Source organism: Qipengyuania mesophila (genome assembly GCF_019711655.1).
In the GTDB taxonomy this organism is placed as follows: domain Bacteria; phylum Pseudomonadota; class Alphaproteobacteria; order Sphingomonadales; family Sphingomonadaceae; genus Qipengyuania; species Qipengyuania mesophila.
This window is the reverse complement of record NZ_JAIGNU010000001.1, coordinates 1,342,452-1,786,265: the sequence shown is the minus strand read 5'-3', so window position 1 is coordinate 1,786,265 and position 443,814 is coordinate 1,342,452. Positions and strand designations below refer to the sequence as shown.

Genomic DNA, 443,814 nt, shown 5'->3' with positions numbered 1-443,814 from the left:
AGGCGAGGGCCTGCACCGGATGGGCTTCGGCTGGCTGACCGACCCCGAGGAAATCGGCAAGGGCCACATCACCACCAGCGGGATCGAGGGCGCCTGGACGCCCAACCCGACGCAGTGGGGCAACGACTATTTCCGCCTGCTGTTCAAATACGACTACGAGCTCGTCCAGAGCCCGGCAGGCGCCAACCAGTGGACCCCGGTCAATCCCGATCCGGAGGACATGGCCCCCGATGCACGCGACCCGAACAAGAAGGTCCCGACCATCATGACCACCGCCGACATGGCGCTGAAGCGCGACCCCGAATATCGCAAGATCTCGGAGCGCTTCCTCAACGACCAGACCGCGCTCGACGATGCCTTCGCCCGTGCATGGTTCAAGCTGACCCACCGCGACATGGGGCCCAAAGTGCGGTACCTCGGCCCCGAAGTGCCGTCGGAAGACCTGATCTGGCAGGACCCAATCCCCGCCGGCACCAAGCCTTCCGACAGCGCGGTCTCCGAGTTCAAGCAGAAGGTGCTCGATAGCGGCCTTTCGGTCAGTGAACTGGTCAAGGCGGCCTGGGCCTCGGCCTCGACCTATCGCAATTCCGACCATCGCGGCGGCGCCAATGGCGCGCATATCCGCTTCGATGCGATCCGCAACTGGAAGGTCAACGATCCCGAGGAACTGGGCAGGGTGCTCGCCAAGCTCGACGAACTCCGCGGTGACATGTCAATGGCAGACGCCATCGTGCTCGGCGGCGCGGCAGCGGTCGAGAAGGCGGCCAGGGACGGCGGCTTCGACATCAAGGTCGATGTCACGACCGGGCGCGGCGATGCGACCGAGGACCAGTTCGATGCCGAGAGCTGGGAGCCGCTCGAACCCTTCGCCGACGGCTTCCGCAATTACCTGAAGACCAAGGCCGAGGTGAAGACCGAGGACATGCTCGTCGACCGGGCGCACCTGCTGGGTCTGTCGATGCCCGAAATGACCGTGCTACTGGGCGGCATGCGCGCGCTCGGCGCGGTGTCGAAGCATACGCAGCATGGCAATTCGATCGGCGTCCTCACCGATCGCCCCGGCGTCCTGTCGAACGACTTCTTCGTCAACCTGCTCGAGATGGGCACGGTTTGGGAAGTGGTCGAAGAGAGTGGCGACGAGGAATTCGTCGGCAAATGCCGCCTCAAGGGCGACGTCAAATGGCACGCCACGCGCACCGATCTGGTGTTCGGCTCCAACTCGCAGCTGCGCGCCGTGGCCGAGGTCTATGCCGAGAACGGCAACGAACAGAAGTTCGCCGAGGACTTCGTCAAGGCCTGGATCAAGGTCATGGATGCAGATCGCTTTGACATTGGCTATCAGAAATACCATAAGTGATGGTCAGACGGCCTGGCTGGTCGTCCACCGAGGGCCCCCGACCTAGCGTCGGGGGCTTTTTTCTTATGCAATCGAACTTTACGCGCAGCTCTGTTCGAGAATCGAGGGCATGGACGTGACATATTCGAAACCGGCGCGAGCAATTGCCGCCATCATCGCCATTGCCGCGCTTGGTGCGCTGGCGCTGCAGACGGTGCTGAACCTTGATCGCGACGGATCGCCACTGGTTGCCGCGGGCCTGCTGATGCGATTCTTCACGATCTGGAGCAATCTTGCCGCGGGCGTCGTCATGATGATGGTCGCGCTGGAACGGAAGGTCACCCCGGCGATCCTGCACGCCTTGGCCACCGCGCTGGCCATCGTCGCCGCCGTCTATTGGGCGCTGCTCGCTGTCGATCACAAGCCCGTCGGGCTCGACCGGGTGACCAACCAGTTCCACCACACGCTGGTGCCTGCCGCCACGATCCTGTGGTGGTTCGCCTTCGCCCCACGCCCGCGTGCAGGCTGGAGCGCCCTGCCTTCGGTGATGGTCGCGCCGGTGGTCTATGCCATGTTTGCGCTGGGCTATGGAGCGGTCTCGGGCTTCTACGCCTATTTCTTCCTCGACGCGGACAAGCTCGGTTGGGGGCAGCTGGCGCTCAATATCGCGGGGCTGGCGCTGTTTTTCCTGCTGGTCGGCGCCCTGCTGATGGCGATCAAGCGCGTGATCAGCGCTCGCGCCTGAGGACGATGTAGAGCGCTCCCTCGCCGCCGTGCCGCTGGTGCGCGCGGCGCACGGCCGCGATGGCCGAATGGTGGTTCGAGGCGGCGAGCCAGTCGAGCACCTTGGCGCGGATCGCGCCGCGCCTGTCGGCACGATCCGCCGCCGCCGCCGGGCGCGGCTTGCCGGTCACCAGCAGGATCGTCCTCACCCCCATCGCCCGCGCCTGCGCGACGCCGCTGATCAACCGGTCATAGGCCGAATCGAGAGTGTGCCCGTGGAGGTCGAGCGTGAGCTCGGGCTGGAGCGAGCCCGACTTGAGGCGCCGATCCCAGTGCGAATCGAGCCCGCGATCGGGCGCAGCGATATTCTTGGGCGGAGCCGGAGGTGGCGCTGCCATGGCGCGCGGCTTGGGCGCTGTCGGCGGCTTGCGTGTCGCTTTCGGCTGCGGAGGCGGCGTGGCCGGATGTGCCGGTTGCGGCTGGACGGGCCGGAGCGGATGCATCGGTTCGACCGTCGCGGCGAGTTTCTCCCACGCCGCCGCCTCTTCCGCCGACAATCCGCGCGGGAAGCTCACTTGCGCGAGTCGAGGCGGTCGAGCGTTCCGCGCGGCAGCAGCACCAGCGCCGAACCGCGCGCACTCATCGTCCCGGCGACCTCGCGTGCGTCGCCGCCATTGCCCCAGAAGGTGTCGAAGCGGTTGGCGCCCTTGATCGCGCCGCCGGTATCCTGCGCGATCCACAAGCCGTCGGCGACGTCACGGTCGAGATCGAGGAAGACCGGCGCGCCATAGGGGACGAAGGCCGGATCGACCGCCACCGAGGATTCGCGCCGTACCGGCACGCCGAGCGATCCCAGTGGGCCGTCGGTATCGAGCTCGCGGAAGAACACCCAGCTCTTGTTGAGCCGCATGATGTCGCGCCCCTCGGCCGGGTGATCGCGGAAATATTCCATGATGCCCTGCATCGAGGTGGCGTAGTTTGTGCCCGCGCCGATCATGCCGCGCTCGCGCATGATCTTGCCGACTCCGACATATTCGCGCCCGTTCTGGCCCGCATAGCCGATCCGCATCACCGACCCGTCGGGCAGGCGCAGCAGGCCCGAGCCCTGGATCTGGAGGAAGAAGAATTCGACCGGGTCGGCCGCCCAGGCGATCTCGAGCCCGCGATTGGCGAGCGCGCCGAGCTCGATCTCGGTGCGTTCGTAATAGGGGACGAACTTGCCGCTCGCATCGTAGCGGCCGAGCGGCGGGCGACCTTTGCGCTCGCTTTCGGGCATGTCTGCGGGCCAAGCGCGCGTGAGTTCGGGCGGCGGGCCGTAGACCGGAACATTGTAGCCCGGTGCGCGAGTGCGGCTGCCGCGGATCTCGGGTTCGAAATAGCCGGTGGCGAAGGCGGCCCCGTCACCGATCCGCGCGGTCTCGAAATAGCTGGTGAAAAAGCGGCGCGCCTCCGAGAGCGGCCAGCTCGCCGCGGCCTCGCAGGCGGGACGCCAGTCTTCGGCGAAGGTCAGCCCGCTGGCATCCTCGCGCTTGAGGATTGCCGGGCAGGATTCGAGGAAGGAGACGAGTGCGGTGCCGGCATCGTCGGCAGCGATGCCGAGCGACTCGATCTTCGCCCCGCGCGCGATCTTCGCGAAGGCGGCGCTGCTCACCGTGCCCGGCGGAAGCGGGGTCGGCTGCACGGGCGCGGTATCGGGAACCACGCGCACGCAGGCGCCCAAGGCCAGCGTCGCGGCGATAACCAGCAGCTTGCGCATCATCCCTCCCCCAGGATGCGGGACGTCAGCCCTCGTCGGTCTCGTCGAGCACCCAGTTGGGATCGGCCGAAGCGACATTGCGGCTGAAGGTCCACACGTCGCGGCTTTCGATCGCATCGTCGAGCGAACCAGCGACGACATTGCCGTCTGCATCCCGGGTGACGGCGGCGATATCGGCGACGAACAGCACGCTGATCCGCGCGGTGCGCCCGTCGAGCTCGGCCGAGCGAACGGTTGCGTCCTCGATCCGGATGAGCCGGTTGTCGAGCGTTTCGCCCGCTTCCTCGCGTGCGTCGATCGCCTGCGCGAAGCTCTCATATACGTCATCGTCGGTCAGTTCGCGCAGCGTGCCCTTGTCGCCCTTCCAGAAGGCTTCGAGGATCATGCCATAGGCGCCCTTGGCGCCTTCGAGAAAGCCGAGCAGGTCGAAGCCGGGGTCGGCCGCGGCGATCGCGCGGATCCCCGCCTCGTTGACCGGCGCGCTGCCCTCGCCGGCAATTCGGACGACCGGCTGGCGCAGCGCGCGCGGCGCATGATCGGTCGGCGGCGGCGTTTCGCTCCGCTCGAACCGGTGCGGGATCACCTCCTCTTCGTGCTCCGACCTTCGGCCGAGCACCGAATAGAGCCGCAGCCCGAGAAAGGCGGCGATCATGGCGAGGATGACGATCTCGGTGATCACGTAGATAACCTGCTTCCCAATTCAACACGCGGAGGCGGTACGCCCCCGGCAGTCCAACGAATGTCCTGCCCTAGATAGGGACGAATTACAAACCGACAATGTTCCTGCGATGAACGATGGCCCTGCCCGCGACCGGCGGCGGAGACCGCATTGCTACGCGCGCCCGACAGTGCTAGGCGCGCGCACCGAAACCCCGGCGCGGCCCGCTGCCGCACGCCCGGGCGCAAAATCGGATAACTGGAAAGCGAATTCACATGGCCGACGAAGGCGACGTTCTCACCGACCTCAACCCGGATCCCGCAGCGGGCGCCAACGGCGCCGACAACCAGCCCAGCGCCGGCGTGATCTCGCAGTACATCAAGGACCTCTCGGTCGAGAATCCGAATGCGCCGCAGTGCTTCCAGTGGACCGAGCAGCCGCAGCTCGATGTGCAGTTCAACATCGCCGCCGACAAGGTCGCCGAGGAAGTGCATGAGGTCACGCTGAAGATCACCTGCACCGCCAAGACCAGCCAGGGCAATCAGTACCTCATCGACCTGGCGTATTGCGGCCTGATGGGAATGCGCAACCTGCCCGACGAGGCGGCGCATGCTTTCCTCTTCGCCGAAGCTCCGCGCATTCTGTTCCCCTTCGCGCGCCGCGTCATCGCCGACGCCAGCCGCGATGCCGGCTTCCCGCCGCTGATGCTCGACCCGATGGATTTCGGCGCGCTCTACCAGCAGCAGCTCGCCGCCCGCGCGCAGGAAATGCAGGGCCAGGGCGCCACCCCGCCCGTCGGCGAGGCGTAAGGCACTGACGCCGCAGGCAGGGCTCGACCAATGAGCCTCGTCCGCAATGTGGGCACCATCGGCGGGCTGACGCTGGTCAGCCGCGTGTTCGGCTTTGCGCGCGACATGCTGCTCGCGCGCGTGCTTGGCGCGGGGCTGGCGGCGGATGCCTGGCAGCTGGCCTTCACCCTGCCGAACACCTTTCGCCGGCTGTTCGCCGAGGGCGCCTTCAGCGTCGCCTTCGTGCCGATGTACACCCGCCGGCTGCACGACGAAGAGGGTGGCGGCGACGAAGCGGCCGACCATTTCGCCTCCGATGTGCTGTCGGTCTTCGTCTGGGTGCTGCTCGGATTTTCCGCGCTGTGCATGATCGCCATGCCGGGCATCGTCTGGCTGCTGGCACGCGAATACCAGGACATTCCGGGCAAGTTCGAACTCTCGGTCTGGCTCAGCCGGGTGACCTTCCCCTATCTCGCGCTGGTCAGCCTCGTGGCGATGTTCTCGGGGGTGCTCAACGCCCGCTCCAAGTTCGCGCCCGGCGCCTTCGTGCCGGTGCTGCTGAACATCGTGATGATTGGCGGCATCGTGACCGGCTGGTATTTGCGCGGCGACAGCGATGACGACATGGTCGTCGCCTGGGCGCTGGCGATATCGCTGACACTCGCGGGCGTGGCGCAGCTGGCCTATATGTGGTGGGCATCGCGGCGCGCGGGCGTCCACCTGAAGATCAAGGTTCCCTCCTTCACCCCCGAAGTGAAGCGGCTGATGATGCTGATGCTGCCGGCAACCTTCGGCGCGGGCATCTACCAGATCAGCCAGCTGGTCGACACTTTCTTCGCCACCAGCCTGCCGCAGGGCTCGCTGACGCTGCTCAAGCTCGCCGACCGGCTCAACCAGATGCCGCTCGGCGTTTTCGGCATCGCGCTCGGCACGGCCATCCTGCCGATGCTGGCGCGCCATATCCAGGCGGACAACAAGAGCGAAGCGCAGCGCCTCCAGGCCAATGCGGTCGAGATCGCCATGCTGCTGTGCCTGCCCTGCGCGGTCGCGCTGTCGATCTGCGCCGAGGCCTTCACCGCCGGGATCTTCCAAGGCGGCAAGATGACTCCCGCCGACACCGAGATCATGGGCAATATCGTCGTCGCGCTGGTCTGCGGCCTGCCGGCATACGTGCTGGTCAAGGTGTTCCAGCCCGCCTTCTTCAGCCGCGAGGATACGCGCACGCCCGTGTTCGTCGCCGCCGGCGCGCTGCTGATCAACATCGCGCTCAATTTCTACGTCGTGCCGCGCTACGGCATCGTCGGCCTCGCGGCGGCGACCGCGATCACCGCGACGCTCAACGTCCTCTCGCTCTACACGATCCTGCAGGTGCGCGGCTGGTTCCACCTTACCGGCAAGCTCGCCGGCCGGATCGCCCGGCAAGTGGTCGCGACGGCAGTGATGGGCGCACTGCTCTGGTGGCTGACACCGGCACTCGAACCCTTCTGGCGCGGCGATGCGCTCAGCCGCATCTGGTCGCTCGCCGCGCTCGTCGCGGCAGGGGCGGCGGCGTTCTTCGCCACCGCCTATGTCGTGGGCGCCCTCGACAAGGACCTCGTCGCGCAGCTACGGCGCAAGCGGCCCGCCGCCGCTTCCGACCCATCGAACTGACAGGTAGCTTTCTTTCCATGCGCGTAGTTTCCGGCATCCAGCCCACCGGCAATCTCCACCTCGGCAATTACCTGGGGGCGATCCGCAACTGGGTGCGGATGCAGGACGAGATGGAGGAGGGCAACCGCGCTCAAGCAGCCGCAGGCGGTAGCGCAGACAGGAACCAGTGCCTGTTCTTCCTCGCAGACCTCCACGCGATCTCGCAGCCGCACGACCCAGCCGAGCTAAAGAAGGGCACGCTCGAGATGGCCGCGGCGCTGGTCGCCTGCGGCATCGATCCGCAGCGCAGCGTGCTGTTCAACCAGGCGCAGGTCCCCGCGCATGCCGAACTGCAATGGCTGCTCAACGGCACCGCGCGGATGGGCTGGCTCAATCGCATGACGCAGTGGAAGGACAAGGCGGGCAAGAACCGCGAGGGCCAGTCGGTCGCGCTGTTCGCCTATCCCGTGCTGCAGGCGGCCGACGTGCTGCTCTACCAGGCGACGCATGTCCCGGTGGGCGAGGACCAGAAGCAGCATCTCGAGCTGGCGCGCGACATCGCGCAGAAGTTCAACAACGACTTCGCCTCGGAAGAAGCGCCGGTCTTCACCCTGCCCGATCCGATCGTGCCGCCGCAGGCCGCGCGGATCATGTCGCTGCGCGACGGCAGCGCCAAGATGAGCAAGTCAGACCCGTCGGACATGAGCCGGATCAACCTGGTCGACGATGCCGACGAGATCATGAAGAAGGTCAAGAAGGCCAAGACCGATCCCGAACCGCTGCCAAGCGAGGCCGAGGGTCTCGACGGCCGGCCCGAGGCGCTCAACCTCGTGACGATTTATGCCGCGCTATCCGGCCGCAGCGTCGACGAAATTCTCGTCGAATTCGGCGGCGAGGGCTTCGGCAAGTTCAAGCCCGCGCTGGGCGAACTTCTGGTCGAGACGCTTTCGCCGATCTCCACGCGCTTCACCGAACTGCTCGACGACCGCGAAGCCATCGACGCGATTCTCGCGCGCGGCGCGGCGCAGGCACGCGAACTGGCCCGCCCCACGCTAGATGCGACCTATCGGGCGCTCGGCCTCGTCCGCTAACCGTCTCGACCTTTGAAACAAATGTGAATCCGGATATTCAATCCGGGTTCATGGCCATTCGTCTACGAAGATGCACAGTTACTGGCAGTGTGCCTCGGGGAAGCGGCGGGCTGCGCAATCGGGCGTTTCACAGTTGAATACGCCCTCGTTCGAAAGGGACTGAGCATGACCGACCTGCCACTGGGTTGGGGGCGCAAACTCAAGCTCGCCTCCATTCCCCTTCTCCTCGCCGGCCTCGCCGCCTGCGCCACGCCCTTCAAGGCCGATGTCTCGCGTTTCCAGACGCAGATGCCCGCGCCGCAGGGGGAAAGCTATTTCGTCGTCGCCGACGATCCGGCGCTCGCTGGCGGGCTCGAGTTCTCGCAATATGCCGATCTCGTCGAGGCGCAGATGAGCCGGCTCGGCTATGCCGAGGCCGCCTCGCCGGAGCAGGCGAGCCTGCTGGTGCGATTCGACTACGGCGTCGACAAGGGCCGCGAGCGCGTCCGCTCAAGCGGGTTCCGCGATCCGTTCTACGATCCGTGGTACGGCTATCGCTCCTATTGGGGTTACCGCACCCGCCCGGGTTTCTACCGTCCGCGCTACTACGGCAGCAGCTGGGGCTTCGGCTTCTACGACCCTTGGTTCGACGGGCCCGACGTGCGCAGCTACACCGTCTACACCAGCGGGATCGACCTGAAGATCGACCGTGCCGCGACCGGCGAACGCCTGTTCGAAGGCAAGGCGCAGGCGATGTCGACCTCGAACCGGCTGCAGTACCTGGTACCGAACCTGGTCGAAGCGATGTTCACCGACTTCCCCGGCAATTCGGGTGAAACGCTGCGCATCTCGATCGCGCCGGAAAAGACCACCGTCCGCAAGATCGACTGAAGGGACTTTTCCCGGACGGGACAATCGGAAAGGGCGGCTCCGGATCGGGCCGCCCTTTCTCTTTCAGGGCTACGCTAGCGGTTGTCCAGCTGCGCGCGCACGGCCGCCAGCCCCTCTCGGGTGATGCGATAGGGCGCCCCGCCCTGGCTGCGGATCAAACGCCGCTTGCGCAGGCGTTCGAACACGCCAAGCGTACAGTCGCTCAGGCGGAAGCCGTCGCGGTTGAAGCAATCGACCACTTCGACCCGGCCGTTCGTATTGCGGAGGAAGTCGATCCGCCCGCCCTGCGCCAGCGCGTGCAACACGCGCTGTTCGTATTTCGAGATATTCAATTTCGGGATTCCATCTGCTGGCATCGGGCGCGCAGCAGGCACGGCTATGGGCCGCACGGCGCGCGCATCTGCCCGGTCCCGCAGCGGACTGCGGAGCGGGCGGCTCAGCGGATGGCAATCTCTGACATAGTTCCTTCGGATCGCGGAGGCGATGGCGCGATCCTGCGTCGGCGAGGTTGCGGCGTCAAGCGCTCACAGCTTGGCGTGGCCCCCGGTCGAACCGAAGCCACCCGCACCGCGCGTGGTCTCGTCGAGCTCGTCGACCTCGTCCCATGCCGCCTGCGTGACCGGCGCCAGCACCAGCTGCGCGACACGGTCGCCGCGCGCGATGGTGAAGTCTCCCGCGCCGTGGTTGATCAGGATGACCTTCAACTCGCCGCGATAGTCGCTGTCGATCGTCCCCGGCGTGTTGGGCACGGTGATGCCGTGCTTGAGCGCGAGGCCCGAGCGCGGCCGGACCTGGATCTCGTAACCCTGCGGGATCGCCAGCGCGAGGCCGGTCGCGACCGCGTGCCGCTGGCCGGGGGCGAGCGTGACATCCTCCGCCGCAAGCACGTCCATCCCCGCCGCACCGCCGGTGGCATAGGCGGGCAGCGCGAGCCCCTCTCCATGCGGCAGGCGCTTCACCTGCACGCCGATACGGTCAGCCATGCTCTTCCTCTATCGATTGCAGCGCGGCGGCGGCACGGGCCACCAGTTCGCGCGCAACGTCTTCCTTGGGCATTTCGGGCAGGCTCTCGATCCCCGCCGAAGTGACGATGTGCACCTGGTTGAGGTCCCCCCCCATCACGCCGTCTCCCTCGGCAGAGGAGACGTTGTTGGCGATGATCCAGTCGGCGCCCTTGCGCTTGCGCTTGGACTTTGCGTTCTCGACCACGTTTTCGGTCTCGGCGGCAAAGCCGATCAGCAACGCCGGACGCTTGCGCCCTGCCGCGGTGCTGGCGAGGATGTCGGGGTTCTCCGCCAGGATCAGCGCAGGCGGTGCGCTGCCGCGCTTCTTCATCTTCTCGCCCGCGACGTGGCGACTGCGCCAGTCGGCGACGGCGGCGACCATGAAGGCGACGTCGGCGGGAAGGGCGTTGCGCACCTCCTCGGCCATGTCCTCGGCGGTCTCGACGTCCACGCGATCGACCCCGACCGGAGTCGGCAGGTTGACCGGGCCGGCAACCAGCGTCACGCGCGCGCCGGCGGCGGCGGCCATGCCGGCGATGGCGAAGCCCTGCTTCCCGCTCGACCGGTTGGCGATATAGCGCACCGGATCGATCGGCTCGTGCGTCGGCCCGGCGGTGACCAGCACGTGCTTGCCGTAGAGCGGGCGATGCTCGGGATCGGGATCGAACGCCGCCTGACCGGCGAGCGGCGAGGCGTCGAAGGCGACGGCGCGCGCCTGCGCATCGTCGGCGTCATAGGCCAGCGCCCCGGGATCGGTCGGCGGTGCGGCGGAAGCCCTGCCCTTGGTCGCGAGGATCGGGCCGGCATCGGCGAGTGCTTCGGGCGGGACGGGTTCTTCCACCGCGTCAAACGCTTCCACATCGGGTTCAGGCTGTTCGTCGAGCTCGGCCTCGATGTCCTCGTGGCTGCGCTGCGGGGTCGAGCGCGGGATGATCATCGCCAGCAGCCCGCCAAGCCCGCCGCCGCTCTTCTCGACTTCCTCCTCGGGTTCGGGCTCGAGAGCCTCGAGGTGCTCCTCTTCATCCGCCGGTGCGGCGAGTTGTGCCGGAGCGGTAGCGGAAAGCTCGGGAAGGTCGAGGTCCAGATCGAGCTCCTCGGCGATCCGGCCCAGGACCGCGGGCGGTTCGGGCAGGCGGCCGGGGCCGAACTCGCCGCAGGCCATCGGTCCCTCGTCAGGCTCCATCACCGCCACGCCCGCCTGGCGCAGCCAGTCGACATTGCGCTGCGTCGCCGAATGCTCCCACATCCGCACGTTCATCGCCGGCACGGTCAGCACCGGCTTGTCGGTGGCGAGGATCAGCGTCGTGGCGAGATCGTCGGCAATGCCCGCAGCCATCTTGGCGAGCAAATCCGCCGTCGCCGGACACACGACCACGAGGTCGGCCTCGCGGCTCAGCTGGATATGCCCCATTTCGACCTCGTCCTTGAGATCGAACAGCGAGGTATAGACCTTGTTCTCGGACAGGGCGGCGAGCGCCATCGGGGTGACGAACTGCTGTCCGCCATCGGTCAGCACGCAGGTCACGTCGCCACCCGCCCGGCGGATCAGGCGGACCAGCTCGCACGACTTGTAGGCAGCGATGCCGCCGCCGATCACGAGCAGGATCTTGGGGCCGCTCACGCCGCACCCCTGCGGGCGCGCGCCAGGTCCGCGCAGATGTGCGCGCAACGGCAAATGCATTCCGAACCGATCATTGCTGCGCTTGCTAGCGCCCCCCGTGTGGCATTGCCAGCATCGAGCGCTGGCGTTTTTCCAGTTACGCCTTACCCTTCCGTGGTGAATAAAGGGGTAACGGGGGAAATTCGATGCATGTGATCCTGAGCGCGGTGCTGCTTGCGCTGGCGATCCTCGACCTGGTGTTGGGTACCAGCTTCCTGGTCGATCCGGCCGGCGGAGCGAGCGATTTCGGCCTCGCCATCGTCTCGCGCCACGGCGAAGCGACGCTGCGCGGCGACATGACCGCCTTCTTCTACATCGGGTCGCTGTCGCTCGTCTGGGGGGCATGGAGGCGGCGCGGCGACGTGCTGCTGCCTGCGCTCGGCCTCTTTGCCATCGCCTTCACCGGGCGCTTCATCAACCTGGTGGTGCAAGGACCTTACGAGGGCTGGATGGTCCCGATGGGGGTCGAGGCCTTCCATTGCCTGGCGATCATCCTGGCGATGCGGTCCTGGGGCTGGTCCCCGCGGACCGGCTGACTCTTGCGACGAGGTCGGCCAGCGCGCGCGGCGCGAAGGCGAGGCCGACGCCGTAGGCGGGGACGAACAGCCCCATCCAGTAGAAGTTCTCCAGCCGCGCGAAGAGCGCGGTGGCGGCGATGAAGCCAGCGAACCACAGGCTCGCAAAGGCCCCCAGCCGCCCGCCGAGCGAGAGCCAGCCGAGCAGCGCGAGCACGATCAGCGGGCCCGCGATCCCATGCGGCAGCAGGACCAGCAGCGTGGTCACGTCGATGCCGTAGAAGGGCAGCGAGGGGCCGAACATGCCGAGCCATCCTTCCGAATGGAGGTCGCCCGGAAGGCACACCGCCGCGACCGCCGCGGCATGGAAGGCCAGCCCGACCGCGAGCAGGGCAATCGCGGCGGCGATCCCGACAAGCCGTCTCCTCTCCCCCGCCAGCAGCGCCACCGCGCCCCAGGCCAGCAGGAAGGGCAGCGCCAGTTCGCGCAGGGCGATGGCGAAACTGGCCAGCGCCAGCGCCGCCCACCAGGCCTTGCGGAACGACAGCGCCAGCGCGAGCGACAGCATCAGCCCGGCGAGCGCCTCGTGACTGAGCGCGATCTTCTCGAAGAAGGTGAGCATGCCGAAATAGCCCGCGAGCAGCGCGGCGGCATAGCGTTCGGGCTTGCGTGCCTGCCCGCCCAGCACGGCGAACCAGGCGAAAATATTGGCGGCCCACAGCAACACCGCGATGATCCGCCAGCCCTGCGCCCCCCACAGCGCGGTGGTCCAGGCGAGGACCGGCGTCCGGATGGTGACGAAGGGCGAGGTCGGAAACCCCCGCTCGCGCTGCAGCTCGGCGGCGACGTGGTAATAGTCCTCGCCCGCCGCAACACGCGTATCGATGCTGCTGTAGAGGTCCATGTCGGGGCGCTCGCCGAGCTGGGTGCGCTTCGCGATATCGGCATCGTGCTCGAGATGGCGCGCGGTGATCGCCGGCCCGCTCCAGACGCAGGCCAGCGCCGTCAGCAGGAGGAGCAGCGCCGCGGCCCAGCGCGGCAGCAGGCGCAGCGGGCGATCGGGCAGCGTCATGCGCGCGCCCGTGCGGACCGTACCAGCGAGGCGAGCGCCATGGGCACGAAGGCGATCCCGACGAACATCGCCGGCGCGACCACCGCGCCCCAGTAGAAATTGTTTGCCCGCCCGGCGAGCATGAAGGCGAGCCCATAGCCGACATAGAGCAGCGTGCCCGTCGCTCCGGCGGGCGACTTCCAACCCGCCCAGCCGAGCACCATGAGCAGTACCAGCGGCCCGGCAATCGCATGCGGGAGAAAGCGCAGGTTCGAACTCAGCACGACATTGCCGAGCCAGCCCGAGAGGCCGCGCATCACCAGCCAGTCGGGACTTGCGGGATCGGTGGGCAGGACATGCGGCGCGATGAGCGAGAGATGCCAGGCCATCGCGGCGAGGAAGACGAGCACCAGCATGGCCCATGCCGCCGTCTCCCGCCAGTCGCGGCGCCACGCAGCCATCGCGCCCATCAGCAGGACGAAGGGCAGCGCATGCTCGCGGATCGCCAGCGCCAGTGCGGCGACCGCGAGCGAGGCTCCCCAGCGCCCCGGTCGATGCAACGCGAAGGCGAGCGCGAGCAGCATTCCCGCCCACAGCTCGTGGAGCACGAAATAGTAGCGGTTGAGGCCGAGCGATCCGCCCATGAGCATCAGCGCGGCGCCGATCCGCTGCCGCGGCGGGCCGCCGGGTTCATCACCCAGCCTCCTCCACCACGCCCAGACGCAGGCGCCCAGCAGCAGCACCGCCAGCACCAGCATCCCCGGCTCGCCGAGCCAGGCATGGAGATAGGCGAGCGTCGGCAGGCGGACGGCGATGCCCGGGCGGACGGGATAGTCGCTCGCGCGCTGTTCCTCGACGATGAAGTCGTAATAGTTCTCGCCACCCGCGATGCGCTCGATGACACGATCGTAGAAGGCGAGGTCGTCGTCGCGTTCGGGTTCGGACGCCGCTTCCTCGGCAACGAGATCGGGCACTTCGGAGGGCGTGCCATCCATGCTGGCGGTGAGCGGCGTGAGCGCAGCCAGCACCAGCAAGGCCGCGACGACCGCCAGCAGCACCCGCGCCGGCCATGGGCGCCAATGGGCGAAGCGGTCCCAGGCGGGCGCCGCTGCGGGGTCGGCTAGCCGATCCACCCCTGCGTCAACGCTGCCCATGCCGCGAGCCCCCCTGCCACTGCCGCACCGATATAGCCGAGCAGTCCGGAGCTGCGCGCCCTGCGGCGGCGCCTTTCCCACATCAATTCGATCCTGGGCAGCGGCGGCGGCTCGGGGGCGCCGCCCTTGGCCGGGAAGCGATCCTCGATCCGGCGGATCAGCTCGGGCAGTCGCAGCAGCGTTTCGGTGTCCTCGCGGATACGATCGGCGATGGCGGCTTCGGGGCCGAGTTCGTCGCGGATCCAGCTGCGGACATAGGGCGCGCTGGTGTCCCACATGTTGATCTTGGGATTGAGCTGGGTGGCGATGCCTTCGACCATCACCATGGTCTTCTGCAGCAGCAGCAAATGCGGCTGCGTCTGCATGTCGAAATCACGCGTGATGGCGAAGAGGCCGTCGAGCATCTGGCCGACGCTCAGCTCGCTCACCGGCTTGCCGCGCATCGGCTCGCCCACCGCTCGCAGCGCGGTCGCGAACTCGTCGACATTGTGATAACTCGGCACGTATTGTGCCTCGAAATGGATCTCGGCGACGCGACGGTAATTGCCGGTCGTGAGTCCGTAGAGGATTTCCGCCAGCCACATGCGGGCGCGCCGGTCGATCCGGCCCATGATGCCGAAATCGATCGCCGCGATGGTCCCGTCCGGTTTCACGAACAGGTTCCCCTGATGCATGTCGGCGTGGAAGAAGCCCGCGGCGATCGCCTGCTTGAGGAAGGCCAGGACGAGGCGGTTCGCGATCTCGGCGGTGTCGTGCCCCGCTGCCCTGAGTTCCTCGACATTGCTGATCTTGATCCCGTCGACCCAGTCGACCGTCATTACGCGGCCATTGGTGCGGTCCCAGTCGATCCCGGGGATTTCGTAGCCCTCGGTGCCGACCATGTGCTCGGCCAGTTCGGACGCGCTCGCGGCCTCGCGGCGCAAGTCGAGTTCGCGATTGGTCCAGCGCTTGAAATTGGCGATGACCAGCCGCGGGCGCAGGCGCGCGGCCTCGCCGCCCATTGCCTCGACATGCGCGGCGGCCCATTCGTAGGTGTCGATGTCGCGCGCGAACTGCTCGCGCACGCCGGGGCGCAGCACCTTGACCGCGACCTGCCGTCCTTCGGTGGTGACCGCGCGGTGAACCTGCGCGATCGAGGCGGCACCGATCGGCACGGGGTCGAATTCGGCATAAAGGGCTTCGAGCGGCTGCTCGAAGCTCGCCTCGATGCTCTCCTTTATCTGCTCGAACGGCACCGGCGGCAGATCGTCCTGCAGCGTCAGCAAATTGCGCGCCGCATCCTCGCCGACCAGGTCGGGCCGCGTCGCCAGCGTCTGGCCGAGCTTGATCGCCGCCGGCCCGATATCGCGGAAGGCACCGGCATAGTCGGGCGTGAGCGGCTGTCGAGTACCGAAGCGCGCGATGCGAGCGAGTCGCTTGACCGGCGGGGGGGTGTTGGGATCGTGCTCGATCCCGCGCAAGGCGCCGTGCCGCGCCAGCGTGCGGCCCCATTTGAGAAGCCGCCAGATATGCGTCGAGGGTCGTGCCACCCTAGACCTTCCACCCCGAATGGATGTTCACCGCGCCGCCGAGGATCGATTCCACGCGCGTGTTCTCGAACCCCGCCTTGCGGATCATCGCTTCGAATTCGGGCGGCTTGGGGAAGCGACGGATCGATTCGGCAAGGTAGCGATAGCTGTCCTCGTCATTAGCGATCGCCTTGCCGATCTTGGGCATGAGCCGGTGCGAATAGAGGTCGTAGACTTCCTTGAAGCCGGGCCAGTCGGTCTGGCTGAATTCCATGCAGTAGAAGCGCCCGCCGAACTTCAGCACGCGGTGCGCTTCGCGCAGGGCCTTGTCGATGAAGGTCACGTTCCGGATGCCGAAGACGATGGTGTAGGCATCGAAGATGCGGCTGGAGAAGGTCAGTTCCTCGGCATTCTGGCGCGACCAAACCAGACCGTCGATCCCGCGCTCCATCGCGCGTTCGATGCCGACGTCGAGCATGTCCTGATTGATATCGGAGACGGTGACGCTTGCGCCGCGCTCGGCCATGCGGAAGGCGATGTCGCCCGTCCCACCCGCCATGTCGAGGATCGCCTCGCCCGGTTGCGGTTTGACGCGGCTGACGAAGCGGTTCTTCCACAAGCGATGCATGCCGCCCGACATGGCATCGTTCATGATGTCGTATTTGGCGGCAACGCTCGAAAAAACCTCGCCCACGCGGCCGGTCTTCTCGGAGGCGTCGATGTCTTCGTAGCCGAAGGAAACGGTGTCGTTCATGGCGGCGAGCCTTAGGGGGAATTGAGCCGGGCGCAAAGGCTGTTACAGGGGTTTTCATGCCAGAGCTTCCCGAAGTCGAGACAACCGTGCGTGGCCTCGCCCGGTTTCTCGAAGGCGAGCGGATCGTGTCGGTGCGGGTCAACCGGCCCGACATGCGCCGCCCCTTCCCGCCCGACCTCGTCCAGGCGCTTACGGGAGCGACGATCTCCGGCCTCTCGCGCCGGGCGAAATACGGCATCCTCCACACCGACCGCGATCATGCGATGGTGTTCCATCTCGGCATGAGCGGGCGCTGGCGGATCGATCCGGAGGCCGAGGACAGGCACGACCACCTCGTGCTGGCGACCGCGGACCATGTCTTCGCGCTCAACGACCCGCGCCGGTTCGGCTCGGTCGACCTCCTGCTCGCGCCCGAACTCGACCTGTGGCCGCCCTTCGCCGCGCTCGGCCCCGAGCCGCTGGGCGAGGCGCTGACCGCGGAGCACCTGCGCGAGGCCACGAGGGGCCGCAAGCAGGCGATCAAGCTGCTGCTATTGGACCAGCGGATCGTGGCGGGGCTCGGCAATATCTACGTCTGCGAGGCGTTGTGGCACGCCGGAATTGCGCCGCGAAAACCCGGCGGCAAGGTGACCATGCCGCAGCTCCGCCGCCTCGTTCCCGCGATCAGGGACGTGCTCGAGCGCTCGATCCGCGACGGCGGCTCGACCCTGCGCGATTTCGCCCAGCCCGACGGCGAACTCGGCTATTTCGCCACCCGCTTCCACGTTTACGGCCGCGAGGGCGAGCCCTGCCACCACGAGGACGGCGGCACGATCCGGCGCATCGTGCAGGGCGGGCGGAGCACGTGGTTCTGCCCGGTTTGTCAGCGGTGAGGGTCTGAAACTGTGAAACTCAAAATATTCGAAAAGGATTTGCTAATCGGCGAAGCAACAGTTTTCGGAATCGATCCCGGAATGTGCGTGGCGACCGCCAATTTCAAGCCGACCGACCACTACATCGCTGACCGCCACGCTAATGTTGTAAACGGAGATTATGTCGGTGACCGCTCTGACAATCTGCGAATTGAGATGTCGAACGGAAGGACGCTTAAGAGCGAAGCTATTGCGATTCAGGATTTTGCTGAAATTGAAGAGCGAGAGGTGAACCTCATAGGAATCTACGAACCTTCGTTCGACGAACTTTTCAGCAAGCACCCCGACTTCAAGGAATACTGGCAGTCCCGCTGACTGGCATCCTCAAGCCTCACGCATCCACCAGCGCGTAATGCGGTGGCGGGGGCAGGCCTTCCATCTTCTCGCTCAGGAGCGGGCGGAAGCTCGGACGGCTCTTCATCACCGAATACCAGTGGCGCGTCTGGTCGTGGCCCTTCCAGTCGATTCCGCCGAGATAGTCGGCCACCGAAAGCTGCGCCGCGCAGGCGAGGTCGGCGAGGCTGAGCGTCGGCCCCGCGATCCACTGGCGCGTGTCGACCAGCCAGTCGATGTAGTCGAGATGCGCATGCGCGTTCTTCATCGCCTCGCGCAGCATGCGCGAATCGGGCGGCTGGCGCAGCACGAGGCGCTTCTTCATCCGCTCATGCAGCAGCGGGCCGGTGACGTCGGCGTGGAAATTCTCGTCGAACAGCGCGACCAGCCGGCGGATCTCCGCGCGCTGGAGCGCCGAGCCGTTGATCATCGGATTGCGCTCGACCGTTTCTTCCAGATACTCGCAGATCGCCTGGCTGTCGGACAGCGCCGCATTGCGCGCCGCATCGTGCAGCACCGGCGTGCGCCCCGCCGGGTTGAGGTGCCAGAATTCGTCGCGCCCCTCCCACGGGTTCTCGCGCACGAGTTCATAGGCGATGTTCTTCTCGCCCATCAGCAGACGCAGCTTGCGGCTGAAGGGGCACAGGGGGAATTGGTAGAGCTGCCACATGGATGGACCGCCTTGCCACAAGCCCGGGGCGCGCGTCCACCGGGCCGCGGGGGGCGGAGGCGAATTTAGCCGTGGATCAGTCGCGCGCAGGCATGGCGTCTCGCATGCGCCTGGCCATTTGGCGCAGCATCGGGGTCATCGTCGCCATTCCCTCGGCCATCGCTCCGGCGGCCTGCATCGCGCGCGGGACAGTGCGCGCGACCTCGTCGCTCACCCGGCCCGCTTCGGGCGCGATGCTCCGCAGCGTGGTGTCGGGGTCGATCTCGTCCGCCTTCTCGCCCGCCATGTCGGCGGCGGCCTGCGCCAGCGGGGCAATCGGCATGTCGAGCAGGACTTCGGTCATCGCCTGGAGCATCAGCGCCATTTCGCGCTGGCGCGCGGGATCGCGCATCTGGTCGGCCAGCTCGGCGAGCGGGGCCGGCGCAGCTTGTGGCGCATCCTGCGCCAGGGCTGGCACCGGAACGGCAAAAGCCGCAAGCGCGGCGGGCAGGACGATTGAACGCATGGACGACCCCCAGTCGGATTTCGAATCGGTCGACTGTCTAGCGCTGAAGCACTGACCCGATCCTGAACGCGGTCACAGCCCCGAGGCGTCGAGCATCATCAGACAGGGCGGCATGACCTCGTCGAGCCGCTCGGGAGACGAGGACAGTTCGCCGCTTTCGTGCTGGACCAGCGCCATGATCGTGTCGCGATCTGCGCCGAGTTCGTCCATCAGCTTGGCCGCGGTGCGGACGAAGAACTCCTGCCCGCGCTGGGCCATGACCGGATATCCGGCCATCGCCGCGTCGCCCGCATTCTGCCCCTTGTGGACGAGCCCGAAGGCGACCGAGCAACGCAGCGCGCTCGCTTGTTCGAGGGTGAGCGCGGGCAGCGCGGGCGCGCTGGCGGCCTGAGCGAGCGTGAGGGCGAGCGGAGCGAGGAAGGTCAGCATGGCGCCGCTTCTAGGCGCGCCAAGCTGAACCGCAAGCGACAAGCAGCCAATCGCCGCTTGCCAGCCCACTTGGCGCGCTTAAGGTGGCGAATCGAAACCCAAAGGAGAGAGAATCCGATGTACAGTCACATGATGGTCGGCTCGAACGACATCGAGCGCTCGAAGACATTTTACGACGCGACCTTCAAGGCGATCGGCGGCAAGGAAGCGATCGTCGACGACAAGGGCCGGCTGATGTACCTCCACAATGGCGGCGCCTTCCTCGTCACCAAGCCGATCGACGGCAAGGAGGCGACCGCGGGCAACGGCTGCACGATCGGCTTCGCCATGACCCCCGAGCAGGCCGATGCCTGGCATGCCGCGGGCGTTGCGGCGGGCGGCACGGCGATCGAAGACCCGCCGGGGGAGCGTCCGGGTTCGGGCATGTATCTCGCCTATCTGCGCGATCCCGACGGCAACAAGCTCTGCGCGCTCCACCGCATGGGCTGAGCGCGACGCGGTGTTCAACCACCTGACCATCGGCGCGAGCGACATCGAACGCTCGCGCCGGTTCTACGATGCGCTCTTCGCCGCGATCGGCGGTCCTACGGCACAGGACGATCCCAAGGGACGGCTGGTCTACCGCCACGAGGGTGGCGTGCTGGTCGTGGGCAAGCCGATCAACGGCGAACCGCCGACGGTCGCCAACGGCAACACGATTGGTTTCAAGGTCCCGACCGCCGCGATGGTCGAGGCCTGGCATGCTGCCGGATGCGAGCATGGCGGCGTATCGGCAGAGGATCCGCCCGGCCCTCGCTCCAGCCCGTTCGGCGAGATATACCTTGCCTATCTGCGCGATCCGGACGGCCACAAGCTGTGCGCGGTATGCTGGCTGTGAAGCGGGGTGAGGAAGGCCTTCGCGCCGACCTCGCGGCGCTGGCAATCCCGTTCGAGGCGCACGAGCATAGTGCGGTTTTCACTGTCGAGGAATCGCGGCTGGTCGACGCCGACATTCCCGGCGCGCATACCAAGAACCTGTTCCTCAAGGATGCGGGCGGCGCCTTCTGGCTGGTCACCGTTCCGGCCGCGGCGCGCGTCGACCTCAAGGCCCTGCCCGAGGCCATCGGCTGCAAGCGCGTGAGCTTCGGCAAGGCGGAGGACATGGAGCGCCTGCTCGGCATTTCCCCAGGATCGGTCACCCCGCTGGCGATGATCAATGCCGAGCCGGGCAGCGTGACCGTCGTGCTCGATGCAGGGCTGGCGCAGGCTGAGCGGATCAATGTCCACCCCTTGCGCAACACCGGCACGCTGGGGCTGACGGGCGCCGACGTGCTGCGGCTGCTGCGCCATTGGGGCCATGAACCGGTGGTGGCAGAGATTCCGACGAAAGCGGATTAGCGCGAGAGTTCGAACACCGCGAATTCGGCGCGCCAGTTGGCCGCGCCCGCCACCGGCCGGTCGCCCGCGAAGAACCATTCGCGCTCGATCCGCGCGCCCTTTTCGCGCGCCAGTTCGCGGAAGTCCTTCACCGTCACATGGTGGATGTTCTGCGTCTCGTACCAGCTCACCGGGATGCTGCGCGTCACCGGCATGCGTCCTTGCAGCAGCAGCGCTGCGCGCGTGCGCCAATGCGCGAAATTGGGGAAGCTGACGAAGGCGCGGGTGCCGACGCGGAGCAGCTCGTCGAGCATGCGGTCGGGCCGCGCGGCGGTCTGCAGCGTCTGGCTGAGCACGGCATAGTCGAAACCCTTGTCGGGATAGTCGGCGAGGTCGCGGTCGGCATCGCCCTGGACCACCGAGAGCCCCTGGCTGACGCAGCGCTCGACGCTTTCCGGATCGATCTCGATCCCGCGCACGTCGCAGCCGCTATCGCGCAGCGCGAGCATCAGCGCGCCGTCGCCGCAGCCGATATCGAGCACGCGGCTGTCGGGCACAATCTGGCGCGCGATCACGGCGAGATCGGGTCGCAAGCTCATCCGAGGAAGCCCCCGATCACGCGATCGAGCGCGGGCACGTCGAGCAGGAAGCTGTCGTGGCCGTGCGGGGCCGAGAGTTCGACGAAGCTCACCGCCGCGCCTGCCGCATTGAGCGCATGGACCACGTGGCGGCTTTCGCTCGTGGGATAGAGCCAGTCGGAATCGAAACTGACGAGGCAGAAGCGCGCCTGTGTCCCCGTGAAGGCATCGGCCAGCCGCCCGCCATGCTCCTCGGCGAGGTCGAAATAGTCCATCGCGCGGGTGATATAGAGATAGCTGTTGGCATCGAAGCGGCGGGTGAAGCCGCTGCCCTGGTAGCGCAGATAGCTCTCGACCTGGAAATCGGCATCGAAGCCGAAGGTCTTGGCGTCACGATCCTGCAGATTGCGCCCGAACTTCTCAGTCAGCGCCTCTTCGGAGAGATAGGTGATATGTGCCGCCATGCGCGCCACGGCGAGCCCGTTGTCGGGTGCCTCGCCGCCGTAGTAATCGCCGCCGTTCCAGCGCGGATCGGCCATGATCGCCTGCCTTCCGAGCTCGTGGAAGGCGATGTTCTGCGCCGAGTGGCGGCTGGTCGAGGCGATCACCAGCACGCGCTCCGCCCGCTCGGGCCAGTTCGCCGCGAGGCTCAAGGCCTGCATCCCGCCCATCGATCCGCCGACCACCGCATGCAGCCGCTCGATCCCCAGCGCATCGAGCAGGCCGACATGCGCGCGCACCATGTCGCGGATGGTGATCACCGGGAAGCGCATGGCATGCGGCCGGCCGTCGGGGGCCTCGCTCGCCGGGCCGGTCGAACCCATGCAGCTGCCGATGACATTGGCGCAGATGACATGGAAGCGGTCGGTATCGATCGGCTTGCCCGGCCCCACCATCCGCTCCCACCAGCCCGGCTTGCCGGTGATCGGGTGGGGCGAGGCGACATACTGGTCGCCGGTCAGCGCATGGCACAGCAGGATCGCGTTCGAGCGATCGGCCTTCAGCGCGCCGTAGGTCTCGTAGGCCACTTCGACGCGCGCCAGCTCGCCGCCGCCGTCGAGCGGCAGCGGAGCGGTCAGGGCCAGCGTTTGCGAGTGTGCGTTCAAATCGGACCTTGGCGGGAAACAATCAAACCCTGTCTCTATCCGCTCGCCGGTGGCTTGTCGAAGGGCCGTATTTCTTTCATGCGACGAAGCTGAGATGGCAGCGAAAGACACGATGACCCGCCCGAGGATGAAGCCCTGGATCGAGGGCATCCACGCCTATGTCCCCGGCAAGTCGACCGGGACGGACGGCCGCGCGCTGGTCAAGCTCTCGGCCAACGAGAACCCGCTGGGCTGCAGCGACGCGGCGCTGGCCGCGCTGGCGACCGACCACGCTCCCGCCGCCTATCCCGATCCCGACGCCGCCGCGCTGCGCGCCGCGCTTGGCCAGCAGCACGCGATCGACCCCGCGCGGATCGTCTGCGGGACGGGATCGGACGAATTGCTCAACCTCGCCGCGCAGGGCTTCGCCGGGCCGGGCGACGAAGTGCTGTTCAGCCGCTTCAGCTTCGCGGTCTACGATATCGCAGCGCGGCGCTGCGGCGCTACCCCCGTGGAGGCGCCCGACAGCGACTATGCGACCGATGTCGACGCGCTGCTCGCCGCCGTGACCGAGCGGACGCGCGTGGTCTTCCTCGCCAATCCGAACAATCCCACCGGAACCTACCTCCCGCGCGAGGAAGTGGCGCGACTGCACGCCGGACTGCCGGGCGATGTGCTGCTGGTGGTCGACCAGGCCTATGCCGAATATCTCGAGCCGGGCGAGGATGACGGCGGGCTCGATCTTGCGGCGCGTCACGACAACGTGCTGGTCACCCGCACCTTTTCCAAGATCTACGGGCTGGCAGGAGAGCGGATCGGCTGGGCGACCGGAGCGCCGCATCTGGTCGATGTGCTCAACCGCATTCGCGGCCCCTTCAACGTCACTGCGAGCGGGCAGCGCGCGGCGCATGCCGCGCTCGCCGACCATGCCTTCCTCGCGCGGTCGCGCGAAGCCAACCGGATCGAGCGGGGTCGCTTCGCCGAGGCGATCGAGGCGCTCGGCAATTACGGCCTGCGCGCCGTGCCGAGCAGGGCCAATTTCGTGCTGGTGCTGTTCGAAGGCGCGGTGAGCGCCGAGACCGCGCTCGCCGCGATCGGCGAGGCCGGCTATGCCGTGCGCCACCTGCCCGGGCAGGGCCTGCCGCATGGGCTGCGCATCACCATCGGCACCGCCAAGCAGATGGACGAAATCGCCGCCGTGCTGCGCGCGCTCTGCGGGGAAGCCGGGTGAGCATCGAGCGCGTCGCCATCGTCGGCCTCGGCCTGATCGGGGGATCGATCGGGCTGGCGGTGCAGGACATGCTCCCCGATGTCGCGACCACGGGCTGGGATGCCGATGCCGATGTGCGCCGCCGCGCCGCCGAGCGCGGCCTCGTCGGCACGGTCTGCGAGACGATTGCCGAGGCGGTGGGCGAGGCCGACCTCGTCATCCTTTGCGTCCCCGTCGGCGCGATGGGCTATGCCGCCGAGGCGATCGCCCCGCATCTGCGGCCCGGCACGGTGGTCAGCGACGTCGGCTCGTCCAAGCGCAGCGTCGGCGAGGCGCTGACCGCCGCGCTGCCCGAAGCCGTTGTGATCCCCGCGCACCCCGTCGCCGGGACCGAGAAGAGCGGGCCCGATGCGGGCTTTGCCGAGCTCTTCCGCCATCGCTGGTGCATCGTCACGCCCGGCGCGGACGCGCCGCAGGCGGCGGTCGACACGCTCTCCGCCTTCTGGGAGGGGATCGGCGCCAAGGTCGAGATCATGGATGCCGACCACCACGATGTCGTGCTCGCGGTGACCAGCCACATCCCGCACCTCATCGCCTATACCATCGTCGGCACCGCCTCCGACCTCGAGGACGTGACCCGCGGCGAGGTGATCAAGTATTCGGCCGGCGGTTTCCGCGATTTCACCCGCATCGCGGCGAGCAATCCGACCATGTGGCGCGACGTCTTCCTGACCAATCGCGACGCGGTGCTCGAGGTGCTGGGCCGTTTCACCGAAGACCTCAGCCTGCTCCAGCGCGCCATCCGCAACGGCGACGGCGACACACTCTACGATCTGTTCGAGCGCACCCGCACCATCCGCCGCTCGATCATCGAGGAAGGCCAGGACGACGCGCGCCCCGACTTCGGGCGCAAGGATCACTGAGGGGCGGGCTGGCGAAGGGCCGCTTCTGGGCACGAAGTGACGGCCCGCATTTGTCTTGAAGTAGGGTGGAATGCGGACCTACGGCCTACTTTGAACCCAGATGGTCGGCACATCGTATTTCGCCGCCCACTCTTGTGCTGCTGCCAAGGCCGTGTCTAGCGATACATCGCTTTGGGAATGCGATCCGTAACCGACCCACTCTCCTGACTGCTTCCAAGAACCTCCGGTGCCGAAGAATCTGCCATCGTCAGCTTCGATGAAGAGCCACCGGCCCTCATCGCCAACGTCCGGCATCACTGCTCCAGGCGAAAGGTAAACGACATTAGCCACGAGCAATATCTAGTCTCTCAATGCCAAAGTCCGCAATCGGATCGTCATCCGCCCATCCGCTCCTGGCGCATCGCTGGCGTGGTGAAACTGTCACAAACTGGGTGGAAAGCGCGCGTTGACCGCCGGGGTGTTCTAGATCCCATTTGGGAAAAAGAGCTGTCCGATTGTGGCAAAGGCACACCCAATGGCCCAAAAGCCCAACCAGATTGCAACAAGCCAAAATCGCACTGGCTGGTCTGTTCTGCGCCCTCTTAACTCGACAGTGGGTGCGGGGGGAAACACCATCGTACCAGTGCGAAACCCATTCACCAACAGCCACCCAAAAAAGGCTGTACCCACTAAACTAATGATCGGGCCGTAAATCTCTTCCACCATCATTCGAACACCTAGTCGCGATTGCGCGATGTCCGCAACCGGGTCGTTAGCTGCCAGTCTGCTGCTGGGCCGCTCAGCAGGCGGTAGCCAAGTCACGAACTGGGTGGTTAGCTGCCGTCACCGGGCTCATCATAATATCTCTTCTCATGAGCTGTTCTCGCCTTCAAAATAGGGCGTATCTCATGAACTCCGGTCACAAAAAACCGCGTCTCTCCCGAACCATCTGAAAACTTCCAGATGGACAAGGAGGCATCGACGACGCGGAAAAACCCCTCGTGATGGCTGAGGGTCTTTGACGGCGTTTCTTCAATGACGCGCTCTGCTGTTTCCTTTGAGAAGAATGCGTTGAGCGGAAAATCGCATCCATTGTGCTGAACGCTGATTCCCCCATCGGAGATTTCGGCTCCCGACATGTAGCTCTTTGGGACTTGGAGAGTTGCTTCAAGACTACCGGTGCCGGTTTCCTTCCCTATCGCTTCGACTGTGCATTGCTCGCCGCCGTCCACATCCTCACCCACACAACTTGCCGCAAATGGAACAAGTAGGAGACAAAGAGTCGGGCCCAACTTCATAATGGGGTTTTGAACCGATGTGCCTGCGTCCGCAATCGGGTCGTTAGCTGCTGTGCCGCTCAGCAGGCGGTAGCCAAGTCACGAACTGGGTGGTTAGCGGACATATGATGTGACTATGTCTGCCACCAATTCCGTTCTTCTTGGACGATCCATTCGTCACCGTCTCTGATCAACTCGATTTCCCCCGCCCAGCCATGGATGCTGGATGAGTTTTCAACGTAGACGACGGATCTGTCGCCCTGAATGATGGGATTGCCAATGCGCAGCACGCCACTTGGGCAAAAGGATAGAGCTGCGTCCCAACGAAGATGTTCGGGTAGCACGTCGCCAGGGATGTTTTGGCGCGAGGGCGACTCCTCCCAACGATCGCTGTAGATCGCGAAATCAGGTGGCGGATCGCCCGCTTCCCATTCGGTGCGTTCAAAATCATCGTCGGTGCCTGCGGTCTCACGAGCAACGCAAAGCCGAAAATCAAGAAACCTATCCAGCCAGCTGGCTTCGTCGGGATACTCAGCAACGAACTCGCGGTGCTGCGTCGCTACATCGGGCTGTGCGATCAGAACGGCGCGGACAATTTTCTCGTGATCTCGCGAAACGCCGTGCTCTGCTCCAGCGTCGGAACAGGCACTCACAAATATCAATGCAATCGTGAGAAAAAATTGGCGCGACATCGCGTTAGACTAACGGTTTCACGAACGTCCGCAATCGGGTCGTTAACGGAATGGCGGCTTTGCAGGTCGATCCCCGGGGATGGAGACTATCCCTCAAGCAGCGATTCCCCCTTTCCTACAGGCACGACACGGGCCTAGGCTCGAGGCGTTCTTTGACCCGTCGATCCACCCTGTCCGAAGCCCCGCCGCCCGTGCGGGGCTTTCGCGTTTGAGCGCGTCTCTATGGAGTTCGTCCAGACAGTGCGACCGGAATGTACTTGGTCAACTTGCGCGCAACGCAACTCACGCGTTCAGCGCGTTGATCGCTTCTCGCACCCGCTCCTCGACCTCGTCTCGCGGCAGGCCCGGCGGGATCGGCTCGCCGAACTTGTAGGTGATTCGCCCCGGCTGCTTGAGCCGGCGGTGATAGACCGGGCCGCTGTTCACCGCGACCGGGACCACTGGCAGGCCGAGCATCTTGTAGAGCCCGGCGAAACCCGATTGCAGTTCGCGTTTCTCGCCATGCGGGACACGCGTGCCCTCGGGAAAGATCACCAGCGGGCGCCCGTCGGCCACCAGCGCCTTGGCCGAGCGGATCATCCGCATCAGCGCCTTCGCCCCCGCGTCGCGCTCGACCGGGACCAGCCCGAAGGCCGCCGCCGCGCGGCCCCACAGCGGGATGCTGAACAGCTCCTGCTTGGCGAAGACGCTCGGGCAGTCGAACAAGGCGGGCGCATCGATCGCCTCGAAGAAGCTCTCGTGCTTGATCGCGTAGAGCACCGGCTCGGCCAGCGGCGCGCCCTCGTGGACGATCTCGCAGCCGAGCAGGTGCGTCAGGCACCAGCGCTGCCATTGCGACCAGTTGCGCACCCGCGCGCGGAATGCCGTGACGCTGAAGGGCAGCGCGATCAGCGAGGCGGAGGTGATCAGCAGGCTGCCGATATAGAAGGCCAGATAGAAGGCGATGTTCCGCAGCAGGCGCACCAGCCCCCTCACCGCGGCAGGCCCTGCGAAACCGCCGCCGCGAGCAGCTTGTTGTATTCGAGATAGAGCGTCGCGAGGTCGGGATGCGAGGGAACCGCGTCCTTGATCACCTCGACCTCGGGCGGCAGCGTCTCGCTGAATTCGGACGCGGCGCGCGCCATGTGCCAGTCGGTCGTCACCAGCCGCACCGTGGTGAAATCATTCTCCTTGAGCCATTGCGCGGCCTCGCCGGCATTGCTGCGCGTGTCGACCGCGAGGTAGCCGAGCTTGACGCAGCATTCCATCGTCCGCCGCGAGACGTCGAACTCGGCGGCGAATTCGGCCGGCTTGACCTCGGGATCGACGCCGGAGACGAACATTTCCTTGGCCAACCCCTGCCCGACCACGTCGAGCCCGCGCGCGATCCGCCCGGGTCCGCCGGTCAGCACGATCACCGCATCGGTCTTCTCGTCGGTGGCGGGCTTGGGCAGCGCCACGGCGAAGCCGAGGAAGCCCAGCGCATAGATCAGCACGACGGCGGCGAAGAAGCGGAGGATCACAGCATTTTCCTGAGCGACGCGAGGACGGTGAACCGCGCCGTGAGGACCGCTAGAGCAACCGCCCCCGCGGGGACAAGGGCCAAGACCAGCCAGTCGGTGGTTTCGAGCCCGCCACCCGACACAAGGCCCGAATCGAGCGCTGAGAACTGCGCCCCCATCAGCCACACCGCGACCATGCCGAAGGCGAGGCCGAACACGCCGCCGAGCAGCGCATCGAAGAGGATCGAGCGCTGGAAGATCTGCGCGATCTGGTGGTCGCTGCCGCCGAGCAAATGGACGATCTCGATCGTGTCGCGATTGCTGCCGAGCGCATTGCGCGCGGCCAGCCATACCGCCGCGGCGCCGGTGAAGGCGAGCAGCGCGATCAGCCCCAGCGCCATCCATCCCAGCGCCGACAGCGCAGCAAGCACCGGGGCGAGCCACTTGCCCTGCGCATCGATCCGCGCATCGGGCGCGCGGTCGGCGAGCAGGCTGCGCAGCCGTTCGAGCGTCGCCTGGTCGGCACCGCCACGCAGGCGCAGGTCGATCAGCGTCGGGATCGGCACAGCATCCTCGGGATTGTCGGTCCCGAGCCAGGGCTCGAGCAGTTCCTCCACCGTATCCTGCGGCACCAGTGCAAGCCCCGCCACGGCAGGGTCCTGCACCAGCAGATCGGCCGCCGCCTCGGCCTGCTGGGCGCGGTTCGCCGGATCGGCGGCGAGGATCTGTACAGTCGCGCTGCCGGCAAGCTCGCCGCGCGCGCGATCGGCGAGATTGTCGAGCGCCAGCCCACCACCAGCGGCCAGCACGGTCAGCGCGACCATGATCGCGATCACCCAGGGCATCGGTCCGCCGAGGCGAGCCCGCGGCAGCAGGTGCGCCGCCCGCTTGCCGCGTAGCGGAGCGGGGCCGCGTGCCGCGGCGCGGCTGAGCACCGGGGGCTTCTTCATTCGCCCGCCCCCACCCGGCGCGGCGGATAGCGCAGCGCGCCCGTGGGATCGGACAGCAGCCCCTTGTCGAGCCGCATGATCAGCGAATCGGGCACCTTGCGCAGCAGGTGGACGTCGTGCGTCGCCACCACCACGGTGGTGCCGAGGCGGTTGAGCGCCTCGAACAGGCGAATGAGCTTGAGCGCCATGTCCGGATCGACGTTGCCCGTCGGCTCGTCGGCCACCAGCATGTCGGGCCGCCCGATCACCGCGCGGGCGATCGCGACGCGCTGCTGCTCGCCGCCCGACAGCGTCGCCGGGCGCGCGTCGGCACGGTGGGCCAGGCCGACCCATTCGAGCATGTCCGATACCGGTCCCAGCAGGTCCGCCTCGCGCACGCCCGACACGCGCAGCGGCAGCGCGACATTGTCGAAGGCCGAAAGGTGGTCGACCAGCCGGAAGTCCTGGAACACGACCCCCATGCGCCGGCGATAGGCGGGCAGCCTCTCGCGCGGCTGGGTGATGACGTCGGTACCGAACATGCGGATCGCCCCGCGCGAGGGCCGCTGGGCGAGATAGAGCAGCTTGAGCAGCGAGGTCTTGCCCGCGCCGCTGGCACCGGTGAGGAAGTAGAACCGGCCGGGGAACAGCGTGAAGGAAATGTTCGACAGCACCTCGCGTTCGGTGCCGTAGCGCAGCCCGACATTGTCGAACCGGACGATCTCTTCCTCGGGCGCGCTCATCGCCCGACCGGCTGGATCAAGAGGAAAGAGGCGCCAGTCATCGTCGCGAACAGCCTATAACCGCGCTTGCATGTGGAAAAAAGCCGCTCTCGGGGTTTGCGAACAGGGCTGTCGCTTGTCGTGATTCGCAGCGCGGCCTAAGGCCTTGGGTCACCATGATCATTGCCTGCCCTGCCTGTTCCACGCGCTATGTCGTGCCCGACAGCGCCATCGGAATCGAAGGGCGCACCGTGCGCTGCGCGAAATGCAAGCACAGCTGGTTCCAGGACGGGCCAGATGCGGAGCGGCTCGCCGCGCTCGAAGAGGTCCCAGTTGCTCCCGCACCCCCTCCACCAGCTCCGCCCCCCCCGCCGCCGCCCGCCCCTGAGCGACCGGCGCCGCAGGCCAAGCCGGGCTTCACCTATGACGATACGGCACCGGCGGACACGGCGCATGAGGGACCGGATTTCGACGAGACCGCACCACCCTATGGCGAGGTGCAGGACGATCTTCCGCCCCCCCCCGAGCCGGAAGAAGAAGTCGGGCCCTCGCGCTTCGACCATGCGCCGCCCTTCCGCCCGCGCCGGAACCTGACGAAACTGTGGACCTGGGCGGCAGCGATCTTCGCGGCCGTCGCGCTCACCACCGTGGTGGCGGTCAATTATGTCGGCCTGCCCGACTGGGTTCCCGTTTCGCGCCCGCTGTTCGGCGCGGCGCAGCCCGACCTCGAGCTGCGCTTCCCGGTCGAGCAGCAGGAACGGCGCACGCTGCCCAACGGCACCGAATTCTTCGGCGCGCGCATCGTCGTCAAGAACACCGCGCGCGAATCGCGCCCGATCCCCTCGATCCTGATCGTGCTGCGCGACCAGCGCGAGCGGCAGGTCTACAGCTGGGTGGTCCAGCCGCCGCAGTCGAGCCTCGCGCCGGGCGAGGAACTGACCATCAACGAAGCGGTCACCGACGTGCCCAAATCGGCGGTCTTCGCCGATATCGGCTGGGCCCCGCGCTAGCTTTCCCATTCGCGCAATAAAGATGCTTGCGGGGGCGAAGCCTCGCTGCTAGTGGCGCGCTCCTACCGACGGGAGCCGCCCTTCGCGGATTCGCTCCCGGTGCAGACTGTGTGCGGTCGTGGCGGAACTGGTAGACGCGCAACGTTGAGGTCGTTGTGGCCGCAAGGCCGTGGAAGTTCGAGTCTTCTCGACCGCACCAATCCCCTGAAATAGCAATTCCGAGGCCTGGGCCAAGAGCCGGATAGCCCCTGCCCCTTCACCTGGTTCAGCTCACCGGAAACCTGCGAAATCCCTCGATCTTCTCAGGGAATCACTGATCTCGCGCACCACCATCTCTTAACCCTATCGACCGATAGTCGGCGGATGGAACGCAACACCACGACTTATACGATCTCGATGGCGGAGCGGGTCGGTGCCGGTCGCCTGTTTCGAAGCGGTCTGGCAATTGGCGACGACATCCGAAGCCGCCTCTACGCGCAGCTGCTGAACTCGCCGACCGCGGCCCTGATGGGCTCGCTGTGTTCGCTGATCATCCTGACGACCGCGAATATTCGCTCACCGTCCGCGGTCTTCACCACATTCACGGTCCTCGAAATCGCGTTGGCGGTGGCTCGCCTCCTCGAGTGGCGCCGACGCCGGGCGATCGAGGGTAAGGCCGCAACTATCGATGTAAGCTGGTCCGCCCTGCTCTCGGTCCTTTGGTGCGGCCTGCAGGGCGCCCTGGCTTTCACCATCATGAGCGGTAGCGACCCGGTGCTCCAGGTCCTTTCCGCAACAACCGTCATGGCACTTCTCGGACCGGTGTGTTCGCGAAACTACGCAGCCCCGGCCTTTGCGACGCTTCTGCTGCTGCTTCTTGATATCCCCTTCGTGGCTGGCGCCGTCGTTTCGGACCAACCCTGGCTCTCCGTGATCGTCCTGCTCACGCCGCCGTTTGTGTTCGGCGCGCGCCAGATCATCAACACCTTCCACGAGACGCTCCTGAAGAGCCTGCTGGCCGAGGAAGAAAACCTGCAGCTGGCGCTCCACGACAGTCTGACGGGCATATACAATCGGCAGGGTATGGATGAGCGCCTGAGCCGCCTCGTCGCCAGCCCCGGACAGACGATGGCGATCATCTCGCTCGATCTCGACGGCTTCAAGGGCATCAACGACGAATACGGTCACGGAGCGGGCGACACCGTTCTGGTGGAAGTCGCGCGACGGATCACGCTCGCAGCCGGGGAGAAGGGCATCGTCGCGCGCATGGGCGGCGACGAGTTCATGGTCGTGGTTCGCGATTGCGACGTCGATCACGTACGCAAATTCGGTGAAGCCTTGGTCGAGGCGATTTGCAACGAGGCGTTCGTGATAGCACCCGATGTCACGGTCCGGGTCGGAGCCAGCGCCGGGTTTGCCTGCCTGCCGGAAGACGCGTTGACCGCCCATGAGCTTCGCATCCGTGCCGACAGGGCGCTCTACGACGCCAAGGATGCCGGCAAGCGGACATGCAGGCGCTATAGCGAGGCAGGGCCAACGGCCGCCCGGCGTGCATGAGTTTCCCCGCCCGGCGGTCTCCTAACTCCGTTCGATCGGGCTGAGCGGCCACCACGGGCCCTCGGGCCGTTCGGCCTTGTGCCGTCCGAGATCGCGCAGCCGCGCCATGAAGGCCGGCTTGAACATCTCGTCCTTCTTGAAGTTCTCGCCCACGTCGCTGGGGAAAGTGTCGTAGCGATCGGCGCTGGTCAGCAGGATCCGGCCATAGGGATTGTTGAGCCGTAGGCCGGCGATCGCGCCGATTTCGCTTTCGTTGACGAGCAGGTCGTAGCCGCGCTGGCCATTCTTGAGCGGGCCCGAGCTGGTGTTGAGCCGGTCGTCCTTCTTGCGCGCGGTGGGCCCGTTGCGCACGACATAGACCGTGGGTGCCTTGTCCTCGTATTCCTGCGCGAAGCTCGCCTGCTCCATGCTCGCCAGCGCATGTTCGCCCCTGTGCGCCTTCGTCATCATCTCGCGCACTTCCTGGTCGACCGCCGCCATCGCGCGGTCGAAGAAGACCGACCGGCGGACGCCGCCATCGTAGAGCGACAGCGCCTTGCCGTCGCTGCCCGCAACGCGCAGCTGCTGGTGGAAGACGGGCATGGCGGAAGAGGCCATGGTGGCCGCAGCCAGCGCCTCGGCCGCAGCGACGGCGCTCGGCGCCGTGTTCACCAGTTCCTTGACCTCGGCATAGCGGAACACGCCGCGCTCGGCCTCGACGAAGCCGACGAAGCCGTCGATGCTCGACTGCCCGATCGCCTCGATCAGGCTCTCGTCGCCCCCGGGCATGAGCGCTTCGATCACCCGCCGGCGCAGCGGGGCGGTGCCCGCGGCCGAACCGAACAGCGGCACGCTGATCAGACCGGTATTATGGACCACCTCGCTCTCGCGTTCGGGCGAATAGCCCCACACCAGCCTATCGAGCGCGAAGCGGCGCATGGCGGGCGCCTGCTTCGGATCGAGCGCGACCATCAGCATCAGCGCCTGCAGCGAACCGGTCGAAATTCCGGTGATGACGCCGATGCCGGGCAGCGCGAGCTCATCGGCACTGTGGCGGCTCAGCGTATCGAACAGCCCGGCGCCGTAGGCCCCCCACTGACCGCCGCCCGAGAGCAGCAACACGTTGCAGTCAGGCCGGCCGGCATCGCCGCAGCTCTGCACCGCCTCGCGGATCGAACACGACATGCGATCGTCGAGCCGGCAGACCTCGGCATCGGGCACATCGGCCTGCACGTCGCGGATGAAGGGCCCGACATCGCCATCGACGACATGCGTGTAGAACCCGTCGATCTGAAACGTCAGCGCGCCGCGCCTGAACACCGTGAATGCAAAGAAGACCAGCGCCACCACGCCCAGGATTCCGGCCGCGACGCCCCACAGGAAATTTTCCATCGACTCGTCCTCCCCCGGTCGAACCGGGCAGGACCCTGCGCGCAAAAGGCTGGAATTTCAATCAGCCGTGTGCGCCGAACTCGTTGGCGATGGCAGTGGAGATGCGCAGGCACAGCGCATGGGCCTGTTCGATCGGGTCGATGTAGTTCGCCCGGATGGCGGCATAGCCCTCGCCCACGCCCACCGGGTATTCGCCCGGCTCGTCGAGCGTGAAGTCCTCCTTGCGCGGGAAGCTGGTGGGGAAGGCGCGGCGCAATTGCGCCAGCGCCTCGTCCACGCGCAGGGTGAAGACCATTTCGAGCACGTCGGTCCGGCTGATGTCGTTGGCGCGGCTGAAGGCGGGGACCGAGACCACCTTGAGGAACATGTGCTGCAGCAGCGCGAGGCGCACCGCCTGGAGCACGCCGATCGCGCGGCGCGTGTTCTCGCGCTGGGGATGCGGGTCGTCGTCGGGGACGAGGTCGAACAGGCGGTGGAGCTTGAGCGCATCGACGCGCAGCCGCGAAGCGAGTCGGCGGAAGACGCCGTTCCGATCGTCCTTGATAAGATATTCGGCGAGCGCTTCGCAGGCTTCCGCGAGATGCTGCTCGGTGCCACGATAGGGCCGGCTCGCCCAATAGGCCGAATTGAACAATTCGCCGAAGGCGGCGACGGTCTTGATGCTGGCGAGCGCGTTCGAGGCGCGCACCAGCCGCATGATCTGGCGCCCGCGCGGGCTCTCGGCGAGCAGCGCGCCGACTTCCTCGATCTGGCTTTCCGCCGCGCTGCCCACGCCGGCGATGATGTTCACCGGATAGCCCAGCTGCTGGAGGATGGCATTGTGCGGGATCGCGCGGATCTGCCGCAGGCTCATCTCGCGATCGGCGGAGAGATCGCTCTGGCGGCGCGACTTGCGGCTGCCGGTTTCGTTGAGCAGGCCGAGGCCGAAGGCGGTGATTGCACGGCTGTAGGTCCGGCTTTCGAGATGGTCGCGCTGGTGATCCTTGATCGCACGGTAGAAATCGAGGCTGATATCGGTGCGGCGATAGAAGGGATCGGTCGGGACGTCGGGGTCGGTATGCGCAGGGCTGTGCGCGACGATCTGCGTCAGCGTGGCGAGCGCGATCTCGGGCGTGGCGAAGAGCAGGTAGCCGTCGCCGCCCTGGAAGCTCGCCTCGGGTTCGAGCGTGATGCCGGCACGGGCGAAGCGTCGCTGCGCCCAGGCGCTGAGCGCCCATTCGATCCGGTCCTCGAAACTCGAGGGATGCGCGCCGCGCCCCATGCCCTCGCCATGCGTGTTGAAGATCAGCGCCGAGACGTCGTTCAGCCCGTTCGCGGCCATGGCTTCGGCGAGGCGGCCCTGGAGGCGTTCGATCGCGAGGCTGGCGGGAATCTGCCCGACGAAGCGCCCCGCGTCGGAAAAGCCTGTCTGGATGGCGATGCGCCCGCGTTCCTTGGCGTAGGCTTGGTAGTCGGGCTCGGCGAGCAGCAGGTCGAGGAAACGCCCGCCATGCTCGAGCGCGGTTTCGGTCTCGAACAACGGCGAGACGTCGACCTTGCCGGCGATCCCGAAGGCACGCGCGAAATAGAGCGCGGCGAGGACTGTCGCGGGCTGTTCGCATTCGGCCACCAGCATGCGAATCGGTGCGTCAGCGTCCACGTGCTTGAGGATCTGGTCCATCACGAGGAACTGGCGCACCGCGGTCGAGCTCTCGACCGCGAGGCTGGCGAAATTGGCGCTCTGCGGCTCGACCTCGGCAAGCAGTTCGCGCAGCGCGGCGATCGCGCCGCGGCTGGAAAGATCGATATCCGCCGCATCGCCGAGCCTAGCACGGATCGCATTGTGCAATTGCTTGGCGTTCACGCGGAAGTGGATCCAGCCCATGCCGAGCCCGTCGGCGCGCATCGCCGCGGCGAGCGTGCGCAGGGCAACTGCGCGCTCCGCATCGCTCCCGGCAGCCTCCTCTTCAAGCTGGTCGACCAGCGGGGCGAGCGACAGCAGCTTGTCGGGATGGTCGGCGGTCAATCGGTTGGCGGCGGCCGAGAGATCGGATGGGTCCGACAGGTCTCCGGCGAATTCCTCCGCGCTGGCCTGCGCGCGCTGCTGGGCGCCGCGCAGTGTCGCGAGCATGGGATGCGCGGGATCGATCGCCTCGAGCGAGGCGGCATAGCGCGCCAGTCGCTGCGCCTTCTCGGCGAGGCGGAAGGCGATCGAAGTGTACCAGGTGATGTCGGTTCGACCATCCATGTCATAGCCGACCCAGCTGGCGAAGCGGAAAGGCAGTGGCTTGAGTTCGGTCCAACGATCGGGGAAGGCTTCGCGGGCGCGGCGCAGGACGCTGGCTACGATCCGGTCGCGCGCGTCCTGCGCATTGACGAGCGCCTCCATGGCGCATTCGTGTTCGTAGCGTAGCGTGATCTCAGGTTTTTCGCCCGGCTCCTGCGTCGCGGCCTTACGCCCGCTGGCGATTTCCTCGGCCACCACCGCGCTCTGCTGCGGTGACAGCAAGAAAGTGGGATGAGCGGTGAACACCGCATGCATGTGCGGCTGCTCCCAGAAGGCGCGAAAAGCCTCGAAGTCCTCGCCCGCCGCGGCGAGTTCCGACAGCCGCTCTTCGGCCGCGTCGGGACGGAGCAGATTGCGCAAGCGCGATGCGCGGGCGTCGAGCGATTGCGCTTCGAGTTCGTCGACCAGCCCTGCCAGCGCGGCAATGTCGAGTTCGCCGCTCTCGAGCTTGCGCGAAATATCGAGCGAAAGCTGGAAGACGGGATTGAACAGAGGGGTTTCGCGGGTCTGGCGGTGGAGCACGCGGAGCCGTTCGCTCAGGCTCGCCAGCGTCGGTTCGATTTTCGTCTCTGTCATCACTCTACCCTATGCCCCGCCAAGGTGTCGGTTCCGCGGCAAATGGGTCGAACTGTCAAGGCGACGGCGGTGCGGGTGTGCGTGAATACGCATGCGGATGTCGCTTCGGCGCAGATCGGCTGCGGGCTTCCTGCACTCGGGGGGTGGACAGGCGCAGCCCCAGCGGTCACCCCTCGTCGTCACATCAACTGCCCGGGCTTGCGAAAGACACTACATGAGCGAATGGACCATCGGCATCATCGGAGGATCGGGTCTCTACGCCATCGATGCGCTGGAGGATGCGCAGTGGATCCCGGTGCAATCGCCCTGGGGTGAACCGTCGGACGAAATCCTCTGCGGCACCATCGGCCATGTCCGCGTGCGCTTCCTGCCCCGCCACGGGCGCGGGCACCGCATCGCCCCTTCGACGCTCAATGCGCGCGCCAATATCGACGCCTTGAAGCGCGCGGGCTGCACCGACATTCTCGCGATCAGCGCGGTGGGCTCGCTCTCCGAGGACCTGCCGCCGGGCCGCTTCGTCACGGTCGACCAATTCATCGACAACACCAGGGGACGCCCCTCGAGCTTCTTCGGCGATGGCTTCGTCGCGCATGTCTCGATGGCCGACCCGGTGTGCGAGCGCCTCGCGAAACATGCGGCGAAGGCAGTCGTCAAGGCCGGCGGTGAATGTGCCGAAGGCGCGACCTATCTCGCGATGGAAGGGCCGCAGTTCTCCTCGCGCGCGGAGAGCCGGCTCTATCGCCACTGGGGCGCCGAGGTCATCGGCATGACCGGCATGCCCGAGGCCAAGCTCGCCCGCGAGGCCGAGCTTCCCTATGCCCTGCTCGCCATGGTCACCGACTACGATTGCTGGCGCGAGGATGGGGAGGCGGTCGATGTCGCGCAAATCGTCGAGCAGATGAACGCGAATTCATCGCTCGCGCGCAAGGCAGTGGAGGTCTTCTGCCGGAACCTGCCCGAAAAACGCACGCCATCGCCGATCGACCGGGCGCTCGACGATGCGGTGATCACCGCCCCCGACAAGCACGACAAGGCGGTGCTGGCGAAGCTCGATGCCGTCGCCGGCCGGCTGTTCCGCCAGGGATGAGCGGCGAATACGATCTGCTCGTCGTCGGTGGCGGCATCAATGGCGCGGGGATCGCCCGCGATGCCGCGGGCCGCGGCATGAAGGTGCTGCTGGTCGAAAAGGACGACCTCGCCTCGCACACTTCCTCGGCCAGCACCAAGCTGATCCACGGCGGACTGCGCTATCTCGAGCAATACGATTTCCGGCTGGTCGCCGAGAGCCTGCACGAACGTGAGGTGCTGCTCGCCGCGGCGCCGCATATCATCCGCCCGTTGCGCTTCGTCCTGCCGCACGAACCAAGCATGCGGCCTCGATGGATGCTGAAGATCGGATTGATGCTTTACGACCGGCTGGGGGGTCGGAGGCGCAGTCTGCCCGGCTCGACGGCCATCGACCTACGCAAGGCGCCGCACCGCTCGATCCTACTGGATCGCTTCACCCACGGCTTCGAATATTCGGACTGCTGGGTCGAGGACGCGCGGCTCGTTGTCCTGAGCGCCATGGACGCGGAGCATCGCGGCGCCACCATCCGCACGCGCTGCGAATGCACGGCGCTGAAACGCCACCAGGATCACTGGCGCGCCACGCTGCGTAGCGAGGGCGGCGAAGAGCAGGTGGCCGCACGCGCCGTCGTCAATGCCGCCGGGCCCTTCGTCGACCGTGTGGCGCGCGTCGCTCTGGGCGTGGGAACGCCCGCGCATCTCCGGCTGGTCAAGGGCAGCCACATCATCGTGCGCCGCGCCTATCCGGGCGAGCATGCCTATATCTTCCAGCAACCCGACGGGCGCATCGTCTTCGCCATTCCCTACGAGCGCGACTACACGCTGATCGGCACGACCGATCTTCGCTACGAAGGCGATCTCGACCACGTCGCGATCACGCCCGGTGAGACCGCCTATCTGTGCGACGCCGCCTCACGCTATTTCGCGAGCGCGGTGACCGAGGACGAGATCGTCTCCACCTATTCGGGCGTGCGCCCGCTCTACGAAGACAATGCGAAAAGCAACTCGACCGTCACGCGCGACTATGTCTTCGAGCTGGAGGCCGATGGCGGCGCGCCGATCCTGTCGGTCTACGGCGGCAAGCTGACCACCTATCGCCGGCTGGCCGAGCACGCGCTCGAGCGACTGGGCAAGGCGATGGCCGTTCCCGGCAGGCCCTGGACCGCAAGCGCCCCGCTTCCCGGTGGCGACCTCGAGGGCGATTTCGCGGGCTTCCTGTGGCAGGCCCACGAGCGCTGGCCGTGGATCCCCCCCGAAATGCTCCAGCGCCTCGCCCGGGCCTATGGTACGCGCATTGTCGATCTCCTGGGCGAGGCGACGAGCCTCTCCGAATTGGGCGAGGATTTGGGCGGTACGCTCTACGAGGCGGAGCTAAACTATCTGGTGGCGCACGAATATGCGCACACCGCTGAGGACGTGCTGTGGCGGCGTAGCAAGCTCGGACTGCATCTCGCAGCCGAGTCGCATCAGGCAGTGTCCGACTGGTTCGCCGCACGTCTCTAGAAGACGTTACGGAACAAGCGCCTGTCACAAAGCTTGAAAGGGGAGACGCCCGGGTCCAATGGGCCTGCGAATCCCTTCCTGCCTACCGGAGTCGTATGGCCCTGCACGATCCAGCGCATCTGTCCCCCATTTCCCGCCAGGCCGTACGCGAAGCCTATCGCGCGGAAGAAAACGCCTGCGTCGCCGAACGCATGGCACAGGCGGGCGGAGCAAGCGCGAAACACAAGGAAGCGGCACGCATCGCCATCGGGCTGATCGAATCCGCACGCAAGCGCAAGGCGAGCGGGATCGACGCCTTCCTCCAGCAATACGGCCTCGCGACCGAGGAAGGCGTGGCGCTGATGTGCCTCGCCGAAGCGCTGCTGCGCGTGCCCGACGCGGCCACCGCCGATGCGCTGATCCGCGATAAGATCGGCGACATCGACTGGGCCGAGCACATGGGCGAAAGCTCCTCGACCTTCGTCAACGCCGCCACTTTCTCGCTCATGCTGACAGGCGAGGTGCTCGAGCGGCCCGAGGAAGCGCAGAAGGGCATGCGCCGCAGCCTCAAGAACGCGGTCACGCGTCTGGGCGAACCGGTGATCCGCAGGGCGACGCTGCAGGCGATGCGCATCCTCGGCGGACAGTTCGTCTATGGCCGCACGATCGATGAATCGCTCAAGCGCGCCAAGCCTGAGCGTGCCAAGGGTCTGACGCACAGCTTCGACATGCTCGGCGAAGCGGCGATGACCTATGACGATGCCGAACGCTACCGGGTCAACTACCACAAGGCCATCGACCGCCTGGTGAAGGAAGCCAGCGGCGACGTCCGTACTTCCCCGGGCATCTCGGTGAAGCTGTCGGCGCTGCACCCGCGCTACACCTTCCTCCACGCCGATCTCGCGATCGGGGACCTGCTGCCGATCGTGCGCGACCTCGCCACTGCGGCGCGCGATGCCAACATCCACTTCACTATCGACGCGGAGGAAGCCGACCGGCTCGAGCTGTCGATGGATCTGATCGAGGCGCTGGCGCGCGACGACAGCCTCTTCACCCGTCCCGACGGAAGTCGCTGGGAAGGTTTCGGCCTTGCCATCCAGGCCTATCAGAAGCGCGGCGTGCCGATGATCGACTGGGTCGCGCGGCTGGCGCGCAAGCACGACCGCAAGTTCTTCGTTCGGCTGGTCAAGGGCGCCTATTGGGATACCGAGATCAAGCTGAGCCAGGTCGGCGGCTACACCGACTTCCCGGTCTTCACGCGCAAGCTCGCGACCGACGTCAGCTATCTAGCCTGCGCGGAGAAGATGCTGGCGGCCGACGATGCGATCTACCCCGCTTTCGCCACGCATAACGCCTATACAATTGGTGCAATCAAGGCGCTCGCCGGCGCCAAGCAATTCGAGTTCCAGCGGCTCCACGGAATGGGCGAGGACGTCTACGGCGCACTGGCCCAGATGGAGGGTAACCGACGGACCAATGTGCGCATCTACGCGCCGACGGGTACGCACAAGGACCTGCTCGCCTATCTCGTGCGCCGCCTGCTCGAAAACGGGGCGAACAGTTCCTTCGTCAACCGGATGGCCGATGCCGATGTCCCGGCGGCAGAGCTCGCGACCGACCCAGTAGCCGACATGGCCGCGCTCGAACCCTATCGCAATCCGGCGATCCCGCTGCCGACCGACATCTTCCCCGACCGTCGCAATTCGGCGGGGATCGACCTCAGCGACCCGCTGGTGCTCGAACCGCTGCAGGAACGGCTCGCCAGGCTGGAAGACCGCCACTGGATCGCCGAGCCGACCTTCAAGTCGGGCGCGGAGGGCGAGAGCGCGCCGATCAACAAGCCGCACGACCTTTCCGCCGAAGTCGGCACGCGCCGCGACACGCTCGATTTCGAGGTCGAGGAAGCGATCACCCGCGCGCAGGCGATCCAGCCCGGCTGGGACCGTCTCGGCGGCGAGAAGCGCGCGGTACTGCTCGAGGCCGCGGCCGATTTGTTCGAGGAGCATACCGACGAGTTCCTCAGCCTGTGCCAGCGCGAGGCGGGCAAGACGCTTGTCGACGCGGTGCTCGAATTGCGCGAGGCGGTCGACTTCCTGCGCTTCTACGCCAATGAGGCGCGGCGCCAGTTCACGCGGCCCATCATCCTGCCCGGCCCGACCGGCGAGGAAAACCGGCTGAGCCTCCACGGTCGCGGCGTCTTCGCCTGCATCAGCCCGTGGAACTTCCCGCTGGCGATCTTCATCGGCACGCCTGCAGCGGCGCTCGCCGCGGGCAATACGGTGGTCGCCAAGCCCGCCGAGCAGACCCCGCTGATCGCCGCGCTCGCGGTGCGGCTGTGCCATCAGGCGGGCATTCCCGAGGAAGCCTTCCAGCTGCTGCCCGGCGCGGGCGATGTCGGCGAGATGATCACTTCGGATCCGCGCATCGCGGGCGTCGCCTTCACCGGCTCGACCCAGACCGCGCAGGCGATCAACCGCGGCCTCGCCGCGCGCGAGGGGCCGATCGCCACGCTGATCGCCGAGACCGGCGGGCAGAACGCGATGATCGTCGATTCGACCGCGCTGCCCGAACAGGTGACGCGCGATGTCGTCGCCTCTGCTTTCCAGAGCGCGGGCCAGCGCTGCTCGGCGCTGCGCGTGCTCTATATCCAGGACGACGTCTACGACGAGATGCTGCGGATGATCCGCGGGGGGTTCGAGGCGCTGACCATCGGCAATCCGGAGGAGCTCTCCACCGATGTCGGCCCGGTGATCGATCCCGACGCCAAGTCCTCGCTCGAACGCCACGTCGCGCGGCGCAAGAAGGGCGGCCGCCCGGTCTGGCGCCGCCGCCTGCATCGCGGTGCCAATGCCGGCTGCTTCGTCGCACCGACGATCATCGAGATCGATTCGATCCTCGACCTGAAGCGCGAGAATTTCGGCCCGATCCTTCACGTCGTGCGCTGGAAGGCTTCCGATCTCGAACGCGTGATCGAGGATATCAACGCCACCGGCTTCGGACTGACGATGGGCCTCCACAGCCGCAACGACGATGTCCGCGCCTTCGTCGAGGCGCGCGCCACGGTCGGCAATTTCTACGTCAACCGCAACCAGATCGGCGCGGTGGTCGAAAGCCAGCCCTTCGGCGGAGAGGGCCTGTCGGGGACCGGCCCCAAGGCCGGCGGCCCGCACTATGTCGCGCGCTTCGCGACCGAGCGCGTGGTCTGCATCGACACGACGGCTGCAGGCGGGAACGCGACGCTATTGGCGAGCTAGGGATTGAGGCATCTCAAGGTCTGAGCGCAGTCCTTCAATGAACTCGAAAAGCCCAGGATCGTCGTCGGGCACCCCGCTTGCCAGGATGGCCGCAATTTTCTCGCGAGCCTCATCGGGCCTGCCTGATCTCTGTAACGCCAAGGCGCGGTTCGATTCGATTAGGGCCCGGTTCGCGCCAGGGATTGCCATCGCGCGATCATAGGCATCAAATGCTTCGTCATATCGCGCTTGGTCGGACAGGTAATTACCCAGAAGATTTGCGTTGAGCCAACTTGTCGGGGCGACTTCAAGACCATTCTCGAGCACGGCAATTGCTTGGTCTTTGGCTCCATCCCGCGCCAAAGCCTGTGCCTCGACCTCAAACCCTCCTGAATGACGAAGCTCGTGCAAGTACCTCGCAATGGTCAGTGCCTTGGCTGTTTGCCCCTCCCTTACATACCCGAGGCCGCGATCCACTAGGCGCTCGGCTTGCCTGTGCGGATTCGTAGATTTGAAAAGTGAAGTCAGCCAACGCATTCCCGCCAAGTACCACAGGTGTGTCGGGACACCACCGTATGGGACGCCTGAATGTCATAGGGGGATATTCCCCGCACCAAGCTTGCCCCCGCCCCCCACTTCGGGAATCCCTCTCCCATGGCGATTCTTTCGGACAAGTGGATCCGCGACAAGGCGCAGAACGAAGGCATGATCGAGCCCTTCGTCGAAGCGCAGCGTCGCGAGGGGTGCATCTCCTACGGGCTGTCGAGCTTCGGCTACGACGCGCGGGTGGCGCCCGAGTTCAAGATCTTCACCAATGTCGACAGCGCCGTGGTCGATCCCAAGGACTTCGCCAGCAACAGCTTCGTCGACCGCGACACCGAGGTCTGCGTGATCCCGCCCAACAGCTTCGCGCTGGCGCGCACGGTCGAATATTTCCGCATCCCCGAAGACGTGCTCGTCATCTGCCTCGGCAAGAGCACCTATGCGCGCTGCGGGATCATCGTGAACGTCACCCCGCTGGAGCCGGGCTGGGAAGGCCATGTGACGCTGGAGTTTTCCAATACCACGCCGCTGCCCGCACGGATCTACGCCAACGAGGGCGCGTGCCAGTTCCTCTTCCTCCAGGGCAACGAGCGGCCCGAAGTCACCTATGCCGACCGCGCGGGCAAATATATGGGCCAGCGCGGCGTCACGCTGCCAAGGCTGTGAGCGCCAAGGAATGAGCGTGGGCCGCTTCCCATTCTGGCGCGTCGTACCGGGCCAGCGAAGCGGCAGTTTCACCCTCCCCGTCATGCTCCCGGCGACCGCCGGTCCCGAAGGCGCGCCGCATGTCATGGGCGGGGTCGCGCTGGCGGCGATCGTCGATGCGATGGAACTCGACAGCGAACTGCCGCTGCTGTGGGCGCAGGTGCAGTTCCTCGGCCCGACGCAGCATGCCGAGGAGCTCGCGATCGAAGTCGAGCAGTGCGGCGGCGGGCAGGCGGTGGCGCAATATGCCGCCTCCGCCAGCGTGAACGGGCGACCGACGCACAGGGCGAGCGGTGCGCTTGGATCGCGCGAGCCGAACGAGCAGACGCTGTTCGCGGACATGCCGGAGGTACCTGGCCCCGATGCGGCGACATCGATCGAGATCAGCCATTCGGCGCCCGGAGGCCTGCCCGACCAGTTCGACTATCGCATTGCGATGCGCGACGAGGCGCGCGGTCTCCAGGCGATCTGGACCCGCTCGCACGCCGGTTTCGCGGTCGACGCGGGCTGGCTGGCAATCATCTCCGACCTCTTCCTCGGCGCGCATCCGGCGACGCGCGGCGGATCGAGCCTCGATGCCATGTTCCGCTTCGTACAGGGCTGCGATCCGGGCTGGGTTCTGTCCTTCATCGAACTGGCAGCATTCGACCGCGGGGTAGTCCACGGCTCGGCGCACCATTTTGCCGAGGATGGGCGACTGCTCGCGATCTCGAGCCAGACCGGCGTGCTGCCGCGGATACCAAGGACGCCGTAGGATCGAACTCCGCTCAGCCTGAGCCCGTCGAAGGCCATACGCCGCCGGTTGAGGCAGGACCCTCAGCCTGCTCGGCCCTTTGCCAACTCCGAAATCTTGTCCCAGTCTCCCGCAATCAGAGCCCGTTTCTTGGCTCGACCCCAGCCCTTAATCTGTCGCTCTGCATCAAACGCCTCGTCACGCGTTGGAAAGTCTTGCGCCCATTCCAGCTTCACCGGCAATCTCTTCACAGTGTAGCCACCGAGCGCCCCCGATTGGTGCTGCGCGATCCGCGTCTCCAAGTCATCTGTGTGGCCCGCGTAGTAGCTGCCGTCGTTACAGAGGAGGATGTAAGCGTAGAAGGCCATGCCGGGGGGCTGGCCGCAGCGAGTGGCCTTCGACAGGCTCAGGCTGAGCGGGTCTGGGCAAGGACCACCCACACCAGCTCCACGTCGCGCGCCGCAACGGCTTTGACTCTCTCCCTGCCCACGCGCACACCTAGGCCCGAAGGAGAGAGAATCCATGGCTGACCGCGAGTTCGACATCATCGTCTATGGCGCTACCGGCTATACCGGTCGCCTCGTCGCCGAACATTTCGTGCGCGAATACGGCAATGCCGCCGATGGGCCCAAATGGGCGATGGCGGGACGCAGCATGGACAAGCTCGAGGAGGTGCGCGACGCGATCGGCGCACCCGCATCCACCCCGCTGGTGGTCGCCGATGCCGACGATCCCGCCAGCCTCGAGGCGATGTGCCACCGCGCCAGGGTCGTGCTGACCACCGTCGGCCCCTACCAGCTCTATGGCGACAAGCTCGTCGCCGCCTGTGCCAAGACCGGCACCGACTACGCCGATCTCTGCGGCGAGCCGGCGTGGATGCGCGAGCAGATCGACGAGCACAACGAGACGGCGAAGAAGAGCGGCGCTCGCATCACCTTCTCTTCCGGCTTCGACTCGATTCCCTTCGATCTCGGCGTGCTGATGCTGCAGCAGGAAGCGGTGGCGCGGCACGGATCACCCGCCCCGCGCGTGAAGGGCCGCGTGCGATCGATGCAGGGCACTTTCTCGGGCGGGACCGCGGCGAGCCTCACCGCGACGATGAAGGCGGCGGCGAAGAACCCCGGCATCATCAAGGTGCTCAACAATCCCTTCGGGCTGACCCCCGGCTTCGAGGGCCCCGACCAGCCGAGCGGCATGATCCCCCACTACGAGGACGAGCTCGGCAAATGGGCCGCGCCCTTCATCATGGCGACGATCAATGTGAAGAACGTGCACCGCACCAATTTCCTGCGCGGGCACCCCTATGGCGAGGATTTCCGCTACGACGAGATGATGCTCACCAGCCCGGGCGAGGCGGGCAAGGCCGCCGCCCATGCGGTGATGGAGATGCTCAAGAACCCCTTCGGCGCCAAGCCGCCCAAGCCGGGCGAGGGGCCGAGCAAGGACGAGCGCGAGAACGGGCATTACGACGTGCTCTTCGTCGGCGAATGGCCCGACGGCACACGGCTGCACTACGGCGTGAAGGGCCGCTACGATCCCGGCTACGGCTCGACCAGCCGGATGCTCGCTGAAACCGGCATGGCGCTGCTCGACAGCGAGGCCGAAGGCGGCGTGGGAACGCCCGGTGCCTTCCTCGGCGAAGCGCTGGTCGAGCGGCTGCGCGACCATGCCGAGATCAGCTTCGCGGTCGAAGAGTAGGGAACGCCTTCCCGCCGAAGCGATTCAACAGGGAAACTGGGGAGAGAAATCAATGGCTACCATCGCTGCACTGGTCGGGCGCATCATGCTCGGCGCGCTGTTCGTCTTCGCCGGGCTCGGCAAGGTCATGGATCCCGCCAGCACCGCCGCCTACATGGAAGCCGAATCGCCCTTCCCGGGCAGCCTCGCGCTGGCGGTGGGCGCGTTCGAAATCGTCGCCGGGCTGGTGCTCGCCAGCGGCTTCATGACCCGCATCGCCAGCCTCGTGCTGGCCGGCTTCACGGTTCTGGCGACGCTGTTCTTCCACGAAAAGGTCACCGACCCCATGCAGGCGGCGATGGCGTTGAAGAACATCGCCATCACCGGCGGTCTGCTGATGGTCTTCGCCTATGGCCAGCTGCGCGGGCGGATCGGCGAGATCGACGAGCGCGCCAAGCGGCTCGACGCCGAGGTCAAGGCCGCCCACGCCGAGGGCAAGGCCGAGGGGCTGGCCGCCGCGCCGACCACGACCACCGTGGTCGACCGCGACGGCGACGGCCACCCCGGCTGAGGCGTCAGAAATTGACCCGGGCGCTGACCCTGATGTCGCGCCCGGCAAGCGGGGCGTAGTCCTTGAGGAAGGACGTCGCGCGGCGCGCGTCGACATCGAAGATGTTGTTCGCCGAGAGCGCGAAGCTGAGCGGCCGGTCCTCGCCCCACGGGCGCCAGGTAACCTCGGCATTGACCAGCGTATAGCCGTCGGTCGGCGTTTCGAGCGGCGCGGTGCGCGTCTGGCCATCGACCCATTCGACCTCCGCCCGGGCGTCGATCTTCATGCCTTCGAGCCCGACCCCGCCCAGCAGGCGCAGCGGCGGAATGCGCGGCGCGGGGCCATAGTCGAGGATCGTTGCATGGGTGTAGTCGGCGAGCGCATCGGCAACAATGTCCGCCCCGCCGATCCGCGCCAGCGTCAGCGTTCCCTGCAGCTCGAAGCCGTAGTAGCGCGCGTCGCCCTGCGTCCCCTGATAGACCGGCAGGCCATCCTCGATCGCCCCGGTGCGGCGTTCGTAGATATAGTCCGAGAACCAGGTGTGATAGGCGGAGGCTTCGAATGTGTAGCCGTCGCCCCGTCCGCGCAGCACCGCCTCGATGCTGGTCGCTTTCTCGACCGCGAAATCGGGATTGCCGATCTCGAAGGACTGCGTGCCCGCGTGCGGACCGTTGGCGAACAGCTCCTCTGCGCTCGGCGCACGGCCGGTGCGCGCGACGTTGAGGCCGAGGCGCCAGTCGCCGGCGAAGTTCCACGTGCCCCCGACCGAGGCCGAGACGGTGTCGAAGCTGCGGTTGCCGGAGAAGAACTGCGGCTGGTCGGTACCGGGATGCGCGCTCACGCCCTGATGGTCGAAGCGTGCCCCGCCCTCGAGCTTGACCGCGCCGAGATCGAACTGCTGCACGGTGAAGAGGCCGAAGGTGGCGGTCGAATTCTTGGGCAGGAAGGCCTCGTCGCCGATCACGTTGAAATCGCGGAACGAATATTGCGCGCCGGTCGCGCCGCTCCACGCGCCGCGCCGCGCCTGGGTCAGTTCGAGCCGCGCCTCCTGGCCCTTGTTGAGGAAGGTGGTGCCCACGGCGCCATCCTCCTCGAGCTCGGAATGCACGTAGTCGGCATAGGCCCAGCGCAGGCGGATCTTCTCGAGGAAACCGCCCTCGGGATCGATCTCCGCGCGTGCGTCGAGCCGGTCCTGCGCGAGGCTGATGCGCGGGGCTTCCTGCTCCTCGCCCGGCAGCGTCGCGAAGCGCAGCGGTACGCCATAGAGCGAATCGAGATGGCTGTAGGCGACGCCGATGCTGCCGCCCTCGTCGATATAGGCCGCGCCGACACCCGCGCTCCAGGTCTCGGCGGCGGTGTTCGGCAGCGTGCCACGCACCGCGGCGCTTTCGGCGTAGAGCGGATCGCCGGTCGTGGCGGCGGTCGCGAGCGCCTGCGCGCGCAGCGCCGGGGTCAGCGCATAGCCGCCGATGTCGAGGTCGTCGCTCTTCGAATAGCTGCCGTCGGCATGGAGCACGACCTTGCCCGCGACGGGGACATCGAGCGTCCCCGAGGCAGAGCGCTGGTTGGCGGCGGTGGCATAGTCGAAGTCGGCGGCGACATGGACCGGCTCGTCGGGCACGCTGTTGGGCACGCGGCGATCGATCACATTGACCACCCCGCCGACGACCGAGGGCGAATAGAGCAGTGCCTGCGGCCCGCGCAGCACCTCGATCCGCTCGGCGAGCAGCGGATCGACCGCGCTGGCATGGTCGGCCGAGGTGTTCGATACGTCGATCGCGCCGAGCCCGTTGGTGAGGATGCTGACGCGTTCGCCCTGAAGGCCGCGCAGGATCGGGCGCGAGGCGGTCGGGCCGAAGGAACTGGCCGACACGCCGGGCAGGTGCGCCAGCGTTTCGCCGATCGAGGGCCGCACGGCATTGGCGAGTTCTTCCTGCGACAGCACGCCGATCGCCGAGAGCATGTCCTGCCGGTTGGTCTGGAGCACGCCGGTAACGATGATCTCGTTCGACACCGGGGCGTGCGACGCCGCGCTGTCGGCCGTCGCCTCGGCAGCATCGTCCTGCGGCGGCGGGCTCGCCCCACCTTGCTGCGCCATCGCGGGATGCGCGACGGTCAGCGTTGCGAGGGAAATCGATGCGAGAAGCGCGGTGCGCCCGGCCTTATGATACAACATATCGGCGCGGGTTAGCGATCCCGCGCTGCGATGCAACAACGAAATCTGCCAACGGCAGAAAACGGCTGACGAATCGTGCGACGCGCGAGGCGGGGCGAGGGCTCGTCTGGCTCCTCCGCGGCTTTGCGCTCCGCCGCGAAGACGTGACGCAACACCGCGAAAATCCGCACGGACCTTCGTGAAGGGAGTTTCGTCGCTGGGAGGAAATGGAGCGGGCGAGGCGATTCGAACGCCCGACCCCAACCTTGGCAAGGTTGTGCTCTACCCCTGAGCTACGCCCGCTCACTGGCGCTACCGGAACCGTGTGATCCCGGTGGGGAGGCGGCCAACTAGCAGCGAGTCTGGAATGCCGCAAGCCCAAAAAATGCGGAATTTTCGCTTCCCTTGTCGCGGCCCGCCTGCTCCTTCACATTCGCGTGAAAAGGCCCACATGGGGCCCACGGAATTCCAGCGAGAAAGGTTTGGCAGTGGCGAGCATGGGTTTGAGCATCGACGAACAGAAAGCGGTCGACCGGTTCCGCACGGACGTGGTCGAGCCGTCGATGACGAAGCTCGTGATTCTCGATTTCTATGCCGACTGGTGCGGCCCCTGCAAGGCGCTGGCGCCGATGCTCGAAAAGGTCGCCGCCGAGTATGCCGACAAGGGCGTGGTGCTGAAGAAGATTGACGTCGACGCGGAGAAGTTCATCGCCGCGCAGTTCCAGGTCCAGTCGATCCCGACGGTCTATGCGCTGTTCCAGGGCCAACCGGTAGCCGACCTGACCAATGCGCGCAGCGAATCGCAGATGAAGCAGGCGCTCGACCAGATCCTCGGGCAGCTGCCGATCGAGGGCGGCGACGGTGCGGCCGGCGGCCAGCCGCAGCAGGACGTCTCGCAATTCGTCGCGATGGGTGAGCAAATCCTTGCCGAGGGCGATGCGGAACGCGCCGCCGGCATCTTCTCGCAGGTGGTCGACATGGCGCCCGACAATGCCGCCGCCCAGGCCGGGCTGGCTCGCGCGCTGGTCCAGGCCGGCCATGTCGAACGGGCCGAGGCCGCACTGGCAGCCGCCGAAACCAATCCCGCCATTGCCGGCGATCCGCAGATCGCGCAGGCGCGCAGCGCGCTCGAACTGGCGGGCAGCAAGGTCGACGACGGCGAACTGGCCGCGCTGAAGGAGAAAGCGGCGGGCGGCGACATGCAGGCGCGTTTCGATTACGCCGAAGCCGCCTTCGCAGCAGGCGATCGCGATGCGGCGGCGGACGAGTTGCTGGCGATGTTCGAAGCCGATCGCGAATGGAACGACGGCGCCGCCAAGACCCGCCTGCTGCAGATGTTCGAAGCGGTCGGACTGGAAGATCCCTGGGTGGTCGCGACGCGCCGCCGCCTTTCGCGCCTGTTGTTCGGTTAGGGGGCGCCTTGGCCGACCGCCTTCCCATTTTCCCCCTGCCCGGCGCGATCCTGTTCCCCGGGCTCCAGCTGCCGCTCCATATCTTCGAGCCGCGCTATCGCGCGCTGGTCGGCCATGCGCTGGCCAAGGACCGGCGGATCGGCATGATCCAGCCGCAACGCTCGGCCGAGGGCGCCCCGCTCTACGCCATCGGCTGCGTCGGCCAGATCAGCGATGTCGAGGCGCTGGAAGACGGACGCTACAATATCGTGCTCGACGGCGAGGCGCGCTTCCGCGTGCTGCGCGAGCTCGAGACATCGACGCCCTTCCGCCAGGTCGAAGTCGAACTGCTCGACGACCCGGAAGACGAGACGCTGTCGCATGTCGAGCGGGCGGGCTTCGAATTCGAGGCCCGGCGCTTCGCCGACATGCAGGGCTATTCGGTCGATTGGGATTCGGTCGCGCGGCTCGACGACGAGACGCTGATCAACGGCGTTGCCCAGATCGCGCCCTTCGACCCGGCATCGAAACAGGCCCTGCTCGAAGCGCAGGACCTGCGCACACGTTGCGAAGTGATGATCCAGCTGATGCAGTTCTTCGCGCTGCGCGACGACGGCGACGAGATCGTTACGCTGCAATAGCTCCGGCGGCAAAGAAGCTGCCCTTCAGCCCGTCGATCACATATTGCGCAGCGAGCGCCGCCAGCAAGACGCCCAACACCCGGGTGATGGCTGCTTCGACCTTGTCGCCGAACAGCCGCATGATCGGGCCGGCCGCTATCAGCGCCAGCATGGTAAGGATGAGCGCGGCCGCCAGCGCGGCCAGCACCGTCAGGTCCTCCTCCAGCCCGCGCGCCTCGTTCATCAGCAGCATGATTGCGGCGATCGCACCGGGCCCGGCAAGCATGGGGATGGCCATGGGGAAGACCGAGACATCCTCCACCTCGGGCGTCGCCGCGACTTCCTCGGCACGTTTCTCGCGGCGCTGGGTGCGCTTTTCGAACACCATTTCGAAGGCGATCCAGAACAGCATCAGCCCGCCCGCAATGCGAAAACTGTCGAGTTCGATGTGAAGTGCGCCAAGCAGTTCCTCGCCGAAAAGGGCGAAAACCAGCAGGATTGCCGCCGCGATCATCGAGGCGCGGATGGCCATGTTGCGTCGCTGTGCCGGGGTCGCTCCCTTGGTCAGACCCGCATAGATCGGCGCACACCCGGGCGGGTCGATGACCACGAAAAGCGTGATGAAGGCCGAAATGAAAAGCTGGGTCAACGCGCTACTCCGTGGCCGGCGCGGCAACGTCGCCCGCCATGGCGTCGACCATCTTGCCGTCCTTGTGGAGCATCAGCTTCCAATGGCGCGAGAGGTCGGGCGAGACGACGAAAGTCAGGAACAGGCTGCTGTCGGTGCTGACCTGATCGAAATAGGTTCCCCCGGTGACCGGGCGCGAGCGTTCGGCCTGCGCGCGCAGCTCCGCCGCCATGCCGCCTTCGGGGCAGTCGGCGACATCGGTGCCGACGAATTCAGGCGCCTCGAGCGGCACTTCCAGCACATCGCCCTGGTCGAGCGTCCAGCGATATTCGCCGTCGCGCTGGCGCTGCCAGACGGTGGTGAAATAGCCGTTCGAGCCGTCGGCGCGCTGCCAGGCGCCGCGCGTGACCGCGAGCGATCCGTCGCAGCTCGACCACACGCGGTGCGGCTGCCATTTGACCGCCTGCGCGGGATTGGCGCGGTCCTTGAGCCAGTCGCGCGCGGCGACCGGCTGTGGCACGAACATCACGCTGCCGTCGGCGGCATAGTCGCGGAAGGCGGTCCATTGACCGTCATCCTGCGCCGCACGGGCGAAGGCCAGCTCGGTCGCGACCACGCGCGAGGGGTTGGCGTTCGGGGTCAACAGTCGCGCATAGCGATCGCGCGGGCCGGGCTGGGAGGCACAGGCGGCAAGACCGAGCGCGAGCAGGGCCACCGCCAGCCTCACAGCGCGCCCTCGGGCAGGTCGAGCCCTTCATTGCGATAGGCAGCGACGATGGTGTTGCGCAGCAGCACCGCGATAGTGGTCGCGCCGACACCGCCGGGGACGGGCGTGATTGCGCGGACATGGCCGAGCGCCTCGTCATAGGCGACATCGCCCACGATCCGGCCCTTCTCCTCACCCGGCTCGGGATCGAGGCGATTGATCCCGCCGTCGAGCACGATCGCACCGGGCTTGAGCCAGTCGCCCTTGATCAGGAAGGGCACGCCGACTGCGGCGACGACGATATCGGCGCGGCGCAGCACTTCGGGCAGGTCGCGCGTGCGGCTATGCGCCATGGTGACGGTGCAGTTCTCGGCCAGCAGCAATTGTGCCATCGGCTTGCCGAACAGGATCGACCGCCCGACGACCACCGCGTCGAGACCGCTCAGGTCGCCGATCAGGTCCTTGAGGATCATCGTGCAGCCGAGCGGCGTGCAAGACACCAGCGCGTCCATGCCGAGAACGAGGCGGCCGGCATTGGCGGGGGTGATGCCGTCAACATCCTTGTCAGGGTCGATCTCGGCGATGACCGCCTTTTCGTCGAGATGCCTGGGCAGCGGCAGCTGGACGAGGATGCCGTCGACATTGCGGTCGGCATTGAGCTGGCGCACCAGCGCCACCAGCTCTTCCTGCGGCGTATCCGCGGGCAAGCGGTACTCGAAGCTCTCCATCCCCGCGGCCACCGTCGCCTTGCCCTTGCTGCGGACATAGACCTGGCTTGCCGGGTCCTCGCCCACCAGCACGACCGCGAGCCCGGCCTTGCGCCCCGCCTTCTCGGCAAAGGTCGCGGCATGCGTGCCGACGCGCTCGCGCAGCTTGGCGGCGAAGGCCTTTCCGTCGATGATCTCGGCCGCCATCAGCCGTAGATCACATTGCCGAGGACGATCAGCACGATGTTGAGCAGGATGATCAGCACCAGCGGCGAGAAGTCGATCGCCCCCGTATTGGGCAGGACGTTGCGGATCGGGCGCAGCACCGGCTCGAGGAAGCGGTTGATCGCCATGTAGAAGCTGGCCAGGAAATCGTTCGAGCGGTTCACCACGTTGAAGGCGAACAGCAGCCCGATGATGAACTGGATGATGATCAGCATCACCAGCACGTTGGTGAGCATGGAGATGATCTGGTAAACGGTGCTGAGCGCCTGCATCTGGTCGAGCGTTCCCTTGAAGCTTTTCCTGCCGCGCGTCCTACAAGCGCAACACTCCGCGCGCCACCCCCATCCGTCGGGTTACACCCCGCGGCTGACGAGCGTACCCGCGCCGCGCGCGGTGAAGAATTCGAGCAGCATGGCGTGCGGCACACGCCCGTCGAGCACGACCGCCGCCTCGCAGCCCGATTCGACCGCCTCGACGCAGGTTTCGAGCTTGGGGATCATCCCGCCCGAAATCGTCCCGTCGTCGCGCAGGCGCCAGATGTCTGCGGGGGTCAGGTCGGTGAGCAACTGGCCCTGCTTGTCGAGCACACCGGCGACATCGGTCAGCAGCAGCAGTCGCGCCGCGCCCAGCGCCGCCGCAAGCGCGCCCGCCATGGTGTCGGCATTGATGTTGTAGGTATGCCCGTCCTCGCCCACGCCGATCGGCGCGACCACCGGGATCATCCCGGCGCCGGTCACCGTCTCGATGATGGTGGTGTCGACCCGGGCGGGTTCGCCGACGAAGCCGAGGTCGAGCGCCTTCTCGATCAGGCTGTCGGGATCCTTCTGCGTGCGCTGGAGCTTGGTCGCGGTGACCAGCCCGCCGTCCTTGCCCGAAATGCCGATCGCCCGGCCGCCGGCGCGCGCGATCGAGCCGACGATCGCCTTGTTGATCGCGCCCGAAAGGACCATTTCGGCGACGTCGGCGGTCTGCTTGTCGGTCACGCGCAGGCCGTCGACGAAGCTCGTTTCGACGCCGAGCTTCTCGAGCATGGCGCCGATCTGCGGGCCGCCGCCATGGACCACGACCGGATTGATGCCGACCGCCTTGAGCAACACCACATCCTCGGCGAATTCGCGCGCGGCGCGCTCGTCGCCCATGGCGTTGCCGCCGTATTTGACCACGAAGCTCTTGCCTGCATAGCGCTGGAAATAGGGCAGCGCCTCGATCAGCGTCTCGGCCTTGGCGTGGATGTCGGGTGTGGTGCTCATCGCCGGCGAAATAGCCGCGCCGGGCGCGCGAGGCAAAGGGTTAAGGGGCCCAGTTCGCTGAACGCCGGCTAAACCTTCGATAAACGGCGGATGAACGGCGGCAATTCGCCAATCGGATTGCACATTCCGGCGCATTTGCGGGAGCCGGGCGCGCCTCCCGCCGTATGTCGGGTCTCGGTAACTGACAAAGGAGTCGCATACATGACCAGGTTTACCGCCATTGCCGCAGCCCTTCTTGCCACCGCCGGTGCCACGGGCGCCAGTGCGCAGCTCGCGGCCCCCGTCTCGGGCACGGTCAACGCCGCCGCCCAGGCCAAGATCGATCCGCAGCCGACGCTTAACCAGGCGCAGAACGCCGCGACCCGCGTCGGCACCACCGCGACGAACGCGGCCGAGCGCGCCAAGACCCGCGTCGAGACCGCCACCGCCAAGGCGCAGGACAAGGTCGAGATGGCCGCCGAGAAGGCGCAGGACCGCGCCGAGGAAGCGACCGACATCGGGGCCGGCGCCAAGACCCGTGCGAAGGGTTCGGCCAGCGCTCCGGGCGTCGACGCTTCGGTCGATGCCGGGGTCAAGGCCGAGGCCGACACCAATCCTGAAGGCTGATCCCGCCTTCGCGACAGGCCGCGGCGGGTGATCCCCTCCTAGCCCCGCCCGGCGGCCGCACCGGGGGCGGCGGGTCGATCCCGCCGCCCCTTTTTCGTGTCTCACGCCCGTGCATCGATCTCGCTTGCGAGGCTGGCGAAGTCGGCGTGGCCGGTGACCGGCGCGACCCGCTCGGCCCAGAGCGCATCGATCTGCGCGGCGATCGCAGGCGGAACCTCGCGCGCATCGCTGCCCTCGGCCTTGACCTTGCTCGATTCGAGATCGTGCAGCCCGAGCAGCTCGGCCATGGCCACCTTGATCATCGCGTCGTCGAACTTGTCCTTGTGGGCATACATGAAGTCGCGCGCGGTCAGCGCCTCGACCTGGCCGACCATCGCCTCGTCCACCGCGATCCCGATGAAGTCCGCCATGCGGCGGATCATCGCCGGCTTGTTCGTCACCGCCCAGCGATAGGTGACGAGCAGCGTATCGGCCTCGTCGCGCCGCGCCCACCAGCTCAGCAGATGGGTGAAATAGTCGCAGCCCCCCGGCCCGCCCATCAGCCACAGCGGGAGAAAGTCCTCCATCGACACCGAACCCGACTCGAAGAGGTAGCCCGCGAAGAAGCGGTGCAGCGAATGGTACGTCTCGTGCGGATCGCGCAGCGTGACGATGTAGCGCATGCCAGGCTCGAGCCGTTCGTATTCGCGATGCGACTTGAACCCGCGCGGCGCCGCGCGCTGGGCAGCGGTCATGTCGAAATCGTTCTGCCGCGCGGTGTCTTCCCACGGCGTCATGCGGCTGATGTCGTCGAACTCCATGTCGGGTTCGCCGGTCGCGGCGAGCATGCGCAACTGGTGGAACATCTGCTGCGTCATGGTGGTGCCGCTCTTGGCCCATGACGTGATGAAGACATCGCCCGGCTGCGCGGCGTAGGGGCGGTAGTTGGGCCGCTCGACCTCCTGCATCGCGCCGAGGTTCATCCCCACTTCTTCGACGCTGCGCGCAAGACGCCCCAGTCCGACGGTCATGCCCAGTCCCTCCCCCTGCGGCGCGACCGCGCGAAGCTATGCCACGCGCATCGTGGAGAGTCGATTGGCCGCTGCGCGTCAGCCCGCCTGTTCGGGCGGATAGGCCGGCGCGGGCCCGTGATCGAGGCTCAGGCTTTCGAGCAGGCGGAAGCGGCCCTCTTCGGGCATCCATTGCCAGGTGTGGATGTAGCGTCCGCCGCCGGTCTGGACCCAGTGACGCTCCTCGCTGCCCGGCGCGACGCGCTGGTATTCGAGGAAAGTGTGGTGCCCCTCCTCCAGCACGCCCCAGTCGCCGAGCTTCTGGACATGGCGCGAGCCGGGGACGAAGAGCCTGCGGTTCTTGTACCCCTCGGGCTCGCCTCCGGGAGCGCGGCGCGCGCAGTTGCGGCGCGAATCCTCGACGATGTCGGCGGCGCTGTCGTGTGCAAGGCCGACGAGATCGTGGACCATCCGGAAGTCGGGGTGGAGCAGCGCGGCCACCGCATCGGGATCGCAGCCCTCGAAGAAGCCCCAGAACAGCGCGGCATCGTTCGCTTCGACGGTCTGCACGAGCGCATCGCCAGTCGGCATGGGTGCGGCGGCGGGCGCGGTGGCCTGAGCGAGCGCGAGAGCAAGAATGGCGGACATGGTACCTCTCTAGTGATTTAGATCACTAATACACATGGTCCGGCTTGGTTCAAGCCCGCGCCCTCTGTGCGGGCCCCTCCACGTCCGCGGCATCGCCCCTTCAGGCGGGGACGCGGTAGGCGTGGTAGACCTCTTGCTGGCCGTCGATCGTGAGCGGCCCGCTGGCGATGAAATCGCCATTCGCCGGCGGCGGCGCATCCTCGGGCAGGACGACAATGCCGCTGTCGGGCACGATCAGCTTGCGGTTGTAGATGCCGTAATTGTCGACCCCGTCGGTACCGATATCGGCGAGGATCAGCGACAATTCGCGCGCGCGCAGTTCGGGGCCGAGATCCTCGGCGCTCTGCCCGGTCAGCTTGATGATGATATGCGCCATTACGATCCTCCCCCGAACACCGCGGCCTCGAACGCGTCGAGTTCGCTTTCCTTGCACAGGCCGTTGAGATGGTCCGACGCGGCGTAGATCTGGTCGAGCTTGGTCGCGAGAGCGGCATCGGTGGCGACCGCCGACTTGCCCGCCAGCGCGGCGCCGCGGTTGGCGCGCGCCAGCACCTCGTCGGGCACCGCGGATTCATCCGCGGGTACACCGGCGATCATGCGCATGTAGAGGCTGCGGCGACGCACGTCCTGCTGCTGCGTCGGCAGGCACAGCTCGACCGCCTGGCTGTAGTCGTATTCCGCCTCCGCCACCTGCTCGGCCGCGCCCTCGGCGGCCTTGCCGATCGCGCGGTCGAGGCTGCCCGCGGACTGGTAGCGCCACAGGTCGGAAAAGCCCTGTTCGAGCGGATAGTCGCCGATCGGCTTGGCCATGCCCTCCATGATCGCGCCGCGTAGTGTGAGCCGTTCGGCATCCATGTAGGATATCAGCACGGGCAGCGTCTTTTCGAAATAGAGCTCGCGGTCGAGGCTGGCGCGCGTGCCACCCACGCCGGTGGCGAGCGCCGAGAGTTCGCTCGCCGCGCCGTCCCAGATCGCCCCCGCGCTGGTCAGGCCGAGCGTCAGCATGTCGAGCCCGACATTAGCCCCCTTGCGTCCGCGCGAGAGGTCGCGGCGGAAGGCGTCGTAGCGCGTGTCGATCGCCAGCAGCCAGATGCTGATCACGCGGTTGCGATAGGCCTTCTTGTCGGTTTCGCGCTCGATCCGCTCGAGCGTGGTGGCGAGGCCATAGCTGCCGACGGCGGTCTGCACAGCGACGTCGGAGGCCATCACCGGCTCCTGGATCCCGTCGAACGAGGCGCAGCCACCCAGAGCGAAGCAGCCCAGAGCCAGCGCGGCGATGCGGTGTGTCATGATGCTCTCCCTCCAAGAGTGCCCACCTGCATAGGCCGGGGTGCGCGCGGGGCATAGGAAAAGCTCGCCATCGCCCCGTGGGGCACGCGCGCCCTCCGCTGGCTAGCCCGGCCCGTCGGCGGGTTCGAGCGCCCAGGGGTTGGCGGAATGCGCCTTCGCGGCGGCCTGCGCTTTCGCCTCGGCCTGCTGCTGCGCGGTCTCCTCGGGCGCGGGGATACTGCAATAGGCGGTCAGCAGGATCACGCCCGCGAACCACAGCGCGCGCCAGCGGCTGGCGAAGACGGTGGTGAGGCGCGGGCCGAACATGCGCGCCTGCATAGCGCGCCGGGGTTAAGGAAGCCCTTGCCCGCTCCCCTTGCCGGCATCGCGCCCCGCCCGGGCACCCCATTGCCCGCAGGCCGGACCGGGTCCATGCTCCGCCCTGCTGGAGTCGGGAGACGGGGAGGGAAGTATGCAGCAGCTCGAGGGCAAGGTCGCGTTCGTCACGGGGGCCGGGTCGGGGATCGGCCTCGGCATCGCGCAGGCGCTCGCCGCCGCGGGGGTCAAGGTCATGCTCTGCGATATCGAGCAGGCCGCACTCGACCGCGCGGTGGAGGGCCTCGCCGCGACCAATGCCGATGTCGCCGGGGTGCGCGCCGACGTCAGCCTGAAGGACGAGCTGCGCAGGGCCGCCGAGGAGACGATCGCGCGCTTCGGCAAGGTCCATATCCTCGTCAACAACGCCGGGGTCGGCGGCGGCGGCGAATATGGCGAGTGGACCGACGCCAGCTGGGACTGGACCATCGGGGTGAACCTGATGAGCGTCGTCTGGGGCTTCGAGATCTTCGGCCCGCTGATCGAGCGCCATGGCGAGGGCGGCCAGGTGGTCTCCACCGCCAGCATCGCCGGGCTGATCGCCGCGGTCGGCCCGTCCTACAACGTCACCAAATACGGCGTCGTCGCGCTGAGCGAGGGGCTGCGCGTCCAGCTCGCCCCGCGCGGCATCGGCGTCTCGGTGCTGTGCCCCGGCTTCATCCGCACGCAGATCATGGACTCGCGTCGCAACCTCCCCGCGCGCTTCGGCGCGATCGAGGAGATGAACGAGGGCGCCGACGCGTCCGAGCTGGTCCAGGCCGCGCGCGCGGCGATCGAGCACGGCATCGACCCGCGCTATGTCGGCGAGCTGGTGCGCGAGGGGATCGAGGGCGACTGGCCCTATATCTTCACCGACACCGAGTTCGAGCCGATGATCGCCGAGCGCTTCGCCGCGATCACCGCCGGCTTCGACCGCATCCGCGACCGCGTGCCGCAGCGCTGAGCGCGCTGTAGGACGTGTGTTGGAACCGCCTCCGGCCACTCCATGCACATGGACCGCATGTTACACGGTCCAGGCGCAAAGAACGCCGGGAGCCGCAGGAGGCCCGCGAGCATGGGCGGGCAGGCGGGATGCAGGCGCGGGCATGGGGCGAGTAGAGCAGAGATCGGGCGTGTAGGAAAATGCACCCCGCCGGAGGACAGGTTGACGGCGATCAAACCGGACGCCCCGACGACATGGCATGGCGCGAGGCCATGACCATCCTGCGCGCCGCGCTCGCCTATTGGGCCGCGATCTTTGCGCTCGGCTTCGCGCTCGGGGCGATGCGCGTGCTGTGGGGCGCAGAGGCGCTCGGCGAGACGGGTTTCATCCTCGTCGAGGTTCCGGTGCTGCTCGCCGCAAGCTGGTTCGCCGCGCGCTGGCTGGTCCGCCGCCATGCGGTGCGGAGCACGGGCGCCGCCGCGCTGATGGGGGCGCTCGCCTTCGCGCTGCTGATGGGCGCCGAACTGGCACTGGCGACCGGTCCGGGCGGGCAGACGCCGGGCGCTTGGTTCGCAGCGCTGTGGCGCGCGCCGCATCTCTACGGGACGCTGGGGCAGGTCGCTTTCGGGCTGCTGCCGGTGGTGGCCTTGCGCCATTTCCCATGACGCGAAGGCCAGCGGCACGCGGGGCGCGAGCGCGGGCCCGCTTGCCTTTGTTCCCCGGCAGGCCTATCGGCGCTTTCCCGCTCGCGGATGGTCCGCCGACGGCGCTGCACGAACAAGGGAGGCAGCCGATGTTTGCACTGCTGATCCCACCCCCCGCGCTCGACCGCGCGACAGCGCGCGCCACCGCCTGAGCCGTCCCCGATAGAGCGGGGGAGCGGCCCGGACCCGTTCCTCCCGCGAGGGGACTATCCATGTATCTGCGTTTTACCGTGCCCAAGGAGCACGGTGGCACGGTCACGCGCGCGCATGTCGCGCCGGGACCGTTCCGGATCGCGAGCGATCTCTACTGGGATGGCGATCGCGAGAACGAGCCCGTCCTGATCGCGCTGCGGCGCGAGCTCGACTGGTTCAACAAGGAACTGCCCGTGCCCAAGCGCTTCGGCGTGAAGGCGCGGGGAGTGTGGTGGGACGACGGCATCTGCTGGTTCCGCGACGATGCGCGCGAGATGCTTGCCCATATGCAGGCGCTCGTGAGCCTGGTCGAGGAGTGCGGCGTGCCCGTGGAGCGCAACTGGACCCGCGACCCGGGCCAGCTGCTCTACAAGGACCGCTGGCAGGTCGTCGCCAAGCCGGAGCGGTATCCGCTCCACTAACCCGAAGTCGCGGGCCGACCTCGCGTCGACGCGCAGGTTCGGTCCGCGACCAGCGGACCGCAAGGCCGACCGGCCGCCCGAGCTTATGCGAGGAAGCCAAGGGGCGCGGATGCGCCCCGCCCGGCGTCTGAGGGCGCAAACAAGAAACGGAGGAGCCACAAGGCTCGTATCCACAGGAGGCTACGATGACCCACGACTACGAAAACCACCCCAGCTTTCGAGCGGACCAGCAAACGGCGTAGGGGCTATCCGAGCGAGACGCGCGTCAAGCGCGGCAAGCGGACGATCAGGGGCGGTACGGTCGAACTGCTCGAGAAACTCGGGCGCGAGGATCCGTGCCCCTGCGGTTCGGGGAAGAGGTTTCAAGCGCTGCTGCCTAAAGAGCGGCCGCTATGACGGGGCCGAACGGCGGGATTACTGGCGCTAGCCCCCCGCAGGCGGCGGAGGCTGCGCTATCGCTCCGGCCGGTTCGACGCCCTAGCCGAGGAGGTACCAACCGGCTGCAACCAGCACGATATTGGTGATGGCCGCGCCCCACAGCTTCTCGCTGAAGCTGCGCTTGCGGGTCTTGTGCCGGAACAGTGCCCTACCCGCGAGCGCGCCCGGCAGTCCGCCCAGGACCACGAAGCCCGTCAGCGTATCCTCGCGAATGCGCCACCCGCCGCTCCGCGCCCGCGCCTTGTCCCAGCCGAAGGCGAGGAAGGCGAGCAGGTTGATGACAACGAGCCACGCCGCCGCGAGCTGGGCGAACGGGATCGGGAGCAAGGCGCCGACTTCCTGCATGGTGGCGCAGCTTAGTGCCGAAGACATGAAGGAAGCGTTGGCGGTGCAGCGCCCCCGCCCTCACCCAAGCTGTTCGATGCGGTCGAGGTAGCCGTTGTCTTCCGATTCCTCGTCCCTGCCGTAGCGCGCGGCCGCGTCCTTGATCTGGTCGGTCGAGAGCCGGCCGACGCCCCACGACACCATCACCGCCGCGATCACGATGATCAGTCCGGCCGCCAGCGCGCCGCCGATGGCGGTGGTGACCGGTTCGGGCGTCACGATCAGCGCGATGGCGAACAGCGCCGCCGCGACGATCATGCCGATCATGAAATTGGTGAAGCCCTCGTCGCCGAGAATGTCGCGCACCTCGGCGTCGAATTTCTGCTCGAGGCGGCGCTTCTCGCGTTCGTGGAAGACGCGCATCCTTTCCAGCCGGGTGCTCATGGCCGCTCTCCCGTATCGTCATCGGGACCGGCATAGCGCTCCGTTTCCGCACTCTCCCAGCGTTCGACATGCGCGCGCATGCCGGCCTTGAAACGCGCCAGCGTCGCCCTGAGGCGCATCGCCCCGAAAATGGCGACCACGAAGCCCGCGATGGCGGCCAGGGCGAAATAGGCCGGGGGAAGCGCGCCGGTGGTCGAAAGAAACAGCGCGAATGCGCCAAAGGCCAGCGCGGCAAAGCCCATGGTCGTGGTGCCCATGCGCCACTCTTCGGCCGCCACTTCGCTGGACATGGCCAAGATGACGTCGCCGTCGCGAAGTCGCCGTTCGTGTAATTCGAGAAGCAGATCTGCCTGCGTCACTGTCGCTCTCCCCATCCGGATCGCGACCCTGCCGGTTTTATAGCACAGTTTGGCTTAGGCGGCTAAGCGGCGGCTTGGTTCTGACTATATCTTCACCGAAACCGAATTCGAGCCGATGATCACCGAGCGCTTCGCTGCGATCAAAGCTGACTTCGACTGTGTTCGGAGTTGTCCTTTGACGCCCTGCTAGACCCGATTGACTTTGAAACTGCCACATTGTGGACAGGAGATCGGACTCCCTCGCTTGTTCTCATCGCGAAGCTTCTGGCGCTCAGCCGCGGTTAGCACCTGCGTCATGAAACCATGGCCACATTCCTCACAACGAAATCCAGCGGGTTCAGGCATATCCAATTCCTACTCGACTAAGCAAATCGTCCCAAAGCTTTTGAGCGGCCTCCCGAGCAGTTAGCTTCTTGTCGTTCCTTCGATACTCGAACATCCCACTCGTCAGAAATAATTGATATTCGTCAGAGCCGACACCAAAACCACCATGCGAGGTGTTTTTCTGATCTACTTCTCCATAGAGTATATCAATCCCCCCCCACGTGCCGCCAAGTCTTACGTGAAGGGTCTCAAAACCACGCGATATGCCGCGATTGATAACAGTGCAGGAAAAATGACTTTCAGAGGTTCGACTTAATCGTGCCTCCACATCCGGCACCGAGCGCAGCTCACTCACAGATGATTCGAAGAATGAATATATGTCATTGAAGGATTTTTCAGCAAAGTCTCGCTTGTGAAGCGGGTCGAACTCCCTTTTCACACGGTAACGCGAAGTTGAATTGTCTTCAGATGAGGTGATTGGTGGGAGCTCTGACTTAAATTCGACTTTCGGTACTCGAGCCTCACAGAGGCGACGAATTTCCGAGACAACATCGAGAAACGCCACATTCGGATTGGTAAACTCCGAGACGGGTTTACCATCTTTTGGTGCCGCCTTGAACTTGCTCAGTGGGGTCTGAAGCCACTCGCAGGGTTCAAGAATTATAGGCACTAAAGTCAGCTCCCCAGCCTGCTCACGTTCAAGAGCAAGTTCTAGCTCCTTATCGTAGCAATAGTTGGAAGCGATATAATCTGGACTAACGCACGCGAGAAAAATATCCGAAGATAAAAGCTCATTCCTGATATCTTGATCAAGATTAGCACCGACATGAATTTCTCGATCAAACCAACCGGAAAGCGTCCCGTCTCTTTCCATTTGGGCAAGATGTTTATGAAGGCGCTCAATATGCGCTTCATCGGCATGAGAATACGAAATGAATGCTTTTGCGGACATTTTACAAACGCCCCGCCTGTCTCCAACGGCGTACCAGATCCAATATTCGCTGACCTTGCAGTGTTGGTATGGCACCAATGCTTTTGCAGTCAGGACACGGGCCTTGAGACCAACTCATGCTCGACCCGCGCTTTTCAAACTCGGAGAAAGTGCCCGAGCCACCGCAGCGATCACATTCGCGAAAGAGAGCACCAAGTTGATGTTCTGGGAGCGTGTCCATTTCGAGTCTCCTGAAACCCAAATCTAGCCCGGAGAACAATTGGTGTCCATAGGAGGGGTGAATTGGGAACCCTACTCCGCCGCTTGCGCTCCGCTTTCATCCCCGAACAGGCCCGGGCCGTCGTCCTCGTCGGCGCTTTCCTCGTTCGCGGCCTTGGCCTTGTTGCGCTTGTCGAAGCTCGACCACACGGTGTTCCAGTCGCCCTTGGTCGCGCCCTTCGAATATTCGGTCGCGCGCGTTTCGAAGAAGTTGGCGTGCTCGACGCCGTTCAGGAGCGGGGCGAGCCAGGGCAGCGGGTGGTCGTCGACCATGTAGATCGGCTGGAGGCCGAGTTGGCCCAGCCGCCAGTCGGCGATGTAGCGGATGTACTTCTTGATTTCCTTCGCGGTCATGCCGCTGACCGGGCCCATTTCGAAGGCGAGGTCGATGAAATTGTCTTCCAGCCGCACCGACTTCTGGCAGATGTCGATGATGTCTTCCTTGACCGCCTTGGTGTAGCAATCGCGCTCGCGCACGAATTCGTGGAACAGGCGGATGATGCCTTCGCAGTGGAGGCTTTCGTCGCGCACCGACCAGCTGACGATCTGGCCCATGCCCTTCATCTTGTTGAAGCGCGGGAAGTTCATCAGCATGGCGAAGCTGGCGAAGAGCTGCATGCCCTCGGTAAAGCCGCCGAAGGCCGCGAGCGTGCGCGCGATATCCTCGTCGGTGTCGACCCCGAAGACCTGCAAATAATCGTGCTTGTCCTTCATTTCCTCATATTCGAGGAAGGCCGAATATTCGCTCTCGGGCATGCCGATCGTGTCGAGCAGGTGCGAATAGGCGGCGATGTGCACCGTCTCCATGTTGGAGAAGGCGGTGAGCATCATCTTGATCTCGGTCGGCTTGAACACGCGGCCGTATTTGTCGTGGTAGCAATCCTGCACCTCGACGTCGGCCTGGGTGAAGAAGCGGAAGATCTGGGTGAGCAGGTTGCGCTCGTGCTCGGTGATCTTCTGCGCCCAGTCGCGGCAGTCCTCGCCCAGCGGCACTTCCTCGGGCATCCAGTGGATCTGCTGCTGGCGCTTCCAGAAGTCGTAGGCCCAGGGGTACTCGAAGGGCTTGTAGGTCTTGCGGGCTTCGAGCAACGACATCTTGTGGTCTCCGGATTCTGGCGTGGTCTGGGCGCGAGCGACTCATATAGTGAATCAGAGCCCGGAATCGAAGGCAAGCGGGAATGATTCGGCGGGGATAAGATGGGGATCGCCCGCGCGCCCCGCCGCCGCGGCTTTGCGACGAACCGCGGAACGCGGCGGCGATCGACAGCGTTATGGCAATGAATGGATTTTTCGCGCGCGTGTCGGCCCGACACCGGGGACTCGCGCGGCCAGTTCGGGGAACAGCGGCATCGTCCGGTTTCCCCTCATTGCGGGCGATGTCCGCGAACCCCGGCGCCCCGCTCCTCCACCGAGGGCGGGGCGTCACTTTCTTGGTCCCCCTACCGCTTCGCTGCTTGAGGGCTGGAGGGCCCTGTCTACGCGCTCACACCGCTCCCACCATGGACGGTGCCTCAGCCTCGACGAGGCGTGGACCGATTGCCGGTGCGACCCGTTGATCAGGTGTAAGCAACGCAAAACAAAGGGGAATCTCTATGTTCGAGAAGATTCGCATCAAGGAACACATGGAAGTCGCAGACTGCAAGGGCCAGCATGTCGGCACCGTCGACGAAGTCGATGGCGACGCGATCAAGCTGACCAAGTCGGACAGCGCGGACGACATCCACCATTTCCTCAAGATCGACGACGTCGAGACAATCGACGACAATCGCATCTACCTGAAGGAAAGCGCCCGCATCCCCGACGGTCTGGGCACCAAGGCCACCGAAGCGGCCTGACCCCGACGCGCCGGACAGGTTCCGGCCATGAAAAAGCCCCGCCCTCCACACCGGAGAGCGGGGCTTTTCGCATGTCCGCCGGCGCTTACTGGCAGGCGAGGCATTCCTCGTAATCGGTCTGCTCAGCGCCCGCGGCGAGTTCGTATTTCGCCGCGTCGGCGGTGTTGTCCGCCTCGACCCCGCCGGCGAAGCCCGCGCGCTGAACGCTCTTCGAGCGGAGGTAATAGAGCGACTTGATGCCCTTCTCCCACGCCTGGAAGTGCAGCATCATCAGGTCCCACTTGTCGACATCGGCCGGGATGAAGAGGTTGAGGCTCTGCGCCTGGTCGATGAAGGGCGCGCGATCGGCGGCGAATTCGAGCAGCCAGCGCTGGTCGATCTCGAAGCTGGTCTTGTAGGTCGCCTTTTCCTCGGGCGTGAGGAAGTCGAGATGCTGGACGCTGCCGCCCTTCTCGAGGATCGAGTTCCACACATTGGTCGAGTTCTTGCTCTTCTTGTCGAGCAGCTTCTCGAGATAGGGGTTCTTGACCACGAAGCTGCCCGAGAGCGTCTTGTGGGTGTAGATATTGGCCGGGATCGGCTCGATGCAGGCGCTGGTGCCGCCGCAGATGATCGAGATCGACGCGGTCGGCGCGATCGCCATCTTGCAGCTGAAGCGCTCCATTGCGCCGGTTTCGGCGGCGTCGGGGCAGGGCCCGCGTTCCTGCGCCAGCACCAGCGAAGCCTCTTCGGCCTTGGCGCTGATGTGCTTGAACATCTTGAGGTTCCAGACCTTGGCCATCGGGCTTTCGAAGCCGATGCCCTTCATCTGGAGGAAGGAGTGGAAGCCCATCACGCCCATGCCGACGCTGCGCTCGCGCATCGCCGAATACTTGGCGCGGGCCATCTCGTCGGGCGCGCGATCGATATAGTCCTGCAGGACGTTGTCGAGGAAGCGCATGACGTCCTCGACGAAGGTCTTGTCGCTGTTCCACTCGTCCCACTTCTCGAGATTGAGCGAGGACAGGCAGCACACCGCGGTGCGATCGTTGCCGAGGTGGTCGATGCCGGTCGGCAGGGTGATCTCGGCGCACAGGTTCGAGGTCGAGACCTTGAGGCCGAGCTCGCGGTGATGCTTGGGCATCATCCGGTTCACCGTGTCGGAGAAGACGATATAGGGCTCGCCCGTGGCGAGGCGGGTTTCGACCAGCTTCTGGAACAGGCTGCGCGCATCGACCGTCTTGCGCACGCTGCCGTCCTTGGGGCTGACGAGGTCGAATTCCTCGCCGTTGCGGACCGCTTCCATGAAGGCGTCGGTCACCAGGACGCCGTGGTGCAGGTTCAGCGCCTTGCGGTTGAAGTCGCCCGAGGGTTTGCGGATCTCGAGGAATTCCTCGATCTCGGGATGGGTGACATCGATGTAGCAGGCGGCCGAACCGCGGCGTAGGCTGCCCTGGCTGATCGCGAGCGTCAGCGAGTCCATCACGCGGACGAAGGGAATGATGCCGCTGGTCTTGCCGTTGAGGCCGACGGGCTCGCCGATGCCGCGGACATTGCCCCAATAGGTGCCAATGCCGCCGCCCTTCGAGGCGAGCCAGACATTCTCGTTCCAGGTTCCGACGATCCCGTCGAGGCTGTCCGAAACCGAGTTGAGGTAGCACGAGATCGGCAGGCCGCGCGTGGTGCCGCCGTTCGACAGGACGGGCGTCGCGGGCATGAACCACAGCTTCGAGATATAGTCGTAGAGCCGCTGGGCATGCTCCTGATCGTCGGCGAAATAGTCGGCGACGCGGGCGAACAGGTCCTGGAACTTCTCGCCCGGGAGCAGGTAGCGGTCGATCAGCGTTTCCTTGCCGAATTCGGTCAGCAGGGCATCGCGCGATTCGTCGATCTTCACGTCGAAGCGGCGATCGAGCACCTTCTTGCTGTCTTCCTTGGCGGCTGCGGCAGCCGCATTCGCGACCGCACCTGCGAGCGCTTCGCCCGCGGCCTTCGCGACCAGTCCTTCGCTGCCTGTGTCCGTCTTGTCCATGGCGACCGCCTTTGTCTGCGTGGTGGGCTCGGGGGCACTGTCGTGGGTATCGATATCCAGTGTCATCGCCGTGTCGTCCCCGCTCTTGAAATCCATCGTGTGCCCCGCCTTTTCCAGTTTTGTGCGCGGGTTTCCCGCGCGCCGGTGTTCCGCTTGTGTTCGAGTCGGCGGGACAGCGATCCCACCTAGCAATTTTGTGCGCTTCCGGGGCGAAAACTTATCCCCTCTTCTCCACAGTCCCGCCGCGATCGCGGCCCGATCCCGATATGGGGAGCGAGCCGCCGATAGCTAGGTCTTGTGGGTACCCCCGGTAGCCCGACTACTAGATACTGAATCAGGCACGATTCGAGCGCAAGAGGGTCAATTCCGATTTAACGCCCCGAACCGGCTCATTGGCGCAGTGCCTTATCTTGCTGCAACGCCGCGACGCGTGGACCAAGCTGGACTCGCGGCGAACGCAAGGGGCAAAATGAATCTGGGAAAAAAATTTTGCGGGCAAAAACGATCTAACCGGCTTGAGATTCAATCGAATCCGAATGCGCAATTTTGGAATCGTGCGGCGCGTGCGCAGTGCCCTCGCAGAGCCTCCGACGATGCCGCCGCCGCCCGCAGCGCGGCCAGCGACACCGCCGAAGGGGAATGGACTCGGCGGTACTAGCCCGCGTCGCGCGGCGTTCCTCCGAAAGCCAGGACCGAGCGCTCGCGCGGGTCGGCCAGCCGGGCCTGTTCGAGCCGCGTCAGCTGCCCATGGAGCGCGGCGTGCGCCTGGCCGCTGTTGGCGAGGATCACATTGGCCTGGTAGACCTGCCCGACCCCGCCGAACGCGGGCAGCGGAGCGGAGCGACCGAGCGCGGCGACCGCGCGCAGGGCGAGACGATCGACATCGTGCCGTCCGGACGCGCGATAGAGAGTCACCTCCGCCGGCCGGCCATCGGCACCGCGGTGGAACCGCACCATGACCAGGCCTTCGCCGGTGGTGCTGGAGCGGGGCCATTCGGCGCGCAGGAGGTTGCGGTCGAGATCGCGCGAGACGAGATCGAGCGCGGCCGCATCCGCCGAGACGACAATCTCCTGCGAAGTGGCGGGAACCGCGGTCAGCGACAGCGCAGCGGCCAGGGCAAAGAGGGGGAGCTTCATCGGATCATCCTTTCCGTTGCAAAGATGATCGGCCGCAGTTTCGCGCCTCCCGCCACGCCGAAAAAGGCGAGCGGCAGTCCCGTGATGCACGATCAGTGGTCGATCGCGAGAGCGGGCGGCTGCGGCGGCCCGCCATCGATTGCCATCCTATAGGACGAAAGAATCGTGTCAAACAAAGGGGCAAAATCGCTCTTTCGAACGGCGTTGTGAAAGACTGCAAGGGTCGATCCACCTCTTCATTGCTTCGGTCCGGGCAATGCGGAAAGAGGCCTGACAGGAGTGTACGTCAGTCAGAAACAAACTCGATAGAGTTGCGCCCAGCTGCACAACTTCCGTTCGTCCACCGGTCGAACTACGAGTGTCATTCGTCGAACAGAAGCGCCCAAGAGCGGGTGACGCACAACTAGGCGGCGCTTTCCTTGGCATGCTCGGCGATGGTCGCGGCCAGTTCGTCGACCAGCTCGAGCGGCAGGTCGTGCCCCCATCCGGGAATGGTCTTGAGCTTGGCGCCGGGAATGCTGGCGGCGGTGTCGCGCCCGCCCTCGCAGGGGACCAGCGGATCGTCCTCGCCGTGCAGCACCAGCGTCGGCACCGATATCCCTTTCAGCATCGGGCGACGATCGCCATCGGCGACGATCGCCGAGAGGTGCCGCGTCGGGCCCTCGGGATAGAAGCTGCGCCGCACGCTCGCCGCGGTCCGCTCGCGCAGGCGCTCTTCCTCCGCCGGATAGCCGGGCGAGCCGATCGTGCGGGCGAGCATCACGCCATGATCGACCAGCACCTTCTCCTCGGTGCTCTTGGGCCGCGTCACCAGCGCCTTCATCGCCTCGGGCTTGGCGGGAGGCAGCTTGGGATTACCGGTGGTCGAGAAGATCGAGGTCAGCGAGAGGCATTTGTCGGCATGGCGCGCGGCGAAATGCTGCGCGATCATCCCGCCCATGCTCGCGCCGACGATATGCGCCTTGGCGATTCCCAGCGCGTCGAGCAGGCCCGCCCCGTCATCCGCCATGTCGGCCAGCGTATAGGGCACCTTGGGTGTGAGGCCGATCTTCGACAGGAGCGTCAGCTTGACCAGCCCCGGCGCCTTGACCCCGTCGAACTTGTGGCTGAGGCCGATGTCGCGATTGTCGTAGCGGATGACGCGGAAGCCGTGCGCGGCGAGCGCCTCGACCAGCTCGTCGGGCCACAGCGTCAGCTGCGCGCCGAAGCCCATGATCAGCAGCATCGGCGGCGCGTTCGGGTCGCCGTGCTCCTCATAGTGAATTTCGATCCCGTTAGCCTGCGCCTTGGGCATGCCCTTCCTCCCGATTGCGAAGGCCGACCACATCGCAATCGCCGCCGCTTGTCCAGCCCAAAGCCTTCGCGAGCGAACAGGCCGGGGCATGGCGCCGCTCTACAATCAAAACGAATCGCCTCTGCTAGAATGGAGCAGGTCGCCGGGGAGCGTGCCCTTGAACTGGGCATGTTCCCCGGCGGGCGCCCTGCGTGCAACCGATCCCTTTCGGGTGCTGTCTTCGCCGGGACCAGTGGAGGGTGGGAATGGACCGACGCAGCGAACCGCGCAGCGGGACTATGGACGACGTGCGGATCACGATCGACGGCGCGGGAATGCGCTGTGCCATGCGCAACCTCTCGCCCTCGGGCTGCATGGTCGAATGCCGCAACATCGTCGCGCGCATCGGCTCGCCGGTTCAGCTCACCCTACTGCCCGGCTATGTCGCACAGGGCGAAGTGTCCTGGCAGCTGGGCGAGAGCATCGGCATCTTCTTTCCCGAGCCGATCAGCGCCGGTATCGTGCGGCACTACGCGCTCGAAGACTGGATGCTGCGCGGCGACTGGTCGATGGCGAACTGGCGGGCAGCGAGCAACTAGCGCGGGAGTTCCGCGTCAGGGCACCAGCACGGTATCCTTCGCCACGGGGTCGGTCTCGGGAAAGTCCATGGTGAAATGGAGCCCGCGGCTCTCGTGCCGCTTGAGCGCGCTCTGGACGATCAGGTCGGCGCATTCGAGCAGGTTGCGCAGTTCGATGAGGTCGGTGGTCACGCGGAAGTGGCCGTAATAGTCCTCGACCTCGCCGCGCAGATTGCGGATGCGGTGCGCCGCGCGTTCGAGCCGCTTGGTGGTGCGCACGATGCCGACATAGTTCCACATGAAGCGGCGGATTTCGGTCCAGTTCTGCTTGATGACGACTTCCTCGTCCGAATCGGTCACGCGGCTCTCGTCCCACGGCAGGATCGCGGGCGGGTCGTCGAGCTTGTCCCAGCAGGCGAGGATATCCTTCGCCGCGGCTTCGCCGAAGACGAAGCATTCGAGCAGCGAGTTGGACGCAAGGCGGTTGGCGCCGTGCAACCCGCTCTCGGTGCATTCGCCAGCCGCCCACAGGCCGGGCAGGTCGGTCTTGGCGTCGAGCCCGATCTTGACCCCGCCGCAGGTGTAATGCTGCGCGGGCACCACGGGGATCGGCCCCTTGGTCATGTCGATGCCGAGCCCCATCAGCTTCTCGTGGATGGTGGGGAAATGCTCCATCACGAATTCGGGCGGCTGGTGGCTGATGTCGAGATGGACGTAGTCGAGCCCGTAGCGCTTGATCTGGTCGTCGTTCGCGCGCGCGACGATGTCGCGCGGCGCCAGTTCCATGCGCTCGGGGTCGTATTTCTCCATGTAGCGCTCGCCGGTCACCGGGTTGACCAGCCGGCCGCCCTCGCCGCGCACCGCCTCGGTGATGAGGAAGTTCTTGACCTCGAGATTGTAGAGGCAGGTCGGATGGAACTGCATCATCTCCATGTTGGAGACGCGCGCGCCCGCGCGCCACGCCATGGCGATGCCGTCGCCGGTCGCCCCGCGCGGCGCGGTGCTGAAGAGGTAGACGCGTCCCGCGCCGCCCGCTGCGAGCACGGTCGCGCGCGCGACATGCGCCACCACTTCGCCGCTTTCCTCGTCGAGCGCATAGGCGCCCCAGACGCGGCCCGAGCCCGAATAATCGACTTGGTTGCGCCCGGTGATGAGGTCGATGCAGCTCTGCCCCGGCAGCAGGGTGATGTTGGGATTTTCCTCCGCCGCCTTGAGCAGCGCCGCCTGTACCGCCCAGCCGGTGGCGTCGTTCACATGGACGATCCGCCGGTGCGAATGGCCGCCCTCGCGGGTCAGGTGCAGATCGCCCTCCTCGCGGTTGAAGGGCACGCCCAGTTCGCACAGCCGGTCGATCGAGGCCGGCGCGCGCTCGATCACGAATTCGACCGTCTCGAGATCGTTGAGCCCGGCGCCTGCGACCATCGTGTCGCGAATATGGTTCTCGAAGGTGTCGCCCGCGTCGAGCACCGCGGCGATGCCCCCCTGCGCCCAGGCGGTCGAGCCACTGTCGAGCCGGCCCTTGGCCAGCACCAGCACCTTCTTGGTCTGGGCCAGCGCCAGCGCGGCGGTGAGTCCGGCGGCGCCCGAACCGATGACGAGGACGTCGTGAGGGGTGTCTGTCATGCGCGCGTCATGGCGCTGTAAACGTCAGGCGGCAAGAACAGAACGGTCCGGCGCAAGGGGGGTTTTTGCGGCGCAGCGACCCGCTAGGGCCGGGACGACAGGGGATCAGCTACGGGACTAGAGGGTCGCACAAAATGAAACTGGGTCACATCGCCTGCGCGCTGGGCAAGCACAAGGTCGATCGCGAGAACGTGAAGCGCGCCGGCGGGCAGAAATTCGGACGCTGCCGCAATTGCCGCACGCCTATGGAAGAAGTCGAACCGCACCTATGGGCCGCGATGCGGGTCAAGGACGCAGGGCTCGGCCGCCGCGCCATCCACTAAAGGACGGCGTCACCCCGCGCCGGTCAGCTGGACGAAGACGTCCTCGAGGTCGGCCTCGCGCGTGGTGACGTCCTCGATCGCATAGCCGTGGCTCTGGACCAGCGCGAGCACCTGCCCCGCGCTGGTGCGATCGCGGTCGTAGGTGATCTCGAGCCGTCGCGGCTCCACCACCTCGGCCCGGGTGAAGGCCTCTTCCATGATCGGACCGCCGAGGTCCTTGTCGACCGTGACGGCGACGATCTTCTCGCGCGCCATGCCGACCAGCTCGCGCGTCGGCTTGTCGGCGATCAGCTCGCCGTGGTTGATGATCGCGATGCGGTCGCACAATTGCTCGGCTTCCTCGAGATAATGCGTCGTCAGCACCACGGTCACGCCCTGACCGTTGAGCTCGGTGACGAGCTCCCACAGCTGGCGGCGCAGTTCGACGTCGACCCCGGCGGTGGGCTCGTCGAGCACGAGGATCGGCGGCGAGTGCACCATCGCCTTGGCGATCAGCAGGCGGCGCTTCATCCCGCCCGACAGCGTGCGCGCATAGGCATCCTTCTTGTCCCACAGATGCACCGCGCGCAGCAGTTCCTCGCTGCGGCGTTCGGACCTGGGGATGCCGTAGAAGCCGGCCTGGTTCTCGAGCACCTCGAAGGGCGTGAAGAAAGGATCGAAGACGATTTCCTGCGGGACGATGCCGATCGATCGCTTGGCGTTGCGCGGGTTCTCGCCGATGTCGAAGCCCCAGATCTCGGCGCTGCCGCCGGTCTTGTTGACCAGCCCGGCGAGGATGTTGATCAGCGTCGACTTGCCCGCGCCATTGGGGCCGAGCAGGCCGAATATGCCGCCCTGCGGGACATCGAAGCTCACCCCCTTCAATGCCAGCTTGGGCGGTTCGCCGGGTCCCGGCGGGGCGTATTCCTTGACGAGATTGTCGATGCGAATGGCTGGGGGCGTGGTCATGCGCAGTGACCTAGGGACGCTGCCGTGGCGCGACAAGCGGCGAATGCTTGCGCCCGCGCACGGCACATATTATCGGACCACTCCCATGAGCCTGCCTCCTCCCGAAATCTCCAAGGTCACCACGCGGCGTGTGTGGTGCGACGGCGCGACCGACATCCGCAGCGGCGAAAACTACAAGCCGATCGCACTCGGCCATCCCAAGGTCTATCTCGAGATCGACGAGCACGGTTATGTCGACTGCGGCTATTGCGACCGGCGCTTCGTGCTCGAGGGCGGCCCGGCCGATGGCGTCGACCAGTCGCAGCTGATGGATATTTCCGAAGGCGCCGACCCGGGGCATCGCTGACCCCTCGCCTTCGCTCGCTTCGCTCCCTACATGGGTAGCATGACGCCAGCGACCGATCCGCACGCCCTGCTCTACAGCCAGCTCGACCCCGAGGAGGCCAAGGCGCTCACCGCACGCCTGCTCGCCCCTTGCGACGATGGCGAGCTCTATCTCCAGTTCATGGCCACCGAGAGCTTCGCCTTCGACGACGGACGGTTGAAGACCGCCGATTATTCTCGCGATTCGGGCTTCGGCCTGCGCGGCGTCTCGGGCGAAACGACCGGCTTCGCCCATGCCAACGAGATCAGCGCCAAGGCGATCGCGCGCGCGGGCGAGACGCTGCAGCTGCTCGATGCGACCACATCGCCCCATGCCGCCCCGCCCGAGCGCACCAACCGCCACCTCTACACCGATGTCAGCCCGCTCGACCTCGTGCCCTTCGCCGAGAAGGTCGCGCTGCTCGAGAAGATCGATGCCGTGGCGCGCGCCAAGGACCCGCGCGTCGCACAGGTCAGCGCCAGCCTCGCCGGAAGCTGGAGCGCGATCGACATCATCCGTGCCGACGGCTTCGCCGCGCGCGACATCCGCCCGCTGGTACGGCTCAACGTCAGCATCGTCGCCGAGGCCAACGGGCGCCGAGAGACCGGCAGCTTCGGTTTCGGCGGGCGCTATCTCTACGACGATCTGTTCGACGAGGGCCGCTGGATGCATGCGGTGGACGAGGCGGTGCGCCAGGCGCTGGTCAATCTCGAGAGCGTCGAGGCGCCCGCGGGCGAAAAGACCGTGCTGCTGGGCCCGGGCTGGCCCGGCGTGCTGCTCCACGAGGCGGTCGGTCACGGGCTGGAGGGCGATTTCAACCGCAAGGGCACCAGCGCCTTTTCGGGCCGGATCGGCGAACGCGTCGCCGCGCCGGGCGTCACCGTGGTCGACAATGGCAGCATCGCCAATCGCCGCGGTTCGCTGAGCATCGACGACGAGGGTACGCCCACGCGCGAAACCGTGCTGATCGAGGACGGTATCCTCAGGGGCTACATGCAGGACCGGCTCAACGCGCGACTGATGGGGGTCGAGGCGACCGGCAACGGCCGCCGTCAGTCCTACGAGCACGCGCCCATGCCGCGCATGACCAACACCTTCATGCGCGGCGGGAACGACGATCCCGAGGAACTGCTCAGCCGCGTCGAGGACGGCATCTACGCCACCAGCTTCGGCGGTGGGCAGGTCGATATCGTCAGCGGCAAGTTCGTCTTCGCCTGCACCGAGGCCTACAAGGTCGAGAAGGGCAAGGTGGTCGCCCCGATCAAGGGCGCGACGCTGATCGGCGACGGGCCGACCGTGCTCACCAAGGTGCGCGGCATCGGCAACGACATGGCGCTCGACGAGGGCGTCGGCATGTGCGGCAAGGGCGGGCAGAGCGTGCCCGCGGGCGTCGGCCAGCCGACGCTGCTGGTCGATGGCATCACCGTGGGCGGCACCGCCTGAGCGAGGCCCGCTCGCTCATCACAGGTTCAGCGAGTGTGACATAGTATCCGTGCATCGACTGGGGAGAATCGCCATGCTCAAACCGCTTGCCTTCACCGCCACCGCACTCGGGCTGCTGGCGATGCCGCTCCGCGCCGAGGAGCCCACGCAGATGACCCGCGGCGAAGCAGAACTCGCCAAGCTCCTCGAAGGCCGCGTGGCGGGCGAACCGCAGCGCTGCATCAATACCTTCGGCACGCGGACCATCCACCAGATCGACGGCACCGCGCTGACCTATCGCGACGGCGACACGGTGTGGGTCAACTACACCCGCAACCCCGACAGCATCGACGACAGCGATGTCATGGTGATCCGGCGCTTCAGCGCGACCTCGCTGTGCCGCACCGACCAGATCGAGATGATCGAACGCACCGGCGGCTTCCTGACCGGCGTGCTCTTCCTCGACGATTTCGTGCCCTATACTAAAGTCGACGCCGAGGGCTGAGCCTTCGCCCCTTTCGCAGGGGTAGCCAAGCCGTCATGCTATGCGCATAGCATTCTCCCCGAGAGGAGAGACCGCATGCCGGCACCGCAGACCCCCGTAGATTCGCCCTTCGGCTATCGCTCGACCGCCCGCGAGGTCGTCGAGGGAGTCGACCTGGCGGGCAAGACCATCGTCGTGACCGGCGGCTATTCGGGCATCGGGACAGAAACCGTCCGCGCCCTCGCCGGAGCCGGCGCACGGGTTATCGTCGGCGCGCGGCGCCCCGATCAGGCGCACGACGTGCTCGACGGCATGGACGGCGACATCACGATCCTGCCGCTCGACCTCTCCGACCCGGCCTCGATCGACGGTTTTGCCGAAGCGGTCGCGGGCGCGACCGACGCGATAGACATCCTCGTCAACAATGCCGCGATCATGGCGAGCCCGCTCGCCCGCGATGCGCGCGGCTACGAGATGCAGTTCGCCACCAACCACCTCGGGCATTTCCAACTGACCGCGCGGCTGTGGCCGCTGCTGGTCGCGAAGAGCGGTGCGCGCGTGGTGGCGCTCTCCTCGATCGGCCACCGCCTCCACGGGCTCGATCTGGACGATCCGAATTTCGAGAAGCGCGACTACGACAAATGGCTCGCCTACGGGCAGGCGAAGTCGGCCAATGCGCTGTTCGCGCTCCAGCTCGACACGCTTGGCGAGGCGAAGGGCGTGCGCGCCTTCGCGGTCCACCCCGGCGGCATCGCCACCCCGCTCCAGCGCCACCTGACGATGGAGGAGCAGAAAGCGATGGGCTGGTACGACGAGGAGGGCAATGTCCACGAAGCCTTCAAGTCGACCGAAGAAGGCGCGGCGACCAGCGTCTGGTGCGCCACCTCGCCGCTGCTCGAGGGCAAGGGCGGGGTCTATTGCGAGGATTGCGACATCGCGGTTGCCGCTGATCCCGAAAACCCGCGCGCGGGCGGCTACTGGCCGCACATCCGCGACGAGGAGCTGGCCGAAATGCTCTGGGCCAAGTCCGAGGAAATGACGGGCATCGCCTTCCCCGGCTAGCCCTGCGTGCGCCGCGTGACCGCGCGGCCGAGGAACACGCCTAGCACCGCGAAGGCCGGGAGCATCAGCCCCGGATCGGGCAGCACGAAGCCGAGCGCCGTGCTTGCCGCGCGCGCAACGGCGGTGAGCCCGAGCATGGTCGCGACCCCGACGACCAGCAGGCCGAAGCCGTTGGCGAGCGGACCGTTGGCCGCATCGCCCAGCAGCGCCTCGTCGTTCATGGCGGCGAGCAGGAACAGCGCGACGAGCGGCAGCAGCGCGCCGTTGAAGGTCTGCGCCGCGAGAATCGCGGGGGTCGGCTTGATATCGGCGAGACCGAAGCCGAGGCCGATCAGCAGCACCGCGCCCCAGACCGCGCGGAACCGCCAGGCACCGGCCTGCCAGCGTTGGTCCTCGGCCGAAGCGAACAATCCGCGCGCGGTCAGCGCCGCGGCCAGCGGAGCGGTCACCGCAGAGGAAATGCCGGCCGCCAGCAGGCCGACGCCAAAGCCGGTCCGCGCCCAGCCGCCCAGCCGTTCGGCGAGCGTGTCGCCCAGCGCCTCGAAGGAAAACTCGCCCGCGAGCGCGGTACCGACGACGAGGATGGCGGCGGTGATCAACACGCCGATCCCGACCGAGATCGCGAGGCCGAAGCGCATTTCGCCTAACCCCTGCCCACGCGCGAGCGCCGCGCCGAGGAAGAAATTATAGGGCACCACCGTGGTCCCCACCAGCGCGAGCACGCCGAGCAGCGCGGCGGGATCGTCGGCGAAGCCGGGTGTCGGCACCAGCCCGGCGACGAGCGGTCCGACGGCAGGCGCGAGCGAGATCGCCACCGCGAGGAAGCCCGCGCCCATCAGGCCGACGAACACCGCCATCAGCCGCGCGACGCCCTGCGGCGATCCCGCGAGCAACAGAAGCGCGGCGGCGAACGCCAGGATCAGTGTCACCGCGGGTTTGGGCAGGTCGATCGCCAGCATCGCTCCGGCCGCCCCGCCGAGGATGTTCCCCGCCTCATAAGCCGCGCAGCCGAGCAGGATCGCCCCGCCGACCAGCAGCAGCGTGGCGAGCCTTGCGAAGCCAACGGGATAGCGGCGGCGCAGCACGCTCGCGAGATCGTCGCCGGTCCCTATCGCCAGCCGGCCGGCGAATTCCTGAAGCGTGAAGGTGGCGATGCCGGAGAAGAGGATGGCCCAGAGCAGCGCCGGGCCCACGCCGGCGCCCGCGCTGGCTGCGGCGGTGACCGTCCCCGGTCCGATGAAGGCGGCCGCGATTGCGGACCACAGCAGGATCGAGCCGATGCGTTTCATTGGCCGCCCTTGTGGCGCAAGCGCGTGGCCGCTGCAATCACGCGCGGCGACGGCCGGTTTCGCACAGCGCCTGCGCCGGGCACTCGGGACATTCGGGCGCGGATGGGCGGCACCAGGTCCGGCCGAGCTGCTTCATCAGCAGGTGGTGCTCGTCATAGTCGGCGCCCGACCATTCGGGCGGCATGGCGGGCATGATCGCCGTGAAGGCGCGGTCGGTATTCGCCTTGGGCGGCACCAGCCCCATGCGCTGGAGGATGCGCCGGTGATGCCCGTCGAGCACCACCGCGCGGCGGTCCAGAGTGCTCGCATTCATCACCCCGGCGGCGATCTTGCGACCCACTCCGGGCAGCTGTTCGAGCCACTCCATCGCCTCCAGCGTCTCCATCCTCTCGAGATGCGACAGGTCCACGCTGCCGCGCCGCTCGATCAGGTCCGTCAGACAGGCCTTGAGGCGCTCGCCGGCGACATTGGGATAGGTCTGCGTCGCCAGCTCGGCCTGCAGTTCGTCGAGCGGGGCCTCGGCCACGCTTTCCCAGCTGCCCCAGCGCTCGAGCAGCCGATCGGTCGCGAGGTTGGAGATTTCCGACCTGGTCTGCGCCCCGATCACGCCCTGGACTAGCGCCCATTCGGGCTGCCGCCACGCGTCGGCGGCGCGCTCGATCCGCCCGAACCGCTGGACCAGCAGCGCCTGGAGGCGGCGGAGCGTCTCGGTGCGCGGATCGGGGCCCAGAAGCAATTCCATCCGGCGGCTATCGCGCGCCTTCACCCGCGCGACAACCGCCGATGGCGATCTTCCTATCCGTCGGTATTGGTCAGCTGCCCGCGGATCGCACCGTTGGGATATTCGGCCGTGTGGAGGTTGACGTAGAAGCCGGCGTAATTGTTCTCGATCCAGTCTTCGCTCCATTCACCGGCATCGGTGCAGCCCTTCCAGCCGCCTTCGTTGGCCTTGCTGAGCGTGACCACCGGCGGGCCGTTGGTGCCGGCAGCACCCTTGTGGATATGCGCCGCAGTGATCGGACCGATGCCGCGAACGTCGTTGATGTCCCAGCAGATCTGGTCGAGTTCGTCGCTGACGGTTATCTCGGCCTTGCTCGACCCGTCGGGATCGCCTCCGCCGACCTCCTGCGCCCCGGTGAGCGAGGCGTAATAGGTCTCGGCAACCTCCTCGGCGATGCCTTCCTCGATCGTGGCGCATCCCGCCAGCGCGAAGGACACAGCCGCGGTCGCGGCACACAGATATGCGGTTTTCATGATCTCTCTCCTCGGTTCGTATGCAATCCCCACCGATGGGGAACGAACGAAGGGTGGGAACGACATGTTCCCGCAGGCACGCCAGAGCCTAGTGGCCGCGCGCGAAACGATCGACGAAATCGCAGACCCCATCGATTGTCGCCGGAGCCGAAGATGCAGGCGGGATCACTCCCACTCGATCGTGCCCGGAGGCTTGCTCGTATAATCGTAGACCACGCGGTTGATGCCCTGCACCTCGTTGATGATGCGCGTGGCGACGCGGCTCAGGAAGGTGGCGTCGAAGGGGTAGATGTCGGCGGTCATGCCGTCGGTGCTGGTCACCGCGCGGAGGCCGCAGACGCTGTCGTAGGTACGTCCGTCGCCCATCACGCCGACGGTCTTGACCGGCAGCAGCACGGCGAAGGCCTGCCAGATCGCGTCGTAGAGACCGGCGTTGCGGATTTCCTCGAGATAGATCGCGTCGGCCTTGCGCAGGATATCGCAGCGCTCCTTGGTCACTTCCCCCGGGATACGGATGGCGAGGCCGGGGCCGGGGAAGGGATGGCGGCCGACGAAGATCTCGGGCAGGCCGAGTTCGCGGCCGAGTTCGCGGACCTCGTCCTTGAACAGTTCGCGCAAGGGCTCGACCAGCTTCATGTTCATCCGCTCGGGCAGGCCGCCGACATTGTGGTGGCTCTTGATCGTGACGCTCGGCCCTCCGGTGAAGCTGACGCTTTCGATGACGTCGGGATAAAGCGTGCCCTGCGCGAGGAAATCGGCGCCGCCGATCTTCTTGGCCTCGGCCTCGAACAGATCGATGAAGGCGCCGCCGATGAACTTGCGCTTCTTTTCGGGATCGGTCTGGCCCGCGAGACCGCCGAGGAACATTTCTTCCGCGTTCACATGGACCAGTGGAATGTTGTAATGGTCGCGGAACAGCGTGACGACCTGTTCGGCCTCGTTCATCCGCATCAGCCCGTGGTCGACGAAGACGCAGGTCAGCTGATCGCCGATCGCCTCGTGGATCAGCACCGCGGCGACCGCGCTGTCGACACCGCCGGACAGGCCGCAGATGACCTTGCCGTCGCCGACCTGCGCGCGAATTTCCTCGATCTTGGTCTTGCGGAATTCGGCCATGGTCCAGTCGCCCGCGAGCCCGCAGACATGGCGCACGAAATTGGCGAGCAGCTTGCCGCCGTCGGGCGTGTGGACCACTTCCGGGTGGAACTGCGTGCCGTAATACCGGCGCGCGTCGTCGGCGATCAGCGCGAAGGGCGCGCCGGGACTGGTGGCGACGATGCGGAAGCCATCGGCGAGCTGCGTGACCTTGTCGCCATGGCTCATCCACACCTGGTGCGTTTCGCCCGGCTGCCAGAGGCCGTCGAACAGCACGCATTCCTCGGAGACTTCGCAATAGGCACGGCCGAATTCGCCGCCCTCGCCGGTCTCGTGACCCGGGCGAACCTCGCCGCCGAGCTGCTGCGTCATGACCTGCTGGCCGTAGCAGATGCCGAGGATCGGCACGCCGCTGTCGAAGATCACGTCGGGTGCGCGCGGGGATCCTTCGTCGGGGACGCTGGCCGGACCGCCCGAGAGGATTACCCCCTTGGGCTTGAGCCGGTGGAAGGCCTCTTCCGCCTGGGTGAAAGGGGCGATTTCCGAGTACACGCCGGCTTCGCGCACGCGACGCGCGATGAGCTGGGTGACCTGGCTGCCGAAATCGACGATGAGGATGGAATCGGGGAGGTGCTCTGGCTGCATGGGGTCCGTTAAGGGCAGGCTGCACCCGCTGTCCAGCATTGCCGATTGCCAGCGCGCGATTGTCCCCATAGGCCATGGCGATGAGCGAGGCGCCCGCCATGACCGACAGGCATCGCCGCCGCGCGATGGGTTTCCTCTTCGCGGTGGTGCTGGTCGACATGATCGGCTTCGGCATCGTCATGCCGGTGCTGCCGCAGCTGATCATGCATCTGGGCGAGATCGCGGTCGACAAGGCGGCGCTGTGGGCGGGGTGGCTCGGCGCTGGCTATGCGGCGATGCAGTTCGTCTTCGCGCCGATCCTCGGCAACCTCTCGGACCGCTACGGCCGGCGTCCGGTGCTGCTCGCCTCGCTGCTCGGCTTCGGTCTCGACTATATCGTGATGGGATTCGCGCCCTCGATCTGGTGGCTGGTCGTGGGGCGCGCCTTCGCCGGAATGACCGGGGCGAGCTATTCGGCGGCCTATGCCTATCTCGCCGACATCACCCCACCCGAAAAGCGCGCGCAGAGCTTCGGCACGATCGGGATGGCCTTCGGCTTCGGCTTCATCCTTGGCCCGGCGATCGGCGGGCTGCTGGGCGAGTGGGGGCCGCGCATTCCCTTCTACGCGGCGGGCGGCCTGGCGCTGGTGAATTTCGTCTTCGGGCTCTTCTTTCTCGAAGAGAGCCTGCCGCGGGAGCGGCGGCGCCCCTTCCGGCTCGCGCGCGCCAATGCCTTTTCCGCGCTGAAGGCACTGTCGGGCCAGAGCCCGACGGTGCTGTGGTTCGTCGCTGCGCTGGCGCTGTGGCAGCTGGCGCATCTCGTCTATCCCTCGGTCTGGGCCTATTTCGCGATCGCTGCCTATGGCTGGAGCGAATGGAAGATCGGCCTTTCGCTGATGATGGTCGGCGTCGCCAGCGCGCTGGTGCAGGGCTTCGGCCTGCGGTTGTTGATCCCGCGGCTGGGCGAACGCGGCGCGGTGACGCTGGGCGTGGCCTCGGTCTGCGCCGCGGCGGCGATCTACGCCACGGCGACTTCCGACTGGATCGTCTTCGTGGGAATCCTCGTCGGCGGGCTGCAGGGGCTGGTCATGCCGTCGATCAACGCGCTCAACTCGCAAGCGGTCGACGCGTCGAGCCAGGGCGAGCTGCAAGGCGCGACGCAGGCGGTCGGGAGCCTCGCCGCGATCGTCGGGCCGCCGTTCTACACGGTGCTCTTCGCGCGTTTCACCGGAACCGACGCGATTGTGCACTTCCCTGCAATTCCCCTGGTGACGTCGGCACTTATTGCCGTAGTCATGCTCGGAATCTTCAGCTTCACGGCGAGAAAGCTGCGCCCGGCATAGTTGCGCGAAACGCAACACCTTTCGATTTTTTCTCACTTTAGTTCACAGCGGTGGAATATTATTACCGCCCTCACAGCCGGACGGAGACCCCTGACCCTCCCGTCCCGGACGAGTTACAGAAGCTCCGGCCCCCCAAGCAGCCGGGTTTCTGGCCTTCCTCGCCACTGCGGTCGGCCCCTGGCCCACCGGCACCGGCGAGGCGATATGGCAGCGAGTAGAGACGCGGCCGCCGACATTCCTCTCCCTCCCCCCAAGAAGTCGGTGCCGCGTCTCGAAACGCCTCGCCTATTTCTTCATCGCAATCGACCAGCGGCCGTTGTTGATATCGGCCTTGCCGTCGTCGGTCAGCTTGAAGTTCGTACCTTCGGTCACGTAGAATCGCAGTTCGTCATGCTGTGCTCGCGACAGGAAGGTGACCGTCGCAAAATCGCCGCTGTCGTCGACCGTATAGGTCACATCCGACTGCGCGAAGACCGAGGGATCGCTGAAATCGTAGACTCGCCCGGTACCGCGCCCGAAACCGTCTTCGCCCGGTTTGAGATCGAAACTCACGCCGATCTGCTGGCCGTTCTGCGAGTAGACCGACCCCCTGCGCTTGAGCGGCTGGGTCGCTTTCCAGCTTCCTGCGAAGCCGCGCCGCGCCGCAGCCAGCCGCTCGGCCGCCTTCTTTTCGGCATCGGCGGCTTCGCGTTTCTCGTCCTCGATAGCCTGTTTTTCCTCGGCCGAGCCTTCGACGATGTAATCGGTGAAGCTCGACAGCGGGCGCCCCTTGCGATTGCGAACCTGCAGCTTTTCGATGCGCACGTTCCAGTCGTCTTCCCCGATCGGTTCGGCACGCGTGAACAGCACCGCCGGATATTCGGTGCCCTTCTCCGCCACGACCTTGACCACCGGACGATCGCCGATCCGGTCGACCATTTCGGCGAAATCTTCCTCGAGCACCAGGTCGAGATTGGCACGCGTGCGATAGACCGGCTCGATCTCGTCGCCGACATTCTGCGCGGCGACGATTTCGATGTCTTCGGCATCGATCCCCTCGTCCAGTTCCATTTCGAGAAATCCGGAAATGTCCCCCTCGTCCGGCCCCTCGAACGACTTGCCACAGGCAGATAATGCCAGGGTCGTCACGGCAGCCACAAGCACACGGCTATACTTCATTCTTGCCCCCACGGATTGTTGAAAGAGTGCGACCCTTTCGCTGACCCGACGGGTTTACTTATTAGCAAAATAGATTGAGGTGCAACCCCCGGGGGATTTAACTTATTCGGGCAGTCCGCGACGCACGGCTTCTTCGCGCAAGTCGGTCTTCAGCAGCTTGCCGATATGGCTGCGCGGCATCTCGTCGACCGCGTGGAGTTGCGCGAGCCGCTGGGTCTTGCCTAGCCGCGCATTGACTGCGGCGCGGATTTCCTCGCAGTCGCGGCTCCCCGCCCTCAGCGTCACGAAGCCGACCGGGGTCTCCCCCCAGCGTTCGCTGGGCACGCCGATAACCGCCGCCTCGATCACCTCGTCCTCCTTGACGAGCTCGTCCTCGAGATCGACCGGGAAGATGTTGAAGCCGCCAGAGATGATCATGTCCTTGGCGCGCCCGACGAGCTCGACGAACCCCTCGGCATCGACCCGGCCGATATCGCCCATGCGCTGCCACACCTCGCCGCTCTCCGGATCGGTCCAGTAGCCTTCCTGCGTCTTCGCGGGCTGGTTCTTGTAGCCCATCATCATCGTTTGGCTGCGCCCGATCAGATTGCCCGCCTCGCCCGGCGCCACGGGCCGGTCGTTGTCGTCGAGCACTTTCAGCTCGCTCCCTGGAGCGGGCCGCCCGACGGTGTGGAGCTTGTCGGGGAACTTGTGCGCCTCGAGCAGGCAGACCACCCCGCCCTCTGTCATCGAGTAGATCTCGATTAGCGCGCCGGGCATGCGGTCGAGCACCTCGCGCTTCAAATCCGCCGGGAAGGGCGCCGAGGTGCAGTATTTGATCTGCAGCGCGGACAGGTCGAATTCGTCGAAACGCGGCTCCTGCATCAACCGGCGATATTGCACCGGGACGAGCATGGTCACTGTGGTCCGGTCCGCCTGCGCGAACTCCAGCCAACGAAGCACGTCGAACTTGCGCATCACCCGCACCGTCCCGCCCGCGAGCAGCGGCGGGAGGAAGGCGACCATGGTGGTATTCGAATAGAGCGGGGTCGAGGCGAGCGTGCGCACCGGCAGGCCGTTCTCGAGCCAGCTGGAGGCGGTCGCCGCGAATTGCCGCCAGCGCATCTGGTGCGAATGGACGATGCCCTTGGGCACGCCGGTGGTCCCGCTCGAATAGATGATGTTGAAGGGATCGCCCGGCTGCGGATCGAAGGCCGGCGCCTGCGTACCTTCGGCGGCCATCCATCCCTCGAGCTCCTCGTCGAGCACGATGCGCGTCATTCCGGGGAAACAGTCTTCGCCCAGCTCGGCGAGCTTGGCGCGGTCGACGAAGATGTGGCTGGCACCCGAATCGCTGGCCATTCCCGCCAGCTGTTCGGGACTGGCGCTGGTGGTCAGCGGCGCGGCCACGCCGCCCGCGCGCACCGCCGCGAGGAACACCAGCGCATAGGGGATCGACGAATAGCCGAGGATCGCGACCGACTGGCCGCGCGCGAGCCCGTCTTCGACCAGCCGAGCGGCGATCCGCTCGACGCGGTCGCCGAGCTCCGCCCAGCTGATCTCGCCATCGTCGTCGCGCATTGCGGGGCGATCACCCAGCTCTGCAGCGTTGGCGGCGAGGATTTGCGGAAAATTGCCGAAAGGCTCGGCCAGCGCGGCGGTGGTCTGTGTCTCTCCCATGGGCGCACCCTATCGCGGCACGCCCGCCTGTCTAGCCGCCGGAGAGACTACCGAGCGAAAAGGCGAGGATGACCCCGAGCGCGGTGGCAATACCCGCCCAATGCTGGTCTTCCCGGAATGCCTGCGGGAACACCTCGGTGGCGAGGCTGGCGACGACCGCCCCAGCCGCGAAGCAGCGGATCACCGCCAGCGTCCCTTCGCCGACTCCCTCAAGCGCGAGATTGCCGATGATCGCCGCCGCCGAGAGGATAATCGCGGTGCCCGCCCACAGCGCCATCACCTTGCCCTTCGACCGACCGTCCTCGGCCATTTCGCGCGCGCCGCCGGCGGCTTCGGGCAGGTTCGACAGTAGAATCGACCCTGCGAGCGCCGCGACTTCCATCCCGCCAGCGCCGATCAGGGCGACGCCCAGCGCGAGGTTTTCGGGAATGCCGTCGAGCGTGATTGCTGCAAGCAGCCCGCCGCCGCCTTCGCTGCCCCATTTCTCGTTGATCCAGTAGTCGCAGACCGCGAACACCAAGGCACCCGCGCCGACACCGAGCATGGCGTGGAGCACGCTGCTCTTCTCGATCGACGGCTCGATCAGCTCGCTGGTTACCGAGAGCAGCAGCGCACCGCCGGCGAGTGCGACGAGAAATCCCTCGAGCCGTTCGGTCAACCTGCCGTAGATGCCCCAGGCCGCGCCGACGACCAGCGCGCCCGACACCACCAGCACCACGGCGAAGAGCATCAGCATTCGATCACATTGACCGCCAGCCCGCCTTGGCTGGTTTCCTTGTACTTGTTGCTCATGTCGAGCCCGGTCTGGCGCATGGTCTCGATCACCTGGTCGAGCGAGACCAGGCTTTCCGCGCCGGTCCGGTGGAGCGCGAGCCGCGCGGCGTTGACCGCCTTGACCGCGCCGATCGCATTGCGTTCGATGCAGGGCACCTGCACCAGCCCGCCTACGGGGTCGCAGGTCAGGCCGAGATTGTGTTCCATCCCGATCTCCGCCGCCGAAGCAACCTGGACCGGAGAGGCGCCCCACAGCGCGGCAAGCCCGCCCGCAGCCATCGAACAGGCCACCCCGACCTCGCCCTGGCAGCCCATCTCGGCGCCCGAGATGCTGGCGCGCTGCTTGTAGAGCAGGCCGATCGCTCCCGCGGTGAGCAGGAAGGTGCGGCGGCTGTCGCGACAGGGGTTCTCGTCGGCGGTCACGCAGTAGAAACGGATCACCGCCGGAATGATCCCGGCCGCGCCATTGGTCGGCGCGGTGACCACGCGGCCGCCCGCCGCATTCTCCTCGTTCACCGCCATCGCGAAGCAGTTGAGCCAGTCGAACAATTGTTCGCGCTCGTTCGACTGCGGATTGGCGGAAAGCTTGTCCCACAGGTCGGGCGCGCGGCGGGCGACCTTCAACCCGCCGGGCAGGATCCCGCGCTGGGTAAGACCGCGATCGATGCACTGGTCCATCGCCTGCGCGACGCGATCGATCCCGGCGAGTGTCGTGTCGCGCGGACGGAAGGCGTCCTCGTTCGTCAGGATGAGGTCGGCGATCGACAGCTGCGTCTTCGCGCAGGCGGCCAGCAATTCCTCCGCCGAACCGAAATCATGCGGCACCGGCGTGCCCGTGTTGATGCGGTCGTCCTTGGGCTTGCGTGTGAGCTGTGCCTCGGACGCCACGAAACCGCCGCCGGTCGAATAATAGGTCCGCTCGGAAAGGACCTCGCCAGCCGCATCGAAGGCGGTCAGCTTCATGCCGTTCGGATGAAGCTCGGGAATGATGTGACCGGCAAGATCGATATCGACGGCGGGGTCGAAGGCGATTTCCCGATTGCCGCACAGCGCCAGGCGCTTGTCGCCACGCACCGCAGCGAGCGCCGCGACCGCTTCATCGGGACAGGTCTTGTCGGGCGCGAAGCCCATCAGGCCGAGGATCGAGGCATCGACGGTGCCGTGCCCCACCCCGGTGAGCGCGAGCGATCCCTGCAGTTCGACCGCGACGCGCGCGGTTCGCGCGAGCTTCCCCGATTTGCCGAGCGCGCGCACGAAGGTCCGCGCGATGCGCATCGGCCCGACCGTGTGCGACGAGGAGGGACCGATCCCGATCCGGAAGATGTCGAGCACCGAAAGCATGCCCCCCGAATGGGCTTGCCGCAGGCGTGGGTCAATGTAGTTTCACCTGAAACCCATGCGAGGAGGGGATGTGATCATGCTTCGAAAGGCGCTGGCGCTGCTTGCTTTTTCCACGAGCACACTGGCTGCGCCTGCGTGCCTTGCACAGGACGCGGGCACCACGTCGGAGCGCGTGCTCGTGGTGCTGGCCCACCCCGACGACGAGCTGGTCATGGCCCCGGCGATCGCCCGGGCGGTGCGTGAGGGCGCGGCGCTGACCGTGCTCTACGCCACCAGCGGCGATGTCGGACCGGGCGTTTCCGGCATGGAGCCCGGCGCGGAATTGGCCGCGGTCCGCGAAGGCGAGGCGCGCTGCTCGATCGAGGCGCTCGGCGGCGGCGATGTCCGCTTCCTGCAGCTTGGCGACGGGCAGCTGGCCACCCAGGCGCATCATCCCGCCAGCGCCGCGCGCCAGCTGGCAAGCGCCGTCGATGCTCTGCTCGACGAACAGGACTTCACGCGTATCCTGACCTGGGGGCCGGACGGCGGCTATGGCCATCCCGACCACCGCATCGTCGATGCGGTGGTCACCGAACGCGTGCAGGCCAGGGGCGAGGACCGCCCTCTCCTCCTCTATCCGGGCATTGCCGCTGGGACGCTTCCCGAAATCCCGCAAATGCAGAGCTGGGCTGTTACGGCCCCGGATTTGCTATCGGTCTCTTACACCTATGACGCCGTCGATCTCGATCGCGCACGCAGGGCGACCCAATGTCACGCGACCCAGTTCAGCGCCGAGGAACGCGCCGCCCTGCCCGACCTGTCCGACCAGACGATCTGGCGCGGATCGGTCCATTTCCGGCCTGCCTTCGCGTCCTCGATTGCCCCGGAGGAGCCGAACGGGGACTGAGGCTGCGGCCAAGCGGTGGAAAACGGCCGCGAAAGGGGCCTGAAAGCTTGGGATTCGCGCCCTCGAAGCCTATATACTCGGCATGGAAGATACCCCTGAGAATACGGGCGCTGCAGCGCCGAAAAAGAACGGTTACGGCGCGGATTCGATCAAGGTCCTCAAGGGCCTCGACGCAGTGCGCAAGCGCCCCGGCATGTATATCGGCGATACCGACGACGGATCGGGCCTCCACCACATGGTGTTCGAGGTGTCGGACAACGCGATCGACGAAGCGCTGGCAGGGCATTGCGACCTCGTCCTGATCGAACTCAACCCCGACGGGTCGGTCAGCGTCGAGGACAATGGCCGCGGCATTCCGGTCGATATGCACAAGGAAGAGGGCGTGTCGGCGGCCGAGGTCATCATGACCCAGCTCCACGCCGGCGGGAAGTTCGAGAACACCAGCGACGACAACGCCTACAAGGTCTCGGGCGGCCTCCACGGCGTGGGCGTGTCGGTGGTCAACGCGCTGTCCGAATGGCTCGAGCTGACCATCTGGCGCGACGGCAAGGAGCATTGGATGCGCTTCGAGCACGGCGATGCGGTGGAAAGCCTGCGCGTCGTCGGTGATGCGCCCAAGGTCGAGCAGAACCCCGACGAGGACGGCTTCAAGAAGGGCACACGCGTCACCTTCAAGGCCTCCGAAGAGACCTTCAAGAACGTCACCGAATTCGATTTCGAGAAACTCGAGCACCGCTATCGCGAACTCGCCTTCCTCAATTCGGGTGTGCGCATCCTGCTGCGCGACAAGCGCCACGAGGAGCCGCTGGAACACAACCTGTTCTACGAGGGCGGGATCGCGGCCTTCGTGAAGTATCTCGACCGCAACAAGCAGGCGCTGGTCGCCGAGCCGATCTCGGTCAGCGCGGAGAAGGACGGCATCGGTATCGACGTCGCGCTCGAATGGAACGACAGCTATTACGAAAACGTCCTGTGCTTCACCAACAACATCCCCCAGCGTGACGGCGGCACCCACCTTGCCGCCTTCCGCACCGCGCTGACCCGCACGCTCAACAATTATGCAGCCGCGAGCGGTCTGATGAAGAAGGAAAAGGTCAGCCTGTCGGGCGAAGACATGCGCGAAGGGCTCACCGCGATCGTCTCGGTCAAGCTGCCCGACCCCAAATTCGGCTCGCAGACGAAAGACAAGCTGGTCTCTTCCGAGGTTCGCCAGCCGCTCGAATCGCTCATGGGCGAGAAGATGACCGAGTGGCTGGAGGAGAATCCCAACGACGCCAAGGCGATCATCCAGAAGGTGATCGACGCCGCCGCCGCACGCGAGGCCGCGCGCCGCGCGCGCGAGATGAGCCGCAAGGGCGCGATGAGCATCGCCTCGCTCCCCGGCAAGCTGGCCGACTGCCAGGACCGCAACCCGGAGAATTGCGAACTCTTCCTGGTCGAGGGTGATTCCGCAGGCGGCTCGGCCAAGCAGGGCCGCGACCGCAAGACGCAGGCGATTCTCCCGCTCAAGGGCAAGATCCTCAACGTCGAGCGCGCGCGCTTCGACCGGATCATCGGCTCGAAGGAAGTGGGCACGCTGATCCAGGCGATGGGCACCGGGCTGCGCGACGAATTCAACCTCGAAAAGCTGCGTTATCACAAGATCGTGATCATGACCGACGCCGACGTAGACGGCGCGCATATCCGCACGCTGCTGCTGACTTTCTTCCACCGCCAGATGCCCGAGATCGTCAAGGCCGGGCACCTCTTCATCGCGCAGCCGCCGCTCTACAAGGTGGCCCGCGGCAAGAGCGAGGTCTATCTCAAGGACCAGGCGGCCTACGACCGCTACCTGATCGCGCAGGGGCTCGACGGGCGCGTGCTCGAATCGCAGGGCGGCGCGGCACGCGGCGGCGGCGAGCTCGAGGCGCTGGTGGATCACGGGTTGCGGATGCGCAATCTGCTCGGCTTCGTGCCGCGCAAATACAAGACCGACCTGATCGAGGCACTGGCGCTGACCGGCGCTCTGGACCCGGCGGGCGATCGCCCGGCGGCGCTCGAGCGGACGGCCGCGCACCTCCAGATGGGCGATCCCGAAGCACGCTGGAGCGCCGCGATCGGCGAAGACGGCAAGGTCCGCCTCAGCCGCGTCTGGCGCGGTGTCACCGACGTTCACGAGATCGACCCTGCCTTCCTCGAGAGCGCCGAGGCGCGCAAGCTCCACCGCATCGCGCAGGACTTCGCCGACGTCTACACCTCGCCCGTGCGCCTGGTGCGCAGCGGCACCGAGGTCGAGCACGATGAAGGCGAGGACGGCGATGGCGAGGACACCGCGATCCTCTCGGACGACGCGATCACCCTGCCTACCCAGCTGCTCGAGGCGGTCATGGCCGCGGGACGCAAGGGCCAGAAGATCCAGCGCTACAAGGGTCTCGGCGAGATGAATGCCGAGCAGCTGTGGGAGACCACGCTCGATCCCGACAACCGCGCATTGCTGCAGGTCAAGGTCGAGGATGCCGACGTCACCGACGAGATCTTCACCCGGCTGATGGGCGACGTGGTCGAGCCGCGCCGCGAATTCATCCAGGACAACGCGCTCAACGTGGCAAACCTGGACGTCTGACCGGATGGGCGGGGGGGCACCAGGCAGGTCGGTCGAGCAGGGCGGGTTCCTGCTCTTCCTCGCGCTCGTCTCGCTCGCGCTGCTGGCGGTGGTGCTGCCCTTCGCCAAGCCGCTGCTGTGGGCGATGCTGGGCGCGATCATGTTCCAGCCGCTGTATCGCTGGTTCCTAGCACGGCGCCCAGAGAAGCCCAGCCAGGCGGCGCTGGCGAGCCTCATCGTGATTCTCTTCGCCGTCGTCCTGCCGGCGCTGTGGATCGGCAGCGCGGTGGTCGACGAGGCCGCCGGCCTGTTCCTCGCCTTTCGCGATGGCGACGTCGATGTCGCGGCCTATTTCCAGCAGGTCTTCGGCGCTCTCCCCGCCAATATCCAGGCCTCGCTCGAGCGGGCGGGCTTCGGCGATTTCGGCGCGGTGCAGGAGCGCGCGAGCGCCTTCATACAGGCGAGCCTCGGCCTCATCGCGACGCAGGCGATTGCCATCGGCGGCAGCGTGTTCGGGTTCGTGCTCGGCTTCGGCATCGCACTCTATGCAGGCTTCTTCCTGCTCCGCGACGGGCGTGCGATCGGCGAGGCGATCCTTTCGGCCCTGCCGATGGAGCGCGGCGTGGCCGAGCGGCTGGCGGAGCGCTTCCTCACCATCGTCCGCGCGACGATCAAGGGCTCGGTCGTGGTCGGTATCGTCCAGGGGGCACTGGGCGCGATCACCTTCTGGATCGTCGGCATTCCCTCGGTGCTGCTGCTCGGGGTGATCATGGCGATCGCCTCGCTACTCCCCGCGCTCGGTCCGGCGATCGTCTGGGTCCCTGCGGCGATCTACCTGCTCGCCACCGGAGCGCTGTGGCAAGGCGTCGTGGTGATCGTCTCCGGCGTGGCGGTGATCGGCATGGCGGACAACGTCCTGCGCCCGATCCTGGTGGGCCGCGACACGGGCATTCCCGACTGGCTGATCCTCGTCACCACGCTCGGCGGGATCGCGCTGATGGGGCTGTCGGGCATCGTCGTCGGCCCGCTCATCTGCGGGCTGTTCCTTGCCGCATGGGGCATTTTCGCCGAGCAGCGCGCCGCCGCCTAGGCAGCCGAAGGCCCGCCCTCAGGCGGCGCGGATATCCTGCGTCCCGCGCGCACCGCCATCCTTGGCATCGAGGCCGTCGAAGATCGCGCCGACGATCAGCGCCAGCTTCTCCTCGCTCAGCCGGTCGTCGATCATCGCGATCATGTAGGGCTGGAGATAGCAGTTCACCATCTGGTTGATGAGCGACATCGCGGTGTCGACCTCGAGCCCGGCGAGGAACCCGTCGGCCTGCGCCTCGGCGATCAATTCGCACAGATAGTGGTCGGCAAGATCGATATAGCTGCGCGCATATTCAAAATAGCGCTCGCCCATTTCGACATAGAGGTTGAAGGTTGCCGGATCGTCGCGGAAGTTCTGCCGCAGCAGGCGGAATCGCCGGGCGAAGAACTCGTACATCTTGCGCCGCGGCGGCAGGTCGGAGGCCATGACCTCGTCCATCACCGCCAGCTTGGGGGCGAACCATTCGCCGGTCACCGCCTCGAGCAAATCGCCTTCGTCTGGGAACACGACATCGAGGCGCGCGCGCGCGATCTTGAGTTCTGCGGCGAGCCGCGTCCGCGTGACCTCTTCGCCCGTCCGCTCCATCAGCGCCATCGCCTCGCGCGCGAAGCGGCTCCGCAATTCGTCGATTTCCTTCTCGCTCACGCCCGGCGCGCTCCCATCGGTTCGAATCGCAAATTAGGGACGCTTTCGGGCGGGTGAAACCCCTTTCCGGTCTAGCCGGCGGATTTCTTCGGCAGACGCGGGAAGAAGGCCGAAGTGCGCGCCTGATAGTCGGCATAGCCCGGGCGCGACTTTTTCATCCCGCCCTCGAGCAGCGGCGCGCCCGACCACCGGGTGAGCGTGAAGGTCAGGAACAACGGGCCGATCACCGTGGCCGCCGCGACCCACCAGCCGGCCGATGCCGCCGCGATCCAGATCCCCCACCAGACGCAGGCATCGCCGAAATAATTGGGATGGCGGGTATAGCGCCACAGGCCCCGGTCCATCACTTGCCCGGCATTGGCGGGGTTCGCCTTGAACCGCGCGAGTTGCCAGTCGCCGACCCATTCGAAGAAAATGCCGAGCGCCCACAGCGCCACGCCGACCAGCGCAAGCCCGCTGACCGGGGTCAGCGAACTGGCCTCGAGAATGCCGTATTGCGCGGGGCTGGAAACGATGAACAGCAGGATCGACTGGCCTAGGAAGACCTTGGTCAGCGCGGCCATGGCGAAGCGCCCCTTCTCGCGATCCTTCCTGAGGATGCGCGCATAGCGCTTGTCTTCGCCCTCGCGCCGCCAGCGCATCAGCAGGTGAAGGCACAGCCGCAGGCCCCAGATCACCGTCATCGCCATCAGCAGCGTGGCGAGCGGGCCCGGGTCGAACAGCCGCAGCCAGCTGACCAGCGCCATCAACGCCATTCCGCCGCCCCAATAGGCGTCGACAAAGCTGACGTCGTTGATCTGGACGGCGAGCACCCAAAGGAGCAGCGCCAGCCCCACGAGGATCACGGCATTTGCTAGCAGCGACTCAAGAATCACCCTTCATCTCCTCGATTGTCTCGGCACTCTTTTCCAGAGCGACGAAGCGATCGCAATCGGGCCGCTTCTCGCGATAGAAGGCGGCGAGCTTGGCCAGGTCGGCGCGATAGTCGCCCGTCGGCATGACCGGTTCGCCCAGACCGCCGCGCATGGTCGCGTTGTTCACCCAGGCGGGGACGATCGGCACGCCCGCGGCCATGGCGATATGGTAGAAGCCGGTGCGCCAGCCGCCCTTGAAAGTGCGCGAACCCTCGGGCGCGATGACCAGAGCGAGATCGTCGGCGCGGGCAAAGGCATCGGCGACCTGCTCGACGTAATTGCCGCTCTTCGACCGGTCGACCGGGATCCCGCCCATGTCGAGCATGAAGTTGGTCGCGGGCCAGCGGAACAGGCTGAGCTTGCCCATGAAGCTCGGCCGGATACCGAGCTCGTGCGTCGCGCCGAGGAAGAAGACGAAATCCCAGTTCGAGGTATGTGGCGCGCCGAGGATGATGAACTTGTCGCAGTCGGGCCGCCCGCCCTCGAGCTGCCAACCCTTCCAGCGATAGAGCGCCACGAGCATGCGCCGCACGATGCGCGACAGCAGCGAAGGCTGACGGTTCGGATCGGTCTGCATTGTCTCTCCCCGCCTCCGCCTAGCACAGCGCCGGCGGAATGCGAGACTACATCCTGAACACGCCGAATTGCGGCTTCTCGGGGATCGGCGCCTCGAGCGTCGCGGCGAAGGCGAGGCCGAGCACGTCGCGCGTCTGGACCGGGTCGATCACCCCGTCGTCCCACAGCCGCGCGGTGGCGTAATAGGGATTGCCCTCGTCCTCGTATTTCTGGCGGATCGGGGCCTTGAATTCCTCCGCCTGTTCCGCCGTCCAGCTGTCGGCGTCGCGGTGGACGGTGGCGAGGACCGATGCGGCCTGTTCGCCGCCCATCACGCTGATGCGCGCATTGGGCCAGGTGAACAGGAAACGCGGACTGTAGGCGCGGCCGCACATGCCGTAATTGCCCGCGCCGAAGCTGCCGCCGATGACCACGGTCACCTTGGGCACACTCGCGGTGGCAACCGCAGTGACCAGTTTGGCGCCGTGCTTGGCGATGCCTTCGGCCTCGTATTTCCCGCCGACCATGAAGCCCGAGATGTTCTGCAGGAACAGCAGCGGAATGCGGCGCTGGCAGGCGAGCTCGATGAAATGCGCCCCCTTCTGCGCGCTTTCGCTGAACAGCACGCCGTTGTTGGCGAGGATTGCCACGGGCATACCCCAGATATGCGCGAAGCCGCAGACCAGCGTGCTGCCGTAATGCTGCTTGAACTCGTGGAACTCGCTGCCGTCGACGAGGCGCGCGATCACCTCGTGGACGTCGTAGGGCGCACGGACATCCTCGGGGATGAGCGCATAGAGATCCTCGGCATCGAATTTGGGCAGCCGCGGCTCGCGCAGTTCGATCGCCTTGGCCGCGGCATGATTGTCGCCGAGGTGGCTGACGATATCGCGTACGATGGTGAGCGCGTGCTCGTCGTTCTCGGCCAGGTGGTCGACCACGCCCGATTTCCTCGCGTGGAGGTCGCCGCCGCCGAGATCCTCGGCGCTGATTTCCTCCCCCGTCGCGGCCTTCACCAGCGGCGGGCCGGCGAGGAAAATCGTCCCCTGGTTGCGCACGATAACTGTCTCGTCGGACATGGCGGGGACATAAGCGCCGCCCGCGGTGCAGCTGCCCATGACGCAGGCGATCTGCGGGATGCCTAGTGCGGACATGTTCGCCTGGTTGAAGAAGATGCGCCCGAAATGGTCGCGGTCGGGGAAGACCTCGGCCTGGTGCGGCAAATTCGCCCCGCCGCTGTCGACGAGGTAGATGCACGGCAGGCGGTTTTCCTGCGCGATTTCCTGCGCGCGAAGGTGCTTCTTGACCGTCATCGGGTAGTAGGTGCCGCCCTTCACGGTGGCATCGTTGCAGACGATCATCACCTGCCTGCCCGAGACGCGGCCGATCCCGGCAATCATCCCCGCGCCGTTGATTTCGTCCCTGCCATACATGCCGTTGGCAGCGAGCTGGCCGATCTCGAGGAAAGGGCTGCCCGGATCGAGCAGGCGCTCGACGCGCTCGCGCGGGAGCAGCTTGCCGCGCCCGACATGCCGTTCGCGACTGCCTTCGGAGCCGCCCAGTGCGGCTGCGGCGACGGTCGAGCGCAGTTCGGCGGCGAGCGAACGGTTGTGCTCGAAACGCGCCTTGGCTTCGGGCGTTTCGCGGTCGAGGGTGGAGGTAAGAACGGGTGCGGTCATCTAGCAGTCATCCATGTCGTCGGCTTCGCTTCTCAAGGCGTCAGGCACCATCGTGCCTTCAAGCCAGCGGCCCTTCATCCATCGCCGGGCAGCAATTGTCGTGTTTGCGGCATAATCGTCCGTGTCGAGCCCGGCCAGCGGCAGGTCGAAGCGTCTGGCCATATCCGCTATCGTTTCGTCGGTAATGGGGTTCCCGTCGCGCACGATATACCGCGCCAGTTCCAGCTCCTGCCCCCAGAAATAGACGTTCTGCGCTTCCACATTGTCCTGCATCCGGCGCGTCTCTTCGGCACGGCCATCGCTGACCATATCCAGCCAGATGTCCGGCATCAGCAGGTCGACCGGGCTGTCCGGTTTCCAGTCGAGCGCATCCGCCTCGACGACTTCGATCTTCGTGCCGAGGCCATCGGGCAGGCGATCGAACAGGCCGATCTCGCGGTTCATCGCGACAATCTCGGGATCGCGTTCGAGAACGGTGATCCGTTCGACCTTGGGGTGGAAGCTGGCCATTGCCGCGGCCCAACCCATTCCGAGGCCGCAAATAACGGTATACGCGCCCGCATTGTCGATGCCGATCCACTGGCTCTCGACTTCCATCGGGCAGATCGACATCCAGACGTCCTTGCCGCGGGTCAGGATCGGCATGTTGTACACGCGGTGGAGACCCGACCAATAGCCCATGGCCACACCGAACGGTATCCCGAACAGCTGCCAGGACTCCGTCTCGACAGGCCGGTAGTAGACTGCCAGCGGATCGCCGTCCCAATCCGGAAGGGCGTCGATATCGACATTCGAAAGATCCGGAGTGCCCTTGCGGGGGTCTGGCTTACCGCCCCATTGGTCTACCATCGCCGTCGGTCCACCGCCCGGATTGGAATCCGGTCAAGTGTGGAAGCGAGAACGACCGCTGCCATGTCAGCGCTTCTTCACGAATTCGGCACGCAGGACCAAGCCCTTGATTCCGGGATACTTGCAGTCGATTTCCTGCGCATCGCCGGTAAGCCGGATCGACTTGATCAGCGTGCCCTGCTTCAGCGTCTGGCCCGCGCCCTTGACCTCGAGATCCTTGATCAGTGTCACCTGGTCGCCGTTGGCGAGCAGATTGCCCACCGCATCGCGCACCTCGACCTGGTCGGCAGCGGCCTGTTTCGCGGCGAGCTCGGAAGCCGGCATCCATTCGCCGCTTTCCTCGTCGTAGACGTAGTTCTCGTCGGCACTCACCCCGCGGCGCCGATCAGTTCGCGGCCGATCAGCATTCGGCGAATCTCGTTGGTGCCGGCACCGATGTCGAGCAGCTTGGCGTCGCGCATGTAGCGTTCGACTGGCCAGTCGAGCGTATAGCCCGCGCCGCCCAGTGCCTGGACGCTCTCGGCCGCCACGCGGAAGGCGTTCTCCGATGCCAGCAGGATCGCGCCCGCCGCGTCGAAGCGGGTGGTGTGTCCGGCATCGCAGCTCTTGGCCACGGCATAGGTGTAGGCGCGCGCCGATTGCAGCGCGACATACATATCGGCGACCTTGGCCTGCATCAGCTGGAAGCTGCCGATCGGCTTGCCGAACTGCTTGCGCTCGCGAAGATAGGGAATGACCGTGTCGAGGCAGGCCTGCATGATGCCGAGCTGGAGGCCGGCGAGCACCACGCGCTCGTAATCGAGCCCGCTCATCAGCACGCCGACCCCGCCGTTGACCGGACCCATCACGCGATCTTCGGGGACGAAGCAGTCGTCGAACACCAGCTCCGCAGTAGGCGAGCCGCGCATGCCGACCTTCTCGATCTTCTGCCCGATCGAAAAGCCCTCGTCGCCCTTCTCGATCAGGAAGGCGGTGATGCCGCGACTTCCCGCGCTGCCATCGGTCTTGGCATAGACCACCAGCGTATCGGCATAGGGTGCGTTGGTGATCCAGAACTTGGTGCCGTTGAGCACATAGCCGTCCATGCCATCGCGCGACGCGGCTTCGGCCTTCAGTTTCATCGAGACCACGTCCGATCCGGCGCCGGCCTCCGACATGGCGAGCGAGCCGACATGCTCGCCGCTGATCAGCGGGCCGAGGTATTTGGCCTTCTGTTCGTCATTGCCCCAGCGGCGGATCTGGTTGACGCAGAGGTTCGAATGCGCCCCGTAGGAGAGGCCGAGCGAGGCCGAGGCGCGGCTGACTTCCTCGACCGCGATGACGTGTTCGAGATAGCCAAGGCCGAGGCCGCCGTCTTCTTCCGCCACGGTGATGCCGTGCAGGCCCAGCTCACCCATCTGAGCCCACAGCTCGGCGCGGGGAAAATAATCCTCGCGGTCGATCTTCTCCGCCAACGGAGCGATCTGCTCGTCGGCGAAGCGGGCGACGGTGTCGCGGATCATCTCGGCGCTTTCGCCGAGCTGGAAATCGAAATCGGGGGTCGCGCGCATGGTCTCTCCTCAAATGCCTCGCGAAATTCGTATGCGCGCGAGCCGATAGCCGAGCGCGCATCGGGGGGCAAACCCAATGGCTCCTTCACACGCAATCGGAAGCAATCTTGCTTTTTGAGTTATGCCTCCGATGCCATTTGTGGCTATGGGGCCTGCAGGGACGTAATCATGTACCACACGCACGCCACCCCGTGGCCCGACGGCAAGCCGCCGGCGGAGGCCTATTGCGACGAGGACCAGCGCCTCGCGATCCTCGCTGCCCATGGCACCGATGCGATGGTCGACGACCCCGAGTTGCAGGGAATCGCCAGCCTCGCCGCCAGGATCTGCCACGCACCGATGGCCATGGTCACCCTGGTCGAAGAGGAGCGCCAGCTGTTCCTGGCCCGGACCGGGCTCGAGGCGCGCGAGACGCCGCGTTCGACGAGCTTCTGCGCCCACGCCATGCTCGGCGCCGAATCCCTGGTAATCAGGGATGCGCGCGAGGATGCCCGCTTCGCCGACAACCCGCTGGTGACCGGCGAGCCGCATGTCCGCTTCTATGCGGGACATCCGCTGGTTTCGTCCGAAGGGGCGCCGCTCGGGGCCCTTTGCGTGATCGATACCGTACCGCGCGCCGACGGTCTCACCGAAATCCAGCGCGAAACGCTGGTGGTGCTCGCCAAGTCGGTCATGCGGCGTATTTCGCAGCAGAGGTTGGGTGCGACCGCCGAGAAGGCTGTGAATCTGCGCGAAAACTATCTCCAGCGGATGATCGACAGCGTGCCGGGGATCGCCTGGTCGGCCGATGCCGCCGGGAATTTCGACTATATCAATCCGCAGTGGACCGAACTCACCGGTCTGCCGGCCCCGCGAACCCTGACCGACTGGCAGGCGGCGGTTCACCCGGAGGACTGGGAGAATGCGGCTGGCGCCTTCCAGCGCGCGCTCGATAGCGACACGCCCTTCGAATACGAGTGGCGGCTCAAGCTGGCCGACGGCGATTACCGCTGGATGCTGTCGCGCGCGGTGAAATCGCCCGTCGGCAATGGCGAGACCCGCTGGTTCGGCACGGTGATCGAGATCGACCGCCAGCGGCGCCTGTCCGAGGCGCGCGACCTTTTGGCGAACGAGCTCTCGCACCGGATCAAGAACATCTTCGCCGTGGTCTCGGGCCTCATCGCCATTCGCGCACGCGGCAAGCCCGAGGTCGCCGAATTCGCCGATGCGCTCAACCAGGCGATCCGCGCGCTGAGCGCGGCGCACAACCATGTGCGCCCCGGCAATGCGGAAAGTCCCGGGACGCTTTCGGGCCTGCTCGCGGACCTGCTCGCACCCTATGGCTCGGCCAGGGACGGGCGGTTCAGCATCGGCGGGCCGGGCATTGCCATCAGCCCCCGGGCGGCGACGCCGCTGGCGCTGATCTTTCACGAACTGGCCACCAACTCGGCCAAGTACGGCGCGCTGTCCTGCCCCGAAGGCCATGTGACCGTCGTCGTGGAGGAAGCCGGCCCGGACGGAAACGAGATCTGCGTCACCTGGGACGAAAGCGCGCGCAGCTGCGACATCCCCGAGGCGGGCGAGCACGAGGGGTTCGGCTCGCGACTGCTGCGCATGGCCGTGGAAGGACAGCTTGGCGGCACATTCGAGCGCCGTCATTCGGAAGACGGCCTCAGCGTAACGATCACCGTTCCCCGCACGTCGATCGAAAGCTGACCGCTCGTGCGGCTTGCGCCGCCTGGCCTGCTGTGCTTTGCCCCCTGCATGCGACGGGCTCTAGCAATCAACGGACGCTGGCTGGCCACGGCGATCGTGCCGTTCGCGCTCGCCGCCTGCAGCGCGCAAGAAGCGGACGAAGCCACCCCCACAGCCGCGGGCGAAGCGAGTTCGAGCGCCACCCCGATGCCCTCGGAAGAACCCGCTCCCGAAGCCCTCGCCGCAACCGCCTGGCGCGCCATGTCCGAGGACGGGGCGCGCTACACCACCTATCTCGATCCCGACGGAAGCTATCGCGACTTGCGTAACGGCGACCCCTGGCAGATCGGCAGCTGGCGCTATATCGATGGCGAGGAGGGCAAGCGGCTGTGCTTCGAGCCCGATGACGAAAACGGGCTCGAACGCTGCTGGGAGCCCGGCCGGATGTCGGGCGACACCATGCGCGCCAAGGGCGACAGCGGGGTGACGATCGAGCTCGAACGGGTGGACTACCAGCCGCCCGCGGAAGCCGACGACGATGCCGCGTGACCGACGCACGGCAAGCCCTGCTCGAATTCCGCGACCTGCACAAAGACTACGGCACGACGATGGCCGTGGACGACGTCTCGCTCGCGATCGATCGCGGCGCCTTCGTGGCGCTGGTCGGTGCATCGGGGTCGGGCAAGTCGACCCTGCTCAAGGCGGTGAACCGGCTGGTCGAGCCGAGCAGCGGCGCGGTGCTGTTCGACGGCGAAGACGTCGAGAACCTGCCGCTCGCCGCGCTGCGCCGCCGGATCGGCTACGTCTTCCAGTCGATCGGGCTGTTCCCGCATATGAGCGTGGCCGAGAACATCGCCATCGGCCCCCGGCTGGTGGGCGAGCGCCTGCCCGAAGCACGCATCACCGAACTGCTCGAACTGGTCGACCTCGACCCGGCCATGGCTCCGCGCATGCCCGACGAATTGTCCGGCGGCCAGCGCCAGCGCGTCGGTGTTGCCCGTGCACTCGCTAGCGAGCCGCAGCTGCTGCTGATGGACGAACCCTTCGGCGCGCTCGACCCGGTCACGCGCGACGCGCTCGGCGAACGCGTGCGCGCGCTCCATGCCAAGCTCGGTCTGACCACGGTGATGGTCACCCACGACATGGCCGAGGCGCTGCTGCTGGCCGAACGCGTGCTGGTGATGGACGAGGGCCGGATCGTCGCCGACGAGACCCCGCATGCGCTGCTCGACGGGGCCGGCGGCGATATCGCGCAGGCGCTGGTGGCGGTCCCGCGCGGACAGGCCGACCGGCTGGCCGAGCTCGCCCGGTGAACGGCATCTGGACCACCCTGCTCGGCCTCGGCGACAAGCTCGCCGCGCATGTCCTTCTATCCGCTTCGGCGATTGCGCTGGGCATCGCGGTCGCGCTGCCCCTGGCGATCTGGGCGAGCCGCTCGGAAGCGGTCGCGCGCACCACGCTCGGTTTCGCCAGTCTCGTCCAGACGATCCCGGCGCTGGCGCTACTGGCGCTGTTCTTCCCCATCCTGCTGAGCCTGCGCGCGGTCTTCGGCGAGGGGCTGCCGACGCTCGGCTTCCTTCCCGCGCTGCTCGCGCTCGCGCTCTATGCACTGCTGCCGATCCTGCGCAATGCAGTGACCGCGCAGGCCAATCTCGATCCCGGTGTGATCAAGGCGGCGGACGGTGTCGGGATGAGTTTCTGGCAGCGGCTGCGGCTGGTCGAGGCACCGCTCGCCGCGCCCTATGTCATGGCCGGCATCCGCACCGCGGCGGTGTGGACGATCGGCGCGGCGACGCTGTCGACCACCATCGGCCAGCCGAGCCTGGGCGATCCGATCTTCGCCGGGCTGCAGACGCAAAACTGGGTGCTGGTGCTTGCCGGCTGCATCGCCAGCGCCGGGCTGGCGCTGATCGCCGATGCACTGCTGGGCACGATCGAACATGGCCTCAAGACCCGGCAGCGCGTGCTGACTTTCGGCGGGCTCGGCGCGGTCGCGCTCGGCATCCTCGCGGCACTCGCGGTCCAGTTCGCCGGGCGCAGCGAAGATCGCATCGTCATCGGCGCCAAGGGCTTTTCCGAACAATACATCCTCGCCCGGCTGATCGGCCAGCGGCTCGAGGATGCGGGCTATGCGGTCGGCTATCGCGACGGGCTGGGATCGGCGGTGGCCCACCGCGCGGTATCGACCGGGGCAATCGATATCCTCGTCGACTACACGGGCACGATCTGGACCAACCAGATGGAGCGCAGCGACAACCCTTCGCGCGACGCCATGCTCGCCGACATCATCGACTGGGAAAGTCGCACCAGCGGGACGCATGTGCTCGGCCGACTGGGCTTCGAGAACGCCTATGGTCTCGCCATGCCGCGCGCCAGGGCGCAGGCCGAGGGATTGACCAGCATCGGCGACCTGGCCGCGAAGGCGCAGGGCATGACGATCGGGGGCGATCCCGAATTCTTCGAGCGACCCGAATGGATCGCGGTGCGCGACGCCTATGGCCTGCGCTTCGCCGCGCGCCGCAATTTTTCGCCCACCTTCATGTACAATGCGCTGCGGGCGGGCGAAGCCGATGTGATCGGCGCCTATACCTCCGACGGACGTATTGCGGCGGACGACCTCGTCATACTCGACGATCCGCAGGGTGCCTTCCCCAACTACGACGCCATCGTCCTCCTCGCGCCCGAGGCGGGAGAAGACGAACGCCTGCTCGAAGTGCTCCACCCGCTGGTCGGCGCGATCGATGTCGATGCGATGCGCGAGGCTAATTTTTCGGTCGACCGCGAGAGCGACAAGCTGTCGTTCGAAGAAGCCGCGCGCCGACTGGCGGAGCGCGCCGGACTGTGAAAGCTAGCGCGCTCGGGTCCAGACCTGCGTCTTGCAGAAGGGCCTGATGCAGCCTTTCACCTCGAGCTGGTTGGCGCCCTTGCGGCGGATGACCGAGCGATAGGTCTTGCCGCTCTTGGGATCGTAGATCGTCCCGCCCCATTCGTCGCCCTTGTCGGCGAAACCGGTCAGGATCGCCATCCCCAGCAGCTTGCGCGCGCGTTTGGTTTGGTCGCTGTTGTGGACGTCGCGCTGATCGTCCCCTTGCGGCGGAGGTACGAGGAATTGCGCGATCCGCCCACAGGTGCTCGCCCCGCAGGCGCCGATCTGGATCACCGCGGTCTTCTCGGCATTGATCCAGCGCCCCTCGACGGGTTCCGCGGCCAGCAGGGGCGCTGCGGCGAGCGCCGCTGCGGCAAGGGCAATCAGGCGTTTCATTTCTCGGATCTCCTCCGTTCCCCTTCGGGAAAGCCGGCCCCGCGCGGCCAATCGCGCGCGCTCAGCGCCATGGCTTTGAACAATTCGCCCATTTCGCCGGGCTGAACCAGGCGATCATATGCTTGCGCCAGCTCGTCGGCGCGATCCGGCGTCGCCTTGGCCAGGGCCTGTGCGCGCAGGCCGATGCCCATCGCGGTGAGCCAGGCGCCCTGCGTGGTCAGCGAGCTGGCCACGCCCTCGCGCCGCGCGATCGCATCGAGCGTGACGAAATCGACATGCGCGGTGAGGTCCATCTCGCCCGGCGCGGCGAAGACATCGACCTTATCATGCGCGCGCACCGCCTGCAGCGTCGAGCCGCTGCGTGGCGCGAGATGACCGTAATCGATAAACAGCGCCGCCCCGCCCTGAACGTCGAGCCTGCGCGCGAGCGCCTCGACCAGCGTCGCCGCGGCCGGGCAGGTCTCGATCACCGTGCCCGGCGTCGCCGCGCGCTGCGCTTCGGGCACCGCCTCGTCCATCGGGCTGGGCCCCGCCACGAAGGTGAAGGCTCCATTATCGTCGAGCGCGACCATCCGCTCGCGCCAACCCTTCTCGGTCATCACCAGCTGGCGCACCGGCAGCGCATCGAGGAATTCGTTCGCGAGCAGCAGGATCGGCCGGTCGTCGGGCAGCGTATCGAGCGTGTCGTGGAAGCGCGCGCCGGAGAGCGCACCGCCCTGGATCCGGCGCAGAGCTTCGGACCCTTCGACCAGATGCACCTCGGGCCGCAGCCCCTGGCTCGCCATCGCCCGCAGCGCATCCTTCGCCAGCGTTCCGCGACCGGGGCCGAGCTCGACGTAGATCGCCCCGGCCGGTCGCCCCGCGCGCGCCCAGATGTCTGCCAGCCACAGCCCCGCCAGCTCGCCGAACATCTGGCTGATTTCGGGCGCAGTGGTGAAATCTCCGGCCGCGCCCAGCGGATCGCGCGTGGTGTAGTAGCGCGCGTTGCTCTCGCCCATATAGCGCGACACGGGCATCGGCCCGTGCTGCGCGATCAGGCGCCGAAAGCTGTCCGCGAGCCCGGTCTCGCCGGCCTCGCTCATGCCGAAGGCGACGCGACCTTCGCCGCTCCGCCCACGGGCGGCTTCACCAGCGCATAGACCAGCACCACGATCCCGATCCCGATCATCGGCAGGCTCAGCCACTGCCCGCGCGACAGGCCGGTTTCGGTGACGACATAGGCGAGATAGGCATCGGGAGCGCGGAAGAATTCCATCAGGAAGCGGCCCATCCCCATACCGATGGTGAAGATCGCCACCAGCAGGCCCGGGCGATAGCGCGCGCGGGTCTTCCAGAACAACGCCAGCAGCAGCAGGCCCAGCAGCAGCCCTTCGAAGCCTGCCTGGTAGAGCTGGCTGGGATGGCGCGGCAGCTGCTCGGGATCGGTCGGGAAGACCATCGCCAGCGGGAAATCGCTGTCGACCGGGCGCCCGTAGAGCTCGCCATTGATGAAGTTCGCAAGCCGCCCGAGCATGTATCCGACGGGCACGTTGACTGCGATGTAATCGCTCACCCGCAGCCAGTTCAGCCCGCCACGCCAGGCGACCCAGCTGATCGCGATGAGCACGCCGATCACGCCGCCATGAAAGCTCATCCCGCCTTCCCAAAGCTTGAACAGTTCGACCCCGCCGAATAGCTCGGGCTTGTAGAAAGCGGCATAGCCGAGCCGCCCGCCGAGGATCACTCCGAGCGTGCAGTAGAAGAACAGGTCGTCGGCATGGCGCTGCGCCATCGGGGCGCCGGGCGCCTTGATCATTTTCGACAGGTGCCAGTAGGCGAGGACGATGCCGAGAAGGTAGGCCAGCGAATAGAAGCGCAACTGGAACCCGCCGATCTCGAAAAGATAGGGCCTGAGGCCGAGGTTTTCCCAGTAGATCGGTTCCGCCGCGCCCGATGCAGCCAGTAGTGACAGCAAGTGCTTATCCCCTTAGAGGTGTTGCCAAGGCCGCGACCGGCGACCCATCGGGGCGGCTTTTGGCATAGCAGGGGTTTTGGGGAAAGCCTGCGTCGAGCCGCAATATATGCGCGAGCCTCGGGCACGAGCACGCGCGCCGATTGGAGAGGACACGAAACAACCCATGCCGACACAACTCGACAAGGACATCCACCGCATCACCGCTGCGGTCACTGCCCCCGGCCAGATGTTCGAGCTGACCGAAGTCACCCGCCGCGGGGTCCCCATGCCCGCGTTCAAGAACGCCCCGCCGAGCCTCGCCCACTACTTCGCGCATTTCTGCAACGAGAAGAAGGACGAGCTGTTCATCGTCGATGGCGAGATGCGGCTGACCTTCGGCGAGATCTGGCATGCCGCGAGCCATGTCGCGCACGGGCTGGCGACCATGCACGGGATCGAGAAGGGCGACCGCGTCGGCATCGCCGCGCGCAATTCGGCCAACTGGATCATCGCCTATATGGGCGTGCTGATGGCCGGCGGCTGCGCGACGCTGCTCAACGGCTGGTGGACCGGCGAGGAGCTCGCCTATGGTATCGATCTGTGCGAGTGCAAGCTGGTGCTCGCCGATCCGCAGCGCGCCGCCCGGCTCGAGGGGGTCGACCATTCGGCCCAGCTGGTCACCTTCGACCACGGCCGGCCCGCCGAAGGGCTCGCCCCGGTCTGGGCCGCGGGCGATACGGCGATGCGGATGCTCGGCGAGATCGGGCCCGACGACCTCGCGACCATTCTCTATACTTCTGGATCCACGGGCCACCCCAAGGGCGCCTATTCGGACCATCTCGGCGTGGTCTCGGGGACGATGAACTACGTCTGCCAGACGGCGATGATCCTCCAGCTGCTGACCGAGCGCGACGAGGCGCCCACCGTCCAGCCGAGCGCGCTGGTCGCGGTGCCGCTGTTCCACGTCACGGGCGAGGTCCCGCTGCTGCTGCAGAGCTTCGCGCTGGGGCGCAAGCTGGTGCTGATGCCCAAATGGGACGCGACCGAGGCGCTGCGCTTGCTCGAAGGGGAGCAGATCACCTATTTCGTCGGCGTGCCGCTGATGAGCTACGAGATCGCGGTCCATCCCGAGCGCGAGAAATACGACCTTTCGCAGTGCAAGACCTTTGCCGGCGGCGGCGCGGCGCGGCCGATCGAGCACGTCAAGAAGATCAAGGACGCCTTCCAGGACGGCTACCCCGTGCTCGGCTACGGCCTCACTGAAACCAATGGCGTGGGCGCGGGCAATCTCAACGAGAACTACCTCGCCAAGCCGAGCAGCACGGGCATGCCCTCGCTGCCGCTGGTCGACATGGCCATCCTCGACGACGACGGGCAGCCGATGGCGCAGGGCAAGGTCGGCGAGGTTTCGATCCGCTCGGTTTGCAACTTCCTAGGCTATTGGAAGAACGAGGAAGCGACCAGCGCCGCCTATTCGGACCAGGCCTATTTCCGCACGGGCGATCTCGGTTATCTCGACGAAGACAACTACCTCTTCATCGTCGACCGCAAGAAGGACATCATCATCCGCGGCGGCGAGAATATCTCGTGCATCGAGGTGGAAGAGGCGATCTACGCCCATCCAGCGGTGGCCGAATGCTCGGTCTTCGGCCTGCCCGACGAGCGCTTCGGCGAGATCCCGGCAGCGGTCTACTACACGCACGAAGGCAAGGATGTGACGGTCGAGGACCTGCAGGAATTCCTGCGCGAGCACATCGCCGCCTTCAAGGTGCCGACCGTGATGTGGAAGAGCGAAGAGCAGCTGCCGCGCCTTGGCACGCAGAAGGTCGACAAGCGCAGCGTCAAGGCGGCCTATGCCAAGGAGCATCTCGCCGCTTGAGCACCGCCCGCATTCCCCGCCAGCGTGCGATCATCAACCGCCGCCGGCTGGCCGCCGAGATCGACGCGCTGGCCGGAGAGCGGGGCGACAAGGCCCGACCCGAGATCGTCGGGCTGCTCAAGGACGCGCTCGACAGCGGGCGCGCCGAGCTTGCGCGGCGGCTCGAGGAAAAGCCCTCGGCAGGCCACGAGAACGCCGGCGGCTTCGCCTTCCTGATCGACCAGCTGATCCGCGTGATCCACGACCATGCGGTGACCCACCTCTACCCCAACGCCAATCGGTCGCAGGCCGAACGGCTCGCGATCATGGCGGTGGGGGGATACGGCCGCGCCGAAATGGCGCCGCATTCGGATGTCGACATCGCCTTTCTCGTCGGCGGCCGGAAGACCGCCTGGTGCGAACAGGTGGTCGAGGCGATGCTCTACCTGATGTGGGACCTGGGGCTCAAGGTCGGCCATTCGACGCGCACGCTCGACGAGGCGATGCGCCTGTCGAAGAGCGATCTCACCATCCGCACCTCGCTGCTCGAAGGGCGCTATGTCTGGGGCGACCAGGAGCTCTACGACGAAGGGTCGCGGCGCTACACGGCCGAGGTGGTGCACGGTAACGAGCGCCAGTTCGTCAGCGAGAAGCTGGCCGAGCGCAATGCCCGCCACAAGCGGATGGGCGACAGCCGCTATGTCGTCGAACCCAATGTGAAGGACGGCAAGGGCGGCCTGCGCGACCTCCACACGCTCTACTGGATCGGCAAGTTCATCCACCGTGTGCGCGCGGCGGCCGAACTGGTCGACGTGGGACTGTTCACCCCGGAGGAATATCGCAGTTTCCGTCGGGCGGAGAACTTCCTCCTCGCGGTTCGCAGCCACATGCATGTGGTCACCGGCCGCGCCGAGGACCGGCTAACCTTCGACCTCCAGCGCCGCATCGCCGAGCGGATGAATTTCGCCGAACGACCGGGCAAGAGCGCGGTCGAACGCTTCATGCAGTTCTATTTCCTCCAGGCGAAGCGTGTCGGCTCGCTCACCGGCGTGTTCCTCGCGCATATCGACGACCAGTTCGAGGCCAAGACCGCGCGACGCGGCTTCTTCGCCGGGTGGAAGGCGAAGGCGCGGATACTCAAGGGCTATCGCGTGTTCGGCGGCAAGATCGCAGCGCCGTCGGACGACTGGTTCCGGAAGGACCCGGTCCGGTTGATCGAGATCTTCCAGCTGGCCGAGGCCGAGGAGCTCGAGATCCATCCCGAGACGATGCGCCAGGCCAATCGCGACAGCGGGCTGATCGACGCCGCGATACGCGAGGATGCCCGCGCCAACACGCTGTTCCTCGACCTGCTGTGCGGGCGCAACGATCCCGAAACCGTGCTGCGCTGGATGAACGAGGCGGGCGTGTTCGGAAAGTTCGTGCCCGATTTCGGCAAGGTCAACGCGCAGATGCAGTTCGACATGTACCACCACTATACGGTGGACGAGCACACCATCCGTGCGATCGGCCTCCTCAACAAGATCGAGAAAGGCCAGCTCGCCGACGACCATCCGCGTGCCACCCGGCTGATCCACAAGGTCAATTCGCGGCGGGTCGCCTATGTCGCGGCGCTGCTGCACGATATCGCCAAGGGGCGCGGCGGCGACCATTCGGTGCTCGGCGCCGAAGTGGCGGAGGAGCTGTGCCCGCGCTTCGGCCTCACCGACAGCGAGACCGAGATGGTCGCCTGGCTGGTGCTCAACCACCTGCTGATGAGCCACACCGCACAGAAGCGCGACCTGACCGATCCCAAGACGATCGAGGATTTCGTCGGCCAGGTGCAGAGCGCCGAACGGCTGCGGCATCTCGCCATCCTCACCGCGGTCGACATCCGCGCGGTCGGGCCGGGCACGTGGAACAGCTGGAAGGGCCAGCTGCTCGGCGAGCTCTACGACATCTCGAGCGAGCGGCTGCGGCTCGGCCACATGCGTCACGGACGCGAGCAGAAGGTGGCGCACAAGCAGGGCGAGGTCAGGGAGATTCTCGGAGGCAAGGCCGCGCTGGTCGACGATCTCGCCAAGACCATGGGCGAGGCCTACTGGATCGCCGAGCCGATCGACATCATCGCGCTCAACCTCGTCCATTACGCGGCGGCGCGCGAGCTCGAGCACGAGCTGTCGATCCACTGCGAGTTCTACGAAGCCCGCGGAGCGACCCTGGTGACGGTGATCGCCGCCGACCACCCGGGCCTGTTCTACCGCATCGCTGGCGGCATCCATCTCGCCGGGGGCAATATCATCGACGCCCGGATCCACACCACGCGGGCCGGCTGGGCGCTCGACAACTTCCTCGTCCAGGACCCGCATGGCGAACCCTTCGCCGAAGAAGGCCAACTCGCGCGGCTCGAGCAATCGATCGCCGACGCGCTCGCCAACAGGGTCGACCTCGCACCGCGCCTCGCCCAGCGCCCGCTGACGCACAGCCGCGCGCGCGCCTTCGATGTCGCCCCGCGCGTGCTGTTCGACAACAAGGCCTCGAACCGTTTCACCGTGATCGAGGTCAACGCGCGCGATCGCCCGGCGCTGCTCAATCGCCTCGCGCGCGTGCTGTTCGAAAGTCGCCTGGTCGTCCAGTCGGCGCATGTCACCAATTACGGCGAGCGCGCGGCGGACACCTTCTACGTCACCGATCTCACTGGCGGGAAGCTCGAACCAGGCGAACGGATGAACCGGATCGAGGCGCGGCTGATGGAAGCCGCCAGCGATGCGCTGCAGGACCGGCTCGAAAACGCGTAGGAGCGTGCCCTAAGGCTTGGCGGGGCGCTCGCCGAACAGCGCGGTGCCGACGCGGACATGCGTTGCGCCGAGCTTGATCGCGGTCTGGTAGTCGCCGCTCATGCCCATGCTGCGGCCCCAGGACTCGTCTGCCAGCCCGTGGTCGCGGGCGAGTTTGTCGAGGAAGGCGAAGAAGGGCGCGGGTTCGATCTCGAAGGGCGGGATGCACATCAGTCCGGCAAGCGGGATGTCGGCGGCACGCGCCTGTTCCAGCAGCGCGGGCAGCTCTGCCACCGGGCAACCGCCCTTCTGCGGTTCCTCGCCGACATCGACCTGGACGAAGCAGGGGATGCGCCGGCCGAGCTTGTCCATCGCCTTGGCGAGCGCCTTCACCAGGCTCGGCCGGTCGAGCGAATGGATCGCGTCGAAAAGCGCCACCGCGTCCTCCGCCTTGTTCGACTGCAACTGGCCGATGAGGTGGAGCTGCACCGCCGGATGCGCCTCGCGCAGCGCAGGCCATTTGCCCTGCGCTTCCTGCACGCGGTTCTCACCGAAATGGCGCTGGCCTTGGCGCAGCAGCGGTTCGATCGCCTCGGCGTGATGCATCTTGCTGACCGCAACCAGCGTCACCTCCTCGACCTCACGCCGGGCGATCGTGCAGGCCTTGGCGATATTCGCCTGCACCTGCTGAAGCGGAGTCTCTGCCTTTTCCATCGCGCCGCGCTATAGCGTGTGCGTGACACGAGAACAGCCCTCCCTTCCCCTGCTCTGGCTGCTCAGCGATGCGCGCAACGATGCGACGATCGAAGATGCCTTGCGCACCTTGCCGCCGGGCTCGGGCTTCGTGTTCCGCCACTACCATCTCGATCCCGAGACGCGGCACGCACGCTTCGACGTGTTGGCCGACGTGGCCCGCCAATACCGCCATGTCGTGATCCTTTCCGGCCCGCAGGAGTGGGGGGCGGACGGGCACTACGGCCCTTCCGACAGCCTCGGCGCGGGACTGCGCCTCGCCACCGCGCATGATGGGGAGGAACTGCAGGCTGCAATCGCGGCGGGAGTCGACGGTATATTCCTTTCGCCCGTCTTTCCCACCGCCTCACACCCCGGCGCCGCAACGCTCGGCGTGCACGGCTTCCATGTCCTCGCCCAGCAATCGCCCGTACCGGTGATCGCGCTCGGCGGGATGACCCACGAGCGAGCGCGCGAGCTCGACTGGCCGCGCTGGGGGGCGATCGACGGACTCGCTTCGACGAAGGTCGCTTGACGCGCGACTCCCCGAGGACTCATACTGCGCGCTCTCGACGGATCAGGGGAATTTTCATGGCTACGCGCGCAGGCGCAGCACCCGATTGGCGCGCGGCCTTCCGCCGCAGCTTCCGCCGCGCCACGCATATGGCGGGGGCGGGGCTGCTGTTCGCGCTGCTCGTCTTCCTCGCGCTGGCACTGGCGAGCTACACCCAGACGGATCCAAGTTCCTCGACTGCGGCGAGCGGGGAGGACATCCGCAACTGGATGGGGGCGAGCGGCGCCTGGATCGGCGAACGCGCGCTCAACTATTTCGGCATCCCCGCGGTCTTGCTGCTGCCGCTGCTGTATATTTCCGCGCGGCGGCTGTGGAGCGGGGTCGAGCACGAGGACGAGGAAGAGACCCCTGGGCGCTGGTGGGGGCCGTTCGCGCTGTTGCTCGCGGCGATGGTCCTGCTCGGCACCGTGCTGGCGCTGGTGTTCGAGGCCACGAACAGTAGCCTTCCGGCTGGCTATGGCGGGCTTTTCGGCCAGCTTGGCGGGCTCGGGATCGAGGCGGTGGCCGACCGCTTCGGCGGCGATTTCGCCGGCTGGATCGTGCTCGCGCTGGCGCTGGTCGCGCTGGGCGGCGGCGTCGCGCTGGTCACTCGCGTCTTCGCGATCGACTGGGCCCAGTTCCTCACCCTGCCCGATTTCATCGCACGCAAGGCGCAGCTCCCCGAACTCGATCTCCCGCTGGTGCCCAAGAAGCAGAAGCGCGCCATGCTCCTCGACCAGGAGGACGATGGCGACACCGAGGCTGCACCGCCACGCGAATCGCGCCGCGCGCCCGAGATCGCCGATCCCGCGCCGCTGCCCGCGCAGTCGAAGCCGTCCAAGCCCAAGCAGCGCGACATGTTCGCGAGCTTCCAGCTGCCGAGCCACGATCTGCTCGACGACGCGCCCGAGAATGCGGCGCCCAAGCTCGACAAGATGGCGCTCGAGCGCAACGCGCGCCTGCTCGAGAACGTGCTCGACGATTTCAACGTCAAGGGCGAGATCACCGCCGTCCGCGCCGGGCCGGTGGTGACGATGTACGAGCTCGAACCCGCGCCCGGCATCAAGGCCAGCCGCGTGGTCGGCCTGGCCGAGGACATCGCGCGCAACATGAGTGCGATCAGCGCGCGCGTTTCGCCGATCCCGGGCAGGACCGTGATCGGCATCGAGCTGCCCAATGCCGACCGCCAGATGGTCAGCTACAAGCAACTCGCGCAGTCGGCGGCCTTCGTCGACCACAAGGGCAGCCTGCCGATGATCCTCGGCAAGGACATCGCGGGCGAGCCGATCGTCGCCGACCTCGCCGTCATGCCGCATCTGCTCGTCGCGGGCACCACCGGCTCGGGCAAGTCGGTCGGCCTCAACGCGATCCTGCTGTCGCTGCTCTACCGCTTCACGCCCGACGAGTGCCGATTGATCCTGATCGATCCCAAGGTGCTCGAACTCAAGACCTACGACGACATTCCGCATCTCCTCAGCCCGGTGGTGACCGAGCCGCACAAGTCGGTCCGCGCGCTCAAATGGGCGGTCGAGGAGATGGAGAAGCGCTATCGCATGATGTCGAGCGTCAATTCGCGCAACATCGCCGGCTTCAACGAGAAGATCCGCTCCGCCATCGCCAAGGGCAAGCCGCTCGGCCGCCGGGTGCAGACCGGCTTCGACCCCGAGACCGGCGAGGAGCTCTACGAGGAAGAGCAGCTCGATTACGAACCGCTGCCGCTCATCGTCCTCATCGTCGACGAACTCGCCGACCTGATGGTCACCGTGGGCAAGGAAATCGAGGTGCTGATCCAGCGCCTCAGCCAGAAGAGCCGCGCCGCGGGCATCCATTTGATCATGGCGACGCAGCGCCCCAGCGTCGACGTCATCACCGGCGTCATCAAGGCGAACCTGCCGACGCGGATCAGCTTCAAGGTCACCAGCCGGATCGACAGCCGCACCATCCTCGGCGAGCAGGGCGCCGAGCAGCTGCTGGGCAAGGGCGACATGCTCTACAAGCCCAATACCGGCGCGATGATCCGCGTCCACGGCCCCTTCGTCAGCGACGAGGAGGTCGAGCGCGTGGCCGATCACTGGCGTGCGCAGGGCAAGCCCGACTACGTCGATGCGGTCACCGAAGAACCCGAGGACGGCGGGTTCAATTTCGAGGACGAGTTCACCGCGAGCGACAATCCCGAAGAGCGCAAATACCGCCAGGCGTGCCAGATCGTGGTCGAGAACCAGAAGGCGAGCGGGTCGTGGCTGCAGCGCCAGATGGGGGTCGGCTACAACACCGCCGCAAAATGGATCGAGCGCATGGAAAGCGAAGGGCTGGTCGGCCCGGCGAACCATGTCGGTCGGCGCGAGATCTTCCGTGACCAGGACGGCAACCCGATCTGACGATGCTGCGGAAGAGGCGGGACTTTCGCGGGGCAGCCCGCTAGATCGCCCGGCGATGGCTCATACCTCAGACATTCCCGCCGACGACTGGTCCGAAGAACTCGACGACAAGCCTGGCACCGACTACGCCAAGCGGCGCCCGATCAGTCGGCTGACGGTCCTGCGCGCGATCGCCGAAGTCCGCATGTGGTGGCGCGACGGCGTCATCGCCGATCTCGACCATGTCGCGACGATCGAGCGTGTGCGCGGCGAATCGCTGCTTACCAGTCGCTATGTCTTCATGACCGCGATGAGTGCCGGGATCGCCATCCTCGGCCTGCTGCTGTCGTCACCTGCGGTGGTCATCGGCGCGATGCTGCTCTCGCCGCTGATGAACCCGATCATCGGCACCGGATTCTCGCTCGCTACCGGCGATGCCGACTGGCTGCGGCGCTGCGGCAAGGCACTCGCCGCCGGCTCGATCTTCGCAATCCTGTTCTGCGCGCTGATCGTCTTCCTTTCGCCGCTGCAGACGGTGACCGAGGAAATCGCCGCGCGCACGCGGCCCAACCTCTTCGACCTGCTGGTGGCGCTGTTTTCGGCTCTGGCGGGCTCCTATGCCGTGATCCGCGGACGCGAGGGCACCATCGTCGGCGTCGCCATCGCCACCGCATTGATGCCGCCATTGGCGGTGGTCGGCTTCGGCCTCGCGACCTTCAACTGGACCGTATTCGCCGGGGCGCTGGGCCTGTTCGTGACCAACCTCGTCACCATCGGCCTGACCGCCGCCGTCATGGCCAAGCTCTATGGTTTCGAGTCCGATGCGACGAAGCGCAAGGGCAAGCTGCAATCGCTGGTGATCCTGACGGTGTTCATCGTCATGGCCGTGCCGCTGGGATTTTCGCTGAGGACGATCGCCTGGGAGGCCAATGGCCAGCGCATCGTCAACCAGGAGGTCGCCGACGCCTTCTCCGAGCGCGCACGGGTCGACCAGCCGATCGTCAATTGGGATTCCGAACCGATCGCGGTTTCGGCGAGCGTCTTCACGCCCGAATTCAGCGCCGATGCAGACAGCGAAGTGGCCAAGCGTCTCGAGCGACGTCTGGGCCGCCCGGTGGTCGTCACGATCGACCAGTTCCAGGTGGGTACCGATCCCGGCGCCGCCGAGCAGGCCGCGCTGGCGCAGGCGCGGGCCCGCGAGGCGGCCGAGGCGAGCGAACGGCAGATCGCCAGCCTCGGCCGCAGTCTGGCGCTGATCGCCGGCGTCGATCGCCAGGACGTGCTGCTCGACCGCGACAATCGCCGCGCGCAGGCCACCGCAGCGCCGCTGGAGGGCATGGCGCTGGCGGGCTATCGAGAGCTCGAACGCAGGCTCGAACGGACCGCGCCGGGATGGACGGTGGAATTGCGACCACCACTCGTGAGCCTGCCCGAACTAGGCGTGGGCGAAGAGGGGCTCGATACGAAGAACAGCCGGAAGCTCGCCCTGATCCTCTGGGCGGCACGGCGAACCGGGCTGCGTATCACGCTCAGCGGCAGCGAGAAGGCGCTCGAGACCGTCACCGGGGCGCTCGGCGAAGAGCGGCGACGAGTCGATATGCGTGCTTCGGAAAGCGGGGACACCGTTACCGCCGCCTGGTCGACCACCGCGACCGGGCAAAATTAGCCTTCGCGGGGCGGCCTGCTCACAGGGTCCCGGCGTCGCTTCCCCGACAGGGCCGCTCGGCGCGGCGACCGTGGGCTTGCCCCGGATTGGTTGCAGTTGTAACGGGCGCCGCAGATCAAGGAGTCCTCCCCATGCTCATCGGCAGCCCCAAGGAAATCAAGAACCACGAATACCGCGTCGGCCTGACGCCCGAGAGCGCGAAAGAGCTCGTCATGCAGGGCAACGAGGTGTGGATCGAGACGCAGGCGGGCTGCGGCATCGACGCCACCGACGAGCAGTATATCGCCGCCGGTGCCAGGATCGTCGATGGTCCCGACCCGATCTTCGCCGAATGCGAAATGGTGGTGAAGGTCAAGGAACCGCAGGCGGTCGAGCGCAAGAAGCTGCGCGAGGGGCAGATCCTTTATACCTACCTCCACCTCGCACCCGATCCCGAGCAGACCAGGGACCTGGTCGACAGCGGCGTGACCGCGATCGCCTACGAGACCGTCACCGGTCCGCGCGGCCAGCTGCCGCTGCTGAAGCCGATGAGCCAGGTCGCCGGCCGCATGAGCGTGCAGGCAGGCGCCACCGCGCTCGAGAAGGCGCATGGCGGACGCGGCGTGCTGCTCGGTGGCGTACCAGGCGTGATGCCGGGCAAGGTCGTGGTGATCGGCGGCGGCGTGGTCGGCTTCAACGCCGCGCAGATGGCGGTCGGCCTCGGCGCCGATGTCACCATCCTCGACCGCGATCCCGAAGTGCTCGAAAAGGTCGGCACCCATTTCGAGGCCCGCGCGGCGACGCGCTTCTCGAATGCAGCGAATCTCTACGACGCCGTGACCACCGCCGACCTCGTGATCGGCGCAGTCCTCATCCCCGGCGCGGCCGCACCCAAGCTGGTCAGCCGCGAGATGCTCAAGGACATGCAGAAGGGCGCCGTGCTCGTCGACGTCGCGATCGACCAGGGCGGCTGCTTCGAAACCTCGAAGCCGACCACCCATGCCGATCCGACCTATGTGGTCGACGACGTGGTGCATTACTGCGTGGCGAACATGCCCGGCGCGGTGGCGCGCACCAGCACCTATGCGCTCAACAACGTCACCCTGCCGCATGCGCTGCGCATCGCGCGGCTCGGCTGGAAGGCGGCGCTCGCCACCGACCCGCACCTCGCCGAGGGGCTCAACGTGCACAAGGGCCAGGTAACCTACGAAGCCGTCGCCAGCGAACTGGGCTACGACTATCGCCCGGTCAGCGAGCTGCTCGTCTGACCGAGCTGCCTTCCCGCACCGATCCTTAATCGGCTTTTAAGTCCGTCGCGCTATCGCGAGCGCGTGGGACGGGTAGAACCAGCCATTCTTGCGCAGGCCCTGCGGGCGCTGCTGCTCGTGCTGTGCGCGACCCTTTTCGCCGTGCCTGCAACAGCCCAGCAGGGCCCGGGATTTGCCAAGGGCTCGACATGCTGGACATCGGGCGCGCAAGCACTGCGCTATGCCGAGCTTGCCGCGCATCCCGCCAAATGGACCTGCGCAGGCGACACCTACGACTGGAAGCAGCCGCGCCATTTCGTCCGGCTCGACCTGCGCGAAAAGGGCATCGATGCCAATGCCGTGCGGTATGCCGAATTCGATCGTCATGAATTCAAGCGGCTGACCGTCACGCTGATCGGCGCCGACGGGCATACGGCAAGCAGACGCTACGATTTCGACGAGGCTTGGCTCGGTCGATCGAGCCTGCGCTCGATGGTCGAACTTCCGGAGTTCCCGGGTAAGGTCGAGGCCGTCCTGTTCACACTCGACGGCGGGGATTGGCCCGAATCCCTCGCCGCCGCAAAACTCGTCGCCAGGCCTTCGGTGCCGCCCACCTCCGGCTTCGTCCATCTTGTCGCAGCGCTGATCTGCGGCCTGCTGCTCGCACCGATCCTGTTCGATCTCGGCTACTTCCGTGCCCTGCGCGAGCCTTTCCCGCTATGGCATGCGCTCTTCTGCAGCATGGCCTTCGTGCAGACCGCGGCCGTGTCGGGCCTGATCCCGCTGCTGACGCCGATCGGTTTCGAGGCAGAACTCTTCATCACCTACATGAGCCTCGACGTGATGGTGGCGGCGACCATGCTGTTCGCCAGCAATTTCATCGAACCCGAATTCATCACCCGCAGGCAACGCAGGATGCTCGTCGCCATCGCTCTCCTTGCGATCCTGAACGGGGCGCTGACGACCTTCCTGCCCGAACTGTTCGGGGAGTGGATCGATCACTTCTATTTCGGCGCCTACATGCTGATGCTGGGAACCTACTTCGCCATCCTGTCGCACGCGCGCCGCGCGGGTAGCCGGATGGCGTCCTACCTCATCTTCGGCTTTGCACCCTTCTCTTCGATCATTGTCCTGCAGTTCGTCGGCGTCTTCATCACCGATGCCCTCTATGCCTTCGACGAAACCTGGCCGCAGAACTTCGCCCTGCTGTTCGAGGTCGTAGCGACGGCGCTCGCGGTTGCGGACCGCTTCATTGCGATCAAGCGCGAACGCGACCAGGCGATCGACGATGCGCGCATCCTGGAAAAGCTGAGCGAGCGCGACGAGTTGACCGGCCTGCGCAACCGGCGGTCGCTGGATGCGCGGTTCGAAGAGCTCGTTGCCGACGGCTTCCACACCATCGCGGTGCTCGACATCGATCACTTCAAGCCGATCAACGACCTCTACGGCCACCCTTTCGGCGATGACGTGCTGGTGTGCGCGGCGGCCGCGCTGCGAGCCCGGGACGACGACGATATCGTCGCCTTCCGCATCGGCGGCGAGGAATTCCTGCTGATGTTGCGCGGTCAGGATGCGGTCGCCCGCGCCGAAGCGCGCCGCCGCGCCATCACCGCGCGCACAATGTCGGCCATGGAAGGGCTGGACCGGCCGGTCACGGCGAGCATGGGCGTTCTGGATTTCTCGGCCGTGGCCGGCGAACCAGGGCTCGACTTCTGGACGCTCTACACCCGTGCGGACCAGCTTCTGTACGATGCCAAATGCGCCGGCCGGAACCGGACCCGCAGCGACACGCTCGACTGGTTCGTGCCCGAAGCGGCCGAAGGCCAGTCAGCCGCCGCCTAGGAAACGAAGGGCGCCAGCACTTCCGGCCGGACGCGGACCAGCCTCCCCGAGGCCCGATCGAGCATGGCCCAGGTCGTCGCCGCGCTGACGATGACCTTGCCCGCCGCGTCGCGGAAATCGACGCGGCGGAGCGAGGTCGCACCGCGCGCGGGGCCCTCGATCCAGGTTGCACCGGTGACGCATTCGCCCTCGTCGATATTGCCGCGATAGTCGATCTCGTGACGGGTCACGACCCAGAAGAAGGCGGCGCGATCGTCGGGACGCGCCACTGCATCCCAATGCGCCGTGGCCATGTCCTGGATCCACTGCACCCAGACCGCATTGTTGACGTGGCCGAGCTCGTCGATGTGCTCGGCGCGGGCGGTGAAAGCGCGGGTGAAGGTAATTGCCATGACGTCAATACCAGATCGAAGTCGGCAGGAATGGAAGGGCAAAAATCGGGATGGCTGCGATTGACCAGCGTTTCCAAAATAAGATTCCGGCGAGGCACCATGCGATGAGACCAGTTGTCGCGATGGGCGCAAGGATGGGCATATAGCTCTTGTCCAAGAGCGACACTGTTCCGAACAGCACCATGCCAGCCGCAAGAAGCGCGACAACCAGCATGATCTTGCCAATCAAAGCCTTCATTCCGCGCGTCCCACTTCCAGCTGCCACAGCACGAAGGCGACCTCTTCGGCGGTCTCGCGAATGCTCTCGAACCGTCCCGACTTGCCCCCGTGCCCGGCGCCCATGTTGGTCTTCAGCAGCAGCTCGTTTCCGTCGGTCTTCAGCTCGCGCAGCTTGGCGACCCACTTCGCGGGCTCCCAATAGGTCACGCGCGGGTCGTTGAGGCCCGCTGTCACCAGCATCGGCGGATAGTCCTGCGCCACCACCTGGTCATAGGGCGAGTAGCTGAGGATATAGGCGAAGGCCTGCTTCGACAGGATCGGATTGCCCCATTCGGGCCACTCGCCCGGGGTCAGCGGCAGTTCGGCATCGAGCATGGTGGCGAGCACGTCGACGAAGGGCACATGCGCCACCACCGCTCCCCACAGGCCGGGATCGGTGTTGGCGACCACGCCCATCAGCTCGCCGCCCGCCGAACCGCCCGAAATGCTGATCCTGCCCGGCTCGGTATAGCCCTTCGCCGCGAGCCCTTTCGCCACGTCGACGAAATCGGTGAAGGTGTTCACCCGCTCGTTGAGCTTGCCCTGGAGGTACCAGTTGCGCCCCAGATCGTCGCCGCCGCGGATATGCGCGATGGCATAGGCGAATCCGCGATCGACGAGGCTCAGCCGCGTGGTCGAAAAGCCTGGCGGGACGGCATAGCCATAGGCGCCATAGGCATAGAGATGCAGCGGCCCCGGCCCGGCGGCGCGGTCCTTGCGCATCACCACGCTGACCGGAATCATCGTCCCGTCGCGCGCCGCGATCTCGAGCCGCTCGGTGACATAGAGCGAGGGATCGTAGCCGCTGGGGATTTCCTGCTGCTTGAGCAGTTCCAACTCGCCGCTTTCGACATGGTAGTCGTAGACCGAATCGGGCGTGACCATGCTCTGGTAGGAGAGCCGCAGCTTTTCCTGGTGGTATTCGGGATTGTCGGTCAGCCCGGCGGTGAAGCTCGCCTCGGCGAAGGCGATCGGCTTGACCAGATTGGGATCGGCGTAGGAGCGCAGCTGGATCTGGTCGAGACCCTTGATCCGCCCTTCGGTGACATAGAAGTCACGGTAGAGCTCGAAGCCGTCGAGGTAGAAGTCGTCCGACCCCTCGATCAGCGTTGCCCATGTGCCCGGATCGTCGAGCGAGGCAGTCGCCAGCCGGAAATTGACGTGCTCGTCATTGGTATGGACCCACAGCGTGGTCTTGCCGCCGTCGGTGCGCAGGTCGACATCGTATTCGACGCCCTTCTCGCGCCGCCTGACAAGGATCGGGGCCGAGGTCGGGTCGTTCGCCGGGACCAGCCGGACTTCGCTGGTCTCGTTGTCGCCGGTGGCGATGACCAGCCAGTCTTCCTGGGCGGAGAGGCCCGCGCCGACACGGAAACCCTCGTCCTCGGTCTCGCGGTAGAGTTCGACGTCTTCGGCCGGCGCGGTGCCGAGCACGTGGAGCGTGGCATCGTGGACGCGCCAGTGGTCGTCGGCGAGGCCGTAGACCAGCGCGCGATCGTCCATCACCCAGACGAGGCCCGACAGCGTGCCGGGAATCTCGTCGGGAAGGTGTTCGCCCGTTTCGAGGTCCTTGATCCGCGCGGTGAAGCGCTCCGATCCGTTGGTATCGACCGAATAGGCGAGCAGCTTTCCGTTCTTCGAGACCGAGAAGCTGCCGAGGCGGAAATAGTCGTGCCCTTCGGCGAGCGCGTTCTCGTCGAGGATCAGCTGCGCCTCGCCCCCGCCCACCGGCTTGCGATAGTATTTGCGATATTCGGCACCCTGTTCGAATTCGGACCAGTAGAGCCAGTCGCCATCCTTCTGCGGAACGGTCGAATCGTCTTCCTTGATGCGCGCCTTCATCTCGGTGAACAGCGTCTCGACCAGCTCCTTGTGCGGCGCCATCCGCGCTTCGAACCAGGCATTCTCGGCCTCGAGATGCGCGAGCACCTGCTTGTCGGTCACTTCGGGATAGCCGGGATCGCGCAGCCAGGCATAGGGATCGGCGATGGTCACGCCGTGGTGCGCATAGGAAAAGTCGCGTTTCTCGGCCCGGGGCGGCGTGGTCGGCAGGGCGGCGGGGCGGCTCGTCGAAATGGGGAAACTCCTGAGCTTGGCAACGGGTGGAAAAGGGCGGCCAAGGGGCCTAAGTGGGGCGCATGACTATGCGCGCCCCGATCTAAGATGGCAGGGGGTGCGCCGCAAGCGCCGGGACCAAGGCCCGCGCCACCACAGGATACAAAGGATACCCGCCCATGCTGATGCAGACCTATGAAGCCCGCCTAGACGGATTGCGCAAGGAACTGGGCAAGCGCGGGCTCGACGGCTTCGTCATCCCGATCTCCGACGAGCACATGAGCGAATATGTCGGCTCCTACGCCCAGCGCCTCAAATGGCTGACCGGCTTCGGTGGCAGCGCGGGGAGCGCCGCGGTACTCAAGGACCGGGCGGCGATGTTCACCGACGGCCGCTATACGGTGCAGGTGCGCGAGCAGGTCGACGGCAAGCTCTACGATTACGAGGACGTCCCCGCCACTTCGCCTGCGAAGTGGATTGCAGAGCACGCGCCCGAGGGTGCGAAGATCGGCTACGACGCCTGGCTCCACGGCATCGGCTGGGCCGAGGATGCGGAGAAGTTCTTCGCGAAGAAGGGCATCGAGCTGGTCCCGGTCGACGGCAATCCGATCGACGCGATCTGGGACGACCGCCCGCAGGCCTCGCTCGCCGTGGCGGTACCGCATGCCGACGAACACGCCGGCCGCTCGAGCGCCGACAAGCGCGCCGAAGTGGCCGACTGGCTCAAGCGCGAAGGCTATGACGCGACCGTCATCAGCGCGCTCGATTCGGTCGCCTGGCTGCTGAACATGCGCGGCGAGGACGTCGACAACACCCCCGTGGCACTGTCCTATGTCCTCGCGCATGCCGACGGCACCGCCGAACTGTTCATCGCTCCCGAGAAGGTCACCCCCGCGCTGACCCAGCATCTCGGCAATGCAGTGACCGTGCGCGACCGCGCTGACTTCGTGCCCGCGCTCGAGAAGCTCGCCGGCAAGAGCGTGGCGGTCGATCCGAACCATGCGGTGGCGGGCATCTTCCATGCGCTCGAAGCGGGCGGCGCGAAGGTCGTGCGGACCGACGATCCGACCGTCCTGCCCAAGGCGATCAAGAACCCCGCCGAGCAGCAGGGCCACCGCGACGCGCAGGCGCGCGACGGCGCGGCGGTGTCGCGCTTCTTGCGCTGGCTCAGCATCGAAGCGCCCAAGGGCGGGGTGGACGAGCTGACCGCCGCGGCCAAGCTGCGCGAATTCCGCGAAGCATCGGGCGTGCTCAAGGACGCGAGCTTCGACACCATCAGCGCTGCCGGCCCGCATGCCGCGCTGCCGCATTACAAGGTCGACGAAGACAGCAATATCGAGATCCCGCCGTCCTCGATCTACCTCGTCGATTCGGGCGGCCAGTATCTCGACGGCACCACCGATATCACCCGCACCGTGTGGGTCGGCCCGGGCGAGCCGAGCGCCGAGATGGTCGAGCGCAACACGCGTGTGCTCAAGGGCCACATCCAGCTCGACATGCAGAAATTCCCCGACCGCACCAGTGGCGGCGCGCTCGACGCGCTGGCCCGCATGCATCTGTGGAACGGCGGGGTCGATTACGGCCACGGCACCGGCCACGGCGTCGGCAGCTTCCTCTCGGTCCACGAAGGGCCGCAGCGCATCTCCAAGCCCGGCGGCGCCTTCCCCGGCACCGAGACGCCGCTGCGCGAAGGTATGATCCTCTCGAACGAGCCCGGCTATTACAAGCAGGGCCATTACGGCATCCGCATCGAGAACCTCGTGCTCGTCGTGCCGGCAGGGATCGAGAGCGAGGGCGACTATCTCGGCTTCGAGACGCTGACCTTCGTCCCGCTCGACCGCAGGCTGGTCGACAAGGGCCTGCTCTCGCCCGCCGAGATCGACTGGTGGAACAGCTACCACGCCAAGGTGTGGGACATCCTCTCGCCCCAGCTCGAGGGCGAGGACCTCGCCTGGCTGAAGGCCGAATGCGCGCCCTTGTAGGACCGCCCTTGTTCCCGTAATGTTCCTGACGACTCGCGAGCGATCGCGAGTCGCGACGAAGGAGCATTGCCATGATCGGATACGTCACCCTCGGGTCCAACGACCTCGAGCGTTCTGCCAAGTTCTACGACCCGCTGGCCGCCGAGATGGGCGTCGGGCGGATGATGGAATTCGAAAGCTTCATCGCCTGGGGCGCGATGGGCTGCGCGCCCGGCATCGCCGCGACCAAGCCGTTCGACGGCAAGGAAGCGACTGTCGGTAACGGCACCATGGTCGCGCTCGAGGCCAAGGACCGCGACCAGGTGAAGCGACTCTACGACATCGCGCTCGCCAATGGCGGGAGCTGCGAAGGCGAACCGGGCCCGCGCGGCGAGCCGGACGAGAACGGCATGGTCTTCTATGCCGCCTATTTCCGCGATCCTGACGGCAACAAGCTCAATGCCTTCCTGATGGACAAGGTGGCCTGATGGGCCAGCCGCGCCGCCTCGCCGAAAGTTTCGTCCACCTCGGGCTCGGCGCCACCGCCGTGCCGCAGCCTCCTTTCGACGGGGTGGAGTGGTACGAAGCCTATGGCGAGCGGCACGGCGCCGACGGGCGCGAGGGGCGGCTGGTCAGCCAGCACAGCTTCACCGAGGACTGGCCGAGCTGGGAGATGCATCCGCTGGGCGACGAGGTGGTGATCTGCATCGCCGGCACGATGGTGCTGACGCAGGAATTCCCCGATGGCCGGCGCGACACGGTGACGCTCGCCGCCGGCGACTACGCGGTGAACCCGCCGGGGGTATGGCATATTGCCGATATCGCGGACCGGGCCACCGCCATCTTCATCACCGCGGGCGAAGGCACCGAGCACCGGCCCCGCTGACTTTCGCGCGGGTGAATGGCCCGGCCTGAACGCGACAAAGCATTACAATTCAGGCCAAGTTCGGGATATTGTTGCGACATTACAGCCCTAGACAGGGGGCACGAGTTGCGGCGGGCCTCACATGTTCCTCCCCTCAGACCCTGGGTCCGTCGCAGCTCTCCAGATTTTGGAGACACGCAATGAACAAGACTTTCCTCACCCTTTCCGCTGCGGCGCTGGCGCTGACCGGTACGGCCGCGCTCGCCCGCCATCACGGCGAGCATCCCGACCCCGATGCCAATGGCGACGGGATCGTGACTCTCGACGAGGTCCGCGCGCAGGCCGCTGAAGGCTTCACCAAGATGGACGCCAATGGCGACGGCGTGCTCGATGCCGCCGACCGCGAGGCCCGCGGCGCCGAGATGTTCGCCAAGGCCGATACCAATGGCGACGGCGAGCTCTCGCAGGCCGAAATGAAGGCCCTGCACGAGGCGCGCATGCAGCGCCGCGAAGAGCGCCGCGAGGAACGCCGCGAGGCGCGCGCCGAACGCCGCGGCGATCGCATGGCCGAGCATTTCGCCAGCATGGATACCGACAAGAGCGGTGGTCTTTCGCCCGCCGAAATGAAGGCGATGCATCAAGCCCGCGGCGAACGCGGCCCGCGCGGCGAAGGCAAGCGCGGCCACCGCGGCATGCGCGGCGGTCCCGGCGGCCCCGGCCACATGATGGCGCGCATGGCCGACACCGACGGCGACCAGTCGATCACCCGCGCCGAATTCGACGCAGCGGTCGCAGCCCACTTCGCCAAGCTCGACAGCGACGGCGACGGCAAGGCCACCGAGGCCGAGCGCAAGGCCGCCCGTGAAGCGATGCGCGCCGAGTGGAAAGCCCGACGCGATACGCAGCGCGGCGAGTAAGCGCTTGATCCGGCACTGGGGCGGGCGGTAGGCCCGGGTACAGACAGACCATGACCACGCCCGCCCCCGTTTCCATCCTGCTCGTCGACGACGAGCGCTCGCTGCGCGAGCCCCTGGCGGAATATCTCACCCGCCAGGGGTTCGCCGTACAAGACGCCGAGAGCGCCGCCGCCGCGCGCACGCTGCTCGCGCGCGAGACGCCCGACATCGTCCTGCTCGACATCATGATGCCGGGCGAGGACGGGCTCTCGCTGTGCCGTCACCTGGTCGAGACGCGCCGCCTGCCGGTGATCCTGCTCACCGCCCGGAGCGAGGCGATGGATCGGATCATAGGGCTCGAGATCGGCGCCGACGACTATGTCACCAAGCCCTTCGAACCGCGCGAACTGGTGGCGCGCATCCGGTCTGTGCTGCGCCGCGCCGAGCGCCCCGGCCCCGCGCCTTCGGAAGAACTGCTCTACGAATTCGAGGGCTGGCGGCTCGATCCGCTCAAGCGCCGCCTGATCGATCCCGAAGGCGCACTGGTGCCGATCTCGACCGCCGAATTCCGCATGTTGCGCGCCTTTTGCGATCATCCCCGCCAGGTGCTCGACCGCGACCGCTTGCTCGACCTGGTCCAGGGCCGCGAGGCGCATCTGTTCGATCGCGCGGTCGACAACCAGGTCAGCCGCCTGCGCCGCAAGATCGAGAGCGACAGCCGCAATCCCCATTACATCCAGACCGTGCGTGGCGGCGGTTACCGGTTCGGTGCCGAGGTCACCCGCGCGACGCGCGACGGCGACAGCTGATGCGCCTCGGCCCGCGCAGCCTGCTCGGGCAGGTCATGCTGGCGCTGGCCGCCGCGCTGCTGATCGCGCAGGCGATCTCGGCTGGCATGCTCTATCGTGCGGCCAACGAGCGGCGCGAGCTCGCCTTCATGAACGCCGCCGCCTTCCAGCTGCTGTCGGGCACGCGAAACGACGACCGGCGCGGTCGCCGCGACCGTCCCCCACCGCGTCACCGGCCGCGCGAGGAAGAGAGCGGCCTGCGGCTGCCGCGCAGCTTCCGCTACGCCGAGACCCTCGCCTTTCCGCTGCCCGACGACGCTCCGCGCGACGAGCGCCGCGAGGCCGTGCTCGAAACCCTGCTCGAGGAGCAGGGAATGGCGGTGGAGAGCATCGCCATCACCATCCGACCGCTGGCAAGGGAACCGGGCATCGGGCAAGCGATCCGGAATGACGGAACGCTGCGACGGGCGCGGCAGGGCCTCCCGCGCGATCTCATGGTCGTCGCGCTCAAGCAGCAGGACGCCGACGTCTGGCAGGTGGCCCGCCTGCCGGTTCCTCCGCCCGATCGCGCCGTGTTGCGCACGCTCGTCTTGCAGACCGTGATCCTCTTCGCGGTGCTCGTCGGGCTGCTCTATCTCGTCCTCCGGCGCATCACCCACCCGCTCGACGCGCTGGCCGTGCGCACGCGGCGCTTTGCCGGATCGGGTTCGGCCGAACCGCCATTGCCCGCTTCGGGCCCCGACGACGTGCGCAAGCTGATCGAGGCGCATAATGCGATGCAGGCGCGGATCGTCTCTATGCTCGACGAGAAGGACGTCATGCTCGGTGCCATCGGGCACGATCTCAAGACCCCGCTCGCCGCGCTGCGCGTGCGCATCGAGAGCGTCGAGAACGAGGCCGTGCGCGCGCGGATGGCGACGAGCATCGAGGACATCACGCAGACGCTCGACGAGATCCTCGCGCTCGCACGTGTGGGCCGCAACGACACGCCGGCGGAGATGACCGAACTCGGCGCGCTCGCCGCCTCGGTGGTCGAGGAATTCGAGGACATGGGCCGCCCGGTGACGCTGGCGATGCAGGGGCGCGTCGCCGCCCCGGTCCATCTGACCTGGCTCAAGCGCGGACTGCGCAATCTCATCACCAATGCGCTGCGCTATGCCGGCACCGCGCGGGTCGAGGTGCTGCGCGCCGACGGCATGGCGATCCTCCGCGTCGACGACGACGGACCCGGGATTGCCGAGCACCGCATCCACGAGATGCTCGAGCCCTTCACCCGCGGCGAGGCGAGCCGCAACCGCGCCACCGGCGGCTCGGGCCTCGGGCTGACGCTGGCCCGCGCGGTGGCCGAGCAGCACGGCGGCATGCTGGTGCTCGCCAACCGCCGCGAGGGCGGCCTGCGCGCGGAGTTCCGGATTCCGTTGTAGTCACGCGAGCGGGACCGGCCCGCACCCCCACCCGGCAACCCGATCAGGATATTGTCATGGGTGGCCGGGCGGGGGTGCGGGCTGGCGCCGCGATGGGTAGATCAGCGCATCAGCCCGCCGATGATGTTGCGCACGAAGGCGTTGAGGCCGGTCCGCACCGGGTCGGCGCTCGACTTCTTGCCCAGCACGCTCGCAACGGCGATCGATGACAGCGAGCCAGCGGCGGCGGTGGCCGCAGCCTTGCCGGCCCTGGTCCACATCGAGGTGGTCTTGCGCGGCCGCTTGGCGACTTCCTCGCGCCCCTTTTCCGCGACCTCCTCGGCGGTGGCGGCGGCATCGGCGGCCTTCTGCGCGAGCACTTCCTCGGCGCTCTCGCGATCGACGGCGGTGTCGTATTTGCCGTCGAGATCGCTCACCGAATTGATGATCTTGCGCTCCTTTTCGGTCACCGGGCCGAGCCGCGAACGCGGCGGCTTGATCAGCGTGCGCTGGACCACGGTGGGCGCGCCGTCTTCGTCGAGCGTCGAGACCAGCGCCTCGCCGACCTTGAGTTCGGTGATCGCCTGCGCGACATCGAGATCGGGGTTGATGCGGAAGGTTTCCGCTGCCGCCTTGATCGCACGCTGGTCGCGCGGGGTGAAGGCACGCAGCGCATGCTGCACGCGGTTGCCCAGCTGGCCGGCGATCTTCTCGGGAATATCTATCGGATTCTGGGTGACGAAATAGACCCCGACGCCTTTCGAGCGAATCAGCCGGACGACCTGTTCGACCTTGTCCTCGAGCGCCTGGGGAGCATCGTCGAACAGCAGGTGCGCCTCGTCGAAGAAGAACACCAGCCTGGGCTTCTCCGGGTCGCCCACCTCGGGCAGGCTCTCGAACAGCTCGGCGAGCAGCCACAGCAGGAAGGTCGCGTAGAGCTTGGGCCCGCGCATCAGCCTGTCGGCGGCGAGCACGTTGATCACCCCGCGCCCCTGTTCGTCGACGGCGAGGAAATCGTCGATCTCGAGCGCGGGTTCGCCGAAGAACAGGTCGGCGCCCTGGCTCTCGAAGCTCAGCAGCTGGCGCTGGATCGCGCCGACGCTGGCCTTGGTGACATTGCCGTATTTGCCCGACAGTTCGGCGGCATGTTCGGCCGTGTGCGCAAGCATCGCCTGCAAATCACCGAGGTCGAGCAGCAGCAGCCCCTGTTCGTCGGCGAAGCGGAAGACGATGTTGAGCACGCCCTCCTGCGTCTCGTTGAGATCGAGCAGGCGCGCGAGCAGCAGCGGGCCCATCTCCGAGATCGTAGTGCGGATGGGAAAGCCCTGCTCGCCGTAGAGGTCCCAGAAGACCGCAGCGTTGTCGGAATAGGCATAATCCTCCATGCCCAGTTCGCGCGCGCGGCCCTCGAGCTTGTCGGCGTGCTTGAACTGCGGCGATCCGGCCATCGAGATGCCCGCAAGATCGCCCTTCACGTCGGCGACGAAGACCGGGACGCCGGCGGCGGAGAAGCTCTCGGCGAGCCCCTGCAGCGTCACCGTCTTGCCCGTGCCGGTGGCGCCCGCGATCAGCCCGTGGCGGTTGGCCTGACCCAGCCGCAGCACCTGCCTCTCGCCATTCGCGCCCAGTCCGAGGAAAATCTCGCTCATCGTCCCGCCCGCTCCCGCTGATGGTGTGTACCCCCGCTGTGGCGCAGCGCTGTGGGCGCGGTCAAGCAATCCCTCGACAGGCGCGGCACTTGCGGTAAAGGCTGCCAGCGATGGCGGATAGGCGTCCCTTTGTCCTGCTCGACGATGCGCGCGAAAGCGGCGCGGCCGATGCCTTGGTGTTCGAGAACCCGCGCGAGGTCTTCGTCGCGCACCGCCCCGACCAAGTCGAAGCGGTCCTCGCCGCCGCCGAGGAAGCGCGCCGGGCGGGCGGCGAACTGGCGGGCTACATCGCCTACGAAGCCGGGCTCGCGCTCGAGGAACGGCTGCGCCCACTGGCCGAGGCGCGCAGCGGCGGTGCCGGACCGCTCGTCTGGCTCGGCCTGTTCGACGCGCCCAGCCGCATAGCTGCCGAGCAGATGCCCGAATGGCTCACGACGCACGCGCAAGGCGGCGGCAGCGTCGGGCCGCTCGAACCGCAGGTCTCGCCGGGCGGCTACGAAAGCGCCTTCGCCGCGCTGCAAGAGGCGATCCGCGCTGGCGACATCTACCAGGCCAACCTGACCTTCCCGCTGGCGGGCAATTTCACCGGCGACCCGCTGGGCCTCTATGCCGCGCTGCGGCCCGCCGCGCAGGCGGGCTATGGCGGGGTGGTGTTCGACGGGTCGCACTGGCTCTTGAGCCTCAGCCCCGAACTGTTCGTCTCGCTCAAGGGCCGCGAGGCCAAGGCCAAGCCGATGAAGGGCACGCGCCCGCGCGGCGGCGAAGCGGCGTCCGACCGCGCGCTGGCGGACGAGCTCGCCGGATCGGTCAAGGACAGGGCCGAGAATTTGATGATCGTCGACCTGATGCGCAACGATTTGTCGCGCGTCGCCGAGGCGGGCAGCGTGCGCGTCGACGATCCCTTCGCGATCGAGAGCTATCCCACCGTCCACCAGATGGTCAGCGTGGTGCGCGCGCAGCTGAAAGAGGGCACGGACGCCGTGGACCTCGTCCGCGCGCTGTTTCCCTGCGGCTCGATCACCGGCGCACCCAAGATCCGCGCGATGGAGCTGATCGGCGAGGTCGAGCGCGATCCGCGCGGGCCCTATTGCGGGGCGATCGGACGTATCGGCGCCGATGGCGACGCCGCCTTCAACGTCGCCATCCGCACGCTGCGGCTGACCGAAATCGAGAATGGCCGGGGCAAGGCGGTGCTCGGCGTGGGCGGAGCGATCGTCGCCGACAGCGAGCCGCGCACCGAATGGCGCGAGGCGCTGCTCAAGGGCGCCTTCGCGCGCACCTCTTCGCCCGATCACCGCGCGGCGCAGTTCGACCTCATCGAGACCATGCGCTTCACGCCGGAGGGCGGCATTCCCTTCCTCGAGACGCATCTCGAGCGGATGAAGGCGAGCGCGGCGGCGCTGGGCCTGTCGTTCGACCGGCACGAGGCGCGCAACCAGCTCCATGCGCTCTGTTTCGTGCTCGAAAAGCCGAGCCGCGTGCGCCTGCTCGCGGCGCGTTCGGGCGCGCTCGCGCTCGAGGCGCAGGACATGCCCGAACCCTGGCCGCAGCCCGCGCGCTGCATCGTCCTGCCGCTGCCGGTCGATGCAGGCGACTGGCGCTTGCGGCACAAGACCACCGATCGCGGATTCTACGACGATGCGCAACGGATCGCGCGCGAGCACGGTGCGCAGGAGGCGCTGTTCGTGCGCGAGGACGGGTTGCTGACCGAGGGCAGCGTGACCAATATCTTCGTGCGCGGCGAGGATGGCGTGCTGCTCACCCCGCCCGCCCGGCTCGGCCTGCTGCCGGGCGTCTTTCGCCGGACGCTGCTCGACGAAGGCCGCGCGCGCGAAGCAGAATTGCGAATCGAGGACTTGGAAAACGGCTTCTTCCTCGGCAATGCGCTGCGCCTGATGATGGACGCGAGGCTTGCCCAATGACCCAGATACCGATCCTGTTCGAAGACGGCGAAGCGCTGGTCATCGACAAGCCCGCCGGCCTGCCGGTCGAACGCCCGCGCCGCGGCGGCCCCTGCCTCGAGGACCATTTCGAGGAACTGAAGCTCGGCTTCCAGCGCGCCCCCGTTCCCGTCCACCGGATCGATACCGACACCAGCGGCTGCCTGCTGCTGGCGCGCAATCCCAAGGCGCTGAAGCGCTTTTCGAAGAGCTTCGAGGACCGGATGGTCGAGAAGCGCTATCTCGGCGTGCTCGCCGGCGTGCCCGAGGCGCGCGAGGGCACGATCGAGCTGTCGCTGTCGAAGATCAGCAGCGCGGGCAAGGGCTGGCGCATGATCGCCGCGAAGAAGGGCAAGCCCTCGATCACCCACTGGCGCGTGCTGGCCGAGATCGACGGCCGCGCGCTGGTCGAATTCCGCCCCGAAACCGGCCGCACGCACCAGATCCGCGTCCATTGCCAGGCCGGGCTCGGCCTGCCGCTGCTCGGCGACCCGGTCTATGGCGACGGGAAGGGGGCGCCGCGCACCATGCTCCACGCCGCCGCACTCACCGTCCCGCGCGAAGGCAAGCCGCCGATCGCCGCCAGCGCGCCGTTGCCGCAGGACTTCGCCGCGCTCGGCTTCGCGGACGGCCCGGGCTGAATGGGGCGCATCGCCGACACGGCCCTCGAAATCGCCGAGGAGAAGTTCATCGCCTCCTCGGGCCCCGGCGGGCAGAACGTCAACAAGGTCGCCACTGCAGTGCAGCTGCGCGTCGACGTGTTCAAGCTGGGCATGCCGCCCGAGGCCTTCGAGCGATTGAAGGAGGTCGCCGGCAGCAAGCTGACCAAGGGCGGCGAGATCGTCCTCACCGCGAACGAATATCGGACGCAGGAGCAGAATCGCGAGGCGGCGCGCGAACGGCTGCTGGCGCTGCTGTCCGAGGCGCTCACCCCGCCGCGCAAACGCAAGAAGAGCCGCGTCAATCGGGTCGGCAAGGTCAAGCGGCTCAAGGCGAAAAAGGCGCGCGGCGAGGTCAAGGCAAAGCGCGGCAAGATCGACTGGTAGAATGCTTGACTTTTCCCCGTGAATCACACAAAGGGCGCGCCGGACGGCGGTGCGCGACGCGCCGCCCTTGTTTTTTCAGGCCTCAGCGGCCCCATTCAGATCTTTAGGAACACGCCATGGCGAAGCCCGCAACCGTCAAGATCAAGCTCGTCTCGACCGCCGACACGGGCTTCTATTACGTGACCAAGAAGAATCCGCGTAACCACACGGAAAAGTTCACCTTCCGCAAGTACGATCCCGTCGCGCGCAAGCACGTCGAGTTCAAGGAAGCGAAGATCAAGTAAGGCCCAGGCGGTCGATGCTCTGGCTGAACCGCGGGAACACCCTGGGTTCAGTGATGGTTCAATGCTCCGACCCTAATCGCAGGAGCATGAACACCTTGCCTTCGAAAAAGACCACCCCGATCCGCGCCGCGCTAGCTCTTTCGCTGGCTGCGGCGCTTCCCGCATCCGCGATCCTCGCACCCGCACCGGTCGAAGCCGCCGCTGGCGACCTCGACAAGGCTGTCGCCGCGCTGCGCGGCATCTCGACGATGAAAGCGGATTTCGTCCAGACCGACCGCAACGGCCAGACCGTGCGCGGCGTGATGACGCTGAAACGCCCCGGCAAGATCCGTTTCGAATACGAGAAGGGCGTGCCCATGCTCGTCGTCTCGAACGGAAAGTCGATGTATATGGTCGACTACGAGGTCAACCAGGTCCAGCGCTGGCCGATCAAGAACTCTCCGCTCGGCGCTCTGCTCGATCCCAGCCGGGACGTGAAGAAATACGGCAAGCTGGTGCCCACCAGCCATCCCGACGTCGTCAGCGTCGAGGTGCGCGACACGCAGCGCCCCGAATTCGGCGTGATCACGCTGATCTTCGCGCGCGACGCCTCTTCGCCCGGCGGCCTGCGCCTCACCCATTGGGTGGCGCTCGATTCGCAGAACCACCGCACCACCGTGCGGCTCGCGAACCAGCGTTACGGCGTGGCGGTGGCCGACAGCGCGTTCACCTTCCGCGATCCTCGCAGATCGTCCCGTCGCCCGGGCTGAACGGCTCGGCGGCGAGTGGAGCGATCCGTGCGTTGGCCGGTTGCCACACGTTCATAGAACAGCAATCGCAGCCGCCCTATTCTTGATCTTGCGAGACGACACGAAGCGGGTTTCCCCCCTGTTGACCCCTTCGACCTGGTTCATCTCGTTCCAAGCGTGACGAACGCTCACAGGAAACCCCCGTGCCAATGCCCCCGGCGCGGGGGTTTTTTGTGTTGGTTTGCCATTTGCGTGCGTGAAGCGCCTCCGCGCTTCCCTCGCGGCTGAACCTGCCCACGCCCCCTCCCGGCCACCCATAAGATACCGTGCCGTGGGTGGCCGGGAGGGGGCGTGGGCAGGTACCGCTATCCTCCGACAGAAGTCGGAGGCGCAAACACCGAAAGACCTACCCCGCTATTCCCAGCCGAAGGCCTTGCGGATCACGTCGTAGATGAGGTTCTGCTCCATCACGCCGCGCACGTTCTCCGCGCCCGGTCCATTGGCGTAGAGCGCGACATCCTCGCCGCCATGCGTCTCCGATCCGGTCGGAACCAAAGATTGCTGGTGCGCGTGGACCCCCGTCTCGGGCATGGGGCGCCCGCCCTCGGCATCGGGCGTCACGGCGCCGGGGCCGTTGCCGTAGCCGAGCGTGGTGTAGGGCTTCCCGTCCTTGGCTAGCGTCGGACCCCCGGCGGCATCGCCATCCTCGCCGCCGCCGTCGGGCGGGACGACCAGGCCGAGGATATCGTTGCCGCGCCGCGGATAGCCGGCGATGGTGAAGACGTGGCTGTGGTCGGCGGTCACCAGGATCAGCGTTTCGTCCGGATCGGTGTTGTCGATCGCCCACTGGATCGCGCGGGCGAATTCGACCGCCTCCTCGAGCGCATAGCCCGCCTGCCCGGCGTGGTGACCGTGATCGATGCGGCCGCTCTCGACCATCAGGTAATAGCCGTCGGGATCGCTCTGCAGGTGGCCGATCGCCGCCTGCGTCATGTCGGTCAGCGTCGGCTCGCTGGTGTCGGGCTTGCGATCGACCATGTAGGTCATGTGGCTCGGCGAGAAGAGCCCGAGCACGGGCTTGTCGGCCGGGGCGGCGGCCATTTGCGCCGCGCTGGTGACATAGGTCCCGCCGGTCGCCTTGGCCCAGGCCTCGGGGAGATCGGCCGACGCGTCGAGCCGCTGCCCGCCGCCGGCCTTGCCGAAGAAGGCCGCGCTGCCGCCGCCGAGCGCGACGTCGAAGGGCGTGGCGACGAGCTGCCGGGCGATGTCGAGGCAGCCGAGCCCGCGCTGGTCCTCGGCGATCGCGGCATCGGCCTCCCAGTCGCGATTGACGCTGCGGGCATAGACCGCCGCCGGGGTAGCATGGGTGATGCGCGCGGTGCTGACGATGCCGAGCGCCTTGCCATGCGCGCGCGCCTCCTCGCTCACCAGCGGCGATTCGAGCCCCTTGCCCGAGGCGCAGTCGCCGTGATGCGCTTCGGGCGCATAGCCGAGCATGCCGATATTGGTCTTCACCCCGGTGTTCATCGCGCTGGCCGTGCCCGCGCTGTCGGGCACCTGCGCATTGGCGTTGTAGGTCTTGACCAGCGCGAGGTGCTCGAAATTCTCGAACGGCAGGACGTATTCCTCGCCGGTGTGCCCCAGCTTCTGCCCCGCGTAGATGCGCGCTGCGGTGACGGTCGAGACGCCCATGCCGTCGCCGATGAAGAGGATGACGTTCTTCGCCTTGGCCGGGGCCGGGGCCGGTGCGGCGGCAACCGCTGGCGTATCCTGGGCGCTGACGGTGGTGCAGCCCCCCAGCGCCAGCGCGGCGGCAGTGGTGGTGGCAAGGAATATCGTGCGGACGGACATCGTGGCTCTCCCGGCAGGTTTCTGGCGTCGCCCTATATCAGCGCGGTGTGCGAAGGAAGCATGACGCTTGCGGCATCGGGGGCGCTCACCTAACCCGCTCGGCATGGTTTCTATCGCTACCTGGAACATCAATTCCGTCCGCCTGCGCATGCCGATCGTCGAGCGCTTCCTCACCGAGCAGGCGCCCGACGTGCTGTGCCTGCAGGAGATCAAGTGCCAGGAGCACCAGTTCCCCTACGAAGCCTTCCGCGCGCTCGGCTACGAGCATTTCGCGGTGCACGGGCAGAAGGGCTATCACGGCGTCGCCACCGTGGCGAAAACGCCATTGAAGGAATTCTCGCGCCACGACTGGCAGGACAATGGCGAGGCGCGCCACGTCGGCGTCGAGCTGACCGAGCACCAGGGGATGATCGTCGAAAACGTCTATGTTCCCGCGGGCGGGGACGAACCCGACCGCGAGGTGAACCCCAAGTTCGGCCAGAAGCTCGACTTCCTCGAGCGGATGACGCGCTGGGCCGATGCAGTCGACCGGCCGACGCTGATCGTCGGCGATTTCAACATCGCCCCGCTCGAAAGCGACGTGTGGAACCACAAGCAGCTGCTCAAGGTGGTCAGCCACACGCCGGTCGAGGTCGAGAGCCTGCAGCGCTTCATGGATGCGCATGGCTGGGCCGATATCGGGCGCGAGCACATCAAGGCGCCCGAACGCTACTACAGCTGGTGGAGCTACCGCTCGAAGGACTGGAAGGCCAACGACCGCGGCCGCCGGCTCGACCATATGTGGGCCAGCCCCGAGCTCGCGAAGCAGGCGACTGGCCACGCGGTGCACGAGCACGCGCGCGACTGGGACAAGCCCTCGGACCACGTCCCGCTGGTGACGGAGTTCACGCTCTGAGCGAGCGCTCGCCTTCGCGCCGGGCGGCGCAGGCGGTGGACGCGCTGCGCCACGGCTGGCCGCTGGCGATCGAGGGCGCACCGCTGCTCCAGCCGGTCGAGACGGCCTTCGGCGACCTCGCCGGCGAGGCGATGCTGATCTCCGCCAGCCGCGCGGCGACGCTCAAGCTCGCCAACCAGATCGAGGCCGCCGTGCCGCGCCAGCCGGTGCTGATGCGCGGGGCCGAAGCGTTCGACCTGCCCGCCGCGCTGGCAGTGGCCGACCCCGCGCTCGACATGGCCAATCCCTTGAAGGGGCCGTTCAAGGCGCTGCCGCTCGCATGGGAGGAACAGGCGCGCGCCGCGCTCGAGCTCGCACGCATGGCGGGCGTACTGCCCGCCTTCCTCGTCGATCCGCAGGGCGCAGGCGAAGCGGTTGCCCTCACCGCCGAGGATGTCGCGGCCTATGCCGATGCCGGACGGTTGCAGGTGGCCTCGCGCGCACGGCTACCGGTCACCGCGGCCGAGGATGCGCGGATCGTCGCCTTTCGCAGCCCCGACGACACGCGCGAGCATGTCGCGCTGGTGATCGGCGAGCAGGCCTCCGACCGACCACCGCTGGTGCGGCTGCATTCGGAATGCCTCACCGGCGACATTCTCGGCAGTCTCAAATGCGACTGCGGGCCCCAGCTCGATGCCGCGCTCCATGCCATGGCCGATGAGGCCGCCAAGGGCGGTTGGGGCGTGCTGCTCTACCTGCGGCAGGAAGGACGCGGGATCGGGCTGATCAACAAGCTGCGCGCCTATCGCCTGCAGGACCAGGGGTTCGACACGGTCGACGCCAACACCCGCCTCGGCCTGCCCGACGAGGCGCGCGACTTCCCCACCGCCGCGCGCATGCTCGCCCTGCTCGGGGTCAAGGCGATCCGGCTGATGACCAACAATCCCGCCAAGGTGGCCGCGCTCGAGGCCGAAGGGGTCACGGTCGCCGAACGCGTGCCGCATGCGCTGCCCGACAATCCGCACAACGCCCGCTATCTCGCCACCAAGCGCGACCGTTCCGGCCATATCCTGTGATCACGGCGACGATCCGGCCCGAAGCGCCGGGCGACGCGGCTACCATTTTCGCGCTGACCGAGGCGGCGTTCCGCAACTTGCCCTTCAGCGACGGCGACGAGGCGGAGCTGGTCGACCGCCTGCGCGCCGACGGCGACCTCGCGCTCTCGCTGGTGGCGGAACATGCCGGGCAGATTGTCGGCCATATCGCCTTCTCGCCGGTGACGCTCACCGACGGCCGTGCCGGCTGGTACGGGCTGGGACCGGTCAGCGTCTGGCCCGAGTACCACCGCCAGGGGATCGGTTCGGCTCTGGTGCAGCGCGGCATTGCCGATCTGCGGGCGCGCGGCGCGCGGGGCATCGTGCTGCTCGGCGACCCGGCCTATTACGCACGCTTCGGCTTCGAAGCGGATCCGGCACTGCGCCATCCCGGCCCGCCAGCCGAGTATTTCCAGCGACTTGTGCTTGAAGGCGAGGCACCGCAGGCTATCGTGACCTACGCCAGGGCGTTCGGATGAGGGATAGGGTGATGCACGATCGGCACCGTTTGAAATCGGCCATGCTGGCGCTCGCCGGCGCGCTGCTGCTCGGCAATGCACCTCCGGGCGAGGCGCAGGCACTTTCGGAGCAGGGGAAGGAGGCCGAGGCCTTCGCTCTCGTCGAACAGGCGGCGAATTCGGGCGATGTCGCGGCGCTTGCCGAACTGGCCCACTATTACGAGGAGGGGCGCGGCGTGCCCGCGAATCCGGGCAGGGCCGCCGAGCTCTATCGCCAAGCCGCCGAAAAGGGCGATGCCACGGCGCGCTGGCGGCTCGGGGTGATGATCGACGAGGGAACCGCCCCCGGCGATACGGCGGACGCGGTGCTGCTGTTCAAGCAGGCGGTCTATCAGGGCAATACCCAGGCGATGACCAGCCTGGCCGTGATGTACGCCATGGGCCGTGGAGTCCCGCAGGACTTTGCCAAGGCGCGCATGCACTACGAAATGGCCGCCCGGCTGGGCGAGCCGCACGGCTTCGAAGGGCTGGGCGTACTCTACGCGCGCGGAGAAGGCGTCGAGCAAGACGTCGAGGAAGCGGTGGCCTATTGGCTGATCGCCGACCAGCTGGGCGACGAAACCGCCGCGCGCTATCTGCAGGGGCTGTGGGAGCAGCTCGGCGCCGCCGATCGCGAACGGCTGGTCGCACGGGCGAATGCCCTGCTCGGCGAGATGGGGCTGGGGCCGAAGCCCGCCGGCTAGCTGGCTAGCGCCGCTCGAAACGGCGGACATTGGGGCCAAGCGTGTTGTCGCCGAAAACGAGCGAATCGCCGGTCCAGTCGGCAACGAAGGCCGGGCTGCGCGCGAGGTTGGGCACGAGCCGCGCGTCGTTGTCGGCGATCACGAGCCCGTCAGAGGTATAGCGCGCGCCCTCGGCGCCGATCGCGATCATCGCCGACCAATTGTCCTTGTCGCGCCCCTGGACGAACCAGTTGCCGCGAATCGCGCCGCTGCCGCCGTTGGGGAGGTCGATGAGGTAGTTGGTGCCGTGGCCGTTGGCATCGTCGAAGCTACATTCCTCGACCACGATGCGCGCCGCGCGCGACTTGAGGTAATGCCCGCCGGTGCCCTGTTCGAAGCGGCTGCGGGTCACGGTGACGCGGCCATAGTCGCCGGCATAGATCGAATGCGCGCAGCCGGCCGAATTCTCGCAGGTGCCGAGGCGGGTGAAGGTCGACTTGTCGACCACCAGCTCGCTGTCGACGCCGTTGGTGGTCATGATGCCCTGCTGGCTGTCGCGGAACCAGCTCTGCGAAACGCGCAGCGGCCCCTGTTCGAGACGGATGCCCGCCCCATTGCCGTCATCGACCGCGAGATCGGCGAAGACCAGGCCCTCGACGCTCGCGCCGCGTCCGCGCAGGACCAGCGCGGCCTTGCCTTCGCAGGCCTTGCCGCCGAGCAGCGCCTTGCCGGGTTCCGCGGCGCGGAAATGGACCACGCCGGCGTCCTGCACGGCGCATTCGTTCCAATTGCCCGAAGCGATGATCACGGTGCCTTCGCGATCGCCGATCGCATCGACCGCCGCCTGGAGCGAGCCGTAGCCGCGCCCGGTTTCGGCGACGGTGAAGCTGGCTGGTCCGCGCCCCTGCGCGAGCAGTGCGGCCAGCGGGATGGCGCTTACCGCGACAGCTCCGACGGCGGCGAGAAGCCAGCGGGGAAGGCGCGCGGCGGGCTGGGCGAAAGGCGAGTCCATCAGGCCGGAATAGGGCTGCGTGGTTAACATCGGAATAACCACGCGAGCGGCGTCAGTCCTCGCCGCCCCAGCGCCAGCGCCATCCGCCGCGTGTCTTCCACGCCGCAATGACGAGGAAGACCGCGGTCGCGGGGACGAACAGCGCTAGCGCCCCGATCATGCCGACATCCGGGTCCCATTGGGCGAGCTGAACGCAAAGCCCGACGACGAGGAGATATCCCGCGAGCAGCGCCCAGCCCTGCCGCGCGATCGGCAGCCCGCAGCCATAGCCGAAGCGCTTGGGAGCGAACCACGCGCCGTCGTTGGGATCGGTCATTCGCCGTCCTGCCTGTCGGACTGCGCCGTCGGCGCGGCGAGGGGCGTGGTGCCCGCAGCCGCCAGGAGGCAAGCGCCGGCAAGCGAGTGTAGCAACGTCATCTTAATCATCCTTTTTCGGTCGCCCCCGGCGGGGCGGTCGCGATGCGGGCACCTCGACCCCGCGTCTGGCGAGCGCTTCGCGCAGGAGCATTTCGATCTGGGCATTGGCACTGCGCAGCTCGGCCGCGGCCAGCCGCTCGATCGCGGCGTGGACCGCCGGATCGAGCCGCAAGGCGAAGGCCTTCTTGGACATCGGACCTGTCCGCCTCTGCGCCCTAGTAGAGCGAGCCGGCGTTGACGACCGGATGCGCTTCCTTGTCGCCGCAGAGCACGACCATCAGGTTCGAGACCATCGCCGCGCGGCGTTCGCCGTCGAGCTCGACGATGTCGTCCTGCGCCAGCTTGGTGAGCGCATCCTCGACCATGCCGACCGCGCCGAGCACGATCTTGGCGCGCGCGGCGATGATCGCATCGGCCTGCTGCCGCTTGAGCATTGCGCTGGCGATCTCGCTGGCATAGGCGAGGTGGGTCAGCCCCGCCTCGTCGACGAGGATGCCCGCGACGCGCAGGCGATCGTTGAGCTCCTCGAGCAGCTCGCGGTTGATGACGTCGACGCTGCCGCGCAGCGTCACCTCCTCGCCCTCGAAATCGTCATAGGGATGGCGCGAACCCACCGTGCGCAGCCCGGCCTCGATCTGGATGTTCACGAAGGCCTTGTAGTCGTCGACGTCGAAGCTCGCCTGTGCGGTATCGGCGACGCGCCACACGACGTTGCAGGCGATCTCGATCGGATTGCCGCGAAGGTCGTTGATCTTGACCCGTTCGGAATGGATGTTGTGCGCGCGAACCGAGATCTTGTTCTTGCCCATCCACGGCCAGATCCAGCGTAGCCCTTCGCGCCGTTCGGTCCCGCGATATTCGCCGAACAGCGTCAGCACCGCGGCCTGGTTGGGCTGGATCATGAAGAAGCCGGCAGCGAGGAAGCCAAGCAGGAGGAGCGGCCCCACAAGCAGGCCGACGAAGATCAGCTTTTCGGCCTTGGTCGCGCCGTAGGGCGGGAGACTGCCCGAAAGATTCCACGCCACCAGCGCCAGCAGGACGAGGATCAGCGCGAGCATGGGATAGCCGCTGAAGCTCGACCCGGCCCGTTCGGTACTGGTGTTCATTCCCTTGAGTTCGACCGACATGACGAATCGCTCCTTCGATATAATTATGATATCATATTTATATCAGGCAGGCCACTCGGTCAATGGCGGGCGATCTCAAGCAGGAAGCGTTCGCCATAGGCCTCGAGCTTCTTCGCCCCGACGCCCGGCAGTTGAGCCAATTGTGCGAGCGTTGCGGGTCGGTTCGCCGCCATTTCGCGCAGCGTCGAGTCGTGGAAAATGACATAGGGCGGGACCTGCGCCTCCTCGGCCAGCTCCTTGCGCAGCGCGCGCAGCGCCTCGAACAGCGGATCGCCGACAGGGTTGGGCGCCGCATCACCGCGCCGCCCGCGCTGCCGCTTGGGCGGAATGACGATCTCGACCCCGCTCTCGCCCTTGAGGATCGAGCGCGCCGATCCGCCGAGCGCCAGCCCGCCATGCTCGGTCGCGACGAGGTCGCCGCGCGCCTGCAGCGCGCGCGACAGCGGCTGGAGCAGCCGCGCGTCCTCGCCCTCGACGATGCCGAAGACGCTCAGCCGGTCATGCCCGCGCTGGCGCACGCGCTCGTCCTCGTTCCCGGTGAGCACCTTCTGCAGATGCCCCATGCCGAAGCTCTGCCCCGTCCGGTAGACCGCCGAGAGCAGCTTGCGCGCCAGCTCGGTGACGTCGGTCACGCTCGGCTGTTCGAGGCAATTGTCGCAATTGCCGCAGGTGCTCGGTGGATCCTCGCCGAAATGGCGGAGCAGCACCGCGCGGCGGCATCCGGCGGTTTCGACAAGCCCGGCGAGCGCATCGAGCCGCGCGCGCTCGGCGCTGCGGCGGGCCTCGTCGACCTCGGCGAGCCGCTGGCGCGCGGTGGCGAAATCGCCCGCGCCCCAGAACATCACCGCCTGGCTCGGATCGCCGTCGCGCCCCGCGCGCCCGGTTTCCTGGTAATAGCCCTCGATCGACTTGGGCACGCCGACATGCGCGACGAAACGCACGTCGGGCTTGTCTATCCCCATGCCGAAGGCGACGGTGGCGACGATCACCATGTCCTCGCTGGCGACGAAACCCGCCTGGTTGGCCGCGCGCACTTCGGCATCGAGCCCCGCGTGATAGGGCAGCACCGGGCGCCCCGTGGCCGCGGCAAGTTTCTCGGCCAGCTCCTCGACCTTGCGCCGGGTGGGGGCATAGACGATCCCCGGTCCCGGCTCGCTCGCCATCAGCTCGGTCAGCTGGCGTACCGGGTTGTCCCGGTGGCGGATCGAATAGCGGATATTGGGCCGGTCGAAGCCGGCGAGCACCAGCCCGTCCTCGGGGATACCGAGCTGCGCCATCACGTCGGCGCGCGTCTGGCGGTCCGCGGTGGCGGTCAGCGCGAGCCGCGGGACCTCGGGGAAGGCATCCATCAGCCCGCGCAGCAAGCGGTAGTCGGGTCGGAAATCGTGTCCCCATTCGGAGACGCAATGCGCCTCGTCCACCGCGAAGAGGCATAGCGGTGCGGCAGACAGAAACTCGCGGAAGGCGGGCTGGCTGGCACGCTCGGGCGCGACATAGAGCAGGTCGAGTTCGCCCGCGCGGAAGGCATGCTGCGTCTCGCGCCAGTCGGCATCGACGCTGGTCAGCGTCGCCGCGCGGATGCCGTTGGCGCGCGCGCTCCTCAGCTGGTCGTGCATCAGCGCGATCAGCGGGCTGACCACGACGCAGGTGCCCGGCAGGGTGACCGCGGGCAGCTGGTAGGTCAGCGACTTGCCCGCGCCGGTCGGCATCACGGCCAGCGTCGAGCGCCCTTCGAGCACGCGCGCCACTACCGCCTCCTGCCGGCCCCGGAACCCGTCGAAGCCGAAGACGTCCTTGAGGGACTGGCGTGCACCCGCGATCGCATTCATCCCCGCCTGATGCCAGAAGGCGACGCGGGTTCAACCGCTGCGAGGCGATTTTCCCTTGCCCCCTGCCCCGCGCTTGCGCTTTATCCCCTGCGCAACCCACCCCATCCGGAGAGAAACCGATGAAATTTCGTATTGCCCTGACCGCCGCCGCCACGCTCGCCCTCGCCGCCTGCGGCAGCACCGAGGACGCCTCGACCGAAGCCGAGGCCGACACCGTCGAAATGCCCGCCGACGAGGCGCTGAGCGATGTCGACGCCATGCCGGTCGAGGACGCCGACGCCAATGCCGAGGGAGCCGCGCCCGAAGGCATGGCGCCGAGCGAAGAGGCGCAGATCCAGGAAGCGGGTGACAAGGCCGCCGACACCGCCGCGGCCGCCATGGACGCCATGGGCGAAGACGCGGGCAACTGATCGGGATCGCGGGCGGGCCGCGCGTCCGCCCGCGTCCAGCCGCGCCGTAGCGTCCTTTGCGAGACGCGCGGCTGCGCCTAGCTTGCGCTCCATGACCCGACTCGCCCCCCTGATCGCCGCGCTCGCCGCGCTGTCCGCCTGCTCCGGCAACCAGGAGGCGGAGGAGCCCGTCGGCGCGGTCAGCCAGAGCGAAGCCGCGGCGCTCGACGATGCCGCCGAGATGATCGAGGCGCGGCGACTGCCCGAAGGCGCGGTGCCCGAAGACGGCGATGACGCGGAGGCGCAGGATCCCGCCGACAAATCGCTTCTCCCGGCGCCGCAGGAATCGGGTGGGCCGGAAAAGATGGAGCTTCCGCAATGAGCGATGCCGTGAACCCGGGCATGGATGCCGACATTTTCGACCAGTTCCTCGAGCAGCTCGAGCGCTATGTCCGCGAGCGGCTGATCCCTGCGGAAAAGCAGGTCATCGCCGACGACAAGATCCCCGACGAGATCGTCGCCGAGATGAAGGACATGGGGCTGTTCGGCCTGACCGTGCCCGAGGATTTCGGCGGCGCGGGGCTCAACTGCACGCAATACGCCAAGGTCGTGAAGACGATGGCCTATGCCGCGCCCGCATATCGCTCGATCTTCTCGATCAACGTCGGCATGTTCAATTCGGCGATCAAGAACGGCGGAACCGACGCGCAGAAGGCCGAATGGTGGCCGCGCATCGCCGAAGGCGCGATCGCCTGTTTCGGCCTCACCGAGCCCGGTTCGGGCAGCGACAGCGCCGCGATGGCGACCACCGCGCGCCCCGACCCCGACGGGAACGGCTGGATCCTCAACGGGACCAAGCGCTACATCACCAATGCCCCGCATGCCGATGTCGGGCTGATCATGGCGCGTACCGAGAAGGACGCGCTGCCCAAGAACGCGCATGTCAGCGCCTTCATCGTGCCGATGGACACGCCCGGCGTATCGACCGGCAGCCCCGATGAGAAGATGGGCCAGTCGGGCAGCCATATCTCCGACGTGATGCTCGACGACGTCCATGTGCCCGGCGACGCGCTGCTCGGCGGCGAGACGGGCAAGGGCTTCCGCTTCGCCATGATGAGCCTCGACAACGGCCGCATCTCGGTCGGCGCGGCCTCCACCGGCTACGCGCGCCGCGCGCTCGACAGCGCGATCAAATATGCCAACGAGCGACAGGCCTTCGGCGAGCCGATCGCCAATTTCCAGCTGATCCAGGCGATGCTCGCCGACAGCTGGACCGAGATCTACGCCGCCGAGGCGATGATGGCCGACGTCACCGCGCGGGTCGACCGCGGCGAGAACACGGTCAAGCACGCCGCCGCCTTCAAGGTCTTCGCCTCCGAAATGTGCGGCCGCGTGGTCGACCGCGTGGTGCAGATCTACGGCGGCGCGGGCTACCTCGCCGAATACGATGCCGAGCGCTTCTTCCGCGACGCGCGCATCTACCGCATCTACGAGGGCACCACGCAAATCCTCCAGCTGCAGATCGCCAAGCACATGCTGCGCGAATACGCGGCGGGTCTTTGATTGGCGTGACCTTGCCAGCCCACTCCCCCACCCGACCACCCAATCATTATTGTGCCGTGGGTGGCCGGGTGGGGGAGTGGGCCGGTGCCGCAAGCCTTCGACGGAGGTCGAAGGCGCACGCAACAGGAACTCGCTGATGTACGATTTCCTCCAAGGCCTCTCGGTTCTCGAAGTCTCGAGCTTCGTCGCATCTCCCACCGTGGGCCTCTATTGCGGACAGTTCGGCGCCGAGGTCATCCGGGTCGACCACAAGGAGGGCGGGCTCGATTACGACCGCTTCATGCTCGCCGACAACGGCCGCTCGCTCGCGTGGGAGAACCTCAACCGGACCAAGAAATCGGTCGCGCTCGACCTGCGCAGTGCCGAGGGGCGCGAGCTCTGCGTCGAGCTGGCGGGCAAGATCGGCCAGTGCGTCACCAATCTGCCCGAGAAGAGCTTCCTCAGCCACGCCGCCATGGCCAAGCGGCGGGCAGACATGATCTCGGTGCGCATCATGGGCTGGCACGACGGGCGCCAGGCGATGGACTTCACCGTCAATGCCGCCGCCGGATACCCGCTGATGACCGGCCCCGCCGAATGGGACCCGGCCACCGCGCCGCCGGTCAACCAGCTGATGCCCGCGTGGGACTTCCTCACCGGGGCCTATTGCGCCTTCACCCTGCTCGCGGCGCTGCGCCACCGTGACGCCACCGGCGAAGGCGCGGAAATCCGCGTGCCGCTGGGCGACGTCGCGATCGGGACGCTGGCGAATTCGGGGACCATGGCCGAAATGCTCCATCGCGGCGCCGACCGCGAGCGGCTCGGCAATGCCATTTGGGGCGCCTTCGGCAGCGACATGGTCACGCGCGACGGCGTGCGCTTCATGGTCGCCGCGCTGACCGCCAAGCAGTGGGATGGCATCGTCGAGGCCTTCGGGCTGGCGCAGGAAATCACCGCGCTGGAGGCCGAGCTCGGGGTGCGCTTCGCCGACGGCGACACGCCGCGCTTCAAGCATCGCGACCGCCTGCTCGCACTGTTCCAGGGCGTCGCGGGCCGGATCGACTACGCCGAACTCGAGAAGCGCATGGCGGCGGCGGGTACGACCTACGAGCGCTATCGCACGCCTTACGAGGCATCGCAGGACCCGGTGCTGGTGGGGCAGAACCCGCTGTTCGGGCGCACGCCCGACAATCCCAGCGGCGTCGACTACCCCGTCGCGCGCAGCTTCGCCAACATGCCCGATCGCCCACGCGGCGAGCCCCGGCGCGCGCCCTATCTCGGCGAGCATACCGAAGAGGTCCTCGCCGAAACGCTCGGGCTTTCCTCGGGCGAGATCGGCCGGCTGATGGACAGCGGCGTCGCCGCGCCCAGCGACCAAGGTCGCGACTATTCCAGGATCAGGACATTGCCATGACGTCACAGCGCCGCGTAGCCATCTGCAAGCCCCTGAGGACGCCCGTGGGGCGCTATCTCGGCAGCCTCGCCCCGCTCGAAGCGGGACAGCTTGGCGCCATCATCATCAAGGCGCTGGTCGAACGCAGCGGCATCGATCCGGCACGCGTCGACGACGTCGTCTTCAGCCAGGGCTACGGCAGCGGCGAGGCGCCCGCCATCGGGCACTGGAGCTGGCTTGCCGCAGGCTATCCCGAGGAAGTCCCCGGCTTCCAGCTCGACCGCCGCTGCGGCTCGGGCCTGCAGGCGGTCGCGACGGCAGCGATGATGGTCCAGACCGGCGTCGCCGACTGCGTGCTCGCGGGCGGGGTCGAGAGCATGTCCAATGTCGAGCACTATACTACCGCCGTGCGCAACGGCGTGCGGATGGGCGACCTGCAGCTGTGGGACCGGCTGACGCGCGGCCGCCTGATGAGCCAGCCGATCGAACGCTACGGCGTGATTACCGGCATGATCGAGACCGCGGAAAACCTCGCCAAGGATTACGGCATCAGCCGCGAGGAGGCCGATGCCTTCGCCGTGCGCAGCCACCAGAACGCCGCGCGGGCATGGGAAGAGGGCAAGTTCGACGAGCAGCTGGTCCCGATCGAGATTCCGCAGCGCCGGGGCGATCCGGTGGTCTTCGCGAGGGACGAGGGCTTCCGCGCCGATGCGAGCATGGAGACGCTCGGCGCGCTGCGCGCCATCGACCTCAAGCGCGACGCCGACGCCATCGTGACCGCGGGCAATGCCAGCCAGCAGAACGACGCCGCGGCGGCCTGCCTCGTCGTCGCCGAGGACAAGGTCGAGGAATTGGGGCTCGAACCGATCCTGTGGTTCCATTCGTGGAGCGCGGCGGGCTGCGATCCGAGCCGCATGGGTATCGGCCCCGTCCCCGCGGTCGAGCGCCTCTTCGCGCGCAACGGCATGGGCTGGGATGACATCGGCCTGATCGAGCTCAACGAGGCCTTCGCCCCGCAGGCGCTCGCCGTGATGAAGGGCTGGGGTTTCGCCGCGGACGACAGCCGCCGCGAGATCGTCAACGTCAACGGCTCGGGCATTTCGCTCGGCCACCCGATCGGCGCCACGGGCATCCGCATCCTCGCCGACATGGCGCACGAGATGCAGCGCCGCGAGGTCCGCTACGGGCTCGAGACCATGTGCATCGGCGGCGGGCAGGGCATGGCCGCCGTGTTCGAGCGCGCCGCCTGATGGATGACTGGTCGGACTGGATCGGCCGCGAACAGCGCGCCGCCGACCGGCTCGACCCTGCCCTCGCCGCGCGCTGGTGCGCGACATTCGACCGCGACGCGCCGTCGAGCGCGGCCATGCCGCAGGGTATCCATTTGTGCCTCTGCACGCCCGAGGCCCGCACCGCACAGCTCGGCGATGACGGGCATCCGGCGCGCGACGACAGTGCAGCAAGCTTCCTCCCGCCCGTGCCACTGCCGCGCCGCATGTGGGCCTCGAGCGCTATGCGCTTCCACGCCCCGATAGCGGTGGGTGCGAGCATCGAGCGCGTCAGCCGCGTCGCCTCGGTCGAAGCCAAGTCGGGCACCCGCGGCGACATGGTCTTCGTCGAGGTCGATCACGAGACCAGCGCCGACGGAGCACTCGCGGTGAGCGAGCGGCAGACGCTGGTCTATCTCGAAGCGCTGGCACCCGACGCACCGCTCTCGCCGCCCGAGCCAGGCGAAGGTAGCTTCGATCCGTCGGGCTGGGATGCGCATCGCGAGGTCCGCCCCGACGAGCGGCTGCTGTTCCGCTATTCGGCGCTGACCTTCAACACGCACCGCATCCATTACGATGCCCCCTATGCCCGCGAGGTCGAGCGCTATCGCGGGCTGGTCGTCCACGGCCCGCTGACCGCGAGCCTGCTGCTCCAGGTCGCCGCCGAACGATTCGGCGAGAACCGGCTCGCAAACTTCGCCTTTCGCGGCGTCAGCCCCGCGGTGGCGGGCGAACCGCTCCACCTCGTTCTGCGCGGCGACAGCGATTCTATCGAACTCGGCGCCTTCGCCGGCAACGGGCGCCAGGTGACGAAAGCCTCGGCGACACTCGTCTAGTCGAGCAGGTACTCCGCAATCGGCTTAAGCACGCCATAGCGCTCCGCCTTGGGCTCGCGGCCCAGCTCGGGAAAGTCGATCTCGGGCGGCGCGACCTGCATGTCGGGCAGCCGGTCGAGCAGGTCGCGCACCAGCGTCAGCCGCCCGCGCTTCTGGTCGTTGAAATCGACCAGCGTCCACGGGGCGTGGGTGGTATGTGTCGCCGCGAGCATCGCCTCGCGCGCCTCGGTATAGGCATCGTATCGGTCGCGCGCCGCAAGATCGACGGGCGAGAGCTTCCAGCGCTTGAGCGGGTCATCGAGCCGCTCGCGCAGCCGCTCCTCCTGCTGCGCCTGGTCGGTCGCGAGCCAGTATTTGAACAGCAGTATGCCGTCGTCGACGAGCAGTTTCTCGAACACCGGCGCCTGTTCGAGGAACAGCGCGACCTGCGCGTCCTCGGCATAGCCCATGACCTTCTCGACCCCGGCGCGATTGTACCAGCTGCGGTCGAACAGCACGATCTCGCCCGCGCTCGGCAGGTGGTCGACATAGCGCTGGAAATACCACTGGCCCTGCTCGGCCTCGGTCGGCTTGGCCAGCGCGACCACGCGGCACTGGCGCGGATTGAGCTGTTCGCGCACCGCCTGGATCGCACCGCCCTTGCCTGCCGTGTCGCGCCCTTCGAACAGCACCACGATGCGCGCGCCCGTCGCCTTGGCCCAGCGCGCCATGCCGACCAGCTCTTCCTGCATCGGCTCGATCGCGTTCTCGTAGTCGCTCTTTTTCATCGCATTCCCGCCCGGCATTTGAATGACGCCGCCATTGCTAGTATCATCCGCAACCATGGCCACACTCGCAGAACCCGAACAGGACTTTAGCCGACTTCCCGATCTTGACGAGGCGGTTTTCACCGCCCCGCTGAAGAAGCCCGCGCATGTCGGCGAAGACTGGCTCGAACCCAAGCAGACCGAGTATTCGTCGGAAGACGATGCGATCTGGAACGACCTTTTCGCGCGACAGATGGGCGTGTTGCCCGGCCGCGCGGCCACCGCCTTCATGGCCGGACTCGAGAAACTGAACCTAGACCGCGGCGGCGTGCCCGAATTCGGCAAGCTGAGTGAGGATCTCGACGCGCTGACCGGATGGAGCGTGGTGCCCGTGCCCATGCTGATCCCCGATCACGTGTTCTTCTGGCATCTCGCCAACCGGCGCTTCCCGGCGGGCAATTTCATCCGCACGCGCGAGACCTTCGACTACATCCAGGAACCCGACGTCTTCCACGACGTCTTCGGCCACGTGCCGATGCTGACCGACCCGGTCTATGCCGACTACATGCAGGAATACGGCCGCGCCGGTTGGAAGGCGATGCGCTACAACCGGCTGAAGGCGCTCGGATCGCTCTATTGGTACACGGTCGAATTCGGCCTGCTCCAGGAAGCGCCGGGCGATGTGCGCGCCTATGGGGCGGGGATCCTCTCGGGACCGACGGAGGTGGTCTATGCGGTGGAGGCCGAAAGCCCCAACCGGATCATGCTCAATGTCGACCGGGTGATGCGCACCGATTACGTGATCAGCGATTTGCAGCCGACCTATTTCGTCATCGAGAGCTTCGAGGACCTCTATCGGCAGACGGTCGAGCGCGATTTCGACAAGCTCTATCGCAACCTCGGGCCGGGATTCACCTATGCCAATACGGCAGTGATCGACGTCGACTATGTGGTGAACCGCGGCACGCTCGAATATACGCTGCGTGGCGGACGCGGCAGCGGCGCCAAGCCCGTCTAAGCCGACAAAAAAGCGGCCCGGAATCGCTTCCGGGCCGCTTCCTATTCGTTCGAAGGCTCGGCTTATTCGCCGGCAGCTTCGTCCATGGCTTCGCCCTGCTCTTCCATGGCGTCGGCCTTGTCTTCGGCCTGCTCGGTGATGGCGTCCGATTCGGCATCGCTGATCGTGCCGGCGTCTTCCATGGCGTCGACCTGCTCGTTCACGGCTTCGGCCTGCTGTTCGCCGGCGTCTTCCATGGCATTTTCGTTCGGGCCGTCGCAGGCAGCGAGGCCGAGGCTGAGAGCGGCCGTCGAGGCAACCAGCATAGCTTTGGTGAACTTCATTTGCGTTTCCCCTTTGTGCGTGAATTCGCGCCGCCTGATTCGAAATGCGGCGAGAATGTGATGAACGGGTCAAGTACGGGTCGGTTCCCGGATTTTGCTCCAACCGCGTTCGGGTCAATGAAACGGCCCGAATGGTTCCCGGGCAGCTTCCTCTTCATGCAGCGGCCGACCTCAACGGAAGGCGCGCTGCCTGACAAGATTGAACAATCCGATGGCCACGGCCGAGCCGAGCACCGCCCAGAGCAGGGCGATACCGCTGACCGTGCCGAAAATGGCGCCGTTCCCGGCAATCAGGCCGGTTACGAGCGAGCCGAGCACGCCGACCAGCGCATTGGCGAGGATGGTGCGACCATCCTCGATACGCAGGATGATAGTCGCCAGCCAGCCCAGCAGGGCGCCCACGACGATCAGGATCAGTAAGCCCATCGGTTGCCACCTTCGTAATTCATTCTTGGGGTCAATCCGGTAGCGCTGCGATGGTTCCGCGACGAGGGAAGGAATATGGCCGGACTGTGGCTATATGGCACAATCGTATGTCAGGCGAAAGTGAGCCAGGCCAGCGCGGCGGAGCCGGCGACGATGCGATACCAGGCGAAGGGCGTGAAGCCGCTGCGGCTGACGTAGCTGACGAAGGCGCGGATCACGACCAGCGCGACGATGAAGCTGACCACGAAACCGACTGCGATCTCGTCCCAACCGACACGCGTCGCCCCAGCCAGCATCTCGTCGTAATTGCTCGCGACTTCGACCGTGGTCGCGCCGATCATCGTCGGCACGGCGAGGAAGAAGGAGAATTCGGCGGCGGTCTTGCGGTTGATGCCCATCGCCAGCGCGCCCATGATCGTCGCACCCGAGCGGCTGACTCCGGGGATCATCGCGAGACATTGTGCGAAGCCGACGCCGAGCACCTTGGTGAGCGGCAGCTCGGCCACCCCGCGTCCCTCGTCGTTCGGCTTGGCCATCCGTTCGATCGCAAGAATGGCGAAGCCGCCGACGATCAGCGCCCAGGGCACGATCCCCGGATTGCCGAGCATGGCCTCGAAACTCTCGTAGAGCGCCAGCCCGATGACCGCGCTGGGGAGGAAGCCGAGCAGGATGTTGCGCGCGAACATCAGCCCGTCGCGCTCGAGTCGCAGCACGCCCATGCCCGCGTTCCAGAAAGTCCCCCAATATTGATACACCACTGCCAGGATCGCCCCCAACTGGATGACCACGTTGAACATCGCCCACTCGTCGGGATCGGCACCCGAAAGCTCGGTGGCGAGGATCAGATGGCCAGTCGAGGAGACCGGAATGAATTCGGTCAGCCCCTCGACGATGCCGAGGAAAATCGCGGTGAGAAAATCGTTCATTGCGGGAGACCCCAGGGAAAGCGGGTGGCAGGTGTCGGGCGGTCAGGCGTTCTCGAGGCCGAACTGCAGCGAGGCAAGCCGGGCGTAAAGCCCGCCATTCGATGACAGCGCATCATGCGTACCCTGTTCGACGATGCGCCCGTCCTCCATCACCACGATGCGATCGGCGGCGTACACGGTCGAGAGGCGGTGTGCGATGACCAGCGTGGTGCGGTCCTGCATCAGGTGTTCGAGCGCCTCCTGCACCAGCCGCTCGCTCTCCGCATCGAGCGCGCTGGTCGCCTCGTCGAGCAGCAGGATCGGCGCATCGCGCAGCAGCGCGCGCGCGATGGCGATGCGCTGGCGCTGGCCGCCCGACAATTGCGTCCCGCTTTCGCCGAGATAGGTGTCGAACCCCTGCGGCAGCTTCTCGAGGAACTCGGCGGCATTGGCGGCGCGGGCGGCGGCCCAGATCTCTTCCTCGCTCGCATCCCAATTGCCATAGCGCAGATTGTCGCGCGCATTGGCGCTGAACAGCACGCCTTCCTGCGGGACATAGGCGATCCGGCGGCGGATTTCGGCCGGATCGGCACCGGTCAGCGGGATGCCGTCGAGCCGGATCGAGCCCGCCTGCGGATCGTAGAACCGCTCGGCGAGCTGGAAGATGGTCGATTTGCCCGCTCCCGAGGGGCCGACGATGGCGACCGTTTCGCCCGGTTCGACTTCGAGGCTGAAATCGGTGATCGCGGGGGCCTCGAGCCGGGTCGGATAGCGGAAGGTGACGTTGCGGAACGAGAGGCTGCCGCGCGGCGGCGTGGGGAGAGCCTGCGGCCGTTCGGGCGCGGTGATGGTCGGCCTTTCGTCGAGCAGTTCGGACAGGCGGCTCGCCGCCCCCGCGCCGCGCAGCAAATCGCCATAGACCTCGGTCAGCGCGCCGATCGCGCCCGCCACGAGGCCCGCGGTGAGCACGAAGGCGGCAATCGTGCCGCCAGAAATCGCACCCTCGCTGACCGCCTGCGCACCGCGCCAGACGAGGAGGGTGATGCCGCCGAAGACCAGCAGGATCACCACCGCGGTCATTGCCGCGCGGATCATCACCCGGCGTCGCGCGACCGAAAAGGTCCGCTCGACCGCTTCGCGGAAGCGGCCATGCTCGCGATCCTCCTGGTTGAAGCCCTGGACGATCTTCATCGCCGACAGCACCTCGGTCACCATCGCGCCGATATCGGCGACGCGGTCCTGGCTGGTGCGCGAGACATTGCGCAGCCGCCGGCCGAAGAACGTGATCGGGACGACGATCGCCGGGATGATCAGCAACAGGCCCATGGTGAGGCCCGGGACCAGCCAGAACAGGTAGATCGACCCGCCGATCGCCATCAGCGTGTTGCGCAGGGCCACCGAGACGGTGGTTCCGACCACCTGTTCGATCAGCGCGGTATCGCTGGTCATGCGGCTCGAGATTTCCTTGGGGCTGTTCTCCTCGTAGAAGCCCGGGGCGAGCCGCAGCAGGTTTTCCTGAACTTTCAGCCGGATGTCGGCGACCACGCGCTCGCCCAGCCAGCTGACGAAGTAGAAGCGCATTGCCGTACCCGCGGCCAGCACGGCGACGATCATCAGCAGATAGCGGAACCAGCGCCCCATGTCGGCGGGATCGGCTCCCTCGGCGAAGCCGCGATCGATCACCAGCTTGAAGCCCGCGGGGATCGCCAGCGTGGCGGAGGCGGTGATCATCAACGCGACCAGCGCCAGCACGACATGGCCGGGGTAATTGGCCCCCGCCTGCCACACCATCTTCAGCGGGCGCAGCGATCGCTCGCGCGGCGCGTCCTTGGTTGCGGTCTTGCGGGCGAAGCGGCCGCGACCCTCGATTTGCGTCTCGTCCTTGGCTGACATGGCCATGCAGTTAGGTCGCCGGGGCGCGAAAATCCACAGTGCTGCACACGCGAAGGCACAATTTCCATCATTGTGCATTGCACAAAGGTAAAGCGGCAGGCAGGATCGTCGTCCTTAGCCGGTGGGAGAGAACGACGGCACACCGGGTCCGCAGGGGATAGTTTTTGCTCTACCACGCCTATGAACTCCAGCGCAGCTGGCTCAATTCGGCCAGCGCCTTCGCCTCGATCGGGGTGGAGATGCTCAACCATCCGGCGCATCCGCTGAACAATTTCGGCCCCATGGGCTATCTCAACATCGGCCCGATGGCGGCGAGCGCGCTCGAAGTCTTCGCCCATGCCACCGCTTCCTACGGCAAGCCGGCGTGGAACATCGAGGCGATCGATGTCGGCGGCCACAGCGATCCGGTGGTCGAGGCGACGGTGGTCAACCGCCCGTTCGGCGACCTCAAGGAGTTCTACCGCGAGAACCTGCCCGAGGATGCGCCGCGGCTGCTGGTCGTGGCCCCGATGAGCGGGCATTACGCCACGCTGCTGCGGGGCACGGTCGAGCGGATGCTGGAAAATTACCGCGTCTTCGTCACCGACTGGTCCGATGCCAAGACCGTGCCGCTGCACGAGGGCACGTTCGATCTCGACGACTACATGGACTACATCGTCGGCTTCCTCGAGCACATCGGCCCGGGTGCGAATGTGATGGCGGTGTGCCAGCCCTCGGTCCCGGTCTTCGCCGCGACCGCGATCATGAACCGCGACGGGCACCCCTGCACGCCGAAGACGCTGACCATGATGGGCGGGCCGATCGACACGCGCCGTTCGCCGACCAGCGTCAACGACCTCGCGATGGAGCGACCGATCGAGTGGTTCCGCCACAATGTCATCGCCACCGTGCCGATGCAGTATCGCGGCGCCGGACGGCAGGTCTATCCGGGATTCATGCAGCTCGCCGGCTTCATGAGCATGAACCTCGGCAACCACATGATGAGCCACTACGAGATGTTCAAACACCTCACCGTGGGCGACGACGAGAGCGCGCAGGCGACCAAGGATTTCTACGACGAATACCGCAGCGTCTGCGACATGACCGCCGAATTCTACCTCCAGACGGTGCAGGAGGTTTTCCAGGACCATGCGCTGCCCAATGGCACCTTCCTCCATCGCGGCAAGCGCATCGACCTTGGCGACATCACCGAAACCGCGCTGCTCGCGATCGAGGGCGAGCGCGACGACATCTCGGGGCTCGGCCAGACCAAGGCCGCGCTCGAGCTGACCCCGCGGCTGGCGGACGACAAGAAGCGCTACTACATGGCCGAGGGAGCGGGCCATTACGGCATCTTCAACGGCAGCAAGTGGCGCGACCGCATCGCCCCGGTGGTCGAAGAGTTCATCGCCAAGCACGGATAAGATCGCGGCGCAGTTTCGACCGTTCCCTGGCAGGCTCCTTTCACCCGCCAGCCGCTGTAGCCTCGGCTCGTTTCCGTGCGTTCAGGGGCACTCGGCCATTGCAGCCAGGCCGGCGACTATCCGCTGGCGCAATTCCGGTCCGTGCCATTCGGCCATCTCGGACAGGTCATGCCCCTCGCCGAGGTGTTCCGCGAGCCACAGGCCCACGAGATAGCCATAGCGCGCCGGAAACCGCGTGGCCTCTCCGCTCATCCCGGTGAAGAGCGGATTGTAGGCTTCGGATCCCGTCGCATCGAGACGCGAACGGACTTCGCAGATTGCTTCCCGGCGACGAGGGTCGAGCGCCGGGCGAATGGGTTCGGGCAGATGCAGGCCGAGTTCGATGTCGCTCGCTCCCGGATTGAGCCGTTCGGCGGTGTATGTCGCCAATCCCTCGCTCCACAGCGAACACCATATCTCGGGGCATTCGCCCATCCTCGGCGAATGGTAGAGATGAAACAGTTCGTGCTGGAGGAAGGGCATGGTGCTCGCCCCCGGATAATATTGCGAAATCGCGTCTGCCCCGAAATAGAGGTTCTCGCCGTCCCCGAAATCCCGCGTCGCCCCGTCGAATTCACCGAGGCTCATCAGCAGATAGACGGGACGCTCGGTGGGGAGCGGGCCGACCGCCGCCTCGAAGCGCGCGATCGCCTGATCGAACCGATCCGCGAATTCGTCGGCCACAGCAAGCGCGGCTTCGCGCTTCTCGGGCCAGCGGGACAGGACATCGGCGCGAAAGCGGTCCGCCGCTTCGGCGCGGTCGCCGAACCGTTCACTGCCATAGAAGCCTGGCAGCGTGTCGGCGAAATGCGCCTCGAGCGCCGACAGCTGCCGATCCGGGGAGGCGTCCGCTTCGGTCTGCAGCACGGCGTCGAACTCATGCGCGTAATCGACCAGCCGCAGCCCCGCTGGTGGCGCCGGAGGCGTCGCGGCTGGCGGCGCGACCGGAGAACAGGCGGCGAGCCCGAGCAGGCTCGCCGCGATCATGGCTCTGAACAAGGATGCGACCCCTTTGGTTGGTGTCAGAAGATCTCGAACAGGCCCGCCGCGCCCATGCCGCCGCCGACGCACATGGTGACGACGCCGTATTTGGCGCCGCGGCGCTTGCCTTCGAGCAGCACGTGGCCGGTGCAGCGCGCGCCGGTCATGCCGTAGGGGTGACCGATCGAGATCGAGCCGCCGTTGACGTTGAGCAGCTCGTCGGGGATGCCGAGCTTGTCGCGGCAGTAGAGCACCTGCACGGCGAAGGCTTCGTTCAGCTCCCAGATGCCGATGTCGTCGACCTTGAGGTCGAAGCGTTCGAGCAGCTTGGGAATGGCGAAGACCGGGCCGATGCCCATCTCGTCGGGCTCGGTGCCCGCGACCGCCATGCCGACATAGCGACCGAGCGGGGTGAGGCCCTTCTTCTCGGCGACCTTGGCTTCCATGAGCACACTGGCCGAGGAACCGTCGGACAGCTGCGAGGCATTGCCCGCGGTGATCGTGGTGCCCGGGCCCATGACCGGCTGCAGGCCCGAGAGGCCTTCGAGCGTGGTCGAGGGACGGTTGCCCTCGTCCTTGGCGATGGTCACCTCGACGTCGGAGATTGCGCCGGTTTCCTTGTCCTGCACCTTGTGCGTGGTGGTGACGGGAACGATTTCGTCGTCGAACAGGCCCGCTTCCTGCGCTGCGGCGGTGCGCTGCTGCGACTGGAGCGCGTATTCGTCCTGCGCCTCGCGGCTGATGCCGTAACGCTTGGCGACCGTTTCGGCGGTCTGCAGCATCGGCATGTAGATCGCGCCGTGCATGGCGATCAGCTCGGGATCGGGCATGACGCGCATTTCCTTGGTCTGCACGAGGCTGATCGATTCCTGCCCGCCGGCAGCGACCACGTCCATGCGATCGGTGATGATCTGCTTGGCGGCGGTGGCGATGCTCATCAGGCCCGAAGAGCACTGGCGGTCGATGGTCATGCCGCTGGTGCCGATCGGGCAGCCCGCGCGCAGCGCGACCTGGCGGGCGAGGTTGCCCGCCTGCGTGCCCTGCTGGAGCGCGCTGCCCCAGAGCACGTCGTCGACCTCGCCGGCGTCGATACCGGCGCGCTCGATCGCGGGCTTGAGCGAATAGGCACCGAGCGTCGGGCCCTTGGTGTCGTTGAACCCGCCCTTGTAGGCGCGACCGATGGCGGTGCGGGCGGTGGAGACGATGACTGCGTCACGCATGGGTATTTCCTTGGTTTGCTAAGTGCCTGATCCTCGCCGGGGAGGAGGGGGAAATCAGACGAAAATCTGGGTAATCCATTCGCAGATCAGGGCGGGCTTTTCCTCGCCCTCGATCTCCATGGTGATCTCGCAGGTCTGCTGCCACTGGCCGGGGCGCTTCTCGATCATCTCGAGCAGCTTCCAGTGGCCGCGGATGCGCTTGCCGCTGCGCACCGGCGAGATGAAACGGGTCTTGTTGCCGCCGTAGTTGACGCCCATTTTCACGCCATCGATCTTGGGCGTGTCCGAATGTGCGCCGAGATAGGGGATCATCGACAGCGTCAGGAAGCCATGCGCGATGGTGCCGCCGAAGGGCGTCATCTTGGCCTTTTCCTCGTCGATATGGATGAACTGGTGGTCGCCAGTGGCATCGGCGAACTGGTTGATCCGTTCCTGGCTCATTTCGACCCATTCGCTGGTGCCGATGGTTTCGCCGACTTTTTCGGCCAGTTCCTGCGGGCTCATCGCGCCTCTCCTCAATCGAAATCTCACGGATTCGCGCGACTCCGGCCGCGCGGTGCGGCGCGAGTCATGGCGCATGGAAAGGGGCCGCGCAACCACGCGAACCGTGCCGTTACGGAATGGCGGGATTGGCCGCAGCCGCCGTGCGGCGTGCCGCGCGCACGGCCTTGCGCTCCGCCTCGGCCTTCGCCGAATCGCGTTTCTTGCAATAGGTCGCCAGCGCGATCTGGAGGCCGATCAGCATCAGGAACACCGGCTGGTAGGCGATTCCCTGGAAGGCGGCGCCGACGAGATAGACGATATTGGCGAATTGCAGCGCGCTGGCGAGCGGCGCCTGCCACTGATCCGCCGGGCCCTCGCGGGTCCGCCATTTGCGGCGGATCCCTTCCATCTGCAGCAGTCCCAGAAGATGCAGCGAGAGCCACAGGATCAGCCCCGGCCAGCCCTGTTCGCCGAGCATTTCGAAGAAGGAGGAATGATAGGCGCGCGCTTCGTCGGTGACCTCTTCGACCCGGGTGATCGAGGTACCGGCCTCCTCGCGCGTTACCGGCAGGCGGTAAGTGAACTTGTTCGAACGATAGGCATCGAACCCGCCACCGAGCGGATGTTCGGCGGCATAGTCGAGCGTCCACATCCACACCTGGACGCGGGTCGAGGCGGATTCGTCCGACTGGACCGAGCCGAGCGTGGCCATGCGGTCGTAATAGCTCGCCGGCAGGAAGGGCAGCGCCATCGCGCCGAGCGCGCCGGCGGCGAGCAGGTACATCAGCCGGTTCTTGACGTCGCGCAGCATCAGCACGCCGAGCACCGCGATGCACAGCAGGCCCGTGCGCGCCTCCGTCCCGACCGGGATCAGCAGGCAGGCGAAGATCAGCAGCGCGGCGAAGGTCTTCACCCGCCAGTCAGGCGGGAAGATCGTGCCGTGCTTGGTGAACCACAGGATGATCGGGATCAGCGCGATCGCCACCGTGGCGAGCGTCGAGCTTTCGTAGATGTTCGAATTGTCGTTCACGAAGAAATAGAGGCTGCCGTAGCCCCCGCCGCCGAGCGCGGTCTTCATCCCGGCGGAAATGATGATCGCGCCCGCGGTGAGCACGAGCACCAGCGCCGCGGCCTCGATCCTCAGGCGGGTGTAGAGCGTGACGGGCAGGAAGATGGCGAAGACCAGCGCCTTCCACACCCACTCCCACTTGAAAGCCGCATCGACCGGGAAATCGGCCCATTGCAGCGTCATGAAGCAGTAGACCAGCAGCGCCAGCAGGATCCCCTGGCGCAGCGTGAAGCGGATGTCGGACTTCGGGTCGGCCACCGCCCAGCCAGCGAAGGCGAGCAGGAAGGCGATCAGCGAGATCGGCAGCATCGGGGTCAGCGTCCAGCCGATCTTCTGCGGCGCGAGGATATCGATATAGAGATAGGCGAGCACCCAGATGAAGGGGCGCCCGAGGCCGAGCAGGAACATGCCCATCACGGTCAGGAACAAGGCAACGTCAAGCATCGCCGCCCCCCTTGCGCCGCCGCTGCCGACGGGCCTCGCGCGGTGTCACGCGGGCTGGCTCGGCAGGAGGGTCCACCAGCTCGTCCTCGCGATCGAGTTGGGCGCGCGCAAAGATGCGCAGCAACGCGATCACGATGAGAACGTGAGTCAGTCCAAGGGCGAAATAGTCGATCACGATGCGGTACTTTCGAGCGGCGTTCCTAATGCACCGCGGTTGACGCCCCGTTAAGCCTAATGTGACAGAGGACACCGCCGATGACCCGCGTGCTGCACATTCTCGACCATTCGCTGCCGCTGCATTCCGGCTATACCTTCCGTACACGCGCGATCCTCAAGAGCCTGCAGGCGGCGGGCGACGAAGTGCGCGCGATCACCGGGCCGCGCCATACCGCGCAGGGTCCGCTGGTGGAGCAGGTCGAGGGTCTCACCTTCAACCGCGTTCCGGGCCCCGTCGGTGGACCGCCGCTCCTTCGCGAATGGCGCGAGATCGAGGCGCTGCGCGCCGGGATCGAGCGGCTTGCGGACGACTGGCGTCCCGATATCCTCCACGCCCACTCGCCCGCCCTGTGCGGCATGGCGGGCCTGCGCGCCGCGCGCCGGCTCGACCTGCCCTTCGTCTACGAGATCCGCGCCTTCTGGGAAGATGCGGCGGTGGGCAATGGCACGGGCAGCGAGAATTCGCTCAAATACCGCCTCACCCGCGCGCTCGAGAACCGCGTGGTGGCCGGGGCCGACACCGTATTCACGATCTGCGACGGGCTGCGGCAGGACCTGATCGCGCGCGGCCACGACGCGGACAAGATCGCACTCTCGCCCAATGGCGTCGACCTGACGCTGTTCGGCGCACCGCCGCCACGCGATGCGGCGCTGGCCGAGCAGCTCGGTCTGGGCGAGGGGCCGGTGATCGGCTTCATCGGCAGTTTCTACGATTACGAGGGGCTCGACGACCTCATCACCGCCATGCCCATGCTCCGGCAAAGGCATCCGCAGGCGCAGCTGCTGCTCGTCGGTGGGGGACCGATGGACGAGGCGTTGCGCGCGCAGGCCGCCGCCTCCACCGCGCGCGAGGCGATCCACTTCACCGGGCGTGTGCCGCATGCCGAGGTCGACCGCTTCTATTCGCTGATCGACGTGCTCGCCTATCCGCGCAAGAAATCGCGCCTCACCGATCTGGTCACGCCGCTCAAGCCGCTCGAAGCGATGGCGCAGGAACGGATCGTCGCCGCGAGCGACGTCGGCGGCCACCGCGAACTGATCGAGGACGGCGTTACCGGCCTGTTGTTCCCGCCCGATAAGCCAGGAAGCATGGCCACCGCCCTCGCGCGCTTCATCGACGAACGTTACCGTTGGCCGGCAATACGCGAGGCGGGCCGTCTTCACGTGTCCGAAAACCATGATTGGTCAAGGAACATAGATCGTTATCAGGCCGTTTACCAAAATCTGCTAGGCAGTGGGAAATCCGCGGCCGCCTGAGCCGCCTGCAATGGGTATTTCGCCACCGATGACCGCCGCCACGCGTCCCGCTCCGATCAGCAGCCACCCGGCCTTCAAATGGGGCGTTGGCGCGTGGTTCGCGCTCTTGCTTGGCCTCGGTCTGTTCGTCATGCCGTCGCAGGTCCACCTGCTGCTGGCCGAACGTCTCGGCCTGAACGGGATGCTGAGCGATCCGGCGACCATCCGCGCCGTGCTGTCGCTCGGTGCCGCGCTGCTCGGCCTGGCCATCGGTCTTGCGCTCGCGCTGCGCGTAATCGCACTCAACGATGTCGCCGCCGAATTCGACGAGCCCGAGGCAGACGACGAGATTTCCGCTGAAGAGCCCGACAATATCTGGTTGCCGGATGCCGGGCCGCAGAAGAACGACTCCCCTTCCAGCCGTCGGACGCATCCGCTCCGGGGATCCGCTGCGAGGCCCGAGGAAACCGAGGGCCCGCCCCCGAGCGTGAACGATGCCCCCCGTCGCCCGTTCAACCCGCGCGAGGACCTGGCCGAGGAAGGCATCGCGCCGTTCCTTCCCGATGCCGACCCGCTCGTCCTCGACGGTGAGGACATCACCGGCGGTCTGGGGGAGGATGTGGTCCTGCCGGAGGCGGAAACGATGCCCGGGGATCCGTATTTCGCCGATGCCTGGCACGGCCCGTTCGACTTTTCGCCCGGTGCGGAAGGACTTGCCGAAACACCGACCGCAATCGAGGAGGAAGACGCCATCGTGCTTCCGCCCGCACCCGCGGCACTCCAGGTTGACGAAGGCGAATGGGACGACGTGGAGTCCGCTCCCGCGTCGGACACGACCGAGCAGCAACTCGAAACCCCGCCGCTCCCCGCAACGGCCCTCGGCGACCTCTCGCTCGAAGCGCTGACCGAACGCCTCGCCCATGCGCTCGAAGCCGCCAAGCCCGGTTCGCCCGACGGGGGCCGCGGAGAGGAGGATCCCGTGATCGCCTTTCTGCGCCGCGAGGCCGAGCGCGATATGTCGGCCACCGGCCCCGGCCATCGCTCGTCCGACCCGCAGGCCGAATTGCGCAGCGCGCTCGACAAGCTGAGCCGCGTCGGCAAGCCGAAATAGATCAAAGCGTTTCCGCTACGACCCTGCGCGCTGAAGCGTAATTCTTGACGCGCGTGAAATTTTGCTACGCTTCTCGCAGTTGCAAAATCTCCATCCTGTCGGCATGACGGCCCTTCGCGCAATTTTGCAGGTGTCGCGCGCGGCACCGCTCGCCCATGCCCCCGCTCGCCCCGCTCCCCCCGCGCGGCAGGTCGGCGGGTACGAAGGAGGACGCAGTATTGATGGGACGCATGCCGCCCCAGGCCACGGGTCTCTACGATCCGCGTAACGAACACGACGCCTGCGGCGTCGGCATGGTCGCGCATATCAAGGGCGCCAAGAGCCATGCCATCATTACCCAGGCGCTCGAAATCCTCGCCAATCTCGACCACCGCGGCGCGGTCGGCGCCGACCCGCTGCTGGGCGACGGTGCGGGCATCCTGCTGCAGGTGCCCGACCCGCTGTTCCGCAAATGGGCGGGCGATCATGGCCACGATCTTCCGCAAGTGGGCGATTACGCCGTCGCCATGTGCTTCCTGCCGCAGGAAGACGAGGCGCGCGACTTCGTCGAGAAGCAGCTCGAACGTTTCGCCGAGAAGGAAGGCCAGCGCGTCATCGGCTGGCGCGACGTGCCGACCACACTCGACGGGCTGGGCAAGGCGGTGGTCGATTCGATGCCGGTCATCCGTCAGTGCGTTATCGCGCGGGGCGAGAACTGCACCGACCAGGACGCCTTCGAGCGCAAGCTCATCGTCATCCGCAAACAGACGCTCAATCCGCTGAAGGCGCTCGAGGCGAAGCACGGCATCGCCGGGCTGAGCCAGGCCTATATCCCGAGCTTTTCCAGCCGCACGGTCGTCTACAAGGGCCTGCTGCTCGCCAACCAGGTCGGCAGTTTCTACGACGATCTACGCGATCCCGACTGCGTTTCGGCGCTCGGGCTCGTCCACCAGCGCTTCAGCACCAACACCTTCCCCAGCTGGCGGCTCGCCCACCCCTATCGCTTCATGGCGCACAATGGCGAGATCAACACCGTTCGCGGAAACGTGAACTGGATGGAGGCCCGCCGCCGGACGATGGAAAGCGAGCTGCTCGGCTCCGACCTCGACAAGATGTGGCCGCTGATCCCGCACGGGCAATCGGATACCGCCTGCCTCGACAATGCGCTCGAGCTGCTGCTGACCGGCGGCTATTCGCTCGCCCATGCGATGATGATGCTCATGCCCGAGGCCTGGGCCAAGGATCCGCTGATCGATCCGGCACGGCGCGCCTTCTACGAATACCACGCCGCGCTGATGGAGCCGTGGGACGGCCCCGCCGCGGTGTGCTTCACCGACGGGCGCCAGATCGGCGCCTGCCTCGATCGCAACGGCCTGCGCCCCGCGCGCTGGTGCACCACCAAGGACGACCTCGTGGTGCTCGCCTCGGAAAGCGGCGTGCTGCCGTTCGACGATGCCGACATCACCCGCAAGTGGCGGTTGCAGCCGGGCCGCATGCTGCTGATCGACCTCGAACAGGGCCGCATCGTCGAGGACGAGGAGCTCAAGGCCGACCTCGCCGCCGCGCAGCCCTACGAGGCCTGGCTCGCCAAGGCGCAGTACAAGCTCGAGGACCTCGACCATATCGAGCCCGACCTGTCGGAAATCACCAAGTCCGAGATTGCGCTGCTCGATCGCCAGCAGGCCTTCGGCTACACGCAGGAGGACATCTCCCGCTTCCTCGAGCCGATGGCGACGGGCGGCGAGGATCCGATCGGCTCGATGGGTACCGACACGCCGATCGCCGTGCTCAGCGATCGCAGCCGGCTGCTCTACGACTATTTCAAGCAGAACTTCGCACAGGTCACCAATCCGCCGATCGACCCGATCCGCGAGGAACTGGTGATGAGCCTGCTGTCGATGATCGGTCCGCGCCCGAACCTGCTCGGTCGCGACGGCGGCACGCACAAGCGCCTCGAGGTCGCGCAGCCGATCCTCACCAACACCGATCTGGCCAAGATCCGCTCGGTCGAGGTCGCGCTCGATGGCGCCTTCCGCACCGCGACGATCGACATCACCTGGGACGCGTCGACCGGGGCCGAGGGCCTCGCCATGGCGCTCAAGGAAATGTGCTGGGCGGCGACCGAGGCGGTGCTCGGCGATGCCAACATCCTGATCCTCTCGGACCGCAACCAGGGCCCCGAACGCATTCCCATGCCCGCGCTGCTCGCCACCGCCGCTGTCCACCACCAGCTGGTCCGTCAGGGCCTGCGGATGCAGACCGGCCTCGTCATCGAGACCGGCGAGGCGCGCGAGGTGCACCACTTCTGCGCGCTCGCGGGCTATGGCGCCGAAGGGATCAACCCCTATCTCGCCTTCGAGACCATCGAGGCCCTGCGCGCCGAGCGCTTCCCCGATCTCGACGCGGACAAGGTCCAGGCGCAGTACGTCAAGGCGGTCGGCAAGGGCATCCTCAAGGTCATGTCCAAGATGGGCATCTCGACCTACCAGTCCTATTGCGGCGCGCAGATCTTCGACGCGGTCGGCCTCAATTCCGAATTCGTCGACGCCTATTTCAACGGCACCGCGACCACCATCGAGGGCATCGGCCTGAAGGAGGTCGCCGAGGAGGCCGTGCTGCGCCACGCGCAGGCCTATGGCGACAACCCGCTCTATGCCGGCATGCTCGATGTGGGCGGCATCTACCAGTACCGCATCCGCGGCGAGGCGCATGCCTGGACCCCGCATTCGGTCGCGCAGTTGCAGCACGCGGTGCGCGGCAACGACCCGAAGAACTACGCGGAGTTCGCTGCGGCGATCAACGAGCAGAGCGAACGCCTGCTGACGATCCGCGGGCTGATGGAGCTGAAGAGCGCCGAACAGCCGCTCGACCTCGACGAGATCGAACCCGCGGTCGAGATCGTCAAGCGCTTCAGCACCGGGGCGATGAGCTTCGGCTCGATCAGCCACGAGGCGCATTCGACGCTCGCCATCGCGATGAATCGCATCGGCGGTCGCTCGAACACCGGCGAAGGCGGCGAGGAGCCCGAGCGTTTCCGTCCGCTCGACAATGGCGATTCGATGCGCAGCCGGATCAAGCAGGTCGCCAGCGGCCGCTTCGGCGTGACCACCGAATATCTGGTCAATTCGGACGACATCCAGATCAAGATGGCGCAGGGTGCCAAGCCTGGAGAGGGCGGGCAGTTGCCCGGCCACAAGGTCGACAAGCGCATCGGCAAGGTGCGCCATTCGACCCCCGGCGTGGGCCTGATCTCGCCGCCGCCGCACCACGATATCTATTCGATCGAGGATCTCGCGCAGCTGATCCACGACCTCAAGAACGTCCAGCCCGACAGCCGCATCTCGGTCAAGCTGGTCTCCGAGGTGGGCGTGGGCACGGTCGCCGCGGGCGTATCCAAGTCCAAGGCCGATCACATCACCATCTCGGGCTATGAGGGCGGCACCGGCGCGAGCCCGCTGACCAGCCTGACGCATGCGGGTTCGCCGTGGGAGATCGGCCTCGCCGAAACGCAGCAGACGCTGCTGCTCAACGATCTGCGCAGCCGCATCGCGGTGCAGGTCGACGGCGGGCTGCGCACCGGTCGCGACGTCGCCATCGGCGCGCTGCTGGGTGCAGACGAGTTCGGCTTTGCCACGGCCCCGCTGATCGCGGCAGGCTGCATCATGATGCGCAAGTGTCACCTCAACACCTGCCCGGTCGGGGTGGCGACGCAGGACCCGGTGCTGCGCAAGCGCTTCACCGGCACGCCCGAACACGTGATCAACTACTTCTTCTTCGTCGCCGAGGAACTGCGGCAGATCATGGCGCAGATGGGCTTCCGCACGGTCGAGGAGATGGTCGGCCGGGTCGACCGGCTCGACATGCGCCGCGTCGAGCGCCACTGGAAGGCGCATGGGGTCGACCTCAAGCGGATCCTCCATGCCGTGCCGCTCAAGGAAGGGCAGAAGCTCCACCATACCGAGAACCAGGACCACGGCCTCGCCGCGGCGATGGACGTCGAGCTGATCGAGGCCTGCAAACCGGCGATCGAGAGCGGACAGGCGGTCCAGCTCACCCGCACCATCCGCAACGTCAACCGCACCGTCGGTGCGATGCTGTCGGGCCGGATCGCCGAGGCCTATGGCCACGCGGGCCTGCCGCAGGACACGATCCGGATCGATTTCACCGGCGTGGCGGGGCAGAGCTTCGGCGCCTGGCTGGCGCATGGCGTGACGCTGAGCCTGACCGGCGATGCCAACGACTATGTCGGCAAGGGCCTCTCGGGCGGCCATATCGCCGTCCGCCCGCCCGAGAAGGCGCCGCGCGAGCCCGGCGAGAACATCATCGTCGGCAACACCGTGCTCTATGGCGCGATCGCGGGCGAGGCCTATTTCGCCGGCGTCGCGGGCGAGCGCTTCGCGGTGCGCAATTCGGGCGCGGTCGCGGTGGTCGAAGGCACCGGCGACCATGGCTGCGAATACATGACCGGGGGTGTGGTTTGCGTTCTCGGCCCGACCGGGCGCAATTTCGCCGCCGGGATGAGCGGCGGCGTGGCCTATGTCTACGATCCGGATCGCCGCTTCGCACAGCTGTGCAACCCGGCGCAGGTCGATGTGCTCGACGTCCGTACGGGCGATGGCGAAGGGGCTGAGAAGAGCTGGGCCAGGCCGCAGCAGCGCCCCGTCTCGGTCGACAATGCCGGGATGGGCGATCCACTCTACCACGATGCCGAGCGATTGAAGGTGCTGGTCGAGCGCCACTTGCTCCACACCGGCTCGGCCAGGGCCCAGGCGCTGCTCGACGACTGGGCGAGCGAGCTGAAGAACTTCCGCAAGGTGATGCCGCGCGACTACGCACGCGCACTCAAGGCACTCGAGGACGAACGCGAACAGGCGGCAATGGAGGCCGCGGAATAATGGGCAAGGAAACCGGCTTTCTCGAATACGAGCGCGAAGACAGGACCTATCGCGACCCCGCGGAGCGGCTGACGAACTACAAGGAGTTCGTGGTCCCGCTGTCGGAAGAGCAGCTGCGCAAGCAGGCCGCGCGCTGCATGAATTGCGGCATCCCCTATTGTCACAACGGCTGTCCGGTGAACAACATCATCCCGGACTGGAACCACCTCGTCTACGAGGACGACTGGAAGCACGCGCTCGAGGTGCTCCATTCGACCAACAATTTTCCCGAATTCACCGGCCGCGTGTGCCCCGCCCCCTGCGAGGCGGCCTGCACGCTCAACATCATGGATTCGCCGGTCACGATCAAAAGCATCGAATGCGCGATCATCGACCGCGGCTTTTCCGAAGGCTGGGTCAAGCCGCAGCTGCCCGAGAAACGCACCGGCAAGTCGGTCGCGGTGATCGGCAGCGGGCCTGCGGGCCTCGCCTGCGCGCAGCAGTTGGCGCGCGCGGGCCACGCGGTGACGGTGTTCGAGAAGGCCGACCGGATCGGCGGGCTGCTGCGCTACGGCATTCCCGACTTCAAGATGGAGAAGCACCTGATCAACCGCCGCGCGGTGCAGATGGAGGCCGAGGGCGTCCAGTTCCGCACCTCGAGCGAGGTCGGGGTCGAGGTCAGCTTCAGCGCCTTGCAGGAGAATTTCGACGCGGTGGTGCTCGCCGGCGGGGCCGAGGAAGCGCGGCGGCTCGACATTCCCGGGGCGGAACTGCCCGGCGTACGGCTGGCGATGGAATTCCTCACCCAGCAGAACAAGCGCAATGCCGGCGACGACGAGGTCCGCGCCGCGCCGCGCGGCAGCCTCACCGCGACGGGCAAGCATGTCATCGTCATCGGCGGCGGCGACACCGGCAGCGACTGCGTCGGGACCAGCAATCGCCAGGGCGCGGCCAGCGTCACCCAGCTCGAGATCATGCCCAAGCCGCCCGAGAAGGAAGACAAGGCGCTGACCTGGCCCGACTGGCCGCTCAAGCTGCGCACCTCCTCGAGCCACGAGGAAGGCGTTGAGCGCGACTGGGCGGTGCTGACCAAGCGCGTGGTCGAGGAAGGCGGCGATGTCGCCGGGCTCGAATGCGTGCGCGTCGAATGGATCGACGGGCGCATGCAGGAAGTGCCCGGGAGCACCTTCACGTTGAAGGCCGACCTGATCCTGCTCGCCATGGGCTTCACCGGGCCCAAGCGGCGCGGGCTGCTCGATCGCGCGGGCGTCGATCTCGATGGACGCGGCAATGTCGCGGCGGACACCGAATGGTATCTCACCAGCGAGCCCAACGTCTTTTCCTGCGGCGACATGCGGCGCGGACAGAGCCTCGTCGTTTGGGCAATCCGCGAAGGGCGCCAATGCGCGCGCGCGGTCGACCTCGCGCTGATGGGGGCGACCGAGCTGCCGCGCTAGGCGCGTGGCCGACATCCTGATCACCGGCTGTTCGGGCGGCGGCAAGACGACGCTGCTCGACGAACTGGCGGCGCGCGGCTGCCGCACCGTCGCCGAGCCCGGCCGCCGCCTGATCGCGCAGGGCATCGCGCCTTGGGACGATGCCGAGGCATTCCTTCGCGCCGCCGCCGACATGGCCATGGCCGATCTCGCCGCACATGCCTCGATCGACGAGCCGGTGTTCTACGATCGTGGGCTGTTCGACGCGCTCGCGGGGCTCGAACGCATTGGTGTCACCCCGGTCGCCGACGCCCTCGGCGAGGAGCGTCCCTATGCCGGCGGGGTGTTCCTCGCCCCGCCCTGGCCCGAAATCTACGCCGAGGATTCGATGCGTCGCCACGATTTCGAGGCTGCCCGCGATGAATACGAGCATCTGGCAGAGCTCCTGCCGAAGCTCGGCTATAGCCCGCTCACCTTGCCCAAACTACCGGTTGGCGACCGCGCAGATTTCGTGCTGCGGAAGCTGGCGATCGCCTAGCCGCCCGCGCCCTGCGTCCGCCCGCGCGCCTGCACCGCGGCGCGGCGCGCCTCGACTTCCTCGGGGCTGACCGCGGAATTGGCGGCGGAGGAGCGTGCGTGTTCGATCACCAGCCCCTCGCCAAAGCTCGCGGCATAGCCCTCGTCGATCAGCGCCTTGTAGGTGGCGAGGAATGCGGGATCCACGCTCGCCATATCGGCCGCGAGCCGACGCGCCTCTGGCAACAACTCCTCGGGCGCGACCACGCGGTTGACCAGCCCCCAGCGTTCGGCGGTTTCGGCATCGAGGAAATTGCCGGTGAAGCTCAGTTCCTTGGCGCGGCTGATGCCGATCATCCGGCTCAGTTTCTGCGACAGCCCCCAGCCGGGGACGATCCCGACGCGTGCATGCGTATCGGCGAAGCGCGCATTGGTGCTGGCGACCAGCACGTCGCAGGCCAGCGCGACCTCGAAGCCGCCGGTGATGGCGACGCCGTTGATCGCCCCGATCACCGGCTTGCGGCACTGCTCGATAGCCTTGACCGGGTTCTCGTCCGCCCCCTCTGCATTGGCCGCGCCGAGCGCGCCCTCCTGCGAGCCGAGCTCCTTGAGGTCGAGCCCGGCGGTGAAGGCCCTTGTCCCCGCGCCGGTCAGGATGACCGCGCGGACGGCATCGTCGGCATCGAGTTCCTTCATCACCTCGTAGAGCCGGTGGCGGAGCGCTTTCGACAGCGCATTCATCGCCTCGGGGCGGTTGAGGGTGACGGTGGCGATACCGTCGGCGATCTCGGTCAGGATCAGCTGGGTCATGCAGATAGCCTAGCCGATAGGTTGCGACTTGCAATCGTCCCGCCACTCGCGTTCAGTGACAGCGAGAGGAGAGACATCAATGGCATTCAAACCCTTCGACCTCACCGGCAAGGTGGCGGTGGTCACCGGCGGCAACAGCGGCATCGGCCTGGGCATGGCTGAAGGGCTGGCGGCGGCGGGCGCGGATGTCGCGATCTGGGGCCGCAACGCGGACAAGAACGCCGCCGCGCTGGAGCGGCTGAAGGCGCATGGCAGGCGCGCCGAGGCGCTGGCGGTCGACGTCTCCGACGAAGCGGCGGTGGTCGACGCGATGGCCGAAAGCCTCGCGCGGCTCGGGCGGATCGACTGCTGCATCGCCAATGCCGGGGTCGGTGGCGGCGCACCGCTGACCGAGCAGACCACCGAACAATGGCGCAAGGTCACCACGGTCAATCTCGACGCGGTATTCTGGACCTTCCGCGAGGCGGCGAAGCACATGGTCGCGCGCGCCGAGGAGGGCGACAAGGGCGGATCGCTTCTGGTCACCTCGAGCGTGTCGGCGATCCACGGCGCACCGCAGAACCAGGCCTATGCCGCGACCAAGGCGGGCGTGCTGGCGATGGTGCGCGGGACCGCGGTCGAACTGGCACGCCACGGCATTCGCGCCAACGCTGTCCTGCCCGGATGGATCGCCACCGAGATGACCGAGCGGTTGCAAAAATGGGACGCGTTCAACGAAAAGGCGATCGGCCGCGTGCCCATGCGCCGCTGGGGCGAGGGCGAGGATTTCGCCGGCATCGCGGTCTATTTCGCCAGCGACGCGAGCACATTCCACACCGGCGATTCGGTGGTGATCGACGGCGGCTATTCGATCTTCTGACGACGAATTTTCCTACACGCCGCCGGGGTGGTAGGGGGGCGGCCGGTTCTTTCGCATCGTCGATCCGCCGGAGGTTTTTGCCTCCGCCCTCCGTGTCCGTCCGGTGGCCGGAGCGAGCCTTTTCGTTCGCAATATCAGCCGGATGGGGCAAGCGAGCGAAGGTGACACGGTGTCACCTTTGTCCGCCTACACCGCCCAGTCGATGGCGCCACGTCCGTGTTCTTCGAGAAAGGCATTGGTGCGGCTGAAGGGCCGGCTCCCGAAGAAACCGCGATGCGCCGAAAGCGGGCTGGGGTGCGGGCTCTCGATCACGCAATGCCGCCCATTCCTGAGGCCCGCGACCCGCTTCGCCTTGGCCTGCGCATGGCTGCCCCAGAGGATGAAGACCGAGGGCGCCTCGCGCGCCGCCACCGCCGCGACGCAGGCATCGGTGATCGCGTCCCAGCCGCGCCCCGCATGGCTCCCCGCATTCCCTGCCTCGACCGTCAGCGTGTTGTTGAGCAGCAGCACGCCCTGTCGCGCCCATTTGCTCAGATCGCCGTGCTCGGGCCGCTCCAGGCCGAGATCGGTCTCGAGCTCCTTGTAGATATTGACCAGGCTCGGCGGCACTTTGACCCCTTCGGGCACGGCGAAGCACAGGCCCATCGCCTGCCCCGGCCCGTGATAGGGGTCCTGCCCGAGGATCACGACCTTGACCGCGTCGAGCGGGGTCAGCTCGAGCGCCTTCAGCCGGCAGCCGCGTGAGGGATAGATCGTCTTGCCGTCGCGCTCCTCGGCGACGAGGAAGCCGCCCAGCCGCCGCGCCTCGGCGCTCGCCAGGACGGGGTCGAGCACGGGCTTCCAGCTTGGCGGCACGCTTTCGGTCATGCGGGCGATTGTAGGGCCTGCTGCGCGAGGGACCAGTCCGCCCTTCCCTACAATCCCCGATGCGCCTAAGGCCTCGCGCATGGCAGTGCATTTCCACGAAGAAGACCTCCCCGCAGGCGTGCTCGCCGATGGCCCGGTGGCCGTCGATACCGAAACCATGGGCCTGGTGACGATCCGCGACCGGCTGTGCGTCGTCCAGATCAGCGACGGCAATGGCGACGAGCACCTCGTCCGCTTCGGCCCCGACAGCACCTACGACGCGCCCAATCTCAAGGCCGTGCTGGGCGATCCGAACCGGCTCAAGCTGTTCCACTTCGCGCGCTTCGACCTTGCCGCGATCGAGCACTACCTCGGCGTGATGGCGACGCCCTGCTATTGCACCAAGATCGCCAGCAAGCTGGTGCGCACCTATACCGACCGCCATGGCCTCAAGATGCTGGTCGAGGAACTGCTCGGCGAGAACATCTCCAAGGCGCAGCAGTCGAGCGACTGGGGCGGGCCCGAACTGTCCGATGCGCAACGCGAATACGCCGCCTCCGACGTGCGCTATCTTCACCGGATGAAAGAGGAACTCGACCGCCGGCTCGAGCGCGAGGGCCGCAGCGGACTGGCGCAGGCCTGTTTCGAATTCCTCCCGACGCGCGCACGGCTCGATGTCGCCGGCTGGGCCGATCACGACATCTTCAGCCACATGTAAGGGTCACGCAGGCAGGCAAGCTCCATGGCATCCCGGCAACGCAGGATAGAGACGGCCGAAGCCAAGGAACGGCGGCACGAGCGCCAGCACTGGGCCGAGCCCGGCGGCTCGCACGACCGCCTCGTCGCCTTCCTCGCGCGCGCCCTGCCGATGGCCGTCGGCGTGCTCGCCGCGCTGATGGTGGTGACCCCGCTGTCCCCGCGCGGCGAGGTCAGCTTCCTGCTCGACCGCAACAAGGTGGCGATCATCAAGGAGCGGCTGCGGGTCGACAATGCGCTCTATCGCGGCGCCGACGACAAGGGCCGCCCCTTCTCGCTGACCGCGGGCGAAGCCGTCCAGCGATCGAGCGCCGAAGGCATCGTCCGGATGAACAATCTCGTCGCGCGGCTGCTGCTCGACGAAGGCCCCGCGCGCATTTCCGCCCGCGCCGGGCAATACGATATCGACCAGGAGGTCGTCTCGATCATCGGCCCGATGAACTTGGTGGCCGCCGACGGCTATCGCATGCTCTCGCGCGACGTCTCGCTCGACCTCGCCCAAAAGCGCCTCGTCGGGAGCGGCGGCGTCGACGGTGCGATCCCCGCCGGGACCTTCCGCGCCGACCGCTTGACCGCCGATCTCTCGGCGCGCACCATCACCCTGTCGGGCAATGCGCGGCTGCGCATGGCGCCCGGAAAGCTGAGGATGCCCTGATGAAGCCCCTGTTTCTCACCATGGCCCGCTGGGGCATCGGCTCCTTCGCCGTGACCGCTGTCGCCTTCGCCGGCATGCAGCTGTCGGCACAGGCCATCGCCGGGCACAATTCGAACGCTCCGGTGAGCTATGCCGCCGACCGGATCGAGCTGCAGGACAGGCAGAACCGCGTCGTGCTGTCGGGCAATGTCCAGATCACGCAGGCGGGCCTGAACCTCAGCGCGGCGCGCACGATCGTGAACTACACCGACAGCGGCAGCCTCAAGATCCAGCGGATCATGGCCACCGGCGGGGTCAATGTGACGCGCGGCAACGAGCGTGCCCGCGGCGATACGGCGGTCTACGATTTCAACCGCCGGATCATCACCATGGCGGGCAATGTCCGCCTCAACCGCGGCGGCGACACGCTCAATGGCGGGCGGCTGGTGATCGACCTCGCCAGCGGCGTGTCGAGCGTCGACGGGCGCGCCAGCGGCTCCTCCTCGGTTACCGGGCAAGGCGAATCGGGCGGGCGCGTGACGGGCACCTTCTCGGTCCCCGAGAACTGATTTCGGGCTAGCGCGCCCGGGCGCCCGCGACCCGCGCGATCTCGGCGAGCCCCTGCGCGAGCAGCAGCTCGGCGGCCTGGCTGTTGGTCAGCAGTTCGCGGTGGAGCGTCACCAGTCGCTGGGTCAACCGGTCGAGCTTGTCGCCGTGGCGCCAGAGGCCGAACTGCTGACCGATCTCGCGCTTCTCCTTGAAGAAGATCCCGAGCCGCGCTTCTTCCCCCCGGTCGAGATCGCCGAAGGAGCGGCTACCCAGCGTCGCGGCGATCCGCGCCAGCTGCGCCGCGCGCCGTTCGAAGGCGAGCAGCACGCCGACCGGGTTAAGGCCGAGCTGCTTCATCCGCGCCAGCTCGACCCCGAGCTTGGCAGCCTGCCCGCCGAGCACGGCGTTGACCAGCGGCGCGAACCCGTCGTCCTCGCTCGCCGCACCGATCGCGTCGAGGTCTTCCTCGGTCGCAGCCTGCGGGCTCTGCGCGCTCGCATCGAGATAGAGCGCCAGCTTCTCGACCTCGCTCCGGGCGAGGCGCACGTCGAGATTGGCGGCGCGCGCAATCCGTTCGGCGAGATCCCCGCCAAGCCGGACGCCGGCCCCGTCGGCCAGCGCACGCACGCTCTTGGTCACCGATGGCAGGTCGGGCGGATAGAACATCGCCACCAGCGCATCCTTGCGCTTCTCGAGCAGCTTGGCGGTGCGTGACTTGTCGGTCGCCGAGGTGGCGACGATGACCACCGGGCAGGCCTCGCCTGCCCCCGAATCGCCCGTTTCGACCAGCACCTTGAGCGCCTCGTGCGCCTCGTCCCCGCTGGCGCGGACCCAGATGTGGCGCTGGTCGCCGAACAGCGAGGTCGTGCGTGCTTCGTCACCCAGCTTCGCCGGGTCGCTGCGCAGTTCGGCGCCCGACATCTCGACCCGCTCGCCCGGTTCGGGGAGCCAGCTGACGAGATCGTTAGCCGCGGCGCTCGCGCCGGCCTCGTCCTGCCCGCAGAAGAAGAAGATGCCGCAGCCCTGCGCGGCACCGCGCCCTTTGGCCGCGAAATCGCGGTTGGTGAGCTTCACTGTCCGGCGCGCAGCGCCCACGCGACGCGCGTCACGATCCGCTGGGCGAGGTCCTGCGACAGATTCTCGAGCGCAGTCTGCTCGGCCGCGATGACGGCGTACTCGCTCGACACCACGTCGATCCCGGCGTCCGATCCGTCGGTCGCGTCGAGCACGATCTCGCCGCTGGTCAGGTCGATCAGCTGGTAGCGCGCGCGCAAGGTGCGGCGCTCGCGACTGATCGTATCGTCGCGCAGCACGGCGAGGCCCTCGAGCTGGTCGTCGAGCCTGACCTCGATCCGATATTGCGGGCTCGCCTGCCCCGCGGCGGCAAAGCGTTCCTCGAGCGCGCTGCGCACCAGCCAGCCGGCGCGCCCCTCGATCGGCGCGACCTCGATTGCCGCGAGCGATTGCGCCACCGCGCCGCTGCCGCCGCCCGCATACATGGGCGAGAGGCCGCATGCCGACAGGAGTGCAAGGGCGAGGCTGGCGAAGAGGATGCGCATCAGGTGACGATATTCACCAATCTGTCGGGCACGACAATGACCTTGCGAATTTCGGCCCCGTCGATCGAGCGCTGGACGTTTTCCGACGCGAGCGCCATCGCCTCGAGCGTGTCCTTCGAGGCACCCTTGGGCGCGGTCAGCGTATCGCGCAGCTTGCCCTTGTGCTGGACGGCGATGGTGACTTCGTCCTCGACCAGCAGCGCCGGATCGACTTCGGGCCAGGGCGCGTCGGCGACAAGGCCGCCTTCGCCGAGCGACGCCCATGCTTCTTCGGCGAGATGCGGCATCATCGGCGCGACCAACTGCACGAGTGTGCGGATCGCGGCAGAACGGCTGGCCGAAGCGGCGGCCTTCTCGACCGCGCCGGTGAGTTCGTAGATCCGCGCGACGGCCTTGTTGAAGCCCAGCGCCTCGATGTCGTCGGCGACAGCTGCGACGGTCTGGTGCGTCTTGCGATCGAGCGACTTGTCCTCGCCCTCGGCGCCTGCGTCATAGGCAGAGAACAGGCGCCAGAGGCGATGGACAAAGCGGCTGCAGCCCTCGATGCCTGCCTCTGACCAGGGCAGGTCGCGTTCGGGCGGGCTGTCGGAAAGCATGAACCAGCGCACTGCGTCGGCGCCATAGGTGTCGATGATGGTGTCGGGGTCGACGACGTTCTTCTTCGACTTCGACATCTTGATGACGCGACCGATTTCGACCTCGCCGCCATCGTCCTTGAGCAGCGCGCGCTCGGCCTCGCGGCTGATTTCTTCGGGCGCGTAGTAGACGGTCTTGCCGCCTTCCTTGCGGCTGTAGGTCTCATGCGTCACCATGCCCTGCGTGAAGAGCGAGGCGAATGGTTCCTTCACCTCGATCTGGCCCATGCGGGCCAGTGCCCGGGTCCAGAAGCGGGCGTAGAGCAGGTGCAGGATCGCATGCTCGATCCCGCCGATATATTGTTCGACCGGCAGCCATTTGGCGACTTCCTCGCGGTCGAAGGGCTTGTCGGCGGGCTGGCTGGCGAAACGCAGGAAATACCACGAACTGTTGGTGAAGGTGTCGAGCGTGTCGGTTTCGCGCTCCGCCTTTCCGCCGCATTTGGGGCAGTCGACGTGCTTCCACGTCGGATGGCGCAACAGCGGATTGCCGGGTGTCTGGAAATCGACGTCTTCGGGCAGCACGACGGGAAGCTGGGCCTTGGGCACGGGCACCACGCCGCATGCGCCGCAGTGGATGAAGGGGATCGGCGTGCCCCAGTAGCGCTGGCGGCTGACACCCCAGTCGCGCAGGCGCCAGACGGTCTTGCCTTCGCCGCGACCCTGTTCCTCGATGCGGCGGATGATCTCGCGCTTGGCCTCCTCGACTTCCATTCCGTCGAGGAAGTCCGAATTCACCAGAACGCCTTCGCCGGGTTCGGCTTCGCCGTCGAAGGGCTTGCCCGCATCGTCGACGCTCGGCGCCACCACGCGCGGTATCGGTAGGCCGTATTTGGTGGCGAATTCGAAGTCGCGCTGGTCGTGGCCCGGCACCGCCATGATCGCCCCGGTGCCGTAATCCATGAGCACGAAATTCGCGATGAAGACCGGCAGGTGTTCGCCGGTGAAGGGATGCTTCGCGCCGATCCCGGTATCGAAGCCGAGCTTTTCCGCCGTCTCGAGTTCGGCAGCGGTGGTGCCGCCCTTCTTGCACAATTCGATGAACTTCGCCGCGTCGCAGTTCTGCGCGGCGACGCCCTGCGCCACCGGGTGATCGGCGGCGACCGCGACGAAGCTTGCGCCGAAGATCGTGTCGGGGCGCGTGGTGTAGACCGGCAGCGTGTCGCCATTCGACAGATCGAAGCGGAATTCGAGTCCACGCGACTTGCCGATCCAGTTCTCCTGCATCAGCCGGACCTTGTCGGGCCAGTCGTCGAGTGTGCCGAGGCCGTCGAGGAGATCCTCGGCGAAATCGGTGATGCGCATGAACCACTGGTTGAGCTTGCGTCGCTCGACCTCGGCGCCCGAGCGCCAGCCCTTGCCGTCGATCACCTGTTCGTTGGCGAGCACGGTCATATCGACCGGGTCCCAGTTGACCTCGCTCTCCTTGCGATAGACCAGCCCGGCCTCGTACATGTCGAGGAACAGCGCCTGTTCGTGGCCGTAGTATTCGGGCTCGCAGGTGGCGAGTTCGCGGCTCCAGTCGAGCGCGAAGCCCAGCCGCTTCAGCTGAGCCTTCATGTGTTCGATATTGTCGCGGGTCCAGCCGCCGGGGTGGACGCCTTTCTCCATGGCGGCGTTTTCCGCCGGCATGCCGAAGGCGTCCCAGCCCATCGGGTGCAGCACTTCGAACCCGCGCGCCTTCTTGTAGCGCGCCAGCACGTCGCCCATCGTGTAATTGCGCACATGGCCGATATGGATGCGCCCCGAGGGATAGGGGAACATCTCGAGCACGTAGCTCTTGGGCTTGGGGGAATCGCTGTCGGCGCGGAAGGTCTGCGCCTCATCCCACGCATTTTGCCAGCGCGCATCGGCGCCGGCCGGATCGAAACGGGTATCGCTGCTCATAGGGAGCCGCGTTTACGGATTTTGCAGCCTATTGGAAGGCGCTTTTGCCGGGCGCCCTCGCGGGCGATCAGCCAACCGCCTGGCGGCGCAGTTCGCGTGCCTTGGTCAGGATGATGTCTTCCAGCTTCTGCACCGTGGCTGCCTGGACCGGGGCATCGACCCAGGTCCCGCCCTGGCTGACCTGGCGACTGGCGGCGACGCGCAGCGCGTCGGCGCGCAGGTCCGAATCGAGGATCGTCACGGTCATCTTCACCCGCTCGCCCGGATTGCTGGGATTGGCGTACCAGTCGGTGACGATCACCCCGCCATTGCTGTCGGCCTGGAGCAGCGGAGCGAAGCTGACCGCTTCGAGCGCGGCGCGCCAGAGATAGGAATTGACGCCGATGGTGGTGACCTGCGCCGCCGCGAGATCCGCCTTGGGCCGCTCGCGCCCGCCGCAGGCCGAAAGGCCGAGCGTTGCAGCGATCGCCACGGCAATGGTTGCGGGTCGGCGGAGGTTTGCGAGAGCGCTCATGTCGGTCCTTGGTATCCTGCGGGTTTCAAGGCTCTATAATGCCTGCACGCTGCGGAGCAAGGCGTTGGGCCCACAAGGCCGCACACAGCCTTTCGAGGGTGAATGCGGGCTTAATCCCGCGCGGGCCGCCAGCGCCACGGCTCTCAGCTTGTGGAAACTTGGCAACACCTTGCGGCCAATTGCCGGAGCGCCTGTGGAAAAGCTGGCCCTGTGCCGAACGGGTGCTAGTCTGGCCTGCAAGAAGAAAGGGACTCGCCCCACGCAAGAGGGGAAAGTCAGGAACCGTTCAGCGGATCTGTGGCTTGGAGTCGGGAAGGGATAAGGGAAGCGGGTTAGCGATGGCACGTTCGGTCAAAAGTCAGGGCAAGGCGCGGTTCGCTCCCGCGGCGCTGGCTGTTGCCGGTCTGGCGCTGTCGATTCCCGTCGCCGGCCTCGCGGTGGTCGAGACCGGCTCCGCGGCGGAACTGCCCGAAACCGTTTCTTACCTGCCCTTCACTCCGCCGAAGGTCGATGCGCGGCTCGCCGCCCGCGTCGCCGCCGTGATCGGCGAGGATGGCTTGCGCTTTACCCCGGCGAACAAGTCGCCGTTGTCGAAGGATCGCACCGTGACCGTCGCGGTCCGGGTCGACGATGCCACCGCCCGCGCGATCTCGGTCCGCACTGCGCTCGACGCCACCGGCACTTCCGACAGCCGCGAACGCATTCTCGCGATCAGCCCGACAAGCTACAATCTCGGCGTGGCGCGCGGCTACCAGAGCTTCGCCCAGCCGACCAAGGAAACCGCCGTTTCGGTCGGCCTGCGCGACATGGGCATGCCCGATCTCGCGAGTTTCGCGCCCGAAAAGGCCGAGAAGGCCGAGAAACCGAGCCGCTTCGGCTCGCGCCTGGCGCTCGAGAAGGAAGAAAACGCCGGTCGCTCGCCGCGTACGCTCGGCGGGGCGGGAAGCCAGACCCTCGACCTGAGCACCTCCTATCGCGTGGTCGGCAATGTGAACGTCACCGCCGGTGTCCGCGTGTCCAAGGACAGCAATCGGCTGGCTCCGCTGACCGACGGGGTCGAAGACGACCAGGCCGTCTACGTCGGCACGCGGGTCAGCTTCTAACCTTTTCCGAAAGAATACCACTGTGCCCTCGCCCCGATCGGCGAAAGGACTTGGCGTGCGCCGCGTGCCGCGCCTAGGTTGCTGGAGACGCTACGGAAAGCTTGGGAGAATCACCTATGGGACGTGTTGCCATCGTAACCGGGGGCACGCGCGGGATCGGCCGCGCCATCTGCGAACGACTGCGCGACGAGCGCGGGTTCACGGTCGTCGCGAACTACGCCGGCAATGACGATGCGGGGCGAAAGTTCTCCGACGAGACTGGTATTCCTACGATCAAGTTCGATGTCGGGGACTTCGACGCCGTGCAAGAGGCGTGCAAGACGGTCGAGCAGGAGCACGGGGCAATCGACGTGGTGGTCAACAATGCCGGGATCACCCGCGACGGCACCCTCCTGAAGATGAGCTACGAAGATTGGGATGCCGTCATGCGCACCAATCTCGGCGGGTGCTTCAACATGGCCAAGGCAACCTTCGCCGGCATGAAGGAGCGCGGCTGGGGCCGGATCGTCAACATCGGTTCGATCAATGGCCAGGCAGGACAATATGGCCAGGTCAACTATGCCGCGGCCAAGAGCGGCATCCACGGCTTCACGAAGGCGCTGGCGCAGGAAGGTGCGCGCTTCGGCATCACCGTCAACGCCATCGCCCCGGGCTATATCGACACCGACATGGTCGCCGCTGTGCCCGAACCGGTGCTCGAGAAGATTGTCGCCAAGATCCCCGTCGGTCGCCTGGGCAAGGCGAGCGAGATCGCCCGCGGGGTCAGCTTCCTGTGCTCCGAGCATGCCGCATTCGTCACCGGCTCGACCATGAGCATTAACGGAGGCCAGCACATGTATTGACGGGGGGGCCCGGCGGCGGACGCGCAGCCGGACTTGCCGCCCAATCAGTCGATAATATAAGCGACCACGCGCAGATCATCGCCTTCACGTTCGAGCGTCACCGTTTCGACAACACCCTTGCGAGTAGCGAAGTCGGTGCGGAACTGGACCTCGCCATACCCAAGAGGAGGCGCGTGCACATCGCGATAGCCGATCGCCTCGCGTGACAGAACCGCGCCGAGCGGAGCACGGGCCTCTTGCGAGGCCTTCATCCAAACATCGAGCGTGTTGAGATCGCGGAACTGGCTCCCAGTTGCCGCATAGCTGGCTTCCCAGTCATGCGCATCGGTCAATGCGAGCCATGCCCGCGCCGCGTCTTCATTCGCATGGTCGCGGGCGACCTCTTCGGGAGGAGTGTCGACGGGCGGTTCGTGCGTGGCGCTGGTCGCAGCAAGCACCAGTACGGCGGCGAGGGTGAGCATGATGAGAACTCCTGCAACAATCGGACGGCGGACGGACGTGCCTGCCGTTGCCCGGTCATCGTCAGTCCTTTGCTGCGCGCCGGCATCCCCCAATTCCTTGTCCGCAAGATTTTCGTAGGCGCCGCCCTCGCTCTCGAGCAGCAGGCGCGCTGCCTCGCGGCTGCTCGTCACCTCGAGCTTGCGCCGCACCGCGCGCAGGCGCTCGTTGATCTTATGCACCGACAAATCCAGCTCGGCCGCCGCCGACTTGGCGTCGTGGCCGCGGACCATGAGTCGCAGCGTTTCCTTCTCCTTTTCGGTCAGCGTGTCATAGGCGTCGGCCATGCCGGATTACCTACGTGCGGCACGGTTCATCGCACACCCCAAAAAAATCGTAGAGCCGCGGGCGCGAGCGATGTAGGGCGCGCGACTTATGGAAATGCCCCCCTACCACCCCCCCAAGAAGTACTCTGTCCGGATCGACGGACACCGCACATCGATCAGCCTCGAGCCCCTGTTCTGGGACAAGCTGTGCGCCGCCGCCGCGGCGCGTGGGCAATCGATCAATGCGCTGGTCGCCGAGATCGACGCCGAACGGATCACAGCCGAAACCCCGCCCGGACTGGCCGGTGCGATCCGCATCTGGCTGGTCTCGCGTGAAAAGAGCGGCTGGATCGCTCCAGCCGCTCACTAGGGCATCGGGCCTGCCTGCTCAGTAGTTGGCGGGCGGATCGCTCGCCGGGAAGCTTTCGTCGCTGGCCTCGTCGGTCTTGCTCCAGTCGCCGTCGGGCTTGTCGCGCATCGCGCCGGGGCCCGCGTCGCGGACCGCGGCATCGCCCTGGTTGGCGGCGAAGGCGGGCTGGGACTTGTTCTTCTCGTAATAGCGATAGCCGGCATAGCCGAGACCGCCGAGTGCAAGTAGCTTGAGTAGCATGGGGCGAACTCCTTTCGTCTCTTGCCCGACCAACGCATGTCGGGCCCGAAAGGTCCGCCCGCAGGCCCCTAGTCGTCGCCCACCCGTTCGATGTCCGCACCGACCAGCTGGAGCTTTTCTTCCAGCCGCTCGTAGCCGCGGTCGAGGTGATAGAGGCGGCGCACGGTGGTCTCGCCTTCGGCCGCGAGACCCGCGATCACGAGGCTCATCGACGCACGCAGATCGGTCGCCATCACTTCCGCACCGGTGAGCTCGACCGGACCGCGGACGATCGCGGTGCGGCCCTCGGTTTCGATATCCGCCCCCATGCGCGCAAGTTCGGGAACGTGCATGAAGCGGTTCTCGAAAATCGTTTCCTTGAGCACGCTGGTCCCCTCGGCGCGGGCCAGCAGGCTCATCAGCTGCGCCTGCATATCGGTGGCGAGGCCGGGGAAGGGCGCGGTGGTGAGGTTGTGCGCCTTGAGCGAACCGCGCGCCGCGACGTCGATCCCGTGCTTGTCGCTTTCGACCTCGACGCCGATGTTGCGCAGTGCATGGATGGTCGAGCCCATGTCGTCGGCCTTGGCGCCTTCGAGGCGGACTTCGCCGCCGGTAATCGCCGCGGCACAGGCGTAGGATCCGGCCTCGATCCGGTCGGGCATCACGCGGTAGGTCGCGCCGTGGAGCCGCCTGACGCCGTGGATCGTGAGTTCCGACGTGCCGATGCCCTCGATCTCGGCGCCCATGGCGACGAGGAGGTTGCACAGGTCGACGATCTCGGGCTCGCGCGCGGCGTTGATCAGCCTGCTGGTGCCCTTGCACAGCACCGCCGCCATCAGCGCATTCTCGGTCGCGCCGACCGAAACCACGGGGAAATCGAATTCGCCGCCGGGCAGGCCGCCGCCTGGCGCGGTGGCCTTCACATAGCCTGCAGCGAGCTCGATATGCGCTCCGAAGGCTTCGAGCGCCTTGAGATGGAGGTCGATCGGGCGGTTGCCGATCGCGCAGCCGCCGGGCAGCGACACGGTCGCCTCGCCGGTGCGCGCGAGCAGAGGGCCGAGCACGAGGATCGAGGCGCGCATCTTGCGCACCAGGTCGTAGGGTGCGACCGAGCTGGTCAGCCGCGTCGCCTCAAGCGTGACCACGCGCCCGAAATCCTCGGGCCGGTGGCCCTGGATCGTGTGCGCCACACCGAACTGGCCCATCAGGTGCTGGAAGCCGTCGATGTCGGCGAGACGCGGGAGGTTGCGCAGCGTCACCGGCTCTTCGGTCAGCAGTGCGCAGGGAATGAGGGTGAGCGCGGCGTTCTTTGCGCCCGAAATGGGAATCGTCCCCGAAAGGCGATTGCCGCCACGAATGATGAGCTTGTCCATGCCCTGCCTTTAGCCACGCGCGACGGGCTGGCAAGCGTCATGCATGTGTCACCGGGCCCGTCCAATGGCTTCCCAACCGCCGAAAGATTGACCTGTTCCGGCGCCGGACGTACCGCGAGACACGATGACCCAGCACAAGCCGATCAAAAAAGCCGTCTTTCCCGTCGCCGGACTGGGCACGCGCTTCCTCCCCGCGACCAAGGCGATCCCCAAGGAGCTGCTCCCGATCGTCGACCGCCCGCTGATCCAGTATGCGGTGGACGAGGCGCGCGAGGCGGGAATCGAGCAGATCATCTTCGTCACCGGGCGCGGCAAGACCGCCATCGTCGAGCATTTCGACGTCGCCTACGAACTCGAACACACGATGGAGGAGCGCGGCAAAAACCTCGACGTGCTCGAACCCACGCGGGCAACGCCGGGCGACATCATCACCGTGCGCCAGCAGGTCCCGCTGGGCCTCGGCCACGCGATCTGGTGTGCGCGGGCGATCGTCGGCGACGAACCCTTTGCCATCCTCCTGCCCGACGAACTGATGGTCGCCGCCAAGAGTGGCGGAACGGGCTGCATGAAGCAGATGGTCGAGGCCTACAACGAGGTCGGCGGGAACCTGATCTCGGTGCTCGAAGTGCCGCAGGAAGAAGTGTCGAGCTATGGCGTCATCGCACCCGGCGCGGCCAAGAGCGACGCCCTCACCGAGGTCACCGGCCTCGTCGAGAAGCCGCCCGTCGACAAGGCGCCCTCGAACAAGATCATCTCGGGCCGCTACATCCTCCAGCCCGAGGTCATGCGCGTGCTCGAGGACCAGGAAAAGGGCGCGGGCGGCGAAATCCAGCTCACCGACGCCATGGCCAAGATGATCGGCAACCAGCCCTTCCACGCGGTTACTTTCAGCGGTCGCCGCTTCGACTGCGGCAGCAAGACCGGCTTCGTCGAAGCCACGCTGGCGCTGGCACTCGAACGCAAGGACATGGGCGCCGAGGTACGCGCCATCATGCAACGGATGCTGGAAGCCTGACCTAAACCAGCGCCTAGGCGCGATAGGCCATCGCCGTGCCGACCGCATTCATCCCGAACTGGCCCGACCGAACGCTGCCTCCAGCCGACGGCGCAAATCTATCGAGCTGCAGCGTCGTCTCTCGCCTGGCCACACCTTCGACCTGCTCGCCGCACGCGATGGGTCGCGAGATGTAATACCCCTGCCCTGCGGTGCAACCGATCTCCCCGAGCCACTCGAACTGGTCCGCCGTCTCGATCCCCTCGGCGACCGTCTCCATGTCCAGTTCCTGCGCCAGGTTGATCGTTGCCCGGATGATCGCCTGGCAGTCGGGGCGCTCCAGCAAGTCCATGACGAAACACCGGTCGATCTTGATCGTGTCGAAGGGGAAGCTGCGCAGGTAATTGAGCGATGAATAGCCGGTCCCGAAATCGTCGAGGGCGATCCGCACGCCGAGCGCGCGAAGCCGGTGCAGGGTGCGCACGTTCTCGTCCGTATCGTGCAGCAGTGCGGTTTCGGTAATCTCCAATTCGACGCGACTGGGTGCGATCCCGCTGACGGCGATCGCCCGGGTCAGCACCTCGACGAAGCCGTCCGAGCGGATCTGTACCGGTGAGAGATTCAGCGCGATTGTCAGCGGCCGCTCCCATTTCGCGGCGGTGCGAATCGCCTCGTTGGCGACCCATTCCCCGATCGCGACGAGCAGGCCGGATTCCTCGGCGAGCCCGATGAATTCGTCCGGCATGACCAAGCCGTGCTCCGGATGATTCCAGCGCAGCAGAGCCTCCATGCCGGTCGGTTCCCCGGTGGCGAAATCGATCTGCGGCTGGAACGCTAGGGAGAATTGATCTTCGGCGAGCGCCTGCCGGAGATCGAGCTCGAGTCCGCGACGCTTGCGCTCCATCGCCTGCAATTCCGCGTTGTATTCCTGCCAGAGCCCGCGCCCCTTCTGCTTGGCGGCATAGAGGGCGAGGTCCGCCTGCCGCATCAGTTCTTCGGGTTCGGGTGGCTCGTCGTCGACATGCGCGATCCCGATGCTGGCGGATACCCTGATCACCTTGCCCCCAAGCCGGAACGGATCGGCAAGACGCCGGATCAAACGGTCTGCAAGATCGCGCGCTTCCCCGGGCGTCGACTTGGGGGCGCAGAGGATTGCGAATTCGTCGCCCCCCATGCGGACCGGCAAGTCACCCCTGCCGCACTCGCTGGTCATGCGACGCGCGGCAGCGACCAGCAGGTCGTCACCCGTGTCGTGACCCAAAGTGTCGTTCACGATCTTGAACTTGTCGAGATCGATGAACATCAGGGTGCGCCCGGCACCCGGCCTAGACACGGACTGCGCGAGGTTCTCGTTGAAGCGCAAGCGGTTGGCCAAACCTGTCAGCGTGTCGTTGCGCGCCATGCGCGACAGGCGCTGTTCGGCGATGACCTCAGCCGATACGTCGCTCATCACGCCGCGGATCGACCCGTCGTTCAGCGGCTTGGCCGACACCGACCACCATGTTTTCCGGCCCTTGCCGGCAACCGGCAGCACGTGGTTGCGAAAGGTCTGCTGAGCCTCGATCATCTGGGCAAGTTCCCTGCGCTCCGCACCGCGCGCGAACAGGTCCAGCAGTCCCGTTTTCCTCAGTTCGTCCGGCGACCTGCCGGCGGCTTCGGCAAACCGCTCCGAAATCTCCAGAAACCGGCCTGCGGGATTGGTTTCGAACAGCCAGTCGGACGCCGATGCCTCATATTCGTGCAACAGCAGACGGACGGTCTGTTCGGATCGCTCGAGCTCGATTTCCTCGATCAAGCGCTCGCGATAGAAGCGGGCATGATCGCTGACGCCGCGCAGCACGATGATGCCATGCAGCCAGACCAGCAGCACGGTAGGAACGGCCAGTGTCGGCGGATAGAAGAAGGCGATTCCGGTCCCGGCCAGCATGCAGGCCAGCATCAGCGCCAATCCCGCAGGCTTCAGGTGTCGGTATTGCAGCAATGACGACGACATGATCCCGGCGGCCAATACGCACAGGGTCAGGAATTCGCCGGGCGACCGCGCATTCTGCCACAGCACCACGAAAGCGATCCCCCAATGGGCGCCGCACCCCATCGCGAGGCCCGTGGCGTAGCGGACGTTGCGCTGGATGTAGGCGGGATCGTTCGATGTCTTGTCGAACTCGAAGGTCTGTATGACGCGCAGTCCGTCGAGAAGCAGCAGGACGGGCACCCAGACAGCCCAGAATACGGCCTGCTCGGCCCTGGCCAAGAGAGGAATGACGATGAGCGCACTGAGCAGTGTCCCGGCCGCCGCACTGCGAACGTTCGAGATGAAGTCGGACATCTGGCGGATCAGCAGACGATCTTCCAGTCCCAGGTTGGAAGTTCCGGCTGGGTTCATTGTGGTATCCCTGTGCCATCTCCTGCCACAACGGCGTTAAAGAGCGTGGTCTGCGGGATACGTGAATCTACGATGTGGCGCAGGGTTGCTCACGCCACTCGGCATCGATCTGGCGCCGCCACAAGCGGCTTCGTCGGAGCGGGGCCGGCGCTGGCACTCGAACGCAACGAGATAGGTGCCGAGCTGAACACTCGGCTGCGCGGCGTCAGTTACCCCTGACCATCTGCCCGATAGCGCACCGCCCGCGCAGATCGAGGAGGCGGTGGACGTCGCGTTCCACTGCGGAGTCGATGACCAGGCGGGCCCTCCCCAGCTGCGGCGTTGCTTGCGTGCCGGACCGGTTCAGGCAGTGAATGACCGATGCCCGCCTGGTATCCGGCGTCGCGCCGGTGACCGTGACGTCGAGATCTTCGATGGTGGCGAAGTCGTCGTCGATGCGGATCGCGGTCTGGTTGTTGCGGACGGTCGTCGTCACCGTGACCCTCCCCAGCGATACCCGGAAATCGTCGCGTGAGGCCTTCGATCGGTTGAGAATCGAAAAGCCGATGCCATCCGAATTGGCGACGGTGATGTTGCCCCGGCACCGCAGGTGGCCGGGCTGGGTATAGGTGGTGAAGATCGCGACGCATTCCCCGCGCCCGCCGAACTTGCTGAACACCGGATCGTCGAGTTCGAAGTCGGAATAATACGCCGCTCCCATCTTCTGGGTATCCATGTCGCGCAGGAAGAAGCCCCCGGTCGGATTGCCCTTGTCGTAGGTCAGGCTGTAGCTGCCGCCGATCCGGCAGCGGTTATAGAATTGCCAGTCGGGTCCGTTGAAATCGCCATCGACCGTCGAGCGGGCGGTGAATACCGGATAAAGGTAGGATCCCTCCTTAAGCCCGATAAAGCGAATAGGGTATCGCGGCTGGCCTTTGACGGTGCGCAGGAAGTCGATGCGGCATCCCGGATCGATCTTCACCAGATACTGCGTATCGAGGGCTTCACCATAGACCGGATTGGCCGGCGCCGAGCGCATGTTGATGGCGGCCCAATTGGCCCCGGGCGCTTCGGTCAAATGCTGGAAATTCTCGTCGGCCAGGATGAGGATCCGCCCGCCCGAGTCGACCAGGCGCAGGTTGCCCATGAACACGGGGCGATCGACCACGACCTCGGTATCGAGCACCAGAGTGCCCATGCTGGCGTGGGCCCAGTCGAACGCCTGCTGGAGCGCCACAGCGTCCTTGCCGAACGACGACATCCTGCGCGACGGGTCGCCGAGCGACGGAACGCTTCCCGCTGCGGACCATGCCACCGCGGCGCTACCGCCGGCAAGCGCGGCAAGGACGGTTCTACGGGCGACAGGATGGGGCATCGGGCACTCTCTACTTGCGGGACGCGGACCGGCACCCCGCCGGACCGCGCAAGGATTGGCTTCGCATTCGTGCCAGCTCTACCGAGCCGAGCATAAACCGCCGATGAGCGCCATGTTCAGGCTGGGAGGCTTGTATGGCCTTCCCAGCCTGTTCTGCCAGCCGGACCTGCCTGGCAGGCGCTCAGCCGCCTTCGGCCACTGGGGCAGGTACGGACGGTTCGATGGGTGGTTCCGCAGGCGCTTCCTCCGTAAGGTCCGCAGGCGCCGCCGCCTGGGGGCCTGGCGTCGCGTGCTTGAGCAGGCCATCGAGCGACGACCCGTCGAGTCCGAGCTCCTTCATCAGGCCGTCGAGCACGGGTGCCTGCGCGCGATAAGCCAGCGCGGCGCTAACCGCGTCGGTTGCGAGATTGCCCGACCCGCCGGCACCTGAAGACGCGCCGCCCTTGCCGCCACCGTTGGTGAGTCCATCGACCTGGACGATCTTGATCGAATCGATCGCCTCCATCGGCTTGGCGCTCTCGCGAATGACTTCGGGCAGGACCTTGAGCAGCGCCAGCTTGGTCTGCAGGCTGATCTGGTCCGACGACAGCAGGTTTGCCGCCTCGTTGATCGCCTTTTGGCCAGCCGCCTCGACCTCGAAGCGGACACGCGCGGCGTCGGCCCGCAGCTTCTCGGCCTCGGCCTCGCCCTCGGCCTCGCGGCGCGCGGCTTCGGCGCGGTTCGACGCGGCGTCCCTTTCCGCCTCGGCATCGACGCGGATCTTGATCGCGTCGCGCTCGGCCTGCTTCGATGCCTCGATCAGCTCGATGCGCTTCATACGCTCGGCAATCTCGGTCTCGCGGCTGGTCGAGACCTGTTCCTCGGCAGCGACCGCCTTGGCGCGGGCGGCATCGGCCTCGGCCTTGGCCTGGCTTTCCTCGCGGCTCTTGTTCTGCACCGCGATCTGCTGTTCCTGCCGGGCGATTTCGAGCGCGCGCTGCTGGTCGATGCGCGCTTCCTCGACGAGCCGGTCGGCTTCGATTTGCTGCGCATCGACCTGCTTCTTGGCTTCGATCCGCGCCGCATCGGCCTCGCGGCTGCGCTCGGCCTGTTCGCGGGCAATTTCCGACGCCTGCGCGGCACGACGGATTTCGACCTCGCGTTCCTGCTGGAGACGGGCATATTCCTTGTCGCGTCCGATCTCGAAACTGCGGGCATCGGCCTCGAGGTTCTTGGTCTCCATCTGGACACGCGTGTCCTGCTCGATGTCGTTGCGCAGCTTCTTGCGCGCCTCGATCTGCTCGGTCAGCTTGGTCAGGCCCTCGGCGTCGAAGGCGTTGTTGGCGTTGAAGTGCTCGATGCTGGTCTGGTCGAGCCCGGTGAGCGAGACCGATTCCAGCTCGAGCCCGTTCATCGCGAGGTCGTTCGACGAGACCTGCTGCACCTTCTGGACGAAGTCCGCACGCTGTTCATGGAGCTCGTTCATGCTCATACCCGCCGCCACGCTGCGCAGCGCATCGACGAACTTGCCCTCGACGAGGTCCTTGAGCATTTCCGGCTGCATCGTGCGCTGGCCGAGCGTTTGCGCGGCCATCGCGATGGCCGAGGCGTCGGGCCGCACACGGACGTAGAATTCGGCCTTAACGTCGATGCGCAAGCGGTCGAGCGTGATCAGCGCCTCGCCATCGCGGCGCACGACCGGCAGCACCAGCGTGTTCATGTTGACCGGCATGGTCTCGTGGAAGACGGGCAGCACCAGCGCGCCGCCGTTCATCACGACCTTCTCGCCGCCCACGCCGGTACGAACGAAGGCGACTTCCTTCGACGCTCGGCGATAGAGCTTGGCGAGGAACAGGCCGATGACCAGCAGGCCAAGGACGCCGCCACCCACGATGATGGCAAGATCGGTAAGGTTTTCCATTGCTACTCCTTGCAGAAACTATTGCGGCGACAGGCGGCGCTCGGCGAGCGCGGTCGCGTAGAACTGGTTGCCCTCGCGGCGGACGAGGAGAACCTCATCGCCGGCGAGGAGGTGGCTGTCGGCCTCGTGCGGCTCGACCATGACGTAGTGGTCCTGCCCGTGGAGATCCCTGACGCGGGCGCGGGCGGGCGAACCGCTGCGGGCGGTACCGTCGGTAATCACCCCACGGCGCCCCACGAGCGTCCCGATATCGACCGCGGTGGTCTCGTCCTGCGGCAGGATCATTCCCAACGGCCGGGCGATAAGCGCCGCCAGAGGTAGCGCCCCCGCACCGGCAAGCGCGGCGGCGAGCCAGCGATCGAGCGGCGCTCCGGTCAGGCCGTGAGCCAGCTGTTGCCCGCTCACGCCGACCGCGGCGAAGACGAGCAGGAAGACCACCAGCCAGATCGTCAGAGGCACCCGGCCAAGACCGAGCAAGGTCAGCAGGCCGCCCAGCGGTCCCGCGCCGATCGCCGCATCGCCATCCGCATCGGCGTCGAGATCGAGGTCGATATCGAGAAAGCCAAACAGCTGGATGACGAACAGCGCCGCCACCAAGACCAGGGCTGCCGCGAACGGCAGATTGTACGGTTCCAATAGTGTCATCGCCCCTCCTTTCTTCTTGCTATACAGGGCGAATGGATACGTCTCCCCGACCGCAGTCGAAAAGTGTGCATCCAGCGTCTTTTTCCATACTGTCAATCTAGCGATCGGAGGGATCGACCGACAGGAATATGCGACGAACCGAGTTCGAATCTCCGCACTATTACGGGAGTTTGACGGTCTTGCGTCGCTTCGGGATCAGGCCGCGGTAAAGCGCAGCGGCAGCGCCTTCAGCCCGCCGACGAAGGTCGATTTGCTCCGCGCCGGTTCGCCCGCCAGTTCGACGCTCTCGATCCGGTCAAGCAGAGTCTCGAACAGGATGCGCATCTCGAGCCGCGCGAGATGCAAACCTAGACATTGATGTGCGCCCGCGCCGAAGGCGAGGTGGCGGTTGGGGCTGCGCGCGGCGTCAAACTTGCGCGGGTTCTCGAAATGCGCCGGGTCGTGATTGGCGGCGACATAGTTCATCATCAGCCAGTCGCCCTTGGCGATCGCCTGCCCGCCCACCTCGGTGTCTTCTGCCGCGGTGCGCATGAAATGCTGCACCGGCGTGGTCCAGCGGATCGCTTCCTCGACGATGCCGGGGAGCAGCGAACGGTCGGATTTCACCCTGGCCCACTGCTCGGGATCGCGCGCCAGCGCGAGCATGGCGCCCGCCGTGCTGGCACTGGTGGTGTCGTGCCCCGCCGCTGCGAGGATGATGTAATAGCCCATCATGTCGCGGTCGTTGAGGGGTTCGCCGTCGATCACCGCATTGGCGATGGTGCTGGCGACGTCGGCGGTGGGATTGGCGCGGCGCTCGGCCGTCAACTTGGCGAAATAGGCTTCGAAATCGGCCACCGCCCCCGCCACCAGCTGGGTGATCGCCTCGGGCGGCAGGTCCTTGATGCCCGACTGGTTGAGATCGTCGTCCTGCCCCCCGAAGAGCTGCTGCGTGAGCATCAGCATGCGCGGCTCGTCTTCCTCGGGCACGCCCATGATCTGCATCACCACATGCAGCGGGTAGGGAGCCGACACGGCCTTGACGAAATCGGCCTCGTTGCCGCCCTCCAGCAGCCGGTCGACGGCGGCGTGGGCAATACCGCGGATCTCCTCCTCCACCGTGCGCAGGTTCTTGGGCATGAACCATTCCTGCGTCAGCTTGCGGTATTTCATATGCGTCGCCCCGTCGAAGGTGACGAGGCTGGCGACGAGATGTTCGCTGCCGCCGGTCATCTTCTTGGCGAATTCGATCCCCTCGGTGAGGCTGAAGACCACCGTGTGCGGATTGTTGAGGAAGGTCGCATTGTCCTTCGACATGCGCATCACGTCGTCATAGCGCGTGACCAGCCAGAAGGGCGGATGTACGTGATCGTCCTGGCTCTCCGCCCAGGCGACCGGCATCTCCTCGCGCAACCGGTCGAAGATGTCGAGCAGCGGGTCCCAGGCGGCGTAGCTGGCCGGGTCGATGACCGCGCGCGCGACGGCGGGATCGAGCGTGGGCTTTTCCCGCGTCGCCATCACGCCTGCTCCGTCTCGGCTTCGGCCATGCGCTGGTACTCGTCACGCAGCTCGCGCTTGTAGAGCTTGCCATTGGCTTCGCGCGGCAGTTGCGGGCGGAAATCGAACAGCTTGGGCATCTTGATCTTCGACAGGCTCGGCGCGAGGAAATCGCGGAGTTCCGCCTCGAGCGCCTCGCCGGCATCGGCCATGTCCATCGGCTGGACCACCGCCACCACCTTCTCGCCGAAATCGGGGCAGGGCGCGCCGATCACCGCCGCATCCATCACCTTGTCATGCGTGACGAGCAGGTTCTCGATCTCCTGCGGGTAGATGTTGACCCCACCCGAGATGATCATGTGGCTCTTGCGGTCGGTCAGGAAGAGATAGCCGTCCTCGTCGACATGGCCGATGTCGCCCAGCGTCATCCAGCCCTTGGGATGCATCGCCTCGCGCGTCTTGTCGGGGTCGTTGTGATAGGTCGGGATGTTCTCGTTCTCGAAGAACAGCAGCCCGTCCTGCCCCGCGGGGACCTCGTTGCCCTCGGGGTCGCAGACATGAAGGGTGCCGTGGATCGCCTTGCCCACACTTCCCGGGTGATCGAGCCAGTCCGCCGCCTTGATCAGCGTCATGCCGATGCCTTCGGAGCCGGCGTAGTACTCATTGATGATCGGGCCCCACCACTCGATCATCGCGCGCTTGATCGGGACCGGGCAGGGCGCGGCCGCGTGCAGCGCTCGCTGGTGGCTCGACAGGTCGTATTTCGTCCGCACGTCGGGATCGAGCTTGAGCATGCGCACGAAATGCGTCGGCACCCACTGGCTGTCGGTGACCTTGTATTTCTCGATCGTCGCCAGCGCATGTTCGGGTTCGAACTTCTCCAGCACGACGACCGTCCCGCCGAGCCGCTGCGCGGTGGTACCCCAGCCGAGCGGGGCGGCATGATAGAGCGGCGCGGGCGAGAGATAGACCATGCTGCCGTCGGCGGGCATGCCGGCACCCATAACTGCCAGCCCCATCAGCGGATTGACCGCCTGAATGTCGTCATCCGCAGGGGGCGCGGGCTTGACGCCCTTCGGTCGGCCGGTGGTGCCCGAGGAATAGAGCATGTACTGGCCGGGGGCCTGGTCGGGGATCGGCTCGTCGGGCTGCGCGGCCAGCGCCGCCTCGTAATCCTCCTCGCCCTCGCCGCCGACGATCAGCAGCGGCAGCTCGGGGCATTCGGCGCGTATGCCGTCGAGCACGTCGTCGAACTTGCGTGTTGTGAGCAGGAACTTCGCGCCGGCATCCTTGAGGATGTAGGCGATTTCGGGCGCGGTCAGCCGGGTCGAGATCGGCACCATCATCGTGCCCGCGCGCTGCGAGCCCCACACGACCTGAAGATAGTGGACGTTGTTTTCCATCAGCACGGCGAAATGGTCGCCGCGCCCCAGACCTCGCACACGGAGCAGATGGGCGAAGCGGTTGGCGTAGCGGTCCATCTCGCCGAAAGTCACGGTCTCCCCGCTGCCAGCCATGACGATGGCGGGATGCTCGGGACGCGTCTGCGCATGGGCGATGGGGTGCATGGGCTGGCCTCTCTCCTCTCCGTCGGTCCGTCATCTCGCGCGGACTCATCGGGTTTCTCAAAGAAACCTACCCCAGCCTCTCCCATGGGCAAGAAAAAAGGGCAGCGGGATCGCTCCCGCTGCCCTTTTTCACCGAACCCGCGGGTTCGTTTGGACTTATTCGTCGTCGCCGTCGCCCTGCCCGCCGGTGCCCATGGCTAGCGCGAAGGCGCGCTGAGCTTCCGATTCGACCATGTAGGGAACCGGGTTGACCGCTTCGCCGTCGATGCGGACTTCATAGTGTAGGTGCGGGCCGGTCGAACGGCCGGTGGAACCGACGTATCCGATGATGTCGCCCTTCTTGACGCGCGTGCCCGCTTCGACCGCGATGTCCGACATGTGCGCGAAACGTGTCTGCAGACGGGCGCCATGTTCGATCGAAACGTACTTGCCGTAGCTCGAGAACCATTCGGCCTTGCTGACATAGCCGTCGGCAGTCGCGTAAATCGGAGTGCCGGTGGGCGCGGACAGGTCGACACCCTTATGGCTTCGGCGACCGCCGAGCACGGGGTGCGTGCGCATGCCGTAATCGCTGGTCAGCCGGGTGTTGTCGAGCGGCATGCGCGAAGGAACCGAAACCCGCGCCGCAGCCGGAGCCGCACCGTCGAGCTTGTCCCATTGGGCGAAAAGCTGCTGGAACTGAGCGTCATCGCCGGCCTGTGCCGGTGCGGCGACCTTGCTCATGTCGATCGCCCCGACTGCGGCGGCAGCGTTGGTTTCCTGTGCCTGAGCCGGAGCTGCGGCGATACCGAAACCTGCCATCACGGTGAGAGCAAGCGAAATGCGCTTGGTGAGCATGCAAAACCCGTCCATCCGGCGCTTTTGCGCCTGTTCGATCCCGAGCGATGACGGCGTCCCGTGCCGCTACCGCTCTCTTTTCAGTCACTGCCGGAACCCCCCGGCGTCTCGTGAGTTTGGGTTAAGGGCGAAAATCTTAATCAGGCAATAGTCGCGTAGTAGTCGCGCGGTAGGCCGCCTGCGAAACGCGCTGAGTCGTTGAACGGACCTTTCAGCCCTCCGGAAAAATACGTGTGGACGAGCTTTTGCCACGATTCTCGGGGATTCTCTCCGCGCACCTCGCACAACGCATGAAAGTGCTTGGAGCCAATGGCGACATGCCGGATTTCGTCGTCAAGGATTCGTTCGAGGATTCGCGCGCCGCCTTCATCTCCCTGCTCGCGAACCCGCTCGAGCGTTGCAGGCGTGACGTCGAGCCCGCGCGCCTCGAGCACCATGGGAACCACCGCCAGCCGCGCGGCGACATCGTGCGCGGTGTCCTGCGCGGCACTCCATAGCCCGTCGTGCACCGGCAGCGCACCGTATTGCAATCCGAGCGATTCGAGCTTGCGGGCGATCAGCGCGAAATGCATCGCCTCGTCCGCGGCCACCGCCAGGAAATCCGAAACGAACGCCTCGCCCATCGCCGCGCCGAAGCGTCCGGCCATGTCGAGTGCGAGGTCGATGGCGACGAATTCGATATGCGCGAGCGCGTGCCACAACGCGATTCGATTGCGCTCGGATCCCATCTTGCCGCGCTTGGGCATGCGGGCGGGAGGCAGGAACTCGAGCTTCGCCGGCCAGGCCGGGCGATCGGGCATTGCTCCATCGGAACCGAATTCTAGCCGCCCCAGCCGCCAGTCGCGCGCGACCGCGCGCGCGGCGAAGACCTTGGCCTGTGGTTCGCCTGTCAGCAATGCGGCGCGGATCGCCTCGCCGAGCATGCGATGGCGGGAGGTCATGCCGATCGTGCTGCCTCGAGCACTTCCTCTGCGTGTCCCTTGACCCGCACCTTGGGCCAGACGCGCAGGATGCGGCCTTCGCCGTCGAGCAGATAGGTCGAGCGAATCATGCCCATGTAGGTCCGGCCGTAATTCTGCTTCTCGCCCCAGGCGCCGAGCACGTCAGACAGGCCGCCCTCCTGCGCATCGGTGGCAAGGTCGACCGTGAGATCGTGCTTGGCGATGAAATTCTGGTGCTTCTTCGCCGAATCCTTGCTGACGCCCAGCAGCCGCACGCCGGCCTGCTCGAAGTCAGCCTTGAGCGCGGAGAAATCCTTCGCCTCGGTGGTGCAACCGGGCGTGTTGTCCTTGGGGTAGAAGAAGATCACTGCCTTGCGGCCAGCCAGATCGGCCTTGGTCACCGTGCCCCCATCGGGCGTTTCCATGCTGAAATCGGGAAAGGCATCGCCTTCGTCAAAACTGTCGCTCATTGGTCCATCTCCAGGGTTTCGCCGAATATCGCCTGCCACGCCGCCGCGACCGCTCCGCGAGCCGCGTCCAGCGCTTGCAGCAACGCAGCATAATCCTCGCACCCGCTCTGCCGTGCCAGCAGCGCCGCGGCTGCGGCCTTGGGGCGGGAGAGCTCGGGCGCGAGCAGCCGCGTACCGACCAGCAACCGCGTCATCAAGTCGTGCGCCTCACCGATGGCGGCGGGCAGGCTCCCGGCCTCGACCAAGGCGGCGATCGCGGCGGCGAGATCGGGGGTCAGCGCAATGCGGTCGCGCAGCTGGAGGAAGTGGATCAGGAACTCGAGATCGACGAGCCCGCCGCGCAGCAATTTGGCATCGAGTGGGCCCTTGGGCGGCTTGTGCGCGGCCATTTCGCCGCGCATCGCGAGCAGGTCGGTGCGTAATGCATCGGGATCGCGCGGCGCGCGGAGGATCGCATCCACCACCCCATCGATCTCCTCGCGCGCGGCCTCGCTGCCAGCGATCACTCGCGCCCGGGTGAGCGCCATGTGCTCCCAGGTCCAGGCATCCTCGCGCTGGTAGCGGGCGAAGCTCTCGACGCTCACCGCGAGCGGTCCCTGCGCGCCCTGTGGCCGGAGCCGCGTATCGACCTCGTAGAGCGCGCCCTGCGCGGTCGGCACGCTCAGCGCGGCGGTCACCCGCTGGGCGAGGCGGTTGAAATAGAGCGTCGCGCCGAGCGGGCGATCGCCGTCGGACTCGCCTTCATGCGTGCCGGTGAAGAGATAGATGATGTCGAGATCGGAGGCATGTGTCAGCGCGCCGCCACCGAGCCGCCCGAGCCCGACAACCACCAGCTCGCTGCCCACGATACGGCCATGCCTGGCGGCGAACTCCTCCTCGGCGGCGGCGAGCGCGACCTGCAACGCCGCTTCGGCGGTGCGCGCGAGTCCGGCGGCGATCGCCAGCGGGTCGTGCGCCGCCTCGATCAGCTGGACGCCGAGCGCGAAACGCGCTTCGCCGGTGACAACGCGCAAGCGGTCGAGCCGCATCTCGTAATCGTCGCCGCGCTCGCGCCGCCCCATGCGCTCGGCCAGATCGGCAACGCGGCCGGGCAAATCGAGCGCGGTGCGATCGATCAGCGCATCGAGCAGATCGGGCCGCCTTGCCAACTCGTCGGCCAGCGGCGGCGCGAGCGTGAGGCAGTCGGCGATCAGTGCGAAAAGGCCAGGGCGCGCCTCGAGCAGACGGAACAAATTGATGGCGCTCGGCAGGCGCGCGATCAGGCTTTCCCAGCGTACCAGCGTCGCATCGGGATCGGGCGAGGCTGCGATCGAGGCGAGGAGGTCCGGGCGGATCGCCTCGAAGGCGCCGAGCGCGGCCGGGCTGCGCAGCGCCTGATACCGCCCGCCCCTCCAGCCGGCCACGCGATCGGCCAGATCGGCCGGGACGGGTGGTGGGTTGTCGTCGGCAGCGAGCGTGCGCGGCGCACTCGCCGGTCCCGACGTCCGGTCCTGGTCGAGCAGCGCATCGAACCGTTCGGCAACCGGCCGAGCCAGGTCGCGAACATGCGCGACAAGCGCGGCGCCATCATCGAGGCCGTGCAACCGCGCGACATTGTCGAGCGCTTCGCCTGCAGGCAGCGAGTGCGTCTGCTTGTCGGCGACCATCTGCAGCCGGTGCTCGATCGTGCGCAGGCCGTCGTAGCTTTCCCCGAGAAGGCGGGCGTCTTCAGGGGCGATCCGTCCCGTGGCCGCGAGCGCATCGAGTGCGGCGCGGGTCCCCCGCACCCGCAGCGAGGGGTCGCGACCCCCATGAATCAACTGGTGCGTCTGGGCGAAGAACTCGATTTCGCGAATGCCCCCGCGGCCGAGCTTGAGGTTGTATCCCGGCTCAGGGCTGGCCAGTCCACTCTGCTCGTCACGGATGCGATAGGTGAGGCGACGAATCTCGTCGATCGCGCCGAAGTCGAGGCTGCGGCGCCAGACGAAGGGGCGGATATGGTCGAGGAAGGCCTCGCCCGCCGCGATATCGCCCGCGCAGGCGCGTGCGCGAATGAAGGCAGCCCGCTCCCACGCCAGCGCCGAGCTCTCGTAGTGTGTGATGGCCGCGTCGAGGGGTAAAGCAGGCGGGCTGACTTCGGCGGCGGGGCGCAGCCGTAGGTCGACGCGGAAGACATAGCCCTCGCTGGTCACTTCGGAGAGCAGCCGTACCGTCTCGCGCGCATAGCGTTGCGCGGTTTCGCCGGGCTCGTCGCGTTCGCGGCGCGGCAGGGTCGCGGGATCATAGAGCAGGATCGGATCGATGTCGGAGGAATAGTTCAGCTCCCCCGCGCCGTGCTTGCCCAGCGCCAGCCCGATCATCCCCGCCGGTTCTGCATCGGGCACGCGCCGGGCGATCGCCGCAGCGAGCGCGCCGTGGAGCGCCCGGTCGGCGAAGGTCGACAGTTCGCGCATAACCTTGTCGAGATCGAAGCCGCCGGCGAGGTCGCCGATCGCCAGCACCAGCGCGAGGCCGAGCCGCTCGCGGCGCAGCGCCGTGGCGACATCCTCCGCATCGACCTGCTTGGCCGCAATCAACGCCGCGTCGCCATCGCCCGCAGCAAGCAGCTCGGCGAGATCGGGCCGCCGCTCGAGCGCGCGGGCGAGGAAGGGCGCATGCGCGCGGGCGCGGGTGAGCGCAGAGGTCCAGTCGGCGGCCATCGCGGGTTCCTGCCGCCCCGCATCCCCCGACGCAAGCTTGCCCTCGCGCGTCCATGCTGACAGAAGCCCCCCGCACGAGAAGCAAGAGAGGTAGTCGCAATGATCCGAACCATTCTCGCCGCCAGCGCAGCGCTGGCGCTCACCGCCTGTTCGATGGGCCAGGATGGAGCCGCCAGTACCGAAGGCGCGGCGCTCGACATCCCGCAGGTCGCCGCCGGCGAGCTCAACATCGACACGATGAAGAGCGTCACCGAGAAACTCGCTTCGGACGAATTCGAAGGCCGCGCGCCCGGCACGCCGGGCGAGGAGAAGACGGTCGCCTACCTGATCGAGCAGTTCAAGCGGGCCGGACTCGAGCCGGGCAACAACGGTTCGTGGACGCAGACCGTCCCCTTCGTCGAGATCGAGGGCCAGGACCTCGGTCCGCTCAAGATCGCGGGGGCGGGCAAGGACATGAGCTTCTCCTTCGGCGATGAGTGGGTCGGCGTCACCTATCGCGAGGACGAGCAGACCGATCTCGAGAACAGCGAGCTGGTCTTCGTCGGCTACGGCATCAACGCACCCGAGAAGGGCTGGAACGACTATGCGGGCGTCGACATGAAGGGGAAGACCGCGGTCATCCTCGTCAACGATCCCGATTACGAGACCGAGGGCCTCGAAGGCCCGTTCAACGGCCGCGCCATGACCTATTACGGGCGCTGGACCTACAAGTATGAAGAAGCCGCGCGCCAGGGTGCCGCGGGGGCTATCATCATCCACGACACCTTCCCCGCCGCCTATGGCTGGAACGTCGTCGAATCTTCCTGGACCGGGCCGCAGGTCTATCCCGAGCGCAAGGACGGCGGCGCCGACCAGACGCTGGTCAACGGCTGGATGCAGAAGCCGGTCGCGGAGAAGATCCTCGGCGCGGCGGGCAAGGATCTCGCCACGCTCTCGGCCGCAGCCAAGAAGAAGGGCTTCAAGGCGGTTCCGCTGGGCCTGACCGCCTCGACCAAGTTCGGCAACACCGTCCGCAAGTTCGATTCGAAGAACGTCATCGGCGTGCTGCCGGGTGCGAAGCGCCCCGACGAATACGTCCTCTACAGCGCCCATTGGGACCATCTCGGCCGTTGCAAGCCCGACGCCACCGGTGACGACATCTGCAACGGCGCGGTCGACAACGCCACCGGCAGCGCGGCGCTCGTCGCGCTGGCAGAGGCGCATGCCAAGGCCGGGCCGGCCGATCGCAGCCTCGTCTTCTTGGCAGTGACCGGTGAGGAATCGGGCCTGCTCGGTTCGGACTATTACGCCGCCAACCCGGTCTTCCCGTTGTCGCAAACCGTGGGCGGGCTCAACATGGACGCGCTGTCGCTCGCGGGTCCGGCCAAGGACGTCACCGTGGTCGGCGGCGGCAAGAGCAGGCTCGACGAGTTCCTCGACGCCGCACTCAAGGAAGAAGGCCGCACGGCCACGCCCGAATCGACCCCCGAGAAGGGCTATTACTATCGCTCGGACCACTTCAGCATGGCCAAGCGCGGGTTGCCGATGCTCTATGTCGACGGCGGCGAAGACCTGGTCGAGGGCGGGACCGAAGCCGGCCAGGCCTATGCCAAGGACTATACCGAGAACCGCTACCACCAGCCGAGCGACGAATACGATCCCAACTGGGACTGGTCGGGCGCGCTGAAGGACCTCTCGCTCTATTACCGCATCGGTCGCATGCTCGCGATGAGCACCAGTTGGCCCAACTGGGTCGAGGGCGACGAATTCCGCGCCGCACGCGACAAGAGCTGCGAAGGCGAGGGCGGCTGCTGAGCCGTCGGCACAGGTCGAGAAGGGCAAGCCGATGCAGATGATGCCGCCCGAATGGGCGCCGCAGGACTGGCTGTGGATCGGCTTCCCGCACGACGCCGACGAATGGCCCGAGGTGCTCCCGCGCGCGCAGGAGCAGATCGCGGCCTTCGCCAATGCGGTGGCCGAAAGCGGACAGGAAGTCCGCCTGCTGGTGCGCGATGCCGCGAACGAGGCGCGTGCACGCCAGCTCGTTTCGGGCAAGGTCACGCTCGAACGCCGTGTCTACGGCGACGTCTGGCTGCGCGACACCGGTCCGCTGGTGCTGTGCGGCGGCGACAGCCAGCGCAGTGCGCGGCGCTTCGGCTTCAACGGCTGGGGCGGCAAATATCTGATGGACGGCGACCAGACGGTGGGCGCCGAACTGGCCAAGGACGCCGGGCTGCCGCTCGAGGTAGCCGACTGGGTCCTCGAGGGCGGCGCGGTGGACGGCGACGGGACCGGTCTTGTCGCCACCACCGAGCAGTGCCTGCTCAATCCCAATCGCAACCCGCACTTGTCGCGCGAGGAAATCGAGCAGCGGCTGGAGGATGACCTCGGCTTCAGCCGCGTGCTGTGGCTCGGTGACGGGCTGATCAACGATCACACCGACGGCCATGTCGACAATCTCGCGCGCTTCGTCGCTACCAATACGCTGTGCCTGGCGCGCGCGACGGGCAGCGACGATCCCAATGCGGCCATCTATGCCGACGCCAGGCGGCGCGCGGAGGAAGCGGGCGTGGCGGTGAAGGAAATCCCCTCCCCAGGCCTCGTCACCAGCGGCGACCGGATCGAGCCCGCGAGCTACGCAAATTTCGCCATCACCAGCCACCTCGTAGTGGTTCCGACCTTCGGCAGCCCGCACGACGCGGACGGCGTTGCGGCGATCGCCGAGCTGTTTCCCGACCGCGCCACCGTGGGCCTACCGGGCGACGCGGTGCTGGCAGGGGGCGGCGGGTTCCACTGCGCGAGCCAGCAGATGCCCCGCGCCGGATGGTGTCCTTAACAATTCGTTAGGATTTGCAGCGGAGAATGGGAGCATGGCCAAGGCTATCGCTCTCGCCCGCTCAAAAAGCGCCAACGATCGCATTGTCGATATCGCACGCGCGCTGATTGTCGGTGGCTGCGGCCTTGCGCTGGTCCTCGCCGGGCCGGTCCTGCCTTTCTGATCCGCTAGATCAGGCGCGCGAGCGCGGCCAGCGCCGCCCCGCCCAGAATTGCACCTACAGCGGTACGCCATAGCCCGTCGCCAATCCGGCCCGAGGCGCGGTTGCCGAGCCAGTTGCCCAGCAGCACTGCGGGAAACAGTAGCACGGCAAGCGGCGGGAGGGACCAGTCGAGGACTCCCAAGACCGCTCCGCTGACCAAACCGGTGGTCGAGGCGCAGGTGAAGATCAGCAGCATCGAGGCCTTGGCCATCTCGCGCGGGATGGCGCGGCCGACGTAGTAGGGAACGACCGGCGGGCCCGGCATGCCGGCATAGCCCGTCATCAGCCCGCTCAAGATGCCCACACTCCCGGTGGTTGCTGGATGATGCTCCAGCGCCGCGCGTTGCGGCAGCAGGATCGCGCCGAAGGCCGACAAGGCAATGATGGCGATCGCCAGGCGCGCCACGTCGGGTGTGGTGATGCTCAATAGATACAGCCCCGCGGGCGTCGTCAGCACAACCAGCGCGATGATGATCCAGGCCGATCGCTCCGCCCCACGCACCAGCCGCCGGATCTCCGACAGGCCGACGAAGACCGAGAGGAAATTGGTCAGTAGCACGGCATGCACCGGCGACAGGGCGAGCGCGAGAATCGGCACCAGCAGGATAGCCATGCCGAAGCCGGTCAGGCCGCGCACGAAGGCCGAGCTGAAGGCGGCGGCCAGCACCGCCGCCAGTTGCCACGGCGCATAGGCCGCGAGCAGTTCCATCCCGCGCCGGCCTCCTATCGCAGGTCGGGCGGCGTGCCCGCGTCCTTGAGCATCGCGATCGCCTCGTCGAGGCTCATCACCTTCTGGTGCTGTTCGCCGAGCGTGCGGACCGCGACGGTGCCTTCCTCGGCCTCGCGCTTGCCGACCACCAGCAGGTGCGGGACCTTGGCGAGGCTGTGCTCGCGGACCTTGTAGTTGATCTTCTCGTTGCGCAGGTCGCTCTCGACACGGATGCCCGCCGCCTCGAGCTTGACGACCGCTTCCTTGGCGTAGTCGTCGGCATCCGAGACGATCGTCGCGACCACCGCCTGCACGGGAGCCAGCCACGCGGGCAGGCGACCGGCGAAATGCTCGATCAGGATCCCGATGAAGCGTTCGTAGCTGCCGAAGATGGCGCGGTGCAGCATGACCGGGCGGTGCTTCTCGCCATCCTCGCCGACATAGGTCGCGTCGAGGCGGTCGGGCAGCACACGATCGCCCTGGATCGTGCCGACTTGCCAGGTGCGGCCGATCGCGTCGGTCAGGTGCCATTCGAGCTTGGGCGCATAGAAGGCGCCTTCGCCCGGGAGTTCTTCCCAGCCGTATTCCTCGTTGTCCATGCCCGCTTCGGCGACCGCATCGCGCAGTTCCTGCTCGGCCTTGTCCCAGTCCGCCTCGCTGCCGAAACGCTTCTCGGGGCGCAGCGCGAGCTTGACGTGATAGGTGAAGCCGAAGTCCTTGTAGACGCTGTCGGCGAGCGCGCAGAACTTGCGCACCTCCTCGACCACCTGCGCCTCGGTGCAGAAGATATGTGCGTCGTCCTGCGTGAACTGGCGCACGCGCATGAGGCCGTGAAGCGCGCCATGCGGCTCGTTGCGGTGGCAGCAGCCCATTTCGCCCAGCCGGATCGGCAGGTCGCGATAGGAGGTGATGCCCTGCTTGAAGACGAGCACGTGCGCCGGACAGTTCATCGGCTTGATCGCCATCCAGTCGGCATCGTCGGCGACCCGGGGCGAAGCGGCCGTTTCCCCTTCGTCATCCACTTCGGGGACGATGTCGGGGACGGCGAACATGTTCTCGGCATATTTGCCCCAGTGGCCCGACTGGGTCCACTGGCGCACGTCCATCAGCTGCGGCGTCTTGATCTCGCGATAGCCGCCGCCGTCCATCTTGCGGCGCATATAGGCTTCGAGCTCGCGCCAGATGCGGTAGCCCTTGGGATGCCAGAAGACGCTGCCATGCGCCTCTTCCTGCAGGTGGAACAGATCCATCTCGCGGCCGAGCTTGCGATGGTCGCGCTTGGCCGCCTCCTCCAGCCGCGTAAGGTGGGCGTTGAGCTGCTTCTTGTTGAGCCAGCCCGTGCCGTAGATGCGCGTGAGCTGCGCGTTCTTCTGGTCGCCGCGCCAATAGGCCCCGGCGACGCGCATCAGCTTGAAGGCATCGGGATCGAGCTTGCCCGTGCTGGCGAGGTGCGGGCCGCGGCACATGTCGAGCCAGTCGTCCCCCGACCAGTAGACCGTCAGCTCCTCGTTCTCGGGCAGTTCCTTGGCCCATTCGGCCTTGAAGACCTCGCCCTCGGCCTCCCACTTGTCGATCAGCTGCTGGCGGCTCCAGACCTCGCGGCGGAGCGGCTTGTCCGCGCGAATGATTTCGCGCATCTTTTCCTCGATCGCGGGCAGATCGTCCATGCTGAAGGGATCGCGGCTCTCGGGCGCCTTCACGTCGTAATAGAAGCCGTCGTCGGTCGCCGGGCCGAAGGTGATCTGCGTGCCGGGCCACAGCGCCTGTACCGCTTCCGCGAGCACATGGGCGAAATCGTGGCGCGCGAGCTCGAGTGCGTCCTCCTCGTCGCGACCGGTGACCAGGGCAAGCTCGGCATCGCCCTCGAACGGGCGGTTGATGTCGCGCAATTCGCCATCGACCCGCGCGGCGATCGCGGCCTTGGCGAGGCCGGGGCCGATCGCAGCAGCCACATCGGCCGGCGTCGAACCCGCCTCCATTTCGCGCACCGAACCGTCGGGCAGGCTGATCTTGAGAAGTTCCGTCATCGTCTCTTACCGTTGCTTGGCGCGGCCATGGCACAGGAGCGCGCGCGCTTGAAGCGGCGTTTGGCGGAATTTCGCGATTTCGGGAGGAAACGCCCACCGCCCGAAACCGGGCGGCAGTGGATCGCTTATGCCGCGACCGACCGCCCCCGGTTGCCCGGAGTGGTGGTAGTCGTGGTTGTGATCCGCAGCTGCGTCATGCGGCGAGAGATAGCGCGGGAGGCAGGAATGCTCAACCCGCCTCGAGCTTGCGGCTCCCCGCCAGCGTGGTCATCCGCTTGGTCGCGACAACGCTCGCACCCTTCTCGCGCACGCTCGATAGGAAGCGATATTCGCTGCTCGCGCTTCCCGGGGTGAGCTCGACCGCCATATAGCCGCGACGCGAGGCATCCATCCACTGGAGCTGCGCATTGTTGGCCACCGTGTCGCGCGCGAAGACATCGGCGGGAATTTGCGGGAGATAGCCTTCCACCCCCGGGGAGGTGACCGACTGGCCGCCGAACTCGACGCCGACGGCCGTGCCCGCATGATCGAGGTCGAAGGCCCAGGCATTGTGCGTATCGCCCGCCAGGCTGATCAAGTTCGCATCGGCAGCGAGCGCGGCTTCGAACACGCGCGCCCGTGCGGCGGGATAGCCGTCCCAGGCATCCATGTTGAACGGCACGCCCTCCGCGCCGGCCATGGCGCCGGCGAGCACGCGCTGGCGGATGTAGTCGGGCGCATCCTTGGGCAGCGCGGCAGCGAGCGAGGGCGACGAGACGAGATTGCCCATCAGTACCTGCTGGACGAGCACCTGCCAGGTCTTGCCCGCACCCTTCGATGCCTTGAAGCCTTCGGCGAGCCACGCCTGCTGCCTGGCGCCGAGCAGTTCGCGCGCGGGATCGGCATAATCGCCCTCTCGAAAGGCCACCAGCGCCGCCTGCGCCTCTTCGGGCGAGCCGTTGGCCCCGCGGAGGATCTCGCCGAGGCTGAACTGCTTGGCGCGCGCGGTCAGGCGGGTCTCGAGACGATAGAGCGTCGCGAGATCGCCCACCTCGTAGGAGGCCCAAGGCTCGTCGGAGACGGGCATCCATTCACGATAGGCCTTCATCGCGGCCGCCTTGCGCGCCGACCATTCGCCTTCGGTGTCGGGCTGGTGGTTCTCTGCCCCGCCTTCCCACGAATCATTCGCGCTCTCGTGGTCGTCCCACACCGCGATCATCGGGAAGAGCTGGTGCAGGCGCCGCAGGTCGGGATCGCGGCGATAGGCGGCATAGCGAGCCCGGTAGTCGGCGAGCGCGACGAGCTCGTTCGAGGGCCACACGATGCGGCCCGCCGCGGTCTCGTCGGTCGAGGGGTAAGTGCCCGGCGCGTATTCGTAGAAATAGTCGCCCAGGTGCAGCGCGCAGTCGAAGCTGCCGTCCGCCGCCGCATGGGCGTAGGCGTTGAACCAGCCGAAACCAATGTTCGAGCACGAGAATACCGCCATGCGGAACTTGTCGGTCGCGCCCGCGGGCAGCGTCCTCGTCCGCCCGACGTCCGAATGCGATCCATCGGGCGCGGTGAAGCGATAATAATACCAGCGCCCCGGTTCGAGGCCTTCGGCCCAGGCCTTGCAGCACCAGCCGTGTTCGGCGCTCGCGGTCACAGAGCCGCCCGCCACGGCGCGCGCGAAATCGAGCGATTCGCTGACTTCAAGTTCGAGCCGCGTGTCCTGCCCGCCGACATACCGGGTCCACAGGAGCGCCCGATTCGCACCCGGTTCGCCGCTGGCGACGCCATGAGTGAAACCGCCGAGCGAAGCCTGCGCCGAAAGCGGCGCGCCCGCGACACCCAGACCGAGCAGCCCGCCCTTCAACAGGGTACGGCGGTCGACCACCGGAATCTTGGGCGATGCTGGGGGTTCGGTGGCGATCATCATCTGTCTCCTCACTCGCGCCATGCCTGCGCCCGATGACCGCGCGGTGACAAGGGAAAACGCATTTCGGAAAGCATGCGCGTCAAAATGGAAAGTTATCTTGACAATTCACGAATCGCATGACAAACACGCTTTACATCAAGAAAAGGACCATTGTCATGACCCAGATTCAGAAAGCCCTTGCCCTCGCTACCGCGATGATTGCGGTCGCCGTGCTGGCGGTCTTCGACATCATCCCCGAGCAGATCGCTCAGTTCGCGCCCTTCGCGCTGCTGGCGCTGTTTCCCTCGGCCTGGCTGGGCCGCAGCCGCTGCCGAACGAAGGAAGCCTGAGCCATGGCCGTCTGTTGGACCTCCGCCGCCAAGCGCTACACGCGCCGCCTCGCGGTGCTGATGACGGTCTACCTCATCCTGCTCTTCATCGCGGTGTGGCTCTTCCGTCACGACCAGGTCAGCGGCCCGCTGGCCTGGCCGCTGGCCATCGCCCCTGCGCTTCCGGTCATCGGCGTGTTCTGGGCGGTGATGCGGTTCATCGTCGAGGAGAAGGACGAGTTCATCCGCATGCTGATCGTCCGGCAATGCCTTGTCGCCACCGGCTTCTGCCTGACGGTCATGACCATCTGGGAATTCCTCCAGAACTTCGAACTCGTCGCGCAGGGGAATGGCGGCTTCGGCGCCGCCTTCTTCTGGTTCATGGGACTGGGTGTCGGGGCGATCTACAACAAGATCACCATGGGCACGGCGGGGACCCTGGCGTGAAGAACCGCCTCAAGGTCCTGCGCGCCGAACGCGACTGGAGCCAGCAGGATCTGGCTACAGCGCTCGAGGTTTCGCGCCAGAGCGTCAACGCCATCGAGACGGGCCGTTACGACCCCTCGCTGCCGCTGGCCTTCCGTATTGCCGATGTATTCGGCCTCGCGATCGAGGAGATTTTCCAGCGCGATTGACGATCTTGCCGTATCGTCATTGACACGAACCCTTCGATCCACGACCAAGCGCGTGGGTCGAAGGGGTTTTTCATGGAATACGACAATAACGGGCAGGGCGACGATTCCGCCTTTGCTTTCGAGGGCGACTGGCGCGAATTCGCGAAGATCGCTTTCCCTAATCTGCTGCTGACCGTGGTCACGCTGGGCATCTACCGGTTCTGGGCTACCGCGCGCGAACGGCGCTATCTGTGGTCGCGCACGCGGTTCGTCGACGAACACCTCGAATGGGCGGGCACCGGCATGGAGCTGTTTCTCGGCTTCGTGATGGTCATGATCCTGTTCGGCGTGCCCTATTTCGGGATGACCTTCATCGCACAGGCCCTGATCGCCCGCGGCTACGAGGCGCTCGGGGTGGCGCTCGGCTTCATTGCCCTCACCTCGATCTTCTACCTCGGCGGCGTGGCCCGCTTCAGGGCCTTGCGCTATCGCCTCTCGCGCACCCGCTGGCGGGGCATTCGCGGGGGTAGCGACAGCAACGGCTTCCTGTTCGGCCTGTCCTACATGTGGAAGACGATAGTCGGCACGCTGCCGCTCGGCCTCCTCATTCCGTGGTCGATGACCAGCCTGTGGAACGAGCGCTGGTCGAAGATGAGCTTCGGTCCGTTCGAATTCGAATCCGACGCCGAACCGGGCGAGGTCTTTGCCCGCTTCCTCCTGTTCTACCTCGCACCGTTCGTCTTCTTCGTGGGTGGGGTGGTCATGGCCGGAATGGGCACGCTCGCTGGCTACGGCATCGGCGGCGAGGACGGCATGGCGATCGGCGGAATCGCTGCAATCATCGGCCTGGTCCTGTTCTTCTATCTCGGCCTCGGACTCATCGCAGTGGCCTTCTACGCCAAGTTCTACCGCGTGGTGGTGGGCTCGACGCGCTGGCGCGACCTGCATTTCAGTTTCGAGGCATCGACGCGCGACTGGGTCAAGCTGCTGGTGGTCGATGCCGTGCTGGTGGTATTCACCTTCGGGATCGGACTGATCTTCCTTTCCTACCGCCACTGGAAGTTCTTCATGACGCATCTCGAGGCCGGCGGAGAAATCCTGCTCGACGAACTGACCCAGTCGGAAACCAGGACCGCCAAGCATGGCGAAGGCCTCCTCGACGCCTTCGACATGGGCGCGTTCTGAGCCGATGGAGGATGCTTTCCAGACCGAGGCGCAATGGTACGACGGGACCAATGCGCTGCGCCACGAAGGCAAGCTGACCTGGGACGGGCACGGTGGGTTCCGGCTCGCCGGCCCGACCTCGGAGCAGGCATTCGCCACCGAAGACCTTCGCTATGCCGAAACACGCCGCGGAAAGCTCGTCTACCGGCGCGAGAGCATCCCCGACTTCCGCTTGATCCTGCCCGACGACCTTCCTGCCGGGCTTGCTGCGCAGCTTCCGCGGAAGAGCGAATACGGCGCCTGGGTCGACAAGCTCGGCCTGGGCCGCGCCGCAGCGATTTTCGGGGCCGCCAGTGCGGCCGCGGTCGCGCTCTTCCTCACCGCTCCTGCCTGGCTCGGCCCGCGGATTCCGGAAAGCTGGGAGCGCAATATCGGCCATGCAATGATCGGCGATTTCGGCGGCCGGCTGTGCGAAACCCCCGCAGGCACCGCCGCTCTCGACAAGCTTGTCGCCAAGGTCGATCCCGGCAAGGTCAAGGTGCGCGCAGGCGTCGCCAACATGGGCATGATCAATGCCGTCGCCCTCCCCGGGGGGCAGGTGCTGCTGTTCGACGGCCTCGTCCAGCAGGCCGAAAGCCCCGAGGAACTGGCCGGGGTGCTCGGCCACGAGGTCGGCCATGTGCGCGAGCGCCACGTGATGACCGCGCTGCTGCGCCAATTCGGCCTCTCGATCCTGCTCGCCGGCACCGATTCTCGCGTGACCAATTCGGTGTTCGGCCTCGCCTCGATGGGCTATTCGCGCGAGGCCGAACGAGAGGCCGACGATTATGCCCGCGCGCGCATGGCCGAGAGCGACATCTCGCCGCTCGGTGCCGCAGGCTTCTTCGATCGCCTGGCCAAAGAGACGGGCGAGGACGAAGACACGCCGGCGCTGGTCGGCTGGATCGCCAGCCACCCGTCGTCGGCCGAACGCGCCAAGGCCTACCGTTCGTCGGCTCGCAAGGGGAAGACATATCCGCCGGTGCTGACCGAGGAGGAGTTCGCCGCGCTCAAGTCGATGTGCGAGGACGATCCCGACGTCGAGGAGTTCGATCTCTTCTGAGGGTTGCAATCCCGCGCTGCGCGGTGAACAGCGATGCGGCATGAGCGAAACCCGGTTCCACACCATGCCCGACGGGCGCCGCATTGCCTATCGCTACACGCCCGGCAGCGGGCCCACGTTGGTCTTCCTGCCCGGCTACATGTCCGACATGGCGGGGGGCAAGGCGACCGCGCTGTTCGCCTGGGCCGAGGAACGCAGGCAGGCCTGCCTGCTGCTCGACTATTCGGGCTGCGGCGAAAGCGCGGGCGATTTCGCCGACGGCACGCTCTCGCGATGGCGCGACGAGGTGCTCGCGCTGGTCGAGGCTGTCGTCGAAGGTCCGGTCGTGGTGATCGGCTCCTCGATGGGCGGCTGGCTGATGCTGCTCGCGGGGCTTGCGCTGGGTGGCCGGCTGGCGGGAATGGTCGGCATCGCCTCCGCGCCCGATTTCACCGAATGGGGCCGCTCGGAGGCCGACAAGGCCAAACTCTCTGCAGGCGAGACCGTTTTCGACGAGAACCCCTACGGTCCCGATCCCACCCCGATGCATCCCGGCTTCTTCGCTGATGGCCAGGCGCAGCTGCTGCTCGACCGTGAGATCGCGATCCACGCGCCCGTACGGCTGATCCACGGCCAGCGCGACGCCGACGTGCCGTGGGAGATCAGCCTGCGCCTCGCCGCATCGCTGCGTTCGGACGATGTACAGGTCACGCTGGTAAAAGACGGCGACCATCGCCTGTCGCGCGAGCAGGATATCGCCCTGCTGCTGCGCACGATCGACGCGCTTTCGAAAGGCCCCGCATGATCACCTCCGCTCTCGCCCTGCTCCTGATGCAGGTCGGCCCCGGCACCACCACCAGCGACTTCCCCGACCTGCCCGACGAACTGCGCGAGCGCGTCAGGGAAGAGCAAGCGAAGCCGCCGACGACCACCGCCGGGACCTCGGGCGGCAAGCTGGCCGAATGCGTCACGCTCGCCACCGAGGACGCCGAGGCCGCGAGCGACATGGCGCAGACCTGGCGCGAGACCGCGGCCAACCAGCTCGAACTGGCGCAGTCCGCGCATTGCCTAGGCCTCGCGCTCGTCCGGCTCGAGGATTTCGCCGAAGCACAGCGCGCATTCGACCTTGCCGCCGACGAAGTGCCCGAAGGCGCGCCCGCCTATCAGGCGCGGCTCGCGGCGATGGCAGGCAATGCCGCGATGGCGCAGGACAAGCCCGCAATCGCGGAGATCGCCTTCGCTCGCTCGATCGGCTTTGCCACCCAGGCCGAAGATGGCCCGCTGATGGCCAGCGTCGCGGTCGATCGCGCGCGCGCACTCGTCGCGCTGGGTCGCAACGAGGAAGCCGTCGAAGCGCTGGCGAGCGCGCGTGGCAACGATCCCGCCAATTCCCGCGCCTGGCTGCTCTCGGCAACGCTTTCGCGGCGCCTCGAACGGCTGGGCGAGGCGCGCGAACAGATCGCCCAGGCCGCGCTGCTCGCGCCGCAGGATCCGGCCATCGGGCTTGAGGCAGGCGTGATTGCCGCGCTGGCCGGCCGCGAGGACGAGGCGCGCCGCAGCTTCGAATCGGTGCTGCAGGTCGCCCCGCAGAGCCAAGAGGCAACGCGCGCACGCGCCTATCTCGAGCAGCTCGAACAGTGACCGCCTATTCGGTCCTCGACCTCGTCCCCGTTCGCGATGGAGGCACGGTGGGCGAGGCACTCGATGCCGCGACGCAGCTGGCCAAGACGGCCGAAGACGTGGGATGCAAGCGCTTCTGGGTCGCCGAGCACCACGCCATGGCCGGGATCGCGGGCGGCGCGACCTCGGTCGTGCTCGCGCATATCGGCAACGCCACATCCACCATCCGCATCGGGTCGGGCGGGATCATGTTGCCGAACCACACGCCGTTCCAGATCGCCGAGCAGTTCGGCACGCTCGACGCGCTGTTTCCGGGCCGTGTCGACCTCGGCCTCGGACGGGCGCCCGGGGCCGGGCCGGAACTGCAACGCGCGCTGCGCAAGGACCTCCACCGCGCGGCGGAGATGTTCCCGCAGGACGTGGTCGAGCTGATGGCGCTGATGGCGGGCGAGACCGCCATCCACCCCACCCCCGGCCTCGGCGCACGCCCCGAATTCTGGATGCTCGGCTCGAGCCTGTTCGGCGCGCAGCTCGCCGCGAAGCTCGGCCTGCCCTATGCCTTCGCGAGCCATTTCGCGCCCGATCACCTCGATTCCGCGCTCGCAGTCTATCGCCGCGATTTCCAGCCGTCGGAGGCGTTCGAGAAACCGCATGTCATGGTCGCGATGAACCTCTTCGTGTCCGATACCGAGGAGGAGGCGGAGTATCTCGCCTCGTCGCAACTGCAGGCCTTCGTGGCGTTGCGCACGGGCACGCCGGGCAAGCTGCCGCCGCCCGTGCGCGGGTATCGCGAGAGCCTGCCCGCTCCGACGCAGGCCATGCTCGCGCATATCGGCCAGGCGAGCGCGATCGGCACACCCGGGCAGGCCGCCGAGGCGGTGCGCGCCTTCGTTTCGCGCACCGGCGCGGACGAGGTGATCTTCGGCGGCAGCATGTTCGATCCGCAGGCACGCTGCCGATCGCTGCGCCTGGCGATGGAGACGCTGACCGGCTGAGCATGCCGTAGCGGCATCGCTTCCCTCATCTTGCGCATACGATTGCGAAATTGCGCGCGCAGCACCTTGCGAGCTTGTGCCAAGGGGCCTAGGCGCGGCTCATAGGTCGTAGCGCAAAACGACTCGGATATTTCGCGGCGCCGAAATGATCATGCGCCGCCAGGAGAGAGGCCCCTCATGGGTTCGACAACTGCCGCACTTCCCAAGAAGCTCCAGAATGCCATCACCGACCGCATGCGGCTCTCGCTGCTGAGCGGCGATACGCCCTTCGACAAGGCGCAGCTCGGCGATGCTGCCGAATTCGTCGGCCAGCTGGCGGTTCAGCGCACTCCCGGTCGCTCGGCGATGGCGATCGAGAGTGTCAGCGACGAACGCCGCATGACACGCATCGCGATCATCAACGACGACATGCCCTTCCTGGTCGATTCGGTGGCCGCAACGATCGCGGCGCTTGGCCTGTCGATCGACCGGCTCGTCCACCCGGTCATCCCCGTCGAACGCGATGACAAAGGCGTGCTGAAAGCCATTCCCGATGGCGATCCCGAAGACGCTTTCTGGGAATCGATGATCTACATCGAGGCCGCGCGCGTCGATGCCAAGACTCGTCGGCAGCTGCAGGAGACGCTCAAGACCACGCTCGCCGACGTCCGCGCGGCGGTGGCTGATTGGCCCCGCCTGCAGGAGGCCATGGCCGAGGATGCCAAACGCATCGCTGCAGTAGATGGCGAGGGTGCCGAACTGCTCGACTGGCTCAATTCGGGCATGCTGACCCAGCTCGGCCATGTCACCCGCTTTCGCGACGGGCGTCAGGAGGACGAGCTCGGCATCTGCCGCCAGAGCGCGCAGGAACTGCTCGCCGAAAGCTCATACGAGCGTGCCTTTGCCTGGTTCGAGCAGGGCGACGACCCGCGTCGCCCGCTGATCATCAAGGCCAACCATCTCAGCAACGTGCATCGCCGCGTCCCGCTCGACCTTCTCATTGTCCCGGTCGAGGACGTCGGCAAGACGGTCGCTCTCTCGGTCCATGCCGGCGTCTGGACCAGCGCCGCGCTCTCCGCGCCACCGCGCAACGTGCCGCGCCTGCGCCGCCAGCTCGATGCGCTGCGCACGCGCCACGGCTTCGACGATACAGGCCATGCCGGCAAGGCACTGGTCCACGCGCTGACCACGCTGCCGCACGATTTGCTGATCGGCTTCTCGGAGGACGACGTCGAGCGCGTCGCGACGACCATGATGAGCCTGGTCGACCGCCCGCGCCCGCGCCTCGCGTTGATCGAGGCACCGCTCGCCCGCCACCTCTTCGCCTTCGTCTGGTTGCCGCGCGACATGGTCGCGACGCAGGTCCGGCTCGAGATCCAGGCCCTGCTCGAAGAGGCCGCCTCGGCACGGCTGCTCGACTGGAGCCTCGAGGTCGAGGGCGGCAACCTGGCCACTTTGCGCTTCGTCTTCGACATTCGCGACGGCGACAAGGCGCCCGACGAGGACGCGCTCGAGGAACAGATGCAGACGCTCCTGCGCGGTTGGAGCGAAGCGGTCGAAGCCGAACTCGGCGCCCTCGAAGAAGGCTCGCGCGCAGCCGGTCTCGCCATGCGCTTCGCCGAACATTTCCCGACCGCCTTCCGAGGTCGTTTCGGCCCGCGCGAGGCGGCCTACGACATTTCACGCCTGCACGAACTCGGCGCCAGCCTCGAAAACGAGGAAGTGGTGCGCGGGGCGCGGATGTATTTCTGCGAGCGCGAGGTTCCCGGCTGCCTGCGCCTCAAGCTCTACCAGTCCGAAGGGAGCCTGCCACTATCGGAGGGCGTGCCCGCGCTCGAAGACTTCGGCTTCTACGTCCGTTCGGAAATGCCGACAGTGCTCGACGATGGCCGGCTGGGGACGATCCACGACTTCCTGCTCGACCTGAAGCCCGGTGCCGATCCCAAGACGCTCATCGACCGGTCGGAAGGAATCGAAGAAGCAATCGCCGCCGTGCTCAATGGGGAGGCGGAGAACGATCCCTTCAACCGATTGGTGCCCGAGGCCGGCCTGGCCGCGCGCGAGGCCAATTGGCTGCGCGCCTTTTACCGCTACCTGCGCCAAGCAGGGATGGGCTTCACCATCTACACCGTGGTCGACGCGCTCGCCGCCGCACCGGACGTGACGCGCGCGCTGGTCGCGCTCTTCACCGCGCGCCACGACCCGCATTTCGGCAACGGCCGCGACAAGGCAGTCGAAGAGGCGCGCACGGCGATCAAGCGCGGGCTAGCCAAGGTCAAGGCGATCAACGATGACCGGCTGCTGCGGCTCTACAATTCGCTGATCGACGCGATCCTGCGCACCAACGCCTTCGCCCCTGCCTCGGCCGAAGCGCTCGCCTTCAAGATCGATTCGGCCAAGGTACCCAACCTGCCCAAGCCGGTCCCCTATCGCGAGATCTTCGTCTATTCGCGCCGGGTCGAGGGCATCCACCTGCGCAGCGGCCCGGTCGCACGCGGCGGGTTGCGCTGGTCAGACCGGCGCGACGACTTCCGCACCGAAATCCTCGGCCTGATGAAGGCGCAGAGGGTCAAGAACGCAGTGATCGTTCCGACCGGCGCCAAGGGCGGATTCTATCCCAAGCAGCTGCCCAATCCCGCCATCGACCGCGAAGGCTGGGCTGCCGAAGGGCGCGCCAGCTACGAGATCTTCATTCGCACGCTGCTGTCGGTCACCGACAACATCGTCGACGACAAGGTTGTCCATCCTAGCGAGGTCGTCATCACCGACGGCGAAGACCCCTATTTCGTGGTCGCCGCCGACAAGGGTACTGCCACCTTCTCCGATGTCGCCAATGCGATCGCCGAATCGAAGGACTTCTGGCTCGACGATGCCTTCGCCAGCGGCGGCTCGAAGGGCTACGACCACAAGGCCATGGGCATCACCGCGAAGGGTGCCTGGGTCAGCGTCCAGCGCCATTTCCTCGAAATGGGCACCGACGTGCAGAGCGAAAGCGTCGAAGTCGTCGGCTGCGGCGACATGTCGGGCGACGTCTTCGGCAACGGCATGTTGCTGTCGCAGGCGATCAAGCTTGTCGCGGCCTTCGACCATCGCCACATCTTCCTCGATCCCGATCCCGATCCGGCGTCGAGCTGGAAGGAACGCAAGCGCCTGTTCGAGCTCCCGCGATCGAGTTGGGAAGACTATGACAGCACGCTGATCTCCAAGGGCGGCGGCGTGTTCCCGCGCGACGCCAAGAGCATCAAGCTGTCGAAACCGATGCAGGCCAAGCTGGGTATTGAACAGCGCGAAATCGAACCCGAGGCGCTGATCTCGGCGATCCTCCGCGCGCCGGTCGACCTCATCTGGTTCGGCGGCATCGGTACCTATGTGAAGGCGGCGCACGAGAACAACGTCCAGGTCGGCGATCCGGCCAACGACGCGCTACGGGTCGATGCGCGCGAACTGCGCGCCAAGGTCATCGGCGAGGGCGCCAATCTCGGCATCACCCAGGCGGGTCGCATCGAATTCGCCCAGTCCGGCGGGCGCTCGAATACCGATTTCATCGACAATTCGGCCGGGGTCGACTGCTCGGACAACGAGGTCAACATCAAGATCGCGCTGGCCGCGGCCAAGCGCGCCGGCAAGCTGAGCGAGCCCAAGCGCGTCGCGCTGCTCGAGTCGATGACCGACGAAGTCGGCCGGATCGTGCTCGAGGACAACCGCCTGCAGGCGCTCGCGCTCTCGATCGCCGAGGTCGGCGGGGCACGAGCGATGGCTTCACAGCGCCACATCATCGAGACGCTCGAAGCGGGCGGCAATCTCGATCGCCGGACCGAAGGGCTCGCCGACGACCAGACACTTCAGCGCCGCGCCGCCGACGGACTGGGCCTGACCCGGCCCGAACTGGCGGTGCTGCTGTCCTCGTCGAAGTTGGTGCTGCAGGATGCGATCGAACGCGGCACGCTCGCCGACGATGCGCTGCTCGAGGCCACGCTGTTCGCGGCCTTTCCCGAACCGATGCGCAAGAAGTTCAAGACGCAGATCGAAGGCCACCAGCTGCGCCGCGAGATCATCGCGACCAAGCTTGCCAACCGCATCGTCAACCGCCTCGGCATGGTCCATCCCTTCGAACTCGCCGAAGAGGAAGGCGTCGAACTGATCCAGGTCGCCGCCGCATTCGTCGCGGCCGAGGAGCTGTTCGACCTGCCCGCGCTGTGGGCGTCGATTGATGCCAGCCCCATGCCCGAGAATGCCCGGCTGATGCTGTTCGACCGGATTGCCGCGGCGGCCGGCAATCTCATGTCCGACGTGCTGCGCACCTCTTCGGGCAGCGTCGACCCAAGCGCGCTGGTTGCCGAGATCGGCAAGGGCGCGGCCCAGCTGTCCGACGCGACCGGCGAACTCCTGAGCTCCGAGTCGCGCCAGCAGTCCGATCGCCTGCGCGAACAGCTTGTGTCTGCCGGCGCGCCTGCCCCGCTCGCCGCTCGAGTGGCGCATCTCTACGATCTCGACGGCGCCGTGGGCCTCGCCAAACTCGCCAGCGAATCCGGCATTGCGGCGCGCAACCTGGCCGCCGCCTTCACCGATGTCGGTCGCCGGCTGGGGCTCGACTGGGCGCAGTCGACCGCGGCGCTGATGAGCCCGTCGGATGTCTGGGAGCGGCTGCTCGTCTCGGGCCTCGCCCGCGACTTCCAGCAGATGCGGCTCGAGCTGTTGCGGCGCCTCGCGCGGCGCAAGGATGCCAAGAAGGACATGTCAGCCATCGTCGCCAAATGGGCCGAGGAGCAGGAGGTCGCGGTACGCGGCTTCCGCTCGATGGTCTCACGAGCGCAGGGCCAGTCGCCGGTTGCCCCGGCGATGTTGGCGCAGGTCGCGAGCATGGCGCGCAACCTGCTGTCGCGCTAGCGCCGCGCTCGCACTGTGCTTGACCGGCTGGCGTTTTCGCGCCAGCCAGCGCGGCGATGGAACATTTCGACGTCGTCATCGTGGGATCGGGGCACGGCGGTGCACAGGCCGCCATTGCCCTGCGCCAGAACGGGCATGAGGATTCGATCCTTATGGTCAGCCGCGATCGCAACCTACCCTACGAGCGGCCACCGCTGTCGAAGGAATATCTCGCCGGCGAGAAGCCCTTCGAACGCATCCAGATCCGCCCCGAACAGTTCTGGGTCGACAAGAATGTCGAGCTGCGGCTGGGCCGCAATGTCAACGAGATCGACCCGGTGGCGCATACGCTGCTTCTGTCGGACGATACCCGGATCGGCTATCGCAAGCTGATCTGGGCCGGGGGCGGCGATGCGCGGCGCATGTCGTGCCCGGGCAGCGATCTTGCCGGGATCCACTACATCCGCACCCGGCGCGACGTCGACACGCTCAAGGAAGAGCTCGCCGCCGGTGCGAAGCGCGCGGTAATCGTCGGGGCCGGCTATATCGGGCTCGAGGCGGCCGCGGTGCTGCGCAAGCTCGGTTGCGCGGTGACGGTGGTCGAAATGCTCGACCGCGTGCTGGCGCGCGTCGCCGGGCCCGAGCTGGCCGATTTCTACGCCGCCCACCACCGCGAACAGGGCGTCGACTTGCGCCTGTCGACAGCGGTCGAGACGATCGAGGGTGCGGACGGCCGCGTCACCGGCGTGACCACCGACAGCGGCGAGAAGATCGATTGCGACGTCGTCATCGCGGGGATCGGCATCGTGCCCTCGGTGGGGCCGCTGATCGCCGCCGGGGCGGCCGGATCGAACGGCGTCGACGTCGATTCCTTTTGCCGCACCACGCTCGACGACGTCTATGCCGTGGGAGACTGCGCGAGTCATGCCAATCCCTTCGCGGCCAATGCGGTGATCCGCCTCGAATCGGTCCAGAACGCCAACGACATGGCGACCGTCGCGGCCAAGGCGATCATGGGCGACAAGCAGGATTACGATGCGGTGCCGTGGTTCTGGTCGAACCAGTACGATCTCCGGCTGCAGACCGTCGGCCTCTCGCTCGGCTACGACGCAACCGTCCTGCGCGGCGATCCCGCGGAGAAGAAGTTCAGCGTAATCTACCTCAAGGAAGGCCGCGTCATCGCGCTCGACTGCGTCAACAACACCAAGGATTACGTGCAGGGGCGCAAGCTGGTGATGGACCGGGCGGAGATCGATCCCGCCCTGCTCGCCGACAGTTCGGTGCTGCTGAAGGAAATGCGCTGACCGGTCGTGACTAGCGCCTGGACTGCGCCAGACGCCCCGCGGCCCAGCGCGCAGCCTCCGCCACAACCGGGTCGGGATCGCTGCACAAGCCGCGTACAATAGGTTCAATCGAGGTCACCCCGCTGTTGCCCGCGGCATAGAGGCAATTGCGCACAAAACGGTCGCGCCCGATCCGCTTGATCGGCGAGCCGGAAAAGAACTGGCGGAAGCCCGCATCGTCGAACTGGAGGAAACTCGCGAGCTGGGGCGCGGTCAGCTCGGCGCGCGGGGCAAGCTTGATGTGGCGATGTGCGGCAGCGGCGAACTTGTTCCACGGGCACACCGCCAGGCAATCGTCGCAGCCGTAGATGCGGTTGCCGAGCGCTGCGCGAAATTCCTCGGGGATGGGACCCTTGTGCTCGATCGTGAGATAGGAAATGCAACGCCGCGCATCGAGCTGGTAGGGTTGCGGGAAAGCATCGGTGGGGCAGGCGTCCTGGCAGGCGCGGCAATTGCCGCAGCGGTCGGGATGCGGATCGTCGGGAGCGAAATCGAGCGTCGAATAGATCGCGCCGAGAAACAGCCACGAGCCGTGCTCGCGGCTGACGAGGTTGGTGTGCTTGCCCTGCCAGCCGATGCCCGCCGCCTGGCCGAGCGGCTTTTCCATCACCGGGGCGGTATCGACGAAGACCTTGAGCTCGCTGTCGGGTTCGCGCTCGATCAGCCAGCGCGCCAGCGCCTTGAGCGCCTTCTTGACCACGTCGTGATAGTCGCGCCCCTGCGCATAGACCGAGATGCGCGCCGTGTCCGGATCGTCCGCCAGAGCCAGCGGATCGCCATCGGGGGCATAGCTCATGCCGAGCGCGATCACGCTCCTCGCTTCGGGCCAGAGCCCCTGCGGCGAAGCGCGCTGGGCCTTGCGCGCCTCCATCCACTCCATCGCCCCGTGGCGGCCCTGCCCGAGAAAGTGCTCGAGCCGCGCGGCGCGCTCGGGGTCGGGTGCGGCGGAGGCGAAACCGCAGGCGACGAAACCGAGCTTCGCCGCCTCTCCGCGCAAGGCCTCCTGCAACCCTGTGTTAACCACGCTTGCTTGTGCTCCCGTTCACTGCCAGCCATTAGGCATGCAGCCATGCTTACCGAGACCGGCACCATGACGCGAGCCCGGGCCGACGGCCTTGGCCCGCTCGCTATCGAGGCCCACGGCCTGGTCAAGCGCTTCGACGGGACGCTGGCGGTCGACGGGGTGGATATTTCGGTCCCTGAGGGAGCGATCTACGGCATCCTCGGTCCCAATGGCGCGGGCAAGACCACCACCTTGCGCATGCTGCTGGGGATCATCGACCCCGATGAGGGCGTACGTCGCGTCTTCGGCAACGACCGCCCGCACGAGGTCGCCAAGCTGATCGGCTACCTGCCCGAGGAGCGCGGCCTCTACCCGGCGATGAAGTGCGACGAGGCGATCGCCTTCATGGGCGCGCTACGCGGATTGCCTCTCGCCGAGGGCAAGGCGCGAGGGCGCGAAATGCTCGAGAACTACGGGCTCGGCCATGCGGTTGATCGCCAGATTCGGCAACTGTCGAAAGGCATGGCGCAGACCGTCCAGCTGCTCGGCACGCTGGTCCACCGTCCCCGGCTGGTGGTGTTCGACGAACCCTTCAGCGGGCTCGATGCGATCAACCAGGGCAAGCTCGAGAGCATGATCCGCAATCTCGCGAGCAGCGGCACCACGGTGATCTTCTCGACCCATGTCATCCACCATGCCGAACGCCTGTGCGACGAAGTCGCGATCATCGCCGGGGGCAAGGTGCCCTATGCCGGCTCGGTCGATGCGGCGCGCGACCGGATTCCGGCGCAGGTGCGGCTCGAAACCCGCCGCAGCGACGGCGCGTGGCGCGATGCGCTGCCCGCCGATGCGCGGCACGATGCCAAGGCCGAGGGCAGCCATTTCTGGTACTTCCCGGTGCCCGACAGCGGGATCGAGGCGCTGCTCAAGCGGCTGATCGAGGGCGAGGCGGGGATCCTCTCGCTGTCGATCGAGCGCGCGGGCCTGCACGACGCCTTCGTCGAGATCGCCGGCGCGGCCGCCGCGCGCGCGCTGGCCGAGGACAATGCGCAGGGAGAAGCGCGATGAGCGACACCACCCGCCTCTCGCTGGTCGAGGCGGCGCGCGTCGTCGCCCGCCGCGATTTCCGCGCGATCCTGTTCAGCCGCGCCTTCCTGTTCTTCCTCCTGGGACCGCTGTTCCCGATCATCGTCGGCGCGCTCGCCGGGGGGATCGGCGGGCAGGTCCAGCGCGATGCCACCACGAGGCTCGTCGCGGTGGCGATGGCCGATGCCGATGCGCAGGCGATGATCGCGGCGCGCGAGCGGCTCGCCCCTCGCGTCGGTGCGGCACTGCCCGAACTCGCCGTCACCGAGAGCGCCGATGCGCCCACCGACATATTGCGCGAACCGGGGCGGAATTATTCGGCCGTGGTCTCGGGATCGCTCGACGCCCCCGAGCTGACCGCGCCGCAGGAGGCGATCGATGGCTGGAGCGGTCCGATCGCGATGATCGCCGCCGAAGCGCGCGCCGATAGCCCGTCCGCCTATCCCGATGTCGCCGCCCACCCCGTCGCGACCAGCGTCGCGGCGCAGCGGACCGATCGCATCCGCACCGCGCAGGCGGGCCAACTGATCCTGTTCCTGCTGATGATGCTGCTCGCCGGCATGGTGCTGTCCAATCTCGTCGAGGAGAAGGCCAACAAGGTCATCGAAGTGCTCGCCGCGGCGATCCCGATGGATGCCGTCTTCCTCGGCAAGCTCGTCGCCATGCTCGGCGTCAGCTTCGTCGGCATCGCCGTCTGGGCTCTGGCCGGCGGGGCGATCGGCCTGCTCGCCGGGAGCGCGCTGCCGCACTTGCCCGAGCCTGCGCTGGGCTGGCCGCTCTTCGTCGCGCTGGGCATCGCCTATTTCGCCATGGGCTACCTTCTACTCGGCTCGCTCTTCCTGACCATCGGCGGCATGGCGGCGACCGTGCGCGAAGTGCAGACGCTATCGATGCCGGTGACCATGGCGCAATTGCTCGTGTTCTTCCTCGCCGCCTCCTCGATCACCCGCCCTGGCTCGCCGATGGAGCTGTTCGCGGCCGCATTTCCGCTATCCTCGCCCTTCGCCATGCTGGCGCGCGCGGCGCAGTCCGACGCGCTGTGGCCGCATGCGCTGGCGCTGGCCTGGCAGGCGCTCTGCGTGTTCCTGTTCGTGCGTGTGGGAGCCGCGATCTTCCGCCGCAGGGTGATGAAGTCGGGCAAGGGCGGCCGCGCGATCAAGGGCCATGTCGGCGCAGCCGCGCCCGCGCTGGGAAACAGCGACGCGTAGGACGCTCGATCGCCCGGTCATTTGAGTAGCGATTTGCAACGCACTATTGACAGAAATGTCAGTTAGGGCAGAGTGGCCGCGAAATGGAGGGAGAGCGGCCTAACGAGTCGCTCCCGCGAGGAGAGAGACATGGCAACCGCTGCAATCGAACGCCCCCAATGCCGCACTTCGCCGACCGCCTACGAGGCGCTAAAGGAGCATTTTGCGGAGCATCCCGAGGACAAGCTCGATCATCCGCACAAGTGGGACGTCAGCCGCAGCGACATCTATGCCGAGAACACCTGGCATCCGATCTTCCGCGAAATGCGCGAGGCCGGGCCGCTGCACTACATCGATGAAAGCCCCTTCGGCCCCTATTGGGCGGTGGTCGGCCACAAGGCGATCCAGCATATCGAGGCGCTGCCCGACACCTTCTCTTCCAGCTGGGAGCATGGCGGGATCACCATCCTCAACCGCCTGACCGAAGAGGAAATGGCCGAGCGCGGGATCGAGGAACGCCGCGAGCTGCCGATGTTCATCGCAATGGACCGCCCGCAGCACACCGGCCAGCGGCGCACCGTGGCGCCCAAGTTCACCCCCAGCGGCATGGCCGAAATGGAAGGCGAGATCCGCCAGCGCACCGGCGAACTGCTCGACAGCCTCCCGCGCGGCGAGGTGTTCGACTGGGTCGACAAGGTCTCGATCGAACTCACCACGGGGATGCTCGCGATCCTGTTCGGCTTCCCTTGGGAAGACCGCCGCCTGCTGACCTACTGGTCCGACTGGTCGGGCGACACCGAGCTGGCCACCGTGCGCGACCTCGACGACGTCCGCTGGGGCATCCTTCAGGAGATGGCGGCCTATTTCCAGTCGCTGTGGATCGAGCGCACGCACGACAAGGAGCCGGGCGATGATCTCATCAGCATGATGATCCACTCCGAGGCGATGAACCAGATGAGCCCGCAGGAATTCATGGGCAATCTGATCCTGCTGATCGTCGGCGGCAACGACACCACGCGCAATTCGATGAGCGGCTTCGTCTACCAGCTCGACAAGAACCCCGACCAGCGCAAGCTGTTCGAACAGAACCCCGACATCATCCCCAATGCGGTGCAGGAAATGCTGCGCATGCAGACGCCGCTGGCGCATATGCGCCGCACCTGTACCGAGGATACCGAAGTCTTCGGCCAGACGATCAAGAAGGGCGACAAGGTCGTCCTCTGGTACATTTCCGCAAATCGCGACGAGGAAGTGTTCGAGAACCCCGACAAGCTCGACCTGACGCGGGAGAATGCGCGGCGCCACATCGCCTTTGGCTACGGCATCCACCGCTGCGTCGGCGCGCGGCTGGCCGAGCTGCAGCTGCGCGTCCTGCTCGAGGAGATGCACAAGCGCCGCATGCGGGTGCATCTGGCAGGCGATATCGAGCGAGTGAAGGCCAATTTCGTGCACGGCTTCCGCAAGCTAGAGGTCGAGGTCACCCAATTCTGATCGCGGCCACCGCGTAACCTTTGGCCCCGCTCGTGCGTAGAGGAAGTGTGGGCGCGCGCGGCCCACGCCGGAAAGGTACGAGCATGACCGACCAGACCCTGAACCGCCGCCGGCTGCTCGGCTGGCTCGGCGCATCGGCCAGCTTCGCGGCGCTGACCGCTTGCGGCTCGGACCGCGCCGAGGCGAAGGACTTCCCCAAGGCCCGCAGCGATGCCGAATGGCGCAAGGTGCTGACCAAGCAGGAATACTGGATCCTGCGCGAGGAAGGGACCGAGCGCCCCTATTCCTCGCCACTCAATAGCGAAAAGCGGGCCGGCACCTTCGTTTGCGCGGGCTGCGGCAACGCGGTCTACAGCTCGAAGACCAAATATGATTCGAAAACCGGCTGGCCGAGCTTCTGGGCGCCGATAGACAGGGGCGCGGTCGGCACCAGCACCGACTACAAGATCGGCTACCCGCGAACCGAAGTGCACTGCGCCGACTGCGGCGGGCACCTCGGCCATATCTTCAACGACGGCCCCGAGCCGACCGGAAAGCGCCATTGCATCAACGGCGCGGCGCTCGATTTCAATCCGGCCTGATTCTCCAGAACAGCAGAGGCCCGCCGGTATCGACCGGCTCGAGCCAGTCGAAACGCTCGCCGCGCTGGAGTCGGGCGGCGAGTCCTCCGGGCATGCGCTTGGCCGCGAGGCGAATCTCCGCCAGCCCCGGACACAGCGCCAGATAGCGCGTCCCGCGGGCGATCAGCATGGCATGCGCTCGCTCTGGATCTGCGGCAAAGAGGTCGAGCATGAAGCGCATCCCCGTCGATCCGCGATGATGTCCGCTCGCCACCAGCGAATGCGGCGTGTCGACGAGCAGAGCGGGTGCGATGTCGAGCGGAGCGGCGATCTCGCCACGAGGCAGCGATGCGATGGCGGGCGCGGCTGTCGAGACCTGGCACGCCGAGGCCCGGGTTTGCACCTGCCCGACAGGCGAGAGCGGTGCTTCGGGGTGACGGGCATCTCCCCAGGCCAGCAGCGGGAGCGTCGGTACGAAGGCAAGCAGGATCGCGGTCACCGCGAGCGAACGCCTCGGCACCGAGGATGGGCCGCGTAGGGCCGCGAGCCATTCGCGCAGCTGCCAGCCAAGCGGAACGGCGGCGAGCGCGGCCGCGATGGCCCCTGCACGCGCGACCAGGCAGGTTATCGCCAGCGCCGCGAGCAGCAGCAGCAGATAGTCGAACCAGAAACGCCGCAGCCAGTCGTGCGAGCGTAGCTGAAGCCGCCAGGCGGCGCCGAGCCCGAACAGCGGCAGGACGAGCAGTTGGAGCACGAACGCGGGTTGCTGCCGCCAGACGGGCATGCCCTCCAGCAACCCCGATAGCCACAGCTGGCGCACCAGCGGATCAGCCGCCGCGAAACTCCCGGCGGTGCATTGCGGCGCGCCAATCAGGAGAATGCCCGCCCCTCCCGCCGCGGTCATTGCGAAACCGCCGAGGAGCCAGGACAGTGGCAGGCGCTGCGCGGCGAGCAGCGTCACGCCGAGCGCGCTCCAGCACAGCACGGTAAGCAAGGGCGGCGAGAGCGTGTCGCAATGCGGCGCGAGATCGCCGATCCCGCGCGTCGCGGCGAACAGCGCGAGCGAAGCGAAGGCAAGCACTTGCAGCGTACGCACGAGCAGCGGGCCTTCCTTCGGGTCGCGCAGCCAGCGTAGCGCGGCGATGCCGCAGAAAGCGAGCGCCAGCGGCAGGCCCTCGAGCGAGATCGTCAGCCAGACGGCCAGTGCGAGGCCGAGCATCACGCCGCCGCGCGCAGCGGAGCGCGTGGCCAGCGCATTGGCGGCCGCGAGGGCGCAAACCACCTGCCAGCCGTGGTGGTCGATCCGCAGGGGGGCGAACTGGAACAGCAGCGGGGCGGACAGCGCCATGACCAGCGCCGCCAGCGTCGCCGCCTCGAGATCGACCATCCGCCAGACGAGACGCGCGGCGAGCAGCATGGCGCAATAGAGCGTGAGCAGCGGAACCGCGACCAGCGCGGCGAATTCGGCGCTAGCTGCTCCGACCAGTGGGGTGAGCGTGCCGACCACCAGCAGCAAGGGAATGTCGACCAGGCGCGACCAGTGCATCGGCACCCCGCCATGCGGCGCATCGAGCCGGTGCTGCGTGAGGTCGAACCAGCCCTGCCCGCCAATCAGGTCGCGCAGCTCGACCAGCCGCAGGGCATCGTCGGGATCGGGGAAACGCCGGGCCGCGATGCCCGCCCAATGCGTGATCAAAAGGAGCGCGGCGACAAGCGCCCAGGCGAGCGTCGTCCGCAGGACGAGTGGCGCGCTCCACCCGCTTCGCCGGCGTTCGACGATCATGCCAGGCTTCCGCTCGTGTGTGAAAGACGACCCGGCTGCTCGTCGGCATCGACAACAGCCGCGGCGAGTTGGCCCTCCGGCGTGCAACCCATCATGTTCTCCCCCGTTGAACACGGTGCGGGCATGACGGATAGAGGTTAGGATATCGTTAGAACCGTCTCCCGACGGCGGGCACCTACCTCAACCCTGGAGCAGCAGTGGGCACTGCACCTTGGCCGCAGCCATGGCGAAATCGCGCAGCGAGAAGGTGTCCTCGAAGACCAGGCCATAATTGGCATCGCGGCGCCAACGCACGACACAGCGAATATCGGGAAGATGTTCGCCCGAAATCGTTACCCGTTGCCCGATCGCGAAGATATGGTCGCATTCGATCCGCGCGCCCTGCTGCGAGATGTTGAGCGTGACCGCTTTGGCCTTGCCCGAAAGCGAGGAAACCAGCAGCGGCAGCATGAGGTTGAGGCGCAGGCCGCGCTTGGGGAAATCCCAGTTTTCGCGGATCAGCCGATCGACCTCGATCGGCCGGTCGAAACGATAGCTGGCGTCGAAGCCTTCGGAACGCACCAGTTCGAGTTCGTAGCTTTCGCCATTCTGCAATTCGAGCGCGAGCGCGGAATCGGTCGGCAGCTTGTGAAAGGTGCGGAGGGAAACGCCCGTGGCGGAGACGTCGCGGATGACGCAGACGAATTCGCCCTGACCGCACACCAGCTTCGCCGCGCGGATGAGAGAGGTGTAACGCGGCGCGCCACGCTGGTCGGGGCCAGAGCTCGTCGCGTTGTCATCCATGACGAATCCAGTGGTGAATTCCATCGCCTCAAACCATTCCAAACGCCTACAGCCCGGCAGTGGCTGAATACCATCCATCTAGCCTGGGCGCGTTCGACGTATGGTAATGACACCCTAAGTGTTAATACCAATCTAAAGAGAGTATAGTTTTTCGTGTCCGTGTCTTGGCCGAGCCCGTTTCCCGATTGCTTTGAAAACTTCGTCACGCGATCGGATCCGCGTGAGACGGCGACAACCGTCAACGCCGGCGAGATCCGGTAAAAAGCTGCTCTGTCTCGACAATACCGGACAATAGAGAAAACCCCGGTCCAATCGGAAGCGAGGGTCCCATGGTCTTACCATGTCTGCGTCTCGCAGCCCTGTTCGGCCTTGGTGCGGGTGGCGGGACTCGAACCCGCACGAGCAAAGCTCAGGGGATTTTAAGTCGCCCCGCGTTTGATTACCGGCTTTTACCGAGCAATCCTCATAGCGTGAAAAAGCCTCTGAAGACGCGACGGAAATGGGGCAAGCGATGGGCACATTTTTACCGGCTGCTACCTACACTTCTCCCTCATTCCCGCACTTGGTTACCCCAAAATTACCCCGAGCCTACCCTGCTAATGGGGGGTGCGTTCTGCTGGAAATTGCAACCAGTTGCAGTCAGCGCGAAGTGACCGTTTTCGTTATCGCTGACCTCCATCTCGGAGATCATCGCCTCTGCGCTAGGACACGCACGCAGTTCGCTACCCTGCGAGAGATGGAAGAGGTGATCGCCTGCCGCTGGAACGCTGTCGTGCACCCCAAAGATACAGTCTACGTACTAGGCGATGTCGGTCACGTCGGCAGCGTCGAGATTATGCGGGAGCTATCGGGTGAGAAGCACCTCGTGGCGGGGAATTGTGACCGGCTGGGCGGGCTTATCGCGTCTAGTCTGTTCCGCAGCATTACTGTCGCGAAATGGTTGCCGGGTGTGCTGCTTACGCACATTCCGGTGCACGCCAGCCAGCTTCGGGGAGCCATGATCAACGTTCACGGACATCTGCATTCTGGGCGGATCGGCGATTCACGCTACCGTTGCGTGTCGGTAGAGCAAATTGATTATTCCCCGGTTCCTCTGCGAGAGCTTCTGACCCCTTAACGGCGTCGAGGACGTTGTGCAGACATCGGGTAGTGATCCGTTCAGCTACCGCTGCAAGATCAACGCAGAGACAGGCAACATCGAAGGTTTTTCGGTGCGGGGTCCGATTGACACGCAGAAAGTGATCTAGTGCAACGGGTTGCAACCGGCCCTATTCACTGTCCTCATCCGCGCCGGTTTCGATCATGCCTTCGCCACCGAGGGCAACGTATCGCTCACGGGCCAACCACTGCAATCGGTCGGCCTGTGTTGCTAAGGTTCTTCGGAGGCCGGGCGTCCTAAGTTCGCGCTCCGCTATTACTTGGGCAAGGCGAGAGATAATCATTGCCCTTCTAGCGATGCGAGTATCGGGGTGAGAACGCTCTGCCGCGACGGTTCCTGAAACTATCGGCGGCTCGTCTATCATCGGCGGGACATGCGGTAGCTCGCCGGGAATAGGGTTCTTCTCGTTCAAAATCGCGCCAAACTTGCTCTGGGAGATGAGCAAGTTAAAGACGTGCAATTCCAGTCCATCCAGATGCCGCTTGGCGGCTGCCCAAGCGTCTGGCTGGTGCCGCTTTACGATGTCTTGATATTCAGGGAGCGGCCATACTTTGATGCGCCTCACCTCGTATGGGTCCAAAACCGACATAGCGACTGCGTCGGTCCGTTGGTTCGTTAGGTGACGAGACACCCGACCAGAAAGTCGCTCCTTGGTTTGCCCAACGTAGATTGGTTCATCGTCGTAATCGAAGAATGCGTAGACCCCCCATTTTACCGAACCCAATGTAATGGCCTTCGGTCGCCTACCGCCTGCCATCGGCGGATCGGGAAACAGATCAGGCCAGTCCGAAAGCCTTCGATCGAAAAAAGCTCTTAGTCCGCGTCGAAGCTCAACCGTGTCCAGCGGTGCCTCTGTGGTGCCGAGGAGTACTCGCGCGTCTAAGTCTCGGGAGATCGCATCCTGATCGGCATCTGGTTCCGCAGGGAAGAGACCCTCGGCGTCGCTCTGGCTGGGCATCAAACTACTCTGCCGCGACTGCAAGGAAGTCTGTGGACGTTCCATTGAGTGCAAGGATGGGTTCCAGAATATTCGCAGCCAAATGCCTCACTGCGGGGACGGCAATCCCATCACCAGTTACGTGGTAAGCATCGTTATAGGATGTTGGGAGTTTATATGTATCCGGCAAGCCCATCAGACGCGCCGTTTCGCGGGCGGACAGTAAGCGGGACCGAACCCGCTGCCCCACCACTTCAAGGATAAGCTGCCGCGACGAACCACCGGCAGGGGTCCGAAGACACCCTGCAAGCCCGTCGATACGAAGTTCGGCTCTTTGCTCCCCTTGTCGCGTGCGCTTGTAGATCGTCCCGACAATCCGTGCCCCATGCTTCTTCATTTCTTCCACCTTGAGGCGGTTGCGGGAGGACATCATCGACAAGAGCTTTTCAGTTTCAGCTTTGGAGTGCCATCGCACCCCCTCCGGCGAGCCATCAATAATCTGCTCCAGAGGTTCGACCTCCGTGCTGGGCAATGGCATTTTGAGCCAAAGCCAAGATGATTTAGCTTCGCTGTCCATACCATCAACAGCTCGAACCAAAGCCTTTGGATGCCAGACAGGCTCCGGCCCTTCGGCAAGGATACTCGTAGGCATCTCAAGCCCCTTTTTCACCGCCACTATGAACACTCGCGGTCGTGACTGGGGTACAAACCGGGCGGCGTCTATGAGCATCGCTCCAAACCGGTAGCCTGCCTTTGCGAGACAACTGCCAACCGAAGCAAAGTCCTGCCCATTCCGGGAGGTCAATATACCGTAGACATTCTCCAGGACTATCAGGTCCGGCGAACGACCCTGCGCTCCGAGATCGACAATAAGCTTCCAAAACGACCAGAAAGTGCCTGACCGGGTGCGATCATTGTCCTGTTCTTCTCCGATCCCCGCATAGTTCCCAGCTAGGGACAAATCTTGGCAGGGGAACGAGGCCCAAGCGAGATCGGCAACATCCGGCAGGTTTTCTGCGCTAAGGCCGCCAATGTCTCCCACGGCAAGATGATCGTCGCCCCAGTTGGCCTTGTAGGTAGCTGCCTTCATCTCCGAGAAGTCGTTCGCGAACAGGCAAGTCCATTGGCCCCCAAGCCCCGCACGGGCCATCCCGCCACCAGCAAAGAACTCGTAAAACGTGGGCATCAATCTCATCCTGTGCGTTCTCAACTTGTTCTTAATGAGCTATCGAGGGTTGTCAACGCGACGCCCAAGGATACCGTGCCCGAAAATCGCATAGGTGAGCGGCCCGGAGCAGCGCGCCCTACAGCCGACAAAGTATACGCCCGAGAGTAGAGTCATTGGGGTTATAATTGGGCCGAGCGCCACTGAAGCTCTGCGGCATTATTGTCAGGTTCGACATTATGTTAATATGAAAATCGCGGAACCCTTGCCCGCTTCCCCCAGACAGTTGCCATGCGCTAAGGGTCAAATCACCGTCGCGGTCGTATCCCACGAGATGCGGTTCAGCGACCCTTGTTCGCCCCTTGTAGTAGAACGAGATGATTTTTCGATCTCGTATCGCATCGCAAATCTTGGTCATAACACCCCAATACAAGAAGTTAAGAGAACCGCACGTTCATTGACTTGCGCCGTTCCCGCGTTAGTGGTCGAGCATGGCCGCTCCGTCTACTCCCGCTACTCCTATATCCCCTGCGCCTGCCGTGGCCACCCAAGAGCCATCGCAGATAGAACAGGATCATATCGAGCAGGCCTTGAGTGCCTCTGATACGGCTCTCTCTGCCATTGATACGCTGCTCAACATATCAATGTGGACGCTCGGAATACTCGCGATCGCCCTTGCCGTAATCGGCATCATTGGGTGGTCCGTCATCCGAGCCGCTTGCCTCAACGCGGTGAAACAAATTGCGAACGAACGGTTTGATAGTTATATGGGGAGTGAGGAGTTTCGCCAATTCACGCAGGATAGAGTTGACCGGGCGGTCAAGGCGAACTGGCAGAACCACTTGATGAAGCGAATTGAAGAGGCAGTGAGGAAGGATAGTGATCCTTCGCCATTCCCAACCAAACCCACGAAGGAGGAAAAGGCGTGAGTAGCATCCCAGCGAACTATCTGGCGCTCTTTCAGCCTTATATGCAGGAGCCGCCCGTAGATGTCCTCGGTTGCGCAAGAGCGGCTGGCTTGGAGGTCTATTCAGTGGACCTCCCAAATGGCGTCTCTGGCATGATCCAGCGCACCAATGGAAATACGTTTGAATGCTACGTAGACGCGAGCGAGCCTAGTGTCCGTCAGCGGTTTACTGCCGCCCACGAGCTTGGTCATTTCGTCCTTCACCGGGATAGCCTTGGCCAAACGCACGAGGACAACTACCTTTTGCGCTCCGATGGCATGACGAACTGGCAAGAGACGCAAGCCAATCGCTTCGCAGCGGACCTTCTTATGCCCCGCGAGTTGGTTGCGGAGGCAGTAGAAGGTGGCACGACTAACGTCTCGGAGTTGGCGCGCCTATTCAATGTATCTGAATTGGCGATGGGCATCCGATTGGGTCTTAAAACCTGACCATTTCAGCAATGGCAAATCGCATTCTAATCGCGCGTGGCTCTTACTAGCCCGCACCAGTGTGATGATCCTCCTTGGGGCGAGGGCGAATTATCTGCCCTCCCGGTACCGCCCAGAATTATGAGCTTAGACCCACCTCAAATCTTGTAGGTTTTGATGCAGCTTGATCGGACAAGGCCGCCTGCATCGAAAGATACGGTTTGCTAATTCTGATGCAATATCATAATGTTACGGTACCTTTTGAGGCATCGGAGACACTATGAGCCGTATCGCATACTACCGGGTTTCCACCGGGGGACAGAGCGTCGAAGCCCAGCGCGAAGCGTTGACGGGGCCGTTTGATCGCGAGTTCGCCGACGAGGGCGTAAGCGGTGCCAGTTTGGCGGCATCGCGCCCCGCGTTTTCCAAATTGCTGTCTTATGTCCGTGAGGGTGATACGCTGTGCGTATACGCCCTAGATCGCCTTGGCCGCGACGCTCTGGACGTGCAGTCAACTGTGCGTCGCCTGCTTGAAGAGGGCATCACGCTAAACGTGCGAGGTTTGGGGCCGATCGGCAAAGGCGTAGGCGAGCTTATTGTCGCTGTGCTCGCCCAAATCGCAGACATGGAGCGGGAACGTATCCGAGAGCGGTGTGAAGCGGGCCGTGCGGCTGCGCGGAAGTCGATCCGCGAGACTGGCAAGACCCATAGAGGGAAGATGAGCCTGGGCAGGCCGCTCGCCGCAGACCCGGCGGCGGTCCGTAAGTGGCGCACCGAGAACGGTGCGACCATACGTGAGACGATGGCCGAGTTCGCGATTTCAAAGGCAACTGTAGAGCGGTACTGCGCCGCCGCAACCTAGAGATCGTCACTAGGCAGCGAGCCGGTCAAAATGTTCATGGGTCTCTAATGACTCATAGGCACCCGACCAAAAGTCGAGCAGTTGCGATGTCCACTCATGCACGCCCGACCAGAACTTCCATTCGTTCGCTTGCGCGAGAATACGGCCTCGCAAGTTACGCAGTCCTTTGCGGGTGCTACAGCCGAGCATCTGCTCGCGGAGGACTATCGCCCGCGCCTCTGCCACGCTCTCGTGGATAAAGGTGCGTAGCTCGCCGGCGTCCAGCCGCCAGAGGTGGCCAAGGAAGGAGAACTCTCCGGTAACCGGTCGTGGTTTGGAGAATGTAAGCTCGAACGGTCCGACGCCGGAAGCGCCGAAGGCGTTCCGAAGGTGGTCCTCAATGGCAGCCGCCTGCGCTGCGGGCATGAAGACGCCCATGTTGTCCGAGTAGGTGACGACCAAAGCACAGGCGAGGTGATCGGTCAGACCTCTTAGCACTTCGGCCATCGCCATTTCGGCAATCAGCGGTGACAGCGCCGACCCCTGTGGTAGCACGCGCCGGACCCGTTCATCGTTTTCGCCACCTTGAAGGTAGGCCCTAGCCTTCCCGTCCATGAGGATAAGCATCTCTCCGGAGTGCATCTGACGCCGGATTGTTGCTTCCGATAGACGGAAACGCCCTTCTATCCATGAGGGGCTGATAGAGCCGAAGAAGTTTCGGACATCGACCTGCACGAACACATGGTCGGCAGAGAGGGTTGGAACCTCCTGCCGTAGGTACTCGCAAACCGCCGACCGCCCACGCCCCCGAAGCATGAACTGGGAGGGGTGGTAGTTCGCGAATGGATGTAGACTGCGAGCGATCAGGCGTTGGCGCGCCCTGTCGATCCAGTCGAACTTGAATATGACTCGTCGGTCAGCACTGCCGCCGCTGGTAAGGGTGGGGCGTGGCGCGTTTACACAACGATATGCACGGTTTCGATCCTTCCGCTTGACGTACACGGTCGCGCGAGCCTGGACAGTCAGGTCGCCGGCACTCTCCAACAGGGATAGAACTTGCCGCAATCGCTCGACCCTTACCGCGTCCCTTTCATGGCTTGACGCAGCGGTGCGATCCACCAGCGCGGATGGCTTTGTGCGCCAGATTGCCAGATAACGCGCCGCCATGCATCGCCTTAGTCTTTCGCTCGCCCGCCGGGCGATCCGGTCGGCACCACCCTCGATCGCATCATCGAGCTTTTGGAGCAGTCGCTTCTCCTTCGCTCGGAAGGCCTTCATCAAGCCTCGCTCTTCTTGATCCGTGACGGAGACAGGGTCGAGGGCTTGGGATGCGATCAACCGAATGAGCTCATCGGCGCTGCGATCAGCGGAAGTTGCAACGGGTTGCATCACTGTGCCTGCATTGTCTCATCGACGAACGCCTGTAGGTCTGTGAGCCGATAGAAGACCCTTCCGCCTAACCGGAATGACTTCGGACCGCGACCGATGGTGCGCCAATTTGCGAGCGTCTGCTCCGCGACGCCCAGATACTTCGCGGCGTGGGAGCGCGTCAGCCGTCCGTCTGGCGTAACGATCATCTGCCGTTCTCTCACACGTCGTTGCAGCATGTCTGGGAGCATCTCCTCGTCTTGGTGGGAAGCGCCGCCTAAACGTGCTTGACCCGGCTGGCAAGCAAAAATATACACTTCTCACAATTAATTAGGAGATGTGTAGAGTGAAAGCCGATAAACGTGAGAGGGGAGCGCCCCGTCGCGGACCATATGGGGGCAAGACCCGGTCCTTCGCCACGAAGCTTACGGATGAAACGATGGAGCGGATTGAGAAGCGGGCCAGCATCTCAAACATGTCCATCAGTCAGGCAGCTGAGGCCATAATCGTACGGGGTTTGGATGCGGAGGACGACTTCCAGAGACATTTCGCCCCGCCCCTACGTTCGTTTGAAGCGTCCGTAGTCCGCTCGATGCCTTCGCATGGCCAAGATGTGGACCTCGTTGCGTGGTCAGAAGCGATGAAGCCACTTGTGGACCGACTCACGAACGAACTGGAGCAGTCGATAGTGGCTCTTCAAAGGCAGCTCGCGCTGCCGGAGGAACAGAAAGTTACCGGCAAAAAACCGTCTGCGCCTCGACGCCGCATGCTTGATCTCGATTGAGCACCCGATGAAGTTTCAGGTGATCACACCAGCGAACCGCCGAAGTCTAACTCCGGGCCAGGCCCTGACTGAACACGGCATAACGGTTACCAAGCTTGCTGACGGCGATGAACGATGGTCACTTGCGTTCATGTACCTGCGAAAGCGGGTGAAACGTGTACTGGGCCTCAAGAGCGAAAATTGGAATGCCACTCGCGCGCTTGAGCAGCGAGACCGGATCAGGGCCGACATCCGAGAAGGCCTCGAAACTCTTCCCAAGGGACGCAAAACGCCACTCCGGTTCGCAGAACTCGCCAATTGGTATTTGGACGAGCTAGATGTCTCCGGCGGCAAGAACCTTGCTCGCAAGCGCCTGCAACTCGAACGTCGCCTTGTTCCCACGCTTGGGCACCTCGTCGTAGAGGCCATAACCGAGGAGCACGTTGGCCGGTACAAGAATGAGATGCTGCTAAGCGGGCTTTCACCTTCTACCGTGAATCGCGACCTAGCGACGCTAGGCCATACCTGGAGCACGGCTGTCCGCAGGCGCAAGCTTCGCCGCATTCCATGCAAGATTGAAAAACTCCCCGAACCCGAGGGCCGCACTGTCGTGCTCTCGGACGATGAATGCTCCGCTCTCGTGGAGGCCGCGAAACGCGATAGCCATCCGCACCTCTGGCTCTTTGTGGAGTTTGGACTGGGCACCGCAATGCGATCATCAGAGATAGTGTCAGCACGTTTTGACCGCATCGATTGGGAGAACTGTCGCCTCTACCTTCCCAAGGCCAAGGCGGGAGATCGCACCCAGCCGCTTGCACGAACTCTTGTGGAGATTTTGCGGACGGAGCGAGAAAGTCGATCTGACCGAGATGGTTGGATATTCCCCTCAGCCCAAACGGCCACAGGACACGTGAACGAGTTTAACGGCCCCTTTAAACGCGCCGTGAAAGCATCAGGCTTATCCCCGGAATTGATCACCCCGCACGTCATGCGCCATACAGCTGCGACGAAAATGATTGCCGCTGGCTATCCAATACCTGCTGTCCAGAAGGTGACTGGGCACAAAACGCCCAACATGCTCCTCCGATACGTCCACATGGCAGACCGCGAAGTGAATGCTGCCGTGTCAGCATTGGAGCGAACTCGTACGCAAGCTAGGGCAGAGTGAGATGGATTACCCCAAAATTACCCCTGCAACTGGAACGGCGCTTCCACGGACGCATGGCCTTTGGCCAAAGATGGCAGAAAAGCTTGGTGCGGGTGGTGGGACTCGAACCCACACGAGCAAAGCTCAGGGGATTTTAAGTCCCCGGCGTCTACCATTCCGCCACACCCGCGATGGCAGGCAGCCCTAGTCGCTGCTCGCCGGGCGGGCAATCGCGGATCACGCCCTGAATGGCTCTCAGCCGTCGTTGAGACGGCGGCGCATGTCCTTGCCGGGCTTGAAATACGGCACCCGCTTGGCCGGAACGTCGACCGTTTCGCCCGTGCGCGGGTTGCGGCCCTTGCGCGCTTCGCGCTCGCGCGTCGAAAAGGCGCCGAAGCCGCGCAACTCGACCCGCCCGCCTTCGGTCAGGCGCTGCGAGATTTCCTCGAAGAAGATGTCGACGACCTGCTCGACCTCTTCGGCGCGCAGATCGGGATAGTCCTGGCCAAGGGCGGCGAGAAGTTCGGATCGGATCATAGAAGGTCTCCCGGTGCCATCGACCGCAAAATGCCGTTTCCTCTATGCGACCCTCGGGACCGCGCTTTTCCGCCCGATTCCAACCGGATGAATGTGGCAGAAGGCGGTGCCGCCCGCAAGTTCACAATTGTAAATTTTCGCCATCGGCGGTCAGGCGTCGGCGAGCAGCTCCGTCGCCGAAACGCCCAGCCGGGCCATGCGCGCGCGGATTTCGGGCCATTCGTCGCGCAGGAAGTTCTCCCGCTCGGATCGGCGCAGGCGTTCGGCCGCACCTCGGACCACGTACATGCCCACACCGCGCTGGACCTCGACCAGACCGTCGTTCTGGAACTGCTGGTAGGCTTTGGCCACGGTCAGCGGGTTGGCACCCTGTTCGGCCGCGAGCGCGCGCACCGAGGGCAACATCTCGCCTTCGGCATAGCGGCCATCGATGATCGCAGCGGCAATCATGTCGCGCAACTTCAGGTAAACGGGCTTGGACTGCGTGCTCATGGTATTTTCCCCGCAACAGACTGCATCAGTGCCATAATACACCGCTGCGCGCAAGGTTCCCGTACGGCGCGTTCAGCCGGGCGCAAGGCAGTGACAGCTGTAACTAATGCTTCACATGAGCGTTTGAACCGCTAGGGTGCGCGCCATTCCGACGCCCCTGCGCGTCCAATCGAGAATAATGGTTCGGGGATACCTTGATGAAAGACATGGCTTTATGGAACGAGGGTGACTGGATCGCCGCGATCGCAGTGGTCATCCTGGCAGCCTTCCTTGTAATCGGTGCATTGGCGATCACTCGCCCCAAGGAAGAGGTGCTGGGCCATCCCAAGGGTCTCTACGTCCTGTTCTTCGCCGAGATGTGGGAGCGCTTTTCCTACTACGGGATGCGCGCCCTGCTCATCCTCTACCTCGTCAAGCACTGGCTCTATTCCGATGGCGGCGCGAGCCTGATCTACGGGGCCTATACCAGCCTCGTCTACATCACCCCGGTCCTGGGCGGCTGGCTTGCCGACCGCTATCTCGGCCAGCGCAAGGCCGTGGCATTCGGTGCGGTGCTGCTGACCTTCGGCCACTTCTTCATGGCTTTCGAAGGCGACGGCAGCGGCTACGCCAACGACCCGACGCTCAACATCTTCTGGCTGGCACTGGCGCTGATCATTGTCGGCTCGGGCTTCCTCAAGGCAAACATCTCGGTGATCGTCGGCCAGCTCTATCCGCGCACCGACTTGCGTCGCGATTCGGCCTACACCATTTTCTACATCGGGATTAACCTCGGCGCCGCGGCCGGTACGATCATCGCCGGCTATCTCGGCGAGACGCTGGGCTGGGCCTACGGCTTCGGCGCGGCGGGTATCGGCATGCTGCTGGGCCTCGTGGTCTTCATCCTCGGCAAGCCCTTGCTGAAGGGTCAGGGTGAGCCGCCGGTTCCGGCCAAACTCAAGGAAAAGGTCGCCGGCTTCAGCCTCGAGTGGTTACTTTACGGCGTCGGCCTCGTCGGCGTCGCGGTGATCTGGCTGCTGATCCAGTTCCAGGATGCGGTCGGCTGGATCCTGCTTCTCTCTGGCATCGCCCTCCTGGGTTACGTGCTCAAGGAAGCCTTCAAGCTCGATGCGCACTCGCGCGACCGGGTGTTCGCGATGATCTGCATCATCCTGCTTATGCCGATCTTCTGGGGCCTGTTCGAACAGGCGGGCGGTTCGGTGAACCTGTTCACCGATCGCTACGTCGACCGCCAGGGCGTGCCGACTTCGCTGTTCCAGTCGATCAACCCGATCTACATCATCCTGCTCGGGCCGCTCTTCGCGGGCCTGTGGCAGTTCCTCGGGCGCAGAGGCTGGGAGCCCAATACTTACGCCAAGATGGGCCTCGGTATCGCGCAGATGGGCCTTGCGTTCATCGTCCTGGTATGGGGCGCGAATGCGGCGGGCGATGCGCTCGTCCCCGTACTCTTCATCTTCCTCTTCTACCTGCTTTCGACAACCGGCGAGCTCTGCCTGTCGCCGGTTGGCCTGTCGGCGATCAACCGCTTGTCGGTCCGCCACATGGCGTCGCTGATGATGGCTGCGTTCTTCTTCGGCACCGCCGGGGGCAATTTCGTGGCGGGCTTCATGGGCACGCTGATGGGCGGCGAAGGCGGCCACGGTGGGGAGATTACCCGTGACGGTGCACTCGATATCTACTGGACCATGGGTCTGGTGGCGGTCGGCATCGGCGTCTTCGTGATCCTCGTCTCGCCGCTGGTGAAGAAGCTGATGCATCTCGACACGCTGCGCGACGACGATGTGTCGGACGATCTGTCGGGTCAGGGCGAAGTCGCCGAACCGGTCGGGCCGGGCGCCCACCCGGCGACCGATCCGCGGAGCTGACCGCAACGCACGGCTCCATTCGGCGAAGCGCCGTATGGCTCCGACAAATGTATTTGACGGGTCGGGCCGGGGCAGCGATGCTCCGGCCCGACTGCATTGGGGGATCCATGACAAAATACGCCTTGCTCGCCTGCGCGGCTGCCTTCGCGGTGGCCGGTTGTTCAACCACTGGCGGGGGCGACGGCGTCGCGTCGGCAGGCGACTGGACCGCGCCGGTCGGAAAGGACGGCAATGCCCCCTTCCCCTCGACCTACCAGCGCTACCCCGGACGTCCCACGGCGCTTGTGGGCGCGACCGTCTATGACGGCAGGGGTGGGCGGATCGACAACGGTACGGTGCTGTTCCGCGATGGCGAGGTTGTCGCCGTGGGCGATGCCGCGCTCTCGACCGAAGGCTACGACCGGATCGACGGCAGCGGCAAGTTCGTCACGCCCGGCGTGATCGACATCCACTCGCACCTCGGCGACTATCCCACGCCGAGCGTCGAGGCGCATTCGGACGGCAACGAGGCGACCAGCCCGATGACTCCCGAGGTCTGGGCCGAACATTCGGTGTGGCCGCAGGACCCCGGCTTCACCCGCGCGCTCGCCAACGGCGGTATCACCAGCCTGCAGATCCTCCCGGGCTCGGCCAACCTCACCGGCGGGCGCTCGGTCACGCTCAAGAACGTATCGTCGCGCACGGTGCAGGGGATGAAATTCCCCGGCGCGCCCTACGGCATGAAGATGGCCTGCGGCGAGAACCCCAAACGCGTCTACGGCGGCAAGGGCCGCATGCCTTCGACCCGGATGGGAAATTTCGCGGTCAACCGGCAGATGTGGCTCGATGCGCAAGCCTATGACGGCAAGAAGCGCGATCTCGGCAAGGAAACGCTCAAGGGCGTGCTCGACGGCGAGATCCTCGTCCACAATCACTGCTACCGCGCCGATGAGATGGCGCTGGTCATGGATATGGCCAAGGAGATGGGCTACAAGGTGACCGCCTTTCATCACGCGGTCGAAGCCTACAAGATCGGCGATCTGCTGCGCGAAAACGACGTCTGCAGCGCTATCTGGGCCGACTGGTACGGCTTCAAGATGGAAGCCTATGACGGCATTCTCGAAAACGCGGCGTTCCTGCGCCAGGCGGGCGCCTGCGTGGTCATCCACTCCGACGATGCCAACGGCATCCAGCGCCTCAACCAGGAAGCCGCCAAGGCGCAGGCCGCCGGCCGCCGCCTGGGCATCGATATTCCCGATGCCGAAGTGGTCGGCTGGTTCACCTACAACGCCGCCAAGGCGATGGGCATCGCCGACATGACCGGCAGTCTCGAAGCGGGCAAGATGGCCGACGTCGTCTTGTGGAACGGCGATCCGCTGTCGGTCTATTCGCGGCCCGAGAAGGTCTGGATCGACGGGGCTCTGATGTTCGATGCAATGGACCGCAAACGGCGACCGGTGAGCGATTTCGAGCTTGGCCAGCCCGGTGAAGGAGACGTGAAATGAACCGCGCGCTGAACGCATTCGTCCTCGGCGCCGCGAGCATGCTCGCGCTGGCCTCCGCCGCCCCCGCCATGGCGCAGGACCTCGCCATCACCAATGCCACTGTCGCCACCGGCGACGGTTCCGAGCCGATCGAAGGCGCGACCGTCGTCGTGCGTGGCGGCAAGGTGGTCGCGGCAGGCCGCGGTGTCGCCGTGCCTGCGGGTATCGAGGCGCTCGACGGCACCGGCAGCTGGGTCACGCCCGGCATCTTCGCCACGGTTACCACTCTCGGCCTCTGGGATGTCGGCGCGGTCAGCGAATCGAACGACACGCGCGCCTCGAACTCCCCTTTCAGCGCGGCTCTCGACGTCAGCACGGCGATCAATCCTTCGTCGCAGCACATCCTCGTCCATCGTGCCGCAGGCGTGACGCGCGCGGCGACGATGATGCCCCCCTCGGCCTCGATCTTCGGCGGACAGGGTGCGATCATCGACCTCGGCGCGGACGCCAACGCAGTCACGCGCCAGCGCGCCTTCCAGTTCGTCGACCTCGGCGAGGGCGGTGCCCGCCGCGCCGGGGGGAGCCGCGTCTCGGCGCATGCGCTGTTCCGCAACGCACTGCGCGAAGCGACCCGGCTGGGCGAGGATGCGCGGATCCCGGGACGCTCGTCGAACCGCGGCAATGTCGACCTTGGCGACGATGTCCCGCTCGACCCGAGGCTTTCCGGCAGCCCGACCGATCGCGAAGGCGATGTGCTGCTGACCCGCTTCGACGCGGCGGCGCTGGTCCCCGTCGTGCGCGGCGAACAGAAGCTCTATGTCGGCGTCGAGCGCGCTTCGGACATCCGTAGCGTGATTGCCCTCAAGCGCGATTTCCCGCGCCTCGACCTAGTGCTGGTCGGTGCGAGCGAAGGCTGGCTGGTGGCGAGCGACATAGCCGCAGCCGGAGTCCCGGTCATCGCCGACGGACTCGACGACCTGCCGCAGAATTTCGAGGAACTCGCCAGCACACAGTCGAACGTCGGCCGGATGGTCAAGGCGGGCGTGCGCGTCGCGATCAATGCCTCGGCAATGGAGAACCCGCGCAATCTCGGCCAGTATGCAGGGAACCTGGTCGCGCTGACGCGCGTGCCGGGTGCCGATGGCCTCAGCTGGGGTCAGGCCTTTGCCGCGATCAGCTCGGTTCCCGCGACGATCAGCGGGATGGGCAGCAGGGCAGGAATCCTCGCCCCCGGCGCGCTGGGCGATGTGGTGATCTGGGACGGGGATCCGCTCGAGGTCGGCTCGGCTCCGGTGAAGGTCTTCATCGATGGTGTCGAACAACCGCTCGAGAGCCACCAGAGCCGCCTGCGCGACCGCTACCGCGATCTGGATACGAGCGACCAGCCCAAGGGCTACGACTGGTAGGGATGAACGAGATGCGTACAAGCATGCTCGCGCTGGGCGCCGCGATCCTCGCCGTGGGCGGCTATGCCGCCTGCGCGCAGGAGAGCCCGCCCGACCGGTCGCAGGACATCGCGTGGATGAACGCCCAGCAGGCCTATCTCACCAAGCTCGATGCCGAGGGCGGCTGGCGCGTCATGCCCGGCGGGCTGCGCTGGCGCTATACACACTTCGCCGGAAGCGAGGTTCACCCGACGGTCGAGGACACGGTGACGGTCCATTACGCCGGAACCTTCATCGACGGCGAGACCTTCGATTCCTCCTACGACCGGGGCGAGCCGGCGACCTTTCCACTCGGCAGGCTGATCAAGGCCTGGCAGATGGCGATCCCGGAGATGGGCGTGGGCGACACGATCGAGATCGCCGCCCCCGCCGACCTCGCCTATGGCGCGAGCGGCAAGGGCCCGATCCCCGGCGGCGCGACGCTGCTGTTCAAGGTCGAACTCATCGGTATCGAGGGGCGCTGAGCCGAGACGGCTTGCCGCGCGGTAGGACTGTGATAGCCTGACGTCCGACCTTGGGGGAGGACATCATGGATCCGCTGCTGTCACTCGTTGCCGCTTCGATCGCTTTCGTCGGCAGTCATTTCGCGCTTTCGCACCCGCTGCGCGCGCCGCTGGTCGGGGCGCTGGGCGAGAACGGCTTCCGCGCATTCTATTCGCTCGTCGCGCTGGCCACATTCGTCTGGGCGGTAGTCGCCTTCCGCGCGGTCGGCCCCTCGGGCCCGGTCCTGTGGTACGCCATGGGCGACATCGGCTGGGCGATGGCGACGCTGGTCATGCTCGTCGCATCGGTACTGCTCGCCGGCTCCTTCGTCGGCAATCCCGCGCTGCCCGCCCCGGGCGCGACGAGCCTTGCCGCGCGCGGCCCGCACGGCGTCTTTCATGTGACGCGCCACCCGATGATGTGGAGCTTCGCGCTGTGGGCGGCGACGCACCTGCTGCTGAGCCCGACCGCGCGGCAGATCGTGATGGCGGGCGCGATCGGCGTGCTCGCGCTGGTGGGCGCGCATCTGCAGGACCGCAAGAAGGAGGGGCTGATGGGCGAGGCCTGGGCCGGCTGGGAAGCGCAGACGAGCTACTGGCCGCGTTTCGGCCGACTGCTGCGCGCGGGCCCCGTGGCCTGGATCGGCGGCGTGATCATCTGGCTCGCCGCGACCTATGGCCATATCCACGCCAACGGGATGCCCGCAGGGATCTGGCGCTGGGTCTAGTCCTCCAGCGGCGCGGCCAAAGCGTCTACTGTCCGCTGAACTTCGGCGCGCGCTTTTCGAGCAGCGCGTCGATCCCTTCCATGTGATCTTCGGTGAGGTGCATCAGCGCCTGGGTGTTGGCGGCCATCTCGAGCGCGGTGTCGTAGCCGACCGAGCGCCCCTGCCGCATGAGGTTCTTCGCCTGACGCAAAGCGTGCGGGGGCATGGCGGCGACCTTGGCGGCGAGCGCGTGTGCCTCGTCCATCAGCGCCTCGCCCTCGACCACGCGGCTGACGAGGCCCCAGTCGAGCGCGGTCGCCGCATCGATCACGTCGCCGGTGTAGAACAGCTCGGCCGCACGCGCCTCGCCGATGATGCGCGGCAGTATCCAGGTGCCGCCATCGCCGGGGATGATGCCGAGCTTGAGGAAGGTGACGCCGAATTTCGCGCGATCGCTGGCGATGCGCATGTCGGCAAGGCAGGCGAGGTCGCAGCCGAGCCCGATCGCCGGCCCGTTGACCGCGGCGATCAGCGGCACGCGCAGCCCGTAGAGCGCGCGCAGCACCTTGTGGATGTTGTTGCGGTAGCCGTCGGAGATCTCCGGTGCGGTCCCCCCGAAGGTCCCGGTCCGCTCCTTCATCGCCTTGATGTCGCCCCCCGCGCTGAACGCCCGCCCCGCGCCCGTCAGGATCACGCAGCGTACGTCCATGTCGGCGTTGATGGCATCGCAGGCAGTCGCGAAGGCATCGCCGTCGCCCGCCGCGCCGAGCGGGTTCATCGTGTCCGGGCGGTTGAGCGTGAGCGTGGTGACGTGGTCGGCGGTGTCGATGGTGAGCAGGGTCATGTCAAATCAACGCAGACGGACGTACTTTGCCAAGCGCATCCCTTTGCGCACTTCGGTGGCGTAGCTATTGTCAATTTCAGAAGCCTCCACCACCTGATTGGCAGCGCTGCCTATCTCTTCAGCAAACTCAATGCCGAAGAGATGGATTTGTGTGACGCGCTCACCTTTCGCCGCTTTTTCAACGCGTTCGCTTAGTGTTTTCGCCAGCTGAGCAATTTGCATCTTCGCCCCCTATGCCCGCGCCTCTTCCACGCCTGCGCTGTTATGGCGCAGCGCGTTCAGCACCGTATCGACGATGTGCGGCGCATTGAGGCCCGCCTCATCGTACTGCTTCATCGGATCGTCATGATCCTGGAAAATGTCGGGCAGGCGCATGGTGCGCACCTTGAGGCCGCCGTCGGTCAGGCCCTCGTCCGAGGCGAAAGTCAGCACATGCGCGCCGAGGCCGCCCACGGCGCCTTCCTCGACCGTGACCACGACCTCGTGGCTGCGCATAAGCTTCTCGATCAGCGCGGTGTCGAGCGGCTTGGCGAAGCGCATGTCGGCGACGGTGGTCGAAAGGCCCTTGGCCTCGAGCTGGTCGGCGGCCTTCTTCGCCTCTTCCAGACGCGCGCCCAATGACAGGATCGCGACCTTGCTGCCTTCGCGGACGATGCGGCCCTTGCCGATTTCGAGCTTTTCGAGCGTTTCGGGAATCTCGACTCCGACGCCATTGCCGCGCGGATAGCGGAAGGCGATCGGGCCTTCGTCATACTCGGCCGCCGTATAGGTCATATGCGCCAGCTCCGCCTCGTCGGCGGCGGCCATCACGACCATGTTGGGCAGCGTCGCGAGATAGGTGATGTCGAAGCTGCCCGCATGGGTGCAGCCATCGGCCCCGACCAGCCCCGCGCGGTCGATGGCGAAGCGCACGGGCAGGTTCTGGATCGCCACGTCGTGCACCACTTGGTCGTAGGCGCGCTGGAGGAAGGTCGAGTAGATCGCGGCGAAGGGCCGCATGCCTTCTGCGGCCAGGCCAGCAGCAAAGGTCACGCCATGCTGCTCGGCGATGCCGACGTCGAAGGCCCTGTCGGGATGCGCCTTGGCGAACTTGTCGACGCCGGTGCCGCTCGGCATTGCCGCGGTGATGGCGCAGATGCGCGGATCGCTGTCGGCCAGCTTCGCCAGCGTTTCGCCGAAGACGTTCTGATAGGCGGGCGGGCCGCCCGAGCTCTTCTTCTGCTCGCCGGTGACGACGTCGAACTTGGCGACGCCGTGATATTTGTCGGCGCTGTTTTCGGCCGGAGCGTAGCCCTTGCCCTTCTGCGTCACGACATGGATCAGCACCGGGCCCTGTTCGCTGTCGCGGACATTCTCCAGCACCGGGATGAGGTGGTCGAGATTGTGCCCGTCGATCGGGCCGACATAGTAGAAGCCGAGCTCCTCGAACAGCGTCCCGCCGGTCACCATGCCCCGGGTGTATTCCTCGGCCTTTTCGAGCCCGCCCCACACGCGCCGACCGAGCTTCTTGGCGATCTTCGACGCCATCGAACGCAGGCCGAGATATTCGCTGCTCGACACCATCCGCGCGAGATAGGCCGAGAGGCCGCCCACGGGGGGCGCGATCGACATGTCGTTGTCGTTGAGGATCACGATCAGGCGATTGCCCGCCTGTTCGGCATTGTTCATCGCCTCATAGGCCATGCCCGCGCTCATTGCGCCGTCGCCGATCACCGCGATGCCGCGGCCGGGGCGGTCCTGCATCTTGTTGGCCATGGCGAAACCGAGCGCCGCCGAGATCGAAGTCGACGAATGCGCCGCGCCGAAGGGATCGTATTCGCTCTCGGCGCGCTTGGTGAAGCCGCTGAGGCCACCGCCCTGGCGCAGCGTGCGGATGCGGTCACGCCGTCCGGTGAGGATCTTGTGCGGATAGCACTGGTGGCCGACGTCCCACACCAGCTTGTCGGTCGGCGTGTCGAAGACGTAGTGGATCGCAGTGGTCAGTTCGACCACGCCAAGGCCCGAGCCGAGGTGCCCGCCGGTCTGCCCCACCGCGTCGATCATCTCGGCACGCAATTCGTCGGCCAGCTGGCGGAGCTGATCCTTCTTGAGCTTGCGGAGATCGTCGGGTGTATCGACCGTGTCGAGCAACGGCGTCTTGGGGCGACTAGTCATGGCGATGCGCTCTACACGCGTCCGACGAAACTGTCGATGAACGCTTTGTCGCCAGAAGGGAACGGACTGCCGGGGCCTAAGCGGCGCAATCGTCGCACAGCCCGCGCAGCTCGATCACCGGGCGGACGTCGGTGAAGCCCGCGTCCTTGCCCGCCTCGCGCAACGCGCCGGTCACGCGGTCGTCGTCGACATGCGTGGCCTTGCCGCAATCGTCGCAGATCAGGAAGATGCAGTCGTGCCGACAGCCCGGATGCGTGTTGACGAGATAGGCGTTGGCGCTCTCGATCCGGTTGGCGAGATTGGTCCGCACGAACAGGTCGAGAATGCGATAGACGCTGTTGGGCGCCACCCGCTTGCCGCGGCTCTGCGAGAGATTGTCGGCGATGTCGTAAGCGCTGGCAGGCTTGTCGTGCCGGGCGAGTTCCTCGAACACCGACTGGCGCATGCCGGTCCATTGCTCGCCGCTGTCGGTGAGCGTGCTACGGGCGGCGGCGATCAGGTCCGCGCCCTCGTGTTCCTTGTGAGCATGGTGATGTCCGGCCATGCGCCAAGAGGTAGGGCGCGGCGCGCCCTCGCGCAAGCTAGTCGCGCCGGAAGCTCGCCGAATAGACGCGGGGATACATCCGCTTGAGCGCCGCCACCTTGGGAGCATCCCAGCGCACGATATAGGCATGGCGCGGGTTCTTCGCGGCGAAATCCTGGTGGTAGCTCTCGGCCGGGTAGAACCCCTGTGCGCGCTCGATACGGGTGACGATCGGGCGGTCCCACAGTTTGGCGGCCTTGAGCTGCGCGATATAGGCCTTGGCGACGGCATTCTGTTCGGCGGAAGTCGGAACGATCGCGCTGCGGTATTGCGTGCCCGTATCGGGACCCTGGCGGTTGAGCTGAGTCGGATCGGCAACGACCGAGAAGAATATCCTGAGCAGCTGGTCGTAGCGGATGACGTTCGGGTCGTAGGTGACCTTCACCGCCTCGGCATGCTCGGTCATGCCGCTGGAAACGAGATTGTAGGAGGCCTGGCGCTCGGTGCCGCCATGATAGCCCGAGACCGCGCTCCTGACACCCTTCACATGGCTGAAGACGGCCTCGACGCCCCAGAAGCAGCCGCCAGCGAAGATCGCGGTCTTGAGGCCCTTGCCTTCCCGCGCCACGCGCTTGGCCTTGGGGGCCGCGACCGCGCTCTCCGCCGCAAGGGCGGGCTGCTGGCAGGCCGCAAGTCCCAGCGCCAGTGCCGCGGCGGCAAGGGCGGCGCGCCCGCGCATCAGAAGATGGCGGCGATCAGTTGCGGCACAGCGCCGAGGATTTCGCCGCCATTGGCGATGAGCACGGCGATGGCGCCGGCTCCGAAGCCGATGCCGAAGTTGCGATAGAGGTCGGGGGTGAACAGGCTCATGGTCAGGTCTTTCGTCAGTCTCGCCGACATGGTTACACCGGCTGCACTTGCAACCTGCTTAATGCGATCGTTGTGAACGGTTCAGGCGATGATCCGCCGGACCGGTCGGCTCAATGGCGGAAATGGCGCATCCCAGTGAAGACCATGGCCAGCCCCGCCTCGTCGGCGGCGGCGATCACTTCCTCGTCGCGGATCGAGCCGCCCGGCTGGATGATCGCGGTCGCGCCCGCTTCGGCTGCGGCCAGGAGGCCGTCGGCGAAGGGGAAGAAGGCATCCGAGGCGACCGCGCTGCCGACCGTGCGACTCTGGTCCCAGCCATATTTCTCCGCCGCTTCGGCAGCCTTCATCGCGGCGATGCGCGAGGAATCGCGGCGGTTCATCTGGCCCGCGCCGATGCCGGCGGTCGCGCCGTCCCTGGCATAGACGATCGCGTTCGACTTGACGTGGCGCGCCACGGTCCAGGCGAAGAGGCAGTCCTTCAGCTCCTGCGCGGTCGGCTCGCGCTGGGTGACGACCTTGAGATCGGCTTCGGTGATCGCGCCATTGTCGCGCGTCTGCACCAGGAGGCCGCCGGTGATCGGCTTGACCAGCAGCCCGCCGCGGCGCGGGTCGGGCAGGTCGCCGGTGACGAGCAGGCGCAGGTTCTTCTTCCTGGCGAAAGCGGCCTTCGCCTCCTCGCTGACCGAGGGCGCGATGACGACTTCGGTGAAGATCTCGCAGATCGCCTCGGCGGTCGGCCCGTCGAGTTCGGTGTTGACCGCGACGATGCCTCCGAAGGCCGACACACTGTCGCAGGCAAGCGCCTCGTTCCACGCTTCGAGCAGCGTGGGCGCCTGCGCCACCCCGCAGGGGTTGGCGTGCTTGACGATCACCACCGCGGGCTCGCCGCCGGCGAATTCGGCGCACAGCTCGAGCGCGGCGTCGGCGTCGTTATAATTGTTGTAGCTGAGCTCCTTGCCCTGGAGCTGCTCGGCCTGCGCGATGCCCTTCCCGTGCGGGCCGGCAGGCGTGTAGAGCGCCGCTTTCTGATGCGGGTTCTCGCCATAGCGCAGCTCGACCGGCGCCTTGCCGTTGACCGCGAGGAAATCGGGGAAGAGCTGTTGCTGGTCGGCGAATGCGAACCACTGGCTGATCATCGAATCATAGGCGGCGGTGGCGGCGAAAGCCTTGGCCGCGCATTTGCGGCGGAAGTCGAGCGAGGTCGCACCGGTCGCCTCGAGTTCGTTCTTGAGGGTATCGTAGTCGGCCGGATCGGTGACAATGGTGACGAACTGGTGGTTCTTCGCCGCGCTGCGCACCATGCTCGGCCCGCCGATATCGATGTTCTCGATGATCTCGTCGCGCTCGGCGCCGCGCATCACGGTCGCTTCGAAAGGGTAGAGATTGACCACCACGAGGTCGATCGCGCCGATCGCATGCTCGTCCATCGCGGCGGCATGCTCGGGATTGTCGCGCACCGCGAGCAGGCCGCCATGGACCATCGGGTGGAGCGTCTTGACGCGCCCGTCCATCATCTCGGGAAAACCGGTGAGGTCGGAAACGTCCTTCACCGTGAGCCCGGCTTCGCGCAGCGCCTTGGCGGTGCCCCCGGTAGAGACCAGTTCGACGCCCTTGGCTGCCAGCACCCGGCCGAGTTCCACCAAGCCGCTCTTGTCGGACACCGAGAGCAGTGCCCGCTTGATCGCCACGTCGGTCATGAATTCTATCCCATGCGTTTGAGCAGCCAGGGGAAGCGTCCCCCGCTGCGCGATGTCAGTCCTTCGACGACCAGCTGCTTGGTTGCGCGCGGGCGGCCTTGCCCGTCGACCCAAAGGCTGTCCTCGATTGTGATATGCGCCTCGCCGCTATCGCCTCCGAGGCGGAATTGCCAGTAGCTTCCGTCGGGCAGGGCAAGACCCGCGCCGCGACGATCGTCGGACAGGCCGACATCGATGCCGGTCCCGAGGTGGAAGCGGATCGCGAAGGCGATCTTGCCGCGCTTGCCCTGCCGCCCCGAGGGCTCGAGCAGGTCCTCGCCCGACAGCCCGCTGCCATCGGCACCGAGCAGCAAAGTGCGGCGATGGATCAGCCCGTAGCGCGCGGCATAACCGTTATGCGACGCTTCGAGCCGCACGGCTTCGCGGCCCTTCTGCTTGACCGTGGTGCGCGCGATATCGACTTCCTCGACACCCTTGCCGATCTGCCCCTTGATCAGCACAGCGGTCGAATTGGCTTCGTCGAGCACCAGTGTCGAATGCGCCGCCGTCCCGCGCAGCCCCTGCTCGATCCGCACCGGGACCGTGCCGCCGGCAAGCTCCGCACCGCCGCAATTGACCACGATGCGCTGTTCGCCATGCGACAGCTCGAAGGCCAGTGTCGAGGCGCAGCCATAGCGCGCATGGCGCGAGCGCGGCGGCGGCGCGGCGTCGAGGACCAGCGTAGCCTTGCCCGCATCGACGCGCTGGTAGCCCCAGTGGCGGCTGTCCTTGCCTGGCCGTGCACGGATTCCGCTGGCCGCGATCAGCGTATCGACACGCGCCGCCGAGGTTGCGCCGGCACCCTGCCAGCTGCCCAGCCCGCGGTCGCCCATGCGCAGCGCGAGCAGCGGCGGCACGAGCAGTCCGAGCATGGTTTCGAGCGCCTGTGGGGGCTCGCGATCGACCGCGTCGTAGCAGGCGCGTAGATCGACCAGCAGCGCGATCGCTTCCATCTGCGCCAGCGGGCTGCGCGAGAGCACTCCGCCGTCGTCGGCGACGAGCTCGCCCAATGCACGCAGGAGGCCGGCCTCGCCGAACAGGCGGCGCGGGCGACCATCGGGGAGCAGCAGGCCCGCTGCGACGATCGCGCACCAGCCGGCGACCTGCCCCAGCCCGTCTTCGGCGCGGGCGACCTGCCGGTCGAGATAGCGCGCACTCGCCTCCATCGCCGCCAGCGCCTCGCCCCGCAGTCTTGCGTCGCCGCCGAGCAGGAGTGGTGCGTGGACCAGCCAGGCGAGCAATCGCAGCCCGGCGTGCTCGACGGTCCATGCGGGCCCCTTGCCCGGAAGCGGATTGGCCTTGAGCCAGCGAGCAAGCAGCCTTTCGGCGACCCCGGCGCAGTCCTCACGCGGAGCGCAGGTGGCCAGGTCGCGCAGCCAGGTGAAGCCTTGAACGACGCGCTGGACCGGCGGCGTCAGCGGCGCACTGCTGGCGAAATCGACCTTGTCGATCGGAACCTTGAGGCCGTGGACCAGGAACTGCCCCGCGCGCAGCGCCATGCCCGCCGCGCGCTCACCTCCAAGCGGAGTGGCAACGGTGGCGAGCAGGCGCGGCGCGGCGGGCTTGCGCAAGGGCGCAGCAAGCACCGGGCCCGGCACGCCAAGGCGGTATGCCCAGCGCAGCATGCTATCGATCGGCCCGGCACGCGGCGGCTGCAGGTCCGCCAGCACCAGCGCACGCGCCGGCTCGAGCGGGATGGCTTCGGGAAGCGGCGGCGCCTCGTCGACGAGCGGCTCGGCCAGTCCCTTGAGCGGCAGCGCCGGCGCGGCGGCCCGTTCCGGCGCGATGGCCTCCTCGCGGAGGAGGGTGCGCGCCCCGCGGCTCATTTCGCGCCCTTCAGCGCGGCGATATTGGTCGCATAGTTCGCCGGCCCGCCCTTGAAGGTCGCCGAGCCCGCGACCAGTACATCGGCCCCCGCCTCGACGCACAGCCTGGCGGTCTCCTCATTGACCCCGCCATCGACTTCGAGATGGATCGGCTTGCCCAGTGCGTCGATCCGCTTGCGGATCGCCTCTACCTTCTTCAGCTGCGAATGGATGAAACTCTGCCCCCCGAAGCCCGGATTGACGCTCATCACGAGGACGAGATCAGCATCCTCGAGGATATAGTCGAGCGCTTCGACCGGCGTACCGGGATTGAGCACCACACCAGCCTTCTTGCCCAAGGCGGTGATGGCCTGCAGCGTGCGGTGGATATGCGGCCCCGCCTCGGGGTGGACCGTGATGATGTCCGCCCCGGCCTCGGCGAAGGCTTCGAGATAGGGGTCGATCGGCGCGATCATCAGATGGACGTCGAACGGCTTGTCGGTGTGCGGGCGCAGCGCCTTCACCACCGCCGGGCCGATGGTGATGTTGGGCACGTAATGCCCGTCCATCACGTCGACATGGATCCAGTCGGCTCCCGCGGCATCGATGGCGCGCACGTCCTCCCCCAACGCGGCGAAATCGGCGGAGAGTATAGACGGGGAAATCAGCGGAATCGTCATGCGGGCGGCGGCCTTGGGTCGCGAGATATGCTGGGCCTGCCCTACGCGCGCGAAAGGAGGGTTAACAAGCGAGGGCCGGGGCCTTTTCCACATGGACCGCCCCCTGCCGTTCCGCCGACCGCCGTAGGAGCAAAGGAAAGACTGAATGATGCGCAGCGAAGAAATTCAGCCGTAATTCAGCGCAATTTGATAAACGTCAGCCAAATCGCGGGGCACAGCGGCCGGCACAATGGTGCCGCGGGCCCCGTCCAGTTAGAAACGGATTGCCCATATGACCCGCACTTTCATCGCCACCGCCGGCGTCGCCGCGCTCGCCCTCGGCGCGCTTTCAGCCCCTGCGCCGGCCGCGGCGCAATACCGCCAGAAGATTTCCAACGATGCCGCCAAATGCGCCGCCGGCGCCGGCCCGTCGGTGCGCGTGACCGTGACCGACATCAAGGAAAGCAAGGGCACGATCCGCGTCCAGAGCTATCGCGGGACCAAGGAAGACTGGCTCGAAAAGGGCAAGTGGATCTACCGCATGGAAGCGCCCGCAAAGGCGGGATCGATGAGCTTCTGCATGCCGCTACCGCGCCCCGGCACCTATGCCATCGCGGTACGCCACGATCTCAACGGCAACGGCAGCACCGACATCTTCACCGACGGCGGGGCCATGTCGAACAATCCCAGCCTCAACATCTTCAACCTCGGCAAGCCGAGCTACAAGAAGGTCGCCTTCCAGGTTGGCAGCGGTGTCGAGACGATGTCGATCCGCATGCGCTACCGCTGAGCGCGACGCCTGCGCCACAGCTCCATAAGCGCACCCGGCGCGGCGAGCAGCGGATGCCTGGCGCGGAACGGCGTGACCTCGATGGCGATGCCGGTATGCCGGTGGAGCTTCCACGCGGCATAATCCGCCGCTCCGTCGAAAGTCGTCGTCGCCTTGGCCAGCCGCAGCAGGTTGAGGGGCTTGCCTAGCCGTTGGCGCTTGCGCCACCAGCCGAGGATGGCCTTGCACTCAGCAGGTGAAAGCGCAGGGCGCAAGAGGTCGCCCTTGCGCGAGAAATCGATCCTCCCCGCCTCCCAGGCCAGCGGCAGAAGCCCGTCGAAATGCGCCGCATTGACCTCGAGAATGGTGTTCTCGCGGCCCGGCTGCTCGATCCGGAATTCGGCGCGATAGGTCGCCCGGAACAGCGCGCGCCAGAAATCCTGCGCCGTCCCGCTCGGCGGGCCGACCGCCGCGGCGAGGCGCCCGGCGGTCGCCGCTGCCCCGCACAGCGCCTCGAGCACAGCGCCGCGCGCTGCCTCGTCCTGCGCCCAGACGAGGGCCGAAGGCTGGACGAAGCGCGCCCAGATCGTGGTGTCGCGCGATTGCCCGCTTGCCGCGCGCGCGAATTGCGCCAGCGACATGGTCGCTATCTTGGCGCGAAGCCGTTCGCCCGCATGGCCCCACTCGCGATAGGCGACGCGCGGCCAGATTCTCTCGCGCTGCTCGCCCGGCAGCAGGACATAGAAATCGAGCACGCCTTCGAGCGAGCCGGTCCGCAAATTCGATCCGTAGAACAACACCGCGCGCGCGCCGGCCTCCTCGCCGAGCAGGCGGGCATAGGCCGCGACTTCATCGCGCACCGGGCTCTCGAGCGCGGCGGCGATGCGCTGCGCGAGTGCGGCGCTCACGGGCTGATAAACGTCAGTTCAGGTCCCTGCTCGACGCGGTAGCGCCCCGGCGGGAATGCCTCGCCATCGAGAATGACCGGTTCGGCGACCTCGATCGTCAGCGCCTCGGCATCGAGCTGGTGCAGACCGGCCGCGGCCAGCCAGCGCGGTCGCCAACCCGACAGGATCGCCGGCAGGGCGGCGAGGAGGCGTCGCCGCGGCCGGTCGAGCACCGCCAGCTTGAGCCCCGGCCTCGCTTGGCCGAAGACCTCGATTCCCATCGGCAGGCGCTCGAGCGTCGAGGCAAGCAACATGCTGCGCCGCGCGGGATCGCCATGGGCCGAGCGGGGCACCGGCGCGCCCGACGGTTCGAAGCGCAGCGCCATCTCGGTTCCGCGACGCCATTTGTTGCGATCGGTGCCGAACAGCGCCTGCATCACCCCCCATGCGCCGGTCGCAGCGACCGCCAGGCTGTTGAAGAAGCCGAGCGAATGCGCATCCTGCCCCGCCTCGATACCCAGCGTGAACGCCCCGGCACCGAAGATGAATCCGAGCATGGGCGGTCCGACCTCGTTTCCGCTGCTGATCACGAGCGGCCTGCGCTGGATCCGGCGGCCCGCGGCATAGGCCGCGATCGCGCCTTCGACCGACCAGTCGGCGGGGGCGCCGAGATCGACGTTGAGCGCATTGGTCTTGCCCTTGGGCAGCACGGCGATGGCCGGCCAGCGATCGGCGAAGACCGCCTGGCCCATAGTCAGCACGTCGCGCACCGTGCCGTCGCCACCGTTGATGATCAGGAAATCGATCCCGTCGCGCGCGAAGCCGGCCAGCGCATGGGCGATCTCCTCGCGCGTGCGCGGCTGGGCGACTGTGATCCTGCCCGCGCCGGTGCAGGCGAGGTCCTGCCCCTTGTTGCGGTGGCTGCGCGGGTTGTAGATAATCCCGATCCGCGGTTCGGGCACGCGCGGGGCACGATAGATCGACCGCCGCTGGGGCGCGGGCATCGCCGTCTGCCGCAACGGCAGGCTGTCGAAATTGTAGATTACCCGGTCCATGAACCTTGTGCCTTAGTCGCCCCCGCGTGCGCCTACCTAGGACATTTTCGCCAGATTGTAATGGTGTCGCAAAGGATTCTCGGTTCGCCCTGCGGCAGGGAGACTGCCGGGCGCGCCCAACGGGCTCCGAGCCGCTCGGCAGCTCAAGCCGTTGGCACGGGTAAACGCCTCGCTCCCGGGGTGGGAATGCCAGAGCCCTCGAGAAGGTCGGGAAAATGGCGCACCCGACAGGATTCGAACCTGTGGCCTCTGCCTTCGGAGGGCAGCGCTCTATCCAGCTGAGCTACGGGTGCCTGCACGCCATGCGGGCGAGCGGGGCGCTTAGCAAAGCCGGCCCGCGCTCGCCAGCCCAAAACGACCGGCACGAACGGTGTGCGCTGCGTTAGGCTTTTCATAAGACTGGCGGCCTAATCCATGACACCATGAACGCGCCGTCCCACGAGTTCGACCTGGCCCAGGCCACCATGCTCCCGCCCGCCTCACCGGCCGGGCCGTGCAGCGTTCCGGACCTCGAGATGCTGACCGAACAATGGGAAGCCGTCCATGATGCGGCGGGGGCGATCGCCGCACTCGCCCAGCTCGCGCACGAACCGCTCGCGCCTGAGATTGCCGCGCTGCCGCGTCGCGCCGCGCGGATTGGCGGCTGGACCTACGAGATGACTGCGCACGGGATCGAGGATCTCGCCGCCTTCATGCAGCCCGGCCTGCGCGCGCTGCTCGCGCTCACCGCCAAGGGCCAGGATACCACCGCCGCTGCGCTGACGCTGTGGCGCGAGTTCCACACCGCCCGCACGGCGCTGCTCGAGCTGTCCGAAGCCGGCTGATCACTGCCGAGCACGTCGGAGGGTCGCGAGGCCTTGACCGTGTTCGCTCTCTGTTCCAAATCGCGGACATGACAGATTCGCAAACGGAAGCGCAAACGGCGGCCATCGTGGCACGCGGGATCGCGCGGCTCTTCGCGCGCAACGACATCTGGTGCCTTGCGGAAATGCCGCTACGCAACGGACGCCGGGCCGACCTCATGGGGGTCGACCCCAAGGGCCGCGTGATCATTGTCGAGATCAAGGTCCAGCGCGGCGACCTGCTCGGCGACGGCAAATGGCCCGACTATCTCGACCATTGCGACCGCTTCTTCTGGGGCGTTCCGCCGGGGCTCGACCGTGGCCCGCTCGACGGCGCGGACTATCGTCCCGATTGCTGCGGAATCATCGTCGCCGATGGCTATGACGGCGAAATCCTGCGCCCCGCCCCGCTCCACCCGCTGGCCGCGGCGCGGCGCAAGGTCGAGGTCGAACGGCTCGCGCGCACTGCGCTCCGCCGCGCGACCGTGGCGCTCGATCCGCATTGCGCGCCTTGGGGCACGCCCGAATAGAGATCGCCTGTTTCGCGAGGGGCCGCGCGCGGCTAGTGTCGACCCGCGATGCTCACCGCCATCATCCTGTCCGCGCTTGCCATGACCGCAATCGTCGCGCTGCGCTATCTGGCGGCCAGCGGCTTCTTCGCGCTGATCACCGGGCGCGTCCGCCCCGGCTATCATGCGAAGCTGGGCGCGCAGATCCGCCGTGAGATCGGATGGTCGCTCGCCTCGGCGGCAATCTACGGCATCCCGGCGGGCGTGGTCGCCTGGGGCTGGCAGGAGCGCGGCTGGACGCAGATCTACCGCCAGTGGGACGCCTATCCGCTGTGGTACCTCCCGCTTGCCCCGCTGCTCTACCTGCTGGCGCACGACACCTGGTTCTACTGGACGCACCGGCTGATGCATCGCCCGGCGTGGTTCCGCGCGATGCATGCGGTGCACCACGCCAGCCGCCCGCCGACCGCTTGGGCCGCGATGAGCTTCCATCCGTGGGAAGCGCTGACCGGCGCGATCGTGATCCCCGCGCTCGTCTTCCTCGTCCCGATCCATGTCGCCATGCTCGGCCTCGTGTTGCTGGTCATGACGGTGATGGGAGTCACCAATCACATGGGATGGGAGATTTTCCCCCGCAGACTGGTTCACTCGGGGTTAGGAGGATGGCTGATAACCGCCAGCCACCACCAGCGTCATCACGAAGAGTATCAATGCAATTACGGCCTCTACTTCCGTTTCTGGGACCGGGCATGCGGGACCGATCGCGGGCTCAGCGCCTCCGCATGAGCCGTGCCGCCGCACTCGCGCTGCTGCCGCTCGGCACGGCGCTCGCCGCCGCTGCGCCGACGGGATCCGGCGGCGCGACGATCACCGTCACCGTGACCGGTCTGCGCAATGCCGAGGGCGTGGTGCGCGCCTGCATGACCACCGACGAGGACCGCTTTCCGCGCTGCCGCGGAGTGCCGGGCGCCTATGGCGCGACGACCGAGGCGCAGGAGGGCAATGTGACCTTCACCTTCACCGGCGTGAAACCCGGTCGCTACGCCATCGCGCTGCTCCACGACGAGAATGCCAACGGCAAGGCCGATCGCGCGCTGGGCATGATGCCCAAGGAAGGCTTCGGCTTCTCGCGCGATGCCAAGGTGCGGATGGGGCCGCCGCGCTTTGCCGACGCCGCCTTCGACGTGGGCAGCGAGAACCGCGCGATGACGATCCACATGCGCTACATGCTGTGAAATCCCCCCGCGCCGATAGGCGCCATGGTTAACGCACTTAACCCTATTTTTACCTCGTCACCTGCATAGGTTTTCCGAATAGGCAGACCCCGCGAAAGGTGGACGCAGTGATAGACAGGCTGGGCGGATTTTTCGGCTCGCGCGAAGCGGAAGACGACTTCGACGATGCGGGGGTCGAAGACTATACCGCCGATGTCGAAGCGCCACCTTCCCCCGTCGGGCAGGACGAGCGTCGCATGCAGGTGCGCGCCTACAACCATTGGGCGAGCCTTCTGGGTGACCGCAACTTCCCGCATATCGACGATCTGCATCCTGACACGCTCGAGGATTTCGGCCCCTATTCGGTGCTGCTCGACCTGACGCAGGACATCGAGGATCCGCGCCTTCGCTATGTCGGTGGCGAACTGCTCGTGGAATGCCGTACCGACAAGGCGCTGTCGCAGCTTTCCGCGGTTCCAAGCCGCTCGGTGCTCAGCCGCCTGACCGACCATTACATGCAGATCCTCGCCAACCAGGCACCGATCGGCTTCGAAGCCGAATTCGACAATGCCGAAGGCGCCAGCGTGCTCTATCGCGGCATCCTGCTGCCCTATTCGAGCGACGACGCGACGGTCGACTATATCTACGGCGTGATCAACTGGAAGGAAATGGCCGACCGCCAGACCGCCGACGCGCTGCTGCTCGAGCTCGACCAGGCACTCGGCACCTCGGAGGAAGAACTCGAGCCCGTCTATGCGGACAGGCTCGATACCGCCGAGATGCTCGGCGCATTCGCAGACGAGGATGTGCTCGAACTGAGCGGCGCCGAGATGATGGAACTTGCCGGCGCCGACAGCGGCCTGCCGCGACCGGCATTCGGAGCAACGGAAGGCTCGGAACGCGGCTTCCCAACACCCAGGAACTCCATTCCACTCGCCGCGCGGCTCGATGCGCTCGGCAACCCGATCGGCGGCCATCCAGTGCATGACGAGGCCGACGAGGATGACGATTTCGACGGCAGGATGAAGACCGCCGCCGATTACGGCCTGCCCGATTGGGACGAGGACGAGGACGAGAGCGACGTCGACGACGTGATCGACCCGCTCGCCGACGAAGAGGCATCGAGCAGCCTCGTCGCGCTGGTCAATCGCGGCGACCGTACCAAGAAGAGCGTCGACCTTTCGCTCGGCGAGGGCATGCCCGCACCAGATGCAGGCGAGAACGATTCCGCCGTCCATCGCATTCCCGAAGCCTATGTTCCGCCGCCCGCACCGATGGTCGAGGCTCCGGTGGCCGAGGCCGACCATGCGAATACCGGCGATCTGCCGGGCGCAACCGACGAATTCGAAAAGATCGAGGATACCGTCCCCGACTGGCCGGACAATTCCGGTGCGCCCGAGAACCTCTACGACGCTCTCGCCGCGGCGCGCGAGCTGGCGCAGGCGGCCCAGAACACCGAGGATCGCAGCCGCAAGACGCTCTACGAGGCGGTCGGCCGCGCCTACGACTTCAGCATCGAGGCCCAGAGCGATCCCGCCGGTTTCGACGAGCTCCTCGCCGAGAGCGGGCTGACCATGCAGGACCGGGCGCCGATGACGCCGGTGGTGAAGCTCGTCTTCGGCGCCGATTACGACAAGACCCGGCTGACCGAATACGCCGCCGTGCTGACGCATGGCCACCGGCTGGGCATCGAGCGCGGCAAGCTTGCGAGCTTCCTGCGCGAGGCCGAGGGCGGCCTCAAGGGCGTGGTCCAGGCCGAGCGCGCCGCGCGCAAGGAAGAGCAGGGCAAGCCGACCGAGGACAGGAAGACCGTCCGCAACAAGCTCGCCGAAAAACTGCGGGCGCTCGAAGCGCTCTCGCTTGCCGAACTCGACGAAGAGGGCGCTGAATTCGCGCTGGTGATGGTCAGGCGTACCGCGAATGGCACGATCGAGGTTCTCGGCGAGGTGCCCGAGGACATCCCGCTGGTGGAACGCGCCGCGCGCAAGCTGCTCGACTAGGCCGACAGTTCGACAAAGCCCTTGTCGCTCGTGCGCGACAACGGCTAGCCCCGGGCGCGATGCGCAAACGGGAGTGCGACACGGCATGAAGATCCTGCTCGGCGGGCTCGCCGCGATCCTTTTGGCAGGAGTCATCCTGCTGCTCGCGATCCGCAACAACGGACCCGCAGTGCTCGACGCCGTCGACCGAGTGACAGGCGGAACGCGCGGCGTCAGGCTGGTAGCGAAGACCCACTATGGTCAGCACCCGGCACAGAAGCTGCGCATCTACGCTCCTGCGGGCGCGGACGAGCCACTCCCGGTCTTTCTCTTCGTTCATGGCGGGAGCTGGAGTTGGGGCGATCCCGATGACTACAACTTCATCGCCCGCGCCATCGCACCTGAAGGCTTCGTCGTCGTGCTTGCCGGATACAGATTGGGCGAAGAGGGGCGCTATCCCGCCATGCTCGAGGACACCGCAGCGGCGGTGGCCGAGACGGCCCGGCTTGCCCCGCGCTATGGCGGCGATCCCGACCGCATCGTCCTGGCCGGCCATTCCGCGGGCGCCTACAACGTCGTGCAGGTCGCGCTCGAGACGAAATGGCTGGAGGCGAGCGGCGTGAAACCGCGCGGGGTGATCGGTCTCTCCGGCCCATACGACTTCTATCCCTTCGACAAACCCTCGAGCCGCGCCGCCTTCGGCGCGGTGGGGGCCGGCGACGAAAGCCAGCCGATCAACCACGTCCACGCCGACGCGCCGCCCATGCTGTTGGTCCACGGCGAGGACGACACGCTGGTCAAGCCGCGCAACACGCGCGCGCTGGCACGGGCACTGGAACAGGCCGGGTTACCGGTCGAAACGCGGATCTATCCCGGCTTCGATCACAATGCGCCGCTGATCTCGCTTGCCAGCCCCTGGCGCCAGCGGCGCGACGTCGATGCGGCGGTGGTGGATTTCGCTCGCGGCGTCAGCGAGGTTTCAGTTCCGGTTCAGGCCGAAACGCCTTAGGCTGAGCCTTGATGCGCCTGATCACCCGCCTGCTCGCCCTGCTAGCCGCCGCCATGCTCGCGGCACAGCCCGTCGCCGCACAGAGCATTTTGCGCGATGCCGAAACCGAGGCCTTCCTGCACGAGATTTCCACCCCGTTGATCGAGGCCGCCGGCCTCCAGTCGGACAATGTCGATATCGTGCTGATCAACGACCCGACGATCAACGCCTTCGTCGCCGGCGGTCAGACGGTCTATATCCATTCGGGGCTGATTGAAGCGGCAGATAGTGCCGAGGAAGTCCAGGGCGTGATCGCGCACGAACTCGGCCATATCACCGGGGGACACGTGCTGCGCTATGGAGAAGGCGCAGCAGCGGCAACCAAGATCTCGCTGCTGTCGATGCTTGCCGGGATCGGTGCCGCGCTGGCGGGTGCAGGTGACGCCGCCATGGGCATCATGATGGCCGGACAGCAGGCGGCGATGGGAAAATTCCTCGCCTTCACCAGGACGCAGGAATCCTCCGCCGATTTCGCCGGAGCGGACTATCTTTCGAAGGCGGGGATTTCGGGTCGCGGGTCGCTCAGCTTCTTCGGCAAGCTACTCAACCAGGAATTCCGCTACGGCTACAGCCAGAGCGACGAGGCGGGTTTCTATCGCACGCACCCGCTGTCGGGCGATCGCATCTCGGCGCTGCGCGAGGTCTATGAAAAGGACCCGGCGTGGGATCGCCCCGCAAATGCCCGCAACCAGGCACGTTTCGAGCGCGTGAAGGCCAAGCTGGTCGGCTATATTTCGAAGCCTTCGGCGACGCTGCGCGACTATCCCGAGACCGACCAGAGCGTGCCCGCACTCTATGCGCGTGCCTATGCCTATCATCAGAACGCCCGCGTCGACCTCGCGCTCGCGGCGGCCGACCACCTGCTCGAGATTGACCCACAGGATCCCTATTTTCTCGAGCTCAAGGGGCAGGTGCTGCTCGAATCGGGCCGTCCCGAAGAGGCGCTCGAACCCCTGCGCCGCGCGACCGAGCTGACCAATGCGGAACCGCTGATCGCCGGCCTGTTCGGCCACGCCCTGATCGCGACCGAAAACAAGGACAATTACGAAGAGGCAGAGCGCGTGCTGCGCGCCGCGGTCGGCCGCGACCGACAGAACCCCTTCGCCTGGTACCAGCTCGGCGTGGTCTATGCCGCGCGCGGCGATACCGCCCGTGCCCGGCTGGCCTCGGCCGAGCAGCAGGTCATGAGCGGGCAATACGCACTGGCGCTGCGCAGCGCGCAGGCGGCCGAGGCCGGCCTCGATCGCGGCACGCCCGACTGGATTCGCGCGCAGGATATCGGCATGCAGGCGCGCGCGCTGATCGAACGGCAGTGCGAGATGGAACGCGGGCGCAATTGCACCCCGGGCTGAGCGACGAAGGATTTTGATGAGGAACCATCTGCTGACCGCGCTGATCGCGCTGGTGTTCGGCTTCGCCGGCGCCGGCCTGTGGTCGCTGTCCGGTCTCGGCAACGGCCAGACGCGCAAATACTTGATCGCCAACCCCCAGATCCTGCCCGACATGGCCGAGGCCTATCAGCGCGAACAGGCGAAGGACCGGCTGGCGCAGGTTTCGGGCGAGGTGAAACAGGCCTTTCCCGGTGCGGTGCTGGGCAATCCGAAGGGGTCGAAGGTGCTGGTCAAGTTCACCGATTATGGCTGCACCTATTGCCGCCAGTCGATTGCCGGCACCGACAAGCTGATCGCCGAGGATCCGGAACTCAAGGTGGTGATCCGCGAATGGCCGATCTTCGACGGCAGCGAACAGGCTGCCCGCATGGCACTTGCCGCAGCAAAACAGGGCAAGTTCGATGCCTTCTTCCATTCGATGTTCGAACAGGGGCCGCCGAGCACGGCGAGCATCGAGCGCGCGGCGCGGATTGCCGGGCTCGACTTGGCCGCCGCAAAGGCATTCGCAGAGTCGGAAGAGGCGACGGCGGAATTAGCCCGGAACATGGCCTACGCCCGCCAGCTGCAGTTCAGCGGAACGCCGAGCTGGATCGCGGGCAACGAAGTGATCGAGGGGCTGGTCCCGCCCGAAAGGCTCGCCGAGGCGCTCGACGCCGAAGGCTAGGCGCCTATTCCTCTTCCATCGCCTTGGCGTACATCGAGGCGAGTGGCTTCGCCATCACCCGGCGCACCATCGGCTCGAAGAATTCGAGGCTCTCGCTGTCGTAGTCGGGATCGAAGGCGGCCTGGTCGTATTTCTCGCAGAACTCGCGGCACGCCTCGAAATGCGGATTGTCGCGGAATTTGTCGCGCGCGTTCTGGTCCATGCCGAGGAAGTGGAAGTAGTAATAGCCCTGGAACGCGCCGTGATTCTGGCAGATCCAGTGGACCTCCTCGCTCACGAAGGGCTTGATGATCGAGGCGGCGACCTCGGGGTGGTTGTAGCTTCCCAGCGTGTCGCCGATGTCGTGCAGCAGCGCCATCACCACATATTGCTCGTCGCGCCCGTCGCGATGCGCGCGGGTCGCGGTCTGCAGCGAATGTTCTAGCCGGTCGACCGGGAAGCCCCCGAAATCGCCGTCGAGCAGTTTGAGGTGCTCGAGCACGCGATCGGGCAGGCCCTGGGCGAATGCGCGATACTCGCCGCCGATGATCGCCCAGTCTTCCGCCGTACCCTGTTTCATCTCGCGGAACTTGGCGCGTTCGGCCCCCGCCTCGTCGATCGTTTCCTGCACGCCCATCGCGTCTCTCCCTCGTTTCGCCTGTCGCGGCCATTCTAGCGACTGGTGCAACTCGTCGCAATTGCGCTAGAGGGGCGTGCAAATGGCAGTACTGCCCATTCGACCTACGCCGTTCTTCGCCAACAAGAACCAGGCGTTCTGGAACCTCCAGCTGGGCGGCTGGGGCGGGGCGGCCATGCTGCGTGCCATGTCCGCGCTGGCAAATGGCCAGCCGCCCGATCGCCTGGTGATCATCCTGATCGCGACGATCACCGGCTTTTCGCTGAGCCTGATCCTGGCGGTGGTCTATGGCCAGCTGATCAAGCAGCGCCCGCTGGTGACCTGGGGCGCGACCGCACTCGTGCTGGTGTTCGCCACCGGCGTCTATGCCTTCATCGACAGCTGGGTGCTGCAGGTGGCGGGCGCGGCGACCGACGGCAATTTCGTCAAGCTCTTCGTCGGCATGTACTTCATCGACCTGACGCTGCTCGGCGCCTGGTCGGCGCTCTATTACGCCATCAATTTCTTCCTTCAAGTGGAAGAACAGGCCGACCGGCTCGAACGGCTCGAGGCGCAGGCGACCAGCGCGCAGCTGGCCATGCTGCGATACCAGCTCAACCCGCATTTCCTGTTCAACACGCTCAATTCGATCAGCACGCTCGTGCTGCTGAAGCAGAGCGAAACCGCCAATGCGATGCTCACCCGCCTGTCTAGCTTCCTGCGCCATACGCTGGTGACGCAGCCCGGCGGCAAGGTCAGCGTGGCGCAGGAGGTCGAGACGCTGCAACTCTATCTCGGCATCGAACAGATGCGCTTCGAGGAGCGCCTGCGAACCACCTTCCGCGTCGAACCGCAGGCGGCAGGTGCGCGCCTACCCGCCATGCTGCTGCAACCGCTGGTCGAGAACGCGATCAAATACGGCGTGAGCCCGCAGGAAGAGGGGGCGGAGATCTCGATCGTCGCCCAAGTCGTCGGACCGCGCCTGCGGGTGACGGTGTCGGATACCGGGCCGGGCATGACGATGAACAATATCGAGGACGGGCTGCCCGCGGTCCGCCCGACGCATGCCCGGCGCGATTCGACCGGCGTCGGTCTGACCAATATCCGCGACCGGCTGGCACAGGCCTATGGCGAGGAACACCGCTTCGAGATTCGTTCGCCCGAAAGCGGCGGCTTTTCGGTCCTCATCGAACTGCCTTACGAAACCGAAGAACAGGACGAGGCGTTAAGCGCGCCGCAAGCCGCACCCGCGCAGCAGGGCGCGCGAACGCAGAAACCCTCGGCTCCCCCGGCCGTTCTCCCCTCATCATTACCCCCGAAAGCACACCAGACGACATGACCATCCGCACCATACTCGTCGACGACGAAAAGCTCGCCATCCAGGGCCTCCAGCTGCGCCTCGAGCCCTTCGAGGACGTCGAGATCATCGCCACCTGCCAGAACGGACGCGAGGCGATCCGCGCGATCAAGACCGAAAAGCCCGACCTAGTCTTCCTCGACATCCAGATGCCCGGCTTCGATGGCTTCTCGGTTGTCCAGGGCGTGATGGAAATCGACCCGCCGCTGTTCGTCTTCGTCACCGCCTTCCAGGAACACGCGATCCGCGCCTTCGAGGCCAATGCGGTCAACTACCTGATGAAGCCGGTCGACGAGGACAAGCTGGCCGACACGATCGAACGCGTGCGCCAGCGCCTCGCCGAGAAGAAATCGACCGAGGAAGCCGAAAAGCTCAAGAGCGTGCTGTCCGAAGTGGCCCCCGAAGCGGCCGAAGAACTTGCGGGCGAGGATGCCGAGACCGCCAGCCGCTACGAGAAGCTGATCAACGTCAAGGATCGCGGGCAGATCTTCCGCGTCGAGACCGACACGATCGAGCACATCGAGGCCGCCGGCGACTATATGTGCATCTACACCGGCGACAATTCGCTGATCCTGCGCGAGACGATGAAGGACCTCGAACGCCGCCTCGACCCGCGCAAGTTCCAGCGCGTCCACCGCTCGACCATCGTCAATCTCGACCAGGTCCGGCAGGTCAAGCCGCACACCAATGGCGAGTGCTTCCTCGTGCTCGACAGCGGGGCCGAGGTGAAGGTCAGCCGCTCGTACCGTGACGTCGTGGCACGCTTCGTCCACTGATGGCATTCGCTCTCGAAGGCTTCGACCTCGACCGGTTCGTCCGCGAAACGCTGGCGGAAGACCTCGGCGAGGGGCTGCCGGGCGGCGGCATCGACGTCACCAGTGAGAGCGTGATCCCCTCCGAGGCGCGCTTTTCCGGGGTAATGGACACGCGCGATCCCATCGAGGTTGCGGGGCTTCCCGTGGCCGAAGCCTTCTTTCGCGCACTCGATCCGGACATGACGATCGACATCCTCGTCGAAGAGGGTGCGAGCGTCCCGGCGGGAACCGACCTGATGCGGCTGGAAGGCAATGCCCGCGCGATGCTGACCGCGGAGCGCAGCGCGCTCAACACCGTCCAGCATCTCTCGGGCATCGCCACCATGGTGGCGCAATACGTCCGCGCGATGGACAATCCCGACTGCACGCTGCTCGATACGCGCAAGACGATCCCCGGGCTGCGCATGCTCGAGAAATACGCCGTGCGCATGGGCGGCGGCGCGAACCACCGCATGGGCCTGTGGGATGCGGCGATGATCAAGGACAACCACGTGCTCGTCGCGGGCAGCGTCGGCGAAGCCGTGCGCCGAGCAGTCGCGGCGGGGGTGAAGGACATCATCTGCGAGGTCGACCGCATCGACCAGATCGAACCCGCGCTCGAAGCGGGGGCCACCCGTCTCCTGCTCGACAACATGGAGCCCGGGACTCTGTGCGAGGCGGTCGCGCTGGTGGCCGGCCGCGTGCCGACCGAGGCGAGCGGGGGGATCACCCTCGCCACCATTCAGGCCAAGGCCGCGACCGGCGTCGATTATGTCTCGGTCGGGCGCCTTACACAGAGCGCGCCGGCAGCCGACATCGGTCTCGACTTTACGCCGCTGTGATTGCGCGTCATGAGTGAGGTCATATGAATGTGGAGGGAGACCGCATGAAACCCGCTTCGATCAAGATGTTCGACTGGCTGTTCCTCGGCTCGCTCGGCGTCACCCTGCTTGGCATCCTCCTCAACTTCGGCACGCTCTCGGCGCAGGCCGAAACCGAATTCGCCGCCCAGGGGCTGCCCGAGATGGGCACGGGCATGCTTATCGGCGCCCTGCTCCTCAGCCTCGCGATCAGCCTGGGCCTGTGGTTCCTGATCTCCGTCCTGCGAATAGGGCTCGCTCGATGGGCGCTCGTCCTGCTCACCGCGTGGTCGATCCTGACCACCGCCAAGTCGCTGGAACTGGGCTTCGACAGCACGATGGCCTGGGGCCTCCTCGCCACGGTGATGACCGTGGCGGCGATCTGGTTCCTGTTCCGTCCCGACGCCAGGGCCTGGTTCGCCGGCACGCGGGGCGAAAGCGGCGAATAGCCTGGCTGCTGCCCGACGGGCCGACATGTGTCGCCGCGCCTGACAATCGCGGGTTCGCCTCTCCCCAGACCTTTACCTCCCCCGCAGTTTGTTGCATCTCCGGCGAGCAAATGGGGGAGACGAGGGGTGAAGCCGAGTTCGATCAAGCTGTTCGACGTCCTGTTTCCGATCGCGACACTGCTGGTCTTCGCTTCTGCAGTGCTCAGCTTCACGGGGCTCCAAGAGCAAGCCCTGGCGGGATTTGGCGGCGAGGGCGAAGGCGCGCGCGGAATGGCCATCTGGATGGTCACAGCCTCGATCTTCATCTTCCTGCTGCTCGCGAGCATCCTGTGGGCCACCATCTCGCTGCTGCGGATGGGCGTGATGCGATATGTCTTAGTGCTCGTGGTGCTTTACGCACTGTTCCAAAACTACCGCGAGCTCACGGTCCTGGGACCGAGCGCGGGAGCCTGGGTGGATCTCGCCGCAAGCCTGGTCGCGGGGGCGGCGGTAGCGATCCTGTTTCGCCGCGATGCAAAGGCCTGGTTTGCCGAAAACCCCGACGACCGTGCGACGCCCTAGGCGGATCGCGCTCGCCATCCTCGCGGTCGCGCTGCTCGATGCAGCGCCGCTCGCCGCGCAGCATTACCAGTGCCGCCCGCCCCGGAGCTTCGACCTGCCACGGGTCGAGGCGGACGCGCCACGCCGCGTCCTTCCGGTCACCGGCTATACCCTCGCGCTGAGCTGGAGCCCCGAATTCTGCAAGCCACGCAAGCGCCAGCCGTCTCATGCGCGCCAGTGCAGCGGACAGGCGGGCCTTTTCGGTCTCGTGGTGCATGGGTTGTGGCCAGAGAGCGGGCGAAGCTGGCCGCAATGGTGCAGCGCCACCCGCGACCCGCTGCCGCGCGAGGCGGCGGCGAACATGTGCCTGACGCCGTCTGCCGCCCTGCTCGCGCGGCAATGGGCGAAACACGGCGCCTGCATGACGAAGCGCCCGGCGACCTATTTCAAGGTCACGCGCATCCTGTGGCAGGGCCTCCGCATTCCCGACCTCGACCGGGTGAGTCGCGAGGATGGCCTCACCGCAGGCACGATCCGCACCCGCTTCACCGACGCCAATCCCGACTGGCCACGCGAAGCGGTGGGCGTGCATCTGAATGCACGTGGATGGCTGGAAGAATTGCAGCTCTGCTACGACAAGCGCTTCATGCCGGTCGCCTGCGATCGCCGACGTTTCGGGGCGCGGGATGACACCAATGCGAAGATATGGCGGGGGCTCTAGGCGCTGGATAGCCTAGCCAGCTCTTACCGCAAGCTCGATACGGTCACGCCCGCGCGCTTTCGCCCGATAAAGCGCGTGGTCGGCGTGGCTCAGGACGGTGTCCAGCCGCTCGCCCGGCAACCACGGCGAAACGCCGGTCGAGGCAGTCGTGACAAGGCCTTCCACTGCGATCTGCGTCGAGACCAAGGCAATCTCGAGGCGAATCATTTCGGCGATCATCTGGACGACCTTTTGGTCGGCGACATCGAGGATGATCGCGAATTCCTCCCCGCCGATCCGGGCCATGCAATGGTCGCCCGATTCGAGCTCGCGCAAGGCCAGGCCCATCGCCTGCGCGACGCCGATCAGCACGCGATCCCCGACCGGATGCCCGAATGTGTCGTTGATTCGTTTGAAATGATCGAGGTCGATCGCCAGCACGTGCCGTGCGCGCGAGCCATCGACCAGTTCGCCATGCTGGAAGAAGGCGCGGCGGTTGGCCAGCCCCGTCAGGGGGTCGCGATAGGCGAGGAATTCGGCATGCGCGAGGGCCTCGGAGAGTTCCTCGCCCAGCCGCCGGTTCTCGACCAGAGTTTCCGCCGCCTTCCGGTGACGAATGGCAGTGACCGCACCATAAGCGAGGAAGATGGCGAACAGGCCGAGGATGCCAAAGGCGCCCTTGATCGCGAACTGTTCGGGCGCCCAGACCAGACCGAGGCCGTAGGCGAGAAAGAACCCGGCGATATAGGCGCCCGCGAAACGGGGCTCGGGAAGCAGCAGCGAGACGATGATGCTGACACCGGCAATGGTCGCCCCTCCCACCAGCATGCGGCCGGGATTGAGAAAGGGTTCCACGACCACCGGAACCATGGTCGCGCCCCAGGCGAACCCGCCGAAGAAGAGCGACAGCAGCATCCAGTTCAGGGCGGAGTCGAGCCGCTGCCTCGTCGCCAGTCGGCGCCGGAGAGCACTGAAGGACATTCGCGAAGCGATCATCGCCGCGATCCGGAGAAGCAACGGCGCGACATAGTGCTCTGCATTTGGCAGGTTGGACGCTGCGAGTGCGACGATAATCCAGCAAACCAGATTCGCGATCGCGGCACCCTTTTCGGCGTCGGCGATGCCTTGCAGGATTTCGCGACGCACCTCGGGGCCCCAAGACGCATCACGCTGGACATGACACAGTCCGTCGGTGTCAGTCTTGACTGCGCTGCTCATGCGTGCGGGCCCACTCCTCTTTCCCCTCTTATAGGGAAATTCGGTTAACCGACCCTTGTTTTGCGCTCACGGCCGAATTGCTATGGAACCCGGCGCTATACGGGCTCTCGCCGCCTGCTCAGCGCCGTTCCTTGAAGAACCCGCGCAGCAGGTCCGCCGCACGCCCTTCGCCCATGCCCGAATAGACCTCGGGCCGGTGCAGACACTGTGGTTGCTCGAACACGCGCGCGCCATTTTCGACCGCGCCGCCCTTTGGGTCGCTGGCGGCGTAGTAAAGCTTGCCGATCCGCGCGTGGACGATCGCGCCGGCGCACATGGCGCAAGGCTCGAGCGTGACCCAGAGTTCGCAATCGGTGAGACGTTCGTCGCCCAGTGCCTGCGCCGCGCGGCGAATCGCGAGAATTTCGGCATGCGCGGTCGGATCGTGCGTTTCGCGCGGAGCATTGTGCGCCTCCGCGATCACCTCGCCGCCGCGCACGACCACAGCCCCGACCGGCACCTCGCCGAGCGCAGCGGCCTCTTCCGCGAGCGCGAGCGCGCGGTTCATGGGTTGCGGAAGGGTCCAGGCGCTCATAGTGCGGACGCGCTAGCCCCCGGTGGGCGGGCGCGCAACGTGCTTGACGATTCGCACCCTCGCCGCTATGCGCGCCGCTTTCCGGGACAAGAACGGACCCACGCCGCCGCGAGAGCAGCACGGGAAAGCTCGCCCGCCCATTCGAACGAGAGACGTATCATGTCGCGCATTTGCGAACTCACCGGCAAGGGCCGCCAGGTCGGTCACAATGTGAGCCACGCCAACAACAAGACCAAGAAGGTCTTCCTGCCGAACCTGCAGAACGTCACGCTGATGAGCGAGAAGCTCGACCGCAGCTTCAAGTTCCGCGTGTCGACGCACGGCCTGCGCTCGGTCGAGCACAATGGCGGCCTCGACAACTGGCTCCTGAAGACCAGCGACGAGAAGCTGTCGGCCAACGCGCTCAAGGTGAAGCGCGAGCTGAAGAAGGCCGCCGCGGCCTCGTAAGCCCTGGCGCGCGCTTCGGCGCCGCAGCGAGAATTCGAAAGGCGCGCGAGGGCTACTCGCGCGCCTTTTCGCGTGCATTCCACCGCAGCTCGAGCAGCAGGGTCCGCTGAAACGACATGAAATTGTCGTCCGAGATCAACCAGACGTGCCGACCATCGCTATCTTCGGTGATCGCCAGACCCTCGTAATTGTCCTGCGGGATCGAATTCCCGAGTTCGGCAAGCAGTCGTGCCTGCGCGATGCCCCGGTCATCCCGGCGGTCGACATCGAGCACCGCCAGCGCCGTCTCGAATGTCGGCGGGATCCCCCAGATGAGACGCCGCAACAGTACGAGCGCCTTTCCGCCACCAAGCGGGGTCGCATCGACTGGTCGGTAACCTTGCGGGATCTCGACCACCAGATTCTCGGGATGCGGATCATCGATCGGATCGCCTGTGAAAAGCAGCGCCGCGTGGTGGTGCCCTCGCCAGAGCTGGGCCCCCTCCTCGATCACCAGAAATCGCCCGTCCGAAAGCCGCGCGAGGCTCTCCGGTCCGGCGTTGTCGTCCCATCGGCGCATGGTGTGCGGATGAACCTCGCCATCGGGTCGATACTCTGCGTCGAAACGGACGATCGACTGGCGGTATTCAAAGCCGCCCCACACCGTGCCGCTGGACGGATCGATCGCCAGCGATTCGAGGTCCCGTCCTTCCTTTATGCTTTCCTCGTTGTCGTGGAAGCGGTCGAGCAGGCCGGGCAGCCGGCTCCGGTCGGGCCTCTCGAAGACAAGCCGGCGCCCGCCGTCCGATCCCGCGAGAAAGCGCTGGCCGTCGAGTACCACGAGCGCTGACCAACCCCCGAACTGCAGGCGATCGCCGGTCATCTGCCACCCGGCGACAAGTTGGAATGGCCCGGCATGCGTCGATTCGACGGCCAACGGAGTGATCGTCACCAGTGGCTCGAAGCGGTGCGGCTTGATGGGCACACGCAGCCAGGTACCGGGCGCGAGCGCGGCAGCGAGCAGGATGGCGAGGGCGAGACGCTTGCGGCGCATGGGCGGAAGGCGGTCTTGGGCACGAGCGACCGAGCGTCAAGCGCTCAGTGCATCGGCCCGGTGAAGAGCAGCGGATCGAGCCGCGCATTGCGCCATTTGAGGCTCCAGTGGAGATGTGGACCCGTCGCGCGGCCGGAAGAGCCGATGTCGCCGACATGCTGGCCTTGGGTCACCCGGTCGCCCTCTTTGACGTAGAGCCGCGAGGAGTGGAGGAAGGCGCTGTTGAGCCCCTGCCCGTGATCGATGATCAGCAGCTTGCCCTCGAGGCTGAAATCGTCGGCCGCGAGCACCACCACGCCATCGGCCGGCGCGACATAGGGAGTACCGCTCGTGCCGGTGGTGATGTCGATACCCGAATGGTAGCTGCCCGGTTCGCCGCGATAGATCCGCTGCGAGCCAAAGCGGCCCGAGATGCGCCCCGTCACTGGCCAGATGAAGCTCTGCCGCCATCCTTGCGCACCGGTTTCCTTCAGCCGCGCATTCCAGATGGCGTCGAGTTCGGGCTGGCGAATCTTCATTAAGGCCGCCGACACGCCACCGGGTGTGCGGGCGATATTGACGTGCTCGATCTCCCAGTCGCGCGGAGCGATGGCGAGCGGCGACGCGATCGTCCGTCCGTCAGCGAGCCGAGCGGTCAGCTTGGTCGCGGGCGACGCATCCCGGTCGAAGGCAGCGAAGAAGCGACCTTGCGCATCGAAAGCGAGCCTTTCGGCCCCCAGCAAGGCCTCGACCGTACCGCCGGGCACCGTACCGCGGATCCAGCCGCCCTGCTCGAGTTCGCCGGCGAAAGAGAAGGCCGCAGGGCGTGGCTGAGCCGCTTCCACGGTCGGGCTTGGAGATGGCGGGGGGGAAACGCGTACAGGCTGCACCACCGCGGTGCTGCCCGAAAATTGGGGTTCGGCAGCGGGGACGCAGGCGGTGGTGAGCAGAAGGAGCGGCGCGACCTTCGCGAAATTCACGGCGCCAGCCGCTCGGTCGCGAGTCGGGGGCTGGCGTAGGCCTCCTGGTGGTCGACCGACCAGTAGCGCAGTTCCTCGAGCGGGATCGGCACGCCGCTCATCGCGCAGAAGACATGGCTGCCCGCGCGCAGCACGCGAAAGCCCGAGGGGCCGTAATGCAGTTTGGCCTCGCCGTTCGACGGACCCGAATTCTTGTTCATCAGCATGGCGCGAATCCTAGCAGCTCCACCTTAACCGAACAAATCATCCTGCTTCGGCACGGTTCCTTTTTTCGGCAGCTTGCGGCGCGGCGGGGTGGGCGGCAGCGGGCTGCCCGCAGACGCCACATCGAGATCGCCGTCGCGGAACTTGAGAGTGAGCTTCGCTTCCTTCGCGGCAGCCGCCTTGTCGGTGAGGGTCCGCCCGTCGGGCCCGGTCACGCGGACATAGCCGCGCCTGAGAACCGTGTCGGGATCGAGCGAGCGCATCACCCGCTGCAGCGCCGCGAGCCGCTCGCGTCGCTCGGCGAGCAGTCGTTCGACCAGCCCAGGCGCCAGCTTCTGCCCCGCCAGCGCGCGCTGCGCCTCGCGCAGATTGCGGGTCAGTATGGCGGGGGACAGTCGAAGTTCGGAAAGCCGCTCACGCCCCTGCGCCGCGCGATCGCGCAGGCCTCGCCGCAGCCGCTCGGCGAGCTCGTCGAGCCGCTGCGCCTGCGGTTGCAACAAGGCGTCGGGGGCGGGGAGGCGCTCGGCGCGCGCCTGCAGTCGCTCGCGGCCCAGCTGGACCGGGCGCAGGATCGCGCGCTTCTTGCGCGCCTCGAAATCGGCCAGCGTCGCGGCCAGCTCGGCGCGGACGGGCACCGCGATCTCGGCGGCGGCGGTGGGCGTGGGCGCGCGGCGGTCGGCGGCGTAGTCGGCGAGCGTGGTGTCGGTCTCGTGCCCGACCGCGCTGATCGTCGGGATCGAGCACTCGGCGATGGCGCGGACGACTACCTCCTCGTTGAAGCTCCACAGATCCTCGATCGAACCACCACCGCGCGCAACGATGACGAGGTCGGGCCGGTCGGGATGGCCGTCGGGCATGGCGGCAAAGCCGCGCACCGCACCGGCCACCTGGTCGGCGGCGCCCTGGCCCTGGACCAGCACCGGCCAGACCACCACGCGGCTGGGGAAGCGATCCGCCAGCCGGTGAAGGATGTCGCGGATCACCGCCCCGGTCGGCGAGGTGACCACGCCGATGGTGCGCGGCAGGAAGGGCAGGGACCGCTTGCGCTCGGCGGCGAACAGCCCCTCCGCCGCCAGCCGCGCGCGCGTCTTCTCGAGCAGGGCGAGCAGCGCGCCTTCGCCCGCCAGCTCCATCCGCTCGATCACGATCTGGTATTTCGAGCGGCCGGGATAGGTCGTCAGCTTGCCGCTGGCGACGACCTCGAGCCCGTCCTCGGGTCGGAAAGGCAGCCGTTCGGCATTGCCGCGCCACATCACCCCGTCGAGCACCGCCTTGTCGTCCTTGAGCGCGCAATAGAGGTGGCCGCTCGCAGCGCGCTTCACCCCCGAAAGCTCGCCGCGCAACCGGACGAACCCGAAGCGGTCCTCCACCGTGCGCTTGAGCAGGTTGGAGATTTCGCTGATCGAGAGCGGCTCGGCGTTGTCGCCCGCGCGCCCCTTCGCTACCAAGCCCCCATCCTCGCTATCTGACGGAAAGTGGCTGGCCATGAATATCCTTTTGCTCGGGTCGGGCGGGCGCGAACATGCGCTGAGCTGGAAACTGGCGCAATCGCCGCTCTGCGACAAGCTGTGGGCGGCGCCGGGCAACCCGGGCATCGCGCAGGATGCGACCTGCATCGCGCTCGATGCGACCGACCACGAGGCGGTTATCAACTTCTGCCAGCAGAACGAAGTCGGCCTCGTCGTCATCGGTCCCGAGGCGCCGCTGGTCGACGGCCTCGCCGATTCGCTGCGGGCCGAAGGGTTCGACACCTTCGGCCCCTCGCGCAAGGCTGCGCAGCTCGAGGGCAGCAAGGGCTTTACCAAGGAATTGTGCCGCCGCGCGAACATCCCCACCGCGCGCTACGAACGATGCACCTCGCTCGAGGCGGCCTGGGGCGCGCTCAAGAAGTTCGACCCGCCCTTCGTGCTCAAGGCCGACGGCCTGGCCGCTGGCAAGGGCGTGGTGATCGCCGAAACCCGCGAGGAGGCGCAGCACGCGCTCGACGAAATGTTCGACGGCAGGTTCGGCAGCGCGGGCAGCGAAGTGGTGATCGAACAGTTCCTGACGGGCGAGGAGGCGAGCTTCTTCGCGCTGACCGACGGAACTACGATCGTGCCCATCGGCACCGCGCAGGACCACAAGCGGGTGGGCGAGGGCGATACCGGTCCCAACACCGGCGGCATGGGCGCCTATTCGCCTGCCCCGGTGCTGAGCGAGGCACTACAGGCACAGGTGATGCGCGAGATCGTCGAGCCCACCGTCAAGACGATGCGCGAGGAAGGCATGCCCTATTCTGGCGTGCTCTACGCGGGGCTTATGCTGACCAAGACCGGTCCACAATTGATTGAATACAATGCGCGCTTCGGTGATCCCGAATGCCAGGTGCTGATGATGCGGCTCGAGAGCGATCTCGTCGAGCTGATGCAGGCCTGCGCGCAGGGGCGACTGGGCGACATCGGCACGCCGGAGCTGTCCGACGATTACGCGCTGACCGTGGTGATGGCGGCCGAGGGCTATCCCGGGACGCCCAAGGCGGGGGGTGCGATCGAGCTGGGCGACGCCGAGGCGAACGGCGCGAAGGTCTTTCATGCGGGCACGAAGCTGGAGGGCGACACGCTGACCGCCAGCGGCGGCCGCGTGCTCAACGTCACCGCGCGCGGTACCAGCGCCACCGAAGCCCAGCGCAGGGCCTATGCCGCAGTCGACGCGATTGCCTTCCCCGACGGGTTCTGCCGCCGCGACATCGGCCAGCGCGAGGTGCGGCGCGAGCAGGGGTAGCAAAACCCCACCCGTCCTAGCGCGCGATAGTGTCGCGCAGCGCCCAGACGGGCAAGTAGGGTTTCCGCAGGGCCTGCTCGATCGCATAGGGCCACCAGCCGGGACCGTAGGGGTAATAGTAGCGCACGGGCACCTTGTGGCGCAGCGCCACCGCACGGCCGCGGCGTTGCGGCAGCCCGCGCAGCTGGCCGAGTTCGGCAGGGGTCCCGCTCGCGGCGAGGATTGCCAGCGCGGCTTCGGCAAGCTGTGGATCGTGCGTCGCTACCTCGACCGAAGCGGTGCGCCCTGCGAGCGCGCGAACCACTTCGAGATAGGCCTTGGCAGCATCTTCCGGCTCGTCGTCCGGGTCGGCCCATTCGCCCTTTATCACCCGGATGCGACAGGCTTTCTCTCGCAAGATGCGCGCGTCGTCCACGCTGCGCCGCCAGCGCGCGGGCAGCGCGATGCCGCAGCCGAGCGCCTCGGCCAACGCCAGGGCCTGCGGAGCCTGCTCGGGCGTCAGAGCATCGAGGATCAGCGGAATGCCTTCGGCCGCGATGCTTTCGAGCAGTGCCGGGTCGAAGCCGAGCGGCGGCGCCTTCACCGCCAGTTCGGCATCGATCGGCTGGAGTTCACTCAGCGCCCGCGCCGCTTCGATGAAGGCTTGCGCCACAGCGGCGGGTTCTTCGTCGGGCTGCGCAAAATAGCCGAGCGTGATCCTCGCGTTCGTCGTTGCAGCGATCCGCACGCAGGCCGAGGCCGCGGCTTCGCTCGATTGGATCGGCAGGCACGCGCCCAGCACAACGGGCAGCGCATAGCGAGCCTTGCGCAGCATTGCCTTGCCCGGAAACTTCACGACTGGTGCGGCCTACGCCCTTGGAAGACCTTCGCCCTTGTCCAACCGATTCCATCCTGCACCAGGCCGGCAAAGCCCGCGAGAGTGCGTGGATAGAATCGCAATCGCACGCAGGGATGTGCCTCACGAGTCCAGAAGTCGCTGATCCAGCTGTCGGTTTCGCCCATCATCTCGAACCCGGTGAGGCCCTCACGCGCCGCTTCGCCGAGCGCGTGGAGCATCAGCAAGGTGCCGGGAGAGCATTTGGCAACGTCCTCGTCGAAGCCGATCTTGTAGAGCCAGTAGCGCCCGCGCCAGGCCACGGCGAGCTGCATGGCCACCATCGTTCCGTCGATCCGCATTGCGGCGACGCGTGTCTCGCCGCGTTCGGCGCAGGCGCGCAAATAGCTGCGAAAGAAGCGCTCCTTCTCCGGATCGCACAGAATCGCCGTGCCCGCCGCGCGCTTCCAGCTCTTCGCCTCGACCGCGATCGCCTCGGCGAAGAGACCGTCGAATTCCACCGGCGTCGGGCGATGCATGGCGTAGCTCACCTCGCCAAGCGCTTCCGCCTTGCGCTGCGCACGACGGAAATCGGAGCGGCGGCGCGAGGAGAACTGGCTCTCGGCCTCGCTCCAGCCCGCGTCGAGTGCGAGGAAGGGGCATGGATCGGCCTCGCGAACGATCAGCGTGCCGCATGCCGGAGCCGCCTCGCGCAGCGCGGCGACGATCGGTGAATCGAGCGGAACGCGGGCGAGCTCGACCGGTCGCTCGAGCGCACAGAGCGCTTCGGCGAGCCGCGCCGCGGCTTCCGCATCGCGCACCAGCGGGGCCCCGGGTTCGTGCACTTCGCGATCGCCTAGCAGCCGCCAGCGCGCCAGCCGTCCGCGATCGCGCACCAGCGGGGCCATCGCTTCGCAGCCCGCGGGCCCCGATTGCTCGACCAGGATCAGCGGGGTCGAGGGCAAGAGGGCCTGCGCGGCCGCTTGGCCGAAATCGGGATGCTGTGTCGGCAGCGTGGCCGCTTCGCCGATCTCCGCCCAGGCCTGGACGTGCGCCAGCGCGCGGCTCGTCAGCCCCGGAGTGGCACGGCGTTCTGCGAACGGTTCGTAGCGCAAGCGCGTTTCCCTTTCGCGCGCCCTCTACCACGCAATCCCTAAGATTCGATGGTTCTCGGCGTATCGAGCGCGCTGTCAGCCGAGCTTGTCGGCCACCAGCGCCTTGAGGTCGGCCTCGCTCCGCGCGCCATAATGCGAAATGATCTCGGCCGCGCAAATCGCGCCCATCCGCAGGCAGGTCTCGAGGCTTTCGCCGCGCGCATGGCCGGTCAGGAAGCCCGCAGCGAAGAGATCGCCAGCCCCGGTGGTGTCGACCACCTTGTCGATCGGCTCGGCGGTGATGGTCACGCGTTCGCCCTGTGCGATGCCGACCGCGCCCTTGGCGCTGCGGGTCGCGACGAGCACGGGGACCTTGCCCTCGACCATCGCGAGGCCTTCGTCGAAATCGCTCGTGCCGGTGAGCGTGGCGAGTTCGTGTTCGTTGACGAAGAGGATGTCGATCTGTCCCTCTTCGATCAGCGCACGGAAATCGTCGCCATGGCGTTCGATGACGAAGCTTTCGGAGGCGGTGAACGCAACCTTGCGGCCGGCGTTGCGCGCAACCTCGATCGCCCGGCGCATGGCGCTGCGCGGTTCTTCGGGATCCCAGAGATAGCCTTCGAGGTAGAGGATGCCCGCGCTGGCGATCAGCTCGTCGTCGAGCGCTTCAGGCGGCAGGAACTGGCTCGCGCCAAGGAAGGTGTTCATCGTGCGCTCGCCATCAGGCGTCACGAAGATGAGGCATCGCGCGGTCGAAGGCTCACCCTCGCGCGGCGGCGTGTCGAAATCGATACCGACGGCGCGGATGTCGTGGGTGAAGACGTCACCCAGCTGGTCCTTGGCGACCTGGCCGACGAAAGCGCATTGCGCCCCCAGTGCGCTCATCCCGGCCAGCGTGTTTGCCGCCGAGCCGCCAGAAATCTCGCGCGCCGGCCCCATCGCCGAATAGAGGCGCCGCGCACCCTCTTCATCGACCAGGGTCATGCCGCCCTTGTTGAGCTCGAGTTCGTCGATCAGCTCTTCGTCGCAAGGGGCCATCACATCGACGATGGCATTGCCGATCGCGATTACGTCGTAGCGGGGTGCAGTCATGAATACTCCGGCGGGATCAGAATCTATTTCTCGCGCGCCGTTAGCGGTTCGAGGGACGGAGTCCAAGGGCGGCGTTGACTTGGAATCGCGCCGCGCGCATCCGGGCAGTCCGATGATGTCGCTTCCCCGCGCCCTTGCCCTCGCTCTCCGCCAGCTTGGCGATCCGCGCATCCTCAAGGTGCTGGGCAAGACCGCGCTCGTCACGCTGGCGCTCTTCGCCTCGCTTGGCGGCATACTGCTCGCCGGCCTCTACCGCTACCTCGTCTCGGCCGGCATTGCCTTCAGTGCCGAATTGAGCGGGTTGCTGGCCATCGTGATCACCGTCCTGGCGGGCTGGTTCTTCTTCCGCGTGGTCGCGATGTTCGTTTTGCAGTTCTTTGTCGAAGACGTGGTGCGGACGGTCGAGGCGAAACACTATCCCGAAACGGCGCATTCGCTGCGTGAAATCCCCTTGGGTGAGGAAGTGGCCCACGCGTCGCGCTCGCTGCTGCGCACGGTCCTCGCCAATGCCGCGGCGCTGCCGGTCGCGGGCGTGCTGCTGGCGACGGGCGTGGGCGCACCGGCGGTCTTCTGGGCGGTCAACGCCTTCCTGATCGGGCGCGAATTGCGCGACATGGTCTGGTTGCGGCACCGCGCCGATCCCGCTGAACGCGCCCCGATAAGCGGCGGAACGCGCCTCTTGCTCGGCGGAACGGTGGTCGCGCTGCTTGCGATACCTTTCCTGAACCTCCTTGCTCCGATAGTGGGCGCAGCCAGTGCCACGCACCTCGTCCACCGCGCTCGCGAGAAAGAGCTTCATGCGTAAGACCGCCCTCCTCCTGCTTCCCCTGCTGGGCGCTTGCGCCACGGGCCCCGATCCGGGCGGAACCGCGCCTGCCCGTGCGCCCACTGCGGCGCCGCCTCCGCAGCAGGTTCGCGTGGCTCCCTCGACGACCGCGTTCCGCGCGCCGCGGGTGATGAATGTGCCCGGGCTCGAAGGCGTGATCGGTCGCAACGAAACCGCGCTGGCCAACCTCTTCGGCCCGCCGCGCCTGACGGTGAAGGAAGGCGACGCGAAGAAGCTGCAATTCACGGGCGAAGCCTGCGTGCTCGATGTCTATCTCTATCCGCTGACGCCGGGCGGCGAGCCGAGCGCAACCTATGTCGATGCGCGGCGGGCGAGCGACGGGCTCGATGTCGACCGTGCAGCCTGTGTTCGAGCGCTGAGGCGCTAACCCGGCCTTAAACATACTGCGCTAACCCATCGGACCGAAATCCAGCAGGAGTTCGATCCCAATGAGTGTGCATTTCGGCGAATTGACGAAGAAGGTCGGCGCGGACGGCGCGATTTCCTCCGAAGAGATACTCTCGCTGCGACGCGAGGCCTGGTCCGACGGCCGCATTTCGCAGGCCGAGGCCGAGGCGATTTTCGCGCTCAACCGACAGCTGGCATCGAAGAGCACCGAATGGGTCGACTTCTTCGTCGAGGCGCTGGGTGAGTATATCGTCAACCAGCGCGCGCCTGCCGGTTATGTCGACGCCGAAAATGCAACCTGGCTGATGGAGCGGATCGACGAAGACGGCGAGCTCGGATCGATGGCCGAGATCGAACTGCTGGTTCGCGTTTTCGAACGCGCGCTCAATGTGCCTTCTGCCCTCAAGGACTATGCGATCTCGCAAATGGAGCTGGCGGTGCTCGAGGGCACCGGTCCGACGCGCGATGGCGGCGAGCTGGAAGCTGGCAATGTCAATGCGACCGAAGCGCGGTTGCTACGCCGCGCTATCTTCGCGCCGGCGAGCGAGCGTCCCGCCGCAGTCGGCCCGAAGGAAGCCGACATGCTGTTCCGCCTTAAGGACGCGACGCTCGGCGCCGACAATGCGCCCGAATGGAAGCAGCTCTTCGTCCAGGGCGTCGCCAATTGCCTTCAGGGCTATGCCGACCCCGATGCGCAGATCAGCCGCGAGCGTGCTGCCGAACTGGAGGCCTTCATGGCCGAGACGCAGGTCGGCGTCGGGCGGTTCCTCGGTCGCATGGCGAAAACCTCGCCCGATGTCTTTGGAAGGATCTTCGGGAGCACGCCCGACGGACCGTCGCGCGAGGGCGATGTCGCCGCGGCACATGCGGTGACGCACGCGGAACGCGAATGGCTCGACGCCCGCATCGATGCCGATGGCGAAATCGACGAATACGAGCGCGCGCTGCTCGATTTCCTCGCCGAAGACTAGATCCGAGCGCCGCAGCGCTCAGACCATGAAACTCTCGCCGCACCCACAGGCGCCCTTGGCGTTGGGGTTTTCGAACACGAAGCCGGCTGTGAAATCGTCTTCGACCCAGTCCATAGTGCTGCCGACGAGGTAGAGCACGCTCGCGCCATCGATGTAGAAGATGCCGCCGGGCGTTTCGATCTTCTCGTCGAACTTGGCTTCCTCGGTCACATAGTCGACCGAATAGGCGAGGCCGGAACAGCCGCGACGCGGGGTCGAGAGCTTGACGCCGATCGCACCTTCCGGCGCCTTGGCCATGAGGTCGGCGACGCGCTGCTCGGCGGCCTCGGTCAGCACCACGGCGGCCTTGGGTGCGGGGCGGGTCGTGGTCTCGCTCATCACAGCATCCCCAGTTCGAGGCGTGCCTCGTCGGTCATCTTGTCGGGGCCCCAGGGCGGATCCCAGACGAGATTGACCTCGGCATCGCGCACGCCGGGCACGCTGGCAGCGCGCAATTCGACCTCGCCCGGCATGGTCTCGGCCACCGGGCAATGCGGCGTCGTCAGCGTCATGGTGACGGTCACGTCGCTCTCGTCGTCGACCTCGACGCCGTAGATCAGCCCGAGATCGTAGATGTTCACGGGGATCTCGGGGTCGTAGATTTCCTTGAGCGCGGCGATCACCGCCTCGTAGAGTTCGCCCCCAGGTGCGCCGGCGGGCACATCTTCGGGCTTCTTCTGCAGGAAGCCTTCGAGATAGTCGCGCTTGCGCTCCATCGTCTCGCGCGGCGTTTCCTCGGGATCGACGGCATCCTCGACCCGCGCGCGCGGCGGCTTGCCGGCCAACGCGTCGGCGGGCGACGGGGCCGCGATGAAGTCCGTATCGGTATTTGCTTCTTCGTTCATCCGAAGATCCTCTGGGTCCGTTCGATGCCGCGCAGCAGCGCGGCGATGTCGCTTTCGTCGGAATACAGCCCGAAGCTCGCGCGGGCGGTGGCGGGAACGCCGAGATGGTCCATCAGCGGCTGCGCGCAGTGATGCCCGGCGCGGATCGCGACGTGCTCTTCGTCCAATATGGTGCCGAGATCGTGCGGATGAACCCCCTCGATCGCAAAGCTCACGATGCCCGCGCTTTGCTCGGGCCCGAACAGCGTAACCGAATTGAGGCCGCGGAGTGCATCGCGCAGCTGCTGCGCCAGCGCACTCTCGTGCGCGAACAGGCGATCGGGCCCGAGCGCGTCGACATAATCGATCGCCGCATGCAGCGCGATCGCCTCGGTGATCATCGGCGTGCCCGCCTCGAAGCGCTGCGGCGGCGGGGCGTAGGTGGTCTTCTCGAAGGTCACGCGATCGATCATCGCGCCGCCACCCTGCCAGGGAGGCATGGCATCGAGAATCTCCTCGCGCGCCCACAGCACGCCGATACCGGTCGGCCCATAGAGCTTGTGGCCCGAGAAGGCGTAGAAGTCGCAATCGAGCGCGGCCATGTCGAGTGCCATCCGCGGCGCGGCCTGGCAGCCGTCGAGCAGAATCTTTGCCCCGAAGGCATGCACGAGATTGGCCGCGGCGCGCGCGTCGAGCACGCTGCCGAGCACGTTCGAGACATGCGCCAGCGCGACGAGCTTGGTTCGCGGGGTCAGCAGTGCCTCGAGCGCACCGAGGTCGATCCGCCCGTCCTCGGTCAGCGGGCAGACCTCGATCTGCGCGCCGGTGCGCTCGGCGACCATCTGCCAAGGCACGATGTTCGAGTGATGCTCAAGCGTGGAGAGGACGATCCGGTCGCCTTCGCCGATATGCGTCATGCCCCAGCTCGAAGCGACGAGGTTGATCGCCTCGGTCGCCCCGCGCACGAAGACCACCTCGTTCTCGCTTCGCGCCCCGATGAATTCGGCGACGCGCTTGCGGGCCGCCTCGTAGCCGAGCGTCATCTGCGCGCTGCGGCCATAGACCCCGCGGTGCACGGTCGCGTAGTCGCGGCCCAGCGCACGGGTCATGGCATCGATCACCGCCTGCGGCTTCTGCGCCGAGGCGGCCGTGTCGAGATAGTGCCACGGCTTGCCATCGGCGGTCAGCAGGCCGGGGAAATCCGCCTTGCGGGTGAGGGTGGCGGCGTCGCTCACAGCGCCTTGTCCACCTTGTCGAGCGCGACCTGCATCATCGCCTGGCGCGCTCCCTCATCGTCCCATGCGACCAGCGCATCGCCGAGAAAGGCCTGCACCAGCAGGCGCCGCGCAAGGTCGGGCGACAGGCCGCGCGCACCCATGTAGAAGCGCGCGGTTTCGTCGAGCTGGCCGACGCTGGCGCCATGGGCGCATTTCACGTCGTCGGCGAAGATCTCGAGCTGCGGCACGGCGTTCACGCTCGCGCCCTTTTCGAGCAGCAGGCCCTTGAAGTCCTGCGCCGCGTCGGTCTTCTGCGCATGGCGCACGACGTCGATATTGCCGAGGAAATTGCCCGTGCCGTGGCCCCAATGGACGCTGCGGACGGTCTGGTTGCTGGTCGCCTCGGGTTCGGCATGGACCACACGCGTGACGAATTCGCGCACCGTTTCGCGCCCGCCGACGGTGATCCCGCCAAGCTCGAAATGCGCGCCCTGTTTCAGCGTCACCTCGATTTCGAGCCGCGCGTATTCGGCCGAAGAGAGCACAGCGAAAAGCTCGCATCGCGCCCCTTCGCCGACCGTCACGCGCCAGCGGTGGAGTTCGGTCGGCCTGGTGTCCGGACCGTCGGCAATCAACAGCGTGTCGCGGAAGCTCTCGCCCTCCGCGATGTCGATGATGCGCCAGTCGTCGAGATTCTCGCCCTGCAGGCGCTCGACGCGCGAATAGCGCCAAGCCTCCTCGCGGCGGGTGGGAAGTTCGATGACACTATTCATCGGCCTGCCCTCTCGCGTTCGAGTTCGCGCATGAGCCGCTTCTTGGTGCCGCTCACGCAGGCATGGATCGAGGCATCGTCCAGCGCACCCTTGCGAACGCACTTGGTGACCGCCTTGCAGAGCTTCTTGTCGAGCGAAAGCCGGCCGGTCGTCTCTTCCATTCCGCAATACCACTTGCCGTCCGGACCTTGGCCGACACTGACGGTGATCGCCTGCAAACGGCGACCGATCACGACAATCGGATCCGCTTCGGCAGGTGGCGGGGCGCTCGCCTCCGCCACGGGTGCCGCTTGCGCGGCCAGCAGGATGAGTGCGCCGATCATGCCGCCATCACCGCGTCGTAGCCCTCGCTCTCGAGGCGCAGCGCAAGCTCGGGCCCGCCGGTCTGGACGATCCGTCCCTGCGACAGGATCGAGACCTTGTCGGGCTTCACCACCTCGAGCAGGCGCTGGTAGTGGGTGATCAGCAACACCGCCTTGTCGGGCGCGCGCATGATCGCGTTGATGCCCTCGCCGACCACGCGCAGCGCATCGATGTCGAGCCCGCTGTCGGTCTCGTCGAGCACGGCGAATTTCGGGTCGAGGATGCCCATCTGGACCATCTCGGCGCGCTTCTTCTCGCCGCCCGAGAAGCCGACATTGACGTGGCGCTTGAGCATTTCGGGGTCGAGCTTGAGCAGGCCGGCCTTGTCCTTCGCCAGCTTGAGGAATTCGCCGCCGGTCAGCGGCTCTTGCCCCCGCGCCTTGCGCTGCGAATTGAGCGCCTCGCGCAGGAATTGCAGGTTCGACACGCCGGGGATCTCGACCGGGTACTGGAAGCCGAGGAACAGGCCGGCCGCCGCGCGCTCGTGCGGCTCGAGGTCGAGCAGGTCGACGCCGTTGAACTCGACCGAGCCCTGCGTCACTTCGTAGCCGGGGCGCCCGCCGAGCACATAGGCGAGCGTCGACTTGCCCGCACCATTGGGGCCCATGATCGCATGAACCTCGCCCGCGGGAACGGTCAGCGAGAGGCCGTTGAGGATTTTCTTGCCGTCGATTTCGGCGTGAAGATTGTCGATTTTCAGCATGTCAGAGCGTCAGTCCGGTATATTTTGCGATGACGAGCGCGATCTCGTCGTTGAGTTTGCGGGTGGCGGCGTCGTCGGCCGCCTTGCGGGCGGCACCCGAGAGGCCTGCGGTGGCCTTCGCGACGCGGTTGGTGCGCACGCGCTTGATCTGCGGCGCACAGAAGGCCCGCACCGACACGACCGCTGCGCGCAGGTCCGACCGCGGTGCAGCGGTGGACCCGGCGAGCAGGCAGCCATTGAGGCGCGATTCGGCGAGTTCGGGCGAGATGTCCTTCTCGGCCGCAACGGGCGCGGCGAGAATCAGGGCCAGAGCGGGGACGAGTGCGAGATATCTCATCGGCGCGGCCTTTCCCGGTCGCCATCGCGGCGCGGCGTGCGCGGGCGGCGCGGCGTCGAGCCGTATTTGGACTGGTGTTCGCGGCGCGCGGTTTGCTTCTCGCGGTAGCGCGCATTCATCGCGGCGAAGATCGGCTGCATCGCGACCTCGACATCCTCGAGGATGGTCGCTGCGGGCACGCGGAACACCTCGATGCCGACGCTGGCGAGGCTCTTGTCGCGGCGCTTGGCCAGCGTATCGTTCTGGTTTTCCTCGTCGATCGCGATCGCAAGCCCGAGCGGGTGCGAGACGAAATCGAGAATCGCCGAGCCCACCACCGTGTGGCGGGTGAACTTGTACTTGCCGAAATCTTCCTTGGCGAAGCGCGCCGCGAGCGCCTTGTGCGCCGGGCTCGCATGCCGCCGCAGATAGCGCGCGCGCTCGTGGATCTTGTCGAGCCGCTTCTCCGATATCTCCCACCCGCGGCCCTTCTTCTTGAGCGCAGGAGTGTCGTCGGTGGTTTCGCTGGGATCGCGAAGCTGGAGGGTCTTGCGAGGTGTCATCGCGCGTAGCCCTCATGACTTGCACGAGAATATTGGTATCCCAGCCGTACACCGAGCTCCGTCAAAGTCTCCGCATGGGTAAGCGCATTGCGCTTTCCGAAGCTACGCCAGAGACATCCTTTGCTGGCATAGGCCACAGCATAATGGATTTCAGCATCGGCAACCGTGTCGCCGTTCCAAGTGGAATAGCATGTCTCAATCACTATCCCCCCGCAAGTTTGCCGCAGTTCGGCTATTTCCTGCTCCCCGATTTGATGGTCGGGCAGATTCGCACACATGCTATTCAAATGATCAACTTTGATTTCGAGAGGCGATTTCAGCAGATAAACGTCCGATTCCCTGCCGGCTCGTGACACACGGGTTTTCCCGTAGATCATATCGCCCCACAGACGGTCATGCTGGATTTGCGTCTCATAGTTCATCCCACGCAATGCCGCGTTGATGGACGATACGTCCGGGACATTCGCCTCTTCGCATACAAGGTAAATTGGAGCGGACATCACCCCACACTCCCTTCCAACGAAATCGCCAGCAGCTTCTGCGCCTCGACGGCAAATTCCATCGGCAGCTCCTTGAGCACGTCCTTGGCGAAACCGTTGACGATCAGCGCCATCGCCTCCTCATCATCCAACCCGCGCTGCATGGCGTAGAACAGCTGGTCGTCGCTGATCTTGCTGGTGGTCGCTTCGTGCTCGATCTGCGCGGAGGGGTTCTTCACCTCGATATAGGGCACGGTATGCGCGCCACACTGGTCGCCGATCAGCAGGCTGTCGCATTCGGTGCGGTTGCGCACGCCGTCGGCATTGGCCGCCACGCGCACGAGGCCGCGATAGGTGTTGTTGCTCTTGCCGGCCGATATGCCCTTGGAGATGATCGTCGAGCGGCTGCCCTTGCCGTTGTGGATCATCTTGGTGCCGGTATCGGCCTGCTGGTAATTGTTCGTCACCGCGACCGAGTAGAATTCGCCCACGCTGTCTTCGCCATTGAGCACGCAGCTGGGATATTTCCATGTCACCGCGCTGCCGGTTTCGACCTGCGTCCAGCTGATCTTGCTGCGCGCGCCCTGGCACAGCCCGCGCTTGGTGACGAAATTGTAGATCCCGCCCTTGCCTTCGGCATTGCCGGGGTACCAGTTCTGCACGGTCGAATATTTGATTTCGGCATCTTCGAGCGCGACCAGTTCGACCACCGCGGCGTGGAGCTGGTTCTCGTCGCGCATCGGCGCGGTGCAGCCTTCGAGATAGCTGACATAGCTGCCCGGTTCGGCAACGATCAGCGTGCGTTCGAACTGGCCCGTGTTCTCGGCATTGATGCGGAAATAGGTGGAAAGCTCCATCGGGCAGCGCACGCCCTCGGGCACATAGACGAAGGTGCCGTCGGAAAAGACCGCGCTGTTGAGCGTGGCGAAGAAATTGTCGTGCTGCGGCACCACCTTGCCGAGCCACTTCTTCACCAGCTCGGGATATTCCTTCACCGCCTCGCTGATCGACAGGAAGATGACGCCCGCCCTCTTCAGCTCCTCGCGGAAGGTGGTGGCGACGCTGACACTATCGAACACCGCATCGACCGCGACCTTGCGCGCGCCTTCGACCCCGGCGAGCACTTCCTGCTCCGCCACGGGAATGCCGAGCTTGTCGTAGACCGCCTTGATCTCGGGATCGAGCTCGTCGAGCGAGGCGAGCTTCTCCTTCTTCTTCGGCGCGGCGTAATAATAGGCGTCCTGGTAATCGATCGCCGGATAGCCCAATTTGGCCCAGTCGGGCTCTTCCATCTCCTGCCACAGGCGGAAGGCCTTGAGGCGCCAGTCGAGCATCCACTCCGGCTCGCCCTTCTTGGCGGAGATGAAGCGGACGGTGTCCTCGGTGAGACCCTTCTCGGCGAATTCGGTGTCGATCTCGGCCGACCAGCCGTGCTCGTATTCGGCCGCCTTCGCAGCGGCCTCCTTCGCTTCGCGGTCCTGGATGTCGATCTCTTCGCTCATGCGGGTTCTTTCTCGAGTGCGAGCTGTGTCAGAGGGATGCCTGCGAGTGCGCCGCGAAGGGCCTGGTTGACCACCGGCCAGTGGGGGCGGACGCTGCAATCGTGACTTACAGTGCAGTCTGTGCCTTCAATGCAGGCGGTGAGGGCAATGGGGCCCTCTACTGCCTCGACGATATCGGCGACGCTGATCGCAGCGGCTGGGCGCGCCAGTTGCAGTCCGCCGCCACTGCCGCGCGTCGACCGCAGCAAACCTGCCGCCGAGAGCTTGCTGACCAATTTCTGCACCGTGGGAACGGGCAGGCCCGTTTCAGCGGCGAGTTCCGCCGCACTGGTCCGGCCCCCACCACAATGGCGGGCCGCGGCGCTCATCGTGACGACGGCGTAATCGGCGAGATTGGATAGGCGCATGCGTTAATCGGACCAAATCGTTCCGATTGGTCAGCTAGGCGTGCGAAACTGCCATTTCAACGGGAAACCACTTGTTGCGAGTCGTTAGCAGTCAGAGCTCGTCGAGCATGTCGCGACCGAGCTGCTCGGCCTCGCCCGACCCGAACAGGTCGACCGAGCCGTAGCCATCGGGCCCGAGCATGTCGTTGATGTTCGATTCGCCGCTGGGCTGGAGACGCTTGGGCGTGCGCCCGGTGAAGAAGCGGATTTCCTTGATGAGATGCGCCTGGTCGTAGAACGCCTCGCGGATTTCCGCTTCGAGCTCCTCGGGCAGCTGCGGCATCGACAGCAGCGTGGCGGCACGGACCGCACGATAGCGCCGCACGAGCCGCACCGGCGATTGGCCGAAGAACTGCGCCACCAGTCGCTGCGCCTGGCGCTTCGAATAGGGCAATTGGTCGTAAAGCCGGTCGAGGTCCGGTTTGAACGAGCTCGAAAGCCACTCAAGCGTCCGATCGATGACGGTCAGATGCTGGTCGGGCAGTTGTGAAATCCCCTGCCGGACGATGTCGCTCATCGCGTCAAGCAAGGCGCCGTCGTCGAGCTCGCCCTCGCGCCAGCGCGTAGCCAAGCCTTGGAACTTTCCTGCGAGCGCATCCCCGAGCACCATCGCCGGTTCGAGGAAGCAATCGTGGTAATCATTGACCGAAAGGCCCGACAGAGCTGCCCAACCGCGAAAGTTGAGCGAAACGCCGAACAGAACGGCGGGCCCACTGACGCTGAAATGGCGTGCCTGGCAGAGCGGCGCGAGGAAGAATGCATCGCGGGTTTCGGCGACGGTTTCGTCTTCGAATTGCATCCGCCCCACGCCCTGGCCGAACACGACCATCTGGCCCGAATAGGCGGGCAGCACGTCGTCGAGCTGCTCGCTCGGACTGCGCCAGATATAGAGCGAGTTGAGATACGGCGTCAGATCGCTCGGCGCCGCAACGAATTCGAATGAATGTGACGCAGTGTCACCTTGCGGACCCGACAAACCCCTGTTCCGTTTCTTTCAGCCCCAAAGAATTGTATAAATACGCCAAACCGTACCGCATCGCAATGACCTTGTAGGCGAATCCGGCTGCGCATGGATCTCGGACAAAAAAGGGGGGCGGCCGATTAAGCCGCCCCCGTTGAAGTCGAGAACTCGTTGCAAACTGCACCGAGCCCTTCGGGTCGCAACATTGTGTTAGCCCGACTCCGCGACGATTGATTGTATGCAAGCGACAAGGCGACGGGCGGCGGTTTTTTTCTTGCTTTGCCGGGAGATGCGGCGCCGGTCCGGGAGCGGGGAATGGGCTCGACAGCCACTCGGGGAGACGGCATTGCGCACACCATGCTGTTCGATCTCGCCCGTCCCGCCCTGTTCGCGCTCGATCCCGAACGCGCCCACCGCCTGACCGTCCGCTCACTGGCACTCTCGCCGCGTTCGGGGCCGCCGGCCCCGGGGCCACTGGCGACCACAATCGCCGGTCTGGACTTCCCCAACCCGCTCGGCATGGCCGCCGGTTTCGACAAGGACGGCGAAGTGCCCGACCAATTGCTGGGGCTGGGCTTCGGATTTACCGAGGTCGGTTCGATTACCCCGCGATCGCAGGCGGGCAATCCGAAGCCGCGCCTGTTCCGGCTGGTCGAGGACCGCGCAGTGATCAATCGCATGGGCTTCAACAATGGCGGGGCCGAGCAGGCGCGTAAGCGACTCGCGCGGCGCAAGGGACGCCCCGGCATCGTCGGCATCAATATCGGCGCCAACAAGGACAGCTCGGATCGCATAGCAGACTACGCCGTCATGAGCCGGCTCATGGCCCCGCTCGCCTCCTATCTCGCGGTCAACATCTCCAGTCCCAACACGCCGGGGCTGCGCGCGCTGCAGGACGAGGGCGCGCTCACCGGCCTGCTCGACGCGGTGATCGACGCGCGCGGCGAGGGCGGACCGCCGGTCTTCCTCAAGGTCGCACCCGATCTCGAACCGGCGGATGTAGATGCGATCGCGCGCATCGCGATCGAACGGCAACTCGGTGCGCTGATCGTCTCGAACACGACGATCTCGCGACCCACCCTGCACTCGCGCCATGCGGGAGAAACGGGCGGCCTGTCGGGCGCTCCGTTGCGCGATCTGGCGCAGCAGCGCCTGCGCGACTTCCGCAAGGCGACCGGCGGCGCGATCCCGCTCGTGGGAGTCGGCGGGATCACCAGTGCAGAGGATGCCTGGGCGCGGATCCGCGCCGGTGCGAGCCTCGTCCAGCTCTACAGCGCGATGGTCTACGAGGGACCGGGCCTGCCGTGTCGGATCTTGCGCGGGCTCGAAAAACTGATGCACCGCGATGGTTTCGCTTCGATTGCCGAAGCGGTCGGAAGCGAATAGCCTCGCACGCATGATCAAACCTCTCGTCTCGTCCACCCTGCTGGCGCTCACCCTGTGCGGCTGCGCCACCACTCCCCCACTCGCCTCCTCCCCTGCCGCCACGCCTATCGCATTCGCCGGAGCCGTTTCTGCCGCCGATCCGCGCGCGCAGGCTGCGGGCGAGGAAATGCTTGCACGGGGCGGCAGCGCCACCGATGCCGCGATCGCGGTGATGCTGGCGCTGACCGTGGTCGAGCCGCAGAGTTCGGGCATCGGTGGCGGCGGCTTCATGGTTCGCGGCACGGAGGCAGGCGGTGTCGAGACCTTCGACGGGCGCGAGACTGCCCCTGCCGGAGCGACCCCCGAATGGTTCCTCGACCCCGACGGGAAGGTTCCGCCCTTCATCGAGTCGGTCCGCAGCGGACTATCGGTGGGCGTGCCGGGTAATGTCGCGCTCGCCGCCAAGGCACATCGGGAGCACGGCAAGCTCGCCTGGGCCGAGCTCTTCGGCCCCGCAATCCGGCTGGCGCGCGAGGGGTTCGAGATGAACCCGCGGCTCAATGGCATGCTCGCCATGGCCAAGGACCGCTCGGCGCATACGGCCGCCGCACGCGCGCTGTTCTTCGACGCCTCCGGCAATCCGAAGCCCGTGGGCACGCGCATTACCAACGAGCCGCTCGCACGGACCTTCGAGAAGATCGCCGCCGCGGGTCCCGAGGCGTTCTATTCGGGGGACCTTGCCCAGGAAATTGCCGCGACGGTTGCGGCCGACACGCCGCACGACGGTGCAATGACCTATAGTGATATCACGTCGTACGAGGCGAAGGCGCGCGAAGGTGTCTGCGGCAGCTATCGCGGCTATCGCATCTGCACGATGGGGCCGCCGACTTCCGGCGGGGTCGCGGTGCTGCAAATCCTGGGTCAGCTCGAACGCTTCGATCTCGCCGCGCTGGGCGAGCAGAACCCGGTCACCTGGCACCTGTTCGTCGAATCGCAGCGGCTCGCCTATGCCGATCGCGAACTCTATCTCGCCGACAGCGACTATGTCTCCGTGCCCGTCGCGGGGCTCGTCGATCCGGACTATCTGGCGCAGCGCAGCGCGCTGATCTCGGCAGATGCAACGCTGCCGAATGCGGTCGCCGGCACGCCGCGCGGAGCGCCGCAGTCGCTCTCCGATGGGGACGAGCCTGTCGAGCATGGCACGACGCACTTCGCGGTGGTCGACGCTCAGCGCACCATGGTCAGCTATACCTCGACCGTCGAGGGTCCGTTCGGGTCGGGCCTCATGGTCGGCGGTTTCTTCCTCAACAACGAGCTGACCGACTTCAGCCGCTCGCCCGAGGTCGACGGGAAGCCTGTCGCCAATCGCGTGGAGGGCGGCAAGCGTCCGCGCAGCTCGATGTCGCCCACGGTGATCTGGGACCCCGAAGGAAAGCCCTTCCTCGCAGTGGGCGCCGCGGGCGGAGCCACCATCCCCGTGCAGACTGCGCGCAGCATCGTCGGAGCGATCGATTTCGGCCTTTCGGCGCGCGCCATCCTCGGCCTGCCCTTCATCATGGCTTTCGATGACAAGGTGATGGTGGAGGAGGGCACCTGGCTGGAAGAACAGGCATCGGCCTTCCGCGCGCTCGGACATGGCGAGGTCTTCGTGCGCGAAGCTCCGGTGAAGGCCGGCGCGGTGCTGCGGGGCCCGAAAGGTTGGGACAGCGCGCGCGATCCGCGGCTCGACGGCAAGATCGAAACGCCCTGATCGCGCCAGCCATCCGCTTGCCGAGGCGCTGCGGGCGGCCTAAGCCCGCGCTATTGAATGGTCGCACAAGAAAATAACTGTTGAGGAGCCCAGCCGTGCTGTCGGATATCGATTCCGCCAACAACCTCGTCGAACTCTTCCTGAAGCGCGCTGCCGAGAAGGGCGACCTGCCGTTCCTCGGCGCCATGATCGGGGGAAGCTGGCAGACCATCAGCTGGAAAGAGGCGGCCGAGCAGGTCTGCCTGCTGGCGGAGAACCTGCGCGCGCTGGGCCTGAGAGATGGCGATCGCGTCTGCCTGGTGTCCGAGAACCGGCCCGAATGGTGCATCGCCGATCTCGCGATCATGGCGTCGGGTTGCATTACCGTACCGACCTACATCACCAATACCGAGCGCGACCACGCCCATATTCTCGACAATTCGGGAGCCAAGGCGGTCATCGTCTCGACCGAAAAGCTCCTCCGGCCGCTGCACGGCGCGCTGCAGGCCTCGGGCATTGCCGACCATGTCATCGGCATCGACGACCTTCATCGCCAGCAGTCGAGCGGGTTCCTCTTCCATCGCTGGGACAGCATGTTCGCAGGCGACGCCGCCGAGGCGCGCCAGGCGGTCGAACAGCGCATTGCCGGGATCGGTCGCGGCGACACCGCCTGCATCATCTACACCAGCGGAACCGGGGGTGCGCCGCGCGGCGTGATGCAGCATCACGGCGCGATCCTGTGCAACGTGGCAGGCGCGGCGGAAATCCTGATCGAGGACTTCGGCATCGCCGACGACGAGCGGTTCCTGTCGTTCCTGCCGCTGAGCCATGCCTATGAACATACCGGCGGCCAGTTCCTGCCGATCAGCGTCGGCGCGCAGATCTACTATGCCGAGGGTCTCGAGAAGCTCGCCAGCAACATCGAGGAAACCCGCCCGACGATCATGGTCGTGGTGCCGCGCCTGTTCGAAGTGCTGCGCACGCGCATCATGAAACAGGTCCAGAAGCAGGGCGGGCTGGCCGAGAAGCTGATGAACACCGCGCTGGAGGTTGGCGAGCGCCGCGCCGCAGGCAAGCCCAAGTTCGGCGACGGCCTGCGCGATGCGCTTGTCGGGCGCCTGCTCAAACCCAAGATCCGCCAGCGCTTCGGCGGCCGGATCAAGGCGATGGTTTCGGGAGGCGCCCCGCTCAATCCCGAAGTCGGCATCTTCTTCGAATCGATGGGGCTGACCATGCTGCAGGGCTACGGCCAGACCGAAGCCGGTCCGGTCATCAGCTGCAACCGCCCTGCCGCGGGCATTGCCATGCATTCGGTCGGCCCGGCAATGCGCGGCGTCGATATCCGTATCGCGGAGGACGGCGAAATCCTCGTCCAGGGCGAACTCGTGATGCAGGGCTACTGGCACAACGAGGCCGAGACGGAACGCACGATCAAGGACGGCTGGCTGCATACCGGCGACATCGGTCATGTCGACGACAAGGGCCGGATCGTCATCACCGACCGCAAGAAGGACATGATCGTCAACGACAAGGGCGACAATGTCGCCCCGCAGAAGGTCGAGGGCATGCTGACGCTCCAGCCCGAGATCGGGCAGGCGATGGTGGCCGGGGACAAGAAGCCCTACATCGTCGGACTGATCGTGCCCGACGCCGAATGGACGCTCGAATGGTGCCGCGAGCAGGGCAAGCAATTCGACTGCAAGAAGGTGCAGGAGCTTCCCGAATTCCGCAACGCGGTGCGCGCCGCGGTCGACCGGGTCAACAAGGATCTGTCGGTGGTCGAGAAGGTCCGCCAGTTCGCCTTCGCCGACGAACCCTTCACCATCGAGAACGAGGAAATGACCCCCTCGATGAAGATCCGCCGGCACAAGATCAAGGAACGCTACGCCGAGCGGCTCGACGGGCTGTACCGGAGCTAGTTTGGTTCGCTACTCGCCCTTGATGGCTCTAAACAGGGCTTGAAGAAACCAGACCATGGCGCGACCAAGCGCTAGGCCGAGAAGCGCAAAGGCGAGGGCGTAAACTGCAACTATTGCAGCCACTATTGATGCCTCTGTCAAAGAGCTATCTGCACCCAGTGAGGGCAAGACCAGAGCGCCGCCAACGCCCAGGACTGCGAGCGCGCAAGGCCAAGCGAATGGCCACGATTGCTTCGCGTCCTGCTCAATCCTGCGTGTATTCCGGCAATAAGGCCGGCCACCAGACCCGCGGCATAGAATAAGAAGAAATCAAACACCGCCTATTTCCTAGGCGCGAAACACAACTCCGTCCAACTAGGCCGCCGCTTCCTCGATGAACTCGGGGTAGAAGCTCGGCTGGCGATCGCTCCAGCCGGGCGCGGTGGCGGCGGCTTCGCTGAGCGACTGGAGCAGCATCTTGCGGCGCTCGGGGCGGATCTGCGGTAGCGCGGCGGCGGCACAGAAGGCGCTCGGCAGCCAGGGGCGCACATCGGCGGAAATCAGGCGCTCGTAGAGGAATCGGAAGGCGGAGAAGCTGTCGATCCGTTCCTGCGCGAGGTCGAAGGCGGCCACGCGGGTGAGCTTGCCGACGAAACCCTCGATGCTGTCGAAGCCCGACTGTTCGGGGATCGAGCTGCGCAGCGCCTTCAGCTCCTGATAGGCGACATACTGGCTGCGGATCGCGGCATTTTCGCCGGGATTGCGACCCCAGATGCGAAAGGCGTCGCAGCGGCTCAGACCGATGTCGAGACTGCGGCGGATATAACGCTGTTCGGCGGCGGTGAAGCCGGCGAACTCGCGCATTTCGGCGATAGTCAGCGATGCGGTATGCGTAACGGCCATGATGGCACTCCCCTGCTGCGAGGCCGAGTGTCGCCGAATATGGTTAACAAGCGGTGATCTGCGTCGCATCTCGCCGCCGTCGTGCCGGTCTTCGAGCCAAACGGCCTCGTTAACAAGGACGGCCCGAGCACATGCGAGATAAAGAGTCGCCGCGCACGAATCTGCAGGAGGCGCTAGATCAACCCGGCGAGCGGACTGCTCGGATCGGCATATTTGCGCGTCGCCATCCGACCGGCGAGATAGGCATCGCGCCCCGCCTCGACCGCCAGCTTCATCGCACGGGCCATGCGGATGGGATCCTTCGCCTCGGCGATGGCGGTGTTCATCAGCACGCCGTCGCAACCCAGCTCCATCGCCACCGCCGCATCCGACGCCGTGCCGACGCCGGCATCGACCAGCACCGGTACGTTCGCGCCTTCCTTGATCAAGCGGATCGTCACGCGGTTCTGGATGCCAAGCCCCGAACCGATCGGCGCGCCCAGCGGCATCACGGCAACCGCACCGGCATCCTCGAGCTGCTTGGCCGCGATCGGATCGTCGACGCAATAGACCATCGGCAGGAAGCCTTCCTTGGCGAGCGTTTCGGTCGCGGTGAGCGTTTCGCGCATATCGGGATAGAGCGTGCGCGCCTCACCCAGCACCTCGAGCTTGACGAGGTCCCAGCCGCCCGCCTCACGCGCCAGCCGCAGCGTGCGGATCGCCTCGTCGGCTGTGAAGCAGCCCGCGGTATTGGGGAGGTAGGTGACCTTCTTCGGGTCGATGTAGTCGGTCAGCATCGGTGCCTTGGGATCGCTGACATTGACTCGCCGCACCGCGACGGTGACGATCTCCGCGCCGCTCGCTTCGAGCGCAGCGGCATTCTGCTCGAAATCCTTGTATTTGCCGGTACCGACGATGAGGCGACTCCTGAAGGTCCGTCCGGCGACGCTCCAGGTGTCGTCGCCTTGGCCGCCACCGACGAAGTGGACGATCTCCAGCGTGTCGCCGTCGGCAATCGCGTGTTCGGCCAGCGCGCTGCGCGGCGCGATCACGCCATTATGTTCGACCGCGACCTTTGCGGGATCGAGCTCGAGTTCGCGCACAAGCTCGGCGATGGTGGCGGCAGCGGTGCGGCGGGTTTCGCCATTGACGGTGAGGGCAATCATGCCCGCCCACTTAGTCGGCGTGGCCGTCCTTGCAAGCGCAGGCATGGGAATGGCGCATATTCAGGATGTGTCCGAGCGACACCAGCGCAACCCCGATGATGGTCAGCACGGCTTCCTCGACCCCGTGCGGGACCGCCAGCGCCCCACCCATGAAGGTGAGCCCGGTCATGGCCACGACGAAGGGCGCGGCAACGCGATGGCGCAGCGCGCCCCAGCCGATCGCGACGCCCGCAATCAACGTCGCCAGGAGCAGGCCGAAGCGATGGATATCGGGCGAGAGGAACATTTCGCCGCCCAGACCGAGGCCCGACACGAGCACGATCGAGAGCAGGCAATGCACCGCACAGGCGCCGGAGAGGAATATCCCGGCACGGTCGAGCCTCCGACGAATCGGCGAAATGGCGCGTTGCAACATGACATGCCAGTTATGTTATGGTGTAACCTCTTTCAAGCGGAACCGTGAAAAGCTCTCCTCCGTTCGGCGGTTGCAGCCACCGGACCGGCGCTTTCGAGATTTGCACTTGCGCCGGGGCGACGCGCCAACCACAGACGGGACCATGTCGGATACATTCAAGCAGGGGCGCCCGGTCGCTCTGGCAAATTGGCTGCTGGTCACCGCGGCGATGGTCATCATCATGGTGGCCGTGGGCGGGATCACCCGCCTCACCGAAAGCGGGTTGTCGATCACCCACTGGAGCCCGATCACCGGAGCCATCCCACCGCTCTCCGAAAGCGCCTGGCAGGCCGAGTTCGACCTCTACAAGGCGACGGGCGAATACAAGAACGTGTCAGGGCCGGCAGGCATGGACCTAGCCGCCTTCAAGTTCATCTTCTTCTGGGAATGGTTCCATCGCTTGTGGGGCCGGTTGATCGGACTCGCCTTCGCGCTACCCCTCGCCTGGTTCTGGATCAGGGGCGCCATCCCCGCAGGCTACAAGGGCCGCCTCCTAGCCCTGCTCGCGCTGGGCGGGCTGCAGGGCGTGTTCGGCTGGTTCATGGTGCGCAGCGGACTTTCGGGGACGATGACCGACGTCAGCCACTTCTGGCTGTCGATCCACCTGCTGACCGCGCTTGTCACGCTCGGTGGTCTGGTCTGGACCGCGCTCGACCTGAGGCAGCTTGCAGCGCGCGATGCCGCGCCCGCGCGCTGGACGCTCACGGCCAGCTGGGTCGGAGCGATCGTCTTCCTCCAGTTGCTGCTCGGCGCCTGGGTGGCCGGGCTCAACGCCGGGCTCGCATCGGACAGCTGGCCGCTCATGCAGGGCCGCCTCATACCCGAATACGACGGCTCGAAGGGCCTATTCTGGGCCGCGACGCACGATCCCTTCCTCATCCACTTCCTCCACCGCTGGTGGGCGTGGGTCGCGGTTGTCGCGCTTGTGGTGATGGCACGCCGCGTAAAGCCGCTCGAGCGCAAGGCATCGGTTGCCATCCACTCGGCTTTCGGGACGCAGATCCTGCTCGGCATCGCCGCGGTCGTCACCGGCGTCGCCTTATGGGTGGCGGTGGCGCACCAGATCGTCGGCGCATTGCTCGTGGCGAGCTTCGCTTGGTGCGCCCACGTCCTTGGCCGGCGATGACCGCGCTGATCTATTGCCCCTTTCCCGACGCCGCGAGCGCGGAGACGATCGGTCGCACGCTGATCGACGAGCGACTGATCGCCTGCATCAACATCGGTGGACCGGTCCGCTCGATCTTCGCCTGGAAGGGCGCGGTCGACGAAGGCGAGGAGGTGCCCTGCCTGCTCAAGACGACGGCCAGACTGCTCGAACGCGCCATTGCGCGGCTCGAGGTCTTGCACCCCTATGAAGCGCCCGCAATAACAGGCTGGCATTGCGACGCGGCGGGGGCCGCGACGCAGGCTTGGCTCGACGCACTCTAGGCGTCGTCGTTCAGGGGGAGGGAGCATTGACCGCATACGACCGTCGCATGGTCCTGCGAGCCATGGGTGCGCTCGCTGCGGCTTGCGCCTGGGGCGCCAACCCGAAGGCCTGGGCCTCTGCTGCGACCTTCGTCATCCCACACCGCCCATTCATCCTGCGCCGCGAGCTCGAGCGCGGACTTGCCCATGGAGACTCGCTGCTGGTGATCCGCGAATGGCGGGGTCACTTCGAGCACTCCGAGCGTGGCACGCTGGTGGATGGAGCGCAGATTTCATGCACGGTCGACGCGCCGGCGGTGCTCGAACCGATCGCGGCCATCGAACGCGAACGCATCGCACCCGGGCCCTTTCCGGCGGAACTCGATGCCGAGGGAAGAATTGTCGACGATCCGGCCGTCACGGTGGGAACTGGCAGGACCGCTGCGGTGCGGGCCGCCCTAGTCGTGCTCGAGCGGCTGGGTACCTCGAGCACCGAAATGAGCGAGGCGCGCGAATATCTCGGTCAGCTCGCCGAGGCATCCGGCACGATCATCAGCGAAATTCCGCCCGATCTCTTCTTCCCCGTCGTCGGAGAGGCGAGCGAGCGTCGCGACCTCGCGCTGCCGGGCGGTGTGAAGGGCGAGGTTTTGGTTCAACTGGCCGCCCGTGCGGGACCGGGCGGCCTGCTCGAAAGCCTCGATCGCCGGATTTCCACCCGGATCGGCGAGGATGCCCGCAATTCGCGCGAAACCTGGCACCTGCGCGTGACCTGAAACAGTTGGGGTTTTATTTTACCCCACGCGAGAAGCGCGGAAATACTTGACTGTCAGCCGATCCGGCGCCATTTGCCGCGCGCTTCGCGGGTCCGTAGCTACGGATTCGCCGATTGGCGCCGCTGCCCCGAAAAGGCACGGCACGAACACTAGGAACGGAAACCAGCCATGAAGGCTCTTACGAAGGCCACCCGGTCGATCAAGCCGGCCGAGGTCGAAAAGAAGTGGCACATCATCGACGCCGAAGGTCTCGTCGTCGGTCGTCTCGCCGCCATCATCGCCAACCACCTGCGCGGCAAGCACAAGCCGAGCTACACCCCGCATGTCGATTGCGGCGACCACGTCGTCGTCATCAATGCCGACAAGGTGAAGTTCACCGGCAAGAAGCTGAACGACAAGGTGTATTACAAGCACACCGGCCATCCGGGCGGCATCAAGGAAACCACTCCGGCCAAGGTGCTGGGTGGCAAGTTCCCCGAGCGCGTCCTCGAGAAGGCTGTCGAGCGCATGATCCCGCGCGGCCCGCTCGGCCGTGCGCAGATGCGCGCGCTCCACGTATTCGCCGGCACCGAGCACCCCTATGACGGCCAGAAGCCCGAAACGCTCGACGTTGCCTCGATGAACCGCAAGAACAAGGTTGTCGCATAATGGCCGACGAAACCAAGAACGAAACCGTCTCGGATCTCGCCGATCTGAAGGACATCGCCGGTGACGCGCCCGAGGGCGATTCGGCAGACATCGCTGCAAGCGCCGACGTTCCGCTGCGCGAGCAGGAACTCGACGCGCAGGGTCGTGCCTATGCCACCGGTCGCCGCAAGGACGCCACCGCACGCGTCTGGCTCAAGCCCGGCAGCGGCAAGGTCATCGTCAACGGCAAGGACCAGGAAGTCTATTTCGCGCGTCCGACGCTGCGCCTGATCATCGACCAGCCCTTCACGATCACCGATCGTCAGGGCCAGTACGACGTCGTCGCCACCGTCCGCGGCGGCGGCCTGTCGGGCCAGGCCGGTGCGGTCAAGCACGGCATCAGCCAGGCTCTAGCCAAATACGAACCGGCGCTGCGCAGCACGGTCAAGGCCGCCGGCTTCCTGACCCGCGACAGCCGCGTGGTCGAGCGTAAGAAGTACGGCCGCGCCAAGGCCCGCCGCAGCTTCCAGTTCTCGAAGCGCTAAGGCTACCGATCTTTCGATCACCAGGGGGCGGTTCCGCAAGGAGCCGCCCTTCTTGTTTGTTGCCGCCTAGCGCTGCAGCAGCATGATGCCCCAGGCGAGCGCGGTCGCGGTGAAGAACAGCGGCCAAGACCACCAGACGTCGTACTGGTAGAGCTCGGCCCTATAGATTGCGAGTTGGCCGCCCCTGGAGCCCTGCGATCCGATCGCCAGCGCCACGACAAAGGTAAGTATCGCGCCCATTGGCGCTGCTTTGACGAGTTCCATCGACCTGAGCCTTCCCCTCAGTTTCCGGGGCCGAGCCTAGGTGCGTATCCTTTCGGCAAGGATGCTGGGCGCGCTTAGCGCTCGTGGTTTGGCAAGGCGGTTAACGGAGTCGCCGAAATTCAATGCACCGGCGGATCGACGCGCGGTATCTGATGGACCGGTGCCACGGGCTCGCCGGGCCTGCGCGGCGGCAGAGCGTTTTCGGGCACATCGTCAATTTGCATGTCGGGCGTATCGACGGCGTGGAGGTTGCGCACGGAAACCTTCAGCTTCTCGCCATCCCATTCGATCTCGTTGAAACTCGGCGGGGTCGAGCGCGTGCGCTGCGACAGCGTGCCTGCGCCGATCATCCGCACCGGGCCTTCAGCAGTATCTTCCATGATGTCGAAGGCATCGTGGACGTGACCCGAGAGGACCGCGGCGACACTGCGCCGCGCCAGTTCGCGCAGCGCCTTGCCGCCATGCTTCGTGAGCGCGGTGCCCTGTGTCCCGACTTCGCGGAGAGGGTGGTGAACCGCGACCAGCGCCCTCGTCCCGCGGGGCAGGGCATCGAGTGCCGCCAGACAGCGCTCGAGAGCAGTGCTGCTGACCCAGCCCTTCGACCAGTTCAGCCGGGGCTGCATCCGCACCGCGGTCTTGAGCGGGACGATCGCGAGGCAACCGATGTCGAGCTCCCTTTCGACCTTTTCCTGCATGCCGCGGAACCGGCGATAAGGCGCGAAAAACCGCTCGATCGGATTGAAATAGGGCATGTCGTGATTGCCCACTTCGACTGTGACCGGTGCTTCGAGCGTGTTGATCCACTGCGTCGCCGCCGCGAATTCGCGATGGCGCGCACGCATCGTCAGGTCGCCGGTGATCGCCACCGCGTCGGGCCGCTTCTCGGCAATCTCCCGCTTGACCCAGTCGAGTGCGCGATTGTTTTCGAGCCCGAAATGGATGTCGGAGAGGTGGAATATCCGGCGGAAGTCAGAAGCCATGCGCGGTCGCTAGCAGATCGACGGGACATTCCACCACCGAGAATTCGGCGCGGGAGCCGAGCGTCCCGGGTTCGCCGTCGAGAAGGACATCGAGGTCCTCGCCCGCGCAGTTCTCGATCACCAGCCGATCGTAAAGGCCGAGCCGTTCGTGCGGACCTTCGCGGAAACGCCGCCGCAGCAAGGCCCAGCCTTGCTGAAGGAATTCACCGGTGGTCTCGGGGCGATAGCCGTCGACCTGCAGGCCGCGATGACTCGGGACGAGCTCGATCAGCGGGTAGCCGTCTTCGTGACCGATCACCGGATCCACCATGCACACCCGCGGACCGCCCGTGGTCTCCGCAAAGGCCTCGCCCGTCCCGCGGGCGAGGCCGCCAATGTCGAAATCGCGCATCGCTTCACGCACTTCGCCCCAGGCGGTACCGGGCCCTACGAGCAGCCCGGCGTGCGCGTGGCCTGCGCTACAGCTCGCCATCATCGGGCGGACCGCGCGATAGGCACCGCGATGGATGCAGTCGAGGATTGCCTCGCAGTCTGTCTCCTCGCCATGGAGCCGCGCGCACAGGAGATTCATCGTGCCACCCGGCAAGACGAGCACTTCGCCTTCCCAGCCTGCCACCGCCTCGATCACGGCATTGAGGCTGCCGTCGCCCGTAAAGACGATCAGCCGGTCGACATCCGCATCGCGCAACGCGCTGCAGCGCGGCAGGTCCTCGGTCGGAAATTCGATCGTCTTCTCGGGCGACAGGTCGCGCGCCGCCAGCATCTGCTCGAGCGCGTCGCGCGCAGCATCGCTGTTGCTGCCGCTGCGCGCATTGACGACCAGCCATGCTTTCGTTGCTGCCATGTCGATGAAGCGCCGAGCCGCGATCGCGGTTCCCGCCCGTTCAAAATCGCTCGGTCAGCAGCAGCCATCCGGTTATGGCATTGAGGACGCTGTAGAAACCATAGACCCAGGCCGCAGTCGGCCAGCCATTGGCGGTCAGCAACATGCTGGCGAGCAGCATGAGGAACTCGAATAGGAGCGAGAGACGGCCGCCGCGCGCCCGCAAGGCTGCGGGTAGCGTGCCGACAAGCGGATGCCCCGATTCGAGCACGGCCTTGTGAATGGCGAAATTCGCTGTTCCGAGAAGGAAGAGGACGATGATCGGCATCGATCAACGCCTTACGCCCGTCGCCCGCCGATTGCCAATCGCGGTTGGTCGGCGATCATCCGCTACCGGTCCATTGTATTGGCTGTCGGTCGATCACAACGTGCGACTACAGTTGTAGCCATGCAATACAGTTCGTGCGGCGGGCCTCTCCCCCCAATGATCGGGTCCGCCGCAGACCCGGAGGAGAACCCATGAAGACGACCCTCGCAATCCTGGCCGCCGCAGGCCTCGCCCTGTCGGCCACCACGGCCCAGGCCAAATCGGTCTTGGTCACCTATGACGATCTCGATCTCGGCAGTGTCGCCGGCCAGAACGTGCTCACGCAGCGGATCGACAAGGCCGCGCGCGAAGTCTGCGGACACAAGCGCGGCGGCACACGCAACCTGCGCTTCGACATGGAAACCCGCGCCTGTTTCGAAAAGGCCAAGGCGAGCGCCGGGGCCGAAATGGCCGCGCGCGTCAACGACGAGGCCTTGGGCGGCTAATACCCCGAGTCCGCCCACCTGCGGACCCTGGCCGGATGCAGTCCCCCGGCCGGGGTCCATTTTTTTGGATCGCCTGGATTGGCTTGCGCGGACGCGATCAGCGTCCCGCCATCGCCTTGACCTTGGGCAGATACGTGCGACCGATGCGGAGCGTTTCGCCATCGTCCAGTTCGACCGACCAGACTCCCAGGCCGTCGTGTCGCAAGCCGGAAATGCGGTCCTTGCGGAGGATAGTCGATCGATGGATGCGGATGAACTTTTCGGGATCGAGACGCTTCTCCAACCCTGCGATGGTCTGCAGCAGCAAGTAGGTCCGGGCCGCTTCGCCCTCTCCGACATGCAGGCGCACATAGTCGCGTTCGGCGTCGATCCGGCCAACCTCCGATGTCGCGATGCGGATCAGCTCCGAGCGATGCGGGATCCACAATTCTTCCAGCCAGGCGCTCTCCGAGCGTTCGCCGTCTCCGCGTCGCGCCATCGCCCGAGCCACCGCCCGCTCGAGCCGCTCGGGCTTGACCGGCTTGAGGACGTAGTCGACCGCGTCGAGATCGAAGGCCTCCACCGCATAATTGTCATGTGCGGTGACGAAGATCACTGCCGGGCGCTGCCCTTTCTTCGCGAGTGCCTTGGCGACCGAAATGCCGTCGACTTCGGGCATGGTCATGTCGAGCAGGATGAGATCGGGCTGAAGGGCATCGACCAGCCTCAGGGCCTGTGCGCCATCGCTCGCAGTGCCGACGACCTGCAACTCGCCGATCTTAGCGCAGATGACCTGCATCCGCTCGACCGCGAGCGGTTCGTCATCGACGATCAGCGTCTTGAGTTTCTCATTCTCTTCGTCAGCCATGCTTCACCATCGGTAGCCTCAGTTCGGTTTCATAGCCGGTCAACGAAGGGCCCGAGACGATTGTGGCGGCATTGCCGAAACGCGCTTCGAGCCGGTCGCGGACATTGGCGAGACCGATGCCGAAACCGTGCTTGTTCTCCGTGGAATTCGCCACGCCCGGTCCGTCGTCGCTGACCGTCAAAACCAGCCGGCCATATTCCTCGCGCGCGGCTATCGTGATCGTCACCGGCTTGCTCGAGGCGGATACGCCGTATTTGACCGAGTTCTCGACCAGTGGCTGGAGGATCATCCCGGGCACCTTGTAGCCCGCCAGTTCGGAAGGCAGGTCGACCCGCACCCTGAGCCGCTCGGGAAAGCGCACCGATTCGATTTCGAGATAGTGCTCCTGCAAGTCGATCTCGTCCTCAAGGCTGACGTCGCCGGTCGAATCGTCGGCAAGGCTGTGGCGGTAGAAACGCGAGATGGTCTGGATCATCTGCTCGGCCCGCTCGGCCTTGCCCGTCATCACCAGCGCCGAGAGCGAGTTGAGCGTGTTGAACAGGAAGTGCGGGTTCACCTGGTAGCGCAGCGAACGGAGTTCGGCCGCCTTGGCCGCGCTGCGGAACCGCTCGCCCCGCCGTTCGGCTGCCCGGGCCTGCGCCCCCGCCAGCAGGGCGAGAAACAGGGCAGCCCAGGCGAGCAGCAGGAAATACCGCCCGATGGCGAGGTCGAAAGTCATGCGCCATTGGTCGAGCGAGGTGGGCGCGGGCGCGATGACCACGCTCTGCGGAGTCGCCTCTTCGGCATCTTCGACGTCTTCATCCATTTGCTTGCGCGGCAGGTCGATGAGCAGATTGCCGGCATCGTCCCGACGGAGCGCGATGCCGCGTTCCTTGCCCATTTGCTCTTCGACCTTGGCTTCGATCGAATCGAAGATCCAGCGATTGACCTGGGCGATCATGATGGCACCGGGCATCGCCGCGATCAGCGCCACGGCGATCTTGATTCCCAGCGCCCGGTTCTCGACCGCGCGCAGCAGCAGCCACAACAGGCCAGTCACCCCGACACCGAACGTGCAGACCAGCGCGCGGCGCCACAGCAGTTCGTCCTGAAATTCCAGCCCGACGATCACACCGCGCAGGGTGATGAGCAGGAAATAGCACAGCCAGACGCCGACCATCGAGGCCAGCACGACCTTGCCTGAGAGGCGTTCGCTTTCGGGATTCATCTGGCGTTCATCGATCGACACGCTTTGCGATGTGCCCATTTGCACCGGCAAATGCCAGCGCGGCGGTCGAACGGGCAACGCGGTTGGTCGAGCGTCCTGCTATTCGGCGGGTTCTAGGTCGCCTTCGGCGATACGGCGGCGCCATTCGGCGGGAGCGAGCGTGTGGACGTTGTTGCCCTCCGCATCCACGGCGACGGTGACCGGCATGTCCTGCACCTCGAACTCGTAGATCGCCTCCATGCCGAGATCCTCGAAGGCGACGACCTTGGCGCCCTTGATCGCGCGGCTGACTAGATAGGCCGCGCCGCCGGTCGCCATGAGATAGGCGACCTTGAACTTGCTGATCACCTCGACTGCATTGTGCCCGCGCTCGGCCTTGCCGATCATCGCCAGCAGACCGAGGTCGAGCATCATCTCGGTGAACTTGTCCATCCGCGTGGCTGTGGTCGGGCCTGCCGGGCCGACGACCTCGCCCATAACCGGATCAACCGGCCCGACGTAGTAGATCGCGCGACCCTTGAAATCGACCGGCAGCTCCTCGCCCTTATCCAGCATGTCGTGGATGCGCTTGTGCGCCGCGTCGCGCCCGGTGAGCATCTTGCCCGAAAGGAGCAGGCGGTCGCCATGGTTCCAGCTGGCCACTTCCTCGGGCGTGAGTGCGTCGAGATTGACGCGCTTCGCCGCCGCATCCGGTTTCCATGTTACCTGCGGGTACTCCGCTATGTTGGGGGGATCGAGATAGGCAGGTCCCGATCCGTCGAGCGTGAAATGCGCGTGACGCGTCGCGGCGCAATTGGGGATCATCGCCACCGGCTTGCCCGCGGCATGGCAAGGCCAGTCGAGGATCTTGACGTCGAGCACGGTCGACAGGCCGCCGAGTCCCTGCGCGCCCACGCCTGTCGCGTTGACCGCGTCGAAAATGTCGATCCGCAACTGCTCGATATCGCTCTGCGCCCCCCGCGCCTTCAGCTGCGCCATGTTGATCGGGTCCATCAGGCTGAGCTTGGCGAGCCTCATGCAATGCTCGGCGGTGCCGCCGATACCGATGCCGAGCATACCCGGCGGGCACCAGCCGGCGCCCATCGAGGGAATCTGCTCGATCACCCAGTCGACGATATTGTCGGACGGGTTCATCATCTTGAACTTCGACTTGTTCTCGCTGCCGCCGCCCTTGGCCGCGACGTCGACACCGACGGTGTCGCCCGGTACCATGTCGACCGACAGGACGCAGGGCGTGTTGTCGCGCGTGTTGCGGCGGGTGAAGGCCGGATCGGCGAGGATCGAGGCGCGCAGCTTGTTGTCGGGATGGTTGTAGGCTTGCCGTACGCCCTCATCGACGACCTCCTGCAACGAACGCTCGCTGTCGAGGCGGCAGTTCATGCCCCATTTGACGAAGACGTTGACGATGCCCGTGTCCTGGCAGATCGGCCGATGCCCTTCGGCGCACATGCGGCTGTTGGTCAGGATTTGCGCGATCGCGTCTTTCGCCGCGGGCCCTTTCTCGGCCTCGTAGGCTTCGCCGAGCGCGCGGATATAATCCATCGGGTGGTAATAGGAGATATATTGGAGCGCGTCGGCCACGCTCTCGATCAGGTCGTCTTCGCTGATGACGGTCATGTCGCTCATCGCCGCAAATTCCCATGTTGCAGATTTGCGCTCCCCGATAGGCGCGTTTGCCGCCATCGGTCAAAGCGCTTGGCCGCAAGGGGCCTTGCGCCTAAGGCAACCGGAGCTTGCATAAGCGTGTTATTGTTGTAATACAGCTCGCGGAACGACCATGACCCTGACCACCACTCGCCCCGATTTCGCTGCCGCCCGCAAGGCGATGATCGACAGCCAGCTGCGCACCAGCGGCGTCAACGACGCCTTCGTGCTCGAGCGCATGAATGCTGTCGCGCGCGAGGATTTCGTGCCCGAGAATGCCAAGGCGACCGCCTATATGGACCGCGCGATCCGGCTCGAGGATGGCGGCTTCCTGCCCGCCCCGGTGTTTCATGGAGCGATGCTCGCCGAAGCGCGCCCCTCAGTGGAAGACCGTGTGCTCGTGATCGATGCCGGCAGCGGCTATCTGCCTGCGCTGGTCGAACCGCTGGTCGGCAAGCTCGACACCATCGCGCCCGACACGGCGGCCAATGGCGGCAAGCGCGGCGACTATACGCTCGTCCTTGTCGACGGGGCTATCGAACATGTCCCGCCTGCGCTGGCCAAGCTGGTCACCGAAGGTGGCCGGATCGTCACCGGCATGGTCGATCGCGGCGTTACCCGCCTCGCGACGGGCCGCAAATCGGGCAAGGCGCTGGCGCTTCTGCCGCTTGCCGAAATGGGAATCCCGCGGCTCGGTGCATTCGACCGGCCGCAAAGCTGGAGTTTCTGAATGCATCGCGGAGGGATCGTAAAATCGCTGATTCTTGGGGCGAGCGTCGCAGCGCTGTCGCTGCCTGCCGCTGCCTGGGCTGACACGCTGCAGGAGGCCCTGACCGAAGCATATCTGCATAATCCCACGCTGCTCGCCGCACGTGCGGGCCAGCGCGCGACCGACGAAAACGTCGCCATCGAACGTAGCGCGGGCCTGCCCAGCGTCACCGGCACCGCAAGCTATACCGAGATCGTCGAAGGAGCATCGACAAGCGGTCCCAACCGCTTCTTCGGTGCGGGCGTCGACCTCGGTGTGCCGATCTATTCGGGCGGTGCGGTGCGCAATTCGATCCGCGGAGCCAAGAGCCGCGTCGAAGCGGGTCAGGCCGACCTTCGCGGGACAGAAAGCTCGATTTTCACCCAGGTGGTTGCCGCCTACATGGATGTGCTGCGTGGCGAGGCTCTGGCGTCGCTTTCGGGCAACCAGGTCGACGTGCTGACCGTCAATTTGCAGGCCACCAGTGATCGCTTCGAGATCGGCGATCTGACCCGCACCGATGTGGCCCAGTCGCAGTCGCGCCTCGCGCTTGCGCAGGGCGACTATCGCAATTCGCAAGCCAACCTCATCACCGCGCGCGAGAACTACATTGCGCTTGTCGGAAAGGCGCCCGACGATCTCCAGCCGCCGCCGCCGCTGCCCAACCTGCCGGCCAGCGTCGACGAGGCGGTCGATTACGCACTCGCTAACAATCCCGACCTGATCGCAGCCAAGGAACGGGCCGAAGCCTCGAGCTATGACATCGACGTCGCCGGTTCGGGGCGCCTGCCGCAGGTCTCGGTCTTTGCCGGTTACGATTACCAGAACACGCTCAATTCCCTGCGCCAGCTCGACGGCACCGTCTCCCCGATACAGAGCGGCAAGGACGCTCAGATCGGCGTGTCGCTCCGCATGCCGCTGTTCCAGGGCGGACGACCGGCGGCGCTCGAACGGCAGGCCCAGGCCCGCTCGGCGGCTGCACTCGAGCAGGTCATCGGCGCCGAGCGCGACACGATCGCGCAGGTCCGCTCGGCATGGTCGAGCTGGCAGGCATCGCTCGCGGTCATCGAGAGCAGCCAGGTGGCCGTCGATGCCGCGTCGTTGAGCCTCGAAGGTGTCCGCGCCGAGAATTCGATCGGCAGCCGCCAGATCCTCGACGTGCTCAACGCCGAGCAGGAACTGCTGAGCGCGCGAGTCCAGCTGGTGACTGCGCGGCGCAACGCCTATGTCGCGGGCTTCAGCCTGCTCGCCGCCATGGGCCGAGCAGAAGCGCGCGACCTCGGTTTCATAGGCGAAGGCCTGCTCTACGACCCGGTCGAAAATTACGACCGAGTGCGTGGCAAGGTTTGGGACTGGGACCGTGATCCCGACCCTGTCGCCACCGCCACGAGCACGGTCGATGTGGCCGCGCCCGATGCGAGCGTTCCCGAAGTTGGTGAAAACGAAACTGTTTCAGGCTATTGAACTCTTGTATCGAATCGGGACACGCCGATTCGCAATGGGGGCCTGAGTAACGATGCAACAGCCGGGTGAACCTTCGGTCGAGGAGATCCTCGATTCGATCAAGAAGGTGATTGCGCGCGACAACCGCGAGGGCGCTCTGCTCGAGCGTCGGCGGCGCGCTGCGCCGACGGCGAGCCACGGTCCCGCCGAACCCGCCGACGCGGAGGAAGCGGAGGAAGTTCTCGAGCTCGCCGAGGAAAGCGTCCTCGACGACGAGTTGCATGACGACGAGAGCGAGGCCGACGCGCTGACCCGCGGCGACACGCGTGAGGCCATGCGCCAGAATTTCGCCGCGCTCGCCATGCTCGCCAAGCCGGGTAAGCAGCCGCAGATCGTCCGCTCGGGCGAAACCTCGCTCGAGGGACTGACGCGCGAGATGCTGCGTCCGATGCTCGCCCAGTGGCTCGACGACAATCTTCCCGGAATGGTCGAGGATCTGGTCAAGGCCGAGATCGCGCGGATCGCCGGCAAACGCAGCTAGGCCTTGCCGCTCCCGAATTGACTGCCAAGGCGAAATCCCTGCGCAAGGCCGAAGAAGCGCTGGCCAAGACCGGTGGCGCCACGGCCCAGCGGCAGATTTTCCTCTGCGCGATCTCCGAGAAGCAGAAATGCTGCCGTTACGAGGAGGGCAAGGAGGCCTGGAATTACCTCAAGCGCAGGCTCAAGGAGCTCGGCCTGGTCGGGCGCGACGGCATGGTGCAGCGGACCAAGGCCGATTGCCTCCAAATCTGCGAGGCGGGGCCCATCGCGGTCATCTGGCCCGATAATGTCTGGTATCATTCCTGCACGCCCGACGTGCTTGAGGCGATCATCCAGCGGCACCTGATCGGTGGCGTACCGGTGGAAGAGTACCGGCTCAGGCCGGCCGACTAGTCCTGGTCGGAAAGCGGGTCGTCGATCGAATCGTCGTGACCCGTGCCCGAGGACAGGAAAACCAGCCCCATCAGCGCGCTCGTCAACAACATGGTGAAGCCGATGCCAAGCGCAGCGGCAATGTAATAGTGGATCGAGACCTCGTCGTTGCCCTGCTTGTAGAGCAGCGCCATGGCGATCGCCACCACGCCCACCGTGAGCAGGAACATGAAGCGCATGATGCGCCGATAGCGCGCCCAGGCAAAGGCGGCATTCCTGGGATCGTCGAGGGGAGACTTGCGGGCCATCGCGCGCGAGATGGTGGGATTCGGGGCAAGTTGCAACGCCGGGGTGCGGCTCGACTGGCTTTTTCGCGGCGGAGATGGCATTCTGTCGCCCCGAAAAAGAGAGAGGCACGCATATATGGACATCGCCACGCTGCTCGAGGGGCGTTCGACTTCCGACGTGGTTTCCTGCGCCATCGGCACCTCGGTTCGCGAAGCGGTGGCCTTGCTCGCCTCCAAACGGATCGGGGCGGTTCCCGTCATGGATGGCGACCGTGTAGCCGGCATCTTCTCCGAACGGGACGTCATCTATCGCCTCGCCGAGGAAGGCGATGCCTGTCTCTCGCGCCCGCTCGGCGAAGTCATGACCGCTCCGGCGATCACGGTCGAACTGAACACGGCGATCCTCGACGCGCTCGCGCTGATGACCCGGCGGCGCATTCGCCACCTGCCGGTGGTCGACAGCGACGCGATGTGCGGCTTCATTTCGATCGGCGACCTCGTCAAGGCGCGACTGGACCAGATCGAGCACGAGGCCGAGCAGATGCGCACCTATATCCAGACCGCTTGAGACGGGCGCGCCGGCTTCCTACATCGCAGCCATGACACCCGCCCCCCAATTGACCGACGCTGCCGCCGCACGTGTTGCCGCGATCGCCGCCAAGCAGGCCCAACCGGCCATCCTGCGCCTGTCGGTCGAGGGCGGCGGCTGTTCGGGCTTCCAATACAAGTTCGCACTCGCCGACGCGCCAGAGAGCGACGATGCGGTGAGCGAGAATGCCGGCGTGAAACTGGTGGTCGACCCGGTCAGCCTCGACCTTGTCGCGGGCAGCAGCGTCGATTTCGTCGAATCGCTCAGCGGTGCCGCCTTCAGGGTGGAAAATCCCCAGGCCGCAGCGGGCTGCGGCTGCGGTTCGAGCTTCGGGATTTAGGTTAGACCCGCGCTGGCGTTTCGGGCATCAGGTCCGCCATGCTTATCGCCAGCTTCAATATCAACGGAATCAAGGCCCGCCTGCCGCGCCTCAAGGAGTGGCTCGAGGAGACCCGACCCGCCGTCGCCTGCCTGCAGGAAATCAAGACGATGGACGAGGGCTTCCCGGCGGAGGAATTCGAAGCGATCGGCTATCACGCGATCTGGCACGGCCAGAAGGCCTTCAACGGCGTCGCGATCCTTGCCGATGGCGTCGCGCCGAAGGAAATCCGGCGGGGGCTGGGCATCGACGGGCCCAAGGACGGCGAGGGCGAGCAGGCCCGCTATCTCGAAGCCGAGGTCAACGGTGTCCGTATCTGCAACCTCTACCTGCCCAACGGCAATCCGCATCCGGGGCCCAAGTTCGACTACAAGCTCGCCTGGATGGATAGATTGCGCGCGCGCATGCGGGAGGTCTGGGCGGAAGAGGTCCCCGCGGTGGTGCTGGGCGATTTCAACGTCATTCCCGAAGACAAGGACGTCTGGTCGGTCAGTGCCATGGCGTCCGACGCGCTGATGCAGCCCGAATCGCGCGACGCCTATCGCCGGCTACTCGGCGATGGCTGGACCGATGCGATCGACACGCTCAATCCGCGCGGCGGAGTCTGGACCTATTGGGACTACCAGGCCGGGGCGTGGCAACGCGATCACGGTTTCCGCATCGATCATGTGCTGCTCTCCCCCGAGCTCGCCGACCGGATGGTCGGCGCGGGCGTCGACAAGGAGCACCGCGGGCGCGAGAAGGCCAGCGACCATGCGCCGGTGTGGGTCGAGCTGCGCGGCTAGCGCGCGCTCGGTGACCGAGGCCGCCACGCAAGGCGATGGCCTCCGATCACGGGAACAGCACGCTCAACGATAGAAGATGTGCGTATCGATCGTGGCGAGCGCCACCTTGCGGCGGCTCCAGCTCGGCCGGACGTAACGCGCATGGAAATAGACGGCATCCTGCGCACTGCTGTCCCACAGCCCGCGATGCGCGATGCGGGCAATCGCCTCGGCGCGCTTCCAGGCCTTCGAGCCGGTCCGGATATGGGGCATGCGGCCGTTTTTCACGAAGGAGAACTGCGCCCGTTGGTAGACGACACCGCAATAGCTCGAGGGCCAGCGGCCGTCCTCGGCGCGGTTGACCACGACCTGCGCGACCGCAAGCTGGCCTTCGAGCGGCTCGCCGCGCGATTCGAAATAGATTGCTCCGGCAAGGCACTGCAGCTCGTCCGAGAGCTGGCCTGCGGCGGGCATGGTGTCGACGAGTTCGCGCAGGCTGCCTACCTGCTGCTCTTCATCCTGTGTTTCGGAGTTGGCTTCCGACTGATCGGGAAGCTCCTGGACCACCGCCTTCTCGACGAAAACCGGCACCACCTCTTCGGTGAGCTGTGCCTGGCTGGCGGTGTCTTCGGTTGCCGCGGCCCCCACTTGGGCGTTGGCGCCGGAACCTTCGGCCCCGGCAAAAGTAGTAAGGGCAATCGCCGCGATAATCGCGGTGAACCCGGTAGCCTTGCGAATCATTTGTCACTGACAACTGAGCGGTTGGCGGTCTGTCGCAGGCTGGGATCCATGGCGCGTTTCTAGCGTCCCGAAAGTCGGATCCGTTGCTGGCCTGCCGGCCACCCCCCGTCTGCGTGCTTGCGTGTCGACCCCATTGTCGTCCAAACGCCGCCTGCGCATCGAAGTTCGCGGCCAAATAGTCGCAAATGAAATCAAGTCAAGTTAACGCGGCACCCCTGCGACGAACCGTTCCGCATTTTCGATATCCAGCTCGATCAGCCAGGAATCGGGGTCGGAACGCCTGCGGCGACTCAAATATTCGTCAAATTCTTCTTTTTTTCCATCACTTTGATCGCGCGCGCAAACGAATGCGCGCGAGCCGTCGAGGCTCGGCATGCGCTCCCACAGGCGGGTATTTTTGCCACAATGCGTGGTTAATATGAGAATGACGCCCGCGTCCTTTTCCCCCTTTTGGAGCACGACGCCAAAGCCGCCCGCGGCCTCTACCGCGCGGATAAGGCCGGAAACTTCGAGGTGGGCAGGCAGGCGAGCGTCCATGGCACTCAGGCGTCGGCGAGATAGCCGGGCAGGCTCGAGAGCGGAATGTGCGAGCGCATGAAGGTGCCTGTCCCCCGGCCGATCTCGTCGCCTTCGGCATCGACCAGCCGCGATTCGGCCACGAACACCCGCTTTCGCCCGCTGACCCAGCGCCCCTCGGCCACCACTTGGCCCACCCGGACCGGCTTGGTGAAATGCAGGTTGAACGAGGTTGTCAGCAGGAAGCGATCGGTCACGAAGGTATTCGCGGCGTAGAAGCCGGCGTCGTCGAGCATCTTGAAATAGATCGTGCCATGCGCGGCGCCAGCCGCGTGGTAGACCTCCTCGGTCACGTCGAAGGTGATGCGCGACGCGCCCTCACCGGTGATTTCGAGGTGCGAGGAAAACAGCGCATTGACCGGGGCCGAGGCATAGAGACTTTCGAGCGCACGGTAATGGCGCTCCGCCCCGCTTGATGCGGCCCCGGTCATTGCTGCTTCGCCTCCTTAGCGCGGTTCGACCCAGCCGATCGACCCGTCGTGGCGGCGATAGACCATATTGTGTTCGCCGCTACCCGCATTCTTGAACAGCAGGCCATTGGCATTCTGCAGGTCGAGCATCATCACCGCGTCGGCCACGCTGCATTCGGGAATGATCGCCTTGGTCTCCGCAATCACGGGCGGGCTGTCGGCGGTAACTTCCTCGTCGTTGTCGGGCTCGGGGGCAGCGAGGATGGTGTAGGCCGCCTCGGCTTCGCGCACCGCATGATCGGCCTGTTCATGACGATCCTTGATCCGGCGCTTGTAGCGGCGCAACTGCTTTTCGATCTTGCCCGCGGCGGCATCAAAAGCCTGGTGGACGTCGTGTGCCTCGGCGTGTCCCTTGAGGATCAGGCCCTGCATGACATGCGTGACGATGTCCGAGGTGAACGCGCCGCCCGGGCCCTTTCCAAAGGTAACGTGCGAAGAAATCGCCCTGTTGAAATACTTTTCGACGATGGAGTTCAACCGATCGCCGACATGCTCCTGAAGCGCTGCACCGGTATCGATCTGGTGGCCCGAAACACGAATATCCATCTTGGCGTTTTCTCCTTCTACCGTCCCCCGTGCGATCCCAACTCGCCAGCCCGCCCGTCGGTTTCCGATCGGGCCCCAATCACCCCCACAGGGGATTCTCTATCGCGGCCAAGAATTCGCGATGGCGCGCCAGTTCCGCCGCGCTTGCCTGGTGCGGACGCGGCTCGCGGCGTGGCCCTGCCGGCGCCTGGCGCACGACCTGGTCCAGCTGGACCGGACCCGTCTCAGCGGCGGACGCCTCGGCAGCGAGTTCGAGGCCGATCTGGCGACCGCCCTTGAGTTCGACATAGACCTGCGCGAGCAGCTCGGCATCGAGCAGCGCGCCATGCTTCACGCGGTGGCTACGATCGATCCCGTAGCGCGTGCACAGCGCATCGAGCGAGAGCTTGGCACCTGGATGGCGCTTGCGCGCCAACGCGACAGTGTCGACCATGCGACTGGTGCAGACCGGATCGAGCGCGCACAGTGCGAGCTCGGCGTTGAGGAAGCCGAAGTCGAAACCGGCATTGTGCGCGATCAGCGGGGCATCGCCGATGAAATCGAGCAGTTCGGCAGCATGCTCGCGAAACAGCGGCTTGTCCGAAAGGAAAGCGGCCGAAAGGCCGTGCACCGCTTCGGCGCCTGCCGGCATGTCGCGTTCGGGGTTGAAATAGGCGTGGTAGTGAGCGCCGGTCGGGACGAGATTGACCAGCTCGATGCAGCCGATTTCGACCAGCCGGTCCCCCGTCTTGGGGTCTAGTCCGGTGGTTTCGGTATCGAATACGATTTCGCGCATCGAGTCTTCTATCGGCCTCGTACCTTCAGATTACAAGAGGGTTACAATGAGGGGCGCGCACGGCTCGCGGCGCGCAATTCGGCCACCAGCGCCAGCACCGCATCCTCGGTCCGTGCCAGCGTGGTTCCGGTATCGACGACATGGTCGGCGCGGGCACGTTTCTCGCTGTCGGGCGTCTGCAGCGCGAGGATATGGGCGAACTTGTCCTCGGTCATGCCCGGACGCGCGAGGACGCGCTTGCGCTGCGCCTCGGCGGGAGCGGAAACCACGACGACCCGGTCGACCGCCGATGCGCCGCCCTTCTCGAACAGCAGCGGAATGTCGAAAACCACCACCGGAGCGCTTGCATGTTCGATCAGGAACGCCTCGCGCCTGCGCGCCACAGCGGGATGAACGATCGCCTCGAGCCGGGCGAGCTCTTCGGGATTACCAAAGACCAGCGCGCCGAGCCGGTCGCGCGACACGCCTCCTTCATCGGTGCTGCCCGGGAAAGCGGATTCGATCGCGGGCACCAGCTCGCCATCCGGACCTTGCATTGCGCGCACTTCGGCATCGGCATCGAACACCGGCACTCCGGCCGCCTCGAACATCGCGGCGACGGTCGATTTGCCCATCCCGATGGAGCCGGTGAGGCCGACGATCAGCGGGCGGGTCATGCGGTGAGCCTCTCGCGCAATTCGCCGTCATATTCGCGCGGCGGTTCGACCCCGAAGAAATGGGCGAAGGCCGCCGCCGCCTGGCCGATCAGCATGGAGAGGCCGTCGATGGTCTCGAAACCGGCCACCCGCGCGTTCTTGAGGAATTCGGTCTCAAGCGGATCAGTGACGATGTCGTAGGCGATGGATCCGGGGGGTGCATGGCTCCAGTCGAATGCCAGCGGCGGCTGCCCGCGCATGCCCAGCGGGCTGGCGTTAACGATAAGGTCGCAACACCCCTCGCGATCGTCGAAGGCGAAATCGGTGGCATCGGCAAAATGATCGAGTCGCACGGCATGATGTACGCCGCCGGAATCGAGTTCTTCGAGCAGAGCACGCGCCTTGTCGGAATTGCGACCGGCGAGCACGAGCGTGAAGCCCTCATTCGCGAGCCCTGCAATGATCGCGCGCGCCGCACCGCCTGTGCCGAGGACCCGCGCCATACGGAAATAGTGCCGGTCGCGCAGCCGCTCGGCGAGTGGTTCGAGGAAGCCCGCCATATCGGTGTTTGTCCCTGCGAGTAGTCGATCAAAGGCAGGGTACACTGTATTGACAGCGCCGATCGCACGGGCGTGAGCATCAACACTGTGCAAATAGGGCTGAACCGACTGCTTGAGCGGCATGGTGACGTTGCACCCTCGCCAGTTCAGGTCCAGCTGCCGCTCGGCGAAAAAGTCAGGAAGGTCTGCGGCGGTCAGGCGAGTGGCACGATATTCGGCATCGAGCCCCAGCTTCTCGATCCAGAAGCCATGGATCGCGGGCGACTTCGACTGGGCGATCGGATCGCCGATAACTTCGGCGTAAACGGTCACGACAGCAAGGCGCCTTCCGCCCGCAGGGCCTCGAGCACCTGCAGCAGCGGCATGCCGAGCACGGTGAACTGGTCTCCCATGATGCTTTCGAACAATTGCACTCCGGGCCCCTCGATGCGGAACACGCCGACGCAATACGAAACGGCGGGCCATTCGGCCGCGAGATAGGCGGCGATGAAGTCCTCGCTCAGCGCCCGCACCCGCAGGCGCGCGAAATCGGAGCCGATCCAGACGATCTGTCCCCCGCGCGCCAGCGCAGCGGCGCTGTGCAGTGTCATGATCTGGCCCGAGAAGAAGCGCAGGTGTTCGGCCGCTTCCTCGCGGCTGCCCGGCTTGTCGAAGCGCCGGCCGGCCACCTCGACCAGCGAATCCGAGCCGAGGACCAACACGTCTGGACGTGCAGCCGAAACCGTCGCCGCCTTGGCTGCGGCGAGCGCCTGCGCGATTTCGCCCGGCTCGGCACCCTCCATCTCGGCTTCGAGCGCGCGCTCGTCGACATCGGCGCCGAGCGCGGTAAAGGCGATCCCCGCCGCTTCGAGCATGGCCTTGCGCGATCCGCTGTTCGAGGCGAGCAGGATCTCGCTTCCCGTCAGATCGGTCATATCGGCTTGGCTCCTTGGCGCGTGCCCCGCGCTTCGCGTTCGTTATAGAGGCGGATCACCGCCGCGGCGGTCTCCTCGATCGAGCGGCGGGTGACGTCGATCACCGGCCAGCCATTGTCGGCGAACATCCTCCGCGCGAACTTGACCTCGTCCTTCACGCGCTCGTTGTCGACATAATGCGTTTCGCGCTCTTCGTTGAGCGTCAGCAGTCGGTTGCGGCGAATCTGGACCAGCCGCTCGGGGGCGGTGGTGAGGCCAACCACCATTGCGCGTTCGAGTTCGAACAACTTGGGCGGGGGCGGACTTTCGACCACCAGCGGGATATTGGCGACCTTGTAGCCGCGGTTGGCGAGATAGATGCTGGTCGGCGTCTTCGAGCTGCGCGAGACACCGGCGAGCACGATGTCCGCTTCGTCCCAATTCTCCCACCCCACCCCGTCGTCATGCGCGATGGTGAACTGGATCGCCTCGACCCGGGCGAAATAGGCTTGGTCCATCGCGTGCTGCCGCCCCGGCCGGCCATGCGCCTCCTGCCCCAGCGCCTTTTCCAAAGCCTCGGTCACCCGATCGAGAATCGGCACCGCCGGCAGGCCGAGCTGGGTGCAGGCCTCCTCGAGCCTTTCGCGGGTCTCGGGATTGACCAGCGTGAACAGCACCAAGCCCGGATTGGCCTTGAGTTCGGGGAGGATCCGTTCGAGATGCTGGCGGCTGCGCACCATCGGCCAGAAATGGCGCACGACATCGGCATCCTCGAACTGCGCGAGCGCTGCCTTGGCGAGCATCTCGAGCGTTTCGCCGGTGGAGTCGGACAAGAGATGGAGATGGACGCGGTTGGAGATTTCGGGGTCCTGCGGCCTGTGGAGAACGCGAGGCATAAACCACGGGAGAAAGCTGGCGACAAGTTCGGGACGGAAAAGCCTCCCCAATGCGAGTCATTCACGGGGCGATTCCCGCACAGCAAATGTGATTTATGCGCAGGGGTGGGGACAGCGAGGATAAGTTTGACTCGACTCATGCACGCTGGCGAGTCGCAATCCGGCTTCGGCCCTTTGCAGCGCGGGAGAAATCGGGCAGGGCCCGGTTATCCCTGAAATCCACAGGGCCAACAGACTCCTTCAACCCTTATATAAATATCATTATTTATTGGATTGGACTCCTCGATGCCCGGTCTCCTCCTCGATACGCTGAATGGCAAACGCGGTGATCGCGTACCCCTCTGGCTCATGCGCCAGGCCGGTCGCTATCTGCCCGAATATCGCGCGCTGCGGGAAGAGAAGGGCGGGTTTCTCGCCATGGCCTACGACAGCGAGGCAGCCTGCGAGATCACGCTGCAACCGATCGATCGCTTCGGCTTCGACGGGGCGATCCTTTTCTCGGATATTCTCATCGTGCCGCATGCGATGGGCCAGCATCTCGAATTTCTGGCAGGCGAAGGACCCAAGCTGTCGCCGCCGCTGGTCGATGCGGAGCTCGAAGGGCTCACCCCCGACCGCTCGCGCTACGAGCCGATCTACGAAACGGTGCGCCTCTGTCGCCAACGGCTGGGCGCGGAAACGACCATGCTCGGTTTTGCGGGTAGCCCGTGGACGGTCGCGACCTACATGGTGGCGGGCGAGGGCAGCCGCGATCAGCACGAGGCGCGCGCGATGGCCTATCGCGATCCTGCGAAGCTCGATGCAATCCTCGACCGGATCGTTGCAGAGACTATCGAATATCTCTCGGGCCAGATCGAATCGGGTGCGGAAGCGGTACAATTGTTCGACAGCTGGGCGGGCAGCCTGGCACCCGACGAATTCGAGCGGCTGGTGATCGCACCCAATGCGCGGATCGTCGCGGCACTGCGCGAGAAGCACCCCGATACGCCGGTCATCGGCTTTCCCAAGGGCGCGGGAGAGAAGCTTCCCGCCTATGCGCGCGAGACCGGGGTGCAGGCGGTCGGAGTCGACGAGACGATCGATCCGGTCTGGGCCGCGCGCGAGCTACCAGCCGGGATGCCGGTGCAGGGGAATTTCGATCCGCTTTTGCTGCTCGCGGGAAGCGACCGGCTCGAGAGCCGGGCCCGTTTCATCCTCGAGGCCTTCGCCGACCGGCCGCATGTCTTCAATCTCGGCCACGGGATCGATCGCCGGACGCCGATCGAGCATGTCGAGCGGCTGATCGCGGTCGTCCGCGCTTTCGAGGGGTGACGCGGGCATGTGCGATCCCTACATGATGGCGCGATGCAGGATGTCCTCGCGATGACCTATTACTGGATCAAGGCCGGCCACATCATCTTCATGGTGTTCTGGATGGCGGGCCTGTTCATGCTGCCGCGCCAGATGATCTACCTCCATTCCGCCGCGCCCGAATCCGAGGAAGCGGCGCTGTGGGCGAAGCGGATGGGGCTGCTGCGCAAGGTCATTCTCACCCCCAGCGTGATCGTGGTCTGGGTTCTGGGCCTGCTGCTGGCACAATCGATCGGCGCATGGAGCCAGGGATGGTTCCACGCCAAATTGGCCATTGTCGTGGCTCTGACGGCATTCCACGGCATGATGGTCGCCCGGTCGAAGAAGATGGCCGCCGGCGAACGACCGATGACCGAGAAGCAGCTGCGGATCTGGGGCGAGTTCCCGGGGATCGCGCTGGCGATCATCGTCGTGCTGGTCGTCGTCAAACCCTTCTGACGCGTGCCGCACCGAATGCGGTGCTCGTAGCCGCCGAGAAACCACACGTCGCTTTGTGAATTGACGCCCCATCTGCGCGGGCGTAACTGCACACCATCTACCGGCTACGGGCTTCGTCTCCCACGAGGCCGGGTCCGCTTTCTCCAAGCCCTTACCGACCCGCCGGCCATCCAAACCCGAATACCGAGTAAAACATATGCATCTCAAGGATTTGAAAGCAAAGACCCCAGCGGATCTGGTCGCGATGGCCGAAGAGCTGGGAGTCGAGGGTGCCTCGACCATGCGCCGCCAGGACCTGATGTTCTGCATCCTGCGCGAACTGGCCGAGGACGAGGAATACGAAGAAAAGATCATGGGCATCGGCACCATCGAGGTGCTGCAGGACGGCTTCGGCTTCCTGCGCAGCCCCGAGGCGAACTATCTTGCCGGTCCGGACGATATCTACGTCTCGCCCAACCAGGTCCGCAAATGGGGCCTGCGTACGGGCGACACGGTCGAAGGCGAAATCCGCGCGCCGCAGGAAGGCGAGCGCTATTTCGCCCTGACGACGCTCTACAAGGTCAATTTCGACGACCCTGATGCCGTGCGTCACCGCACCAATTTCGACAACCTCACGCCGCTCTATCCCGAGCAGAAGCTCAATCTCGACACGCTCGACCCGACGGTCAAGGACAAGTCGGCGCGTGTGATCGACATCATCTCGCCGCAGGGCAAGGGCCAGCGCGCGCTGATCGTCGCACCGCCGCGTACGGGTAAGACCGTGCTGCTGCAGAACATCGCCAAGGCGATCACCGACAACCACCCCGAGGTCTTCCTGCTGGTGCTGCTCGTCGACGAGCGCCCCGAGGAAGTCACCGACATGCAGCGCAGCGTGAAGGGCGAGGTCATCTCCTCGACCTTCGACGAGCCGGCCAACCGTCACGTCCAGGTCGCGGAAATGGTGATCGAAAAGGCCAAGCGCCTTGTCGAGCACAAGCACGACGTCGTCATCCTGCTCGACTCGATCACCCGCCTCGGCCGCGCCTACAACACCGTGGTGCCGAGTTCGGGCAAGGTGCTGACCGGCGGTGTCGACGCCAACGCCCTCCAGCGTCCCAAGCGCTTCTTCGGCGCGGCGCGCAATATCGAGGAAGGCGGCTCGCTCTCGATCATCGCCACCGCGCTGATCGATACCGGCAGCCGCATGGACGAAGTCATCTTCGAAGAGTTCAAGGGCACCGGCAACTCGGAAATCGTGCTCGATCGCAAGGTCGCCGACAAGCGCATCTTCCCCGCGCTCGACGTGGGCAAGAGCGGCACCCGTAAGGAAGAGCTGCTGGTCGAGAAGGACAAGCTCTCCAAAATGTGGGTCCTGCGCCGGATCCTCATGCAGATGGGCACGGTCGACGCGATGGAATTCCTCCTCGACAAGATGAAGGATTCCAAGACCAACGAAGACTTCTTCGCAACGATGAACCAGTAGGCGTTCGCTCATGCCTTGCGCTTCTGCGAGACGAGGCTTTCCCGTCAAAGAAAGGCGCAAGGTCTAGCGATGCATCGAATTCTCTACCGGTCGGTGGCCTCCGACGATTTCCGTTCGGACGATCTGTTCAAGGTCATCGAGGTTTCGGCCCGGAACAATCCCGAACGCGATGTCACCGGGTTCCTGCTCTACAAAGCGGGCCGATTCCTGCAGTTCATCGAGGGCCCGCAAGAGAATCTCGGAGTGCTGCTGAGCCAACTCGCAAAGGATCCGCGTCACCACGATGTCGAAGTGCTCGTGGACACTCCGGCATCTCGGCGATGTTTTCCCAAATGGCGCATGCAGCGCATCGGCTCTGACGACCAGGCAATTGCCGAACTAACCGATGCAATGCGCGCCGCCGGGCTGGACGAAAAATTCGCCGTGGAAATCGGGCGTTTCCTGCAAGCCTAACAGACCGTCAGCGGCTTCCTATTGCTGCGACTTGAGCTGCGCGGCCATCTGCTCCCACACCTTGTTCACCGCCTTCAGCGGGCGCACCATCACCTTGAAATCGACGATCATACCGTCCGCGTCGAAGCGGATCAGGTCGATCCCGTTGACGTGGATGCCGTCCATCTCGGTGGTGAACTCAAGCATGGCGTTCTCGCCGTCGACCAGTTCGCGAACGTATTCGAAACTGTCGTTGCCGAGAGTCTGTCCCGCAGCCGAGAGATAGGCGACCACGATCGCGCGGCCCCTTTGCGGCGTATGGACAACGGGTGAGTGGAACACCGCGTCTTCGTGGATGATGGCAGAGAGCGCCTGGGGCGAGGAACCGCTTTCGATCACCTCGTGCCAGCGTTTCAGCCCTAGTTCTGCCGACATGTCGCCTCCCCAAAATTAGCCGCCTGTGCGGCGTCCCAATCGGCAGCATATGGCGTCGATCCGGGATCGTCGAGCAGCTGGTTCGGTTCGAGGAAGCTGTAGATATGGTCGATGCTCGCCGCGCGGGCGGAATCGAGCCGTTCGGAGATGTGGCACGGTTCGATGTGCCACGGATTGTCGAGGCCCATGGCGACCACCATCTCGCGCAGCGAATGGAGCGTGTGACGCTGGAAACGAGCGACACGTTCGGCCTTGTCGCCGACGACCAGGCCGCGCTGGCGAGTCGAATCCTGCGTCGCGATGCCGGTGGGGCAGGCATCGGTATGGCACTTCATCGACTGGACGCACCCCAGGGCGAACATCATCGCCCGGGCCGCATTGCACCAGTCGGCACCAAGCCCGAGATTCATCGCCATGCCGGCGCCCGAGTGGACCATGCCCGCCGCCGCGAGCTTGACCTCGCCCTTGAGACCCGTGCCGACGAGAGCGTTTCGAACGATGATCAACCCTTCGCGCAGCGGCATGCCGACGCGGTTGGAGAATTCGACTGGTGCGGCGCCGGTCCCGCCTTCGGCCCCGTCGACGACGATGTAGTCGAGCCGGATGCCGGTCTCGCGCATGGCCTTCATGATCGCGAAGACCTCGTGCGGCTTGCCGACGCAGAGTTTGATGCCGACCGGCTTTCCGCCCGACAGATCGCGGAGCCTGGCTGCCCATTCGAGCAGTTCGGTGGGAGTCGAGAATGTCGAGTGGGCGGCCGGGCTGATGCAGTCCTTGCCTACCGGTACGCCGCGCGCTTCGGCGATCTCCTCGGTTACCTTGGCGCCGGGCAGGACCCCGCCGTGGCCGGGCTTGGCGCCCTGGCTGAGCTTGATCTCGACCATCTTGACCTGGTCGGCCTGCGCGGTGTCGGCGAAGCGGGCCGGATCGAAATTGCCGTCGTCGTCGCGGCAACCGAAATAGCCGCTGCCGATTTCCCAGACGAGGTCGCCTCCGTGCGAGCGGTGATAACGCGACAAGCCACCTTCGCCGGTGTCATGATAGAAATTGCCCGCCGCCGCGCCCTTGTTCAGCGCCATGATCGCATTGGCCGACAGCGAGCCGAAGCTCATCGCCGAGATGTTGAGTAGCGAAGCGGAGTAGGGCCGGGCGCATTGTTGCCCCCCGACATCGACCCGCCATTCGATCTCGGCCCTTTCATTCGGTACGATGGAATGAGCAAGCCATTGATATTCAGCGGAATAAACGTCAAGCTCGGTCCCGAAGGGGTGCGCATCGAGCTGTCCCTTGGCGCGGGCGTAGACCAGTGATCGCTGGTCGTGGTTGAAGGGCCGCCCCTCGAGATCGCCTTCGACGAAATAGGCGCGTGCATAGGGCCGCAGGTCTTCCATGATCCAGCGAATATGCGCCAGCAGCGGGTAGTTGCGCCACAGCGTGTGGCGCCGCTGGAGCAGGTCGTAAGCAGCAAGGATCAGCAGCGGCATGGTGACGAACAGGCCCCCACGGAGGGGTGTCACGATGGCGAAGACGCTGGTCAGGAGCAGGACCGACACCGTCGGCCCGAAGCGCATCAGCAGCTCCGAGGATCCGCGAATCCTTGCGAGGTTGCGCATCAGCCGAGGTGTTCGGCGAAGAACTTCGCCGTGCGCTTGTCGGCCAGCTGGGCCGCTTCCTCGCTACGGCGTTTGCCGAACTCGGTGGCGAAGCCGTGGTCGAGGCCCTCGTAATCGTGGAGCGTGACCTTGGGATGGTCGTCGAGGCCGTCGTGCATGGCCTTTTGGGTGTCCTTGTCGACGAAGCCGTCCTCGGTCGGGATATGCAGCATGAGCGGATGCGCGATGGCGTGCTTCTCGCCGAGCAGGCCGTCGATGCCGACGCCGTAATAGCCGACGCTGGCGTTCACGTCGGTGCGTGCCGCGGTCATGTAGGCAAGCCGGCCGCCGAGGCAGTAGCCAACGCAGCCGACCTTGGGCACGCCCTCGGTGTTGCGGATGTGATGGATCGTCGCCTCGATATCGCGGATGCCCTGGTCCTGGTTGAACTTGCCCATCAGGTCGAGCGCGCGCTGGAATTCGGGTTCGACATCGGGATCGAGCTCGACTCCCGGTTCGAGGCGCCAGAACAGGTCGGGCGCGACCGCGAGATAGCCTTCCTCGGCTAGCCGGTCGCATTTGCGCCTGATGCCGGCGTTGACCCCGAAGATCTCCTGGATGACGACGATTGCGGCGCGCGGGCTGTCGGCCGGTCGGGCGACATAGGCGGTGAAGCTGTCGTTGCCCGAGAGGGTTTCGATGGTGACGGTCTCGCTCATGGTGGGTCCCTCGCTGCGATTGGTGTCTTACGCTTGCATGACGCGTGATGCGGACCCAAATAGGGCCTTGCAAGAGGTAACGGAGAAAGCGCGATGAAGGTCCATATCGAAATCGACTGCACGCCCGAAGAAGCGCGGACCTTCATGGGGCTGCCCGATGTCGGCAAGGCCAACGACATCTATGTCGAGATGATGTCGAAGGCGATGAAGGGCGTCAGCAACACCGACCAGCTGCAGGAATATGCCAAGCAGCTCGCGCCGATGGGGCAGGCCGGCTTCAAGCTGTTCCAGAGCTTCATGGAAGGCGCGAACAACGCGAGGGGCGCTTCGAAGCCCAGGACCGACGACGACTAGGATCGCCCAGGCGCGATGAACGAGACGATCTATGCCCTGTCGAGCGGGGCGCCGCCCGCCGCCATCGGGGTGATCCGGATCAGCGGTCCGCGCGCGGGTGAGGCGCTGGCGCAGCTTTGCGACACGATGCCGCCGCCGCGTTCGCCGCGCCTCCGGCAGTTGCGCGATGGCGATGGCGAGATGCTCGACCGCGCGCTGGTGTTGTGGTTTCCGGGCCCGGCCACGGCGACGGGGGAGGATCTCGCCGAATTGCATTGCCATGGGGGCAGGGCGGTCGTTGCTGCCATCCTCGCTGCTCTCGGCGCGATCGAAGGGCTGCGCGAGGCCGAGCCGGGCGAGTTCACCCGCCGCGCCTTCGCCAATGGCCGGATCGACCTCGCTGAGGCAGAGGGGCTGGCTGATCTGCTTTCCGCTGAAACCGAATTGCAGCGCCGCGGGGCGATGATGGCTGCGGGCGGCGAATTGTCGCGACGCATTGAAGGCTGGCGCGACCGCCTGCTGGGTTTCGCTGCAGCCATCGAGGCAGTGATCGACTTCGCCGACGAGGACGATGTCGCCAGTCTGCCTGCCGATTTCGGGAATGAACTGGGGGCACTGGCGGGCGACATCCATCGCGTCGCTGAGCGGCCTGCGACCGAACGGCTGAGGGACGGGATCAGGGTGGTTCTGGCCGGACCGCCCAACGCCGGGAAGTCGTCGTTGTTCAATGCCTTGCTTGCCGATGAAGCGGCGATCGTCACCGCCGAGGCGGGAACTACGCGCGATGTCCTGGAGCGCCCGGTAGCGATCGGTGGCATACCCTTCGTGCTGGTCGATACTGCAGGCATGCGCGAGGAGGGCGCGGGAGCCATCGAGGCGATCGGCATCGAGCGCGCCCGGCGCGCGGTTCAAGGCGGGGAAATCGTTCTCTGGCTTGGTGACGCTGCGGACAAGCCGGAGGGCGCGGTACTCGTCCATTCGAAGGCCGATCTCGAAGAGCCCGACTATGCGGCGGACCTGGAAGTTTCAGCCGTAACCGGTTCGGGGCTCGATGATTTGACGAATTTGCTCGTCGAGAGGGGGCGGGCGGCCTTGCCTCCGGTCGATCGGCTCGCCTTCAATCGCCGCCAAAGCGGGTGGGCGCTTGCAGCCGCGACATATATCGAAGCGGTCGAGGTCACGGGAGATCTGCTGCTGGCGGCGGAAAATCTGCGCAGCGCGCGGCATGCGCTCGACCGGCTGGTCGGGCGTGATTCGACCGAGGAAATGCTCGATGCGCTGTTCGGGCGGTTCTGCATCGGCAAGTGATGTTTCACGTGAAACATGCGGGCTTTGACGCGAATCCCCGCGCGAGCTAAGGCGCGCATCCCATGCATTCATTCGATGTCCTGATTGTCGGCGGCGGCCATGCCGGGGTCGAGGCGGCCTGCGCGGCGGCCCGGATGGGTGCGCGCACGGGGCTCGTGACGCTCGAACTCGACAAGATCGGCGCAATGAGTTGCAATCCCGCGATCGGTGGGTTGGGCAAGGGCCATCTGGTGCGCGAGGTCGATGCGCTCGACGGCGTGATCGGTCGCGCTGCCGATGCGGCGGCGATCCACTATCGGATGCTCAACCGCTCGAAGGGGAGTGCAGTCTGGGGCCCGCGGGTCCAGGCCGACCGGCACCTCTTCCATGCAGCCGTGCAGGAGATGGTTGCTGCTCAGCCGAACCTTGACTTGGTCGCAGGTGAGGTGGCTGCGCTGCGTCTCGAGGGGGGCAGGGTCGCCGGTATCGAGCTTGCCGACGGCACGGCACTGGCCTCGAGGGCGGTTGTGCTCTGCACCGGGACCTTCCTCGGCGGAGTGCTCTTCCGCGGCGAGGAGCGCTTCGAAGGCGGGAGGATCGGCGAGGGCGCCGCGCACCGTCTGGCGCAGCAATTGCGCGCGGCTGACCTGCCGATGGGCCGCCTCAAGACCGGCACGCCCCCGCGGCTCGACGGGCGGACGATCGACTGGGCAGCGCTCGAAGAACAGTCTTCTGACGGCGAAGCATGGACCATGTCCTCGCTGACCCAAGGCAGGGCCAATCCGCAGGTCTTCTGCGCGATTACGCGCACCAACGCGCGCGCGCACGACATCATCCGCGCGAATCTCGACCGTTCGCCGCTGTTTTCTGGTGCGATCGGCGCTTCGGGCCCGCGCTACTGCCCGTCGATCGAGGACAAGATCCATCGTTTCGGCGACCGCGAGGGGCACCAGGTCTTTCTCGAACCCGAGGGGCTCGATACCGAACTGGTCTATCCGAACGGTATTTCGACTTCGCTGCCCGCGGACGTGCAGCTCGCCATGCTGCGAGAGATGGATGGCCTGAGCCGCGTCGAGATGGCCGTCCCAGGCTATGCGGTCGAATACGACCATATCGACCCGCGCGCGCTGGGTTCCTCGCTCGAACTCCACGCCATTCCCGGCCTCTTTTGCGCCGGCCAGATCAACGGCACGACGGGCTACGAAGAAGCGGCGGCGCAGGGCCTGGTGGCGGGAATGCAAGCCGCGGCTTCGGTTCTCGATATGGAGCCCGCCGCGCTCGACCGGGCCAACTCCTATATTGCGGTCATGCTCGACGATCTGACGCTGCAGGGGATCACCGAGCCCTATCGCATGCTCACTTCGCGCGCCGAGTATCGCTTGCGGCTCCGCGCCAGCAACGCCGATACGCGACTTACCCCGTTGGGCATGGCTTGCGGCCTCGTGGGACGCGAGCGCAGCGAATGGTACGAGCGACGCGAAGAGCGGCGCGCACGATACGACGAACAACTCGCCAGCCCCATCCACGCCAAGGAATTGGTCGCGGCAGGGTTTCACGTGAAACAGGATGCCGGCCAGCGTCCGGCGGTGGACTGGCTCGCAGGCGGGCATGCGGACATCGCCGGGCTCGCGCCCTGGCTTGAGGGCGTCGATCCGGCCGATCCCCTCGCCATCGAACTGGCCGAAGATGCGTTCTACGCGCCCTATCTCGCCCGCCAGCAGGCCGAGCTCGCCGATCTGCGGACCAGCGAGGCGCAGACACTATCGCCCGATTTTCCCTTTGCGGACGTTCCCGGACTCTCGAACGAGATGATCGAACGCCTGTCGCTCGCGCGACCCGAATCGCTTGCTGCGGCCGGGAGGATTCGGGGAATCACGCCTGCGGCGCTCGCGGCCCTGCTGGTTCATGCGCGCAAGCGCGATCGCGCCGCATGATAGCGTCCGAAGAACAGGCAAGGGCCTATGTCGGGAGCTTGTGCGACGAGGAGGCGATGGACCGTCTGTCCTTGCTCGTCGGAGACCTGGTCGAAGAAAACCAGCAACAGAACCTCGTCGCGAAGGCGACGCTGGAGACAGTTTGGCAGCGGCACATCGCCGATTCGGCGCAGCTTCTCCCGCTAGGTTCGCCCACGGAGGGTACCTGGCTCGACCTCGGGAGCGGCGCTGGCTTTCCCGGCCTGGTGATCGCGGCAATGCGCCCCGAGGCGCCAGTTGTTCTCGTGGAGTCCCGCAAGCGGCGCGTCGAATGGCTCAATCGCGCCTTGGCCCGTACGGGCCTCTCCAATTGCCGTGTAGAAGGTCGCCGCTTGGAGCAGGTCGAGCGCTTCGCCGCGGGGACGATCTCCGCGCGCGCCTTCGCTCCACTCGATCGTTTGCTCAGCTTATCTGCACGCTTCTCCACAGGCGCTACCTCATGGGTGTTGCCCAAGGGGCGTTCGGCAGAGCAAGAAGTGCAGGGGTTGCCCCGGGCCGGTCGCGCCATGTTTCACGTGGAACAATCGCTGACGGACCCTGAGGCGGGCATCGTCGTCGGCCGCGGGCAGTGGAGCGAAAAGTCATGATCACCATCGCAATCGCCAACCAGAAGGGCGGGGTGGGCAAGACCACCACCGCCATCAACATCGCCACGGCGATGGCGGCGACCGGCTGGAAGACGCTGCTGATCGACCTCGATCCGCAGGGCAACGCCTCGACGGGCCTGGGAATTCCGAGCGCGGCGCGCGAGAATACGAGCTACGACCTGCTGCTTGACCAAGCCACCCTCGCCGAATGCGCGCAGGAAACCGAGATTCCCGGGCTCGACATTGTTCCCGCGACGCAGGATCTTTCGGGCGCCGAGGTCGAGCTGGTGTCGGTCGAGGACCGCACCGGGCGGCTGACCAAGGCGCTGTCGGCCCAGGCGCGCGGTAGTTTCGCCGGTTACGATGCCTGCTTCATCGATTGCCCGCCCTCGCTCGGCCTGTTGACGCTCAATGCGCTCTGCGCGGCCGATACACTGATGGTCCCGCTGCAATGCGAATTCTTCGCTCTCGAAGGCCTCAGCCAGCTGCTGCAGACCGTCGAGCGCGTCCAGCAAGGCTTCAATTCCGATCTCGGCATCGTCGGCGTGGTGCTGACCATGTTCGATCGCCGCAACCGGCTGACCGACCAGGTCGCCGACGATGTGCGCGACTGCCTCGGCAATCTCGTGTTCGAGAACGTCATTCCGCGCAATGTGCGTCTGTCGGAGGCGCCGAGCCACGGCATGCCGGCACTGGTCTACGACCATAATTGTCCGGGAAGCCGGGCCTATATCGGGCTGGCAAGAGAACTGATCGGGCGGCTGCCCGAGAAGAGGAAGGCGGCATGAGCGAGAATACCGCGAATACGGGAGCACGACCGATCGATCGCAAGAAGAAGCTTGGGAAGGGGCTGGGCGCTCTCCTGGGCGAGACCCGGCGCGAGGAACCGCTTGTCCGGGCCGGTCAGACGGCCAACGCCGGCGGCGCAGCCGGACCGGCTGACGTGGCGGCGGGTTCGACACCGCTCGAAGGGCTCGCCTCGATCCCCGTAGCCGACATCGAACCGCTTCCGGGACAGCCGCGCTCGCGTTTCGACGAGGAGAGCCTCGATGCTCTCGCCTCCTCGATCGCGGCGCGCGGGGTCATCCAGCCGGTCATCGTCACGCCGCTCGGGCGCGGTCGCTATCGCCTCGTCGCGGGCGAACGCCGCTGGCGGGCAGCGCAGAAGGCGCGGCTCCACGAAATTCCCGCGCTGGTGCGCGATCTCGACCAGCGCGAGGTGATGGCGCTGGCGCTGATCGAGAACCTCCAGCGTGAGGATCTCAATCCCGTCGAAGAGGCGCGCGCCTATCACAAGCTCGCCGAGGACGAAGGAATGACGCAGGCCGAGATCGCCCGGCTGGTCGACAAGTCGCGCAGTCACGTGGCCAATTTCCAGCGCCTGCTCGCACTGCCCGATACCGTTCTTGCGCTGCTCGCCGATGGTTCGCTGTCGATGGGTCATGCCCGCGCACTCATCGGGCGCGAGGAAGCGGTCGATCTCGCGCGCCGCGCGGTCGCCGACGGCCTTTCGGTGCGCGAAATGGAAGCGCTGACGCGCAAACCGCGCAGCACCGCCACGGGTGCGGGCAATCCGCCCGCCGCATCCACGGGCGAAGACAACGCCGACATTGCCGCCGTGCAGGGTCATCTCGAGGAATTCCTCGGCATGCCGGTGAAGATCACCACCGAGAGCACGCCCAACACCGGCAGCGTGACCATCCGCTATCGGACGCTCGATCAATTAGACCTTATTTGTCAGAGGCTTACGGGCGGCGATATCTAAGCCGCACTTGGCTATTTGACCGGCCACGCCGGCGGCAAAACCGTTGCGATAGAGCGTCTTACCGCGGCATCGCGACCGTTACCGGCACGAGCATGTACTGTCCGGGCTGGCTGTACTGCACGCGGCCCGCGCTGGCGTTGGCCTGCTGCATATAGTCGTCGAGATAGGCCTCGCACTGGCCGTAGCTGTTCGTCCGCCGATCCGCGCGATCATCGATAGCGTCGCCGACGGCCATTCCGGCGAGCGCTCCGGCTCCCGCGCCGATGAGCGTGCCGGCAGTGCGATTGCCGCGTCCCGCAATGCGGTTGCCAATGACGCCACCTGCGGTTGCGCCGACCAGCGCCCCGATTACCTTCCCGCGGTCGCTGTCATTCTCGTAGGTATCGAGCCGCGAGCGACATTCCTCGAGCCAGGAATTGCGATCGAAAGCAACCAGCTGCGCACCGGCGGGCAGATAGAGCTGGGTCGAGACCTGGCCCGGCTGGTAGCCGTAGCCATATTCGACCGGCTGGACTGGCTGGACCTGCTGCACGGGCGCATCGCGATAGATCACCCGCGAGGCACCGGAAGTGGGCTGCGCATAGGTCACCGGGGCCGGATAGGCATAGAGCACCTGAGGCGGCTGCTGCACGTAGACGTAGGTCGGCTGCACTTGCGCTACCGTCGTGACCGGTGCCGCATTGCGCGCCGGAATGGTCCGCGCCGCGGGCAGGGGGGTACCCGCTTCGGTGACCGGCATCGTGCTCTGGGGCTCCGACGGGTCGATCGACTGGATCGTCGGCGATTCGACGAAGACCACGGCGGGCGCTTCGGCGTTGGGTACGGTTTCGGTCACGACATCGTCGTCGAGCTCGGCCTTGGGCTGGGCATATTCGTACTGGCCGGTCTCGTAGGACAGCGTGCTCTGCGCCAGCGCCACGCCGGGAAGCACGGCGAGACCGGAAGCGGAAAGGACGAGGGCGGTACGAACGAACATAACTCGGGCTCCTTCAGGCGACTCGGCGCATGGCCGACCCGCTGTGGTTACCGCGATGTTAGCATTCCGCGGCCCGAGCGCAAAAGCGGAGCCCGCGCTGTGCCGCTATGGGGCAGGCGGGATCAGATCCGTTCCGCCAGCAGGGCGGCAAGCGCTTCGATGCCCGCCGCATCTTCTTCATCGAAACGCGCGGTCAGCGGGCTGTCGAGGTCGATAACCGCGATCACCGTGCCTTTGCGGCTGACGGGCACAACCAGTTCCGAATTGGTCACCGCATCGCAGGCAATGTGACCCGGAAAGGCGTGGACGTCCTCGACCAGCTGGGTCTTGCCCTCGGACGCCGCCACCCCGCAGACCCCCTTGCCGAGCGGGATGCGGATGCAGGCCGGGCGGCCCACAAAGGGACCGAGCACCAATTCGCCGTCGATGACGCGGTAGAAGCCCGCCCAGTTCAGATCGGGCAGGAAATCGCCCAGCAACGCGGCGACATTGGCCATATTCGCTACGCCGTCGGGCTCGCCGGCGGTGAGCGCGTCGGCCGCGTCGACCAGCTGGCGATAGGCTTCGGGCTTGGGCGTTTCGGCATGGGGGCGAAAATCGTACATGCCGCGCGATGTAGCGCGCGCAATCCCCGCTGCAACCCCCATTGCCCGATCAGGCACGCTCGCTTATTCCCCGCGCCATGGGTATCCTCAAGAAGCTGGGCATCGCGCTCCTCGTCATCCTGCTGGTGGTTCTCGTCGCAGGCTATTTCTTCACCCGCGGCGACACGGCCGACGTTCCCTTCGACGAAACGGTCGGAACCGACCCGAAGCTCGACGAGCCGGCTGCCGAAAGCTTCCCCACGGTGGCGATCGCCGAACCGATCGGTTGGGGGGAGAACGAGGTCCCGGTTGCGGCGGAGGGGCTCGCCGTTTCCCGCTTCGCTGAGGGCCTCGAACACCCGCGCACGCTGCAGGCGCTGCCCAATGGCGATGTGCTGGTCTCGCTGACGCGCTCGCCTTCGCTCGGTAGCGGCGAGAGCAAGGGGCTGCGCGGCATCATCGAAGGCTTCCTCTTCCGCAAGGCGGGGGCGGGCGGCGAAAGCCCCAACCAGATCGTTCTGTTGCGCGACGCCGATGGCGACGGGGCGGCGGAAGGTCGCTTCGTCCTCCGCGACGACCTCGATTCGCCCTCGGGTCTCGCCTGGGGCGACGACACGCTCTACGTCGCCAATCACGACGAGGTGCTGGCATTCGATTACGAACTCGGCGCGACAAAGATTACCGGCGCGGGGCGCAAGATCGCCGACCTCGCCGAAGGGACGGGCCACTGGATGCGCAATCTCGCGCTGCATCCCGATGGCGACCGGCTCTATGCAGCCGTCGGCTCCAAGTCGAATATCGGCGATGATGGGATGAAGATCGAAGAAGGCCGCGCGCTGATCTGGGAGATCAATCTCGAGACGGGCCGCCAGCGCGTGTTCGGCGCGGGACTGCGCAATCCCAACGGACTCGATTTCAGTCCTTGGTCGGGCGAGTTGTGGACCACGGTGAACGAGCGCGACATGCTCGGGTCGGACCTCGTGCCCGACTATCTCACCAATGTTCCCGTCGGATCGAACTACGGCTGGCCGTGGGTCTATTACGGCGACAATTACGATCGCCGGGTGAAATACCCGATCCCGCAATTCATCAACTACGTCCGCACGCCCGAATACGCCCTCGGCCCGCACGTCGCCGCGCTTGGCCTGGTGTTCAGCAAGGAAGGCGCGAAGATGGGGCCGAAATTCGCCAATGGTGCATTCATCGCGCGGCACGGCTCGTGGAACCGCAAGCCGCCTTCGGGCTACGACGTGGTCTATGTCGCCTTCGACGAGCGCGGCAACCCGACAGGCAAGCCGGTTCCCGTGCTATCGGGTTTCCTCGCGGATGACGGGAAGACGCACGGCCGACCGACCTGGGTCGAATGGGCCGGCGACGGCTCGCTGCTGGTATCCGACGATACCGCCGGGATCATCTGGCGGGTCTTCGCTCCCGGCGCCGAAGCGCAAAAGGGTATCGCGCGCGTGACGGGCGACCGCCTGCCGCCCCAGCGCGAACTGAACGGGATGAAGGCTAGTTTCGGTAAGGATGACTATGCGCGGCGGGTCACCGCCGAATAGCTCAGCCCGCCAGTTGATCGGGCGACAGCGTGTAAAGCGTAGCCGCTCCGGCCGTGGCCGAGGCCTTCAGACCCGCGGCTTCGGGTACGATCCGGTCGAGGAAAAAGCGCACCGTGGCCGCTTTTCCGGCGGCCAATGACGGTGCATCTCCGCTCTCGATCGCGCGCAATTGGTTCAATAGCTGCCAGCCCGCGACGGCTACCGCCATCATGGTGCAGAAGGGGACCGACCCGGCGAGGCGATCGTCGAGACTCGCTTCCGCGCGCATCCACTGGGCGACTGCTTCGCAATCGGCGGCGAGCGCGGCGAGGGCCGGCTCATTCGTCGCATTGCGCGCGATGTCGGCGATCAGTCCCGTCAGGGCCTCGCCGCCGTCGAGGCCGAGCTTGCGCGTGACGAGATCGGCGGCCTGAATGCCGTTGGTGCCCTCGTAGATCGGGGCGATCCGCGAATCGCGCCAGTGCTGCGCGGCGCCGGTTTCCTCGATGAAGCCCATGCCGCCATGGACCTGCACGCCGAGGCTGGCGACTTCGATGCCGATATCGGTGCCCCAGGCCTTGATCAGCGGGGTGAGGACTTCGCCGCGTGCGCCGGCGGCTTCGTCGCCCAGCGTCCCGCGGTCGACCTGGCCGGCGGTGTAGTAAAGCAGCGCGCGCGCGCCTTCGGTGAGCGCCTTCATCCGCAGCAGCATGCGCCGCACGTCGGGATGCTCGACGATCGCCACCGGCGACTTGTCGGGCGAGCCGGCGCGCGCCGACTGGACGCGTTCGCGGGCATAGGCGAGCGCCTGCTGGGTCGCGCGCTCGCCGATCTGGACGCCCTGGTTGCCGACATTGATGCGTGCATTGTTCATCATCGTGAACATCGCCATCAGCCCGCGGTTTTCCGCGCCGACCAGCTCGCCGATGCATTCGTCGTTGTCGCCATAGCTCATCACGCAGGTGGGCGAGGCGTTGATGCCGAGCTTGTGCTCGATGCTGACGCAGCGCAGGTCGTTGTGCGCGCCGAGCGAGCCGTCTTCCTTCACATGGTACTTGGGGACGATGAAGAGCGAGATGCCGCGGCTTCCCTCGGGCGCGTCGGGCAGGCGCGCGAGGACGAGGTGGATGATGTTCTTCGCCAGCTCGTGCTCGCCCCAGGTAATGTAGATCTTCTGGCCCTTGATCCGGTACTTGCCCGCATGCTCGCCCTCGGTGATCGGCTGCGCGGTGGTGCGCAGCGCGCCGACGTCGGAACCCGCCTGCGATTCGGTCAGGTTCATCGTCCCCGACCATTCGCCGCTGACGAGCCTGGGCAGGTATTTCTCCTGCAGCTCCTTCGACCCGTGATGCTCGAGCGATTCGATCGCCCCGACGCTCAGCATGGGCAGCAGGTTGAAGGCCATGTTCGCGGTGCCGAGGTTCTCGAGCACGTTGCACGACAGCGTGAAGGGCAGCCCCTGGCCGCCGAATTCGACGAGACCCGAAATCGCGTTCCAGCCCTGCTCGACATAATGCGCATAGGCCTCGGCAAAGCCCTCGGGCAGGCGCACCACGCCGTTTTCGAGCTTGGCGCCCTCGAGGTCGCCGATGCGGTTGAGCGGAGCCCATTCGCCCGCGGCGAATTCGCCGATCCCGCCGACGATGGCCTCGACCATGTCGGGCTCGGCGGCGGCGAATCTCTCGGCCTGCGCCAGTTCCTCGATCCCGGCATTGACGCGGATGGCGAGCAGCTGGTCCTGGGTGGCGGGGGTGTAGGTCACGTGTAATCCTCTTGGCTTTGCCTGCCCGCAGATATAGCGCGCGGGCATGGGCGGCAAATACGTTACGGAAACGCTTCGCGCAGAGGCCGGCGGCCTGGCCCGCGCGGTCGCAATTCTGCGCGAGGGCGGCCTTGTCGCGGTGCCGACCGAGACCGTCTATGGCCTCGCCGCACGCGCCGACAGCGATGCGGCGGTTGCGGGGATCTACGAAGCGAAGGGGAGGCCGAGCTTCAATCCGCTGATCGTCCACGTCGCGTCGTTCGAGCAGGCTCATGCGCTCGCCGAGTTCACGCCCGAAGCCGAGCGGTTGGCCGAGGAACACTGGCCGGGGCCGCTGACGCTGGTGCTCCCGCGTCGCCACGATGCCGGACTGGCGGCTGCCGTGACCGCGGGTCTCGACACCCTAGCACTGCGCATGCCCGCGCATCCGGTGATGCAGCGCCTGCTGAAAGAGGTCGGCCTGCCGCTCGCGGCGCCCTCGGCCAATCGCAGCGGCTTCATCAGCCCGACCACGCCCGCGCATGTGCTCGCCTCGCTCGACGGGCGAATCCACGCGGTGCTCGATGGCGGCGAATGCGAGCGCGGCCTCGAATCGACGATCGTGGCGGTCCGGGCCGACGGCTCGGTCGAAGTCCTGCGTCCCGGCCCCATCCCTCTCGAAGCCAAGGCGGGTGAGGGCGAGCGGATCGAGGCGCCCGGCCAGCTCGCCAGCCATTATGCTCCGGGCAAGCCGGTGCGGCTAAATGCGACGCAAGTTGCGCCAGACGACTTCATGATCGGCTTCGGTGCGGTCGGCGGGGACTGTACCCTATCGGCCAGCGGCGATCTCGCCGAGGCCGCGGCGCGGCTCTATGCCTGCCTCCACGAGGGCGCCCGCTCGGACAAGCCGCGCATCGCCGTGGCTCCGATCCCCGAAAGGGGCATCGGAGTCGCGATCAACGACCGGCTGCGGCGGGCTGCAACTCCGCCCGGCTAGTCGCCTTCTGGCTCGACCGGGATCGAGGGGATGATCTGCTGCATCTCGGCATAAGTATCGCGCGCCTCGTCGCAGGCGCGACGGCTGCCGTCCTCGCATTCGCCGAGCTGTTTCTGGTAGTCTCGCTCGAGCTTGGCGAGGCGTTCCTCGCGCCGCCGGATCTCGCGCCCGCGTTTCTCGTCCGCTTCGGACTGGCTGGTGGTGGCGAGATCGACGCCCTTGCTGACGACCTTCACCGGTGCGGTGGCGACATCGACAACGGTCTTGGCGAGGCAGCCGGGCAGCATCACTGCGGAAGGCAGCAGGATCAAAAGAGCTAGGCGACGCATGACGAAATCCTTTCGCCGCGCCGCCTAGCCGAAAACGGGTGAGCCGTCGATGAACTCAGGCGTCGGGTGCTTCGGGTGCTTCCGGCGCCTCGGGGGCATCGGGTGCCGGAGGGGCGATCGGAGCTGCCGGAGCCTCGGGGGCCGCCTTCCGCGCACTGGCCACCTCGCGGCAGTTGAGCTTGCCCGAACCCATCGCGCTGACCGTACAGTTGGCGCGCCCGTTCACGGTGATCGAACCCGATCCCATGATGCTGGCGTCTACCTTGCCGTCGGAGGTGAATTCGGCATTGCCCGATCCGGCGACCGAAATATCCGCGCCGCCGACTTCGAGGCCCGGCATGTCCGCTTCACCCGAGCCGGCGATGGTGAGGTCGAGCGATTCGACCTTGCCGCTGGCGGAAAAATCGCCAGAACCGGCGATGGTCAGGTCGAGCGAGGTCGCATCCATCCGCGCGACCTTGGCCTTGCCCGAGCCGGCAATGGTAACATCGGCCTTGCCGGTCATGGACTCGGCCTCGATGTCGCCCGAGCCGGCGAGCACCATCGCGGTGAGGCTGGGCATGGTGACGCGAACGGTCGCGTGCCCCTTGTCCTTCCAGTTATTCTTCTCGCGGCTGATACCGAGCGATCCATCGTCGAGCGAAAAGCGCAGCGAATCGACCGCCTCGTCGTCGCCCGAAACCGAGATGTCGAGCGCATCGCCTTCGGTGACGATGACCGTGTCGGGACCGGCGAGCACCAGCTCGGTCGGCGCCGGTCCGCTCGTGTCGAGCTCGGCCAGCGGCACGCCTTCGCTGTCGCCGATCTGGATGTTCACGCGATCGCAGCCGGTGACGAGTGCGGCGCCGGCCAGCACGGCCAGCGGCGCGAGGCCCTTGAGTAAACGGTGGATCATCGCAGTGGTATTCCTCTAGCAGCGGCAGTCCGTATTGCTGATATAATACAGCGCGCGACGATCATCAAGCCGGAGGATGCGGGCCGACCGGCCGGGTCCGGCCCGCCGGTCGATCCATTGCTGCCGTTCGTAGAACTCAGCGCGAGCAGGTGAGGCGGCCCGAACCCATCCGCGTCTGCGAGCAATCTGTGGTCCCCGTCACCACGGCACCGCCGCTGCCGACGATGCTCGCGGAGACCCGCCCGTCGGCGCGGAAGCGCGCGTCGCCCGAGCCTGCGATCGAGACGCTCGCGCGTCCCACGCGCAGGTCGCGGCCGTCGATATCGCCGCTGCCCGCAATGGTGATCTTGCCCTCGTCGGCATGGCCCGCGATGTGCAGATCGCCCGAGCCCGCGATGGTCGCCTTGAGCTCGGATGCCTGGACGCGGTTCACCTCGATCGTGCCCGAGCCGGCGACGGTCGCGCCGATCTCGGAGCCGTTCATCGCGTCGACCGAAAGATTGCCCGAGCCGGCAAGGACGACGTCCTCGACCGCGGGTGCGACGATCTCGATTCGGGCGGTGCCTTCGATCCGGTCGTGGCGATGGCGTCGGCCGACGGTGATCTTGCCGTCCTCGACGAGGAAGCGCAGCTCGGCGAGCACTTCCGCGCTGCCGCTCGCGCGGATCTGCCAGCGGTCGCCGCGCGTCACGGTGACGTTGTCGGCCCCGGCGAGAATCACCGAATCGAAGCGGCCGGTGCGGGCCCAGTCCTGCGAGATGGGCTGCCCGTCGTCGAGCTTGGAGCGCCACTTCTCGTGTGCGAGCGCGGAACCGGCAGGCAGGGCGACGATCGTGGCGAGGCCGAGCGAGGCGGCGGCAAGAATGCGAAACATGGACGTTCTCCCGAATGGTGGAGGCATAGGTCTCACCATCGGCAGGCAAAGTCGAGGACGCTCGTCGACAACTGTAATCGTTTGATGGAATCGCCGATCGCTCGCCGTACAAACTAAAAGGGGGCGCCTTGCGGCACCCCCCTCATACGCCCGGATTGCGAAGCGCTTACGCGTCCTCGGTGTTCTCGTAATATTGCGGCGCGTGTTCGCGCAGCACGTCGAGGATCTTTTCCAGCGCGGTTGCCTCGTCGGTCTTCTCCATCGCCGCGAGTTCGCGCGCGAGACGGCTCGAGGCCGCTTCGAAGATCTGGCGCTCCGAATAGGACTGTTCGGGCTGGTCGTCGGGGCGGAACAGGTCGCGCGTGACTTCCGCGATCAGGACGATCTCGCCCGAGTTGATCTTGGCTTCGTATTCCTGCGCGCGGCGGCTCCACATGGTCCGCTTGACCTTGGGCTTGCCCTTGAGCGTTTCCATCGCTTCCTTGAGCGTCTTGTCGCTCGACAGCTTGCGCATGCCGATCGATTCGACCTTGTTGACCGGAACGCGCAGCGTCATGCGTTCCTTCTCGAAGCGGAGGACATAGAGGTCGAGCTGCATGCCGGCGATTTCCTCGCTCTGCAGTTCGATGACACGGCCGACACCGTGCTTGGGGTAAACAACGTAGTCGCCAACGTCGAAGGCATCAGCCTTGCTTGCCATGCAATCTATCCTTTCGTCCGGGCCTGGCCGGAGGGACAGCAGCGTCATCGAAACCCTTGGCCGCAATCCCGCCTAAGGGAGTGCGGTCGAGTACCGATTGTGACGTGTGCTGGTGGCCTGCCCTTTCAATTCTCACACCTGGCCGGGAGCAAACCGGCGCAGTTGTTGCATTATATAGCACAGCCGCAAGAAAATTGCGAATCGCAATTAATTGAGCCGGAGGGTGCGGGCGGGCGGCGCGTAGTGGCCGCCCCGGATCAGTCGCCTTCGCCGGGATCGGGCGAGAAGTACTTGTCGAACTTGTCTTCTTCGTCCTTGTGCTCGTCGGCGTCGGCCGGCGGCTCCTTCGACTGGGTGATGTTGGGCCATTCGGCGCTGAACTTGGTGTTCAGCTCGAGCCACTTCTCCAGACCGTCCTCTGTGTCGGGGAGAATCGCCTCCGCCGGGCATTCGGGTTCGCACACACCGCAGTCGATGCACTCGCTGGGATTGATGACCAGCATGTTGTCGCCTTCGTAGAAGCAATCGACCGGACAGACCTCGACGCAGTCGGTGTACTTGCACTTGATGCAGGCCTCGGTGACGACATAGGTCATGGGTAGCGTAATCCCTAGAAATGGTTCCCTGATCCGCGCTGCTAGGGCGGATTATCCGTTGGGGTCAAGCTCCCGGTAGCAGGCCTGTGCTTCGCGCGGTGGCCCGCGCCTTTCGGGAAGCGTGATGATTTCGATCAGCCGGACCCTTTCGCCCAGCGGGAGGGTGAGGATGTCGCCCGCGCCGATGTCGCGCGAACAGCGTGTCACGCGCTCGCCATTGCGGCGGATATGCCCCTCTTCGACCAGCCTGTGCGCCGCGCTGCGCGTGCGCACGAAGCGCAGGTAGCACAGCAGCCGGTCGATCCTCACCGCGCGCGGTCCATCAGCGCACCAGGCCGGCGAGCGCGGCGAAGGCATTGCCCTCGCGCGGCGGCGCGGGCTTCTGCCGTTCCTGCTTGCGCCGTGCGGGGCGCCATTCCCAGCTATCGGGCCGCGGGGGCCCGAATTGTCCCGTCGCCAGCGGGCGCGCCTTGTGCACGCGGAAACCGGCATTGCCGAGCAGGCGTGCGATATTGCCCTCCTCGAGCCCGATCGAGATCGGCAGCGCGTAGTCGAGCACGAATTTGCGCCTGCGGTCCTTGCCCTGCGCCTTGGCGCGGACCTCGTGCGCGGCGCGCAGGATCTTCTCGGCGAGGTCGATGCGGATCGCCTGGCTGCCCGCGTGGCGATAGCCCGACGGCAGCTTCTTCGCATCGGCGATCACCGGCAGCATCGCCTCCTGCAGCGGGCGCCGGTCGGTGCCGAGCGCATGGAGCAGCTGGCGCGGCGCCGGCTTGAGCAGCGCGGGTGCGAAGATGTCGAGCGCGCCGAAGGTCACGCCGATCTTGCGCAGGAAGGGGCGCATTTCCTTTGGCAGGTGCTCGATCCCCGCTTGCTCCCGGGTGACGTAGCCATGCCCGGCGATGAGGTTGAGCAGCAGCGCACGCGCCTGCGACCCGGCTTCGGGATTGGCAGCTGCGTGATGCAGCTTCTCGAGCGGTTCGAGCGGATCGAGCGTTTTCGCCAGCCAGGCCTCGAGCGCGGCGACCAGCTTGGTTCGCGCGCCATCGGGCAGGCCGGCGACTTCGCGCGCGGGCTTGATCAGCGGGATCGCGCTGCCCGGCCGGGGTTCGAGCTGCGCGAGCTCCTGCCCGTTCCAGCGGATCGCGCCTCGCGCCAGTTCGACCCCTTCCATCTCCGATGCCGCCAGCGCCTCCGCCTTTTCGCCGAGCAGCCTGGGCAGTGCCTTCTCTGCCGCCGCGAGCAGCATGCGCCGATCCTCGTGCCGGGCGGAGGGATCGACCGCGAAGCGCAGCCCCTCGACATGGCCGAGCACTTCGCCCTCGACGCTCACTTCGCCCGCCTCGTTCAGTTCAATCGGCAACATGCCTGCATCCTGTCCCAGCGACTTCATCAGGATCGCCGTCCTCCGGTTTACGAATCTCTCGGTCAGCCGCGCATGGAGCGCGTCCGACAATTTGGCCTCGACCGCGCGCGCCCGCGCGGCCATCTCGTCGCGTGCCAGCACCCAGTCGGGCCGCTGGCAGATATAGGCCCAGCTGCGAATCGCCGCGATGCGACCCTGCAGCGTATCGATGTCCCCGGCCATATTGTCGAGTTCGCTGATCCGCGCCGCGACATAGTCCGCCCCGATATGGCCCCGCGCGAGATCCTGCCACAGCCGTGCGACGAAGCGGGCATGGACGTCGGGCCCGCGCTGGCGGAAGTCGGGCAGCGAGCAAGCTTCCCAGAAGCGCCGCACCATGCCCGGCCCGTGGACCTGCGCTGCCAGGGGTTCGTCCGCCAGCCGCTTGAGCGTGGCGAGGTCGATCGCCTCGGGTGCGAGCCGCAGTGCGGGATCCTCGGGCGGGGCCTCGAGATCGGCGATCAGCGTGCCAAGCGAATCGTAACGCGGCTCGGGCTCGCGCCAGAAGAGGTGGGTCAGCGGCGCGAAGCGGTGCTCCTCGATCGCATAGACCTCTTCCTCGGTGAATTCGGGCGCGGCGCCGTGCTTGCTGGTGCCCGCCAGCGTGCCGAAGGTGCCGTCGCGCTGGTGCCGACCCGCGCGCCCCGCGATCTGCGCCATCTCTGCGGGCAGCAGGCGGCGCATGCGCACGCCATCGAACTTGCTGAGCCCGGCGAAGGCGACGTGATTGACGTCAAGGTTCAGCCCCATGCCGATCGCATCGGTGGCGACGATGTAATCGACCTCGCCATTCTGGAACAACGCGACCTGCTTGTTGCGTGTCTCGGGACTGAGCGCGCCCATCACCACCGCCGCGCCGCCGCGGAAGCGCCGCAGCATCTCGGCCACGGCATAGACCTGCTCGGCGCTGAAGGCCACGATCGCGCTGCGCGGGGGCAGACGCGACAATTTGCGCGGGCCGATGTGCGTGAGGGTGGAAAAGCGCGGTCGGTCCGAAATCTCCGCCTCGGGCACCAGTTGTCGCACCAGCGGCTCGAGCGTCGCCGCGCCCAGCAGCATGGTCTCCTCACGCCCGCGCGTGTTGAGCAGGCGGTCGGTGAAGATGTGCCCGCGCTCGCGGTCGGCGGCGAGCTGCGCCTCGTCGAGCGCGACGAAGGCGGCATTGGCGCCGTCGCGCGGCATCGCTTCCACGGTGCAGCAGCGATAGCGCGCATTCGGCGGCTCGATCCGTTCCTCGCCGGTGATCAGCGCGACCGCATCGTCGCCCTTGATCGCACGCACCCGGTCGTAGACCTCGCGCGCGAGCAGGCGCAGCGGGAAGCCCATGCAGCCGCTCGAATGCGCGGCCATGCGCTCGATCGCCAGATGCGTCTTGCCGGTATTGGTGGGTCCGAGGACCGCCTTGATTGCGCTACCCTGCACCCCCCCTAGGTGGCAGCGGCAGGGGCCAAGGGCAACCACCCGGCGCCCCGTTCCCTCGATTCGCCGCAATCGCGACTCGGACCGCCGCAAGTTAAGCGGGCCTTTACTTTGTTTTGGCAATCGGAACGGGCAAAGGACCCTGCAGGAAGGGTCGAGGTCGCCATTTATCGCAGCGAGCGGCCGGAAAGAAGGGACAGCGCAGGTGTACAGGTCCCCCGCGGACATGGACGATACGCACGGGCACGAAGCCACCGGCGGACAGGGTCAGGCCCCCGCTTCGCTGGCGCATGACCAGATCGTCCAGCCGCCGCGCCAACCCGCATTTTCCTGGGCCACCATGCGCGACCAATTGTCGGGCCGGATCGCCGCGCTCGACCTCGCGCCCGATCTCGGCAGCGAGATCGGCAGCAAGCGCTGGATGCGCGGGCTCGGGACCTTCGTCGGGCTGAGCGCCGCAGCGATCGCCTTCTGGCCCAGCTTCGCCCCGCTCGAGGCCGCGCCCCCGGCACATGTCGACGATGCGGTGCGCGACGAATACCGCAGCCAGATGATCCTCCCGCTGGCGCTGGGCGCCGACAGCGGCCGCCACATGGGCGCCACCGCGCTGGTCGAACCGCTCGCCGCCGCGCCCGAGCGACCCACTCTCGAGACGGTCCTGACGATGGGCCGCGGCGACACTTTCGAGCGCCTGTTGCGCCGCGCCGGTATCGGGCGGGACGACAGCCTGCGGGTTGCGGATCTCGTTGGTGGCGCGATGAACCTGTCCGACCTCGCTCCGGGGACCAGCTTCGACATCACCCTCGGCCGGCGTCCCGCACCGGGCGCGCCGCGCCCGCTCGAAACCATCGCCTTCCGTGCCCGCTTCGATCTCGAACTGGCGGTCGAACGATTGGGCGAAGGCGCCGACCTCGCGCTGACCAAGCACGTCATACGCGTCGACGAGACCCCGCTGCGCATCCGCGGGACCGTCGGCGACAGCCTCTATCGCTCGGCACGCGCGGCGGGGGCACCGGCGAGCGCGGTCCAAGCCTATCTCAAGACGCTCGGCCAATATGTGAATCTCGACCGCGACGTACGCTCGGACGACACCTTCGATTTCATCGTCGCACATCGCCGCGCCGCCACCGGCGAGCGCCAGGCGGGGCAATTGCTCTACGCCGGGCTCGAGCGGGCAGAAAAGCCGCGCGTCCAGCTGATGCGCTGGGGCAAGGAAGGCGAATTCTACGAAGCGTCGGGCGTCGGCGAGCAGCGCGGCGGATTGATGGCTCCGGTCCCGGGGCGCATGACCTCGCGCTTCGGCATGCGGCGCCACCCGATCCTGGGCTATCGCCGGATGCATTCGGGGCTCGACTTCAAGGCCAGCTACGGCACGCCGATCGTCGCGGTGACCGACGGGCGCGTCACCGGCGCCGGGCGTATGGGCGGCTGCGGCAATGCCGTGCGCCTGCACCACGACGGCGGGATCGACACGCGCTATTGCCATATGAGCCGGATCGCGGTGAACCGCGGGCAGAGCGTCCGGCGCGGGCAGGTGATCGGCTATGTCGGCTCGACTGGCCTCTCCACCGGGGCGCACCTCCATTACGAAATGTACCGCAGCGGTCGCGCGATCGACCCGTCGAGCGTCCAGTATGTCAGCCGGGCGCAGCTGGCCGGTGCCGAACTGCGCCGGTTCAAGGATGCGCTGTCGCGAATCAAGACGGTCGTGCCGGGCGCCGCGCTGGCCGAGCTTGAGCAGACGTCGGCCGAAGTCGCGGCGAGCGAACCGGCGCGCGAGATCGACCGGCTGTCGCCGCCCAAGAAGGGCTGAGATTGCGCTGAACGCGCGCTTGCGGCACAGCGTCGCCATGACCAATTCCAGCTATCCCGCCACCCGCCTGCGTCGCACCCGTGCGAGCGGCTGGAGCCGCGCCATGCACCGCGAAACCGTGCTGACCCCCGCCGATCTGATCTGGCCGCTGTTCGTGACCGACGGCACCGGGGTCGAGGAACCGGTGGCAAGCCTGCCCGGCGTGTCGCGCTGGTCGGTCGACGGCATCGCGAAGCGCGCAAAGGAAGCGGTCGATCTGGGCATTCCCTGCATCGCGCTGTTCCCGAACACGCAGGCGGACAAGCGCAGCGACGACGGTGCCGAGGCGCTCAATCCCGACAATCTCATGTGCCGCGCAATCAAGGCGGTTCGCGATGCCTGCGGCAGCGATATCGGGATCCTCACCGACGTCGCGCTCGATCCCTATACCAGCCACGGGCAGGACGGGCTGCTCGATGATACGGGCTACGTCCTCAACGACGATACCGTCGCCGTGCTGGTCGACCAGGCGGTCAATCAGGCCGATGCGGGGGCGGACATCATCGCCCCGTCGGACATGATGGACGGCCGCGTGAAGGCGATCCGCATGGCGCTGGAGATGAACCAGCATCCCAATGTCCAGATCATGGCCTATTCGGCGAAATACGCCTCTGCCTTCTACGGCCCGTTCCGCGATGCGGTTGGGTCGGGCGGTCTGCTCAAGGGCGACAAGAAGAGCTACCAGATGGACCCGGCCAATGGCGACGAGGCGATGCGCGAGATCGCACTCGACATCGCCGAGGGTGCCGACAGCGTGATGGTCAAGCCGGGGCTCGCCTATCTCGACATCATCTGGCGCGCCAAGCAGCAGTTCAACGTGCCGGTCTTCGCCTATCAGGTGAGCGGCGAATACGCGCTGATCGAAGCCGGGGCGGCGGCGGGCGTGGGCGACCGCGACGCTCTGCTGATGGAGAAGCTGCTCGCCTTCAAGCGTGCCGGCTGCAGCGGGGTACTGACCTATCACGCGCCGCGCGCGGCGCAGCTTCTCAAGGGCTGAGACCGTGGGCGCTTTCCGGTACGAGACCGAGCGGCTGGTGCTGCGCGACTGGCGCGAGGAAGACTGGCCGCGCTTCTGGCAGGGCACCAATACCGAGAACGTCATGCGCTGGCTCGGCGGCGTGGCCGACGAGGCCAAGCGGCAGGGCGCGCAGGACCGGCTGCTGTCCTACGAGCGCGAGCTTGGCCACACCTTCTGGTGTGTCGAGCGCAAGGAGGACGGGGCGGTGCTCGGCTTCTGCGGGCTCAAGCGCTCGAACCAGGCGGGCGGGCCGATGGGCCTGATGGAGGTCGGCTGGCGCCTGCGCGAGGATGCCTGGGGGAAGGGCTATGCGAAGGAGGCGGCCAGCGCCTCGCTCGACCTTGCCTTCGAACGCTTCGATGCCGACGAGGTTGTCGCCTTTACGGTCGAGCGTAACACGCCGAGCTGGGGGTTGATGAAGCGATTGGGCATGCGGCGGCGCGGGGATCTCGACTTCGAAAACGCCGATTTCGATCCGGAGAACCCGGTGATCATCGTTTATTCGATCGACCGGGAAACCTGGGAGGCAGCGCGTGGCTGACATCGTCGCCGAAACCGAGCGGCTGGTGCTGCGGACGATCGAGGATGGCGACGCCGCCGTGCAGGACCGGTTGCTCAACACGCCTGCGGTGATGGCGCGGCTTGGCGGGGTCAAGGAGCTCCACGAGATCGAGGCCAAGCACGCCAAGTCGATGGCGATGTACGCGCGCGAAGGCTTCAGCTTCCTTTTCATGATCGAAAAGGCGACCGGCGAGATGGTCGGCCATTGCGGGATCAAGCGCGTCGACAACCCGTTGGCGAAGAATGTCGGCGATCACGAGGTCGGCTGGCTGGTGCGCGAGGACCGTTGGCGGCGCGGTTATGCCGAAGAGGCGATGCGCGCGGTGCTCGACTGGGCCTTCACCCGCGTGGGTGCGCCGCATGTCGTGGCGCTGACCAGCGAGGCCAATGTCGGCAGCTGGAAACTGATGGAAAAGCTCGGCATGGTCCGTCGCGAGGATCTCGATTTCGACGATCCGAGCTATCCGCCGGAAGACAATCCGACGATCCTGTATTCGCTCACGAAAGACCAATGGGAGAGCACACGATGACCGCGAGCCGCCCCGGCGTCACCATCATTCCGATCCACGGCCATACGCCGAAAATACACGACAGCGCCTTCATCGCGCCCGGTTGCACGATCATCGGCAATGTCGAGATCGGGGCGGACAGTTCGGTGTGGTACAATTGCGTGCTGCGCGCCGATGTCAGCCGCATCGTCATCGGCGAGCGCTCGAACATCCAGGACGGCACGGTCTGCCATTGCGATCCCGAACGCCCGGGCGATCCCGACGGTTCGCCGCTGATCGTGGGCGACGACGTGCTGATCGGGCACATGGCGATGGTCCATGGTTGTACCATCGAGGACCGCGGCTTCGTCGGCCTCGGCGCAATCGCGATGAACAAGGCGGTGATCGGTTCGGACGCCATGCTGGCGGCGGGCGCGATGCTGACCGAAGGCAAGGTGATGGGCGCGCGCGAGCTGTGGGGCGGACGCCCTGCGCGCAAGATGCGCGATCTCGACGACGCGGCGATTGCCGGCATGCGCATGGGCGTCGCGCATTACGCGGAGAACGCGAAGCACCACGCGGCCGCTGTCGAGGCCGCGACGAGCCATGGCGCGCCCCAAGGCTGACCTTCCCGATTCCGCCGCGCTGCAGGCGCTCGTCACCGAGGGTCAGTTGCGCGTGCGCGTGACTCCCGGTGCGCGGAGCGAGAGCGTGGCCATCGAGGACGGTAGGGTCTTGGTGAAGGTGCGTGCCAGGCCCACCGATGGCGAAGCCAATCTCGCGGTCGAAAAGCTGGTGGCGCGCGCCCTTGGCGTGCCGACGTCACGCTGCCGCATTGTGCGCGGCGCGACTTCTCGCGAGAAACTGCTGGCCGTCGAAAGCTAGGCCGCGCGGCCTTCGATCCGCAGGGCACAGAGAAACAGCATGCCTGCCAGCGCAAAGGGCAGGCTCGCGGCAATATCCGGTGCCCGCGCATGGAGCATCGCGCCGCCGACGGCACCGAGCGCGAGTGCCAACCACAGCGAGGCATAGCCGCGCATCGCGATATTCGGCCGGCCCAGTAGCCACGCAGCAAGGCCTTGGCCGGACCTTACGAGTGCCCCGGTCATATAGGTCACGCCCACGGTGACCTCGCCGTCGCGCGAGAAGACGTTGTTCGAAATTCCCATCGCCGCAGCCGCCAGGGCCATGAACAGGATATCGCGGGACAGATGCAGGGCGAGGCCTGCCGCGCCGAGCAAAAGGGTTACCACGCCGAGCAGGATTCGCTTGTGTCTCCCTGCATAGCGGACGGCGATCATGGCCCCCAAAGTGACACCGCCGACGAAACAGGCGATAATCGTGAGGGGCAGAAGCGCGAGCTCCGGTGCGGTCGCCAGATCGACCCCCAGCCGGGTCGTATTGCCCGACATGAAGGAGGTGAAATAGCCGCCGGCAACGACGAAGCCGGTGGCATCGACCTGGCCGGCGAGGAAAGCGAGGCCCAGGGCAAGCCGCTGTCGGCCGGGATCGTATCGGTGCATTGTACGGACAATGCCGATGAGCCGGCGAAATTCAATCTCGGATCAGCGATCTAAGCGCCTCGATCCGGTCGGCCTCGTGCGGCGGCTTGTCCCAGCGGATGCGGTGGATACGCGGGAAGCGCATGGCGAGGCCGGATTTGTGGCGCTTGCTCTCGTGGACCGAGTCGAAAGCGACTTCGAACACGAGGCTCTTGTCGGTCTCGCGCACCGGGCCGAAGCGGTTGACCGTGTTCTGGCGGACATGGCGGTCGAGCTTCTTCAGCTCCTCGTCGGTGAAGCCCGAATAGGCCTTGCCCACCGGCAACAGCTCGGCGCCGGCATCGGGATCGCCGTCCCAGCACCCGAAGGTGTAGTCTGAAAAGAAGCTCGATCGCTTGCCGCTGCCGCGCTGGGCATACATCAGCACGCAATCGACCAGCAGCGGGTCGCGCTTCCACTTGTACCAGTATCCGACGCGGCGCCCGGCGATATAGGGGCTGTCGCGCCGCTTGAGCATCAGCCCTTCGATCGCATCGTCGCGCGCGCCCTCGCGAATTTGCGCAAGATGCTCGAAGTCGCGCGCCTCGACCACCTGGCTGAGATCGAAATGCGAGTCCGGGAGTCGCCCCATAAGCGCCTCGAGCCGCGCGCGGCGCGCGGTCCAGGGCAGCTCGCGCAGATCCTCGCCCTCGAGCAGGAGCGCGTCGTAGAGCCGGACGAAGGCGGGAAACTCGGCGAGCATCTTCTTGCTGACGGTCTTGCGCCCGAGCCGCTGCTGCAGCGCGTTGAAGCTCGCCGCGCCACCCGCTTCGCCGCCCTGATGCGCGCCGCGAACGAGCAGTTCGCCGTCGAGCACCGCGGGGAAGGGCAGGACTTCGAGCAATTCGGGGAAGGTCGCCGAGATGTCGTCGCCCGAACGCGAATAGACGCGGGTCTCCTCGCCCGCGCGGACGAGCTGGACGCGGATACCGTCCCATTTCCATTCGGCCGCGTAATCGGCGAGATCGACCACCGCCTCTTCCAGCGGATGGGCGAGCATGAAGGGGCGGAAGGTCGGCAGGTTCTCGATGTCCGGCGGCGCCTCGCCCCGCGCGGCCCAGGCGAACAGCGGGTCGTAGGGCGCATCGAGCCCGTGCCAGTATTCCTCGACTTCCTCGACCGAGACGGCGAAGGCCTGCGCGAAAGCGGTCTTGGCGAGACGGCTGGAAACACCGATCCGCATGCCCCCCGTCGCCAGCTTGAGCAGTGCATAGCGGCCCGAGGGATCGAGCCGGTCGAGCAGGCGCGGCAGTTCGGTCAGCACGCTTTTGCGATTCATGCCGCCAAGCTGGTCTACCGCCTCGCTCACCGTCGGCGGCGAGGGCGAATCTTCGGGCGCGGGCCACAGGAGGCTGGCGGTCTCCGCCGTGTCGCCGACGAAGTCGCGGCTCAGCGTCCAGAGTACCGGGTCGATGCGGTCCTTGAGCAAATTGCGGATGGTCGAGCTCTTCACCGCCGGGAAGTCGAGCCCGTCGGCCAGAGCGGCGAGGGCCCAGCCGCGGTCGGGATCGGGCGTCGCGCGCAGATACTCCGCGATCAGCCGCAGCTTCTCATTCCGGCTGCGCGTATATACCAGCGCGTCGATCAGGGCGGCGAATTCCTCCACCGCTCAGTCGTCCTCGTCTTCATAGCCGACCAGCGCCAGCGCGCGGGCGCGGCGCTGGTGGAGCTGGCACCAGCGCAGCAGCGCGTCCTCGCGACCGTGCGTGATCCAGTTCTCCTCTGCGCCGACCTCCTCGATCGTGCGCGTCAGCTCGCCCCAGTCGGCATGGTCCGATATGACCAGGGGCAATTCGACATTGCGCTGGCGCGCGCGCTGGCGGATCCGCATCCAGCCGCTCGCCATAGCCGTGATCGGGTCGGGCAGCCGGCGCGACCAGCGATCGTTGAGTGCGGAGGGGGGGCAGACCACGATCGATCCGCGCATCTCGTCCTTGGAATGATCCGCCACCAGCCGCAATTCGCCAAGATCGACACCGTGCTCCTCGTAGAGCCGGCACATCTTCTCCATCGCACCGTGGAGGTAGATCGGTGCGGCGTGCCCCGCGCGGCGCAGTTCGGCGATCACCCGCTGCGCCTTGCCCAGCGCATAGGCGCCGACGAGCACGCAGCGCTCGGGATGCGCGGCCAGCCTATCGAGCAGCTTGGCCATCTCCTCCTCGATCGGCGGATGGCAGAAGACCGGCAGGCCGAAGGTCGCCTCGGTCACGAAGATGTCGCAAGGGGTGACCTCGAAGGGCGGGCAGGTGGGGTCGTGACGTCGCTTGTAGTCTCCCGTGACGATCACGCGCTCGCCGGCGTGTTCGAGCAGGATCTGCGCGCTGCCGAGGACATGGCCTGCGGGGATGTAGGTCGCATCGACCCCGCCCGGCAGGCGGATCGTCTCGCCGTACTGGACCGGGGTGGCGCCGTCCGAAGTCGCGTAGCGCAACTTCATGATCGCCAGCGTCTCGGGAGTGGCGACGGTCTGGCCATGGCCGCCGCGCGCATGGTCGGCGTGGCCATGCGTCACCAGCGCCTTGTCGACCGCGCGGCTGGGATCGACCCAGCAATTGGCGGGCACGACATGGATGCCGTGCGGTTCGGGGCGGATCCAGGAAAAGGGCGCAGCCATCGCCGGACCAACGGCAGGGCGGCGCGCCGGTTTCCCTATTCGCTCCGATACTTGGCGAACCAGGCGAGCACGGCGGCGCCCTTGGCGGCCTGCTGGCTCGGGCTCATCGTCAGATCGCTGTGGCTCGCGCCGGGGGTCACCACCAGCGCGGTGTCGACGCCGAGCACCTTGAGCGCGCCGTAGAACTGTTCGGCCTCGCTGCGCGGGGTGCGGTAGTCCTCCTCGCCCACCAGCAGCAGTGTCGGGGTGGTGATGTTGGCCGCATTGACCAGCGGCGATCGGCGCCAGTAATCCTCGGGCCGCTCCCACGGCTGGCCCTTCATCCAGTATTTGCCGAAGAAGGCGTAGCCGTCGCTCATCAGCGCCATGCTGGTCCAGTTGATGACCGGCTTGTAGGCGGCCGCGGCGGCAAAGCGGTTGGTCTTGCCGACCACCCAGGCGGTCAGGATGCCACCGCCCGACCCGCCGGTGACGAAGAGATTGTCCGGGTCGGCATAGCCCGCGGCAACCGCCGCATCGACCGCGGCCATCAGCTCGTCGTGGTTGGAGATGGGGTAATTGCCCTCGATCCGGTCGGCGAAGGCCTGGCCGTAGCCGGTCGATCCGCCCGGATTGGTATAGAGCGTCGCATAACCGGCCGAGGCGTAGATCTGGTAGTCGGTCGAGAAGCTCGGACCGTAGGAGGAATAGGGGCCGCCGTGGATCTCCAGGATCATCGGCAGCGGCGCGCCCTCGCGCCAGTCGGCGGGGAGGACGATCCAGCTCGGTATCCTTGTCCCGTCCGGCGCGGTGACACGTAGCTCGCGGACCTGCGCAAGGCGTTTGCCCGCCAGCTTCAGATCGTTGAGCCGGGTCAGCCGGGTCGCGCGGCCGCCGCGCAGCACCGAGACGTCCGAGGGGCGGCTGGTGCTGCCACTGGTATAGGCGAGCACTCCGCCATCGGAGACGCTCCATTGTCCGCCGGCATAGGGGCGGGTGTAATAGGTATCGACCAGCTCGGCAGCGAGCGGGCTGACACTGCCGCTCGTCGCGACTTTCGCCACCTTGTATAGGCCAGCTTCCTCATAGCCGGCGAAGAGCCCGGCATCGGTCCATTCGAGCGCCGTGATGTCGCGGTCGAGGCCCTGCGCGATGCGGCGCTTGTTCGTGCCGTCGCGGTCCATGAGGTAGAGTTCGTTCTGGCGATAGGCCATCGCGGTATCGTCGAAGCCGAGATAGGCGATGGTCCGCCCGTCGGGCGAGACCTGCGCGCCGAAATCGGGCCCGTCGCGGTTCGTGAGTTCGGTGATCGCGCCCGAGGCGAGATCGATCGCGTAGATTTCGCTGTCGAGTGCGCTGAGCTCCCAATCCTCGTCGCGATTGCCGCTGATGAGGATGCTGCGCCCGTCGGGGGTCCATTCGAGATCGCCCCCATTGTTGCGATCGCCGAAGGTCAGCTGGCGCGGCGCCCCGCCTACCGCATCGACGATGAAGATCTGGGTGAAGCCCGGCTTGAGGTAGCCCGCGCCGTCATAGCGATAGGTCACCCGGTCGATGACCTTGGGGCCGGGCTTCCATTCGGCGCCCTCGGGCGGGGTCAGCGGCGTACCCAGCGTCGTGCCTTCGCCCGCGACATCGGCCGAGTAGGCGATGCGCGTGCCGTCGGGCGACCAGGCGAGTGATTGCGGGGCATCGGGCAGGGCGGTGATGTTCGCGCTCTGCCCGCTTGCCATCCAGCGGACGTGCAATTGGGGGCCGCCGCCGCCCTGGGTCGAGACATAGGCGAGGCGGTCGCCGCCGGGTGACCAGCGCGGGCTGTTGTGCGAGCCTTCGCCGGTGACCAGCGGGGTTTCGGCGCCGCTCGCGACATCGATCATCCAGATCGAGGAGACCGCCGCATCGGTCATGATATCGTTGGTCCGCCGGACATAGGCGATCCGCTTGCCGTCGGGGCTGATCTGCGGGTCGGCCGCGACGGTCAGACCGAACAGGTCCCGCGCGGTAAAGGCGGGATCGGGTGCGTCCTGAGCCATAGCCGGCGCGGCGAATGCCAGGCCCAGCGCGAAACATGCGGCGTATTTCATGTGAAGAACCTCCCCTGCAGGCACAGGGGAGGTTCAATCACACGCAGGGCTGTTTGGCCAGTCCCGGCCGGAGAGGCTCAGTCCTGCCCATTGCTTTCACTCGCATCGGGCGCGGGCTTTTTCTTCGGCGCGGCCTTCTTCTTCGCGGTGGGCTTCTTGCGCTTGGGACCGCCGGAGGGCGGGGCCGGCGTCAGTTCGAAGCTCGGCTTGTCGTCCTTCATCGTCACCGAGACCTCGCCGCCATCGGAGAGCTTGCCGAACAGCAGTTCCTCGGCCAGCGGCTGCTTGATCTTCTCCTGGATCAGGCGGCCCATCGGACGTGCGCCATAGAGGCGGTCGTAGCCCTTGTCGGCGAGCCAGGCGCGGCTTTCCTTGTCGAACTGGATGTCGACATTCTGTTCGGCCAGCTGGAGTTCGAGCTGGAGAATGAATTTGTCGACCACGCGCGCCACGGTGTCCTTGCCGAGATAGCCGAAGGGCACCACAGCATCGAGGCGGTTGCGGAATTCTGGAGTGAACATCCGCTTCACCGCTTCCTCGCTGGCGTCCTCCTTGCTCACGTCGCCGAAGCCGATACCCTGGCGCGTCATGTCGGCGGCGCCGGCATTGGTCGTCATGATCAGCACGACGTTGCGGAAATCGACCGTCTTGCCGTGGTGGTCGGTCAAGCGGCCGTTATCCATCACCTGCAGCAGGATGTTGAACAGGTCTGGATGCGCCTTCTCGATCTCGTCGAGCAGCAGCACGCAATGCGGGTTCTGGTCGACCGCATCGGTCAGCAGCCCGCCCTGGTCGTAACCGACATAGCCCGGAGGCGCGCCGATCAGGCGGCTGACGCTGTGCCGCTCCATATATTCGGACATGTCGAAACGCTTCAATTCGATGCCCATGATGCTGGCGAGCTGGCGCGCGACCTCGGTCTTGCCGACGCCGGTCGGGCCGCTGAACAGGAACGAGCCGATCGGCTTGTCCGGATCGCGCAGGCCTGCGCGGCTGAGCTTCATCGCCGTCGACAGCTTCTTCACCGCGGCGTCCTGGCCGAAGACCACATGCTTCAAGTCGCGTTCGAGATTCTCGAGCGCCTTCTTGTCGTCCTTGCTGACCGATTTGGGCGGGATCCGCGCCATCGTCGCGATGACCGCCTCGATCTCCTTGGCGGTGATCTTCTTCTTGCGGCGGCTGGGCGGGACCAGCATTTGCATCGCGCCGACCTCGTCGATCACGTCGATCGCCTTGTCGGGCAGCTTACGGTCGTTGATGTAGCGTGCCGAGAGCTCGACCGCGGTCTTGAGCGCGTCGACCGTATAGGTGACCTTGTGGTGGTCCTGGAACGCGGTCTTGAGTCCCTTGAGGATCTTGATCGTGTCCTCGATCGTCGGCTCGTTCACGTCGATCTTCTGGAACCGGCGCAGCAGCGCGCGATCCTTCTCGAAATGGTTGCGGAATTCCTTGTAGGTGGTCGAGCCGATGCAGCGGATCGCGCCGCTCGACAGCGCCGGCTTCAACAGGTTCGAAGCGTCCATCGCCCCGCCGCTGGTCGCGCCGGCGCCGATCACCGTGTGGATCTCGTCGATGAACAGGATCGCCTCGGGCATGCCTTCGAGCTCGTTGACGACCTGCTTGAGCCGTTCCTCGAAATCACCGCGATAGCGCGTGCCCGCGAGCAGCGCGCCCATGTCGAGCGAATAGATCACCGCGTCCTGCAGCACTTCGGGCACTTCGCCCTCGACGATCTTGCGCGCAAGGCCTTCGGCGATGGCGGTCTTGCCGACACCCGGATCGCCGACATAGAGCGGGTTGTTCTTGCTCCGGCGGCAGAGGATCTGGATCGTCCGGTCGACCTCGGGACCGCGGCCGATCAGCGGGTCGATCCGCCCGTCTTCGGCCTTCTGGTTGAGATTGACCGTGAACTGGTCGAGCGCGGTTTCCTTCTTGCCCTTCTCGGCAAGCTTTTCCTCGCCCTGCGTCTCGGCTTCTTCGGCGCCTTGCGGTGACCGGCTCTCGATCTGCTTGCCGCCCTTGCCGATGCCGTGGCTGATGAAGCTCACCGCATCGAGCCGGCTCATGTCCTGCTGCTGGAGGAAATAGACCGCGTAGCTGTCGCGTTCGGAAAACAGCGCGACCAGCACGTTGGCGCCGGTCACGGTATCCTTGCCGGAGGACTGGACATGCAGGATCGCGCGCTGGATCACGCGCTGGAACCCCGCGGTCGGCTGCGGGTCGGCGCTGTCGTCCGATTGCAGCGACTGGTATTCCTGCTCGAGATACTGCTTCACCACCGCGGTCAGTTCGGTCAGGTCGACGCCGCAGGCGTTGAGCACCTGCGCCGCATCCTCGTCGTCGATCAGCGCCAACAGCAGATGCTCGAGCGTCGCATATTCGTGCCGACGCTCGCCCGCATCGCTGAGGGCGGCGTGGAGGGTCTTCTCGAGATTGGCGGCGAAGCTGGGCATGCAGGGGTCTTTCTCAAACAGACTCGCGCGGGGCGAACAGGGGACAGACTATGGGCCGAAGGTTAGCCAATGCTGTATCTACGCTAGATAGGGATACGCAGGGTGGATTTTCAGCCCCCCGCCGCACCAACTATTCCTTTCGTCCAAACAAGGCCTCGGCCGCATCGCGCTGTGCGGCGGCCATCAGCCGGTGCTTTTCCACCCGCGCGATCTCGGTTTCGAGCAGGGCGATGCGCACCTCGAGTTCGTCCTGCGAATAGGGGCCGAGGTCCTCGGTAGCGAGCAGGCTCGCGGCATCGCCTCGCGGGCGCGGACGGGCTTCGTCATCCATCGCCGACAATGTCGCAATTCTGGGCGGTTGCTGTCAACGGGGCTGCGGGTTATTGCACCGCCTTCGTGGCCATGCCGCCACGGCGGACGGACGATGGGGACGGGCGTGGCAGCAGATTTGCCTGAGACGATGACGGCGGTGGGGTTCGAGAAACCGGGTGGGCCTGAAGTGCTCTGCCCGCAGGAGATGCCGCTGCCGATGCCCGGTACCAACCAGGTGCTCATCCGCGTCGCCTATGCCGGGATCAACCGGCCCGACGTGATCCAGCGGCAGGGCTTCTACCCGCCGCCGCCGGGCGCTTCGCCGATCCCTGGCCTCGAGGTCTCGGGCATGGTGGTGGCGATCGGCGAGGGTGCGGCGCCCGAAATGCTCAACCGCCGGGTCTGCGCGCTGGTCTCGGGCGGTGGGTATGCCGAATACTGCCTCGCCCATGCGGCGCATTGCCTCACGCTTCCCGAGACCATGCCGCTCGACGTCGCGGCGGCGATTCCCGAAACCCTGTTCACCGTGTGGCACAATGTGTTCGAACGCGGCTGGGCGCGCGAGGGCGACCGGCTGCTGGTCCATGGCGGCACGAGCGGGATCGGAACCATGGCGATCCAGCTTGCCAAGGCCTTCGATCTCACGGTGATCGCGACTGCAGGCAGCGAGGACAAATGCCAGGCGATCCGCGATCTCGGCGCCGATCTCGCGATCAACTACAAGACGCAGGATTTCGTCGAGGAGGTGAAGGCCTTCACCGGCGGTGAGGGCGTCGACATCGTGCTCGACATGGTCTCGGGCGATTACGTCGCGCGCAATATCGAATGTCTCGCCGACGACGGCCGCCATGTCACGATCGCCGTGCTCGGGGGGCTCAAGGCCGAGATCAACATGGCGACCGTGATGCGCAAGCGGCTGGCTCTGACCGGCTCGACGCTGCGCCCGCGCTCGGACGAGTTCAAGGCGCTGCTGGCCGACGAGATCTACAATTACGCCTGGCCGCTGTTCAGCGACGGCACCATCGCCCCGGTGATGGACCGGACCTTCGCGCTCGCCGATGCGGCGGCGGCGCATGCGCGAATGGAAGGCGGCGAACACATCGGCAAGATCGTGCTCGAGGTCGCGGGTGGCTGACCCGATCCTCCACGAGGATCCGCGCAGCGGCAATTGCTACAAGATCAAGCTGACCGCCGCGCTGCTCGGCATCGGCATCGAGGCGAGCCAGTACGATATCCTCGCGGGCGAGACGCGGACGCCCGAATTCCTCGCTACGGTCAATGCCAACGGGCGCATCCCCGTGCTGCAGATCGGCGAGCGGTTCCTGCCAGAGAGCAATGCCGCCTGCTGGTATCTCGCCGAGGGCAGCGCGCTGGTGCCGCGCGACCGCTTCGACCGGGCGGACATGCTGCGCTGGATGTTCTTCGAGCAATACAGTCACGAACCCAATATCGCGACGCTGCGGTTCTGGCTGCGCTTCGTCGGCGAGGCCAATCTCTCGCCGCAGCAGAAGGGGCAGATGATGGCCAAGCGCATCGCCGGCTGCGAGGCGCTGGCGCTGATGGATCGCCACCTCGCTTCGCGCGAATGGTTCGTCGGCGACGGGGTCACGCTCGCCGACATCGCGCTCTTCGCCTATACCCATGTGGCGGAGGAAGGCGGCTTCGGCCTCGACGACTATCCCGCGGTGGGAGCCTGGCTCTCCCGCCTGCGCAGCCTGCCCCGGTTCGTGGCGATGGACTGACGCGCAAGTGACGCAATGTCGCCGTTTCGCAACGGCAATGTGAATCCCCTGTAACAATCATGCGCCATGGAAGACCCGACATTGAACGGGGGTCGGCCCATGAACGATTTGCCCAGACATTTCGATGCCGCTCACAAAGTGGCCAGTTTCCCTTCGATCAAGCCGAGCGTGCCCGAGCGCGTGATCGGCGAGCGGCGGCGATTCCGCACCATCTGGATCAGCGACGTGCATCTCGGCACCAAGGGCTGCAACCACGAGTTGCTGATCGACTTCCTCGACCACACCGACAGCGAGACCATGTATCTCGTCGGCGACATCATCGACGGCTGGCGGCTGAAGAAGAAGTTCTACTGGCCCGCCGAACACAACGACATCGTCTGGCGCATCCTCAAACGCGCCAGGCGCGGCACGCGGATCGTCTACATCCCGGGCAATCACGACGAGATGGTGCGGCCCTTCGCGGGGATGAATTTCGGCGGCGTCGAGATCATGCGCGCGGCATTCCACGAGACCGCCGACGGGCGGCGGCTGATGGTGCTGCACGGCGACGAATTCGACACCATCATGCTGGCGCACCGCTGGCTCGCCTTCGTCGGCGACGCGCTCTACCATGTGATGATGAAGCTCAACAATTGGGTGGCACGCGTGCGCACTGCACTCGGCCTGCCCTATTGGTCGCTGTCCAAGGCCGCCAAGCACAAGGTCAAAAACGCGGTCGAGTTCATCTCCAAATACGAGGAGGTGGTGGCCCGCGCGGCGGGCGAGCGCGGCGTCGACGGCGTCGTCTGCGGCCATATCCACACCGCCGAATTCCGCAGCTTCAGCTACGACGGGAAAGAGGTCGAATACTGGAACGACGGTGACTGGGTCGAGGGCTGCAACGCGCTGGTCGAGCATTTCGACGGCACGATGGAAATCCTCAACTGGCCCGAGGAAGTCGCACGGCGCGAGATCCGCTGTAATGACGTCATGGCGACAGTGCCGGAGGCCGCGTGAACAGAGGGCCGCAACGGATTGCCATAGTCACCGATGCCTGGCTGCCGCAGATGAACGGCGTGGTGCGCACGCTGACCACGACCTGCGACCAGTTGCGCGCGCAGGGGCACGAGGTGCTGGTGATCTCGCCCGACCAGTTCGCCTCGCTGCCGTGCCCGACCTATCCCGAGATCCGTCTCGCGCTGGCGGGTCCGGGCAAGGTCGCGCGACGGCTGCGCGACTTCTCTCCTGAAGCGATCCACATCGCCACCGAAGGGCCGCTGGGGATGACCGCGCGGCGCTATTGCGCCAAGCACGCGATCCATTTCACGACCGCCTATCACACGCAGTTTCCCGACTATCTCGCGCAGCGTTCGCACCTGCCCGCCGAATGGTTCTGGCGCTACATCCGCTGGTTCCATCGCCCGGCGCAGCGCGTGCTTGTCGCCACCGAGAGCATCAGCGAAGAATTGCGCGCGCACGGGCTCACGCGGATCCACCGCTGGAGCCGTGGCGTCGATCTGTCTTGCTTCACCCCCGACGCGCCGCCACCGCCCGAATTCGCCGAGCTGCCGCGCCCGATCCAGCTCTATGTCGGGCGTGTCGCGGTCGAAAAGAACATCGAGGCCTTTCTCGAGGGCAAATACCCCGGCAGCAAGGTCGTCGTGGGTGACGGCCCCGCGCTCGCGGCGCTCCAGGCGAAATTCCCCGACGCGCACTTCCTCGGTCGCCGCTCGGGGCGCGAGCTGGCGAGCTGCTACGCCGGGGCCGACGTCTTCGTCTTTCCCAGCCGCACCGATACCTTCGGCCTCGTGATGATCGAAGCGCTCGCCTGCGGGACGCCCGTCGCGGCGTACCCGGTGGCCGGCCCGCGCGATATCGTGACCGACGAGGTAGGGGCGCTGTGTGAGGACCTCCACCGTGCGATCGACGTCGCGCTGATGTGCGACCCCGCGGCATGCGTTGCCTATGCGGAGGGTTTCACATGGGCGGCCGCGACCGGCCAGTTCCTCAGCGGTCTGGCCGCATTCGACGCGGATGTGCTTCCCGAAGCCTGAGGCTTTCGCTTGCCGAATCCCGCGATCCCGCCTACATCGGCAGGATAACGGCCGTCCCGCGAGGGGCGGCCCTTCTATTTTCGGATACGAGAAAAGGCATTTCCATGGCCGACCAACCCAAACCGCTGATGCCGCATGCGACCGCTACCTGGCTGGTCGACAACACCGGCCTGTCGTTCGAGCAGATTGCCGAATTCTGCGGTCTTCATATCCTCGAAGTCCAGGCGATGGCCGACGATCTCGCGGGCAGCAAATATACCGGTCGCGACCCGGTGCATTCGGGCGAACTGACGCAGGCGGAAATCGAGAAGGGCCAGGCCGATCCCGACTATCGGCTCAAGATGCAGCGCGCGCCGGTCGCGGTCAGCCGCACCAAGGGGCCGCGCTACACGCCGGTATCGAAGCGCCAGGACAAGCCCGACGGCATCGCATGGATCCTGCGCAACCACCCGGAAATCTCCGATGCCCAGATCGGCAAGCTGATCGGCACCACGCGCAACACGATCACCGCGATCCGCGAGCGCAGCCACTGGAACATCCAGAACATCCAGCCCAAGGACCCGGTCACGCTGGGCCTGTGTTCGCAGCGCGAACTCGACGCGGTGGTCGCCAAGGCCGCCAAGAACCTGCCGGTGAGCGAAGAGGGCGAGGACGCCCCGGTCGCCGCCAGCGGCACCAGCGATCGCGAGAAGCTGATCGAGGAACTGCGCGCCGAGCGCGACGCCAATGAAAAGGCCGCCGCCGAAGCCGCGCAGGAGGCCGAAGCCGCTGCCTGGCTCGAAGCGAAGCGCGCCGCCGAAGAAGCCGGCGAAACCGGGGCGACCGACGAAGCCTGAGCGGTTCGCAGGACGACGCAATTCGGGGCGGGGGAAGCGCGGGCTTCTCCCGCCTTTTTGCTTGCGTTTCAGCGATAAAGGGCCAAGTCTACTGACATGGATGTAAGCAGGCTGCCGAACCACCACCCGGTGCCGTGGGACACCAACTTCGACGCGATGGCGCTGGGCGACATGCTCGCACGGACCGCTGGCCGGACCCCCGACGCGCCGCTGCTGCAGTTTCTCGGGCGGACCTATACCTACGCCGAGATGCTGCGCGATGCGCAGGCCTTCGCCCGTGCGCTCGTCGCACGAGGGATAGCGCCGGGCGACCGCGTCGGCCTGTTCCTGCCCAACGTGCCGAGCTACGTTGCGGCCTATTACGGGGCGATGATGGCGGGCGCCGTAGTCGTCAATTTCTCGCCGCTTTATTCGGTCGAGGAACTCGCGCACCAGGTTGCAGATTCGGGCACCCGGCTGCTCGTCACCGTCGACGTTCCCGCGCTCTATGCGACCGCCGAGAAGGTTCTGCACGGCTCGGCGCTGGAAACGCTGGTCGTCAGCTCGCTGTCGCAGATGCTGCCGAAGGTAAAGGGCCTCGCCCTCCGGCTGTTCAAGCGCAGCCAGGTCGCCAGGGTCGGCTACGGCGCGGATACGCTGCGATGGGACGCGCTGCTCGAGGAGGGCGCGCGCGCAGGCGAGACCTTGCCGGCTGTGGACGCGCAATCGCTCGCGCTTTTGCAATATACCGGTGGCACCACGGGCACGCCCAAGGGTGCCATGCTCACCCATGCGAACCTATCGATAAACGCGCAGCAGACCGCCGGGCTCAATCCCTTTGGCGATCCCGCGGGCGAGGTGTTCATGGGTGCGCTGCCCTTCTTCCACGTTTTCGCCAACACCGCCCTGCTCAACCATGCAGTGGTGACGGGGGCGTCGATTGCGATGGTCCCGCGTTTCGAGACGAAGCAGGTGCTGCAGACGATCGAGACATACGGCGCGACCGGCTTTCCCGGTGTACCGACCATGTTCCAGGCGTTGCTCGACCATCCCGATCTCGCGAAGACCGATCTCGCGACGCTCAAGGTGTGCATCTCGGGCGGTGCGCCGCTGCCCGGTCCCCTGCGCGAGAAGTTCGAGGCGGCGACCGGCGTGCGGCTGGTCGAGGGTTACGGCCTGACAGAGAGTTCGGGCGTGGTCTCGGCAAACCCCTACCAGGGCATGCGCAAGCGGGGCACCATTGGCCAGGTCGTGGCGCGGACCGAGGTGCTGCTGCTCGACAAGGAGGACCCGACGGTCATCGTCCCCGATGGCGTTCCGGGCGAGCTCGCGCTCCACGGCCCGCAGATGATGCAGGGCTATTGGAACCGTCCCGAGGCGACCAAGGAGGTCTTCGTCGAGCATCGCGGCAAGCGCTGGCTGCGCACCGGCGATGTCGCCACTCTGGACGAGGACGGCTTTCTCGAGATCGTCGACCGGATCAAGGACATGATCGCGGTCGGCGGCTTCAAGGTCTTCCCGAGCCAGGTCGAGGACGTGCTGCTCAACCATCCGGCAGTGAAGGAAGCGCTCGTGATCGGCCGCCCCGACGCCTATCACGGCGAGATTCCGGTGGCCTATGTCACGCTGAATGCGGAAGGGGCGGCCACCGGCGAGGAACTCAAGACCTGGCTCAACGCCCGCGTCGGCAAGCACGAGCGGGCCGGGGAAGTCGTGATTCGCAGCGAGCTGCCCAAGACGATGATCGGCAAGCTCGACCGCAAGGCGCTGCGCGCCGAGCTGCAGGACTGAAATGCGAAATTCGCGCCGGATCTTATTTCCGGCCCTCAAGAGAAAAGGCCGCCGGCACCAAGGTGCGGGCGGCCTTTCCCATGTCCGGTCGAAACCCGGTCAGCCGGCTACGGTGAGCTCCGGCTTGGCCGCGGCGCTCGCGGCGGCCTTGGGCTTGGCGTCGCGATGGGCGAAGCGGCCTTCGACCTGCGCGCCCTGTTCGATCGTCAGCGCGTCGTAGAACACGTCGCCGGTGATCTTGGCGCTCTTGAGGATGACCAGTTCGCGCGCGGTGATCGAACCCTCGACCGTGCCCGCGAGACGCGCGGTTTCTGCTTTGATCGCGCCCTTGACGGTACTCGTTTCGCCCTGGACGAGGGACGAGCAGGCGATGTCGCCTTCGACGCTGCCGTCGATATGTAGGTCGGCCGAAGCCACGATGTCGCCGGTGATCGAAAGATCCGAACCGAGGACGGAGAAGGTCGAATTGCTCTTGCTGGCCATACGATCGCGTCCCGGATTACTTGGTTGAGGCGAGGTGGGGAGCTCGCCGGATTTCTTCGAGAACATTGGGAGCGGTCTCCAGGAAGGTACGCGGGTTCACCGCGCGATTGTTGATGCGCACTTCGAAATGGAGGTGCGGGCCGGTCGAGCGACCGGTCGAGCCGATCGCGCCGATCGTCTGGCCGGCCTCGACCGACTGACCGACCTTGGCGGCGAATTTCGACATATGCGCGTAGCGGGTCATCAGCCCGTTGCCATGGCTGATCTCGACGACATTGCCGTAGCCCGAGCGACGGCCGACAAAGCTGACGCGGCCCTTGGCGGCGGCGAAGATCGGTGCGCCCACGGGCCCACGGAAGTCGAGACCCTTGTGCATGGCGCCGGCGCCGGTGAAGGGATCGCGGCGATAGCCGTAGCTCGAGGTGACCATTTCGACCTTGGCGGGGGCGACCTGCGGCACGCCGGCGAGCCCGCGTTCGAGCGCATCCATCCGTGCGATCGACAGGCCGAGGCGCTCGAAGCGCGGATCGATACCGCCGTCGGCATCGGTGCTCAGCTTTTCGAGCGGACCACCCATCGCGCTGCGGTCGGCATTGCGGATCATGCTGTCGGGGTTGAGGCCGAGCTTCTTGAGCGCGGCGGAGGCGCGCTGCGAGCGCCAGTCGGCATAGCGGGTCAGGCCTTCGACGAAGGCGAGCTGGCGAGCCTCGATCTTGGCGAGGGTCGCGGCTTCGGGAATCGCGAGGCTCACCTTGTCGACGGTGGCGGCAGCTTCACCCGAGGAATCGCTGACGTTCTCGATCGACTTCACGTCGTCGGGCATGACATCCATCATGCTCTCGATGAATTCCTGGCGCTTGACGAGATCGGTCGCGACCGCGTCGATATCGTCGCGATAGGCGTTCACGCGCTCGGTCGCCGTGGCGACCTTGGCTTCGCGGTCGAGCAGCGACAGGCGATCCGCCGTCGCGCGATACTGCGTCCAGCCGGCCACCGCCATCGAAAGCGCCCAGACGACGAGAACCGCTACGGCGATCGCCGCAGCGGTTATCTGCACCCGCGAGGAAATGGTGATGAAACGAACCTGGCCTTCGGATCGCATGAAGAACTCGCGATCCGGGAACCAGCTGCGCATACGGCTCCCCCAGCCATTGGCGCCAATGTGATTGCTCAAAACGACCCGTCCCTTATGGTCTTAACGTCCCGGGGCGTTGCGCTAACAAAGGTTGCTTGTGAAATCGAATCTCGGTTCCCGCAGAATCCATGAGTCGAAGGATCGACGGGACGAGTCGTTTCAAAATCGGATAATTTTTGAATCCACTCGGGAACTGGAGATTAAGTCGTGGTTTTATAATAGCTTGCGTTTCCTTGCGCGGGTGCCTTTCAAGCCATTGTATAAAAACGACAAATTCCCGGAATGTGCGGTTCGATGAGGCGGGGGCCGCGAATCGGTCTGCTCGGCGGCAGTTTCAATCCGGCGCATGGCGGGCATCGACGGATCTCGCTCTTCGCTCTGCGCGCGCTCGAACTCGACGAAATCTGGTGGCTCGTCTCGCCCGGCAACCCGCTCAAGCCCCGCCAGGGCATGGCGCCGCTGGCCGCGCGGGTGCGCTCGGCGATGGAGCAGGCGCGGCGCGCCCCGATCCGGGTCACCGCGATCGAGCGCGAGCTGGGGACGCGCTACACGGTGGACACGCTCGCCTTGCTCCAGCGCCGCTATCCCAAGCGGGAGTTCGTCTGGCTCATGGGTGCGGACAATCTCGCCCAGTTGCACCGCTGGAGGGACTGGCGGGGAATTGCGCGCAGTATGCCGATTGCGGTGATCGCGCGGCCCGGCTATGATGGTGCTGCCGTCGCGAGCCCCGCGATGGCCTGGCTGAGGCGCTTTTCGGTGCCGCTGTCCAGTTTCGTGAACAGGGGCGAATGGAGCGCACCGGCACTGGTGACATTGCGTTTTGATCCAGATGAAAGATCGGCCACGGCCATTCGCCGCGCCGATCCCGACTGGGCCTTACGCTACGCCGGACCGCCTCCGAGGGACCAGCTGACGCATCGATCGATCTCGTCGGGGGAGGAAACCACCGCGCCATGATGCGCGTTGGTCCTCGCATGGTCCAAGCCTCTCAATCCAGGAGTATCGAATCCGCCTATGACGCAGGCGCAAACCAGCCCGGCCGCTGCCGGGACCGCTTCGGCCCAGGTGATCACCTTGGCTGACGCAAGCACAGACCCGCTGCTCACGCTCGTGCTGCAGCAACTCGACGACGACCAGGCGCAGGAGGTCGTGACCATCGATCTCGAGGGCAAGAGCTCGATCGCCGACCACATGGTGATCGCCTCGGGCCGCTCGACCCGCCAGGTCGCCGCCATGGCGCAGAAACTCGCCGAGAAGATCAAGCAGGCCGGCTTCGGTCCGGTGAAGCTCGAAGGGCTTCCGGCCGCCGACTGGGTGCTGCTCGACGCGGGCGACGTGGTCGTCCACCTGTTCCGCCCCGAAGTGCGCAGCTTCTACAATCTCGAGCGCATGTGGGCGTTTGGCGACGCGCCGCCGGTGGCCGGTCGGGCGTAACGGTTTCTCGCAGCCGCCCATGTGGCTGCGTCTTCGCTGATCGCGCAGCACTGCTGCGCATGCTGCGGGTGGGCATCGCGCCGCCTCGTCTGCAGTTCGCAAAGGATTTCCGATTCTCCTCCACGTCATCGCTCGCGGAAAGATCGCCCGCTCGCCCGAGGCTGATCTGGTCGCGCGCTATGAGAAGCGCCTGACCTGGCCGGTGAAATTCACCGAGCTGCCGGAGACGGGAGGGCGCATTCCCGAACCGCAAATGCCCTGCAAGACCGTCTTGCTCGACGAGCGTGGCAAGGATCTGTCGTCCGAGAAACTCGCCGAAATCCTCTGCCGGTGGCGCGACGACGGGATGCGCGAATGCCGCTTCGTGCTCGGCGCCGCCGATGGCCATTCGCAAGAGGAGCGCGCCGAAGCCGACCTGCTGCTCGCCTTCGGCAAGGCCACCTGGCCGCACCTGCTCGCCCGCGCCATGCTCGCCGAGCAGCTCTATCGCGCGACGACGATAATCGCCGGCCACCCCTATCATCGCAGCGGCTGATCGGGCAGGAATGCGGGCATGAACCGTAGCCGCGCCGCTATCGCCGGACTGGTCGCCGCAGCCCTGCTCGGCCTGCCCGCGCTCGCGCAGGTTCCGGCTGGATTCGACACGCCCGAGGATGCGCGCGATGCCCTCGCTGTCGCCCGCCAGCAGCAGCGCAATGCCCGCGCGCGCGGTGAACGGCTCGAACAAGAGGCGGCCCGGTCGCGCGAAACGGCGACCAAGGCGAAGGCCGCCGCCGCTGCGCTGGCGGCGCGCGTCCAGCAGGCCGAGGCGGGTATCGCGGCGGCCGAGGCGCAACTCGCGTTGACCAATCGCGAGCGTCGCGCACTGGCCAGCAAGCTGGCCGAACGGCGCAAGCCCTTGGTCCGCCTGACTGGCGCGCTCCAGGCGATGTCGCGGCGCCCGCTGGCGCTCTCGGCACTGCAGCCGGGCAGCCTGCGCGACCTCGTCTATACTCGCGCCGTGCTCGACAGCACGATCCCGCTGGTGCGCCAGCGCACCGCGGCGTTGCGCAGCGACCTCGACCGGGCGAGGTCGCTCGAGGTCGCTGCGCGCGAGGCGCTCGCCGATCGCCGCGACAACGAGGTGGCGCTCCGTCAGCGCCGCAGCCAGCTGGTCGCGCTCGCCGAACAGGAACGGCTCAAGGCGAAGCAGGCCGCTGGCGGCGCCGATCGCGAGGCTGAGCGCGCGCTGGTGCTCTCCGAAGAGGCCCGCGACCTCGACCAGCTGGTCGGCCGGCTCGAGGCGGCGGGCGCGCTGCGCGAACGGCTGGCGGCGCTGCCGGGACCGCTGCCGCGCCCGGCCGATCCGACCGCGGCGCGCCTGTCCGCAGCGCCGCAGCCCATGCCCAGCGCCACCGAACCACCCGCGCGCTACCAGCTGCCGGTGGCGGGCGCGATCACCGCCGGTTTCGGCGAGGCGGAGGCCAGCGGTCTGCGCCAGGCAGGAATCGCGCTCGCGGCACGCCCGCGCGCGCAGATCGTCGCGCCGGGAGCGGGGCGGATAGCCTTTGCCGGGCCCTATCGCGGCTATGGCCGGATCGTGATCGTCGAACACGCGCATGGCTGGACGAGCCTCGTCACCGGGCTCGCCACGCTCGACGTCGCGGTCGGCCAGCAGGTCACCGCGGGATCGCCGCTCGGCCTCGCGCCCGCGCAGCGCGGCGAGGTGACGCTCGAACTCAGGCAGGGTGGCGAGCCGGTCAATCCGCTCGACCATCTGCGTTAGGCACCGGTCGAAAAGAGTTTCCCGCACCGCAATTCCCATGCTCATCTGGCATTAACCGCTCGCAGGCGATAGATTGCGCCCGCGCAAAGGAGAGTTCTCGCCCATGAAGTTCGCCGCCCTGGCCCGTTCGGCCGCCCTTGTGACCGCGGTCGCGCTGATCCCCGCAACGACGGCGGGTCTTGCCCAGGTGGATGGCCGGGCCGGACCCGAATTCGCCAAGGTGCTCGCGGTCTACCAGCGGATCAAGGCGAGCTATGTCGAGCCGGTCGAGGACGATGTGCTGATGCGCGGGATGATCGACGGCATGCTCGCCGCGCTCGATCCGCACTCCGGCTATCTCGACGGCAGCGACCTCCAGCGCCTAGAAACGATGATCGACGGCAATTATTCGGGCCTTGGCCTTTCGGTCGTGGCCGAGGACGGTGCGGTCAAGGTGATTTCGCCCTTCCGCGGCAGCCCGGCCGACAAGGCGGGCATCAAGGCGGGCGACTTCATCACCCATCTCGACGGCAAGTTGATCGTCAACCAGACGCTCGACGAATCGGTTGCGCAGATGCGCGGGCGCGAAGGCACTTCGATCCAGCTGACCATCTTCCGTCCGGGTCGCGACGAGCCTTTCGACGTCAAGGTAACCCGTGGCGTGATCGAGCTCGAGCCGGTCACCTGGGAGCTCGAAGACGGCAATATCGGCCACATCATGATCAACGAATTCTCGCGCGACGTCGGCAGCGACGTCTTCTCGGCGTGGGAAGACCTCAAGAGCAAGGCCACCGGTCGCCTCAACGGCCTGGTGCTCGACCTGCGTTCGAATCCGGGCGGCTCGCTCGACGAGGCGGTTGCGCTCTCCGACCTGTTCCTCACCGACGGCCGCATCGTCTCGCAGCGCGGCCGCGCGCGGGGCGAAAACATCGCCTACGACGCCGAGACGGTGTTCCGCGGCGATATCGCCGAAGGGCTGCCGATCGTGGTGCTGATCGACGCCGGCTCCGCCTCGGCATCGGAAATCGTCGCCGGTGCGCTGCAGGACCATCGCCGCGCGGTGGTTATGGGCGAACGCAGCTTCGGCAAGGGCAGCGTCCAGTCGCTCCTGCCGCTCGGCCGCGATGCCGCGCTCAAGCTGACCACGGCGCGCTATTACACGCCTTCGGGCCACTCGGTGCAGGAAGGCGGGATCAAGCCCGACATCGCGGTGCCGCAGCTCTCCGATCCCGACCTCGCCAAGCGTTCGCGCTTCCTGATGCGCGAATCGGACCTGCGCGGGCATCTGATCAACGAGGCCGGTCTCGACGACGATGCGGTCGAGAAGGATTCGCGCGAGGATCCGCGCTTCCAGCAGACGGCCGACGAGCTCAAGGAGAAGGGAATCGAGGATTTCCAACTCCATTATGCGCTCGAGACGCTGCGCCGGACGAGCCCCAAGAGCATTGCCGCTCGCGCGAAATAGGCTAGATCGCGGGGCATGAGCCTTTCGCAGTCCGCCCGCTTCGCCCGTCTCCTTGCGTTCGTCGTGCCCGCCGTCCTGCTCGGTGGTGCCTATGTCTCGCAATATGGCTTCGGCCTCTATCCCTGCGAGATGTGCTGGTGGCAGCGCTGGCCGCATTTCGTCGCGCTGGGCCTGGCGATGCTCGCCTTCGCCGTACCGCCGCCGCGGGTCTGGACCGCACTCGCCGCGCTGGCAATCCTTACCTCGGGGGCGATCGGCCTGTTCCACGCCGGGGTCGAATACGGCTGGTGGCCGGGTATTACCTCCTGCGCAGCGATCGCATCGACGGGCGGCGGCAATGCGCTCGACAATATCATGAACACCCCGCTGGTGCGTTGCGACGAGCCGGCCTGGACGCTGCTGGGGATCAGCCTGGCTGGCTTCAATTTCCTGATTTCGACAACCGCCGGTCTGGCCATCCTGTCTCTTCTGGTGAAAGATCGGCGCGCATGACCCAGCTTCCCGATCACCTCGCCCGCATGATCCGTGTCGACCAGGCCGGTGAGTTCGGCGCGACGCGCATCTACGCCGGGCAACTCGCGGTGATGGGCGATCGCGGCCCGCATTCGGCCGAGATCGCCGGCATGGCGGAGCAGGAGGCGGGGCACCGGGCGAAGTTCGACGCGCTGATGGCGCGGCGCGGTGTCCGGCCCACCGCGCTCCAGCCATTCTGGGACCGCGCCGGCTTCGCCCTGGGCGCCGCCACCGCGCTGATCGGCCCAGAGGCGGCGATGGCCTGCACCGCGGCGATCGAGACCGAGATCGACGAGCATTATTCGCGCCAGCTCGACCAGCTCCACGAGAGCGGTGAGGATCCCGAGCTGGCGGCGATGATCGAGGAGTTCCGCGATGACGAGCGCGAGCATCGCGACGCCGCGCTGGCCGCGGGGGCGGAGCGCGCGCCGGCCTATCCGCTGCTGTCGGGGCTGATCCGTCTTGGCTGCCGCGCCGCGATCCGCATTTCGGAGCGCGTGTGAGCGGAACCGCGGCCAGCCGCAGATGCTTCATTGACAGTTCACCCGTGCGGGCGCTCAATGCCCGCCGCCCCATTCGCCAAGAGGACGCACGATGACCAAACCGCTGATTGCCCTGGCCGGCCTGGCTCTCACCCTGCCTGTTTCCGCGCAGGCGCAGGACACCGCCGATGCGGGCGACGACAGCTACAACATGATCATCGTCTATGGTGACGACGAATGTCCGCAAAGCACACCCGAACAGATCGTGGTCTGCGCGCGAAAGGGAGAAGCCGAACGCTATCGCATTCCGGAAACCCTGCGCTTCTCGGAGAGCCCGGAGAACCAGTCCTGGGCCGAACGGGTCGAGAGCTTCGAGATGGTCGGCGATTTCGGCACCATGTCCTGCTCCCCCACTGGCGCTGGCGGTTTCACCGGCTGTACGCAGGAAATGATCAACGCCGCCTATGCCGACAAGGCGAACAATGCCGGGGTGCGCTTCGGCGAGATCATCGCCGCCGAGCGCGCCAAGCGCCTTTCGACGATCGACGAGGATGCTGCGGCCGAGCAGGAACGCGTGGAAATGATCGAGCGCGAATACATGGAACGCCTCGAGCGTGAGCGCGCGGGCGAGACCCCCGGCGCGGAATCGCTGCCGCAACCCGAAACCGCCAGCGATCCCGAGTAGTCTATCGCCGCTTAACCATTTGCGGTTACTAGGCCGGACATGAGTTCGCGCCGGAAAATCCTCACCGTATTCGGGACACGACCCGAAGCGATCAAGCTGTTTCCGCTGGTGCATGCGCTAGCGGGCGACGAACGGTTCGAGAGCCGCGTGTGCATTTCGGCGCAGCATCGCGAGATGCTCGACCAGGTTCTCGCCATCGCGGGCGTGGTCCCCGACCATGATCTCGACCTGATGACTCCGGGGCAGACGCTCGACGCGCTGACCGCCCGCGCGCTGGTCGAGATCGGCAAGGTGCTCGACGCCGAGCGGCCCGACTGGGTGGTGGTGCAGGGCGATACAACCACAGTGATGGCGGGTGCGATCGCGGCCTATTACCGCCAGATTCCCGTCTGCCATGTCGAAGCGGGCCTGCGCAGCGGCGATATCCACCATCCCTGGCCCGAGGAAGTGAACCGCCGCGTCGTCGGCAGCTTCGCGGCGCTCCATTGCGCGCCGACCGAGACCGCGCGCGACGCGCTGCTGCGCGAAAATGTCGATCCGGCCACGGTTCACGTCACCGGCAACACGGTGATCGATGCGCTCCACTGGGTGACCCAGCGGGTCGGGCAGGACCCGGGCCTGGCCTCGGGACTCGCCGATCTCGAGCGCCGGTTTGCCGGCAAGCGGATCATCGGGATGACCAGCCACCGGCGCGAGAATTTCGGCGAAGGCATGCAGAATATCGCCAATGCGGTTAGGGAAATTGCATCCCGTCCTGACGTTGCGGTTATTTTTCCGGTCCATCTCAACCCCAATGTGCGGGCCGTGATGAACGGGCAGCTCGCGGGGCTCGACAACGTCGCGCTGATCGAGCCGCTCGACTACCCGCATTTCGCGCGCCTGCTCGACATCAGCCATCTCATGCTCACCGACAGCGGCGGGGTGCAGGAAGAGGCGCCGGCGCTGGGCAAGCCTGTCCTCGTCATGCGCGAGACCACCGAGCGGCCCGAGGGTATCGAGGCGGGCACGGCGAAACTGGTCGGCACCGATGCCGCGTCGATCGTCCGCGAGACCACTCGCCTGCTCGACGACGAGGCCGCCTATGCGGCGATGGCGCGGGCGCATAATCCCTTCGGCGACGGCCGTGCGGCCGCGCGGATCGCGGAACTCCTTGCCCACGCCTAGCCAGTCATCGCGACCGCAACGAAGCAATCCAGCCCCGCACCGTGTGGATTGCCGCGTCGCCTGCGGCTCCTCGCAACGATCTCGGAAGGATTGACCCTCCATTACTGTAAAATTTACCGACAGGCGCTAGACCCTCGCGCAAAGGATCAGGGAAAGACATTTCATGCGTGGTGACACCAAGCCCGACGTCTGCGTCATCGGCCTCGGCTATATCGGCCTGCCCACCGCCGCGATCATCGCGCGCGCGGGCTGCCCGGTGCATGGCGTCGACGTGACCCAGAGCGTGGTCGACACGATCAACCGCGGCGAGATCCATATCGAGGAGGTCGATCTCGACGGGCTGGTCCAGGCGGTTGTCCAGCGCGGCCTGCTCAAGGCCTCGACCGAGATTGCGCCCGCCGACGTCTTCGTCATCGCCGTGCCGACGCCCTTCGCCAAGGACGGCAACCACACGCCGGACACCTCCTATGTCATGGCCGCCGCCGAGAAGGTCGCCACAGTTCTGAAAAAGGGCGACACGGTGATCCTCGAATCGACCTCGCCCGTCGGCACGACCGAGGCGATGCGCGACGCGATCGCGGCCAAGCGCCCCGATCTCGCCATGCCGGGCCTTTGCGACGGCCAGCCCGACGTCAGCCTCGCCTATTGCCCCGAGCGCGTGCTGCCCGGGAAGATCCTCGAGGAACTGACGCATAACGACCGCTCGATCGGGGGCATCACCCCGCGCTGCGCGCGCAAGGCGCTCGCCTTCTACAAGCGCTTCGTGAAGGGCGAGTGCGTCACCACCGATGCGCGAAGCGCCGAAATGACCAAGCTGGTCGAAAACGCCTTCCGCGACGTCAACATCGCTTTCGCCAACGAGTTGTCGATGATCGCCGACAGGCAGGGGCTCGACGTGTGGGAGGTGATCCGCCTCGCCAACCGCCACCCGCGCGTCAACATCCTCACTCCGGGGCCCGGCGTCGGCGGTCATTGCATCGCGGTCGACCCGTGGTTCATCGTCCACGGCGCGCCCGAGGAGGCGAAGATCATCCGCCAAGCGCGCGAGACCAACGATGCCAAGATGCACCACGTCCTCGCCCGCGCGAAGGCGCTGGTCGAAGCCAATCCGGGCGCCAAAATCGCCTGTCTCGGCCTCGCCTTCAAGGCCAATATCGACGACTTCCGCGAGTCGCCCGCCCGCTACGTCGCCGCCAGTCTCGCGCGCGAATTCGGCGAGCGCGTGCAGGTGGTCGAGCCCTATGCGGGCGAACTGCCGAGGGAATTCGACGGCACCGGCGCCGAGCTGGTCGATATCGACGCCGCGCTCGAGGAATCGGGCGTGCTGATCACGCTGGTCGACCACGATGTCTTCAAGGTCATCCCGCCCGAAGAGCGGCAGGGCAAGGCGGTCTACGACACGCGCGGCATCTGGCCCGACGTCGCCTGAGGCGCGTCACATTCCCGGGTAGCGTTCGAACTCGGGCAGTGCGTCGAGACCGGCCATGTAGGGCAGCCGCTCGGCCGTCTGGATCTGCGCGCCGGGCGCATGGTCTGGAGCATCGTCGAGCGTGGCGGACTGGATGTCGACGATACCCGGCAGGGCCGTCTCGTTGATGAAGTAGAGCCCCGTGCCGCAGGTTCCGCAGAAGTGGCGCCAGGAATCGCCCGACGAATTGTAGGCGACCGCCTCACCCCTGGTGACCCGGAAATTCTCGGCCTTGTAGGCCATCCACGCCGTCGCCGGAGCGCCAGACGAGGCGCGGCAATCGGCGCAATGGCACAGCGCATGGTGCGCCACTTCGCCTTCGACTTCATAGCGCACCGCGCGGCACTGGCATCCACCGCTCAACATCGCTGTCTCCTCTCAATTCGAGAGGAACATAATGCGAACGAAGAATTCAGACAAGCCCGATATCCGGGGCGTCTTCCTGCTTCATCCCGACCACGTGGTAGCCGGCATCGACATGGTGCGTCTCGCCGGTCACGCCCGAGGACAGGTCGGAGAGGAAGTAGAGACCTGAACCGCCGACATCGTCGATCGTCACGTTGCGGCGCAGCGGCGAGTTCAGCTCGTTCCACTTGAGGATATAGCGGAAGTCGCCGATGCCGCTGGCGGCCAGCGTCTTGATCGGCCCGGCGCTGATCGCGTTGACGCGGATGTTCTGCGGGCCGAGGTCGTTGGCGAGGTATTTCACGCTGGTCTCGAGCGCCGCCTTGGCCACGCCCATGACGTTGTAATGCGGTATGACTTTCTCGGCGCCGTAATAGGTCAGCGTCAGGATCGAGCCGCCATCGGGCATCATCGCCGCTGCGCGCTGCGATACGGCGACCAGCGAATAGGCCGAGATATTCATCGTCATCAGGAAGTTGTCGAGGCTGGTGTCGACATATTTCCCGCGAAGCTCGTTCTTGTCCGAAAAGCCGATCGCATGGACGACGAAATCGATCGTCTCCCAGCGCGCCTTGAGCGCGTCGAAGGCGCTGTCGAGCGCGGCCATGTCCGACACGTCGCATTCGATGAGGAAATCGCTGCCGAGCTGTTCGGCGAGCGGGCCGACGCGCTTCTTCAGCGCGTCGCCCTGATAGGAGAAGGCCAGTTCGGCGCCATGGTCGCGCAATTGCCTGGCGATCCCCCAGGCCAGCGACTTGTCGTTGGCGAGCCCCATGATCAGCCCGCGCTTACCTGCCATCAATCCGCTCATTGGGCGTGCTCCTCTTCTTCCATCTCGCGGGCCAGCGCGGCCCTGCGGCTTTCGTCGGTTTCCTCGATCATTTCCTCTTCGGGCGTTTCCGCGAGCGCCGCATTCAGTTCCGCGCCGATAACCACGCCGAGCCCGACAAGCCAGAAAAAGAACAAGGCGATCATCACCCCGGCGAGCGCGCCATAAGTGAGATCATAGGCGAAGAAATTGCGCAGCACCGCCGGCATGATCGTGGTCACCGAAATCCACCACAGCGTGGTCAGGAGCACGCCGGGCCACTTGGGATAGCGCTTGCGGCGGTATTTCGACGGGGTCAGCGAATAGAACAGCAGATAGAGCGAGCCGAACAGGCCCAGCGCCGGGACGATGCGCGACAGCCGCAGGTCCATGACCCGGTCGACCAGCTGCGGGTAGTAGGCCTGGATCAATTCCTGCGCCGTCCCGATCAGGAATTGCGCGATCAGGCTGACGAGCAGCAGGAACACCGCCGCGAGGATCACCCCCGAGGAGAACAGGCGGTATTTCCAGAAGGCGTGCGTCGAGTGCGTGCCATAGGCGCGCCGCAAGATGTCGCGAATCGTCTCGACCAGGCTGCCGACGGTCCACAGCCCGACGATCGCGCCGACCCACAGCAGCCAGCCGCTGCGCGCTTCGATGACGTCGCGCGCAACCGGTTCGATGACATCGCGGACCATCGGCGGCAGGGCATAGAGCACGGCATTGATCATCGCCGCACGCTCGGCCGCCTCACCGAAAGCGGAAAAGATTGCCGCGCCGAGGATGAAAAAGGGGAAGATCGCCAGCATCGAGAGATAGGCGAGATTGCCGGCGTGGATAAAGCCGTCGTTATAGGTGCCGACCAGAGTGCGCTTGGCCACTTCCCAGGCGCGGGTCCCCGGGCCGACGCGCCTCTCGAGGCGTTCGCGCAGGTCGCGCGCTTCCCTGCGGCGCTGTTCGGGCGAGAGCGAGTGGATCTCGCGCTCGGGAAGGTCCGAAAAGGGTTCCGGCGACAAGCTTTAGACCCCGAGCCCTGCCCGCGGGTCGCTCTCATCCTTCCATCCTTCGAGCCGTTTCGCCAGCTCGCCGAGGTCGCCCGGAAGCTGGATCTCGAGCGTGACCAGCTGGTCGCCGCGGGTGCCGTTCTTGCGCGTGAAACCCTTGCCCTTGAGCCGCAGCACGGTGCCGCCGTTGGTTCCGGGCTTGATGGTCATCATCACCGGGCCATCGACCGTGGGCACACGCACCTTGCCGCCGTTGACCGCCTCGTCGAGCGTGATCGGCAGATCGAGGCGCACGTCGTCGCCCTCGCGCTTGTAGGCCTTGTGCTTGTCGATCGCGATGGTGACGAGGCCGTCGCCCGCACCGCCGGGGCCGTGCTGGCCCTTGCCCTTGAGCCGCATCTGCGTGCCGTCCTCGACACCCTTGGGCAGCTTGAGGTCGATCGTCTTGCCGTCGGCGAGCGTGATGCGCTGGTCTTTCAGCGTCGCGGCATCGATGAAGGGTACGCGCAGCTTGTAGGCGATGTCGGCGCCCTTCTGCGGCTGGCGGCGTTGCTGCCCACCGCCGAAGGGGCTGCCGCCGCCACGCCCGCCGCGTCCGCCGAACAGGCCTTCGAAAATGTCGCCGAGATCGACGTCTTCGGTGCCGAAGCCCTGAAAATCCTCGGCGCGGAAGCCGCGCTGGCCGCCGCCGTTGGGGCGGAAGCCGCCGCCCATGCCCGCAAAGGGATTGGCGGGGTTGCCGTCGGCGTCGATCTCGCCGCGGTCGAAGCGGGCGCGCTTGTCCTTGTCCGACAGCAAGTCGTAGGCATTGGTGACCTGGCTGAAGCGCTCGGCCGCCTTGGGATTGTCCTTGTTGCGATCGGGGTGCAGCTCCTTGGCGAGTTTGCGATAGGCGCTCTTGATATCCTGTTCGGATGCGCCGCGGGCGATGCCAAGGGTGGTATAGGGGTCGGCCATGGTGTGTTAGCTAGTTGCGACGCCTCGAGCATGCAAGCAGATGCGGTTTCCTATGCGGCGCAATGGGGATAGGGGATGGTTCATGGACGCCGTTTCTCTCCTTCTTGCACCGGCTACCGGGCAAAAACGGATCGTAGCGCATTTTGCTCCTGAACCGTGTTCCAACTGTTCCAGTCTGTAGGAAAGGCCCGATGCAGGACGACGAGAGCGCCATCCCGCCGAGCGACCCGCTCACACTTTTCGAAGTGTGGTTCGCCGAAGCGAAGGAAAGCGAGCCCAACGATGCCAATGCGATGGCGCTGGCGACGGCGACTCCCGATGGCCTGCCCTCGGTACGCATGGTGCTGCTCAAGGGCCATGGCCACGACGGCTTCGTCTTCTACACCAATGCCGAAAGCCGCAAGGGCGAGCAGATCCGCGCCAATATGCGGGCCGCGCTGCTGTTCCACTGGAAGAGCCTGCGCCGGCAGATCCGCATCGAAGGACCGCTCGAAGAGGTAAGCGAGGCGGAGGCCGACGCCTATTTCCATTCGCGTCCGCGCGTCTCGCAGATCGGCTCGGCGGCGAGCGACCAGTCGCGCTCGCTACCCGACCGGAAGGTCTATCTTGACCGCGTCGCCGCGCTCGAACAGCGCTATCCCGAGGGCGACATTCCGCGTCCGCCGCACTGGACCGGGTTCCGCCTGAGCCCGCGGCACATCGAATTCTGGCACGACCGCCAGTATCGCCTCCACGACCGGCGCCTGTTCACCCGCGAAAGTGCGGATGCGTCATGGTCGAACACGCTGCTCTATCCGTGATGGCACCGCGATGACCGAAAACCGCGCCTTTCTCGCCCGCTCGGCGGCGATGGCCTCGATCTCGGTGGCCGTGGTGCTGGTCGCGCTCAAGACCTGGGCGGCCTGGCGCACCGGCTCGACCGCCATGCTCGGCAGCCTCGCCGATTCGGCGCTCGACCTGATCGCCAGCATGGCCACGCTCACCGGCGTGTGGATCGCCTCTATGCCGGCCGACGAGGACCATCGCTTCGGTCATGGCAAGGCCGAAGCGCTGGCGGCGATCTTCCAGGTCATGCTGATCGCGCTGTCGGCCTTCGGCATCGCCGTGCGGGCAATCATGCATCTGGCCGGGCAGGGCGAGACATCGGCGGCGGGCGAGGGCATCGCCGTTTCGCTCGTGGCAATCGTCCTGACCTTCGCGCTGCTCGGCTGGCAGCGCCATGTCATGAGCCGGACGCGCAGCCTGGCGATCCAGACCGATCACCTGCACTACAAGTCGGACCTGTTCCTCAACCTCTCGGTCATCGCCGCGCTGGTGCTCGACCAGTATCTCGGCATCGGCCTCGCCGACCCGCTGTTCGGCCTCGCCATCGCCGCTTGGCTTGCCTTCGGGGCCTGGCGCGGCGCGAGCGATGCGGTCGACGATTTGATGGATCGCGAATGGCCCGAGGAGAAGCGACTCGCCTTTGTCGAGGCGGCGGCGAAACATCCGGAACTGTCGAACCTGCACGATCTGCGGACGCGGACCAGCGGCCATAGCGATTTCGTCCAGTTCCATGTCGATCTGCCGCCTGCCATGACGATCGAGGAAGCGCACGACATCATCGAACGGGTGGAGGCCGACCTGTGCCGCCAGTTCCCGGGGATGGAGCTGCTCATCCACATCGATCCCGAAGGCCATGTCGACGACCCCGACAATCCGCTCGTCGAGAAGGACGAGTTCGCACAGCTGGAGAAGGACGCGTGACCACGAAGCTCCCCTATTGTCATGTCGATGCCTTCGCCGACCGTCCCTTCGCAGGCAACCAGGCGGCCGTGATGCCGCTCGATACATGGCTTGAAGACGAGGTGCTGCTCGCCATCGCGGAGGAGAACAATTTCGCCGAGACGGCCTTCGTCGTGACGGATGCGAGTGGTGAAGCCGATTGGGAGCTGCGCTGGTTCACGCCTTCCGAAGAGGTGCGGCTGTGCGGGCATGCGACGCTCGCGAGCGGGCATGTGCTGCTGAGCCGCGACGGTGGCGATCGGGTCAGCTTCCGCACGCGCAAGGCAGGGGTACTCGAAGTTGCCCGCGCCGGGGAGGGCTACGAACTCGCGCTGCCGCTGATTCGCACCGCGCCCGATGGCTGGCCCGAGGCGGCGGCGCTGCTCGGCGCCGAGCCGCAGGAGGTCTGGCTCAGCCCCGATCGCTACGGCATCTATCTCTTCGCCAGCGAGGACGAGGTGCGCGCACTCGATCCCGACCTGCGCGGATTACGGGCGCTGGGGAACGACCAGTTCATCTGCACCGCGCCGGGTGGACAAACCGATGTGGTGAGCCGCGTCTTCGTTCCCGGCGGCGGGGTCGACGAGGACAGCTTCACCGGCTCGGCGCATGCGGCGCTGACCTATTTCTGGACCGAGCGTCTCGGTCGCGACAGCTTCACCGCCTTCCAGGCCTCGCAGCGCGGGGGCCATGCGATCTGCCGCCGCGACGGCGACAAGGCGATCCTGTCGGGGCGCTGCGTGACCGTCGTCGAGGGCAGTTTCTTCCTCCCCTAGGTCTCCGGGTAGAGCTCGATCACGTCGGCAAGCTGCTGGAGCATGGCCTTGCGCTCGGGTGCGTTCGAATGGCCGAGCCGCACCACGGTGAGCTTCTGGCTCGGCGATACGAAGACGTACTGCCCCATGTGGCCGATCAGCGAAAAGGCGCTGTGCGGCGCGCGGTCGGGGAACAGTGGGTGCTCCTCGCCCTCGGGCAGCGGGCGGTTGAGCCAGGTCTGCAGGCCGTATTGCGGGCTCTTCGGGCTCGGCTCGATCATTTCCTCGACCCAGGCGCGCGGGACCAGCTGCTCGCCGCGATAGGAGCCCTTGTTGCGCAGCAGCTCTCCGAACCTGGCCCAGTCGCGCGCGGTCGCGTGGATCAGGCTGCCACCGATCAGCGTGCCCGAGCGGTCGAATTCGGGCACCACGCTGGTCATGCCGAGCGGTCCGAACAGCCGCGCTTCGAGATAGTCCGCCACCGCCTTGCGCCGCTCGTCGGGATCCCTGCTGTCGGTGAGCGCACGCGCGGCGATGTCGGCAAGGATCACGGTGGTGTTGGAGGAATATTCGAACTTCGTCCCCGGTTCGGCCTCGAGCGGCTGCGCGGTGGCGAAATCGGCCATGTCGTCGCGTCCGTCGAGGAACAGCATGCGCACCTCGCTGCTCTCCCACGGCGGATCGCCCGCCTCGGTATGGTCGAGCCCGCTGCGCATTTGCAGCAGGTGCCGCAGCGTGATCTCGGCGCGCGGATCGCCGGTACGCTGCCACCGCGGAACAGGGGCGGGCGCGTCGAGCCGCAATTGCCCGTCGGCCACCAGCATGCCGATCAGCACCGCGGTGACGGTCTTGGCCATCGACCAGCTGACGAAGCGCGTGTCCTTGTCGTAGCCGGGCGCATAGCGCTCAACTGCCATCCGGCCGCCGTGATAGACCACCAGCGCGCGGGTCTCGCCAAGCCCGTCGAGCGTGAACAGATCGTCCGCGGCGCGCGCCAGCGGCCGGGTCGGTGCGCCGGGATGCGCGGTCACCGCAGCGAGTGCTTCTTCGCTCACCGGGGGCTCGGCCGGGGGGCCGGAAGATCCGCAACCGGCAAGGCTTGAGGTGACGAGGGCAAGCGCGATAAGGGGGGCGGTCCGCGTGGTCATGGCCCGCGTCACTCGCACGAAGGAATCCCGCTTGGCAACGGCCAAAACACGCTCGCGCAAGACGCGCTTCCGGCTCGCACTGGTGCTGCTCTTCGCCGTCCTGCTCGGCGCCGCCTGGTTCGCCTGGGGCACAGACTTGCGCAAGACCGGCGAGGCGGGAACGGCCTATGCCGCGCGGGTCGGCTGCTCGTGCCGCTTCGTCGCCGGGCGCAGTCTCGACGATTGCGCCAAGGACAAGCTCGAGGGGATGGAGCTGGTCTCGCTCAGCGAGGACGCGCAGGCGAAAAGCGTCACTGCGTCGATCCCCCTGATCGCCTCGGATACCGCCACCTACCGCGAAGGCTATGGCTGCGTCCTCAAGGAGTGGGAGCGCTAGGCGGCCACCCTTCGGGTCGAATCGATCCAGCCGCCGCCGACGACGCGCTCGCCGGCATAGATCACCGCCGCCTGCCCGGGAGCGACGCCGAATTCGGGATCGGCGAAGCGGATCTCGGTTGCCGCGCCGCCGCCGATCGGGCCCTCGAGCACGATCGGAACCGGCCTTGCCAGGCTGCGGACCTTGGCGGTCAGCGGGACGTCTGGCAGCGGGCCGATGCGATTGGTCTCGACGATACGCGCCGCGGTCACCGCGAGCATGCGCTTGGGGCCGACTATGACCTGCGCTGCCCCGGCGTCGATCCCGACGACATAGAGCGGTTCGGGCTGGCCGCCGATCTCGAGCCCGCGGCGCTGGCCGACAGTGTAGTGGATCACGCCCTTGTGCTCCCCCAGCGTCTCGCCGGTGGCGGCATGGACGATAGCGCCCGGCCGCCCGCCCTCGGGACGCATCTTCTTGACGATCTTGGCGTAATCGCCGTCGGGCACGAAGCAGATGTCCTGGCTGTCTGGCTTGGCGGCGTTGCGCAGGCCCGCAGCTTCGGCGAGCTCGCGCACGTCGGTCTTGGGCATGCCGCCGAGCGGGAAGCGCAGGAAGTCGAGCTGTTCCTCGGTGGTCGCATAGAGGAAATAGGACTGGTCGCGCGCCGGGTCTTCGGCCCGGTGCAGCTCCGCGCCGGCCGGGCCCATGACGCGGCGCACATAATGGCCGGTGGCGAGGCAGTCGGCACCCAGTTCGCGCGCCATCGCCAGCAAATCGGTGAACTTGGGCCCCATGTTGCAGCGGATGCAGGGCACCGGCGTGCGCCCGGCCAGGTAATCGTCGGCGAAGGTCTCGACCACTTCCTCGCGGAAGGCGCTTTCGTGGTCGTGCACGTAATGGGCGAAGCCGAGGCGTTCGGCGACCGCGCGGGCATCGCGGATGTCGTCGCCGGCGCAGCACGCGCCCTTGCGCCCGGTGGCGGCGCCATAGTCGTAGAGCTGCAGCGTGATGCCGATCACTTCCGCACCCGTGCGCGCCGCCAGCGCGGCGACGACCGAGCTGTCGACGCCGCCCGACATGGCGACCACGATGCGGCATTCGGCGGCCGGCCGGGGCAGGTCGAACAATGCGGCAGCCTGGTCCGGCGAGAGGGTTTCGATTGCGGGCATGCCGGGCCCCATACACGGCTTGGCCCGCCGCTTCCAGTGGGACACCGTAGGCCCCGCAGCGCACGCTTCACGGAACGTTTACCATGCCGGGCTATTGCACCCTTATGTACGAGGGCCGTTTCAAAGCGAAATCCGTCGAGGAACCGGGCGAAATCACCGGATTGCGCCAGTTTCGCTGGACCGATCTGGTCGCCAAGCTGGCGGCGACTCGCGAGCTGCGCGACGAGCTGGACAAGATCGACGGTGGATTCAACGCGTTCGCCGAAGCTCGCCGCGAAGGCTGCCAAGAAAGTAAACTGACCGTTAACCAAGCTGCTTTAAGCGATGGCAAAGCCGTCGGCCTAGGCTTTGGTGATGCCGCAGGTAGCGCGGCGCAAGGCGACAGAGAGAAAGAATGATCGAAAACCAGGACATCCGCCCTGCGCAGGTTATCGGACCCCTTGGGGAACCGTTGACTCTGAAGGACTTGCCTTCGCCCAACACCAAGCGTTGGGTGGTCCGTCGCAAGGCCGAGGTCGTGGCTGCGGTCAATGGCGGCCTGCTGACCATCGACGAGGTTCTCGAACGCTATTCGCTCAGCCTCGAGGAATTCGCATCCTGGCAGCGCGCGGTCGACCGTTCGGGCATGCAGGGCCTGCGCGTGACGCGCATCCAGCACTATCGCGATCTCTACGAACGCCAGCTCAAATACTGATCGCGCCGCGATCCGGCGCGGGAACCAAACACCCGGAAACACGCTCCCATTCCATCTCCGGCATTAATCGGGGAACCGGCTGTCGCGCCTGTCCGTTGACAAGGCACAGGGTCACGGCGGGAAAACAGGAGGAATTGGAATGGGTTGGATTATTGCAATTATCGTCGGTGGGATCATCGGCTGGCTCGCCAGCCTGGTGATGAACCGCGACGCCTCGATGGGCATCTTCTGGAACATCATCGTCGGCATCGTCGGCTCGTTCATCGGCGGCTTCATCGGCTCGCTGATCGGCGTCGGTGCCACTCTCACGACCTTCAGCGTTCCCGGCCTGCTGATGTCGCTGCTCGGCGCGATCGTGCTGCTGGGTATCGCCAACATGGTCCAGCGCGGCCGCGTCCGCTAACAAGGCCACACGCTTCAACAGATTTGGGCGGGACGTCGCAAGGCGTCCCGCCCTTGTTTCGTCTGCTCGGGGGAGTGTGGTCGCCATGCGACATTCGTCCAGCCCCAGACGCCCCCGGTCGAAGCGTCGATTGCCCTTGGCCCGCCCCGGGTCTAACTCGCGATTGCGAAATTCTTGCGCTTAGTGATATAGCAATGTAATACACTGCTGATCCGCAGCGCTTCTGGGGCAGGGTACGGTATGAATTACGAATCTGGAGTGATGGCCGAGAGGGGTCAGCCGATCACGGTCGGCCTGGGCGAGGATCCCGCCGAACTCGAAGCCTCCGAGCGTCGCAGCAAGCGCCGCCTGTTCCTCATCGCCGCGCTGGTCGTGCTCGGCCTTGCCATCGCCGCCTTCTTCGCCATGCGCGGCAGCGGCACCACCACGCCCGCCGGCGACGACGACGCCCAGGCTCCGACGGTCACCGTGGTGACGCCGGGCAAGACCACCGTAGAAGGCCAGATCACCGCTACCGGGACGCTGGCTGCCCGCCGCGACATGCCCGTCGGCGTGGTCGGCGAAGGCGGTCGCGTGGTCTCGGTGCCGGTCGATGCCGGCGACTGGGTGCGCCAGGGCCAGGTGCTCGCCAGCATCGACCAGTCGGTCCAGTCGCAGCAGGTCCAAAGTGCTGCCGCCAACGTTCAGGTCGCTCAGGCCGACGCCAAGCTCGCGCAGGCCAATCTCGATCGCGCGCTCCAGCTGGTCGAGCGCGGCTTCGTTTCCGCAGCCGACGTCGACCGCCTCACGGCAACCCGCGATGCCGCCAATGCCCGCGTCCGCGTCGCGCAGGCGCAGCTGGGCGAGCTGCGTGCGCGCAATGCCCGCCTCAACGTCCTCGCCCCGGCCTCGGGCTACGTGCTCGAGCGCAATGTCGAAACCGGCCAGACGGTCAGCGCCGGCTCGCCGCCGCTGTTCCGCATCGCACGCGGCGGCGAGATGGAGCTGCGCGCCCGCCTCAACGAGGATTCGCTCGCGGCGATCTCGGTCGGCACTACCGCGCAGATCCGCCCGGTCGGCACCGACAAGCTGTTCACCGGCCAAGTGTGGCAGGTGTCGCCGACCATCGACCAGCAGGACCGCCAGGGCACCGCGCGGATCGCGCTCGCCTATGCGCCGGGTCTGCGCCCGGGCGGCTTCGCCACCGCGACGATCGCCAGCGGCACGGTCGTCGCGCCGATCCTTCCCGAAAGCGCCGTGCTGTCGGACCGCGAGGGCGCCTATGTCCTGATCGTCAACGGCGAGAACAAGGCCGAACGCCGCCCGGTCACCACCGGCACCGTGACGCGCAAGGGGATCGTCATCACCGAGGGCCTGACCGGTTCGGAACGCGTGGTGTTGCGCGCCGGCGGCTTCCTGACCGAAGGTGAAACGGTCAAGGCGCAGCTGGCCAAGCGCGACTGAGCAGGGGGCAATTTCGATGAACTTCCGCAACATCTCCGCCTGGTCGATCCGCAACCCGGTGATTCCGCTGGTCGCGTTCACCGCGCTGCTGCTCGCGGGCCTTCTGGCCTTCGCGCGGATGGACGTCGTCAACAACCCCGACATCGAATTTCCCGCCGTAAACGTCTCGATCTCGCAGCCCGGCGCAGCGCCGACCGAGATCGAGAATCAGATCACCCAGCGCGTGGAATCCGCCGTCCGGTCGATCAACGGGGTCAGCTCGATCAATTCGACCGCGCGCGAAGGCAATTCGAACACCTTCATCGAGTTCGAGATCGGCACCGATCCCAATGATGCCGTGGCGGAAGTCAAGAATGCGGTCGACCAGATCCGCGGCTCGCTGCCCGACGGGATCATCGAGCCGCGCGTGACCAAGGAAGAGATTTCGGGTGGCTTCCTCGCGATCTACGCGGTCGAAGCCGACGACATGACGATCGAGGGGCTCAGCTGGTTCATCGACGATACGGCGGCCAAGCAGTTGCTCGGGATCGAGGGCATGGCGGAGGTCAACCGCTTCGGCGGGGTCGACCGCGAGATCGAGGTGATCCTCGACCTGCCCAAGATGCAGGCGCTCGGCGTCACTGCCAGCCAGATCAACGGCGTGCTGCGGCAGAGCAATATCGACGCCGCCGGCGGCGCCACCGAAGTGGGCGGGACGAAGCAGTCGGTGCGCGTGCTCGGCAACAGCGACGATGCCTATGCGCTGAGCCAGCGCCAGATCCAGCTCGGCGGCGGTCGTACGATCAAGCTCGCCGATGTCGCCACGGTACGCGATGGCTATTCCGAGCGGACCTCGATCAGCAAGGTGCGCGACAAGGAAGTTGTCAACTTCGCGATGAGCCGCGCCAAGGGCGCTTCGGACGTCACCGTCTACGAAGAAGCGCTCGAGAAGATCGAGCAGATCGAGGCGGAGAACCCGGGCGTCAAGTTCATCCCGCTGTTCAACACGGTCAAATACACCAAGGACCAGTACGAAAGCGCCATGGCGGCGATGATCGAGGGCGCGATCCTCGCCGTGGTCGTGGTGTTCTTCTTCCTGCGCGACTGGCGCGCGACCGCGATTTCGGCGGTTGCCATCCCGCTCTCGGCGATCCCGACCTTCTGGTTCATGGACCTGCTCGGATTCAACCTGAACCAGCTCTCGCTGCTGGCGCTGGCGCTGGTGGCGGGCGTGCTGGTCGACGACGCGATCGTGGAGATCGAGAACATCGTCAGGCACATGCGCATGGGCAAGTCGGCATATCAGGCGTCGATCGACGCGGCCGACGAGATCGGTCTGCCCGTGGTCGCCACCAGCTTCTGTATCGTCGCGGTGTTCTTCCCCGTCGGCGCCATGCCCGGCATCTCGGGCCAGTTCTTCAAGAATTTCGGCTTCACCGTCGTCGTCGCCGTGCTGATGTCGCTCGCCGTGGCTCGAATGATCACGCCGATGCTCGCAGCCTACTTCCTCAAGGCGCACGGGCAGGCTGCGCATGGCGAGGGCGCGATGATGGATCGCTACATGAAGATCCTCGGCTGGTCGCTCAATCGCGGCAAGATGTACGCCGCGCGCGAGAAAATCGATCTACTTGATTGGCGACTCTTCTTGCGGATTGCGGCGATGGCAATCGGGACCCTCGCAGTCCTTCTGGTCACAGTGGCTGTGATAGGCATAGTTGCGAGTGGATCAGACTGGTCTGGTCTCGCTGCTCCCTTGTCCGGGCTCGCAGTAGGTGTCGGTGCCTTGCTGGCTGTGGCTATTGCATATCTTTTCGGCGCCCGCGGCCGGTTCCAGTACATATTCGCTCTGCTGGTAGTTGTCATAGGAGCACTGTCCATTTCGGCCGTGACGACATTCACGGTGTCGAACATGATCGGCAGCCTCGATCTCACCAACCGGATCGCCGGACCGGGCGAAGGGACGATGACCACGATCGTGTCGCGCATCGTGGGGATTTTCCAGCTCGCGATCTCGCTGGGCCTCGGCTTCCTCGCGATCCTGGCGTTGTTCGCCGCGCTCCGTTTCGTGACGGGGCTGTTCGGTAGCCACATGCGCCAGGCCTGGACCTACCTCTATGCGCGCTTCCTCGATCATCGCATCTGGATGCTCGGGATCGGCTATTTCTCGCTGCTGCTGACGATCCTCCTGTTCGGCATCGTACCGGCGCAGTTCCAGCCCGTCGTCGACGACGAGAACAGCCGTGTCGAAATCGAGATGGTGCCCGGCACCACGCTCGAGACGACCGAACGCGTCGCCGACCAGGTCGCCGCGATCCTCTACGACCAGCAGGAAGTCGAACGGGCACTCGAGCGCGTCCGTGAGGGGCAGGCGACGATCTACATCACCCTGCGCCCCGATCGCGCCCGCACGTCGGTCGAGTTCGAACGCGCGCTGGCGCCGACGCTCGCGCAGATCCCCGATGCGCGCGTCCGTTTCGCCTCACAGTCGGGCGGCTTCGGCTCCGGGCGCGACATGACGGTGATGCTCGCGGGTTCCGATCCCGAATTGCTCAATGAAACGGCGGCGACGCTGGTCGAGCAGATGAAGGGCATCAATTCGCTGGTCGCCCCGCGCATCAGCGCCGACATCAACCGGCCCGAGCTGATCATCGAGCCGCGCGAGGATCTCGCCGCCGAACTCGGCGTGACCACGGTCGCGCTGAGCCAGACGATCCGTATCGCGACTATGGGCGAGATCGAGCAGAACGCGGCGAAATTCTCGCTCTCGGACCGCCAGATCCCGATCCGCGTCAAGCTGCCCGAGCAGTCGCGCGAAAATCTCGAGACGATCAAGAACCTGCCCGTCCAGACCGCGAGCGGTGGCTCGGTGCCGCTGTCGCGCGTCGCCAACATCTCGTTCGGCTCGGGGCCGACGACGATCCAGCGCTACAACCAGAACCGGCGCGTTCTGGTCGGCGCCGATCTCGGACAGGGCGTGATCAAGGGCGACGCGCAGAAGGAAATCGATGCGCTCCCGATCCTGCAGGACCTCCCGCAGGGCGTCATCCGCGACGTCGTCGGCGAGGACCAGTGGCAGCAGGAAATGCTGACCAGCCTGATGATCGCCATCCTGGCGGGCTTCCTGCTGGTGTTCGCCGTCCTGGTGCTGCTCTACAAGCGCATCATCAGCCCGTTGGTGAACATGACCTCGCTGCTGCTCGCACCGCTCGGCGGCATCCTCCTGGTGTGGCTGGTGGGCCAGCCGCAATCGATGCCGGTCTACATCGGCATCCTGCTGCTGCTCGGCATCGTGTCGAAGAACTCGATCCTGCTGATCGACTTCGCGATCGAGGAAATGGATCGCGGCACGCGCAAGCTGCATGCCCTGATGGATGCCGGGCACAAGCGCGCGCAGCCGATCGTCATGACCACGGTGGCGATGACCGCAGGGATGATCCCGACCGCCATGTCGGGCGTGCTGGGCTCGGGCGACGGTGCCTGGCGTGCACCGATGGGATCGGTGGTGATCGGCGGCCTGATCCTCTCGACGCTGCTCACGCTGCTGATCGTGCCCGCCGGCTTCAGCTTGGCGGATGGTTTCGAAAAGCGTGCCGGCCCGTGGCTGCGCAACCGCCTGCTGACCTACAAGGACGGCGACGATGCGCACGGCAAGGTGGGTGGCGGAGCGCATGAACCCGGGATAGAACCGGCCGAGTGAGCAAACGCATACCCGCCGGCCTGCCGACCGCGCGGCCGCCCCTTCAGCCCGATCGCGCGCGGGCGATGCGGCGCACGGCGACCGGGCTGATCGTGCTAATGGCGGGCCTGTTCCTGTTCTCGGGCCGCTATCTCGACCTGCACCCCGCCTGGGGCTATCTCCACGCCTTCGCCGAAGCGGCGATGGTCGGCGGGCTGGCGGACTGGTTCGCGGTGACCGCGCTGTTCCGCCACCCGCTCGGCCTGCCGATCCCGCACACCGCGATCATCCCCGAGAACAAGGATCGCATCGCCGACACCATGGCGGGCTTCCTGCGCGAGAATTTCCTCACCCCCGCCGTGGTCGGCCGGCGGATGGGGGCGATGAACCTCGCCCAGGCCGTGGGCAGCTATCTCGCCGACCCAAGGTCGGGCGAGGATTCGCGGATTCGCGCGGGCGCGGGTGAACTCGCGATCGAAGTGCTCGAATCGCTCGATCCCGAACGACTCGGCACGCAGGTGCGCAGCGGCATCAAGACCCAGCTCGGCAAGCTCGACATCGCCCCGCTGCTCGGCGGCATGCTCGAGGCGATGATCGCCGACGGGCGCCACAAGCCGCTGATCGACAAGATCATCCGCTGGGCGGGCCTGGTGCTCGAGGACAACGAGGCGATGGTGCGCGACATGGTGCACAAGCGCGCCAATGCGGTGCTGCGCTTCACCGGGCTCGACGAGCGGCTCGCCAATTCAGTGCTCGACGGACTCTACAAGCTGCTCGCCGAAGTGCTGGTCGATCCCGAGCATCCGCTGCGCGACAAGATCGAGGAGGGGCTGCAGGAGCTCGCCCGCGGCCTCAAGGAGGATCCCGAGATGCGCGAGCGGGTCGAGCGGATGAAGCGCGAACTGCTCGAGAACCCGGCGATCGGCGACTGGTGGCAGGGCGTGTGGGAGCGACTGCGCGCGAATCTCATCCAGACGATCCGCAGCTCGGGCGGGACCGGCAAGGGCTATATCGGCGAGACGCTGGGCGAGCTCGGCGCGGCGCTGCGCGACGACGAGCGGCTCCAGCGGCAGGTCAACCGCTTCGCCCGCCGCACTGCCGTCGGCGTGGCGACGCGCTATGGCGACCAGATCGTCCGGCTGGTGTCCGAAACCGTGCGCCGCTGGGACGCGCGGACGATCACCGACCGGGTCGAAGGCGCGGTCGGTCGCGACCTCCAGTTCATCCGCATCAACGGCACGCTGGTGGGCGGGCTGGTCGGCCTGACCATCCATGCGCTGGATGTCTACGTCATCTAGTCGTCAATACATCCGGTATCTGACCGTGGTCACGTAATAGGACGCCACGGCTTCGCCATCCAGGTTCCGGGCGGGTTCGAACTGCGCGAGCTGCGTGAACTTGTCGCAGGCGACATCGGAAAAGTTCTCCGCCGAGGTTATCTCGGTGATGTGGCAAGATGAAACCCTGCCCTTCTCGTCGACCATCACCCGAATTTTCAGATCGGCACTTTCGCCCCGGCGTTCGGCCTTGGAAGGGTAGGTCTTCTGCACCTCCACCGCCACCTGCTGGATGTTGAGCAGCCTGGGCCCCGAGGCGCGAGCCTTGAGGCTTTCGGGATCCGCGCCCCAATGTTCGACCAGGTTCGTCATACAGGCATTCATGGCGGCGAATACGGAGCCCATTTCGCCGGTTCGCAGCCGATAGTGCCGACCCTTGCGGGTGAATTCTATCCACTCGATCGTCTTGCCCTCTTCGACCGACAGTGCGTGCATGCCGAGAGTCATGGGCCGCGCTGGCGGATCGTCCTCGGATACCCCCATAGCCTCCCGAACAGGGCCCATATTTCCGATATTGGAGCCGTGGAGCGAAGCGCCGAACTTGCCCAGCGTGTAGCGCGCCTCGGTATCGATTTCGAACGGTGCGAGCCCGGGGCCGAACTGGACCTGAAACTTGCTGCGCGAGCCAAGCGCCTTGACGAGCCCGCCTGCAGCGACCCAGCCAAGCGTTGACGAGGGCTGCAGCTGTTCCATGTAGAGCACGGTTTCGTCGTCGCCTTCACCGAAGGTGCGGACAATGCGGCACCGGGCTTCGGCATAGTCGAGATGCCAGTCCGAACTTGGCGCGTACTCGACGACCTCCGGTTCGGCGGCCAACGCCGTGGAAGGCACTGCCGTTAGCAGCGTGACACCGAACAGAACTGAGCGACCCGACAAAGAAAAACCCTCCCGTTGCAAAACAACGGGAGGGTTAGACATGTGAACCGGCTTTGCAATCAGAGCTTTTCGGTCAGCTCCGGCACGGCCTTGAACAGGTCGGCGACGAGGCCGATGTCGGCGACCTGAAAGATCGGGGCATCCTCGTCCTTGTTGATGGCGATGATGGTCTTCGAATCCTTCATCCCCGCAAGGTGCTGGATCGCGCCCGAGATGCCGATCGCGATATAGACTTCGGGAGCGACGATCTTGCCGGTCTGGCCGACCTGGTAGTCGTTGGGGACATAGCCCGCATCGACCGCCGCGCGGCTCGCACCGATCCCGGCGCCGAGCTTGTCGGCGAGCGGGGTGATGACCTGCTCGAAGGTCTCCGCGTCCTTGAGGGCGCGGCCACCCGAGACGATCACCTTGGCGCTGGTCAGCTCGGGGCGGTCGCTCTCGGCGATTTCCTCGCTGACGAAGGTCGAGATGCCGGCATCGGTCGGGCCCGAGACCTCCTCGATCTCCGCCGAACCGCCTTCGGCCGCGGCCTTTTCGAAGGCCGTGCCGCGCACGGTGACGACCAGCTTGGCATCGGAGGATTCGACGGTGGCGATGGCATTGCCGGCGTAGATCGGACGGGTGAAGGTCTTGTCACCTTCGACCGAAAGGATGTCCGAGATCTGCATCACGTCGAGCAGCGCGGCGACGCGCGGCGCGACGTTCTTGCCGGTGGTGGTGGCCGGCGCGACGAAGGCGTCGTGATGGCCCATCAAATCGGCCACCAGCGGTGCGATGTTTTCCGCCAGCGCGTGTTCGTAGGCCGCGTCGTCGGCGAGGTGGACCTTGCCCACGCCCGCGATCTTGGCGGCTTCCTCGGCCACCGCGCGGCAGCCTGCGCCGGCGACCAGCAGGTGGACTTCACCGAGCTTGCCCGCAGCGGTGACCGCGGCCAGCGTCGCATCGGCGAGGCTCTTGTTGTCGTGTTCGACCCAAACGAGGGTTTTCATAGCTGTCTTCCTTCTCGTTCAGTGTTGCTCAGGCGATGCCGAGGGCTTTGATCTTGGCGACCAGAGCGTCGACGTCCTCGACCTTCTCGCCGGCCTGGCGGACCGGCGGCTCGGCAACCTTGAGAGTCTTGAGGCGCGGCGCGGTATCGACGCCGAAATCGGCCGGGGCCTTGGTGTCGAGCGGCTTCTTCTTCGCCTTCATGATGTTGGGCAGCGAAGCGTAGCGCGGCTCGTTGAGGCGCAGGTCGGTGGTGACGATGGCGGGCATGGTCAGCTTGACCGTCTGCAGGCCGCCGTCGACTTCGCGCTTCACCGTGACGCTGTCGCCCTCGACCTCGACCGTGTTGGCGAAGGTGCCCTGCGGGCGGCCCATCAGCGCGGCGAGCATCTGGCCGGTCTGGTTCGAATCGTCGTCGATCGCCTGCTTGCCGAGCAGGATCAGCCCGGGCTGTTCTTCCTCGGCGATCGCCTTGAGGATCTTGGCGACGGCCAGCGGTTCGACCTCGTCGTCGGTCTCGACCAGGATCGCGCGGTCGGCGCCCATGGCCAGTGCGGTGCGCAGCGTTTCCTGTGCCTTTGCCGGGCCGATGCTGACGGCCACGATCTCTTCGGCCTTGCCGGCCTCCTTGATGCGGATGGCTTCCTCGACGGCGATCTCGTCGAAGGGGTTCATGCTCATCTTGACGTTGGCGAGGTCCACGCCCGAGCCGTCGGCCTTGACCCGCGGCTTGACGTTGTAGTCGATCACCCGCTTCACGGGGACGAGGATTTTCATGCGATACCTTCCTCTCGGCTTGAAACTGTGGCGACCGCCTAGCTTGCGTTTACGTAAACGTCAAGCTGGCGGCCGGAGCGGTTCTTGACCCTTGCCCCGTCCCTCGCGCGGGGCGCGGGGCAGGTCAAGCGGTGTCGGAACCTGTCTTTACTATGCTCGGCGCGAGGCATAGTTTCAGGCGCGGAGACGGGAGGTGTCCGATGCGCGTCTGGCCCATGTTCGCAACTGCGGCGGCAATGCTCGCAATGCCCCTGTCGGCGCAGGAAACCCGCACCGCTCCGGCGGATCACACGTCACCTCCCGCGACGCTCGAAGAGATGGGCTGGCTGGTCGGCCAGTGGCGCGGCGAGGGGATCGGCGGTGCACCTGCCTACGAGAGCTGGCTCCCGCCGTCGGGCAACACGATGGTCGGCACCTTCGTGCAGCAGGCCGACGACACGGCGATCCGGTTCACCGAACACATGTATCTGATCGAGGATGACGGCACGCTGGTGCTGCGCCTCAAGCACTTCAACGCCGACCTGACGGGGTGGGAGGAGAAGGACGACATGCTCGCCTTCCATCTCATCGAGGTAGAGGATTGCGCCGCCTATTTCCGCGCGCTCACCCTGCGCTGCGACGGCGAGAACGGCCTGCTGGCCGCCGTGCGCATGACGCGCGAGGGCGAGCCGGCTGGCGAGCTGGTGTTCCGGTTCACGCGGATGGAGTGATCGGCGAAGGCGGCGCTCAGGCCGCCTTCTTGACCTCGGCCACGATCTTCTTCGCCGCATCGCCGAGATCGTCGGCGCTGACGATGGCGAGACCCGAATTGTCGAGGATGGCCTTGCCCTCTTCGACATTGGTGCCTTCGAGGCGGACGACCAGCGGCACCGAGAGGTTCACGTCCTTCGCCGCCTGGACGATGCCGTTGGCGATGACGTCGCACTTCATGATGCCGCCGAAGATGTTGACGAGGATGCCCTCGACCGCCGGGTCCTTGAGGATGATCTTGAACGCCGCGGTGACCTTCTCGGTCGTCGCGCCGCCGCCCACGTCGAGGAAGTTCGCCGGGAAGGCGCCGTTCAGCTTGATGATGTCCATCGTCGCCATGGCGAGGCCGGCACCGTTGACCATGCAGCCGATATTGCCGTCGAGCTTGATGTAGGCGAGGTCGTATTCGCTCGCCTCGACTTCGGCCGGGTCTTCCTCGGTCACGTCGCGCAGCGCTTCGACATCCTTGTGGCGGAACAGCGCATTGCCGTCGAAGCTCATCTTGGTGTCGAGCACCAGCAGATTGCCGTCCTCGGTTTCGACCAGCGGGTTGATCTCGAGCATTTCGCAGTCGAGGTCCATGAAGGCGGTGTAGAGCTGCTTGGCCAGTTTCTGCGCCTGCTTGTTGAGGTCGCCGGTCAGCTTGAGTGCGAAGGCCACCGCGCGGCCGTGGTGCGGCATGAAGCCCTGCGCCGGGTCGATCGTGATGGTGGTGATCTTCTCAGGCGTCGAATGCGCGACTTCCTCGATGTCCATCCCGCCTTCGGTCGACACGATCATGGCGACGCGACCGGTGGCGCGGTCGACAAGCATCGAAAGGTAGTATTCCTCGGCGATGTCGACGCCGTCGGTGACATAGAGGCGGTTGACCTGCTTGCCGGCATCGCCGGTCTGCACGGTCACCAGCGTGTTGCCGAGCATTTCCTTGGCATTGGCTTCGACGTCCTCGATGCTCTTCGACAGGCGGACGCCGCCCTTGGCATCGGGGCCGAGTTCCTTGAACTTGCCCTTGCCGCGGCCGCCGGCATGGATCTGGGCCTTCACGACATAGAGCGGCCCGGGCAGCTGCTTGGCGCCTGCGACCGCCTCTTCGACGGTCAGAGCGGCATGGCCCGCGGGGATGCCGATGCCGTATTTCGCGAGCAGTTCCTTGGCCTGGTATTCGTGAATGTTCATGTCGAAGCTTCGTCCTTCGCGTGATGCGCGTGGGGGAATAAGAGTCGCGAGCGCCATAAGCATGTCTGGGCGCGCTTGAAAAGGCCCGCATTCGGGTGCAGGGCGCGGGCCATTCTCCATGATCGACAGCCAGCGCCTCGAATCCATCGTCTCCGAAGCCGGGAGGATCGCCTACGACCTGTGGCCGGGGGCGGGCAACGACCTGAACGCATGGGAAAAAAGGCCCGGCGATCCGGTGTGCGAGGCGGACCTGGCGGTCGATGCCTTCCTCAAGCGCGAGCTCGGCGCGCTGCTGCCTGCAGCGGGCTGGCTGTCGGAGGAAACCGCCGACGATCCCGCGCGGCTCGACCACGATCTCATCTGGCTCGTCGACCCGGTCGACGGCACGCGCGATTTCATCCGTGGGCGCAGCGGCTGGGCGGTCTCGGTCGCGCTCATCAGCGGCGGACGCCCGCTGATCGGCGCGCTCTGCGCCCCCGCGCGCGGCGAGAACTGGACCGCGGTGGCAGGCCAGGGCGCCTGGCGCAACGGCGAGCGGCTGCGGGCTTCGGCCCGGGGCGAGCTGGTCGGCGCGCGCGTCCCCGCACATGCGCTGCCCAAGGTCGATACCGACCTGGTCGCGGTCGACCAGCCCAACTCGATCGCGCTGCGTATCGCCATGGTCGCGGCCGACGAGGCCGATCTGGTGGCGACGGTGCGCTGGGGCTTCGAATGGGACATCGCCGCCGCGGGCATGATCGCGCGCGAGGCGGGCGCAGCGGTGAGCGACGCCTATGGCCGCAAGCTCGATTACAACAAGCGCGACCCGCGCGCCTTCGGTGTGCTCGTCAGCGCCCCCGCGATCCATGGCGCCGCGGTCGAGCGGTTGGCGCAGCGGCTAACCCGGGACTGAAACGAAAAGGGGGCCGGCCCGCAGGCCGACCCCAAGTCTTTGCGATCGTCCCGAAGGGATCGTTGCTCAGTTGCCCTGGGCCTGCGCGGCCTGGACGTCCTGTTCGTCGAAGGGGATGATCTTGATTTCGACGCGGCGGTTGAGCGGCTCGTTGACATTGTCTCCGGTCGCCACCTTGAGGCGCGTTTCGCCGAAGCCCATCCAGCGGATGCGCGACGAGCTGACGCCCTGCGAGATCAGGTAGTTCGCCACCGCCTGCGCGCGCTGTTCGGACAGGCGCTGGTTCGATTCGGCGGAACCGGTGGTGTCGGTGTGGCCATAGACGTCGACGAGGCTGTTGGGATATTCGCGCAGGCTCGCGGCGACGCGGTCGAGCAGGTCGCGGAAGCCCGGCGAGATGGTGTAGCTGCCGGTGGCGAAGGTCACACCGTCGGGCAGGTTGACGAGGATCGCGTCGCCGCCGTCGACTTCGCTGACGTCGACGCCCGAACCGGCGGTCTGCTCCTTCAGCTCCTTGATCTGCTGATCCATCTTGTAGCCGACCACGCCGCCGGCGACGCCGCCCGCGGCTGCGCCGATGATGCGTCCGGTCTTGCCGCCGATGACGCCGCCGAGCAGGCCGCCCGCGATCGCGCCGCCGGCGGTGCCGAGCACGGTGCGCGAGACCTTCTTCTCGCCGGTATTGGGGTCGGTAACGCAGGCCGAGACGGTCATCAGCGAGACGGCGGCCAGGCTGGCGGTAAGGATGCGCGACTTCTTCATCTAATCTTCCTCCTCTGAGGGGGCAGGCGCCCACGCGGGATCGCTGCCGGGCAATTTGGGGCGGGACGCGCCCACCCGCGTCACAAGGCTTCAAACATTCCAATCCGCTGCCTGTTCCGGCGCGGCGGCAGATAAGTCGTACGATGACGCTGGCAGCGCGGGGCTTTTGTGCTAGCCACGCGCGGGTGACCCCATTTCCCTGGACCGACCTCGTCATCATCGCCGGGCTGATCGTCCTCAACGGCGTTTTCGCCATGAGTGAGCTGGCCATCGTTTCGGCGCGGACCGCGCGCCTGCGCGCCGCGGCGCATCAGGGCAATGGCGGGGCGAGGATCGCGCTTGCGCTCGCCGCCGAGCCGGGCAAGTTCCTCTCCACCGTGCAGATCGGCATCACGCTGATCGGGATCATCGCGGGTGCCTATTCGGGCGCCAGCCTCGGCGGACCGGTGGGCGAGCGGCTCGAATTGCTCGGTTTCCCCGCCGGTTGGGCCCCCGAAGCGGGCTTCGCCACGGTGATCGTCATCACCACCTATCTCAGCCTGGTGGTGGGCGAGCTGGTGCCCAAGCAGGTCGCGCTGCGCGCCGCCGCACCGATCGCCATCGTCATGGCGCGCCCGATGGCACTGCTGGCCAAGGTAGCCGCGCCGCTGGTGTGGCTGCTCGACGTCTCTTCGGGCCTGCTCATCCGCCTGCTCGGCGTGCGTCCGGCGGGGCAGAGCGCGGTGACCGCCGAGGAACTGCACATGCTCTTCGCCGAGGCAACCCGTTCGGGCGTGATCGAGCACGAACAGCACCAGATGCTCCAGGGCGTGGTGCGGCTGGCGCAGCGCCCGGTACGTGAGCTGATGACCCCGCGGACCGAGGTCGACTGGGTCGACGTGGGTGCCGATGCAGAAGCGATCCGGGCGGTGCTCGACGAGAGCCCGCATTCGCTGCTGCCGGTGGCCGAGGGCTCGCCCGACCGCGTGCTCGGCGTCGTCAAGGTGCGCGAGATCCTCACCCGCCTCGTCGCCGGCGAGCCGGTCGACCTCGCTGCGCTGATGGTCAAACCCGAGGTGGTGCCCGACCAGCTCGACGCGGTCGACGCGCTGCGCGTGCTGCAACAGGCCGAGGTCGCCATGGCGATGGTGCATGACGAATACGGCCATCTCGACGGGATCATCACCCCGGTCGACCTGCTGACGGCATTGGTGGGCGATTTCGCCAGCGACCAGGACGCGGGCGACGGTCCCGGCGTGGTCGAGCGCGAGGACGGCAGCCTGCTGGTCGCGGGCTCGCTCTCGGCCGATGTCCTCGCCGACCGGCTGGGGATCGAATATGGCGAGGATCGCGAATTCGGCACCGCGGCGGGCTACGCGCTCCACGTGCTCAAGCGCCTGCCGGGCGAAGGCGACCATTTCACCGACCAGGGCTGGCGCTTCGAAGTCGTCGACATGGACGGCCGCCGGATCGACAAGCTGCTGGTGAGCGCGGAGAAACCCGCGCTGAATCCCGAAGAGTAGGGGGATTCTTGTGTTTCGCACCGACCTCCGTCGGTGCGTCCTCGCTAGACGTGCAGCAAGCTGCACCCGCTGCGGGCGGGCGGTCGCCCTTGCCGGCCCTCCGCCGGGCCGGAACTAGCGCCTAGCCAGCAATCTGGTGGAAGTCTCCGAGCCGATAGGCGAGGCAAGGCCGGAAGCGTAGTCGAAGACGCAGCTGACCGAAGGTCACCTGCACGGCCGCCCGCAGCGACGCGCCCGGAGGGCGTGTGAGCGAGGAAAGCCTAAGGCCGCGGACGCGGCCGCCGGCGCTTGAGGCTAAACAAAAATCCGGGCTTTAGCCCGGAATCACCGCGCTTGCCGTGGCGCCGTCGCCTTCGGGGGCGGCGATGATGTCGCGGGTCACGCTGCCCTTGGCGACCGTCGCGGTGTCGGGATCGCCGACCGCGCTGCGGATGCCCGGTTCGGCACTGCCGGCGCGTTCGAGCAGGCTGGTCTCGACGCTGCTGCGCGGCTGCGGGCCGCCGAACAGCGCTTCGAGCGTCTGCGTCGCGGCGCTGCCTTCGGCCGGGCGCGGGGCGCCGGGCTGCGGCGGCACGAGGTTGAAATCGGGCGGGACCACCAGCGGCGCCTGACGCTGCACGGCAAATTCGTCGGGCCGATCGCGGTTGAACAACCCGCCGCTGCCACAGGCGGCGGTCATGGCGCCGAGGCCGGCGATCAGGGCGAAACGGGCGAATTTGGTCATCACTTGCTCTCCGCGGCCTCGGCCGCCTTGCTGTTCATGAGGCCATCGACCTCTGCCATGTCCTTGTCGCGCATGAAGAAGGCCCGTGCAAGGACGATGACGACGCCGATGGTGATAGCCGCATCGGCGAGGTTGAAAATGAGGAAGGGGCGGAAATCCCCGAAATGCAGGTCCGCGAAATCGACCACATAGCCGAGATCGTAGCGGTCCTTGATATTGCCCAGCGCGCCGCCGAGGATCAGCGACAGCGCGAGGATGTCGGCCAGCAGCTTCTCGCGCATCATCCACACGGTCACCACCAGCGCGATGATCCCGGTGACGAGCACCAGCCCCCAGCGCATCTCGGGGCTGCTCGCCTCGAACATGCCGAGCGAGACGCCGAAATTGCGGGTGAAGCGCAGGTCGAAGATGGGCAGCAGCTCCATCGCATCGCCGATGCGGTCGATGCCGAGCGCCTTGGTGACGTAATCCTTGCTCCACTGGTCGGCGGCGAAGATGCCGAGCGCGGCAAGGCAGCCGATCAGGCGGTTGCGCAGGACCGGGCTCATGCCGCTTCATCCATCTGGGCGACGACGTCTTCGCAGCGATCGCACAGGTCGCCGTCCTCCGCCACGCTGGGCAGCAGGCGCCAGCAGCGCCCGCACTTGCTTTCCGATGTCCGCGTGACCGTCACCGCATCGCTATCGCCGCGCGTCACTGACGCGGTGATGAACAGCTCGGCGAGATCGGCATCGGAAAAGCCTTCGGGCACCGCAGCGGCGGGCACGACGATATCGGCCTCGAGGCCGGAGCGGATCACCTTCTCGCGGCGCAGCGGCTCGATCGCCTCCATCACCTCCTCGCGCAGCTTGCGCAGCGCATCCCAGCGCGCGCCATCGGCGCTTACACCGGGGACCTTGGGCCATTCGAGCAGATGGACGCTGCCGCCATCGGGATAGCGCGTGGTCCACACCTCCTCGGCGGTGAAGACCAGCACCGGCGCGGCATAGCGCACCAGCGCGTGGAACAGGATGTCGAGCACGGTGCGATAGGCGTTGCGCTTCACGCTCTCGGGCCCGTCGCAATAGAGCACGTCCTTGCGGATATCGAAGTAGAAGGCCGACAGGTCCTCGTTGCAGAAATCGACCAGCAGGCGGGTGTAGGCGGTGAAGTCGTAATCATCGACCGCCTGCCGCAGCTTGCCGTCGAGATCGGCAAGCAGGGCGAGAACGTAGAGCTCAAGCTCGGGCACTTCGCCGACATCGCCCATGTCGCCGACGAAGCCATCGAGCGCGCCGAGCAGGTAGCGGAAGGTGTTCCTCAGCTTGCGATACTGGTCGCCCGTGCCCTTGAGGATCTCGTCGCCGATGCGGTGGTCCTCGGTCGAATCGACGCTCAGCGCCCACAGGCGGATGATGTCGGCGCCGTACTGCTCCATGACCTTGAGCGGATCGACCGTGTTGCCGAGGCTCTTCGACATCTTGCGCCCGTCGCTCGCCATGGTGAAACCATGCGTCAGGATCTGGTCGTAGGGTGCGCGGCCGCGCGTGGCGCAGCTTTCGAGCAGCGAGGACTGGAACCAGCCGCGATGCTGGTCGCTGCCTTCGAGATAGAGATCGGCGGGCCAGCGCATTTCGGGCCAGCGCCCGCTTTCGAGCACGAAGGCGTGGGTGCAGCCCGAATCGAACCAGACGTCGAGGATGTCGGTGACCATCTCGTAATCGTCGGGATTATGGTCGGCGCCGAGGAACTCCGCCTTGCGCGCCTCGTCCCAGGCATCGACGCCCTCTTCGCGCACCGCGGCGATCACGCGCGCATTGACCTCGGCGTCCTGCAGATATTCGCCGGTGCCGTTCTTCACGAACAGCGTGATCGGCACGCCCCAGGCGCGCTGGCGGGAAAGCACCCAGTCGGGGCGGCCCTCGACCATCGAACCGATGCGGTTGCGGCCCTTTTCGGGGATGAAGCGCGTATCGGCGATGGCCTGCAGGGCGCGCTCGCGCAGCGTGCCGCCACCGGCCAGTTCCCGGTCCATCGGCACGAACCATTGCGGCGTGCAGCGATAGATGACCTTGGCCTTCGACCGCCAGCTATGCGGGTAGGAATGCTGGTAGTCGTCGCTGGCCGAGAGCAGGGCGCCCGCCTCGCGCAAATCCGAACAGATCGGGCCGTCGGGTGCGTTGAACTGCTTGTTGATCACCGCGCGGCGGCGATCGTCCTCGCCGCCGAGCCATTCCCAGTCGTCGCGATAACGCCCGTCGCCCAGGACCGCGAAGACCGGCTCGAGCCCGTTGGCGCGGCACAGCAGGAAATCGTCCTCGCCGTGGTCGGGCGACATGTGGACGAGGCCGGCCCCGCTGTCGGTGGTGACGAAATCGCCCGGCAGGAAGGGGCGCGGCCTGGCGTAAAACCCGCCAAGATGGTGCATCGGGTGGCGGGCGACAGTGCCGGCGAGGTCGGAGCCTTTTCCGGTCCAACGCTTCACAAGCACGAGTCCTACGCCCCTCTGCCCGTCGCGAGCGATTTGCCTCTCATAACGAGTCTTGAAATCATCCAGCAGCGCCGAAGCTATCAGGAATTTCCGGCCCGCTAGCTTGGCGCACAATTCGTCAGGGTAGGGAGGATGGGGCTCGTTGACCGATGACCAAGCCGTGTGGACTATGGAGTCTAGCTCCAGAAGAACATACTCAATCTCCGGCCCGTAAGCCAAAGCCTGGTTCACTGGGATCGTCCAAGGCGTCGTCGTCCAGATCACTGCATGCGCGCCGACCAGTTCCGGTATCGGGCTTTCCGTGATCTCGAAGGCCACGTCGATCTGGGTCGAGGTGATGTCCTCGTATTCGACCTCGGCCTCGGCCAGCGCGGTCTCCTCGACCGGGCTCCACATCACCGGCTTCGAGCCGCGATAGAGATTGCCCGCCTCGGCGAACTTCATCAGCTCGGCGACGATGGTCGCCTCGCTGTCGAACTGCATGGTGAGATAGGGATTGTCCCAGTCGGCCATGATGCCGAGGCGCTTGAGCTGCTCGCGCTGCACGTCGACCCAGTGCTGCGCATAGGCGCGGCATTCGGCGCGGAATTCCTTCGCCGGGACCTGGTTCTTGTCCTGCTTCTTTTTGCGATACTGCTCCTCGACCTTCCATTCGATCGGCAGGCCGTGGCAGTCCCAGCCGGGCACATAGGGCGCGTCCTTGCCGAGCAGGTTCTGCGTGCGGCAGACCATGTCCTTGAGCGTATGGTTGAGCGCGTGGCCGATGTGCATGTCGCCATTGGCGTAGGGCGGGCCGTCGTGGAAGATGAACTTCGCGCGGCCTTCGCGGCTCTTGCGCAGCTGTTCGTAGAGCTTCTCGTCCTGCCAGCGCGCGGCAATCTCCGGCTCCTTCTGCGGGAGGCCGGCCTTCATGGGGAAATCGGTCTTGGGCAGGAAGACCGTGTCTCTGTAATCGCGCTTCTCGGACATAGGTGGTGGCCGTTAGGCGAAAGACGCCGCGTAGGAAAGAGTTTCGCTGAGACGGAGCGCAGCCATTCCCTATTCCGTCACCCCGGCCTCCGAGCCGGGGCAGGGCTCACTTTGGCCAGCACCGCAGTAGGAAGCACCACCCCGGGTCAAGCCCGGGGCGACGCGTAGGTTTGGTTGGGAGCCGATTGGGCCGGGCGCGACGGCTCAGCCGAGCAGGCGCCGCGCCTCGTCGCAATCCTTCTCCATCTGCGCGATCAGCCCGTCGAGCGAATCGAACTTCGCCTCGCCGCGCAGGAAGTGGTGGAAGGATACCTCGATCTCCTGGCCGTAGAGATCGCTCGAAAAGTCGAAGAAATAGGGTTCGAGCAATTCCTTGGGCGGGTCGAATTGCGGTCGCACGCCGATATTGGCGGCGCCCTTCAGCTCCTGCCCGGTGGCAAGGATGCGCCCGGTGACCGCGTAGATCCCGTACTTCGGACGCAGGTAATGCTCGACCGGCAGGTTCGCGGTTGGATAGCCGATTTCGCGCCCGCGCTTGTCGCCGTGCTGGACCACGCCGCGGATCGCGAAGGGGCGGGTGAGCAGCCGCGCCGCCTCCTGCGGGTCGCCTGCGCGCAGCGCATCGCGCACGCGACTGGAGGATACCGGTTCGCCATGGTCCATCACCGGGGGCACCGCGCGCGCTGCGATCCCGACCTCCTTGCCGAGTTCCACCAGTCTCCCGAAATTGCCGCCGCGCGCCTTGCCGAAGGTGAAGTCCTCGCCCGTCACCACCCCGGCGACGCCGAGATGCTCGCCGAGCAGCTTGCGGACGAAATCCTCCGCCGTGGTGCCCGCCAGCTCGCTGTCGAAATGGAACACCAGCATCGCGGTCGCCCCGGCGGCGAGGTAGAGTTCCTGCCGCTGTTCGAGCGTGGTCAGCCGGAAGGGCGGGGCATCGGGCTTGAAATGGCGCACCGGGTGCGGGTCGAAGGTCGCGATGATCGCTGGGCGTCCCTCTTCGCGGGCCCAGCGGATCGCCTCGCCGGCCACCGCCTGGTGGCCGAGGTGGAAGCCGTCGAAATTGCCCAGCGCGATCACCGCACCGCGCAGCGATTCGGGCAGCGGCTCGCGATGGTCGAGGAACCTCATGGGACAGGAGGCTGATCGACAGCCATGCGGAGAGGCTTGAGGTCTTCGCGGAGTACCCGCAAGGCGTTGCGACCCATCGCAGCGCGAACTTCGTCGGGCGTGAAGCCCTCGTCGAGCAGCGCCTGCGTCACTTGAACCAATTGTGCGGTGTCGAAACGCACCGTTGTCGCCCCGTCGAAGTCGCTGCCGAGCGCGACATGCTCGATCCCGACGAGGTCGCGGATATGCTTCATCGCCCTTGCCGCAGCGCGCGGCGAAGTGTTGCAGATTGCTGCGTCCCAATAGCCGATGCCGATCACCCCGCCGGTCTTCGCGACCCCGCGAATCTCTTCGTCGGTGAGGTTGCGATTGACCTTGCAAGTCGCCTGCACTCCGCCGTGGCTCGACACCACCGGGCGCCGCGCCATGGCGAGGATGTCGGCGACGCATTGGTGGCTGCAATGGGCGATATCGACGACCATCCCGAGCTCCTCCATCCGCCGCACTGCCGCCCGGCCCTTCTCTGTTAACCCACCCTTATGCAACCCATGCATGGAGCCCGCGAGATCGTTGTCGAAAAAATGGGTGAGGCCCGCCATGCGAAACCCTGCGCCTCGCAATGTGTCGAGGTTAGCCAGGTCGCCTTCAAGATTCTGGAGGCCTTCGATACTAAGAAGCGCGCCGATGGGCTTGGGCTTTTTCTCCGAGCGAGCAAGTTTGAGCGCATCGAGGTCACGCACATAGCCGATCTTTATCAGGTCGCCGCCTGACCCTACGACTGCCCGGCCCAGCTTCTGCGCATGCCACAGAGAGCGTTCGAGCAGGCTGTTCCAGGTCCGCACCGGCTGGAGCTGCGCCACCGCCAGCATGGTGATGTTGTCGCTGTCGGCGCCGTTGGCGTCGTAATTCTGCCCCTTGGGGGTCTTGGTCACGCTCGAGAAGACCTGCAGCGCGACATTGCCCTCGCGCAGCCGCGGCAGGTCCATGTGCCCGCGATCCGCGCGATCGAGCAGGTCGCGCTTCCACAGCAGCGTGTCCGAATGCAAATCGACGATGGCGAGCGTTTCGTGAAGCGCCTTCGCTTCGTCGGAGACCTCGATCAGCGGCTTGCCGTCGATTGTGTTCATGCCCCGCTCGACGATACCGGGCGCGAGCAGGAAGAAGCCTGCAAGCGCGAGGAGGATCACGCCGAGCGCGCCGAGGATCAGCTTGCGCGTCACGACGCGCGTTCCAGCGTCACGAAGCTGTAAGCCGGGCGCCCGTCCTCGGCCGCGAAGTCCTCGCGGGCGATGGCCTCCCAATCGGGTCCGAGCGGGGGCATGAAGGTATCGCCGTCGAAATCGGCATGGATTTCGGTCAGCTCGATCCGGTCGGCATGCTCCATGAACACGTCGTAGATCGCCGCGCCGCCGATGACCGCGACTTCACCGTCGCCCGCCATCGCGAGCGCCTCCTCGACTGAGCGGGCGACTTCGGCACCGGTCGAATCCCAGCGTTCCTTGCGCGTGAGCACGATATGGCGCCGCCCTGGGAGCAGGCCCGGCAGGCTCTCGAAGGTCTTGCGACCCATGATCATCGGCAGGCCTTGATTTTTCTGGCCCATGGTCAGCGCCTTGAAGCGCCTGAGGTCGGCGGGCAGGTGCCACGGCAGTGCGCCGTCCCTGCCGATGCAACCATTGGCCGCACGGGCGAAGATGAGAAACAAGCTCACCGCTTCAGCCGCGTCACATGGCCCATCTTGCGTCCCTCGCGCACCTTGGCCTTGCCGTAATCGTGGAGATGCGTGTCGGGCGCCGTCAGATGCCGCTGGGCGCGCGTGATGTCCTTGCCGATGATATTGGTCATGGTGACCGTCTTCGCGACCGTCGCCGTATCGCCCAGTGGCAGCCCTGCGACCGCGCGGATGTGGTTCTCGAACTGGCTGGTGACCGCGCCCTCGATGGTCCAGTGGCCCGAATTGTGCACCCGCGGCGCCATCTCGTTGAAGATCGGCCCTTCGCGCGTGGCGAAGAACTCGAGCGTCAGCACGCCGACATATTTGAGCGCATCCGCGACCTGCCGCGCCAGCTCGCGCGCTTCGCCCACCTGCGCCTCGATCGGCTCGCCCGCGGGGAGCGATGAGGTGGCGAGGATGCCGTCCTCATGCGTGTTGCGGGGCGAATCCCAGAAACGGATCTCGCCGTCCTGCCCGCGCACGAGGATGACCGAGAATTCGGCCTCGAACTCGACGAAGCCTTCGTAAACCAGCGGCATGTCGGGCAGGTGCAGGCCCTGCGCCTCGCGGTCCGAACCGATCCGCCACTGGCCCTTGCCGTCGTATCCGTCGCGCCGGGTCTTGAGGATGCCGGGCGCGCCCAGCCGATCGACCGCCGCCTCGAGATCGGCACGTGAGTCCACACGCGCATAGGCCGCGGGCCTGCCGCCGAGCCCTTCGACGAAGCGCTTCTCGTTGAGCCGGTCCTGCGCGGTCTCGAGCGCGCGCGGGTGCGGGAAGATGCGGCCCTCGGGCATGGCGCCGGCGGTGGCAACGGGGACGTTCTCGAACTCCCAGGTGACCACGTCGCATTGCGCTGCGAAGGCGGCGAGCGCGGCGGTGTCGTCCCATTTGTTGGCGAACAGATCGTCGCTGGCCTGGCCGGCGACATTGTCGCCCTCGGGCGCATAGGCGATGCAGCGATAGCCGAGCTGCGCGGCGCTCATCGCCATCATCCGGCCGAGCTGGCCGGCACCGAGAATGCCGATCGTGCCGCCGCGCTTCAGCATCAGTCGACCGGGCGCTCGGTCACCGCCGCGCTGCGGGCGGCGCGCCAGTCCTGCAGCCGCTGCGAGAGTGCGGGGTCGTGATTGGCGAGGATCGCCGCGGCGAGCAGGCCGGCATTGGTCGCGCCGGCCTTGCCGATCGCCAGCGTGCCGACCGGCACGCCGGCGGGCATCTGGACGATCGAGAGCAGGCTGTCCTGCCCCGAAAGCGCATTCGACTGCACCGGCACGCCGAGCACAGGCACATGCGTGAGCGCTGCGATCATGCCCGGCAGATGGGCGGCGCCGCCGGCGCCCGCGATGATGACCTCGATACCCGCGTCGGCCGCGCCCTTCGCGAAATCGTACATCCGCTCGGGCGTGCGATGCGCGGAGACGATGCGGACATCGGTCGCAAGGCCGAGCTCGTCGAGCACCTCTGCGGCGCAGGTCATGGTCGGCCAGTCCGACTGGCTGCCCATGACGATGGCGACCTTCGCTGTTCCCTCCGCCCCCATCTTACGCATCCTTCAGATAATAGCGTTCGCCCGAGACCGTCGCGCCGTCGAAATCGTAGACGATTGGCTGGCCGGTGGGGATCTCGAGCCCGGTGATGTCCTCGTTGGAGATATTCGAGAGGTGCTTGACCAGCGCGCGCAGGCTGTTGCCATGGGCCGAGATGATGACGTTCTCGCCCTTGGCGAGCTGCGGCAGGATCGCCTCCTCCCAATAGGGCAGCACGCGCTCGATGGTGAGCTTGAGGCTTTCGGTGCGCGGCACGTCGATCCCGGCATAGCGCGGGTCGTCCGAGAGATCGAACTCGCTGCCCCTTTCAAGTTCGGGCGGGGGGACATCGAAGCTGCGGCGCCAGATATGCACCTGCTCGTCGCCGTGTTTCTCGCGCGTCTGCTGCTTGTCGAGCCCCGTCAGCCCGCCGTAATGGCGCTCGTTGAGGTGCCAGTCGCGGGTGACCGGGATCCACAGCCGGTCGCAGGCCTCGAGCGCGATGTTGAGCGTCTTGATCGCCCGCTTCTGGACGCTGGTGAAGGCGACCGTGGGCAGCACGCCCTTGGCCTTCATCAGCTCGCCTGCGGCGCGCGCTTCCTCCTCGCCCTTTTCGGTAAGGTCGACGTCCCACCAGCCGGTGAAACGGTTGGCGAGGTTCCACTCGCTCTGGCCGTGGCGGACGAGGATAAGCTTGCTCATTTTCTCTCCCGATTTCCGTGCCAGCCCGCTCCCCCTCCCGGCCACCCACGGCACGGTATTCTATGGGTGGCCGGGAGGGGGAGCGGGCCGGAACAGCACCTCGCAATAGCGAGAAAGCAGTGAGCACCGCGCGTTAGCGGCCCTCGGACGGCTTGGAAACCCCGTCGTCGCCCGATTCGCGCAATTCGCGTGCCTGCCCCTTGCGGCGCCTCAGGTTCTCGCGAAGTTTCGCGGCGAGGCGGTCCTCGCGGCTCGATTTGTCGTTTCGGCTATCCATTGCGCAAGCTTTCGCGAATTTTGCGCTTCGGCTCAAGCGAAGGTTGACTTCTTCGTCACGTCTGCCAATAGCGCGCGCCTCCACCCCCGCAACGGTTTCTGCGGGCGACATGTGCTGCTGTAGCTCAGTGGTAGAGCGCACCCTTGGTAAGGGTGAGGCCGGGAGTTCAATCCTCCCCAGCAGCACCATTTTTCAAAAATGGTTTCCTCGGTTTGCACACCGACCTCCGTCGGTGCGTCCTCGGTGCTGTTTCGACGCCTCGCGTCGAGCACCTGCGGGCGGGCGGTCGCCCTTGCCGGGCCTCCACCGGCCCGGTTCTCTTGCGACATCGGGCGTCTGCCAAAACTCCCGAGCCGAAGGCGAGGCAAGGCCGACCGGCGGCCCGCAGCGGGTGCAGCTTGCTGCACGTCTAGCGAGGACAAACCCGCGGAGGCGGGTTCGCGAACAAGAAAACTCCCTCACCACGCGCGCCGAGCTACGTACTGCGCTCTGCCTTATCTCGCGCATTCGTCCCCTTGATCATCGCGCGCATCGCTTCCCACTGCTCGTCGCCCATGTCCTTGAGCGCGGCGTAGAAATTGCCGCCATGCGCCTGATAGCCACCGCCATCGATGGCGATCGTCTGGCCGTTGAGCCATTCGGCGCCCGGCCCCATCAGGAAGACCGCGAGATTGGCGAGCTCGTGCATCTCGCCGTGGCGTCCCATCGGATTCATCTCGTCGTGCGAATTGCCGCCGCGCCCGGCGGGCGACAGGCGCGCGCTCATGCCGTCGGTGGGGAAGAGCCCGGGAGCGATCGCGTTGAAGCGCAGGCCGTAGCGCCCCCATTCGACCGCGAGGCTCTGCGTCATCGCGTTGAGCCCGGCCTTGCTCATCGCGCTGGGCACCACGAAGGGGCCGCCATTCCACACCCATGTGGTCAGGATCGACAGGAAGCTCGCCTTGCGCCCCTCGGCGATCAGCCGCTTGCCGACCTCGAGCGTTACATAGAAGCTGCCGCGAAAGACGATGTCGCTGATGGCGTTGAAGCCGCCCACCGAGAGGTCTTCGGTCCGGCTGATGAAATTGCCCGCGGCATTGTTGACCACGCCGGTGAGCGGACCGTGTTCCCAGATCGCCTCGACCATCGCATGAATCGCTTCCGGGTCGCGGATGTCGCAGGCATGGCCGACGACCGTCCCGCCGTGGCGGCCCATCAATTCCTGCGCGGTCTCGTCGAGCTTGCCCTGGCGTCGACCGCAGATATGGACCTCGGCGCCGAGCCTGACGAAGGCCTCGGCCATTTCGCGGCCCAGCCCGGTGCCGCCGCCGGTAACCAGAATGCGCTCACCCTCAAGCAGGCGATCGCGGAACATCAGCTTCGAAATATCCATCCCTTTTCCTCCCATGTTCGGCATAGCGCCGGGAGGAAGGGAAACCCAATTGAATCGCCGAGCCGTATTGCCTAACTAAGACGCCATGAACCATGCCGACCAGCTGATCGCTCTCGACCCTGCCTATAAATCGATGGTGAGGCTGCAGATGTCGATCGTCGCGGTGGCGCTGCTCGTCGCGGCGACGATTGCCGAGGTGGCCATTTCCGGCTGGACCGGCGCGGTGTGGATTCCCGCGCTGCTGGTCATCGCCTACGCGCTGATTCGGGTACCGCTGCGGCGCTACAATGCCCGCGGTTATTCGCTCGAGCAGGAGCGGCTGCGCGTGGTGCGCGGCGTGATCTTCCGCGCCGATACCGTCGTTCCCTTCGGACGTGTCCAGCATATCGACGTGGGACAGGGACCGCTCGAGCGCGCCTATGGCCTCGCCACGCTGACCGTCCATACCGCCGGAACACACAATGCCTCGGTCTCGCTGCCCGGTCTGCGCCATGAGGAAGCGACCGCCATGCGCGAGCGGATTCGCGCTGCGATCAGGCGGGATACGCGGTGAGCGAAACGCTCGACACCGCTCCGCGCCGGACCGATCCGCGCACCTTCGTCGTGCGCGCGATGTCGCTGCTGTCGCAACTTGTGTTCCCGATCCTGCTCGGCGGCTTCGCCATTCTTGACGAGGGCGATTTCGACGATGTCGTCACCTATTTCGTGCCGCTCGTCCTCGCGGTGGTCGGGGCGAACATCCTGTTCGCCTATCTGCGCTGGCGCCGCCTGACCTATACCGTCGGCGAGGCAGATATCCGCGTCGAGAGCGGCGTTCTGTCGCGCTCCGCGCGCTCGGTGCCCTACGAACGCATCCAGGATGTGAGCCTCGAACAGAAGCCCATCCCGCGCCTGTTCGGCCTGGTCGAAGTCAAGTTCGAGACCGGTGCGGGCGGCGGCGACGACATCGCGCTCACCTATCTTCCCGCGAGCGAGGGCGAGCGCCTGCGAGAACTGGTACGCAGCCTGCGCGAGGAAGGTGCGGTCGCACAGGTGGGAGGGGACAACTTGGCCCCGGCGGAGCAGGCGCAGGTACTCTTCGCCATGTCCCCGAAACGGGTGGTCACTTTCGGCCTGTTCGAATTCTCACTGGCCATCGTCGCGGTTCTTGGCGGTCTCGCGCAGCAGTTCGATGTCCTCCTACCGTTCGAAATCTGGGACTGGCGCGCGTGGCGCGAACAGCTCGCCGGTCCGGGCCAGTGGCTCGCCGGGCTTGGTTCCCTCGCGCAGGCCATAGGCATCATGGTCGCTTTCGGCTCGCTCCTGCTCGTCGGGGTGGCGACCGGCGTAACACGCACAGCGCTGCGCGAATGGGGATTCCGGCTCGAGCGCAGCGACAAGGGCCTCCGTCGCCGTCGCGGGCTGCTCACCCGCACCGATCTCGTCATGCCGGTTCACCGAGTTCAGGCGCTGCGCATCGGAACCGGTCTCGTGCGGCGGCTGTTCGGATGGCATTCGCTCAAGCTGGTCAGCCTCGCCAGCGACAGCGGCTCGGCCAATCACGAAGCCGTGCCCTTCGCGCAGATGGAGGAGATCGCCCCGGTCGTGGCGGAAACGGGCTTCACCCTGCCGGGCGACGGCATCGAATGGCACCGCGCGATGCCCGCCTACCGCATCGACGGCTTCCTGCTTGGCCTCGCCGCGATGAGCGCGATTGCGATCGGCGCTGCGCTCTTGGGGCGGGCCGATCTCGCCCTCCTTCTCCCGCTACTGGGCGGGCTGTGGTTCGGGACGCACGAATATTTGCGCTGGCGCTGGGATCTGCACGCCATCGGGCCGAGCCAGCTTTATGTACGACACGGCTGGTTCGCGCCGAGCCTGGCGATCGCGGCGCGCGAGAAGCTGCAATCAGTCGAGATCGTCCGCAATCCGCTGGCGCGCCTGCGCGGCTATGCCGATGTGCATTTCGGCCTCGCCGGGGGGCGCTTGCGGATGCGCGGGGTGGCGCTCGCCGATGCATGGCGGATACGCGAGGCCGTGCTCGAAAGCATGGCCGAGCAGGACTTTTCGGACGTGATCGAGAGCCGCGCGGTCCGCGACTAGGCGCGCAAGTCCGCCCAGTCGGGGTGCCGGGCGAATTGCGCCGCGACGTAGGAACAGCTGGGGATGATCTTGAAGCCTTCGCTTCGAGCGTCGCGGATGAGTGCCTCGACCAGCTGCCCGGCAACTCCCTTGCCACGCGTCGCTTCGGAAACGTGCGTGTGTTCGGCGTCGCGGGCCCCGTTGCGCAGAGTCCAAGTTAGCCGTCCGACAGGCGCATCCTTGCCAAAACTTGCCACATATTCGCCGTGCGTGACCCTGTTTCGACGTTCGATTACAATTTCGTCCGCGCTCATGGTCGAATGTTTCCTTTCTGGGCAAGCAACGCATCGGTGTTTATGGCGTTCCAATGCAATTCCTGTCCGACAATGCCGCCGCCGTCCACCCCGCCGTCTGGGAGGCCCTCAAGGCGGCCGACGCACCCGATTCCCCCTATGATGGGGATGCGCTGAGCCTTGCGCTCGACGAGCGCTTTTCCACGGTTTTCGAGCGCCCCTGCACGGCGCTGTGGGTGGCGACGGGCACCGCGGCCAACTGCCTTGCACTGGCGAGCATGGTTCCGCCGCATGGCGGCGTCGTGTGCCATGAGGAAGCGCATATCGAGGTCGACGAGGGCGGCGCGCCGGGCTTCTACCTGCACGGAGCCAAGCTGATGTTGGCGCGGGGCGAGCGCGCCAAGCTGACCCCTGCCGCGATCCGTGCGGTGATCGATCCGATCCGCGACGACGTGCACCAGGTCCAGGCGCATGCGATTTCGATCACCCAGGCGAGCGAATATGGTTGCAGCTATCGCCCTAGCGAGATCGCCGAGATTGCCGGGCTGGCGAGCGACCGCGGACTGCGACTGCATGTCGATGGCGCGCGCTTCGCCAACGCCGTCGCCTACCTCGGCTGTGCTCCCGGCGAAGCTGCAGGCCCTGCCGATGCGCTGAGTTTCGGGTGCATCAAGAACGGGGCGATGAACGCGGAAGCGATCGTGTTCTTCGACCCTGCACTGGCCGAGGTCGCACGTTACCGCCGCAAGCGCGCCGGGCACTTGCAATCGAAGGGGCGTTTCCTCGCCGCCCAGCTGCATGCCATGCTTGCCGACGATCTGTGGCTCGCCAACGCCCGGCACGCGAATGGCGCGGCGCAGGAGATTGCTGCCGCCTGCGGCGAGCGCCTGATGCATCCGGTGGAAGCGAACGAGCTCTTCGTGCGCTGCAGCGCATCCGAACGCGAAACGCTGCGCGGGCGCGGGTTCGGCTTTTACGACTGGGGCGACGGTGCGGCGCGCTTCGTCACCGCATGGAACACGCGGGAAGACGACGCGCGCTCGCTCGCCCAGGCGATCGCCGACCTATGAGCCCCTCGACCGAGGCGGAAAGCCTCTTCACCCCGCGCAATTTCGCCGCCTTCCTGCTTGTCAGCCTGATCTGGGGCGGGACCTGGCTGGTCATCCGCGACCAGATCGCCAGCGTCCCGGCCAACTGGTCGATCGCCTACCGTTTCGTAGTGGCGGCGGCCGGCATGTTTGCGCTGGCCGCACTGAGGCGCGAGCCATTGATGCTCACCAGAGGCGGACTGCGCTGGGCGCTGCTGCTCGGACTGTTCCAGTTCACGCTCAACTTCGCCTTCGTCTATCAGGCCGAGGCGCACATCACCTCGGGCCTTGTCGCGGTGATGTTCGCGCTGCTGGTCGTGCCCAACGCCGTGCTGGGGCGCATCCTCCTGCGCCAGCCGATCACAGGTGCCTTCGTCCTCGGATCGGGAATCGCTGCGGTCGGTGTGTCGCTGCTGTTCGCGCATGAATGGCGCTCCTCGCCCGCCACGCTCGCCGAGGTCCTGTTGGGGGCTGGCCTCGCGCTGTGCGGCATTCTTTCGGCCAGCGCTGCCAACATCACGCAGGCGATGGACGGAGCCAAGCGGCAGCCCTTCCTCGCGCTGCTCGCCTGGTCGATGGTCGTCGGCGTGATCATCAACGCGGGCCTCGCGCTGGCCACCGCAGGTCCGCCGCAATTCGATGCGCGCCCTTCCTACACGCTCGGCATCCTGTACCTCGGGCTGGCCGGATCGGTCGTCACCTTTCCGCTCTACTACGGCCTCGTGCGCAAGGTCGGCGCGGGACAGGCGGCCTACAGCTCGGTGATCGTGCCGGTGGTCGCCATGGCCTTGTCGACGTTGTTCGAAGGCTTCGTATGGGGTCCATTGCCGGCCGCGGGGGCGGTGATCACGCTGGTGGGCATGGTGGTCGCGATGCGCGGCCGCGCGAATGCTCCGCCGCGACGCGCTACGCCCGAGCCCTGATCGCGGCGAGGCCCTCGCGATAGGTCGGATAGCGCGGTTCCCAACCCAGAAGGCGCCGGGCCTTGCCGTTCGCCACCTTCCGGTTCTCCGCATAGAAGCCGCGCGCCATGGGCGACAGATTGGCGTCGTCGAGCGTCACGAGCGGGGGCGGCTCTTGCTCGAGCAGGCGGCAGGTCTCCTCGATGACCGAATTCTGGCTGCTGGGCAGATCGTCGGCGAGATTGTAGGCTCCTGCGGGTGCATCGCCTGCCATCGCGGCCAAAACGCCGGATACGATATCGTCCACATGTACCCGGCTGAACACCTGCCCCGGCAGGTCGATACGGTGTGCCTTGCCCTGTGCCACCCGTTCGAAAGCGCTACGCCCCGGGCCATAGATACCTGGCAGGCGAAACACGCGCGCGCCGGCCTCGAGCCAGCGCGAATCGCATGTCGTGCGAGCGCTCCGCCTGCCACCGCCGGTCGGTGCCGATTCGTCGACCCAGGCACCCAGCGCGTCACCGTAGACTCCGGTGGAGGACAGATAGCCGAGCCATTTTCCGTCCAGCACAGTGCCGTAGCGATCGAGCACCGGGTCGCTTTCGTCAGCGGGCGGGACCGAACTCAGCACATGGCTGGCGCTCGCCAGCGCGGCGGTGATGGTATCGCTATCGGCGAAATCGAGATTGCCCGCACTGCCGGTCGCATCGACCTGCCAGCCACGCTCGCGCATGGCGTTCGCAATGCGCGTGGCGGTGTAGCCGAGCCCGAAGATCAGCAGGCGGCTCATGCGTTCAAGCGCCGGAGCGCGCGCACGGTGCTGCGGCGGTCATGTCGGGCATTGCTCTCCTTCCTTCGCCGTTCGCTGCTGAGGCAGGCTGGCAAATCTGTCAATCGGTGCGCAGCGACGGTTCGCAGAGTGAACACTTGGCCTCGACGGACGTTGGAGAGAATGACAGAGCAGCATCGAACCACGACTGACAGGAACTCCATGGACATCGCGCGCAACCCCGCCACTCCCGACGGCAATCCCGAAATGGCCGATGCGGCCGTCGAGCCCAAGGCGCCGCCCGAAATCCGGCGCGAGGACTACACGCCGTTTCCCTGGCTGCTGCCGGCAATCCGGATCGACTTCGAACTGGGGCTGGAGAAAACGCGCGTCGTGGCGACCCTGGATGTCCGGCGCAATCCGGCGGGCGAGCCTTCGCCGGCGATCCGCCTCAATGGTGACGGTATCGAACTCGTATCGCTGAAATGCGACGGCACCGACTGCGCAGACCGGATGATGGACGGCGACGATCTCGTGGTCACGCTCGAAGGCGACAAACATACGCTCGAGATCGTCACCGAAATCGACCCGAGCGCCAATTCGCAGCTGATGGGGCTCTATGCCTCGAACGGCATGCTCTGCACCCAGTGCGAGGCCGAGGGCTTCCGCCGGATCACCTTCTTCCCCGACCGGCCAGACGTGCTCAGCACCTATACGGTCCGGATGAGCGGACCAAAGGCGCAGTTCCCGGTGCTGCTGTGCAACGGGAACCGGACGGACACCGGCGAGGAGGGCGATAGCCACTGGGCCGAATGGCACGATCCCTGGCCCAAGCCGTCCTATCTTTTCGCGCTGGTCGCAGGCGATCTGGTGGCGCGGAGCGACAGCTTTACCACCATGAGCGGGCGCAAGGTCGAGCTCAACGTCTGGGTCCGCGACGGCGATCTCGACCGGACCGAACACGCCATGGAGAGCCTCAAGCGCTCGATGAAATGGGACGAAGAGGTCTTCGGCCGCGAATACGATCTCGACCTGTTCAACATCGTCGCGGTTTCCGATTTCAACATGGGGGCGATGGAGAACAAGGGCCTCAACATCTTCAACACCAAATACATCCTCGCCGACCCCGAGACCGCCACCGACGGCGATTACGATGGGATCGAGGGCGTCATCGGCCACGAGTATTTCCACAATTGGTCGGGCAATCGGATCACCTGTCGCGACTGGTTCCAGCTGAGCCTCAAGGAGGGCTTCACTGTGCTGCGCGACCAGCTGTTCAGCGCCGACATGGGCAGCGCGCCGGTCAAGCGGATCGAGGATGTGCGCGTGCTGCGCGGCGTACAGTTTCCCGAGGATTCGGGCCCGTTGGCGCATCCGATCCGTCCCGATTCGTACCGCGAGATCAGCAATTTCTACACCGCGACGGTCTACAACAAGGGCGCCGAGGTGATCCGCATGATGCGCACCATGGCGGGCGAGGAAGCCTTCCGCAAAGGCACCGACCTCTATTTCGAACGCCACGACGGCGAGGCGGCGACCTGCGAGGATTTCGTCACATCGATCGAAGAGGGGGCGGGGCTCGACCTCACCCGCTTCCGTCGCTGGTATTCGCAGGCTGGGACGCCCAAGGTCGGCGTGGCGCTCGACCATGACGGCGATGTCGCGCGGCTCAGGCTCACGCAGAATGTGCCCCCGACTCCCGGCCAGCCCGACAAGCAGCCCATGCCGATCCCGCTCAAGCTCGCGCTCTTCGACCGCGCGACTGGCACGCACAGGGGCGAAGAGTTGGTGGTGTTCGACGAGGACAGCGCCGAATTCACCTTCGAGGGCTTCGCCGAAAAGCCGGTCCTGTCGATCAACCGGACCTTTTCCGCGCCGGTCTCGATCGAGCGCGACGTGGTGCGCGAAGACCTCGTCTTCCTCGCCGCGCGCGACGACGATCCCTTTGCCCGCTACGAAGCGATGCAGGATCTCATGACCGGCTATCTCGTCGCTGCCGTATCGGGCGATCTTGGCGACAACGAACGCGAGGCCGCCCGGGCCGATATCGCGCAAGCCATGCAGTCGGTGATCGAGGACGATGCGCTCGACGATCTGATGCGAGGCGAGCTGATGTCGATGCCCAGCCAGGCCTATCTCGCCGAGCAGATGCTGATTGCCGACCCGGGGCGCATCCATGCTGAACGCGAGGCGCTGAAGGCGGATCTCGGTGCACGGCTCGCTCCGCAATTCCACGCGCTCTACGACCGCGCCGAGAAGGTCGCTTTTTCGCTCGATGCCGAGGCCAAGGGCGCGCGCAAGGTCAAGACGCTGCTGGTGGCCTATGCCGCTGCGAGCGATCCACAGAAGGCCGCCGAACTGGCGGCTTATCAGTACGATCGCGCCGACAACATGACCGACCGGCAGGGAGCGCTGATGGTCCTCGCCGGGCTCGACAGCGTAGCGCGCACGGGTCGCCTGCTCGATTTCTACGAGCGCTACCGCGACAACGCGCTGGTGGTCGACAAGTGGTTCTCGCTTCAGGCGGCTTCGCTCCATCCGCAGGTGGTCGACCATGTGAAGGCGCTGCGCGAACATCCCGACTTCACGCTCAGGAATCCCAACCGCGTCCGCGCGCTCTATATGGCCTTTGCGGCCAATCCGGCGGCCTTCCATGCCGCCGATGGCGAAGGCTACCGGATGGTCGCCGACCTCATCCTCGAGCTCGATCCGATCAACGCGCAGACGGCGGCGCGGTTCGTCCCGCCGCTCGGCCGCTGGCGGCGGATCGAGGCGGGACGATCGGCGCTGATGCACCAGGCGCTCGAACGGATCGCCGCGGCGCCCAACCTCTCGCGCGACACCTTCGAACAGGTCACCCGTTCGCTGGGCTAGGGGACATGCACGAGTATCTCGAGGCCTCGGTGCTGGCGGGCATCCCGCACGGCTTTTCTACCGAGCGGGAGCTCGATTTGGCGGCCATCCTGCCGGGCGCGGAACTCGTCCGGGTGAAACAGGTCCATGGCAGCCGTGTGGTCGTGGCGAATTCCGAAACTTCGCTGGCGGTGGAGGCCGATGGCATCGTCTCCGACCGGCCAGGGCTGCTGTTGGGCATCGTGACCGCCGATTGCGCGCCGGTGCTGCTGGCCGATTCCGCCGCCGGGGTGATCGGGGCGGCGCATGCCGGGTGGCGCGGTGCGGTCGGGGGCGTGCTCGAGAACACGCTCGAGGCGATGGTTTCGCTCGGGGCGCGTTTGGCGAATATTCGCGCGGCGATCGGTCCCACGATCGCGCAGCACAGCTACGAGGTCGACGATGCCTTTCGCACCGCCTTCACCGAGAAAGACGAGCGCTTCTTCGCGACCGGACGTTCGGGGCATTGGCAGTTCGACCTTCCCGCCTATGTTGCGCATCGATTGGACGCTGCCGGACTGGCGCAGGTCGAGGATTTGGCCCAGGATACCTACGCGCAGCCCGACAGGTTCCATTCCTTCCGCCGGGCCACGCATCGCGGCGAAAAAACCGATGGCCGCCAGCTCAGCGTCATCGGCCTCCCCGCCTGAGCGCCGTCCCCGGATCGCACTGACCCTGCGCGCAACTCGCCAAAATGGCGGTTGGCAACCTGCCGTATAGCGGCTAGAGGCGCGTCCAAACCGGGCGTACCGGGGGCTTTCGCGCACGCATAATCATTCGGGCGCACCGGCTATCCCTCAGACCGGTCTAAGGATTCATAGATCGCGCCAAACCCCGTCCGGGCGGCGGCGCTAGACCAAGGCAGGCAAGGCAAGGCGCTGATGGCAGACACCGCTGCAACCGCAACTCCCGAAACGGCAGGCGAGACCGATACCGGCATCCGTCGCCGCGACTTCCTCGACATCGCAGCTGTGAGCGCCGCCGGCATCGGCGGCCTCGCGGTCGTCTATCCGCTGGTCAGCCAGATGGCGCCGTCGAAGGACGTGCTCGCCGCCAGCTCGACCGAGGTCGATGTCGCCTCGATCGAGCCGGGCATGGCGATCAAGGCCATCTTCCGCAAGCAGCCGCTGTTCGTGCGTCGCCTGACGCCCCAGGAAATCCAGATGGCCGAAGGTGTCGCCGTCGGCTCGCTGCGTGATCCGCAAACGCTCGAGGAGCGGACCAAGGAAGGTCACAAGGACATGCTCGTGACCATGGGCGTCTGCACCCATCTCGGCTGCGTTCCGCTGGGCGCCGCCGTCGGCGAACCGCGCGGCGAGTTCGGCGGCTATTTCTGCCCCTGCCACGGTTCGCACTACGACACCGCCGGCCGTATCCGTAAGGGTCCCGCGCCGAAGAACCTCGAAGTGCCGGAATACGAGTTCACCTCGGACACCGTCATCCAGGTCGGCTGAGCTTAGAGAGAAGAGACGATACCATGAGCTTTCCCTGGGCCAAGGAATACACCCCGACCAATCCGGTCATGAAGTTCTTCGACGAGAAGCTGCCGTTGCCGCGCCTCGTCTACAACGCCATCGGTGCCGGCTACCCCGTGCCGCGCAATCTCAGCTACTTCTGGAATTTCGGCGTGCTCGCCGGGTTCTTCCTGGTGCTGCAGATCGTCACCGGCGTGATCCTGGCGATGCATTACGCTGCCAACGCGCAGGTCGCCTTCGCGACGACCGAGCACATCATGCGCGACGTCAACTGGGGCTGGATGATGCGCTATGCGCACGCCAACGGCGCGAGCTTCTTCTTCATCGTCGTCTACCTGCACATCTTCCGCGGCTTCTTCTATTCGTCGTACAAGGCCCCACGCGAGATGATCTGGCTGCTCGGCGTGGTCATCTTCCTCCTCATGATGGCGACCGCCTTCATGGGCTACGTGCTGCCCTGGGGCCAGATGAGCTTCTGGGGCGCCAAGGTCATTACCGGCCTGTTCGGCGCGATCCCGCTGGTGGGCGAGCCGATCCAGGTGTGGCTGCTCGGCGGTTATGCGCCCGACAATGCCGCGCTGAACCGCTTCTTCAGCCTCCACTTCCTGCTGCCCTTCGTGATCGCGGGCGTCGTGATCCTGCACATCTGGGCGCTGCACATTCCCGGCTCGTCGAACCCGACCGGCGTCGAGGTGAAGCAGGAAAGCGATACGCTGCCCTTCCACCCGTATTATACGGCGAAGGACGGCTTCGGCCTCGGCGTTGCGCTACTGCTCTACTTCGGCCTGGTGTTCTTCCTGCCGAACTATCTCGGGCACCCCGACAACTACATCGAGGCGAACCCGCTCTCGACCCCGGCGCACATCGTTCCCGAATGGTACTTCTGGCCGTTCTACGCGATCCTGCGCGCCTTCACCGCGGACTTCTTCTTCATCCCGGCAAAGCTGATGGGCGTGCTCGCCATGTTCAGTGCGATCCTGGTGTGGTTCTTCCTGCCCTGGCTCGACAAGTCGCCGGTGCGCAGCGGCCACTACCGTCCGCTGTTCCGCAAGTTCTTCTGGTTCGGCCTGATCCCGGCGATGGCGGTGCTCTTCTACTGCGGCGGCGCGCCGGCTGAGGAGCCCTTCGTCATGCTCAGCCAGATCGCGACCGCATACTACTTCCTCCACTTCCTGGTGATCCTGCCGATCGTCAGCCAGGTCGAGAAACCCGAGCCGCTGCCCTATTCGATAACCGAAGCCGTTCTCGGCTCCGACGACAAAGCCGTCCTTGGCGAAAACGCCAAGCCGGCGGTCTGAGCGAGAAAGAGAGACTTGAGATAATGAGCAAACTTCTCAGCATCCGCTTGGTCGGCATTCTCGTCGGCGTGTTCTTCGTCCTGGCGGTCCTGTGGGCCTTCCTGACCGGCGCCTTCGCGGTCATCCAAGAAGGCGAACTCAAGCCGGCCACTGCCGAGCACGAGTTCCACGAGCACCCGAACCAATACGCCTGGTCGTTCGACGGGCCCTTCGGCAAGTGGGACACGCAGCAGCTGCAGCGCGGATTCAAGGTCTACAACGAGGTCTGCTCGGCCTGCCACAGCCTCAAGTACGTCGCCTTCCGCGACCTCGAGGCGCTTGGCTACGACGAGAGCCAGGTCAAGGCCTTCGCCGCGTCGAAGCAGGTTCCGGGCGTCGATCCGCAGACCGGCGAAGCGACTACGCGCCCCGGCCTGCCGACCGACTATTTCCCGTCACCCTATCCCAATGCGGTGGCGGCGGCTGCGGCCAACAACAATGCGATCCCGCCTGATCTTTCGCTGATCACCAAGGCGCGGCACGACGGCAGCAACTACGTCGCGTCGCTGCTGACCGGCTATCGGGAAGTCCCGGCCGAGCTGAAGAAGGAATTCCCCGACTTCGCGCTTTCGCCGACCGGCCACTACAACCCCTATTTCGCCAATCTCGGCCTGGCGATGGCTCCCCCGCTGACCACCGCAGGCCAGGTTACCTTCGACGACGGCACCGAAGCCACCGTCGAACAGATGGCGAAGGACGTGGCAGCCTTCCTGACCTGGACCGCCGAGCCGCAGCTGGTGAAGCGCAAGCAGACCGGCTGGCCGGTGCTGATCTTCCTGCTCTTCGCAACCGTTCTCGCCTATCTGTCGAAAAAGCAGATCTGGGCAGCCGCGAAGCGCAAGGACGACTGATCCAGCGCCGCACAAAAATGACGAACGCCCCTTGCATCCAGCCGATGCGAGGGGCGTTTCGATTCCGGGGAGAGACGCGATGACGCCCGAAGAGCTCAAGGCGCTCATCCGGACGATTCCGGATTTCCCCAAGACGGGTATCCAGTTCCGCGACATCACGACGCTCCTCGGCCACGGTCCCGGTTTTGCCGCCACGGTCGAATGGCTCGCGGGCGAGGTCGAGGGCGCCGAGGCGGTTGCCGGGATGGAGGCGCGCGGTTTCATCTTCGGCGCTGCGGTCGCGGCACGTTTGTGCCTGCCCTTCCTCCCGATCCGTAAACCGGGCAAGTTGCCTTGCAGGGTCATCGGTGTGGACTACGAACTCGAATACGGGCTCGACCGTCTCGAGATGGATCCGGGCTCGGTCGCCTCTGGTCAGCGAGTGGCGATCGTCGACGACCTTCTCGCCACCGGAGGAACGGCGCTGGCCGCCGCCGAGCTGCTGCGTCTCGCGGGAGCGAGCGTCGACCGCGCCGCCTTCGTGATCGACTTGCCCGATCTGGGCGGGAAAGACAGGCTCGCCCACGAGGGGGTGGTGGTACGAGCGCTGATGCAGTTCGCGGGCCACTGATACCGACCTCGGGACTGGATAAATTCTCCATCTCGGGCATTGATAGGGCTCGCGCCGGTGGCGGCGCGGAGTTCCGCGGCCATCCGCGCAGCCAGAGAGGGGCATGGAACAGTCTTTAGTCATCGCGATGGTCGGCATGCTGGGCATCGGCGCCCAGTGGCTGGCCTGGCGTACGGGCTGGCCGGCGATCGTGCTGATGCTGGCAGCCGGCTTCATGGCCGGCCCCATCCTCGGCCTGTTCGATCCCGAACACGCTTTCGGTGAGTTGCTCGATCCGATGATCGCCATCGGGGTCGCATTGATCCTTTTCGAAGGCGGGTTGAGCCTCGATTTTCGCGAGTTGCGCCACGCTGGCGATGGTGTCTGGCGACTGGTCTTGCTCGGCGCCCCGATCGCCTGGGTATTGGGGGCCTTTGCAGCGCACTCCATTGGCGGGCTCGAGTGGCCCGTGGCTATCCTTTTTGCCGGCATCCTTGTGGTCACGGGACCCACGGTGGTGATGCCGCTCCTGAGGCAATCCTCGGTTAAGGCGCGTCCGGCGGCGATCCTCAAATGGGAAGCGATCGTCAACGACCCGATCGGTGCGCTGTTCGCAGTCGTCGCCTACGAATATTTTCGCGCAGTGGCTGAATCGCCGGGTGCCGGCCTGTTCGACGTGGTGCCGCCGCTGGTCTTCGCCGCTATCATCGCCGGGCTGATCGGCTATATCGCCGCGGCGGCGATCGCATGGGCCTTCCCGCGGGGTACGATTCCCGAATTCCTCAAGGTCCCGGTGCTGCTTACGTCCGTGATCGTGGTCTTCGTCCTGTCAAACCAGATCGAACACGAGGCGGGACTGGTCGCGGTCACCGTAATGGGGATTGCGCTCGCCAACATGAATGTCTCCTCGCTGCGCAGCATCCATCCGTTCAAGCAGAACATCGCAGTACTCCTCATTTCGGGTATCTTCATTCTGCTTTCGGCCAGTCTCGAATTCGAGCAACTGGCCTATCTCAACTGGAATTTCGGCCTGTTCCTCCTGGCGCTGCTGTTCCTCGTGCGGCCGGCGACGATCATGCTCAGCCTGCTGGGTAGTTCGGTGCCGTGGAACGAACGACTGTTTTTGGCCTGGATCGCGCCCCGGGGTATCGTGCTGGTCGCCATTTCGGGTCTGTTCGCCCTGCGGCTCGAAGATATCGGCTATGACGGAACGGCGTTGATCGGCCTCAGTTTCGCCGTGGTGGTGGCGACCATCGTCGCGCATGGTTTTACCATCGACCTGGTCGCCCGGCTGCTCAATCTCAAAGGTAGCAATCGGCCCGGCATAATCATCGTCGGCAGCACGCCCTGGACCATCTCGCTCGCGCTGATGATGCAGGAGCTCAAGGCGCCGGTGATGGTCGTCGATTCGAGCTGGCAGCGCCTCGCGCTCGCGCGCCAGAAGGGGCTGCCCTTCTATCACGGCGAGATCCTCAACGAGGCGACCGAGCATAATCTCGACCTCTCGCCCTATGCCGTACTGGTCGCGGCGACCGAGAACGAGGCTTACAATGCGCTCGTCTGCAACGAATTCGCCTATGAAATCGGCCGCGACACGGTCTTCCAGCTGGGCGACGCGGTCGATGACGACGACCGTCACGCGCTTCCCAGCAGCATTCGCGGTCGGGCGCTGTTCGAATCCGGTTTCGGTGTCGAGGACGTCAACGAACGGCTCTCGCGCGGGTGGGTCTTCCGGAAAACCAAGCTCTCCGAGGAGTTCGATTTCGAAGCAGCCCAGCAGCGACTGCCCGAGGGTGCCTCGCTGCTGCTGCTGGTCCGCGAAAACGGCACGATCCGCTTCTTCACCCATGCCGCGCGTCCCGAACCGCGGGCCGGTGACGTGATCGTCAGCTTCGCCCCGCCGCAGGAGCGTACCGCGCAGGAGGCTGCCGCAAAGCGCGAACGCAAGCGCACCAAGACAGCCGAACAGGGAGGATGACATGAATTACCGGCTCGCCCTTGTTCTCGCACCCGCCGTCGCCAGCCTGGCGCTGGCAGCGTGCAAGGATGATCGCGGCCCGCCGCCTTCGGAAGAGGGCGACGCCCAGAAACGCTCGATCTTCCGGCCGGAGTTTCAGGTCGAACCGATCGAGGCGCTCGATCCGCAGGGCTCGCTGGAAACACGCGTGCAGTTCCCCGAAGGGAGCGAACTGACCGAGGAGGCGCGGGCCGACCTCGCCACGGTCCTCGCTTCGCCGCAAATCGCCGAAGGCGGGGCGATCGTCCTGCGCGGCCACAGCGACAGTGGGGGCAGCGACGAGGTGAACATGCGGGTTTCGCAGGAGCGTGCCGAGGCGGTGCGCGACTGGCTGGTCGAAAACGGCGTGGCCGAAGACCGAATCACCGTCATCGCCTTCGGCGAACAGAACCCTGATCGGCCCAATGCACTGCCCGACGGCTCTCCCGACGAAGCGGGCAGGGCCGCAAATCGCCGGGTGGAAATTGAAATCCGAGGCAAGGCAGCGACCCCACAGAAAAAGGAGCCGACGCTCGCGGAAAGCCTCGCGGAGGCTGCGGCGGAAGGCGAAGCGGAGCCCGACGAACCGGCGCAATAGCGTGTTGACGCGGGCGCGGCTTCGGTGGCATTGGCGCCTCACCCGGGCGGGTATAGCATAGTGGTAATGCTCCAGCCTTCCAAGCTGGCTAGAGGGGTTCGATTCCCCTTACCCGCTCCACTTTCCCAATGGCGCAGATGATCCCCGGGCCCGGTATCCGGGCCCGTTGGGAAACGATTATCTTTCAAGAGGTAGTGCGAAGTCGGGTGCACCGCGCCCACTGGCGCCGTACACCCGACCCTTGCGAACCGAAGGGCGGGTGCTGTTCGGCACCTTTCTCGACGGACCCTTGGAATAGCGGTTGTGTATCTTTTGTTGCAGTCCCCCAAGCAGAGGACCTCGCGGCATTTCAGCCGACAGGCATGTTGTCGATCAACCGCGTCCCGCCGATCCTTGCAGCAACGAACAGTCGAGTACCCGGACCGGGATCGACGGCCGGTGCAAGATCGCCGCCGTCGCGTAGCTCGGCATAGTCGACGCTGTCGAAGCCCGCTGTGACCAGCGCACTGGTGAGTTCGGAAAGCACCGTGCCCGCCGTGTCGCCCGCCACGAAGCGTGCGATGGCATCGCGCATCTCGCGAGGCAGTGCGGCGGCAGCGACACGCTGGTCGGCGGACAGGTAGGCGTTGCGGCTCGACATGGCGAGACCGTCGGCCTCGCGCACGATCGGCACGCCGTGGATCGCCTCAACATTCGGCAGGGTCAGGTCGAGGTCGCGTGCCATGCGGCGGATCACCGCCAGCTGTTGCCAATCCTTCTCGCCGAAGAAGGCCATGTCCGGCCGAACCTGGTTGAACAGCTTGCAGACCACCGTGGCCACGCCGTCGAAATGGCCGGGGCGATCGGCGCCGCACAGGCCGTCGCTGACCCCCGCGACCGAGACGTTGGTGGCATAGCCCTCAGGATAGACCTCCTCCGGAGAGGGTGCCCACAGCAGCGCAACGTCTTCCGCCTCAAGCAGCGCCGAATCGCGCGCAAGTTGGCGGGGATAAGAATCGAGGTCTTCATTGGCCCCGAATTGCCGCGGATTGACGAAGATCGACACCGCGACATGCTCGGCGGCCTTGCGGGCCTCTCGCACCAAAGTCAGGTGGCCTTCGTGCAGCGCTCCCATCGTCGGGACGAGGGCGAGCCCTCCCTTGGCGCGGAGCGCTTCGGTCGCGGGGCGAAGTGCGGCGAGGGTGGTGACGGTCTGCAGCGGTCCTGCTCCTGCAACGACAAGGGGCGGAGCGATCTCTGCCGCCCCGCCCCCCATGTTGCAAGCGCTGCCGGATCAGCGCGCCTCGGGTGCCGCCGCCGCCGCATCCTCGGGCAGGCCCCCGAGTTGGGTCACCAGATCGGTATAGGCGTTGAGATAGGCGAGCACGATGATCTGCCCGATGGCGGTGTTCTCATAGCTGCCGAAGCCGCCCGCGGCTCCGCCACCACCGCCGAACAGGCCGCCCCCGGCGGCCCAACCGAGATCCTGCTTGCGGAAATAGCCTTCGACCAAGGCTTCCTCCACCGTCGTTCGGGCGTTGACCAGCGAGAGGACGACATTGGCCTCGCCCTTCTTGACGCGGATGCCGCCGGCAAGCGCTCCTGCTGTGCGACCGAACAGGCCCCCGACGACGCCGCCGAGGACGCCGCCACCGCCGCCCGAATTGCTGTTGGCGCTGACGATGTCGGGCTGGAGGAAATAGTCTGCCGTCACCACTTGGCCGAGGCCGACGTTCTGGCCTTCCTGCAGCTCGCCCTGCTCCTGCAGCGCGCGTTCCATCGCGCGGCTCTGCATCGCGCGTCCGCGGCTCACCATGGTGAAGCAGCCGGAGCGCTGGATGAAGACGCGGATGATCTGTTCCGGGCTGCCGAGGTTGAGTTCGCGCCACCATTTGTCGTCGGGTTCGACCACTGCGATCGTGCCGAGATTGCGCGAACACCGCGGAATTTCCATGGTCGCGCGATCCTGCGCCTTGCGGCCGGACGAGCGGCCCTGGGCGAGCACGGGTTCGGCGGCCATGCCGGTCATCGAAAGCGCGGCAAGCGCGGTGAAAAGAAGCTTCTTCATGTCCTGGGATCCCTCCTATGGTTCGTCTCCGGTCGCCGGCTTTTTGCCGATCAACGCCGGTCGAATGCGACCCAGGCGAGGGCGATCATATCAAATGATGCAGGGCAGGCTAGTACGCATCCGCCATTGTGGGTTATCCTGACCCGTCGCCTGAGCACGCGTTGCCGCCGGGCAGAGGGTTGGATAGGGACACCGCCAGCATGATATTGACGGCCCAATCCCGATGAGTTCGCACCCCCACCGTATTGTCTTTGCCAATGAAAAGGGCGGTACCGGAAAATCGACCACGGCCGTGCATGTCGCCGTCGCGCTCGCCTGCCGCGGCGCAGAGGTTGTCGCCTTCGATCTCGATCATCGCCAGCGTACCATGTGCCGCTATTTCGAGAACCGCGCCGAGACCATGCAGCGCCGCGGGATCGATCTTCCCACCGTTCGCTGCCATGTGGTCGAAGGCATGGACGGTGCCGCGATGGAAGCCTTCGTAGCCGACAAGGCTGAAGGCGCGGACTTCGTGGTAATCGACACGCCGGGCCGCGACGATCCGCTCGCGCGCCATTCGGCGACCACCGCCGACACGCTGGTCACGCCGATGAACGACAGTTTCGTCGATTTCGACCTCATCGGGCAAGTCGAAGGCGAGAATTTCAAGGTGAGGAAGCTGTCCTTCTATGCGGAACTCATCTGGGAAGCGCGGCTGACTCGCAGCCGGACCTCGATCGAGCAGAACCGCGCGCAGATGGACTGGGTCGTGGTGCGCAACCGCACCGGCTTCACCGAGGCCCGCAACATGGCCCGCATCGAGCAGGCGTTGAAGGAAATGTCCAAACGCGTCGGTTTTCGCGTGTCCAAGGGGCTGTCGGAACGCGTGATCTATCGCGAACTCTTCCCTTCGGGCCTGACCCTACTCGACAAGGGGCACCTCGGCGATCTCGGAACCAGCCATCTGGTCGCGCGGCAGGAACTTCGCAGCCTCGTCGCCAGTCTCCGGCTTCCCGAGGCGGGCGCCGAACAGGTCGCGGAAGCGGCCCAGTGATCCGCCTGCTTGCCCTTGCCGTGCTGGTTTCGGTGGCGTGCCGCTGGATCTTCGGCAAGTGGCCGTGGGAATATCTCACCGCGCAAAGCGCGGCGGACCGTGCGCTCGGCCGCGCACGCGCGATCCTCGATGTTCCGCGGGACGCCAGTGCCGAGGAGATCCGCGCCGCGCACCGTCGCATTGTTACAATAATTCACCCCGACAGAGGGGGTAGCGCCGATGCGCTGCAAGAGGCCAATGCCGCGCGCGACCTCTTGCTTGACCATATTTCCCGGACCCGACTGGAGCGTTCCGAATGACTCACACTTTCGACCCTACCGTCCTGCGCGAATACGACATCCGCGGGATCATCGGCGAAACGCTGGGACCGGATGATGCCCGCGCGATCGGGCGCTGCTTCGGCTCGATGCTCGCTGAGGCAGGCGGCAGCAAGGTCGCCGTCGGCTACGACGGCCGGGTCAGCTCGCCCATGCTCGAGCACGCGCTCGTCGAAGGGCTCACCGCATCGGGCATGGACGTGGTGCGCGTGGGCATGGGTCCGACGCCGATGCTCTACTATGCCGAGGCATCAGCCGCAGATGTGGATGGCGGCATCCAGATAACCGGCAGCCACAATCCAGCCAATTACAACGGCTTCAAGATGGTGTTCCAGGGGCGTCCGTTCTTCGGTGCGGACATTCAGGAACTCGGCCGCCGCAGTGCCGCGGGCGAATGGGTCGACGGCGCGGGCAAGGTCGAGGAGCGCGAGGTGCTCGAGGCCTATATCGATCGCATGCTCGACGCGCTTGCGGGGATCGAGGGCGCCGCTCTCGACAGCCTCCGTGTCGGCTGGGACGCGGGCAATGGCGCGGCAGGTCCCGCGCTCGAGAAGCTAGCCGCGCGCCTGCCCGGCGAACACCATCTGCTCTACACCGAAGTCGACGGCAATTTTCCCAATCATCATCCAGATCCCACGGTGGAGGCGAATCTCGCCGATCTGCGTGCGCTCGTCGCCGAGAAGTCGCTCGATTTCGGTATCGCCTTCGATGGCGATGGCGATCGCATCGGGGCGATCGACGGCGAAGGTCGGGTGATCTGGGGCGATCAGCTGTTGATGATCTACGCCGAAGATCTGCTCGCGCGGCGCGAAGGCGCGACGATCATCGCCGACGTCAAGGCCAGCCGCGCGCTGTTCGATCATGTCGCGGCGCATGGCGGATCTCCGCTGATGTGGAAGACCGGCCATTCGCTGATCAAATCCAAGATGAAGGAAACGGGCTCGCCGCTGGCTGGCGAGATGAGCGGGCACGTCTTCTTCGCCGACGAATATTACGGCTATGACGACGCGCTCTACGCCGGGGTCCGCCTGATCGCTGCGAGCGCCCGGCTCGGCAAGTCGGTCACCGAATTGCGCGGCGCGATGCCGCCGATGGTCAACACGCCCGAGATGCGCTTCCAGGTAGACGAAAGCCGCAAGTTCGCCGCGGTCGATGAGATTGCCGCACGCGTGGCGGCCAGCGATGCCGTGGCCGATTCCACCGACGGTGTCCGCGTGACCACCGACGACGGCTGGTGGCTGCTGCGCGCTTCGAACACGCAGGACGTCCTAGTCGCTCGCGCCGAAAGCGACAGCCAGAAAGGGCTCGACCGCCTGGTCGCCCAGATCGACGAGCAGTTGGCGCTGAGTGGCCTCGAGCGCGGCCCGCAGGCCGGGCACTAGGCCGCTGACGGGTCGCGCCGCCGGCAGCTGGCCCTGGTCGGAACTCGGCATCGCCGAGACGGCCGACAAGGAGGCCATTCTTGAAGCCTATCGTACGAAGATAGGGCGGATCGATCGATCGTCGCCCATTTCGGCGTATACCAGGCTCAGCGAGGCGCGTGAAAAAGCCCTCTCTCTGGCGGCGCAGAGCCCTACGGTGGTGGAAGGAGAAGGGACGCCTCATGCGCTGGCAGCGCCCCTAGAGCCCCTCGACGGCCAGCCGACCGAACAAGAGGCGGACGCTGCGCAGCAAGCGTCCGAAGCTCGCTCCGTCTATGTGGATGCTGGCGTGGCGGATGCCGCGCGGGATACCGATTCAGGCGGTCCGTGGCTGGATGATTCTAAGGACGCGAGACGGGAAGAGTACTCGCAACAGTGGTCCGCTGGGTTCTCCCAAACGGTCGATCGCTGGCGGATGGTCGCATTGGGCATCTTTGCGATCTTGTTTCTGGTGGTGAAGCTTGTCGCTTTGGTTCGCGGTGATGAACCGGAAACGGCCTACCCGCAAAGTGCGGAAGAGGTCCTGGCAGACGAGGAGAAGGTCGCAAGGGCTGCCCCTGTCGTGCCGGAACTTTTCGGCAATGGATACTCGATGGCCACACTGCGAGCCACCAATCCCGATCTTGCAGCAGTGATAGTCCATGCGGCTCACAACCAATTTGCAACGACCGATATAGAGAGCGCTCGCGGGGTCCTGCGCACGGTAATCATATATGCTCGCCCTGCCATGGAGCGCGACATGCTCATTGAAGAAACTGCAGTCTATCTGATGTGGTTGCGTAGCGCCGAAGCCGCGCAGGATGGATCGTGCCGCGACGTGACCGGGCACAGCTTTTTCGACGGCCTGCCCAAGCTCTCGCCCGACGACCTCGAAAAAGAGCAGGCCTTCGCGCGCAAATTCGCGCAGGGCGGGAGCTACGGCAATGACGATGACATCCATAACCGCGCCCTCCCACCCGTCCCGGGCTGGGCTCTCGTAGAAGCAGAGAAGAAGACCGGGTTGGACCGTGCTGTCATCGGGGCAGCATTGGAAGATCTCGCGCATCCCGAGCGCTGCCGGGTGACCATCGCTGTGCTCGAAGCCTTGCTCGCGCAGCCCGACGACGTGCCCGAACGCCTGCTGATTGGCTTGTAATGACGACGGGGTACGCCTCGCAGACGACAGCGCTATTCCTGTTGTGAGCGATCCTCGCCTCCCCTCAGAGATCCGCAACTGGTTCGCCGGTCGCGGCTGGCGGGTCAGGCGGCATCAGGCGGCGATGTTGGCGGCAGCGGATGCCGGGCGCCATACCCTCCTGGTTGCCGATACCGGCGCCGGCAAGACGCTGGCCGGGTTCTTGCCGACCCTCGCCGACTTCACTCCCTCGCGGCTCGCGGGGGAAGCGCCGCCCGAAGGCCTGCACACGCTCTATGTCTCGCCGTTGAAGGCGCTGGCGCATGACGTGCAGCGCAACCTGCTCACCCCGATCGAGGAGATCGGCCTGCCGATCCGCGTCGAGACGCGCAGCGGCGACACCCCCTCCGACCGCAAGAAGCGCCAGCGCACACGGCCCCCGCATGTCCTGCTGACGACGCCCGAAAGCCTTTCGCTGCTGCTGTCCTATCCCGACAGTTTCGAGCTGTTCCGGGGCCTCAAGCGCGTCGTGATCGACGAGGTCCACGCCTTCGCCACGGGCAAGCGCGGCGATCTATTGGCACTGGCGCTCAGCCGCCTGCAGGCAATCGCGCCGGGAATGCAGCGCGCCGCGCTCTCCGCCACGCTCGCCAATCCGGAAGGGTTTCGCGAATGGCTGGCTCCGTGGGGTGAGATCGACGCCGTGGAACTGGTCGAGGGTGAGACCGGTGCACCGGCGGAAGTCGAGATCCTCCTGCCCGACGAAGAGCGCGTGCCCTGGGGCGGCCATGCCGCGACTTGGGCGATTCCGCAGCTCTACGAGCAGATCCGCGCCAATCGCACGACGCTGATCTTCACCAATACCCGCTTCCTCGCCGAATACATCTTCCAGAACCTGTGGGACGTTAACGAGGACAATCTGCCGATCGGCGTCCATCACGGAAGCCTGAGTAGGGAGGCGCGACGCAAGGTCGAAGGCACGATGGCGCGTGGGCAATTGCGCGCGCTGGTGGCCACGGCGAGCCTCGACCTCGGGGTCGACTGGGGCGATATCGACCTGGTGGTGCAGATGGGGGCGCCCAAGGGCTCCAGCCGGTTGCTGCAACGTATCGGGCGCGCCAACCACCGGCTCGACCAGCCCAGCCGCGCGCTGCTGGTGCCGGGCAACCGCTTCGAGTTCCTCGAGGCAACTGCGGCGAAGGAGGCCGTGGACGAGGGCCAGCGCGACGGCGAGGAGTTCCGCCCCGGCGGGCTCGACGTGCTCGCACAGCATGTGATGGCCTGCGCCTGCGCGGCGCCGTTCCAGGAGGACGAATTGCTCGCCGAGGTCCGCTCGGGCCTGTCCTATGCCTGGGTCGATCAGGCGGCGTGGCAGCGCGTGCTCTCCTTCGTCGAAACCGGCGGATATGCGCTCAAGGCCTACGACAAGTTCAAACGGATCGTGCGCGATGAGACAGGCGTCTGGCGCCTGACCCACCCCGAGCAGGCCGCCCGGCACAGGCTGAATGCGGGGATCATCATCGATTCCGAGATGCTCGAGGTGCGCATCAGTGCCGGGCGGGGCCGGGGCGGGCGCAGCCTGGGCAAGGTTGAGGAACGCTTCGCCGCATCGCTCAGCCCAGGCGACACCTTCGCCTTCGCCGGGATGAGCCTCGAGGTGGTCAAGCTCCAGGACATGGAGGTGGTGGTGAAAGCGGCCAAGGCCAGCGCCATGATCCCCAGCTACGGCGGCGCGCGCATGCCGCTCACGACGCATCTGGCGGAGCGCGTCCGGGCCATGCTGGTCGACCGCGCGGGCTGGGCGCGCTTTCCCGACGATGTCCGCGAATGGCTGGAGGTGCAGGACTGGCGTTCGCAGATGCCCGGGCCCGGGCAATTGCTGGTGGAGAGCTTCCCGCATGCCAAGCGGCACTACAGCGTCTATTACACCTTCGAAGGCTGGAACGCGAACCAGAGCCTCGGCATGCTGATTACCCGGAGGATGGAGGATCGCGGGCTGATGCCCGGCGGTTTCGTCGCCAACGACTATTCGCTGGCGGTATGGGGGCTGAAACCCGTGACCGACCCGGCGCCGCTGCTGTCGCCCGATATCCTGCAGGACGAGTTCATCGAGTGGGTCCAGAATTCGCACCTGCTGCGCCGCGCGTTCCGCGAGGTGGCGGTGATCGGAGGGCTGGTCGAGCGCCAGCATCCGGGCAAACGCAAGACGGGCAAGCAGGTCACCTTCTCTACCGATCTCATCTACGATGTGCTGCGCAAATACGAACCCGACCACGTCCTGCTCGAGGCGGCCTGGGCCGATGCGCGAACCCGGCTGACCGATGTCGGACGGCTCGGCGATCTGCTCGATCGCTCGGCCGAGCAGCTCGTCCATGTCGAGCTCGACCGGGTCAGCCCGCTCGCGGTGCCGGTGATGGTCATGATCGGGCGCGAGGCGACACCCCAGGGCGCGGTGGACGACGAATTGCTGCTGGAAGCAGAGAGCCTCGCGGGCGCGGCGATGCGGGTCGACGGCTCGCCGCCTGACGAAGGCTAGTCCGCGGAGAAGCTTCGGTATTTCTCATTGCCGACGAAGGCGAAACGCTCGACGCCCGAATCCTTGATGAGAGCGATGGTCTTCGCCGAGGCATCGTAGCTCGCGTGCGCGTCGGGTTCGAAACGCAGCACGGGTTGGGGTGCGGCCTTGGCCGTCGCCGCAAGCTGATTGAGCAGTGCCTGCCGGTCGAGCGGCTGGCCGTTCCAGTAAAGCCTGTCGGCCTCGTCGACATGGACCGTGTTGACCCGCTCGATGGCAAAGCTCGGCCCACCATTGGGCAGCGGCACCAGCAGGGTATGGGTGGCGATGGGGATCACCATGATGAACATGATCAGCAGCACCAGCAGCACGTCGATCAGCGGCGTGATGTTCATGTCCGACATCGGACGCAGTGGCGGGGCATGGCGGTGGTGCCGGTATCCATAGGGCATGCAAGCTCTCCTCATCGCATGTGATGAGATTACATTACACTTGAGATAGAATGCAAGCCTGCTGTGGACATGGCTGGCGGGCAAAAAGAAAGGGGCGGATCGCTCCGCCCCTTTCGCTGTTCCGGGATCGTCCGCGCCGTGTCAGGCGCCGGACTTGCCGAATGTCCGATAGCGTTCGTTGCCGACGAAGCCGAACTTCGTCACGCCGCTGGCCTTGATGATCTGCAGCACCTTGGCCGAGAGGTCGTAGCTGGCGAGGGGCTCGGGCTCGAACTGGAGTTCGGGCTCGACCGCCATCTTGGTCGACTCGTCCAGCAGCGTACGCAGCTGACCCATGTCGATCGCATTGCCATTCCACAGGATCTCGTTGTTGGCGGTGAGCACCAGCTTGTTCTTGTCCGGCTCGACTGTCACGTCGGGCGGGGTCTGGCTGGGTGCGGGCAGGTCGATATCGACCGAGTGCGTTGCCACCGGAATGGTGATGATGAACATGATGAGGAGAACGAGCAGGACGTCGATGAGCGGCGTCATGTTCATTTCCATCATCGGCGCGCCATCATCCTTGCCGCCTGACATTGCCATAGTGGGTTACTCCCTAATCTGCTTTGCCGAACCGCGCGATCAACCGTTGGGGTCGACCGGGTTCGAGATGAAGCCGACGGTGGGATAGCCCGCCGCCTGGACGTTGTAGATCGCACCGGCCACGCAGGACCACGGAGCGTTGACGTCGCCGCGAATGTGCACCTGCGGGATCTTCTCCGGATCGTTCATGATCGCTTCGGGACCGCCAGCGCGCTGGACGATCGCATCAAGGCGCTCGAACGCCTGATCGTAGAGTTCTTCCGAGGTCACCGGCGTGGTGTTGTTGAAATACACGCGGCATTCGCCATTGCGCGCGGCACCCTGGAAGCCCGGCTCACCGGCGCTGACGCCGTTTTCGTCGCTGGTGCTGACGGTCAGGAGGAGGTTTTCGACCTTGTCCTTGGATTCTACCGATTCGAAAACCGGGATTTCCAGCTTTTCGATGGTCTGGATCGCGACCGGAACCGCGATGAGGAAGATGATCAGAAGCACCAGCATCACGTCCACGAGTGGCGTGGTGTTGATGTCCGACATCGGAGTGCCTTCTCCTCCTCCTGTCGAAATCGCCATGGTTCAAATCCTATCGTACGAAAATTCTTGGGATCGAGGCGGCTGGGCGGGAGCTGCCGGAGCAGCCCCCGCCGACAGCTTCGATTACTTCTTGACCGTGGTGGTCGTGGTGGTGGTCGCAGCCGGAGCGGTGCGAGCAGCCTTGCCGGCCGCCTGGGTCGAAGTGGCGGTCAGGAAGGTCGGCTTCACGGTGCCGTTCGAGCTGATGTTGGCCAGCAGATCGGTCGAGAACGCGTGCAGCATTTCCGAGATGCGACGGTTACGACCCTGCAGCCAGTTGTAGGCAAACACGGCGGGAACCGCGACCAGCAGGCCGATGGCGGTCATGATCAGCGCTTCACCGACCGGACCGGCGACCTTGTCGATCGAGGCCGAACCGGCGATACCGATGTTGATCAGCGCGCGGTAGATGCCGATTACGGTACCGAGCAGGCCGACGAAGGGAGCGGTCGCACCGACCGTCGCGAGGAACGGCAGACCGCCGGCGAGGCGGGCGTTGATGGTGTCTTCCGAACGCTGCAGCGAACCGTGCATCCAGTCGTGCGCTTCGAGCTTGTCGGTCATCTTGGTGTGCTGGTCTTCGGCGGTGATCGCGTCGTCGACGAGCTGGCGCCATGCGCTGTTCTTCTCGAGCTTGGTCGCGCCTTCCTTGAGGGTGTTGGCCTTCCAGAACTGGGTCCGGACATTCTTGTACTGGCTCATCACCTTGCGCTGTTCGAACAGCTTGGTGAAGAGGATGTAGAACGAGCCGACCGACATGATCACCAGCACGGTGAGGATCGACCAGGCGATGATGCCGCCCTGTTCCATGGCTTCGAGAAAGCCGAAGGAGTTCTGCGGGGCCGCCTCACCGGCAGCAGCAAGAAGTTCGAAGGTCATAACGAGTGGTCCTTTTGAAAATTCGTTGTCCGGTTAGAGCGGACGCGTCAATTAGTTGAGCTTGTATTGGATCGACTGCGACAGGGTATCCGAGATCGGATTGCCCGCTGCGTCCTGTGCCGGATTGTACCGCGCATAGCGCATCATGCCGTCGCATGCCGCACTATCCAGATCGCTTGATCCGCTGGAGCGCGTCACGTTGCACGAAGACACACGGCCATCCGGACCGATCGTCACGCTCATCCCAACGACCCCTTCGATGCCTTCACGTTCGGCACGGCGAGGGTAGTTGCTCTGGATGCGCGCGGCCCAACCGTTCTGGCCCTTGGGCGACGCGCCCTTTGCCTTCGACGGCGGCGGCGGCGGAGCCGGCGGCGCGGGCGGTGGAATCACCAGCCGCGGCGGTGCCGGCGGCGGGATCGTTACCTGCGTGCGGATCGGCGGCGGGGCCGGCGCGATATTGATCGGCGGCGGCGGCGCGACCGGCGGCGGCGGGGTGTCGGGCACCTGTTCCGGCGGCGGCGGCGGCTCTTCCTCGGGCGGCGGGGGCTCCTCGATATCGATCGTCGTCACGCGCTCGACCACCTGCTGGACCGCATTGTATGCGAGACCGGTGATGAGGGCGTAACCGAGAGCAATATGGATGAGGGCAACAATGATGATCGCGACCATGCGATTGCCGCTCATCTGTTGGTCAGCATAAGCCATTCGGTTGCATCACTCCATCGGTCGCCCCGGGAAATGCCGGGGCATCGGGACACCGCCCTTGCGACCCGCCGGGATGGCGTGAAAGGGGGCATCGTTAACGCATTCGCGCCGCTAGCGCTTCTAGAAGCTCTAGCGACGAAGGTGCACAGAAGTTCCCGATAAGAACCCGGACACCTCTCCCCAAGCAATAATGTATCATGCACTCGGGTCCGGCCCGACCCTTTAGCTACGATGCCCCCTCACCGCAAATGCTTTATCGGTTAACCGCCGATTCAGTGGCTTGGGGGAAGGAACTGACCATTACAGCCAGGGGTTCACCGAATCGGACCCCCCAAAACCTGCGAAAAGATTCTCCTGCCATGCCGATCCTCCCTCCTTCCGCAAAAATGCTTTTCCTGTCAGCGGCGCTGGCAGCGGCATCGGCTCCGGCCGTCGCCCAGGACGGCGTGCCTGCCCCGTCGCTTACCTATGCCGACATGGTGGACCTGGCCGATGGCGCGCCGCTTGTGCTTCGCGCGCAGATCCGCAAGCAGGCCACGGTGGAGAAGGAGCGCTCCCCCGGTCTCGCGCCCGGCTTCGTGCGCCTCTACATCGAGGCGCGCACGACGGCGCTGATCGCCGGCAATGCCCCGGTGGGCGAGGCGCTGCATTACCTCGTCGACGTGCCCGTGGATGCGAAGGGCAAGCCGCCCAAGCTCAAGAAGCAGGATGTCATCCTTTTCGCCCGGGCCGTGGCCGGGCATCCCGGCCAGCTCCAGCTGGTCGATCCGCAAGCCCAGCTGCCCTATAGCGAAGCCGTCGAGCAGCGCCTGCGCCCGATCCTCACCGAGCTGCTGTCGCCCGAGGCACCGCCGCGCGTGACGGGGATCCGCGATGCCCTCGCGGTGGAGGGCACGCTGGTCGGTGAATCGGAAACCCAGCTTTTCCTCGATACGCAGAACGACGGGCCGGTGTCGGTGACGGTGGTCCGGCGCCCGGGCCAGGCTCCGCGCTGGGGCGTTTCCTGGACCGAGATCGTCGATCAGGCGGCGCGCCCGCCACGCCGCGAAACGCTCGAATGGTACCGCCTCGCCTGCTCGCTGCCCGAGACGCTGCCGGCCAGCGCCAACCTGTCGCGCGACCCGCAGGCGCGCGCGCTGGCGTCGCGCGACTATGCGCTGGTCCGCTCCGAACTCGGAGCCTGCACCCGTACGCGCGACTAGAGGCCGCGCTTCACCTCGGCCAAGACAAACTGGTTCCATCGGCGCACCTGCCTGCGCTAGGCGGGCGGGCATGGCTGAACCGCTTCGCATTGCCCTTGCCGGGCTCGGCACCGTTGGAACCGGTGTCATCGAACTTCTCGAAACCAACCGTTCGACGATCGAGCGGCGGGCCGGTCGCCCGCTGGAGATCGTCGCGGTCAACGCGCGCGACCGCGCGCGCGATCGCGGGGTCGACCTCTCCCCCTATGCCTGGGTCGACGACATGCAGGCGATGGCGGAACGCGGCGATGTCGATGTGGTGCTCGAACTGGTCGGCGGGTCCGACGGGCCTGCCCTGACGCTCGCCCGCGCAGCGCTCGATGCGGGCAAGGGCTTCGTCACCGCGAACAAGGCGATGATCGCGCATCACGGCCTCGCCCTGGCCGAACAGGCCGCGCTGCGCGGCGTCCCACTGAAGTTCGAAGCCGCCGTTGCGGGCGGCATCCCGGTCGTGAAGGGCCTCCGCGAAGGCGCCGCGGCCAACCGCATCGAGCGAATCTACGGGATCCTCAACGGGACCTGCAATTACATCCTCTCCGAAATGGAGCGGACCGGTGCGGACTTCTCCGACATGCTGCGCGGTGCGCAGGAGAAGGGCTATGCCGAGGCCGACCCGACCTTCGACATCGAGGGTGTCGATGCGGCGCACAAGCTCGCGATCCTCGCCGCGATCGGTTTCGGCGCGCGGGTCGATTTCGACAATGTCAGCGCGACGGGTATCGGCGAGGTGCGCGCGGCCGACATCACCCAGGCCGCCACGCTCGGCTACGTCATACGCTTGGTCGGTATTGCCTCGCTCGACGAGAGCGGGGCCGAGCCGCGCTTGCTCCAGCGCGTGCGCCCCTGCCTGGTGGCACGCGGTCATCCGCTGGCGGCGGTGACCGGCCCCACCAACGCGGTGGTGGCCGAAGGCAATTTCTCCGGCGGCCTGCTGTTTCAGGGCGCGGGTGCCGGTGCCGGGCCGACCGCCAGTGCGGTGGTCGCCGATCTCATCGACATCGCCCGCGGCGATAGCGGCGCGCCCTTCTCGGTTCCCGTCGTGGAGCTCGAACAGTTCGCTCCCGCGGATCCCGGCAACCGCGTGGGTCGCGACTATATCCGCTTCACCGTCAACGACCGCCCCGGCGTGCTGGCCGAGATCACCGCCGCCATGCGCGACGCCGAGGTTTCGATCGAGAGCCTGATCCAGCGCGGCCGCGATCACGACGGGGGCGAGGTGCTTGTCGCGATGGTGACCCACGAGGGTCCCGAACGCTGCGTCACCAAGGCGCTCGACCTGCTCGAGGGATCGCCTAGCCTGACGGCTCCGCCGCTGGTGATGCCGATCCTGAAGGAGTGATCTCGGCGGGCGCCGGGGGTAGCCCGAGTTCGGACTCTGTCGGCTCCGGGACCGGCCCTTGTCCTTCGTTGCCGCGAGGCGCAAGGCCGCGCCCGACCCGGTCGGCATCCGAGCCCGGCGGAGCTTCGGGGATCGCGTCGAAATCGACGAGATAGGCAGGAGGCGGGACCTTGCCGAAGCCGATGCACATGCCCTTTTCCGGGTTCTTCTTGCAGGACTCGCCGAAATCCGGGGCACGCGGGTCGCCCTTGTTCATCGTCTCTTCGGCGTATCGCTGCTGTGCGCGCTCCTCGTCATAGCCGAACTCGCGCCCGCTCTGCCGCCTGCGGCAGACAACGATCTCGCCCGAAATGCTGGCCGCTTCCTGCTCGGCGCTGCAATCTTCAAGCGGCGCGTCGTAATCTTCCTGCGGCACGAGAATGTCGATCCTTTCGGGCGGCTCCGAATCCCGTTGCGCCGACACGGGCAAGGGCAGACATGCAGCTGCAGTCATCGCGAAGGGAGCCCACCAGCGTCTCGACAATCTGCGGCTCCCTGTCTATCCGCGCCGCGCATACGAATTCACACGGCGGCACCCTGTCGCGCCAAACTCACCTGAGGGACTGAACCGATTATGAACTTGCCCGCCGACAACCCGCTCGATCGCGTTCTCGTCATGGAGCTGGTCCGCGTGACCGAAGCGGCCGCAGTGGCTGCGTCCAAGCTGATCGGACGCGGCGACGAGAAGGCCGCGGACGCCGCAGCGGTCGAGGCGATGCGCAAGGCGTTCGACACGCTCTATATCGATGGCACGGTGGTCATCGGCGAGGGCGAGCGCGACGAGGCGCCGATGCTCTTTATCGGCGAGAAGGTCGGCGGCGCGCCGGGCAAGGGACCGAAGATCGACATCGCGCTCGACCCGCTCGAAGGGACCACCATCACCGCCAAGGCCGGACCCAACTCGCTCGCGGTGCTTGCGGCCAGCGCCGAGGGCTGCCTGCTCAACGCGCCCGATGTCTATATGGACAAGCTGGCGGTCGGCCCCGGCTATCCCGAAGGCATCATCGACCTCGCCAAGACGCCGACCGAAAACGTCAAGGCGGTGGCGGCGGCCAAGGGCGTCGAGCCGTCCGACATCATCGTCTGCGTGCTCGACCGTCCGCGCCATGCCGATCTCATCGCCGAGTTGCGCGGGCTGGGCTGTGGCGTGGTGCTGATCGGCGACGGTGACGTTGCCGGGGTGATCGCGGTGACTGACGAAAACACCACGATCGACATGTATATGGGCCAGGGCGGTGCGCCCGAGGGCGTGCTTGCGGCCGCGGCGCTGCGCTGCGTCGGCGGCCAGTTCAACGGCCGGCTGGTGTTCCGCAACGAGGACGAGAAGGCCCGCGCACGCAAATGGGGGATCGAGGATCTCGACCGAATCTACACGCGCGACGACCTGGTGAAGGGCGACTGCATCTTCGCCGCCACGGGTGTGACTTCGGGCTCGCTGCTCGACGGCGTGAAATACCTTCGCGGCGGGCGCATGACGACCGACAGCGTTGTGATGCGCGCCAGTTCGGGCACGGTGCGCTGGGTCAAGGGCGAACACCGGGCGAAGTAGGGCGAGGGGCGTCCAGTCGCCTCCGCCGAGCGCTGCCGGCGGACAGCGAGCGCGCCCCCACACTAAAGACTCCCCAAAACCCGCATCGCCATGTTGCATTCCCGTGACGCTCGGCTAGGCGGTGCGCATCGCCAGCTGACCCAGGGATTCGCCACATGAAGATCATGGCCGCCAATTCGAACCTGCCGCTCGCCCGCGCGATCGCCGGCTACCTCGAAATGCCGCTCGTCGATGCGCAGGTGCGCCGTTTCGCCGACGAGGAGATCTTCGTCGAGATCCACGAGAACGTCCGCGGCGAGGACGTCTTCGTCGTCCAGTCGACCAGCTATCCGGCGAACGACAACCTCATGGAACTGCTGATCTGCATCGATGCGCTGAAACGCGCCTCGGCGCGGCGGATCACGGCGGTGGTGCCCTATTTCGGCTATGCACGGCAGGACCGGAAACCTGGTCCGCGCACGCCGATTTCGGCCAAGCTGGTGGCGAATCTGATCACCGAGGCGGGCGCCGACCGGGTGCTTGCGGTCGATCTCCACGCCGGCCAGATCCAGGGTTTCTTCGACATCCCGACCGACAACCTCTTCGCCGCGCCGGTCATGGCTGCGGATATCCAGGCGCGCTACGGCGACCAGGACCTGATGGTCGTCAGCCCCGATGTCGGCGGCGTGGTCCGCGCGCGCGCGCTGGCCAAGCGGCTCGACAATGCCCCGCTGGCGATCGTCGACAAGCGCCGCGACCGCCCCGGCGAGAGCGAGGTGATGAACATCATCGGCGAGGTCTCGGGCCGCCACTGCATCATGATCGACGACATCGTCGATTCGGGTGGCACGCTGTGCAATGCGGCGCAGGCGCTACTCGACCAGGGCGCCGCCTCGGTCGCGGCCTACATCACCCATGGCGTGCTCTCGGGCGGCGCGGTGGCGCGGGTCGACGGCTCGGCGCTGAAGGAACTGGTGATCACCGATTCGATCCGCCCGACCGACGCGGCGAAGGATTCGGACAAGATCCGCATCCTGACCATCGCTCCCTTGATCGGCGAGGCGGTGCGCCGCATCGCCGACGAAAGCTCGGTTTCGAGCCTGTTCGACTGAGATGGCGAGTGCCGCCGATCTCGCGCTCGCGAATCGCCTGGCCGATGCGGCTGGGGCGGCGATCCGGCCACTGTTTCGCGGCGCGTGGTCGCAGGAGCAGAAGGCCGACCGCAGCTACGTGACCGAGGCCGACCGCGCGGCAGAGGCGGCGATGCGCGCGATCCTGGAGGCGGAGCGTGCTGCCGACGGCATCATCGGCGAGGAATATGGCACGCGCAACGAGGGCGCCGGTCGGCAATGGGTGCTCGACCCGATCGACGGCACCACCAGCTTCATCGCCGGACGGCCGATCTTCGGGACGCTGATCGCGCTGATGCAGGACGGCTGGCCGGTGCTGGGGGTGATCGACCAGCCGATCGCGCGCGAACGCTGGGTCGGGCGGATCGGCGAAGGCACGACCTTCAACGGCAAGCCGGTGCATGCCGCGCCGTGCAAGGACCTGACCGATGCGGTGCTGGGCACCACCACGCCGCACCAGTTCTCCGGCACCGACGTCGATGCCTTCATGGGGGTCGCCAAGGCGGTGGCCGAACGCAAGATCATCTACGGCGGCGACTGTTACAATTACGGCCTCGTCGCCTCGGGCCATGTCGACCTCGTCGTCGAAGCCAATCTCAAGCTGCATGATTTCGCCGCGCTCGTGCCCGTGGTCGAAGGCGCGGGCGGGGTCATGGCCGACTGGCAGGGCAATCCGCTCGATGCCCAGAGCGACGGGCGGGTGATCGCGCTTGGCGATGCCGCAAGGCTCGAAGACGTGCTCGAAGCTATGGGTTGAATGCCTCACCCCGTGGGCAAGTGGCAGCGGCCTGCAAATTTCTGTTGCCAGCCAACATTTCGCGTCTATCGGTCCGCGCGCCGAATTGCTCGGCATTATCTTTAGGGATCGTATTTTCATGAATAAATCGATTGTTACGCTCGCCATCGTCGGCGCGTGCATCCCCGCGGCTGCCTTTGCGCAGGATGCGGCTCCGGCGACGACTCTCGGCGGCCTGCGCGTCGAAGCCCGCGCAACCTACGAAACCCCGACCGTCAGCTCGATCGTCGAAGACGACGACGTCTACAAGCTCGGCAGCGCCTTCGCCTTCGGTGGCGAGATCGGCTATGACGCGCCGCTCGGCGACTGGACCGTCGGTCCCTATGCACAGTACGAATTCTCGACCGTCGAAAACTGCGACGGCAGCGACTGCCTGAGCGTCAAGAACTACCTCGAAGCCGGTCTCTCGGTCGGCTATTCGGTCGCCGCTTCGGGTCTGGTCTACGGCAAGATCGGCTATGGCGAGATGACGCTCGAAGCTACCGACGGGACCGACACGGTCAGCGACGGCATCGGCGGCGTGGCTTTCGCTCTCGGTTACGAACAGGGCTTCGGCAACAACTTCTACGGCCGCGTCGAAGGTGGCTATGCCGACCTCGGCCAGTACTACGGCATCAACATGCAGCGTCGCCATGCCGGCGTCGCGCTGGGCATGCGTTTCTAATACCGCGAATGCAGGATGGGGGCGCGGCGCCGCAGGGTGCCGCGCCCCTTTTGCTTTCGGACCCGCTGCCCGTCCGCAGCGTTGAGACGGGATGGATCACCCCAAAACCCTTCTCGTTACCGGCGCCGGCAACGGCATCGGCCGCGCCACTACCATGCATTTCCACGGCCTCGGCTGGCGCGTCATCGGTCTCGATAGGGATGCGGAGGCTCTGGCCGAACTGCGCGATGCGCTGCCGCGCGAGCATGCGCTGTTGCTCACCTGCAATGTCGGGCGTGAGGGCGAGGTCAACGCTGCCTTCGCGAGGATTGAAGAGTGGCTCGGCGCTGATCCGCTCGACTGCCTGGTCAACAATGCCGGGATCGCCGATCCCTATGCGGGGCCGCTCGACCAGCTCGCGCTCAAGGACTGGCAGGCGTGGATCGACGCCAGCCTGACCGCCGCCTTCCTCGTCACCCGCGCCAGCCTTCCGCTTCTGCGCCGCGCCGAGGGGGCGAGCATCGCCAATATCTCCTCGACCCGCGCGGTGATGAGCGAGCCCGAGACGTTCGCCTATGCGGCAGCGAAGGGAGGGCTCGACGCGCTGACGCATTCGCTCGCGGTCTCGCTCGGCCCGCTCATCCGCGTCAATGCGATCCGGCCGGGCTGGATCGAGACCGGCCCATGGCAGAAGTCGGGTGCGCGGACGCATCCCGAGCACAGCCCGCAGGACCGCGACCAGCATCCCGCCGGCCGGATCGGCCGCCCCGAGGATATTGCCGAGGCGGTCGCCTATCTCCACGGCGCGGGCTTCGTCACCGGGCAGCATCTCAATATCGATGGTGGCATGACCGCGAAGATGATCTACGAGCACTGACATGGCAGGGACGGGATCGCTCGAGGGGCGCATAGCGCTGGTTACCGGTGCTGCGCGCGGACTGGGTTTCGAAATCGCGCAGCGGCTCGCTGAAGAGGGCGCGCGGGTCTGGCTCAACGGCCGCGATTCGGCCTCGCTCGAGGCGGCCGCCGAACGCATCGGTCCGCGCGCGGGCGTGCTCGCATTCGATATCGCCGACGACGCGGCGAGCGAGGCCGCTTTCGCCAGCCTGGCGGAGGAGGGGCTCGACATCCTCGTCAACAATGTCGGCCAGCGCGACCGCCGTCCGCTCGCGCTGCTCCGGCGGGACGATCTCGCCGCCATGCTTGCGACCAATCTCGTCGCCCCCTTCGATCTCGCACGGCGTGCCGTCCCGCTGATGCAGGCGCGCCGATACGGGCGCATCGTCAACATCACCTCGATCGCCGCCGACATTGCGCGCGGCGACGTGCTCTATACCGCGAGCAAGGGCGGACTGGCCGCGCTCTCTCGTGCACTGGCTGCCGAACTCGGCATCACCGGCATCACCGTCAATGCGGTGGCGCCCGGCTATTTCGCCACCGAGGCCAATGCCGAGATGGCCGACGATCCCGATGTCGCGCGCCATCTCGCGCGGCGCACCTCGCTCGGCCGGTGGGGCGAACCCGACGAGATCGCCGGCGCGGTCGCCTTCCTCGCCTCGCCCGAGGCGAGCTACATCACGGGCCATACGCTGGCGGTCGATGGCGGGTACCTGACCCACTTCTGATGATCTCACTCGGGGCAGGTCGCCAGTTCGACCGGCAGCCAACCCGAGGAACGACGGCCGGTCTGCTGGTCGAAGTAATAGCGGCGCCCCTCGATGACGCGGACACAGCTGTCGGGCTCCAGCGTCAACATGCGGCTGGATTCGACCGGTCGCCGGCGAATGTTCTTATATCCCGTGGCGACGAGCAGGTTGCCGACTTCGAGGTCCTCGAGCCTCGGCCAATCTTCGTCGGGAATGCGCACGAGTGCCGTCTGGGGCGTGGCCACCGTGTCCCGCACGTCGTACCAAGTGTAGCCTTGCGGGGGATCGAGGCGGGCGAACTCGTTCATCTGCCAGGCGAAATTGGCCGGCGGGCGGGTTTGTTCGCGGCTCTGGCTGCCGCCGGTGGGGCTGGGCTGGACTTGCGGCGGGGTGTTGTCACGGGGCGCATCGGTCCGGCCCGGTCCGGGAGAGACCCCGGTCTCGCTCGGCCCCGGTCGCGGACTTTGGGTATGTATCGGATCGGGCGAAGGGCTCGGCAGCGGCGGATCGGTCCGGCAATTGTAGCGAATCCCGTCGCTAAAGCTCAGCGATAAGTCGCAGGGCCGGAACAGCACCGCGATCCCGATCATGATCAGGATGAACAGGACGCCCAAGGCAAGCAGCTTCTTGTGATCCGATCCGAATTCCATGCGTGAACCCCCGAAAAGAGGGGTAGCCGCTATGACAGGGGCAATCCAGCTTTCCCTTGCAATTCGCGGCCAACCCGCTAGACGCGCGCCCTTCACCGACACGTGATTCACCGCCGGTCTGGCCGAAAGGGCTGCCAGGGCTGGCGCGACGTGTCTCTGTAAAGGAGATGAAAATGCCCAAGCTGAAGACCAAGAGCGGTGTGAAGAAACGCTTCAAGATCACCGCAACCGGCAAGGTCAAGCATGGTGTCGCCGGCAAGCGCCACCGCCTGATCAGCCACAATGCGAAGTATATTCGCCAGAACCGCGGCACCACCGTCCTGTCGGAAGCCGACAGCAAGACGGTGAAGAAGTGGGCGCCCTACGGCCTCGACTGAGCGCGAACTAAGGAGAATACGAAATGCCTCGCATTAAACGCGGCGTCACCACGCGCCAGAAGCACAAGCGTCTATTGGATCAGGCGAAGGGCTATCGCGGCCGTCGCAAGAACACGATCCGCATCGCCCGCCAGGCCGTCGAAAAGGCCGGCCAGTACGCCTACCGCGACCGCAAGATCAAGAAGCGCAACTTCCGCGCTCTCTGGATCCAGCGCATCAATGCCGCGGTCCGCGCCGAAGGGCTCACCTATTCGCAGTTCATGCACGGCACCAAGCTGGCGGGCATCGAACTCGACCGCAAGGTCATGGCCGATCTCGCCATGAACGAAGCGGGCGCCTTCAAGGCGATCATCGAACAGGCCAAAAAGGCGCTTCCCGCCTAAGTTCCTGCTCGACAAGGCATTCTCGAAGGGCGCTCCATTAGGGGCGCCCTTTACGTATGGACACTGTTGTCGCCATCCTACAAGCGGGTATATTCCGCATCCGTAGTAGGATGAGGCAATTGATCGGACAGGACAGCATCGACGTCCGCTTTTTCGCGCCACCCGCCGATCTGGCCCCCTGCTTTACAACCTTTTACCGGCTTGAAGTGGACCTGCCGCCGGGCGAGGTGCTCGAAGACTGGCTGCAGCCCGAATGGTCCAATCTGCGGTTTTTTACCGAGAAGGGGCCATCGGCTGAACTCCCCGAAGGGGAACGGATCGATGGCGCGCGCTTCCAGGCCACCGGTCCCAGCTCTTGCCCCACGCACTTCACGCTCGGCCGTACGCGGATGTGGGGAATCGGCCTGTTTCCACTGGGTTGGGCACGCTTCATCGGCGAGGATGCCAGCGAGCATGCGAATACTGTGGTCGACGGCGAGCGATCGCCCGTCTTCAACCGCTTCGCCCCGCTGTGCGAGAAATTGTGCACCCGCGAGTATTCGGACGAACAGCAGTTCGCGATACTAACCGAGTTCTTCCGCAAGCTGGCCGATCCGCCGCGCGACCAGCGCCGGATCCAGAAGGTGCACGAGGTCATGGTGGACCCGCGCCTGTTGCAGGTCGAAGACTTCGCGCGCAAATGCGGCCTGTCGAAGCGCACGCTCGAGCGTGTCTGCGCGCGCCATTTCGGTTTTTCCCCGCGTCTTCTGCTGCGCCGCCAGAGGCTGATGCGCAGCCTCGCCGCCTTCATGCTCGAACCGCAGGCAAGCTGGTCCGACGTGATCGATCGCCACTATCACGACCAGTCGCATTTCGTGCACGAATTCCATGCCTTCATGCGCTGCACGCCCAGCGAATACGCGGCCAAGCCGCACCCGGTCATGCGTGCCTTCATGGCCGAGCGCAAACGCGTCTGGGGGTCGCCGGCTCAGACGCTGGACGATCCCAAATAGCTATCGAGTATTGCCTATCCATTTGCTAGCCGTTGTAGAGGAACGGGACGGGATGATCGCGACAGGACAGGACAGGCCGGGCTTCGAGCGGATGCTGCGGCGATGAAGCAGGGTGGTGCATCGGCCGCTGTAGCTTTGCGTTTCTTCCTGCCACCGGAGCGCCTGCGTCCTTTCGTCACTACTTTGTACCATATGGAGATCTCCGGCGCGGAAGAGCAGCCGGTGGAGGACTGGCTCCATCCGGAATGGGCGAATCTGCGCATCATCCCCGGCAGAACGGTGGAGGCCGGGATCGGCGAGACGCCGCTCGAACGCATGCCGCGCGCGGTCATCACCGGCCCAACCAGCGTCGCCACCCGGTTTCGCGCGCGCACGGGGCGGTCGTGGGGGATCGGCCTTATGCCGCTGGGCTGGGCACGGCTGACCGATGCTCCGGCCAGCGCCTATGCCGACCGCTATGCCGATGCTGAAGCCGACCCATCCTTCGCGCGCTTGCGGGCGCTCTGCGCCTGCGTCGCGTCTGAGCGGGGCGACATCATCGCGGAACGCGATGCAATGCTGAGCGAGCTCGGTGTCCTGCTCGCTCGGCCGGTGCCGCGCGAGGCGGCGATCCTGCGCGCGGAGAAGGCGCTGACCGATCCTTCGCACCATAGCGTGGCCGAACTGGCGCAAGCGCTAGGGCAGAGCCCCCGCACCACCGAACGGTTCTGCAGCCGGGTGTTCGGTTTCAGCCCCCAGCTCCTGCTGCGGCGCCAGCGCTTCGTCCGCAGCCTCGCCAAGTTCATGCTCGATCCTTCGCTGAAATGGATCGACACGCTCGACAGCCACTATCACGACCAGGCCCATTTCGTGCGCGACTTCAGACGGTTCATGACCATGCCGCCGAGCAGATACGCCAAGCTCCCGCACCCCGTCCTGGCCGCGGCCGCCCATGCGCGGATGGCGGTGGCGGGCGAGGCGATGCAGGTCTTGCAGCAACCCCGGGGAGACTAGCGCCGGTGCGGTGCGAGACCGCGCATCGCTGGGCGCCGGCGCGGCCTAGGCTCTTGCCTTTTCACACAATTAACCCGAATGTGACGAGCTATGGGGACAGCTGCGCTTCGGGTCACGGAGTATGAATCGAGTGGGTTGCGTTTGCGGTTGGTGGGGCCACCACCTGACCTCGCGCCCTATCTGTCGGCCTATTATCGCACCGACGTAGCCCCGGGGGTCGATGTCGAGGACTGGCTGCCTCCCGAAGAAGCCAATTTGCGCACGGGCGAGGCGGATATCTACGAAGCGGTGATCGGCGATGGACCGATGGTCGCGGTTCCGTCCGCGGTGCTATCGGGGCCGACCGATCGGGTCACTCGCTTGCGCATCGCTGGCGGCACGTTCTGGGGTATCGGCCTGACCCCCGCCGGCTGGGCGCGCTTCCTGCGTTGTCCGGTCAACACCATGGCCAACCGGTTCTGCGACATCGGCCAATCGGTGGCGGATCCAGCGCTGCAGGCGATGCTCGACACGCTGCGCAACGAGGGCGACGACATCGCTGCAGCAGCTGCCCTTATCACCGACACCTTTCGCGGGCTGCTCGGCGAGCCGCCCGAAGCCGACGAGACGATCCAGTCGGTCCATCTCGCACTCTTGTCCGAAGATGTCTCTTCGGTGGCCGATCTGGCCGAACTTGCGGGCATGACCTCGCGCACCTTCGAGCGCTTCTGTCCCCGCCATTTCGGTTTCACGCCGCGCGTCCTCCTCCGCCGTCAGCGTTTCCTGCGCAGCCTGGGCAAATACATGCTCGACCCCTCGATGAAATGGATCGGCTCGCTCGACACTCATTACTGGGACCAGGCGCATTTCATCCGCGATTTTCGCACCACGATGAACATGACGCCGAGCGAGTTCGCCGCGCTGCCGCATCCGATCAGCCGCGCCGCGGTGAGCGTCACCAATGCCAATGCCGGCGTGGCGATGCAGGCGCTCTACCATCCGCAGCGCCCGCCCGAATCCGATCTGGGGCTTTAGCAATCGCACTCTTGCCGCTAGGGGCTGCGGGCACAGATTCCCCGACCTTTCCAAGCCGGACAGAATGACCGATCTCGACCAACTCAAGACCGATGCGCTGACGCGGATCGAAAATGCTCCCGACGCCGCCGCTCTCGAAGCGTTGCGGATCGAATTCCTCGGCAAGCAGGGATCGATCTCGGGGCTGATGAAGACGCTCGGCAAGATGTCGCCCGAAGAGCGGCAGGTGCAAGGGCCGCTCCTCAACGGCCTGCGAACCGAAACCACCGACGCCATTGCCGCGCGCAAGGCGGTGCTGGAAGAAGCCGAACTCGAAGCGCGGCTGGCGACCGAGAGCCTCGACCTGACGCTGCCCGCGCCCGAGGCGCCGCGCGGCTCGGTCCACCCGGTCAGCCAGGTGATGGACGAGCTCGCCGAGATCTTCGCCGACATAGGCTTCTCGGTCGCCACCGGCCCCGAGATCGAGGACGACTGGCACAATTTCACCGCGCTCAACATGGCCGAAACGCATCCCGCGCGCGCGATGCACGACACCTTCTATTTCCCCGACGTCGACAGCGAAGGTCGCCGCATGCTTCTGCGCACGCATACCTCGCCGGTGCAGATCCGCTCGATGGTCGAACAGGGCGCGCCGATCCGCATAATCGCGCCGGGCCGCGTCTACCGCAGCGACAGCGACGCGACGCATACGCCGATGTTCCACCAGGTCGAAGGCCTGGTGATCGACCGCGACATCCACCTCGGCCACTTGAAGTGGACGCTCGAAACCTTCCTCAAGGCTTTCTTCGAGCGCGAGGACATCGTGCTGCGTCTGCGTCCCAGCTACTTCCCCTTCACCGAGCCTTCGGTCGAAGTCGATGTCGGATATTCGATGGATGGTACGCGTCGTTTGGTCGGGGGATCGGGCGATGACCCGGGCCATGAGTGGCTCGAGGTTCTGGGCAGCGGAATGGTCAACCGCCGCGTGATCGAATTCGCCGGTCTGGATCCGGATGAATGGCAGGGCTTTGCCTTCGGGACGGGCGTCGATCGCTTGGCGCAGCTGAAATACGGCCAAGAGGATTTGCGCGCTTTCTTCGACGGCGATCAACGCTGGATCGATCATTTCGGCTTCGACCCGCTTGACGTACCTACCCTCTCGGCTGGCGTGGGAGCAAAAGCATGAAGTTCTCGCTCGAATGGCTGAAGTACTTCCTCGAAACCGAGGCTTCGGTCGCGGAGATTGCGGCTGCGCTCAACTCAATCGGCCATGAGGTCGAGGGCATCGAAGACCCGGCCGAAAAGCTCGCCGGCTTCCGCGTCGCCAAGGTGCTGACCGCCGCTCCCCATCCCGATGCCGACAAACTGCAGGTCCTTACCGTCGATACGGGTGAAGGCGATCCGCTGCAGGTCGTCTGCGGTGCGCCCAACGCGCGTGCGGGCATGAAGGGCGTGCTCGGCCTACCCGGCGCGGTGGTCCCGGCCAACGGTATGGAACTGCGCAAGAGCGCGATCCGCGGCGTCGAATCGAACGGTATGATGTGCTCGGTGCGCGAGCTGGAACTCGGCGAAGAGCACGACGGCATCATCGAGCTGCCCGAGGACGCGCCGGTCGGAACCAGCTTCGCAGACTATAGCGACGCTTCGCCGGTCTTCGACGTCGCGATCACGCCCAACCGCCCCGATTGCATGGGCGTGCTCGGCATCGCGCGCGATCTCGCGGCGGCAGGATTGGGTAAGCTCAAGTCCCTCGATGTTCCGCAGATCGCGGGCGAGGGCGCCTGCGCGGTCGAAATCCGGACCGACGACGCCGCGGGCTGTCCGGCCTTCTATGGCCGCACCATCACGGGCATCGCCAATGGCGCTTCGCCCGAATGGATGCAGCGGCGGCTGAAGGCGGCCGGCCAGCGTCCGATCTCGGCCATCGTCGACATTACCAACTACGTGATGCTCACCTATGGTCGCCCGGCGCATGCCTACGACCTCGCCAAGCTCTCGGGCGCCGTGGTCGCGCGGCGCGCCCGCGAAGGCGAGCAGGTGCTCGCGCTCAACGAGAAGAGCTACACGCTCGACCAGAGCATGACCGTGATCGCCGACGATGCCGGCGTCCACGACATCGCCGGCATCATGGGCGGCGAACACTCGGGTGTAACCGATTCTACCACCGACGTGCTGCTCGAAGTGGCCTATTTCGACCCGGAACGGATCGGCGTGACCGGGCGCAAGCTCGGTCTTGCCTCGGATGCGCGCACGCGCTTCGAGCGCGGTGTCGACCCGGCCTTCCTCGACGATGGCCTCGCGCTGCTGACCGAACTCATCGTGACGAGCTGTGGCGGGACCCCGAGCGAGGTCGTCCGTGCGGGTGAGGCACCGGTCGCGCCCAAGGTCGTGCAGTTCGACCCTGCGTTCACCACGCACCTCGGCGGTATCGCGGTGGCCGAGGACGAGCAGCGCCGCATCCTCGAAGCGCTCGATTTCTCTGTCGGCGCCGATTGGCAGGTCACCTGTCCGCCGCGCCGTCACGACATCGAAGGCCCCGCCGACCTGGTCGAGGAAGTCGTGCGTATCCACGGTCTCGACCATGTAGAAAGCGTCGCGCTGCCGCGTGCCGAGGGCGTCGCCACGCCGACCGCCACCCCGCTCCAGCAGCTCGAACGCAAGCTCCGCCGCGCGGCGGCGGCCAGCGGATTGAACGAGGCGGTGACCTGGTCCTTCCTCCCCACCGCCGACGCCGAACATTTCGCCGATGGTGCCGAGCTGTGGGTGCTCGACAACCCGATCAGCGAGGACATGAAGGCGATGCGCCCCTCGCTGATTCCGGGCCTGCTCACTGCGGCAAAGCGCAATGCCGATCGCGGCGCGCCGGGCTCGCGCCTGTTCGAGATCGGGCGGCGCTACTTCCGCGGGAAGGGCGGCGCGAGCGACGAGAGGCCGACGCTCGGCGTGGTGCTTGCGGGCGAGAAGACGCCGCGCGGCTGGTCCAGCGGCAAACCCGCGCAATTCGATGCCTATGACGCCAAGGCCGCGGCCATGGCGCTGCTGGATGCCGCAGGCGCGCCGGTCGGCAATCTGATGGTGATGGGCGAAGCGGGCGAGCAGTTCCACCCGGGCCAGTCGGCCACGCTTCGGCTCGGGCCGAAGAACGTCCTCGCCCGTTTCGGCGCGTTGCATCCGCGGACGCTCAAGGCCTTCGATATCGACGGCCCGGTGATGGCGGTCGAGATCTTCCTCGACGCGATTCCAGCCAAGCGCGGCGGCGGTTTTGCCCGCCCCGC

At 66.2% G+C, this 443,814-nt stretch carries 455 protein-coding genes and 6 tRNA genes (2 of these 461 running past the window's edge); 234 read left to right on the top strand and 227 right to left on the bottom strand.

Annotated features, from left to right (window positions below; genetic code table 11):
- Both katG and K3181_RS08980 read left to right on the top strand, forming a co-directional pair.
- A protein-coding gene (gene katG / locus K3181_RS08985) for a catalase/peroxidase HPI (RefSeq protein ID WP_221602649.1) crosses the window boundary here: on the top strand, positions 1–1,357 show its 3' portion. 860 nt of this gene lie to the left of the window's left edge; only the last 1,357 of its 2,217 coding nucleotides appear in the window; its start codon lies off the left edge, out of view; it ends in the stop codon at positions 1,355–1,357.
- 109 nt (positions 1,358–1,466) lie between these two features.
- Positions 1,467–2,081 (top strand): Pr6Pr family membrane protein, encoded by a 615-nt coding sequence (locus tag K3181_RS08980; protein ID WP_221602648.1) that lies wholly within the window; start codon positions 1,467–1,469, stop codon positions 2,079–2,081.
- Here K3181_RS08980 and K3181_RS08975 read toward each other — a convergent pair.
- From K3181_RS08975 to K3181_RS08965, 3 genes are read right to left on the bottom strand one after another with little or no spacing between them, the layout of a single operon-like run.
- Positions 2,065–2,634: a Smr/MutS family protein gene (locus K3181_RS08975; protein WP_221602647.1), complete on the bottom strand. Its 570-nt coding sequence runs from the start codon at positions 2,632–2,634 to the stop codon at positions 2,065–2,067. The two genes, K3181_RS08980 and K3181_RS08975, sit on opposite strands and share 17 nt — an antisense overlap.
- Positions 2,631–3,815 (bottom strand): murein transglycosylase A, encoded by a 1,185-nt coding sequence (gene mltA, locus K3181_RS08970; RefSeq protein WP_221602646.1) that lies wholly within the window; start codon positions 3,813–3,815, stop codon positions 2,631–2,633. The genes K3181_RS08975 and mltA overlap by 4 nt, the downstream gene beginning before the upstream one ends.
- A gap of 25 nt (positions 3,816–3,840) precedes the next feature.
- Positions 3,841–4,494, bottom strand: coding sequence for a Tim44/TimA family putative adaptor protein (locus tag K3181_RS08965; RefSeq protein ID WP_221602645.1), 654 nt, complete (start codon positions 4,492–4,494; stop codon positions 3,841–3,843).
- A 254-nt stretch (positions 4,495–4,748) separates the two neighbouring features.
- On the opposite strand from K3181_RS08965, the gene secB reads away from it, so the two are divergent.
- The 4 genes from secB to K3181_RS08945 all read left to right on the top strand — a co-directional run bounded on the left by secB (position 4,749) and on the right by K3181_RS08945 (position 8,851).
- A complete protein-coding gene (secB, locus tag K3181_RS08960; RefSeq protein WP_221602644.1) occupies positions 4,749–5,282 on the top strand; it encodes a protein-export chaperone SecB in 534 nt (177 codons plus the stop codon).
- A gap of 30 nt (positions 5,283–5,312) precedes the next feature.
- Positions 5,313–6,911 carry a murein biosynthesis integral membrane protein MurJ gene (murJ, locus tag K3181_RS08955; protein ID WP_221602643.1) on the top strand — a complete coding sequence of 533 codons (1,599 nt, stop codon included), beginning with the start codon at positions 5,313–5,315 and terminating at the stop codon, positions 6,909–6,911.
- A gap of 17 nt (positions 6,912–6,928) precedes the next feature.
- A complete protein-coding gene (gene trpS, locus K3181_RS08950; protein ID WP_221602642.1) occupies positions 6,929–7,981 on the top strand; it encodes a tryptophan--tRNA ligase in 1,053 nt (350 codons plus the stop codon).
- A gap of 165 nt (positions 7,982–8,146) precedes the next feature.
- On the top strand, positions 8,147–8,851 hold the full coding sequence (locus K3181_RS08945; RefSeq protein ID WP_221602641.1) for a DUF4136 domain-containing protein: 705 nt from the start codon (positions 8,147–8,149) through the stop codon (positions 8,849–8,851).
- 74 nt (positions 8,852–8,925) lie between these two features.
- Here the strand turns inward: K3181_RS08945 and K3181_RS08940 are convergent, their stop codons facing one another.
- The 3 genes from K3181_RS08940 to K3181_RS08930 all read right to left on the bottom strand — a co-directional run bounded on the left by K3181_RS08940 (position 8,926) and on the right by K3181_RS08930 (position 11,476).
- Positions 8,926–9,183: a YjhX family toxin gene (locus tag K3181_RS08940; protein ID WP_221602640.1), complete on the bottom strand. Its 258-nt coding sequence runs from the start codon at positions 9,181–9,183 to the stop codon at positions 8,926–8,928.
- A gap of 192 nt (positions 9,184–9,375) precedes the next feature.
- A complete protein-coding gene (gene dut / locus K3181_RS08935; protein WP_221602639.1) occupies positions 9,376–9,834 on the bottom strand; it encodes a dUTP diphosphatase in 459 nt (152 codons plus the stop codon).
- Positions 9,827–11,476 carry a bifunctional phosphopantothenoylcysteine decarboxylase/phosphopantothenate synthase gene (locus K3181_RS08930; RefSeq protein WP_345725468.1) on the bottom strand — a complete coding sequence of 550 codons (1,650 nt, stop codon included), beginning with the start codon at positions 11,474–11,476 and terminating at the stop codon, positions 9,827–9,829. The genes dut and K3181_RS08930 overlap by 8 nt, the downstream gene beginning before the upstream one ends.
- A 185-nt stretch (positions 11,477–11,661) precedes the next feature.
- Between K3181_RS08930 and K3181_RS08925 the strand changes: the two genes are divergently transcribed.
- On the top strand, positions 11,662–12,051 hold the full coding sequence (locus tag K3181_RS08925) for a hypothetical protein (RefSeq protein ID WP_221602637.1): 390 nt from the start codon (positions 11,662–11,664) through the stop codon (positions 12,049–12,051).
- On the opposite strand, the gene K3181_RS08920 is transcribed toward K3181_RS08925, so the two are convergent.
- Genes K3181_RS08920 through K3181_RS08905 form a run of 4 tightly spaced genes read right to left on the bottom strand, consistent with a single transcriptional unit; the run spans position 12,005 to position 16,497 of the window.
- Complete coding sequence (locus K3181_RS08920) at positions 12,005–13,102, bottom strand: hypothetical protein (protein ID WP_221602636.1); 1,098 nt, start codon at positions 13,100–13,102, stop codon at positions 12,005–12,007. The genes K3181_RS08925 and K3181_RS08920 overlap by 47 nt on opposite strands.
- Positions 13,099–14,235 carry a hypothetical protein gene (locus K3181_RS08915; RefSeq protein ID WP_247714910.1) on the bottom strand — a complete coding sequence of 379 codons (1,137 nt, stop codon included), beginning with the start codon at positions 14,233–14,235 and terminating at the stop codon, positions 13,099–13,101. Before K3181_RS08915 ends, K3181_RS08920 begins: the two co-directional genes overlap by 4 nt.
- Positions 14,202–15,764, bottom strand: coding sequence for a 2-polyprenylphenol 6-hydroxylase (ubiB, locus tag K3181_RS08910; protein WP_221602635.1), 1,563 nt, complete (start codon positions 15,762–15,764; stop codon positions 14,202–14,204). Before ubiB ends, K3181_RS08915 begins: the two co-directional genes overlap by 34 nt.
- 1 nt (position 15,765) lies before the next feature.
- Entirely contained in the window at positions 15,766–16,497 is a 732-nt protein-coding gene (locus tag K3181_RS08905) for a class I SAM-dependent methyltransferase (protein WP_221602634.1), read from the bottom strand.
- A gap of 56 nt (positions 16,498–16,553) precedes the next feature.
- On the opposite strand from K3181_RS08905, the gene mutM reads away from it, so the two are divergent.
- Together mutM and K3181_RS08895 are read left to right on the top strand one after the other, a co-directional pair.
- On the top strand, positions 16,554–17,369 hold the full coding sequence (gene mutM / locus K3181_RS08900) for a bifunctional DNA-formamidopyrimidine glycosylase/DNA-(apurinic or apyrimidinic site) lyase (RefSeq protein WP_221602633.1): 816 nt from the start codon (positions 16,554–16,556) through the stop codon (positions 17,367–17,369).
- 12 nt (positions 17,370–17,381) lie between these two features.
- Entirely contained in the window at positions 17,382–17,723 is a 342-nt protein-coding gene (locus tag K3181_RS08895) for a hypothetical protein (RefSeq protein WP_221602632.1), read from the top strand.
- A 16-nt stretch (positions 17,724–17,739) separates the two neighbouring features.
- Here the strand turns inward: K3181_RS08895 and K3181_RS08890 are convergent, their stop codons facing one another.
- The 3 genes from K3181_RS08890 to K3181_RS08880 form a co-directional block, all read right to left on the bottom strand.
- Positions 17,740–18,411 (bottom strand): glutathione S-transferase family protein, encoded by a 672-nt coding sequence (locus K3181_RS08890; protein ID WP_221602631.1) that lies wholly within the window; start codon positions 18,409–18,411, stop codon positions 17,740–17,742.
- Positions 18,412–18,487: 76 nt separating this feature from the next.
- Entirely contained in the window at positions 18,488–18,916 is a 429-nt protein-coding gene (locus K3181_RS08885; protein WP_221602630.1) for a hypothetical protein, read from the bottom strand.
- Between the two features lie 72 nt (positions 18,917–18,988).
- Entirely contained in the window at positions 18,989–19,345 is a 357-nt protein-coding gene (locus K3181_RS08880) for a hypothetical protein (RefSeq protein ID WP_221602629.1), read from the bottom strand.
- Positions 19,346–19,462: 117 nt separating this feature from the next.
- Here K3181_RS08880 and K3181_RS08875 point away from each other — a divergent pair, with 117 nt between their 5' ends.
- From K3181_RS08875 to K3181_RS08865, 3 genes are read left to right on the top strand one after another with little or no spacing between them, the layout of a single operon-like run.
- Positions 19,463–19,834, top strand: a complete 372-nt coding sequence (locus tag K3181_RS08875) for a VOC family protein (RefSeq protein WP_221602628.1) — start codon at positions 19,463–19,465, stop codon at positions 19,832–19,834.
- Positions 19,835–19,844: 10 nt separating this feature from the next.
- Positions 19,845–20,222, top strand: coding sequence for a VOC family protein (locus K3181_RS08870; RefSeq protein WP_221602627.1), 378 nt, complete (start codon positions 19,845–19,847; stop codon positions 20,220–20,222).
- Positions 20,210–20,722 (top strand): prolyl-tRNA synthetase associated domain-containing protein, encoded by a 513-nt coding sequence (locus tag K3181_RS08865; protein WP_221602893.1) that lies wholly within the window; start codon positions 20,210–20,212, stop codon positions 20,720–20,722. Before K3181_RS08870 ends, K3181_RS08865 begins: the two co-directional genes overlap by 13 nt.
- Here K3181_RS08865 and metW read toward each other — a convergent pair.
- Both metW and metX read right to left on the bottom strand, forming a co-directional pair.
- On the bottom strand, positions 20,719–21,300 hold the full coding sequence (gene metW / locus K3181_RS08860) for a methionine biosynthesis protein MetW (protein ID WP_221602626.1): 582 nt from the start codon (positions 21,298–21,300) through the stop codon (positions 20,719–20,721). The genes K3181_RS08865 and metW overlap by 4 nt on opposite strands.
- Positions 21,297–22,385, bottom strand: a complete 1,089-nt coding sequence (gene metX, locus K3181_RS08855; protein WP_221602625.1) for a homoserine O-acetyltransferase MetX — start codon at positions 22,383–22,385, stop codon at positions 21,297–21,299. Before metX ends, metW begins: the two co-directional genes overlap by 4 nt.
- 112 nt (positions 22,386–22,497) lie before the next feature.
- Between metX and hisC the strand changes: the two genes are divergently transcribed.
- A complete protein-coding gene (hisC, locus tag K3181_RS08850) occupies positions 22,498–23,595 on the top strand; it encodes a histidinol-phosphate transaminase (protein ID WP_221602624.1) in 1,098 nt (365 codons plus the stop codon).
- A complete protein-coding gene (locus tag K3181_RS08845) occupies positions 23,592–24,497 on the top strand; it encodes a prephenate/arogenate dehydrogenase family protein (RefSeq protein ID WP_221602623.1) in 906 nt (301 codons plus the stop codon). The genes hisC and K3181_RS08845 overlap by 4 nt, the downstream gene beginning before the upstream one ends.
- Positions 24,498–25,309: 812 nt before the next feature.
- Here K3181_RS08845 and K3181_RS08840 read toward each other — a convergent pair.
- The 6 genes from K3181_RS08840 to ftsE all read right to left on the bottom strand — a co-directional run bounded on the left by K3181_RS08840 (position 25,310) and on the right by ftsE (position 29,598).
- Positions 25,310–25,774, bottom strand: a complete 465-nt coding sequence (locus K3181_RS08840; RefSeq protein ID WP_221602622.1) for a hypothetical protein — start codon at positions 25,772–25,774, stop codon at positions 25,310–25,312.
- Positions 25,775–25,887: 113 nt separating this feature from the next.
- Entirely contained in the window at positions 25,888–26,445 is a 558-nt protein-coding gene (locus K3181_RS08835; RefSeq protein WP_221602621.1) for a hypothetical protein, read from the bottom strand.
- Between the two features lie 282 nt (positions 26,446–26,727).
- On the bottom strand, positions 26,728–27,420 hold the full coding sequence (locus K3181_RS08830; RefSeq protein WP_345725467.1) for a lysophospholipid acyltransferase family protein: 693 nt from the start codon (positions 27,418–27,420) through the stop codon (positions 26,728–26,730).
- The gene (locus tag K3181_RS08825) at positions 27,417–27,947 is read right to left on the bottom strand and encodes a YdcF family protein (protein ID WP_221602620.1); all 531 of its coding nucleotides are present in this window, start codon (positions 27,945–27,947) and stop codon (positions 27,417–27,419) included. Before K3181_RS08825 ends, K3181_RS08830 begins: the two co-directional genes overlap by 4 nt.
- Positions 27,944–28,876, bottom strand: coding sequence for a cell division protein FtsX (locus K3181_RS08820; protein WP_221602619.1), 933 nt, complete (start codon positions 28,874–28,876; stop codon positions 27,944–27,946). Before K3181_RS08820 ends, K3181_RS08825 begins: the two co-directional genes overlap by 4 nt.
- Positions 28,873–29,598 (bottom strand): cell division ATP-binding protein FtsE, encoded by a 726-nt coding sequence (gene ftsE, locus K3181_RS08815; protein ID WP_221602618.1) that lies wholly within the window; start codon positions 29,596–29,598, stop codon positions 28,873–28,875. The genes K3181_RS08820 and ftsE overlap by 4 nt, the downstream gene beginning before the upstream one ends.
- Before the next feature lie 155 nt (positions 29,599–29,753).
- Between ftsE and K3181_RS08810 the strand changes: the two genes are divergently transcribed.
- The 3 genes from K3181_RS08810 to K3181_RS08800 all read left to right on the top strand — a co-directional run bounded on the left by K3181_RS08810 (position 29,754) and on the right by K3181_RS08800 (position 32,123).
- Complete coding sequence (locus tag K3181_RS08810) at positions 29,754–30,587, top strand: zinc-ribbon domain-containing protein (protein ID WP_221602617.1); 834 nt, start codon at positions 29,754–29,756, stop codon at positions 30,585–30,587.
- A 112-nt stretch (positions 30,588–30,699) separates the two neighbouring features.
- Positions 30,700–30,786, top strand: a tRNA-Leu gene (locus K3181_RS08805).
- Between the two features lie 164 nt (positions 30,787–30,950).
- Positions 30,951–32,123: a GGDEF domain-containing protein gene (locus K3181_RS08800; RefSeq protein WP_221602616.1), complete on the top strand. Its 1,173-nt coding sequence runs from the start codon at positions 30,951–30,953 to the stop codon at positions 32,121–32,123.
- Positions 32,124–32,144: 21 nt separating this feature from the next.
- Here the strand turns inward: K3181_RS08800 and K3181_RS08795 are convergent, their stop codons facing one another.
- Positions 32,145–33,494, bottom strand: coding sequence for a patatin-like phospholipase family protein (locus K3181_RS08795; RefSeq protein WP_221602615.1), 1,350 nt, complete (start codon positions 33,492–33,494; stop codon positions 32,145–32,147).
- A gap of 61 nt (positions 33,495–33,555) precedes the next feature.
- Positions 33,556–36,336, bottom strand: a complete 2,781-nt coding sequence (locus K3181_RS08790) for a phosphoenolpyruvate carboxylase (protein WP_221602614.1) — start codon at positions 36,334–36,336, stop codon at positions 33,556–33,558.
- Positions 36,337–36,550: 214 nt separating this feature from the next.
- On the opposite strand from K3181_RS08790, the gene mtnP reads away from it, so the two are divergent.
- The 3 genes from mtnP to putA all read left to right on the top strand — a co-directional run bounded on the left by mtnP (position 36,551) and on the right by putA (position 42,140).
- Complete coding sequence (gene mtnP / locus K3181_RS08785) at positions 36,551–37,423, top strand: S-methyl-5'-thioadenosine phosphorylase (RefSeq protein WP_221602613.1); 873 nt, start codon at positions 36,551–36,553, stop codon at positions 37,421–37,423.
- On the top strand, positions 37,420–38,907 hold the full coding sequence (gene glpD, locus K3181_RS08780; protein ID WP_221602612.1) for a glycerol-3-phosphate dehydrogenase: 1,488 nt from the start codon (positions 37,420–37,422) through the stop codon (positions 38,905–38,907). Before mtnP ends, glpD begins: the two co-directional genes overlap by 4 nt.
- A 95-nt stretch (positions 38,908–39,002) precedes the next feature.
- Positions 39,003–42,140: a bifunctional proline dehydrogenase/L-glutamate gamma-semialdehyde dehydrogenase PutA gene (gene putA, locus K3181_RS08775; RefSeq protein WP_221602611.1), complete on the top strand. Its 3,138-nt coding sequence runs from the start codon at positions 39,003–39,005 to the stop codon at positions 42,138–42,140.
- Here the strand turns inward: putA and K3181_RS08770 are convergent.
- Positions 42,126–42,656, bottom strand: coding sequence for a hypothetical protein (locus K3181_RS08770; RefSeq protein ID WP_221602610.1), 531 nt, complete (start codon positions 42,654–42,656; stop codon positions 42,126–42,128). The two genes, putA and K3181_RS08770, sit on opposite strands and share 15 nt — an antisense overlap.
- 117 nt (positions 42,657–42,773) lie before the next feature.
- Between K3181_RS08770 and dcd the strand changes: the two genes are divergently transcribed.
- Together dcd and K3181_RS08760 are read left to right on the top strand one after the other, a co-directional pair.
- On the top strand, positions 42,774–43,328 hold the full coding sequence (dcd, locus tag K3181_RS08765) for a dCTP deaminase (protein ID WP_221602609.1): 555 nt from the start codon (positions 42,774–42,776) through the stop codon (positions 43,326–43,328).
- A 16-nt stretch (positions 43,329–43,344) separates the two neighbouring features.
- A complete protein-coding gene (locus K3181_RS08760; protein ID WP_221602608.1) occupies positions 43,345–44,121 on the top strand; it encodes an acyl-CoA thioesterase domain-containing protein in 777 nt (258 codons plus the stop codon).
- A 62-nt stretch (positions 44,122–44,183) separates the two neighbouring features.
- Here K3181_RS08760 and K3181_RS08755 read toward each other — a convergent pair whose 3' ends face one another.
- Positions 44,184–44,468 (bottom strand): GIY-YIG nuclease family protein, encoded by a 285-nt coding sequence (locus tag K3181_RS08755; protein ID WP_221602607.1) that lies wholly within the window; start codon positions 44,466–44,468, stop codon positions 44,184–44,186.
- A gap of 154 nt (positions 44,469–44,622) precedes the next feature.
- Between K3181_RS08755 and K3181_RS08750 the strand changes: the two genes are divergently transcribed.
- Both K3181_RS08750 and K3181_RS08745 read left to right on the top strand, forming a co-directional pair.
- A complete protein-coding gene (locus K3181_RS08750; RefSeq protein ID WP_221602606.1) occupies positions 44,623–45,798 on the top strand; it encodes a saccharopine dehydrogenase family protein in 1,176 nt (391 codons plus the stop codon).
- Between the two features lie 52 nt (positions 45,799–45,850).
- Positions 45,851–46,348 carry a DoxX family protein gene (locus tag K3181_RS08745; protein WP_221602605.1) on the top strand — a complete coding sequence of 166 codons (498 nt, stop codon included), beginning with the start codon at positions 45,851–45,853 and terminating at the stop codon, positions 46,346–46,348.
- A gap of 4 nt (positions 46,349–46,352) precedes the next feature.
- Here the strand turns inward: K3181_RS08745 and K3181_RS08740 are convergent, their stop codons facing one another.
- Both K3181_RS08740 and K3181_RS08735 read right to left on the bottom strand, forming a co-directional pair.
- A complete protein-coding gene (locus K3181_RS08740; protein WP_221602604.1) occupies positions 46,353–48,503 on the bottom strand; it encodes a TonB-dependent receptor in 2,151 nt (716 codons plus the stop codon).
- 207 nt (positions 48,504–48,710) lie between these two features.
- Positions 48,711–48,785, bottom strand: a tRNA-Gly gene (locus K3181_RS08735).
- Between the two features lie 194 nt (positions 48,786–48,979).
- Here K3181_RS08735 and K3181_RS08730 point away from each other — a divergent pair.
- Positions 48,980–49,894, top strand: coding sequence for a tetratricopeptide repeat protein (locus K3181_RS08730; protein ID WP_221602603.1), 915 nt, complete (start codon positions 48,980–48,982; stop codon positions 49,892–49,894).
- Positions 49,895–49,902: 8 nt separating this feature from the next.
- Complete coding sequence (locus tag K3181_RS08725) at positions 49,903–50,514, top strand: LON peptidase substrate-binding domain-containing protein (protein ID WP_247714909.1); 612 nt, start codon at positions 49,903–49,905, stop codon at positions 50,512–50,514.
- Here the strand turns inward: K3181_RS08725 and K3181_RS08720 are convergent.
- The 5 genes from K3181_RS08720 to argB form a co-directional block, all read right to left on the bottom strand.
- Positions 50,501–51,142: a MarC family protein gene (locus tag K3181_RS08720; RefSeq protein ID WP_221602601.1), complete on the bottom strand. Its 642-nt coding sequence runs from the start codon at positions 51,140–51,142 to the stop codon at positions 50,501–50,503. The two genes, K3181_RS08725 and K3181_RS08720, sit on opposite strands and share 14 nt — an antisense overlap.
- A gap of 4 nt (positions 51,143–51,146) precedes the next feature.
- Positions 51,147–51,848 carry a Cif family virulence factor gene (locus tag K3181_RS08715; RefSeq protein WP_221602600.1) on the bottom strand — a complete coding sequence of 234 codons (702 nt, stop codon included), beginning with the start codon at positions 51,846–51,848 and terminating at the stop codon, positions 51,147–51,149.
- Positions 51,845–52,741 carry a bifunctional methylenetetrahydrofolate dehydrogenase/methenyltetrahydrofolate cyclohydrolase FolD gene (gene folD, locus K3181_RS08710; RefSeq protein ID WP_221602599.1) on the bottom strand — a complete coding sequence of 299 codons (897 nt, stop codon included), beginning with the start codon at positions 52,739–52,741 and terminating at the stop codon, positions 51,845–51,847. The genes K3181_RS08715 and folD overlap by 4 nt, the downstream gene beginning before the upstream one ends.
- A complete protein-coding gene (locus tag K3181_RS08705) occupies positions 52,741–53,031 on the bottom strand; it encodes a YggT family protein (protein WP_221602598.1) in 291 nt (96 codons plus the stop codon). Before K3181_RS08705 ends, folD begins: the two co-directional genes overlap by 1 nt.
- A gap of 81 nt (positions 53,032–53,112) precedes the next feature.
- A complete protein-coding gene (argB, locus tag K3181_RS08700) occupies positions 53,113–54,009 on the bottom strand; it encodes an acetylglutamate kinase (protein ID WP_221602597.1) in 897 nt (298 codons plus the stop codon).
- Between the two features lie 201 nt (positions 54,010–54,210).
- Here argB and K3181_RS08695 point away from each other — a divergent pair, with 201 nt between their 5' ends.
- On the top strand, positions 54,211–54,615 hold the full coding sequence (locus K3181_RS08695; protein ID WP_221602596.1) for a hypothetical protein: 405 nt from the start codon (positions 54,211–54,213) through the stop codon (positions 54,613–54,615).
- A gap of 101 nt (positions 54,616–54,716) precedes the next feature.
- Here K3181_RS08695 and K3181_RS08690 read toward each other — a convergent pair whose 3' ends face one another.
- From K3181_RS08690 to K3181_RS08670, 5 genes are all read right to left on the bottom strand, one after another.
- On the bottom strand, positions 54,717–55,625 hold the full coding sequence (locus K3181_RS08690; RefSeq protein ID WP_221602595.1) for a sulfotransferase domain-containing protein: 909 nt from the start codon (positions 55,623–55,625) through the stop codon (positions 54,717–54,719).
- Between the two features lie 78 nt (positions 55,626–55,703).
- A complete protein-coding gene (locus tag K3181_RS08685) occupies positions 55,704–56,252 on the bottom strand; it encodes a DUF4440 domain-containing protein (protein ID WP_221602594.1) in 549 nt (182 codons plus the stop codon).
- A gap of 100 nt (positions 56,253–56,352) precedes the next feature.
- On the bottom strand, positions 56,353–56,628 hold the full coding sequence (locus tag K3181_RS08680; protein ID WP_221602593.1) for a hypothetical protein: 276 nt from the start codon (positions 56,626–56,628) through the stop codon (positions 56,353–56,355).
- Complete coding sequence (locus tag K3181_RS08675) at positions 56,628–57,542, bottom strand: hypothetical protein (RefSeq protein WP_221602592.1); 915 nt, start codon at positions 57,540–57,542, stop codon at positions 56,628–56,630. Before K3181_RS08675 ends, K3181_RS08680 begins: the two co-directional genes overlap by 1 nt.
- A 102-nt stretch (positions 57,543–57,644) precedes the next feature.
- The gene (locus K3181_RS08670; RefSeq protein ID WP_221602591.1) at positions 57,645–57,848 is read right to left on the bottom strand and encodes a hypothetical protein; all 204 of its coding nucleotides are present in this window, start codon (positions 57,846–57,848) and stop codon (positions 57,645–57,647) included.
- 145 nt (positions 57,849–57,993) lie between these two features.
- Here K3181_RS08670 and K3181_RS08665 point away from each other — a divergent pair, with 145 nt between their 5' ends.
- The 4 genes from K3181_RS08665 to K3181_RS15850 all read left to right on the top strand — a co-directional run bounded on the left by K3181_RS08665 (position 57,994) and on the right by K3181_RS15850 (position 60,532).
- Entirely contained in the window at positions 57,994–58,839 is an 846-nt protein-coding gene (locus K3181_RS08665; protein WP_221602590.1) for an SDR family NAD(P)-dependent oxidoreductase, read from the top strand.
- A 233-nt stretch (positions 58,840–59,072) separates the two neighbouring features.
- Positions 59,073–59,483, top strand: a complete 411-nt coding sequence (locus tag K3181_RS08660) for a hypothetical protein (RefSeq protein ID WP_221602589.1) — start codon at positions 59,073–59,075, stop codon at positions 59,481–59,483.
- Between the two features lie 251 nt (positions 59,484–59,734).
- The gene (locus K3181_RS08655; protein ID WP_221602588.1) at positions 59,735–60,136 is read left to right on the top strand and encodes a hypothetical protein; all 402 of its coding nucleotides are present in this window, start codon (positions 59,735–59,737) and stop codon (positions 60,134–60,136) included.
- Positions 60,137–60,421: 285 nt separating this feature from the next.
- Complete coding sequence (locus tag K3181_RS15850; RefSeq protein ID WP_221602891.1) at positions 60,422–60,532, top strand: SEC-C metal-binding domain-containing protein; 111 nt, start codon at positions 60,422–60,424, stop codon at positions 60,530–60,532.
- Between the two features lie 81 nt (positions 60,533–60,613).
- Here K3181_RS15850 and K3181_RS08645 read toward each other — a convergent pair whose 3' ends face one another.
- From K3181_RS08645 to K3181_RS08620, 6 genes are all read right to left on the bottom strand, one after another.
- The gene (locus tag K3181_RS08645) at positions 60,614–60,946 is read right to left on the bottom strand and encodes a DUF1294 domain-containing protein (protein WP_247714908.1); all 333 of its coding nucleotides are present in this window, start codon (positions 60,944–60,946) and stop codon (positions 60,614–60,616) included.
- Between the two features lie 33 nt (positions 60,947–60,979).
- Complete coding sequence (locus tag K3181_RS08640) at positions 60,980–61,342, bottom strand: hypothetical protein (RefSeq protein WP_221602587.1); 363 nt, start codon at positions 61,340–61,342, stop codon at positions 60,980–60,982.
- Entirely contained in the window at positions 61,339–61,701 is a 363-nt protein-coding gene (locus K3181_RS08635; protein ID WP_221602586.1) for a hypothetical protein, read from the bottom strand. Before K3181_RS08635 ends, K3181_RS08640 begins: the two co-directional genes overlap by 4 nt.
- A 337-nt stretch (positions 61,702–62,038) precedes the next feature.
- Entirely contained in the window at positions 62,039–62,977 is a 939-nt protein-coding gene (locus K3181_RS08630) for a toll/interleukin-1 receptor domain-containing protein (protein ID WP_221602585.1), read from the bottom strand.
- Between the two features lies 1 nt (position 62,978).
- Positions 62,979–63,197: a hypothetical protein gene (locus K3181_RS15845; RefSeq protein WP_221602584.1), complete on the bottom strand. Its 219-nt coding sequence runs from the start codon at positions 63,195–63,197 to the stop codon at positions 62,979–62,981.
- Between the two features lie 71 nt (positions 63,198–63,268).
- Positions 63,269–64,330: a ribonucleotide-diphosphate reductase subunit beta gene (locus tag K3181_RS08620; RefSeq protein WP_221602583.1), complete on the bottom strand. Its 1,062-nt coding sequence runs from the start codon at positions 64,328–64,330 to the stop codon at positions 63,269–63,271.
- A gap of 497 nt (positions 64,331–64,827) precedes the next feature.
- Here K3181_RS08620 and K3181_RS08615 point away from each other — a divergent pair, with 497 nt between their 5' ends.
- Positions 64,828–65,070 (top strand): DUF2171 domain-containing protein, encoded by a 243-nt coding sequence (locus tag K3181_RS08615; RefSeq protein WP_221602582.1) that lies wholly within the window; start codon positions 64,828–64,830, stop codon positions 65,068–65,070.
- A gap of 85 nt (positions 65,071–65,155) precedes the next feature.
- Here K3181_RS08615 and K3181_RS08610 read toward each other — a convergent pair whose 3' ends face one another.
- The 3 genes from K3181_RS08610 to K3181_RS08600 form a co-directional block, all read right to left on the bottom strand.
- Complete coding sequence (locus tag K3181_RS08610) at positions 65,156–67,177, bottom strand: ribonucleoside-diphosphate reductase subunit alpha (protein ID WP_221602581.1); 2,022 nt, start codon at positions 67,175–67,177, stop codon at positions 65,156–65,158.
- Between the two features lie 558 nt (positions 67,178–67,735).
- Entirely contained in the window at positions 67,736–68,218 is a 483-nt protein-coding gene (locus K3181_RS08605; protein WP_221602580.1) for an energy transducer TonB family protein, read from the bottom strand.
- A 403-nt stretch (positions 68,219–68,621) separates the two neighbouring features.
- The gene (locus tag K3181_RS08600) at positions 68,622–69,512 is read right to left on the bottom strand and encodes an alpha/beta fold hydrolase (RefSeq protein ID WP_221602579.1); all 891 of its coding nucleotides are present in this window, start codon (positions 69,510–69,512) and stop codon (positions 68,622–68,624) included.
- Positions 69,513–69,757: 245 nt separating this feature from the next.
- On the opposite strand from K3181_RS08600, the gene K3181_RS08595 reads away from it, so the two are divergent.
- The gene (locus K3181_RS08595; RefSeq protein ID WP_221602578.1) at positions 69,758–70,090 is read left to right on the top strand and encodes a PilZ domain-containing protein; all 333 of its coding nucleotides are present in this window, start codon (positions 69,758–69,760) and stop codon (positions 70,088–70,090) included.
- Positions 70,091–70,105: 15 nt separating this feature from the next.
- Here K3181_RS08595 and nadB read toward each other — a convergent pair whose 3' ends face one another.
- Complete coding sequence (gene nadB, locus K3181_RS08590) at positions 70,106–71,692, bottom strand: L-aspartate oxidase (protein WP_221602577.1); 1,587 nt, start codon at positions 71,690–71,692, stop codon at positions 70,106–70,108.
- A gap of 134 nt (positions 71,693–71,826) precedes the next feature.
- Between nadB and K3181_RS08585 the strand changes: the two genes are divergently transcribed.
- A complete protein-coding gene (locus K3181_RS08585; RefSeq protein ID WP_221602576.1) occupies positions 71,827–72,015 on the top strand; it encodes a hypothetical protein in 189 nt (62 codons plus the stop codon).
- Between the two features lie 9 nt (positions 72,016–72,024).
- Here the strand turns inward: K3181_RS08585 and K3181_RS08580 are convergent, their stop codons facing one another.
- A complete protein-coding gene (locus K3181_RS08580; RefSeq protein WP_221602575.1) occupies positions 72,025–72,963 on the bottom strand; it encodes an ABC transporter ATP-binding protein in 939 nt (312 codons plus the stop codon).
- An 85-nt stretch (positions 72,964–73,048) separates the two neighbouring features.
- Between K3181_RS08580 and K3181_RS08575 the strand changes: the two genes are divergently transcribed.
- The 4 genes from K3181_RS08575 (at position 73,049) to K3181_RS08560 (ending at position 76,295) form a co-directional block, all read left to right on the top strand.
- Positions 73,049–73,309, top strand: coding sequence for a zinc-finger domain-containing protein (locus K3181_RS08575; RefSeq protein WP_221602574.1), 261 nt, complete (start codon positions 73,049–73,051; stop codon positions 73,307–73,309).
- Between the two features lie 39 nt (positions 73,310–73,348).
- Complete coding sequence (gene tldD, locus K3181_RS08570) at positions 73,349–74,770, top strand: metalloprotease TldD (RefSeq protein ID WP_221602573.1); 1,422 nt, start codon at positions 73,349–73,351, stop codon at positions 74,768–74,770.
- A 73-nt stretch (positions 74,771–74,843) separates the two neighbouring features.
- Positions 74,844–75,254 (top strand): hypothetical protein, encoded by a 411-nt coding sequence (locus tag K3181_RS08565; RefSeq protein WP_221602572.1) that lies wholly within the window; start codon positions 74,844–74,846, stop codon positions 75,252–75,254.
- 75 nt (positions 75,255–75,329) lie between these two features.
- A complete protein-coding gene (locus tag K3181_RS08560; RefSeq protein ID WP_221602571.1) occupies positions 75,330–76,295 on the top strand; it encodes an oxidoreductase in 966 nt (321 codons plus the stop codon).
- Here the strand turns inward: K3181_RS08560 and K3181_RS08555 are convergent.
- From K3181_RS08555 to guaA, 4 genes are all read right to left on the bottom strand, one after another.
- The gene (locus K3181_RS08555) at positions 76,292–77,584 is read right to left on the bottom strand and encodes an NRAMP family divalent metal transporter (RefSeq protein WP_221602570.1); all 1,293 of its coding nucleotides are present in this window, start codon (positions 77,582–77,584) and stop codon (positions 76,292–76,294) included. The genes K3181_RS08560 and K3181_RS08555 overlap by 4 nt on opposite strands.
- 37 nt (positions 77,585–77,621) lie before the next feature.
- On the bottom strand, positions 77,622–78,326 hold the full coding sequence (locus K3181_RS08550; RefSeq protein WP_221602569.1) for an endonuclease III domain-containing protein: 705 nt from the start codon (positions 78,324–78,326) through the stop codon (positions 77,622–77,624).
- A 53-nt stretch (positions 78,327–78,379) separates the two neighbouring features.
- The gene (locus K3181_RS08545; protein ID WP_221602568.1) at positions 78,380–78,838 is read right to left on the bottom strand and encodes a CHRD domain-containing protein; all 459 of its coding nucleotides are present in this window, start codon (positions 78,836–78,838) and stop codon (positions 78,380–78,382) included.
- A 165-nt stretch (positions 78,839–79,003) separates the two neighbouring features.
- Positions 79,004–80,578: a glutamine-hydrolyzing GMP synthase gene (gene guaA / locus K3181_RS08540; RefSeq protein ID WP_221602567.1), complete on the bottom strand. Its 1,575-nt coding sequence runs from the start codon at positions 80,576–80,578 to the stop codon at positions 79,004–79,006.
- An 80-nt stretch (positions 80,579–80,658) separates the two neighbouring features.
- Here guaA and K3181_RS08535 point away from each other — a divergent pair, with 80 nt between their 5' ends.
- Positions 80,659–81,900 carry a TCR/Tet family MFS transporter gene (locus tag K3181_RS08535; protein WP_221602566.1) on the top strand — a complete coding sequence of 414 codons (1,242 nt, stop codon included), beginning with the start codon at positions 80,659–80,661 and terminating at the stop codon, positions 81,898–81,900.
- 285 nt (positions 81,901–82,185) lie between these two features.
- Here the strand turns inward: K3181_RS08535 and K3181_RS08530 are convergent, their stop codons facing one another.
- From K3181_RS08530 to K3181_RS08515, 4 genes are all read right to left on the bottom strand, one after another.
- The gene (locus tag K3181_RS08530) at positions 82,186–83,058 is read right to left on the bottom strand and encodes a hypothetical protein (RefSeq protein ID WP_221602565.1); all 873 of its coding nucleotides are present in this window, start codon (positions 83,056–83,058) and stop codon (positions 82,186–82,188) included.
- 102 nt (positions 83,059–83,160) lie between these two features.
- Positions 83,161–84,717 carry a class I adenylate-forming enzyme family protein gene (locus K3181_RS08525; RefSeq protein WP_221602564.1) on the bottom strand — a complete coding sequence of 519 codons (1,557 nt, stop codon included), beginning with the start codon at positions 84,715–84,717 and terminating at the stop codon, positions 83,161–83,163.
- Positions 84,718–84,748: 31 nt separating this feature from the next.
- On the bottom strand, positions 84,749–85,453 hold the full coding sequence (locus K3181_RS08520; protein ID WP_221602563.1) for a ZIP family metal transporter: 705 nt from the start codon (positions 85,451–85,453) through the stop codon (positions 84,749–84,751).
- Positions 85,447–86,832, bottom strand: a complete 1,386-nt coding sequence (locus K3181_RS08515; protein ID WP_221602562.1) for an L-serine ammonia-lyase — start codon at positions 86,830–86,832, stop codon at positions 85,447–85,449. Before K3181_RS08515 ends, K3181_RS08520 begins: the two co-directional genes overlap by 7 nt.
- 76 nt (positions 86,833–86,908) lie before the next feature.
- On the opposite strand from K3181_RS08515, the gene K3181_RS08510 reads away from it, so the two are divergent.
- The 3 genes from K3181_RS08510 (at position 86,909) to K3181_RS08500 (ending at position 91,389) form a co-directional block, all read left to right on the top strand.
- Entirely contained in the window at positions 86,909–87,718 is an 810-nt protein-coding gene (locus K3181_RS08510; protein ID WP_247715044.1) for a PIG-L family deacetylase, read from the top strand.
- An 82-nt stretch (positions 87,719–87,800) separates the two neighbouring features.
- Positions 87,801–90,320, top strand: coding sequence for a DNA topoisomerase (ATP-hydrolyzing) subunit B (gene gyrB, locus K3181_RS08505; RefSeq protein WP_221602560.1), 2,520 nt, complete (start codon positions 87,801–87,803; stop codon positions 90,318–90,320).
- Positions 90,321–90,324: 4 nt separating this feature from the next.
- A complete protein-coding gene (locus tag K3181_RS08500; protein ID WP_221602559.1) occupies positions 90,325–91,389 on the top strand; it encodes an AI-2E family transporter in 1,065 nt (354 codons plus the stop codon).
- Between the two features lie 18 nt (positions 91,390–91,407).
- On the opposite strand, the gene K3181_RS08495 is transcribed toward K3181_RS08500, so the two are convergent.
- The 7 genes from K3181_RS08495 to K3181_RS08465 all read right to left on the bottom strand — a co-directional run bounded on the left by K3181_RS08495 (position 91,408) and on the right by K3181_RS08465 (position 97,581).
- Positions 91,408–92,034, bottom strand: coding sequence for a hypothetical protein (locus K3181_RS08495; protein WP_345725466.1), 627 nt, complete (start codon positions 92,032–92,034; stop codon positions 91,408–91,410).
- 71 nt (positions 92,035–92,105) lie between these two features.
- Positions 92,106–92,909 (bottom strand): DUF1295 domain-containing protein, encoded by an 804-nt coding sequence (locus tag K3181_RS08490; RefSeq protein WP_345725465.1) that lies wholly within the window; start codon positions 92,907–92,909, stop codon positions 92,106–92,108.
- The gene (locus K3181_RS08485; RefSeq protein WP_221602558.1) at positions 92,899–93,525 is read right to left on the bottom strand and encodes a lysophospholipid acyltransferase family protein; all 627 of its coding nucleotides are present in this window, start codon (positions 93,523–93,525) and stop codon (positions 92,899–92,901) included. Before K3181_RS08485 ends, K3181_RS08490 begins: the two co-directional genes overlap by 11 nt.
- A gap of 46 nt (positions 93,526–93,571) precedes the next feature.
- Positions 93,572–95,182, bottom strand: a complete 1,611-nt coding sequence (locus K3181_RS08480) for a carboxyl transferase domain-containing protein (protein WP_221602557.1) — start codon at positions 95,180–95,182, stop codon at positions 93,572–93,574.
- Complete coding sequence (locus K3181_RS08475; protein ID WP_221602556.1) at positions 95,183–96,031, bottom strand: hypothetical protein; 849 nt, start codon at positions 96,029–96,031, stop codon at positions 95,183–95,185. It lies immediately after the preceding gene.
- Positions 96,032–96,097: 66 nt separating this feature from the next.
- Positions 96,098–96,403 carry an alkylphosphonate utilization protein gene (locus K3181_RS08470; RefSeq protein ID WP_221602555.1) on the bottom strand — a complete coding sequence of 102 codons (306 nt, stop codon included), beginning with the start codon at positions 96,401–96,403 and terminating at the stop codon, positions 96,098–96,100.
- The gene (locus tag K3181_RS08465; RefSeq protein ID WP_221602554.1) at positions 96,400–97,581 is read right to left on the bottom strand and encodes an acyl-CoA dehydrogenase family protein; all 1,182 of its coding nucleotides are present in this window, start codon (positions 97,579–97,581) and stop codon (positions 96,400–96,402) included. The genes K3181_RS08470 and K3181_RS08465 overlap by 4 nt, the downstream gene beginning before the upstream one ends.
- A 168-nt stretch (positions 97,582–97,749) precedes the next feature.
- Between K3181_RS08465 and K3181_RS08460 the strand changes: the two genes are divergently transcribed.
- Genes K3181_RS08460 through K3181_RS08445 form a run of 4 tightly spaced genes read left to right on the top strand, consistent with a single transcriptional unit; the run spans position 97,750 to position 102,100 of the window.
- Complete coding sequence (locus K3181_RS08460) at positions 97,750–99,276, top strand: sensor histidine kinase (protein ID WP_221602553.1); 1,527 nt, start codon at positions 97,750–97,752, stop codon at positions 99,274–99,276.
- A gap of 48 nt (positions 99,277–99,324) precedes the next feature.
- Complete coding sequence (locus K3181_RS08455) at positions 99,325–99,804, top strand: hypothetical protein (RefSeq protein WP_221602552.1); 480 nt, start codon at positions 99,325–99,327, stop codon at positions 99,802–99,804.
- Positions 99,805–99,863: 59 nt separating this feature from the next.
- Entirely contained in the window at positions 99,864–100,568 is a 705-nt protein-coding gene (locus K3181_RS08450) for an ATP-binding cassette domain-containing protein (RefSeq protein WP_221602887.1), read from the top strand.
- Positions 100,565–102,100: an ABC transporter permease/substrate-binding protein gene (locus K3181_RS08445; RefSeq protein ID WP_221602551.1), complete on the top strand. Its 1,536-nt coding sequence runs from the start codon at positions 100,565–100,567 to the stop codon at positions 102,098–102,100. The genes K3181_RS08450 and K3181_RS08445 overlap by 4 nt, the downstream gene beginning before the upstream one ends.
- A 3-nt stretch (positions 102,101–102,103) precedes the next feature.
- On the opposite strand, the gene K3181_RS08440 is transcribed toward K3181_RS08445, so the two are convergent.
- From K3181_RS08440 to lgt, 3 genes are read right to left on the bottom strand one after another with little or no spacing between them, the layout of a single operon-like run.
- Positions 102,104–102,517, bottom strand: a complete 414-nt coding sequence (locus K3181_RS08440; RefSeq protein WP_221602550.1) for a DUF2147 domain-containing protein — start codon at positions 102,515–102,517, stop codon at positions 102,104–102,106.
- Positions 102,514–103,599: a class I SAM-dependent methyltransferase gene (locus tag K3181_RS08435; RefSeq protein WP_221602549.1), complete on the bottom strand. Its 1,086-nt coding sequence runs from the start codon at positions 103,597–103,599 to the stop codon at positions 102,514–102,516. The genes K3181_RS08440 and K3181_RS08435 overlap by 4 nt, the downstream gene beginning before the upstream one ends.
- Entirely contained in the window at positions 103,596–104,471 is an 876-nt protein-coding gene (gene lgt, locus K3181_RS08430) for a prolipoprotein diacylglyceryl transferase (protein ID WP_221602548.1), read from the bottom strand. The genes K3181_RS08435 and lgt overlap by 4 nt, the downstream gene beginning before the upstream one ends.
- 163 nt (positions 104,472–104,634) lie before the next feature.
- Between lgt and K3181_RS08425 the strand changes: the two genes are divergently transcribed.
- On the top strand, positions 104,635–106,329 hold the full coding sequence (locus K3181_RS08425; protein ID WP_221602547.1) for a class I adenylate-forming enzyme family protein: 1,695 nt from the start codon (positions 104,635–104,637) through the stop codon (positions 106,327–106,329).
- A complete protein-coding gene (locus K3181_RS08420) occupies positions 106,326–109,085 on the top strand; it encodes a [protein-PII] uridylyltransferase (protein WP_221602546.1) in 2,760 nt (919 codons plus the stop codon). The genes K3181_RS08425 and K3181_RS08420 overlap by 4 nt, the downstream gene beginning before the upstream one ends.
- Before the next feature lie 9 nt (positions 109,086–109,094).
- On the opposite strand, the gene K3181_RS08415 is transcribed toward K3181_RS08420, so the two are convergent.
- A complete protein-coding gene (locus K3181_RS08415; RefSeq protein WP_221602545.1) occupies positions 109,095–109,778 on the bottom strand; it encodes a YggS family pyridoxal phosphate-dependent enzyme in 684 nt (227 codons plus the stop codon).
- A 22-nt stretch (positions 109,779–109,800) separates the two neighbouring features.
- On the opposite strand from K3181_RS08415, the gene K3181_RS08410 reads away from it, so the two are divergent.
- From K3181_RS08410 to K3181_RS08390, 5 genes are all read left to right on the top strand, one after another.
- Positions 109,801–110,331 carry a thiamine phosphate synthase gene (locus tag K3181_RS08410; RefSeq protein WP_345725464.1) on the top strand — a complete coding sequence of 177 codons (531 nt, stop codon included), beginning with the start codon at positions 109,801–109,803 and terminating at the stop codon, positions 110,329–110,331.
- Positions 110,332–110,387: 56 nt separating this feature from the next.
- Positions 110,388–112,727, top strand: a complete 2,340-nt coding sequence (locus K3181_RS08405; RefSeq protein WP_221602544.1) for an FtsK/SpoIIIE family DNA translocase — start codon at positions 110,388–110,390, stop codon at positions 112,725–112,727.
- A 55-nt stretch (positions 112,728–112,782) separates the two neighbouring features.
- On the top strand, positions 112,783–114,372 hold the full coding sequence (locus tag K3181_RS08400; protein ID WP_221602543.1) for a DUF389 domain-containing protein: 1,590 nt from the start codon (positions 112,783–112,785) through the stop codon (positions 114,370–114,372).
- A gap of 131 nt (positions 114,373–114,503) precedes the next feature.
- Positions 114,504–115,619, top strand: coding sequence for an alanine dehydrogenase (gene ald / locus K3181_RS08395; protein WP_221602542.1), 1,116 nt, complete (start codon positions 114,504–114,506; stop codon positions 115,617–115,619).
- 63 nt (positions 115,620–115,682) lie between these two features.
- Positions 115,683–117,440 carry a sensor domain-containing diguanylate cyclase gene (locus K3181_RS08390; protein ID WP_221602541.1) on the top strand — a complete coding sequence of 586 codons (1,758 nt, stop codon included), beginning with the start codon at positions 115,683–115,685 and terminating at the stop codon, positions 117,438–117,440.
- Here the strand turns inward: K3181_RS08390 and K3181_RS08385 are convergent.
- Genes K3181_RS08385 through K3181_RS08375 form a run of 3 tightly spaced genes read right to left on the bottom strand, consistent with a single transcriptional unit; the run spans position 117,437 to position 120,166 of the window.
- A complete protein-coding gene (locus K3181_RS08385; RefSeq protein ID WP_221602540.1) occupies positions 117,437–117,832 on the bottom strand; it encodes an acyl-CoA thioesterase in 396 nt (131 codons plus the stop codon). The genes K3181_RS08390 and K3181_RS08385 overlap by 4 nt on opposite strands.
- A 4-nt stretch (positions 117,833–117,836) precedes the next feature.
- A complete protein-coding gene (locus K3181_RS08380; protein ID WP_221602539.1) occupies positions 117,837–118,070 on the bottom strand; it encodes a hypothetical protein in 234 nt (77 codons plus the stop codon).
- Positions 118,067–120,166 carry a S9 family peptidase gene (locus K3181_RS08375; protein WP_221602885.1) on the bottom strand — a complete coding sequence of 700 codons (2,100 nt, stop codon included), beginning with the start codon at positions 120,164–120,166 and terminating at the stop codon, positions 118,067–118,069. Before K3181_RS08375 ends, K3181_RS08380 begins: the two co-directional genes overlap by 4 nt.
- Before the next feature lie 158 nt (positions 120,167–120,324).
- Between K3181_RS08375 and K3181_RS08370 the strand changes: the two genes are divergently transcribed.
- The 6 genes from K3181_RS08370 (at position 120,325) to K3181_RS08345 (ending at position 126,079) form a co-directional block, all read left to right on the top strand.
- Positions 120,325–122,127 (top strand): aminopeptidase P family protein, encoded by a 1,803-nt coding sequence (locus K3181_RS08370; RefSeq protein ID WP_221602538.1) that lies wholly within the window; start codon positions 120,325–120,327, stop codon positions 122,125–122,127.
- A 71-nt stretch (positions 122,128–122,198) separates the two neighbouring features.
- Positions 122,199–122,594 (top strand): VOC family protein, encoded by a 396-nt coding sequence (locus K3181_RS08365; protein ID WP_221602537.1) that lies wholly within the window; start codon positions 122,199–122,201, stop codon positions 122,592–122,594.
- The gene (locus tag K3181_RS08360) at positions 122,594–122,992 is read left to right on the top strand and encodes a cupin domain-containing protein (protein ID WP_221602536.1); all 399 of its coding nucleotides are present in this window, start codon (positions 122,594–122,596) and stop codon (positions 122,990–122,992) included. The genes K3181_RS08365 and K3181_RS08360 overlap by 1 nt, the downstream gene beginning before the upstream one ends.
- A 179-nt stretch (positions 122,993–123,171) precedes the next feature.
- Complete coding sequence (locus K3181_RS08355) at positions 123,172–123,888, top strand: EF-hand domain-containing protein (RefSeq protein ID WP_221602535.1); 717 nt, start codon at positions 123,172–123,174, stop codon at positions 123,886–123,888.
- A 50-nt stretch (positions 123,889–123,938) separates the two neighbouring features.
- Entirely contained in the window at positions 123,939–124,676 is a 738-nt protein-coding gene (locus K3181_RS08350; protein WP_221602534.1) for a response regulator, read from the top strand.
- Entirely contained in the window at positions 124,676–126,079 is a 1,404-nt protein-coding gene (locus K3181_RS08345; RefSeq protein ID WP_221602533.1) for an ATP-binding protein, read from the top strand. Before K3181_RS08350 ends, K3181_RS08345 begins: the two co-directional genes overlap by 1 nt.
- Before the next feature lie 101 nt (positions 126,080–126,180).
- On the opposite strand, the gene K3181_RS08340 is transcribed toward K3181_RS08345, so the two are convergent.
- Positions 126,181–127,707 (bottom strand): helicase HerA-like domain-containing protein, encoded by a 1,527-nt coding sequence (locus K3181_RS08340; protein WP_221602532.1) that lies wholly within the window; start codon positions 127,705–127,707, stop codon positions 126,181–126,183.
- Between the two features lie 110 nt (positions 127,708–127,817).
- Here K3181_RS08340 and pabB point away from each other — a divergent pair, with 110 nt between their 5' ends.
- The 5 genes from pabB to K3181_RS08315 all read left to right on the top strand — a co-directional run bounded on the left by pabB (position 127,818) and on the right by K3181_RS08315 (position 131,726).
- A complete protein-coding gene (gene pabB / locus K3181_RS08335) occupies positions 127,818–129,629 on the top strand; it encodes an aminodeoxychorismate synthase component I (protein WP_221602531.1) in 1,812 nt (603 codons plus the stop codon).
- The gene (locus tag K3181_RS08330; protein ID WP_221602530.1) at positions 129,626–130,288 is read left to right on the top strand and encodes an RluA family pseudouridine synthase; all 663 of its coding nucleotides are present in this window, start codon (positions 129,626–129,628) and stop codon (positions 130,286–130,288) included. Before pabB ends, K3181_RS08330 begins: the two co-directional genes overlap by 4 nt.
- Positions 130,289–130,693, top strand: a complete 405-nt coding sequence (gene arfB, locus K3181_RS08325) for an alternative ribosome rescue aminoacyl-tRNA hydrolase ArfB (RefSeq protein ID WP_221602529.1) — start codon at positions 130,289–130,291, stop codon at positions 130,691–130,693. It begins immediately after the preceding gene.
- A 116-nt stretch (positions 130,694–130,809) separates the two neighbouring features.
- The gene (gene rpmG / locus K3181_RS08320) at positions 130,810–130,977 is read left to right on the top strand and encodes a 50S ribosomal protein L33 (protein ID WP_050601641.1); all 168 of its coding nucleotides are present in this window, start codon (positions 130,810–130,812) and stop codon (positions 130,975–130,977) included.
- An 86-nt stretch (positions 130,978–131,063) separates the two neighbouring features.
- Positions 131,064–131,726 carry a LolA family protein gene (locus K3181_RS08315; protein WP_221602528.1) on the top strand — a complete coding sequence of 221 codons (663 nt, stop codon included), beginning with the start codon at positions 131,064–131,066 and terminating at the stop codon, positions 131,724–131,726.
- A gap of 393 nt (positions 131,727–132,119) precedes the next feature.
- Here the strand turns inward: K3181_RS08315 and K3181_RS08310 are convergent, their stop codons facing one another.
- Complete coding sequence (locus K3181_RS08310) at positions 132,120–133,556, bottom strand: alkaline phosphatase (protein ID WP_221602527.1); 1,437 nt, start codon at positions 133,554–133,556, stop codon at positions 132,120–132,122.
- Between the two features lie 103 nt (positions 133,557–133,659).
- On the opposite strand from K3181_RS08310, the gene xth (K3181_RS08305) reads away from it, so the two are divergent.
- From xth (K3181_RS08305) to K3181_RS08290, 4 genes are read left to right on the top strand one after another with little or no spacing between them, the layout of a single operon-like run.
- Complete coding sequence (gene xth / locus K3181_RS08305; protein ID WP_221602526.1) at positions 133,660–134,451, top strand: exodeoxyribonuclease III; 792 nt, start codon at positions 133,660–133,662, stop codon at positions 134,449–134,451.
- A gap of 35 nt (positions 134,452–134,486) precedes the next feature.
- Positions 134,487–135,506 carry a GTP cyclohydrolase II gene (gene ribA, locus K3181_RS08300; protein WP_345725463.1) on the top strand — a complete coding sequence of 340 codons (1,020 nt, stop codon included), beginning with the start codon at positions 134,487–134,489 and terminating at the stop codon, positions 135,504–135,506.
- Positions 135,503–136,003 carry a GNAT family N-acetyltransferase gene (locus tag K3181_RS08295; protein WP_221602525.1) on the top strand — a complete coding sequence of 167 codons (501 nt, stop codon included), beginning with the start codon at positions 135,503–135,505 and terminating at the stop codon, positions 136,001–136,003. Before ribA ends, K3181_RS08295 begins: the two co-directional genes overlap by 4 nt.
- 11 nt (positions 136,004–136,014) lie before the next feature.
- A complete protein-coding gene (locus tag K3181_RS08290) occupies positions 136,015–136,725 on the top strand; it encodes a tetratricopeptide repeat protein (RefSeq protein WP_221602524.1) in 711 nt (236 codons plus the stop codon).
- Between the two features lie 4 nt (positions 136,726–136,729).
- Here the strand turns inward: K3181_RS08290 and K3181_RS08285 are convergent, their stop codons facing one another.
- The 5 genes from K3181_RS08285 to recQ all read right to left on the bottom strand — a co-directional run bounded on the left by K3181_RS08285 (position 136,730) and on the right by recQ (position 141,089).
- On the bottom strand, positions 136,730–137,746 hold the full coding sequence (locus tag K3181_RS08285) for a right-handed parallel beta-helix repeat-containing protein (RefSeq protein ID WP_247714907.1): 1,017 nt from the start codon (positions 137,744–137,746) through the stop codon (positions 136,730–136,732).
- 22 nt (positions 137,747–137,768) lie between these two features.
- Positions 137,769–138,032 (bottom strand): hypothetical protein, encoded by a 264-nt coding sequence (locus tag K3181_RS08280; RefSeq protein ID WP_221602523.1) that lies wholly within the window; start codon positions 138,030–138,032, stop codon positions 137,769–137,771.
- Positions 138,033–138,134: 102 nt separating this feature from the next.
- Positions 138,135–138,326 carry a type II toxin-antitoxin system antitoxin gene (locus K3181_RS08275; protein ID WP_221602522.1) on the bottom strand — a complete coding sequence of 64 codons (192 nt, stop codon included), beginning with the start codon at positions 138,324–138,326 and terminating at the stop codon, positions 138,135–138,137.
- A gap of 22 nt (positions 138,327–138,348) precedes the next feature.
- Positions 138,349–139,260: an SPFH domain-containing protein gene (locus tag K3181_RS08270; protein WP_247714906.1), complete on the bottom strand. Its 912-nt coding sequence runs from the start codon at positions 139,258–139,260 to the stop codon at positions 138,349–138,351.
- Positions 139,261–139,319: 59 nt separating this feature from the next.
- Entirely contained in the window at positions 139,320–141,089 is a 1,770-nt protein-coding gene (gene recQ, locus K3181_RS08265) for a DNA helicase RecQ (RefSeq protein ID WP_221602521.1), read from the bottom strand.
- A gap of 119 nt (positions 141,090–141,208) precedes the next feature.
- Between recQ and K3181_RS08260 the strand changes: the two genes are divergently transcribed.
- The 6 genes from K3181_RS08260 (at position 141,209) to K3181_RS08235 (ending at position 146,517) form a co-directional block, all read left to right on the top strand.
- The gene (locus K3181_RS08260) at positions 141,209–141,499 is read left to right on the top strand and encodes a hypothetical protein (protein WP_221602520.1); all 291 of its coding nucleotides are present in this window, start codon (positions 141,209–141,211) and stop codon (positions 141,497–141,499) included.
- Positions 141,500–141,590: 91 nt separating this feature from the next.
- A complete protein-coding gene (locus tag K3181_RS08255) occupies positions 141,591–141,860 on the top strand; it encodes a hypothetical protein (protein WP_221602519.1) in 270 nt (89 codons plus the stop codon).
- Entirely contained in the window at positions 141,857–143,041 is a 1,185-nt protein-coding gene (locus tag K3181_RS08250; RefSeq protein ID WP_247714905.1) for an acyl-CoA dehydrogenase family protein, read from the top strand. The genes K3181_RS08255 and K3181_RS08250 overlap by 4 nt, the downstream gene beginning before the upstream one ends.
- A 136-nt stretch (positions 143,042–143,177) precedes the next feature.
- Positions 143,178–144,434: a CoA transferase gene (locus K3181_RS08245; protein ID WP_221602518.1), complete on the top strand. Its 1,257-nt coding sequence runs from the start codon at positions 143,178–143,180 to the stop codon at positions 144,432–144,434.
- Positions 144,431–145,663, top strand: coding sequence for an acetyl-CoA C-acetyltransferase (locus K3181_RS08240; protein ID WP_221602517.1), 1,233 nt, complete (start codon positions 144,431–144,433; stop codon positions 145,661–145,663). The genes K3181_RS08245 and K3181_RS08240 overlap by 4 nt, the downstream gene beginning before the upstream one ends.
- Positions 145,663–146,517, top strand: coding sequence for an HTD2 family dehydratase (locus K3181_RS08235; protein ID WP_221602516.1), 855 nt, complete (start codon positions 145,663–145,665; stop codon positions 146,515–146,517). Before K3181_RS08240 ends, K3181_RS08235 begins: the two co-directional genes overlap by 1 nt.
- Here K3181_RS08235 and ppk2 read toward each other — a convergent pair.
- Positions 146,514–147,284, bottom strand: a complete 771-nt coding sequence (gene ppk2 / locus K3181_RS08230) for a polyphosphate kinase 2 (protein WP_247714904.1) — start codon at positions 147,282–147,284, stop codon at positions 146,514–146,516. The genes K3181_RS08235 and ppk2 overlap by 4 nt on opposite strands.
- 55 nt (positions 147,285–147,339) lie before the next feature.
- Between ppk2 and phhA the strand changes: the two genes are divergently transcribed.
- On the top strand, positions 147,340–148,281 hold the full coding sequence (gene phhA, locus K3181_RS08225) for a phenylalanine 4-monooxygenase (protein ID WP_221602514.1): 942 nt from the start codon (positions 147,340–147,342) through the stop codon (positions 148,279–148,281).
- Between the two features lie 62 nt (positions 148,282–148,343).
- Here phhA and K3181_RS08220 read toward each other — a convergent pair whose 3' ends face one another.
- From K3181_RS08220 to K3181_RS08205, 4 genes are all read right to left on the bottom strand, one after another.
- Positions 148,344–148,604, bottom strand: a complete 261-nt coding sequence (locus K3181_RS08220; RefSeq protein WP_221602513.1) for a hypothetical protein — start codon at positions 148,602–148,604, stop codon at positions 148,344–148,346.
- A gap of 171 nt (positions 148,605–148,775) precedes the next feature.
- Complete coding sequence (locus tag K3181_RS08215) at positions 148,776–149,030, bottom strand: GlsB/YeaQ/YmgE family stress response membrane protein (protein WP_221602512.1); 255 nt, start codon at positions 149,028–149,030, stop codon at positions 148,776–148,778.
- Between the two features lie 110 nt (positions 149,031–149,140).
- A complete protein-coding gene (locus tag K3181_RS08210) occupies positions 149,141–149,956 on the bottom strand; it encodes an undecaprenyl-diphosphate phosphatase (RefSeq protein ID WP_221602511.1) in 816 nt (271 codons plus the stop codon).
- A 42-nt stretch (positions 149,957–149,998) separates the two neighbouring features.
- Positions 149,999–151,834, bottom strand: coding sequence for an ABC transporter transmembrane domain-containing protein (locus tag K3181_RS08205; protein WP_425594541.1), 1,836 nt, complete (start codon positions 151,832–151,834; stop codon positions 149,999–150,001).
- A gap of 158 nt (positions 151,835–151,992) precedes the next feature.
- On the opposite strand from K3181_RS08205, the gene K3181_RS08200 reads away from it, so the two are divergent.
- Positions 151,993–153,231 (top strand): polyhydroxyalkanoate depolymerase, encoded by a 1,239-nt coding sequence (locus K3181_RS08200; RefSeq protein ID WP_221602510.1) that lies wholly within the window; start codon positions 151,993–151,995, stop codon positions 153,229–153,231.
- A gap of 81 nt (positions 153,232–153,312) precedes the next feature.
- Here K3181_RS08200 and K3181_RS08195 read toward each other — a convergent pair whose 3' ends face one another.
- From K3181_RS08195 to K3181_RS08175, 5 genes are all read right to left on the bottom strand, one after another.
- Complete coding sequence (locus K3181_RS08195; protein WP_221602509.1) at positions 153,313–154,269, bottom strand: hypothetical protein; 957 nt, start codon at positions 154,267–154,269, stop codon at positions 153,313–153,315.
- Between the two features lie 23 nt (positions 154,270–154,292).
- Complete coding sequence (locus K3181_RS08190; RefSeq protein ID WP_221602508.1) at positions 154,293–155,471, bottom strand: acetyl-CoA C-acyltransferase; 1,179 nt, start codon at positions 155,469–155,471, stop codon at positions 154,293–154,295.
- A gap of 54 nt (positions 155,472–155,525) precedes the next feature.
- Positions 155,526–155,975, bottom strand: a complete 450-nt coding sequence (locus K3181_RS08185; RefSeq protein WP_221602507.1) for a MaoC family dehydratase — start codon at positions 155,973–155,975, stop codon at positions 155,526–155,528.
- A gap of 109 nt (positions 155,976–156,084) precedes the next feature.
- Complete coding sequence (locus K3181_RS08180; protein ID WP_221602506.1) at positions 156,085–157,467, bottom strand: DUF5935 domain-containing protein; 1,383 nt, start codon at positions 157,465–157,467, stop codon at positions 156,085–156,087.
- A complete protein-coding gene (locus tag K3181_RS08175) occupies positions 157,460–157,642 on the bottom strand; it encodes a hypothetical protein (protein ID WP_221602505.1) in 183 nt (60 codons plus the stop codon). Before K3181_RS08175 ends, K3181_RS08180 begins: the two co-directional genes overlap by 8 nt.
- An 80-nt stretch (positions 157,643–157,722) precedes the next feature.
- Between K3181_RS08175 and K3181_RS08170 the strand changes: the two genes are divergently transcribed.
- The 5 genes from K3181_RS08170 to K3181_RS08150 all read left to right on the top strand — a co-directional run bounded on the left by K3181_RS08170 (position 157,723) and on the right by K3181_RS08150 (position 166,857).
- The gene (locus K3181_RS08170; RefSeq protein WP_221602504.1) at positions 157,723–158,940 is read left to right on the top strand and encodes a TIGR04063 family PEP-CTERM/XrtA system glycosyltransferase; all 1,218 of its coding nucleotides are present in this window, start codon (positions 157,723–157,725) and stop codon (positions 158,938–158,940) included.
- 10 nt (positions 158,941–158,950) lie between these two features.
- The gene (locus K3181_RS08165) at positions 158,951–160,030 is read left to right on the top strand and encodes a hypothetical protein (protein WP_221602503.1); all 1,080 of its coding nucleotides are present in this window, start codon (positions 158,951–158,953) and stop codon (positions 160,028–160,030) included.
- A 221-nt stretch (positions 160,031–160,251) separates the two neighbouring features.
- The gene (gene gltB, locus K3181_RS08160) at positions 160,252–164,904 is read left to right on the top strand and encodes a glutamate synthase large subunit (RefSeq protein ID WP_221602502.1); all 4,653 of its coding nucleotides are present in this window, start codon (positions 160,252–160,254) and stop codon (positions 164,902–164,904) included.
- A complete protein-coding gene (locus K3181_RS08155) occupies positions 164,904–166,340 on the top strand; it encodes a glutamate synthase subunit beta (RefSeq protein WP_221602501.1) in 1,437 nt (478 codons plus the stop codon). The genes gltB and K3181_RS08155 overlap by 1 nt, the downstream gene beginning before the upstream one ends.
- A 4-nt stretch (positions 166,341–166,344) precedes the next feature.
- On the top strand, positions 166,345–166,857 hold the full coding sequence (locus K3181_RS08150; protein ID WP_221602500.1) for an AAA family ATPase: 513 nt from the start codon (positions 166,345–166,347) through the stop codon (positions 166,855–166,857).
- Here K3181_RS08150 and K3181_RS08145 read toward each other — a convergent pair.
- Entirely contained in the window at positions 166,854–167,645 is a 792-nt protein-coding gene (locus tag K3181_RS08145; protein WP_221602499.1) for an enoyl-CoA hydratase, read from the bottom strand. The two genes, K3181_RS08150 and K3181_RS08145, sit on opposite strands and share 4 nt — an antisense overlap.
- Positions 167,646–167,724: 79 nt before the next feature.
- On the opposite strand from K3181_RS08145, the gene K3181_RS08140 reads away from it, so the two are divergent.
- The gene (locus K3181_RS08140) at positions 167,725–168,504 is read left to right on the top strand and encodes an SDR family NAD(P)-dependent oxidoreductase (protein WP_221602498.1); all 780 of its coding nucleotides are present in this window, start codon (positions 167,725–167,727) and stop codon (positions 168,502–168,504) included.
- Positions 168,505–168,690: 186 nt separating this feature from the next.
- Here the strand turns inward: K3181_RS08140 and K3181_RS08135 are convergent, their stop codons facing one another.
- The gene (locus K3181_RS08135) at positions 168,691–169,371 is read right to left on the bottom strand and encodes a uracil-DNA glycosylase (protein ID WP_221602497.1); all 681 of its coding nucleotides are present in this window, start codon (positions 169,369–169,371) and stop codon (positions 168,691–168,693) included.
- 79 nt (positions 169,372–169,450) lie between these two features.
- Between K3181_RS08135 and K3181_RS08130 the strand changes: the two genes are divergently transcribed.
- Genes K3181_RS08130 through K3181_RS08120 form a run of 3 tightly spaced genes read left to right on the top strand, consistent with a single transcriptional unit; the run spans position 169,451 to position 171,309 of the window.
- A complete protein-coding gene (locus K3181_RS08130; protein ID WP_221602496.1) occupies positions 169,451–170,068 on the top strand; it encodes a ribonuclease D in 618 nt (205 codons plus the stop codon).
- A gap of 24 nt (positions 170,069–170,092) precedes the next feature.
- Positions 170,093–170,761 carry an LPS export ABC transporter periplasmic protein LptC gene (gene lptC, locus K3181_RS08125; RefSeq protein ID WP_221602495.1) on the top strand — a complete coding sequence of 223 codons (669 nt, stop codon included), beginning with the start codon at positions 170,093–170,095 and terminating at the stop codon, positions 170,759–170,761.
- Positions 170,761–171,309 carry an LptA/OstA family protein gene (locus K3181_RS08120; RefSeq protein ID WP_221602494.1) on the top strand — a complete coding sequence of 183 codons (549 nt, stop codon included), beginning with the start codon at positions 170,761–170,763 and terminating at the stop codon, positions 171,307–171,309. Before lptC ends, K3181_RS08120 begins: the two co-directional genes overlap by 1 nt.
- 7 nt (positions 171,310–171,316) lie before the next feature.
- Here K3181_RS08120 and holA read toward each other — a convergent pair whose 3' ends face one another.
- From holA to K3181_RS08100, 4 genes are all read right to left on the bottom strand, one after another.
- Positions 171,317–172,363, bottom strand: a complete 1,047-nt coding sequence (gene holA, locus K3181_RS08115; RefSeq protein ID WP_221602493.1) for a DNA polymerase III subunit delta — start codon at positions 172,361–172,363, stop codon at positions 171,317–171,319.
- On the bottom strand, positions 172,360–172,848 hold the full coding sequence (lptE, locus tag K3181_RS08110; RefSeq protein ID WP_221602492.1) for an LPS assembly lipoprotein LptE: 489 nt from the start codon (positions 172,846–172,848) through the stop codon (positions 172,360–172,362). Before lptE ends, holA begins: the two co-directional genes overlap by 4 nt.
- A complete protein-coding gene (gene leuS / locus K3181_RS08105; RefSeq protein WP_221602491.1) occupies positions 172,848–175,370 on the bottom strand; it encodes a leucine--tRNA ligase in 2,523 nt (840 codons plus the stop codon). Before leuS ends, lptE begins: the two co-directional genes overlap by 1 nt.
- Before the next feature lie 67 nt (positions 175,371–175,437).
- Positions 175,438–175,884: a DUF3576 domain-containing protein gene (locus K3181_RS08100; protein WP_221602490.1), complete on the bottom strand. Its 447-nt coding sequence runs from the start codon at positions 175,882–175,884 to the stop codon at positions 175,438–175,440.
- Between the two features lie 338 nt (positions 175,885–176,222).
- Here K3181_RS08100 and K3181_RS08095 point away from each other — a divergent pair, with 338 nt between their 5' ends.
- On the top strand, positions 176,223–176,987 hold the full coding sequence (locus tag K3181_RS08095; RefSeq protein ID WP_221602489.1) for a hypothetical protein: 765 nt from the start codon (positions 176,223–176,225) through the stop codon (positions 176,985–176,987).
- Between the two features lie 116 nt (positions 176,988–177,103).
- Entirely contained in the window at positions 177,104–177,829 is a 726-nt protein-coding gene (gene phbB, locus K3181_RS08090) for an acetoacetyl-CoA reductase (protein WP_221602488.1), read from the top strand.
- A gap of 44 nt (positions 177,830–177,873) precedes the next feature.
- Here the strand turns inward: phbB and K3181_RS08085 are convergent, their stop codons facing one another.
- A complete protein-coding gene (locus tag K3181_RS08085; protein ID WP_221602486.1) occupies positions 177,874–178,614 on the bottom strand; it encodes a helix-turn-helix domain-containing protein in 741 nt (246 codons plus the stop codon).
- Positions 178,615–178,702: 88 nt separating this feature from the next.
- Here K3181_RS08085 and K3181_RS08080 point away from each other — a divergent pair, with 88 nt between their 5' ends.
- Positions 178,703–178,963 (top strand): ribbon-helix-helix domain-containing protein, encoded by a 261-nt coding sequence (locus K3181_RS08080; protein ID WP_425594540.1) that lies wholly within the window; start codon positions 178,703–178,705, stop codon positions 178,961–178,963.
- Between the two features lie 18 nt (positions 178,964–178,981).
- On the opposite strand, the gene K3181_RS08075 is transcribed toward K3181_RS08080, so the two are convergent.
- Positions 178,982–179,203: a hypothetical protein gene (locus tag K3181_RS08075; RefSeq protein WP_221602485.1), complete on the bottom strand. Its 222-nt coding sequence runs from the start codon at positions 179,201–179,203 to the stop codon at positions 178,982–178,984.
- A gap of 68 nt (positions 179,204–179,271) precedes the next feature.
- On the bottom strand, positions 179,272–180,555 hold the full coding sequence (gene murA, locus K3181_RS08070) for a UDP-N-acetylglucosamine 1-carboxyvinyltransferase (RefSeq protein ID WP_221602483.1): 1,284 nt from the start codon (positions 180,553–180,555) through the stop codon (positions 179,272–179,274).
- A 124-nt stretch (positions 180,556–180,679) separates the two neighbouring features.
- Between murA and galU the strand changes: the two genes are divergently transcribed.
- Positions 180,680–181,570: a UTP--glucose-1-phosphate uridylyltransferase GalU gene (gene galU, locus K3181_RS08065; RefSeq protein WP_221602482.1), complete on the top strand. Its 891-nt coding sequence runs from the start codon at positions 180,680–180,682 to the stop codon at positions 181,568–181,570.
- Between the two features lie 13 nt (positions 181,571–181,583).
- On the opposite strand, the gene K3181_RS08060 is transcribed toward galU, so the two are convergent.
- The 10 genes from K3181_RS08060 to glnE form a co-directional block, all read right to left on the bottom strand.
- Entirely contained in the window at positions 181,584–183,932 is a 2,349-nt protein-coding gene (locus K3181_RS08060) for a putative bifunctional diguanylate cyclase/phosphodiesterase (protein ID WP_221602481.1), read from the bottom strand.
- A 205-nt stretch (positions 183,933–184,137) separates the two neighbouring features.
- Positions 184,138–185,286: a hypothetical protein gene (locus tag K3181_RS08055; protein ID WP_221602480.1), complete on the bottom strand. Its 1,149-nt coding sequence runs from the start codon at positions 185,284–185,286 to the stop codon at positions 184,138–184,140.
- A gap of 181 nt (positions 185,287–185,467) precedes the next feature.
- Positions 185,468–187,186, bottom strand: coding sequence for a flotillin family protein (locus K3181_RS08050; protein ID WP_247714903.1), 1,719 nt, complete (start codon positions 187,184–187,186; stop codon positions 185,468–185,470).
- Positions 187,187–187,204: 18 nt separating this feature from the next.
- The gene (locus K3181_RS08045; protein ID WP_221602479.1) at positions 187,205–187,831 is read right to left on the bottom strand and encodes an OB-fold-containig protein; all 627 of its coding nucleotides are present in this window, start codon (positions 187,829–187,831) and stop codon (positions 187,205–187,207) included.
- 195 nt (positions 187,832–188,026) lie between these two features.
- Complete coding sequence (locus K3181_RS08040) at positions 188,027–189,328, bottom strand: cytochrome P450 (RefSeq protein WP_221602477.1); 1,302 nt, start codon at positions 189,326–189,328, stop codon at positions 188,027–188,029.
- Positions 189,328–190,875 carry an acyl-CoA synthetase gene (locus K3181_RS08035; RefSeq protein ID WP_221602476.1) on the bottom strand — a complete coding sequence of 516 codons (1,548 nt, stop codon included), beginning with the start codon at positions 190,873–190,875 and terminating at the stop codon, positions 189,328–189,330. The genes K3181_RS08040 and K3181_RS08035 overlap by 1 nt, the downstream gene beginning before the upstream one ends.
- Before the next feature lie 156 nt (positions 190,876–191,031).
- Positions 191,032–191,712, bottom strand: a complete 681-nt coding sequence (locus K3181_RS08030; RefSeq protein ID WP_247714902.1) for a M23 family metallopeptidase — start codon at positions 191,710–191,712, stop codon at positions 191,032–191,034.
- A 140-nt stretch (positions 191,713–191,852) separates the two neighbouring features.
- The gene (locus tag K3181_RS08025) at positions 191,853–192,653 is read right to left on the bottom strand and encodes a ferritin-like domain-containing protein (protein ID WP_221602474.1); all 801 of its coding nucleotides are present in this window, start codon (positions 192,651–192,653) and stop codon (positions 191,853–191,855) included.
- Positions 192,650–193,123, bottom strand: a complete 474-nt coding sequence (locus K3181_RS08020; protein WP_221602472.1) for a peroxiredoxin — start codon at positions 193,121–193,123, stop codon at positions 192,650–192,652. Before K3181_RS08020 ends, K3181_RS08025 begins: the two co-directional genes overlap by 4 nt.
- The gene (gene glnE, locus K3181_RS08015; protein ID WP_221602471.1) at positions 193,120–195,801 is read right to left on the bottom strand and encodes a bifunctional [glutamate--ammonia ligase]-adenylyl-L-tyrosine phosphorylase/[glutamate--ammonia-ligase] adenylyltransferase; all 2,682 of its coding nucleotides are present in this window, start codon (positions 195,799–195,801) and stop codon (positions 193,120–193,122) included. Before glnE ends, K3181_RS08020 begins: the two co-directional genes overlap by 4 nt.
- Positions 195,802–195,900: 99 nt before the next feature.
- On the opposite strand from glnE, the gene K3181_RS08010 reads away from it, so the two are divergent.
- From K3181_RS08010 to K3181_RS15715, 3 genes are read left to right on the top strand one after another with little or no spacing between them, the layout of a single operon-like run.
- Complete coding sequence (locus K3181_RS08010) at positions 195,901–197,595, top strand: M28 family metallopeptidase (RefSeq protein ID WP_221602470.1); 1,695 nt, start codon at positions 195,901–195,903, stop codon at positions 197,593–197,595.
- A 40-nt stretch (positions 197,596–197,635) separates the two neighbouring features.
- A complete protein-coding gene (locus tag K3181_RS08005) occupies positions 197,636–198,616 on the top strand; it encodes an agmatine deiminase family protein (protein WP_221602878.1) in 981 nt (326 codons plus the stop codon).
- Between the two features lie 34 nt (positions 198,617–198,650).
- Positions 198,651–198,779 carry a hypothetical protein gene (locus K3181_RS15715; protein WP_282099770.1) on the top strand — a complete coding sequence of 43 codons (129 nt, stop codon included), beginning with the start codon at positions 198,651–198,653 and terminating at the stop codon, positions 198,777–198,779.
- A 4-nt stretch (positions 198,780–198,783) separates the two neighbouring features.
- Here K3181_RS15715 and K3181_RS08000 read toward each other — a convergent pair whose 3' ends face one another.
- From K3181_RS08000 to K3181_RS07990, 3 genes are all read right to left on the bottom strand, one after another.
- The gene (locus K3181_RS08000; RefSeq protein WP_221602469.1) at positions 198,784–199,527 is read right to left on the bottom strand and encodes a sulfite exporter TauE/SafE family protein; all 744 of its coding nucleotides are present in this window, start codon (positions 199,525–199,527) and stop codon (positions 198,784–198,786) included.
- 14 nt (positions 199,528–199,541) lie between these two features.
- A complete protein-coding gene (gene thrS, locus K3181_RS07995) occupies positions 199,542–201,554 on the bottom strand; it encodes a threonine--tRNA ligase (protein WP_221602468.1) in 2,013 nt (670 codons plus the stop codon).
- Positions 201,555–201,783: 229 nt separating this feature from the next.
- Positions 201,784–203,448, bottom strand: a complete 1,665-nt coding sequence (locus K3181_RS07990; RefSeq protein WP_221602467.1) for an alkaline phosphatase D family protein — start codon at positions 203,446–203,448, stop codon at positions 201,784–201,786.
- A 158-nt stretch (positions 203,449–203,606) separates the two neighbouring features.
- Here K3181_RS07990 and K3181_RS07985 point away from each other — a divergent pair, with 158 nt between their 5' ends.
- The 10 genes from K3181_RS07985 (at position 203,607) to K3181_RS07940 (ending at position 215,382) form a co-directional block, all read left to right on the top strand.
- Positions 203,607–203,780 carry a hypothetical protein gene (locus tag K3181_RS07985; RefSeq protein WP_221602466.1) on the top strand — a complete coding sequence of 58 codons (174 nt, stop codon included), beginning with the start codon at positions 203,607–203,609 and terminating at the stop codon, positions 203,778–203,780.
- A gap of 3 nt (positions 203,781–203,783) precedes the next feature.
- Positions 203,784–204,206, top strand: coding sequence for a hypothetical protein (locus tag K3181_RS07980; RefSeq protein ID WP_221602465.1), 423 nt, complete (start codon positions 203,784–203,786; stop codon positions 204,204–204,206).
- Positions 204,203–204,394 (top strand): helix-turn-helix transcriptional regulator, encoded by a 192-nt coding sequence (locus tag K3181_RS07975; protein ID WP_221602462.1) that lies wholly within the window; start codon positions 204,203–204,205, stop codon positions 204,392–204,394. Before K3181_RS07980 ends, K3181_RS07975 begins: the two co-directional genes overlap by 4 nt.
- A 72-nt stretch (positions 204,395–204,466) precedes the next feature.
- Positions 204,467–205,558 carry a YjgN family protein gene (locus K3181_RS07970; RefSeq protein WP_221602461.1) on the top strand — a complete coding sequence of 364 codons (1,092 nt, stop codon included), beginning with the start codon at positions 204,467–204,469 and terminating at the stop codon, positions 205,556–205,558.
- Entirely contained in the window at positions 205,515–206,639 is a 1,125-nt protein-coding gene (locus tag K3181_RS07965) for a M48 family metallopeptidase (RefSeq protein WP_221602460.1), read from the top strand. The genes K3181_RS07970 and K3181_RS07965 overlap by 44 nt, the downstream gene beginning before the upstream one ends.
- 40 nt (positions 206,640–206,679) lie before the next feature.
- Positions 206,680–207,423 carry an alpha/beta fold hydrolase gene (locus K3181_RS07960; protein WP_221602459.1) on the top strand — a complete coding sequence of 248 codons (744 nt, stop codon included), beginning with the start codon at positions 206,680–206,682 and terminating at the stop codon, positions 207,421–207,423.
- Complete coding sequence (locus K3181_RS07955) at positions 207,420–208,259, top strand: tetratricopeptide repeat protein (protein ID WP_221602458.1); 840 nt, start codon at positions 207,420–207,422, stop codon at positions 208,257–208,259. Before K3181_RS07960 ends, K3181_RS07955 begins: the two co-directional genes overlap by 4 nt.
- Complete coding sequence (locus K3181_RS07950; RefSeq protein WP_221602457.1) at positions 208,256–209,233, top strand: LLM class flavin-dependent oxidoreductase; 978 nt, start codon at positions 208,256–208,258, stop codon at positions 209,231–209,233. Before K3181_RS07955 ends, K3181_RS07950 begins: the two co-directional genes overlap by 4 nt.
- Before the next feature lie 177 nt (positions 209,234–209,410).
- Positions 209,411–214,099 (top strand): NAD-glutamate dehydrogenase, encoded by a 4,689-nt coding sequence (locus tag K3181_RS07945; RefSeq protein ID WP_221602456.1) that lies wholly within the window; start codon positions 209,411–209,413, stop codon positions 214,097–214,099.
- Between the two features lie 56 nt (positions 214,100–214,155).
- Positions 214,156–215,382 (top strand): NAD(P)/FAD-dependent oxidoreductase, encoded by a 1,227-nt coding sequence (locus tag K3181_RS07940; protein WP_221602455.1) that lies wholly within the window; start codon positions 214,156–214,158, stop codon positions 215,380–215,382.
- 10 nt (positions 215,383–215,392) lie between these two features.
- On the opposite strand, the gene queG is transcribed toward K3181_RS07940, so the two are convergent.
- Positions 215,393–216,445 (bottom strand): tRNA epoxyqueuosine(34) reductase QueG, encoded by a 1,053-nt coding sequence (queG, locus tag K3181_RS07935; RefSeq protein WP_345725462.1) that lies wholly within the window; start codon positions 216,443–216,445, stop codon positions 215,393–215,395.
- Between the two features lie 45 nt (positions 216,446–216,490).
- On the opposite strand from queG, the gene K3181_RS07930 reads away from it, so the two are divergent.
- The 4 genes from K3181_RS07930 to msrB all read left to right on the top strand — a co-directional run bounded on the left by K3181_RS07930 (position 216,491) and on the right by msrB (position 220,769).
- Entirely contained in the window at positions 216,491–217,492 is a 1,002-nt protein-coding gene (locus tag K3181_RS07930; RefSeq protein ID WP_247714901.1) for an ABC transporter ATP-binding protein, read from the top strand.
- Positions 217,489–218,718: an ABC transporter permease gene (locus K3181_RS07925; protein ID WP_221602454.1), complete on the top strand. Its 1,230-nt coding sequence runs from the start codon at positions 217,489–217,491 to the stop codon at positions 218,716–218,718. Before K3181_RS07930 ends, K3181_RS07925 begins: the two co-directional genes overlap by 4 nt.
- Before the next feature lie 129 nt (positions 218,719–218,847).
- A complete protein-coding gene (locus tag K3181_RS07920) occupies positions 218,848–220,188 on the top strand; it encodes a cytochrome P450 (RefSeq protein WP_221602453.1) in 1,341 nt (446 codons plus the stop codon).
- Positions 220,189–220,271: 83 nt separating this feature from the next.
- Entirely contained in the window at positions 220,272–220,769 is a 498-nt protein-coding gene (gene msrB, locus K3181_RS07915) for a peptide-methionine (R)-S-oxide reductase MsrB (protein ID WP_221602452.1), read from the top strand.
- On the opposite strand, the gene K3181_RS07910 is transcribed toward msrB, so the two are convergent.
- The gene (locus tag K3181_RS07910) at positions 220,756–222,531 is read right to left on the bottom strand and encodes a hypothetical protein (RefSeq protein WP_221602451.1); all 1,776 of its coding nucleotides are present in this window, start codon (positions 222,529–222,531) and stop codon (positions 220,756–220,758) included. The two genes, msrB and K3181_RS07910, sit on opposite strands and share 14 nt — an antisense overlap.
- A gap of 180 nt (positions 222,532–222,711) precedes the next feature.
- A complete protein-coding gene (locus tag K3181_RS07905) occupies positions 222,712–223,338 on the bottom strand; it encodes a PilZ domain-containing protein (protein ID WP_221602450.1) in 627 nt (208 codons plus the stop codon).
- 475 nt (positions 223,339–223,813) lie between these two features.
- On the opposite strand from K3181_RS07905, the gene K3181_RS15805 reads away from it, so the two are divergent.
- On the top strand, positions 223,814–224,431 hold the full coding sequence (locus tag K3181_RS15805) for a metallophosphoesterase (RefSeq protein WP_345725461.1): 618 nt from the start codon (positions 223,814–223,816) through the stop codon (positions 224,429–224,431).
- A gap of 151 nt (positions 224,432–224,582) precedes the next feature.
- Here K3181_RS15805 and K3181_RS07895 read toward each other — a convergent pair whose 3' ends face one another.
- Positions 224,583–225,431 (bottom strand): GIY-YIG nuclease family protein, encoded by an 849-nt coding sequence (locus K3181_RS07895; protein ID WP_221602448.1) that lies wholly within the window; start codon positions 225,429–225,431, stop codon positions 224,583–224,585.
- A gap of 4 nt (positions 225,432–225,435) precedes the next feature.
- Entirely contained in the window at positions 225,436–226,596 is a 1,161-nt protein-coding gene (locus K3181_RS07890; protein WP_247714900.1) for a DNA cytosine methyltransferase, read from the bottom strand.
- A 470-nt stretch (positions 226,597–227,066) separates the two neighbouring features.
- Here K3181_RS07890 and K3181_RS07880 point away from each other — a divergent pair, with 470 nt between their 5' ends.
- From K3181_RS07880 to K3181_RS07870, 3 genes are all read left to right on the top strand, one after another.
- Positions 227,067–227,504: a hypothetical protein gene (locus K3181_RS07880; protein ID WP_221602446.1), complete on the top strand. Its 438-nt coding sequence runs from the start codon at positions 227,067–227,069 to the stop codon at positions 227,502–227,504.
- Positions 227,501–227,971: an ImmA/IrrE family metallo-endopeptidase gene (locus K3181_RS07875; protein WP_221602445.1), complete on the top strand. Its 471-nt coding sequence runs from the start codon at positions 227,501–227,503 to the stop codon at positions 227,969–227,971. Before K3181_RS07880 ends, K3181_RS07875 begins: the two co-directional genes overlap by 4 nt.
- 259 nt (positions 227,972–228,230) lie before the next feature.
- The gene (locus K3181_RS07870; RefSeq protein WP_221602444.1) at positions 228,231–228,812 is read left to right on the top strand and encodes a recombinase family protein; all 582 of its coding nucleotides are present in this window, start codon (positions 228,231–228,233) and stop codon (positions 228,810–228,812) included.
- A 9-nt stretch (positions 228,813–228,821) separates the two neighbouring features.
- On the opposite strand, the gene K3181_RS07865 is transcribed toward K3181_RS07870, so the two are convergent.
- Together K3181_RS07865 and K3181_RS07860 are read right to left on the bottom strand one after the other, a co-directional pair.
- A complete protein-coding gene (locus tag K3181_RS07865) occupies positions 228,822–230,180 on the bottom strand; it encodes a reverse transcriptase domain-containing protein (RefSeq protein WP_221602443.1) in 1,359 nt (452 codons plus the stop codon).
- Positions 230,180–230,368, bottom strand: a complete 189-nt coding sequence (locus K3181_RS07860) for a helix-turn-helix transcriptional regulator (protein WP_221602874.1) — start codon at positions 230,366–230,368, stop codon at positions 230,180–230,182. Before K3181_RS07860 ends, K3181_RS07865 begins: the two co-directional genes overlap by 1 nt.
- Positions 230,369–230,634: 266 nt before the next feature.
- On the opposite strand from K3181_RS07860, the gene K3181_RS07855 reads away from it, so the two are divergent.
- Together K3181_RS07855 and K3181_RS07850 are read left to right on the top strand one after the other, a co-directional pair.
- A complete protein-coding gene (locus K3181_RS07855) occupies positions 230,635–230,943 on the top strand; it encodes a hypothetical protein (RefSeq protein WP_221602442.1) in 309 nt (102 codons plus the stop codon).
- Positions 230,944–230,950: 7 nt separating this feature from the next.
- Entirely contained in the window at positions 230,951–232,090 is a 1,140-nt protein-coding gene (locus tag K3181_RS07850) for a tyrosine-type recombinase/integrase (protein WP_221602441.1), read from the top strand.
- A gap of 84 nt (positions 232,091–232,174) precedes the next feature.
- Here K3181_RS07850 and K3181_RS07845 read toward each other — a convergent pair.
- The 3 genes from K3181_RS07845 to K3181_RS07835 all read right to left on the bottom strand — a co-directional run bounded on the left by K3181_RS07845 (position 232,175) and on the right by K3181_RS07835 (position 233,098).
- Positions 232,175–232,259: transfer RNA gene (locus K3181_RS07845), tRNA-Leu, on the bottom strand.
- 65 nt (positions 232,260–232,324) lie between these two features.
- Positions 232,325–232,606, bottom strand: coding sequence for an integration host factor subunit beta (locus K3181_RS07840; protein WP_221602440.1), 282 nt, complete (start codon positions 232,604–232,606; stop codon positions 232,325–232,327).
- 150 nt (positions 232,607–232,756) lie between these two features.
- A complete protein-coding gene (locus K3181_RS07835; protein ID WP_221602439.1) occupies positions 232,757–233,098 on the bottom strand; it encodes a GntR family transcriptional regulator in 342 nt (113 codons plus the stop codon).
- Between the two features lie 197 nt (positions 233,099–233,295).
- Between K3181_RS07835 and K3181_RS07830 the strand changes: the two genes are divergently transcribed.
- The 5 genes from K3181_RS07830 to K3181_RS07810 all read left to right on the top strand — a co-directional run bounded on the left by K3181_RS07830 (position 233,296) and on the right by K3181_RS07810 (position 239,081).
- Complete coding sequence (locus tag K3181_RS07830) at positions 233,296–234,963, top strand: peptide MFS transporter (protein ID WP_221602438.1); 1,668 nt, start codon at positions 233,296–233,298, stop codon at positions 234,961–234,963.
- Between the two features lie 107 nt (positions 234,964–235,070).
- On the top strand, positions 235,071–236,447 hold the full coding sequence (locus K3181_RS07825; RefSeq protein WP_221602437.1) for an amidohydrolase: 1,377 nt from the start codon (positions 235,071–235,073) through the stop codon (positions 236,445–236,447).
- Entirely contained in the window at positions 236,444–237,832 is a 1,389-nt protein-coding gene (locus tag K3181_RS07820) for an amidohydrolase family protein (RefSeq protein ID WP_221602436.1), read from the top strand. The genes K3181_RS07825 and K3181_RS07820 overlap by 4 nt, the downstream gene beginning before the upstream one ends.
- An 11-nt stretch (positions 237,833–237,843) precedes the next feature.
- The gene (locus K3181_RS07815) at positions 237,844–238,335 is read left to right on the top strand and encodes an FKBP-type peptidyl-prolyl cis-trans isomerase (protein ID WP_221602435.1); all 492 of its coding nucleotides are present in this window, start codon (positions 237,844–237,846) and stop codon (positions 238,333–238,335) included.
- A 65-nt stretch (positions 238,336–238,400) separates the two neighbouring features.
- On the top strand, positions 238,401–239,081 hold the full coding sequence (locus K3181_RS07810; protein ID WP_221602434.1) for an NnrU family protein: 681 nt from the start codon (positions 238,401–238,403) through the stop codon (positions 239,079–239,081).
- Positions 239,082–239,106: 25 nt separating this feature from the next.
- On the opposite strand, the gene K3181_RS07805 is transcribed toward K3181_RS07810, so the two are convergent.
- The 9 genes from K3181_RS07805 to rpe all read right to left on the bottom strand — a co-directional run bounded on the left by K3181_RS07805 (position 239,107) and on the right by rpe (position 247,672).
- The gene (locus K3181_RS07805; protein WP_221602433.1) at positions 239,107–239,904 is read right to left on the bottom strand and encodes a crotonase/enoyl-CoA hydratase family protein; all 798 of its coding nucleotides are present in this window, start codon (positions 239,902–239,904) and stop codon (positions 239,107–239,109) included.
- Between the two features lie 6 nt (positions 239,905–239,910).
- Positions 239,911–240,126: an HTH-like domain-containing protein gene (locus K3181_RS07800; protein ID WP_221602432.1), complete on the bottom strand. Its 216-nt coding sequence runs from the start codon at positions 240,124–240,126 to the stop codon at positions 239,911–239,913.
- Between the two features lie 9 nt (positions 240,127–240,135).
- On the bottom strand, positions 240,136–242,058 hold the full coding sequence (dxs, locus tag K3181_RS07795; RefSeq protein WP_221602431.1) for a 1-deoxy-D-xylulose-5-phosphate synthase: 1,923 nt from the start codon (positions 242,056–242,058) through the stop codon (positions 240,136–240,138).
- Positions 242,059–242,134: 76 nt separating this feature from the next.
- The gene (locus K3181_RS07790; protein ID WP_221602430.1) at positions 242,135–242,602 is read right to left on the bottom strand and encodes a Fur family transcriptional regulator; all 468 of its coding nucleotides are present in this window, start codon (positions 242,600–242,602) and stop codon (positions 242,135–242,137) included.
- A 37-nt stretch (positions 242,603–242,639) separates the two neighbouring features.
- Positions 242,640–243,320 carry a peptide-methionine (S)-S-oxide reductase MsrA gene (gene msrA / locus K3181_RS07785; protein WP_221602429.1) on the bottom strand — a complete coding sequence of 227 codons (681 nt, stop codon included), beginning with the start codon at positions 243,318–243,320 and terminating at the stop codon, positions 242,640–242,642.
- Complete coding sequence (locus K3181_RS07780) at positions 243,320–243,481, bottom strand: hypothetical protein (RefSeq protein ID WP_221602428.1); 162 nt, start codon at positions 243,479–243,481, stop codon at positions 243,320–243,322. The genes msrA and K3181_RS07780 overlap by 1 nt, the downstream gene beginning before the upstream one ends.
- 80 nt (positions 243,482–243,561) lie before the next feature.
- On the bottom strand, positions 243,562–245,148 hold the full coding sequence (purH, locus tag K3181_RS07775) for a bifunctional phosphoribosylaminoimidazolecarboxamide formyltransferase/IMP cyclohydrolase (protein WP_221602427.1): 1,587 nt from the start codon (positions 245,146–245,148) through the stop codon (positions 243,562–243,564).
- A 5-nt stretch (positions 245,149–245,153) separates the two neighbouring features.
- Positions 245,154–247,013, bottom strand: coding sequence for a heparinase II/III family protein (locus K3181_RS07770; protein ID WP_221602426.1), 1,860 nt, complete (start codon positions 247,011–247,013; stop codon positions 245,154–245,156).
- Complete coding sequence (rpe, locus tag K3181_RS07765) at positions 247,010–247,672, bottom strand: ribulose-phosphate 3-epimerase (RefSeq protein ID WP_221602425.1); 663 nt, start codon at positions 247,670–247,672, stop codon at positions 247,010–247,012. The genes K3181_RS07770 and rpe overlap by 4 nt, the downstream gene beginning before the upstream one ends.
- Before the next feature lie 271 nt (positions 247,673–247,943).
- Here rpe and K3181_RS07760 point away from each other — a divergent pair, with 271 nt between their 5' ends.
- Positions 247,944–248,441: a DUF2141 domain-containing protein gene (locus K3181_RS07760; protein ID WP_221602424.1), complete on the top strand. Its 498-nt coding sequence runs from the start codon at positions 247,944–247,946 to the stop codon at positions 248,439–248,441.
- On the opposite strand, the gene K3181_RS07755 is transcribed toward K3181_RS07760, so the two are convergent.
- From K3181_RS07755 to K3181_RS07745, 3 genes are all read right to left on the bottom strand, one after another.
- Positions 248,432–249,328 (bottom strand): hypothetical protein, encoded by an 897-nt coding sequence (locus K3181_RS07755; RefSeq protein ID WP_221602423.1) that lies wholly within the window; start codon positions 249,326–249,328, stop codon positions 248,432–248,434. The two genes, K3181_RS07760 and K3181_RS07755, sit on opposite strands and share 10 nt — an antisense overlap.
- Positions 249,325–250,362, bottom strand: a complete 1,038-nt coding sequence (locus K3181_RS07750) for a diacylglycerol/lipid kinase family protein (RefSeq protein ID WP_221602422.1) — start codon at positions 250,360–250,362, stop codon at positions 249,325–249,327. Before K3181_RS07750 ends, K3181_RS07755 begins: the two co-directional genes overlap by 4 nt.
- 216 nt (positions 250,363–250,578) lie before the next feature.
- A tRNA-Arg gene (locus K3181_RS07745) sits at positions 250,579–250,655 on the bottom strand.
- Positions 250,656–250,784: 129 nt separating this feature from the next.
- Here K3181_RS07745 and K3181_RS07740 point away from each other — a divergent pair.
- The 8 genes from K3181_RS07740 (at position 250,785) to K3181_RS07705 (ending at position 258,009) form a co-directional block, all read left to right on the top strand.
- Positions 250,785–251,186 carry a hypothetical protein gene (locus K3181_RS07740; protein WP_247714899.1) on the top strand — a complete coding sequence of 134 codons (402 nt, stop codon included), beginning with the start codon at positions 250,785–250,787 and terminating at the stop codon, positions 251,184–251,186.
- Between the two features lie 68 nt (positions 251,187–251,254).
- The gene (locus tag K3181_RS07735) at positions 251,255–251,734 is read left to right on the top strand and encodes an MmcB family DNA repair protein (RefSeq protein ID WP_221602421.1); all 480 of its coding nucleotides are present in this window, start codon (positions 251,255–251,257) and stop codon (positions 251,732–251,734) included.
- Between the two features lie 48 nt (positions 251,735–251,782).
- Positions 251,783–252,499: a sterol desaturase family protein gene (locus K3181_RS07730; RefSeq protein ID WP_221602420.1), complete on the top strand. Its 717-nt coding sequence runs from the start codon at positions 251,783–251,785 to the stop codon at positions 252,497–252,499.
- Positions 252,496–252,948: a DUF2141 domain-containing protein gene (locus K3181_RS07725; RefSeq protein WP_221602419.1), complete on the top strand. Its 453-nt coding sequence runs from the start codon at positions 252,496–252,498 to the stop codon at positions 252,946–252,948. Before K3181_RS07730 ends, K3181_RS07725 begins: the two co-directional genes overlap by 4 nt.
- 107 nt (positions 252,949–253,055) lie before the next feature.
- Positions 253,056–254,927, top strand: a complete 1,872-nt coding sequence (locus K3181_RS15800) for a PAS domain-containing protein (RefSeq protein WP_221602418.1) — start codon at positions 253,056–253,058, stop codon at positions 254,925–254,927.
- Positions 254,928–255,012: 85 nt separating this feature from the next.
- On the top strand, positions 255,013–255,915 hold the full coding sequence (locus K3181_RS07715; RefSeq protein ID WP_221602417.1) for an alpha/beta hydrolase: 903 nt from the start codon (positions 255,013–255,015) through the stop codon (positions 255,913–255,915).
- An 11-nt stretch (positions 255,916–255,926) separates the two neighbouring features.
- Complete coding sequence (locus K3181_RS07710) at positions 255,927–257,306, top strand: M48 family metalloprotease (RefSeq protein WP_221602416.1); 1,380 nt, start codon at positions 255,927–255,929, stop codon at positions 257,304–257,306.
- Positions 257,307–257,322: 16 nt separating this feature from the next.
- Positions 257,323–258,009 carry a DsbA family protein gene (locus K3181_RS07705; RefSeq protein ID WP_221602415.1) on the top strand — a complete coding sequence of 229 codons (687 nt, stop codon included), beginning with the start codon at positions 257,323–257,325 and terminating at the stop codon, positions 258,007–258,009.
- 4 nt (positions 258,010–258,013) lie between these two features.
- On the opposite strand, the gene K3181_RS07700 is transcribed toward K3181_RS07705, so the two are convergent.
- The gene (locus K3181_RS07700; protein ID WP_221602414.1) at positions 258,014–258,625 is read right to left on the bottom strand and encodes an HD domain-containing protein; all 612 of its coding nucleotides are present in this window, start codon (positions 258,623–258,625) and stop codon (positions 258,014–258,016) included.
- An 82-nt stretch (positions 258,626–258,707) separates the two neighbouring features.
- On the opposite strand from K3181_RS07700, the gene K3181_RS07695 reads away from it, so the two are divergent.
- The 6 genes from K3181_RS07695 to K3181_RS07670 all read left to right on the top strand — a co-directional run bounded on the left by K3181_RS07695 (position 258,708) and on the right by K3181_RS07670 (position 263,325).
- A complete protein-coding gene (locus K3181_RS07695; RefSeq protein WP_221602413.1) occupies positions 258,708–259,943 on the top strand; it encodes a sensor histidine kinase in 1,236 nt (411 codons plus the stop codon).
- Positions 259,940–260,737 (top strand): LytR/AlgR family response regulator transcription factor, encoded by a 798-nt coding sequence (locus tag K3181_RS07690; RefSeq protein ID WP_221602412.1) that lies wholly within the window; start codon positions 259,940–259,942, stop codon positions 260,735–260,737. The genes K3181_RS07695 and K3181_RS07690 overlap by 4 nt, the downstream gene beginning before the upstream one ends.
- On the top strand, positions 260,737–261,597 hold the full coding sequence (gene nadC / locus K3181_RS07685; RefSeq protein WP_221602411.1) for a carboxylating nicotinate-nucleotide diphosphorylase: 861 nt from the start codon (positions 260,737–260,739) through the stop codon (positions 261,595–261,597). The genes K3181_RS07690 and nadC overlap by 1 nt, the downstream gene beginning before the upstream one ends.
- A gap of 44 nt (positions 261,598–261,641) precedes the next feature.
- Positions 261,642–262,064: a hypothetical protein gene (locus tag K3181_RS07680; RefSeq protein WP_221602410.1), complete on the top strand. Its 423-nt coding sequence runs from the start codon at positions 261,642–261,644 to the stop codon at positions 262,062–262,064.
- A gap of 126 nt (positions 262,065–262,190) precedes the next feature.
- Positions 262,191–262,625: a hypothetical protein gene (locus K3181_RS07675; RefSeq protein WP_221602409.1), complete on the top strand. Its 435-nt coding sequence runs from the start codon at positions 262,191–262,193 to the stop codon at positions 262,623–262,625.
- Positions 262,612–263,325, top strand: a complete 714-nt coding sequence (locus K3181_RS07670) for a ribonuclease T2 family protein (protein WP_345725460.1) — start codon at positions 262,612–262,614, stop codon at positions 263,323–263,325. Before K3181_RS07675 ends, K3181_RS07670 begins: the two co-directional genes overlap by 14 nt.
- Positions 263,326–263,337: 12 nt before the next feature.
- Here the strand turns inward: K3181_RS07670 and K3181_RS07665 are convergent, their stop codons facing one another.
- Positions 263,338–264,522: a GGDEF domain-containing protein gene (locus K3181_RS07665; RefSeq protein WP_221602407.1), complete on the bottom strand. Its 1,185-nt coding sequence runs from the start codon at positions 264,520–264,522 to the stop codon at positions 263,338–263,340.
- Positions 264,523–264,640: 118 nt separating this feature from the next.
- The gene (locus tag K3181_RS07660; protein WP_221602406.1) at positions 264,641–265,096 is read right to left on the bottom strand and encodes a nucleoside deaminase; all 456 of its coding nucleotides are present in this window, start codon (positions 265,094–265,096) and stop codon (positions 264,641–264,643) included.
- Between the two features lie 159 nt (positions 265,097–265,255).
- Between K3181_RS07660 and rpmB the strand changes: the two genes are divergently transcribed.
- A complete protein-coding gene (rpmB, locus tag K3181_RS07655) occupies positions 265,256–265,543 on the top strand; it encodes a 50S ribosomal protein L28 (protein ID WP_221602405.1) in 288 nt (95 codons plus the stop codon).
- A gap of 52 nt (positions 265,544–265,595) precedes the next feature.
- Here rpmB and K3181_RS07650 read toward each other — a convergent pair whose 3' ends face one another.
- From K3181_RS07650 to xseA, 4 genes are read right to left on the bottom strand one after another with little or no spacing between them, the layout of a single operon-like run.
- Positions 265,596–266,576 carry an esterase-like activity of phytase family protein gene (locus K3181_RS07650; protein ID WP_221602404.1) on the bottom strand — a complete coding sequence of 327 codons (981 nt, stop codon included), beginning with the start codon at positions 266,574–266,576 and terminating at the stop codon, positions 265,596–265,598.
- Positions 266,577–266,620: 44 nt separating this feature from the next.
- Complete coding sequence (locus K3181_RS07645) at positions 266,621–267,535, bottom strand: M23 family metallopeptidase (RefSeq protein ID WP_221602403.1); 915 nt, start codon at positions 267,533–267,535, stop codon at positions 266,621–266,623.
- A complete protein-coding gene (locus K3181_RS07640; protein WP_221602402.1) occupies positions 267,532–267,741 on the bottom strand; it encodes a DUF2093 domain-containing protein in 210 nt (69 codons plus the stop codon). Before K3181_RS07640 ends, K3181_RS07645 begins: the two co-directional genes overlap by 4 nt.
- A 24-nt stretch (positions 267,742–267,765) precedes the next feature.
- The gene (xseA, locus tag K3181_RS07635; protein ID WP_221602401.1) at positions 267,766–269,226 is read right to left on the bottom strand and encodes an exodeoxyribonuclease VII large subunit; all 1,461 of its coding nucleotides are present in this window, start codon (positions 269,224–269,226) and stop codon (positions 267,766–267,768) included.
- Here xseA and purD point away from each other — a divergent pair.
- Positions 269,225–270,499 carry a phosphoribosylamine--glycine ligase gene (gene purD / locus K3181_RS07630; protein ID WP_221602400.1) on the top strand — a complete coding sequence of 425 codons (1,275 nt, stop codon included), beginning with the start codon at positions 269,225–269,227 and terminating at the stop codon, positions 270,497–270,499. The two genes, xseA and purD, sit on opposite strands and share 2 nt — an antisense overlap.
- A gap of 16 nt (positions 270,500–270,515) precedes the next feature.
- Here the strand turns inward: purD and K3181_RS07625 are convergent, their stop codons facing one another.
- The 3 genes from K3181_RS07625 to K3181_RS07615 form a co-directional block, all read right to left on the bottom strand.
- Positions 270,516–271,313, bottom strand: a complete 798-nt coding sequence (locus K3181_RS07625; protein WP_221602399.1) for a proline dehydrogenase — start codon at positions 271,311–271,313, stop codon at positions 270,516–270,518.
- A 17-nt stretch (positions 271,314–271,330) separates the two neighbouring features.
- On the bottom strand, positions 271,331–272,428 hold the full coding sequence (locus K3181_RS07620) for a GNAT family N-acetyltransferase (RefSeq protein WP_221602398.1): 1,098 nt from the start codon (positions 272,426–272,428) through the stop codon (positions 271,331–271,333).
- 75 nt (positions 272,429–272,503) lie between these two features.
- Positions 272,504–273,499, bottom strand: coding sequence for an adenosine kinase (locus K3181_RS07615; RefSeq protein ID WP_221602397.1), 996 nt, complete (start codon positions 273,497–273,499; stop codon positions 272,504–272,506).
- Positions 273,500–273,611: 112 nt separating this feature from the next.
- Between K3181_RS07615 and K3181_RS07610 the strand changes: the two genes are divergently transcribed.
- The 3 genes from K3181_RS07610 to K3181_RS07600 all read left to right on the top strand — a co-directional run bounded on the left by K3181_RS07610 (position 273,612) and on the right by K3181_RS07600 (position 275,704).
- Positions 273,612–274,304, top strand: a complete 693-nt coding sequence (locus K3181_RS07610) for an EI24 domain-containing protein (protein ID WP_221602396.1) — start codon at positions 273,612–273,614, stop codon at positions 274,302–274,304.
- Positions 274,297–274,713, top strand: coding sequence for a hypothetical protein (locus K3181_RS07605; protein ID WP_221602395.1), 417 nt, complete (start codon positions 274,297–274,299; stop codon positions 274,711–274,713). Before K3181_RS07610 ends, K3181_RS07605 begins: the two co-directional genes overlap by 8 nt.
- Positions 274,714–274,774: 61 nt before the next feature.
- Positions 274,775–275,704 (top strand): hypothetical protein, encoded by a 930-nt coding sequence (locus tag K3181_RS07600; protein ID WP_221602394.1) that lies wholly within the window; start codon positions 274,775–274,777, stop codon positions 275,702–275,704.
- Positions 275,705–275,722: 18 nt separating this feature from the next.
- Here K3181_RS07600 and K3181_RS07595 read toward each other — a convergent pair whose 3' ends face one another.
- The 12 genes from K3181_RS07595 to K3181_RS07540 all read right to left on the bottom strand — a co-directional run bounded on the left by K3181_RS07595 (position 275,723) and on the right by K3181_RS07540 (position 283,905).
- Entirely contained in the window at positions 275,723–276,082 is a 360-nt protein-coding gene (locus K3181_RS07595; RefSeq protein WP_221602393.1) for a HesB/IscA family protein, read from the bottom strand.
- Complete coding sequence (locus K3181_RS07590) at positions 276,082–276,588, bottom strand: SUF system Fe-S cluster assembly protein (protein WP_221602392.1); 507 nt, start codon at positions 276,586–276,588, stop codon at positions 276,082–276,084. Before K3181_RS07590 ends, K3181_RS07595 begins: the two co-directional genes overlap by 1 nt.
- The gene (locus K3181_RS07585; RefSeq protein WP_221602391.1) at positions 276,585–277,802 is read right to left on the bottom strand and encodes a cysteine desulfurase; all 1,218 of its coding nucleotides are present in this window, start codon (positions 277,800–277,802) and stop codon (positions 276,585–276,587) included. Before K3181_RS07585 ends, K3181_RS07590 begins: the two co-directional genes overlap by 4 nt.
- Positions 277,799–278,557 carry a SufD family Fe-S cluster assembly protein gene (locus K3181_RS07580; protein WP_221602390.1) on the bottom strand — a complete coding sequence of 253 codons (759 nt, stop codon included), beginning with the start codon at positions 278,555–278,557 and terminating at the stop codon, positions 277,799–277,801. Before K3181_RS07580 ends, K3181_RS07585 begins: the two co-directional genes overlap by 4 nt.
- Positions 278,554–278,880 carry a hypothetical protein gene (locus tag K3181_RS07575; protein ID WP_221602389.1) on the bottom strand — a complete coding sequence of 109 codons (327 nt, stop codon included), beginning with the start codon at positions 278,878–278,880 and terminating at the stop codon, positions 278,554–278,556. The genes K3181_RS07580 and K3181_RS07575 overlap by 4 nt, the downstream gene beginning before the upstream one ends.
- The gene (gene sufC / locus K3181_RS07570; RefSeq protein WP_221602388.1) at positions 278,877–279,623 is read right to left on the bottom strand and encodes a Fe-S cluster assembly ATPase SufC; all 747 of its coding nucleotides are present in this window, start codon (positions 279,621–279,623) and stop codon (positions 278,877–278,879) included. Before sufC ends, K3181_RS07575 begins: the two co-directional genes overlap by 4 nt.
- Position 279,624: 1 nt before the next feature.
- Positions 279,625–279,960, bottom strand: coding sequence for a hypothetical protein (locus K3181_RS07565; protein ID WP_221602387.1), 336 nt, complete (start codon positions 279,958–279,960; stop codon positions 279,625–279,627).
- Complete coding sequence (locus K3181_RS07560; protein ID WP_221602386.1) at positions 279,957–280,502, bottom strand: DUF559 domain-containing protein; 546 nt, start codon at positions 280,500–280,502, stop codon at positions 279,957–279,959. Before K3181_RS07560 ends, K3181_RS07565 begins: the two co-directional genes overlap by 4 nt.
- Complete coding sequence (locus K3181_RS07555; RefSeq protein WP_221602385.1) at positions 280,499–281,002, bottom strand: hypothetical protein; 504 nt, start codon at positions 281,000–281,002, stop codon at positions 280,499–280,501. Before K3181_RS07555 ends, K3181_RS07560 begins: the two co-directional genes overlap by 4 nt.
- On the bottom strand, positions 281,002–282,483 hold the full coding sequence (gene sufB, locus K3181_RS07550) for a Fe-S cluster assembly protein SufB (RefSeq protein WP_221602384.1): 1,482 nt from the start codon (positions 282,481–282,483) through the stop codon (positions 281,002–281,004). The genes K3181_RS07555 and sufB overlap by 1 nt, the downstream gene beginning before the upstream one ends.
- A complete protein-coding gene (locus K3181_RS07545; protein WP_221602383.1) occupies positions 282,480–282,890 on the bottom strand; it encodes an SUF system Fe-S cluster assembly regulator in 411 nt (136 codons plus the stop codon). The genes sufB and K3181_RS07545 overlap by 4 nt, the downstream gene beginning before the upstream one ends.
- Before the next feature lie 91 nt (positions 282,891–282,981).
- Positions 282,982–283,905 carry a helix-turn-helix transcriptional regulator gene (locus K3181_RS07540; protein WP_221602382.1) on the bottom strand — a complete coding sequence of 308 codons (924 nt, stop codon included), beginning with the start codon at positions 283,903–283,905 and terminating at the stop codon, positions 282,982–282,984.
- A gap of 342 nt (positions 283,906–284,247) precedes the next feature.
- Between K3181_RS07540 and K3181_RS07535 the strand changes: the two genes are divergently transcribed.
- The 3 genes from K3181_RS07535 (at position 284,248) to K3181_RS07525 (ending at position 288,903) form a co-directional block, all read left to right on the top strand.
- Positions 284,248–285,276, top strand: a complete 1,029-nt coding sequence (locus K3181_RS07535) for a quinone-dependent dihydroorotate dehydrogenase (RefSeq protein ID WP_221602381.1) — start codon at positions 284,248–284,250, stop codon at positions 285,274–285,276.
- Positions 285,277–285,286: 10 nt separating this feature from the next.
- Positions 285,287–287,005: a gamma-glutamyltransferase gene (gene ggt, locus K3181_RS07530; protein ID WP_221602380.1), complete on the top strand. Its 1,719-nt coding sequence runs from the start codon at positions 285,287–285,289 to the stop codon at positions 287,003–287,005.
- A 95-nt stretch (positions 287,006–287,100) separates the two neighbouring features.
- Positions 287,101–288,903 carry an AMP-dependent synthetase/ligase gene (locus tag K3181_RS07525; protein WP_221602379.1) on the top strand — a complete coding sequence of 601 codons (1,803 nt, stop codon included), beginning with the start codon at positions 287,101–287,103 and terminating at the stop codon, positions 288,901–288,903.
- A gap of 354 nt (positions 288,904–289,257) precedes the next feature.
- Here K3181_RS07525 and K3181_RS07520 read toward each other — a convergent pair whose 3' ends face one another.
- From K3181_RS07520 to K3181_RS07510, 3 genes are all read right to left on the bottom strand, one after another.
- Positions 289,258–289,785 (bottom strand): hypothetical protein, encoded by a 528-nt coding sequence (locus K3181_RS07520; RefSeq protein WP_221602378.1) that lies wholly within the window; start codon positions 289,783–289,785, stop codon positions 289,258–289,260.
- 173 nt (positions 289,786–289,958) lie between these two features.
- Positions 289,959–290,930, bottom strand: coding sequence for a sulfur carrier protein ThiS (gene thiS, locus K3181_RS07515; RefSeq protein ID WP_221602377.1), 972 nt, complete (start codon positions 290,928–290,930; stop codon positions 289,959–289,961).
- A 10-nt stretch (positions 290,931–290,940) separates the two neighbouring features.
- A complete protein-coding gene (locus tag K3181_RS07510) occupies positions 290,941–291,345 on the bottom strand; it encodes a MerC domain-containing protein (RefSeq protein ID WP_221602376.1) in 405 nt (134 codons plus the stop codon).
- 142 nt (positions 291,346–291,487) lie between these two features.
- On the opposite strand from K3181_RS07510, the gene K3181_RS07505 reads away from it, so the two are divergent.
- The 5 genes from K3181_RS07505 to rpsI all read left to right on the top strand — a co-directional run bounded on the left by K3181_RS07505 (position 291,488) and on the right by rpsI (position 294,736).
- Positions 291,488–292,510 (top strand): COX15/CtaA family protein, encoded by a 1,023-nt coding sequence (locus tag K3181_RS07505; RefSeq protein ID WP_221602375.1) that lies wholly within the window; start codon positions 291,488–291,490, stop codon positions 292,508–292,510.
- Positions 292,507–292,812 carry a divalent-cation tolerance protein CutA gene (cutA, locus tag K3181_RS07500; RefSeq protein ID WP_221602374.1) on the top strand — a complete coding sequence of 102 codons (306 nt, stop codon included), beginning with the start codon at positions 292,507–292,509 and terminating at the stop codon, positions 292,810–292,812. The genes K3181_RS07505 and cutA overlap by 4 nt, the downstream gene beginning before the upstream one ends.
- Positions 292,813–292,838: 26 nt before the next feature.
- Positions 292,839–293,564 (top strand): hypothetical protein, encoded by a 726-nt coding sequence (locus tag K3181_RS07495; RefSeq protein ID WP_221602373.1) that lies wholly within the window; start codon positions 292,839–292,841, stop codon positions 293,562–293,564.
- Positions 293,565–293,732: 168 nt separating this feature from the next.
- Positions 293,733–294,212, top strand: a complete 480-nt coding sequence (rplM, locus tag K3181_RS07490) for a 50S ribosomal protein L13 (RefSeq protein WP_221602372.1) — start codon at positions 293,733–293,735, stop codon at positions 294,210–294,212.
- On the top strand, positions 294,212–294,736 hold the full coding sequence (gene rpsI / locus K3181_RS07485; protein WP_247714898.1) for a 30S ribosomal protein S9: 525 nt from the start codon (positions 294,212–294,214) through the stop codon (positions 294,734–294,736). The genes rplM and rpsI overlap by 1 nt, the downstream gene beginning before the upstream one ends.
- Positions 294,737–294,802: 66 nt before the next feature.
- On the opposite strand, the gene K3181_RS07480 is transcribed toward rpsI, so the two are convergent.
- The 4 genes from K3181_RS07480 to K3181_RS07465 form a co-directional block, all read right to left on the bottom strand.
- Positions 294,803–295,000: a hypothetical protein gene (locus K3181_RS07480; protein ID WP_221602371.1), complete on the bottom strand. Its 198-nt coding sequence runs from the start codon at positions 294,998–295,000 to the stop codon at positions 294,803–294,805.
- 119 nt (positions 295,001–295,119) lie between these two features.
- Positions 295,120–295,980, bottom strand: coding sequence for a metallophosphoesterase family protein (locus K3181_RS07475; RefSeq protein WP_221602370.1), 861 nt, complete (start codon positions 295,978–295,980; stop codon positions 295,120–295,122).
- Positions 295,970–296,824, bottom strand: a complete 855-nt coding sequence (locus K3181_RS07470; RefSeq protein ID WP_221602369.1) for a diacylglycerol/lipid kinase family protein — start codon at positions 296,822–296,824, stop codon at positions 295,970–295,972. The genes K3181_RS07475 and K3181_RS07470 overlap by 11 nt, the downstream gene beginning before the upstream one ends.
- 40 nt (positions 296,825–296,864) lie before the next feature.
- Positions 296,865–297,131, bottom strand: coding sequence for a hypothetical protein (locus tag K3181_RS07465; protein WP_221602368.1), 267 nt, complete (start codon positions 297,129–297,131; stop codon positions 296,865–296,867).
- A gap of 191 nt (positions 297,132–297,322) precedes the next feature.
- Between K3181_RS07465 and K3181_RS07460 the strand changes: the two genes are divergently transcribed.
- Positions 297,323–297,616 (top strand): UrcA family protein, encoded by a 294-nt coding sequence (locus K3181_RS07460; protein WP_221602367.1) that lies wholly within the window; start codon positions 297,323–297,325, stop codon positions 297,614–297,616.
- Between the two features lie 97 nt (positions 297,617–297,713).
- Here K3181_RS07460 and K3181_RS07455 read toward each other — a convergent pair whose 3' ends face one another.
- The 3 genes from K3181_RS07455 to K3181_RS07445 all read right to left on the bottom strand — a co-directional run bounded on the left by K3181_RS07455 (position 297,714) and on the right by K3181_RS07445 (position 301,287).
- The gene (locus K3181_RS07455) at positions 297,714–298,463 is read right to left on the bottom strand and encodes a LytR/AlgR family response regulator transcription factor (protein ID WP_221602366.1); all 750 of its coding nucleotides are present in this window, start codon (positions 298,461–298,463) and stop codon (positions 297,714–297,716) included.
- Complete coding sequence (locus tag K3181_RS07450) at positions 298,456–299,691, bottom strand: sensor histidine kinase (RefSeq protein WP_345725459.1); 1,236 nt, start codon at positions 299,689–299,691, stop codon at positions 298,456–298,458. Before K3181_RS07450 ends, K3181_RS07455 begins: the two co-directional genes overlap by 8 nt.
- Before the next feature lie 78 nt (positions 299,692–299,769).
- Positions 299,770–301,287 carry a fumarate hydratase gene (locus K3181_RS07445; RefSeq protein WP_221602870.1) on the bottom strand — a complete coding sequence of 506 codons (1,518 nt, stop codon included), beginning with the start codon at positions 301,285–301,287 and terminating at the stop codon, positions 299,770–299,772.
- A 160-nt stretch (positions 301,288–301,447) separates the two neighbouring features.
- Here K3181_RS07445 and K3181_RS07440 point away from each other — a divergent pair, with 160 nt between their 5' ends.
- Genes K3181_RS07440 through K3181_RS07425 form a run of 4 tightly spaced genes read left to right on the top strand, consistent with a single transcriptional unit; the run spans position 301,448 to position 304,438 of the window.
- Entirely contained in the window at positions 301,448–302,044 is a 597-nt protein-coding gene (locus K3181_RS07440; protein WP_221602365.1) for a protein-L-isoaspartate O-methyltransferase family protein, read from the top strand.
- The gene (locus tag K3181_RS07435) at positions 302,045–303,526 is read left to right on the top strand and encodes a TolC family outer membrane protein (RefSeq protein WP_221602364.1); all 1,482 of its coding nucleotides are present in this window, start codon (positions 302,045–302,047) and stop codon (positions 303,524–303,526) included.
- A gap of 52 nt (positions 303,527–303,578) precedes the next feature.
- Positions 303,579–304,046 carry a DUF2497 domain-containing protein gene (locus K3181_RS07430; RefSeq protein WP_221602363.1) on the top strand — a complete coding sequence of 156 codons (468 nt, stop codon included), beginning with the start codon at positions 303,579–303,581 and terminating at the stop codon, positions 304,044–304,046.
- A 17-nt stretch (positions 304,047–304,063) separates the two neighbouring features.
- Positions 304,064–304,438, top strand: a complete 375-nt coding sequence (locus tag K3181_RS07425) for a (2Fe-2S) ferredoxin domain-containing protein (protein ID WP_221602362.1) — start codon at positions 304,064–304,066, stop codon at positions 304,436–304,438.
- Here the strand turns inward: K3181_RS07425 and K3181_RS07420 are convergent.
- Positions 304,435–304,725 carry a hypothetical protein gene (locus K3181_RS07420; RefSeq protein ID WP_221602361.1) on the bottom strand — a complete coding sequence of 97 codons (291 nt, stop codon included), beginning with the start codon at positions 304,723–304,725 and terminating at the stop codon, positions 304,435–304,437. The genes K3181_RS07425 and K3181_RS07420 overlap by 4 nt on opposite strands.
- 115 nt (positions 304,726–304,840) lie before the next feature.
- Between K3181_RS07420 and K3181_RS07415 the strand changes: the two genes are divergently transcribed.
- Genes K3181_RS07415 through xth (K3181_RS07405) form a run of 3 tightly spaced genes read left to right on the top strand, consistent with a single transcriptional unit; the run spans position 304,841 to position 306,457 of the window.
- Positions 304,841–305,272 carry a CBS domain-containing protein gene (locus K3181_RS07415; protein ID WP_221602360.1) on the top strand — a complete coding sequence of 144 codons (432 nt, stop codon included), beginning with the start codon at positions 304,841–304,843 and terminating at the stop codon, positions 305,270–305,272.
- Positions 305,273–305,303: 31 nt separating this feature from the next.
- Positions 305,304–305,633, top strand: a complete 330-nt coding sequence (erpA, locus tag K3181_RS07410; RefSeq protein WP_221602359.1) for an iron-sulfur cluster insertion protein ErpA — start codon at positions 305,304–305,306, stop codon at positions 305,631–305,633.
- Positions 305,634–305,671: 38 nt separating this feature from the next.
- On the top strand, positions 305,672–306,457 hold the full coding sequence (xth, locus tag K3181_RS07405; RefSeq protein WP_221602358.1) for an exodeoxyribonuclease III: 786 nt from the start codon (positions 305,672–305,674) through the stop codon (positions 306,455–306,457).
- Between the two features lie 63 nt (positions 306,458–306,520).
- On the opposite strand, the gene K3181_RS07400 is transcribed toward xth (K3181_RS07405), so the two are convergent.
- From K3181_RS07400 to K3181_RS07360, 9 genes are all read right to left on the bottom strand, one after another.
- Entirely contained in the window at positions 306,521–307,177 is a 657-nt protein-coding gene (locus tag K3181_RS07400; RefSeq protein WP_221602357.1) for a cell wall hydrolase, read from the bottom strand.
- A gap of 201 nt (positions 307,178–307,378) precedes the next feature.
- Positions 307,379–307,714, bottom strand: coding sequence for a DUF1491 family protein (locus K3181_RS07395; RefSeq protein WP_221602356.1), 336 nt, complete (start codon positions 307,712–307,714; stop codon positions 307,379–307,381).
- A gap of 5 nt (positions 307,715–307,719) precedes the next feature.
- Positions 307,720–308,184, bottom strand: coding sequence for a PaaI family thioesterase (locus K3181_RS07390; RefSeq protein WP_221602355.1), 465 nt, complete (start codon positions 308,182–308,184; stop codon positions 307,720–307,722).
- Between the two features lie 15 nt (positions 308,185–308,199).
- Positions 308,200–308,769: a ribosome hibernation-promoting factor, HPF/YfiA family gene (hpf, locus tag K3181_RS07385; RefSeq protein ID WP_221602354.1), complete on the bottom strand. Its 570-nt coding sequence runs from the start codon at positions 308,767–308,769 to the stop codon at positions 308,200–308,202.
- Positions 308,770–308,848: 79 nt separating this feature from the next.
- On the bottom strand, positions 308,849–309,544 hold the full coding sequence (gene dnaQ, locus K3181_RS07380; protein ID WP_221602353.1) for a DNA polymerase III subunit epsilon: 696 nt from the start codon (positions 309,542–309,544) through the stop codon (positions 308,849–308,851).
- Positions 309,545–309,585: 41 nt separating this feature from the next.
- Positions 309,586–310,200 (bottom strand): dephospho-CoA kinase, encoded by a 615-nt coding sequence (gene coaE, locus K3181_RS07375; RefSeq protein ID WP_221602352.1) that lies wholly within the window; start codon positions 310,198–310,200, stop codon positions 309,586–309,588.
- Positions 310,197–311,051 (bottom strand): shikimate dehydrogenase family protein, encoded by an 855-nt coding sequence (locus K3181_RS07370; RefSeq protein ID WP_221602351.1) that lies wholly within the window; start codon positions 311,049–311,051, stop codon positions 310,197–310,199. Before K3181_RS07370 ends, coaE begins: the two co-directional genes overlap by 4 nt.
- The gene (locus K3181_RS07365; protein WP_221602350.1) at positions 311,048–311,653 is read right to left on the bottom strand and encodes a Maf family protein; all 606 of its coding nucleotides are present in this window, start codon (positions 311,651–311,653) and stop codon (positions 311,048–311,050) included. Before K3181_RS07365 ends, K3181_RS07370 begins: the two co-directional genes overlap by 4 nt.
- A complete protein-coding gene (locus tag K3181_RS07360; RefSeq protein WP_221602349.1) occupies positions 311,650–312,528 on the bottom strand; it encodes a pyruvate, water dikinase regulatory protein in 879 nt (292 codons plus the stop codon). Before K3181_RS07360 ends, K3181_RS07365 begins: the two co-directional genes overlap by 4 nt.
- Positions 312,529–312,813: 285 nt before the next feature.
- On the opposite strand from K3181_RS07360, the gene hemE reads away from it, so the two are divergent.
- From hemE to K3181_RS07340, 4 genes are all read left to right on the top strand, one after another.
- Entirely contained in the window at positions 312,814–313,839 is a 1,026-nt protein-coding gene (gene hemE / locus K3181_RS07355) for a uroporphyrinogen decarboxylase (protein WP_221602348.1), read from the top strand.
- A 33-nt stretch (positions 313,840–313,872) separates the two neighbouring features.
- Positions 313,873–314,316, top strand: a complete 444-nt coding sequence (locus tag K3181_RS07350) for a CopD family protein (protein WP_221602347.1) — start codon at positions 313,873–313,875, stop codon at positions 314,314–314,316.
- Between the two features lie 196 nt (positions 314,317–314,512).
- Positions 314,513–315,778, top strand: coding sequence for a transcription termination factor Rho (gene rho / locus K3181_RS07345; RefSeq protein WP_221602346.1), 1,266 nt, complete (start codon positions 314,513–314,515; stop codon positions 315,776–315,778).
- A 69-nt stretch (positions 315,779–315,847) separates the two neighbouring features.
- Positions 315,848–316,231 carry a BLUF domain-containing protein gene (locus K3181_RS07340; protein WP_221602345.1) on the top strand — a complete coding sequence of 128 codons (384 nt, stop codon included), beginning with the start codon at positions 315,848–315,850 and terminating at the stop codon, positions 316,229–316,231.
- 18 nt (positions 316,232–316,249) lie between these two features.
- Here K3181_RS07340 and K3181_RS07335 read toward each other — a convergent pair whose 3' ends face one another.
- From K3181_RS07335 to K3181_RS07325, 3 genes are read right to left on the bottom strand one after another with little or no spacing between them, the layout of a single operon-like run.
- On the bottom strand, positions 316,250–316,645 hold the full coding sequence (locus tag K3181_RS07335; protein ID WP_221602344.1) for a nuclear transport factor 2 family protein: 396 nt from the start codon (positions 316,643–316,645) through the stop codon (positions 316,250–316,252).
- The gene (locus tag K3181_RS07330; protein WP_247714897.1) at positions 316,630–318,216 is read right to left on the bottom strand and encodes an FMN-binding glutamate synthase family protein; all 1,587 of its coding nucleotides are present in this window, start codon (positions 318,214–318,216) and stop codon (positions 316,630–316,632) included. The genes K3181_RS07335 and K3181_RS07330 overlap by 16 nt, the downstream gene beginning before the upstream one ends.
- 41 nt (positions 318,217–318,257) lie before the next feature.
- Entirely contained in the window at positions 318,258–318,956 is a 699-nt protein-coding gene (locus K3181_RS07325) for a dienelactone hydrolase family protein (protein WP_221602342.1), read from the bottom strand.
- A gap of 93 nt (positions 318,957–319,049) precedes the next feature.
- On the opposite strand from K3181_RS07325, the gene K3181_RS07320 reads away from it, so the two are divergent.
- From K3181_RS07320 to K3181_RS07295, 6 genes are all read left to right on the top strand, one after another.
- The gene (locus K3181_RS07320) at positions 319,050–319,310 is read left to right on the top strand and encodes a DUF6489 family protein (RefSeq protein WP_221602340.1); all 261 of its coding nucleotides are present in this window, start codon (positions 319,050–319,052) and stop codon (positions 319,308–319,310) included.
- A gap of 15 nt (positions 319,311–319,325) precedes the next feature.
- The gene (gene mnmE, locus K3181_RS07315; protein WP_221602338.1) at positions 319,326–320,597 is read left to right on the top strand and encodes a tRNA uridine-5-carboxymethylaminomethyl(34) synthesis GTPase MnmE; all 1,272 of its coding nucleotides are present in this window, start codon (positions 319,326–319,328) and stop codon (positions 320,595–320,597) included.
- A gap of 62 nt (positions 320,598–320,659) precedes the next feature.
- On the top strand, positions 320,660–322,510 hold the full coding sequence (mnmG, locus tag K3181_RS07310) for a tRNA uridine-5-carboxymethylaminomethyl(34) synthesis enzyme MnmG (RefSeq protein ID WP_221602336.1): 1,851 nt from the start codon (positions 320,660–320,662) through the stop codon (positions 322,508–322,510).
- Positions 322,507–323,136, top strand: a complete 630-nt coding sequence (gene rsmG, locus K3181_RS07305) for a 16S rRNA (guanine(527)-N(7))-methyltransferase RsmG (protein ID WP_221602334.1) — start codon at positions 322,507–322,509, stop codon at positions 323,134–323,136. Before mnmG ends, rsmG begins: the two co-directional genes overlap by 4 nt.
- Positions 323,133–323,924: a ParA family protein gene (locus tag K3181_RS07300; RefSeq protein ID WP_221602332.1), complete on the top strand. Its 792-nt coding sequence runs from the start codon at positions 323,133–323,135 to the stop codon at positions 323,922–323,924. Before rsmG ends, K3181_RS07300 begins: the two co-directional genes overlap by 4 nt.
- Positions 323,921–324,901 (top strand): ParB/RepB/Spo0J family partition protein, encoded by a 981-nt coding sequence (locus K3181_RS07295; protein ID WP_221602330.1) that lies wholly within the window; start codon positions 323,921–323,923, stop codon positions 324,899–324,901. Before K3181_RS07300 ends, K3181_RS07295 begins: the two co-directional genes overlap by 4 nt.
- A gap of 58 nt (positions 324,902–324,959) precedes the next feature.
- On the opposite strand, the gene K3181_RS07290 is transcribed toward K3181_RS07295, so the two are convergent.
- Together K3181_RS07290 and K3181_RS07285 are read right to left on the bottom strand one after the other, a co-directional pair.
- Complete coding sequence (locus tag K3181_RS07290) at positions 324,960–325,877, bottom strand: glycine zipper 2TM domain-containing protein (protein WP_247714896.1); 918 nt, start codon at positions 325,875–325,877, stop codon at positions 324,960–324,962.
- Positions 325,878–325,999: 122 nt separating this feature from the next.
- Positions 326,000–326,482, bottom strand: a complete 483-nt coding sequence (locus K3181_RS07285) for a GAF domain-containing protein (RefSeq protein ID WP_221602328.1) — start codon at positions 326,480–326,482, stop codon at positions 326,000–326,002.
- Positions 326,483–326,559: 77 nt separating this feature from the next.
- Between K3181_RS07285 and K3181_RS07280 the strand changes: the two genes are divergently transcribed.
- Positions 326,560–328,020 (top strand): PQQ-dependent sugar dehydrogenase, encoded by a 1,461-nt coding sequence (locus K3181_RS07280; protein WP_221602325.1) that lies wholly within the window; start codon positions 326,560–326,562, stop codon positions 328,018–328,020.
- Position 328,021: 1 nt separating this feature from the next.
- Here K3181_RS07280 and K3181_RS07275 read toward each other — a convergent pair whose 3' ends face one another.
- Positions 328,022–329,761 carry an acyl-CoA dehydrogenase family protein gene (locus K3181_RS07275; protein WP_221602315.1) on the bottom strand — a complete coding sequence of 580 codons (1,740 nt, stop codon included), beginning with the start codon at positions 329,759–329,761 and terminating at the stop codon, positions 328,022–328,024.
- Positions 329,762–329,807: 46 nt separating this feature from the next.
- On the opposite strand from K3181_RS07275, the gene K3181_RS07270 reads away from it, so the two are divergent.
- Positions 329,808–330,737, top strand: coding sequence for an L-threonylcarbamoyladenylate synthase (locus tag K3181_RS07270; protein WP_221602313.1), 930 nt, complete (start codon positions 329,808–329,810; stop codon positions 330,735–330,737).
- Here K3181_RS07270 and K3181_RS07265 read toward each other — a convergent pair.
- From K3181_RS07265 to K3181_RS07235, 7 genes are all read right to left on the bottom strand, one after another.
- Positions 330,734–331,066, bottom strand: a complete 333-nt coding sequence (locus K3181_RS07265) for a hypothetical protein (RefSeq protein ID WP_221602311.1) — start codon at positions 331,064–331,066, stop codon at positions 330,734–330,736. The genes K3181_RS07270 and K3181_RS07265 overlap by 4 nt on opposite strands.
- 55 nt (positions 331,067–331,121) lie before the next feature.
- Positions 331,122–331,961, bottom strand: a complete 840-nt coding sequence (locus K3181_RS07260) for a head GIN domain-containing protein (protein WP_221602309.1) — start codon at positions 331,959–331,961, stop codon at positions 331,122–331,124.
- A gap of 136 nt (positions 331,962–332,097) precedes the next feature.
- Positions 332,098–332,835, bottom strand: a complete 738-nt coding sequence (locus tag K3181_RS07255) for a head GIN domain-containing protein (RefSeq protein WP_221602307.1) — start codon at positions 332,833–332,835, stop codon at positions 332,098–332,100.
- Positions 332,836–333,001: 166 nt separating this feature from the next.
- Positions 333,002–333,535 carry a CarD family transcriptional regulator gene (locus K3181_RS07250; RefSeq protein ID WP_115415586.1) on the bottom strand — a complete coding sequence of 178 codons (534 nt, stop codon included), beginning with the start codon at positions 333,533–333,535 and terminating at the stop codon, positions 333,002–333,004.
- Positions 333,536–333,792: 257 nt separating this feature from the next.
- A complete protein-coding gene (fdxA, locus tag K3181_RS07245; RefSeq protein ID WP_221602298.1) occupies positions 333,793–334,131 on the bottom strand; it encodes a ferredoxin FdxA in 339 nt (112 codons plus the stop codon).
- Between the two features lie 51 nt (positions 334,132–334,182).
- Positions 334,183–334,440, bottom strand: a complete 258-nt coding sequence (locus K3181_RS07240; protein WP_221602295.1) for an RNA-binding S4 domain-containing protein — start codon at positions 334,438–334,440, stop codon at positions 334,183–334,185.
- A 13-nt stretch (positions 334,441–334,453) separates the two neighbouring features.
- Positions 334,454–336,958: a helicase-related protein gene (locus K3181_RS07235; RefSeq protein ID WP_425594538.1), complete on the bottom strand. Its 2,505-nt coding sequence runs from the start codon at positions 336,956–336,958 to the stop codon at positions 334,454–334,456.
- Between the two features lie 223 nt (positions 336,959–337,181).
- Between K3181_RS07235 and K3181_RS07230 the strand changes: the two genes are divergently transcribed.
- Genes K3181_RS07230 through K3181_RS07205 form a run of 6 tightly spaced genes read left to right on the top strand, consistent with a single transcriptional unit; the run spans position 337,182 to position 341,759 of the window.
- Positions 337,182–338,768, top strand: a complete 1,587-nt coding sequence (locus tag K3181_RS07230; RefSeq protein WP_221602293.1) for a M23 family metallopeptidase — start codon at positions 337,182–337,184, stop codon at positions 338,766–338,768.
- A 37-nt stretch (positions 338,769–338,805) separates the two neighbouring features.
- Positions 338,806–339,804 (top strand): porphobilinogen synthase, encoded by a 999-nt coding sequence (gene hemB / locus K3181_RS07225; RefSeq protein ID WP_221602291.1) that lies wholly within the window; start codon positions 338,806–338,808, stop codon positions 339,802–339,804.
- 4 nt (positions 339,805–339,808) lie between these two features.
- Positions 339,809–340,366 (top strand): GNAT family N-acetyltransferase, encoded by a 558-nt coding sequence (locus tag K3181_RS07220; protein ID WP_221602288.1) that lies wholly within the window; start codon positions 339,809–339,811, stop codon positions 340,364–340,366.
- Positions 340,359–340,916: a GNAT family N-acetyltransferase gene (locus tag K3181_RS07215; protein WP_221602286.1), complete on the top strand. Its 558-nt coding sequence runs from the start codon at positions 340,359–340,361 to the stop codon at positions 340,914–340,916. Before K3181_RS07220 ends, K3181_RS07215 begins: the two co-directional genes overlap by 8 nt.
- Positions 340,913–341,500 carry a gamma carbonic anhydrase family protein gene (locus tag K3181_RS07210; protein WP_221602284.1) on the top strand — a complete coding sequence of 196 codons (588 nt, stop codon included), beginning with the start codon at positions 340,913–340,915 and terminating at the stop codon, positions 341,498–341,500. Before K3181_RS07215 ends, K3181_RS07210 begins: the two co-directional genes overlap by 4 nt.
- Positions 341,481–341,759, top strand: a complete 279-nt coding sequence (locus K3181_RS07205) for a DUF167 domain-containing protein (protein WP_221602282.1) — start codon at positions 341,481–341,483, stop codon at positions 341,757–341,759. The genes K3181_RS07210 and K3181_RS07205 overlap by 20 nt, the downstream gene beginning before the upstream one ends.
- On the opposite strand, the gene K3181_RS07200 is transcribed toward K3181_RS07205, so the two are convergent.
- The 6 genes from K3181_RS07200 to K3181_RS07175 all read right to left on the bottom strand — a co-directional run bounded on the left by K3181_RS07200 (position 341,756) and on the right by K3181_RS07175 (position 349,876).
- Positions 341,756–342,397, bottom strand: a complete 642-nt coding sequence (locus K3181_RS07200; RefSeq protein WP_221602280.1) for a YoaK family protein — start codon at positions 342,395–342,397, stop codon at positions 341,756–341,758. The genes K3181_RS07205 and K3181_RS07200 overlap by 4 nt on opposite strands.
- A gap of 31 nt (positions 342,398–342,428) precedes the next feature.
- A complete protein-coding gene (locus tag K3181_RS07195; protein WP_221602278.1) occupies positions 342,429–344,021 on the bottom strand; it encodes a cisplatin damage response ATP-dependent DNA ligase in 1,593 nt (530 codons plus the stop codon).
- Positions 344,022–344,024: 3 nt separating this feature from the next.
- Positions 344,025–345,029: a ligase-associated DNA damage response exonuclease gene (locus K3181_RS07190; RefSeq protein WP_221602276.1), complete on the bottom strand. Its 1,005-nt coding sequence runs from the start codon at positions 345,027–345,029 to the stop codon at positions 344,025–344,027.
- Positions 345,030–345,064: 35 nt separating this feature from the next.
- Positions 345,065–347,092 carry an alpha/beta hydrolase family protein gene (locus tag K3181_RS07185; RefSeq protein WP_221602274.1) on the bottom strand — a complete coding sequence of 676 codons (2,028 nt, stop codon included), beginning with the start codon at positions 347,090–347,092 and terminating at the stop codon, positions 345,065–345,067.
- A gap of 77 nt (positions 347,093–347,169) precedes the next feature.
- Positions 347,170–349,545 (bottom strand): ATP-dependent Clp protease ATP-binding subunit ClpA, encoded by a 2,376-nt coding sequence (clpA, locus tag K3181_RS07180; RefSeq protein WP_221602255.1) that lies wholly within the window; start codon positions 349,543–349,545, stop codon positions 347,170–347,172.
- A gap of 130 nt (positions 349,546–349,675) precedes the next feature.
- A complete protein-coding gene (locus tag K3181_RS07175) occupies positions 349,676–349,876 on the bottom strand; it encodes a DUF1192 family protein (protein WP_221602253.1) in 201 nt (66 codons plus the stop codon).
- 105 nt (positions 349,877–349,981) lie between these two features.
- Here K3181_RS07175 and K3181_RS07170 point away from each other — a divergent pair, with 105 nt between their 5' ends.
- From K3181_RS07170 to K3181_RS07145, 6 genes are all read left to right on the top strand, one after another.
- Entirely contained in the window at positions 349,982–350,992 is a 1,011-nt protein-coding gene (locus K3181_RS07170; RefSeq protein ID WP_345725458.1) for an NAD(P)H-quinone oxidoreductase, read from the top strand.
- A complete protein-coding gene (locus K3181_RS07165) occupies positions 350,985–351,599 on the top strand; it encodes a glutathione S-transferase family protein (protein ID WP_221602251.1) in 615 nt (204 codons plus the stop codon). Before K3181_RS07170 ends, K3181_RS07165 begins: the two co-directional genes overlap by 8 nt.
- A gap of 99 nt (positions 351,600–351,698) precedes the next feature.
- Positions 351,699–352,595, top strand: a complete 897-nt coding sequence (locus tag K3181_RS07160; RefSeq protein WP_221602249.1) for a UDP-2,3-diacylglucosamine diphosphatase — start codon at positions 351,699–351,701, stop codon at positions 352,593–352,595.
- A 50-nt stretch (positions 352,596–352,645) separates the two neighbouring features.
- Positions 352,646–353,632, top strand: a complete 987-nt coding sequence (locus K3181_RS07155; protein WP_221602866.1) for a glycosyltransferase family 4 protein — start codon at positions 352,646–352,648, stop codon at positions 353,630–353,632.
- 104 nt (positions 353,633–353,736) lie between these two features.
- Positions 353,737–354,468 (top strand): DUF1013 domain-containing protein, encoded by a 732-nt coding sequence (locus K3181_RS07150; RefSeq protein WP_221602247.1) that lies wholly within the window; start codon positions 353,737–353,739, stop codon positions 354,466–354,468.
- A gap of 96 nt (positions 354,469–354,564) precedes the next feature.
- Entirely contained in the window at positions 354,565–356,238 is a 1,674-nt protein-coding gene (locus K3181_RS07145; RefSeq protein ID WP_221602246.1) for a long-chain-fatty-acid--CoA ligase, read from the top strand.
- 99 nt (positions 356,239–356,337) lie between these two features.
- On the opposite strand, the gene K3181_RS07140 is transcribed toward K3181_RS07145, so the two are convergent.
- Positions 356,338–356,721, bottom strand: a complete 384-nt coding sequence (locus K3181_RS07140; protein WP_221602244.1) for a bactofilin family protein — start codon at positions 356,719–356,721, stop codon at positions 356,338–356,340.
- Positions 356,722–356,737: 16 nt separating this feature from the next.
- On the bottom strand, positions 356,738–357,856 hold the full coding sequence (locus tag K3181_RS07135) for a M23 family metallopeptidase (RefSeq protein ID WP_221602865.1): 1,119 nt from the start codon (positions 357,854–357,856) through the stop codon (positions 356,738–356,740).
- Positions 357,857–358,150: 294 nt separating this feature from the next.
- On the opposite strand from K3181_RS07135, the gene K3181_RS07130 reads away from it, so the two are divergent.
- The 10 genes from K3181_RS07130 (at position 358,151) to wecC (ending at position 366,772) form a co-directional block, all read left to right on the top strand.
- On the top strand, positions 358,151–358,813 hold the full coding sequence (locus tag K3181_RS07130; protein ID WP_345725457.1) for a nicotinate-nucleotide adenylyltransferase: 663 nt from the start codon (positions 358,151–358,153) through the stop codon (positions 358,811–358,813).
- 57 nt (positions 358,814–358,870) lie between these two features.
- Positions 358,871–359,290, top strand: coding sequence for a ribosome silencing factor (gene rsfS, locus K3181_RS07125; protein WP_221602232.1), 420 nt, complete (start codon positions 358,871–358,873; stop codon positions 359,288–359,290).
- Positions 359,291–359,402: 112 nt separating this feature from the next.
- The gene (locus K3181_RS07120; protein ID WP_221602864.1) at positions 359,403–359,825 is read left to right on the top strand and encodes a 23S rRNA (pseudouridine(1915)-N(3))-methyltransferase RlmH; all 423 of its coding nucleotides are present in this window, start codon (positions 359,403–359,405) and stop codon (positions 359,823–359,825) included.
- 18 nt (positions 359,826–359,843) lie between these two features.
- Positions 359,844–361,055, top strand: coding sequence for a murein hydrolase activator EnvC family protein (locus K3181_RS07115; RefSeq protein WP_221602221.1), 1,212 nt, complete (start codon positions 359,844–359,846; stop codon positions 361,053–361,055).
- A 103-nt stretch (positions 361,056–361,158) separates the two neighbouring features.
- Complete coding sequence (locus tag K3181_RS07110; RefSeq protein ID WP_221602219.1) at positions 361,159–362,499, top strand: S41 family peptidase; 1,341 nt, start codon at positions 361,159–361,161, stop codon at positions 362,497–362,499.
- A 15-nt stretch (positions 362,500–362,514) separates the two neighbouring features.
- Complete coding sequence (locus K3181_RS07105) at positions 362,515–362,991, top strand: disulfide bond formation protein B (protein WP_221602217.1); 477 nt, start codon at positions 362,515–362,517, stop codon at positions 362,989–362,991.
- Positions 362,988–363,515: a demethoxyubiquinone hydroxylase family protein gene (locus K3181_RS07100; RefSeq protein ID WP_221602215.1), complete on the top strand. Its 528-nt coding sequence runs from the start codon at positions 362,988–362,990 to the stop codon at positions 363,513–363,515. The genes K3181_RS07105 and K3181_RS07100 overlap by 4 nt, the downstream gene beginning before the upstream one ends.
- Before the next feature lie 91 nt (positions 363,516–363,606).
- Positions 363,607–364,179 (top strand): hypothetical protein, encoded by a 573-nt coding sequence (locus K3181_RS07095; RefSeq protein ID WP_221602213.1) that lies wholly within the window; start codon positions 363,607–363,609, stop codon positions 364,177–364,179.
- A gap of 39 nt (positions 364,180–364,218) precedes the next feature.
- Positions 364,219–365,343, top strand: coding sequence for a non-hydrolyzing UDP-N-acetylglucosamine 2-epimerase (gene wecB, locus K3181_RS07090; protein WP_221602211.1), 1,125 nt, complete (start codon positions 364,219–364,221; stop codon positions 365,341–365,343).
- 163 nt (positions 365,344–365,506) lie between these two features.
- Positions 365,507–366,772: a UDP-N-acetyl-D-mannosamine dehydrogenase gene (gene wecC / locus K3181_RS07085; protein ID WP_221602209.1), complete on the top strand. Its 1,266-nt coding sequence runs from the start codon at positions 365,507–365,509 to the stop codon at positions 366,770–366,772.
- Positions 366,773–366,778: 6 nt separating this feature from the next.
- Here wecC and K3181_RS07080 read toward each other — a convergent pair whose 3' ends face one another.
- The 4 genes from K3181_RS07080 to K3181_RS07065 are packed head-to-tail and all read right to left on the bottom strand — an operon-like array spanning position 366,779 to position 369,985.
- Positions 366,779–367,177 carry a GFA family protein gene (locus tag K3181_RS07080; RefSeq protein WP_221602207.1) on the bottom strand — a complete coding sequence of 133 codons (399 nt, stop codon included), beginning with the start codon at positions 367,175–367,177 and terminating at the stop codon, positions 366,779–366,781.
- A gap of 46 nt (positions 367,178–367,223) precedes the next feature.
- Positions 367,224–368,027, bottom strand: coding sequence for an enoyl-ACP reductase FabI (fabI, locus tag K3181_RS07075; RefSeq protein WP_221602205.1), 804 nt, complete (start codon positions 368,025–368,027; stop codon positions 367,224–367,226).
- On the bottom strand, positions 368,024–369,040 hold the full coding sequence (locus K3181_RS07070) for a YihY/virulence factor BrkB family protein (RefSeq protein WP_247714892.1): 1,017 nt from the start codon (positions 369,038–369,040) through the stop codon (positions 368,024–368,026). Before K3181_RS07070 ends, fabI begins: the two co-directional genes overlap by 4 nt.
- 3 nt (positions 369,041–369,043) lie before the next feature.
- Positions 369,044–369,985, bottom strand: a complete 942-nt coding sequence (locus tag K3181_RS07065) for a DnaJ C-terminal domain-containing protein (protein WP_221602203.1) — start codon at positions 369,983–369,985, stop codon at positions 369,044–369,046.
- 191 nt (positions 369,986–370,176) lie between these two features.
- Here K3181_RS07065 and pdxH point away from each other — a divergent pair, with 191 nt between their 5' ends.
- The 3 genes from pdxH to K3181_RS07050 are packed head-to-tail and all read left to right on the top strand — an operon-like array spanning position 370,177 to position 372,525.
- Complete coding sequence (gene pdxH / locus K3181_RS07060) at positions 370,177–370,785, top strand: pyridoxamine 5'-phosphate oxidase (protein ID WP_221602200.1); 609 nt, start codon at positions 370,177–370,179, stop codon at positions 370,783–370,785.
- A gap of 10 nt (positions 370,786–370,795) precedes the next feature.
- On the top strand, positions 370,796–371,731 hold the full coding sequence (locus tag K3181_RS07055) for a cation diffusion facilitator family transporter (protein ID WP_221602198.1): 936 nt from the start codon (positions 370,796–370,798) through the stop codon (positions 371,729–371,731).
- Positions 371,728–372,525, top strand: a complete 798-nt coding sequence (locus K3181_RS07050; RefSeq protein ID WP_221602196.1) for a PhzF family phenazine biosynthesis protein — start codon at positions 371,728–371,730, stop codon at positions 372,523–372,525. The genes K3181_RS07055 and K3181_RS07050 overlap by 4 nt, the downstream gene beginning before the upstream one ends.
- Here K3181_RS07050 and K3181_RS07045 read toward each other — a convergent pair.
- Entirely contained in the window at positions 372,522–373,652 is a 1,131-nt protein-coding gene (locus K3181_RS07045; protein ID WP_221602185.1) for a serine hydrolase domain-containing protein, read from the bottom strand. The two genes, K3181_RS07050 and K3181_RS07045, sit on opposite strands and share 4 nt — an antisense overlap.
- 31 nt (positions 373,653–373,683) lie before the next feature.
- Between K3181_RS07045 and K3181_RS07040 the strand changes: the two genes are divergently transcribed.
- On the top strand, positions 373,684–374,028 hold the full coding sequence (locus tag K3181_RS07040) for a hypothetical protein (RefSeq protein WP_247714891.1): 345 nt from the start codon (positions 373,684–373,686) through the stop codon (positions 374,026–374,028).
- On the opposite strand, the gene mnmA is transcribed toward K3181_RS07040, so the two are convergent.
- Positions 374,025–375,179, bottom strand: a complete 1,155-nt coding sequence (gene mnmA, locus K3181_RS07035) for a tRNA 2-thiouridine(34) synthase MnmA (RefSeq protein WP_221602182.1) — start codon at positions 375,177–375,179, stop codon at positions 374,025–374,027. The two genes, K3181_RS07040 and mnmA, sit on opposite strands and share 4 nt — an antisense overlap.
- A 104-nt stretch (positions 375,180–375,283) precedes the next feature.
- Here mnmA and K3181_RS07030 point away from each other — a divergent pair, with 104 nt between their 5' ends.
- The 6 genes from K3181_RS07030 (at position 375,284) to K3181_RS07000 (ending at position 382,672) form a co-directional block, all read left to right on the top strand.
- Positions 375,284–375,577, top strand: a complete 294-nt coding sequence (locus K3181_RS07030; protein ID WP_221602180.1) for a hypothetical protein — start codon at positions 375,284–375,286, stop codon at positions 375,575–375,577.
- On the top strand, positions 375,574–375,873 hold the full coding sequence (gene sciP / locus K3181_RS07025) for a CtrA inhibitor SciP (RefSeq protein ID WP_221602178.1): 300 nt from the start codon (positions 375,574–375,576) through the stop codon (positions 375,871–375,873). Before K3181_RS07030 ends, sciP begins: the two co-directional genes overlap by 4 nt.
- A gap of 139 nt (positions 375,874–376,012) precedes the next feature.
- Positions 376,013–376,276: a GlsB/YeaQ/YmgE family stress response membrane protein gene (locus K3181_RS07020; protein WP_221602176.1), complete on the top strand. Its 264-nt coding sequence runs from the start codon at positions 376,013–376,015 to the stop codon at positions 376,274–376,276.
- Between the two features lie 240 nt (positions 376,277–376,516).
- Positions 376,517–377,719, top strand: a complete 1,203-nt coding sequence (locus tag K3181_RS07015) for an efflux RND transporter periplasmic adaptor subunit (protein ID WP_221602174.1) — start codon at positions 376,517–376,519, stop codon at positions 377,717–377,719.
- Between the two features lie 16 nt (positions 377,720–377,735).
- Positions 377,736–381,395 (top strand): efflux RND transporter permease subunit, encoded by a 3,660-nt coding sequence (locus tag K3181_RS15635; RefSeq protein ID WP_247714890.1) that lies wholly within the window; start codon positions 377,736–377,738, stop codon positions 381,393–381,395.
- A 65-nt stretch (positions 381,396–381,460) separates the two neighbouring features.
- Complete coding sequence (locus K3181_RS07000; RefSeq protein WP_221602861.1) at positions 381,461–382,672, top strand: DUF445 domain-containing protein; 1,212 nt, start codon at positions 381,461–381,463, stop codon at positions 382,670–382,672.
- A 3-nt stretch (positions 382,673–382,675) separates the two neighbouring features.
- On the opposite strand, the gene K3181_RS06995 is transcribed toward K3181_RS07000, so the two are convergent.
- From K3181_RS06995 to K3181_RS06985, 3 genes are read right to left on the bottom strand one after another with little or no spacing between them, the layout of a single operon-like run.
- Positions 382,676–383,629: an energy transducer TonB gene (locus K3181_RS06995; protein WP_221602172.1), complete on the bottom strand. Its 954-nt coding sequence runs from the start codon at positions 383,627–383,629 to the stop codon at positions 382,676–382,678.
- Positions 383,630–383,646: 17 nt separating this feature from the next.
- Positions 383,647–384,576, bottom strand: coding sequence for an electron transfer flavoprotein subunit alpha/FixB family protein (locus K3181_RS06990; protein ID WP_221602169.1), 930 nt, complete (start codon positions 384,574–384,576; stop codon positions 383,647–383,649).
- A gap of 28 nt (positions 384,577–384,604) precedes the next feature.
- Complete coding sequence (locus K3181_RS06985; protein ID WP_221602167.1) at positions 384,605–385,351, bottom strand: electron transfer flavoprotein subunit beta/FixA family protein; 747 nt, start codon at positions 385,349–385,351, stop codon at positions 384,605–384,607.
- Between the two features lie 200 nt (positions 385,352–385,551).
- Here K3181_RS06985 and K3181_RS06980 point away from each other — a divergent pair, with 200 nt between their 5' ends.
- Entirely contained in the window at positions 385,552–386,061 is a 510-nt protein-coding gene (locus K3181_RS06980; protein WP_221602165.1) for a DUF6265 family protein, read from the top strand.
- 16 nt (positions 386,062–386,077) lie between these two features.
- On the opposite strand, the gene sucC is transcribed toward K3181_RS06980, so the two are convergent.
- Positions 386,078–387,277 carry an ADP-forming succinate--CoA ligase subunit beta gene (gene sucC / locus K3181_RS06975; RefSeq protein ID WP_221602164.1) on the bottom strand — a complete coding sequence of 400 codons (1,200 nt, stop codon included), beginning with the start codon at positions 387,275–387,277 and terminating at the stop codon, positions 386,078–386,080.
- Positions 387,278–387,395: 118 nt separating this feature from the next.
- Between sucC and K3181_RS06970 the strand changes: the two genes are divergently transcribed.
- The gene (locus K3181_RS06970) at positions 387,396–388,169 is read left to right on the top strand and encodes a 3'(2'),5'-bisphosphate nucleotidase CysQ (RefSeq protein WP_221602162.1); all 774 of its coding nucleotides are present in this window, start codon (positions 387,396–387,398) and stop codon (positions 388,167–388,169) included.
- Positions 388,170–388,235: 66 nt separating this feature from the next.
- Here the strand turns inward: K3181_RS06970 and K3181_RS06965 are convergent, their stop codons facing one another.
- Positions 388,236–388,931: a YiaD family glycine zipper/OmpA-like lipoprotein gene (locus tag K3181_RS06965; protein WP_221602160.1), complete on the bottom strand. Its 696-nt coding sequence runs from the start codon at positions 388,929–388,931 to the stop codon at positions 388,236–388,238.
- A 185-nt stretch (positions 388,932–389,116) separates the two neighbouring features.
- On the opposite strand from K3181_RS06965, the gene K3181_RS06960 reads away from it, so the two are divergent.
- Complete coding sequence (locus K3181_RS06960) at positions 389,117–390,433, top strand: hemolysin family protein (RefSeq protein ID WP_221602158.1); 1,317 nt, start codon at positions 389,117–389,119, stop codon at positions 390,431–390,433.
- Between the two features lie 313 nt (positions 390,434–390,746).
- Here K3181_RS06960 and K3181_RS06955 read toward each other — a convergent pair whose 3' ends face one another.
- The 10 genes from K3181_RS06955 to K3181_RS06910 all read right to left on the bottom strand — a co-directional run bounded on the left by K3181_RS06955 (position 390,747) and on the right by K3181_RS06910 (position 399,928).
- Complete coding sequence (locus K3181_RS06955) at positions 390,747–391,157, bottom strand: DUF3035 domain-containing protein (protein ID WP_221602156.1); 411 nt, start codon at positions 391,155–391,157, stop codon at positions 390,747–390,749.
- Positions 391,157–391,705 (bottom strand): signal peptidase II, encoded by a 549-nt coding sequence (gene lspA / locus K3181_RS06950; RefSeq protein ID WP_221602154.1) that lies wholly within the window; start codon positions 391,703–391,705, stop codon positions 391,157–391,159. Before lspA ends, K3181_RS06955 begins: the two co-directional genes overlap by 1 nt.
- Positions 391,702–394,596 (bottom strand): isoleucine--tRNA ligase, encoded by a 2,895-nt coding sequence (ileS, locus tag K3181_RS06945; protein ID WP_221602152.1) that lies wholly within the window; start codon positions 394,594–394,596, stop codon positions 391,702–391,704. Before ileS ends, lspA begins: the two co-directional genes overlap by 4 nt.
- Positions 394,597–394,800: 204 nt before the next feature.
- Positions 394,801–395,727 (bottom strand): bifunctional riboflavin kinase/FAD synthetase, encoded by a 927-nt coding sequence (locus K3181_RS06940; RefSeq protein ID WP_221602150.1) that lies wholly within the window; start codon positions 395,725–395,727, stop codon positions 394,801–394,803.
- Complete coding sequence (locus tag K3181_RS06935) at positions 395,724–396,926, bottom strand: dipeptidase (RefSeq protein ID WP_345725456.1); 1,203 nt, start codon at positions 396,924–396,926, stop codon at positions 395,724–395,726. The genes K3181_RS06940 and K3181_RS06935 overlap by 4 nt, the downstream gene beginning before the upstream one ends.
- Complete coding sequence (locus tag K3181_RS06930) at positions 396,923–397,417, bottom strand: dihydrofolate reductase (protein ID WP_221602148.1); 495 nt, start codon at positions 397,415–397,417, stop codon at positions 396,923–396,925. Before K3181_RS06930 ends, K3181_RS06935 begins: the two co-directional genes overlap by 4 nt.
- On the bottom strand, positions 397,414–398,469 hold the full coding sequence (locus K3181_RS06925; protein WP_221602146.1) for a 5-(carboxyamino)imidazole ribonucleotide synthase: 1,056 nt from the start codon (positions 398,467–398,469) through the stop codon (positions 397,414–397,416). The genes K3181_RS06930 and K3181_RS06925 overlap by 4 nt, the downstream gene beginning before the upstream one ends.
- Positions 398,469–398,963, bottom strand: a complete 495-nt coding sequence (gene purE / locus K3181_RS06920) for a 5-(carboxyamino)imidazole ribonucleotide mutase (RefSeq protein WP_247714888.1) — start codon at positions 398,961–398,963, stop codon at positions 398,469–398,471. Before purE ends, K3181_RS06925 begins: the two co-directional genes overlap by 1 nt.
- 1 nt (position 398,964) lies before the next feature.
- Positions 398,965–399,651, bottom strand: coding sequence for a 2,3-diphosphoglycerate-dependent phosphoglycerate mutase (gene gpmA, locus K3181_RS06915; RefSeq protein ID WP_221602144.1), 687 nt, complete (start codon positions 399,649–399,651; stop codon positions 398,965–398,967).
- Positions 399,652–399,784: 133 nt separating this feature from the next.
- Positions 399,785–399,928 (bottom strand): hypothetical protein, encoded by a 144-nt coding sequence (locus tag K3181_RS06910; protein ID WP_221602142.1) that lies wholly within the window; start codon positions 399,926–399,928, stop codon positions 399,785–399,787.
- Between the two features lie 113 nt (positions 399,929–400,041).
- Here K3181_RS06910 and K3181_RS06905 point away from each other — a divergent pair.
- Positions 400,042–400,116, top strand: a tRNA-Thr gene (locus K3181_RS06905).
- A 287-nt stretch (positions 400,117–400,403) separates the two neighbouring features.
- On the opposite strand, the gene K3181_RS06900 is transcribed toward K3181_RS06905, so the two are convergent.
- The gene (locus K3181_RS06900) at positions 400,404–401,300 is read right to left on the bottom strand and encodes an SDR family oxidoreductase (protein WP_221602140.1); all 897 of its coding nucleotides are present in this window, start codon (positions 401,298–401,300) and stop codon (positions 400,404–400,406) included.
- Between the two features lie 85 nt (positions 401,301–401,385).
- Between K3181_RS06900 and K3181_RS06895 the strand changes: the two genes are divergently transcribed.
- Positions 401,386–401,853 carry a PH domain-containing protein gene (locus tag K3181_RS06895; RefSeq protein ID WP_221602138.1) on the top strand — a complete coding sequence of 156 codons (468 nt, stop codon included), beginning with the start codon at positions 401,386–401,388 and terminating at the stop codon, positions 401,851–401,853.
- On the top strand, positions 401,850–403,382 hold the full coding sequence (locus K3181_RS06890; RefSeq protein WP_345725455.1) for a PH domain-containing protein: 1,533 nt from the start codon (positions 401,850–401,852) through the stop codon (positions 403,380–403,382). Before K3181_RS06895 ends, K3181_RS06890 begins: the two co-directional genes overlap by 4 nt.
- On the opposite strand, the gene K3181_RS06885 is transcribed toward K3181_RS06890, so the two are convergent.
- A complete protein-coding gene (locus K3181_RS06885) occupies positions 403,379–403,675 on the bottom strand; it encodes a GNAT family N-acetyltransferase (RefSeq protein WP_221602136.1) in 297 nt (98 codons plus the stop codon). The two genes, K3181_RS06890 and K3181_RS06885, sit on opposite strands and share 4 nt — an antisense overlap.
- A 53-nt stretch (positions 403,676–403,728) precedes the next feature.
- Here K3181_RS06885 and K3181_RS06880 point away from each other — a divergent pair, with 53 nt between their 5' ends.
- Positions 403,729–404,724 (top strand): threonine aldolase family protein, encoded by a 996-nt coding sequence (locus K3181_RS06880; RefSeq protein WP_221602135.1) that lies wholly within the window; start codon positions 403,729–403,731, stop codon positions 404,722–404,724.
- Positions 404,721–405,665 (top strand): DMT family transporter, encoded by a 945-nt coding sequence (locus K3181_RS06875; RefSeq protein ID WP_221602133.1) that lies wholly within the window; start codon positions 404,721–404,723, stop codon positions 405,663–405,665. Before K3181_RS06880 ends, K3181_RS06875 begins: the two co-directional genes overlap by 4 nt.
- Here K3181_RS06875 and K3181_RS06870 read toward each other — a convergent pair.
- The gene (locus tag K3181_RS06870) at positions 405,649–406,434 is read right to left on the bottom strand and encodes a Rossmann-fold NAD(P)-binding domain-containing protein (RefSeq protein ID WP_221602131.1); all 786 of its coding nucleotides are present in this window, start codon (positions 406,432–406,434) and stop codon (positions 405,649–405,651) included. The two genes, K3181_RS06875 and K3181_RS06870, sit on opposite strands and share 17 nt — an antisense overlap.
- A gap of 201 nt (positions 406,435–406,635) precedes the next feature.
- Here K3181_RS06870 and pepN point away from each other — a divergent pair, with 201 nt between their 5' ends.
- The 9 genes from pepN to K3181_RS06825 all read left to right on the top strand — a co-directional run bounded on the left by pepN (position 406,636) and on the right by K3181_RS06825 (position 416,271).
- On the top strand, positions 406,636–409,287 hold the full coding sequence (pepN, locus tag K3181_RS06865) for an aminopeptidase N (protein ID WP_221602122.1): 2,652 nt from the start codon (positions 406,636–406,638) through the stop codon (positions 409,285–409,287).
- Positions 409,288–409,292: 5 nt separating this feature from the next.
- Positions 409,293–409,955: a peptidoglycan editing factor PgeF gene (gene pgeF, locus K3181_RS06860; RefSeq protein WP_221602120.1), complete on the top strand. Its 663-nt coding sequence runs from the start codon at positions 409,293–409,295 to the stop codon at positions 409,953–409,955.
- A 231-nt stretch (positions 409,956–410,186) separates the two neighbouring features.
- Positions 410,187–410,759, top strand: coding sequence for a ubiquinol-cytochrome c reductase iron-sulfur subunit (petA, locus tag K3181_RS06855; RefSeq protein WP_221602118.1), 573 nt, complete (start codon positions 410,187–410,189; stop codon positions 410,757–410,759).
- Between the two features lie 23 nt (positions 410,760–410,782).
- Complete coding sequence (locus tag K3181_RS06850) at positions 410,783–412,078, top strand: cytochrome b (RefSeq protein WP_221602116.1); 1,296 nt, start codon at positions 410,783–410,785, stop codon at positions 412,076–412,078.
- Between the two features lie 23 nt (positions 412,079–412,101).
- A complete protein-coding gene (locus K3181_RS06845; RefSeq protein ID WP_221602114.1) occupies positions 412,102–412,968 on the top strand; it encodes a cytochrome c1 in 867 nt (288 codons plus the stop codon).
- A gap of 79 nt (positions 412,969–413,047) precedes the next feature.
- On the top strand, positions 413,048–413,578 hold the full coding sequence (locus K3181_RS06840; protein ID WP_221602112.1) for an adenine phosphoribosyltransferase: 531 nt from the start codon (positions 413,048–413,050) through the stop codon (positions 413,576–413,578).
- Positions 413,579–413,681: 103 nt separating this feature from the next.
- Complete coding sequence (locus tag K3181_RS06835; RefSeq protein WP_221602110.1) at positions 413,682–415,535, top strand: cation:proton antiporter; 1,854 nt, start codon at positions 413,682–413,684, stop codon at positions 415,533–415,535.
- Between the two features lies 1 nt (position 415,536).
- Complete coding sequence (locus tag K3181_RS06830; protein ID WP_221602108.1) at positions 415,537–416,151, top strand: OmpA family protein; 615 nt, start codon at positions 415,537–415,539, stop codon at positions 416,149–416,151.
- Positions 416,152–416,197: 46 nt separating this feature from the next.
- A tRNA-Gly gene (locus K3181_RS06825) sits at positions 416,198–416,271 on the top strand.
- A 229-nt stretch (positions 416,272–416,500) separates the two neighbouring features.
- Here K3181_RS06825 and panC read toward each other — a convergent pair.
- On the bottom strand, positions 416,501–417,349 hold the full coding sequence (panC, locus tag K3181_RS06820; RefSeq protein WP_221602857.1) for a pantoate--beta-alanine ligase: 849 nt from the start codon (positions 417,347–417,349) through the stop codon (positions 416,501–416,503).
- Between the two features lie 75 nt (positions 417,350–417,424).
- A complete protein-coding gene (locus K3181_RS06815) occupies positions 417,425–418,198 on the bottom strand; it encodes a penicillin-binding protein activator LpoB (protein WP_221602107.1) in 774 nt (257 codons plus the stop codon).
- A 223-nt stretch (positions 418,199–418,421) separates the two neighbouring features.
- Between K3181_RS06815 and K3181_RS06810 the strand changes: the two genes are divergently transcribed.
- From K3181_RS06810 to K3181_RS06790, 5 genes are read left to right on the top strand one after another with little or no spacing between them, the layout of a single operon-like run.
- On the top strand, positions 418,422–419,231 hold the full coding sequence (locus tag K3181_RS06810; protein ID WP_221602105.1) for a division plane positioning ATPase MipZ: 810 nt from the start codon (positions 418,422–418,424) through the stop codon (positions 419,229–419,231).
- Entirely contained in the window at positions 419,228–419,530 is a 303-nt protein-coding gene (locus K3181_RS06805; RefSeq protein ID WP_221602103.1) for a J domain-containing protein, read from the top strand. The genes K3181_RS06810 and K3181_RS06805 overlap by 4 nt, the downstream gene beginning before the upstream one ends.
- Complete coding sequence (gene pgmG, locus K3181_RS06800) at positions 419,527–420,930, top strand: phosphoglucomutase/phosphomannomutase PgmG (protein WP_221602102.1); 1,404 nt, start codon at positions 419,527–419,529, stop codon at positions 420,928–420,930. The genes K3181_RS06805 and pgmG overlap by 4 nt, the downstream gene beginning before the upstream one ends.
- Positions 420,896–422,104, top strand: coding sequence for a hypothetical protein (locus K3181_RS06795; RefSeq protein ID WP_221602100.1), 1,209 nt, complete (start codon positions 420,896–420,898; stop codon positions 422,102–422,104). Before pgmG ends, K3181_RS06795 begins: the two co-directional genes overlap by 35 nt.
- 43 nt (positions 422,105–422,147) lie before the next feature.
- Positions 422,148–424,619, top strand: a complete 2,472-nt coding sequence (locus K3181_RS06790) for a ligase-associated DNA damage response DEXH box helicase (protein WP_221602098.1) — start codon at positions 422,148–422,150, stop codon at positions 424,617–424,619.
- Here K3181_RS06790 and K3181_RS06785 read toward each other — a convergent pair.
- The 5 genes from K3181_RS06785 to K3181_RS06765 form a co-directional block, all read right to left on the bottom strand.
- Positions 424,616–425,050, bottom strand: coding sequence for an ExbD/TolR family protein (locus K3181_RS06785; RefSeq protein ID WP_221602096.1), 435 nt, complete (start codon positions 425,048–425,050; stop codon positions 424,616–424,618). The two genes, K3181_RS06790 and K3181_RS06785, sit on opposite strands and share 4 nt — an antisense overlap.
- Before the next feature lie 141 nt (positions 425,051–425,191).
- A complete protein-coding gene (locus K3181_RS06780) occupies positions 425,192–425,632 on the bottom strand; it encodes an ExbD/TolR family protein (protein WP_221602095.1) in 441 nt (146 codons plus the stop codon).
- A 39-nt stretch (positions 425,633–425,671) separates the two neighbouring features.
- Entirely contained in the window at positions 425,672–426,202 is a 531-nt protein-coding gene (locus K3181_RS06775; RefSeq protein WP_221602093.1) for an ExbD/TolR family protein, read from the bottom strand.
- An 84-nt stretch (positions 426,203–426,286) separates the two neighbouring features.
- Positions 426,287–427,081: a MotA/TolQ/ExbB proton channel family protein gene (locus tag K3181_RS06770; RefSeq protein WP_221602091.1), complete on the bottom strand. Its 795-nt coding sequence runs from the start codon at positions 427,079–427,081 to the stop codon at positions 426,287–426,289.
- Positions 427,082–427,132: 51 nt separating this feature from the next.
- Positions 427,133–427,789: an energy transducer TonB gene (locus K3181_RS06765; RefSeq protein WP_221602089.1), complete on the bottom strand. Its 657-nt coding sequence runs from the start codon at positions 427,787–427,789 to the stop codon at positions 427,133–427,135.
- Positions 427,790–428,175: 386 nt separating this feature from the next.
- Here K3181_RS06765 and K3181_RS06760 point away from each other — a divergent pair, with 386 nt between their 5' ends.
- Positions 428,176–428,991: a hypothetical protein gene (locus K3181_RS06760; RefSeq protein WP_221602087.1), complete on the top strand. Its 816-nt coding sequence runs from the start codon at positions 428,176–428,178 to the stop codon at positions 428,989–428,991.
- Positions 428,992–429,061: 70 nt separating this feature from the next.
- A complete protein-coding gene (locus tag K3181_RS06755; protein WP_221602085.1) occupies positions 429,062–430,369 on the top strand; it encodes a homoserine dehydrogenase in 1,308 nt (435 codons plus the stop codon).
- On the opposite strand, the gene K3181_RS06750 is transcribed toward K3181_RS06755, so the two are convergent.
- Complete coding sequence (locus K3181_RS06750; RefSeq protein ID WP_221602084.1) at positions 430,323–430,832, bottom strand: hypothetical protein; 510 nt, start codon at positions 430,830–430,832, stop codon at positions 430,323–430,325. The genes K3181_RS06755 and K3181_RS06750 overlap by 47 nt on opposite strands.
- Positions 430,833–430,982: 150 nt before the next feature.
- Between K3181_RS06750 and glpX the strand changes: the two genes are divergently transcribed.
- The 6 genes from glpX (at position 430,983) to K3181_RS06720 (ending at position 436,130) form a co-directional block, all read left to right on the top strand.
- On the top strand, positions 430,983–431,957 hold the full coding sequence (glpX, locus tag K3181_RS06745) for a class II fructose-bisphosphatase (protein WP_221602082.1): 975 nt from the start codon (positions 430,983–430,985) through the stop codon (positions 431,955–431,957).
- A 155-nt stretch (positions 431,958–432,112) separates the two neighbouring features.
- Positions 432,113–433,048, top strand: coding sequence for a ribose-phosphate pyrophosphokinase (locus K3181_RS06740; protein WP_221602081.1), 936 nt, complete (start codon positions 432,113–432,115; stop codon positions 433,046–433,048).
- Between the two features lies 1 nt (position 433,049).
- Positions 433,050–433,823 carry an inositol monophosphatase family protein gene (locus K3181_RS06735; protein ID WP_221602078.1) on the top strand — a complete coding sequence of 258 codons (774 nt, stop codon included), beginning with the start codon at positions 433,050–433,052 and terminating at the stop codon, positions 433,821–433,823.
- A gap of 118 nt (positions 433,824–433,941) precedes the next feature.
- Positions 433,942–434,526, top strand: coding sequence for an outer membrane protein (locus tag K3181_RS06730; protein ID WP_221602076.1), 585 nt, complete (start codon positions 433,942–433,944; stop codon positions 434,524–434,526).
- A gap of 91 nt (positions 434,527–434,617) precedes the next feature.
- On the top strand, positions 434,618–435,382 hold the full coding sequence (locus K3181_RS06725; protein ID WP_221602074.1) for an SDR family NAD(P)-dependent oxidoreductase: 765 nt from the start codon (positions 434,618–434,620) through the stop codon (positions 435,380–435,382).
- Position 435,383: 1 nt separating this feature from the next.
- Complete coding sequence (locus tag K3181_RS06720; protein ID WP_221602064.1) at positions 435,384–436,130, top strand: SDR family oxidoreductase; 747 nt, start codon at positions 435,384–435,386, stop codon at positions 436,128–436,130.
- Positions 436,131–436,135: 5 nt separating this feature from the next.
- On the opposite strand, the gene K3181_RS06715 is transcribed toward K3181_RS06720, so the two are convergent.
- A complete protein-coding gene (locus K3181_RS06715; RefSeq protein WP_221602054.1) occupies positions 436,136–436,801 on the bottom strand; it encodes a hypothetical protein in 666 nt (221 codons plus the stop codon).
- 173 nt (positions 436,802–436,974) lie between these two features.
- On the opposite strand from K3181_RS06715, the gene rpmI reads away from it, so the two are divergent.
- The 7 genes from rpmI to pheT form a co-directional block, all read left to right on the top strand.
- Complete coding sequence (rpmI, locus tag K3181_RS06710) at positions 436,975–437,178, top strand: 50S ribosomal protein L35 (protein WP_067693021.1); 204 nt, start codon at positions 436,975–436,977, stop codon at positions 437,176–437,178.
- Between the two features lie 23 nt (positions 437,179–437,201).
- On the top strand, positions 437,202–437,561 hold the full coding sequence (gene rplT / locus K3181_RS06705; RefSeq protein WP_221602052.1) for a 50S ribosomal protein L20: 360 nt from the start codon (positions 437,202–437,204) through the stop codon (positions 437,559–437,561).
- Between the two features lie 119 nt (positions 437,562–437,680).
- The gene (locus K3181_RS06700) at positions 437,681–438,553 is read left to right on the top strand and encodes a helix-turn-helix domain-containing protein (RefSeq protein ID WP_425594537.1); all 873 of its coding nucleotides are present in this window, start codon (positions 437,681–437,683) and stop codon (positions 438,551–438,553) included.
- Between the two features lie 192 nt (positions 438,554–438,745).
- A complete protein-coding gene (locus tag K3181_RS06695) occupies positions 438,746–439,546 on the top strand; it encodes a helix-turn-helix domain-containing protein (protein WP_247714886.1) in 801 nt (266 codons plus the stop codon).
- 150 nt (positions 439,547–439,696) lie between these two features.
- Positions 439,697–440,560, top strand: coding sequence for a helix-turn-helix domain-containing protein (locus K3181_RS15795; RefSeq protein WP_221602046.1), 864 nt, complete (start codon positions 439,697–439,699; stop codon positions 440,558–440,560).
- 64 nt (positions 440,561–440,624) lie between these two features.
- Positions 440,625–441,725, top strand: a complete 1,101-nt coding sequence (gene pheS, locus K3181_RS06685) for a phenylalanine--tRNA ligase subunit alpha (protein WP_221602044.1) — start codon at positions 440,625–440,627, stop codon at positions 441,723–441,725.
- Positions 441,722–443,814 carry the 5' portion of a phenylalanine--tRNA ligase subunit beta gene (gene pheT, locus K3181_RS06680; protein ID WP_221602042.1) on the top strand. It continues 295 nt past the right edge of the window, so the window shows 2,093 of its 2,388 coding nt (coding positions 1–2,093); it begins with the start codon at positions 441,722–441,724; its stop codon lies beyond the right edge, outside the window. The genes pheS and pheT overlap by 4 nt, the downstream gene beginning before the upstream one ends.

What these genes read in the sequence shown, in the direction of transcription:
- murJ (WP_221602643.1), top strand. Translation starts at nt 5,313, where the DNA reads ATGAGCCTCGTCCGCAATGTGGGCACCATCGGCGGGCTGACGCTGGTC.
- K3181_RS07400 (WP_221602357.1), bottom strand. Translation starts at nt 307,177, where the DNA reads ATGATTCGCAAGGCTACCGGGTTCACCGCGATTATCGCGGCGATTGCC.
- K3181_RS07185 (WP_221602274.1), bottom strand. Translation starts at nt 347,092, where the DNA reads ATGAAATACGCCGCATGTTTCGCGCTGGGCCTGGCATTCGCCGCGCCG.
- K3181_RS08690 (WP_221602595.1), bottom strand. Translation starts at nt 55,625, where the DNA reads ATGACCGTCGGACTGGGGCGTCTTGCGCGCAGCGTCGAAGAAGTGGGG.
- K3181_RS08640 (WP_221602587.1), bottom strand. Translation starts at nt 61,342, where the DNA reads ATGAGCACCCGGCTGGAAAGGATGCGCGTCTTCCACGAACGCGAGAAG.
- K3181_RS08170 (WP_221602504.1), top strand. Translation starts at nt 157,723, where the DNA reads ATGACCCGCGTGCTGCACATTCTCGACCATTCGCTGCCGCTGCATTCC.
- K3181_RS08355 (WP_221602535.1), top strand. Translation starts at nt 123,172, where the DNA reads ATGAACAAGACTTTCCTCACCCTTTCCGCTGCGGCGCTGGCGCTGACC.
- K3181_RS08140 (WP_221602498.1), top strand. Translation starts at nt 167,725, where the DNA reads ATGGCATTCAAACCCTTCGACCTCACCGGCAAGGTGGCGGTGGTCACC.
- K3181_RS07475 (WP_221602370.1), bottom strand. Translation starts at nt 295,980, where the DNA reads ATGGCTTCTGACTTCCGCCGGATATTCCACCTCTCCGACATCCATTTC.
- K3181_RS07735 (WP_221602421.1), top strand. Translation starts at nt 251,255, where the DNA reads ATGACAGATTCGCAAACGGAAGCGCAAACGGCGGCCATCGTGGCACGC.
- K3181_RS08180 (WP_221602506.1), bottom strand. Translation starts at nt 157,467, where the DNA reads ATGCTTGACGTTGCCTTGTTCCTGACCGTGATGGGCATGTTCCTGCTC.
- K3181_RS07825 (WP_221602437.1), top strand. Translation starts at nt 235,071, where the DNA reads ATGACAAAATACGCCTTGCTCGCCTGCGCGGCTGCCTTCGCGGTGGCC.
- K3181_RS07100 (WP_221602215.1), top strand. Translation starts at nt 362,988, where the DNA reads ATGACCCAGCTTCCCGATCACCTCGCCCGCATGATCCGTGTCGACCAG.
- K3181_RS08665 (WP_221602590.1), top strand. Translation starts at nt 57,994, where the DNA reads ATGCAGCAGCTCGAGGGCAAGGTCGCGTTCGTCACGGGGGCCGGGTCG.
- K3181_RS06715 (WP_221602054.1), bottom strand. Translation starts at nt 436,801, where the DNA reads ATGGAATTCGGATCGGATCACAAGAAGCTGCTTGCCTTGGGCGTCCTG.
- K3181_RS08750 (WP_221602606.1), top strand. Translation starts at nt 44,623, where the DNA reads ATGGCTGACCGCGAGTTCGACATCATCGTCTATGGCGCTACCGGCTAT.
- K3181_RS08585 (WP_221602576.1), top strand. Translation starts at nt 71,827, where the DNA reads ATGAAACTGGGTCACATCGCCTGCGCGCTGGGCAAGCACAAGGTCGAT.
- K3181_RS08620 (WP_221602583.1), bottom strand. Translation starts at nt 64,330, where the DNA reads ATGTCGTTGCTCGAAGCCCGCAAGACCTACAAGCCCTTCGAGTACCCC.
- K3181_RS08155 (WP_221602501.1), top strand. Translation starts at nt 164,904, where the DNA reads ATGGGCAAGGAAACCGGCTTTCTCGAATACGAGCGCGAAGACAGGACC.
- K3181_RS07325 (WP_221602342.1), bottom strand. Translation starts at nt 318,956, where the DNA reads ATGAGCGAGACCGTCACCATCGAAACCCTCTCGGGCAACGACAGCTTC.
- secB (WP_221602644.1), top strand. Translation starts at nt 4,749, where the DNA reads ATGGCCGACGAAGGCGACGTTCTCACCGACCTCAACCCGGATCCCGCA.
- K3181_RS08120 (WP_221602494.1), top strand. Translation starts at nt 170,761, where the DNA reads ATGAAGCCCCTGTTTCTCACCATGGCCCGCTGGGGCATCGGCTCCTTC.
- gyrB (WP_221602560.1), top strand. Translation starts at nt 87,801, where the DNA reads ATGGAAGATACCCCTGAGAATACGGGCGCTGCAGCGCCGAAAAAGAAC.
- K3181_RS07780 (WP_221602428.1), bottom strand. Translation starts at nt 243,481, where the DNA reads ATGTCGGCGAGACTGACGAAAGACCTGACCATGAGCCTGTTCACCCCC.
- K3181_RS07610 (WP_221602396.1), top strand. Translation starts at nt 273,612, where the DNA reads ATGATGTCGCTTCCCCGCGCCCTTGCCCTCGCTCTCCGCCAGCTTGGC.
- K3181_RS07890 (WP_247714900.1), bottom strand. Translation starts at nt 226,596, where the DNA reads ATGCCCACGTTTTACGAGTTCTTTGCTGGTGGCGGGATGGCCCGTGCG.
- K3181_RS07055 (WP_221602198.1), top strand. Translation starts at nt 370,796, where the DNA reads ATGACCGAAAACCGCGCCTTTCTCGCCCGCTCGGCGGCGATGGCCTCG.
- K3181_RS08875 (WP_221602628.1), top strand. Translation starts at nt 19,463, where the DNA reads ATGTACAGTCACATGATGGTCGGCTCGAACGACATCGAGCGCTCGAAG.
- petA (WP_221602118.1), top strand. Translation starts at nt 410,187, where the DNA reads ATGGCAGACACCGCTGCAACCGCAACTCCCGAAACGGCAGGCGAGACC.
- K3181_RS07205 (WP_221602282.1), top strand. Translation starts at nt 341,481, where the DNA reads ATGGCGCGCCCCAAGGCTGACCTTCCCGATTCCGCCGCGCTGCAGGCG.
- K3181_RS08360 (WP_221602536.1), top strand. Translation starts at nt 122,594, where the DNA reads ATGGGCCAGCCGCGCCGCCTCGCCGAAAGTTTCGTCCACCTCGGGCTC.
- K3181_RS08045 (WP_221602479.1), bottom strand. Translation starts at nt 187,831, where the DNA reads ATGACACTATTGGAACCGTACAATCTGCCGTTCGCGGCAGCCCTGGTC.
- purE (WP_247714888.1), bottom strand. Translation starts at nt 398,963, where the DNA reads ATGGGGGCGGAGGGAACAGCGAAGGTCGCCATCGTCATGGGCAGCCAG.
- K3181_RS07455 (WP_221602366.1), bottom strand. Translation starts at nt 298,463, where the DNA reads ATGGCTGACGAAGAGAATGAGAAACTCAAGACGCTGATCGTCGATGAC.
- K3181_RS07925 (WP_221602454.1), top strand. Translation starts at nt 217,489, where the DNA reads ATGAGCGACACCACCCGCCTCTCGCTGGTCGAGGCGGCGCGCGTCGTC.
- K3181_RS06830 (WP_221602108.1), top strand. Translation starts at nt 415,537, where the DNA reads ATGAATTACCGGCTCGCCCTTGTTCTCGCACCCGCCGTCGCCAGCCTG.
- K3181_RS08545 (WP_221602568.1), bottom strand. Translation starts at nt 78,838, where the DNA reads ATGAAAACCGCATATCTGTGTGCCGCGACCGCGGCTGTGTCCTTCGCG.
- K3181_RS08245 (WP_221602518.1), top strand. Translation starts at nt 143,178, where the DNA reads ATGTACGATTTCCTCCAAGGCCTCTCGGTTCTCGAAGTCTCGAGCTTC.
- K3181_RS08000 (WP_221602469.1), bottom strand. Translation starts at nt 199,527, where the DNA reads ATGGAACTGCTCGCGGCCTATGCGCCGTGGCAACTGGCGGCGGTGCTG.
- pepN (WP_221602122.1), top strand. Translation starts at nt 406,636, where the DNA reads ATGGACATCGCGCGCAACCCCGCCACTCCCGACGGCAATCCCGAAATG.
- K3181_RS08520 (WP_221602563.1), bottom strand. Translation starts at nt 85,453, where the DNA reads ATGCTGATGCTCTTCGCCGTGGTGCTGGTGGTGTCGGGCGCGCTGGTC.
- K3181_RS06965 (WP_221602160.1), bottom strand. Translation starts at nt 388,931, where the DNA reads ATGAAGAAGTCGCGCATCCTTACCGCCAGCCTGGCCGCCGTCTCGCTG.
- K3181_RS15805 (WP_345725461.1), top strand. Translation starts at nt 223,814, where the DNA reads ATGGGGCAAGCGATGGGCACATTTTTACCGGCTGCTACCTACACTTCT.
- dxs (WP_221602431.1), bottom strand. Translation starts at nt 242,058, where the DNA reads ATGACTAGTCGCCCCAAGACGCCGTTGCTCGACACGGTCGATACACCC.
- mnmA (WP_221602182.1), bottom strand. Translation starts at nt 375,179, where the DNA reads ATGCCCGCAATCGAAACCCTCTCGCCGGACCAGGCTGCCGCATTGTTC.
- K3181_RS08800 (WP_221602616.1), top strand. Translation starts at nt 30,951, where the DNA reads ATGGAACGCAACACCACGACTTATACGATCTCGATGGCGGAGCGGGTC.
- K3181_RS06780 (WP_221602095.1), bottom strand. Translation starts at nt 425,632, where the DNA reads ATGGCAATGTCAGGCGGCAAGGATGATGGCGCGCCGATGATGGAAATG.
- K3181_RS08560 (WP_221602571.1), top strand. Translation starts at nt 75,330, where the DNA reads ATGCCGGCACCGCAGACCCCCGTAGATTCGCCCTTCGGCTATCGCTCG.
- K3181_RS06835 (WP_221602110.1), top strand. Translation starts at nt 413,682, where the DNA reads ATGGAACAGTCTTTAGTCATCGCGATGGTCGGCATGCTGGGCATCGGC.
- K3181_RS07980 (WP_221602465.1), top strand. Translation starts at nt 203,784, where the DNA reads ATGGCCGTCTGTTGGACCTCCGCCGCCAAGCGCTACACGCGCCGCCTC.
- K3181_RS07930 (WP_247714901.1), top strand. Translation starts at nt 216,491, where the DNA reads ATGCTTACCGAGACCGGCACCATGACGCGAGCCCGGGCCGACGGCCTT.
- K3181_RS08515 (WP_221602562.1), bottom strand. Translation starts at nt 86,832, where the DNA reads ATGCTTTCGGTGCTCGACATCTTCCGGATCGGGATCGGTCCCTCCTCG.
- K3181_RS07855 (WP_221602442.1), top strand. Translation starts at nt 230,635, where the DNA reads ATGTCCATCAGTCAGGCAGCTGAGGCCATAATCGTACGGGGTTTGGAT.
- phbB (WP_221602488.1), top strand. Translation starts at nt 177,104, where the DNA reads ATGGGACGTGTTGCCATCGTAACCGGGGGCACGCGCGGGATCGGCCGC.
- K3181_RS08210 (WP_221602511.1), bottom strand. Translation starts at nt 149,956, where the DNA reads ATGAACGATTTTCTCACCGCGATTTTCCTCGGCATCGTCGAGGGGCTG.
- thrS (WP_221602468.1), bottom strand. Translation starts at nt 201,554, where the DNA reads ATGACGGAACTTCTCAAGATCAGCCTGCCCGACGGTTCGGTGCGCGAA.
- K3181_RS08835 (WP_221602621.1), bottom strand. Translation starts at nt 26,445, where the DNA reads ATGTCGCGCCAATTTTTTCTCACGATTGCATTGATATTTGTGAGTGCC.
- K3181_RS08675 (WP_221602592.1), bottom strand. Translation starts at nt 57,542, where the DNA reads ATGACACACCGCATCGCCGCGCTGGCTCTGGGCTGCTTCGCTCTGGGT.
- K3181_RS08185 (WP_221602507.1), bottom strand. Translation starts at nt 155,975, where the DNA reads ATGAGCCCGCAGGAACTGGCCGAAAAAGTCGGCGAAACCATCGGCACC.
- K3181_RS08885 (WP_221602630.1), bottom strand. Translation starts at nt 18,916, where the DNA reads ATGCGTTCAATCGTCCTGCCCGCCGCGCTTGCGGCTTTTGCCGTTCCG.
- K3181_RS06925 (WP_221602146.1), bottom strand. Translation starts at nt 398,469, where the DNA reads ATGCTGAAGCGCGGCGGCACGATCGGCATTCTCGGTGCCGGCCAGCTC.
- K3181_RS07510 (WP_221602376.1), bottom strand. Translation starts at nt 291,345, where the DNA reads ATGTTGCAACGCGCCATTTCGCCGATTCGTCGGAGGCTCGACCGTGCC.
- glpX (WP_221602082.1), top strand. Translation starts at nt 430,983, where the DNA reads ATGAACTTGCCCGCCGACAACCCGCTCGATCGCGTTCTCGTCATGGAG.
- K3181_RS07660 (WP_221602406.1), bottom strand. Translation starts at nt 265,096, where the DNA reads ATGAGCGCCTGGACCCTTCCGCAACCCATGAACCGCGCGCTCGCGCTC.
- fdxA (WP_221602298.1), bottom strand. Translation starts at nt 334,131, where the DNA reads ATGACCTATGTCGTCACCGAGGCCTGCATCAAGTGCAAGTACACCGAC.
- K3181_RS07665 (WP_221602407.1), bottom strand. Translation starts at nt 264,522, where the DNA reads ATGAGCAGCGCAGTCAAGACTGACACCGACGGACTGTGTCATGTCCAG.
- K3181_RS07820 (WP_221602436.1), top strand. Translation starts at nt 236,444, where the DNA reads ATGAACCGCGCGCTGAACGCATTCGTCCTCGGCGCCGCGAGCATGCTC.
- hemB (WP_221602291.1), top strand. Translation starts at nt 338,806, where the DNA reads ATGACCAATTCCAGCTATCCCGCCACCCGCCTGCGTCGCACCCGTGCG.
- K3181_RS07270 (WP_221602313.1), top strand. Translation starts at nt 329,808, where the DNA reads ATGGGCGGCAAATACGTTACGGAAACGCTTCGCGCAGAGGCCGGCGGC.
- K3181_RS08795 (WP_221602615.1), bottom strand. Translation starts at nt 33,494, where the DNA reads ATGGAAAATTTCCTGTGGGGCGTCGCGGCCGGAATCCTGGGCGTGGTG.
- K3181_RS08220 (WP_221602513.1), bottom strand. Translation starts at nt 148,604, where the DNA reads ATGAAGTTCACCAAAGCTATGCTGGTTGCCTCGACGGCCGCTCTCAGC.
- K3181_RS08215 (WP_221602512.1), bottom strand. Translation starts at nt 149,030, where the DNA reads ATGGGCTTACTGATCCTGATCGTCGTGGGCGCCCTGCTGGGCTGGCTG.
- K3181_RS07420 (WP_221602361.1), bottom strand. Translation starts at nt 304,725, where the DNA reads ATGGCCCGCAAGTCTCCCCTCGACGATCCCAGGAATGCCGCCTTTGCC.
- pheS (WP_221602044.1), top strand. Translation starts at nt 440,625, where the DNA reads ATGACCGATCTCGACCAACTCAAGACCGATGCGCTGACGCGGATCGAA.
- K3181_RS06955 (WP_221602156.1), bottom strand. Translation starts at nt 391,157, where the DNA reads ATGACCAAATTCGCCCGTTTCGCCCTGATCGCCGGCCTCGGCGCCATG.
- ileS (WP_221602152.1), bottom strand. Translation starts at nt 394,596, where the DNA reads ATGTCCGAGAAGCGCGATTACAGAGACACGGTCTTCCTGCCCAAGACC.
- gpmA (WP_221602144.1), bottom strand. Translation starts at nt 399,651, where the DNA reads ATGAGCAAGCTTATCCTCGTCCGCCACGGCCAGAGCGAGTGGAACCTC.
- K3181_RS06810 (WP_221602105.1), top strand. Translation starts at nt 418,422, where the DNA reads ATGAGTTCGCACCCCCACCGTATTGTCTTTGCCAATGAAAAGGGCGGT.
- wecB (WP_221602211.1), top strand. Translation starts at nt 364,219, where the DNA reads ATGAGTTCGCGCCGGAAAATCCTCACCGTATTCGGGACACGACCCGAA.
- K3181_RS06725 (WP_221602074.1), top strand. Translation starts at nt 434,618, where the DNA reads ATGGATCACCCCAAAACCCTTCTCGTTACCGGCGCCGGCAACGGCATC.
- rplM (WP_221602372.1), top strand. Translation starts at nt 293,733, where the DNA reads ATGAAGGCTCTTACGAAGGCCACCCGGTCGATCAAGCCGGCCGAGGTC.
- rpmI (WP_067693021.1), top strand. Translation starts at nt 436,975, where the DNA reads ATGCCCAAGCTGAAGACCAAGAGCGGTGTGAAGAAACGCTTCAAGATC.
- K3181_RS06785 (WP_221602096.1), bottom strand. Translation starts at nt 425,050, where the DNA reads ATGCCCTATGGATACCGGCACCACCGCCATGCCCCGCCACTGCGTCCG.
- K3181_RS08060 (WP_221602481.1), bottom strand. Translation starts at nt 183,932, where the DNA reads ATGAACCCAGCCGGAACTTCCAACCTGGGACTGGAAGATCGTCTGCTG.
- K3181_RS07700 (WP_221602414.1), bottom strand. Translation starts at nt 258,625, where the DNA reads ATGGGCGTGCAGGAAACGATCGACGAGGCGGGGGCCGAACGCGCCAAG.
- K3181_RS07130 (WP_345725457.1), top strand. Translation starts at nt 358,151, where the DNA reads ATGAGGCGGGGGCCGCGAATCGGTCTGCTCGGCGGCAGTTTCAATCCG.
- K3181_RS08315 (WP_221602528.1), top strand. Translation starts at nt 131,064, where the DNA reads ATGAACACCTTGCCTTCGAAAAAGACCACCCCGATCCGCGCCGCGCTA.
- K3181_RS08920 (WP_221602636.1), bottom strand. Translation starts at nt 13,102, where the DNA reads ATGACGCTGCCCGATCGCCCGCTGCGCCTGCTGCCGCGCTGGGCCGCG.
- K3181_RS08745 (WP_221602605.1), top strand. Translation starts at nt 45,851, where the DNA reads ATGGCTACCATCGCTGCACTGGTCGGGCGCATCATGCTCGGCGCGCTG.
- K3181_RS08630 (WP_221602585.1), bottom strand. Translation starts at nt 62,977, where the DNA reads ATGTCCGCAAAAGCATTCATTTCGTATTCTCATGCCGATGAAGCGCAT.
- K3181_RS07000 (WP_221602861.1), top strand. Translation starts at nt 381,461, where the DNA reads ATGCGGCGCACGGCGACCGGGCTGATCGTGCTAATGGCGGGCCTGTTC.
- K3181_RS06970 (WP_221602162.1), top strand. Translation starts at nt 387,396, where the DNA reads ATGATCGACAGCCAGCGCCTCGAATCCATCGTCTCCGAAGCCGGGAGG.
- purD (WP_221602400.1), top strand. Translation starts at nt 269,225, where the DNA reads ATGAATATCCTTTTGCTCGGGTCGGGCGGGCGCGAACATGCGCTGAGC.
- K3181_RS07535 (WP_221602381.1), top strand. Translation starts at nt 284,248, where the DNA reads ATGCTGTTCGATCTCGCCCGTCCCGCCCTGTTCGCGCTCGATCCCGAA.
- K3181_RS07295 (WP_221602330.1), top strand. Translation starts at nt 323,921, where the DNA reads ATGAGCGAGAATACCGCGAATACGGGAGCACGACCGATCGATCGCAAG.
- erpA (WP_221602359.1), top strand. Translation starts at nt 305,304, where the DNA reads ATGACACCCGCCCCCCAATTGACCGACGCTGCCGCCGCACGTGTTGCC.
- K3181_RS08100 (WP_221602490.1), bottom strand. Translation starts at nt 175,884, where the DNA reads ATGAGCGCTCTCGCAAACCTCCGCCGACCCGCAACCATTGCCGTGGCG.
- K3181_RS08190 (WP_221602508.1), bottom strand. Translation starts at nt 155,471, where the DNA reads ATGCGTGACGCAGTCATCGTCTCCACCGCCCGCACCGCCATCGGTCGC.
- K3181_RS07640 (WP_221602402.1), bottom strand. Translation starts at nt 267,741, where the DNA reads ATGCTGATGAACAAGAATTCGGGTCCGTCGAACGGCGAGGCCAAACTG.
- K3181_RS07335 (WP_221602344.1), bottom strand. Translation starts at nt 316,645, where the DNA reads ATGTCGGCAGAACTAGGGCTGAAACGCTGGCACGAGGTGATCGAAAGC.
- K3181_RS06985 (WP_221602167.1), bottom strand. Translation starts at nt 385,351, where the DNA reads ATGAAAATCCTCGTCCCCGTGAAGCGGGTGATCGACTACAACGTCAAG.
- mtnP (WP_221602613.1), top strand. Translation starts at nt 36,551, where the DNA reads ATGAGCGAATGGACCATCGGCATCATCGGAGGATCGGGTCTCTACGCC.
- K3181_RS08085 (WP_221602486.1), bottom strand. Translation starts at nt 178,614, where the DNA reads ATGGCCGACGCCTATGACACGCTGACCGAAAAGGAGAAGGAAACGCTG.
- metW (WP_221602626.1), bottom strand. Translation starts at nt 21,300, where the DNA reads ATGAGCTTGCGACCCGATCTCGCCGTGATCGCGCGCCAGATTGTGCCC.
- K3181_RS08260 (WP_221602520.1), top strand. Translation starts at nt 141,209, where the DNA reads ATGAAATTTCGTATTGCCCTGACCGCCGCCGCCACGCTCGCCCTCGCC.
- K3181_RS07480 (WP_221602371.1), bottom strand. Translation starts at nt 295,000, where the DNA reads ATGGAACTCGTCAAAGCAGCGCCAATGGGCGCGATACTTACCTTTGTC.
- K3181_RS07160 (WP_221602249.1), top strand. Translation starts at nt 351,699, where the DNA reads ATGAACGATTTGCCCAGACATTTCGATGCCGCTCACAAAGTGGCCAGT.
- K3181_RS07280 (WP_221602325.1), top strand. Translation starts at nt 326,560, where the DNA reads ATGGGTATCCTCAAGAAGCTGGGCATCGCGCTCCTCGTCATCCTGCTG.
- K3181_RS08615 (WP_221602582.1), top strand. Translation starts at nt 64,828, where the DNA reads ATGTTCGAGAAGATTCGCATCAAGGAACACATGGAAGTCGCAGACTGC.
- rpsI (WP_247714898.1), top strand. Translation starts at nt 294,212, where the DNA reads ATGGCCGACGAAACCAAGAACGAAACCGTCTCGGATCTCGCCGATCTG.
- pgeF (WP_221602120.1), top strand. Translation starts at nt 409,293, where the DNA reads ATGCACGAGTATCTCGAGGCCTCGGTGCTGGCGGGCATCCCGCACGGC.
- K3181_RS07135 (WP_221602865.1), bottom strand. Translation starts at nt 357,856, where the DNA reads ATGCGCAGCTGGTTCCCGGATCGCGAGTTCTTCATGCGATCCGAAGGC.
- K3181_RS07110 (WP_221602219.1), top strand. Translation starts at nt 361,159, where the DNA reads ATGAAGTTCGCCGCCCTGGCCCGTTCGGCCGCCCTTGTGACCGCGGTC.
- xseA (WP_221602401.1), bottom strand. Translation starts at nt 269,226, where the DNA reads ATGGCCAGCCACTTTCCGTCAGATAGCGAGGATGGGGGCTTGGTAGCG.
- K3181_RS06875 (WP_221602133.1), top strand. Translation starts at nt 404,721, where the DNA reads ATGAGCCCCTCGACCGAGGCGGAAAGCCTCTTCACCCCGCGCAATTTC.
- K3181_RS08480 (WP_221602557.1), bottom strand. Translation starts at nt 95,182, where the DNA reads ATGACCGCACCCGTTCTTACCTCCACCCTCGACCGCGAAACGCCCGAA.
- hemE (WP_221602348.1), top strand. Translation starts at nt 312,814, where the DNA reads ATGCCCGGTCTCCTCCTCGATACGCTGAATGGCAAACGCGGTGATCGC.
- trpS (WP_221602642.1), top strand. Translation starts at nt 6,929, where the DNA reads ATGCGCGTAGTTTCCGGCATCCAGCCCACCGGCAATCTCCACCTCGGC.
- K3181_RS07725 (WP_221602419.1), top strand. Translation starts at nt 252,496, where the DNA reads ATGAGCCGTGCCGCCGCACTCGCGCTGCTGCCGCTCGGCACGGCGCTC.
- K3181_RS07760 (WP_221602424.1), top strand. Translation starts at nt 247,944, where the DNA reads ATGACCCGCACTTTCATCGCCACCGCCGGCGTCGCCGCGCTCGCCCTC.
- rpmB (WP_221602405.1), top strand. Translation starts at nt 265,256, where the DNA reads ATGTCGCGCATTTGCGAACTCACCGGCAAGGGCCGCCAGGTCGGTCAC.
- K3181_RS07260 (WP_221602309.1), bottom strand. Translation starts at nt 331,961, where the DNA reads ATGATCCACCGTTTACTCAAGGGCCTCGCGCCGCTGGCCGTGCTGGCC.
- lptE (WP_221602492.1), bottom strand. Translation starts at nt 172,848, where the DNA reads ATGCGCATCCTCTTCGCCAGCCTCGCCCTTGCACTCCTGTCGGCATGC.
- K3181_RS08575 (WP_221602574.1), top strand. Translation starts at nt 73,049, where the DNA reads ATGAGCCTGCCTCCTCCCGAAATCTCCAAGGTCACCACGCGGCGTGTG.
- K3181_RS07910 (WP_221602451.1), bottom strand. Translation starts at nt 222,531, where the DNA reads ATGATCGTCGAACGCCGGCGAAGCGGGTGGAGCGCGCCACTCGTCCTG.
- K3181_RS06695 (WP_247714886.1), top strand. Translation starts at nt 438,746, where the DNA reads ATGGAGATCTCCGGCGCGGAAGAGCAGCCGGTGGAGGACTGGCTCCAT.
- K3181_RS08530 (WP_221602565.1), bottom strand. Translation starts at nt 83,058, where the DNA reads ATGAAGTATAGCCGTGTGCTTGTGGCTGCCGTGACGACCCTGGCATTA.
- K3181_RS07895 (WP_221602448.1), bottom strand. Translation starts at nt 225,431, where the DNA reads ATGCCCAGCCAGAGCGACGCCGAGGGTCTCTTCCCTGCGGAACCAGAT.
- ald (WP_221602542.1), top strand. Translation starts at nt 114,504, where the DNA reads ATGCTCATCGGCAGCCCCAAGGAAATCAAGAACCACGAATACCGCGTC.
- K3181_RS07190 (WP_221602276.1), bottom strand. Translation starts at nt 345,029, where the DNA reads ATGGCTGCGCCCTTTTCCTGGATCCGCCCCGAACCGCACGGCATCCAT.
- K3181_RS08840 (WP_221602622.1), bottom strand. Translation starts at nt 25,774, where the DNA reads ATGAAGTTGGGCCCGACTCTTTGTCTCCTACTTGTTCCATTTGCGGCA.
- K3181_RS06880 (WP_221602135.1), top strand. Translation starts at nt 403,729, where the DNA reads ATGCAATTCCTGTCCGACAATGCCGCCGCCGTCCACCCCGCCGTCTGG.
- K3181_RS08685 (WP_221602594.1), bottom strand. Translation starts at nt 56,252, where the DNA reads ATGTCCGCCATTCTTGCTCTCGCGCTCGCTCAGGCCACCGCGCCCGCC.
- K3181_RS07865 (WP_221602443.1), bottom strand. Translation starts at nt 230,180, where the DNA reads ATGCAACCCGTTGCAACTTCCGCTGATCGCAGCGCCGATGAGCTCATT.
- K3181_RS08050 (WP_247714903.1), bottom strand. Translation starts at nt 187,186, where the DNA reads ATGGAAAACCTTACCGATCTTGCCATCATCGTGGGTGGCGGCGTCCTT.
- pdxH (WP_221602200.1), top strand. Translation starts at nt 370,177, where the DNA reads ATGCAGGACGACGAGAGCGCCATCCCGCCGAGCGACCCGCTCACACTT.
- mnmE (WP_221602338.1), top strand. Translation starts at nt 319,326, where the DNA reads ATGAACGAGACGATCTATGCCCTGTCGAGCGGGGCGCCGCCCGCCGCC.
- ggt (WP_221602380.1), top strand. Translation starts at nt 285,287, where the DNA reads ATGATCAAACCTCTCGTCTCGTCCACCCTGCTGGCGCTCACCCTGTGC.
- putA (WP_221602611.1), top strand. Translation starts at nt 39,003, where the DNA reads ATGGCCCTGCACGATCCAGCGCATCTGTCCCCCATTTCCCGCCAGGCC.
- K3181_RS08660 (WP_221602589.1), top strand. Translation starts at nt 59,073, where the DNA reads ATGGCATGGCGCGAGGCCATGACCATCCTGCGCGCCGCGCTCGCCTAT.
- dut (WP_221602639.1), bottom strand. Translation starts at nt 9,834, where the DNA reads ATGGCTGACCGTATCGGCGTGCAGGTGAAGCGCCTGCCGCATGGAGAG.
- K3181_RS07830 (WP_221602438.1), top strand. Translation starts at nt 233,296, where the DNA reads ATGAAAGACATGGCTTTATGGAACGAGGGTGACTGGATCGCCGCGATC.
- K3181_RS06840 (WP_221602112.1), top strand. Translation starts at nt 413,048, where the DNA reads ATGACGCCCGAAGAGCTCAAGGCGCTCATCCGGACGATTCCGGATTTC.
- K3181_RS07520 (WP_221602378.1), bottom strand. Translation starts at nt 289,785, where the DNA reads ATGGCCGTTACGCATACCGCATCGCTGACTATCGCCGAAATGCGCGAG.
- xth (WP_221602526.1), top strand. Translation starts at nt 133,660, where the DNA reads ATGGTTTCTATCGCTACCTGGAACATCAATTCCGTCCGCCTGCGCATG.
- K3181_RS06900 (WP_221602140.1), bottom strand. Translation starts at nt 401,300, where the DNA reads ATGGATATTTCGAAGCTGATGTTCCGCGATCGCCTGCTTGAGGGTGAG.
- folD (WP_221602599.1), bottom strand. Translation starts at nt 52,741, where the DNA reads ATGGCGGCCGAGATCATCGACGGAAAGGCCTTCGCCGCCAAGCTGCGC.
- K3181_RS07255 (WP_221602307.1), bottom strand. Translation starts at nt 332,835, where the DNA reads ATGTTTCGCATTCTTGCCGCCGCCTCGCTCGGCCTCGCCACGATCGTC.
- hisC (WP_221602624.1), top strand. Translation starts at nt 22,498, where the DNA reads ATGACCCGCCCGAGGATGAAGCCCTGGATCGAGGGCATCCACGCCTAT.
- K3181_RS07680 (WP_221602410.1), top strand. Translation starts at nt 261,642, where the DNA reads ATGAAACCCGCTTCGATCAAGATGTTCGACTGGCTGTTCCTCGGCTCG.
- K3181_RS07880 (WP_221602446.1), top strand. Translation starts at nt 227,067, where the DNA reads ATGGCCGCTCCGTCTACTCCCGCTACTCCTATATCCCCTGCGCCTGCC.
- K3181_RS07105 (WP_221602217.1), top strand. Translation starts at nt 362,515, where the DNA reads ATGAGCCTTTCGCAGTCCGCCCGCTTCGCCCGTCTCCTTGCGTTCGTC.
- K3181_RS08405 (WP_221602544.1), top strand. Translation starts at nt 110,388, where the DNA reads ATGGCTACGCGCGCAGGCGCAGCACCCGATTGGCGCGCGGCCTTCCGC.
- K3181_RS07940 (WP_221602455.1), top strand. Translation starts at nt 214,156, where the DNA reads ATGGAACATTTCGACGTCGTCATCGTGGGATCGGGGCACGGCGGTGCA.
- K3181_RS08250 (WP_247714905.1), top strand. Translation starts at nt 141,857, where the DNA reads ATGAGCGATGCCGTGAACCCGGGCATGGATGCCGACATTTTCGACCAG.
- K3181_RS07560 (WP_221602386.1), bottom strand. Translation starts at nt 280,502, where the DNA reads ATGACACCTCGCAAGACCCTCCAGCTTCGCGATCCCAGCGAAACCACC.
- K3181_RS08605 (WP_221602580.1), bottom strand. Translation starts at nt 68,218, where the DNA reads ATGAAGCTCCCCCTCTTTGCCCTGGCCGCTGCGCTGTCGCTGACCGCG.
- K3181_RS07815 (WP_221602435.1), top strand. Translation starts at nt 237,844, where the DNA reads ATGCGTACAAGCATGCTCGCGCTGGGCGCCGCGATCCTCGCCGTGGGC.
- ppk2 (WP_247714904.1), bottom strand. Translation starts at nt 147,284, where the DNA reads ATGAAAAAGAGCGACTACGAGAACGCGATCGAGCCGATGCAGGAAGAG.
- K3181_RS08645 (WP_247714908.1), bottom strand. Translation starts at nt 60,946, where the DNA reads ATGTCTTCGGCACTAAGCTGCGCCACCATGCAGGAAGTCGGCGCCTTG.
- K3181_RS08235 (WP_221602516.1), top strand. Translation starts at nt 145,663, where the DNA reads ATGGATGACTGGTCGGACTGGATCGGCCGCGAACAGCGCGCCGCCGAC.
- K3181_RS07330 (WP_247714897.1), bottom strand. Translation starts at nt 318,216, where the DNA reads ATGCGCTTCGGGCCGACGGTGTCGGTCCTGCTCCTGACCAGCGTCTTC.
- mutM (WP_221602633.1), top strand. Translation starts at nt 16,554, where the DNA reads ATGCCAGAGCTTCCCGAAGTCGAGACAACCGTGCGTGGCCTCGCCCGG.
- K3181_RS08025 (WP_221602474.1), bottom strand. Translation starts at nt 192,653, where the DNA reads ATGACCTCCCGCCATCGCATGCTCGGCGAGGCGATCCGCGCCGCATTG.
- K3181_RS07390 (WP_221602355.1), bottom strand. Translation starts at nt 308,184, where the DNA reads ATGACCGGGGCCGCATCAAGCGGGGCGGAGCGCCATTACCGTGCGCTC.
- K3181_RS08020 (WP_221602472.1), bottom strand. Translation starts at nt 193,123, where the DNA reads ATGAGCGACAGTTTTGACGAAGGCGATGCCTTTCCCGATTTCAGCATG.
- K3181_RS06765 (WP_221602089.1), bottom strand. Translation starts at nt 427,789, where the DNA reads ATGGCTTATGCTGACCAACAGATGAGCGGCAATCGCATGGTCGCGATC.
- K3181_RS08460 (WP_221602553.1), top strand. Translation starts at nt 97,750, where the DNA reads ATGTACCACACGCACGCCACCCCGTGGCCCGACGGCAAGCCGCCGGCG.
- K3181_RS06815 (WP_221602107.1), bottom strand. Translation starts at nt 418,198, where the DNA reads ATGAAGAAGCTTCTTTTCACCGCGCTTGCCGCGCTTTCGATGACCGGC.
- K3181_RS07200 (WP_221602280.1), bottom strand. Translation starts at nt 342,397, where the DNA reads ATGCACCGATACGATCCCGGCCGACAGCGGCTTGCCCTGGGCCTCGCT.
- K3181_RS08005 (WP_221602878.1), top strand. Translation starts at nt 197,636, where the DNA reads ATGCCGCCCGAATGGGCGCCGCAGGACTGGCTGTGGATCGGCTTCCCG.
- galU (WP_221602482.1), top strand. Translation starts at nt 180,680, where the DNA reads ATGACCCAGCACAAGCCGATCAAAAAAGCCGTCTTTCCCGTCGCCGGA.
- K3181_RS08365 (WP_221602537.1), top strand. Translation starts at nt 122,199, where the DNA reads ATGATCGGATACGTCACCCTCGGGTCCAACGACCTCGAGCGTTCTGCC.
- K3181_RS07595 (WP_221602393.1), bottom strand. Translation starts at nt 276,082, where the DNA reads ATGAGCGAGACCACGACCCGCCCCGCACCCAAGGCCGCCGTGGTGCTG.
- K3181_RS07340 (WP_221602345.1), top strand. Translation starts at nt 315,848, where the DNA reads ATGCATCGAATTCTCTACCGGTCGGTGGCCTCCGACGATTTCCGTTCG.
- glpD (WP_221602612.1), top strand. Translation starts at nt 37,420, where the DNA reads ATGAGCGGCGAATACGATCTGCTCGTCGTCGGTGGCGGCATCAATGGC.
- K3181_RS08730 (WP_221602603.1), top strand. Translation starts at nt 48,980, where the DNA reads ATGGGTTTGAGCATCGACGAACAGAAAGCGGTCGACCGGTTCCGCACG.
- K3181_RS08695 (WP_221602596.1), top strand. Translation starts at nt 54,211, where the DNA reads ATGACCAGGTTTACCGCCATTGCCGCAGCCCTTCTTGCCACCGCCGGT.
- K3181_RS07445 (WP_221602870.1), bottom strand. Translation starts at nt 301,287, where the DNA reads ATGACCGTCATCAGCGAAGACGACCTGATCGAGAGCGTGGCCGACGCG.
- K3181_RS08330 (WP_221602530.1), top strand. Translation starts at nt 129,626, where the DNA reads ATGACCCAGATACCGATCCTGTTCGAAGACGGCGAAGCGCTGGTCATC.
- K3181_RS06910 (WP_221602142.1), bottom strand. Translation starts at nt 399,928, where the DNA reads ATGGATAGCCGAAACGACAAATCGAGCCGCGAGGACCGCCTCGCCGCG.
- lspA (WP_221602154.1), bottom strand. Translation starts at nt 391,705, where the DNA reads ATGAGCCCGGTCCTGCGCAACCGCCTGATCGGCTGCCTTGCCGCGCTC.
- K3181_RS08820 (WP_221602619.1), bottom strand. Translation starts at nt 28,876, where the DNA reads ATGAAGAAGCCCCCGGTGCTCAGCCGCGCCGCGGCACGCGGCCCCGCT.
- K3181_RS07965 (WP_221602460.1), top strand. Translation starts at nt 205,515, where the DNA reads ATGGCGAAGGCCTCCTCGACGCCTTCGACATGGGCGCGTTCTGAGCCG.
- K3181_RS08030 (WP_247714902.1), bottom strand. Translation starts at nt 191,712, where the DNA reads ATGCTCACCAAGCGCATTTCGCTTGCTCTCACCGTGATGGCAGGTTTC.
- dnaQ (WP_221602353.1), bottom strand. Translation starts at nt 309,544, where the DNA reads ATGCGCGAAATCGTATTCGATACCGAAACCACCGGACTAGACCCCAAG.
- K3181_RS07605 (WP_221602395.1), top strand. Translation starts at nt 274,297, where the DNA reads ATGCGTAAGACCGCCCTCCTCCTGCTTCCCCTGCTGGGCGCTTGCGCC.
- wecC (WP_221602209.1), top strand. Translation starts at nt 365,507, where the DNA reads ATGCGTGGTGACACCAAGCCCGACGTCTGCGTCATCGGCCTCGGCTAT.
- K3181_RS07715 (WP_221602417.1), top strand. Translation starts at nt 255,013, where the DNA reads ATGAAGATCCTGCTCGGCGGGCTCGCCGCGATCCTTTTGGCAGGAGTC.
- K3181_RS07095 (WP_221602213.1), top strand. Translation starts at nt 363,607, where the DNA reads ATGACCAAACCGCTGATTGCCCTGGCCGGCCTGGCTCTCACCCTGCCT.
- K3181_RS08810 (WP_221602617.1), top strand. Translation starts at nt 29,754, where the DNA reads ATGATCATTGCCTGCCCTGCCTGTTCCACGCGCTATGTCGTGCCCGAC.
- K3181_RS07800 (WP_221602432.1), bottom strand. Translation starts at nt 240,126, where the DNA reads ATGCAAATTGCTCAGCTGGCGAAAACACTAAGCGAACGCGTTGAAAAA.
- K3181_RS07750 (WP_221602422.1), bottom strand. Translation starts at nt 250,362, where the DNA reads ATGGACCGGGTAATCTACAATTTCGACAGCCTGCCGTTGCGGCAGACG.
- K3181_RS08945 (WP_221602641.1), top strand. Translation starts at nt 8,147, where the DNA reads ATGACCGACCTGCCACTGGGTTGGGGGCGCAAACTCAAGCTCGCCTCC.
- K3181_RS08145 (WP_221602499.1), bottom strand. Translation starts at nt 167,645, where the DNA reads ATGACCCAGCTGATCCTGACCGAGATCGCCGACGGTATCGCCACCGTC.
- K3181_RS06735 (WP_221602078.1), top strand. Translation starts at nt 433,050, where the DNA reads ATGGCGAGTGCCGCCGATCTCGCGCTCGCGAATCGCCTGGCCGATGCG.
- K3181_RS07575 (WP_221602389.1), bottom strand. Translation starts at nt 278,880, where the DNA reads ATGATCGGCGCACTCATCCTGCTGGCCGCGCAAGCGGCACCCGTGGCG.
- K3181_RS07860 (WP_221602874.1), bottom strand. Translation starts at nt 230,368, where the DNA reads ATGATCGTTACGCCAGACGGACGGCTGACGCGCTCCCACGCCGCGAAG.
- K3181_RS07805 (WP_221602433.1), bottom strand. Translation starts at nt 239,904, where the DNA reads ATGACCCTGCTCACCATCGACACCGCCGACCACGTCACCACGCTCACG.
- K3181_RS08600 (WP_221602579.1), bottom strand. Translation starts at nt 69,512, where the DNA reads ATGCCCAAGGCGCAGGCTAACGGGATCGAAATTCACTATGAGGAGCAC.
- K3181_RS08580 (WP_221602575.1), bottom strand. Translation starts at nt 72,963, where the DNA reads ATGACCACGCCCCCAGCCATTCGCATCGACAATCTCGTCAAGGAATAC.
- K3181_RS07945 (WP_221602456.1), top strand. Translation starts at nt 209,411, where the DNA reads ATGGGTTCGACAACTGCCGCACTTCCCAAGAAGCTCCAGAATGCCATC.
- K3181_RS07465 (WP_221602368.1), bottom strand. Translation starts at nt 297,131, where the DNA reads ATGCCGATCATCGTCCTCTTCCTTCTCGGAACAGCGAATTTCGCCATT.
- K3181_RS08345 (WP_221602533.1), top strand. Translation starts at nt 124,676, where the DNA reads ATGCGCCTCGGCCCGCGCAGCCTGCTCGGGCAGGTCATGCTGGCGCTG.
- K3181_RS08705 (WP_221602598.1), bottom strand. Translation starts at nt 53,031, where the DNA reads ATGCAGGCGCTCAGCACCGTTTACCAGATCATCTCCATGCTCACCAAC.
- K3181_RS08510 (WP_247715044.1), top strand. Translation starts at nt 86,909, where the DNA reads ATGCTTCGAAAGGCGCTGGCGCTGCTTGCTTTTTCCACGAGCACACTG.
- K3181_RS08035 (WP_221602476.1), bottom strand. Translation starts at nt 190,875, where the DNA reads ATGCACCCCATCGCCCATGCGCAGACGCGTCCCGAGCATCCCGCCATC.
- K3181_RS07115 (WP_221602221.1), top strand. Translation starts at nt 359,844, where the DNA reads ATGAACCGTAGCCGCGCCGCTATCGCCGGACTGGTCGCCGCAGCCCTG.
- K3181_RS08340 (WP_221602532.1), bottom strand. Translation starts at nt 127,707, where the DNA reads ATGAGCGAGATTTTCCTCGGACTGGGCGCGAATGGCGAGAGGCAGGTG.
- K3181_RS08400 (WP_221602543.1), top strand. Translation starts at nt 112,783, where the DNA reads ATGGCTCATACCTCAGACATTCCCGCCGACGACTGGTCCGAAGAACTC.
- K3181_RS07545 (WP_221602383.1), bottom strand. Translation starts at nt 282,890, where the DNA reads ATGCGCCTATCCAATCTCGCCGATTACGCCGTCGTCACGATGAGCGCC.
- K3181_RS07065 (WP_221602203.1), bottom strand. Translation starts at nt 369,985, where the DNA reads ATGGCCGACCCCTATACCACCCTTGGCATCGCCCGCGGCGCATCCGAA.
- K3181_RS06980 (WP_221602165.1), top strand. Translation starts at nt 385,552, where the DNA reads ATGCGCGTCTGGCCCATGTTCGCAACTGCGGCGGCAATGCTCGCAATG.
- K3181_RS07020 (WP_221602176.1), top strand. Translation starts at nt 376,013, where the DNA reads ATGGGTTGGATTATTGCAATTATCGTCGGTGGGATCATCGGCTGGCTC.
- K3181_RS07870 (WP_221602444.1), top strand. Translation starts at nt 228,231, where the DNA reads ATGAGCCGTATCGCATACTACCGGGTTTCCACCGGGGGACAGAGCGTC.
- thiS (WP_221602377.1), bottom strand. Translation starts at nt 290,930, where the DNA reads ATGATTGCCCTCACCGTCAATGGCGAAACCCGCCGCACCGCTGCCGCC.
- K3181_RS07790 (WP_221602430.1), bottom strand. Translation starts at nt 242,602, where the DNA reads ATGGCCGGACATCACCATGCTCACAAGGAACACGAGGGCGCGGACCTG.
- K3181_RS07565 (WP_221602387.1), bottom strand. Translation starts at nt 279,960, where the DNA reads ATGAGATATCTCGCACTCGTCCCCGCTCTGGCCCTGATTCTCGCCGCG.
- tldD (WP_221602573.1), top strand. Translation starts at nt 73,349, where the DNA reads ATGACGCCAGCGACCGATCCGCACGCCCTGCTCTACAGCCAGCTCGAC.
- K3181_RS07265 (WP_221602311.1), bottom strand. Translation starts at nt 331,066, where the DNA reads ATGCGTCGCCTAGCTCTTTTGATCCTGCTGCCTTCCGCAGTGATGCTG.
- purH (WP_221602427.1), bottom strand. Translation starts at nt 245,148, where the DNA reads ATGACCGACGTGGCGATCAAGCGGGCACTGCTCTCGGTGTCCGACAAG.
- K3181_RS08255 (WP_221602519.1), top strand. Translation starts at nt 141,591, where the DNA reads ATGACCCGACTCGCCCCCCTGATCGCCGCGCTCGCCGCGCTGTCCGCC.
- K3181_RS07430 (WP_221602363.1), top strand. Translation starts at nt 303,579, where the DNA reads ATGCAACAGCCGGGTGAACCTTCGGTCGAGGAGATCCTCGATTCGATC.
- K3181_RS07045 (WP_221602185.1), bottom strand. Translation starts at nt 373,652, where the DNA reads ATGACCACGCGGACCGCCCCCCTTATCGCGCTTGCCCTCGTCACCTCA.
- xth (WP_221602358.1), top strand. Translation starts at nt 305,672, where the DNA reads ATGCTTATCGCCAGCTTCAATATCAACGGAATCAAGGCCCGCCTGCCG.
- rpe (WP_221602425.1), bottom strand. Translation starts at nt 247,672, where the DNA reads ATGACGATTCCGCTGATTTCCCCGTCTATACTCTCCGCCGATTTCGCC.
- clpA (WP_221602255.1), bottom strand. Translation starts at nt 349,545, where the DNA reads ATGCCCAGCTTCGCCGCCAATCTCGAGAAGACCCTCCACGCCGCCCTC.
- K3181_RS08080 (WP_425594540.1), top strand. Translation starts at nt 178,703, where the DNA reads ATGGAAATGCCCCCCTACCACCCCCCCAAGAAGTACTCTGTCCGGATC.
- K3181_RS15845 (WP_221602584.1), bottom strand. Translation starts at nt 63,197, where the DNA reads ATGGACACGCTCCCAGAACATCAACTTGGTGCTCTCTTTCGCGAATGT.
- K3181_RS08770 (WP_221602610.1), bottom strand. Translation starts at nt 42,656, where the DNA reads ATGCGTTGGCTGACTTCACTTTTCAAATCTACGAATCCGCACAGGCAA.
- K3181_RS07905 (WP_221602450.1), bottom strand. Translation starts at nt 223,338, where the DNA reads ATGGAATTCACCACTGGATTCGTCATGGATGACAACGCGACGAGCTCT.
- K3181_RS06775 (WP_221602093.1), bottom strand. Translation starts at nt 426,202, where the DNA reads ATGGCGATTTCGACAGGAGGAGGAGAAGGCACTCCGATGTCGGACATC.
- K3181_RS07365 (WP_221602350.1), bottom strand. Translation starts at nt 311,653, where the DNA reads ATGACCGATCTGACGGGAAGCGAGATCCTGCTCGCCTCGAACAGCGGA.
- mnmG (WP_221602336.1), top strand. Translation starts at nt 320,660, where the DNA reads ATGCATTCATTCGATGTCCTGATTGTCGGCGGCGGCCATGCCGGGGTC.
- K3181_RS07580 (WP_221602390.1), bottom strand. Translation starts at nt 278,557, where the DNA reads ATGAATAGTGTCATCGAACTTCCCACCCGCCGCGAGGAGGCTTGGCGC.
- K3181_RS07625 (WP_221602399.1), bottom strand. Translation starts at nt 271,313, where the DNA reads ATGCTGCGCAAGGCTCGCTATGCGCTGCCCGTTGTGCTGGGCGCGTGC.
- nadC (WP_221602411.1), top strand. Translation starts at nt 260,737, where the DNA reads ATGGCATTCGCTCTCGAAGGCTTCGACCTCGACCGGTTCGTCCGCGAA.
- K3181_RS07015 (WP_221602174.1), top strand. Translation starts at nt 376,517, where the DNA reads ATGAATTACGAATCTGGAGTGATGGCCGAGAGGGGTCAGCCGATCACG.
- K3181_RS15635 (WP_247714890.1), top strand. Translation starts at nt 377,736, where the DNA reads ATGAACTTCCGCAACATCTCCGCCTGGTCGATCCGCAACCCGGTGATT.
- K3181_RS06760 (WP_221602087.1), top strand. Translation starts at nt 428,176, where the DNA reads ATGCTTTTCCTGTCAGCGGCGCTGGCAGCGGCATCGGCTCCGGCCGTC.
- K3181_RS07250 (WP_115415586.1), bottom strand. Translation starts at nt 333,535, where the DNA reads ATGGCAAGCAAGGCTGATGCCTTCGACGTTGGCGACTACGTTGTTTAC.
- K3181_RS15715 (WP_282099770.1), top strand. Translation starts at nt 198,651, where the DNA reads ATGGCCAAGGCTATCGCTCTCGCCCGCTCAAAAAGCGCCAACGATCGC.
- K3181_RS07960 (WP_221602459.1), top strand. Translation starts at nt 206,680, where the DNA reads ATGAGCGAAACCCGGTTCCACACCATGCCCGACGGGCGCCGCATTGCC.
- K3181_RS08440 (WP_221602550.1), bottom strand. Translation starts at nt 102,517, where the DNA reads ATGAAACGCCTGATTGCCCTTGCCGCAGCGGCGCTCGCCGCAGCGCCC.
- K3181_RS06885 (WP_221602136.1), bottom strand. Translation starts at nt 403,675, where the DNA reads ATGAGCGCGGACGAAATTGTAATCGAACGTCGAAACAGGGTCACGCAC.
- K3181_RS07690 (WP_221602412.1), top strand. Translation starts at nt 259,940, where the DNA reads ATGACCATCCGCACCATACTCGTCGACGACGAAAAGCTCGCCATCCAG.
- K3181_RS08380 (WP_221602539.1), bottom strand. Translation starts at nt 118,070, where the DNA reads ATGAAGGCTTTGATTGGCAAGATCATGCTGGTTGTCGCGCTTCTTGCG.
- K3181_RS07415 (WP_221602360.1), top strand. Translation starts at nt 304,841, where the DNA reads ATGGACATCGCCACGCTGCTCGAGGGGCGTTCGACTTCCGACGTGGTT.
- K3181_RS08610 (WP_221602581.1), bottom strand. Translation starts at nt 67,177, where the DNA reads ATGGATTTCAAGAGCGGGGACGACACGGCGATGACACTGGATATCGAT.
- K3181_RS07970 (WP_221602461.1), top strand. Translation starts at nt 204,467, where the DNA reads ATGGAATACGACAATAACGGGCAGGGCGACGATTCCGCCTTTGCTTTC.
- guaA (WP_221602567.1), bottom strand. Translation starts at nt 80,578, where the DNA reads ATGCAGCCAGAGCACCTCCCCGATTCCATCCTCATCGTCGATTTCGGC.
- K3181_RS07435 (WP_221602364.1), top strand. Translation starts at nt 302,045, where the DNA reads ATGCATCGCGGAGGGATCGTAAAATCGCTGATTCTTGGGGCGAGCGTC.
- K3181_RS07810 (WP_221602434.1), top strand. Translation starts at nt 238,401, where the DNA reads ATGGATCCGCTGCTGTCACTCGTTGCCGCTTCGATCGCTTTCGTCGGC.
- K3181_RS06770 (WP_221602091.1), bottom strand. Translation starts at nt 427,081, where the DNA reads ATGACCTTCGAACTTCTTGCTGCTGCCGGTGAGGCGGCCCCGCAGAAC.
- K3181_RS07030 (WP_221602180.1), top strand. Translation starts at nt 375,284, where the DNA reads ATGTACGAGGGCCGTTTCAAAGCGAAATCCGTCGAGGAACCGGGCGAA.
- K3181_RS07460 (WP_221602367.1), top strand. Translation starts at nt 297,323, where the DNA reads ATGAAGACGACCCTCGCAATCCTGGCCGCCGCAGGCCTCGCCCTGTCG.
- K3181_RS08680 (WP_221602593.1), bottom strand. Translation starts at nt 56,628, where the DNA reads ATGGCGCATATCATCATCAAGCTGACCGGGCAGAGCGCCGAGGATCTC.
- K3181_RS07615 (WP_221602397.1), bottom strand. Translation starts at nt 273,499, where the DNA reads ATGACTGCACCCCGCTACGACGTAATCGCGATCGGCAATGCCATCGTC.
- glnE (WP_221602471.1), bottom strand. Translation starts at nt 195,801, where the DNA reads ATGGCCGCCGACTGGACCTCTGCGCTCACCCGCGCCCGCGCGCATGCG.
- K3181_RS07650 (WP_221602404.1), bottom strand. Translation starts at nt 266,576, where the DNA reads ATGCGCCGCAAGCGTCTCGCCCTCGCCATCCTGCTCGCTGCCGCGCTC.
- argB (WP_221602597.1), bottom strand. Translation starts at nt 54,009, where the DNA reads ATGAGCACCACACCCGACATCCACGCCAAGGCCGAGACGCTGATCGAG.
- K3181_RS08865 (WP_221602893.1), top strand. Translation starts at nt 20,210, where the DNA reads ATGCTGGCTGTGAAGCGGGGTGAGGAAGGCCTTCGCGCCGACCTCGCG.
- pabB (WP_221602531.1), top strand. Translation starts at nt 127,818, where the DNA reads ATGGCGGATAGGCGTCCCTTTGTCCTGCTCGACGATGCGCGCGAAAGC.
- rsmG (WP_221602334.1), top strand. Translation starts at nt 322,507, where the DNA reads ATGATAGCGTCCGAAGAACAGGCAAGGGCCTATGTCGGGAGCTTGTGC.
- K3181_RS07350 (WP_221602347.1), top strand. Translation starts at nt 313,873, where the DNA reads ATGCAGGATGTCCTCGCGATGACCTATTACTGGATCAAGGCCGGCCAC.
- K3181_RS08135 (WP_221602497.1), bottom strand. Translation starts at nt 169,371, where the DNA reads ATGACCGAAAGCGTGCCGCCAAGCTGGAAGCCCGTGCTCGACCCCGTC.
- K3181_RS07505 (WP_221602375.1), top strand. Translation starts at nt 291,488, where the DNA reads ATGTCGGATACATTCAAGCAGGGGCGCCCGGTCGCTCTGGCAAATTGG.
- sufB (WP_221602384.1), bottom strand. Translation starts at nt 282,483, where the DNA reads ATGAGCGAAGAGATCGACATCCAGGACCGCGAAGCGAAGGAGGCCGCT.
- K3181_RS07150 (WP_221602247.1), top strand. Translation starts at nt 353,737, where the DNA reads ATGGCCGACCAACCCAAACCGCTGATGCCGCATGCGACCGCTACCTGG.
- K3181_RS08790 (WP_221602614.1), bottom strand. Translation starts at nt 36,336, where the DNA reads ATGACAGAGACGAAAATCGAACCGACGCTGGCGAGCCTGAGCGAACGG.
- K3181_RS08535 (WP_221602566.1), top strand. Translation starts at nt 80,659, where the DNA reads ATGAGCGAGGCGCCCGCCATGACCGACAGGCATCGCCGCCGCGCGATG.
- K3181_RS08485 (WP_221602558.1), bottom strand. Translation starts at nt 93,525, where the DNA reads ATGCAGACCGATCCGAACCGTCAGCCTTCGCTGCTGTCGCGCATCGTG.
- cutA (WP_221602374.1), top strand. Translation starts at nt 292,507, where the DNA reads ATGACCGCGCTGATCTATTGCCCCTTTCCCGACGCCGCGAGCGCGGAG.
- K3181_RS07590 (WP_221602392.1), bottom strand. Translation starts at nt 276,588, where the DNA reads ATGAACGAAGAAGCAAATACCGATACGGACTTCATCGCGGCCCCGTCG.
- K3181_RS08595 (WP_221602578.1), top strand. Translation starts at nt 69,758, where the DNA reads ATGGACCGACGCAGCGAACCGCGCAGCGGGACTATGGACGACGTGCGG.
- K3181_RS08280 (WP_221602523.1), bottom strand. Translation starts at nt 138,032, where the DNA reads ATGACCGATCCCAACGACGGCGCGTGGTTCGCTCCCAAGCGCTTCGGC.
- arfB (WP_221602529.1), top strand. Translation starts at nt 130,289, where the DNA reads ATGGGGCGCATCGCCGACACGGCCCTCGAAATCGCCGAGGAGAAGTTC.
- K3181_RS07955 (WP_221602458.1), top strand. Translation starts at nt 207,420, where the DNA reads ATGATCACCTCCGCTCTCGCCCTGCTCCTGATGCAGGTCGGCCCCGGC.
- K3181_RS06995 (WP_221602172.1), bottom strand. Translation starts at nt 383,629, where the DNA reads ATGTCTAACCCTCCCGTTGTTTTGCAACGGGAGGGTTTTTCTTTGTCG.
- K3181_RS08925 (WP_221602637.1), top strand. Translation starts at nt 11,662, where the DNA reads ATGCATGTGATCCTGAGCGCGGTGCTGCTTGCGCTGGCGATCCTCGAC.
- msrA (WP_221602429.1), bottom strand. Translation starts at nt 243,320, where the DNA reads ATGCGCGGGCGCGCCGCCCTTGCCGCCGCGGCACTGGCGCTGGGACTT.
- lptC (WP_221602495.1), top strand. Translation starts at nt 170,093, where the DNA reads ATGGCATCCCGGCAACGCAGGATAGAGACGGCCGAAGCCAAGGAACGG.
- K3181_RS07175 (WP_221602253.1), bottom strand. Translation starts at nt 349,876, where the DNA reads ATGGATGACGAAGCCCGTCCGCGCCCGCGAGGCGATGCCGCGAGCCTG.
- K3181_RS07920 (WP_221602453.1), top strand. Translation starts at nt 218,848, where the DNA reads ATGGCAACCGCTGCAATCGAACGCCCCCAATGCCGCACTTCGCCGACC.
- K3181_RS08425 (WP_221602547.1), top strand. Translation starts at nt 104,635, where the DNA reads ATGCCGACACAACTCGACAAGGACATCCACCGCATCACCGCTGCGGTC.
- K3181_RS07850 (WP_221602441.1), top strand. Translation starts at nt 230,951, where the DNA reads ATGAAGTTTCAGGTGATCACACCAGCGAACCGCCGAAGTCTAACTCCG.
- K3181_RS08270 (WP_247714906.1), bottom strand. Translation starts at nt 139,260, where the DNA reads ATGTCGGTCGAACTCAAGGGAATGAACACCAGTACCGAACGGGCCGGG.
- K3181_RS07210 (WP_221602284.1), top strand. Translation starts at nt 340,913, where the DNA reads ATGACCGCGAGCCGCCCCGGCGTCACCATCATTCCGATCCACGGCCAT.
- rho (WP_221602346.1), top strand. Translation starts at nt 314,513, where the DNA reads ATGCATCTCAAGGATTTGAAAGCAAAGACCCCAGCGGATCTGGTCGCG.
- K3181_RS08525 (WP_221602564.1), bottom strand. Translation starts at nt 84,717, where the DNA reads ATGGGAGAGACACAGACCACCGCCGCGCTGGCCGAGCCTTTCGGCAAT.
- K3181_RS08240 (WP_221602517.1), top strand. Translation starts at nt 144,431, where the DNA reads ATGACGTCACAGCGCCGCGTAGCCATCTGCAAGCCCCTGAGGACGCCC.
- leuS (WP_221602491.1), bottom strand. Translation starts at nt 175,370, where the DNA reads ATGAGCAGCGATACCCGTTTCGATCCGGCCGGCGCCGATGCGCGCTGG.
- K3181_RS07230 (WP_221602293.1), top strand. Translation starts at nt 337,182, where the DNA reads ATGGACGATACGCACGGGCACGAAGCCACCGGCGGACAGGGTCAGGCC.
- K3181_RS07145 (WP_221602246.1), top strand. Translation starts at nt 354,565, where the DNA reads ATGGATGTAAGCAGGCTGCCGAACCACCACCCGGTGCCGTGGGACACC.
- K3181_RS08165 (WP_221602503.1), top strand. Translation starts at nt 158,951, where the DNA reads ATGGGTATTTCGCCACCGATGACCGCCGCCACGCGTCCCGCTCCGATC.
- K3181_RS08670 (WP_221602591.1), bottom strand. Translation starts at nt 57,848, where the DNA reads ATGTTCGGCCCGCGCCTCACCACCGTCTTCGCCAGCCGCTGGCGCGCG.
- K3181_RS06755 (WP_221602085.1), top strand. Translation starts at nt 429,062, where the DNA reads ATGGCTGAACCGCTTCGCATTGCCCTTGCCGGGCTCGGCACCGTTGGA.
- K3181_RS07470 (WP_221602369.1), bottom strand. Translation starts at nt 296,824, where the DNA reads ATGGCAGCAACGAAAGCATGGCTGGTCGTCAATGCGCGCAGCGGCAGC.
- nadB (WP_221602577.1), bottom strand. Translation starts at nt 71,692, where the DNA reads ATGACAGACACCCCTCACGACGTCCTCGTCATCGGTTCGGGCGCCGCC.
- K3181_RS08890 (WP_221602631.1), bottom strand. Translation starts at nt 18,411, where the DNA reads ATGTGGCAGCTCTACCAATTCCCCCTGTGCCCCTTCAGCCGCAAGCTG.
- K3181_RS08465 (WP_221602554.1), bottom strand. Translation starts at nt 97,581, where the DNA reads ATGCGCGCGACCCCCGATTTCGATTTCCAGCTCGGCGAAAGCGCCGAG.
- K3181_RS06895 (WP_221602138.1), top strand. Translation starts at nt 401,386, where the DNA reads ATGAACCATGCCGACCAGCTGATCGCTCTCGACCCTGCCTATAAATCG.
- K3181_RS06845 (WP_221602114.1), top strand. Translation starts at nt 412,102, where the DNA reads ATGAGCAAACTTCTCAGCATCCGCTTGGTCGGCATTCTCGTCGGCGTG.
- K3181_RS08475 (WP_221602556.1), bottom strand. Translation starts at nt 96,031, where the DNA reads ATGGTAGACCAATGGGGCGGTAAGCCAGACCCCCGCAAGGGCACTCCG.
- K3181_RS08755 (WP_221602607.1), bottom strand. Translation starts at nt 44,468, where the DNA reads ATGGCCTTCTACGCTTACATCCTCCTCTGTAACGACGGCAGCTACTAC.
- K3181_RS07740 (WP_247714899.1), top strand. Translation starts at nt 250,785, where the DNA reads ATGAACGCGCCGTCCCACGAGTTCGACCTGGCCCAGGCCACCATGCTC.
- K3181_RS08450 (WP_221602887.1), top strand. Translation starts at nt 99,864, where the DNA reads ATGGCCGTGGACGACGTCTCGCTCGCGATCGATCGCGGCGCCTTCGTG.
- K3181_RS08550 (WP_221602569.1), bottom strand. Translation starts at nt 78,326, where the DNA reads ATGGAATTGCTTCTGGGCCCCGATCCGCGCACCGAGACGCTCCGCCGC.
- K3181_RS06870 (WP_221602131.1), bottom strand. Translation starts at nt 406,434, where the DNA reads ATGAGCCGCCTGCTGATCTTCGGGCTCGGCTACACCGCCACGCGCATT.
- K3181_RS06730 (WP_221602076.1), top strand. Translation starts at nt 433,942, where the DNA reads ATGAATAAATCGATTGTTACGCTCGCCATCGTCGGCGCGTGCATCCCC.
- rplT (WP_221602052.1), top strand. Translation starts at nt 437,202, where the DNA reads ATGCCTCGCATTAAACGCGGCGTCACCACGCGCCAGAAGCACAAGCGT.
- sufC (WP_221602388.1), bottom strand. Translation starts at nt 279,623, where the DNA reads ATGCTGAAAATCGACAATCTTCACGCCGAAATCGACGGCAAGAAAATC.
- coaE (WP_221602352.1), bottom strand. Translation starts at nt 310,200, where the DNA reads ATGACCCGCCCGCTGATCGTCGGCCTCACCGGCTCCATCGGGATGGGC.
- K3181_RS08075 (WP_221602485.1), bottom strand. Translation starts at nt 179,203, where the DNA reads ATGCTACTCAAGCTACTTGCACTCGGCGGTCTCGGCTATGCCGGCTAT.
- K3181_RS08130 (WP_221602496.1), top strand. Translation starts at nt 169,451, where the DNA reads ATGGCAGTGCATTTCCACGAAGAAGACCTCCCCGCAGGCGTGCTCGCC.
- K3181_RS07320 (WP_221602340.1), top strand. Translation starts at nt 319,050, where the DNA reads ATGAAGGTCCATATCGAAATCGACTGCACGCCCGAAGAAGCGCGGACC.
- K3181_RS07080 (WP_221602207.1), bottom strand. Translation starts at nt 367,177, where the DNA reads ATGTTGAGCGGTGGATGCCAGTGCCGCGCGGTGCGCTATGAAGTCGAA.
- K3181_RS07155 (WP_221602866.1), top strand. Translation starts at nt 352,646, where the DNA reads ATGAACGGCGTGGTGCGCACGCTGACCACGACCTGCGACCAGTTGCGC.
- recQ (WP_221602521.1), bottom strand. Translation starts at nt 141,089, where the DNA reads ATGAATGCGATCGCGGGTGCACGCCAGTCCCTCAAGGACGTCTTCGGC.
- K3181_RS08275 (WP_221602522.1), bottom strand. Translation starts at nt 138,326, where the DNA reads ATGTCCAAGAAGGCCTTCGCCTTGCGGCTCGATCCGGCGGTCCACGCC.
- K3181_RS08565 (WP_221602572.1), top strand. Translation starts at nt 74,844, where the DNA reads ATGCTCAAACCGCTTGCCTTCACCGCCACCGCACTCGGGCTGCTGGCG.
- gltB (WP_221602502.1), top strand. Translation starts at nt 160,252, where the DNA reads ATGGGACGCATGCCGCCCCAGGCCACGGGTCTCTACGATCCGCGTAAC.
- K3181_RS07840 (WP_221602440.1), bottom strand. Translation starts at nt 232,606, where the DNA reads ATGATCCGATCCGAACTTCTCGCCGCCCTTGGCCAGGACTATCCCGAT.
- K3181_RS08290 (WP_221602524.1), top strand. Translation starts at nt 136,015, where the DNA reads ATGCACGATCGGCACCGTTTGAAATCGGCCATGCTGGCGCTCGCCGGC.
- K3181_RS08500 (WP_221602559.1), top strand. Translation starts at nt 90,325, where the DNA reads ATGGGCGGGGGGGCACCAGGCAGGTCGGTCGAGCAGGGCGGGTTCCTG.
- K3181_RS07555 (WP_221602385.1), bottom strand. Translation starts at nt 281,002, where the DNA reads ATGTCCGCTCCAATTTACCTTGTATGCGAAGAGGCGAATGTCCCGGAC.
- K3181_RS07285 (WP_221602328.1), bottom strand. Translation starts at nt 326,482, where the DNA reads ATGTACGATTTTCGCCCCCATGCCGAAACGCCCAAGCCCGAAGCCTAT.
- K3181_RS08980 (WP_221602648.1), top strand. Translation starts at nt 1,467, where the DNA reads ATGGACGTGACATATTCGAAACCGGCGCGAGCAATTGCCGCCATCATC.
- K3181_RS08310 (WP_221602527.1), bottom strand. Translation starts at nt 133,556, where the DNA reads ATGTCCGTCCGCACGATATTCCTTGCCACCACCACTGCCGCCGCGCTG.
- K3181_RS07710 (WP_221602416.1), top strand. Translation starts at nt 255,927, where the DNA reads ATGCGCCTGATCACCCGCCTGCTCGCCCTGCTAGCCGCCGCCATGCTC.
- K3181_RS08370 (WP_221602538.1), top strand. Translation starts at nt 120,325, where the DNA reads ATGCTGATGCAGACCTATGAAGCCCGCCTAGACGGATTGCGCAAGGAA.
- K3181_RS08880 (WP_221602629.1), bottom strand. Translation starts at nt 19,345, where the DNA reads ATGCTGACCTTCCTCGCTCCGCTCGCCCTCACGCTCGCTCAGGCCGCC.
- K3181_RS07290 (WP_247714896.1), bottom strand. Translation starts at nt 325,877, where the DNA reads ATGTTCGTTCGTACCGCCCTCGTCCTTTCCGCTTCCGGTCTCGCCGTG.
- dcd (WP_221602609.1), top strand. Translation starts at nt 42,774, where the DNA reads ATGGCGATTCTTTCGGACAAGTGGATCCGCGACAAGGCGCAGAACGAA.
- K3181_RS08095 (WP_221602489.1), top strand. Translation starts at nt 176,223, where the DNA reads ATGGCACGTTCGGTCAAAAGTCAGGGCAAGGCGCGGTTCGCTCCCGCG.
- K3181_RS08205 (WP_425594541.1), bottom strand. Translation starts at nt 151,834, where the DNA reads ATGGCCATGTCAGCCAAGGACGAGACGCAAATCGAGGGTCGCGGCCGC.
- K3181_RS06940 (WP_221602150.1), bottom strand. Translation starts at nt 395,727, where the DNA reads ATGAGGTTCCTCGACCATCGCGAGCCGCTGCCCGAATCGCTGCGCGGT.
- sucC (WP_221602164.1), bottom strand. Translation starts at nt 387,277, where the DNA reads ATGAACATTCACGAATACCAGGCCAAGGAACTGCTCGCGAAATACGGC.
- mltA (WP_221602646.1), bottom strand. Translation starts at nt 3,815, where the DNA reads ATGCGCAAGCTGCTGGTTATCGCCGCGACGCTGGCCTTGGGCGCCTGC.
- ftsE (WP_221602618.1), bottom strand. Translation starts at nt 29,598, where the DNA reads ATGAGCGCGCCCGAGGAAGAGATCGTCCGGTTCGACAATGTCGGGCTG.
- K3181_RS06850 (WP_221602116.1), top strand. Translation starts at nt 410,783, where the DNA reads ATGAGCTTTCCCTGGGCCAAGGAATACACCCCGACCAATCCGGTCATG.
- K3181_RS07360 (WP_221602349.1), bottom strand. Translation starts at nt 312,528, where the DNA reads ATGCCTCGCGTTCTCCACAGGCCGCAGGACCCCGAAATCTCCAACCGC.
- hpf (WP_221602354.1), bottom strand. Translation starts at nt 308,769, where the DNA reads ATGGATATTCGTGTTTCGGGCCACCAGATCGATACCGGTGCAGCGCTT.
- K3181_RS07835 (WP_221602439.1), bottom strand. Translation starts at nt 233,098, where the DNA reads ATGAGCACGCAGTCCAAGCCCGTTTACCTGAAGTTGCGCGACATGATT.
- K3181_RS06720 (WP_221602064.1), top strand. Translation starts at nt 435,384, where the DNA reads ATGGCAGGGACGGGATCGCTCGAGGGGCGCATAGCGCTGGTTACCGGT.
- K3181_RS08055 (WP_221602480.1), bottom strand. Translation starts at nt 185,286, where the DNA reads ATGCCCCATCCTGTCGCCCGTAGAACCGTCCTTGCCGCGCTTGCCGGC.
- K3181_RS08905 (WP_221602634.1), bottom strand. Translation starts at nt 16,497, where the DNA reads ATGAACGACACCGTTTCCTTCGGCTACGAAGACATCGACGCCTCCGAG.
- K3181_RS07695 (WP_221602413.1), top strand. Translation starts at nt 258,708, where the DNA reads ATGGCAGTACTGCCCATTCGACCTACGCCGTTCTTCGCCAACAAGAAC.
- K3181_RS07705 (WP_221602415.1), top strand. Translation starts at nt 257,323, where the DNA reads ATGAGGAACCATCTGCTGACCGCGCTGATCGCGCTGGTGTTCGGCTTC.
- K3181_RS08350 (WP_221602534.1), top strand. Translation starts at nt 123,939, where the DNA reads ATGACCACGCCCGCCCCCGTTTCCATCCTGCTCGTCGACGACGAGCGC.
- K3181_RS07440 (WP_221602365.1), top strand. Translation starts at nt 301,448, where the DNA reads ATGACCCTGACCACCACTCGCCCCGATTTCGCTGCCGCCCGCAAGGCG.
- rsfS (WP_221602232.1), top strand. Translation starts at nt 358,871, where the DNA reads ATGACGCAGGCGCAAACCAGCCCGGCCGCTGCCGGGACCGCTTCGGCC.
- pgmG (WP_221602102.1), top strand. Translation starts at nt 419,527, where the DNA reads ATGACTCACACTTTCGACCCTACCGTCCTGCGCGAATACGACATCCGC.
- rpmG (WP_050601641.1), top strand. Translation starts at nt 130,810, where the DNA reads ATGGCGAAGCCCGCAACCGTCAAGATCAAGCTCGTCTCGACCGCCGAC.
- K3181_RS07770 (WP_221602426.1), bottom strand. Translation starts at nt 247,013, where the DNA reads ATGAGCCGCGGGGCGCGCACCCTCCTCCGCGAGGAGGCCATCGCGCCG.
- K3181_RS07990 (WP_221602467.1), bottom strand. Translation starts at nt 203,448, where the DNA reads ATGATCGCCACCGAACCCCCAGCATCGCCCAAGATTCCGGTGGTCGAC.
- K3181_RS07985 (WP_221602466.1), top strand. Translation starts at nt 203,607, where the DNA reads ATGACCCAGATTCAGAAAGCCCTTGCCCTCGCTACCGCGATGATTGCG.
- K3181_RS08385 (WP_221602540.1), bottom strand. Translation starts at nt 117,832, where the DNA reads ATGGCAATTACCTTCACCCGCGCTTTCACCGCCCGCGCCGAGCACATC.
- murA (WP_221602483.1), bottom strand. Translation starts at nt 180,555, where the DNA reads ATGGACAAGCTCATCATTCGTGGCGGCAATCGCCTTTCGGGGACGATT.
- K3181_RS08435 (WP_221602549.1), bottom strand. Translation starts at nt 103,599, where the DNA reads ATGAGCGAGGCCGGCGAGACCGGGCTCGCGGACAGCTTTCGGCGCCTG.
- K3181_RS08010 (WP_221602470.1), top strand. Translation starts at nt 195,901, where the DNA reads ATGATCCGAACCATTCTCGCCGCCAGCGCAGCGCTGGCGCTCACCGCC.
- K3181_RS08040 (WP_221602477.1), bottom strand. Translation starts at nt 189,328, where the DNA reads ATGGCGACGCGGGAAAAGCCCACGCTCGATCCCGCCGTCGCGCGCGCG.
- K3181_RS06740 (WP_221602081.1), top strand. Translation starts at nt 432,113, where the DNA reads ATGAAGATCATGGCCGCCAATTCGAACCTGCCGCTCGCCCGCGCGATC.
- K3181_RS07300 (WP_221602332.1), top strand. Translation starts at nt 323,133, where the DNA reads ATGATCACCATCGCAATCGCCAACCAGAAGGGCGGGGTGGGCAAGACC.
- K3181_RS06990 (WP_221602169.1), bottom strand. Translation starts at nt 384,576, where the DNA reads ATGAAAACCCTCGTTTGGGTCGAACACGACAACAAGAGCCTCGCCGAT.
- K3181_RS08740 (WP_221602604.1), bottom strand. Translation starts at nt 48,503, where the DNA reads ATGTTGTATCATAAGGCCGGGCGCACCGCGCTTCTCGCATCGATTTCC.
- sciP (WP_221602178.1), top strand. Translation starts at nt 375,574, where the DNA reads ATGATCGAAAACCAGGACATCCGCCCTGCGCAGGTTATCGGACCCCTT.
- K3181_RS07600 (WP_221602394.1), top strand. Translation starts at nt 274,775, where the DNA reads ATGAGTGTGCATTTCGGCGAATTGACGAAGAAGGTCGGCGCGGACGGC.
- K3181_RS08555 (WP_221602570.1), bottom strand. Translation starts at nt 77,584, where the DNA reads ATGAAACGCATCGGCTCGATCCTGCTGTGGTCCGCAATCGCGGCCGCC.
- K3181_RS08915 (WP_247714910.1), bottom strand. Translation starts at nt 14,235, where the DNA reads ATGGGCAGCGTTGACGCAGGGGTGGATCGGCTAGCCGACCCCGCAGCG.
- K3181_RS08655 (WP_221602588.1), top strand. Translation starts at nt 59,735, where the DNA reads ATGTATCTGCGTTTTACCGTGCCCAAGGAGCACGGTGGCACGGTCACG.
- K3181_RS07730 (WP_221602420.1), top strand. Translation starts at nt 251,783, where the DNA reads ATGCTCACCGCCATCATCCTGTCCGCGCTTGCCATGACCGCAATCGTC.
- phhA (WP_221602514.1), top strand. Translation starts at nt 147,340, where the DNA reads ATGGCCACACTCGCAGAACCCGAACAGGACTTTAGCCGACTTCCCGAT.
- K3181_RS08455 (WP_221602552.1), top strand. Translation starts at nt 99,325, where the DNA reads ATGCGACGGGCTCTAGCAATCAACGGACGCTGGCTGGCCACGGCGATC.
- K3181_RS08415 (WP_221602545.1), bottom strand. Translation starts at nt 109,778, where the DNA reads ATGGAAAAGGCAGAGACTCCGCTTCAGCAGGTGCAGGCGAATATCGCC.
- msrB (WP_221602452.1), top strand. Translation starts at nt 220,272, where the DNA reads ATGACCGACCAGACCCTGAACCGCCGCCGGCTGCTCGGCTGGCTCGGC.
- fabI (WP_221602205.1), bottom strand. Translation starts at nt 368,027, where the DNA reads ATGAGCGGATTGATGGCAGGTAAGCGCGGGCTGATCATGGGGCTCGCC.
- K3181_RS07140 (WP_221602244.1), bottom strand. Translation starts at nt 356,721, where the DNA reads ATGGCCAGCAAGAGCAATTCGACCTTCTCCGTCCTCGGTTCGGATCTT.
- K3181_RS08285 (WP_247714907.1), bottom strand. Translation starts at nt 137,746, where the DNA reads ATGTTAACCACGCAGCCCTATTCCGGCCTGATGGACTCGCCTTTCGCC.
- K3181_RS07395 (WP_221602356.1), bottom strand. Translation starts at nt 307,714, where the DNA reads ATGGACGCTCGCCTGCCTGCCCACCTCGAAGTTTCCGGCCTTATCCGC.